Annotated in this window: 411 protein-coding genes, 5 tRNA genes, 3 rRNA genes, 3 pseudogenes and 1 riboswitch (1 of these 423 only partly in view); of the genes and pseudogenes, 167 read left to right on the top strand and 255 right to left on the bottom strand. The window is 38.5% G+C overall.

From position 1 onward, the window contains the following. The 7 genes from mfd to TDE_RS06140 form a co-directional block, all read right to left on the bottom strand. Positions 1–348: the beginning of a transcription-repair coupling factor gene (gene mfd / locus TDE_RS06170; protein WP_002678792.1), read on the bottom strand. The gene continues 3,120 nt to the left of window position 1, outside the view; 348 of the gene's 3,468 nt are visible here — the first part of the coding sequence; the start codon lies at positions 346–348; its stop codon lies off the left edge, out of view. Further along, positions 349–1,029 carry a tetratricopeptide repeat protein gene (locus tag TDE_RS06165; RefSeq protein ID WP_002668595.1) on the bottom strand — a complete coding sequence of 227 codons (681 nt, stop codon included), beginning with the start codon at positions 1,027–1,029 and terminating at the stop codon, positions 349–351. A gap of 65 nt (positions 1,030–1,094) precedes the next feature. Continuing rightward, a complete protein-coding gene (locus tag TDE_RS06160; RefSeq protein WP_002678791.1) occupies positions 1,095–2,162 on the bottom strand; it encodes a flagellar motor switch protein FliG in 1,068 nt (355 codons plus the stop codon). Positions 2,163–2,242: 80 nt separating this feature from the next. Continuing rightward, positions 2,243–4,366, bottom strand: a complete 2,124-nt coding sequence (locus TDE_RS06155) for a methyl-accepting chemotaxis protein (RefSeq protein WP_002678790.1) — start codon at positions 4,364–4,366, stop codon at positions 2,243–2,245. A 6-nt stretch (positions 4,367–4,372) separates the two neighbouring features. After that, positions 4,373–5,683 (bottom strand): ABC transporter substrate-binding protein, encoded by a 1,311-nt coding sequence (locus TDE_RS06150; RefSeq protein ID WP_002678788.1) that lies wholly within the window; start codon positions 5,681–5,683, stop codon positions 4,373–4,375. Between the two features lie 11 nt (positions 5,684–5,694). Beyond that, positions 5,695–6,285, bottom strand: a complete 591-nt coding sequence (locus TDE_RS06145) for a hypothetical protein (RefSeq protein WP_002668589.1) — start codon at positions 6,283–6,285, stop codon at positions 5,695–5,697. A gap of 28 nt (positions 6,286–6,313) precedes the next feature. Continuing rightward, complete coding sequence (locus TDE_RS06140) at positions 6,314–6,586, bottom strand: BrnA antitoxin family protein (protein ID WP_002678786.1); 273 nt, start codon at positions 6,584–6,586, stop codon at positions 6,314–6,316. Positions 6,587–6,684: 98 nt separating this feature from the next. Here TDE_RS06140 and TDE_RS06135 point away from each other — a divergent pair, with 98 nt between their 5' ends. The 3 genes from TDE_RS06135 to TDE_RS06125 all read left to right on the top strand — a co-directional run bounded on the left by TDE_RS06135 (position 6,685) and on the right by TDE_RS06125 (position 10,908). After that, complete coding sequence (locus TDE_RS06135) at positions 6,685–7,386, top strand: DNA alkylation repair protein (protein WP_002678782.1); 702 nt, start codon at positions 6,685–6,687, stop codon at positions 7,384–7,386. A gap of 88 nt (positions 7,387–7,474) precedes the next feature. Then, positions 7,475–10,321 carry a phosphoribosylformylglycinamidine synthase subunit PurL gene (gene purL / locus TDE_RS06130; protein WP_002678781.1) on the top strand — a complete coding sequence of 949 codons (2,847 nt, stop codon included), beginning with the start codon at positions 7,475–7,477 and terminating at the stop codon, positions 10,319–10,321. A 26-nt stretch (positions 10,322–10,347) separates the two neighbouring features. Beyond that, the gene (locus TDE_RS06125; protein ID WP_002678780.1) at positions 10,348–10,908 is read left to right on the top strand and encodes a TIGR01440 family protein; all 561 of its coding nucleotides are present in this window, start codon (positions 10,348–10,350) and stop codon (positions 10,906–10,908) included. Between the two features lie 15 nt (positions 10,909–10,923). On the opposite strand, the gene TDE_RS06120 is transcribed toward TDE_RS06125, so the two are convergent. After that, complete coding sequence (locus TDE_RS06120) at positions 10,924–12,405, bottom strand: 4Fe-4S dicluster domain-containing protein (RefSeq protein ID WP_002678778.1); 1,482 nt, start codon at positions 12,403–12,405, stop codon at positions 10,924–10,926. A gap of 207 nt (positions 12,406–12,612) precedes the next feature. Here TDE_RS06120 and TDE_RS06115 point away from each other — a divergent pair, with 207 nt between their 5' ends. The 12 genes from TDE_RS06115 to TDE_RS06060 all read left to right on the top strand — a co-directional run bounded on the left by TDE_RS06115 (position 12,613) and on the right by TDE_RS06060 (position 24,984). Beyond that, positions 12,613–13,566: an ABC transporter permease gene (locus TDE_RS06115; protein WP_002678777.1), complete on the top strand. Its 954-nt coding sequence runs from the start codon at positions 12,613–12,615 to the stop codon at positions 13,564–13,566. 9 nt (positions 13,567–13,575) lie between these two features. Continuing rightward, a complete protein-coding gene (locus TDE_RS06110; protein ID WP_002678776.1) occupies positions 13,576–14,493 on the top strand; it encodes an ABC transporter permease in 918 nt (305 codons plus the stop codon). A gap of 18 nt (positions 14,494–14,511) precedes the next feature. Further along, on the top strand, positions 14,512–16,107 hold the full coding sequence (locus TDE_RS06105; protein WP_002678775.1) for an ABC transporter substrate-binding protein: 1,596 nt from the start codon (positions 14,512–14,514) through the stop codon (positions 16,105–16,107). A gap of 52 nt (positions 16,108–16,159) precedes the next feature. Further along, positions 16,160–17,146 carry an ABC transporter ATP-binding protein gene (locus tag TDE_RS06100; RefSeq protein WP_002678774.1) on the top strand — a complete coding sequence of 329 codons (987 nt, stop codon included), beginning with the start codon at positions 16,160–16,162 and terminating at the stop codon, positions 17,144–17,146. Next, the gene (locus TDE_RS06095) at positions 17,136–18,107 is read left to right on the top strand and encodes an ABC transporter ATP-binding protein (RefSeq protein ID WP_002677802.1); all 972 of its coding nucleotides are present in this window, start codon (positions 17,136–17,138) and stop codon (positions 18,105–18,107) included. Before TDE_RS06100 ends, TDE_RS06095 begins: the two co-directional genes overlap by 11 nt. Positions 18,108–18,124: 17 nt before the next feature. Further along, complete coding sequence (locus TDE_RS06090; RefSeq protein WP_002678773.1) at positions 18,125–18,559, top strand: OsmC family protein; 435 nt, start codon at positions 18,125–18,127, stop codon at positions 18,557–18,559. A gap of 54 nt (positions 18,560–18,613) precedes the next feature. Continuing rightward, positions 18,614–19,303 carry a hypothetical protein gene (locus TDE_RS06085; protein WP_002678772.1) on the top strand — a complete coding sequence of 230 codons (690 nt, stop codon included), beginning with the start codon at positions 18,614–18,616 and terminating at the stop codon, positions 19,301–19,303. Positions 19,304–19,345: 42 nt separating this feature from the next. Next, positions 19,346–20,116, top strand: coding sequence for a DpnI domain-containing protein (locus tag TDE_RS06080; protein ID WP_002678771.1), 771 nt, complete (start codon positions 19,346–19,348; stop codon positions 20,114–20,116). 79 nt (positions 20,117–20,195) lie between these two features. Continuing rightward, entirely contained in the window at positions 20,196–21,509 is a 1,314-nt protein-coding gene (gene purD / locus TDE_RS06075) for a phosphoribosylamine--glycine ligase (RefSeq protein ID WP_002678770.1), read from the top strand. Between the two features lie 38 nt (positions 21,510–21,547). Continuing rightward, on the top strand, positions 21,548–22,648 hold the full coding sequence (purM, locus tag TDE_RS06070) for a phosphoribosylformylglycinamidine cyclo-ligase (RefSeq protein ID WP_002678769.1): 1,101 nt from the start codon (positions 21,548–21,550) through the stop codon (positions 22,646–22,648). A gap of 51 nt (positions 22,649–22,699) precedes the next feature. Beyond that, positions 22,700–23,863 carry a (E)-4-hydroxy-3-methylbut-2-enyl-diphosphate synthase gene (ispG, locus tag TDE_RS06065; protein ID WP_002678768.1) on the top strand — a complete coding sequence of 388 codons (1,164 nt, stop codon included), beginning with the start codon at positions 22,700–22,702 and terminating at the stop codon, positions 23,861–23,863. Next, positions 23,860–24,984 carry a tetratricopeptide repeat protein gene (locus TDE_RS06060; protein ID WP_002668541.1) on the top strand — a complete coding sequence of 375 codons (1,125 nt, stop codon included), beginning with the start codon at positions 23,860–23,862 and terminating at the stop codon, positions 24,982–24,984. The genes ispG and TDE_RS06060 overlap by 4 nt, the downstream gene beginning before the upstream one ends. A 45-nt stretch (positions 24,985–25,029) precedes the next feature. On the opposite strand, the gene TDE_RS06055 is transcribed toward TDE_RS06060, so the two are convergent. The 3 genes from TDE_RS06055 to TDE_RS06045 form a co-directional block, all read right to left on the bottom strand. Then, entirely contained in the window at positions 25,030–25,833 is an 804-nt protein-coding gene (locus TDE_RS06055) for a zinc dependent phospholipase C family protein (protein WP_002678767.1), read from the bottom strand. A 91-nt stretch (positions 25,834–25,924) separates the two neighbouring features. Further along, entirely contained in the window at positions 25,925–27,493 is a 1,569-nt protein-coding gene (locus tag TDE_RS06050) for a BCCT family transporter (protein ID WP_002678766.1), read from the bottom strand. Then, a complete protein-coding gene (locus tag TDE_RS06045) occupies positions 27,490–29,274 on the bottom strand; it encodes a phosphotransferase (protein ID WP_002678765.1) in 1,785 nt (594 codons plus the stop codon). Before TDE_RS06045 ends, TDE_RS06050 begins: the two co-directional genes overlap by 4 nt. Before the next feature lie 191 nt (positions 29,275–29,465). Between TDE_RS06045 and TDE_RS06040 the strand changes: the two genes are divergently transcribed. Then, complete coding sequence (locus TDE_RS06040) at positions 29,466–30,890, top strand: alanine/glycine:cation symporter family protein (protein ID WP_010956936.1); 1,425 nt, start codon at positions 29,466–29,468, stop codon at positions 30,888–30,890. A gap of 62 nt (positions 30,891–30,952) precedes the next feature. Then, entirely contained in the window at positions 30,953–31,348 is a 396-nt protein-coding gene (locus TDE_RS06035) for a GrdX family protein (protein ID WP_002668535.1), read from the top strand. A 47-nt stretch (positions 31,349–31,395) separates the two neighbouring features. On the opposite strand, the gene TDE_RS06030 is transcribed toward TDE_RS06035, so the two are convergent. Continuing rightward, a complete protein-coding gene (locus TDE_RS06030; RefSeq protein WP_002677773.1) occupies positions 31,396–32,208 on the bottom strand; it encodes a hypothetical protein in 813 nt (270 codons plus the stop codon). Between the two features lie 48 nt (positions 32,209–32,256). Here TDE_RS06030 and TDE_RS06025 point away from each other — a divergent pair, with 48 nt between their 5' ends. Then, positions 32,257–33,435 carry an HD-GYP domain-containing protein gene (locus tag TDE_RS06025; protein WP_002668533.1) on the top strand — a complete coding sequence of 393 codons (1,179 nt, stop codon included), beginning with the start codon at positions 32,257–32,259 and terminating at the stop codon, positions 33,433–33,435. Positions 33,436–33,478: 43 nt separating this feature from the next. Then, entirely contained in the window at positions 33,479–34,159 is a 681-nt protein-coding gene (locus TDE_RS06020; protein WP_002678762.1) for a hypothetical protein, read from the top strand. Positions 34,160–34,162: 3 nt separating this feature from the next. On the opposite strand, the gene TDE_RS06015 is transcribed toward TDE_RS06020, so the two are convergent. From TDE_RS06015 to TDE_RS05975, 9 genes are all read right to left on the bottom strand, one after another. After that, positions 34,163–34,675: a Smr/MutS family protein gene (locus tag TDE_RS06015; protein ID WP_002678761.1), complete on the bottom strand. Its 513-nt coding sequence runs from the start codon at positions 34,673–34,675 to the stop codon at positions 34,163–34,165. 17 nt (positions 34,676–34,692) lie between these two features. Then, positions 34,693–36,123: a hypothetical protein gene (locus TDE_RS06010; RefSeq protein ID WP_002678760.1), complete on the bottom strand. Its 1,431-nt coding sequence runs from the start codon at positions 36,121–36,123 to the stop codon at positions 34,693–34,695. After that, entirely contained in the window at positions 36,072–36,686 is a 615-nt protein-coding gene (locus tag TDE_RS06005) for a tetratricopeptide repeat protein (RefSeq protein WP_002668528.1), read from the bottom strand. The genes TDE_RS06010 and TDE_RS06005 overlap by 52 nt, the downstream gene beginning before the upstream one ends. Further along, the gene (locus tag TDE_RS06000; RefSeq protein ID WP_002678757.1) at positions 36,670–37,638 is read right to left on the bottom strand and encodes a 26S proteasome regulatory subunit RPN10; all 969 of its coding nucleotides are present in this window, start codon (positions 37,636–37,638) and stop codon (positions 36,670–36,672) included. Before TDE_RS06000 ends, TDE_RS06005 begins: the two co-directional genes overlap by 17 nt. After that, entirely contained in the window at positions 37,635–38,633 is a 999-nt protein-coding gene (locus TDE_RS05995) for a VWA domain-containing protein (RefSeq protein ID WP_002678753.1), read from the bottom strand. The genes TDE_RS06000 and TDE_RS05995 overlap by 4 nt, the downstream gene beginning before the upstream one ends. Beyond that, a complete protein-coding gene (locus tag TDE_RS05990) occupies positions 38,626–39,561 on the bottom strand; it encodes a hypothetical protein (RefSeq protein WP_002678750.1) in 936 nt (311 codons plus the stop codon). The genes TDE_RS05995 and TDE_RS05990 overlap by 8 nt, the downstream gene beginning before the upstream one ends. Next, positions 39,546–40,490 (bottom strand): DUF58 domain-containing protein, encoded by a 945-nt coding sequence (locus TDE_RS05985; protein ID WP_002678741.1) that lies wholly within the window; start codon positions 40,488–40,490, stop codon positions 39,546–39,548. The genes TDE_RS05990 and TDE_RS05985 overlap by 16 nt, the downstream gene beginning before the upstream one ends. Positions 40,491–40,740: 250 nt before the next feature. Continuing rightward, complete coding sequence (locus TDE_RS05980) at positions 40,741–41,463, bottom strand: DNA-binding domain-containing protein (protein WP_002678739.1); 723 nt, start codon at positions 41,461–41,463, stop codon at positions 40,741–40,743. A gap of 55 nt (positions 41,464–41,518) precedes the next feature. Continuing rightward, a complete protein-coding gene (locus TDE_RS05975) occupies positions 41,519–44,050 on the bottom strand; it encodes an InlB B-repeat-containing protein (RefSeq protein ID WP_245522459.1) in 2,532 nt (843 codons plus the stop codon). A gap of 191 nt (positions 44,051–44,241) precedes the next feature. Between TDE_RS05975 and TDE_RS05970 the strand changes: the two genes are divergently transcribed. Continuing rightward, positions 44,242–45,231: a tetratricopeptide repeat protein gene (locus tag TDE_RS05970; protein WP_002678737.1), complete on the top strand. Its 990-nt coding sequence runs from the start codon at positions 44,242–44,244 to the stop codon at positions 45,229–45,231. Positions 45,232–45,286: 55 nt separating this feature from the next. Here the strand turns inward: TDE_RS05970 and TDE_RS05965 are convergent, their stop codons facing one another. The 8 genes from TDE_RS05965 to tpiA all read right to left on the bottom strand — a co-directional run bounded on the left by TDE_RS05965 (position 45,287) and on the right by tpiA (position 53,600). After that, a complete protein-coding gene (locus TDE_RS05965) occupies positions 45,287–47,263 on the bottom strand; it encodes a tetratricopeptide repeat protein (RefSeq protein ID WP_002678736.1) in 1,977 nt (658 codons plus the stop codon). 11 nt (positions 47,264–47,274) lie between these two features. Further along, positions 47,275–48,051 carry a hemolysin family protein gene (locus TDE_RS05960; RefSeq protein ID WP_002678735.1) on the bottom strand — a complete coding sequence of 259 codons (777 nt, stop codon included), beginning with the start codon at positions 48,049–48,051 and terminating at the stop codon, positions 47,275–47,277. A gap of 2 nt (positions 48,052–48,053) precedes the next feature. Then, complete coding sequence (ybeY, locus tag TDE_RS05955) at positions 48,054–48,521, bottom strand: rRNA maturation RNase YbeY (protein ID WP_002668517.1); 468 nt, start codon at positions 48,519–48,521, stop codon at positions 48,054–48,056. Continuing rightward, positions 48,514–50,817, bottom strand: a complete 2,304-nt coding sequence (locus tag TDE_RS05950) for an HD family phosphohydrolase (RefSeq protein ID WP_002678734.1) — start codon at positions 50,815–50,817, stop codon at positions 48,514–48,516. Before TDE_RS05950 ends, ybeY begins: the two co-directional genes overlap by 8 nt. Next, complete coding sequence (locus TDE_RS05945) at positions 50,804–51,745, bottom strand: PhoH family protein (protein WP_002678733.1); 942 nt, start codon at positions 51,743–51,745, stop codon at positions 50,804–50,806. The genes TDE_RS05950 and TDE_RS05945 overlap by 14 nt, the downstream gene beginning before the upstream one ends. A gap of 175 nt (positions 51,746–51,920) precedes the next feature. Further along, a complete protein-coding gene (gene secG / locus TDE_RS05940) occupies positions 51,921–52,271 on the bottom strand; it encodes a preprotein translocase subunit SecG (RefSeq protein WP_002668509.1) in 351 nt (116 codons plus the stop codon). Positions 52,272–52,349: 78 nt separating this feature from the next. Then, positions 52,350–52,718: a hypothetical protein gene (locus tag TDE_RS05935; protein WP_002678732.1), complete on the bottom strand. Its 369-nt coding sequence runs from the start codon at positions 52,716–52,718 to the stop codon at positions 52,350–52,352. Between the two features lie 129 nt (positions 52,719–52,847). Then, positions 52,848–53,600 carry a triose-phosphate isomerase gene (gene tpiA, locus TDE_RS05930; RefSeq protein WP_002678731.1) on the bottom strand — a complete coding sequence of 251 codons (753 nt, stop codon included), beginning with the start codon at positions 53,598–53,600 and terminating at the stop codon, positions 52,848–52,850. A gap of 219 nt (positions 53,601–53,819) precedes the next feature. Here tpiA and TDE_RS05925 point away from each other — a divergent pair, with 219 nt between their 5' ends. The 3 genes from TDE_RS05925 to TDE_RS05915 all read left to right on the top strand — a co-directional run bounded on the left by TDE_RS05925 (position 53,820) and on the right by TDE_RS05915 (position 59,657). Continuing rightward, complete coding sequence (locus TDE_RS05925; RefSeq protein ID WP_002678730.1) at positions 53,820–55,505, top strand: hypothetical protein; 1,686 nt, start codon at positions 53,820–53,822, stop codon at positions 55,503–55,505. Positions 55,506–55,686: 181 nt separating this feature from the next. Then, the gene (locus tag TDE_RS05920) at positions 55,687–57,783 is read left to right on the top strand and encodes a formylglycine-generating enzyme family protein (RefSeq protein WP_002678728.1); all 2,097 of its coding nucleotides are present in this window, start codon (positions 55,687–55,689) and stop codon (positions 57,781–57,783) included. Between the two features lie 146 nt (positions 57,784–57,929). Further along, a complete protein-coding gene (locus tag TDE_RS05915) occupies positions 57,930–59,657 on the top strand; it encodes a hypothetical protein (protein WP_002668497.1) in 1,728 nt (575 codons plus the stop codon). A 3-nt stretch (positions 59,658–59,660) separates the two neighbouring features. Here TDE_RS05915 and TDE_RS05910 read toward each other — a convergent pair whose 3' ends face one another. From TDE_RS05910 to TDE_RS05895, 4 genes are read right to left on the bottom strand one after another with little or no spacing between them, the layout of a single operon-like run. Then, the gene (locus TDE_RS05910; protein ID WP_002678725.1) at positions 59,661–60,083 is read right to left on the bottom strand and encodes a hypothetical protein; all 423 of its coding nucleotides are present in this window, start codon (positions 60,081–60,083) and stop codon (positions 59,661–59,663) included. Between the two features lie 2 nt (positions 60,084–60,085). Beyond that, positions 60,086–60,673, bottom strand: coding sequence for a hypothetical protein (locus TDE_RS05905; RefSeq protein WP_002678723.1), 588 nt, complete (start codon positions 60,671–60,673; stop codon positions 60,086–60,088). Further along, positions 60,670–61,197 carry a pentapeptide repeat-containing protein gene (locus TDE_RS05900; RefSeq protein ID WP_002678721.1) on the bottom strand — a complete coding sequence of 176 codons (528 nt, stop codon included), beginning with the start codon at positions 61,195–61,197 and terminating at the stop codon, positions 60,670–60,672. The genes TDE_RS05905 and TDE_RS05900 overlap by 4 nt, the downstream gene beginning before the upstream one ends. Positions 61,198–61,238: 41 nt before the next feature. Continuing rightward, positions 61,239–62,507, bottom strand: a complete 1,269-nt coding sequence (locus TDE_RS05895; RefSeq protein WP_044971464.1) for a beta-propeller fold lactonase family protein — start codon at positions 62,505–62,507, stop codon at positions 61,239–61,241. Between the two features lie 145 nt (positions 62,508–62,652). Between TDE_RS05895 and TDE_RS05890 the strand changes: the two genes are divergently transcribed. From TDE_RS05890 to TDE_RS05870, 5 genes are read left to right on the top strand one after another with little or no spacing between them, the layout of a single operon-like run. After that, positions 62,653–63,591 (top strand): metal ABC transporter solute-binding protein, Zn/Mn family, encoded by a 939-nt coding sequence (locus TDE_RS05890; protein WP_002671643.1) that lies wholly within the window; start codon positions 62,653–62,655, stop codon positions 63,589–63,591. A 26-nt stretch (positions 63,592–63,617) separates the two neighbouring features. Next, positions 63,618–64,385 carry a metal ABC transporter ATP-binding protein gene (locus TDE_RS05885; RefSeq protein ID WP_002678718.1) on the top strand — a complete coding sequence of 256 codons (768 nt, stop codon included), beginning with the start codon at positions 63,618–63,620 and terminating at the stop codon, positions 64,383–64,385. Next, complete coding sequence (gene troC / locus TDE_RS05880; protein ID WP_002677722.1) at positions 64,382–65,296, top strand: transition metal ABC transporter permease subunit TroC; 915 nt, start codon at positions 64,382–64,384, stop codon at positions 65,294–65,296. The genes TDE_RS05885 and troC overlap by 4 nt, the downstream gene beginning before the upstream one ends. A 4-nt stretch (positions 65,297–65,300) precedes the next feature. Beyond that, positions 65,301–66,401 (top strand): metal ABC transporter permease, encoded by a 1,101-nt coding sequence (locus tag TDE_RS05875; protein WP_002678716.1) that lies wholly within the window; start codon positions 65,301–65,303, stop codon positions 66,399–66,401. A 25-nt stretch (positions 66,402–66,426) separates the two neighbouring features. Next, positions 66,427–67,095, top strand: a complete 669-nt coding sequence (locus TDE_RS05870; protein WP_002678714.1) for a metal-dependent transcriptional regulator — start codon at positions 66,427–66,429, stop codon at positions 67,093–67,095. On the opposite strand, the gene TDE_RS05865 is transcribed toward TDE_RS05870, so the two are convergent. From TDE_RS05865 to mraZ, 25 genes are all read right to left on the bottom strand, one after another. Further along, the gene (locus TDE_RS05865; RefSeq protein WP_002678712.1) at positions 67,088–68,290 is read right to left on the bottom strand and encodes a glycoside hydrolase family 3 N-terminal domain-containing protein; all 1,203 of its coding nucleotides are present in this window, start codon (positions 68,288–68,290) and stop codon (positions 67,088–67,090) included. The two genes, TDE_RS05870 and TDE_RS05865, sit on opposite strands and share 8 nt — an antisense overlap. A gap of 13 nt (positions 68,291–68,303) precedes the next feature. After that, the gene (locus tag TDE_RS05860; protein ID WP_010956927.1) at positions 68,304–70,736 is read right to left on the bottom strand and encodes a tetratricopeptide repeat protein; all 2,433 of its coding nucleotides are present in this window, start codon (positions 70,734–70,736) and stop codon (positions 68,304–68,306) included. 14 nt (positions 70,737–70,750) lie between these two features. Further along, positions 70,751–71,215, bottom strand: a complete 465-nt coding sequence (gene fliJ / locus TDE_RS05855) for a flagellar export protein FliJ (protein WP_002678708.1) — start codon at positions 71,213–71,215, stop codon at positions 70,751–70,753. Then, positions 71,215–72,639: a flagellar protein export ATPase FliI gene (fliI, locus tag TDE_RS05850; protein ID WP_002678707.1), complete on the bottom strand. Its 1,425-nt coding sequence runs from the start codon at positions 72,637–72,639 to the stop codon at positions 71,215–71,217. The genes fliJ and fliI overlap by 1 nt, the downstream gene beginning before the upstream one ends. A gap of 9 nt (positions 72,640–72,648) precedes the next feature. After that, the gene (gene fliH / locus TDE_RS05845) at positions 72,649–73,575 is read right to left on the bottom strand and encodes a flagellar assembly protein FliH (protein ID WP_002668471.1); all 927 of its coding nucleotides are present in this window, start codon (positions 73,573–73,575) and stop codon (positions 72,649–72,651) included. Between the two features lie 20 nt (positions 73,576–73,595). Continuing rightward, a complete protein-coding gene (gene fliG / locus TDE_RS05840; RefSeq protein WP_002668469.1) occupies positions 73,596–74,645 on the bottom strand; it encodes a flagellar motor switch protein FliG in 1,050 nt (349 codons plus the stop codon). A 1-nt stretch (position 74,646) separates the two neighbouring features. Then, positions 74,647–76,350 carry a flagellar basal-body MS-ring/collar protein FliF gene (gene fliF, locus TDE_RS05835; protein WP_002678706.1) on the bottom strand — a complete coding sequence of 568 codons (1,704 nt, stop codon included), beginning with the start codon at positions 76,348–76,350 and terminating at the stop codon, positions 74,647–74,649. Between the two features lie 63 nt (positions 76,351–76,413). After that, complete coding sequence (gene fliE, locus TDE_RS05830) at positions 76,414–76,779, bottom strand: flagellar hook-basal body complex protein FliE (protein WP_002671660.1); 366 nt, start codon at positions 76,777–76,779, stop codon at positions 76,414–76,416. A gap of 34 nt (positions 76,780–76,813) precedes the next feature. After that, positions 76,814–77,269 (bottom strand): flagellar basal body rod protein FlgC, encoded by a 456-nt coding sequence (gene flgC, locus TDE_RS05825; RefSeq protein ID WP_002671661.1) that lies wholly within the window; start codon positions 77,267–77,269, stop codon positions 76,814–76,816. 23 nt (positions 77,270–77,292) lie between these two features. Further along, entirely contained in the window at positions 77,293–77,712 is a 420-nt protein-coding gene (flgB, locus tag TDE_RS05820; protein WP_002668460.1) for a flagellar basal body rod protein FlgB, read from the bottom strand. 51 nt (positions 77,713–77,763) lie between these two features. Next, a complete protein-coding gene (gene hslU / locus TDE_RS05815; RefSeq protein WP_002677705.1) occupies positions 77,764–79,221 on the bottom strand; it encodes an ATP-dependent protease ATPase subunit HslU in 1,458 nt (485 codons plus the stop codon). Next, complete coding sequence (gene hslV, locus TDE_RS05810; protein WP_002668456.1) at positions 79,221–79,757, bottom strand: ATP-dependent protease subunit HslV; 537 nt, start codon at positions 79,755–79,757, stop codon at positions 79,221–79,223. The genes hslU and hslV overlap by 1 nt, the downstream gene beginning before the upstream one ends. Before the next feature lie 66 nt (positions 79,758–79,823). Further along, on the bottom strand, positions 79,824–80,741 hold the full coding sequence (locus TDE_RS05805; RefSeq protein WP_002678705.1) for a tyrosine recombinase XerC: 918 nt from the start codon (positions 80,739–80,741) through the stop codon (positions 79,824–79,826). Then, the gene (gene topA, locus TDE_RS05800) at positions 80,734–82,899 is read right to left on the bottom strand and encodes a type I DNA topoisomerase (protein WP_002678704.1); all 2,166 of its coding nucleotides are present in this window, start codon (positions 82,897–82,899) and stop codon (positions 80,734–80,736) included. Before topA ends, TDE_RS05805 begins: the two co-directional genes overlap by 8 nt. Positions 82,900–82,917: 18 nt before the next feature. Then, the gene (gene dprA / locus TDE_RS05795; protein WP_002677699.1) at positions 82,918–83,850 is read right to left on the bottom strand and encodes a DNA-processing protein DprA; all 933 of its coding nucleotides are present in this window, start codon (positions 83,848–83,850) and stop codon (positions 82,918–82,920) included. A gap of 3 nt (positions 83,851–83,853) precedes the next feature. After that, complete coding sequence (locus TDE_RS05790; RefSeq protein ID WP_002678696.1) at positions 83,854–84,576, bottom strand: tetratricopeptide repeat protein; 723 nt, start codon at positions 84,574–84,576, stop codon at positions 83,854–83,856. After that, positions 84,573–85,487, bottom strand: coding sequence for a site-specific tyrosine recombinase (locus TDE_RS05785; protein ID WP_044909847.1), 915 nt, complete (start codon positions 85,485–85,487; stop codon positions 84,573–84,575). Before TDE_RS05785 ends, TDE_RS05790 begins: the two co-directional genes overlap by 4 nt. 12 nt (positions 85,488–85,499) lie before the next feature. Continuing rightward, positions 85,500–86,783 (bottom strand): cell division protein FtsZ, encoded by a 1,284-nt coding sequence (gene ftsZ / locus TDE_RS05780; RefSeq protein ID WP_002678695.1) that lies wholly within the window; start codon positions 86,781–86,783, stop codon positions 85,500–85,502. Positions 86,784–86,808: 25 nt separating this feature from the next. Beyond that, positions 86,809–88,053, bottom strand: coding sequence for a cell division protein FtsA (gene ftsA, locus TDE_RS05775; RefSeq protein ID WP_002678694.1), 1,245 nt, complete (start codon positions 88,051–88,053; stop codon positions 86,809–86,811). Then, entirely contained in the window at positions 88,046–88,903 is an 858-nt protein-coding gene (locus TDE_RS05770) for a cell division protein FtsQ/DivIB (protein ID WP_002668441.1), read from the bottom strand. Before TDE_RS05770 ends, ftsA begins: the two co-directional genes overlap by 8 nt. Then, positions 88,904–90,037, bottom strand: coding sequence for a putative lipid II flippase FtsW (gene ftsW / locus TDE_RS05765; RefSeq protein WP_002677685.1), 1,134 nt, complete (start codon positions 90,035–90,037; stop codon positions 88,904–88,906). Then, complete coding sequence (locus TDE_RS05760) at positions 90,038–91,468, bottom strand: UDP-N-acetylmuramoyl-tripeptide--D-alanyl-D-alanine ligase (RefSeq protein ID WP_002678687.1); 1,431 nt, start codon at positions 91,466–91,468, stop codon at positions 90,038–90,040. Further along, positions 91,461–91,745 (bottom strand): cell division protein FtsL, encoded by a 285-nt coding sequence (locus TDE_RS05755; RefSeq protein WP_002668438.1) that lies wholly within the window; start codon positions 91,743–91,745, stop codon positions 91,461–91,463. The genes TDE_RS05760 and TDE_RS05755 overlap by 8 nt, the downstream gene beginning before the upstream one ends. A 1-nt stretch (position 91,746) precedes the next feature. Next, the gene (gene rsmH, locus TDE_RS05750) at positions 91,747–92,694 is read right to left on the bottom strand and encodes a 16S rRNA (cytosine(1402)-N(4))-methyltransferase RsmH (protein ID WP_002678681.1); all 948 of its coding nucleotides are present in this window, start codon (positions 92,692–92,694) and stop codon (positions 91,747–91,749) included. Between the two features lie 5 nt (positions 92,695–92,699). Further along, a complete protein-coding gene (gene mraZ / locus TDE_RS05745) occupies positions 92,700–93,134 on the bottom strand; it encodes a division/cell wall cluster transcriptional repressor MraZ (protein WP_002678680.1) in 435 nt (144 codons plus the stop codon). 310 nt (positions 93,135–93,444) lie between these two features. Here mraZ and TDE_RS05740 point away from each other — a divergent pair, with 310 nt between their 5' ends. Continuing rightward, a complete protein-coding gene (locus tag TDE_RS05740) occupies positions 93,445–95,502 on the top strand; it encodes a prolyl oligopeptidase family serine peptidase (RefSeq protein ID WP_002678678.1) in 2,058 nt (685 codons plus the stop codon). A 40-nt stretch (positions 95,503–95,542) separates the two neighbouring features. On the opposite strand, the gene TDE_RS05735 is transcribed toward TDE_RS05740, so the two are convergent. From TDE_RS05735 to TDE_RS05705, 7 genes are all read right to left on the bottom strand, one after another. Next, positions 95,543–98,113, bottom strand: coding sequence for a DUF2339 domain-containing protein (locus TDE_RS05735; protein WP_002678675.1), 2,571 nt, complete (start codon positions 98,111–98,113; stop codon positions 95,543–95,545). 190 nt (positions 98,114–98,303) lie between these two features. Continuing rightward, a 5S ribosomal RNA gene (rrf, locus tag TDE_RS05730) occupies positions 98,304–98,415 on the bottom strand. 106 nt (positions 98,416–98,521) lie between these two features. Beyond that, positions 98,522–101,483: ribosomal RNA gene (locus tag TDE_RS05725) — 23S ribosomal RNA — on the bottom strand. A gap of 185 nt (positions 101,484–101,668) precedes the next feature. Further along, positions 101,669–101,742: transfer RNA gene (locus TDE_RS05720), tRNA-Ile, on the bottom strand. A 127-nt stretch (positions 101,743–101,869) separates the two neighbouring features. After that, a 16S ribosomal RNA gene (locus TDE_RS05715) occupies positions 101,870–103,414 on the bottom strand. Together the 16S, 23S and 5S rRNA genes with 1 tRNA gene alongside form the textbook arrangement of a ribosomal RNA operon. Before the next feature lie 533 nt (positions 103,415–103,947). Beyond that, positions 103,948–104,373 (bottom strand): hypothetical protein, encoded by a 426-nt coding sequence (locus tag TDE_RS05710; RefSeq protein WP_002677676.1) that lies wholly within the window; start codon positions 104,371–104,373, stop codon positions 103,948–103,950. 49 nt (positions 104,374–104,422) lie between these two features. Beyond that, positions 104,423–104,863: a hypothetical protein gene (locus tag TDE_RS05705; protein WP_002670742.1), complete on the bottom strand. Its 441-nt coding sequence runs from the start codon at positions 104,861–104,863 to the stop codon at positions 104,423–104,425. A 197-nt stretch (positions 104,864–105,060) separates the two neighbouring features. On the opposite strand from TDE_RS05705, the gene TDE_RS05700 reads away from it, so the two are divergent. From TDE_RS05700 to TDE_RS05690, 3 genes are read left to right on the top strand one after another with little or no spacing between them, the layout of a single operon-like run. Then, complete coding sequence (locus TDE_RS05700) at positions 105,061–106,218, top strand: NAD(P) transhydrogenase subunit alpha (protein WP_002670740.1); 1,158 nt, start codon at positions 105,061–105,063, stop codon at positions 106,216–106,218. After that, positions 106,215–106,517, top strand: coding sequence for an NAD(P) transhydrogenase subunit alpha (locus TDE_RS05695; protein WP_002670738.1), 303 nt, complete (start codon positions 106,215–106,217; stop codon positions 106,515–106,517). The genes TDE_RS05700 and TDE_RS05695 overlap by 4 nt, the downstream gene beginning before the upstream one ends. Further along, positions 106,514–108,562, top strand: a complete 2,049-nt coding sequence (locus TDE_RS05690) for an NAD(P)(+) transhydrogenase (Re/Si-specific) subunit beta (RefSeq protein WP_010956923.1) — start codon at positions 106,514–106,516, stop codon at positions 108,560–108,562. The genes TDE_RS05695 and TDE_RS05690 overlap by 4 nt, the downstream gene beginning before the upstream one ends. Positions 108,563–108,580: 18 nt before the next feature. On the opposite strand, the gene TDE_RS05685 is transcribed toward TDE_RS05690, so the two are convergent. After that, entirely contained in the window at positions 108,581–109,498 is a 918-nt protein-coding gene (locus TDE_RS05685) for a hypothetical protein (protein WP_010956922.1), read from the bottom strand. A gap of 152 nt (positions 109,499–109,650) precedes the next feature. Between TDE_RS05685 and TDE_RS05680 the strand changes: the two genes are divergently transcribed. Further along, positions 109,651–110,151, top strand: a complete 501-nt coding sequence (locus tag TDE_RS05680) for a hypothetical protein (protein WP_002682437.1) — start codon at positions 109,651–109,653, stop codon at positions 110,149–110,151. An 11-nt stretch (positions 110,152–110,162) separates the two neighbouring features. Further along, positions 110,163–111,539, top strand: a complete 1,377-nt coding sequence (locus TDE_RS05675) for an SPOR domain-containing protein (RefSeq protein WP_002682434.1) — start codon at positions 110,163–110,165, stop codon at positions 111,537–111,539. A gap of 272 nt (positions 111,540–111,811) precedes the next feature. Here the strand turns inward: TDE_RS05675 and TDE_RS05670 are convergent, their stop codons facing one another. Both TDE_RS05670 and TDE_RS05660 read right to left on the bottom strand, forming a co-directional pair. Next, positions 111,812–112,474: an ABC transporter ATP-binding protein gene (locus TDE_RS05670; protein WP_002682432.1), complete on the bottom strand. Its 663-nt coding sequence runs from the start codon at positions 112,472–112,474 to the stop codon at positions 111,812–111,814. Between the two features lie 153 nt (positions 112,475–112,627). Then, the gene (locus TDE_RS05660; RefSeq protein ID WP_002682429.1) at positions 112,628–113,194 is read right to left on the bottom strand and encodes a methyltransferase; all 567 of its coding nucleotides are present in this window, start codon (positions 113,192–113,194) and stop codon (positions 112,628–112,630) included. Between the two features lie 108 nt (positions 113,195–113,302). On the opposite strand from TDE_RS05660, the gene TDE_RS05655 reads away from it, so the two are divergent. From TDE_RS05655 to TDE_RS05615, 9 genes are all read left to right on the top strand, one after another. Continuing rightward, on the top strand, positions 113,303–114,217 hold the full coding sequence (locus TDE_RS05655) for an ABC transporter substrate-binding protein (RefSeq protein WP_002671710.1): 915 nt from the start codon (positions 113,303–113,305) through the stop codon (positions 114,215–114,217). Continuing rightward, a complete protein-coding gene (locus tag TDE_RS05650; protein ID WP_002670726.1) occupies positions 114,218–115,207 on the top strand; it encodes a FecCD family ABC transporter permease in 990 nt (329 codons plus the stop codon). It begins immediately after the preceding gene. A 15-nt stretch (positions 115,208–115,222) separates the two neighbouring features. Then, complete coding sequence (locus TDE_RS05645; protein ID WP_002670725.1) at positions 115,223–116,011, top strand: ABC transporter ATP-binding protein; 789 nt, start codon at positions 115,223–115,225, stop codon at positions 116,009–116,011. Positions 116,012–116,038: 27 nt separating this feature from the next. After that, positions 116,039–116,542, top strand: coding sequence for a flavodoxin family protein (locus TDE_RS05640; protein ID WP_002682427.1), 504 nt, complete (start codon positions 116,039–116,041; stop codon positions 116,540–116,542). 43 nt (positions 116,543–116,585) lie between these two features. After that, positions 116,586–117,854: a coproporphyrinogen-III oxidase family protein gene (locus TDE_RS05635; protein ID WP_002682426.1), complete on the top strand. Its 1,269-nt coding sequence runs from the start codon at positions 116,586–116,588 to the stop codon at positions 117,852–117,854. 130 nt (positions 117,855–117,984) lie between these two features. After that, complete coding sequence (groL, locus tag TDE_RS05630) at positions 117,985–119,619, top strand: chaperonin GroEL (RefSeq protein WP_002670719.1); 1,635 nt, start codon at positions 117,985–117,987, stop codon at positions 119,617–119,619. A gap of 116 nt (positions 119,620–119,735) precedes the next feature. Further along, complete coding sequence (locus tag TDE_RS05625) at positions 119,736–120,485, top strand: adenylate/guanylate cyclase domain-containing protein (RefSeq protein WP_002670717.1); 750 nt, start codon at positions 119,736–119,738, stop codon at positions 120,483–120,485. 49 nt (positions 120,486–120,534) lie between these two features. Continuing rightward, a tRNA-Met gene (locus tag TDE_RS05620) sits at positions 120,535–120,607 on the top strand. A gap of 207 nt (positions 120,608–120,814) precedes the next feature. Next, positions 120,815–121,879 carry a tyrosine-type recombinase/integrase gene (locus TDE_RS05615; protein ID WP_010956919.1) on the top strand — a complete coding sequence of 355 codons (1,065 nt, stop codon included), beginning with the start codon at positions 120,815–120,817 and terminating at the stop codon, positions 121,877–121,879. Positions 121,880–122,107: 228 nt separating this feature from the next. Here TDE_RS05615 and TDE_RS05610 read toward each other — a convergent pair whose 3' ends face one another. Both TDE_RS05610 and TDE_RS05605 read right to left on the bottom strand, forming a co-directional pair. Next, on the bottom strand, positions 122,108–122,911 hold the full coding sequence (locus TDE_RS05610; RefSeq protein ID WP_010956917.1) for a tetratricopeptide repeat protein: 804 nt from the start codon (positions 122,909–122,911) through the stop codon (positions 122,108–122,110). A 12-nt stretch (positions 122,912–122,923) separates the two neighbouring features. Next, positions 122,924–123,286, bottom strand: coding sequence for a helix-turn-helix domain-containing protein (locus TDE_RS05605; protein ID WP_010956916.1), 363 nt, complete (start codon positions 123,284–123,286; stop codon positions 122,924–122,926). Between the two features lie 131 nt (positions 123,287–123,417). Here TDE_RS05605 and TDE_RS05600 point away from each other — a divergent pair, with 131 nt between their 5' ends. From TDE_RS05600 to TDE_RS05425, 36 genes are all read left to right on the top strand, one after another. Further along, positions 123,418–123,657 carry a helix-turn-helix transcriptional regulator gene (locus TDE_RS05600; protein WP_245522458.1) on the top strand — a complete coding sequence of 80 codons (240 nt, stop codon included), beginning with the start codon at positions 123,418–123,420 and terminating at the stop codon, positions 123,655–123,657. Next, positions 123,654–124,187, top strand: a complete 534-nt coding sequence (locus tag TDE_RS05595; protein ID WP_010956914.1) for a hypothetical protein — start codon at positions 123,654–123,656, stop codon at positions 124,185–124,187. The genes TDE_RS05600 and TDE_RS05595 overlap by 4 nt, the downstream gene beginning before the upstream one ends. A 10-nt stretch (positions 124,188–124,197) precedes the next feature. After that, positions 124,198–124,422, top strand: a complete 225-nt coding sequence (locus tag TDE_RS05590; RefSeq protein ID WP_010956913.1) for a hypothetical protein — start codon at positions 124,198–124,200, stop codon at positions 124,420–124,422. Continuing rightward, positions 124,419–124,742, top strand: a complete 324-nt coding sequence (locus tag TDE_RS05585) for a hypothetical protein (protein ID WP_010956912.1) — start codon at positions 124,419–124,421, stop codon at positions 124,740–124,742. The genes TDE_RS05590 and TDE_RS05585 overlap by 4 nt, the downstream gene beginning before the upstream one ends. Positions 124,743–124,745: 3 nt before the next feature. Then, the gene (locus tag TDE_RS05580; RefSeq protein WP_010956911.1) at positions 124,746–124,955 is read left to right on the top strand and encodes a hypothetical protein; all 210 of its coding nucleotides are present in this window, start codon (positions 124,746–124,748) and stop codon (positions 124,953–124,955) included. Positions 124,956–124,969: 14 nt separating this feature from the next. Next, on the top strand, positions 124,970–125,203 hold the full coding sequence (locus TDE_RS05575; protein ID WP_010956910.1) for a hypothetical protein: 234 nt from the start codon (positions 124,970–124,972) through the stop codon (positions 125,201–125,203). A 2-nt stretch (positions 125,204–125,205) separates the two neighbouring features. Continuing rightward, a complete protein-coding gene (locus TDE_RS05570; protein ID WP_010956909.1) occupies positions 125,206–125,436 on the top strand; it encodes a hypothetical protein in 231 nt (76 codons plus the stop codon). A gap of 15 nt (positions 125,437–125,451) precedes the next feature. Then, on the top strand, positions 125,452–127,080 hold the full coding sequence (locus tag TDE_RS05565) for a ParB/RepB/Spo0J family partition protein (protein WP_010956908.1): 1,629 nt from the start codon (positions 125,452–125,454) through the stop codon (positions 127,078–127,080). A gap of 14 nt (positions 127,081–127,094) precedes the next feature. Next, a complete protein-coding gene (locus TDE_RS05560) occupies positions 127,095–127,316 on the top strand; it encodes a hypothetical protein (protein ID WP_010956907.1) in 222 nt (73 codons plus the stop codon). Next, positions 127,295–128,719 (top strand): hypothetical protein, encoded by a 1,425-nt coding sequence (locus TDE_RS05555; protein WP_010956906.1) that lies wholly within the window; start codon positions 127,295–127,297, stop codon positions 128,717–128,719. Before TDE_RS05560 ends, TDE_RS05555 begins: the two co-directional genes overlap by 22 nt. Further along, entirely contained in the window at positions 128,716–129,108 is a 393-nt protein-coding gene (locus TDE_RS05550; protein WP_010699135.1) for a hypothetical protein, read from the top strand. The genes TDE_RS05555 and TDE_RS05550 overlap by 4 nt, the downstream gene beginning before the upstream one ends. A gap of 3 nt (positions 129,109–129,111) precedes the next feature. Then, on the top strand, positions 129,112–129,723 hold the full coding sequence (locus tag TDE_RS05545) for a terminase small subunit (protein WP_010956905.1): 612 nt from the start codon (positions 129,112–129,114) through the stop codon (positions 129,721–129,723). Between the two features lie 11 nt (positions 129,724–129,734). Next, positions 129,735–131,096 carry a terminase family protein gene (locus TDE_RS05540; RefSeq protein WP_164920595.1) on the top strand — a complete coding sequence of 454 codons (1,362 nt, stop codon included), beginning with the start codon at positions 129,735–129,737 and terminating at the stop codon, positions 131,094–131,096. Between the two features lie 29 nt (positions 131,097–131,125). Then, a complete protein-coding gene (locus TDE_RS05535; RefSeq protein ID WP_164920594.1) occupies positions 131,126–131,515 on the top strand; it encodes a hypothetical protein in 390 nt (129 codons plus the stop codon). A gap of 165 nt (positions 131,516–131,680) precedes the next feature. Continuing rightward, complete coding sequence (locus TDE_RS05530) at positions 131,681–131,980, top strand: hypothetical protein (RefSeq protein WP_010956902.1); 300 nt, start codon at positions 131,681–131,683, stop codon at positions 131,978–131,980. A gap of 59 nt (positions 131,981–132,039) precedes the next feature. Continuing rightward, positions 132,040–132,285, top strand: coding sequence for a hypothetical protein (locus TDE_RS05525; protein WP_010956901.1), 246 nt, complete (start codon positions 132,040–132,042; stop codon positions 132,283–132,285). Beyond that, positions 132,278–132,874 carry an HNH endonuclease signature motif containing protein gene (locus tag TDE_RS05520; protein WP_010956900.1) on the top strand — a complete coding sequence of 199 codons (597 nt, stop codon included), beginning with the start codon at positions 132,278–132,280 and terminating at the stop codon, positions 132,872–132,874. Before TDE_RS05525 ends, TDE_RS05520 begins: the two co-directional genes overlap by 8 nt. A gap of 52 nt (positions 132,875–132,926) precedes the next feature. Further along, positions 132,927–134,609, top strand: a complete 1,683-nt coding sequence (locus TDE_RS05515; RefSeq protein WP_010956899.1) for a portal protein — start codon at positions 132,927–132,929, stop codon at positions 134,607–134,609. Continuing rightward, the gene (locus TDE_RS05510; protein ID WP_010956898.1) at positions 134,602–134,868 is read left to right on the top strand and encodes a hypothetical protein; all 267 of its coding nucleotides are present in this window, start codon (positions 134,602–134,604) and stop codon (positions 134,866–134,868) included. The genes TDE_RS05515 and TDE_RS05510 overlap by 8 nt, the downstream gene beginning before the upstream one ends. A 24-nt stretch (positions 134,869–134,892) precedes the next feature. Continuing rightward, positions 134,893–135,735 carry a hypothetical protein gene (locus TDE_RS05505; RefSeq protein ID WP_010956897.1) on the top strand — a complete coding sequence of 281 codons (843 nt, stop codon included), beginning with the start codon at positions 134,893–134,895 and terminating at the stop codon, positions 135,733–135,735. Between the two features lie 12 nt (positions 135,736–135,747). Beyond that, complete coding sequence (locus TDE_RS05500) at positions 135,748–136,710, top strand: major capsid protein (RefSeq protein ID WP_010956896.1); 963 nt, start codon at positions 135,748–135,750, stop codon at positions 136,708–136,710. Positions 136,711–136,778: 68 nt separating this feature from the next. Beyond that, positions 136,779–137,162, top strand: coding sequence for a Bbp16 family capsid cement protein (locus TDE_RS05495; protein ID WP_010956895.1), 384 nt, complete (start codon positions 136,779–136,781; stop codon positions 137,160–137,162). A 13-nt stretch (positions 137,163–137,175) separates the two neighbouring features. Continuing rightward, a complete protein-coding gene (locus TDE_RS05490) occupies positions 137,176–137,607 on the top strand; it encodes a hypothetical protein (protein WP_010956894.1) in 432 nt (143 codons plus the stop codon). A gap of 114 nt (positions 137,608–137,721) precedes the next feature. Next, complete coding sequence (locus tag TDE_RS05485) at positions 137,722–138,312, top strand: hypothetical protein (protein ID WP_010956893.1); 591 nt, start codon at positions 137,722–137,724, stop codon at positions 138,310–138,312. Between the two features lie 12 nt (positions 138,313–138,324). After that, positions 138,325–140,268, top strand: a complete 1,944-nt coding sequence (locus tag TDE_RS05480) for a hypothetical protein (RefSeq protein ID WP_010956892.1) — start codon at positions 138,325–138,327, stop codon at positions 140,266–140,268. Between the two features lie 12 nt (positions 140,269–140,280). Further along, positions 140,281–141,288, top strand: a complete 1,008-nt coding sequence (locus TDE_RS05475; RefSeq protein WP_010956891.1) for a hypothetical protein — start codon at positions 140,281–140,283, stop codon at positions 141,286–141,288. A 13-nt stretch (positions 141,289–141,301) separates the two neighbouring features. After that, entirely contained in the window at positions 141,302–143,581 is a 2,280-nt protein-coding gene (locus tag TDE_RS05470; RefSeq protein ID WP_010956890.1) for a hypothetical protein, read from the top strand. Between the two features lie 17 nt (positions 143,582–143,598). Continuing rightward, positions 143,599–151,668: a phage minor structural protein gene (locus TDE_RS05465; RefSeq protein ID WP_010956889.1), complete on the top strand. Its 8,070-nt coding sequence runs from the start codon at positions 143,599–143,601 to the stop codon at positions 151,666–151,668. Positions 151,669–151,692: 24 nt separating this feature from the next. After that, on the top strand, positions 151,693–153,276 hold the full coding sequence (locus TDE_RS05460; protein ID WP_010956888.1) for a tail fiber: 1,584 nt from the start codon (positions 151,693–151,695) through the stop codon (positions 153,274–153,276). 14 nt (positions 153,277–153,290) lie between these two features. Next, on the top strand, positions 153,291–154,406 hold the full coding sequence (locus tag TDE_RS05455) for a hypothetical protein (RefSeq protein WP_010956887.1): 1,116 nt from the start codon (positions 153,291–153,293) through the stop codon (positions 154,404–154,406). Positions 154,407–154,409: 3 nt separating this feature from the next. Continuing rightward, on the top strand, positions 154,410–155,579 hold the full coding sequence (locus tag TDE_RS05450) for a LamG domain-containing protein (protein ID WP_164920593.1): 1,170 nt from the start codon (positions 154,410–154,412) through the stop codon (positions 155,577–155,579). 1 nt (position 155,580) lies between these two features. After that, complete coding sequence (locus tag TDE_RS05445; protein ID WP_010956885.1) at positions 155,581–156,261, top strand: hypothetical protein; 681 nt, start codon at positions 155,581–155,583, stop codon at positions 156,259–156,261. Positions 156,262–156,368: 107 nt separating this feature from the next. Beyond that, on the top strand, positions 156,369–157,070 hold the full coding sequence (locus tag TDE_RS05440) for a hypothetical protein (protein WP_164920592.1): 702 nt from the start codon (positions 156,369–156,371) through the stop codon (positions 157,068–157,070). A gap of 16 nt (positions 157,071–157,086) precedes the next feature. Further along, complete coding sequence (locus TDE_RS05435) at positions 157,087–157,593, top strand: M23 family metallopeptidase (protein WP_010956883.1); 507 nt, start codon at positions 157,087–157,089, stop codon at positions 157,591–157,593. Further along, the gene (locus TDE_RS05430) at positions 157,594–157,944 is read left to right on the top strand and encodes a hypothetical protein (RefSeq protein ID WP_010956882.1); all 351 of its coding nucleotides are present in this window, start codon (positions 157,594–157,596) and stop codon (positions 157,942–157,944) included. It begins immediately after the preceding gene. A gap of 133 nt (positions 157,945–158,077) precedes the next feature. Next, positions 158,078–158,383, top strand: a complete 306-nt coding sequence (locus TDE_RS05425; protein ID WP_010956880.1) for a hypothetical protein — start codon at positions 158,078–158,080, stop codon at positions 158,381–158,383. A gap of 202 nt (positions 158,384–158,585) precedes the next feature. Here TDE_RS05425 and aroC read toward each other — a convergent pair whose 3' ends face one another. The 7 genes from aroC to TDE_RS05390 all read right to left on the bottom strand — a co-directional run bounded on the left by aroC (position 158,586) and on the right by TDE_RS05390 (position 165,550). Next, positions 158,586–159,671 (bottom strand): chorismate synthase, encoded by a 1,086-nt coding sequence (gene aroC, locus TDE_RS05420; RefSeq protein ID WP_002682425.1) that lies wholly within the window; start codon positions 159,669–159,671, stop codon positions 158,586–158,588. Continuing rightward, positions 159,635–159,904, bottom strand: coding sequence for a hypothetical protein (locus tag TDE_RS05415; RefSeq protein WP_002670713.1), 270 nt, complete (start codon positions 159,902–159,904; stop codon positions 159,635–159,637). Before TDE_RS05415 ends, aroC begins: the two co-directional genes overlap by 37 nt. Before the next feature lie 21 nt (positions 159,905–159,925). Continuing rightward, positions 159,926–160,633, bottom strand: a complete 708-nt coding sequence (gene trmB / locus TDE_RS05410; protein ID WP_010956879.1) for a tRNA (guanosine(46)-N7)-methyltransferase TrmB — start codon at positions 160,631–160,633, stop codon at positions 159,926–159,928. Positions 160,634–160,642: 9 nt separating this feature from the next. After that, positions 160,643–161,356: a lipoprotein gene (locus TDE_RS05405; RefSeq protein WP_002682423.1), complete on the bottom strand. Its 714-nt coding sequence runs from the start codon at positions 161,354–161,356 to the stop codon at positions 160,643–160,645. Between the two features lie 24 nt (positions 161,357–161,380). Beyond that, positions 161,381–162,550, bottom strand: a complete 1,170-nt coding sequence (locus TDE_RS05400) for a hypothetical protein (RefSeq protein WP_002670701.1) — start codon at positions 162,548–162,550, stop codon at positions 161,381–161,383. A gap of 80 nt (positions 162,551–162,630) precedes the next feature. Next, positions 162,631–164,808, bottom strand: a complete 2,178-nt coding sequence (locus TDE_RS05395) for a tetratricopeptide repeat protein (RefSeq protein ID WP_002682422.1) — start codon at positions 164,806–164,808, stop codon at positions 162,631–162,633. Further along, the gene (locus TDE_RS05390) at positions 164,801–165,550 is read right to left on the bottom strand and encodes a tetratricopeptide repeat protein (RefSeq protein ID WP_245522457.1); all 750 of its coding nucleotides are present in this window, start codon (positions 165,548–165,550) and stop codon (positions 164,801–164,803) included. The genes TDE_RS05395 and TDE_RS05390 overlap by 8 nt, the downstream gene beginning before the upstream one ends. A gap of 28 nt (positions 165,551–165,578) precedes the next feature. On the opposite strand from TDE_RS05390, the gene TDE_RS05385 reads away from it, so the two are divergent. From TDE_RS05385 to TDE_RS05365, 5 genes are all read left to right on the top strand, one after another. Further along, the gene (locus TDE_RS05385) at positions 165,579–166,952 is read left to right on the top strand and encodes a tetratricopeptide repeat protein (protein ID WP_002670692.1); all 1,374 of its coding nucleotides are present in this window, start codon (positions 165,579–165,581) and stop codon (positions 166,950–166,952) included. A 10-nt stretch (positions 166,953–166,962) separates the two neighbouring features. Further along, entirely contained in the window at positions 166,963–167,640 is a 678-nt protein-coding gene (locus tag TDE_RS05380) for a metallophosphoesterase (RefSeq protein ID WP_002670690.1), read from the top strand. Positions 167,641–167,713: 73 nt separating this feature from the next. Further along, entirely contained in the window at positions 167,714–169,399 is a 1,686-nt protein-coding gene (locus tag TDE_RS05375; RefSeq protein WP_002682419.1) for a PP2C family protein-serine/threonine phosphatase, read from the top strand. A 25-nt stretch (positions 169,400–169,424) separates the two neighbouring features. Continuing rightward, on the top strand, positions 169,425–169,763 hold the full coding sequence (locus tag TDE_RS05370) for an anti-sigma factor antagonist (protein WP_002670686.1): 339 nt from the start codon (positions 169,425–169,427) through the stop codon (positions 169,761–169,763). A gap of 16 nt (positions 169,764–169,779) precedes the next feature. After that, positions 169,780–170,322 (top strand): ATP-binding protein, encoded by a 543-nt coding sequence (locus tag TDE_RS05365; protein ID WP_002670683.1) that lies wholly within the window; start codon positions 169,780–169,782, stop codon positions 170,320–170,322. Between the two features lie 14 nt (positions 170,323–170,336). On the opposite strand, the gene TDE_RS05360 is transcribed toward TDE_RS05365, so the two are convergent. Together TDE_RS05360 and TDE_RS05355 are read right to left on the bottom strand one after the other, a co-directional pair. After that, the gene (locus TDE_RS05360; RefSeq protein ID WP_002682418.1) at positions 170,337–171,158 is read right to left on the bottom strand and encodes a hypothetical protein; all 822 of its coding nucleotides are present in this window, start codon (positions 171,156–171,158) and stop codon (positions 170,337–170,339) included. Beyond that, positions 171,139–171,759: a hypothetical protein gene (locus TDE_RS05355; RefSeq protein ID WP_002671735.1), complete on the bottom strand. Its 621-nt coding sequence runs from the start codon at positions 171,757–171,759 to the stop codon at positions 171,139–171,141. The genes TDE_RS05360 and TDE_RS05355 overlap by 20 nt, the downstream gene beginning before the upstream one ends. A gap of 115 nt (positions 171,760–171,874) precedes the next feature. Here TDE_RS05355 and TDE_RS05350 point away from each other — a divergent pair, with 115 nt between their 5' ends. After that, entirely contained in the window at positions 171,875–173,254 is a 1,380-nt protein-coding gene (locus TDE_RS05350) for a tyrosine phenol-lyase (protein ID WP_002682416.1), read from the top strand. A gap of 40 nt (positions 173,255–173,294) precedes the next feature. Here TDE_RS05350 and TDE_RS05345 read toward each other — a convergent pair whose 3' ends face one another. Next, entirely contained in the window at positions 173,295–173,444 is a 150-nt protein-coding gene (locus TDE_RS05345) for a hypothetical protein (protein WP_010956878.1), read from the bottom strand. A 27-nt stretch (positions 173,445–173,471) separates the two neighbouring features. On the opposite strand from TDE_RS05345, the gene TDE_RS05340 reads away from it, so the two are divergent. From TDE_RS05340 to TDE_RS05325, 4 genes are all read left to right on the top strand, one after another. After that, the gene (locus tag TDE_RS05340; protein ID WP_002677634.1) at positions 173,472–173,780 is read left to right on the top strand and encodes a type II toxin-antitoxin system RelE/ParE family toxin; all 309 of its coding nucleotides are present in this window, start codon (positions 173,472–173,474) and stop codon (positions 173,778–173,780) included. A gap of 9 nt (positions 173,781–173,789) precedes the next feature. Continuing rightward, positions 173,790–174,098, top strand: coding sequence for a NadS family protein (gene nadS, locus TDE_RS05335; protein WP_002670672.1), 309 nt, complete (start codon positions 173,790–173,792; stop codon positions 174,096–174,098). 132 nt (positions 174,099–174,230) lie between these two features. Beyond that, complete coding sequence (locus TDE_RS05330; RefSeq protein ID WP_002670670.1) at positions 174,231–174,902, top strand: TetR/AcrR family transcriptional regulator; 672 nt, start codon at positions 174,231–174,233, stop codon at positions 174,900–174,902. Continuing rightward, positions 174,886–175,407: an SRPBCC family protein gene (locus tag TDE_RS05325; RefSeq protein ID WP_002670668.1), complete on the top strand. Its 522-nt coding sequence runs from the start codon at positions 174,886–174,888 to the stop codon at positions 175,405–175,407. The genes TDE_RS05330 and TDE_RS05325 overlap by 17 nt, the downstream gene beginning before the upstream one ends. Before the next feature lie 131 nt (positions 175,408–175,538). Here TDE_RS05325 and TDE_RS05320 read toward each other — a convergent pair whose 3' ends face one another. The 4 genes from TDE_RS05320 to TDE_RS05305 are packed head-to-tail and all read right to left on the bottom strand — an operon-like array spanning position 175,539 to position 180,006. Continuing rightward, positions 175,539–176,168, bottom strand: coding sequence for an adenylate kinase (locus TDE_RS05320; protein ID WP_002670667.1), 630 nt, complete (start codon positions 176,166–176,168; stop codon positions 175,539–175,541). 58 nt (positions 176,169–176,226) lie between these two features. Further along, complete coding sequence (locus TDE_RS05315; RefSeq protein WP_002670666.1) at positions 176,227–177,456, bottom strand: dicarboxylate/amino acid:cation symporter; 1,230 nt, start codon at positions 177,454–177,456, stop codon at positions 176,227–176,229. A gap of 38 nt (positions 177,457–177,494) precedes the next feature. Continuing rightward, on the bottom strand, positions 177,495–178,814 hold the full coding sequence (locus tag TDE_RS05310) for a leucine-rich repeat domain-containing protein (protein WP_002682414.1): 1,320 nt from the start codon (positions 178,812–178,814) through the stop codon (positions 177,495–177,497). A 22-nt stretch (positions 178,815–178,836) separates the two neighbouring features. Then, on the bottom strand, positions 178,837–180,006 hold the full coding sequence (locus TDE_RS05305) for a type III PLP-dependent enzyme (protein ID WP_002670664.1): 1,170 nt from the start codon (positions 180,004–180,006) through the stop codon (positions 178,837–178,839). A 270-nt stretch (positions 180,007–180,276) separates the two neighbouring features. Here TDE_RS05305 and rimP point away from each other — a divergent pair, with 270 nt between their 5' ends. Genes rimP through truB form a run of 5 tightly spaced genes read left to right on the top strand, consistent with a single transcriptional unit; the run spans position 180,277 to position 186,423 of the window. After that, positions 180,277–180,723: a ribosome maturation factor RimP gene (rimP, locus tag TDE_RS05300; protein ID WP_002670663.1), complete on the top strand. Its 447-nt coding sequence runs from the start codon at positions 180,277–180,279 to the stop codon at positions 180,721–180,723. Between the two features lie 35 nt (positions 180,724–180,758). After that, positions 180,759–182,246 (top strand): transcription termination factor NusA, encoded by a 1,488-nt coding sequence (gene nusA, locus TDE_RS05295; protein ID WP_002682413.1) that lies wholly within the window; start codon positions 180,759–180,761, stop codon positions 182,244–182,246. 7 nt (positions 182,247–182,253) lie between these two features. Continuing rightward, positions 182,254–184,944: a translation initiation factor IF-2 gene (gene infB / locus TDE_RS05290; RefSeq protein WP_002682412.1), complete on the top strand. Its 2,691-nt coding sequence runs from the start codon at positions 182,254–182,256 to the stop codon at positions 184,942–184,944. Then, positions 184,937–185,335 (top strand): 30S ribosome-binding factor RbfA, encoded by a 399-nt coding sequence (rbfA, locus tag TDE_RS05285; RefSeq protein WP_002670660.1) that lies wholly within the window; start codon positions 184,937–184,939, stop codon positions 185,333–185,335. Before infB ends, rbfA begins: the two co-directional genes overlap by 8 nt. A gap of 14 nt (positions 185,336–185,349) precedes the next feature. After that, positions 185,350–186,423: a tRNA pseudouridine(55) synthase TruB gene (gene truB / locus TDE_RS05280; RefSeq protein WP_002682411.1), complete on the top strand. Its 1,074-nt coding sequence runs from the start codon at positions 185,350–185,352 to the stop codon at positions 186,421–186,423. 72 nt (positions 186,424–186,495) lie between these two features. Here truB and TDE_RS05275 read toward each other — a convergent pair whose 3' ends face one another. Continuing rightward, complete coding sequence (locus TDE_RS05275; RefSeq protein ID WP_002670653.1) at positions 186,496–186,726, bottom strand: hypothetical protein; 231 nt, start codon at positions 186,724–186,726, stop codon at positions 186,496–186,498. Positions 186,727–186,960: 234 nt separating this feature from the next. On the opposite strand from TDE_RS05275, the gene TDE_RS05270 reads away from it, so the two are divergent. From TDE_RS05270 to TDE_RS05245, 6 genes are all read left to right on the top strand, one after another. After that, positions 186,961–187,872, top strand: coding sequence for a tetratricopeptide repeat protein (locus tag TDE_RS05270; protein ID WP_002670643.1), 912 nt, complete (start codon positions 186,961–186,963; stop codon positions 187,870–187,872). A gap of 121 nt (positions 187,873–187,993) precedes the next feature. Next, positions 187,994–188,473, top strand: coding sequence for a GNAT family N-acetyltransferase (locus TDE_RS05265; protein ID WP_002682409.1), 480 nt, complete (start codon positions 187,994–187,996; stop codon positions 188,471–188,473). Further along, on the top strand, positions 188,464–188,868 hold the full coding sequence (locus TDE_RS05260) for a GNAT family N-acetyltransferase (protein WP_010956877.1): 405 nt from the start codon (positions 188,464–188,466) through the stop codon (positions 188,866–188,868). Before TDE_RS05265 ends, TDE_RS05260 begins: the two co-directional genes overlap by 10 nt. A gap of 16 nt (positions 188,869–188,884) precedes the next feature. Then, positions 188,885–189,400, top strand: coding sequence for a GNAT family N-acetyltransferase (locus tag TDE_RS05255; protein WP_002670641.1), 516 nt, complete (start codon positions 188,885–188,887; stop codon positions 189,398–189,400). Positions 189,401–189,457: 57 nt separating this feature from the next. Further along, positions 189,458–190,366, top strand: coding sequence for a hypothetical protein (locus tag TDE_RS05250; RefSeq protein WP_002682408.1), 909 nt, complete (start codon positions 189,458–189,460; stop codon positions 190,364–190,366). 3 nt (positions 190,367–190,369) lie between these two features. Next, complete coding sequence (locus tag TDE_RS05245; RefSeq protein WP_002682407.1) at positions 190,370–191,224, top strand: GNAT family N-acetyltransferase; 855 nt, start codon at positions 190,370–190,372, stop codon at positions 191,222–191,224. A 3-nt stretch (positions 191,225–191,227) separates the two neighbouring features. Here TDE_RS05245 and ispH read toward each other — a convergent pair whose 3' ends face one another. The 4 genes from ispH to TDE_RS05225 form a co-directional block, all read right to left on the bottom strand. Next, on the bottom strand, positions 191,228–192,097 hold the full coding sequence (gene ispH / locus TDE_RS05240; protein ID WP_002682405.1) for a 4-hydroxy-3-methylbut-2-enyl diphosphate reductase: 870 nt from the start codon (positions 192,095–192,097) through the stop codon (positions 191,228–191,230). Between the two features lie 23 nt (positions 192,098–192,120). Next, positions 192,121–193,260, bottom strand: coding sequence for an alanine racemase (alr, locus tag TDE_RS05235; RefSeq protein WP_002682404.1), 1,140 nt, complete (start codon positions 193,258–193,260; stop codon positions 192,121–192,123). A gap of 183 nt (positions 193,261–193,443) precedes the next feature. Continuing rightward, entirely contained in the window at positions 193,444–195,021 is a 1,578-nt protein-coding gene (locus tag TDE_RS05230; protein ID WP_002682403.1) for a glycoside hydrolase family 57 protein, read from the bottom strand. Next, positions 195,008–195,712 carry a DUF4912 domain-containing protein gene (locus tag TDE_RS05225; RefSeq protein WP_002670630.1) on the bottom strand — a complete coding sequence of 235 codons (705 nt, stop codon included), beginning with the start codon at positions 195,710–195,712 and terminating at the stop codon, positions 195,008–195,010. The genes TDE_RS05230 and TDE_RS05225 overlap by 14 nt, the downstream gene beginning before the upstream one ends. A 258-nt stretch (positions 195,713–195,970) precedes the next feature. On the opposite strand from TDE_RS05225, the gene flcA reads away from it, so the two are divergent. Beyond that, entirely contained in the window at positions 195,971–199,330 is a 3,360-nt protein-coding gene (gene flcA / locus TDE_RS05220) for a periplasmic flagellar collar protein FlcA (protein WP_002682402.1), read from the top strand. 30 nt (positions 199,331–199,360) lie between these two features. Next, positions 199,361–200,119 carry a hypothetical protein gene (locus TDE_RS05215; protein WP_002682401.1) on the top strand — a complete coding sequence of 253 codons (759 nt, stop codon included), beginning with the start codon at positions 199,361–199,363 and terminating at the stop codon, positions 200,117–200,119. A gap of 103 nt (positions 200,120–200,222) precedes the next feature. Here the strand turns inward: TDE_RS05215 and thrS are convergent, their stop codons facing one another. Continuing rightward, entirely contained in the window at positions 200,223–201,980 is a 1,758-nt protein-coding gene (thrS, locus tag TDE_RS05210; protein WP_002682400.1) for a threonine--tRNA ligase, read from the bottom strand. A 211-nt stretch (positions 201,981–202,191) separates the two neighbouring features. Between thrS and TDE_RS05205 the strand changes: the two genes are divergently transcribed. Then, on the top strand, positions 202,192–203,166 hold the full coding sequence (locus tag TDE_RS05205; protein ID WP_002670623.1) for a hypothetical protein: 975 nt from the start codon (positions 202,192–202,194) through the stop codon (positions 203,164–203,166). A gap of 14 nt (positions 203,167–203,180) precedes the next feature. After that, entirely contained in the window at positions 203,181–203,861 is a 681-nt protein-coding gene (locus tag TDE_RS05200; protein ID WP_002671768.1) for a hypothetical protein, read from the top strand. On the opposite strand, the gene cmk is transcribed toward TDE_RS05200, so the two are convergent. The 3 genes from cmk to murC are packed head-to-tail and all read right to left on the bottom strand — an operon-like array spanning position 203,853 to position 206,758. Next, positions 203,853–204,416, bottom strand: a complete 564-nt coding sequence (cmk, locus tag TDE_RS05195) for a (d)CMP kinase (RefSeq protein WP_002682399.1) — start codon at positions 204,414–204,416, stop codon at positions 203,853–203,855. The genes TDE_RS05200 and cmk overlap by 9 nt on opposite strands. 17 nt (positions 204,417–204,433) lie before the next feature. After that, positions 204,434–205,300 (bottom strand): YicC/YloC family endoribonuclease, encoded by an 867-nt coding sequence (locus tag TDE_RS05190; protein ID WP_002682397.1) that lies wholly within the window; start codon positions 205,298–205,300, stop codon positions 204,434–204,436. A 15-nt stretch (positions 205,301–205,315) separates the two neighbouring features. Then, a complete protein-coding gene (murC, locus tag TDE_RS05185) occupies positions 205,316–206,758 on the bottom strand; it encodes a UDP-N-acetylmuramate--L-alanine ligase (protein ID WP_010956876.1) in 1,443 nt (480 codons plus the stop codon). A 91-nt stretch (positions 206,759–206,849) separates the two neighbouring features. Here murC and TDE_RS05180 point away from each other — a divergent pair, with 91 nt between their 5' ends. After that, the gene (locus tag TDE_RS05180) at positions 206,850–208,202 is read left to right on the top strand and encodes a bifunctional folylpolyglutamate synthase/dihydrofolate synthase (protein WP_002682395.1); all 1,353 of its coding nucleotides are present in this window, start codon (positions 206,850–206,852) and stop codon (positions 208,200–208,202) included. Here the strand turns inward: TDE_RS05180 and TDE_RS05175 are convergent. The 12 genes from TDE_RS05175 to TDE_RS05120 all read right to left on the bottom strand — a co-directional run bounded on the left by TDE_RS05175 (position 208,135) and on the right by TDE_RS05120 (position 222,345). Then, positions 208,135–208,920 carry a pseudouridine synthase family protein gene (locus tag TDE_RS05175; RefSeq protein WP_002682394.1) on the bottom strand — a complete coding sequence of 262 codons (786 nt, stop codon included), beginning with the start codon at positions 208,918–208,920 and terminating at the stop codon, positions 208,135–208,137. The two genes, TDE_RS05180 and TDE_RS05175, sit on opposite strands and share 68 nt — an antisense overlap. After that, positions 208,914–209,951: an RluA family pseudouridine synthase gene (locus TDE_RS05170; RefSeq protein ID WP_002682393.1), complete on the bottom strand. Its 1,038-nt coding sequence runs from the start codon at positions 209,949–209,951 to the stop codon at positions 208,914–208,916. The genes TDE_RS05175 and TDE_RS05170 overlap by 7 nt, the downstream gene beginning before the upstream one ends. Then, on the bottom strand, positions 209,938–210,447 hold the full coding sequence (locus tag TDE_RS05165) for a hypothetical protein (RefSeq protein ID WP_002682391.1): 510 nt from the start codon (positions 210,445–210,447) through the stop codon (positions 209,938–209,940). Before TDE_RS05165 ends, TDE_RS05170 begins: the two co-directional genes overlap by 14 nt. Before the next feature lie 19 nt (positions 210,448–210,466). Continuing rightward, complete coding sequence (rsmA, locus tag TDE_RS05160) at positions 210,467–211,348, bottom strand: 16S rRNA (adenine(1518)-N(6)/adenine(1519)-N(6))-dimethyltransferase RsmA (RefSeq protein WP_002682389.1); 882 nt, start codon at positions 211,346–211,348, stop codon at positions 210,467–210,469. 12 nt (positions 211,349–211,360) lie between these two features. After that, positions 211,361–212,008 (bottom strand): PTS sugar transporter subunit IIA, encoded by a 648-nt coding sequence (locus tag TDE_RS05155; RefSeq protein WP_002682388.1) that lies wholly within the window; start codon positions 212,006–212,008, stop codon positions 211,361–211,363. 112 nt (positions 212,009–212,120) lie between these two features. Then, positions 212,121–213,347, bottom strand: coding sequence for an FprA family A-type flavoprotein (locus tag TDE_RS05150; protein ID WP_002682387.1), 1,227 nt, complete (start codon positions 213,345–213,347; stop codon positions 212,121–212,123). A gap of 138 nt (positions 213,348–213,485) precedes the next feature. Beyond that, a complete protein-coding gene (locus TDE_RS05145) occupies positions 213,486–214,691 on the bottom strand; it encodes an MFS transporter (protein ID WP_002689609.1) in 1,206 nt (401 codons plus the stop codon). A gap of 418 nt (positions 214,692–215,109) precedes the next feature. Beyond that, positions 215,110–216,150, bottom strand: coding sequence for an ABC transporter ATP-binding protein (locus TDE_RS05140; RefSeq protein ID WP_002677558.1), 1,041 nt, complete (start codon positions 216,148–216,150; stop codon positions 215,110–215,112). Continuing rightward, positions 216,147–217,124: an ABC transporter ATP-binding protein gene (locus TDE_RS05135; protein ID WP_002670599.1), complete on the bottom strand. Its 978-nt coding sequence runs from the start codon at positions 217,122–217,124 to the stop codon at positions 216,147–216,149. The genes TDE_RS05140 and TDE_RS05135 overlap by 4 nt, the downstream gene beginning before the upstream one ends. Positions 217,125–217,136: 12 nt before the next feature. After that, positions 217,137–218,531 carry an ABC transporter permease gene (locus TDE_RS05130; protein ID WP_002682384.1) on the bottom strand — a complete coding sequence of 465 codons (1,395 nt, stop codon included), beginning with the start codon at positions 218,529–218,531 and terminating at the stop codon, positions 217,137–217,139. Beyond that, on the bottom strand, positions 218,531–219,571 hold the full coding sequence (locus tag TDE_RS05125; protein WP_002670594.1) for an ABC transporter permease: 1,041 nt from the start codon (positions 219,569–219,571) through the stop codon (positions 218,531–218,533). Before TDE_RS05125 ends, TDE_RS05130 begins: the two co-directional genes overlap by 1 nt. A gap of 158 nt (positions 219,572–219,729) precedes the next feature. Continuing rightward, on the bottom strand, positions 219,730–222,345 hold the full coding sequence (locus TDE_RS05120; RefSeq protein WP_010956874.1) for an ABC transporter substrate-binding protein: 2,616 nt from the start codon (positions 222,343–222,345) through the stop codon (positions 219,730–219,732). A gap of 202 nt (positions 222,346–222,547) precedes the next feature. Between TDE_RS05120 and TDE_RS05115 the strand changes: the two genes are divergently transcribed. The 8 genes from TDE_RS05115 to TDE_RS05080 all read left to right on the top strand — a co-directional run bounded on the left by TDE_RS05115 (position 222,548) and on the right by TDE_RS05080 (position 230,105). Next, a complete protein-coding gene (locus TDE_RS05115) occupies positions 222,548–224,323 on the top strand; it encodes an ABC transporter substrate-binding protein (protein ID WP_002670584.1) in 1,776 nt (591 codons plus the stop codon). An 87-nt stretch (positions 224,324–224,410) separates the two neighbouring features. Then, positions 224,411–225,436: an ABC transporter permease gene (locus tag TDE_RS05110; RefSeq protein WP_002671815.1), complete on the top strand. Its 1,026-nt coding sequence runs from the start codon at positions 224,411–224,413 to the stop codon at positions 225,434–225,436. Further along, on the top strand, positions 225,437–226,453 hold the full coding sequence (locus tag TDE_RS05105; RefSeq protein WP_002682380.1) for an ABC transporter permease: 1,017 nt from the start codon (positions 225,437–225,439) through the stop codon (positions 226,451–226,453). Continuing rightward, positions 226,450–227,442, top strand: a complete 993-nt coding sequence (locus TDE_RS05100) for an ABC transporter ATP-binding protein (protein ID WP_002682379.1) — start codon at positions 226,450–226,452, stop codon at positions 227,440–227,442. Before TDE_RS05105 ends, TDE_RS05100 begins: the two co-directional genes overlap by 4 nt. Next, complete coding sequence (locus TDE_RS05095; RefSeq protein ID WP_002682378.1) at positions 227,435–228,592, top strand: ABC transporter ATP-binding protein; 1,158 nt, start codon at positions 227,435–227,437, stop codon at positions 228,590–228,592. Before TDE_RS05100 ends, TDE_RS05095 begins: the two co-directional genes overlap by 8 nt. Next, positions 228,592–228,801: a hypothetical protein gene (locus tag TDE_RS05090; protein WP_002670564.1), complete on the top strand. Its 210-nt coding sequence runs from the start codon at positions 228,592–228,594 to the stop codon at positions 228,799–228,801. Before TDE_RS05095 ends, TDE_RS05090 begins: the two co-directional genes overlap by 1 nt. A gap of 183 nt (positions 228,802–228,984) precedes the next feature. Further along, positions 228,985–229,473, top strand: coding sequence for a flavodoxin family protein (locus TDE_RS05085; RefSeq protein WP_002682377.1), 489 nt, complete (start codon positions 228,985–228,987; stop codon positions 229,471–229,473). Next, positions 229,470–230,105 (top strand): NAD(P)H-dependent oxidoreductase, encoded by a 636-nt coding sequence (locus TDE_RS05080; protein WP_002682375.1) that lies wholly within the window; start codon positions 229,470–229,472, stop codon positions 230,103–230,105. Before TDE_RS05085 ends, TDE_RS05080 begins: the two co-directional genes overlap by 4 nt. A gap of 92 nt (positions 230,106–230,197) precedes the next feature. Here the strand turns inward: TDE_RS05080 and metG are convergent, their stop codons facing one another. The 4 genes from metG to TDE_RS05060 form a co-directional block, all read right to left on the bottom strand. Continuing rightward, on the bottom strand, positions 230,198–232,579 hold the full coding sequence (gene metG / locus TDE_RS05075) for a methionine--tRNA ligase (RefSeq protein WP_002682373.1): 2,382 nt from the start codon (positions 232,577–232,579) through the stop codon (positions 230,198–230,200). A 78-nt stretch (positions 232,580–232,657) separates the two neighbouring features. Next, positions 232,658–232,746 (bottom strand) — tRNA-Sec (locus TDE_RS05070). A gap of 32 nt (positions 232,747–232,778) precedes the next feature. Then, positions 232,779–234,656 carry an ABC transporter ATP-binding protein gene (locus TDE_RS05065; RefSeq protein ID WP_002671827.1) on the bottom strand — a complete coding sequence of 626 codons (1,878 nt, stop codon included), beginning with the start codon at positions 234,654–234,656 and terminating at the stop codon, positions 232,779–232,781. Next, positions 234,656–236,500 (bottom strand): ABC transporter ATP-binding protein, encoded by a 1,845-nt coding sequence (locus TDE_RS05060; protein WP_002682372.1) that lies wholly within the window; start codon positions 236,498–236,500, stop codon positions 234,656–234,658. The genes TDE_RS05065 and TDE_RS05060 overlap by 1 nt, the downstream gene beginning before the upstream one ends. A 269-nt stretch (positions 236,501–236,769) precedes the next feature. Here TDE_RS05060 and TDE_RS13365 point away from each other — a divergent pair, with 269 nt between their 5' ends. Beyond that, the gene (locus TDE_RS13365; protein WP_010956870.1) at positions 236,770–236,904 is read left to right on the top strand and encodes a hypothetical protein; all 135 of its coding nucleotides are present in this window, start codon (positions 236,770–236,772) and stop codon (positions 236,902–236,904) included. Positions 236,905–237,270: 366 nt separating this feature from the next. Here the strand turns inward: TDE_RS13365 and TDE_RS05055 are convergent. Next, positions 237,271–238,380 (bottom strand): annotated as a pseudogene (locus tag TDE_RS05055) (formylglycine-generating enzyme family protein). Between the two features lie 424 nt (positions 238,381–238,804). Between TDE_RS05055 and TDE_RS05050 the strand changes: the two are divergent. Then, a complete protein-coding gene (locus tag TDE_RS05050; protein ID WP_002682366.1) occupies positions 238,805–240,154 on the top strand; it encodes an MATE family efflux transporter in 1,350 nt (449 codons plus the stop codon). Between the two features lie 13 nt (positions 240,155–240,167). On the opposite strand, the gene TDE_RS05045 is transcribed toward TDE_RS05050, so the two are convergent. After that, positions 240,168–242,246: a methyl-accepting chemotaxis protein gene (locus TDE_RS05045; RefSeq protein ID WP_002682361.1), complete on the bottom strand. Its 2,079-nt coding sequence runs from the start codon at positions 242,244–242,246 to the stop codon at positions 240,168–240,170. Between the two features lie 163 nt (positions 242,247–242,409). Here TDE_RS05045 and TDE_RS05040 point away from each other — a divergent pair, with 163 nt between their 5' ends. From TDE_RS05040 to TDE_RS05030, 3 genes are all read left to right on the top strand, one after another. Continuing rightward, positions 242,410–244,206, top strand: coding sequence for a lipoprotein (locus TDE_RS05040; RefSeq protein ID WP_002682360.1), 1,797 nt, complete (start codon positions 242,410–242,412; stop codon positions 244,204–244,206). A gap of 59 nt (positions 244,207–244,265) precedes the next feature. Beyond that, complete coding sequence (gene rd / locus TDE_RS05035; RefSeq protein WP_002670545.1) at positions 244,266–244,424, top strand: rubredoxin; 159 nt, start codon at positions 244,266–244,268, stop codon at positions 244,422–244,424. A gap of 215 nt (positions 244,425–244,639) precedes the next feature. Beyond that, complete coding sequence (locus tag TDE_RS05030; protein WP_002670543.1) at positions 244,640–244,924, top strand: hypothetical protein; 285 nt, start codon at positions 244,640–244,642, stop codon at positions 244,922–244,924. A gap of 91 nt (positions 244,925–245,015) precedes the next feature. Here TDE_RS05030 and TDE_RS05025 read toward each other — a convergent pair whose 3' ends face one another. The 12 genes from TDE_RS05025 to TDE_RS04970 all read right to left on the bottom strand — a co-directional run bounded on the left by TDE_RS05025 (position 245,016) and on the right by TDE_RS04970 (position 256,014). After that, the gene (locus TDE_RS05025; protein WP_002670541.1) at positions 245,016–245,699 is read right to left on the bottom strand and encodes an AAA family ATPase; all 684 of its coding nucleotides are present in this window, start codon (positions 245,697–245,699) and stop codon (positions 245,016–245,018) included. Positions 245,700–245,711: 12 nt separating this feature from the next. Further along, a complete protein-coding gene (gene fusA, locus TDE_RS05020) occupies positions 245,712–247,799 on the bottom strand; it encodes an elongation factor G (RefSeq protein WP_002682356.1) in 2,088 nt (695 codons plus the stop codon). 334 nt (positions 247,800–248,133) lie between these two features. Next, positions 248,134–248,604 (bottom strand): 30S ribosomal protein S7, encoded by a 471-nt coding sequence (rpsG, locus tag TDE_RS05015; RefSeq protein ID WP_002670537.1) that lies wholly within the window; start codon positions 248,602–248,604, stop codon positions 248,134–248,136. 10 nt (positions 248,605–248,614) lie between these two features. Continuing rightward, the gene (gene rpsL, locus TDE_RS05010) at positions 248,615–248,989 is read right to left on the bottom strand and encodes a 30S ribosomal protein S12 (RefSeq protein WP_002670535.1); all 375 of its coding nucleotides are present in this window, start codon (positions 248,987–248,989) and stop codon (positions 248,615–248,617) included. Between the two features lie 100 nt (positions 248,990–249,089). Continuing rightward, positions 249,090–249,452 carry a nitrous oxide-stimulated promoter family protein gene (locus TDE_RS05005; RefSeq protein ID WP_002682354.1) on the bottom strand — a complete coding sequence of 121 codons (363 nt, stop codon included), beginning with the start codon at positions 249,450–249,452 and terminating at the stop codon, positions 249,090–249,092. Beyond that, on the bottom strand, positions 249,427–249,846 hold the full coding sequence (locus TDE_RS05000) for a YbaN family protein (RefSeq protein WP_002682353.1): 420 nt from the start codon (positions 249,844–249,846) through the stop codon (positions 249,427–249,429). The genes TDE_RS05005 and TDE_RS05000 overlap by 26 nt, the downstream gene beginning before the upstream one ends. 91 nt (positions 249,847–249,937) lie before the next feature. After that, on the bottom strand, positions 249,938–251,011 hold the full coding sequence (locus TDE_RS04995) for an LptF/LptG family permease (protein WP_002682352.1): 1,074 nt from the start codon (positions 251,009–251,011) through the stop codon (positions 249,938–249,940). Then, a complete protein-coding gene (locus tag TDE_RS04990) occupies positions 251,008–252,141 on the bottom strand; it encodes an LptF/LptG family permease (protein WP_002670521.1) in 1,134 nt (377 codons plus the stop codon). Before TDE_RS04990 ends, TDE_RS04995 begins: the two co-directional genes overlap by 4 nt. 18 nt (positions 252,142–252,159) lie before the next feature. After that, entirely contained in the window at positions 252,160–252,594 is a 435-nt protein-coding gene (gene dut, locus TDE_RS04985; RefSeq protein WP_002682351.1) for a dUTP diphosphatase, read from the bottom strand. Between the two features lie 71 nt (positions 252,595–252,665). Further along, positions 252,666–254,762 carry a polyribonucleotide nucleotidyltransferase gene (gene pnp, locus TDE_RS04980; RefSeq protein WP_002682350.1) on the bottom strand — a complete coding sequence of 699 codons (2,097 nt, stop codon included), beginning with the start codon at positions 254,760–254,762 and terminating at the stop codon, positions 252,666–252,668. Between the two features lie 115 nt (positions 254,763–254,877). Continuing rightward, positions 254,878–255,147 (bottom strand): 30S ribosomal protein S15, encoded by a 270-nt coding sequence (rpsO, locus tag TDE_RS04975; protein ID WP_002671840.1) that lies wholly within the window; start codon positions 255,145–255,147, stop codon positions 254,878–254,880. A 3-nt stretch (positions 255,148–255,150) separates the two neighbouring features. Next, entirely contained in the window at positions 255,151–256,014 is an 864-nt protein-coding gene (locus TDE_RS04970; RefSeq protein WP_002682349.1) for an FAD synthetase family protein, read from the bottom strand. 145 nt (positions 256,015–256,159) lie between these two features. Here TDE_RS04970 and TDE_RS04965 point away from each other — a divergent pair, with 145 nt between their 5' ends. Beyond that, complete coding sequence (locus TDE_RS04965) at positions 256,160–257,731, top strand: NAD-dependent epimerase/dehydratase family protein (RefSeq protein ID WP_002682348.1); 1,572 nt, start codon at positions 256,160–256,162, stop codon at positions 257,729–257,731. On the opposite strand, the gene TDE_RS04960 is transcribed toward TDE_RS04965, so the two are convergent. The 13 genes from TDE_RS04960 to glmS form a co-directional block, all read right to left on the bottom strand. Then, positions 257,705–258,616: a DUF4097 family beta strand repeat-containing protein gene (locus TDE_RS04960; protein ID WP_010956867.1), complete on the bottom strand. Its 912-nt coding sequence runs from the start codon at positions 258,614–258,616 to the stop codon at positions 257,705–257,707. The two genes, TDE_RS04965 and TDE_RS04960, sit on opposite strands and share 27 nt — an antisense overlap. Next, positions 258,613–259,281, bottom strand: coding sequence for a permease prefix domain 1-containing protein (locus TDE_RS04955; protein ID WP_002682346.1), 669 nt, complete (start codon positions 259,279–259,281; stop codon positions 258,613–258,615). Before TDE_RS04955 ends, TDE_RS04960 begins: the two co-directional genes overlap by 4 nt. Before the next feature lie 24 nt (positions 259,282–259,305). Further along, positions 259,306–259,632, bottom strand: coding sequence for a PadR family transcriptional regulator (locus TDE_RS04950; protein ID WP_002670505.1), 327 nt, complete (start codon positions 259,630–259,632; stop codon positions 259,306–259,308). A gap of 67 nt (positions 259,633–259,699) precedes the next feature. Continuing rightward, a complete protein-coding gene (locus tag TDE_RS04945; protein ID WP_002682345.1) occupies positions 259,700–260,632 on the bottom strand; it encodes a magnesium transporter CorA family protein in 933 nt (310 codons plus the stop codon). 38 nt (positions 260,633–260,670) lie between these two features. After that, positions 260,671–262,017, bottom strand: a complete 1,347-nt coding sequence (locus tag TDE_RS04940) for a CCA tRNA nucleotidyltransferase (RefSeq protein ID WP_002682344.1) — start codon at positions 262,015–262,017, stop codon at positions 260,671–260,673. A gap of 51 nt (positions 262,018–262,068) precedes the next feature. Next, positions 262,069–262,932, bottom strand: a complete 864-nt coding sequence (locus tag TDE_RS04935) for a PD-(D/E)XK nuclease family transposase (protein WP_010692214.1) — start codon at positions 262,930–262,932, stop codon at positions 262,069–262,071. Positions 262,933–263,123: 191 nt separating this feature from the next. Further along, positions 263,124–263,972 (bottom strand): hypothetical protein, encoded by an 849-nt coding sequence (locus TDE_RS04930; protein ID WP_002682342.1) that lies wholly within the window; start codon positions 263,970–263,972, stop codon positions 263,124–263,126. A 99-nt stretch (positions 263,973–264,071) separates the two neighbouring features. Next, entirely contained in the window at positions 264,072–264,512 is a 441-nt protein-coding gene (locus TDE_RS04925) for an Hsp20/alpha crystallin family protein (protein WP_002670499.1), read from the bottom strand. A 271-nt stretch (positions 264,513–264,783) separates the two neighbouring features. After that, on the bottom strand, positions 264,784–265,524 hold the full coding sequence (gene rnc / locus TDE_RS04920; RefSeq protein ID WP_002670498.1) for a ribonuclease III: 741 nt from the start codon (positions 265,522–265,524) through the stop codon (positions 264,784–264,786). 23 nt (positions 265,525–265,547) lie between these two features. Next, positions 265,548–265,784, bottom strand: coding sequence for an acyl carrier protein (gene acpP / locus TDE_RS04915; RefSeq protein ID WP_002670497.1), 237 nt, complete (start codon positions 265,782–265,784; stop codon positions 265,548–265,550). Between the two features lie 12 nt (positions 265,785–265,796). Then, positions 265,797–265,985: a 50S ribosomal protein L32 gene (gene rpmF / locus TDE_RS04910; RefSeq protein ID WP_002670496.1), complete on the bottom strand. Its 189-nt coding sequence runs from the start codon at positions 265,983–265,985 to the stop codon at positions 265,797–265,799. A 146-nt stretch (positions 265,986–266,131) separates the two neighbouring features. Then, complete coding sequence (glmL, locus tag TDE_RS04905) at positions 266,132–267,511, bottom strand: methylaspartate mutase accessory protein GlmL (RefSeq protein WP_002682340.1); 1,380 nt, start codon at positions 267,509–267,511, stop codon at positions 266,132–266,134. 32 nt (positions 267,512–267,543) lie between these two features. Then, complete coding sequence (gene glmS, locus TDE_RS04900) at positions 267,544–267,963, bottom strand: methylaspartate mutase subunit S (protein WP_002670492.1); 420 nt, start codon at positions 267,961–267,963, stop codon at positions 267,544–267,546. Positions 267,964–268,147: 184 nt separating this feature from the next. Between glmS and TDE_RS04895 the strand changes: the two genes are divergently transcribed. The 5 genes from TDE_RS04895 to TDE_RS04875 all read left to right on the top strand — a co-directional run bounded on the left by TDE_RS04895 (position 268,148) and on the right by TDE_RS04875 (position 273,434). Beyond that, entirely contained in the window at positions 268,148–269,224 is a 1,077-nt protein-coding gene (locus TDE_RS04895) for an IS30-like element ISTde2 family transposase (RefSeq protein WP_010956682.1), read from the top strand. A gap of 109 nt (positions 269,225–269,333) precedes the next feature. Then, positions 269,334–269,582: a hypothetical protein gene (locus tag TDE_RS04890; RefSeq protein ID WP_002671854.1), complete on the top strand. Its 249-nt coding sequence runs from the start codon at positions 269,334–269,336 to the stop codon at positions 269,580–269,582. Next, a complete protein-coding gene (locus tag TDE_RS04885) occupies positions 269,572–270,546 on the top strand; it encodes a TRAP transporter TatT component family protein (RefSeq protein ID WP_002682338.1) in 975 nt (324 codons plus the stop codon). Before TDE_RS04890 ends, TDE_RS04885 begins: the two co-directional genes overlap by 11 nt. After that, the gene (gene dctP / locus TDE_RS04880; protein WP_002682337.1) at positions 270,543–271,571 is read left to right on the top strand and encodes a TRAP transporter substrate-binding protein DctP; all 1,029 of its coding nucleotides are present in this window, start codon (positions 270,543–270,545) and stop codon (positions 271,569–271,571) included. The genes TDE_RS04885 and dctP overlap by 4 nt, the downstream gene beginning before the upstream one ends. A 15-nt stretch (positions 271,572–271,586) precedes the next feature. Beyond that, a complete protein-coding gene (locus TDE_RS04875) occupies positions 271,587–273,434 on the top strand; it encodes a TRAP transporter large permease subunit (protein ID WP_002682335.1) in 1,848 nt (615 codons plus the stop codon). Here the strand turns inward: TDE_RS04875 and TDE_RS04870 are convergent. The 3 genes and pseudogenes from TDE_RS04870 to TDE_RS13360 form a co-directional block, all read right to left on the bottom strand. Further along, entirely contained in the window at positions 273,431–273,859 is a 429-nt protein-coding gene (locus TDE_RS04870; protein WP_002670484.1) for a hypothetical protein, read from the bottom strand. The two genes, TDE_RS04875 and TDE_RS04870, sit on opposite strands and share 4 nt — an antisense overlap. Before the next feature lie 95 nt (positions 273,860–273,954). Continuing rightward, positions 273,955–275,151: an exodeoxyribonuclease VII large subunit gene (gene xseA / locus TDE_RS04865; protein ID WP_002682333.1), complete on the bottom strand. Its 1,197-nt coding sequence runs from the start codon at positions 275,149–275,151 to the stop codon at positions 273,955–273,957. Between the two features lies 1 nt (position 275,152). After that, positions 275,153–277,557 (bottom strand): annotated as a pseudogene (locus TDE_RS13360) (Lon protease family protein). 34 nt (positions 277,558–277,591) lie between these two features. On the opposite strand from TDE_RS13360, the gene TDE_RS04855 reads away from it, so the two are divergent. Both TDE_RS04855 and TDE_RS04850 read left to right on the top strand, forming a co-directional pair. After that, complete coding sequence (locus TDE_RS04855) at positions 277,592–278,689, top strand: hypothetical protein (protein WP_002682329.1); 1,098 nt, start codon at positions 277,592–277,594, stop codon at positions 278,687–278,689. A gap of 56 nt (positions 278,690–278,745) precedes the next feature. Further along, positions 278,746–279,159: a hemerythrin family protein gene (locus TDE_RS04850; RefSeq protein WP_002670476.1), complete on the top strand. Its 414-nt coding sequence runs from the start codon at positions 278,746–278,748 to the stop codon at positions 279,157–279,159. Between the two features lie 80 nt (positions 279,160–279,239). Here the strand turns inward: TDE_RS04850 and TDE_RS04845 are convergent, their stop codons facing one another. From TDE_RS04845 to uvrA, 3 genes are read right to left on the bottom strand one after another with little or no spacing between them, the layout of a single operon-like run. Continuing rightward, positions 279,240–281,714 carry a helix-hairpin-helix domain-containing protein gene (locus TDE_RS04845; protein WP_002682327.1) on the bottom strand — a complete coding sequence of 825 codons (2,475 nt, stop codon included), beginning with the start codon at positions 281,712–281,714 and terminating at the stop codon, positions 279,240–279,242. A gap of 49 nt (positions 281,715–281,763) precedes the next feature. Then, the gene (locus tag TDE_RS04840) at positions 281,764–284,985 is read right to left on the bottom strand and encodes an LPS-assembly protein LptD (RefSeq protein WP_002682325.1); all 3,222 of its coding nucleotides are present in this window, start codon (positions 284,983–284,985) and stop codon (positions 281,764–281,766) included. A gap of 9 nt (positions 284,986–284,994) precedes the next feature. Next, complete coding sequence (uvrA, locus tag TDE_RS04835; protein ID WP_010956862.1) at positions 284,995–287,859, bottom strand: excinuclease ABC subunit UvrA; 2,865 nt, start codon at positions 287,857–287,859, stop codon at positions 284,995–284,997. Positions 287,860–288,039: 180 nt separating this feature from the next. On the opposite strand from uvrA, the gene TDE_RS04830 reads away from it, so the two are divergent. Next, entirely contained in the window at positions 288,040–290,133 is a 2,094-nt protein-coding gene (locus TDE_RS04830) for a cache domain-containing protein (protein WP_002682323.1), read from the top strand. Between the two features lie 226 nt (positions 290,134–290,359). Here the strand turns inward: TDE_RS04830 and TDE_RS04825 are convergent, their stop codons facing one another. Genes TDE_RS04825 through flgF form a run of 3 tightly spaced genes read right to left on the bottom strand, consistent with a single transcriptional unit; the run spans position 290,360 to position 292,659 of the window. After that, a complete protein-coding gene (locus TDE_RS04825) occupies positions 290,360–290,980 on the bottom strand; it encodes a rod-binding protein (protein WP_002682322.1) in 621 nt (206 codons plus the stop codon). Positions 290,981–291,030: 50 nt separating this feature from the next. Next, on the bottom strand, positions 291,031–291,825 hold the full coding sequence (flgG, locus tag TDE_RS04820) for a flagellar basal-body rod protein FlgG (protein WP_002670463.1): 795 nt from the start codon (positions 291,823–291,825) through the stop codon (positions 291,031–291,033). A 21-nt stretch (positions 291,826–291,846) separates the two neighbouring features. Next, entirely contained in the window at positions 291,847–292,659 is an 813-nt protein-coding gene (gene flgF / locus TDE_RS04815) for a flagellar basal-body rod protein FlgF (protein WP_002671871.1), read from the bottom strand. A gap of 340 nt (positions 292,660–292,999) precedes the next feature. Between flgF and TDE_RS04810 the strand changes: the two genes are divergently transcribed. Together TDE_RS04810 and TDE_RS04805 are read left to right on the top strand one after the other, a co-directional pair. Then, complete coding sequence (locus TDE_RS04810; RefSeq protein ID WP_002670454.1) at positions 293,000–293,860, top strand: flagellin; 861 nt, start codon at positions 293,000–293,002, stop codon at positions 293,858–293,860. 138 nt (positions 293,861–293,998) lie between these two features. Continuing rightward, positions 293,999–294,691, top strand: coding sequence for a TVP38/TMEM64 family protein (locus TDE_RS04805; protein ID WP_010956859.1), 693 nt, complete (start codon positions 293,999–294,001; stop codon positions 294,689–294,691). Positions 294,692–294,728: 37 nt separating this feature from the next. Here the strand turns inward: TDE_RS04805 and TDE_RS04800 are convergent, their stop codons facing one another. From TDE_RS04800 to TDE_RS04790, 3 genes are read right to left on the bottom strand one after another with little or no spacing between them, the layout of a single operon-like run. After that, entirely contained in the window at positions 294,729–295,433 is a 705-nt protein-coding gene (locus TDE_RS04800) for an orotate phosphoribosyltransferase (RefSeq protein WP_002682319.1), read from the bottom strand. Between the two features lie 11 nt (positions 295,434–295,444). After that, complete coding sequence (locus TDE_RS04795) at positions 295,445–296,323, bottom strand: NAD(P)-dependent oxidoreductase (protein WP_002682316.1); 879 nt, start codon at positions 296,321–296,323, stop codon at positions 295,445–295,447. Between the two features lie 56 nt (positions 296,324–296,379). Next, the gene (locus TDE_RS04790) at positions 296,380–297,216 is read right to left on the bottom strand and encodes a formate/nitrite transporter family protein (RefSeq protein WP_002670448.1); all 837 of its coding nucleotides are present in this window, start codon (positions 297,214–297,216) and stop codon (positions 296,380–296,382) included. Between the two features lie 139 nt (positions 297,217–297,355). Continuing rightward, positions 297,356–297,542: riboswitch (cobalamin riboswitch) on the top strand. Between the two features lie 310 nt (positions 297,543–297,852). Here TDE_RS04790 and TDE_RS04785 point away from each other — a divergent pair. Next, the gene (locus tag TDE_RS04785; protein WP_002682315.1) at positions 297,853–299,094 is read left to right on the top strand and encodes a Glu/Leu/Phe/Val family dehydrogenase; all 1,242 of its coding nucleotides are present in this window, start codon (positions 297,853–297,855) and stop codon (positions 299,092–299,094) included. 73 nt (positions 299,095–299,167) lie between these two features. Here the strand turns inward: TDE_RS04785 and TDE_RS04780 are convergent, their stop codons facing one another. Both TDE_RS04780 and TDE_RS04775 read right to left on the bottom strand, forming a co-directional pair. Beyond that, entirely contained in the window at positions 299,168–300,601 is a 1,434-nt protein-coding gene (locus TDE_RS04780; RefSeq protein ID WP_002671898.1) for an MGH1-like glycoside hydrolase domain-containing protein, read from the bottom strand. A 117-nt stretch (positions 300,602–300,718) separates the two neighbouring features. Continuing rightward, entirely contained in the window at positions 300,719–302,665 is a 1,947-nt protein-coding gene (locus tag TDE_RS04775) for a hypothetical protein (protein ID WP_002682311.1), read from the bottom strand. Between the two features lie 55 nt (positions 302,666–302,720). Here TDE_RS04775 and TDE_RS04770 point away from each other — a divergent pair, with 55 nt between their 5' ends. From TDE_RS04770 to rpmB, 4 genes are all read left to right on the top strand, one after another. Further along, on the top strand, positions 302,721–304,154 hold the full coding sequence (locus tag TDE_RS04770; RefSeq protein WP_002682308.1) for a tetratricopeptide repeat protein: 1,434 nt from the start codon (positions 302,721–302,723) through the stop codon (positions 304,152–304,154). A 7-nt stretch (positions 304,155–304,161) separates the two neighbouring features. Beyond that, positions 304,162–304,815, top strand: coding sequence for a 5-formyltetrahydrofolate cyclo-ligase (locus TDE_RS04765; RefSeq protein WP_002682306.1), 654 nt, complete (start codon positions 304,162–304,164; stop codon positions 304,813–304,815). Positions 304,816–304,938: 123 nt separating this feature from the next. Next, positions 304,939–305,011 (top strand) — tRNA-Asn (locus tag TDE_RS04760). Between the two features lie 59 nt (positions 305,012–305,070). Further along, positions 305,071–305,262 (top strand): 50S ribosomal protein L28, encoded by a 192-nt coding sequence (gene rpmB / locus TDE_RS04755; RefSeq protein ID WP_002670427.1) that lies wholly within the window; start codon positions 305,071–305,073, stop codon positions 305,260–305,262. A gap of 75 nt (positions 305,263–305,337) precedes the next feature. Here the strand turns inward: rpmB and TDE_RS04750 are convergent, their stop codons facing one another. From TDE_RS04750 to TDE_RS04705, 10 genes are all read right to left on the bottom strand, one after another. After that, complete coding sequence (locus TDE_RS04750; protein WP_002682305.1) at positions 305,338–305,715, bottom strand: type II toxin-antitoxin system HicB family antitoxin; 378 nt, start codon at positions 305,713–305,715, stop codon at positions 305,338–305,340. A gap of 2 nt (positions 305,716–305,717) precedes the next feature. Further along, complete coding sequence (locus tag TDE_RS04745) at positions 305,718–305,954, bottom strand: toxin HicA (RefSeq protein WP_010956854.1); 237 nt, start codon at positions 305,952–305,954, stop codon at positions 305,718–305,720. A gap of 106 nt (positions 305,955–306,060) precedes the next feature. After that, entirely contained in the window at positions 306,061–308,004 is a 1,944-nt protein-coding gene (locus tag TDE_RS04740) for an extracellular solute-binding protein (protein WP_002682301.1), read from the bottom strand. Between the two features lie 84 nt (positions 308,005–308,088). Then, positions 308,089–309,045 carry an ABC transporter ATP-binding protein gene (locus TDE_RS04735; protein ID WP_002682300.1) on the bottom strand — a complete coding sequence of 319 codons (957 nt, stop codon included), beginning with the start codon at positions 309,043–309,045 and terminating at the stop codon, positions 308,089–308,091. Then, positions 309,045–310,025: an ABC transporter ATP-binding protein gene (locus tag TDE_RS04730; protein WP_002671908.1), complete on the bottom strand. Its 981-nt coding sequence runs from the start codon at positions 310,023–310,025 to the stop codon at positions 309,045–309,047. The genes TDE_RS04735 and TDE_RS04730 overlap by 1 nt, the downstream gene beginning before the upstream one ends. A gap of 86 nt (positions 310,026–310,111) precedes the next feature. Continuing rightward, positions 310,112–312,049 (bottom strand): extracellular solute-binding protein, encoded by a 1,938-nt coding sequence (locus tag TDE_RS04725; protein WP_002671910.1) that lies wholly within the window; start codon positions 312,047–312,049, stop codon positions 310,112–310,114. Between the two features lie 63 nt (positions 312,050–312,112). Next, positions 312,113–313,612, bottom strand: coding sequence for an ABC transporter permease subunit (locus TDE_RS04720; RefSeq protein ID WP_002682298.1), 1,500 nt, complete (start codon positions 313,610–313,612; stop codon positions 312,113–312,115). A gap of 14 nt (positions 313,613–313,626) precedes the next feature. Further along, positions 313,627–314,382 (bottom strand): ABC transporter permease subunit, encoded by a 756-nt coding sequence (locus TDE_RS04715; RefSeq protein WP_245522452.1) that lies wholly within the window; start codon positions 314,380–314,382, stop codon positions 313,627–313,629. A 451-nt stretch (positions 314,383–314,833) separates the two neighbouring features. Then, the gene (locus TDE_RS04710; RefSeq protein WP_002682296.1) at positions 314,834–316,609 is read right to left on the bottom strand and encodes a dihydroorotate dehydrogenase/oxidoreductase, FAD-binding; all 1,776 of its coding nucleotides are present in this window, start codon (positions 316,607–316,609) and stop codon (positions 314,834–314,836) included. Positions 316,610–316,630: 21 nt separating this feature from the next. Further along, on the bottom strand, positions 316,631–317,590 hold the full coding sequence (locus TDE_RS04705) for a hypothetical protein (RefSeq protein ID WP_002682295.1): 960 nt from the start codon (positions 317,588–317,590) through the stop codon (positions 316,631–316,633). A 145-nt stretch (positions 317,591–317,735) separates the two neighbouring features. On the opposite strand from TDE_RS04705, the gene asnS reads away from it, so the two are divergent. Together asnS and TDE_RS04695 are read left to right on the top strand one after the other, a co-directional pair. Then, positions 317,736–319,157, top strand: a complete 1,422-nt coding sequence (gene asnS / locus TDE_RS04700) for an asparagine--tRNA ligase (protein ID WP_002682293.1) — start codon at positions 317,736–317,738, stop codon at positions 319,155–319,157. Positions 319,158–319,189: 32 nt separating this feature from the next. Then, a complete protein-coding gene (locus tag TDE_RS04695; RefSeq protein WP_002682292.1) occupies positions 319,190–320,626 on the top strand; it encodes a D-alanyl-D-alanine carboxypeptidase family protein in 1,437 nt (478 codons plus the stop codon). A 115-nt stretch (positions 320,627–320,741) separates the two neighbouring features. On the opposite strand, the gene TDE_RS04690 is transcribed toward TDE_RS04695, so the two are convergent. The 3 genes from TDE_RS04690 to TDE_RS04680 all read right to left on the bottom strand — a co-directional run bounded on the left by TDE_RS04690 (position 320,742) and on the right by TDE_RS04680 (position 324,165). Next, the gene (locus tag TDE_RS04690; protein ID WP_002682291.1) at positions 320,742–321,218 is read right to left on the bottom strand and encodes a leucine-rich repeat domain-containing protein; all 477 of its coding nucleotides are present in this window, start codon (positions 321,216–321,218) and stop codon (positions 320,742–320,744) included. A gap of 307 nt (positions 321,219–321,525) precedes the next feature. After that, positions 321,526–322,671, bottom strand: coding sequence for a formylglycine-generating enzyme family protein (locus TDE_RS04685; protein WP_002682289.1), 1,146 nt, complete (start codon positions 322,669–322,671; stop codon positions 321,526–321,528). Between the two features lie 615 nt (positions 322,672–323,286). Continuing rightward, positions 323,287–324,165: an Rpn family recombination-promoting nuclease/putative transposase gene (locus TDE_RS04680; protein ID WP_002682287.1), complete on the bottom strand. Its 879-nt coding sequence runs from the start codon at positions 324,163–324,165 to the stop codon at positions 323,287–323,289. Between the two features lie 353 nt (positions 324,166–324,518). Here TDE_RS04680 and radC point away from each other — a divergent pair, with 353 nt between their 5' ends. Then, the gene (gene radC / locus TDE_RS04675) at positions 324,519–325,196 is read left to right on the top strand and encodes a RadC family protein (RefSeq protein WP_002682286.1); all 678 of its coding nucleotides are present in this window, start codon (positions 324,519–324,521) and stop codon (positions 325,194–325,196) included. An 8-nt stretch (positions 325,197–325,204) separates the two neighbouring features. Here the strand turns inward: radC and TDE_RS04670 are convergent, their stop codons facing one another. From TDE_RS04670 to TDE_RS04655, 4 genes are all read right to left on the bottom strand, one after another. Continuing rightward, the gene (locus tag TDE_RS04670; protein WP_002682284.1) at positions 325,205–326,059 is read right to left on the bottom strand and encodes a ComF family protein; all 855 of its coding nucleotides are present in this window, start codon (positions 326,057–326,059) and stop codon (positions 325,205–325,207) included. A 75-nt stretch (positions 326,060–326,134) separates the two neighbouring features. Next, the gene (argS, locus tag TDE_RS04665; RefSeq protein ID WP_002682282.1) at positions 326,135–327,907 is read right to left on the bottom strand and encodes an arginine--tRNA ligase; all 1,773 of its coding nucleotides are present in this window, start codon (positions 327,905–327,907) and stop codon (positions 326,135–326,137) included. A gap of 74 nt (positions 327,908–327,981) precedes the next feature. After that, the gene (locus tag TDE_RS04660; protein ID WP_002682281.1) at positions 327,982–328,188 is read right to left on the bottom strand and encodes a hypothetical protein; all 207 of its coding nucleotides are present in this window, start codon (positions 328,186–328,188) and stop codon (positions 327,982–327,984) included. Between the two features lie 402 nt (positions 328,189–328,590). Continuing rightward, on the bottom strand, positions 328,591–329,826 hold the full coding sequence (locus tag TDE_RS04655; RefSeq protein WP_002682280.1) for a S41 family peptidase: 1,236 nt from the start codon (positions 329,824–329,826) through the stop codon (positions 328,591–328,593). 183 nt (positions 329,827–330,009) lie between these two features. On the opposite strand from TDE_RS04655, the gene efp reads away from it, so the two are divergent. Next, the gene (gene efp / locus TDE_RS04650; protein WP_002671939.1) at positions 330,010–330,573 is read left to right on the top strand and encodes an elongation factor P; all 564 of its coding nucleotides are present in this window, start codon (positions 330,010–330,012) and stop codon (positions 330,571–330,573) included. 63 nt (positions 330,574–330,636) lie between these two features. Here the strand turns inward: efp and TDE_RS04645 are convergent, their stop codons facing one another. Continuing rightward, positions 330,637–330,849 (bottom strand): hypothetical protein, encoded by a 213-nt coding sequence (locus TDE_RS04645; RefSeq protein ID WP_002670390.1) that lies wholly within the window; start codon positions 330,847–330,849, stop codon positions 330,637–330,639. A 65-nt stretch (positions 330,850–330,914) separates the two neighbouring features. Here TDE_RS04645 and TDE_RS04640 point away from each other — a divergent pair, with 65 nt between their 5' ends. Both TDE_RS04640 and TDE_RS04635 read left to right on the top strand, forming a co-directional pair. Continuing rightward, positions 330,915–331,736, top strand: a complete 822-nt coding sequence (locus tag TDE_RS04640; RefSeq protein ID WP_002682279.1) for a TatD family hydrolase — start codon at positions 330,915–330,917, stop codon at positions 331,734–331,736. Between the two features lie 32 nt (positions 331,737–331,768). Then, a complete protein-coding gene (locus tag TDE_RS04635) occupies positions 331,769–332,566 on the top strand; it encodes a TIGR00282 family metallophosphoesterase (RefSeq protein ID WP_002682276.1) in 798 nt (265 codons plus the stop codon). A gap of 21 nt (positions 332,567–332,587) precedes the next feature. On the opposite strand, the gene TDE_RS04630 is transcribed toward TDE_RS04635, so the two are convergent. The 16 genes from TDE_RS04630 to eno form a co-directional block, all read right to left on the bottom strand. Further along, positions 332,588–336,007: a hypothetical protein gene (locus TDE_RS04630; protein WP_002682274.1), complete on the bottom strand. Its 3,420-nt coding sequence runs from the start codon at positions 336,005–336,007 to the stop codon at positions 332,588–332,590. Further along, complete coding sequence (gene dinB, locus TDE_RS04625) at positions 336,004–337,191, bottom strand: DNA polymerase IV (RefSeq protein WP_010956849.1); 1,188 nt, start codon at positions 337,189–337,191, stop codon at positions 336,004–336,006. Before dinB ends, TDE_RS04630 begins: the two co-directional genes overlap by 4 nt. Before the next feature lies 1 nt (position 337,192). Beyond that, positions 337,193–339,142, bottom strand: a complete 1,950-nt coding sequence (locus TDE_RS04620; RefSeq protein WP_002682271.1) for a hypothetical protein — start codon at positions 339,140–339,142, stop codon at positions 337,193–337,195. A gap of 11 nt (positions 339,143–339,153) precedes the next feature. Next, entirely contained in the window at positions 339,154–339,567 is a 414-nt protein-coding gene (locus TDE_RS04615; protein ID WP_002671946.1) for a J domain-containing protein, read from the bottom strand. 3 nt (positions 339,568–339,570) lie between these two features. Then, positions 339,571–340,710 (bottom strand): N-acetylneuraminate synthase family protein, encoded by a 1,140-nt coding sequence (locus TDE_RS04610; protein ID WP_002682269.1) that lies wholly within the window; start codon positions 340,708–340,710, stop codon positions 339,571–339,573. A gap of 90 nt (positions 340,711–340,800) precedes the next feature. Continuing rightward, complete coding sequence (locus TDE_RS04605; RefSeq protein WP_002682268.1) at positions 340,801–341,151, bottom strand: NusG domain II-containing protein; 351 nt, start codon at positions 341,149–341,151, stop codon at positions 340,801–340,803. Further along, a complete protein-coding gene (locus tag TDE_RS04600) occupies positions 341,135–342,046 on the bottom strand; it encodes a patatin-like phospholipase family protein (RefSeq protein ID WP_002682267.1) in 912 nt (303 codons plus the stop codon). The genes TDE_RS04605 and TDE_RS04600 overlap by 17 nt, the downstream gene beginning before the upstream one ends. A 44-nt stretch (positions 342,047–342,090) precedes the next feature. Beyond that, a complete protein-coding gene (locus tag TDE_RS04595; protein ID WP_002682266.1) occupies positions 342,091–342,834 on the bottom strand; it encodes a glycerophosphodiester phosphodiesterase in 744 nt (247 codons plus the stop codon). Position 342,835: 1 nt separating this feature from the next. Continuing rightward, the gene (locus TDE_RS04590) at positions 342,836–343,630 is read right to left on the bottom strand and encodes a TPM domain-containing protein (protein WP_002682265.1); all 795 of its coding nucleotides are present in this window, start codon (positions 343,628–343,630) and stop codon (positions 342,836–342,838) included. A gap of 5 nt (positions 343,631–343,635) precedes the next feature. After that, positions 343,636–344,244: a LemA family protein gene (locus TDE_RS04585; RefSeq protein WP_002682263.1), complete on the bottom strand. Its 609-nt coding sequence runs from the start codon at positions 344,242–344,244 to the stop codon at positions 343,636–343,638. Positions 344,245–344,325: 81 nt separating this feature from the next. Then, positions 344,326–345,162 (bottom strand): ABC transporter permease, encoded by an 837-nt coding sequence (locus TDE_RS04580; protein WP_010956847.1) that lies wholly within the window; start codon positions 345,160–345,162, stop codon positions 344,326–344,328. After that, on the bottom strand, positions 345,159–346,223 hold the full coding sequence (locus tag TDE_RS04575; protein WP_002682259.1) for an ABC transporter permease: 1,065 nt from the start codon (positions 346,221–346,223) through the stop codon (positions 345,159–345,161). The genes TDE_RS04580 and TDE_RS04575 overlap by 4 nt, the downstream gene beginning before the upstream one ends. Next, positions 346,220–347,764, bottom strand: a complete 1,545-nt coding sequence (locus TDE_RS04570) for an ATP-binding cassette domain-containing protein (RefSeq protein WP_002682257.1) — start codon at positions 347,762–347,764, stop codon at positions 346,220–346,222. The genes TDE_RS04575 and TDE_RS04570 overlap by 4 nt, the downstream gene beginning before the upstream one ends. A gap of 23 nt (positions 347,765–347,787) precedes the next feature. Continuing rightward, positions 347,788–348,825, bottom strand: coding sequence for a BMP family ABC transporter substrate-binding protein (locus TDE_RS04565; RefSeq protein WP_002682256.1), 1,038 nt, complete (start codon positions 348,823–348,825; stop codon positions 347,788–347,790). 326 nt (positions 348,826–349,151) lie between these two features. Beyond that, positions 349,152–349,607, bottom strand: a complete 456-nt coding sequence (locus TDE_RS04560) for a hypothetical protein (RefSeq protein ID WP_044971565.1) — start codon at positions 349,605–349,607, stop codon at positions 349,152–349,154. A gap of 167 nt (positions 349,608–349,774) precedes the next feature. Next, positions 349,775–351,076 carry a phosphopyruvate hydratase gene (gene eno / locus TDE_RS04555; protein WP_002682247.1) on the bottom strand — a complete coding sequence of 434 codons (1,302 nt, stop codon included), beginning with the start codon at positions 351,074–351,076 and terminating at the stop codon, positions 349,775–349,777. Between the two features lie 222 nt (positions 351,077–351,298). Between eno and TDE_RS04550 the strand changes: the two genes are divergently transcribed. Further along, positions 351,299–352,177, top strand: a complete 879-nt coding sequence (locus TDE_RS04550; RefSeq protein WP_002682246.1) for an Rpn family recombination-promoting nuclease/putative transposase — start codon at positions 351,299–351,301, stop codon at positions 352,175–352,177. 166 nt (positions 352,178–352,343) lie between these two features. After that, positions 352,344–354,422: an elongation factor G gene (gene fusA / locus TDE_RS04545; protein WP_002682245.1), complete on the top strand. Its 2,079-nt coding sequence runs from the start codon at positions 352,344–352,346 to the stop codon at positions 354,420–354,422. 8 nt (positions 354,423–354,430) lie between these two features. On the opposite strand, the gene TDE_RS04540 is transcribed toward fusA (TDE_RS04545), so the two are convergent. The 4 genes from TDE_RS04540 to TDE_RS04525 all read right to left on the bottom strand — a co-directional run bounded on the left by TDE_RS04540 (position 354,431) and on the right by TDE_RS04525 (position 358,954). Continuing rightward, complete coding sequence (locus tag TDE_RS04540) at positions 354,431–354,874, bottom strand: hypothetical protein (RefSeq protein WP_002670347.1); 444 nt, start codon at positions 354,872–354,874, stop codon at positions 354,431–354,433. Beyond that, entirely contained in the window at positions 354,846–355,958 is a 1,113-nt protein-coding gene (locus tag TDE_RS04535; protein ID WP_002682244.1) for a formylglycine-generating enzyme family protein, read from the bottom strand. Before TDE_RS04535 ends, TDE_RS04540 begins: the two co-directional genes overlap by 29 nt. 170 nt (positions 355,959–356,128) lie before the next feature. Further along, a complete protein-coding gene (locus TDE_RS04530; protein WP_002670345.1) occupies positions 356,129–356,839 on the bottom strand; it encodes a DUF4469 domain-containing protein in 711 nt (236 codons plus the stop codon). A gap of 387 nt (positions 356,840–357,226) precedes the next feature. Further along, on the bottom strand, positions 357,227–358,954 hold the full coding sequence (locus TDE_RS04525) for an AMP-dependent synthetase/ligase (RefSeq protein ID WP_002682243.1): 1,728 nt from the start codon (positions 358,952–358,954) through the stop codon (positions 357,227–357,229). A gap of 79 nt (positions 358,955–359,033) precedes the next feature. Between TDE_RS04525 and TDE_RS04520 the strand changes: the two genes are divergently transcribed. Further along, complete coding sequence (locus TDE_RS04520) at positions 359,034–359,513, top strand: C40 family peptidase (protein WP_002682242.1); 480 nt, start codon at positions 359,034–359,036, stop codon at positions 359,511–359,513. 17 nt (positions 359,514–359,530) lie between these two features. Here the strand turns inward: TDE_RS04520 and TDE_RS04515 are convergent, their stop codons facing one another. Together TDE_RS04515 and TDE_RS04510 are read right to left on the bottom strand one after the other, a co-directional pair. Further along, positions 359,531–359,950 (bottom strand): hypothetical protein, encoded by a 420-nt coding sequence (locus TDE_RS04515; protein ID WP_002670335.1) that lies wholly within the window; start codon positions 359,948–359,950, stop codon positions 359,531–359,533. Position 359,951: 1 nt separating this feature from the next. Continuing rightward, on the bottom strand, positions 359,952–360,887 hold the full coding sequence (locus TDE_RS04510; RefSeq protein WP_002682241.1) for a TraB/GumN family protein: 936 nt from the start codon (positions 360,885–360,887) through the stop codon (positions 359,952–359,954). A gap of 95 nt (positions 360,888–360,982) precedes the next feature. Between TDE_RS04510 and TDE_RS04505 the strand changes: the two genes are divergently transcribed. After that, entirely contained in the window at positions 360,983–362,173 is a 1,191-nt protein-coding gene (locus TDE_RS04505; RefSeq protein WP_002682240.1) for a THUMP domain-containing class I SAM-dependent RNA methyltransferase, read from the top strand. 101 nt (positions 362,174–362,274) lie between these two features. Here TDE_RS04505 and TDE_RS04500 read toward each other — a convergent pair whose 3' ends face one another. Continuing rightward, entirely contained in the window at positions 362,275–363,135 is an 861-nt protein-coding gene (locus TDE_RS04500; RefSeq protein ID WP_002670326.1) for a sigma-70 family RNA polymerase sigma factor, read from the bottom strand. 339 nt (positions 363,136–363,474) lie between these two features. Here TDE_RS04500 and TDE_RS04495 point away from each other — a divergent pair, with 339 nt between their 5' ends. Further along, positions 363,475–363,741, top strand: a complete 267-nt coding sequence (locus tag TDE_RS04495) for a co-chaperone GroES (RefSeq protein WP_002670325.1) — start codon at positions 363,475–363,477, stop codon at positions 363,739–363,741. Positions 363,742–363,829: 88 nt separating this feature from the next. On the opposite strand, the gene TDE_RS04490 is transcribed toward TDE_RS04495, so the two are convergent. Further along, positions 363,830–365,023: an acetate/propionate family kinase gene (locus TDE_RS04490; protein ID WP_010956840.1), complete on the bottom strand. Its 1,194-nt coding sequence runs from the start codon at positions 365,021–365,023 to the stop codon at positions 363,830–363,832. A gap of 168 nt (positions 365,024–365,191) precedes the next feature. Here TDE_RS04490 and TDE_RS04485 point away from each other — a divergent pair, with 168 nt between their 5' ends. The 7 genes from TDE_RS04485 (at position 365,192) to TDE_RS04455 (ending at position 373,944) form a co-directional block, all read left to right on the top strand. Next, positions 365,192–368,002 carry a CHASE2 domain-containing protein gene (locus TDE_RS04485; protein WP_002682238.1) on the top strand — a complete coding sequence of 937 codons (2,811 nt, stop codon included), beginning with the start codon at positions 365,192–365,194 and terminating at the stop codon, positions 368,000–368,002. 26 nt (positions 368,003–368,028) lie between these two features. Next, the gene (locus tag TDE_RS04480) at positions 368,029–369,375 is read left to right on the top strand and encodes an MATE family efflux transporter (protein ID WP_002682237.1); all 1,347 of its coding nucleotides are present in this window, start codon (positions 368,029–368,031) and stop codon (positions 369,373–369,375) included. 72 nt (positions 369,376–369,447) lie between these two features. After that, the gene (locus TDE_RS04475) at positions 369,448–370,293 is read left to right on the top strand and encodes a YitT family protein (RefSeq protein WP_002670316.1); all 846 of its coding nucleotides are present in this window, start codon (positions 369,448–369,450) and stop codon (positions 370,291–370,293) included. A gap of 107 nt (positions 370,294–370,400) precedes the next feature. Further along, entirely contained in the window at positions 370,401–371,417 is a 1,017-nt protein-coding gene (gene argF / locus TDE_RS04470) for an ornithine carbamoyltransferase (RefSeq protein ID WP_002682235.1), read from the top strand. A gap of 78 nt (positions 371,418–371,495) precedes the next feature. Then, complete coding sequence (gene phnC, locus TDE_RS04465) at positions 371,496–372,266, top strand: phosphonate ABC transporter ATP-binding protein (protein ID WP_002682233.1); 771 nt, start codon at positions 371,496–371,498, stop codon at positions 372,264–372,266. Continuing rightward, the gene (locus TDE_RS04460) at positions 372,263–373,132 is read left to right on the top strand and encodes an ABC transporter permease subunit (RefSeq protein WP_002682230.1); all 870 of its coding nucleotides are present in this window, start codon (positions 372,263–372,265) and stop codon (positions 373,130–373,132) included. Before phnC ends, TDE_RS04460 begins: the two co-directional genes overlap by 4 nt. Continuing rightward, the gene (locus TDE_RS04455) at positions 373,129–373,944 is read left to right on the top strand and encodes a PhnE/PtxC family ABC transporter permease (RefSeq protein ID WP_002682228.1); all 816 of its coding nucleotides are present in this window, start codon (positions 373,129–373,131) and stop codon (positions 373,942–373,944) included. The genes TDE_RS04460 and TDE_RS04455 overlap by 4 nt, the downstream gene beginning before the upstream one ends. A gap of 89 nt (positions 373,945–374,033) precedes the next feature. Here the strand turns inward: TDE_RS04455 and pepT are convergent, their stop codons facing one another. After that, positions 374,034–375,239, bottom strand: coding sequence for a peptidase T (gene pepT / locus TDE_RS04450; protein WP_002682226.1), 1,206 nt, complete (start codon positions 375,237–375,239; stop codon positions 374,034–374,036). A 262-nt stretch (positions 375,240–375,501) separates the two neighbouring features. Here pepT and TDE_RS04445 point away from each other — a divergent pair, with 262 nt between their 5' ends. From TDE_RS04445 to TDE_RS04425, 5 genes are all read left to right on the top strand, one after another. Beyond that, positions 375,502–377,385: an ABC transporter ATP-binding protein gene (locus tag TDE_RS04445; RefSeq protein WP_002682225.1), complete on the top strand. Its 1,884-nt coding sequence runs from the start codon at positions 375,502–375,504 to the stop codon at positions 377,383–377,385. A 19-nt stretch (positions 377,386–377,404) separates the two neighbouring features. Then, positions 377,405–379,216, top strand: coding sequence for an ABC transporter ATP-binding protein (locus tag TDE_RS04440; RefSeq protein ID WP_002682224.1), 1,812 nt, complete (start codon positions 377,405–377,407; stop codon positions 379,214–379,216). 279 nt (positions 379,217–379,495) lie between these two features. Beyond that, positions 379,496–381,289: an ABC transporter ATP-binding protein gene (locus TDE_RS04435; RefSeq protein WP_002682222.1), complete on the top strand. Its 1,794-nt coding sequence runs from the start codon at positions 379,496–379,498 to the stop codon at positions 381,287–381,289. Beyond that, the gene (locus TDE_RS04430) at positions 381,279–383,018 is read left to right on the top strand and encodes an ABC transporter ATP-binding protein (protein WP_002682220.1); all 1,740 of its coding nucleotides are present in this window, start codon (positions 381,279–381,281) and stop codon (positions 383,016–383,018) included. Before TDE_RS04435 ends, TDE_RS04430 begins: the two co-directional genes overlap by 11 nt. 76 nt (positions 383,019–383,094) lie before the next feature. Continuing rightward, positions 383,095–384,036: a helix-turn-helix domain-containing protein gene (locus TDE_RS04425; RefSeq protein ID WP_002682215.1), complete on the top strand. Its 942-nt coding sequence runs from the start codon at positions 383,095–383,097 to the stop codon at positions 384,034–384,036. A 146-nt stretch (positions 384,037–384,182) separates the two neighbouring features. On the opposite strand, the gene TDE_RS04420 is transcribed toward TDE_RS04425, so the two are convergent. Then, complete coding sequence (locus TDE_RS04420; protein ID WP_010956838.1) at positions 384,183–387,809, bottom strand: hypothetical protein; 3,627 nt, start codon at positions 387,807–387,809, stop codon at positions 384,183–384,185. A gap of 172 nt (positions 387,810–387,981) precedes the next feature. Further along, positions 387,982–389,727, bottom strand: a complete 1,746-nt coding sequence (locus TDE_RS04415) for an ABC transporter ATP-binding protein (protein ID WP_002682208.1) — start codon at positions 389,725–389,727, stop codon at positions 387,982–387,984. Between the two features lie 88 nt (positions 389,728–389,815). Between TDE_RS04415 and TDE_RS04410 the strand changes: the two genes are divergently transcribed. Both TDE_RS04410 and TDE_RS04405 read left to right on the top strand, forming a co-directional pair. Beyond that, the gene (locus TDE_RS04410; protein WP_010956836.1) at positions 389,816–389,989 is read left to right on the top strand and encodes a hypothetical protein; all 174 of its coding nucleotides are present in this window, start codon (positions 389,816–389,818) and stop codon (positions 389,987–389,989) included. Between the two features lie 92 nt (positions 389,990–390,081). After that, positions 390,082–391,440 carry a hypothetical protein gene (locus TDE_RS04405; protein WP_002682207.1) on the top strand — a complete coding sequence of 453 codons (1,359 nt, stop codon included), beginning with the start codon at positions 390,082–390,084 and terminating at the stop codon, positions 391,438–391,440. 396 nt (positions 391,441–391,836) lie between these two features. Here TDE_RS04405 and TDE_RS04400 read toward each other — a convergent pair whose 3' ends face one another. From TDE_RS04400 to TDE_RS04365, 8 genes are all read right to left on the bottom strand, one after another. Beyond that, a complete protein-coding gene (locus TDE_RS04400; RefSeq protein WP_002682206.1) occupies positions 391,837–392,613 on the bottom strand; it encodes a TdeIII family type II restriction endonuclease in 777 nt (258 codons plus the stop codon). Beyond that, positions 392,600–394,312: an AIPR family protein gene (locus TDE_RS04395; protein WP_002682205.1), complete on the bottom strand. Its 1,713-nt coding sequence runs from the start codon at positions 394,310–394,312 to the stop codon at positions 392,600–392,602. The genes TDE_RS04400 and TDE_RS04395 overlap by 14 nt, the downstream gene beginning before the upstream one ends. Then, a complete protein-coding gene (locus tag TDE_RS04390) occupies positions 394,313–395,920 on the bottom strand; it encodes a DNA methyltransferase (RefSeq protein ID WP_002682204.1) in 1,608 nt (535 codons plus the stop codon). Between the two features lie 160 nt (positions 395,921–396,080). Next, complete coding sequence (locus TDE_RS04385; protein ID WP_002682202.1) at positions 396,081–397,832, bottom strand: ABC transporter ATP-binding protein; 1,752 nt, start codon at positions 397,830–397,832, stop codon at positions 396,081–396,083. 13 nt (positions 397,833–397,845) lie between these two features. Further along, positions 397,846–398,442, bottom strand: coding sequence for an MptD family putative ECF transporter S component (locus TDE_RS04380; RefSeq protein ID WP_002682200.1), 597 nt, complete (start codon positions 398,440–398,442; stop codon positions 397,846–397,848). Between the two features lie 4 nt (positions 398,443–398,446). Beyond that, complete coding sequence (locus TDE_RS04375) at positions 398,447–399,922, bottom strand: ABC transporter ATP-binding protein (protein WP_002682198.1); 1,476 nt, start codon at positions 399,920–399,922, stop codon at positions 398,447–398,449. A 15-nt stretch (positions 399,923–399,937) separates the two neighbouring features. Beyond that, complete coding sequence (locus tag TDE_RS04370; RefSeq protein ID WP_002682196.1) at positions 399,938–400,654, bottom strand: energy-coupling factor transporter transmembrane component T; 717 nt, start codon at positions 400,652–400,654, stop codon at positions 399,938–399,940. A gap of 215 nt (positions 400,655–400,869) precedes the next feature. Further along, complete coding sequence (locus tag TDE_RS04365) at positions 400,870–402,858, bottom strand: ATP-dependent helicase (RefSeq protein WP_002682194.1); 1,989 nt, start codon at positions 402,856–402,858, stop codon at positions 400,870–400,872. A 145-nt stretch (positions 402,859–403,003) separates the two neighbouring features. Between TDE_RS04365 and TDE_RS04360 the strand changes: the two genes are divergently transcribed. After that, complete coding sequence (locus TDE_RS04360; RefSeq protein WP_010956832.1) at positions 403,004–403,756, top strand: head GIN domain-containing protein; 753 nt, start codon at positions 403,004–403,006, stop codon at positions 403,754–403,756. A gap of 65 nt (positions 403,757–403,821) precedes the next feature. After that, a complete protein-coding gene (locus TDE_RS04355) occupies positions 403,822–404,277 on the top strand; it encodes an HIT family protein (protein ID WP_002682186.1) in 456 nt (151 codons plus the stop codon). Positions 404,278–404,473: 196 nt separating this feature from the next. On the opposite strand, the gene TDE_RS04350 is transcribed toward TDE_RS04355, so the two are convergent. From TDE_RS04350 to TDE_RS04330, 5 genes are read right to left on the bottom strand one after another with little or no spacing between them, the layout of a single operon-like run. After that, a complete protein-coding gene (locus TDE_RS04350; RefSeq protein WP_002677302.1) occupies positions 404,474–405,898 on the bottom strand; it encodes an ABC transporter ATP-binding protein in 1,425 nt (474 codons plus the stop codon). Beyond that, the gene (locus TDE_RS04345) at positions 405,889–406,605 is read right to left on the bottom strand and encodes an energy-coupling factor transporter transmembrane component T (protein WP_002682185.1); all 717 of its coding nucleotides are present in this window, start codon (positions 406,603–406,605) and stop codon (positions 405,889–405,891) included. The genes TDE_RS04350 and TDE_RS04345 overlap by 10 nt, the downstream gene beginning before the upstream one ends. Positions 406,606–406,608: 3 nt before the next feature. Beyond that, positions 406,609–407,208 carry an MptD family putative ECF transporter S component gene (locus tag TDE_RS04340; protein WP_002682184.1) on the bottom strand — a complete coding sequence of 200 codons (600 nt, stop codon included), beginning with the start codon at positions 407,206–407,208 and terminating at the stop codon, positions 406,609–406,611. A gap of 19 nt (positions 407,209–407,227) precedes the next feature. Then, on the bottom strand, positions 407,228–408,973 hold the full coding sequence (locus TDE_RS04335; RefSeq protein WP_002682183.1) for an ABC transporter ATP-binding protein: 1,746 nt from the start codon (positions 408,971–408,973) through the stop codon (positions 407,228–407,230). Next, the gene (locus TDE_RS04330) at positions 408,973–410,760 is read right to left on the bottom strand and encodes an ABC transporter ATP-binding protein (protein ID WP_002682182.1); all 1,788 of its coding nucleotides are present in this window, start codon (positions 410,758–410,760) and stop codon (positions 408,973–408,975) included. Before TDE_RS04330 ends, TDE_RS04335 begins: the two co-directional genes overlap by 1 nt. Before the next feature lie 201 nt (positions 410,761–410,961). On the opposite strand from TDE_RS04330, the gene TDE_RS04325 reads away from it, so the two are divergent. Beyond that, on the top strand, positions 410,962–411,909 hold the full coding sequence (locus TDE_RS04325) for a helix-turn-helix domain-containing protein (RefSeq protein ID WP_002670247.1): 948 nt from the start codon (positions 410,962–410,964) through the stop codon (positions 411,907–411,909). 17 nt (positions 411,910–411,926) lie between these two features. Here TDE_RS04325 and TDE_RS04320 read toward each other — a convergent pair whose 3' ends face one another. The 6 genes from TDE_RS04320 to TDE_RS04295 all read right to left on the bottom strand — a co-directional run bounded on the left by TDE_RS04320 (position 411,927) and on the right by TDE_RS04295 (position 417,996). Then, positions 411,927–412,718: an ABC transporter permease gene (locus TDE_RS04320; RefSeq protein WP_002682174.1), complete on the bottom strand. Its 792-nt coding sequence runs from the start codon at positions 412,716–412,718 to the stop codon at positions 411,927–411,929. Further along, entirely contained in the window at positions 412,715–413,746 is a 1,032-nt protein-coding gene (locus tag TDE_RS04315; RefSeq protein ID WP_002682173.1) for an ABC transporter ATP-binding protein, read from the bottom strand. The genes TDE_RS04320 and TDE_RS04315 overlap by 4 nt, the downstream gene beginning before the upstream one ends. Next, positions 413,727–414,515: an ABC transporter permease gene (locus TDE_RS04310; RefSeq protein ID WP_002682172.1), complete on the bottom strand. Its 789-nt coding sequence runs from the start codon at positions 414,513–414,515 to the stop codon at positions 413,727–413,729. The genes TDE_RS04315 and TDE_RS04310 overlap by 20 nt, the downstream gene beginning before the upstream one ends. A gap of 58 nt (positions 414,516–414,573) precedes the next feature. Further along, on the bottom strand, positions 414,574–415,494 hold the full coding sequence (locus TDE_RS04305; protein WP_002682171.1) for a helix-turn-helix transcriptional regulator: 921 nt from the start codon (positions 415,492–415,494) through the stop codon (positions 414,574–414,576). A 67-nt stretch (positions 415,495–415,561) separates the two neighbouring features. Continuing rightward, positions 415,562–417,196: a hypothetical protein gene (locus TDE_RS04300; protein WP_002682170.1), complete on the bottom strand. Its 1,635-nt coding sequence runs from the start codon at positions 417,194–417,196 to the stop codon at positions 415,562–415,564. Positions 417,197–417,351: 155 nt separating this feature from the next. Then, the gene (locus tag TDE_RS04295) at positions 417,352–417,996 is read right to left on the bottom strand and encodes a P13 family porin (RefSeq protein WP_002670231.1); all 645 of its coding nucleotides are present in this window, start codon (positions 417,994–417,996) and stop codon (positions 417,352–417,354) included. A gap of 164 nt (positions 417,997–418,160) precedes the next feature. On the opposite strand from TDE_RS04295, the gene TDE_RS04290 reads away from it, so the two are divergent. After that, positions 418,161–418,403 (top strand): DUF6364 family protein, encoded by a 243-nt coding sequence (locus TDE_RS04290; protein WP_002670228.1) that lies wholly within the window; start codon positions 418,161–418,163, stop codon positions 418,401–418,403. Further along, on the top strand, positions 418,384–418,803 hold the full coding sequence (locus TDE_RS04285; RefSeq protein ID WP_002682163.1) for a PIN domain-containing protein: 420 nt from the start codon (positions 418,384–418,386) through the stop codon (positions 418,801–418,803). Before TDE_RS04290 ends, TDE_RS04285 begins: the two co-directional genes overlap by 20 nt. Here the strand turns inward: TDE_RS04285 and TDE_RS04280 are convergent. The 10 genes from TDE_RS04280 to TDE_RS04240 form a co-directional block, all read right to left on the bottom strand. Further along, entirely contained in the window at positions 418,792–419,745 is a 954-nt protein-coding gene (locus TDE_RS04280; RefSeq protein ID WP_002682162.1) for a hypothetical protein, read from the bottom strand. The two genes, TDE_RS04285 and TDE_RS04280, sit on opposite strands and share 12 nt — an antisense overlap. A gap of 36 nt (positions 419,746–419,781) precedes the next feature. Further along, the gene (gene rplS, locus TDE_RS04275; protein WP_002670222.1) at positions 419,782–420,141 is read right to left on the bottom strand and encodes a 50S ribosomal protein L19; all 360 of its coding nucleotides are present in this window, start codon (positions 420,139–420,141) and stop codon (positions 419,782–419,784) included. Continuing rightward, positions 420,134–420,865: a tRNA (guanosine(37)-N1)-methyltransferase TrmD gene (gene trmD / locus TDE_RS04270; protein ID WP_002670221.1), complete on the bottom strand. Its 732-nt coding sequence runs from the start codon at positions 420,863–420,865 to the stop codon at positions 420,134–420,136. Before trmD ends, rplS begins: the two co-directional genes overlap by 8 nt. Then, positions 420,862–421,401: a ribosome maturation factor RimM gene (gene rimM / locus TDE_RS04265; RefSeq protein ID WP_002670218.1), complete on the bottom strand. Its 540-nt coding sequence runs from the start codon at positions 421,399–421,401 to the stop codon at positions 420,862–420,864. Before rimM ends, trmD begins: the two co-directional genes overlap by 4 nt. Before the next feature lie 2 nt (positions 421,402–421,403). Further along, positions 421,404–421,637: a KH domain-containing protein gene (locus TDE_RS04260; RefSeq protein WP_002670215.1), complete on the bottom strand. Its 234-nt coding sequence runs from the start codon at positions 421,635–421,637 to the stop codon at positions 421,404–421,406. Positions 421,638–421,673: 36 nt separating this feature from the next. After that, positions 421,674–421,919, bottom strand: a complete 246-nt coding sequence (gene rpsP / locus TDE_RS04255; protein ID WP_002670213.1) for a 30S ribosomal protein S16 — start codon at positions 421,917–421,919, stop codon at positions 421,674–421,676. A gap of 110 nt (positions 421,920–422,029) precedes the next feature. Then, positions 422,030–423,112 carry a nicotinate-nucleotide--dimethylbenzimidazole phosphoribosyltransferase gene (gene cobT / locus TDE_RS04250; protein WP_010956831.1) on the bottom strand — a complete coding sequence of 361 codons (1,083 nt, stop codon included), beginning with the start codon at positions 423,110–423,112 and terminating at the stop codon, positions 422,030–422,032. Next, positions 423,109–423,240, bottom strand: a complete 132-nt coding sequence (locus tag TDE_RS13350) for a hypothetical protein (protein WP_002682160.1) — start codon at positions 423,238–423,240, stop codon at positions 423,109–423,111. Before TDE_RS13350 ends, cobT begins: the two co-directional genes overlap by 4 nt. Beyond that, a complete protein-coding gene (locus TDE_RS04245; RefSeq protein ID WP_002670205.1) occupies positions 423,237–423,434 on the bottom strand; it encodes a type II toxin-antitoxin system VapB family antitoxin in 198 nt (65 codons plus the stop codon). The genes TDE_RS13350 and TDE_RS04245 overlap by 4 nt, the downstream gene beginning before the upstream one ends. Positions 423,435–423,546: 112 nt before the next feature. Further along, positions 423,547–424,497 (bottom strand): alpha/beta hydrolase, encoded by a 951-nt coding sequence (locus tag TDE_RS04240; protein ID WP_002682158.1) that lies wholly within the window; start codon positions 424,495–424,497, stop codon positions 423,547–423,549. A 114-nt stretch (positions 424,498–424,611) separates the two neighbouring features. On the opposite strand from TDE_RS04240, the gene TDE_RS04235 reads away from it, so the two are divergent. Further along, positions 424,612–424,797: a helix-turn-helix domain-containing protein gene (locus TDE_RS04235; protein WP_002682157.1), complete on the top strand. Its 186-nt coding sequence runs from the start codon at positions 424,612–424,614 to the stop codon at positions 424,795–424,797. A 95-nt stretch (positions 424,798–424,892) separates the two neighbouring features. Here the strand turns inward: TDE_RS04235 and TDE_RS04230 are convergent, their stop codons facing one another. From TDE_RS04230 to TDE_RS04160, 14 genes are all read right to left on the bottom strand, one after another. Further along, on the bottom strand, positions 424,893–425,597 hold the full coding sequence (locus TDE_RS04230; protein WP_002682155.1) for a pseudouridine synthase: 705 nt from the start codon (positions 425,595–425,597) through the stop codon (positions 424,893–424,895). 34 nt (positions 425,598–425,631) lie between these two features. Then, positions 425,632–426,183, bottom strand: coding sequence for an SMC-Scp complex subunit ScpB (gene scpB / locus TDE_RS04225; protein WP_002672067.1), 552 nt, complete (start codon positions 426,181–426,183; stop codon positions 425,632–425,634). Then, positions 426,167–426,943 (bottom strand): segregation and condensation protein A, encoded by a 777-nt coding sequence (locus TDE_RS04220; protein ID WP_002670199.1) that lies wholly within the window; start codon positions 426,941–426,943, stop codon positions 426,167–426,169. Before TDE_RS04220 ends, scpB begins: the two co-directional genes overlap by 17 nt. Positions 426,944–427,000: 57 nt before the next feature. Then, positions 427,001–428,245, bottom strand: a complete 1,245-nt coding sequence (gene recA, locus TDE_RS04215) for a recombinase RecA (protein WP_002682153.1) — start codon at positions 428,243–428,245, stop codon at positions 427,001–427,003. A 244-nt stretch (positions 428,246–428,489) separates the two neighbouring features. Then, positions 428,490–430,388 carry a bifunctional metallophosphatase/5'-nucleotidase gene (locus TDE_RS04210; RefSeq protein WP_002682151.1) on the bottom strand — a complete coding sequence of 633 codons (1,899 nt, stop codon included), beginning with the start codon at positions 430,386–430,388 and terminating at the stop codon, positions 428,490–428,492. A gap of 115 nt (positions 430,389–430,503) precedes the next feature. Then, complete coding sequence (locus TDE_RS04205) at positions 430,504–431,616, bottom strand: YibE/F family protein (RefSeq protein WP_002682145.1); 1,113 nt, start codon at positions 431,614–431,616, stop codon at positions 430,504–430,506. A 77-nt stretch (positions 431,617–431,693) separates the two neighbouring features. Then, complete coding sequence (locus TDE_RS04200) at positions 431,694–432,701, bottom strand: NADH:flavin oxidoreductase (RefSeq protein ID WP_002682144.1); 1,008 nt, start codon at positions 432,699–432,701, stop codon at positions 431,694–431,696. 64 nt (positions 432,702–432,765) lie between these two features. Next, positions 432,766–434,544, bottom strand: coding sequence for a hypothetical protein (locus TDE_RS04195; RefSeq protein WP_010956828.1), 1,779 nt, complete (start codon positions 434,542–434,544; stop codon positions 432,766–432,768). Next, a complete protein-coding gene (locus tag TDE_RS04190) occupies positions 434,537–435,472 on the bottom strand; it encodes a hypothetical protein (RefSeq protein WP_002682138.1) in 936 nt (311 codons plus the stop codon). Before TDE_RS04190 ends, TDE_RS04195 begins: the two co-directional genes overlap by 8 nt. Positions 435,473–435,566: 94 nt before the next feature. Then, a complete protein-coding gene (locus TDE_RS04185; RefSeq protein ID WP_002672091.1) occupies positions 435,567–435,959 on the bottom strand; it encodes a PUR family DNA/RNA-binding protein in 393 nt (130 codons plus the stop codon). Between the two features lie 29 nt (positions 435,960–435,988). Then, the gene (locus tag TDE_RS04180; protein ID WP_002682136.1) at positions 435,989–437,842 is read right to left on the bottom strand and encodes a phosphoglucomutase; all 1,854 of its coding nucleotides are present in this window, start codon (positions 437,840–437,842) and stop codon (positions 435,989–435,991) included. A 34-nt stretch (positions 437,843–437,876) separates the two neighbouring features. After that, positions 437,877–438,560: an MgtC/SapB family protein gene (locus TDE_RS04175; protein WP_002677254.1), complete on the bottom strand. Its 684-nt coding sequence runs from the start codon at positions 438,558–438,560 to the stop codon at positions 437,877–437,879. Positions 438,561–438,599: 39 nt separating this feature from the next. Next, a tRNA-Leu gene (locus TDE_RS04170) sits at positions 438,600–438,681 on the bottom strand. Positions 438,682–439,039: 358 nt separating this feature from the next. Then, positions 439,040–439,894 (bottom strand): Rpn family recombination-promoting nuclease/putative transposase, encoded by an 855-nt coding sequence (locus TDE_RS04160; RefSeq protein WP_002682134.1) that lies wholly within the window; start codon positions 439,892–439,894, stop codon positions 439,040–439,042. Positions 439,895–440,037: 143 nt separating this feature from the next. Here TDE_RS04160 and tyrS point away from each other — a divergent pair, with 143 nt between their 5' ends. Continuing rightward, positions 440,038–441,258, top strand: coding sequence for a tyrosine--tRNA ligase (gene tyrS / locus TDE_RS04155; protein ID WP_002682133.1), 1,221 nt, complete (start codon positions 440,038–440,040; stop codon positions 441,256–441,258). Between the two features lie 67 nt (positions 441,259–441,325). Here the strand turns inward: tyrS and TDE_RS04150 are convergent, their stop codons facing one another. From TDE_RS04150 to TDE_RS04105, 10 genes are all read right to left on the bottom strand, one after another. Then, positions 441,326–442,063, bottom strand: coding sequence for a 16S rRNA pseudouridine(516) synthase (locus tag TDE_RS04150; RefSeq protein WP_002682132.1), 738 nt, complete (start codon positions 442,061–442,063; stop codon positions 441,326–441,328). Next, positions 442,060–442,986, bottom strand: a complete 927-nt coding sequence (locus TDE_RS04145) for an alpha-hydroxy-acid oxidizing protein (RefSeq protein WP_002682131.1) — start codon at positions 442,984–442,986, stop codon at positions 442,060–442,062. The genes TDE_RS04150 and TDE_RS04145 overlap by 4 nt, the downstream gene beginning before the upstream one ends. A gap of 9 nt (positions 442,987–442,995) precedes the next feature. Then, on the bottom strand, positions 442,996–443,568 hold the full coding sequence (locus tag TDE_RS04140; protein WP_002670162.1) for a hypothetical protein: 573 nt from the start codon (positions 443,566–443,568) through the stop codon (positions 442,996–442,998). Then, positions 443,568–444,773, bottom strand: coding sequence for a lipoprotein (locus TDE_RS04135; protein ID WP_002682130.1), 1,206 nt, complete (start codon positions 444,771–444,773; stop codon positions 443,568–443,570). Before TDE_RS04135 ends, TDE_RS04140 begins: the two co-directional genes overlap by 1 nt. A 14-nt stretch (positions 444,774–444,787) precedes the next feature. After that, positions 444,788–445,975 (bottom strand): class II aldolase/adducin family protein, encoded by a 1,188-nt coding sequence (locus TDE_RS04130; RefSeq protein ID WP_002682124.1) that lies wholly within the window; start codon positions 445,973–445,975, stop codon positions 444,788–444,790. A gap of 5 nt (positions 445,976–445,980) precedes the next feature. After that, positions 445,981–446,550, bottom strand: coding sequence for a response regulator (locus TDE_RS04125; protein ID WP_002677237.1), 570 nt, complete (start codon positions 446,548–446,550; stop codon positions 445,981–445,983). Between the two features lie 54 nt (positions 446,551–446,604). Continuing rightward, positions 446,605–447,273 (bottom strand): recombination regulator RecX, encoded by a 669-nt coding sequence (gene recX, locus TDE_RS04120; protein ID WP_002677235.1) that lies wholly within the window; start codon positions 447,271–447,273, stop codon positions 446,605–446,607. Then, complete coding sequence (gene rpsI, locus TDE_RS04115) at positions 447,239–447,628, bottom strand: 30S ribosomal protein S9 (protein WP_002682117.1); 390 nt, start codon at positions 447,626–447,628, stop codon at positions 447,239–447,241. Before rpsI ends, recX begins: the two co-directional genes overlap by 35 nt. 10 nt (positions 447,629–447,638) lie before the next feature. After that, complete coding sequence (rplM, locus tag TDE_RS04110) at positions 447,639–448,067, bottom strand: 50S ribosomal protein L13 (RefSeq protein WP_002682116.1); 429 nt, start codon at positions 448,065–448,067, stop codon at positions 447,639–447,641. 82 nt (positions 448,068–448,149) lie between these two features. Further along, the gene (locus TDE_RS04105; protein WP_002682113.1) at positions 448,150–448,383 is read right to left on the bottom strand and encodes a hypothetical protein; all 234 of its coding nucleotides are present in this window, start codon (positions 448,381–448,383) and stop codon (positions 448,150–448,152) included. A 207-nt stretch (positions 448,384–448,590) separates the two neighbouring features. Here TDE_RS04105 and TDE_RS04100 point away from each other — a divergent pair, with 207 nt between their 5' ends. Continuing rightward, entirely contained in the window at positions 448,591–450,756 is a 2,166-nt protein-coding gene (locus TDE_RS04100) for a methyl-accepting chemotaxis protein (RefSeq protein ID WP_002682111.1), read from the top strand. Between the two features lie 80 nt (positions 450,757–450,836). Here TDE_RS04100 and TDE_RS04095 read toward each other — a convergent pair whose 3' ends face one another. From TDE_RS04095 to cfpA, 7 genes and pseudogenes are all read right to left on the bottom strand, one after another. Beyond that, positions 450,837–451,550 (bottom strand): queuosine precursor transporter, encoded by a 714-nt coding sequence (locus TDE_RS04095; protein WP_002682109.1) that lies wholly within the window; start codon positions 451,548–451,550, stop codon positions 450,837–450,839. Between the two features lie 57 nt (positions 451,551–451,607). Continuing rightward, a pseudogene (locus tag TDE_RS04090) lies at positions 451,608–452,294 on the bottom strand (YkgJ family cysteine cluster protein). A gap of 6 nt (positions 452,295–452,300) precedes the next feature. Then, a complete protein-coding gene (locus tag TDE_RS04085) occupies positions 452,301–454,472 on the bottom strand; it encodes a DUF4954 family protein (RefSeq protein WP_002682106.1) in 2,172 nt (723 codons plus the stop codon). Between the two features lie 144 nt (positions 454,473–454,616). Further along, positions 454,617–455,291, bottom strand: a complete 675-nt coding sequence (locus tag TDE_RS04080) for a TIGR00266 family protein (RefSeq protein WP_002670138.1) — start codon at positions 455,289–455,291, stop codon at positions 454,617–454,619. A 101-nt stretch (positions 455,292–455,392) separates the two neighbouring features. Continuing rightward, the gene (locus tag TDE_RS04070; RefSeq protein ID WP_002682103.1) at positions 455,393–458,200 is read right to left on the bottom strand and encodes a putative PEP-binding protein; all 2,808 of its coding nucleotides are present in this window, start codon (positions 458,198–458,200) and stop codon (positions 455,393–455,395) included. A gap of 10 nt (positions 458,201–458,210) precedes the next feature. Next, positions 458,211–459,236, bottom strand: coding sequence for a hypothetical protein (locus tag TDE_RS04065; protein WP_002682102.1), 1,026 nt, complete (start codon positions 459,234–459,236; stop codon positions 458,211–458,213). A gap of 86 nt (positions 459,237–459,322) precedes the next feature. Continuing rightward, complete coding sequence (cfpA, locus tag TDE_RS04060) at positions 459,323–461,371, bottom strand: cytoplasmic filament protein CfpA (protein ID WP_002672116.1); 2,049 nt, start codon at positions 461,369–461,371, stop codon at positions 459,323–459,325. Positions 461,372–461,373: the final 2 nt, after the last annotated feature.

Genomic DNA, 461,373 nt, shown 5'->3' with positions numbered 1-461,373 from the left:
GGACTCAAGCAGGCGGATCAGCACTTCGGCTCGTTCGGAAAAAACGGGGGCTGTCGGCGAAATAGGCCTATAGGCAAGAGAGCCCCACCAAGGCAATACAAAATTTTCTATTCCGGAAAAATCCAAGTCGGCTCTTACGGCTTCCGCTTCCTTTTCAGTCGGAACAACCACGAGGACAGGCTTACGGGTTTTGTATAAATATTCCGTTAAAAAAAATCCGAAAAGGCCTCCGGAAATTCCTGTAATGTTGTAGGGATAAGAATTTTCATCTATCTCATCGAAGGCATTTTTCATGTCCTTCCATGAGCGGATAGAACTTTGTAAGGAATCTATTAGAGGCTGAGGCATTTAAATCTTTACCCGTTTGAGGGCTTCGGCTGCTTCCTTAAACTCGGGACGGAGTTTTACTGCCGTTTGATAGGCTGCAATCGCACCTTCTTTTTCTCCGGCCGCTTCACGGACAATTCCAAGCCTATACCACCAAAGAGAATTGGAAGGCTCCAAGTGCACTGAAATGGAATAAGCGATATCGGCCTTGTGATATTTTTTTGTATTTCGGTAAATCTCTCCGACAAAAAAGTGGGCAACGCTTATGCGCTCGCCGTTGGGAGCCATCTCGATATACATTTCCATGTTCCGCAAAGAGTCTTTATAATTTCCAAGGAAAAACTGAGCCTCGGCCAAAGTTTCGATAATTCGTGCATCTCTCCCGATTTTTAAGGCATCACTACATACCAGTTCGGTGTCCTTATATCGGCCCAATCGAAAAAGGCACCATGTATATACGGCATAAGAATCCATATTCTTAGAATTTACCTTTAATTCGTTACGGCAAATTTCTATGGCGGATAGATAAGCGGCTCTTGCATCTTCACGCCTTCCTATGGAATCAAGGCTTCGGCCCTGCCTGTAAAGCTTTAGAGCATCAGGTTTATCTTGTGCAAAAAGAATACCGGCCTGTGTAAAAAAAAGGCCTGCAGCAAAAATAAAAGTCAATAGAATAAATTTAAAACGTTTTCCGGTTATCATAATTTTCTCCATCCATTATTTTACATAAATTTTTATTTTATTCAATCGGGGGAATCGAACGGAACCTAATACACAAATTTATCGTCTTCATCTTTTACTATAATAACTCTTCCCCGCTCTGCTTCATTTTTCACTCGGGCTAAAAAGTGGTCAACGGTATTATTTAGATCACGCTTTAGAACAGGTCCCATATACTGCTCTTCATCGAGAACCAAGGCAGCACGGCTTTTAGACATATTCGCCAAGATTACCTTTCTAAATTCTTCACTTTGATTATGTATCAAAAGAGCCAATTCCTTATCGGTCATAGGAGAGATTAGATATTGAATGTGCTTTGGATTCATATTTATAACATCATCAAGGGTAACAAGTTTGCGTTTTATAGTTTCGGTCAAATTTTCATCTTCAAGATCAAGAGAATCCAAGATACTCGAGCCGGTCTCATAATCCAGTTTACGCAAAATATCGGCCAATACGGAAACACCGTCAACCGAGCTTGTGCGGTTTAAATTTACATCGGCAAGTTTCTTTTTTAAGGCCTCACTTACCTGAGTAAGAACTTCAGCATCTATTTTTTTAAGTTTTGCAAGGCGTAAGATGATGTCTTTTTTTTCGTCTTCATCTTCGATGGAACTTATATAGGCTGCGGCCTGCTTAGGCTCCAATTGAGAAAGGACTATGGCCTTTGTAGCTGGAAGCTCGCCTTGTAATATTCGGCTCAGGCGATCTTTATCCATACCTTCAAGATACTCAAAAGGTTTAGGCATTTTAGGAGGCACGGCAGTTTCAAGAATCTCTTCGGCCCTGGCCTCGCCGAAGGCTTCGGTTAAAATAGTCTTAGCCGTATCGACACCGCCTAAAAGGTTTTTGTTTTTATTGTAGATATCGTTAAATTCATTTAGAATATTATATGCTTCTTTTTTATCTATCGATTGAACCGTAACAAGCTCTGCTACAACCTTGTCTATCTGCTCCTTGGTAAGCTGCCTCAAAACATCGGCAGCCTGCTCCGCCCCGATTATAAAAAGGAATTTGGCAACTCTCTTATAAGGACTTTCTTTTCCGGCACTTTTTTCATCTACAGGAACCTTTATAAGACCATTCTTTAACATTTGACTTTCAATATCGCTCATAAAAACCTCAAGAGCTATTATAGCACGGATTAGCCTAAAAAGGCAAGAGTAAAAGAGCGATGTAAATTTTTCAAACAGGCCTATACTTTAAATTTATTAACCTCAAATGCCAGATTTTCAATGCTGATTTTATTTTTTTGTGTAATTTCATTGACTTCCTTCATGGCATTACTTATCTGAACGGCACTGCAAGCCATCTCATTCATGCTTAGCGTAATTTTTCGGGTTAAGCCGTCTAATTTAGTCATCTCTTCAGCAACCTGTTCTCCGCCCCTTAACATTTCAGCAGAACCGTTACTTACTTCAAAAGTTACGGAATTAATATTTTTTATGGCATTTAAAATTTCTACACCGGCATTTTCCTGCTCGCGCATAGACTGGGTTAAAAATTCACTCATAGATTTTACTTGTTCGGAAAAGCTAAAAATTAAACTGAATTTTTCTTCAGCCGTTTTAGAAGATACTGACAAGGAATCGATTTCGCCGCTTAAGGCTTTAAGCGTTGCTGTAATTGTTTTTCCCTGTGCACTTGACTCTTCAGCTAATTTTCTGATTTCGTCGGCAACTACGGCAAATCCTTTTCCGGCTTCTCCTGCATGAGCTGCTTCAATAGCCGCATTCATAGCCAAAAGATTTGTTTGACTTGCAATATGCTCAATAACACTGCTTGCCTCTAAAAGCCCGCCCGATTCTTCCGCAATTTTTTGAGTTACTCTATTTGATTTGGAAACAATTTCTTTTCCGTCCTCAGTCGATTCGGCAAGAGTTTTAATAAGCTCATCGGTTTTTTCCAAGGTTTGAGTTATGGAAGCAATATTGGCAGTCATCTGTTCTATTGAAGCCGACGAGCGTGAAACGCTTTCAGCTTGATTTTCAATTGAAGCATTTAGCTGTTTAATATTTTTGATTATCTGTTCAATTGTTGCAACCGTTTCCGTAACACTTGTAGCCTGCGTTAAAGCCTGCTGTTTTACACCATTGATATTCTCGGTAATTTCATGAACGGAATCTGCTGTCCGGTTCATATTTAAAGCTAGGTCTGATCCGATTTCAGCCATTGAGCGGCTGTTAACTCCTACGGACTGCATTGAATTTCCTATTTTTTCAATTGTTCTATTAAAATATTCAGACAGCTCGGTAATTTCATTATTACCGATTAAAGGCAGTCTTACAGTTAAATCGCCCTCGCCTTGCGAAATATTTTTAAGAACTTCAATTACTTTATTAATCGGTTTGACAATATTATTTGCAGTAAAAAATCCTATGAGTACCGCAATAAGTATACCGCACAAAGCAACAACGATAAAAATATTTAAGAGGTTAGATACATTCTCCGAAATAAATTCGGAAGCCGGAGCCGTTATCAATAATTTCCATCCCGAATATCTCATTGCAGACAGAGCTGAAATATGTTTTACTCCGTTTATTTTAGAAACTTGTACAGCCGATTTTTTTGACTCGAGGGCATCTTTTAAAAATATTGAAAAATCCGTTTTCTCCGAATTTAATATTTCGGAAAAAAAATTCTTATATAAAATTTCCGGCCTACGGCTTCCCAAAATAATTCCTGAAGGGCTGATAAGATAAGCCTGTCCCGTTTCGCCGACAATTATATCACTGATTAAATTCGATAAAGAATCACCTAAAATTGAAGCAGTAATAGTTCCTACAATTTTTCCCTGTAAATCGCGTAAGGGAATTGCAAGTATGGAAACATATTTTCTTTTTGTTAAAGACATTTCAGGTTCCGTAATTATATATTTCCCCTTTATGACAGATTTAAACCACTCGGTATTATTTATCTTTTCAGTTTTACCGTCCGTATTATACAAGACACCGTCAAGACCGCTTATTCCGAAACTAATCCATCCGCTTTGTTTGAGCATTTGAATTTCATTTTTAAACAAATTAATTTTCTCAGAATAAGGAACAGAGTCATCTTGAATAATCGGCATATTTGAAAATGTATCCAGTTTTTTAAATATTGAATCAGCCCTCTCATTTAAAACTTTGGAAGAACCTTCAGCCAATTCTTTGATAAAATATTCGGTATTACGCATAAGAAAAAAAGAAGCAAGGTATACCGATATTATACACATCACTGTCAAAAGAGATACGGCAAAAAATATAAAAACCGATACCATCTTATTTTTTATTGAAAATAATTTAAATCGTTTATCGATATTTTTGTTTTCTTGTTTCATAATTTTTTATTCTCCCAATGTGCGGTCTGCGTCTTTTACAAAAGAGTTAAGAACATTTTGTATATCTTTACCCGATGAAGCTTCTTTTAATGCCTTATTCCAGTACTCACGCATTTTCGAAAATCCGGTTATATTATTATAATATTGGCCGAAAAATTTTTGAAGAACGGAATTATATAATATTTCGTCATCGGAAGTTTCAATTTGAATTTTAGATGTAGCCGGAAATCCTCCCGTAGCTTTTACAAGTTTATAGGCCCAGACTTCATCAGTTGCGGCAAATTTTAAAAACAGTTTTGCCGCTTCTATTTTTTGTTTATCGGAACTTTTAAACACACAAGCTCCGCCTGCTAAAAATTCCAGTAAAGGTGCAGAAGAATCATTTGGGAAAGGCATATAAATCGGAGTAAAATCTTTACCCTTATAGTTTCGTTTTCCGTCATACATTTTATTAAGCTGCGGTGAATATAAAATAGTGTGAGCTGCTTTTGACTCTGCAAACATGGAAATTGCATCATTGGAAGTAAGCTCTGCACCGTCAAGCAAAAGGCCTTCTTTCATTGCATCAATAGTCCACTTCAAATTCTTTACGGCTTGAGAAGAATTAAAAATATATTTTGAATAATCTTCATTTAAAAGATTGGCATCTCCGAAAAGGTTTACCAAAAAAGCTCTTGTTCCTTGATCACCGCCCATAGTCTTATAATAGAAGACTCCAGGGGTTTTCCCTTTGGGAAGTTTTTCTTTTAAAGATTTAAGAAGGGTCTCATATTCGGCTACGGTCCAGCACCGATCTAAGCGTTTGTAGGGTAAAAGATCTATAAGCCCCAAGTCTTCAAGCATCTCTTTATTAAAAGCCATAGAAAAAGGGCCTCCGTGCATGGGATACATGTACGAACGCCTGTCTTTACCGGCTGAAATTTCCAAAAGCCCTGTGGTAATATAGGGCTTTTCGGTTGCAAGAACATCATCCAATGGTTCCAATAAACCTCTTTCCGCCCAAGCAAGAATACGGCCGGGTGCGTCATAAATGACATCCGGAGCCTTGCCTTCAGCTATGGCAGCTTCGATTTTTGCCTCACCATCTGCAAAACTTATAAGCGTAAAATTAACCTTAACGCCGGGGTATTCTTTTTGAAAGGCCTCTATAAGACTTTTTTCAAAACCGCCGCCTTCTCCTGTTTCAGATGTAAAATTGGGAAAGCTCCAAAATTCGATTTCGGCAGTAAGCTGCTTTTTTCCTTTGTTTGTACATCCTGCAAGAATTAAAAAAGACATACACAAAAATAAAATTTTCACTGCAAAAGATTTTTTCATATATCTTCTCCCTAATAATCAATTTCGGTTATTATGTTCTCAAGTCCGACCTGTTTTATAAAAATGATTTTTTTTAGTTTTGCATCAAGATAATATCTTACAAATTCTTTTTCAGAGTATTTATAGATATTGGTTAAGTTCGCACCTCTCTTATTACAAATCCAAAATTTTATCTCGCCGTTTTTACTCTTTGTTTTTATTATGATATTTTCGGAAATTTTTCTATCCGTTATATCAACATTATTTTTTACCATAGAATGAGATTTATCATAATAAGAACTAGTATTTGAACTATAGTCAATACGATTTTGAGCGTTATTTAATTTTTCTTCAAATAGGAAAAAATCGATTATATCGGTATTGTTTTTTGGAAAAATATAGATGGTTTGTTTTTTCTTTATATCATTGACCTGTATATTAACTATAGAAAGATCAGAAAAATAATTTTTCTTTGTACCTTCCGATACGGAATAATATGCAATATTGCTTACAGAATCCACAATTATAAAATCATTACTCCCATAACCACCTGCAAAAACTTGTAATGCAAAAAACAACACCACAAAACAAATACATAAAGATTTCTTTTTTAAAAGTTTCATATAAAACCTCCCGGTATAATATTAATTATTAAAAAACATTTGCTTTTTTATCGGTATCCATAGCTTGTCTTAAAATAGTATTTATACGGCTTTGGTAACCTTTTCCGTATGATTTAAGCCAAGCAATAATATCGGAATCAAGTCTTATTGATAAAGGCTTTTTAATAGGGCGGTACATTTCCAAAAAATCAGCTTTTGTTAGTTCAGGAATGTCTGAAGTGTCTATAGGTCTGTCATTTAAAGCTTTTAATTCTTCAATTTTTTCTTTTGCTAAGTTTTTCTTAGCTTCCGTAATATTCATCGATTTTCCCGCATTTTATTGTATATACAAAATAGTATTTTGTCAAGTCCAGACTCTTCTCCTCGACAAAAATTAAAAAAAGCGGTATAATAGCTTCGATGAAAACAAAACAAACACTAATCCAAACTAAACTTTTTCCCTTTGAAGATAAAAAGTACAAAAACTTCAATAAAAAGTTGATCCCCAATATTGACGAAAATACTATGATAGGCATCAGAACTCCCGTCCTGCGTAAATTTGCAAAAGAGTTTTTTAAGACCGAGCCGGAACAAGTTTCGGACTTTATGAAGGACGTGCCGCACAAGTATTTTGAAGAAAACAATCTGCACTGCTTTTTTATCGAAAACATAAAAGATTTTAATGAGGCGCTAAAAGAGACCGAAAAATTTTTGCCCTACATCGACAATTGGGCAACCTGCGACAGCTTTTCTCCCAAGATATTTAAAAAGAACCATGAAGAAATTTACAAAAAAATTTTGGTATGGCTAAAATCGAAGCATACCTATACCGTTAGGTACGCCATCGGGCTTTTATTATCGAATTATCTCGATGAGCATTTTAGACCTGAAATGTTAGAAATTGTTTCAAAAATCAGATCCGATGAGTACTATATAAATATGATGATAGCTTGGTATTTTAGCTTTGCCCTCATCAAGCAATACAAAACAGCCCTCCCCTACATCAAAAACAAAAAGCTTGATACCTTTACCCACAACAAGGCTATCCAAAAAGCCATCGAAAGCTACCGCATTCCGAAGGAAGTAAAAGAGCTTTTGCGAGGGATGAAGGTGAAGGGGTAACCACCCCTACCTTGAATTTTTCCCCCGCTTCAAGTATACTTAACAATATAGAATCGTTCAAAATCCATCGGAAGTTAAGAGGTTGTCTATGAATATTTACCGATTTTGTGTTAAAAGCAAGAAAGGCTTACACTTTCAAATACCCAAAAATGAAGAGCTTTTAAAGCAGGCCCATGTTCTCGGCTTTAAAGCCGTTAAAGAAATAAATACCGAAACACTTTATTTTGTACGCGGAAATCTTTCAAATGAAGAAAAAAAGGTACTGGCCGACTTCTTGTTTTGCGATGAGCTTTATGAGTACAGCCAAACCGAAGGCTTTATAATAGAAGATAAAAAAAATATTTTCCATATCGAAACAGCCTTAAAGCCGGGAGTTACGGACTCATCTTCACGCGAAGCCTTAAGGGCGGTCAAAGAACTCGGTATTCTCGGCGTTGAAGAAATTACCAGCGGAAAAACCTACGATATTCAGGGCGAACTAACCCAACCCGAAATAGAAAAGATTGCAAAAAGCATTTTGTGCAATGATGTTATAGAGCAGTATAAAATAGGCTTTGTAGAACCTGCATGGGCTCATGAACATGACGGAAAAAATGAACCTAATACAAGAGTTGAACTCATAGACATAGCCTCCATGAACGATGAGGAACTTTTAGCCCTCTCAAACGAAAGGCGGGCTGCCTTGGATATTTACGAGATGAGGGCTATCAGGGAATTCTACAAGACGGAAAAACGGCCTTGTACCGATGCGGAATTTGAAACGATAGCCCAAACTTGGAGCGAGCACTGCGTTCATAAAACCTTTAAGGCAAAAATAGACATTGACGGCACCTCTCTAACAGAGGAGCAAAAAAAAGCCTATCCCGGTCTTTGCGTAAACAGCATAATCAAAACTTATATCAAAAAGGCCACCGACGACATCGATGCTCCTTGGGTGCTTTCCTCCTTTGTGGACAATGCAGGTATTATCGAATTTGACGAAAAATACGAAGTTTCCTTTAAGGCGGAAACTCATAACCATCCTTCCGCCATTGAGCCCTTCGGAGGAGCCAATACGGGAGTCGGAGGCGTTATCAGAGATGTTATGGGCGTTTCAGCCCGTCCCTTCGCCGTAACCGATGTCCTTTGCTTCGGCCATCCCGACACTCCGGCAGAAAATGTTCCCAAGGGAACTCTTCATCCTAAACGCATAATCTCAGGCGTTATAGAAGGAGTTAAGGACTACGGAAACAAGATGGGCATTCCGACCGTAAACGGAGGCGTTCACTACCACGAGGCCTATGCTTCAAATCCTTTAGTCTACTGCGGATGTGCAGGTATCGCTCCCAGAGGCAAGCACCGCACAAAGCCCTCGGCCGGCGATCATATTATTTCTTTAGGCGGAAAAACGGGACGGGACGGCCTTAGGGGAGCCACATTTTCTTCTATGGTAATGGATGCAAGCACCGGCGATGTTGCAGGCTCATCGGTTCAAATTGGAGAACCTATAATTCAAAAAAAGGTAGCGGAAGTTCTTATAGATGCCCGCGATCAAGGTCTTTATTCTGCAATTACCGACTGCGGAGCGGGAGGTTATTCTTCTGCCGTAGGCGAAATGGCTTCGGCCCTCGGCTGCGATGTAGACCTCGCAAAAATCCCCGTAAAATATCAGGGCCTTGCCCCGTGGGAGCTCTGGCTTTCGGAGGCACAAGAAAGAATGGTTATCGCCGTTCCCAATGACAAACTTGAAGCCTTACAAAAACTTTGCGATGCCAACGATGTTGAATTAACAAACCTCGGCCGTTTTACCGGAGATGCCGTTTTAAGGGTACGCTTCGGCGAAAAGGAAATAATAAATCTTTCATGCGGCTTTTTACATTCGGGCCCGCCTCAGAGAAAACTAAAAGCGGCTCCTCCAAAAGATGGAAAACCTTTTATAAAATATCCTGAATATAAGGAACCCGATCTGAATGCGGCTCTAAAGGCTGTGATAAATCATCATGCCGTAAATTCAAAAGAAGACATAGTAAGGCTTTACGACCATGAGGTTCAAGGCGGAACAGTTCTACGCCCATATGACGGCCCTGAAGGGAATGTGCCTCAGGATGCAGCCGTTATAAAGCCTATGGAAACGGAAGGGAAAAAAGCCGTTGCTATCTCAAATGCCTTAAATCCGAGGCAGGGGCTTTTGGATCCTTATGCAGCCGCAGCAAGTGCGATAGACGAAGCTGTCCGAAATGCCGTTGCAGCCGGAGCAGACCCCGAAAAAACAGCCATCCTCGATAACTTTTGCTTAGGAGATCCCAACCGTCCCGAAACCATGTGGGCACTGATAGAGATGGCACGCTCTTGCTATAACACAGCCCTTGTCTTTAAAACTCCCTTTATTTCGGGGAAGGACTCCTTTAATAACGAATACCTAAGCTCGGAGGGAAAAAGAGTTTCCATTCCGCCGTCACTTTTAATATCGGCGATGGGAATAGTTCCCGACATCGGAAGGGTTCCGGGCTCGGACTTTAAAAAAGAAGGCTCGGCTATTTACCTTGTAGGTAAACCTCAATTTTCTTTCGGCGGCTCGGTCTTTGCAGAACTTTTCGGCATTCCTTCAGGAGAGAGCGCTGCCGTTCCTCCCTTTAAAAAAGAAGCAGCTGAGCTTTATAAAAAACTTCATTCCAATATAATGAAGGGCTTGGTGCTTTCATGCCACGACCTAAGCGAAGGAGGCCTTGCTGCCGCCCTCTACGAAATGTGTTTAAGCGGCATAGGAGCCGAATTAAAAGAAGACTTCCACACAAGGCTGGGAGCTTCAAAGATTGCAAGCCTCTTTGGGGAAACCACAGGCTGTCTTCTTGTAGAAATAAAAGAAGAAAACCGTTCGGCCTTTGAAAAGGAAATGGAAGGTGCTTCAATTTACGAGATAGGAAAAACCTGCGGAAAGGCAGGATTAAAACTTTAACGAAGTTAATTTAAGGGCGAGAAAATATGAGCGGGATCGATTTGGAAAAAATAAAAGAAGAAACTATAGCCGCCTTAAATGAGCTTCTTGAAGCGGCTTCTTTAAAAGCCGGAGACATACTTGTTCTAGGCTGCAGCACCAGCGAGGTTTCGGGAGGAGTAATCGGTAAGGCCTCAAATGAAGAAGCCGGAAGAACAATAGTTTCCGCCCTGCTTTCAGTCCTTGAACCGAAAGGAATCTTTTTGGCGGTTCAAGGCTGCGAACACATAAACCGAGCCCTCGTTATCGAAAAGGAATCTCAAGAAAAATACGGCTTTGAAGAGGTGTCAGTAGTTCCCGCCCTTCACGCAGGAGGAGCAGCCTCCCTCGCCGCCTACAATCTTTTTAAGTCTCCTGTTATGATAGAACATGTAAGGGCTCATGCCGGCATTGACATAGGAGACACCGAAATCGGAATGCATGTAAAATTTGTTCAAGTACCTGTAAGGCTTAAAACCAAGTACATAGGCTCGGCGAGGCTCACAGCCCTCAAAAGCCGCCCCAAATTGATCGGCGGCGAAAGAGCCGTGTATGAAAAAGTATTATAGGCAGTAATTTTTTTACTACATTAAATCTTTTTCTCTCGAATAAGAAAGTCCTTCGTCTGCGTATTTTTTTAGTTGGCTTGCAGCAAGTTTTTGGTTTGTGATAACCGAAGGCCCGCCTATGCAGCCGCCTTCACATGACATAACTTCTACAAGGTTGGGCGTGGACGAATCATGAGGAAGCTCTCCGCTTTGAATTTTACCATAAGAGGCAAGCTGTTTCATTCCTTCCTTATTAAGGCCGTTTATAAGCACGGGGCGGAGGTTCTCAGGTTTTTTAAGGCGAACTCTTACAGCTTCGGCAACACCGCCTGAGGCTGCGAAGCCTCTTCCCGAAGAGGTCGGCGTAATTTTTCCGGGCAAGGCTTCTTCCTTGGAAATATCTATTTCCTTGGCAGTAAGCAAGGCTCCCAATTCTTCTATCGACAAAACATAGTCTACAAACTCATCTTCCAAGCCCTCTCTCCTTTTTGCAAGACAGGGACCTATAAATACCGTAACGCAATCAGGATCTTCTTTTTTTGCCAATTCGGCCGTATAGTGCATCGGGCTTCTTGTATCCGAGATACAGGGAACAAGGGCCGGAACATGTTTTTTTACTGCCCTGACATAGGCAGGACAGCAGGAGGTAGTCATTAAGATATGGCCGTGTTCCATTCTCTCTTCAAACTCGGAAGCTTCACGGTCAGCCGTTATGTCCGCACCTATAGCTACTTCCCAGACCTTATTGAAACCGGCCTTTTTTAAGGCAGACTCAAGCTGTCCCGGAACGGCCTTAAACTGGGCTGCAACCGCAGGGGCATAGAGGGCGGAAACCTTTTTCCCGCTCATTAAATGTTTTATGACATCCACAATCTGCCCCTTATCCATCATGGCACCAAAAGGACATTCTCTCATACAGTTTCCGCAAAAAATACATTTATGGTAATCGATTCTTTCTTTTCCGTTTTCGTCTTTTGAGATAGCGCCCACCGGACAGGCTTCTTCACACGGAACGGGAATTTTTATAACTGCATGGTAGGGGCAGTTTTTTAGACAGATACCGCAGTTTATACATTTTTCTTCATCAATACGGGCTCTTCCTCCCGAAATCGCTATAGCGGTTTTAGGGCAGTTCATCATGCATGGACGGGCAACGCAGGCTTGACAAGCGTTTGTAATCATGTATTTACTTTTTACGCAGGCATTACAGGCCTCATCCAAAACGGTCAGCATGGGCCATGTCGGTTTTTCTCTTTCTAAAGCTTCTTTTGCAAATTGAGCCAAGGTCTTTTCTTCATCATAATTTTCCAAAGAACAGCCGAGCCTTGCAATTACCCGATGCCTCATTATTTCTCTGTCATGAAAAATACAGCACCTTATAGGCGTACTGTTTCGCGGAACCATTTCTCTCGGAATATAGTGAACTCCTTCTTGAAGCTTCCCTTCAAACTGGAGCTTTGCAATACGTACAAGAATTTCTCTTTTGATATTAGATGTGTTATTATTTATGTTAAGCATACTCTCCCCTAAAAGACGGCACATTAAATATATATAAAAAAATATTTATGAAGTCAAGAGGGAGGAAGCAGCAGAAAATAGTCGGAGATTTAATGAATTTACAAACCAGTATTGACAAATAATAAAAATAAAGTTATCATCAAGGCCATCAAGTTTAAGAATAAAGATTTTATAAACTTAGATCTTTTTATTTATAGAAGGTAAAATATGAAACTAAAATATGTAATTAAAAGATTACTCATAGCCATCCCCACTTTTTTGGGGATAACTTTTTTTACATATTTAATTCTTTCTATGGCCGGAAGTCCGCTTGATGCATACTTGGCAGATCCAAGAATAACGGTAATGGAGCTTGAAAGAAAAAGAAATTCCCTTGGGCTGGATCAACCAATAATCATTCAGTATTTTATATGGTTAAAGAATTTTTTTAACATGGATCTTGGATTTTCGTTTCAATCACAAAGGCCTGTAACACAAATGATTTTTGAAAGAATGGGTATTACAGCTCTATTGGCAGGTTCTTCGCTGATTCTCTCCTTATTGATTTCCATTCCATTAGGAATATTCTCTGCATCTAAACCTAATAGCTTTAGAGACCACGCCAGTAGTGCATTTTCATTTATTCTAGTAGCTACACCTAATTTTTTTATGGGGTTAATATTAATATATTTTTGTGCAATTAAATTAAGACTCCTTCCTTCAGGAGGTTTGTTTGATGCAAGCGGAAAAAAAACAACTCTTATGTTACTCAAACACATGATTTTACCTACATTGGTTCTGTCATTCCAACAAATAGGCAGCTGGATGCGTTATATGCGGGGAAGTATGCTTGAAGTTTTACAAGAAGACTATATCACTACAGCAAGAGCAAAAGGCCTAAAAAGAAATCAAATTTATTATACACATGCACTTAAAAATTCTCTTATACCCATTATAACGGTAGTAGGAATGTCAATTCCCTCATTGGTGGGAGGGGCTGTAGTTACAGAACAAGTTTTTGGATGGCCGGGAATAGGAACTTTAATGGTTCAAGCTATTAATGCTAAAGACTATCCTGTAATTATGGGTATTACAGTAAATATATCTATTGCCGTATTAATTGCGAATTTAATAACGGATTTAGCTTATGGATTAGTAGATCCTAGAATTTCATATAAGTAGGTGTATATTATGGAAAACAATATGACAGAAGACAAAACATATTTTTCAGAAAATGTATCTGAAGAAAAAAAGAACACTTATTTTAATGAAGTTGTAGAAAAATTATTAAATAATAAATTGGCAATGGCTGGGTTAATATTTTTTTTACTTCTATCGCTTTTAGTAATTATTTTACCTTTTATTTTAAATTTAGATCCGTATACATCAGATCCGGCGGCATTTAATTCTGCACCAACTCGTTCACATATTCTTGGTACCGATGCCATAGGAAGAGATTTGTTTGCAAGATTAATATACGGGGGCCGTACATCATTGATGGTCGGAGTTGTATCGACCTTCATATCCCTTAGCATAGGAGTTCCTTTAGGATTAATTGCGGGCTATTATAAAAAAATCTGGGAAGTATTTATCATGAGGTTGGGAGATATATTTTTATCCTTTCCTTCAATAATTTTAATTTTAGTATTAGTTTCCGTGATAGGACCGTCAATATGGTCTGTTACCATTGTATTGGGTGTTTTGCAATGGACTGTATTTGCTCGATTAATATATGCAAATGTACTGAGTATAAAGGAAAAGGAATATATTGAAGCTGCAAAATCAATAGGTACGTCAAATTTTTCAATTATTTTAAAATATATTTTACCAAATGCTTTTCCCCCAATTTTAATAACCGTTACATTTAATGTTGCAAGAGCAATTTTAAGTGAGTCGGCTTTAAGTTTCCTTGGAATGGGTGTTCAACCGCCAAAAGCAAGTTGGGGTAATATGCTGTATGATGCACAATCTATTACCGTCCTATCCAGATATTACTGGGTATGGCTTCCTCCCGGCTTGTGCATTGTACTTACAGTACTAAGTATCAATTTCTTTGGAGATGGAATTAGGGACGCTCTGGATCCGCGTTTAAAGATCCAAGTAAAATAAAATAAGGAAGGTTTCAAAATGAAAAAAGAAATCAAGAAAATGAGATGGATTATGAGTACTATGTTATTCATAATAGCAATTATCCTATCGGCATGCGGAAACTCTGAAACTACAAATGTACAAACAAAAAAAATTGTTTCGGTAGCTATTGCAAAGCCATGGGATTCAATGATGCCGCTTAATACAAACAGCAATTACAGCAGATTTGTTTATGATCAAATCTATGATAGACTGTTTATGTCAAAGGCAAACGGAGATTATGAACCTCGATTAGCAAAAAGTTGGAGTTTGAATGCAGACAGTTCTGCAATCACGTTTAAACTACAAGAAAACGTAAAGTGGCACGATGGAAAACCATTTACGGCTGCAGATGTTGTTTTTAGTTTCCAAATGTATTCTAACCCCGAAGTAGATGCACTGAGCCGATATCATTTGCAATATATCAAGGGTGTTGATTCATCAGGTGTTCAGATTTCAGATAAATCCATAGCAGTATTTGCAAACAGTGATTACGAAGTTACATTTGAATTTAAAAAGCCCATGTATTTCGGAAGTTTCATGAATGATTTAGACACGGTGTTTATTATTCCAAAACATATTTTTGAAGGAAAAACTCCACAAGAAATAAATGCACCTGAATTATGGGCAAAAGCAATAGGCACAGGCCCCTTTAAATATGAAAGTGAAATTAGCGGTGAAAGGATGGAGTTAGTCAGAAACGAAAACTATTTCCAAGGAGCACCCGATATTGAACGTTTAGTTATAAGAGTTGTAGATACTACAAGTTTATTGGCTAACTTAATGAGTAAAGATATAGACATAAACGTATTGGGCTCTATCCCATTACAAGATTGGAGTGCCGCTGTAGAAGATAAAAATATCAACACAACTTCGGTTCCTACAACAAATTATACTATGCTCATTATCAACACCCAAAAACCATATATGACAAAACCGGTACGACAAGCGATAAATATGGCTCTAAATAGGGATATATATGTAAATTCTCTTTATCAGGGACAAGCTGTACCGATTGTAACGCCTATTTCACCTCTTAGTCCATATTACAACGAAAAGGTAAGTATTTGGTTTGATAAAGAAAAAGCAAAGCAAATTTTGATCCAAGAAAATTTTCCGTTTGATACAACATTAAAATTCTATACTTCAGCGGGAGGAGATAATCAACGGTTAGCTGCTTTAATTATTCAGGACTTAGAAGCAATTGGTTTAAAAGTAGAAATCATTCAAGCAGATTTTTCAAAACTAATGGCTGACATGAGAAAAGGTAGTCATGATTTTGGAACAATAGGATCCGGAGGATCAATGGACCCTGGAGAAAGCCGGGAAATGATTGCGACAGATAGTGCAGTAAACTTTTCACATATTAAGGACACAAGGCTCAGCGATTTAATTGATGAAGGAAATGATAAGCTTGATTTTAATGAAAGAAAGATTATTTTCGATAAGTATCAAGAAGCTGTTAAAGATGAGTCCGCTATTGCTTATTTGTTTACAAAAAATAGTCTGGTAGGTTATAATCCAAAACTGGATAATGTTATCATTGAAGACTTTTCCAATCTTAACTGGAAAATTTGGACGTGGAAAGTAAAATAATATTATGAAGTAACAGACTTAAAAAGTCTGTTACTTCAACAAAAGGAAACAAATGCCAAAACTTTTATCCGTAAAAGAATTAACTGTAAGATTTGCCGGAAAAGAAGGATACACTACAATTGTTGATAGAGTCTCGTTTGATGTTCAAAATGGAGAGATTCTTTGTGTTGTTGGGGAATCCGGATGTGGTAAAAGCACTATTGCAATGTCAATCTTACAATTATTATCAATCAACGGGGAAATCTCCGGAGGACATATTATCATGGATGGGCAAGAACTCACAAATCTTACCGAAGATGAAATGTGCGAAATTCGAGGGAATAATATTTCCATGATTTTTCAAGATCCTATGTCCTCCTTAAACCCAACTAAAACAGTTGCATCACAGCTAATTGAGCCATATATTATACATAAGGGGATGAAAAGAAAGGCAGCCAGAGCTGAAGCTCTTAACATATTAAAAGATGTGGGGATTCCAAATCCGGAAAAAAGATTAGATGAATATCCGCATCAATTGTCCGGAGGTATGCGCCAGAGGGTAATGATTGCCATGGCCTTAGCCTGTCAGCCAAAACTTTTGATTGCAGATGAACCAACTACAGCCTTAGATGTTACTATACAAGCTCAAATACTTGATTTGATGAGGACATTAAGGAAAGAAAGAGGAACTGCCATTGTTTTTATTACACATGACCTTGGTGTTGTAGCAGAAATGGCCGATAAGGTGCTTGTGTTGTATGCAGGCCATGCGGTTGAGTATAATACTGTAGAAAAAGTTTTTAACTCCCCAAAACATCCCTATACCATGGGATTGCTAAAATCAGTACCTCCCGTAGACAAGCATATTGATTTTTTACCTTCAATTGAAGGAATTGTACCTACTCCGGGGAATATGCCTAAGGGTTGCAGATTTTATCCGAGATGTAAAAATAGAATGGACATCTGTAAAAACAGCGAGCCGAAAGAATATAATCTTGAAGATGGTTGGGTAAAATGTTTTTTATACAGTAATTTAAAAGAGGATAAAAATGAGCTCTGAGTACCTACTGGAAACAATAAATTTAAGCAAGCATTTCTCTGAATCAAAAAGCCTTTTTAATTGGAACCCTAAATCGGTAAAGGCTGTAAACAATGTAAATATCAAAGTTAAACCTAAAGAGGTTCTTGGCTTGGTTGGAGAATCAGGCTGCGGAAAAAGTACACTAGGCAGAACTATACTCCGTCTATTACCTGCAACAAGCGGAAAAATATTATATAAAGGCGATGACATTCTAAAATATAATAATAAACAGATGTTTGAGCTCAGAAAAAAAATGCAAATTATATTTCAAGATGTATACAGCTCTTTAAATCCGCGAATGACTGTCGGTGATATTGTTACAGCTCCCTTAAATGTTTTTAAAGAGGGAGATAAAAAATATAGGCAAAATAAAGTTATAGAAATGCTCGAAGAAGTAGGCCTTAGAGCACAATATTTAAACCGATTCCCTCATGAATTTTCGGGAGGTCAGAGACAAAGGATTGTAATTGCCCGTTCTTTAATAATGAATCCGGAACTGGTGATTTGTGACGAACCTGTTTCGGCACTTGATGTGTCGGTAAGAGCTCAAGTTTTAAATTTAATGAAAAAACTTAAAGAAGAAAAGGGGCTTACATATATTTTTATATCGCATGATTTAAGTGTAGTAAATCATATCAGTGATAGAATAGCAGTTATGTATCTTGGGAATGTAATTGAATTGGCAGAACGGGACGAGTTATTTAAAAATGCTTTTCATCCATATACTAAAGCTCTTTTATCTGCCGTTCCCATAGCAAGTACAGAAGCTAGAAAAAATAGAATTATTTTAAAAGGGGATATTCCTAACCCCTATGATCCGCCAAAAGGATGTTGTTTTAATACACGATGTCCAAAAGCTACTCAAAGGTGTAGAGAAGAAATTCCGGAATTAAAAACGCTGGCCAGTGATCATTTATGTGCCTGTTTTTATCCTGATTAAATATTTATGGAGGTTTTATGTCAACTTTTAGAGCGAAGGTAAGAAGAGAAGAAAAATTCAGAATGAAATGCGAATCCGGCAATCATACTATGCTGCTGGATGAACCGCTAAAAGCAGGAGGAACGGACTTGGCAATGAATCCTGTTGAAGCACTTTTGTCATCTCTTGGAGCATGCAAATGTATAAATGCTTGGATTTTTGCTGACCAGTTCGGTATTAATCTTAAAGATATAGTTTTTGAAATGGAAGGTGATATAGGAGCACTGGAAAAGGTAGATAATTGCCTACCCTTGATTTTTAAAAGCATTCATACTAAAATTACCGTGTTCTCAGATAATACGGAAGAAGAGATCAAAAAATTTATAGAATATATTGAACTTCGTTGTCCTGTAAGAAATACTATTATCAATCAAGTACCATGTACAAGTGAAATTATAATAGGGCATCTCTAAACAATTGAAGTTTTTAAAAGCGTCCTATAATAAATTATATTTGGAGGAAGAAAAATGATTCTATTTAAAAATTATATAAAAAAAATAAGCTTTGTTTTATTTTTAAGCCTAGCCCTCTCCGCTTACGGATTTGACCTCAATTCTTATTGGTCCTTGGGAGATGTAAAATTTGGAGGCATCTTCCAAGCACAAAAACCTAAGGCTGCATGGGACCTGAATATTTCTGCCTTTAAGTTTTATTTTAAAGACTTGAACTCGGGGTTTAACTTATCTTTAAGCCCTTTTTATATGGATATAAAAGGAAACAATAAAGAAATAGAAAACATCAATGGAGAATCCAATCAAAGAACGGCTTTTTTTAAACACGGACTCTTTATTATGTCTTTTATAAATGCAGAACTAAGCTTCAATACCTTAAATTCCATATCCGATACTTTTGAACTGAATCTTTTTACAAGTATTCATGCTGTCGATCCCGTCATAATCTCAAGGTTTCAAATAAATGCAGGCTTGGAGTTTGCAATTACAAAAGAAATATATCCCTTTGCCGGAAGAAAATATCCTTTAAAATCAAAACTTTTAAGTGCAAGGACAGGATTTAGATACACCGACAATAAACCCTTTTTCTTTTGCGACATTGGTTTTGACTTAGGTGCTATTTTATTTATTTTTAAAGGCGACTACGAAAAAGCAAAAGAAAAGGCAGAAAAAGAAACCATAAAGGATATTTTTGATAAGGATTAAATTTAAGATTAGTTGATTAGTAGAAAATTATTTGGGACGATTATGATATACCGATTTGACATTTCTTTGATTAAAAAATATCACAGTAAATCTCAGATAGTAAGGGTGTTAACAGAGGATTGGGTACTAAGAAATTTTAATTGCCCGATTTGCGGTAAACTTAAAATCGAGGCATATCCAAATAACTATCCGGCAGGAGATTTCTTCTGTAAAAACTGCAAATCGGATTTTGAGTTAAAAAGTAAAGAAAGCATTTCCGGAAAATTACCGAATATCATTACGGACGGAGCCTATAAAACAATGATTGAAAGAATTACATCTTATAGAAATCCGAACTTTCTTTTTCTGACCTATAAGGACTACGAAGTATCAAATTTCATTTTGATACCAAATCATTTTTTTACTCCATCTATTATTTTAAAAAGAAAGCCTCTATCAAATACGGCAAGACGAGCCGGATGGATAGGATGCAATATAGATATTTCGAAAATTCCCGATGCAGGAAAAATATTTATAATAAAAGATCAAATCGAAACAGACTCGAAAGAAATAATAAACAAATATGCAAAAATAAAATCCCTAAAAAAAACAAATATTGAATCTCGAGGCTGGCTGCTTGATATCATAGCTTGTATAGAAAAAATAAACACAGAAGAATTTTCTTTAAACCAAATATACGCCTTTGAAAATGAGTTAAAATTAAAACATCCTGAAAATAATTTTATCAAAGACAAGATAAGACAACAACTCCAATATTTAAGAGACAAGGGTTTTGTAAAATTTTTAGAAAGAGGAAAATATAAAAAGTTATAAGCTTCCTCCCCTTGCCCCTCCACCCTTATTTTGATATACTTAAAATTCAAAACATCAGCACCTTATTTTGGAGAAAAAGATGAACATACTGCTTGTCGGATCAGGCGGAAGGGAACATGCAATAGCTTTAAAGCTAAAAGAATCACCTTCTCTCGGTAAACTTTTTATAGCACCCGGAAACGGAGGCACGGCTCTTTTGGGTGAAAACGTTCCCATAAAGGCCGACAATATCGAAGGACTTGCCGATTTTGCTCTTTCTGCCTCAATAGACCTTGTAATTGCAGGCCCCGAGGTTCCTCTGTGTTTAGGTTTCGAAGACCTGATAAAAGAAAAAGCAAAAGCTCAAAACAAAAAAATAGCATTTTTCGGGCCGTCAAAGGCTTGTGCCCGATTGGAAGCCTCTAAAGATTTTTCCAAAGAGATGATGAGCCTTCTTTCCATTCCAACGGCAAGATATTCTTCTTTCACAGATTTTCAAAAAGCAAAAAAATATATTGAAGGCTTGGACTACCCCTTTGTAATAAAGGCTGACGGCCTTGCGGCAGGAAAAGGTGTTATCCTGCCTGACTCAAAAGAAGAAGGCATAGCCGAACTTAAAAATATAATGATCGAAAAACAATTCGGAACTTCAGGCGACAAGGTAGTTATTGAAGAACGCCTTGAAGGAGAAGAGGTTTCCATCCTTGCCTTTTCGGACGGAGAAAAAATAGCCGTAATGCCGCCCTCGCAAGATCACAAGCGGCTTAAAGACAATGATGAAGGCCCGAACACCGGCGGCATGGGAGCCTATGCCCCTACTCCGATTTGCTCATACGAAGAAGCCGAAAAATATGCGGCTCTTACAATTCTTCCCATTGTAAAAGAAATGAAAAAAAGAGGCACGCCCTACATCGGGGTTCTCTATGCGGGCATCATGCTTACAAAGGACGGCAAGGGCTTTACACCCAAGGTGCTTGAATATAACTGCCGATTCGGAGATCCCGAAACCCAAGTCTTAATGCAGCTTTTTGACGGAGACCTAGCCCTAACCATGAGTTATTGTGCAGAAGGAAGGCTCGGGGAAGCTATGCCTAAATGGAAAAAAGGCTATGCGGCAACCGTAGTGCTTGCAAGTGAAGGCTATCCTCTTTCTTCATCAAAACCGGTAGAATTGTCCGCTTCGGAATTGGAAGGTTCCGCTGAGGTGAGCGTAATACATGCAGGCACAGCCCTTAAAGACTCCAAAATTTTCGCATCGGGCGGAAGGGTTCTTTGTATAAGCTCAAATGATAAGAGCTTACAAAAAGCTATGGATAATATCTATGAAAAAATAAAAACCATACATTTTCCCGGAGTGCAGTACAGAAAGGACATTGCAAAACGCGGACTGGAACATCTAAATCAACTTAAATAAACATTTATTTAAATATAAAATAAAAAGGAAGAAATAAAATGAACGAAATGAAAAATAAAAACCAAGAGCAGCCAAAGGGCAAGAGCGAAGATCTATCTAAAGATAAGAGTTCGGTATACAGCGCATCAGGCGTGAACATTGATGCAGGAAATGAGGCCGTCCGCTTAATGAGTGCAGCGGTTAGATCAACATTTAATAAATCCGTTCTTTCGGATGTAGGCACCTTCGGAGGTCTTTTCGGCACTGAAGAGCTTTTTAAAATGAAAAAGCCAGTCCTTGTAGGTTCTACGGACGGGGTCGGAACAAAGGTAAAAATAGCAGCCGAAGCCGGTAGATACACAACAATAGGCCAAGACATAGTAAATCACTGCATTGACGACATCCTCGTTCAAGGAGCAAAACCCCTTTTCTTTTTGGACTATGTTGCAAGCTCAAAGTTGGATCCGCAAATGATTGCCGACATAGTAGGAGGCATGGCAAAGGCTTGTAAAGAATCGGGCTGTGCCTTAATCGGAGGCGAAACGGCGGAAATGCCGGGAGTTTATATGGAAGGAGAATTCGACATAGCCGGAACCATTGTCGGGGCCGTCGATGAAGAAAAAATTCTTCCCAAGAAAAACATAAAAGAGGGAGACCTCCTGATAGGCCTTGCCTCGGACAGTCCCCATACAAACGGATATTCATTGATTAGAACAGCCTTTAAAGGCGTAGACCTTAATACCGTCTACCCCGAATTAAAAGCACCATTACATGAGGTTCTATTAAAACCGCACCGCTCCTATCTAAATGCAATCTATCCAACTTTACAGGAGCATCCCGAAATCGTAAAAGCCCTAGCCCATATCACGGGCGGAGGTTTTATCGAAAACATTCCGCGCGTTATTCCTGCCGGCCTCGTCATCAAGGTAAAAAAAGGCTCGTGGCCCGTACCGCCTCTTTATCCCCTGATCCAAAAATTAACCGGTGCAAGCGGGGACGAAATGTACAGGGTCTTCAATATGGGTATCGGAATGATAGCCGTTGTTTCCCCCGACATGGCCGAAAAATATCGCGAGCTTGTCGGAGAAGAATCATGGATAATCGGCAAACTGGAAAAAGCCGGCAATCAAACCCAAAAGGCTGTAACAATATTAGAGTGATTTTATAATAAAACTTGTATTTTGAATAATTTCTGCCGATAATGAACTGATATGAACTCGATAAAACTACCGCGGACAATTCATATAGGTGGCAAAGGACAGGTTAAAAAACTTACTCTCGGAGGCACTTCACCGATTTTGCTTCAAACTATGTGGAAAGAAAGCCTATTGGGAGCTGATCTCCTTTCTATTGTAAAAAGCCTAAATGAATTGGAACAGTTGGGCTGCGACATCGTGAGGTTTGCAGTTCCCGACATGGATTCTGCGGAGCAATTTGTCAAGCTCACCCGATTAACGGAGATGCCCCTCGTGGCCGATATCCATTTCGACTATAAACTGGCCTTACGGTGCATGGACGGGGACACGGCAAAAATACGCATAAATCCCGGAAATATCGGTTCAAAAGAAAAAACGGAAGAAGTTATACGCAAGGCAAAGGATACGGGAACTGCTATCCGAATAGGGGTCAATTCGGGCTCTCTGCCTTCCGATCTAAAAAAGAAAATAGAAGAGGCAAATTCAAAAAGAAACTTAAGCGGCGACAAAAAGGCTTTAGATGATGAGATTTCCCTTTTGAGAGCTGATACCTTAACCGAGGCTGCGGCAAGAGAATTGGAAATTTTCGAAAAAGCCGATTTTAAAGATGCCGTAGTTTCTATGAAGGCTTCCAATGTGCGGGAAACGGTTATGGCAAACGAAATCTTTGCCAAAAAATTCGATAATCCCCTTCATTTGGGAGTTACTGAAGCAGGGCCCCTTATTCAAGGTATTGTAAAAAGCACAATAGCCTTTTACCGGCTTTTGGAACAAAACATAGGAAGCACCATAAGAGTAAGCCTTTCCGATTCTTGCGAAAATGAAGTTATAGCCGGAAGAGAAATATTAACCGAATGCGGTAAAAGGCAAGGCGGAATAAGGCTCATATCCTGCCCGCGTTGCGGAAGAAAGGGCTTTGATGTTCAAGCCTTTGTAAAACGATGGCAGACAAAACTCTTATCCGAAAAGAAGGACATAAGCATTGCCGTTATGGGCTGCGTAGTCAACGGCCCCGGAGAAGGCAAGCATGCAGACCTTGGAATTACCGGAGCAGAAGACTCCGTTATAATATTTAAACACGGAGCAATTACCAAACGCTTGGATTTAAAAAAATTAACCGAAGAAGAAAAAATTAAGGCAGTGGATAAAGCCTTTATAGAGGAGCTTCAAAGTCTATGAAAAAACAATTAAAAATTATTTTTATCGTACTATCTATTTTTTATTTTTACTCAAACCTTTTTTGTTTGGAAACTATTGATGAAAAAGAAAGGCCTTGGCATCTTTTAGAACAAGCAAAAATTCAAATGGAAAAAGGAGAGTTCGGCCTGGCCCTACACTTAACAAATAAGGCAAGGGATATTCATAAAGAACAAATGGAAGCAAAATATTCTTATATGTTCAATGCCTTAAAACCGAAAAGGGTAAAGCTCGAGGGAGACAATATTTCGGATGTCTATGCAATTTTAAATAAAAGAGAAGACCACGATGCCTGTAAAATTTTAGATGAAATCTTTTTAACTCATCCGCCCGTATTTTTTGATAAGTCTATTTCAAAATTAATGTCATGGCTCGAAAAACGCAAGGCCTTCCCTGAAACGGATTATTTGACAGGCCGAATTTATTTTGCAGAAGGAGATTATGAGCAGGCCATGCACTATTATAAGGAAGCATGGAATTTTCACAATTTTTTGGAAATTCCCGATGAAAGGTTCAATATAATTTATGCACTTGCCGACACATCAAAACTTTTGCGCAAATACGATGAACAGGAAAAATACCTCTTGCTTGTTTTAACCGAAGATCCTATATACGGAACTACAAATTTGGAAAGCGATGCTCTTCAAGCTATGATTAAAACAATAAGCTCGGAAAAAACAACCGAAAAATTCTTTTTGCTGTATCGAAACCGTAATCCGATAGCCTTAAAAGCCTACATGGATTTAACTGAAATATATTTGGAAGCGGGCAAAAACAGAAGAGCTCTTGCAACCGCTGTTTTAGCTTCCATAATAACTATAACGAACCTTGATGACCTTATCTCAAAAGACGACTATAATTACAAATATACCGAATTTACAAACCTGCTTCACAGACTGAATAGAAGACAAGACGTAATATTATGGGCCGAAAAACAAAATTTTTGGAGAGCCTTTATGAATCTTGCGGATTCTCTTTCGAAAAACGGTAATACCGAACAGGCTTTATATCTTTATTCAAAACTGGCAGAATCTATTCCTTCCATAAAATATGCTCAGGAAGCCTCATATAAAAAAGAAGAACTTGCAAAAGGTAATAAATAAAGGGGATCTCTAAAAAACTGAAGTTTTTAGAGGTTCCCTAAAGTTTCACGCAAAATTATAGCCGAACCTGTCTAATAGAGGTTTATTTTCCGTAAGATTCTTATAAAAATTTTCCATCAACTCGGCCGTTATTTCTATCGAATTATTGTAAAGAGAAAAAAGCTTTTTATTTGTAATTTTACTTTTAATATGGTCAGCCGTTCTAATAATGTGCCCCTGCAAAAAATCATAAAGGCCTAAGATTTTAATTAAAGAAAGTTTTAGACTTTGAGATAATTTCGTAGGTGCATAGAAAAAATGTTTCCCCATTTTAAAACTATGAAAAGAACGCAAGATATCTTCTTTTGTTATAGAGGGAAGAAGACATCTGTAGATATTTGCAACGGCTTCAGCTTCTTTTTCACTTATATCGATATAATTATGGGCCTTGTATCTAAGAGGATGGAGCCCGTCCTGCTTTAATAAAAATTTTTCAAATTCCATTTCAATTTCGGCATGGTCTCTTTTCATCTCCTCAACCATAGCATTTACATAAGGGTGACAGCAACTATCCAAACCGAAGTGACCTATAAAGCCCATCATGTAAGAAAATTCATCCGTATTAGGCTCTATTCTAATTTTATTTAATACGGCATTAAAAACATCGGTACAATTTTTATTATGGATATCCTTTGCAAGCTGCAAAACAGGATTATTATTCTTTTTAAAGGGTTTATAAAAATACAAAAAATCAGGGCCCTGTAAGCCGAGATTATATAAATTTTTATTTGAAATTTCGGCAACAATTTCAGGAGACAATAAAGCAAAAACCCTTTGTCCATGTATATAATGTGCGTAAAAATCAGGCATAAGAACCTCCGATATATAAAATACAAGTTCTCTATATTCTATAATATCGGATATCCTGCAAATATTTTTACAATTTTATTTAAACATTAGGCTACCTATACCCTCCGTTATGTTTTAGTTCCTTAAAAAGACTTATCACTATCAGTATTATTATAATTCCCAAAGGAAAGGCGGCTATAATCGAAAGACTTTGAAGCTGGTTTAAATTAGTTCCCACAAGGATTAAGGCTGCGGGAAGCATTACAAAGACTACAGCCCAAAAGGCTCTCAAGCCTTTTTTAGGCTCGGTATGTTTTTCCAAATTCTTTTGAGAATAGGAAGCTATTACAAGAGTAATTGCATCAAAGGTACTGGAATAAAAGGCTATCATCGTAATTATTAAAATGCCCAAAACAATTTTTGCGTAAGGAAGGGTGTTAAGAATTTGTAGGATAACTTGAGAAGCATCCGTTTCCTTTATTGCGGACGCTGCATCAAATATTCCGTGAGCCTGTAAATGAAGCCCGTAATTTCCAAGGATTATAAAAGAACAATAAGTCCCCGCTATACCGCAGATAAGACCGCCGATTATGGTATTCTTTATTGTACGGCCTTCTGAAATTTTTCCTATAAAGAAAGGAGTTGCAACAAACCAAGCTATCCAATAAGCCCAATAAAATATTGTCCAGTTTTGCGGGAAGCCGGCCCCTCCTTCTCCGGAAATACGCAATGGGTCCATCCATGTGGACATGCCGAAAAAGTTTTGAATAACCTTGCCGATACCGGTTATGCTGGTCTCAATTATGTAGATTTTGGGCGAGGCTATAAAGACAAGGCCTAAAAGAACACAAAAAGAAACAACCGAAATCTTTGCAAGCTGAGAAATCCCTTTTAAGCCCAATAAAACGGCAGCCGTGTAGACGGCAGCTATTATCAGAAGAATGACAAGAGTCAAAATCTTTCCTTGAGGTATTCCAAAAATAGTGGACACAGCCAAAGACAAAAGAGGAGTTGCAAGCGAGAATGTTGTAGCAGTTCCGGCCAATAAGCCTATTACCGAAAAAACGTCTATCATCTTTCCTATAGGGCCGTCAATCCTGTCCCCAAAAATAGGACGGCAGCTTTCGGACAGCTTTTGCTTTGTTCTTCCCTTGACATGAAGCATATAAGCAAAGGCTACGGCAGGCACTATATGAAAAGCCCACGGTGTTATTCCCCAATGGAATAGAGGATAGGCCGCGGCCCAATCCTGTCTTTCTGCCAGTGAAAGAGAAGACAGACCGAAGGGACTTTCACCAAAATAATAGGCCCACTCTATCAGCGACCAATAAAGAATATCGGCTGCCATAGTCGAGGTAAAAATCATAGCCCCCCATGTAAAATTTCCGTATCGAGGTTTTTCAAGATTCCCCAGTTTTACAGTTCCGAATCTTGAAAAGGCTAAACCTATGGCAGTAAAAACAAGGCCCAAGCCGAGCAAAATATAGAAAAAGCCCAGCTTATTTACAAAAACAGACCAAAGAGCATCAACTACCTTCATCGATTCTACAGGAAAAAAGAGAACCAATCCCGTCAGACAGATTATTACTGCAAGGGGTAATACGGTTATAAGCCAATCAATTTCATTTTTATCCTTTAACTCAAGTTCCTTTACACCCAGTTCATCTCCGGTGTTCATCATAGATTACCTCCTAGTTCTTTTATTTTTTTATAATAATCCTTTGCATATCGGTACATCTTTAAGCCGTAATCTCCAAAGCTTACCCCCAAAGCCTCCTTATAGCAAGTCCAAAGAGCCCATAAAAAGCCTGAAAGAGCAACATAACAATAGATACGCATTCTTTCCTCTTCTTTTACGGGCCTTTCAAAATAAAAAGACATCAAATTCTCAAGCTCTTCATTATCATAATGAGCATATATGGCAAACATAGCTATATCTATGAGGGGATCGCACATAGCGGCATATTCCCAGTCAATTAAATGGACATCGTTTCCGTTTATTATAAAATTGTCGGGAACAAGGTCTATATGACATAAAACATGAGGCTTTTCCGTATTTTCAATTAATTCCAAAAGCTCATTCATCAAAAGTCTAACCTCGTGGTAGTCATGATAGAAGATACCGTTTTTTTCGTTTGCAATTTTTTCGTAATAATTTATCCGTTCACGTAGATCAAAAGAATGCGCAACCTTTAAGCCGGACTCATGCAGACGGCGGGCTACCTTCATACATTTTTTTAAGTCTTCAGGATTACGGGCATCCGCAGTATGGGAGTTGGGAATAAACTTGGTAATTTTTACCCCCTTTTCAGGATCAAAATAAATAATGGAATCGCTTAAGTTTAAAGGAGAAATAGCCTTGTAGACCTCATATTCTTCCTTTCTGTTTATAAGGGCCTCGGTTCCCTCTCCCGGTATTCTAAAAATATATTCTTCACCTTCAAATTCAAACAAAAACGATTTGTTTGTCATTCCGAATTTTAAAGGTTTTAGATTTGTGATGCTGTGCTCAGGACGTTTAAATACATCCGATATAAGCTCAAGCCATTTATCATGGGAGGAAATAAGATAGGAAGAGTCAAAGAGGCGAATTTCGTCAAGGGATTCGAATTCATATACTTGGTGATCACCCTGCTTGTTTGCAAACATAGTTAATTCTTTTATGTTCCTCATATAGACATCTTCCCAGTACCAATCATCGGTATCATCTCTTTCATAGGCTTCTTCAATCAAAGGGCGTATCTTATCGGAAAATTCTTTTGAAAAATATACGGGGCCGTACATAACCCAGCCGTTTCGTCCTCCGACTTTTACATCCATAATTTTATCGTGCAGGCCTAATTTTAATATCCACTCCTTCGTTTTTCCGGCTACCTTAACGGAAGAATACCATGAATCATACTCATGGGAATGATACATGTTTTCCCTAAGCCAATTATCGCTCGAAAGAATATAGGTGCTTTTAAGTTCATCCCTTACATGGTAAAGGGTGGAAAGATTGTTTTTATTCTTAAAATCGGGGTTATATACAAACTTTACGCCGTACTTATCTATAAGATATTCAAAGGTTTCCTTTAAATAGCCGACAACTATCGTTATGTCGTCGATACCGGCAGCTTTCAGCTGTTCAATTTGCCTTTCAATCATCCTTTCCCCAAAAACTTCCAACAAGCCCTTAGGTGTCGCATAGGTTAAGGGAACAAAACGCGAACCGAAACCGGCAGCCATAATAATTGCATTATCCACCCTGCACTCTTCAAAAGCTGTTAAAGCTTTTTTGCTAAGCCGCTTTTTACCAAAAGGAGGAACACCTTCGGTATACAAAAACCCATCATGCTCCATATCGAATAAAATTTTATTTACATAGGCCAAGGATATTTTTAACTTTTTTGCAATATCTCGTTGCGGGATATTCTTATCTTTTTGCATAAGTTTTATAATTTGAAAATATCTTCTTTTCATAGACTGACATTATACAAAAATAACGTTCAAAGTCAAGCTGTTTTATATAAAAAAGTGAACATGCTATAATAAAAGTATCTTATTTTTGTATATCAATATCTTGACAAGTTGTAATTTTGATTGTATAGTTAAAGGCGCTTGTTTTTAACAAGTCTATATCGCTATATGCGTAAAAGGAGTTTAATCGCACTATGGAACAATTTTTACAAAATCTTACTAGCCTTGTTTCTTCGGCTAACGGATTTATTTGGGGAGTTTACTTCCTTATTCCGCTTCTATGCGGTACCGGTTTGTTCTTTACAATCCGGTTAGGAGGAGTACAGTTTACAAAATTCGGAGCAGGCTGGAAACGCCTTTTCGGTAACTTTTCATTGAGCGGTAAAGAAGCCGGAAAACACGGTATGAGCTCTTTTCAAGCTGTTGCTACAGCTATTGCAGCACAGGTAGGTACAGGAAACCTTGTAGGTGCCATGACAGCCCTCATCATGGGCGGTCCCGGAGCCATCTTCTGGATGTGGCTTGCTGCCCTTGCAGGTATGGCAACCAACTTTGCAGAAGCTTCTATCGCTCAAATTTACAAGACAAAGGATGATTCGGGACAGACTGTAGGAGGTCCTGCATACTACATTTCTGCAGGTTTAAAAAATAAGGTAGGCGAAGGCTTTGCAAAATTCCTTGCAGGTTTCTTTGCCATAGCCATCATTCTTGCTCTCGGATTCATGGGTAACATGGTTCAGGCTAACTCAATTTCAGACGCCTTCCAAAATGCTTTCCATATTCCTACATGGGTTACAGGTGCAGTTCTTGCGGTAATCGCAGGTATTATCTTCATGGGCGGTGTTAAACGAATTGCTTCGGTTACGGAAAAAGTAGTCCCCATTATGGCCATCGTTTACATTGTGGTCGGTCTTATAGTCATTATCATCAATGCAGCTCAGATCCCCGAAATGTTTGCTATGATCTTTAAGGGAGCATTTAATCCCAGGGCTGTTTGGGGCGGAGCTCTCGGTTTTGGAATGGGAAGAGCCGTACGATACGATGTTGCCCGAGGCCTTTTCTCGAATGAAGCAGGTATGGGTTCTACACCTCATGCCCACGCTGTTGCCGATGTTAAACATCCCGTAGAACAGGGTGTTCTTGGTATCGTTGCCGTATTTATCGACACATTCATCGTTTTAAACATCACTGTATTTACCGTTTTAAGCTCAGGCATTGTACAATTTGAAGGTGGAGAAGCCACAATGAAGGGAATTAAACTCGTTCAAGAAGCTTTCGCACAGCACTTGTTCGGATCCACATTCGGCTATCTTTTCATTGCTATCTGTCTTTTCTTCTTCGCTTTCTCAACCATCATCGGTTGGTACTACTTCGGAGAAACAAACATCAGATACTTGTTCGGAACAAAGGGACTTATTCCCTATCAGCTTCTGGTAATTATCTTCATCTTTGTCGGAAGCTTGCTTAAGATTGACTTGGTTTGGGAATTGACCGACTTCTTTAACGGAATCATGGTTATACCGAACCTTATAGCCTTGCTATTCTTAAGCGGAACCGTTGCTAAAGTCTTAAAAGACTATAACAAGGGCCTCCCCTACGACGCAAGTCAGTACAAATAAGCACTAAAAAAGGGCAGCTTAAGCTGCCCTTTATCTTTACTTTTATTTCCAAAACACAAGATATGCAAAAAGATTCACAAACTAATCAAAGACTTATTATTACAAATAACCCTAAAGTTAAGGCCTTCTATGAAGAAGATAGAACGGGCTTAAAAAACCGCTATGCCCTTAAATTTTTGGATTCCCGAGATGAAGTTTTTAAGACGGTAAGGGATTTAATACACTCCAACTGGAAGCTCTTAAACCATGCCATGGCAGGAAATATTCCGCTTCATAAGCACCCTTATAGAAGCATGGCCTTGGAACAGCAGGAAAAGCTTGATACAAATTCTCTTATTCTTTGGGAATCGGCAATGGAAAGGGTAAAAAGAGGCAAAACGCCGCCCTACCCCGATGATGTCTTGGAAGATTTCCAAGAATTGGACTATAACTTGTTTTCAGGCTCGGTAAAATTTTAAAAAAATCTTCCGACATTCATTTATAGGACGAAAACAATTTTGTGAATTTAGAAGAAGAGCCAAGAAGTGACATCATCTATTATTTTTGTTAAAATCATTACATGTATTTCCTGTTTTTCGGACTCCGTATAAGCCTTCCATGACTCATAAGTATAGTTTTTATTTATTCTTGAATGCAAGAGAAGGGCTTTTGCTTTTATTTCCTCTTCAGTCAACTGTGAATAGGTTTGTAAAACGTTAACAACAAAATATGTACTAAGACACTTAATTAGAGGATTTTTTGCCGAATCCGATACCTTAGTGAATAAAGCGGCACTTTTTTCATAATTTTTCATCATTTGAAGGGAAAGAGCCGAATAAAATACAATCCATTCACTTGCTGTTGTTTTTAAAACAGGTAAAGACGAACTAAATTCAAAAACATCTTGATAATTCCCGGAAATCATCTTAGCTGCTGCAAATTTAGGCCCCAGCTTTGATATATATTTTGGTTTATTATCCTTTAAAAAGTCACAAAATTTATTCATGGAAGTAAAATCACCTAAAAGAAGGAGAGATTCCGCTAAAAGAAGCGAACTTTTATAGGTAATCCGTTTTTTCGTATAGATTTTTTTCTCCAGTAAGGAGGCCAAAGAAGACCAATCTTCGGATTCAATATATTTGATCAAAAGTCTATTTTTTAAGAACATTATATTTACAAACAAAATAAGAATTAAAAATACAGGCCCAAAAAACCAGTTAGCTTTCCAAAATTCCCGCATAAAAGAGCCGTCAGCATAAAATAGGGGGAGGAAAAAAACGGTAAACAATAATAAAATTAAGACGATATTAAATATAACAAATAGTACTTTTAATTTCATATAAAATCCTTTATAATAATATATATTGTATCATAGGAGAGAAAATAAGTGAATACCTACAATGCAGAACATATAAAAGATTTATCATTTTTTAATAAAAATGTTTATTTGGATAAAAAGTTTTTGCTTTTAATTCCGGAAACACCTCTTACTGCCGAGCTAAAGGCTATTTTAAACGAATGGGATTTTTCTCTCCTTTATTCTGACGGAGAACCTTCAAGTTTTATGAGTGTAAGGACCGATACTGCCTCAGGCAAGGATGTTCTGGACTCAAGCAAGGAAAACGAAATAATTTCCGACAAACTGAAAAAACAAAAGGAAATTATGGAAGAAACTGAAAATAAATTCTGGGATTTTTTACGATTTACGGATAAAATTTTTACCGATTATACTATGAAAAAAATTTTGGAACCTCGTTTAGTTTTTGATAAAATAAAAGAATTATGCGATTTTGTAAAAAGCGACAAAAAAAATATCCTTCTAATAGAAATGCAGAAATACAGCTCTCCGACAAATTATCTTGTCATGCATTCTTTGCGGTCTTCAATTTTTGCCATAATTATAGGACTTCAGCTTAAAATGCCACCGCATAGGCTCATAGAGCTTGGAGCTGCCTGCCTTTTACACGAAATAGGTATGTTCAGGCTTCCGCCTCAATACTATATGTATGATGCCCCCTTGAGCGAAGAAGGGAAAAAGGCCTTATTTACACATCCTGTCCTGTCCTATAATATTTTAAAAACATCTTCTTTTTCTTTACCCATATGTTTGGGGGCTCTGGAGCATCACGAAAGAGAAAACGGGCATGGATACCCGAGGGGCCTTACAAGAGAAAAAATTTCAATGTACGGCAAAATAATAGCCGTTGCATGTTCTTATGAAGCTGCTACAGCTCCACGTCCTTATAAAGAAGCTCAAGATGCGTCATCGGGTATTGTGGAGATGATAAAGAATACTAACGGACAATATGATGAAACCATTTTAAAAGCCCTGCTTTATTCTCTATCCTTTTATCCTGTCGGAATGTATGTTCATCTTTCCAACGGAAAAATTGCAAAGGTAATAGATGTCAATCCTGATGACCCCAGATTTCCTATTGTACAAATCTACGGAAAAACAACTCCTACCGGAGACCCGGTTATTGTACAAACAAAGGCAAACGAAGTTACCGTAAAAAGACAGTTATCAAAAGAAGAGTTAAAAAGTATTGATCGAAATACTGTATAAAAAAGTAAATTTAGTTTATAATCTGAAAAAGAGAGGTAAGTAAATGAAAAAAAATAAGATTTTGTATTCCATATTTTTGGTATTTATTGCAGTATTTAGCCTTTGGGGAAATGAAGGATCGAAACTTTTAGAAGACTATGAAACCGTTCTTATGCGAATAAGATATTCAAAAACTTCAGGCTTTTGTCATGACGGTAAAACAGAAATCAGGGAAGAAAAGGTAAAGGGTTCCGAAAATTCTTTTTTTACCGAACAGAAAAATATTTATTTAAAGGTAAAAAACATAAAAGAAAACAAGGTATATTATACAAGATGCTTTGAACTACAAGAAGATAACGGGAAATTAGCAGCTGCTGCAAATTATCAAATAGAACCGGCCGTCAAAATAACGGGTCATTGGAATTTTTTCAAAATAGGGAAAAAATTAAATATAACGGTATGTAGCGGTGAAAAATGTAAAAATACTGAGATAACTCTTTATGAAATAAATGAAACACCTAAAAATATAAAAGACGGCATATTTTTTGAATTCGATGAATCAGAAAAAAAGGAAGCATTGAATTTTAGTATAAGTCTTAATGCAAAGCCGATGCCTATCATAGATATTAAAGAGGAAGAAGCAAAAATGAATGAAATATTAAGGAAAATGGAAAAATATTTTACGGCAGCTCAAATTAAAGAAAAAAAAGATGTCTTTTATAAAGCCTTGGCATCTTTAAAATAATTTCTATTTTAATATAACCCAAGTGGAACCGGTGCCGCCGTCTGCATTTTTAGGATGACCGCACTCGCCTGCCCTTTTATGTTTTTCAAGATAGGAACGGACAAAGGGGGCCAATACGGCACCTCCGCCGGAGTGGTTTCCCTTACCGTGAATAATTAAAATTTTTTTTAAGCCTCGGCGTATGGAATTTTCAAAAAAAACATTTAAAGCGGCTTCGGCTTCATCGCATGTCATCCCATGTAAGTCGATCTCATCTTCGCAGTGCATCTCTCTTAATGTCTTGCGCTGCCTTGCATAATCGACTGAGGTAAACTCTTCTTGAGCATCCTTATCTTCAACGCCGTAACGCCTTAGCCACATTTCCATGGGATTTATCTTTTTCGAATTATCTTCTTTTATAAGCGTTTTATGGTTTTTTTTATTTAAATGCTCGTCTTTTTTTATCTGCTTTTTTCCGTAAGGTTTTCCCGTTATTTTATCCCACTCGTCCAAGATGTCTCCGAAATTTTTACTCATGTAAACCTCCCATCTTCCTAATCCGTTATAATAAAGCTGTTCTTTTTTTGCCAGCCGCCGGTACCGTCTTTTTTTTCTATAAAAAACCATTCGGAAGTTTTTTGTTTTATGATAACGGTTTCACCAATTTCCAGGGAGCTTACAATGGTTCCGCTTGTTTCGGGTATATGATAAAGTAAATACGGCTCATCATAGTTTAGCGGCCTATAAACAGCTCTTTCATATTGCCGCGAATATAAAAAGATAAGGACGGAAATCAAACCAAGACTTAAAATTAAAAAAAGCTTAAATACGATATTCTTCTTTTTATACAAGAAAAAATAGCTTGATAGCAGCAATAAAATAAAAAATAAAAACCATAATATTTTTTTTAGGATTGCAGACCTGACGGCAAAGCTTTCTTTTAAATTAAGTTCTTTTTCATATTCAAGTCTTTGATTTTTTATTTTTCCCGGAAAAAAACTGCCGGCTTCCTTTGTACGCAGCTCTGCAATAAGTAAAGCCTTTTCTTTTTTTTCTTCAAAATTTTCTTTATGATTTTTCAGCTTAGTTTGACCAAGTTCGTTTTTCTTAGTGTTTAAGGCAGGGCCTAAAGTTTCATAAGCTTTTTTTTCGTCGTCGCTTATTTTTTCTTGTTTAAGGCTTCCCTTTATTACATTTACCCTTTGCTCTCTAACATAAATTTTGCGGGAATCTTTTGATTCGGAGGCTATACTTATTTGCGCCACCGGAAGACCTATATCGCCGGCTTTAAGAGGCGTCCAAAAAAAATAAGAAACCGCCTTCCAACCTGTTTCATCAATAATCGTACGCTCTATTTTTGACGTATCGGATTCTTTAATTCTGACGGCAGCTTCGAAAATGGAATCTTCAGGAGCCTGACAGTTTATATCCAAACCGGAAGTCCTGCCCTCAGTTTGAACATAATCATAAAAAAAGCCCATTAAAACGATGAGATATTTTTTTCCCTGTATAATTTTTTTAACCGGAGAATACGAAACAGCGTCCAATATTTTCCATTTAAACATTGTATCCTTTGATAGGGCCGGAGGTTCCACCTGAATAGAAAACTTTTTAAGTTTAGTCTGATACTTTCCCAAATACAAGTAAGGAATAAGTTCAAAGTTTCCTATTTTTTTTAGCTTATACCTATTTGTGATTAAAATACCGCCGTACAATGAATTTATACTTGAATCCAAAAATTCAAGAACCGAATCCTCATCCAAAATAATCAGTTTAGGTTCATCCGATGACCTAGAAGAATATTCATCCAATTTTATTTTTATTTCAAAAACGGAATCTATAAATAGTGGGCCTGAAGAAAAAGATAGTTCCGGATCCTTCTCTATTCCGGCATAGATAAGTCCCGGATAAAGAGAAAAAAGAAAAAAAAGAATCAATAATCGAATGCCTGAGGCTGCTTGTTTTCTTGCTCTTTCTTTTGCCATTGTTCTTTCTCCTTTTGCCGTATTAAATTTAAAATCGTCTTTTCCAATAAATCGGCTTCTTTATTTTCAATAACGGCAGCACTTTTAGAATTAGGAAGTTTTTCCTTTTGTTTTTTTTGATAACGCATACTAAGCTCGAAATTAATCTTAGCATCAACACTATCCGGTTTAAGTTCCAGAGATTTTTTAAAAAGCCTTACAGCCTTTTCATATTCATGATTTTTAAATGCTATTATTCCTTTTTGATAATAAATATAGGAATTCAAATTTTTATCCGTATTTTCATTTATCTTTTCAAAACGGGAAAGAGCTGAAGCATCTTCATTTTGCATAAGGTAAATGGAGCCGATTGCAAAATCCGAATAGTCTTTTATTTTTACATCTTCAACCTCTTCACTCAGGTCTATCGATTTAAAAAAGTTTGATGCAGCCTTATTCCAATCATTTTGTTTCCATGCAATATATCCCGAAAGAAAATTAAGCCTGGCCCTATCAACTTTACTACAAGAGGATATCAAAAAAATAAGGATACTTATACAGATTATTTTATTTATTTTTACCATAAAAGGATACTCCGCCTAAACATAAAAAAATAAAAGCAAGTAAAAGCATTTCAAAATTTCTTTTTACAGGCTCCTGTATATAAACCATTTTTTCAACTCCCTCTACACCGGCGTCTATTATTTTTAAGATACTTTCTATAGACCCCGAACTTAAAGCCGAGATATACGTACTTTCACCCCCTGCTATACTTGCAGCCTTTTGCAAAAAGGCTTCTTCCAATCTTGCATCCTTTAATTGGGTATTTCCCTTTTCATCAAGAACTTTTATTTTAGTTTCTTCAAGAGTACCGAAGCCCACAATAATTAGGATTGCATCCGTCTTTTTTATTTTTTCTGCAGCATGTAAAAGAGAACCTGAGGTTTCCCCGCCGTCCGTGCATAAAACTATTATTTTTGAGTTTCCCCTGTTTTCTCCAAAAGAATCCAATGCCCGTAAAACGCCCGCTTCAAGGTTCGTGCCTGTAGAAGAAAGAATTAAGGGAGATAAGGCATTTATTGCAGAGGATAGGGCATTTTTTTCAAAGCTTAAAGGCACCGATAAAACGCCCTCACCCTTTGTAATTACAAGCCCTACTGCAGACTCAGGTGAAGTTTTATGCATCTTTTCGAGCAAGATTTTTAAAAACTGTCTTTGTACGGCAATACGGCTGGGGTGAATATCTTGAAGGCTCATACTTTTTGAAATATCTGAAACAAATATAACCGATACACCCCTTCTCCTGACGGAAACCGGTTTGGAACCCCAAAGAGGACAGGCCAAGCCCAAAATCAAAAAAATCCATGCAGCGGAAAAAAACAAGGCTCTTATTTTTGCCTTTTTTATTATTTTTTTTGTATTTTCCAAGCCTGAATAAGCTTTTTTTATCTTTTTTAAGTTTATATAAAAAATAAACCAACAAGGAAACAAAAATAGGATAAAAAACAGGTATACCGAATTTTCAAAACTTATCATAGATATACCCTCATAAAAATTCGGCGCAAAAGCCACACAAGCACAAAGGAAAAAATTGAAGCCGACAAAAAGTACACATATAAATTTTCTTCGATAATCCGGGTAAAATTAGACTGCGCTGCAGGGACCTGCTTGGATATTGTGTTAAATATATTTTCAAGTATTTCGGGTGAAGAGGCAGAGGCATATTTTCCGTTTCCGTATTGAGCGATTTTTTTTAACTCAAGCTCATCGAACTTGGAAAAAATAGATCCCGAGTAGGTTTTCCCCGTTTTTCGATCTGTGTACTCCAAGGTAGTATATCCCGAACTTCCTATCCCTATAACATAAAAGCCGATGTTTTTATTTACTAAAACTTTTGCCGCAGTTTTTGGATTGATTTCACCCGTATTATTTTCACCGTCTGTAAGTAAAACAATGTATGAAGAGTTCAGCTTAGTCCTTGTCATATAGGCTGAAGAAACTGCAAGCCCCATGCCGATTGCAGTTCCATCTCCTAATTCTCCTATACTCAAAGAATCGAGGCGGGATAAAAACACCTTATGGTCGATCGTAGGAGGAAGAATTAGAGCTGCAGAACTTGAAAGAGCCGTCAGGCCGAAAGAATCCCCGGGATACTTTGCAACAAATTTTCTTATAATTTTTTTTGCAGCTGCGATCCTCGTTTCTCCGCTCATATCCTTTGCTGCCATAGAAGGGCTTATGTCCAACAAAAACATAATGGAACTTCCGGCATCGGTATAGACTTGTTTGTTTTTAAAAATAACAGGTTCCGACAGGGCTATTATTAAAAAAATAATTCCGCAATACCAAAGAAGGTAACATAAGAGATTCCCGAATTCCATAAGCTTATTTTTTTTAGGAAAAAAGCCCTTCCAATTAACCAAATTTAATTTTAATTCGGGGCTTGCAATAAGACCGCTTTTTTTTAATATAAGAAACAAGAAAAAAAATAAAATCAATAAAAGCATAAGGGGATGGTTAAAGCTAATCATTTGTATCCGCCTTGTATTTTAACTTTTCTTTTTGATCAGCGTTTATAATTTTTTGAATTTCGGATTCTGCTATTTTCATAAGTTTAAATGTTTGATTTAAAAAATAAATACTTTCCATTTCAAAGTTTATTTCTTTTAGATCCGCAGCCCCAAAACGGAGAGCTTGAAGTTTAAAAAAGATTTTTTCAAATTCAAAGTAAACTCCGTAGGTGCTTTCAAACTTCCGTTTAAGGCTTTCCAATATTTCCGAGTATGTAAGACTCTCGCCCTCACCCGATTTTAAAACCGCTTCCGATGAAGTCAAACTGAAACAATACCTTCTAAAAGCAAACTCGAATTTTTTTAGCCAATCCTTTCTTTTTGTAATTCCCTCAAGGCTGTCGGAAGAAGAAACGGAAGACACTTGCCGCTTTAACTTTCTCAAAGATTTATTCAAGACCTTAATTCTTATTCTTTGAGCCTTCGAAAAAGAATAAACAAAAAAATGTTTTTTTACCGCAGAAAAAATCATTATGGAAGTAAAAATAAATACGGCACTTACGGAAGCTATAAGATAAAGCAAATAGCTCGTACCCGGAAGTAAAAGAGGAGGACGAGGAGGCTGTATGACCTCAACCTTTGCCGTTTCCAATATTGAAGAAATAAAAACTTGGGGTATTGAATCATAAATACCGGCCTCGTCCAAGGGAGGAAAAGAAATAGCACCTGTTTCCCATGGAGTAAAATTTATGGATATGTATTCTTTTGTTTTCTGTTTTTTAATTTGAATGGAAGTTATATCCATCATAGTATTTTGTTTTATCTTATCAATTTTAAAAGAGCCGGACATTAAAATAGAAGGATCAAAAGATTGCAAATCATCTATAGGAAATAAAAATTCTGCGGAGTCTCCTACAAAAACCTGTTGAGGAATTAAAATGCCTTCCATCCATCCGCTCCGAACTTAGCTAAATTATTTTTTAAAACACGCTGATTGCTTTGTTTCGACAAAAAGAAGTCACCCAATACTTTTACGGTATCGTCATTTACATCGAGTAAAACAGGATTTGCAAGGGAATGCTTACAGGTATTTTCCCACCTTGATATTTCTTCAGTAAAATTCTTTTTATATTCCATCTGAAAGGTCTTAGAGCCCGTAGGCAAAAGCATTCTAAAATCGGTTTCAGGGTCTTTAAATCTTATAGATCCGGCTTCCGGCAAAAAAGAATCCATAGATCCGCTTATCTTAAGGCAAACAACATCATGTTTTGCCGCCAAGAGCCCAAGCTCCTTTTCATAACCCTCAACCTTAAAATCCGAAATGATTATTACCAAGGAACGTGAACGCAAAATCTTAGAGGCGGCTGTCATCGCAGACGCAATCTGTGTTCCCCGTACCGGTTTTCGATTTTTGCAAAAGGCAAAATCTTCCATAGATTTTAATATGGTCAAAATATGCTCTTCTCCCGTTCTAGGAATAAACAAGGGGCCTTTTTCTCCATCAAAAAAAAGGGCTCCGACAGGAGAAAATATATTCCTCCCCGCAAAGGCTAAAAGAGCTGCCGTTTCGATAGCTTTTTCCTTAGGACTGATTTTATCGAGCCCCGGCTCCATCGAAAGAGAAAAATCTACACAGATAAAAATGCTTAAATCTCTTTCTTCACGGTACATCTTAACATAGGTCTTACCGCTCCGCGCCGTAAGGTTCCAATCTATAGAGCGCACATCATCTCCCGTTTCATATTCCCGCACTGAGTCAAATTCTATACCCTGCCCGCGAAAAGCCGAACTGAAGCCGCCTGAACGTAGGCCTTCGGAAATCGAAAGAGAAGAGATTTTAAGCTGTTTTGCCCTTTCTGCGATAAAACCTGTTTTCATAAGGTTTTATTTTATTACGAAAATCAGTTTTATTCAAGACAGTGCATTACCTCACCAATTATACTTTATCAATTAATCGAATTCGTCTTTATTCCCCCGCACTTTATGGAGCTATGCCTCCCTGCTGTGCGGAGCACTCCCTCCATACGGTCGGGAGCTATGCCTCCGTGTTGTGTGGAGTTATCCTTCCATACTGTCGGGAGCTATGCCTCCCTGCTACAGGGAGGGTTAATTTCCGTTTTTTTAGCGTTTACGGTGTAACTGTAAGCGGTTTACCGAAGGTGCCTTTTTTTACGGTTTTTAGTTTGGTACCGCCGCCTGAAAGTTTTGTTCTCACTTCTATATAGTATGTTCCTGCCGCAAGGTCTGCGGGGATGACGGCCATAAGGCGGGCGGGTTTGTTTTCGGCGATGACGGAGGCACTGACGGCGGCGCTCTCAGGTGCTCCCGTTTCAGGTACAAAGAAGATGCCTTGCTTTGAGTCTTTTGCATCAAATTTTAAGCGGCTTCCGGTAAGCTGTATAATGCCGCCTTTGGTGAGCACTTCGTTCACCTTGCCCGATACGATGTCGGTAACTTCGGTGATGTAAGGGCCGGTGCTTGTGCTTTCGGTTTTTTCGCATTTGATTTTGCTTACAGCGTCGCGCAAGAGTGTGCCTGCGCTCATGTTCAAGTTGACCGTGTGCCGTTTTTTGTCGAAGGTGTCGGCAGCCCCATTGAATACGCCCGATATGCTTAAAGAGGTGTTCATAAGCGGGGTGTTGACGGCAGAGCCGTCGGCGATGAGCGCGGCGCACACTTCGCCGTAGACTTGCAGGGTAGCAGCCACGTCGGCCCGCGTGAGCGTGGAGCCTTTTTGCATCATAAGGCCGATAATCTCGTCAAGGGTGTACGAGCGCACGTCCGCCGCCTGCGCCATGTAGTCATCCGGCGCAGGAGTGAGTAAGTTTTCCCGTAAACAATATTTTAACATAAAAATCTCCTTAGTTTTAATCGGTAATTACACATTATCCATTGGAATTATCCCATTAATTAGACAGTATATAAAATCGGGCGAGGTTTAAAGGCTTGAACCACTTAGTCCCATCGGTATTATTTTGAAGATAAAAATCAAGCTTTGAACCAGGATCTCCTCCGTACTCGAATTGAAAGCACTCTCCTCCTTCTAGCACTTTATCGGTCTTTGTCTTTAGAACCCCGCCGTATTGATTAAAGGTTTTGGAATTAAACTTAATATGTCCTTTGCCGCTGTTGGTTGTGTTGTCTACTTCGGTAACGTGCATAATGCCGTAATTACCTTGATTTGTTTTATAGAGTACCAGTTTGCCAAGCAATATCGTGCGGTCGGTAATTATATTATTCTCATCATAAATCATTGAAGAGTTTGCGGCTTCTATCTGATCCTTCGTAATATTGTTAAAAATGGCAGCTTTATCCTTTGTCAAGCGACCATCGTTTCCCACTGTCCAATACTCGTCGCCTTTCGGCGTTACAGCGAACTTGCCGTGTTCCGAGTTTAAGAGTGCAGCATTGCCGTCAAGCACTTTGGTACTCGGCAGGTATTTGCCGTTCGGTACCGTAATGCGCGCGGCGGGGTTGTTTGACAAGGCGCCGGCAACCTGAATCCATGAACCGCTGTCCAAATACACATCGTTGTTTACCGCAATTCGTGTGCCGTTTTTCATACTTACTTGCAATACGTTCTTTGCGTATACGCCGCCGCCCTTTGCCGCCTGATTGCCGATAATCAGTACGCTCTGCGCACCGGGATCTTCAGAATCTTGCAGCCTCAACTCGCACCAGTCGCCGACATAGATGCCGCCGCCGTTGCCGGTTGCTTTGTTTGCCTTATCCGTTTCCGTGCCGCCGATAGTGCCGCCGCTGATTGTTACCACAGGGCGGCGAGTGCTAGTCTCCATTATATAGATGCCGCCGCCATTCTTTGCGGTGTTTCCCGTAAAGGTGCAGTTTGTGATGGTAGTAGGTGTGCCCTCAACATTTAAGCCGCCGCCGTTTGTACCTGCTTCGTTGCCCGTAATGATACAGTTTTCTATTTTGATCTCGCTTGCATCTCGTGCGAAGATTGCGCCGCCGCAGCCTGCATCGCCTGTCCCGGTTGCCTTGCCGCCTGTAAGCGTCAGGTTTTTGAGCGTGAGCGTTTTGCCGCTTGCCACTTTGAAAATGCGGCTCAGACCGTTTGCGTCAAGTATGTCTTTGTCGGGTCCGGTTTTGCCCTCTATCGTAAGGGTTTCGTCTATTTCGATTTCGCCCGAATTGCCGCTTGTCGCCCCTATTCTGCCGTCTATGGTGATGGTGGAGTTCGGATCAGCGATTTCAACAACTTTTTTCAGCAGCTTCCACGCGCCGTCACCTCCGTTTACCGTTGTAATCTTCTTAAACTTGACCGTTACGGTTGCGTTGTCAGTTACGGTCAGCGTTGCCGTAGTGTCGGTGCCGCCGACCGAAAGCGTGCCGGCAGAAGCCGTCCAGCCTTTAACTTTCCAGCCGTCAGCGGGTGTTGCGGTAAAGGTTACCGTTTTGCCCTTTTCGACGTCATATCCCGAATGGATTTCAGTGCCGTTAACTTCTGCTTTAAGCATTCCAGTTCCGCCCTCTACGCTGAAGGTTACAGTGTGAGTCGGACCGCTTGCTGCTATCGTTGCGACAGCCTCATCCGAAACAACACCTTCTTTGTCGCGCAAGGTTATACGGTACGTTGTAAGCGGGTTACTGTCTCTTATTTTTATGTTCGTTTTGTAGTATAAAACCCAAGGGCTCGCTGTAGGCAGCTGTGCACTGCCTACCGCCATAAGTCCTGTACCGTTTTCAAGAAATGATTCTGTCGCCGGTTTTTCGATAAAACCGTTATGGGCATTGTTCATTTTTAAGTTGTATGATGTTCCGTTTATGGTAACGTATGCAATATCATCATGGATATATTTTCCGTTTACAATGGCAGAAGAAGCAACCAAATCTTTTGTATCTATGCAGAGCACGTAATACGAAGGAAGAGGATAAGCATTAGTCTGTTTTGCAAGCACTACTGCCGGTTCCGGCGGCGGGGTGTTCGATTTTATGCCGAAGGTGTAGGTTTTCTTAAATACCCTGCCGTCTGTAGCCTTAAGGGTGATAGTCGGGTTTAAACTGCCTGAACCTTGTTCGTATTCTTGTAAAAAGGCTTCTTTATATGTAAGCTTCAGCCTGCCGGGAGCGGTTTGCCCCAGTACATAGTGGGTTCCTTCCGTAGGCTGTTGGGAAAGTTCTTTAAATTCGACAATGCCCGCAGATTCCGAAGAAGTCGGCATAACGAGCGGAAAGTTTTTCGGGTTATGCACTGTAAGCATAATATGCACCTCGGGTGAAGAGCTGACACAAGGCACACCCGCTTCGTCCGGTCTAGCTACCGCACCTATGCTGTGGTCTTTGATAAAGGCTTCGCTCGCCCAATAACTTAAAAAATCCTCCGGATCTTTCAGAAATTGCTCGCAGGCTGTAAAAAGTACAATTACGGCAACTGCCGCTGTTAAAATTGTCAAAAAAGTTAAAAGTTTTCTCATCATATCCTCCTTATTTTAAGGAAAAAAACACCCTGTAGGTCTAATCTTAAGTATATAATATCACAATTTTAATGTTTTATCCATAGTAGCGGGCTCATATTGCTAAAAAGAACCAAGGTTACCCGGTGTCTATATAGAAGAGAAACCGTATCGGGCTCTTGATTTTTTTTAAAAAAAGGCCGAAAATATAAGATATGAAGAAAGGGTTTATTATATTTTTATTTGTTGTATCTTTTTGCTTTGCAGAACAAGCCGCTTTTGCCGAGGAAGGTCTTATCGGCGAAAATGAACTATCGCAAATTTTGCCGGATGTAAAACCCGATAAAACGGGTTCGGAAAAGATAGAATTTGCGGAAAATCCTCAAGAGCTGCAAAAAAATGAGGACTTTGCCTTTCTCTCATTTTCGATTCTCACAAGAGAAAGGTCTGTAATGATCAGCTGGAAAGCAAAACCTGAGGGGAGAAACTTAATTCTTTACAGGTCAACAACAGGCTTTTCGTCAATAAGCTCTCTAGCCGAAGCCGTCCCTATTGCAAATATAACCGATGACGGACTTCCCTTTTTTGACTACCCTATTCCCGGAATTCCCTATTACTATGCCATTGCCGAAGAAAACGAAATCGCTTCAGGCAAAATTCAATTTATAAACGGAATAAATACAATCAACAGCCCTGTCGAAGTCTTCGCTTCTCCTGAAGAACAAGAGAAAAAAAGTATTGCGCTGCAAAACCGCCCTATTCCTCTGCCTTTTTTAAACCCTGAAAAGCAAATAAAAAAAAGAACCGAGTTTTTTTCTTCTCAAACCGAAACCCTTATAAACGCTCTTACGGCAGAAAAAAGGGATTTTAGAGAGTTTATTATTTCTTCTCAAAGGCTTGAGCCCTACGTCTTTCCTGATGACAAAAGAACGCCTGACGGCGGTGAGAGCATGGAATTACAAAGAATTCTAAACGATTATTTTTATACAAAAAACTGGCAAAAATGTAATGTTGAGCTGACCAATTTTTTAAGAATACGCAGAACATCCAGAGTTTCCGCGAGAACGCATTTTTATATAGGACAAACCCTATTTTTCCAAAACCTCTATGACAAGGCCTTATTGGAATTTTTAACGGCCCAAGACCTCTATCCGTCTCAGGCAAAAGAATGGGCGCATTATTGTCTTGTAGAGCTGGCGAACTGAATTAATTCTTCGCCGGCGAATTGAATTAGTTCAGTTCTTCGCCGGCGAATTTTCGCTAGCGAATTCTCCTAAGAAGTAAAAGCAATAAAGAATTTTTTTGATAGGAATTCGTATAATCCTCCGCAGCTTTTTCTTTTGCATTTTCGCTAACAAGAATTATTGAATCACCTGCATTCATTCTATCATAGTAACCGTTTCTCTTTAAAATTCCCTCGGACAAATTCTCCTCCGACTTTGAAGGCTCAAAATAACCCAAAAGATCGGACGGATCAAAGACCATACCCAGACCTTCTTTTTCGATAACCAAGCGGTCCTTGCGTATAACGGCAATTTTTAAATCCTTAAAATCCGAATCATGTTTTCCTATGTCGATAACGGCTTCATTTTGATAGCGGTTTATGAGCTTGCCTACGATGGGCATTGCCTCATTAAGCATTGAAGAAAGCCGTCTTATACCGTTTGAAAAACGGTCATTTCCTGAGCGGTAAACGGTAAATGTTTTTGCGGGAGAACCGGTACGCGAAACATAAAGCTCCAATATGATTTGAATATCCCTCCTATTCTCTTTGAGCCTTATAATGCCGAAATAGTCCTCATTTGCCGTACGCGATTTTTTCGAAGCCTCCCTGTAAGTTACAGGCTTATCCGAATAAGAAGTTATTTTGATTCTGGGATTATAAGAAAAAATATCCGAGGTAAGAATTTGAGTTATACGCTCGGCTTCAGGATGCAAAACGTTTGAGCTTTCCATGGTATAAAATAAACCTATGGATATGTGGGCCTTATCCAAATAAAGGGGATCTATACGCCATTTTGATTGGATGGAACTTAAAAGATGTTTTTCATAAGCTTCAACCGCATCATTTACCTTTGTATTGCTCTTTACTATGGACTGAATAAAAAGCATTTGTTCCAAATATCTTTCGGGATAACCGAGACGGAGCAAAATACCGGCATAGGCTTCCCTGCTTTCAACATCATAAGGATATATCTTCAAGGTTCGCCTGTACTCATAGAGGGCTTGCTCAGTCATATTTCGGCGGAAAAATCCGAGAGCTTTTTGTGCGTGGTATTTTGAAAGCTCCATACGGAAAGAATCTTCAAAATTCAAATTTTCTATGGCAAGCTCTTCTAAAAGGCAGCGCATTATTTCATCGTCGGCATCCAAGGAAAGCCCTACCTTAGCAGCATTTATGGCCTCACCGTATCTTGCAAGCTGCCTTAAACTCAAAGTTTTTAAGTACCAAGCATCTGCCCTGTCTCTTTTTTTTGAAATCCGCATATCGGAAATCTTTATAACTTCTTCATAACGCTTTTGTGCATATAAGACGGAAGCAAGCAGGGCATAGGCCTCATCATAATCTTCTTTTAATTTAAGAGCCGAATAAATACGTCCTTCGGCCTCTTCAAGTTTTCCGTCAAGAGAATGTAAATAGGCCGCAAAATAATGAACCTGAGGATTATCGCCATGGTATTTTAAGGCTCTGTTTATGTAATCTTCGGCCTGCTTAACATTTCCGGCCTCATAGCTTACGAGGGCTAAAGAAAGAAGATCCTTTCTGTTTTCGCCCTGACGCTGAAGGTTTTGCTTATACATCTCGGAAGCAAGATAGAGCTTTCCTTGGGAAACCTCTATTTCAGCCAAACCGAAACGAGCTTCGGGATTGTTGGGATATTTTTTTAAAACCCCATTAAAAAGGGTCTTTGCCGCATCTATCTTTCCAAGGCCGACCAAAATAAAGCCGTGGAGGTTTTGCAAATCGGGATCATCTTTTTTATATTTTCGGGCTGACTCTACAAAGGATAAGGCTTGGTCATATTCGTCAAGAGCATAAAAGCATTCGGCTAAGCCCTGATATACCAAATTATAGGAAGGGTTTTCCTTTAAAGCGGATTGGTACATTTCAATAGCCCCGTACCAATCTTCATTAGCCTGATATTCGGCACCTTTTTGATACAAGTCTGCAGGGTTGCAGAATAAAGAGGCCGAAAATAAAGCAATAAACATAAATCCGAAAAAAGGCTTTTTCATACATTCCCTCCCTAATTTTGCATAGAATTTTTGTTGTGGACAATTTTAACGGTCTTAACCTTATGTCCGTCCATATCCTGAACAATAAAGTCAAAATCATTCCAAGCTGTTTTTTCATATTTGGCAGGTATTTTTCCGAAAAGATCGAACACAAAACCGCCCAATGTTTCAAACTCATCTACAGGTAAGTCATCGCTTTTAATGGTTTCGGCAAGGTCGTCCAGATCGACACGGGCATCGCAAAGCCAGACACCCGGGGCGATTTCGGTAATATCCTCACCCTCATTGTCAAATTCATCCTGTATATCGCCTACAATCTCTTCTATGATGTCTTCCATACATACAATACCTGAAACACCGCCGTATTCATCAACGGCAACGGCAATATGAATATGGCGTCTTTTAAATTCGGCTAAAAGAGCGTCAATTCTTTTTGATTCAGGAACAAAAAATGCTCGGCGCACTATCTTATCAAGCTCAATTTTTTGATTCTTTGTCAAAAGTTTTATTATATCCTTAACATAAAGAATACCTATAACATTATCGATTGACTCATCATATACGGGAAAACGGGAGTGGCCGCTTTCCGATATCCTGTCTAAAATTTCATCGCTAGGCGTATCAAGGGCTAAAAAATCAACATCTATACGCGGAATCATAACCTCTTTTACAGCCGTATCGGATAAGTCGACAACGCCGCGGATCATATCCCTTTTTTCCTCGTTTAATCCTTCTTTTAGAATATTGTTTACATTACCCTTCTTTTTAAATAAGTCTATTATACCCATAACTATACCCGATAAATTTCCATATTTTTATATTGCATAAGCAATTCTTCTTGAAATTTAAGCATTTCTTGTTCCGGAGAATTATCCGAATGATCCATTCCGTTCAAATGCAAAATACCGTGCACAATCAGTCTTTTTAACTCTTCATTTATGTCTACGTTAAATTCTTCGGCATTAAAGCTGAGACTGTCAAGGCTTATAACTATGTCTCCGGCCATAAACCTTGTTTCACCGGCCTCGTCAAAATATTCGTCACCCTGTTCAAAAGAAAGGACATCTGTCGGCGAATCGATATCCCTGTATTGTTTATTAAGGTTTTGAATAAAAGCATCATCACAAAACAACAAGGAGATATCCCAATTTTTCAAGTTTAAATCTTTTAGGACTTCAGATATAAAATTTTCAACTCTTACGGGGTCTATAGACCCCGGAGGTTCATCATTAAATGACACACTAATCGAATTAGACATTATGATTTTCCTTTTGAGGCTGTACCTGAGAAGCTTCAACCTCTAGTTTTTGACCGTTTTTATTCTGCGGCTTTGTTCCCTCATCATCATCAACATTCTTTTGATTCGGATATTCTATTCTGGAATGATAGTAACCGGCTAAAATTTTTACGAAAGCGGCCTTGATTATTCTGACTTCGCGGAAAGTAAGCTCAGAGTTATCAAGCTGACCTGACTTTATCTTTCCGGAAACAAGCTCATCTATAAATTTTTCCAAACGGGGAACCGAAGGTTTTTCCAAGGTACGGCATGCAGCCTCAACTATATCGGCCAGCATGACAACAGCCGACTCCTTTGAGCGCGGAGGTATTCCGGGATAACAAAAGTCTTCGATATCTACATTTGGATCAAGTTCTTTTGCCTTTGCATAAAAATAGGATATACAGCTGTTTCCGTGATGCTCGGAGATTATATCTATAACCGGCTGAGGAAGCCGTAATTGCTTTGCTTTTTCAATACCTATTTTTACATGACTTCTTATTACCGTAGCCGAAAGGCGGGGATTTATATCCATATGCTTATTATAATTTGTCTGATTTTCTACAAAGTATTCGCCCTGCTCCATCTTTCCTATATCGTGATAATAAGCTCCTACACGGGCTAAAATCGAATTTGCTCCTATCTCACGGCATGCACTTTCGGCCAAGGAAGCAACCATCATCGAATGATTATAAGTTCCCGCAACCGTTATGAGCATTTTTTTCATAATTGGAGAATTAAGGTCGGACAGTTCCATCAGTCTAAAACTTGTAGGAACATTCATCAAGGTTTCTAAAATCGGCAAAAAGCCCAAAACCAAAATACCACTTATAAAACCGCTCCCCGCAGTGCTCAATAAAAGCACCGATTTCTCGCTTGCAGAGCCCGGGAAAATAGCAAACATACAGAGTAAAATTATAGGCTGCACCAAGATTAAACCTAAGGCAGTCTTAATCAGATCCATCCTTCGGCCCTTAATATTTACCATACCGGCTCCGGCAAGACCTGAAAGGATAGCAAACATGGCCGGCTGAATTTTAAAACCTGTTGCACCGAAAACGGCAAGAGAAAAAACAAAAACGGCAAATACGGAAATTTTTCTTGAAATTAAAGCAGCGATAAGCATGGTCAAAAAAGTAACCGGCAATATGGGAACAATATCAAGAGGATATGCAAATATCGAAAGCCTTGAAAGGAAAAGAATTAAAATATATATCAAATCAAAGGAGATTAAAATAAGCAGATTGAATTTAACATCCAAACTTTCCCCGATAATTTTTTTGGAAAACAAAAATAGGCTGATTATAACAGATAAGGTTAAAAAAATTAGAGCAGCAGCAATCTGGCTAAAATCTATGTATCTTCCGTCCCCTGCGTAGGCTTTTAAACGTGTATAGGCATCTTCAGATATTATAAATCCTCTTTTTATAATCTTTTGATTTTTTTCTATATTTATTTTTACAGGAGTAACCTTTTTTAAGGCCTCATCTACTCTTTTTTCGGTTTCTTCGGTATCAAATAAAATATTAGGCTGGGCAAATGGAAGCACAATACTCAACACATAGGATTCAAGTTTTGATTTTTTTACATCGGAAAGAAAAGTTTTAATCCTATCTCTCACATTATAAAATAAAACAAGGTTCGCAAGAAATACGTTTGTAGATGACAGCTTTTGGTCTTGGCTTGTCCTCAGACTTATTTCGGCATCATTTAATTCTCCAAGGCCTGTAAGAGGCATCTCTATTATGCCGATATCGAAAAGCTGTTTTAACATATTGAGCGAAACAGAGGTAATCTCATAAAAATCAACAGCCTTATATATGCTTTCCAAATCATTTTCTGAAAGAAGAACAGGATATTTTTCCATAACCATAAATTTAAAAGCCGTAAAACTCTTTGCCGAATCTTTTAGGCCTATTATATAACTCGCAAATTCGGAGTACTCTCTTATCATTTTTTCCGAAACCGAGTCATCCTTATAAAAAACCGCCCTGACGGAATGTTTAGCTGCAACTCTTCTTATTTCTGTAGCTTTTTCATCAATCACCTCAATATTACGGTTTGATATTACATCCCTGTCGGAAACCATTCCGACTTCAAAATCGGAAATAGTCAATTTGGAAAATCCCGAATTTTCATAAGCATTGAGATAAATCATTACAGCCAAAACCAAAAAGCTTACCGCAACCGCTGTAACAAAGGCCTTATTTCTTTTAAATATCACACTGAGAAAAGATATTTTTTGTTTAAATTTACTTTCTTTTTTATTCTTTATCATAGGCTTTAATTATTTTTTGAACGAGAGAATGACGTACAACATCTTCCGGAGAAAACCGGACTATACCGATCCCTCGAATTTTCGATAAAAGATTTGCAGCATGTACCAAACCGGAATTTTTTGACGATGAAATATCGGATTGTGAAGGATCTCCCGTTATAATGAGCTTGGAACCCTCTCCCATTCTCGTCAAAAACATCTTCATTTGCTCTTTGGTAGTATTTTGAGCTTCGTCCAAAATTACAACGGCGTTATGCAGGGTTCTGCCCCTCATATAGGCCAAGGGAGCCACCTCAACCATATTGGACTCCTCCATTTGGCGTATAAGCTCAAAAGGCATTAAGAGCTCTATAGAATCATAAAGAGGTCTCAAGTAGGGAGTAATTTTTTGAACAAGGTCGCCGGGTAAAAAGCCCAGACTCTCTCCGGCTTCTACAACAGGTCTTGTAAAAACAATCTTACGCATTTGGCGCGACATAAGCATTTGAAGGGCACAGGCAACAGCCAGATAGGTTTTTCCCGTACCGGCAGCACCAAGGCCGAAGCTTATATCGTTATTACGGATAGAAGAGATGAATTCAAGCTGATGAGGATTTTTGGGATATACGGAACGTGTGCCCCTCGGTATATGAATACAGCCTGAAGAAAGGTCCTGCTCATCGGAAACGTTTATGGTAGATATAAGAGATTCGATATATTCCGATGAATTTTCGGACTTGATTTCCGATGAATTTACTGCCTTATCAACAACATGCTGAAATTTCTTGCAAATCTCATCATCGGCACTTAAAACACTTACCTCATTACCGCGGCAAACGACAGGAACCCCAAGATATTGCTCAAGAAAGTCCAAATTTCTGTCATTGGTACCGCAAAGAGCGGAAAGCACTTGTTCATCTTTTAACACTATTGTATATGCGTCTTCCAAATATAAACCTCTAGTAGTCTATTTTAAATGGAAAAAAGCAGTTCAGTCAAGGCCTTTAGGCCTTATTTAATACTTTTTCTTTCAATATTAGGTATAAACTACATAAAATTAGGTATAAAATACATAAATTCGCACAAAAAAAAGAGATACCGGATTTATCGGTATCTCTTTTAAACTACTCACCGTCTTTTTTGGTTTCAGTGCCGCTATCCGTACCGTCGTCGCTTTTCCACCAGTCGGTTGACGTTTCGGTTTGTTTTTTCATTGCCTCTTCGGATAAACCTGAATCCGATGGGGTTTTTGTAATAAGGGCCAATAAAAAGGTCGTTACAAAAAACAGGGCAACAACAACATAAGTAGCTCTTGTTAATACGTTGCTCGATTTTGAGCCGAAGGCCGAATTGCTTCCGCCCGAAAAAAGGCCGCCCAAACTATCGCCTTCTTCATTTTGTAATAAAACTAAAAAGATAATAATCGCACAAATTATGACAAAAAGTACTAACAAAGCAATACCTAAACCACCCATAATCTAACTCCAAATTATAAAAATACGCCCTACAGAATACACTAAAAACGGAAAAGTTTCAATAGCTATTATTAAATTTTAGCGGACTTTTCTAAAAATAACGCGTTTTACTACAGTTGTCTTTGTTTTTCCTACAGAAGCGGCTTTTAGATCTTCAACTTCAAATTTTGAAAAAACATTAGTTCTTTTATATTCGGCGATAAATTCCATAATAATTTTTTCGCAGACAGCTTCATCATAGGTATCGTTATTTTCCTCATAGGTAAGGTAAAACTCAACCTGATTTTCCAATCCCGGAACATCCATCTTTGTCAAATACATTACGGCAGACGGCCTATCTTTAACCTCAATTTTCTGTGTTTTGGTTGTTACATTTGCCGCATTTTGGGCAAAAACAGCCAAAGCTAATAAAGCCATAATACTAATCGCAAAAAATTTCTTTTTCATCTTAATAACCCTCCAATTTAAGTTATTTCATTATACTGTAAAGCTAAACAACTATCACAGCTCTTAAGATACTAGCATTTTATTCTCATTTTTTCAAGTAGAAAACAAGTTTAATCAAGAGTTTAAAGTCTACTCGGAAAACAAGGCTATAGGCAAAAATGTTTCCGTTTTAAGACCGGCTCCGCCTATTAGGCCTCCGTCAATATTGTGCTTTTTTAAAAGACCGGCGGCATTTTCAGGTTTCATAGAGCCTCCGTACTGGATTATCATATTTTTAGCAGCTTTTTCTCCGTAAAGAGCGGCTAAGGTCTTCCTTATTGAAGAATGGATGGCATCAGCATCCTCAGGGCTCGCATTTTTTCCCGTTCCTATTGCCCAAACAGGCTCATAAGCAATCGTTACCTTATCCAAATCTTTTGCAGAAACCTCAGCAAGTCCTTTTTTAATCTGCCTTTCGCATACGGCTTCGGCATGGCCGGCTTCACGCTCTTCGAGAAGCTCTCCCACACAGAGGATAACTTCAAGACCGTGTTTTAATGCAAGTTTTACCTTTTTATTGATAAGGTCATCTGTTTCCTTGTATATATGCCTTCTTTCGGAATGGCCTAAAATTACGGCTTGAACACCTACATCCAAAAGCTGAAGAACGGAAACCTCCCCGGTATGAGCGCCCTTTTCTTCCAATCCCATATTTTGAGCACCCAGCAAGATATTGGAGCCTTTAAGCACGGACGCAACATCTTGCAGAAGAGTAAATGAAGGAGCTATCATGTACTTATTTTTTCCGTCTTTTAGGCCGGCCTTCATTTCTGTTGCAAGCTGCTTGGCCTCAGCCCTATTCATATTCATCTTCCAATTTGCCGCAATGTAAAACTTTTTCACTTTTCCTCCTAGTAAAAACAATGTTTTGTGCGAAGCACAAAACTCGAAGATAAACAGTGAGGCTGAATTCCTGCCGAACTGTTTATCGAACCTCCTATAATTGAAGCCAAAAGGCCTCATTCATATTGAATAGGTTATCCTTTTATTCCGGAGTTGTCAAGACTATAATTGAATTTTATGGTTTATTGTGGTAATATGCCTAAAATATGAGAGGTTCTTATGAAATCTAAAAAATACATAGTAATTGTTTTTCTTATTATATGTTTAATAACCAAAACAGTCCAAACAGCCTTCGCATCTGAAACCGGACCAGAATATGATATTCCGTATGCAAAAATTTTTTATGAAAAGAATACGGATATTTATGATGCTATATATTTTTTGGCTATCGAAAACGGATTTTCCCCTCTTTCCTATAAAAAGCCGCAATCGGCAGCAGAGCTTTATAAAGCATTAAGCCTTATTGATAAAGAAAATTTAAGCAATATAGGCTTACAGGTATATGAAAATACAAGAAAAACTTTAGAGCAGCCTAATTATCTTCTTAAACAAGAAATACTTAAATTCAATATAAATGGAGAGCTTGCAATTCAGGGAAGAATTGCTCATAAAGTAAACGAATATACTCCATATATAGATAAATTTTTATCTTATAATGCGATGCCTGATCCTATTGCAATCCCCTTCGATTTTTTAATTTCAAATTATTTTTATACTTACTGTTATTTAAGTCTTAATAAGAATTTTGCAGCAAGTAAATTTTCAAATACTTTTTTAAATATTCCATTAAAAGACAAAGATATGGATTTTCATTTTCCAAAAAGAGCAGGCATAGCCGTAGGAGGTTCTTTTTTTAACATAAATATCGGTAGAGGCTCATTAAATTTAGGCAGGACCTTGGGCGGCAGCATGCTCATAGCAGATACGGCTGACCGTTTTGATTATTTTTCAGGAACTGTGTTCACAAAAAACTTAAAACTGGACGTAACGGTTTTGGAATTAAATCCCACCAGATTTTTATTTATGCATGAGGTAAGCTTTAGACCAATAAAGCAAATTTCAGTAACACTTCATGAAGGTGTTTTAATAAATTCTTTTTTTGATCCGCGCTTTTTAAACCCTGCAATGATTTTTCACAGCCATGCCGCATGGAAAGAAGATTATCTGCCCGGAACTACACCGGCATCTGAAAATGGAGCAGTAGGAAGCCAATTCGGGATTACGATAGATGCAGTTCCAATAAAAAGATTGAGAATATATGGGCAATTCGGAATGAATCAGTTTCAAACTCCATCAGAGCTCAAGGGCTTAAACGGAAAAAATTATACCCCGAATTCTTTAGGAGGTCTTTTCGGTCTTGAATATGTTTACCCTACAAAAATAGGTTATATCATATCTTCCGTTGAAGGCATTTACGCAAACCCATGGTATAATATTCTTTCAAATAAAAAAATAAGCTATTATCATGAACGGAAAGAAATGTCTTCTTCGATTTTAGGATATGATAAGTCCCAAATATATACATGGATTTCAAATCCCTATGGGCCTGATACAATCACAGCCATAGCCCGGATTTCTCTTGTTAATCCAAAAAAACATTCGGCATCCCTTACTTACAGACTTGTATGCAAAGGCGAAAATGAAGATAACTTTTTTGATAAAGATAAAGAAAATCCTCCGGGTGTGTATTATCCGGAAGCTAAGGGGAACAACCATCCTGAATGGCTTAATTGGAGAAGTCCAAGCGGTAATCCTATCTTTTTTAACACTATCAGAATATCAGGATCATACCAAATATTGCATAATTTACTTGCACGGGGAAGCTTTGCATGGACAAATGCATCGGGAAAAATTAATGGAAATGCAATTGACTTTTCGTTATCTTTAAAATATAGTATACGTTGATTCGAAATTTTATGAAATCTAGGTCAAAAGACCTCATTCATATTAAACAGGTTATCCTTTTATGCCGGAGTTATCACAAAGGCTGTTTTCCTTTGCTTGACATTTTAGAAAAAATTCACTATTATTTACTGTAACTAATCTGTGTGAATTAACCTTAAAATTGTGGAGATAATTTAAAGAAATGAAACATATACCTAAACTAATATTGTTGGCAGTGTTGTTATTTGCAAGCTGCAAAAATCCTGTAGGAAATAGCTCCGTACCGTCTTCACCGCAGCAAGGCGGCGGATCAACGCCCGCACAAATAACGATAACCGTTGCGGGGGACGAACACGTTGTGCTTAAAGCGGAAAAGACGTTTACGGCGGATAAGGGCAACACATGGCACCAATTAAAGGCTCAAGCGGAGGACAGAATCGACCAGTATGCGGCAGGACGCGGACCCGATAAATGGAAACTTACCGATGCCTCAGGTCAGAATTTAACTGATGCCCATCTTTTTAATACGAATACGACGGTTTTTATTGTAACCAAACCGACTTCAACGCCTCCTACGCCTAAGATTACGATAACGGTTAAGGGAGATCAAAACGTCGAATTGATTTCTTCCGCACCTAATTTTCCTACATTAGAAGTGGATAAGGGCAAAACGTGGGGTGAAATCGAATCATTTGCAAAAATCAAAATCAAAAAATATAAGCCGCATTATGAACTTAAAAACTGGCACCTTACAAATGCGTCGGGTACGGTTTTGAATGCCAGCTATATCACACCATTTAATGCTGATGCAACTGTCTTTATAGAAACAAAACCTGTCGATATAACGCTTACCATTACCGGTACCCATATTACCGCTAATCCGCCGCAGCTGAAATTCCCCAGAGGGACCAAATGGAATACTGTAACTAAAACCGCAGTCGAAGCATGTATTACTTATGATCCGGGTTTTAAATTAAAACAATGGATGCGCGATAATGGAGGCGTTAAAAGGCCGCTTGTAAATAATTTTCCGTTTTCAAAAGATACGACAATATACGCCGAAACTAAACGTGAAAAAATAACGATAACGGTAAAGGGCGACAGTCAGGTTCATATAAAACCGGATAATACTATTTCCGATATAACAAGCGGAACGCCATGGCAGGACATCAAGGTTTTGGCAAAGGCAAAAATAACCGGCTACGATACGGGGTTTGTATTTTCTGCATGGAAAAAGGGTGCGAGTGGAAACGAACTGCTTAACGGCGATACCTTTGAAGACGATACCGTTGTATATGTCGCGGCAAAGCCGGTTCCCGCTTCGGACGGCGTAAAGATAAATAGTGAAACCATTGTCGGTAAAGATCCCGGTTGTGAGTTTCCCGCAATTACCGGTACTTCATGGACAGGTGTTTTCCCTGCGGGCCGCACCGTCACTTTAAGTGAATATACAATGGGCAAATACGAAGTAACGGCGGAATTATGGAATACGATATACGTATGGGCAAAAGATAGGGGCTATGAGTTTGATTATAACGGCAATACCCCAAATAGTGACAAACCTATATCGGGTGTAAGCTGGCGCGACTGCGTTGTATGGTGCAATGCATATACCGAAGCAAAATTCGGAAACACCGCGCAATGTGTCTACACTGATTCTCGAACTACTGGAATCGTAAAAAGTATCGGTGATGACGATGATGATTACATTGTGTGTGATTTGACAAAAAAAGGCTACCGTTTGCCGACCGAAGCCGAATGGGAGTTTGCCGCTCGTTATCAAGGTAGCAATGATGCCACAGATAGCATAAATGCAGAAAAATACGGCACTGTCTATCTAACCAATGTAAATTCGGCAAGCGGAGCAATACTGCCTATCGGTTTTGAAGGTATGACACTGCCTGCCGATAAGAGTTATGAAACCTTACGTGCAGAGACGGCACGAGTTGCGGTTTTCGACAAGTATTACAACGGCTCGGCTTTTGTAGACCAGCCTGATTCCGTAAATGGTGTATCTGACGTCGGAAAAAGAGCGGCGAACAAATTGGGCATTTACGATATGAGCGGCAACGTAGCCGAATGGTGCTGGGACAGGTATTCGGCAACACTATCTTCCGGTTCGGTAAATGATCCGACCGGTTCCACGTCATCTGCCGATACCAAACGCGTTTTACGCGGCGGCTTTTGGTCAAAAACTGCGGAAAAAGCTGTCTACGAATGTATGACCGGAAAGCGGGAGAATGATACCGCAAGTGCAGCATATCAGTCTATAGGTTTCCGCCTGGTATGGCAGGAGTAGTGCATTTTTATTGATATTACCGTAAAAAAACTATATAAACATACGGCAATGCCCCCAATTGTGATATAAAAGTTTATATGTTGACTTTTTACATGCTATTATAGTAAACTCGCATAACTTTATAGTTATACTAATGAGGAACGTAAATGATGAAAAAACGAATTTTTGTTATACTGTTTATCTTTTTTGGATTATCGGCTTTTTCTCAAGCTGCAGTGGACATCTTCGATCCAATATATGAAGATATAGGTATTTGGGAAAGGATCGGGCTTATTAATGATGCCCCTTCAATACGTCCATACCCATTACAAGAAATAAAAAGAATCTTAGACATCGTTATAGAAAAAGGAACTGAAAATCAGAAAAAAAAAGCAGGTCAATATAAACAACGCTTATTTGGAAAGATCTTCCATTTTGGAGGCATGACCGAATTCGGTATTCGTTCTCCTAATGGGAATAAAAACTTCGCCTTGGCCCCTTTTATGGAAATCAATCTTTCATTGAATGAAATACTAACAGCTTCTGCTCATGTGAATTTTAGCTTATTAAACAGATTACCAAAAGATGAATCTTTGCCGGCCTTTCAATTTTCAAAAAAAGATATAATGCCTGATAACAGCGTAGTAGGCTCATTTACCTTATTACCTATGTTTAATTCAGGAGTTGCAATAGGCACACCGGAATACTATTTTAGTGCAGGTATGAGCCGAGCCTCATTTGGCCCCTTTGATGAAAATAATATTATAATCGGAGAACAAGCATTCCATGCAGGACAATTTATTTTTGTAATCAATAAAGATAAATTTACATATAACCAGATTTTTTCTTCTATATCGGCATCAAACGATTTCGGAAAAGGTTATTTTCCCAGCAAATTTATTGCCGGACATTCGCTTAGCTTCCGCCCGCTCCCATGGATATCAATAGGTATATTAGATTTGATAACATATGGTAAAAGACTTGAACCCATATATTTTATCCCTTTTTCAGCTTTTTTCCTAGGCCAAAGTATTTATAAATTTCCCGATAATAGTTTATTGGGTCTAACTTTTGGAATAAAACCGATTCAGGGGTTAAAAATTGACCTTGTGTTACTTGCAGATGATTTAGGCTTTAATGAAATAATAAAATTTAAGAGTGCCAGATGGAGAATAGCCTCTCAACTAGGTATTTCTTATGCTATGCCCAAGGATCATTGGTTTAGTTTTGCAGATATAAACTACACCTTCATTGCCCCATACTGCTATACTCATACGCATGACTCAAATTATGCAAAGCCGAATTATGAAAATTACACTCATAACGGAGAACCTCTAGGAAGCAATCTTCCTCCAAACTCCGACCGAATAAAAGTTAAAGCTCAATTTAGGCCTTTAGAAGGTCTTGCAATAAATATATCAAACACCTTTATCCGCCACGCTAATACAACTGAAAGTATTACCGATATCAATATTTTAAAAGATTATCTTACAAAAAATTATGCAACTGATGGTTCTATTTTTAATCATCCTACAATAACAGGTGATTCTGGAGGAGAAACTACATGGAAAGATCATGCTTTCCTTTACTCCACACCATTCCTAACCCAGCAGACAATTCAATATGTCAATCAGCTTGGATTAGAAGGAGTTATTAACCTCCCGATTTTAAAATCAGGCGGTTTAATGCAGTTTAAACTGGGCTATACCTTTGAAACAAATATAAATCCGGGAGTGAATAACCATATTTATAAAAAATCAGGCAGTATTAATGACTCATCATCTAACGATGATGTTTTAGCTGAAGCCAACAGACAATTAAAAGCTTGGAGAGAACAAGCCGTCGGAAAAGAGTTTAATCACTACTTTAACATAGGCGTAAAAATCTCTTATTAAATATTATTTTGCGGTCTTTTGCCAAACTTTATTTTTAATTTTACATGTGCATAGACCGCTTTTTTCTTCTTCAAATTCAACATCTGCATAGTACCGGCTGCGGCAGCTCAAAATTGAAAAAACAGGAAGGCGTGTTTTTTGCTTTAAGCTCTCAAGTTGTAAAAATACTGTTTTTGCCTCTTCACGTGCATCACCTAAGATAAAACCTCCGTTAACCTCAAAAGAATCGGGAGAATTACAAGGTCTTACAATTAGAGAGCCTGACAAAATCGGCGGATAGATTGTAAGATAGTCAAATTTTTTCTTTGTTTTAAAAAGAGGAATTGTCTTACGAAAAGGAAAAGACACAAGACTTTGAATCAATTTTTGTTCCTCATAGAGAACGGCCATTAAATTATCGGGTAAAAAAAGACAAGTTTCCGTCATACTTAAAAAGGTTTTTTTTCAAAATCTTGAAAAAACGAAGCATTGTATTTACGCTCTACCCCTATGGAAGTGGGAGGACCGTAAAAAGGCATGATAATAAGATTATCTTCAAAACACATGAGCTTTGTTTTTAAAATATTGCGCAGTGTCCGCTCTGCATACATATTTGAAGTTTGACCAATCATTCCTGCAGATAAGGAGGTTCCGGTAAATACCATATTCTCAATCTGAAACATGTAGGAGTATGACGAATGCGCAGGAATTGCAAAATATCTTACAGAATAACCGGCTACATCTATGCAACCGTCTCCTCTCAGTGTATTTATTGTTACATTTTCAGAAAAGCAGCTTCCGGCATAAACCTTTGGACTGTAAATTTTTAAAATCGTATTGAGTCCCGTTTCATACGGATGTTCAAGATCGTGAGTCAATAAAACGGCTTTAAGATTAAATTCGTTTTTTTCAATTTGATGTATCATCTTTTCGGTAATTTTTGCAGGGTCAATTATAACAGCCTCTTTTGTAATTTCATTTCCGATAAGATAGGTGTTTGCAAAAAATTGCGGCGAAAAATGAAGATAAACTTTCATATAAATTCATCCCCTTCCGTAAATACAGCCTCACGCGTATTGGATGACTTATAAGAAACGCCATCTTCTTTCGAATATAGAAACAAGGTCTTTTTAAGGTTGCAGTTTTGAAAATAAACGTTTTTTAAAAACGAAAACATAAAACGTGAGCTATATAAATCAGAATCGTTATAGGAAACATCTTCCGCCCTTATTCCGTTAAAATTATTTTGCAGAAGCTCGGAATTTTTAAAATCAGTGCGGATAATTCTTGCCCCTCCGAATGAAGAAAACTGAATATCGGAATTTTGAAAATTACAAGAGTCTATTTCGCAAAAATCAAAAAAACACATTCTAAGGTGTAGGTTGCTGCAATTACAGTTTTTAAATTTGCTATTTGAAAAAGTACATCCGGTAAAAGATTTTTTTGAAAAGTCTAAACCTTCAAATTCCAAACCGGATAAATTTAAACTGTTCAAAGAATCCGATTTTTTTAAAAGTTCGAGAAAATCTTCATATTCAGTTTTTTTATCAAAATTAAACATCAGCTCCTTCTTATTATCTTATTCTAAACTTAAAAAACCTCCTATTCAAGTAGTGAAGACTTTAGTTCGTACACCCGTATTCTATTATCCAAAAAATCGGATAGAACTATTTTTTTTCCGTCGGGAGAAACATCCAAGCCTGTAGGCTGATTACCGGCTTCAATGCTTTCAATACGGGTAAATGTTTTTGTATCGATTATATCTAGACGGCCGAAAACATAACCCTTATACAAATATCCCTTATCGGGATTATTCGGCCCCCTGCATGAAACATAGAGAAGGCTTTTATCAGGCGAAAGCTGAATAGTATTCGGATTAAAAAACACCTTGATACTTGCAACAAGCTCATCCTTATCCGTAGAATAAGCTTCAACAATATCATTTCTCATATCCGAAACGTAGATTAGCTTACGCTCATAGTCGGTAACAATGTGCCGCTTTGCCCCCTTTACCCCGCCCTCGTAAACGGTTTTATAATCGGCTAAGGATTTTTTTATAAGTTTACATTGAGAATTACCGGCCGAATCTTCAAATTGTGCACAGTAGATAAATTTTCCGTCCTGAGAAAATGCCATACCTCTCGGAACAGCCTTAGTCTTTATCTTTTTTTCTTCTTTATAAGAAGAAGGATCGATAACGCTTATGTCCTGTGAGGTCCAATTACTCAAATAGACCTTATCAAGGCCGGCATTATAAGCCATTACCTTGCTCCATGTACCTGTAGAGTTTATAGTTCTTTTATACTCAAAAGACGTAAGATCAAAGATATGAATTGAGGCCGTAGGCATTTGGCTGACCCATAATTCGTTTTTATGTTTTAGCACGAGAGATTCTACAAAGCCGAATTTTTCGGCATATTCTTTTGGAGGAGAAATCCGCTTCGTCTCTCCGGTTTCAATATCTATCAAATCAAACCCCGAACCGTCAAGAAGGGCTACAGCAACGGCTTTATCGTTTACGAAGGTAACGCTCTTAGGTTTCCTTCCCGTGGGAAAAACTTTAACTACATCGTATTTTGAATCTATGGGAGAAAGAACAACAAAGGCTTTTTTATTTTCTATCGATGTTAAATCCAAACTATGAGTACGGAAGCCTTCTTTTTTTATCACAAGTGAAGTTGTCGTATCATTTAGAGTAAAACTCAAATGCCCCAGAGTCTTATCGGAAGATATAAGTTTAGATTCAACTTTAAGGCCGTCAGCAAAAAATTCCGCATTTTTATACGGCTGAAGATTAAGGTCAAAAGCAAAATCTGCAAAACACAACAAGACGGAAAGAAAAAAGCAAAATATACACAAAAACTTTTTCATAAAAAATGAAGAATAAATAGAAAGTCTCATAAACCTTATTTTGCTTGTTTTATAAAGCTTTGTCAATGGGATTCAGCTTGACATTTTCTTTATTTTTTTATATATTATAATCATAATTTTGATATATCAAAATAGGAGATTTGAAATGACAAAAAAATTAATAGTCTTATGTTTAACAGGACTTACCATATTAAGTTCGGTGTTTTTCTCATGTTCTAAAACAGAAGCAACGAATGAAGCCAAGGATTCAGGTAAGATAAAAATTACTGCAACAATAGGCATGGTTGCCGACATAGCCAAAGTTGTCGGCGGAGATGAAGTTAATGTGCAAGCTCTTATGGGTGCGGGAGTAGATCCCCACCTTTACAGGGCAAGTGCAGGAGACATGGAAAAACTTCAAAAAGCCGATATTATTTTTTACAGCGGGCTTCATCTTGAAGCAAAGATGGGAGAAGTTTTGCAAAAAATATCTTCTACCCGCAAAACCGTAGCAGTTGCCGAAAGCATTCCCAAAGAATATTTATTACCCTTTGAGGAATCCGAATTCGATCCCCATGTTTGGTTTGATGTAAAGCTATGGAAATATGCAACGGAATCGGTATATAAAACCTTAGCGGAATTTGCTCCGCAAAAAAAAGAAGTCTTTAAAGAAAATTATGAATTCTATCTTGCAAGACTTAACGAACTTGATGAGTTTATTAAAAAGAGAGCTTCCGAAATTCCGCAAGAAAAAAGGGTTTTAGTTACGGCCCATGATGCCTTCAATTATTTCAGCAAAGCCTACGGCTTTGAAGTCAGGGGGCTGCAAGGCATAAGTACTGTAAGCGAAGCAGGAGCAAAGGACGTACAGGAGCTTGCAGATTTTATTACAAAAAGAAAACTTCCGGCCATCTTCGTTGAAAGCTCGGTTCCCGAAAAAAATGTAAAAGCCTTGCAGGAGGCCGTAAAAGCCAGAGGCTATGATGTTTCAATCGGAGGAGAGCTTTTTTCGGATGCTATGGGTGATGAAGGAAGCTTCGAAGGAACATATATAGGAATGCTCACCCATAATATAAACACGATAATAGATGCCTTAAAAAAATAAAAGATTTATTCTAAAAGGATGATTTTATGAATACAGGTGCAGAACATTTAAAAGAGAACTTAATTCCGGCTTTTTGTGTTGAAGACCTTACCTTGGCTTACCGCGAAAAGCCTGTACTATGGGACATAGATGTATGCGTACCCCAAGGAGCAATGGAGGCTGTAGTCGGCCCCAATGGAGCCGGAAAATCCACCCTTCTTAAAGCAATGATGGGTATTCTTCCTATAGCATCGGGAGAAATAAAAATATTCGGAAAATCATATAAATCTCAAAGAAAAAGAATAGCCTACGTACCGCAAAGAAGTTCGGTAGATTGGGATTTTCCGACAACGGTCTTTGATGTTGTTTTAATGGGTTCATATGGAAATTTAGGATGGATAAAAAGACCGGGGCAAAAGGAAAAAAAAGAAGCTATGTCAGCCTTGGAAAAGGTAGGAATGCTTGAATTTGCAAAACGTCAGATAAGCGAACTTTCAGGCGGCCAACAGCAAAGAGTTTTTTTGGCAAGGGCTCTCGTTCAAAATGCGGATCTTTATTTTATGGATGAACCATTTCAAGGAGTCGATGCAGCTACCGAACAGGCTATTGTAAAACTTTTAAAAGAACTAAAGGAAAATGGGAAGACTCTTTTGGTAGTCCATCACGATCTTCAAACCGTAAAGGATTACTTTGATCGGGTACTCTTATTGAATGTAAGATTAATAGCTGAGGGAAGTATTGAAGAAGTTTTTACCGAAGAAAACTTACGCAAAACTTATGGAGGCAGAATAGCCTATAATTCTGAAAAAAAATGAACGGAATAATAACTTTTTTTGCCGATTATACTTTGAGAAATGTTTTTTTGGGAACGATGCTTTTAGGCATAGGCTCAGGTGTGGTAGGAAGCTTTGCCGTCTTACGAAAACAAAGTTTACTTGGAGACGCGGTTGCACACGCTGCTCTCCCCGGAGTTGTAATAGCATTTTTACTTACAGGTTCTAAAATGACACTGCCTCTTTTACTGGGTGCAGGTCTTACGGGTCTTATAGGAACATTTTTTATAAACAACATCGTACATAACTCAAAAGTAGACACAGATGCAGCTCAAGGTATTGTCTTGGGTGTATTTTTAGGTCTAGGCTTTTTACTTTTAACCTATGTTCAAAAATTACCGGGAGCCGGAAAAAGCGGTCTTGACAAATTTATCTTCGGGCAAGCGGCAACCATAACACAACAAGATGTTATAATCATTTTTATAGTCGAAGCATTTGTCCTTATAATCATTGCGCTCTTATGGAAAGAACTAAAACTATCTACATTTGATCCGGGATTTTCGCAATCAATAGGTTTTTCACCTAGAATACCGGAATTAATTTTAACGGCTTTAATCGTAATTACAATAGTTATAGGAATACAGTCGGTAGGTGTAATTTTAATGAGTGCTCTTTTACTTGCACCTGCTGCTGCAGCAAGACAATGGACGAATAGACTGAGCATAATGTGTCTCCTATCTGCTTTTTTTGGAGCAGCATCCGGAATGGGCGGAGCTGCAATTTCTTCTCAGGTTTCAAAAATGCCTACGGGCCCTGTAATAGTTTGTTTTTTAACAGGTTTTACATTGATTTCCATTTTATTTAGTCCTCATAGAGGAATTATTCAATCAAAGATAAAAAAGTTTTATATAAAAAACAAATTACGAAAAGAAACAAATATGAAAAGGAGATAGCTATATGAATATGGAAATAATATTAATTGCAATTATTGTCTCTGCCTCATGTGCTCTCTGCGGAGTATTTCTAGTCTTAAGGAGAATGTCTTTGATGGGTGATGCAATAAGCCATTCTATCATAATAGGAATCGTATTAGGCTTTTTTATAAGTAAAACCTTATCTTCAAGCATACCATTGATAGGAGCCGTTATAGCCGGAATGGCCTCGGTTATCTTTACCGAAGTCTTGCAAAAGACAAAACTTATAAAAAGCGATGCAGCCATAGGGCTTGTTTTTCCATTTTTATTCAGCCTTGGAGTTATTTTGGTTTCACTCTATGCAGGAAATGTTCATTTGGATACGGATTCGGTTTTATTGGGAGAATTAGCCTTTGCACCCTTTGACCGTATAAGTTTTTTTTCGGTTTCATTCCCAAAAAGCTTGGTTCAAATGATCTGTATTCTTTTATTCGATTTTGTTTTTATCGTAGTTTTTTTTAAAGAATTAAAACTGACAACATTTGATCCTAACTTAGCAAAATCATTAGGCTTTTCACCTTCAATTATGCATTACGGTCTAATGTTTGCAGTGAGCCTTACCTGTGTGGGTGCATTTGATTCGGTTGGAGCCGTTTTAGTTACAGCCTTGATGATTGCACCTGCCGCTGCAGCCCTATTATTAACAAACAGTCTTTTTTATATGATAATAATTTCAATTGTTATTGCTTCGGCATCATCGATATGCGGCTTTTACCTTGCAGTAAAAATAGACGGAAGTATATCCGGCTCAATGGCTGCAATGACAGGCGTCTTTTTTTTACTTGCCTACCTATTCTCTCCAAAAGACGGATTGGTAAAACGAAGGGCCGAACAAAAAAATCTAAAAATAGATTTTGCCGTAAAAATGCTCATTGTTCATCTTCTGCACCATCAAGGTAAAGAAAATATGATCAGTGAGTGTAGAGAAGAACATTTATGTGAACACATTAACTGGACGGAAAAAAAGGCCCATGCAGTAGTATTTGCAGCAAAACGGCTGGGATATATAAAAAAAGAAAACGGTTTACTTCTTTTGTCTCCATTAGGAAGACAGGAGGCGGAAAAATCAATAACAAATATTTAAGTGAAATGAATTCTTAGGAGGAAGAGTGAAAATCTCGCAAATTACAACCGAAAATTATTTAAAAGCTATCGTCAAATTTTTGTCGGAAAGTGATAAAGAAAAAATTACCACCGGTGAACTTGCAAAACTATTACATGTTACTCCCGGTACGGCAACATCAATGGCAAAGAAACTTGAAAAAGAAAAATACATAGAATATCAAAACCGGATAGGATGCAGGCTAACCGAAAAAGGTAAAAAGTACGGTCTTAATATTTTAAGGAGGCATAGATTAATTGAAACCTTTTTATTTCAGACACTTAAAATGGACGGAAAAAACATTCATAATGAGGCAGAGAATTTAGAACATGCAGCCTCGGATCTTTTAATAGATAAAATAGACAAATATTTAGGACATCCTAAAAGGGATCCCCATGGAGCAATGATACCCAGAAAAAATCAAAAGGAATATACATGTACAGATTCAAGTTTAGATAAAGTAAAATGCGGAATAGAATATTCGATATCAAGACTTACAGGAACGGATGCTCAATTTGAATATTATAAAACAATAAATTTAAAATTAAATTCAAAAATCATACTTCAAAATAAAAATGAAGAAAGCGGTTTAGCCGAGATAATAATAGATGGGAATAAAATATCTTGTTCCACGATGATTTTAAAAAATATATTTGTCGAAAAAATTATTATTTAGGTTCATTTGATTTTTTTAAAATATCTTCCGCAGCTTTTTTCGCCTTATAAAATTTTTCTTTATTAAATTTGTATTTTTCTATAGGCTTCAATGATTCATCAATAATGCCCATCTTTATTTTTGTTTTTAAAATATTAAATACCGCATCATCAATTCTTTTAAGAAAATCGGGCTCGTTTTTCATTTTTTTTGAAATTGCTTCTACAAGCTCTTTAAACTTAGGTTCGGAACACATAACCATATCACAACCGGCATCAAGGGCTAAAAGCACATTATCTGCTGTCGTGCGTCCATCTGTCTTAAGAGCTTTCATCGCCATATCATCAGTAATAATTAAACCTGAAAATTTTAATTCGGTACGCAAAAACTTTTCTATTCCCTTTTTTGAAAAACAAAAAGGTTTTTTATCTATAAAAGAAACTTCAGCATGAGAAATTAACACGGCTTCATCGGTACCATAAAGAATTCGGCGAAAAGGAGAAATAAAATCCTTATAAAAAATATTTTCATCAACATCAATAATGCTTTTTGAAAAGTGCGGATCAGTTTCTGCATTTCCGGGAAAATGTTTAACGGTAGAAAGCAATCCGCCCTTTTTCATTCCGGAAATAAAAGCATCTGCATATTTTACTAAAACATCTTCATCATTGGAAAAAATACGATCATCCAAGAAACCGGCATCTTTGGATCTTTCTTTTTCAACAATCGGAGCTAAGTTTAAATGTATACCCAATAGGTGTATTTGTTCTGCCGTATGAGTATATAGAGCTAAAGCCCCTTCTTCCGTTAATGTTTCTGCTACTTCTCTTGGTGAAGGCAGAGGCGATCCTATTTTTCGAATTCGATAAACACGCCCGCCTTCAAAATCGGATGCAAAAAAAGGCGGTACAAACGTTTTTGATTTAGATAAATTTTGTATAGACTGCTTAACCGATTTTATATAAGAAGCACAAGCTTCAGGAGTATCCGAAAAATTATATCCGAATAAAACAAAAGCACCGGGTGTATAAGAATCAAAATAAGAGCTTAAATAAGGCGGAAAAGTTTTTTTTCCTTCAATACTCATCATTAAAACTTGAGCAGCCTTGTCTTCTATACTCATTTCCGAAATATAAGCTTTGATACTTTCATTATCACTAAAAAGAGCCGTATAAATAAAAAAACAATAAAAAAAAGCGGGTATAAAACGTTTCATAAATATTCCAAGGTTAAATAAGTTTTTGATTCTTCGCAACCTTAAAAAGTTTTGAGTTCCATAAATTATTTTGCATATACTTGTCACGTATATCGTTTTCACCTATCGCCAATACATTTTTTTGCATTGATTTAAAAGCCTTGCTTAGATAAGCAATAGTTTGAGAAGAATTTTCCCCGTATAACTTAACAGATAAATCATAACATAGATACATATATAAAGATGAATAAGGATCATTTTGATACAGGGATTCAACAGCCGATGCTTCCAGATTTGATAAAAGAATCTTACATTCTTCAATATCATACATCTTTGAAAAGTTAATTTTACAATTATAATAATTATAAAAAGCATCAAACATCTTTTTCCCAATAGACATGTCATATATATTGGACCAGATCAGATCTTCAGCAATACTAAAACCTGATTTTAAGTTTATAAAATCCGTTAGGCCGGAATTATTATATGCACTATAAATAGAAGATATATCCAAATCCATTTTTTCAAAGTCATTATTTAAAACAGGATAGAATAAAAAAGATTCAAGCAAAAATAATAATGCATCATCGGTATAATCGATATATTTTATTAAAATCTCTTGACCGTTTTTTATTTGTCCCATATAAATTAAAGAACGGCCATACCAAGATTTACATAACGGTTCTATTTTATCAAAATATAAATCAGCAAAATCCGATGCCATTCTAAAACTGTCTGCAGCCTTATTAAATTCTCCTATTTGCAAATAAACACGGCCTTTCATAAAAAGATATGGAATTTTCCAATCCTGTTCAAAATATTCATCAACGGCAGCAGCTAAACGATCTAAAAAAGTTATAGATTGCTTTAAGTTATTTTGTAAGAAATAAACGATACTAATATTAAATAATGCATCACAGATAAAGGATGTATCATGAGAATGCTCGGCATTATCAAGAGCATAAGAAAAATAAGTAATAGCATCGGATATTTTATTTTGCATTAAATTAAAGAAGGCAAGCAAAGAAAAAGCTCTATACTCTCCCGATTCCAATTTATTTTCTTGAAAAAAACCGATTGCAGTTTTTAAATATGCATAGGATTTTGCAGTACTATCATCTATATTTGCAATAATAGAATTTTGATAATATTTTAATGCGTCATAAAAAATTTCATTCTTATATTTCTTTAGATCTAAACCTTCAATAGAAGAGTCGGAATAATTATGAAATATTGAAGCAAGCAAAAAATCGGGTTTACATTTAAAATTTAAAGAATCGAATATTTTTTCTGCATCGGAATTTGCATTTAAAATTCCTTTTTTATATTTAGCCCATAAATATTCGGTTATATTTGAATCTACCATGTTTTTGCTAAGATTAATACGTCTTTCAATAATTTCAGGTAAGCCATAAGGCACGGCATAGATATTATTCTCAACTAAAATAATCCCCATTGAATACATCCAAGCATAAACATCATCAAAAAAAGCCTTGCTTTTATTCAATGAAACTAAAAAATCTGTAATCTCATCATAGAAAAAATATTTACTTGAAACAAGAATAATATATATCAGCTGTAATAAATCATCAGGAATATTATATATTGAAGGTAAAGAAGAATCCAAAGCCTCTATTTCCATATATTTATTAACTGCATATATTTTTTCAGCTTCGTCCAAATTTTTTTTATCGTTAAGATTATCTATTAAAACTTTTACAGACCTCCTTCCATTTTGTTTTTTTATGTAATTTTTTAAGTATATTGCAGCATTTGTCAAAAAAGCATCGATAAAATATTGAGGCATATCCTTAGAAAATCTATGTTTTTTTAGATAAATATAAACATTTTTTGTAGCTAAAAAAGAAATTCTATCTTCATTACTCATGGCTTTTAAAGAATCATTATCCAAAGGATTAGCCAAAATAAAATTATATATAGACCAAAAATAATTATCATTCCGATGCAATATTATAGAAGCATTCTTATCGGCATTTTTATTAGAAGTTAAATTAATATTTTCAAAAAATTTAAATGCATTACATAACAAAATTGAAGAATCCGTTTCATTAAAATCAATATATTTAGAAAGTTTATTGGCGGCCTCTCTTGAAGCAAACATTCCCATCTCCGGTATTAATTGTTTTTTATACAAGGATAAAGATTCGAATAAAGCTTCATTTGAAACATCTTCTTCATAATAGTCGGTAATACATCTTACTTCGGAAATTTTATTTTTATATGAAATTAATATTTTATTTACATTATATAAAAATCTGGCAGTAGAAAAGGCATAAGCAATCGATTTTTTTTTAAATAAAAAATAAAATCCGCCTTGAACCTGTATAAACTCTGCTCCGTTTGATAAAGATTCTTCCTTTATTAAGTTAATAAAATCGGTAAGGATTTTCAAATTAATTTTACGCAATTGTCTTTCATATATTATTTCTAAAAAAACACTTAACATGTACTCATCCTTAATTAATTATAGTTATTAACTGCAATTGTTTTATTTTGACCGAATTTATAAGTAACAATATCATCGATATATGTTTCTTCCGCTTTTATATTTTCTTTTTCCCATAGCGCCCGTTTTTTTTCTTTTAATTTTGAAATTACTTTGCGTTTTGATGCAGCCTCAATGTAAATCTTTCTTTTTTCTTCAATAATTTGTTCTGCAAGAACTAGTTTTTCTAATAATTCATCCTTTTTTTTATCTAAGAGTATAATATAATTTTGGGCATTATGAAGATCGGTTATATCAATTTTATCGGTCTCAGGATTAAATTCGGTACCTGTTTTTACTTTTAACTTAGCAATCTGCTTTAATTGCAGATCTATATAATCTTTATGAGCAATGGCATGAGCCAAGTCAATTTCTGCCTGATGTTCATAAAATTCGCGTAAGTTCAAAAGTTTTTCAAGCCGAAACTCAAACCTTTTCATTAATTAACCTCTCGATCCGGTTTATATAATGCGGAGGCCTCAGAACTTTGAGCATATTTTTTTATAGCCCCAACACCCAAACCTGCTTCATCAAATTCTTCGGGAGGAATATCTATACCCGTAATATCCGAAAGTTTTTGTAAAGTGTCTTTTAGTTTTGCAGGATCATCCACCTCTTGTGTTAAAAAATCATAAATACGCGGATAGTGATCGATAGCATCATCGATTGCTGCACTGCTTCCTTTTTGATAAGCACCGAGATTTATCATATCTTCGGATTCGGTATAGTCTTTTAATAATGTGCGCATTCGTTTTGATGCATCCTTTGTGTTTGGTCCCGATACTCTGTTGGATAATCTGGAAATACTTTTTAAAACATTAACGGCAGGATATTGTCCTCTTTCGGCAAGATTTCTATCCAATACAATATGACCATCTAAAATACCTCGTACGGCATCCGAAATCGGCTCGTTCATATCGTCACCTTCAACTAATACGGTATAAAATCCTGTAATGGAACCTTTTTCGGAGGTACCGCTTCTTTCAAGCAGTTTAGGAAGCGAACTAAAAACACTGGGAGTATATCCGCGAGTTGCAGGAGGCTCTCCTATGGCAAGTCCTATCTCTCTTTGTGCCATAGCAAAGCGTGTTACGGAATCAAAAAGAAGCATAACATCTTTTCCTTGATCTCTAAAGTATTCTGCAATGGCCGTAGCGGTGTATGCTCCTCTTATTCTTGCAAGAGCACTTTGATCGGAGGTTGCACTTACAATTACCGAATGTTTTAAACCTTCAGGTCCCAGATCATGCTCAATAAAATCCAAAACTTCACGTCCGCGCTCTCCTATAAGAGCTATAACATTTACGTCGGCATTTGTGTTTCGAGCTATCATTCCAAGCAAGGTAGATTTTCCGATACCGGTACCTGCAAAAATACCAAGACGCTGTCCGCGCCCCACTGCCAAAAGACTATCGATAGCACGGATACCGGTAACTATTCTTTGTCTTATGGGCTTTCGGGTCATAGCATCCGGGGGAGAAGCTACAACAGGATATCTTTTTGCCGAATAAGGCTCAGGTTTACCGTCAGCAGATTTACATAAAGCATCTACAACACGGCCCAGTAAAATATTTCCAACCGGGACGGATAGAATTTCTCCGCTTGCAATAACAAGGTCACCTATTTTTACACCTTGCACATCGGTATAACTCATAAGCTGAACGATAGTTCCGTTTAAGCCTACAACCTCAGCCTTTAATCCATCAGGATTATCATCCGTAATAATCTGGCAAAGTTCTCCTACGGAAGCCACAGGACCTTCACTTTCAATTAATTTATCATGAACACGGACTACACGTCCGGTAAATTTTATCGGATCGGTTTCTGAGACAGCATTGGTATATTTATCAAACAGATCTACCATATCGGCACCTTAAATATTTCCGGTCTTTATCTTTGTTTTAATAGGAGATATTTCCAAAATCTTTTGCTCAAGTTCGTTAAGCTGACTTGCTATACGTGCATCCACTGCTCCGAAGTCCGTTTCAATGATACATCCGCCTTGATCAACAGTAGAATCTTCAACCACCGTAATATTTTTAATATTTTCTGCAGCGGATATGAAGTTTTGAATGTGTTCCGTAGTCATCTTAACATCAGCAAGATTAACTCGTATAACCACATCACCCCTGCCCTTTACTTTTCGTAAAGCATGAACAACATTGGAAACTACAACATTTCTCTGATTTTCGGAAATAACTTTAACAACCTTTCTTGTCATCAAAAGAACAAGATCCACTATTTGCTGCTCGGTTTCAGAAAGAATTTCTTGGCGCCTATCCATTGTCTTATTTATTATTGTATGAAGACGATCGGTTAGGCGTTGCACTTCAAGATTTCCTTCTTTAAAACCTTCTTCACGGCCGCGATTAAAACCTTCTTTATAAGCATCACGGTTTACGGAATCTTTGTTTTTTTCGGAATCGGCTATTATATCTCTGGCTTTTTGCTCGGCTTCGGCTATAATATCTTCAGCATCTTTTTTTGCATTTTGAGCAATAACTTGAGCTTCATCTGTCTGCCTTTTTACCTCATCAAAGGCTGCATTTTGAGCATCTTCAATAATTTTATCGGCTTCAGCTTTAGCATCGGAAATCATTTTTTCTTTTTGCTTTTCCCATTCGAGTTTAAAATCCTCAGCTTCTTTTTTTAAATCTTCAACAGTCGGACCTTCATAAACCGGAACCTTTTCTTCAATAATTTCTTCAGGTTCTTCTTGAAAAGTTTTATTAAGCTGTAAAAACACTACATCGTTATTGTTTTTGTTTACCTCAAAGCCTCTAAAAATAGTCTTAGCCATAAGCAATTCTCCGTTTTATTTTATACCAATTCATCCTCTTCGGATCTGGCGATAACAATTTCACCCTTATCCTCCAAGTGTCTGATAATCGAAACAATCTTCTGCTGAGCTTCTTCAACATCTTTAACACGTATCGGTCCCATGTATTCCATTTCATCGCGGAGCATGGCACCTGCACGCTTAGACATATTCCTAAATATCTTATCTTGAACTTCGGCATCAACCTGTTTAAGAGCTTTAGCCATTTCATCGTTATTAACTTCGCGCAGAACCTTACTGATGGATCTATCGTCAAGCATAACAATGTCTTCGAATACGAACATCTTCTTCTTGATTTCTTCTGCCAAGTCGGGATCTTCGTCTTCAAGAGATTCGATAATGGATTTTTCAGAAGAACGGTCAACAAGGTTAAGAATCTCAACGATGCTGTCGACACCGCCCGCTGCAGTATAGTCTTCACTTGAAACAGTAGAAAGCTTCTTTTCCAAAACGCGTTCAACTTCACGGAGAACATCGGGGGAAGTTGTATCCATGGTTGCAACGCGTCTTGCTACATCGCTTTGAATTTCATCGGGAAGATTTTGCAAAATCACCGAGGCCTTTTGCGGCTCAAGGTAGGCAAGAATCAAAGCAATTGTCTGTGGATGCTCTTGCTGAATGAAGTTCAATAAGTGCGCAGGATCAGTTCTTCGAATAAAATCAAATGGACGAACTTGGAGAGAGCTCGTGAGTCTGTTTATTATTTCGATAGCTTTTTGGCTACCAAAAGTTTTTTCCAGAACATCCCTTGCATAGTCTATACCGCCTGTTGTTATAAAGTTTTGAGCAGTCATTAAATCCTGAAACTCTTGGAGAACGGCATCTTTTAATTCCGCTTCCACAGTTTCGGTTCTTGCAATCTCAAAAACTATTTTTTCGACTTCATCTTCACGAAGTCTTTCCATTATTTTAGCGGAGATTTCACCTCCGAGAGATACTAAGAATATTGCAGCCTTTTGTCTTCCGGTAAGAGAATTAATATCCTTACCTTTTTTTGAACTGCCTCTTTCTTTTGCAGGTGCTACAGCCATATTATTCCTCCATGAGCCAAGTTCTAATTAAGAGAGCAACATCTTCAGGATGTTCCCTAGCCATATTGATAGCATTTTCTTGAAGCTCCTGACGTCTTCGCTCTTCAACCGTCATTGAAACATCGGCATCAGCCATCTGCTGATCATACAACATTCTTTCACGCTCCAGCTGTGCCTGACGCAGAAGTTCTTCTTCGCGGAGTCTTTTTCTTCTTTCAATCTCACGGCTTATAATTCTATACAATATAAAGAAGATCAATATTAATGCTATTCCTGCTAACGAAAGTAAGAATATGGTTTGTCTTTGCAGAGCCTTAAAATATTCCTTATCTTCCAGTTCAAACTGAGAAGTTCTATCAACCTTAACATTTACGACACTTACGGAATCTTTTCGGCTTGCATCAAATCCTATGGCATCTTTAATTATTTTTTCGGCCTGCTTTATTTCTTCAGCTGAAAGAGGTTTATATTCTCTTTCAATCACACCGTTTTTAATAATATATTTTCCGTTAACATCTTTTTTCTTTTCCCAAACACCGTCAATGTTTACCGATACGGTCCTTCTTCCCATTTTCGGAAGGAAGACTTCCTTTATCTGGCTTGAACTTACAAGATGGTTTTCCTTTGTGATGGTCTGAGTCGAGCGTCCCACTAAATTTCTTGTATCTTGATAAGAAGGAGGAGTTTGTCCTTCAGTTCCCGTAGGTCCCTGGGGATTTATCCCGCTTCCTTCCCAGACAGTCGTTGCATTTTCAGAGCTTACCGTAACCGATTGAACTACTTGAGAATCATCATAAGAAGTCTCAGGATTATCTTCTTTGATAACTGTAGGGCGTATTTCGGTTGTATCGGCAGAACGTTCAGACATATCCATATCAATTTTAACGTTTATATCTCTAACTCTGTCTTCACCGTATATTTTTTGTAAAGGAGTAAGTATATTGGCCCCATATTGCCTTTCAAGTTTAGCAATAAATTTTTGCTGCTTTTCAATTAGAGTTAAGCGGTCGGCATCTTTCATAATTTCAAAATCGTTTAAAGGAATTCCGGAAGCATCGCTTATCGTAATATCTTCATTTTTTAATCCCGGAACCGCAAGCCTGAGCATCTTTTGAATACCTTCTATTTTCTTTCGATTGGTCGAAATATCACTTCCGGGTGCAGGAGTAATAACAACAGTCGCAGTTGCAGGAAGCTGTTCCGATTCAAATAAGGCCTTTTCAGGTATTCTGACGACAACATTGGCATCATCAATATCGTCCAATGCTTTTAAGTGTCTCTTGACTTCCTCGGTAATTGCACGGCGTACATCAATCTCACGCTCAAAATCGGTACGCGAATAACGCTCAACATCGAAGAATGCCCAAGGGCTTGTATTCTTAGGTATCAAATCCTCACGCAACAAGATAGTCCTCATCCTTCTGGCTGTTGCTTCATCGGCAACCGAGATTATCCCATCGGAAGAGATTGTAGTTTTTACATTTTCTTCATTAATGCGCAATATAATTCTATCACGCAGATCAACATCGGTTATCGCCATGTCTATTACGGCTACTGATGTCGGTTTTGAAGACCATCTACCGAGAACGACAACCAACACCAGAGCAAGTACAATTACCCCGATGATGATTCCTTTTTGGAGCTTTGTCCATTTCCCCCAAAGCGTCCCAAACTTTGTTTTTAGATTGTTAAACTTTTCGTTCATGTTTCCCCCCATGTACTGAACGAGCTTTGCAAGACTTTAAATTAAAAGTCTTGCAGCCTATTTTTATCTCGTTGTAGTAATATCATTCCAAGTTTTTACTAAACGGTCGATTATAGTTTGCGCCAATTTAAGCGACAAACTTGCTTCGGCCATTCCCATCGTTATATCATGAACATCGACCGATTCGGGATCGACAATCATTTGTTCTCCCAACTTGTCCATGTTTGTTTGCTTTGCATTCATGCTGTCGAATGCTTTTAAAATTGTCTGCTCAAAACTTGCAGCTTCTTTATTTGCAGCAAGCTCAATCATGTCGGTATTTGAAACCATTTTGGCTCTAAAATTATCGGTAACAACAGCATTAATTTTCGGAACATCCAAAAGCCCAGGTACCGAATTTACATTTGCAACATTTACAGCGTTTACCATTTTTTCCTCCCACTAAAATATTTTATCGTTCATTTTATCTTGCAATATCCAAGGCTCTTTGGAACATATCCTTTGCACCGTTTACAACGGCAAGGTTTGCCTCATAAGCCCTTGAAGCCGAAATTAAATCCACCATTTCCGTAACTATGTTTACATTAGGATACTCTACATATCCTTCCTTAGGACCGTACTTTAAGGCCTTAGGATGGGTCGGATCATAAACCCAACGGGTATCGGAAGTATCTTTTTCTATCGAAAGAACTTTAACGCCCTCACCTACTCCTCTTTCTACATTTTGAGGAGTAAAAGGAGTCTGCCAGTCGATACCGCTTTTCTTTTGACCGACTATTACACGGCTTCTTTTAAAAGGGCCGCCTTCTTGGGTTTCCAAGCTTGAAGCGTTTGCAATATTGTTTGATATTACATCGGTTCTAAGACGCTCTACACCCATTCCCGTAGCTGCAATATTTATACTTGTAAACAATCCCATATTTTTTCCTCCGATTCCTTATTCTACTTTAAAACCGATTGTACCTGATTGTACTGAAAACCTGCCATCATACTTAAAAGCTGATACTGCATTTGAATCTTTAATACCTTCATAGCTTCATCTTCAGGGTTTACATTATTTCCGTTTGCTTTTTCGGCAGTCAAATAATCCAAAACACGCACAGGCTCAACCGTTTTATAATCTATAGGCTCATTTGATTTTATATGCAAGGGATGAGTCGTTGCAAGCTGAAAAGCTCCTTTTGCATTTTTTTCCGAATCAAAAGCTCTTTTTAACTCCGATTCAAAATTTACCTCAGTCCTCTTAAAATTAGGAACATCCGAATTTGCAAGGTTATTTGATGTAACGGTATAGCGTAAAGAGTTTACATCCAAGGCTCTGTGCAGTATATCCGTTGTTCTTAAAAAACTATTAAAACCCATAATTCACTCCTAAGGATATTTTCGGCAAATTTTAAATACCCCTTAACCATATTATAGAATATATCGGGATAAATCCTGATCCTGTACTATATCTTTTAACCTTTCATCCACATAAGCTACATCGATTTTTACCGTTTCGCCTCCCATTTCGCTTGCATTAAACGAAATATCTTCTAAAAGCATTTCCATAATCGTATGGAGCCTTCTTGCCCCAATGTTTTCGTTTTTGCTGTTTACATCGGCAGCCAAAAAACTCATTCTATCAATGGCTTCATCTAAAAATTCAATTTTTACGCCTTCGGTTTCCAAAAGCTCTGCATACTGTTTGGTCAAAGCATTTTTAGGTTCAAGGAGAATGCGTTTAAAATCTTCTGCATGCAAGGCTTCAAGCTCTACCCGCAAGGGGAAGCGTCCTTGAAATTCAGGGATTAAATCGCTCGGCTTTGATACGCTAAAAGCTCCCGCTGCTATAAAAAGAATGTGACGGGTATCGACAACGCCGTATTTAGTGGAAACCTTAGAGCCTTCAACTATGGGAAGAATATCGCGCTGAACACCCTCTCTTGAAACATCGGGCCCGCCGCCGCGATCCGAACGGGAAGCGACCTTATCGATTTCGTCAATAAATATAATTCCCATCTGCTCGACCCTTTGCTTTGCCTCATCCGTTACCTTATCATGATCTACCATACGATCAAGCTGTTCGGCCATTATAATTTCGCGGGCTTCTTTTACGCTTACATTTTTGCGTTTTGATTTTGCTCCGCCCATAAGCATACTGGAAATATTCGACATTGCAGATTCAATATCTTCCATGTTTGAACCGCCTGCAAAAAATTCGAATGTGGGAGTTCCCATGGAAGGAGAAATAGTAACCTCAACCATCTTATCTTCAAGTTTATTTTCGCGGAGCATTACGCGGAACTTTTCCCTTGTGCCGCTCATATCGTTTTCATTTTGAGCCTTATGCTCTTCCGCCTGAGCCGTAGAACTCACACTTGGAAGGCTTATCGTTGTTCCGCTAGAGGCTTGAGAAACATCTTGCGGCTGAGCAGAAGTTGCGGCAGTTTTCTTTTTATTTGAACCGGGCAAAAGCAAATCCAATAAAGATTCTTCGGTATTTTTTTCTGCTTGCTCTTTTAGTTTTTCCTGCATTTCGCTTTTAACCATTGTGTAGCCGACAGCCATCAAATCCCTGATCATAGATTCGACATCGCGGCCTACATAACCTACTTCAGTATACTTTGTAGCTTCTACCTTTAAAAAAGGAGCTCCCGACAATTTTGCAAGCCGTCTTGCAATTTCGGTTTTACCTACACCCGTAGGCCCTATCATCAAAATATTTTTAGGAGCTATTTCGTCTCTGATTTCTTCGGGAAGTTTGAGACGGCGCATTCTGTTACGAAGAGCAATAGCAACGGCTCTTTTCGCCTTGTTTTGTCCTATGATATATTTATCCAGTTCTGCAACAGTTTGTTTAGGCGTCAAATCTTTTAATTCTTCGTTCATTATATTTCCTCCGTAATTATTTTTCCGTTTGTGTAAATACATATCTTTCCTGCAATCTGTAAACTCTTTTCCGCAATTTCACGGGCGGAAAGATTTGTGTTTTGCATCAAAGCCAAAGCCGAAGCATAAGCATAATTTCCTCCGGAGCCTATTGCAAGCACATCTTCTTCCGGCTCGATAACATCTCCGTTTCCCGAAATTAAAAGAGTAGTCTTTGAGTCGGCTACAAGTAAAAGGGCCTGTAAGTTTTTGAGCATCTTATCGGTGCGCCAATCTTTTGCAAGCTCTACCGCAGCTCTGGTCAGGTCTCCTGAAAATTCTTTTACCCTGATTTCAAACTTTTCCAAAAGAGTAAAGGCATCGGCCGTTGCCCCGGCAAAGCCCGTTATAATTTTTCCGTCATAAATTTTTCTTACCTTTCGGGCATTTCCCTTCATAACTGTTTCGCCCATGGTTACCTGTCCGTCTCCGGCCATAACAATTTTTCCGTCTTTCCTTACGGCAATCACCGTAGTGCTTCTTATTTTTTGACTCATCTAAAACTCCTATTCCGATAAACAGTGAGGCTGAATTTCTGCCGAACTGTTTATCATAACTCCTATTTATGAATGAGGATGAGCAGTCTTATATAAATTTTGAAGCTGCTCAGCCGTAATATGCGTATATCTTTGCGTGGTCGAAACACTTTCGTGTCCAAGCAATTCTTGTACAACCCTTATATCCGCTCCGCGTGTAATCAATGTCGATGCAAAACTATGTCTAAAAGCGTGGGGTGAAAGATGTTTTAATTCGGGAGATAACTCAACATATCTGTCTATTATATACCGAATTCCCCTGCTTGTTAAGGGTTGAGCTTTTTGATTTATAAAAAGAGTATCCCTAATTTTTCCCTTGCCGTCTTTTTGAACTTGGCCTTTAAACTTTTCAACCAAGTCAGACCTTTCTTTTAAATACTCTCTCAAATATTCTTTTGCAAATTCTGCAAAAAACACCTTTCTTTCCTTTTTACCTTTTCCAAAAACAATGGCATAAGAAAGCGTTTTATCCAAATCTTTTATATCGAGTCCGGCTAATTCCGAAACACGGCAGCCGGTAGAATAAAGAGAAGCAAATAAGGCAGCATCCCTTGTTTCCCAAAGAATACCGGCATTTGAAGGCAGCCGACAAAACTCTTGTGCCTGTTTTGGAAACATAAACACAGGAAGTTTTTGAGCAAGTTTTAAATTCCTTACAGAAGATATAGGGTTCATTTTTGTCAGATTAAACCTTAGAGCATATTTATAAAAACCTCTTAGCGTAGACATCATTCGGTTAATTGAAGCCGGAGCAATTTTTTTATCTGCAAGTTCCGCAATAAAAATCCTGATGTCCGAAGCCTTTAATTCAAAAATATTTAAGTCAAGCTCCTTTAGCCATTCTTCAAAAATAATCAAATCGTTTTTATAAGAATCTATTGTTGCTTTTGTAAATTGCCTTACTCCCGCACTATAGGTGAGGTAGCTTTCAAATACTTCATTCATTGCTTCTGTCCACCTCCACATCTTCTACACCTTCAACTACACTGTGTAAATAATCGCAATTAGGATTAATACAAGCCTTATAGTTTCCGTTTTTCTTATCATACTTTTCTACCATAAACCAGCCGCATTTCGGGCAAGAAGCATTGATAGGTTTAAAGTGTGAAATAAAATCACATTCGGGAAAATGAGTACATCCGTAAAATTCTTTTCCTCTCTTTTTGGATTTACGTGCGATTATATCTCCTCCGCAGCCTTCACGCGGACATTTTGCCAAAGGAATCGATTTTGTATTTTTACATTCAGGGAAAGCACTGCAAGCCAAAAACACTCCGAAGCGGCCAAGTTTTTTTACCATTTTGTTTCCGCATTTTTCGCAGACTATATCCGTAACTTCATCCAACGAACCTTTAATGCTTTCTACATTTTCCAAAGCGGTATCTACTTTTTCTTTAAATGAACCGTAAAAACTTTCCATCAATTTAGGCCATTCTATTTTATTTTCAGCTACTTCGTCCAAGCGGTTTTCCATTCCGGCAGTAAAGTTTACATCTATTATTTCGGAAAAATTTTTGACTAAAAGATTGTTGATAATTCTTCCCAGCTGAGTCGGAACAAGCTGTTTATTAGATCTTGTTACATAATAGCGTTCAAGTAAAACGGAAATAATAGGCGCATAGGTTGAAGGTCTTCCGATTCCTTTTTCTTCAAGCATTTTTACGATACTTGCATCCGTATAACGGGCAGGGCCTTGAGTAAAATGCTGTTCAGGTCTTAAACTTTCAATACTTATTTCATCTCCCACCTTCATAGACGGAAGAGAAGTTCCTTTTTCATCTTTTGAAATTAATGTTTTTGTAACCGTGTAAAAACCTTTTTCGGTTATCTTTGTAGAAGCTGCACGAAAAACGGCATCCCCCACCTTTATTTCATAACTCGATGTTTTTGTCTTTGCATTTTTCATTTGACTTGAAACAAAACGTTCCCAAATCAAAGAATAAAGTCTTAACTGATCACGGGTTAAGAATTCTTTTAAATAAGAAGGAGTATACTCAATGTATGTAGGACGAATTGCCTCGTGTGCATCCTGTGCTTTTTTTCCTGCTGCGTATACATTCGGCCCATCAGGCAATTCTTTAGGATGATTTTCATTAATCCATTTACGGACAGCCTCTATTGCCGTATCGGAAATTCTTATCGAATCGGTACGCATATAGGTAATCAAACCGACTCTGGTAGAACCGACAGCAACACCTTCATACAGCTGCTGGGCTACCTGCATTGTCTTTTTCGATGTAAAGCCTATTCTGTTTGCGGCAACCTGTTGCAATGTAGAAGTTGTAAACGGAGGGCGAGGCTTTATACTTTTTTCCGTTATCTTAATATCATCTACAACAGCAGGTAAAGACTTCAACTCCTTGATGATTGCATCAACCTCTTTTTGATTTTTTAATTCAGGCTTATTATCCTTGTATTTTACAAGTTGAGCTTCAAAAGAAGTTTTATTGTATTTAAAATCTCCGTCAAGAGTCCAATACTCATCAGGAATAAAATTTTCAACCTCTTCTTCCCGTTCACAGATTAAACGCAATGCAACGGATTGAACACGACCTGCCGACAATCCGTTTTTTACTTTTTGCCAAAGAAGCGGAGATAGGTTATAACCGACCAATCTATCCAAAACTCTTCTGGATTTTTGAGCATTTACCTTTCCCATGTCTATATCCATGGGATTTTTTACGGCTTCTTGGATTGCATTGGGAGTAATTTCGTTAAAAACTATTCTTTTTATCGGAGAAGAACATTCCGGAAGCAAGGCTTCATGTAAATGAAAGGCAATAGCCTCCCCTTCTCTATCATTATCACTTGCAAGAAAAACGCTCGAAGATTTTTTTGCTTCCTTTTTTAGTTCTTTTAAAATTTTAGCTCGCCCTCTAACCGTTATATATTCGGGAGTAAAATTATGTTCTATATCGATTGCCAATCTTGATTTAGGCAAATCTATCAAATGCCCCATAGAAGCTCTTACGATATAATCGCCTCCTAAATATTTTTCGATTGTCTTAGCCTTTGCGGGGGACTCGACTATAACCAAGCAATGCTGTTTTGTTTTTTTTGCAGTACGTTTAGTTTTTTTTGTTTCATTCATCGTGTTTTCCATAAATCAATACCTCATAATCTATAAATTAGTAAACAGCATATTTTGCTGATTATTTCTTAAATTATTTTCCGTAGGATATTTCCAATCATGTAAAATATCATCTATGGATTTTATCGCAAATGCGCCTTGTTCGTAAAGGGCTTTACCGCCTTCATTTTGTAAAGAATTAAGAAGAAGGCCGCATACATAAACATCTCTGCCCTGCTCCAAGGCAAAATCCGCAGTAATAAGAGCACCCGATTTTTTTGGAGCTTCTACAATTAAAACGGAACGCGAAAGTCCCGAAATAATTCTATTTCTTTCGGGAAAGCGGTAGGACAACGGTTCCGTTCCCGGAGCATATTCACTTAAAATACAACCGCTAGATTCCAAAATATTTGCAGCAAGTTTTTTATTTGAACGGGGATAAATCATTTCAGGCCCGCAGGCCAATACTGCCAAGGTCTTACCTTCTCCTTCAAGACAGCCCTTATGAGAAAAACAATCTATACCGAAAGCCAATCCCGACACAACAGGAATATTTTTTTCGGCACATTCTTTTCCCAAATTCAAGGCTTGTTCAATTCCGTCCCCCGTAGGCCGCCTTGTTCCTACCATCGCAAGCATAGGCTGTTCAGGAGAAGGAAGAAGGCCTCTATAAAAAACGGTAAATGGATGATCGGGAATCTCCCTAAGCTGCGGAGGAAAATCCGAATCATAAAAATAAAGCATCCTTATGCCGTATGAGCTCATAAGTTTTATACTTGAATCCGTAAGGGATTTCAGTAAATCTTTATCCCATTTTTTGGGCCTTACCTGCCTGCCGATAATTTCCGAAATATCTTTTAGAGAAAGCGACACAAGAGAAGATAAGGAATCAAGCTTTTCCGACAGAACAAGCTTTTCCCTTCCTTTGAGAAAATAGCAATGAGATAATCCTATGTACAAACTTTCTTTTTCGGATATCTTCACTTTCTATCTTCCTCCCGAACTCCTAATCTCCCTAATATTGCTTTCCGCTTTTGCTTTTTTTTCTGCGCTGCTTGAAATTTCGATAATGCGCTCATAAACGGCAATAGCTTTTTCATTTTCACCTGTCATATAATAAGCAGCCCCAAGTAAAAATAAATGATCTATAGGTTTCTTTTCCCATTCGGTAATTTTTTCTAAAATGGGAATTGCTTCGGTAGGACGATTTAATTCGAATATGTACAATACCGATAGAGCATAAACAGCCTTTGCATGTTTAGGATCTATTTCAAGAGCACGCTTATAAGCGGAAACGGCAAGATCAAAATATCTTTTTTTCTCGATGTCGGTTCCGGTCAATTCAAAATCTAAAGAATTTTTTGCCGTTAAACTTGCAGCAAGACCGGCCTGATAAAATAAATTTTGATTCTCCGGATAATACTCCAATGCAGATTGAAAAGCTTTTAATGCTTTTTTATACATTTTTTGATCCATATACCTTGAGCCGAGTATTTTATACCAAATACCTATCCTTTCTTCTGCAATCATTATATCGTCAACTCTTTTTTCATATTTTCTTATAGCATCTTTTAATTCGGCCTCCGTATTAGGATTACTGACTCCTTCTTCCAATTCTTGAAGTCTTCGAATACTTGTAACCTTGTTACAGCTTCCCAATATAAAAATTAACAACAAAGTAATTATTACAAAACAAAATCTTTTTTTCATTTTATACCTCGCTCTAACTTTTTAGTATCAAAAAATTTATTATGATACATTTGTAACGACTTATCCTCGATATGCGTATAAACTTGAGTTGTAGAAATATCGGAATGCCCCAAAAGACATTGAACAGATCTCAAATCCGCTCCTCCGGCAAGTAAATGCGTAGCATAAGAATGTCTTAAAGTATGAACCTTTGTTTCAATACCGGAAAAATTTGAAAGCTCATTTATTCTTTTCCAAATTCCCTTTCTGGTTAAAACAGCTCCTCTGTTATTTAAAAATACGGAACCTGAAATCAATGTGTTTTCAGGATGCTTAGGTTTTAATAGTTCGGTACGGGCTTCAAGTATATATTGCTTAAGCCAATACTTGGCGGCACTGCCGAAAGGAACAATTCTTTCTTTATTGCCCTTTCCCGTAACCTTAATTAAATCTTCATCATAAAAAATATCTTCCATTTTTAAATTAACAATCTCGCTGACTCTAAGACCTGCAGAATAAATAAGCTCAAATAAAGCCCTATCTCTTATATTATTAGGAGAATCCAAAGGAATTGCAGCAAAAAGGCTGTCTACTTCATCCGGAGATAAAACTCTGGGCAGGGTCTTTTCCCTTTTTGGTCTTTCGATACTCTCACTCGGATTATCTTTTCTAACTCCTTCGATAATTAAAAATCTAAAAAAGGAATTAAGAGCTGCAATATCCTTGGCTATGGTTTTAGCCATAATTCCGGACTCGGATCTATGCAAAATAAAATCAATACAGTCGGCTTCCGTTGCATTTTCAATTAAACTATCGGACATATGTTCTTGAAATAATTGCAAAGTATTAATATAGGTTTGAGCTGTTGCTTTGGAATGAGATTCCGCTGAAATTAAAAATCCGTAAAAAGCCCGAAGCTGTATCTTTGTCAGTTTATTTTCCTCCTATCTTAAAGCATTTTGATTTCTGTAATATGCAGGAGTTTCCAAATCACTTTCCATAGGCGGAACAATAGAGCTAAAAGAAGGCTTTCTTTCTGCAACATAGATATCTTCATAATGTTTTTCGGAAGATGTCTCACTCCTATTTCTTAATCCAAGCCCGGAAAGAGTAGGAGGCGTTGTTTTATTAACCTTAGTCCACTCTCTTGAAGTCATAAAAGAATCATCTGTAAATACCAAGTTTTCTGCATTATCACGAACAGGCTTCCTGTTAGATGCTGCATCATCAATAGGAAACTTATCGTTTGATCTAAAACCTGTTGCAATAAGTGTAACAACAACTTTGTTTTCTACGGAAGGATCTATGGTTGCACCGAAAAAAGTAGCCACATCAGGATCTGCTCCGGCATTAATGATATCCATAATCTCAGAAAGTTCATGCATGGTTAGTTTTTCGCTTCCGCAAATATTTACCAAAAGATTTTTAGCCCCTTCAACTCTGGCTTCTTCAAGTAAAGGATTGTTAAGTGCATTTGTTGCAGCGTCCACGGCTCTATTTTGTCCTTCCCCTATACCTACACCCATATGAGCATTACCCTGCGCTTTCATTACGGCTTTAACATCGGCTAAATCGACATTAATTTCTCCATGTTGATAAATTAAATCCGATATACCTTGAACAGCCTGACGTAAAACATCATCAGCCTTTTTAAAAGCTTCTACAACAGGAGTCGAAGGATCTACCATATTCAATAAGTGCTGATTAGGAATAGTAATTACTGTGTCTACGGATTCTCTTAATTTCTTTATTCCTTCTTCTGCAAGGCTCATTCTTTTACGGCCTTCAAATGCAAACGGCTTTGTAACTACGGCAACGGTTAAAATCCCCTGCTCCTTAGCAATTTCGGCAATAATCGGAGCTGAGCCGGTACCTGTGCCCCCGCCCATGCCTGCCGTTATAAAAAGCATGTCTGCATCTTTTATTGCATTTGCAATTATTTCTCGATCTTCAATTGCAGCCTGCTCTCCTATTTCAGGGTCTCCTCCTGAACCCAAGCCCTTGGTAATCTTTGTTCCTATAGGTAATTTTAAAGGAGCATTTGAATGACGTAAAGCCTGTAAATCGGTATTTGCAACTATAAAGTCAACATACCTCATATTGCTGGACATCATCCTGTTTACGGCATTTGAACCGCCTCCTCCGGCGCCTATAACTTTTATTATAGCCGGAGTACCTGCATCGACAACCTCGTTATTTACCTTGTCTTCCATTACTTCATATAACATACCAATAACCCTCCCGTATGCAATTTTAAAATAATTCTTTTATAAAATTTTTTATTTTTGAAACAACAAGCCCCGAATTTTCTTTTCTGGAACTTGAAACCTTACCTATTTTATTTTGATCATCTAATCTATGCAATATTAATCCCAACACCGTAGCGAACTCCGGGCTTCGATATCGCCCTACAACTCCTCCTATAGTTGAAGGAATTCCCAGTCTGGCAGATTGCATACCGAATATTTCATCAGCTAATTCCGTTGTACCGTTTAGCAAGGCTCCGCCTCCGCATATTATAACGGAACCGCCAAGGCGGGAACCTTGCGTAAGGTCATCCACCTTATTTTTTACCATTACAAAAATTTCAGCCATGCGGGCTTGCAATATTTCGCAAATCTCACTTCTATAAATTTCTTCAGGTCCTCTTCCTCCAAAAGCCGGAATTAAAACCTGCTCATCTCTTTCAACAAAAGGCATCCAGCAGCATCCGCTTGATATTTTTATTTTTTCCGCCGTATCAAACGGAATACTTTTTACTATTGCAAGATCATTGGTAACCTGTATTCCGCCTACAGGTAATGCGGCCGTAATTATAGGTCCTCCGTTTTGCATAACAACTATATCGGTAGTGCCTGCTCCGATATCTATTAAAATTGAACCAAGCTCTTGTTCATCATTTGTCATAACAGCTCTTACATCCGCCAAACCGTTATGCATTAAGCCGTCTATATTTAAATCGGCTCTTTGAACACAGTTTGGAATATTTTTCATAGAGGTTGCTACACCCGTTATTAAATGAACCTCGGCTTCAAGTCTTGTACCTATCATATTTAGCGGATCTTTGATTCCACGCTGCCTATCTACCGTATAAGACTGAGGCACAACATGAATTATTTCTCTATCTCCTGTAAACTCAACAGCCTGTGCAGAATTAATTACTGCATCTATATCGGAGCGGTCGATTTCCTTATTATTTTTACCCTTGTCTCTTATAGGAAAAACACCCTTAGAGTTGACTCCCTCTATATGAACTCCGCCCAAGCCGACAGTACAATGGGAAATATCTACACCGGACATAACCTCAGCCTCATCAACAGCCTTATTTATACCCTGAACGGTATTCTCAATATTAGTGACAATACCCCGATGTATGCCCGTCGATTCACTCATACCGATACCCGTTATCTGTAAATGCCCTTCGTCATTTTTTTCGGCAACAACAACTCGAATATTTTTACTTCCTATATCCAAACCTACGATTATATCATCACTCATCTTTAGCCTCTCTTTTTATATAAACGGCATTAGCACCACGTAGATCAATTCCAATAATATTTTTTTCTAAATTTATATCCTTAACTACATCCAGAATAAGGATCATATATTGTAAAGATTCTTCCGTCAAAAATTTATTGGTTATAACCGATAATCTACTCTTTACAGGATAGAGAATCAAATCATAACCTCCGTATTTTTTAGGTTGAATTTTTATTTCCGATATTTCATTTAATAAAACGGGATGTTTTTTTTGTAAAATATCCAACTGAACAAAAAGCTGAGAAAGTTTTTCGTTAACCTGCATACCTTCACGAGGACTTTTAAATGTAAGCCCTGTAATAATAGGCAAATTTGATTTAATAATAGGAGAACCTATCCTAAAAACCACACCGTAACCGTCAATTTCCATTGGAACGGTTCTTCCTTCAACTTCGGTAAAAGCCAAAGCAACAGCCTTTCTTTCAACTATTTTAATTGAAACCTTATCGGGAAATTTCTTTTCTACGGTAACGGATGCAATTCCGGGATATGATACAAGTTTTTTAGAAATCTCAGAGGAATCTATAGAAAGCCATTTAGTATTACTTTCGATTCCTGCTAGTTTTTTTACTTCTATCGAACTTAAATCGGAACAACCCGAAATATTTACTGCTGCTATAGAACTATAGGGTAAAATTATTGCATAATAAATAATCTCTCCCAATAAGAGCAAGACAAAACTAATAATAAGAAATCTAACTACTGCCGATTTAAGCTTTGATGATTTATTATCATTAATAACTTTTTCTTTAACATATGCATCATTCAAATATTCATTTTTTTTCCAAGTATACAAAATATCAGCCATCTATTTCTCCTTTTTATTCACATATCCTGATGCATTTAAAATTAGACCGCATAAAGAAAACGTAACTACCAATGATGATCCTCCCGATGAAAAAAAAGGAAGGGGTATTCCTGTGGCCGGAATCATTTTTGAAACAACAGCACAATTTACCAGTGACTGAGATAGTATACAACTTACAGCCCCAAAAGCTACATAAGCACCGAATCTGCTCCTACAACCAAAAGCTATCCTATAGCCGAAAAATGCAAAAAAGGCAAGTAATGCAATATAAAACACAACACCTATAAATCCCATTTCCTCAGCCCATACAACAAATATAAAATCGGAATATATTTCAGGTACACTTGCTATTTTACGTAAACCGTTTCCTAATCCTTGCCCCCAAACTCCACCGCTTGTCAATGCATTAAGAGCAGCCTGTATTTGAAAACCTGAATCTAAAGGACTCCTTGAAGGATCCAAAAAAGATAGAACTCTTTCCATTCTATATTCTTTTGTTATAATCATCAAAATAAAGATTGGTGCAAAACTTACAAATCCTTTAATAAACCATAATATCGGAACACCTGCTATAAAGAACATCAAACCGGCTATAAAAAAGATAAACATCGAAGAAGAAAAGTCATTTTCCAAATATACCAAAAAAGCAAACAAAGATATTATAACAAAAGGCGTAATAATCGAAACTAAAGGCTGATCATAATTACCGTTTTTCTTGTCGAAAAAATTAGCTAAAAATAAAATTAAAGAAAGCTTTAAAAGCTCCGAAGGCTGAAACATAAAACCTGCAATATTTATCCATCGGGAAGCACCGTTTCTTTCTTCTCCGATTCCTGGAATAAACGGAAGCAGACAAAAAATAAAAGTCGCAAGCATAATAAAAGGCAGCATTTTTCTTATTGTAGAAAAATCTACAAAGAGAAAAAACGTCATTGCAATGATACCTGCAATAAAATGTTTTATTTGCTTACCGACAAAATAAAGGTGATTGTCAAAAAAACGTTGAGCGTAATGAATAGAACCGGAATACAGGGTCGCAAAGCCGACGCCGAAAAGGAGAAGAACCGACATTGCAAAAACAAAGTCATACTTTTCAGAGTGAATATTTTTCTTTGCAATAATATGTTTCACCATTTAAATCTCCCCTTCTTTTAAAACGGATTCCAATCTTTCAAGTTCCATTGATCTTGAACCTTTTAATAAAACAAAATCATCTTTAGACAAATTTTCTTTAAGCTGTTCTTTTAATGCATCGAATTGATTTGTTTTAAACTTATATATTTTTTTTGAAGAAGAAACGTTCATACCTTCAAAAGCGGAACAAATATCATCTCCAAAAAAGTATAAATTATCGGCATTTGATTTTAATGCATCTTCAATTATTTTTTTATGCTCATAGTCGGATTCAGCCCCCAGCTCAAGCATAGATGCCAAAACATAATGTTTTGCACATTCGGTATTTATAGAATCACAAAACTCTATTGCACTTTTCATCGAGTCGGGATTTGCATTATAGCAATCCAAAAAATAGGTTACAAAGCCGTGCAAGACCTGCGATCTACCAAACAGAGGCCGCACGGCTTCTAAACCCGATTTAATTTCCTTAGCCGAAAAACCTTTTTTTTCCGCCAAGGCTATACATAAAAGAGCATTTTTTACATTATACACTCCGGGTAATGGGAATAAAATTTCTTCTCCTTTATAAAAAATTTTAGAACCCAATACACCGGCATCTTCAACCTTTTGCACCAATGAAGAATCATTATCTGAAACCGTAAAAACAGAACCATGAGGAATATCTTTTAAGAAATCCGTAAATTCACATTCAGGAATAAAGCCTAAAGAGTCATCTTTAAAAAAAGAAAAAATTTCTTTTTTTTCCTCAGCAATTGCCTGCTTTGTGCCGAGAATACCGATATGGGCAGTTCCTATGTTTGTAATTATAGCGGCGTTTGGTAAAAGAACGCTTGCTATTTCGGCTATCTCCCCCTTACGGTTCATGCCAAGCTCAAATATTCCGGCTTCATGTTCGGGCCGTACTTCAAAAACGGAAAGAGGTAAACCTGTTTCGGAATTTAAATTACCCTTTGTCGATACGGTATTATATTTTTTAGAATATATAGAAGCCAAAATTTCTTTTGTAGTTGTTTTACCGCTTGACCCCGTAATACCTATTTTATAAAGATTGGGAAATTTCGACAAATAATATCTTGCAGCATCCTGTAAGGCTTTTAAATTATTTTTTACGGCAACACATGAAGCATCATAGTTTTTGCACAATGACAATAATGCAGTTTCATTTTCATCAAGATAATCAAAGTCAACAACAAAAAATTTAGCTCCATTCTTTAAAGCAGGCTCTATGTAAACATGCCCGTCCTGATTTTCACCTCGTAAAGGAATAAAGAGAGAATTATTTTTTACATTACGGCTGTCCATGACTACAGAAGAAAACGCTTTAGAGGAATTAGATTCATAAACAAGCCATGCACCGGTACTTGTAAGCAATTCATCAAGATTCATAAGAGAATAGTCTAAATTATTGCTTAAGTTTTCTCTAACCATCCTTATTCTCCTTTGAAATTGAAACCCTCAAAATCTCGGCCGACAAAGCTTTTCTCATTTTTAATTCTTCAACGGCAATTCTTTCGATACGCTCAGGCTTCGATAAAATAGAAATACCGGAAATTTTCTTTTTATTTTCATCAATAATTTTAGACTGTTCTTTATTATAATCAGCCAAATCCCTTTCAACACTTGTATAACGCGAAGACTGCAAAACCACTGCAAACAAAAAAAGAGGAATAAACAATGTGAAAAGCACAGCAAGTATTTTTTTCATTTTAACTCTCCCGATAATCAATTTTACGCACAACCCTAAGGCGTGCACTCCTCGACGGAGGATTAAGCCTTATTTCTTCATCCGAAGCCTTAACGGCTTTTTTTGTTAAAACTTCAGCCCTAGGCCTACCCCCGCACTTACATATCGGCATATTTTCGGGACAGGTACAGCTTTTCCCTAATTCTTTAAAATAGAACTTTACAATTCTATCCTCAAGAGAATGAAAAGTAATAAGCCCAAGCCGTCCGTTAGGAGCCAAAACCGAAAAAGCCGCTTCCAAAAGACGAGGTAGTCTATCAAGCTCTCCATTCACTGCAATTCTAAGAGCTTGAAAAGTTTTTGTTGCAGGATGAATTTTTCCATGCCTGTAATTTTGAGGGACAGCCTTGTAAATACAATCAGCCAATTCTTTTGCATTACTAAAAGCCGCCGCAGCTCTTTGTTCAACTATACGGGAAGCTATCTTTCTTGAGTAACGCTCTTCACCGTAATTAAAAATTAAATCCGCCAAATCTTTTTCATTATAAGAATTGACAATATCGGCGGCACTCAGCCTAAGCTCAGGATTAAGCCGCATATCCAAGGGTTCGTCAGAAGAAAAAGAAAATCCCCTCCCCGATTTTACATAGTGAAACATGGATATTCCTAAATCCAAAAGAATTAAATTCGGAGGAGCAAAGTCTTTCGGGTAATTTTTAAAAAACTCATCGGACCAGCCTAAGTGAAACCGGATGCGTTCACCGAAGGGTTTTAACCTTTCTTTTGCCCGTTCTTGAATAGAAACATCGGCATCAACGCCTATCGCATTCAGTTGAGGATATCTTTTTAAAAAAGCTTCAGTATGTCCGCCTTCTCCCAATGTTCCGTCTACAAAAAGATTATCGGAAGCATCGGGTTTTAAGAATTCGAGACATTCCTCAAGCAAGACCGATGTATGGACTGGCTGCATAAGACCTAAAAACCTATTTCACCCAAAGCTTCGGCAGCTTCAGAAAAATCCGGCTCACTCTCCTTTAAATATTTTTCATATTGCTTTAGGTCCCACAATTCAAAGCATTTACCGAGACCTAAAATAATGCAGTCTTTTTCGAGCCCTGCACACTCGCGGAGGCTCTGGGGAATAGATATACGGCCGTTTTTATCAACTTCAATTTCTTGTGCCGGAGCAATTAAGCGCCTCATAACCAACAAGGATTGAGCTTTAAATAGGGAAGTTTTCTTCATAATCTCATCCGAAAACTTTTTCCATTTATCCGCAGTAAAAATCCAAAGACAGTTACCTACACCTCTTGTAATAACCAAATTTGAATCGGGTAATTCTGCACGAATTTTAGCCGGAAACATAATTCTTCCTTTTTCGTCAAGAGTATTCTTATATTCTCCGGTCATTGCAAAATTACCCACTTTTTACTACTTTCTCCCACTTAAACCCATTTTATCACAAAAAATTAGAATGTCAAGCGGTTTATATCGGAAAAGTGTATTTTTTTTGTTTTTTTTACTATTTTTTTTAAACTACTTGAAAAAAAACATAGTTTCTTCTATATATTATATGCGGTTTGTAAACAAACCGCTTGAAAAAACTTTTTTCAAGATTTGATTCGCTATCCGCTTTAGCGGATACGATGAAAAAGTTCCTTGCAGAACATAGCCGCAAGGCTCTGATAATCCTTGCAAAAAGTTTTTATAGGAGAAGATTATGCAATATAAAAAATCGGATGTTTCCGACAATTATTTTGGAACCATCGTGCCTGATCCGTACCGATGGCTTGAAGACGATAATGCACCCGAAGTCATAGCTTGGGTTAAAGAAGAAAATAAAAAAACCGAAGATTTTTTATCCAAAATCTCTTTCAGAGGAGAGCTAAAAAAACGGCTTGAAGAAATTTGGGATTATGAAAAACGTTCAGGTCTTTTTAAGGCAGGAAATTTCTATTATTTTTTTAGAACGGAAGGCTTACAAAATCAAAGCATTATGTGCCGCCAAAGCGGAAACATAAAGGCGGAAAGCTCTCCTGAAGTCTTTTTTGATCCGAATAAGCTAAGCGCGGACGGAACTACGGCCTTAAAAAATCTTGCCTTTTCCAAGGATGGAAAATACATGGCCTACTCCGTATCGGGAAGCGGCTCCGACTGGGAAGAAATCTTTGTCTTTGATGCCGAAAAAAAAGCCGATACGGGAGAACACATCCACTGGGTAAAATTTTCCAATATTGCATGGTATAAGGACGGTTTTTTTTACAGCTCATACGATACTCCCGATAAAGGAAAATCTTTAACCGAAAAAAACGAATTCCAAAAGTTAAAATACCATAAACTTGGAACAAAAGAAAGCGATGACCTTCTCATTTTTGAGGACAAGGATCATCCCCTGCGCTCTTTTTCTGCAAGTACAACTGAAGACGAGAAAACCCTCCTTCTTACCGCTTTTGAAGTAGGAAGTGAGGGCAATATGCTCTTTGTTGCGGATCTAAGCGAAGGTCTTCCGAAATGTTCACACTGCTTTAAACAATACAACACTCATTTTAATGACAGTGTCTGGCCCCTTGAAACCGAAAACGGCTTTTTATATTTATTAACAAATAAACAAGCTCCATTTTACCGAGTTGTAAAGACATCTTTAAACAATATAAGTGAAAAGTCCATCGATGAAGTAATCCCTCAAAAAGACTGCCTTTTATCAAGCGCGGCCCTTTGCGGAGGAAAACTTCTTACGGTTTACTTGAGGGATGTTCAGGATGAGGCCTTTATCTGCGGCCTTGACGGAAAAAATAGCACAAAAATAAATCTGCCTGCAAATGGAAGTATTTCTTTTTCAGGAACACGAAAAAATGAAGACTCTTTATTTTTCAATTTTACCTCTTATACAACTCCCAACAAAATCATACGCTATGATATAAAAACAAACAGTTTAACCGACTTTTTTGTTCCTGCCATTCCAATCAACACAGGAGATTTTAAATGCGAACAGGTCTTTTTTAAGAGCAAGGACGGAACAAAAATTCCTATGCACATTGTTTCAAAAAAAGATATTAAACTCGATGGAAGTAACCCTACGATTATGTATGGGTACGGAGGCTTTGCTATTTCTCTTCCACCTGCCTTTTCTGCAGCCAGAATGGCCTTTTTGGAAAAAGGAGGCATCTTTGCCTGCGTAAATTTACGCGGCGGCCTTGAATACGGAGAAGCATGGCACTCGGCAGGAAAAAAGATGAAAAAACAAAACGTCTTCGACGATTTTATTGCAGCCGGAGAATATTTGATAGAACACAAATATACTTCAAGCAAAAAACTTGCAATTCAAGGAGGCTCAAACGGAGGCCTTTTAATAGGAGCCGTAACAAACCAACGCCCCGATCTTTTTGCCGTTGCAATCCCTCAGGTTGGAGTCTTGGACATGCTCCGCTACCAGCATTTTACCATAGGCTGGGCTTGGGTCGATGAATACGGAAGCAGCGAGGACAGTAAGGAGATGTTTGAATATCTTTATGCTTACTCGCCCCTCCATAACGTAAAAGAAGGAGTCAATTATCCTTCCATTATGGTATGTACGGGAGACCATGATGACAGGGTTGTTCCTGCACACTCCTTTAAGTATGCTCAAGCCTTGCACGATACTTACAAGGGAGAAAACCCTATCCTCATCCGTATAACCGAAAAAGCGGGCCACGGAGCCGGCAAACCCACTGCAAAGATAATAGAAGAAACGGCGGATATCTACGCCTTTATCTTTAAGCAAACCGGTCATATAATCTAAACCGATCAAGAGAGCCTTTTAAATTTTTTTTAAAGGCTCTCTAACTTTCTTCAGTTTTTTCAATTTCAGGTTTCCCAAACTTTTTTAACATGGGCTGAATTGCATAACTCAGCAAAAGAAGGGCGACGCCAAAAACCAAGGATGTAATAACCTTCGATAAAATATTCAAAGTATTTAAGTCAATAATAATCAGCTTTGCCGCAACAAAGATTATCAGCCCAAGCGAAATATAAACCATCCTAGCCCTTCCCTTCCGCAAATAATAAACAAAGGAAGCTATAGAATAAAAAGCCCAAAGAAGGGTTAAAATACCTCCGTTTTTTACGGGGAGATAAATATCCACAAAGCTCAAAAAAACAAAGATAAGACTGATAACTGCAAAGTAAAGAATTTGAGGCAGTTTTAGTATCTTAAAAAAAGCAATCAATATAAGGGCATTTAAAATATTTATTACAACCGAAAGAATATCTATATTCCAAATTTTAATGAGGATTGCATCACGGTGCGGCATATGGCTGTAAACAAATATGTAATAAAAAAATGCAACGGTAATCAAAAATATACGGCCGACATTTAAACTTACCTTATCTTTATTAAGTTTATTTTTATAAAATTTATCCAAAGCTAAAATAAAAAGTCCCGAAAGTAAAATTCCGTATCTAAATTGATCTGCTGCAATAGAAAAATCGAAGAGTAGAATTTTCAACATTAAAATAAAAAAGCAAAGCCTGTAAAAAAATCGGGCATTTTCAGTTTTTTCTTTTATTAGAGAAAGACCGTAAACTGCAAAACTTAGAGCCGCTTCAATTCCAAGAAAAAGATATACATAAGAGCGGTTCCATTTAAAAAAACAATTTAAAGTATCTGCAAACGAAAATAAAAATAAAATAAAAATTCCTGCATCTACAGCCCGCTCATAGAACCATCCTTTTTTAAGTTTATGATGCATAAGGTTATAAAGGGCTATGAGAATGAGCGTAAGACCTTGAGCAAAAATTTCCGTCCTCTTTATATCAAGTTTATACAAACTGAAGATCAAAAATATAAAAATATAGGCTTGAAAAACAAACCCTTGATAAGCCTTTTTAAATTTTTCTTTTTGTACAAAAACCGATAAGCCCATCGGAACAAGATAAAAAGCTCCTTGAAGGAAAAAGAAGATCGGCGTAAAACTTTCGAAATCCCGTCCAAGTGAAATTATCGCCATTATATAAGCTGCAGCAAAAAGAATGTGAAGCAAAACGAAAACTTTTAATTCTTCTTTTTTGCGGAAAAGCCAAAATCCTAAAAAGGCCATACTTAATATAAGGACGGGCTGAATATCGTATGTAAACCTGTCCACTACAGTTACATAAAGCGAAACCAATGTCCCTGCAAGGTAGATAAGCCCCAAATTATCCATTCTTTTTTTTCGGAAAGCAAGATAGGCTAAAACTATGTAAAAAAATGAAAAAATAAGATAGGTACTGCTTTGAGGTACAAATTTATAAACCGAAAGTTTATATGTTAAAAATAAGGAAAAGCCTAAATTTAAAACGGCAAAAGCAGGAGACAGAATTTTATCTCTTTTCTTTTCATCATCTTTTAAATAAAAATAAAGATCCGGAATGGTATGAACGGTCATCAATAAAAGAACAAGGCCAAAAAACAGAACCGCATCATCGACATTCAAAGCCGTGGTGAGTAAAAGACGGGTTAAAACTCCTAAAAATGAAATCAGCGAGATAAACTGCAAAAGCCTCCATCGCTTAAAAAAATAAACCGCCGATGAAAGGGCAGAAACAGCGAATACATAGAGCCCGAAGCCTGTCAAACCTAAAAAGCCTAAATCTACAGCAAAGGGAATTATAAGGGAACCAAGCAATCCGATTATTGATATTGATGAAGATGTGGTCATAATTGAAAGGGTGTAAGAAAAAGCCGTAATCAAGCTTAAAAATATAAAGGCGGAAAAATCCCCTAAAATACCGTACCTTAAATAGGCTGCATAGGCAGTAATATAAAAAACGGCTATACCTCCCCCAAATAGAACCTGACTTAACACAAGCCTCGATTTTGCCGAGCTCCTAAATCCGAAAAAGCAAAGAGCAGCACCAATCAAACCGCCTATAATCAAGGCTACCTCTTGCGTTATATATCCCTTGTCATAGCTTAACTTAAAGATAAAGCCCACTCCTATCAAAAGAAGGATAATCCCCAGCTTGCTTATAATGGATTCTATTGAAAATAATTTCTTAAAATACGGAGAAAGAGCAGCATGTTTTTCTTTAATTCCTTCTTGCTTTAAATCTTCTTTTACCTCATCATTAACAGATTCCTTAACAAACGAATTATTTGTATTATCTTCATTTCTAGAACCTTCTCCGGCCTTAATCCATACTTGAGCCTCAGGCTCTGCATTTACAGCTTCCGCCTTTTCATTGACGGGGATAGAAGCCTCAGTCTCAGAAGAAACATTAGAATTACCCTGAAATTTAAATTCCAAATCCGAAAGTTTACTTTTTAAACGAATAATTTCTTCTTCTTGCTTTTTTATTTTAAAAGCATTTTTGATAGGAAATATAAGAATATATAATATAAGAGCAATTACAATAACAAGAACTAATACCATAACCTAACTCCAGTCTTAAAGACATAAGAGTTAGATAATATCATTTTTTAAAAAATAAAGCAAGGAATCAACAACCCCGACACGAAGCATCGGGGTATGTTGTTCTCATAAGGTGGTTACAGTCGGCTTTAATACCCTTTGTTACGACGCAGAGCATCGGGGTATTAAAGCCTCCGCACGAATAAAAAAAGCCAGGCAGCATCCTACTTTCCCACTTGATCAGCAGTATCATCGGCGTAAGAGAGCTTGACTTCCGTGTTCGGGATGGGAACGGGTATTACCTCTCCACTATGGCCACCTGGCAATAATAAACAAATTAAGGACTTAAAACTTTATTTCAAGTTTTAAGTATACTAAAAAAGAGAACGAAGAAGAAAGTTAATATTACCAGAAAAAAGAAACAATAATATGGTCAAGCCTCACGACTTATTAGTATTGGTCGGCTGAACACATTACTGTGCTTAGACCTCCAACCTATCAACCTTGTAGTGTGCAAGGAGTCTTTAGGAGGGTTAAACCCTCAGGGATACGTAGTCTTGAGGCGGGCTTCCCACTTAGATGCCTTCAGCGGTTATCCCTTCCGAACTTAGCTACCCGGCAATTACCCTTGGCAGGATAACCGGTACACCAGAGGTTCGTCCATTTCGGTCCTCTCGTACTAAAAACAGCTCCTCTCACGTATCCAACGCCCATAGCAGATAGGGACCGAACTGTCTCGCGACGTTCTGAACCCAGCTCACGTACCGCTTTAATTGGCGAACAGCCAAACCCTTGGGACCTGCTTCAGCCCCAGGATGCGATGAGCCGACATCGAGGTGCCAAACATTCCCGTCGATGTGAACTCTTGGGGAATATCAGCCTGTTATCCCCGGAGTACCTTTTATCCGTTAAGTGACGGCGCTTCCACTCGCTACCGCCAGATCATTAAGACCTACTTTCGTATCTGCTTGAGCTGTCACTCTCGCAGTTAAGCCTCCTTGTGCCTTTACACTCGCTGCGCCGATTTCCAACCGGCGTGAGGAGACCTTCGCGCACCTCCGTTACTCTTTAGGAGGCGACCGCCCCAGTCAAACCGCCTGCCTATCACTGTCCCGCTTCCGGTTTCACGGACAGCGGTTAGAAACCTGATTTATCAAGGGTGGTATTTCACTTTTCGGCTCCACCCAACCTAACGGTCAAGCTTCATAGCCTCCCACCTATTCTACACATGATAAACCAAGTCCCAATAATAAGTTGCGGTGAAGGTTCACGGGGTCTTTCCGTCTAACTATGGGTAACCGGCTTCTTTACCGGTATATAAATTTCACCGAGTCTCGCGTTGAGACAGTGCCCAGAATCGTTACACCATTCGTGCGGGTCGGAACTTACCCGACAAGGAATTTCGCTACCTTAGGACCGTTATAGTTACGGCCGCCGTTTACCGGGGCTTCAATTCAAAGCTTCACATTGCTGTTAACCTCTCCTCTTAACCTTCCGGCACCGGGCAGGTGTCACCACCTATACGTCCCATTGCTGGTTCGCAGATGGCTGTGTTTTTGATAAACAGTCGCCTGGGCCTGCTTTCTGCCACCCCCTCATCTTTAAAAAAAAGGAGGTCACACTTTTTCCGAAGTTACGTGTGCATTTTGCCGAATTCCTTAACGCGAGTTCTCTCGAGCGCCTTAGATTTCTCATCCCATCTACCTGTGTCGGTTTACGGTACGGTCTTTTATAACCTAACCTTAGACAGTATTTCCCGGCACCTTGATTACGCCCGCTTCGATCCACCGTAGTTTCACTCGCTGTCGCAGCTTACCTTGAATAGCGGATTTGCCTGCTACTCTTTATAACGGCTCGCTTACTTTGACCGGCATCCGTTAGCCGGCCGGGTTTCACCTCATGCGTCCTGCCATCGAAATTATAAAAGGTATCGGAATATGAACCGATTTCCCATCGACTACGACCTTCGTCCTCGCCTTAGGGGCCGACTTACCCTGGGGAGATTACCTTTACCCAGGAAACCTTAGATTTTCGGCGGGGAGGGATCTCACCTCCCTTTTCGTTACTTATACCTGCATTCTCTCTTCCATCTCCTCCAGAATCCCTCGCGGGTATTCCTTCATCAGTTAATGGAATGCTCCCCTACCGCCTTATGCTCAAAAATGCATAAGACCCGTAGCTTCGGTATACTGCTTAGCCCCGTTACATTATCTGCGCATGGACACTCGACCAGTGAGCTGTTACGCACTCTTTAAAGGAATTGCTGCTTCTAAGCCAACCTCCTGGCTGTCTTTGTATCCACACTTCATTTCACACTCAAGCAGTATTTGGGGACCTTAGCTGACGGTCTGGGCTGTTTCCCTTTTGACTACGAACCTTAGCGCACGCAGTCTCACTCCCATACGTTGATTATCGGCATTCAGAGTTTAACTGGGTTTGGTAGGCTTTGACGCCCCCTAGTCCAACTAGTGCTTTACCTCCGATAATTTTGTATGAGGCTGTCCCTAAAGGCATTTCGGGGAGAACCAGCTATTTCCGGGTTTGATTAGCCTTTCACTCCTAGTCACAAGTCATCCATACCTTTTTTAACAGATTATAGTTCGGTCCTCCACAAGGTTTTACCCTTGCTTCAACCTGCTCATGACTAGATCACTCCGGCTTCGGGTCTACGACATGCAACTATTCGCCCTATTAAGACTCGGTTTCCCTTAGGCTCCGGAACTTCTATTCCTTAACCTCGCTGCATATCGTAACTCGCAGGCTCATTCTACAAAAGGCACGCTACCACCCTTAAAAGGGCTGTAACATCTTGTTGGTTTACGGTTTCAGGTTCTATTTCACTCCCCTTACTGGGGTTCTTTTCACCTTTCCCTCACGGTACTTGTTCACTATCGGTAGCTAAGTAGTATTTAGCCTTGGATCGTGGTCGACCCGGCTTCCGACAGGGTTTCTCGTGCCCCGCCGTACTCAGGTACTGCATCAACAAGTCCGATTTATTTCGCTTACGGGGGTTTCACCCTCTGCGCCAGGCTTTCCCAAAACCTTTCTGCTATAAATCGAATTTGTAACTTGTCGGTCCTACGCCGATGCAGCCCTTCAACTCCCTTTAAAGGGTTTAGGCTCCTCCAATTTCGCTCGCCGCTACTTTCGGAATCTCTTACTTGATTTCTTTTCCTTGAGTTACTTAGATGGTTCAGTTCACTCAGTATCGCTTTACCTCTCTATTTTATTCAAGAGCGTAATGTCAGTATCACTACTAACGGGTTACCCCATTCGGCTATTTCCGTATCACAGGATGTGTGCTCCTACACGGAACTTTTCGCAGCTTACCACGGCCTTCTTCGCCTCTTAGCTCCATAGGCATTCGCCATAAACCTATTCTCGCTTGACCATATTATTGTCCCTTCTTTCTTTACTCTTTTCGCTTAAAAAAGAAGTTTTGTATTTTTAGTTTTCTTTTACACTGTTATGTTTCAAACATTCCAGCGTCTTCATTCCCTTCCCTAGTTATGTCAAATATCTGTTCGCTCAGTTCTTTAAAAGAACTAAGTTATTGAGCCGATTCTTCAATCGGTATGGGCCTGATTAGAGTTGAACTAATGACCCCTTCCTTATCAGAGAAGTGCTCTAACCGACTGAGCTACAGGCCCTATAAAAAAAGAGTTTCAGGAAAGAACGAAAAGGAAGTATCAATTTGTCTTGTGTACTTCAAGACTAATATACATTGTATATTTTTATAGAAGGTTAAAAAACCTTCTATACTACCCTTTCTCTTAGAAAGGAGGTGATCCAGCCGCACCTTCCGGTACGGCTACCTTGTTACGACTTCACCCTCCTTACCAAACGTACCTTCGGCACCGTCCTCCCTTACGGGTTAGACTAGCGACTTCGGGTACCCTCGACTCGGATGGTGTGACGGGCGGTGTGTACAAGGCCCAGGAACGTATTCACCGCACCGTGCTGATGTGCGATTACTAGCGATTCCAACTTCATGAAGTCGAGTTTCAGACTTCAATCCGGACTACGATTGCTTTTTTGCGTTTTGCTTGACCTCGCGGTGTCGCTTCGATTTGTAGCAACCATTGTAGCACGTGTGTAGCCCTGGACGTAAGGGCCATGATGACTTGACGTCATCCCCACCTTCCTCCGATTTGTCATCGGCAGTTCCGCCAGAGTCCTCAGCTTTACCTGTTAGTAACTGGCAGTAGGGGTTGCGCTCGTTGCGGGACTTAACCCAACACCTCACGGCACGAGCTGACGACAGCCATGCAGCACCTGTCAAGAGCCGTATTGCTACGCTGCCATATCTCTATGTCATTGCTCTTGATGTCAAACCCAGGTAAGGTTTCTCGCGTATCATCGAATTAAACCACATGCTCCACCGCTTGTGTGGGCCCCCGTCAATTCCTTTGAGTTTCACCCTTGCGGGCATACTTCCCAGGCGGTACACTTAATGCGTTTGCGTCGGCACCGAAGCTCTTGCCCCGACACCTAGTGTACATCGTTTACTGTGCGGACTACCAGGGTATCTAATCCTGTTTGCTCCCCGCACCTTCGTATATCAGCGTCAATCATCGGCCAGAAACCCGCCTTCGCCACCGGTGTTCTTCCAAATATCTACAGATTCCACCCCTACACTTGGAATTCCGGTTTCCCCTCCGTGATTCAAGTCAAGCAGTACCCAATGCAGTTTACGAGTTGAGCTCGTAGATTTCACACCAGGCTTACCTAACCGCCTACATACCCTTTACGCCCAATAATTCCGAACAACGCTCGCCCCTTACGTGTTACCGCGGCTGCTGGCACGTAATTAGCCGGGGCTTATTCGCATGACTACCGTCATCAAAGAAGCATTCCCTCTTCTTCTTATTCTTCATCTGCAAAAGAATTTTACAACCTTTCGGCCTTCTTCATTCACACGGCGTCGCTCCGTCAGACTTTCGTCCATTGCGGAAGATTCTTAGCTGCTGCCTCCCGTAGGAGTTTGGGCCGTATCTCAGTCCCAATGTGTCCGTTCACCCTCTCAGGCCGGATACCCATCGTTGCCTTGGTGGGCCTTTACCTCACCAACCAGCTAATGGGACGCGGGCCCATCCTGAAGCGGAGCCGTAGCTCCTTTCCTCATTTACCTTTATGTAAATGAGCACATTCGGTATTATCTAATATTTCTACTAGCTATCCCCATCTTCAGGGCAGGTCACCCACGCGTTACTCACCAGTCCGCCACTCTAGGGGAGAGCAAGCTCTCCCTTACCGTTCGACTTGCATGCTTAAGACGCGCCGCCAGCGTTCGTTCTGAGCCAGGATCAAACTCTCCATCATTATTATTTCAAGCCGCCCTTAAAGAGCGGTTGATTTCTAATTTTAGTTTGTCCCTTACTTATTATTGTTAAGGAATTTGGTAAAGGCTAATCAGCTTAACCCTTACCGGTTTTTGATACTTTCCTTACCAAAAGCTTTACGCTTTGGCTATTTTTGTTCTTTCCCTTCCCTCTTAATTTCAAATATCATCCGCTAAAAACTTGTAAAAGTTATGTAGCGAGCAAAAAGGAGTATACAGTATTTTCTCACTTTTTGTCAAGAGCTTTTTAAAAGTTTTTTTATTTTTTTTAACCCTTTTTGCAGCTTTTAAACTGCCAAACTTAAGAAGCCTTGCCTTCATTGAAAATGCAAGACTTGCAAAACTTTTCTAGTGTTTTCTTTGCTTTTCTAGGCACACCGTCTTAGCTGACGGTGTGAGCGAATATACCCCTTTCTCAAACTTTTGTCAAGTACTTTTGGTAAGGTTTTTGCTAAAAAAATAATTTTTAGATCTGTTTTAAGATTACTGTATTAAAAAGGGCTTAACTCTATTTTTAGTACTCTCCACTATTGAGCACAATAGTAAAAAGGTGCTCTTTATCTTTATCCTTGTAAACAAAACTCATATTAAGCTTATCCTTCCTAAATTGCTCAATATTAGTCTGGGACTTAAATTCAGTGATAAGAGCTTCTCTGGTAGCAGCCTCAATTATATTCCACACCTCAGGCGTATTATTTTCTTTAACCATTTCGGTAAAAGAATAAACATATTGAAGAGTATGAGAGCTTTCAATATATTCAACTGCATCAAGTTGAATATTCTCATCTATCTTTGTCGGACACTGTTTGTTTAAAGCATCTGCTATAGCTTTGTAATTAGTTTTATATCCGCCTTTATCGCTGTCTTTAGAACAAGCAAAACAGAATACAAAACAGATCATTATTGCCGCTAAAAAACTTATTTTTTTGATTATTTTCATCTTAATTTCCTATCTAAGTTTCCTAAATTTTAAGTTAATTATTTTTTAACTAATATTCCGTATGCTTAAAATCAAATACAAAAAGATCTTTACCTTCCATATCTTTAAAAACATAAACAAGCTTTACCTTGTCTTTTCTAAACATATCCAGCGCAGCCTGACCTTTTAACTTGGATAACATAGTATCCCTCATCATTCCGGCTGCAAGATCAGTAGCATTAGCGGGAAGATCGGATTTTTTTACGTTTATTATGCTGTAATTATAAATTAGAGCATTTTCTTTCCCTTTGTATTGAACGGAATCAAGCCTTGTTATTTCATCAAGCATTACAGGACACTGTTTTGTTGCGGCCTCTGCTACCAGCTCATATTTACTTAAATCGCCATTTGCTTGAGCGGGAGCATTTTTTTTCTCATTTGTTTTACATGAAAAAACAAACAAAACAGAGATGGTTAAAACCAAAAGAATAATCTTTCTACATATTTTCATTTTTTTCTCCTATGAACGTCATTTTATCACAATTAAAAAAAATATATAAGAGCTTAAAATAAATTAGATGTAAACAAATTTCAGGAAACCACAACACTAAAACCGAACCTTGACGGCAATGTCTTACTATGATATAATCGATTGAAATTAAGAGTTCAGTATGGCTATATAAAAGCTGTGCTTTATAGGAGGATTTTATGATTATTGGTATTCCTAAGGAAATCATGCATGGAGAAGACCGTGTTGCCGCTACTCCGGAAACATGCGAGCTTTTGGTTAAGGACGGACACAAGGTTTTAGTGGAAAAAGGGGCCGGTGAAGGCGCCTATTTCCATGATCCGGAATATGAAAAGGCCGGAGCGGAAATAGTTTCCGATGTTAAAAAGCTTTTTTCCGATTCGGAAATAATTTTAAAGGTAAAAGAACCCCTTTATAATGATGCAATGGGCTGCCACGAAATAGATATGATGCACAAAGGACAGTATCTTATCACTTTTATTCACCCTGCAGCTCCGGTTAACCACGAAATGGTTAAAAATATGGCAAAAAAAGGCGTTATTTCTTTAACCCTCGACGGAGTTCCTCGAATTTCAAGAGCACAAAACATGGATGCTCTTACTTCGATGAGTACCTGTGCAGGTTATAAAGGAATATTAATTGCTGCAAATCTCTTGCCGCGATTTATCCCTCAAATTTTCTGTGCCGTAGGTATGATTAAACCTATGAATGTCTTAGTAGTCGGAACAGGTGTAGGAGGCTTACAGGCTCTCGCAACTGCCAAAAGACTTGGAGCAGTAACCTATGCAGCCGATATCCGGCCTGCAGCCCGTGAACAGGCTCAGTCCCTTGGTGCAAAGATTATCGACTTAGGCGTTCCCGAAAATGAGGCCATCGGAGAGGGCGGCTACGCCCTTCATCTAAAAAAAGAGACCCTCGAAAACGAAAGAAAGCTGCTTGCTCCTCATATTAAGGATATGGACATAATCTTCCTTTCGGCCCTTGTTCCGGGAAAACTCGCTCCGGTTATAATCACCGAAGAAATGGTAAAGACCATGAAACCCGGCTCGGTAATCGTTGATATTTCAATCGACCAAGGCGGAAACTGTGAGTTAACACCTCCGGGCGAAGTTGTCAAAAAGCACAATGTTCACCTTGTAGGTATTAAAAACATCCCCGGACTTCTTCCCTCAAGCTCTACATGGATGTTTGCTCAAAATATTTGCAACCTTACCCGCTATCTTATCAAGGACGGAAAAATCGAGCTTGACCGAAATGATGACATTGTCAAAGGTATTCTTACCACTATTGACGGTGAAATCGTTCATAAGGGAGCCAGGGAGGCAATGGGCATATGAGTCTGGAATTGATACTGGTTCTTGTCTTTGTTGTAACGACCCTTATAGGCTACAAACTGATCAAGAATGTACCAAGTCTTTTGCATACCCCTCTTATGTCGGGTATGAATGCCTTATCCGGCATTACTATTTTGGCTACAATGACCGCTACGGCATATGCAGTTACAACAGGCAGCAAGATTTTCGGCTGTATAGGCATCATTTGTGCAACAATAAACGTAGTTGCAGGCTTCGGTCTTACGGACAGAATGCTTAAAATGTTTAAAACAGGCAATGAATCTAAAGAGGATACAAAATGACGGATACGGTTTATTATATTATTTGCGGAGTACTCAGCATTGGGGTTCTTTTAGGAATCAATATGATGAGTAAGGTTAAATCGGCAGTTAAGGGAAACCGTTTAAGTGCCCTTTGTATGCTCGCAGCCGTATGCGTAACCCTTTATAAATATAATATATTCTCTGCAGGAATGATGTGGGCAGGGCTTGCGATAGGAGCGGCAATCGGTATTTACCTAACAATAAAGGTAGAAATGATTACCATGCCCCAAACAGTTGCCTTACTCAACGGCTTAGGCGGAGCAGCTTCGGCTGTTGCAGCCCTCTTAACTCTCGCAGCGGTTAATACTCAAGCAGGAATATTTGCTATTGTTACAGGAGGAATAGCCTTAGCAGTAGGAGCTTTAACCTTTTCAGGCAGCTTAATAGCTGCAGGAAAGCTTCACAAGCTTCTTCCTCAAAAACCCACGGTTCTGCCTGCTCATCAGGCTTTGACCACAGTCAGCTTTTTAGGAATGATAGCCTTCATCGTTCTTCTTCCTATTAAACCTGAACTAATGATAATCATTTCGGTTGCAGGGCTTGTAATAAGCCTGCTTTTCGGCATCTTCTTTGCTATACGCGTAGGCGGAGCGGACATGCCGATTACGATTTCTCTTTTAAACTCAACATCGGGTGTTGCGGCCTCAATTGCAGGTATGGCGATAGGAGATATTCTCTTGGTATCGGTAGGAGGCATAGTCGGAGCTTCGGGGCTCCTGCTTACCCAGATTATGTGCAGGGCAATGAATAGGAGCCTAGCTTCAATTCTTTTCAGTAAGGCGGCTTCTCCGGCTAAACCGGCAAAACCTGCACAGCCTGCAAGCCCTTCAGAATCTTCATCAAAAGAAGCGTCAGAGAAACAAGCTCAGCAAACGGGAGAAGCAAAACCTGCTCAACAAGAGCTTACGGCAACAGGACATGCCGATAAATCGCAGCTTACCTCATGGTTTAATGATGCTAAGGAAATCATCGTTATCCCCGGCTACGGCATGGCTCTTTCACAAGCCCAAGGCTTGGTAAAACAGCTGGCAGATAAACTTGAATCTATGGGAAAAAATGTGCGTTTTGCCATTCACCCCGTTGCAGGAAGAATGCCCGGCCATATGAATGTGCTTTTATGCGAAGTTGACATTCCCTATGACAAGCTCTACGAAATGGAAGCTATAAATCCGGACTTTGATAAGACGGATTTGGCTATAATCATAGGAGCAAGCGATGTTGTAAACCCCGCCGCAAACACGGCAGAAGGTACACCCATCTACGGAATGCCGGTCTTGGCTGCAGAAAAAGCTAAAAAGCTAATCATCTGTAACTTTGACCTACAGCCAGGCTATGCGGGAGTTCCAAATCCCTTGTATGAACCTAATCCCAACACCATGATGCTCTTAGGCGATGCAAAGGATAGCATAAACACCATGCTCGACTCTCTTAGAACTAAGGGAGGAACCGCAGGAAGCTCTTCAGGCGGAGAATCCGCCAACTCAGGAGCGGAAGTAAGCCAAAAACAAGCCGGAACGGAAGCTCAAATAGGCCCTTGGTTTAAGGAAGCAAAGGAAATCATCGTTATACCCGGCTACGGCATGGCTCTTTCACAGGCTCAAGGCTTGGTAAAACAGCTTGCAGATAAACTTGAATCTATGGGAAAAAATGTGCGTTTTGCCATTCACCCCGTTGCAGGAAGAATGCCCGGCCACATGAATGTGCTTTTATGCGAAGTTGACATTCCCTATGACAAGCTCTACGAAATGGAAGCTATAAATCCCGACTTTGATAAAACGGATTTAGCCATAATCATCGGGGCAAGCGATGTTGTAAACCCCGCCGCAAACACGGCAGAAGGCACGCCCATCTACGGAATGCCGGTCTTGGCTGCAGAAAAAGCTAAAAAGCTAATCATCTGTAACTTTGACCTACAGCCAGGCTATGCGGGAGTTCCAAATCCCTTGTATGAACCTAATCCCAACACCATGATGCTCTTAGGCGATGCAAAGGATAGTTTAAACAAGATATTGGAAAATCTATAACAAAATTTTAAGGGGCTTTTAAAAGCCCCTTTTTTTTGCAGCTTGACTATCTATTTCTTCCCATAAAACGTTATTTTCATGCGGTACACAGTCTTGCACCCAATACCACCAAAAATAACCGCCTATAAAATTCTTTGTATATTTAGGCATACCATAATAATGGCGTATCATGTTAAGTTTTGTTTTTTCGTCGGCGTTTTCATCAGTACTTCCGCATTCCCCTATACCCAGTTTTGAGTTTGGAAAGATACTTTCCAAAACGGCAAAAATTTTTCCCCAGTCAGGCTGAAAACCTTCATTATCGTCTTCGTAATAGCTTACCAAAAGATAATCTACATTATTTTTTATGCGGGGAGGCAGATAGGTTTTAAGCCAATCAATCATCTCAATTTTTTGCATTCCGGGAGCAAAAGCATAAGCAGTTACAACCGTAATTCCCTCCTTTGATTTGATAAAGTCATAGGCTGCCGCTACCTTATCAGCAATCAGTTTAGGATTTTTGCCGAGCCAATCCTCTCCGTTAATTTCGTTTCCGATCTCCCACATATCGGTGTATTTTCCAAGGACCTCATATGCCGTTTTAAAACGCTTTTTATACGAATAAACCGTTTTGTAATATTTCATGTCATAAGAATCCACGGGACAAGCCAATATGTAAGCAACCTTGCCGATTTCTTCAAAAATAGGAATATACATGGAAACGGATTCATCCTTAGACATAACGATACGAACTGTGGGTTTTGTTTTCATGTTTTTTAGGGCATTTACCACAGCTTCAAGCTTAACGGTTTCATACCACGAGTCATCTATCGTAATACCTAAAATAAAGTCTTGGTCTTGAAACCGGATTTTTGAACCTTGTTCTTGAGCAAACAGCATACCTGCAAAAATACAACTTAAAAAAAACAGGTAAAGTTTTTTATATTTAAACTTCATATCTTTTACCATCCGCAGCGTATTGTAAATTCTTACATAACAAACCTGCCTTACATTATATTACTTATTTCAAATTTTTTCACCTGCGTCGGCTTTTTTAAATTCTCTTAATCTTTTTTTTGGAATACCGATAATCTATCACGAGGACTATTATGTTAAAAAAATACATAAGCTGTATATTATTTTTTATTTTTTTCGGGTTAGCTTTTGCGGATACGGCAGCCTTTGCTTGCTTTCAAAATAAAGATGCACACGAAAAATGCAGAAATATTACCGAAATTTTTGAAGACAACCTTTTTGACAAGTTTTTTGATGAGGGTTTTATTGCTACCAGTATTCCTATCAGCGAAGTAAAATCGGAAGAAGAAATTTCGCTTACATCAATAAAGGCTTTTTTTGAAGAATGCCCGAATTATCTGATTATCTTTTATATGCAATACGGTACCGAACTCCTATTTAACGAAAAAAAACAATTAAAAGAAGCGGATTGGCAAAAAATGACCGTCCGTATGTTAGATTGTGCGAGTGAAAAAGAAATATATAAAAAAACCATCGATATCACTAAACTAAAAGAAAAAGACGTAGAAAAAAAGGCCGAAAAAATGGCTGATCAAATATCAAAAGAAATATTCGAGGCAATCAGCAGGAGATAAGGAGAGGGATTATGAACAAAAAAATTTTATTTTCATTGATATTCATTATATCGTTTTCATGTATATGGGCGGTTTGGGAAGGAAACGGAGGAATCGGCTCTTCTACCGATTTTCCGGCTGAAGGCTTATTTGTCAGAAGCGATATGTTTCCTAAACACACCCTTTTGGAAATAACAAACCTTGAAAAAAATGTTAAGGCAAGGGCCGTTGTTATAGGGCCATCAGGAATTCCCGGTCTTCTGGCCAGTCTGTCACCCGAATTGGGAGAAAAGCTCGGAGTTCCGCGGGGAAAGGTTATCAGAATAAGAGTCCTTACGCCTAGTCCGGTAAATGAAGAAGGCGATGACGGAAAAAGTATTTCGGCCGCCGGCCCTGAATCTCAAGACTTAGATAACAACCCGGCCATCTTTGTAGCATCTCATTCGGATTTACCGAATGCAAATCTCAAAAAAGAAGAAGCCGAATCCGTATCCGAAAATACAGGCTCAGATACAATTCTCTACGATGATCTTAAAAGCCCTATTGAAGATACACCCTCGGAAACGGCTGAAGATGTTCCTGTAGTAGAAGAAGTTCCTGATGTGAATGCTATACCTGATCCCGTAGTTGAAGAACCTGAAGTAGAACCAATTAAAGAGGTTGAAAAGGTTGAAGAGAAACCTGCCGAAGATTCATCTTTGATGTATGCACCTGAAACCGTAGCTCCCATAACCGAAACCTATATGGAACCGGCAAAGGAAAATCCTCCTATAACGGTGGATCCTATAAATGAACCCGCAGCAAAACCGGAAGCGGCCCCTGCTCCTGTAACCGAGGTATCGGAACCGCAAAAACCCGAACAGCCTAAAGAAGAGATAGAAGACGTTGAAGTTGTAGATCCTGTAGTAGAACCTGTTGATGAAGCTCCGGTTGAAGAAAAAAAGGTTGACACAGTTGCCGCCGTTACCCCAAAAAATGAGCCTATTGCAGATAAAAAAGAAGACCCTCCGGCTCCTGCTGAGGAGACATCGGTTGAAGAAACACCGGTCGAAGAAGCCGAAGATTCAGGCACGTATGACGAAACCGATTCGGATATATATACTACAGCCGAAGAAAAGCCCGAAGAAGAATCCGCAGTTCCTGTAAATGAAATTAAGCCTGTTTCAAGCAAACTGGAAAAAGGCAAAACCTATGTTCAGATAGTAATCTATGACGATAAATACAACCGCGATGATGTTCTAAAAAAATACGGGAAAAAATATCCTATGGTAGTGGAAGAAAGGCTTGTAAAAAACAACACAAGATATACCATATTTGTAGGGCCTTTAAAGCCTGATGAAACCGGCGCTGTTCTTGAACGTTTTAAGCAGCTTGGCTTTAAGGATGCCTTTCTCAAGAAGGGAAAATAAAATCCGGTAATTGGTAATCACTTGTCATTAAAGTGTGTAGTCGGTAATTAAACCGATTACACATTTTTTTTGCGAAGAACCGCATGCCATATTTTACCGGTTGGGCTATTCCAAAAAATCCATACGTATAATACTCATCTTCATAATCCCATCTCCATCCTTTGCAAGGAATCGATGCATTCCGCGGATACCGGGATTTTTCATGTCATCCAAGGATATATCCCTTGAGAGAGAATTTTTCTATATCATCAAAAACAATAAATTTAATCCTGCTAAAGTTTTACTACAAATGTTTTAAAACTTTGTCCCTCATGCAAAACGGGTAGCACAAAAACATCGGAGTTAAAAAATGTTTTTATGTTTTCATTTGTAATAAGCAAATCAATGCTGCCGAACAAAAAGTGGCCTTCCGAAAGCAATAAGCCCTTATCGGCAATGATCAGCATATTTTGTATGTGATGAGAATTTATGATTATTGTAGTTTTATTTTGGCGTGAAAGTTTTTTTAACGTTTTTAATACCCGGCCTTGATTGTAAAAATCCAAATTGGATTCCGGCTCATCAAGAATCAAAATACGGGGCTTACAAACAAGAGCCTTTGCAATGTAGGCAAGTTGTAATTCTCCTCCGCTTATTTCATTACAAAAACGATTTTTTAAGAAGGCTATATCGAGTTCTTCCATAACGGCAAGGGATGCCTCATAATCTTTTTTTGACGGAGAAGCAAAGTACCCGTTTACGGAACTTCTTCCGAACGAAACAAAATCAAGGACCGTGTACGAAAAAGAAGGCACCTTTGCCTGAGGAACATAGCCTAAAAAGTTTGTCCGTTTTTCTACAGGCTTTCCCATGATTAAAGAACTCCCTGATGACCATGTAAGAATTCCCGCAAGACATTTTATAAAGGTGGTTTTTCCGATGCCGTTGCGTTCCATAACGGCAAGGATTTCACCCTCCTTTAAATAAAATATGCCGTTTCAAATCGATGGTTTCAATACGTTTATCCCCTATACAAATTGCATATATATCCTTGAAATCTATATTAAAACGTCCAATTAAACACGAAAAAAAGGCAGCAGTTATTATCATTAAAATAAGGTATAGAAAACCGTCAACATAATTTTTTTATCCTTTTCGCAATCTTCTTTTTTTATAAGATTCCGAAAAGGAAAGATGCCGGAAGCGATTATTAAATCGTAATCATTCCGTATGTCGTCTTTTAGAAAATCGCCTTCTATTATTTTAACCGTATTTTTTAAGGAAATCTGTTTTATGTAATCATAGGCAATTTTTGCAACAACGGGCCTTTCAAATAAGGTATAGGAAGCACAGGGGTATTGCTTCGCAATTGCACCGAGCATGACACCGGCTCCTCCGCCAAGGTCAAGTACGTTTTTAGGTCCCTTTTTACATGATGAGTTTACGGCGGCCAGCAAGGTTTGTTTTCTAAAAGTTAGAATTTCTTGGATATTAATTTGTGCCATTTCCGCAAAATCAAAAAACTTATTTTGAGAGAACTTTTCAGTATTTTTTTCTTGATTAGAATCTATAAGTTCTTTTATGTTTACAAGGGCGGATAGTTTTTTCCTAAAAAGTAAAACTTCTCCTATGTATTCGGAACTTTTTTTAGATAAAAACCGAACACTTTTTTTCATTTCCTATTGACAGAAAAAATAAATAATGTTATCCTTTGCAAACTTAGCTATGGCTAACATCTTTCTTTTATAAGAAATATGGTTAAAACTTTTGTTTTGGAGGTTTTTATGAAAAACAAATTATTTATTATTTTGGGTTTCCTTTGTATGAGTACCCTGCTGTTTGCAGGAGGAAGCAAGGAAGGCAGTACGAAACAGGAAAAAGGCCGTGAAATGTACGGCTATATGGTTCCTGCATCCGTTCCTCAAAGGACTGCTGTAGGACAGGTTGTTCTATTACAGATGCTTGACATGCTTGATGTCGATATAGTTGCAAGACCTTCGACAAAACGGGAAATAAGTGCAAGGTATAAGGATAAAACGGAAATCGGTATGCCGATGCGCGTTGATCTTGAAAAGCTTAAGGAAGTAAACCCCGACTTTTATTTGGCAACCGGTGATAGGGGTGCACCTATTGCAGAACAATTAAAGGCTTTAAATATCCCTGCGGAGTTTTTGCAGACTACAACCTACACCGATATTTTAAATTCGATGAAGTACTTAGGTGAGGTTTACAACAAGCAAAAAGAAGCCGCAGCTTATGTAAAAGAAGTCGAAGATGTGGTTGCAAAGGTTAAAGCTGCCAATAAAAATAAAAAACCTCTTAAAGTTTTAATTATTGCAGGTTTTCCCAACAGTATGAGTATACATACGGAAGGTTCTTTTGTCGGCAGTTTAATAAAGGTCTTAGGTGCGGAAAATATATGGAAGGACAATACGGTAAAAAATACTACGGTTCCTATGAATCTGGAGCTGGTAAAGGCTTCCAATCCCGATATTATTTTGCTTACCAGCCACGGTGATGCAAAAGATACTGCAAAAATGTACGAAAAAGAATTTCAAAGTGATTTTTGGCAAAAAATTGATGCCGTTAAAAATAAGAGATATTATAGTTTGGATACCCGAATATTCTTTATTGCAGGGTCCCCTTATATACCGGAAGCTCTGGAAACTTTAGGCAACTACTTTTATGGAAGTAAGTAGATGGTAATACAGGTGAAAAAAGCAGGTGTTTTTATTGTTTTATCTCTATTACTTATAGTTTTGTTTTTTTCATCTGTTGCATCGGGTTCGCTCAAATTTTCATTTGCACAAATTTGGGCGGCCCTGTGCGGCAGAGGGGAGCAGCTCGTTACCGATGTAATCTTTGATTTAAGGCTTCCGCGTGTCCTTGTTGCCCTTGTCGTCGGAATGAATCTTGCATCTGCCGGAGCTTTGATGCAGGCGGTTATGCAAAATCCCTTGGCGGATCCCGGTATTATCGGCGTTTCTGCAGGAGCCAGTGTCGCCGGGGTTATATTGATGCTCGCTCTTCCTCAGTATGCATACTTGGTACCGCCTGCGGCTTTTGTCGGGGCGATATTTGCAGCCTTTTTAATATATCTTTTAGCATGGAAAGACGGGTTTACTCCCGTACGAATTATTCTATCGGGAGTTGCAATCAATGCTCTTTTGGGAAGCCTTACCGGTTTGGTTACCATTTTATTTAGCGACAGGCTTCAGGGTGCGTTGATGTGGCTTAACGGAAGTTTGTCAGGAAAAACGTGGCGGCATTTTCAAGTGCTTATTGTATACAGTATTCCGGCCCTGATACTTGCTCTTCTTTGTATTAGGGCAGCGAATGTCTTATTGCTGGGAGATGAAAAAGCAAAAAGTCTTGGGGTAAGTGTCAACCGCTGCCGTGTATTTCTTTCGATTATCGGGGCTTTTTTGGCAGGGATATCGACTTCGACTGTCGGAATCATCGGTTTTATAGGTTTGGTTATCCCCCATATCATGAGGATGCTGGTCGGGTCGGATTATAAGAGTCTATTACCGTTTTCAATGTTCAGCGGAGCAGTTTTGCTGCTCGGAGCGGATACTTTTGCCCGTACTATTGCTTCACCGATTGAATTGCCTGTAGGAATTGTAATGTCGATATTCGGAGCACCGTTTTTTCTGTACCTTTTGAGAAGTTCCGGTAAAAGGAAATAGGGAGGAACTTTTGTTATGACAGCTGTTTCTGCAAAAGACATTTCGTTAAGATACGATAAAAAAGATGTAGTAAAAAGTTTTTCGGCGGATTTTACGCAAGGAAAAATTATTTCGATAATAGGGCCTAACGGCTCCGGAAAATCAACCATTTTACGCAGTTTTGCCCGCCTTTTAAATACTGCATGCGGCCAAATATCCCTTTTCGATACCGATATCGCAACAGTATCAAAAAAGGAATTTGCAAAACGATTGGCAATTTTATTGCAGCACAATATCTCGCCTGAAGATATTACGGTAAAAAATCTGATATACTTCGGCAGATGTCCGCATAAAAAATGGTATCAGCAATTTGAAAAAAGAGATGAAGACATTTTACAACAAGTCCTTATCCAAACGGACTTAGTCGACTTTGCCGAAAAAAAAGTTTGCATGCTTTCAGGCGGCGAAAGACAGCGTGTCTGGCTTGCAATGGCATTGGCACAGCAGCCTCAGGTGCTACTGCTGGATGAGCCTACCACCTATTTGGATATAGGTTATCAGCTGGAACTTTTGGACCTTGTTTACGATTTAAATCGAAACACTAATCTTTCGATTATTATGGTATTGCACGATTTAAATCAGGCAGCACAATATAGCGATGAAATTATCGTATTAAAAGACGGCAAACTTTACAAAAAAGGGACACCGCAAGAAATTTTTACTTCAGAACTTATAAAACAAATTTACGGTATAGACTGTAAAGTTATTTATGACGAAGAGGAACATTTTCCGATCGTATTGCCTAAAAGAAAAGGCAAAATCTAAATCAAAAATCAATTAGGAGAATTATTTATGAAAATTTTATTGACTTATTCAAGTAAAACTGGGAACACCAAGGCTGTAGCAGAAGCCGTATTAAAAACTCTTCCTCAGGGAACCGATTTTTTTGCAGTGAGCGAAGTTAAAGACGTAAACAATTATGATGCGGTCATTGTAGGTTTTTGGATCGATAAAGGCCTTCCAAATGAAGAAGCATTAAATTTTATGGAAACGATTAAAAACAAAAAAACGGGCTATTTCTTTACATTGGGAGCCTATCCCGATTCTCCCCATGCGGAAGATTGCCATAAAAGCGCAAAAGAGCTTTTAACAAAAAACGGAAATGAAGTGCTTGCAGGATTCGGCTGTCAAGGAAAAATAGATCCGGCTCTTACCGAAATGTTTAAATCCTTACCTAAAGATCATCCGCACTACATGAATGAAGAAAGAAGAAAACGCCATGAAGAGGCAGCAAAACATCCTGATAAAAAAGATTTTGAAAATGCAAAAAAAGCATTTGAAAATTTCGGAAGATAATTAAAATCTGCCGGTTAAAATTAACATAAGGAGCATTCTATAAATGACTGCAGAAGATATTTTAAATTGTTCATTTAAAGACCGCAAAAAATCTCATCACGATACAGGAATGGGTTCCATGAAATATTCAAAAGGAATGAGGTCTTTGGAAAAAGCCCTTTCAGAACCCAATACACAAAACGGGAAAAAATCCATTTACATCCACGTACCCTATTGTAAAAAAATTTGCAATTTTTGCAGCATGAGGCGGACAATAAACCCGGTACCGGATGACTACGCCGCCCTTGTGATAAGGCAGATTGAAAATTACGGTAAGACGGAATATGTAAAAACCTCAAACATAAATTCGGTTTATTTCGGAGGCGGAACACCTACAACCCTGCCTGCAAAACAGCTTGCCGAAATACTTAAAGCTCTTCAAAAAAATTTTAACATAGCAAAAGATGCCGAAATTTCGATGGAGACTACCGTTTCTGAATTGGATGACGAAAAGCTTAAAATTCTTTTTGAAAACGGTTTAAACAGAATAAGTGCCGGTATTCAAACCTTTAATGATGAAGGACGAAAAACATTGGGCAGAATCGGAAACGGCGAAAATGCGGAAAATTTTTTGAGACGAGCTTTTAAAACCGGCTTTAAAAATGTCAACATCGATATTATTTATAATTATCCCGGTGAAACAAAGGAAATATTAAAGGATGACTTACATAAGGCCTTTGCCTTAGATATTGCAGGTTTTTCTTTTTACTCTCTCATCGTAATGGATACTTCCAAGATAGGCCGCAGTGTCGATAAAGAAGAATATGCCGAAAAAACGCTTCATCAGGATGCAGAGTTCTTTTTGACCATTTTGGAAGAAAGCCGAAAAGCAGGTTACGATTTTTTAGAGATAACAAAACTTGTAAAACCCGGCAGAGACAACTACGAATATATCAGAAGCGGGCACCTAGGCGGCGATATTTTTCCTGTGGGGGCCGGAGCCGGAGGCTTCGTAAATAATACGGCCGTAATGAATCCCCTCGACAAAGAAAAATTTGCGGATCAAATTAACGGCTTTGATAAAACTTCGGGTATGTGGATAAGCGAAGATTATCGCAGAATAAAAAGATTTTCAGGACAGCTTCAAGAAGGATTGTTGGATTTAAGTTTTTTGACAAAAGAAGAGTCGGATAAAATCTATGATATGCTTACCGGATTGGAAAAAGAGACTTTGATCAAAAAAGATGAAGGCTCCAAAAATTATAAATTTACCGACAAGGGCTTTTTTTGGGGCAACAGTCTTGCAGCCGAACTTGGAAAAAGCATTTTTTAATAACAAAAAGAATTAAAGAAGGAAGCGGCATAAAGGCAATTCCCCTACCCCCTTGCCGTTTTGCCGTTTTTTTTGTATCTTATACCCACGATAATTAATAAATTAATATAGATTCTTAAGGAGAGCTAAAATGGCTAAACAATTATTGTTTAATGAAGAGGCTAGAAAAAGCCTGCTTGCCGGTGTTGAACAAATTTCAAATGCAGTAAAGGTTACACTCGGACCCAAGGGACGAAACGTTCTTATCGATAAAAGTTTCGGTGCCCCTACAGTTACAAAGGACGGCGTATCCGTAGCACGCGAAGTCGAACTTGAAAACAAATTTGAAAATATGGGTGCCCAGCTTTTAAAAGAAGTTGCAACAAAAACAAATGATGTTGCAGGTGACGGAACCACAACAGCTACCGTTCTTGCATACTCCATGGTAAAAGAAGGCTTAAAGGCCGTAGCTGCCGGAATGACTCCGCTTGAATTAAAACGCGGTATCGACAAGGCTGTAGCTATTGCCGTTGAAGATATTCAAAAAAATTCGAAAGAAATTAAGGGCTCGGAAGAAGTTGCCCACGTTGCCTCCGTTTCTGCAAACAATGATGCGGAAATCGGTAAAATCATCGCCGACGCCATTGCCAAGGTAGGAAAGGACGGCGTTATCGATGTAGGCGAAGCCCAGACAATGGAAACCGTTACAGACTATGTAGAAGGTATGCAGTTCGATAGGGGATATATTTCTTCTTACTTTGTAACCGACAGAGACAGAATGGAAACCGTTTTTGAAAATCCCTACATTCTTATCTACGATAAATCAATCTCTACAATGAAGGACCTTCTCCCCCTATTGGAGCAGGTAGCCCAATCAGGCCGCCCTCTTTTAATCATCGCAGAAGATGTTGAAGGCGAGGCCCTCGCAACCTTGGTTGTAAACAGCCTCCGAGGTGCATTAAAGACATGTGCAGTTAAGGCCCCCGGTTTCGGCGACAGAAGAAAGGAAATGCTTGAAGACATAGCCGTTTTAACGGGCGGACAGGTTGTTTCGGAAGAATTAGGCTTTAAGCTTGAAGCAGCTCAAATTTCAATGCTGGGACAGGCAAAGAGCATAAAAATCGATAAAGACAACACTATGATTATCGATGGAGCCGGAAAATCAAAGGACATTAAAGACAGAGTTACCCAGATCAAGGCCCAGCTTGATGCAACCGATTCGGAGTACGACAGCGAAAAACTAAGAGAAAGATTGGCTAAGCTTTCAGGCGGCGTTGCCGTTATCAAGATCGGTGCCGTAACCGAAGTTGAAATGAAAGAGAAAAAGCACAGAGTTGAAGATGCTCTTTCGGCAACAAGAGCCGCTATCGAAGAAGGTATCGTTGCAGGAGGCGGTCTTGCAATGATTCAGGCCATTGCAGCCTTAGAAAAGGCCGATATGAGCTCTCTTACAGAGGACGAAAAAGTAGGCTTTAAGATCGTAAAACGAGCCCTCGAAGAACCGATCCGCCAAATTGCAGAAAATGCCGGTTTGGACGGAGCAGTTATTGCAGAAAAGGCTAAGGAAAAGAAGGGTGTAGGCTTTGATGCCGCTAAAATGGAATGGACGGATATGGTAAAAGCCGGTATCATCGACCCTGCCAAGGTTACCCGTTCCGCATTGCAGAACGCAGCTTCAATTGCAAGCCTGTTGCTGACAACCGAATGTGCAATTACGGACATCCCTGAAAAACAGGCAGGTCCTGCGATGCCATCACCCGACATGGGCGGCATGGGAATGTATTAAAGTATATAAGAAAATGAAGACCGTTATGATGTTTAACATAACGGTCTTTTTTTATATTCTTGTAAAATCATAAAAATTACCTTGCTATTTTTTTAAATATATATTACAATGCTTTTATGAGTGATGATATAATTTCAGAATTAGGGATAAATGCATCAAGCAAAGATACTGTTGAACTTGATTCTCTTACATTGGAAGCCTTAAAAAAAGGCCCTATAGATATATTTGATAATGTATACCTCGGTGAAACAAGACCGCATTCTCTTATCCTTTGTATAGATGTACGCGGCTTTAGCGATTTTATGTGTAATAACGAAGAAACGGTTGTTTTCGGTCTAATTAAATCTTTTACATCCAACTTCCTTTCCTGCCTTAATCAGTTTGGTTATAATTGTTCTTATTATAAACTGCTTGGAGACGGAGCCTTAGTTATATGGGATAAGCTGGATGGGGTTGCAATAAAAGAAGCCGTTACGGTTTTTACTACATATGTAGAATTTACAAGAGAAGAACTATTTAAACCCTACGGAAATCTGGCAATAGGAGGTGCTTTAGTCCTAGATAAGGTATACAAATATGAAATTTCGGCAGAAGCATCTCAATTAAAATATAGAGATTATGTAGGTTACGGCATCAATCTTGCATGCCGCCTTCAAAACCTTGCAGCAGGCGGAGAACTTATCGTAAGTAAAAAATTGGTTGACATCGGTGCAATATATGCAACAAAAAATACAAACCCTGAAGTAATGAAAAAACTCAGAGCCCTTAAAGGAGTTAAACCTGAAGACAGGGAAGCTATCTTTTTGTATAAGGATATAAATCCGAAAATTATTTCGATATTTAAAGTTTTAAGCTTAGATTTCTAAATTAGGACTTGACATAAATGTATATTTTTTATATACTCAAAGCTCTTACGGCGGTATAGCTCAGTTGGCAGAGCAAACGGCTCATATCCGTTAGGTCATAGGTTCAAGCCCTATTGCCGCTAATCTTTTTTAAAGGCACTCAAATGAGTGCCTTTTTTTATTGTTTGTTTCACATCTTTATAGCTATTATAGACTTACACGATTATCACGTAAAGCACGATTTAACATTATTTTAGTTGTTTCTACTTTATTTTGCTTTATTTTTGCCGATATTGTAAGCAGTTTGTAAACTATATGTAAGCTATGAAACTTACTAAAGTGAGGGAAATATGAGCGTAAAACTATGGATTAACCGCAATAAAATATATCTTAGTATATATATCAGCGGTAAACGTTGGAGGGAAAGCACAGGGCTTACGGTTACTACCGATAAGGCTCAAAATAAGGTAGTTATGGATATGGCAGAAGTTTTGAGGAGCAAAAGGGAAGTTTCATTGATTGCCGTAAGTAACGGCTTATCAGATCCTGCTCTTACCAAAATAACCGTCCTTGAATATGTAAAAAATGCGGCTGCAGAAAAAAATAAAAAGCACCCGCTTCATAAGGTTGTTCTCTGGATTGAAAAAATATCGCCAACCTTAAAAATGGATGCTTTAACGCCGACATGGTTTGAAAACTTCCAGCAGACACTACAAAGAGAAACGGAGCTATCGCCTTATACTTGCGAAAATTACGCCTGCTCTTTACGTACTCTTTTTAAAAAGGCCGTAAGAGACGGAGTGCTGGTTAAAGATCCTACAATAGGAGTTAAACACATTCATTGCCCTGAAAGCATTAAAGAATTCTTAATGCCGGAAGATATTAGAAAATTGGCTGCAGAACCTATAGGCGGGATTTTAGGGGCGGATGTAAAAAAAGCCTTTTTGTTTGCATGCTGTACGGGCCTACGAATAAGCGACTTAAAAAGCTTAAAATGGGGCGGCGTATCTTTTGAGAAAAAGACACTTACAAAGATTCAACAGAAAACAAAGAGGGCCGTATATTTGCCTATCAAAGATGAGGCTATAGCTTTTTTGCACCTTCTTGCAGAGGAAAACCCGAACAGAACGGATGAAGATTTTATTTTTCCTCATGTTGCAACGACCGGCACCAATATGAATCAGTATTTAATAGAATGGGGCAAGCGGGCCGGAGTCAGACAGAAGATAGGCTGGCACTTGGCAAGACATACCCACGCTACCCTGCTTTTGGAGTCCGGGGCGGACTTATATACGGTTCAAAAACTTTTAGGCCATACCAAGATAAGCACCACGGCACAATATACACAAGTTACGGACAGGAAGAAAAAAGAGGCTATAGATTTGCTGCCTGATTACGGGATTGTGGGGGATTAGTAAAATTTATTTATCATTTTTCTTTGTGATTTTTTTCCATAGGAATACACACAGCCCGATATAACCTATATTGAGTAAATAAAACATAGCACCCAAGTTGTATAAAGGCATATCAAGGATTACGCCTAAGCCTCCAAAAATCACAAAATATAGCACTATACATAATAATACAGCTAAAAAATAACGCATTTTATACCTCAAATTATTTTTTTATTATAACTAAGCTTCTTAATCCTGATATTTCCAAAGTTCGTCTGCATCCCAGAGTTCTTTTGCCGGCTCATAACCATTCTCATAGGCTTGCTTTATCCAATATGCAGCTTGTTTTTTGTCAGCCAGTATTCCATCTCCATTAGAATACATTAGACCAAGATTAAACTGGGCGAATGCGAGTCCTTTTTCGGCAGATTTAGTGTACCAATAAAAAGCTTGTTTTTTGTCAGCCAGTATTCCATCTCCATTATAATACATAAGAGCAAGATTAAACTGTGCTTCTGCATATCCCTGTTCGGCAGCTTTTTTGAACCAATAAAAAGCTTGTTTTTTATCAGTCAGTATTCCATTGCCTTTGTAATACATACCACCAAGATTAAACTGTGCTTTTGCATATCCCTGTTCGGCAGCTTTTTTGAACCAATAAAAAGCTTGTTTTTTATCTACCGGGGTCCCATCTCCATTAGAATACATTAGACCAAGAATACACTGTGCTGCTACATTTCCCTGTTCTGCGGCTTTTGTATACCAATAAAAAGCCTGTTTTTTGTCAATAGGAATTCCATCACCTATATCATACATAAAAGCAAGAAAAAGCTGAGCTACATCATATCCCTGTTCGGCAGCTTTTGTATACCAATAAACAGCTTGTTTTTTATCGACAAGAGATTCGTCCCCTTTATCATACATAGCAGCAAGATTAAACTGAGCGAATGCATCTCCCTGTTCGGCAGCTGCTTTTACCTTTTCAAATTTTTTATCTGCAAAGCATAAAAGAGCTATCATAAACAATATTAAACAAAAAAATATTTTTTTCATAAATACCTCACCTCAACCAATACGGGACGTTTCCATCGCGGAAACTTCTGATCGCTTTCTATCGATAAAGCTTTGGATTAAATCCTCTACCACTTTTTTATCTATATCATCTAAAAGATGAATTTTTTTGATTAACTCAATATCTTCAGGAGCAATGACTATTCCTGATGAAGACTCTATGCCGGTAACAAGATATTCTACAGTTGTATCAAGAGCCTTTGCAATTTTTACACCAATATCTACATTTGGTAATGATTCTTTATAGCCAAGATACATATTTAGAGTATTAACACTTATTTTCGCTCTTAAAGCAAGCTCTTTAGCTATTAGCCCGTGCTTATCCATAAGTTTTTTTACATTTTCTCTAAAAGCCATACTAATTTATCGGCTATTTTACCATAAAAATTGTAAAAATTGTAAAAAATGTATTGACAAATATTGTAATTACATTATAATAAATATTAGATAGTGTAATTACACTATCTAAGAGGAGAAAAACTATGATTATGAACATGAAGCAAGTTATGGAGCTTACGGGTTATACCCAATCGTACATCTACAACCTTGTACATAAAAAAATGATTCCGGTATACAAACCCAACGGCGGACGACTCTTTTTTGTAAAAGAAGAGATCGAACAATGGCTTTTGGGAGGCCGTCAAATGACCTCCGAAGAGATGCACAAAGAAGCGGATAAAATGCTTTTGGATATGGCAGCGCGCAGAAGCAAAAGGAGGACAAAATGAAATTTGATGTAGATTTATACAAAGTCAAAGCTTTAGAACATTGTGAAGATCCAAAAGAAGAACACATTCTTTGCGGTTTTTACTATGAAGTTGCAGGAGTTGATTTTCTTGATGTCGGAAACGAAGGCTTTACAGAAAGATTAGAATGTCCTATCAATACATATCCCATACGACCTTATACAGTATGCCGTAACACCGGTGTAAAAATAAACGGCGAATATCTATATGAATTTGATTTAGTGATATTTGGTAATGATGATCGTATGGGAATTATAGTATGGAATGAATTTGTAATGTCTTATGTCATAAATCCAAGCAACAACTATTCAAGCTTTCTACGGCTAAAAGGTCCCGACAGCCACATCAAAAAAATAATAGGTAATTATATGCTATCTGATGCCGACAGTAAAAAATTTCAAAAATATTCGGACGACTTAGATGCTAAATATAGAGGTCCTGAACCCACAGTTGAGTGCAGAAGTCAGCAGCATATAAACAGAGAAATTAAAAGATTCTTACCAAAGAATTAAGGAGGACAAAATGAAAATAACAAAGAATACTCTAATTCAAATCAATTCATCACGTCATCCGACTTTTAACGCTATAGCTGTTAAAGACTTTGATACTAATGATGAATGGTATCCAGTATCTTTAACGGACGATTATTTGGAAGGTATGAGTAAATACTGGTTAAAAGGCGAAGAAGTCCCATGCAGAAAATCTTTAGTTAGAAGTTTTAAAATAATTACAGAGGCAAAAAAATGAAAAGGCAGATTAACTATTACCGCAAGCAGGTAGACTATAAAAACATTCATACTCATGGAGAAATAATGGAGGCAGTGATTTTTAACACCCCCGAATTAACCTATAAATACCACATTTTTATTTTGCACAACGGAAAGCAGACAGAAAAGCTTTACAGAAGAAGCTTATCCGGGGCTAAAAAATCGGCTTATAAGCAGCTCCAAATACCGCAAAAGAACGGCCAAGCCATGCTTATCGAAAAGGCTAAGCCTGTATTTATAAGAATAGACGGCCGAAAGGTAGAAGTGCCGGAATATATGGAAATTCCAATAAGGGGGTAAAGGATGAAAACGGGATCAAACTTTTATGCAACAATGAACGAAATGCTTGATAATTTAAACAGCAACATTATCGAACTAAAAAGAGCTTATGAGTCACGGAATCCAATCAAGACTCATACAGAAAAACTTTACGGCTTAATCAACAGGAATATTAACGAGGCCCGAAATCTTTTAAAAGAAGATTTAAGCCTTGAATTAAACAAAAATTTTTAAGGAGGTGAGAGATAGTGAAAACAAAATCCGCTGATGTTTCTTCACAATGGAACGAAAAAAGAAAAACGGTTTTAGGTTTAACCCTAACCTTTCCAAGTTCTGAAGAAAAACAAAAAGCCCTTGAGTTTTTGAATTCGGGAGGCAGAAAACCCGCCGCCTTTATGCTTTATCTTTTGGATAAAGAGATGGAGCGAGCAGGTTTAAAAAAAATGGTAGTCGGTAAGCCCGCAGATTCTTATAGACTTTAAAAATGAAAACAATTTATACGGTTGAATCGGAGCTTTTAAGTCAAAGAATTACGATTACCGAGACTGACGGCAAATATGAAATAGACACCGAGGACGGAGTGCACTATTCCGATAAAGAAGTTTTTTTATGCTGCTTTGCAGATCCAAGGCCTAAGTTTCCTAAAAGGGTACATAGGATAAAAAAGCTTTTTGACGGGGAAGTACTCGGCATCGAATATTTAAAAGACCATTAAGAGGAGAGAGAAAAAATGGCAGAAAGAAAAACTATTTTAGTTTCGGAAGTTTTACCGAACCTTGACAGGAAGATGGGAGGCTATGGAAACATCGATACCCTAGCCGCTTCAATTAAAGAGATCGGGCTTATCAACCCTATTACCGTAAGGTATGAATCGGGGGATAACGAATTCCCTTATACGATTATTGCCGGAAGAAGAAGGCTTGAGGCGGTAAAAACCTTAGGCTTAAAAGAAATTGAAGCCGTAGTCTATGCCGAAGATGAGCTTATTCCTAATGAGGAAATCGCTTTGGCTGAAAACGTTAATCGCTTGGATATGCACCCGGTAGACGAGGGAGCTAATTTTAAAAAACTTCTTAAAGAGGGAAAAACGATTGACGAATTATCCAAAACCTTTGACCGCTCACCCTCCCACATCTATCAACGTATTAAGCTTACAGAGCTTACCGACAACATGAAAGAGTTTTTTAAAAAAGGAAGCATAAACATATCACAAGCTGCAAGAATTGCATGTTTGCCTACTGAAGTGCAAGAAAATATTTACAACGCAATTTCAAAAGATACATGGTTCGACGGTAATGCCGATTACGCTATCCGCAGATATGCTAAAAACAGGCTTGATTTTCCTTGCACTCTTTGCAAGAACTGCACAAAAAGAACCAGATATACCGATAACAATCTTTTCCCGGAACTTAACGACAGGGATGATTATTGTCTGGATCATGAGTGTTACGAACAGGAAATAGTTAAGCATTATAGAGAAAAGATAGAAAAGGGTGTAAGCAATTACAGTGATCTTGATTTTCTATTTGTAAACGGAATAAAAGAAGAATTTTTAATGTCTTTACAAAAATTTTTTGATTTTAAAATAGACCTTTGCAGTTTTATGGACTATACACAGCTTGATCAGAGGGTGGATGTTTGTACTTTATTTGATGAAGTAAGAAAGTGTATTATTCCTTGGTATGATGTTATCGATGACAAAATAAAATTTGTTATGAAAGATGAAGATTATAACAAGTATTTTAAAACTAAAAGAGAAATAACCGATGAAGAAAAACTTATCATTGAAGCTCTTCCTGATGAATACAAAGAAGAAGCAAAAAAAACGGCGGACAAACAAAACTTATTTAATTACAGCATGGAAAGACAAGCAAAAACGAACACTGTTTGTACTTTGTTAAAAAAAGAGTTTTTAAAACCCAATCCTACTTTTTATTTATCGGATAATTTTTTTGATTGTATTTTTAGGAGCTCTAATAAAGATTTTATTTGTGATGCTTTTAAGATTATGACGGGTGCTAATCTTACTAATTTAAAAGACACAAAGAGATTTAATTTTAAACATATAGATTTTTTAAATTTATTCTTTTACGCATTTATTCTCAGAATTCTTGATTCTAACATCTATGAGGGACTTGATACAGTTATAAAACTTTTAGGACTCGATATTAAAGAAGCAAAAAAAATATTTAATGAAGAATTAAAAAACCTTGTAATCAAAGATTTAAAAAAAGCCCCGGATGAAGAATCAGACGATGAATCGGAATATGAATTGGAAGAAACAGAGGATGAAGATATTACCGATGATTCTTTTCGGAGCGAAAAAAACGAAGACGGAGAAAAAGTATGTTACATTTAAAGGAGGCCGGCCGGATGGGCGAACCGTTTATGATTACGAATCTATTTATAATTATATCCGGAGCAAGGATTTTTTTACTTCAAAAGATATTAGAGCTTTTACCGGAGCTGGTGAAGGCTCGGTACAAGGAATTCTTACAACTCTATCACTCACCTATCCTATTTACGAAAAGAGTTACGGAAAATACGCATTACTTAAAGACGAGGATTTATAAATGGCAGACGGCAAAACTTTAACATGGAGAAAATTCCCAAGAGATACAATCACAAACCCGGCACTTCTTTTTATCGCCAAGAAATTACCGAAAGAAAGACAACACCAAGTTTTTACATTGTTTGTTGCTTTGTATTGTAATGCCGATGATGACGGCGTAGTAGATTTAAGCGATTTAGCCGTATTCTCTTATACCTGCATAATGAGCGAAGATGATCTTGTAGATTTGCTTTATAGGTTTTTGGATAGACACATAATAGAAGAAATTACTATTAGCGGTGTACCGGCTTATAGGATAGCAGGATGGCTTGATCCTTATCCGGGGCGGATGACTGCTGCAGAAAAACAGGCGGCCTATAGATCCCGTATAGCCGAAAAAAAACAGCCTGAAAAACGAAGTTTTTTAGGCTCAAAAGGCAGACAGGCACCGCCTGCAGAAAACCCAATCGATACCCCTAAGCCCGATGTTTCTGATGATACGGACGCTGTCTATGATGAGGCGGGCGAATTAAGCGATGATGAGATTTTAGCCCTCTTTTTACGCTTAGAAAAAGAAGATGAAATGGAAGCCCCGATCAAGATTGTTGAGCCGCCTGAATCGGCGGCCGCCGAAACGCCCAAAAGCGTTACCGAGCGTTACCCTGATGTAACGGGCGTTACCGGCGAAAAAAACGAGGTAACAGCCGAAAACTGCTCGGTAACGCAGCGTTACCCGACACCTCTTAAGACAGAAGAGACAGACAGAAGAGATAGAGAGAGACAGACAGAGGGAGAAGAGATAGAGACAGAAGAAAGAGAGATGAGAGATAGAGAGACAGAGAGAGAAACAGACAGAGGAGAGATAGACATAGAGGACACAGAACAGAAAAAGAGAAAGGGGAGAAAGAGAAAAGACAAGACACACACAGATAGAGCCGAAAATCCTGCCCGAGCCCCGACAGGAGAAATACTGAAAGAGAGGGAGGCAGAGGAAAAAGAAACAGAGGAGCCGCCCGAACGAGAAAGAGAGCCCGCACCAGAACTGGCTGCAGTTGCGGAAGATACAAAAAAGACAAAAAGAGAGGCAGAGCGGAGGCGTGCGTGTTTTAAAATTCTTTGGACATTTTTTAACGATAAAAACCCGATGGGCTTTGTAGATGAGGAAGCAGAGCTTTTAGCCTGTGCTGAATTGGCAAAAATGATTGTAAAGTTGGAGGATGAAAAAAATACGGCTGAAATTATAGCCTGCCAGTTTACTAATTCTTTTAACCGGCTTTTAAACAAGGGCGGTTATTTTGAAAATATGCCTTGTACGCCTATTATGCTTTTAAAACCGGGTAATTATTCTAAGGTTTTTTATTCGGTGTCTAAAATCTTACACCCGAAAGATCAGGGAGGTATGCACTGGGCTGCCGAACTTAAAAAAGTTATGGACAACGAACTATGATTTTTTTTGAAAGCCTCGGCCTTGTAGAATTTTTTATCGAGATTGAAAAATATTACGGGGAATACGAGGAAAATATTAGGATAGTCGTATTTAGCTTTATTAAAAAGTTAAATGATTGGGAGCGGGCCGCTTTGTATAATGAGCTTATAGAGCATTATTCAAGAGGTTTTAGCCCGCCTGATGTTTACCGCTTTAATTTGCACTTAAAAAAAGCAAAAGAAGCGGCCAAAAGATTAAAGCCTTCAATGGTTTTAAGCAAAAAAGAGGAGAACAAAGAAGATATTCAAAAAAACCTTGCAGAGGCAGCAAAGGAATACGGTCTTGATCCGAACGGAAAGGACTTATTAAAAAAAATGTTTGCCTGCGAGATAAAAAAAAGAAAAGGTTAAACAATGGCAAAGATAGCAAAGGCAAAGGATGAGAGTAAAGCTAAAATTAAGCCTAAAGTTGAAGATTGGGCTGAAGAATTAAACGAGCAACAAAGGCTTTTTGTTCTTTATTATTGTACTGATGAGTGGTGTTTTTTAAACGGAACACTCGCATATAGAAAGGCTTATCCAAAATGTAAGAGCGATGAAGCGGCCGCAACGGGAGCTTCGAAATTGCTAAGAATTGCTAAGGTAAAAAAAAGTGCGAGAAGTTTATTAAAATTGACTAGGGAGCTGGACGATGAACTGACTGCCTATAAAATTTTAAAAACTTATGAACATTTAGCCTTTTATAACCCCGCAGACATTATCACAAACACAGGAGAATTATTAAAACCTTTAAAAGAACTAGGCCCGCTCGCTATTTGCGTAGAGCAGATTCAAACCTTTTATACAAAAGATGGAGCACCTTGCACTGTTGTAAAGCTTGCAAATAGGCATAAGGCTTTGACTGTTTTAATGAAGTACTTAAGCCTTGTTAAGCCTGAAATAAATATGGAAGCTATGATGCCGGTCGCTATGATAAGCGATAAAACCTCTATTGCCGAATGGCAGACAGAAACTAAAACAAGTTAAAAAGGAATTATATGATTATTTGGAAACCGACTAAAAAACAATCACTAGCCTTACAATGCCCTGCCTTTGAGCTTTTTTATGGAGGAGCTGCAGGAGGGGGTAAAACGGACTTTTTACTTATGGATTTTTTAGCCGGTTGCAATAAGCATAGGGAGAACTGGAGAGGTATTTTATTCCGTAGAACCTATAAAGAATTGGAAGATATTATCGTAAGGGCTAAAGAGCTCTATATTCCGATGGGAGCGGTTTATAAAAAAACCGATAATATTTTTAATTTTCCGACAGGTTCATTTTTAAGATTGAGGTACTTGGAAAGAGATGATGATGTAAGCAATTATCAGGGGCACCAATATACATGGATAGGCTTTGATGAGTTAGGCAATTATTCAAGCGATTATTGCTGGAGGTATATGATGAGCCGATGCCGAAGTGCTAAGGGTATTCCTTGTTATATGAGAGGAACGGGAAACCCCGGAGGCGTAGGGCACGGCTGGTTAAAGAAAAGGTTTATTGATAATCAAAACCCGAATACAATCTATACGGATGAGGACGGGAATACAAGATGTTTTATTCCGAGCAGATTGGACGATAACGATTATTTAATAAAGAACGATAAAGGTTATGAAAAGCGGTTAAGGCTTTTGCCAAAGTATCTTTATGAGGCTTTAAGAAAAGGTAACTGGGATATTATAGCCGGTAGTGCTTTTGAGGAGTTTAGCCGAGAAAGCCATGTGATTAAACCTATAGCTCTTGATCCGGGTGTGTGGTTTAAGTTTTGTTCCATGGACTGGGGATATTCAAGGCCTTTCAGTATAGGCTGGTGGGCAGTTTCAAGGGACGGCCGGATGATTAGATACCGTGAGCTTTACGGCTGTGAAAATGGAGAAGCCAATAAGGGGGTAAGGCGAAGTGCGAGCAGTATTGCAAAAGAAGCTTACGCCTTATCCATTGCCGAAGGTGTAAATACGATGGTTGCCGATCCCGCAGTTTGGGGCAAAACGGATGACGGGCCTACAATAGCAGATAAGTTTGAAGTTGAAGGCTGGAAACTGATCAAGGCTGATAACGATAGGATTAACGGCAAGATGCAGTTCCATCAATTATTAAAGAGTAAGGGAGAGGACGGGAAGCCTATGCTTTTAGTCTTTGATACCTGCTTTGATTTTATAAGGACTATACCGCTATTACTTCCAAGCACTACGAGGCCGGAAGATATAGACACTACATTGGAGGATCATATTTATGATGAAACACGTTATGCGATTATGAGCGAATACGCAAGGCACCCAGGCAGGGCCTTAGAAAAACAAAACGGGCAATGGAATTTTAAAAACAAGCGGACAAGAGGCGCAAGCTTTGATCCGTATGGGTAAATATTTTTTTAAGAGGAGAAGAGGATAAGATGAAAGAAACTAAATATTGGAGCTTAGCCAATAGTGAAATTCCTTTATCATACAATATTGATGATGCTATACAAATGGCTTTGGCAGAAATTACAGAACAAGAAAAGGAAATACCAGAAGGCTTAATATTAACAGGTTTTGTAAAAATGAAGCCTGATGTAAAAAGTGAGGCGGCTTGTGTTTTAGATAATTTTCTAGAATCTTTGGATTGGAATTTTAGTTATTACGATGATATTGCTACAGAACCTACAGAACGAATGAAAAAAGCAGCTTTAAGGTTTGTAAAAGAAGTGTTGAAAGATTACGAAGTTTCTGTATATGAGCAAGTTTGCATAAAAAAAATAAATGTAAAAAGATGGCTTAAAAAGAATTCTGATTGGTATAAATAAAGTGGAGGAGAAGATGAAAAATGACAGACTATGAGTTTTACAACATTACAGAAAAGATTATTACAATTCTAAAGATTTTACTGTTAGTAATATTTTGCGGAATTGGGTTACTTTTTTTAATTACAGGCATTGCCGTTGCTTTGAGATAGAAGGAGGTGCGAAAATATGAGTAATGAAACCGATACACGGAATAAGATAAATGAAATTATGGAAGCGATGGAAGATTTGCTTTTATATAAAAACAGACTATACGGAAATTCGGCATTAAATCCTAAACAGATTTTTTATAAAGGAGATGCCGTTAATTCTATTTTGATTCGGCTTGACGATAAACTTGGACGCATTATGGCAAATACTGATGAAAAACCGCGTATCAATGATGTTGCAGATATTATAGGTTATTGTACCTTACTGCTTATCAGTATGGGAGTGGATAAGGCGGATATTGATAATCTTAGAGATTAAAAAAGTGGTTGCCAACTAAAAGTTTACAGCCACTAAAATAAGAGAGGAGGAAATATAATATGAAAAATAAATTAACCGATTTAAATAACCATTTATTTGAACAGATTGAACGTTTAATGGATGATGAAGTTATGGAAAAAAATGCTGACCTTGAAATTAAAAAGGCTGATGCCGTAGTAAAGGTAGCAGAGGCTATTATTAAAAATGCAAATCTTTCACTTCAAGCCTATAAGTATGCCGATGAATGGAAAACCGGTAATGCCAAGGTACCTGAAATGCTCAGAATAGGAGTTGGTAATGAGTAAACTTTTTCCAGACCATATTATTTTTTACATAAAAGAAAATGTAAAAGGAAAATCTACAGCAGAACTTACGGAGCTTGTAAACCAAGTCTTTGCAACTAATTACACTGAAGCTCAAATTAGAACATGTAAACATAATAGGCACATTAAAAGCGGTCTTACAGGACACTTTCCTAAAGGACATACTCCTTACAATAAAGGGCGGAAAGGTTATTATTCTCCGGGGTGTGAAAAGGGCTGGTTTAAAAAAGGGAATATTCCTAAAAATCATAGACCCGTAGGCTCTGAACGAATAGATACAAACGGCTATGTTTATATAAAGATAAAAGAACCTAATGTATGGTGTTTAAAGCATGTTCGTATTTATGAAAAAAAACATGGCTCTGTTCCTAAAGGAATGATTGTAACTTTCAAAGATGGAAACAAGCAAAACTGTAGTATTGAAAATCTTCTTTTAATGAGCCGTGCCGAAGCTGCTGTAATGACACATTTTAAGCTGAGAGGGAACACTCCGGAACTTATGGAAACAGGGGTTCTGGTATCAAAAATAATATTACAAAAAAGCAAGTTAAAGAAAAAACAAAAAAAATAATTATTTTTTAAAGTTATGTAACAAGAAAAATTTATTTTGATAGAATGTTTGTATGGAAACTAAAAAGGACAGTAAAGAATTATTAGACGATATAAAAGGTCTTTTTGACATTCTAAAGGATAAACGTTCCATGCACGAGGCGGAATGGCAGGATGTTTGTACTTATATAGGCTCTAATGTTTTTGACTGGAGCGAAAACAAGGAAGAAATCAAACGGCCTAAGCGGCATACGGGCAGGCCGTCCGAATATTTGAAAAAGTTGGTATCGGGGCTTATGGGTTATACAATAAGCCCCAATGTTACATGGCTAAAGCTATCTTTAAATAATACTGAAATGCTTGAATATGCGGGCGTTAAGGATTGGCTTGAGCAATCGGAAAAAGCCTTGTATGAAGAATTCAACAGGAACAATCTATATAGTCAGGTTTCTTTATTTATAAGCAATGCTGCTTCTTTCGGGCACGGCGTTATGCTTATTGACGAGAAAAAAGAGAACTCTATCAGGTTTTTGACTATAGCGGAACCTGAAATTTATATTGCAGAAAATGAATACGGCGATATAGATACCGTTTTTAGATATTTTTCTATGACGGTAAAAAATATTATAGCCCGCTTTGGAGAGGAAAATGTAAGCGAGCAGATAAAAAACGATGCAAAGGACATTAAGGGTAAAAACAAAGAAATTAAAATCTTACATGCGGTATTACCTAGAGATGATTACGATGAAAGCAAGCTTGACGGTAAAAATATGGAATTTGCAAGCTATTATATCGATATGGACAATAACACGATTTTAGAAGAATCAGGTTATTATGAATTGCCTTACAGCGTTTTTATTTGGGAAAAAGAAACTTCATCCGCTTATGGGGGAAGCCCTGCAAGAGAGGCAATCCCTGATATGAGGCTTTTAAACAAGGTGGAAGAAGCAAGATTAAAGTTAGCACAGCTTGTATCGGAGCCGCCTATGAATGTACCGGATTCTATGCGAGGTTTTGAATCGGTTGTTCCTGCCGGATATAACTATTATGAAAGGCCCGATATGATTATGACACCTATAAACATAGGGGCAAACTTTCCTATTACGCTTGAAACTATACAGGATATAGAATCAAGATTGCGGGATAAGTTCCATGTCGATTTTATGCTTATGTTACAGGCCCAAACAGCACAAAAGACAGCAACAGAAGTCATAGAATTACAGGGTGAAAAGTCTGCTCTTTTATCAAGCCTGATAGTCAATCAAAACAAGGCTCTATCCGAAATAGTTATCCGTACATTAAATATTATGTACAGGCAGGGACGCTTTCCGGAGCCTCCCAATATTTTAAACGGATCCGATGCCGTTTTAAATGTTGACTTTGTAGGGCCTTTAGCTCAGGCTCAAAAGAGGTATCATCAAACGGGAGGCGTACAGACAAGCCTAGCTATCTCACAGCCTATTATACAGATGAACCCCGAAGTACTTGATTATATCGATACGGATAAACTTCTTAAAAATGTACTTGATACAAACGGGTTCCCGCAATCGGCAATCCGTGAAGATGATGAGGTAGAGAAAATCAGGCAGCAAAGGGCTGAAGCTCAAATGCAGGCTATGCAGGCTCAAATGCAAATGCAGGCACAAAGTAATATAACCAATAACTTCGATAAGCTTAACGAGCCGGTAAAAGAAGGATCGCCTATTCAAGAATTATCGGAACAGCTTACAGGAGGACTAGGAGGCGATAATGAGTAAGTGCGTAATACCGGGGTATGAAACAAGCAGCCCCGATGAGCAGATAGAAGCTTTAAGAAAAACTTTTAAAAGAGTATTTAAAACCGAAGACGGGAAAATTATATTTAATGCTCTTTTAAACGATTTATTTTATTTTACGGAGGCAAAAACCGAGGCTGAAAAAGCCTTGTGTGAATATGCAAAATTCTTTTTAAGGGAAAGATTGGGAATCATTAAGACATTGAATATTACTAATAGCTTAATCGATAACCTTGATTAACCTTGATAAATAAGGAGTAACGGAATGGGTGAACTAGATCAGAACAACGGCAATCAGACACCACAGGGTAACGGAAGCGGAGAAACACAGGCGACCGGTACATCAGTTTTAGATGCTTTTAAGGGAGCAGGAACTGGAAGCAATCAGAACCCTGCAACTAAAGGGGATGAAAATGCTAAGGGTGGACAGGCTAACAAAGAAGCAGAAACTTATGCTTTAAAAGCTTGGGGAGCACAGCTTTCAAAAGAATTAAAGGAAAATGAAGAAGCGGTTAAGGTTTTATCCAAATTCGAGGATATATCAGGCCTTGCCAATTCCTACATCGAACTTGAAAAAAAACAAGGAAGTATGCACACAATCCCGGGCGAAAAAGCAACACAAGAGGAGCTTGATGCTTTTTATAAACGATTAGGGAAACCGGAAGCCGCCGATAAGTATTCTTTTGATCAGAAATACGAAGCAGAAAAACGATTTGCAGAGGCAGCTTTTAAGGCTAACCTATCAGACAAGCAGGCTAAGGAACTTTATGATTTTTTCTTAAACATAGGACAAAGTCAGCAGGCTCAATACAAGGAAATCATTGTCAAAAAAGCACAAGAGACAGATGCCTTATTACAAAAAGAATACGGCAACCTCTTTGAGCAAAAAATAGGGAACTACACCAAAGCCTTAAAACTTTTAGGAGGCGGTGAAGTTATGAAACAGTTAGAAGAAACAGGGCTTGCCTATGATCCGGGTTTTGTCAAACTTATGATAAATGCCGGTGAAGCATTAGGTGAAAGTAAAGCCGTTATAGGAAACGGAACAACACCTAACGGCATTAAGTCGGCACGGGAGGGAGGTACCTTTTCTTTTTTTAATGAATAAGGAGTAAAATAAATGCCTAATTTATCGATGACAGACAGTATGACCGCATTGGAGGTTATGCGAAGGGCTAACAATCAGGACGGGTTCCATATCGTAGAGCTTATGGCTCAAACGAATGAGATTTTAAAAGACATGCCTATGATTGAGGCAAACGACGGTACAATACACAATACTCTTGTACGTACTTCTTTAAGAAGCGGTACACACAGAAAGTACAATGAGGGGATTGCACCGGGAGCTACAACAACCGACACGATCAGAGACCGTATCACTATGCTTGAAGATTACAGCATTGTAGATAAGGACTTGGCAGATCATTCCGGAAACGTTAAGGCTTTGAGGGCAAGTGAGGCCGATGCTTTTTTGCAGGGTATGGGACAAACACAAGCAGAAGAACTTATTTACGGCGACCACGGAAGAAACGAGGCGGAAATCAACGGACTTGCGGTAAGGCTTAATAAGCTTACAAATAAGAATGTTATTAACGCTGGCGGATCCGGCAATAAGTGTACATCCATTTATGTATGCGCAATCGGCAACAGATTTGCTCATCTTATTTACCCGCGAGGCCGTAAGGATTGCGGGATTAAAACCGAAGACATGGGGCTTCAAAATTGGCCTATGGAGCAAGGCAAGGTAATGCCGGCTTATGTGCAGTTTTTTAGCACTCATTACGGGCTTTCGATTGCTCATCCTGATGCCGTTAAGCGTATTTGTAATATTGATAACACGGTTCCGGGAGACAAAATAGTGGAAATGATTCTTGAAGCTATGCTGCGATTACCGCAAGGGGCACAAGGCGTTTCTATTTATTGCAATCAGGATATTTTGGTAAAAATCGACAAGGCCGCTTGGAGCAAGGGTAATGCCGTATTTACCAAAGAGGATCCATGGGGCGATATGATTACTCATATCAGGTCGGGAAGATGCCGAAGGGTTGATGCAATTCTTTCAACCGAACAAGCACTTGTGTAATGGATAACGGGTAATCGGTAATTATGCCGATTACCCGTTGAATAAAAAGTTTTTATAAGGAGAAAAAAATGATTAATCTTTATTTGGATAAACGCTTGGAGCTTTCAAGCGATCAGGCAATTACAACGACAGCAGAAAGCCAAAACGCTATAGATTTTGGCACGGACTCTTGCAGTGCAGACGGCAAACGCATTGACTTTAGAATCAAGGAAAAGTTTCAAGGCGGAACTTCCTTAAAGTTTATCTTACAGGATAGTGCAAACGGTACAAGTTTTGATGACAAACTTACCTCGACTACCTTTAATACGGCAGTCTTGGTTGAAAGTCAAAAAGAGCCTTTTTATTCTCTTGTCATTCCTAAAGGTTTACGCAGGTACATAAGGGTAAAGTATGATGTTCAAGGAACTTTTACCAAGGGCAAGATTCACGCAATCTTGAATACCGAAATGTAAGGAGGATGAGTTTATGGCAAAGAAAAATAAAACAAAGAATGAAGTAAGGGAAGAACTAAAGGCTAGTAATCCTCATTTTACGGATGAGCAGATCGATGAGCTTTTAGAAGAATCCTTTGACGGTGAAGATACCGCTAGTGATGAAACATCGGGCGGAGCCGAAACAGGAGATGCAGCAGCTTTAAGGGCCGAGCTCGAAGCTGAAAGAGCAGAACTTGAAAAGGAAAAAGAAGCCCTAGCCTTGGAAAGAGCAGAGCTTGAAAAAGAAAAGGCTAAACTTGATAAGGAACTTACAAGCTTAAATGAAACGCTTGATACGGCTATTACAGGCGAAGAAAAAGAATATGTATGCAACACAGCATGCACCTTTGACGGAGCCTATTATAAAGCCGGTGATATTTTGGTTACGAGCAAAGAGACTTCAGAATTCTTTGATCCCGTATAGATTGATTACTTTTTGAGGTGATAAGGCATTATGAGAAGATTAAAAAGTTTTTCTCCTCACTTGGCTTTTATTTTCGATTAATGTCTTAAAGCCTCATCTTTAAAAGAGGGATAAATGAATATAGATAGACAGCTTGCAAACAGGGCTTTATCGGCCGTCGGAGAGCCTCAATTAAATGAGACTGACAAAGAGTCAAAAAGTTTTTTACTTGTTAAAAAGTTTTATTTACCTACCATGTTAGAAAGCCTTGAGATGATACCGTGGACTAGCGGAAAAAAAAGGGCAAGACTTGAAAAAGATTTATCTGAAAATCACACCGACTACTCAGGAGCTTTTAAGCTCCCGATAGATTGCGGGAAAATTATAGAGTTAAAAGATAAAAGTTATTATATCGTTGAAGGAAAAACGCTTTATACTGATGCAGCTGAAGCGGTTTTACTTTATATTACCAATGGAAAATTACCGGAAGGAATGGGAAATGTTGATGATGATTTTCCCGATTATGATCCGCCCGAATATGAAGCTATGTTTTATCAGGCCTTTGAATTAAGGCTTGCCAGTAAATTTGCCTTAGAATTATCGGGTAAACCTGAATTACATAAAATGCTTTTGCAGGAGGCCGCAATGATTGAAGAAGCAGCCTATAGAAATACTAAGACTTTAAGCGCCGGAAAGAAAAAAGGGAATTCTTGGTGGTTCGATTAAAAAGAGGATGATATGTTGGTTACGAATTTTGCAGGCGGAGAGGTAAGTAAAAATCTTTATGGCAGGATCGATTTACCTATTTATCAGAACAGCGTTTCACGTCTTGAAAACTTTGATATCATGCAAACCGGAGGGATTAAAAGACGGGGCGGAACCGAAAGAATAGGCAAGCTCAAAGGTTATGCACGCCTTATTCCTTTTATAGTCAATAACACCTTATCCTTTATTTTTGAAATAGGGAGCGAATATATCCGTATATGGAAAAACGGCTCGCTTCTTACTCTTGCAGGTTTCCCTGTAGAGTTTAGCCCTACTCCCGATTTACCGCTTTATCAAAAAAGTGATTTATCTGAAATACAATATGCGCAAACATACGATAGTCTTTATTTGGCACATAGGCATTATAAGCCCTATGTCATTAAATGGCAGGGTGGAGATGCATTTACATTCGGTAGCTTGAACATTACCGGCAATGCTCATAAGCTGCCGTTCCAAGGAAGCGACAACTACCCTTCTTGTGTTGCTCTTTTTCAAGGACGGTTATTTTTTGCAAGCACGATAAGGGAGCCACAGAAGATATGGGCAAGCAAGGTTTTTGAATACGAAAACTTTACTTATTTTGATACGGTTGTTTCTAAAACAACTCAGTTAAAAAATCCCGATTTACGAGTCTTTAGTGCAAAGGCAGTAAAGGATAGCGATGTATTAACGGAACTTACAAAAGATTTTACAGACATTACAAATATCACAGATTATTATGTATCCGGACATAAGGGCATACCGAAAGATACTAAAGTCTTATCGGTAACATCGGACTCTATGAAAATATCAAAGCCTGCTACAGTCGATAAAGAGGATATCGTTTTATCGATTCATTTATGGAGAAATGCAGACAGCCCGCAGGCAGACGATTACAAAGACACTGAAATTATAAACAATGTAACAGCACCCGATCATGCTTTTTATTTTGAGATAGGAAGCGATAAGAACGATAAAATCAAATGGATTACACCTTCAAAAGACTTAATTATAGGGACGGAAAGCTCTGAATGGGTTATGAGCGATGGAGTAACGGCACAAAGAATAGAGGTACAACTACAAAGCCGGTATGGGGTTGCGGATCTTCAAGGCTCTTTAATCGGCCGATCGGTTATTTATATAGGACAGGGCGGCCGCAGTTTAAGGGATTATGCTTATGACTTCCAAGAGCACACTTATAAGTCTATTGACCTTACACAAGCCGCCTCTCATTTATTGATTGAAAGTAAGGCCGTAGATTTTGATTATACGAATTCGCCGGTACAAAAAATATATTTAAGCCTTGAGGATGGAAGCGCTTGCGTTTTGTTGTATGACAAGAATACAGGCATTGCAGCATGGACTAAGATTGTTTTAGGAAACGGCAAGATTAAAAATATAGTAACGGTTCCGGGGCTAAAAGGATTTGATGATGTTTATTTTGAGGTTGAAAGAAAAGGTATTTTTTATCTTGAAAAAATTACAGAGACAGAAAAGGATAAAACTATTTACCTTGACTCCTTCAGTAAATACACAAGTGAAACTAAACCGGATGAATACGAATTATCAAGCGTATTTATCCCAAAAGAAAAAAAAATATTCAAATTAGAAGAACTGCCTGATGAATACAAGGATTTTTCAAAAGAGATGTATATAGGTTATGAATACACATCAACTGTTGAAAGTTTGCCGGTTATAAACAGTGCAGATAACAATAAAAAACGCATCGCAGCTTTATTGATAAGGTTTTTAGATTCTTATTTACCGCTTGTAAGTCAGACGGAAACAAGAGAGCAAACTATATATGAAGATGAGCCTTTTAGCGGGGTGGTTTCGGTTCCTGTTGAGGGGAATTTTAATAGAGATGTATTTTTTAAACTTGAAATGAAAAGGCCCGAAAGGTGTGAGATTTTAGCCGTTAATGCAAATCTGGCTTAAAGGAGGTTTTTAATGGGTTTACTGATGGGATTAGGGCTTGCCTTTGGTGCTTTAGGTGCAGGCTTTAACATATTCCAAGGTTGGAATAGATCACAACAAGAACAAGCAGAAATAAGAGCAAGGCAGGAAGAAGAAAGACGTATGCGGGAAGCTCAAATTGCAGAGCAAAGAGCGGCCGCCGAAAGAGAAATAAATTATGCAAAGTCTGTTTTTAAGATAGAGCAAGAGGATGCTTTTAGAAAGGCAGACGATATATGGCATCAAGGCGAGCGCATAGACATGAGGGCAGACCTTGACGAAACCTTAACAGGCCGTGCATTTAATCTTGCTATAAAGCAAAGCAACGCACAGGATGAGAGCCTTTTACATCAGGAACAGCGAGGAAAGCAGAATTTTCAGAATACGCAAGGTGCTTTTAAGGCAGCATTAGGCACAAGCGGAGTTAGGGCCGGAGCTAACTCAAGCGAGGGGCTATTAAGTCAAAATGAAGAAAATTTTAATCAGGACCTAGCCCTTATGAAAAAGCAAAGAGAAACGCAAAAGGAAATAAGCTTAATGAGTGCCTTTAGTAACTTGAAGGGCGGAATGTTTAGGATAGACGAGGAGAGAGATGCAGCAAACAAAGCTTTTAGGGATTCAAAGCAGTTAAGAGATGATTACTCTGAAGGTGGCCGAGCAGTTAATCTGTTTAATCAAAAAATTGCAAATCGAAGAGCTGATTTACAGGGAAGTATTAACTTGCAGAATTTAGGCGGAGAGTTTAAACAACAAGCTATGCAGAGAGCTTATGATAGAGCTGCTTATTCATTTCTGGATGGATTAACAGACCTTTTCGGAGGATTTGGTTCAGGTTTTAATTTTGGATCAAACATTGCCGGGTTTGCTAAAAATTGGGGCGGAGGAAGTTTTGGCGGCAGAGCCGGAAATTTTGGAAGCACAGCTGCAGCTTTAGCAAATTACAAGAGAGATTTTTCAGATTACAAGAGAAAATATAGAGGCCCCTATATGAATATGTTTTAAGGAGATGTAAGTTATGGGTAAACGTGGAATTTTTGATGCATTTCAGGCAGCGTCTGGAGCAGTGGAATCTGTTTTAAATGCAGCAGATAAGGAATTACAGTTAAAGGCTCAAATGGAGGTGCAGGATGCAGCTTTAAAAGATATGGAGGCATTCAATCAGTTTGCCCTTGATATGCAAAACAGTAACGATTGGGAAAACTACGAAAAGAAGTGGGAAAATTTTAAGGTCAATGTTTATAACGATACATCCAAAGGTTTATCGAGTCCTTTTGCAAGAAGGGTTTATGACAGCCAATATAAAAATGAAGAGATGAAACAGAGGCTATTGGTTAAAAGTATAGCCAATCAAAAAATGAGAGCTCAAGATTTTACTAAGGGTTTTGATTATATCAACAATGTTATTTTAAGCAATTCTTTTGCAGATACAGAAGGAATAGATGAAGCAGGTAATAAGTTTATTAAAACCGGCAGCCAGCAAAAAAAAGAATTGATAGACAATAAACTTTATACTATGTATGAGGCAGGTCTTTTAAGCTATGAACAGTTTAATCAAAGTATGAGAGATTCTTATGCAAACCTTATGAATCACGATATGGTTACATTAGGTAAGAATTTGGTAGATGGCGGAACCTCTATTGAGGAGGTAACATCCAAATTACAAGAATACAAAAATGAGTTTGTTACGGTTGCAGGCGGGAGAATTACAGCAGAATCGGTAAAGGGAGCAGCAACGGAAGAAGTAGAAAAATATTATTATAAACAAAGAAGCATAAAATGGCAAAAGGCTGAAAAAGTGGAGGCTAATAATTGGACTAATGTATTATCACTGGTTCAAAATGGTAAGATTATAGACGCTAGAAATCTAGCCGAAGGAAGAATAAATGAATTACAAAACATTCAAGCTCAATCGGGAGAACCTATAAACCCTGATACGGCCGTTTCATACACACAAAAATACTATGATTTTTTACAAAATATCGACAAATATATAAAATCAGGCAGTCCTTTAGCTGCATTGGGTTCTTTGGATATTAAAAAATTTGCTGCCGTTTATGCAGAAAAATGGAAGTACGGAATAAATGCTTATGATGAAAATGGAGAAAAAATTTATGTCAGTGCAAACGAAACTAAAGAGCAAATGCTGCGCGATATAAATGAAATTGCTAAAATAAAAGGACTGCCCGCAGCTTATGTGTTTCCGGGCGCCATCGAAGAATTTTATAAACAGATAGAAGATGCTTTACCTCCGGGATTAAAAGAGCCTGTAAAAAAATACAAAGAAACATACGAGACTCTTAGAAAGGCTCAATTAGGCGTAGATAAATTATCCCCTAAAGAACAAAAGACTGCTTTAGAAAACGCAGGAAATTTTGTTGAAGGATTATTGAATATTGTAGAACAGTCAAGATATCCTGAGTTAGCAAATAAAGACTTATTGTCTTTAATGGAAAAGCGATCAGGGGAAAATACAGCAAAAATGTTTGATTCATACACAGGTTCCAGCGGTGCCTTGTGGTGGAAAAAAGAATCAGCCGAAAACTTAGGCAAGGTAGTAGCAGAAACAACTCAGCCGGGAGTTATTACTAGGGATAGAAATGGAACTATAGTTATCAGAGAAGAAGCTAGGGCGGCCGTTGCAGCTCATGAAAACGATTTAAGACGAGAAACAGCTACTGCATTAGGGTTGAACCCTAACGATGAAAAGGATATAGGCAAGTTATCTATTTTCTATGATACGGAAGCAAATAGAATTTACTGTACAGACGGAAAAACAGCTTCTTACTTTGAAACCGACAAGAACGGTAAAGCTGTATTAAGAACAGTTGATTGGAAAACTAAGGAAATTAAAACTACAGAAAAGTTATCTGAAGAAGTTAGACAGGATAAAAAAGATGCAAAAATAGAAGCAGAGAAAAAAGAAATGAATAACCTTATTCAGTCTAGCTTCAAGGCTGAAAACATACAACGGGATATTAAACCTTTTTATGATAATCTTAATACTCAAGAAGATAGGCAGCGCTTTTTGCAATTATATAGTGCCATAAATCAAAGAGATCAAGATAAAAATATAGGCAGAGGACATAGACTTAATAAAGATGAAGTCATTCAAACCTTTAAAAAAGGAATTTCACCGGTTGATATAATCAATGAAAGTTTAATTAAAAGTATGAGTCCTAAAATAAAAGCAGAATATGATAAATTATCGGATGAAGAAAAAATAAGGTTTATTCAAAACTACAAAAAAGAAAAGAAGGACTTTAGGCAGTCAAACAAAAGTATGAGCAGTTTTTAAATTAAGGAGGAATAATAATGAGCGACTTTAACGATATAATTTTAGGACAAAATCAAGGAAGACGAGGACAGACGACTTATCACTATTTAGATTTTGGACAACCTAACACTGTTTTTGATAATAATAGGTTTGAAAAGAAAAATACAGATTTATCTTTTTTGAGTTCACAAAATCAAATTAGAGAAATAGAGGAAAGAGAAAAAAAACGAAAAAAGAATCAAGATAGATACTTAATAAATTTAAGTGATGGAGAATATGAAATATTAAACGCAGCGATTGCAAATTCTGAAATACCGGAAGATGAGGCCTATAGATTTGCTTCTGCTTATAAATATTCAAAACAGTTTAACATGCCTTTATCCTACACTTATGAACACTTGGAAGATTTAAACAACTGGTGGTTAGGTCCGGTAAAAAAAACACCCCAAAGTGCTTTTACTTCTATCGTTAATAGTTTTGCTTTAGGAAATAATACCGTAAAATTAGGCGGACTTGGAGCCCAACTTTTAAAAGCAGAACACAACGGAGATGTAAAAGAAATTCAAAGGTTACAAAATGAAATAAAAGAAATAGAAGAAGATAATGAATATCTAAAAGATGATATGCCTCGTACATGGTTTACGAAATTATTACAATCAGGAGCACAAACAATTCCTTTTTCGGCCCATGTTTTTATACCTTCGGCTTTAGGCTCTATAATCGCACCCGGAATAGGTACGGCCGCCGGTTTTGCAAGGTCCATGGAAATGCAGACAGGATTGGAATATTTAGATTTAAAAAAAGCAGGGGTTAAAGCTGATCTAGCCAAAAAAATGGCTATAATGTCGGGCGGTTTACAAGCAGCTATTGAAGTTTCTTTAGGTAATGTTGCAAGTATTACAGGCAAAGGCTTGGGTGCTGATAAGATAGTCAGTAAAATGATTACAAGATTAAACGCCAAAGGAACAATGGGCCATATTGCTAAGGGCTTAATGCATTATGGAGTAGATACATTTAGCGAGGGTGTTGAAGAAGCCGTACAAGAATTAGTAAGTGCAGGAACAAAAGAATTAGCAGCCGTCTTACAAGGTGAAGGAGTAGAAACAGACGATGCATGGACTATTGCCGGTAATGTTTGGGAAAGTTTTAAAGGCGGTATGGCAGGTTCTTTAGTTTTAGGAGTACCGGGAGCCGTAAAGTTTACAAAGGCAAATGTGCAGGAAGCAAACAATATAAAAAAATCGGCAATAGTAAATCCTTCAAAAGAAGATTTTATCAGAAAAAATAAAGACAATGCTATGTTTGAAGGAATGACTGAGGCAGATAAAAAAGAAAACTTAAGTTCTATTTATGAGGCACAAAAAGAGAGTAGAGAGAGTTTTCAAAAAGCAAAGATTGATGATTATGATGAATGGCTTCATCATAATGCCAGAATTGAAGGCGAAGTGATGAGAGATAAGGACGGCGAAATCATATATGAAACAGATGAAGAAGGAAACATCATCAAAGAAAAAGACGAAAACGGAGAAGAACAACCTGTACCTAAAAGATGGGGCAAGGCCTCTGATGTTGTAAGACATGGAGATAGGCTTTATATTACCGAAGGACAAAAACATGAAAAAACAAACGGGAATATAGAAGGTGAATACATAGTGGGAGATCCCACGCAAGAAACAGAGTATAACGATTACGGACATATTTATTATTCTTTTGACAAGGAGAAAAATACCGTAACGATTAAAAATGTAAGAGTGCAAAGTGATGAATATCAAGGGATTATAAAAGAGTTTGTAAGAGACTTTGGAGAAAAATTTAATGGAGCAAAAATTGAATGGAATCCTAAAGGTGAAACCTTACAAAAGATAAAAGCCGAACTTATAGCCGAAAATCCGAACGGAAAGGAAAACGGATTACAGTATTTTACAGAAAATAGCCCTGAAGAAGTAAGAGAGAATATAAAACTTACAGAGCGTTTAAAAGAAACAATGCCTAACTTAACCGATGAGGAGCGGCACACGGCAACGGTTATTTTTGATGCCTTAGCTAAGGGTGCAGGTATGGACGCGCAAACTTATTTGGATACATACTATTCTGATGAGATTTTAACTAACACCCCGCCTGCAGACCTTGAAAAGATAGCGGCACAAGAAGAAGTAGACACAAAGGATATAAAGGGAGCTGCTGCCTTTAAAGAAATGCAAGGGGATATAAAAGCCTTAGTTTATGTAGGTAAAAAGGCAGATTTTAGTACATTTGTACATGAGGCGGCTCATGTTGCACGAAAGACTTTAAACGGAGACTTATTGATACAGGCGGAATCGGCTTTTGATGTAAAGGACGGCAAATGGACAAGAGCACAAGAAGAAGAATTTGCACAAGGGTTTGAACAATATTTAAAGGAAGGTGTGGCTCCTACAGAGGAATTAAAAAACATATTCCAAAAGGCTGCTGAGTTTTTAAGCCGTATTTATAAAAACTTAAAAGAAATAATCGGAATAAATGATGATATACGCAAGGTATATGATGAGCTTTTAGGAAAAGATAACAGTACCTTAAAACAGGCAGAAGAACGCATTGATAATGAGAACGAAAGCAATAGTGTATTTATAAAAAATATTTTATCGTCAGTCGATGCAGTAAAACAAGCTCTTGAAGGTGTAAAAAATACAGATATAAAGAATAAAGAAACAGGCATAATAGCTCGTTTATCTTCTACCGGAATAAATAAGATGACAAGCAATAAGGCGGTAGAAAAATCTGAAGCTAACGGTTTTACGCGTAAAGAACATTACGGAGCAGTTGCAGAAATAAAAGTTCTTTATGAAAAAGCAAAATTACTTAATACTCATACAGATATAAAAAATGAACGCTCAAATATAGTAAGTATAAAACGTTTTACAGCAGCCTTGACATTATCAGACGGTAAAAGCGGCGAAGCACTCATAACATTAAAAGAAACAGAAGAGCATGGGCATAGAATATACTCGCTTGAACTTGATGAAATAATTAAGCCTGAGCAAAGATGGGAAGCCGAAAACGACAAATCCCAAAGGTGGGAGACGGCTAAAAATAGCGGCACACCCACGGCTCAGGCTGATTCCAGTATAACCGAAAACATCGAAGCCGTCAATACAGAAAAGACAGAAAAGGGAAAGATAAACGAAGCATACGAAAAGGCGACGCAGGCAGCACGGGAAGCAATGCAAAACAGCATAAAGGCAGCAGAAGAACGCAAAGAGGATATAAGATTAAACGGTGCACAGTATGAAGCTGAAACTATTGAATATTATAAAAAGAACTTTCCCGGGCTTGATGGTGAGGCTATAAAGGCAAAAATACAAGAAGATGCAAAAAGTGCCCATACAAGTTATGAGGAGTTTACTGCCAATAGAGCCCTTGAACAAAGACGGCTTAATGATATGGGAGATATGCTTTTTCAAACGGAGCCGGTAACTCAGGAAGAAATAGATTTTAAAGAAAATGCAGATGAGTATAGAAAGGGAATTGATAAGTACTTTAACGGAAATTTAAAGGGAAATGAGGTTTTAACGGTAACAAAACGCACACCTGCGATTTTACGGGCAGTAGGTTTTGAGGATAAGCCTATAACGGTAACGGGTGCAGTTCTTAAACATATAACCGATAAACATAAGGATATAACACAAGCCATATTAAAAACCTTGCCGGAACAGCTGCTTGATCCTATAGCGGTTTTTAAGTCGCAAAATGAAAGCCAACCTAACAGCCGCTTAATTTTTACTGAGCATATCATAGACGGTAAGCCGGTAATTGCTGCTATAGAGATGAATTATGAAGATAAGCACGGAACAATAAATTCAATCCGAAGTGTTTATGAAAGAGACATAATAGCAAAAAGCGGATGGAATACTTTACAAGGTTGGATAGATAATGGAAATCTATTGTATGTAGACGATAAAAGGGCTGATGAATGGAGCGCAATCACCGGGGTATCATTCCCCTTAGAGGCATTCTCCAAACTCAACCCTTCTAATAGTATTATCGGCGAAAATGCAGGAAATGTCAATACAGGAGTTTTGAAAAAAAGTGATATTATAGGCGATAACCCGCAAGCTATTTATTTTCAAACGGAGGCGGAAACTTACAAGGAAATAGCCGAGGCTTCAGAATCGGGAGGAGAAGAAACCGCTAGGGAACATTTAGAAAGTATTGTTATCGGAGAAAGCCCAAGTGAAGCATATAGGTTTTTATATGCAGACAATGAAGAAAGGGCCAAGGCTGATAAGGCATATAGAGACTCTTTAACGCCTGAACTTGAAAAGGCTTTACAAAAAGATTTAAAAGATGAAAACATAAAAAACGATACATTTATTAAAATGATGGAAAACCGTGAGGCTATGCGGGAGTTTATGAAAGCTTATATAAAAGCAGAAAATCAAGGTTTTACAGAGCTGAAAGATTTAATGCAAAGCTCAGGCGGAGCATTTTCTACAATCGCATATCAAATAACGAATGGTAAACCTTTAACCGAAAAACAACATACTATAGCCTTAAATTATATTAAAGAGGATTTACAAGGCTTTAGAAATATCTTTGCAGAACTTAACGGCTTTAATGCTTTAAGAAGCCTGACAGAAAAGGAGAAAGCATGGACTGAAACTTATGCAAAGGCGGTAAGTGAAAATCATACAGAGGAAAAACAGATCCGTAAGTCCAGAGCTGAAATTCAAGATGAAATGTTTATTGAAGAAATGGAAGATGTACAAAAAGTAGAAGAGCTTGTAAAAGAAGCCGCTAATATTTACTATTTTGATTTTGATAACTTTAAACCGGCAGACGAACAAGAAGCGGATTATCGCGATGACTTAAAACGAAAACAATCAAGAATAAATAGAGAAATGAAAAATCACGCATGGAAAAGTCAAATGGCAAACGCCTTTAGAGGCAAGGATTTTTCTAAAAACTCCATAAAAAATATTCAAGGGCAGATGAGAAATAACCCACGTTCTTATCGTTCGCTTTATGCGGATATAATGGGCCGTGAAGATATGAAGGTTAAAGATGCCGAAACAACGGATTCAATCATTAAAACAAAGCTCAAAAGCCGACCGGATATCGGTGTTAAACTGGATGAATTAAAGCTTGAAAATATGAGCCCTGCAGAAAAGCAACAGCTTATCAAGGTAATCAATGATAAGGAAATGGAAGATCGTATCAATAAAGGAACAATTACAAGTGAAGACATAAAACAGATAGAAGGACTTATTCAAGAAAAAAATAAAAATATAAAGGAACTTGAAAAGCAGATTGCCAAATTAAAAGAAGATAATGCATACGATAGCAGAATTATTCACAATTTGGAAGAACAATTAAAAAATGAAAGAATAAATAGAAAAGTCTTAACCGATACGGTTAAAGCCCGTGATGTTGCTTTAAAAGCGGTTATGAAAAGAGTAAATTTAAAAGTATGTAACGCAGAGGAAGCGGAAGCTTTAGCAGCAGTTCAAATGTTTTTAAAAAAAGATGTACAAAAAGCTTTAAACGCAACCATCGATAAAGATGATCCTAGAATAAGAGAAGCTTATGCTTTATGGTCAACAAATGAGGAATACAGAAAAACTTTAGCTAGAATGGCAGGAAATAAAAAAGGCTGGGAGACTTTAAGAAATCTTCTTGAAAATAAGCCTATAGGAGAATGGACGGCCGATGATAAAAAGCTCGCACAAAGACTAATACCGGCCCGAAATAAGTTTTTTAGTTTAGGTCTTTATAACCGCACAGAAAAGAACTTTTTAGACATGAGAACAGAAGATTTAACGGATAAACAAATAGAAAAACTAGCCTCAACCGTTTTACCCGATTCAATGATCGCAAAATTAAAACACCAGCCTTTAAGTCAATGGACGGTTGATGAGCTTATAGACTTAGCAAAGGTTATAGAAAAAACTTATAGAGAAGGTAGACAAAAATATTCTGCTAAAAAAGCAACAGAAAAATTTGAAGCTTACTTAATTAGAGATATGGGTATAAAAAACTTTATACACAAAAAAGGTTTTGATGAAAAGGCTGCAACTTGGAGCGATGTAGAAAAACAAAAAAAAGGAGGCTTACAGGCTTTAAGGCGGAAATTAAAGTATGCGGCGATGAGGCCTTACGCTTTTATAGAAATGCTTGACGGCGGAAGCCGAGGCGTTCTATATGACTTATTGGAATTTGAGCAACGAGAATGTTACAATCGGTTTAAGGCTGGGATGGATACCCGCTTAAGTCATTTTAATGAGTTTATGGAAAAAAACGGATTAAAAGTTGCAGACTTAGAAAAAAAGATATTGTTTGAAAATTTTTATGTAGGAAAGGATAAAAAGGATTTAACATTAAGTGTAAGCGAGATAATAGGTGCCTACCTTGCCAGTTTTGACGAAAAAAGCCGAGCGGCTGTCCAATACGGAAACTTTGCAGAGCAAGACGAAAGAGATATTGCAAAACAATCAAATAGTTATGGAGCATTAGATACTTTTTCCGAAATGAGATACGGCAGGGTTCTTGAAAAAGCGGAAGAATTAATCCGGAGCGATGAAAAAATTAAAAACCTTGTGGATTATCTAAAAAAAGAATATAAAGCTGAAGGGCTAAGATTAAAAGACCATAACCGCACTGTAAATAATATTATTACGGAAATACGAGATGATTACTTTCCAATGTTGAGGCTTGATGTATCAGGAGAAGAAGATGCTCGAAAAGTGCAAAAAAAGATTGTAGGAGAGCACGCAACAGGCACAAGGCACGGTATAGAAAAAGGACAAACTAAGGCCCGTATCGATATAGGAAAGGGGAATCAATCACCTATTAAGTTGAATGCAGTAAATACATTCTTAGAAAGCGTAGAAGCAAACGAGAGGCTTTATGCTTATGATAAATATGCCCAAAAATTAAACAGGGTTATAAAAGGTTATGATTCAAAACAATTTAGACGAACTCTTGAAGCAGCATACGGAAACGAAGCTTTAAGGTACCTTGATAAGCAGGTAAACACGATTGTAGATCCGACAGCCGGACGAGTTTATTCAGATACGGATAAGATGCTAAGAATGTTGAGAGGAAATACGGCAGCCGCTTATTTAGGCTGGAAGATGTCAGGGATTATAAAGCAAGGTTTAACAAGCCCTGCCCCATTTATGCAGTATGTCAACCCCGTAAATTATGCAAAGGCTGCCTTAGATTTAACGATATATAATAAGGAGATGATGGAATTTATTCACTCACGAAGTAAACTAATGCAGGACAGAAGCTTTGATATGATGCAGGGTATAGTTGATGAACTCGCAAAAGAGGCTAAGACTAAAGGCGGCAAAGCTATTACTAAATTACAACAAAAAGGAATGGAAGGCCTAGAGTGGATAGATAAGGCTTGTGTTGCTCCGGGCTGGCTTGCGGCTTTTAGAGAAGAAGAAGGGAGACTTAGAAAAGCTAATACAAGTCTTGAAAAGCCCTTAACCGATTTGGAAATAGATTTGAAAGCTACGCAATGGGCCGATGATGTATTGGTAAGAACGCAGCCGTCAGGAAGGGCCGAAGAATTAGCACCGCTTTTTAGAGAGGGAGGTGAAGCCTTAAGAATGCTTTTACAATTTCAAAGCTCACTTAATGTTATTTACAATAATATAAGGCACGATCTACCCAATGCGATAAAGAATAAGCAGTATAAAAGAGCAGCCGGAATAATCACGGGTTACGCTTTAGCCGGTCTTGCCGTGGGAGCTATTACCGAGGGGTTTGGAGATGATAAAGATGAGCCAGAAGATAAAATACGCCGAGGTATTTTTTACACTTTTACGCAAGCAACGGACAGCATACCTTTAATCAATGGCATGATAACAGGCTTTGCAGAAAAGGCAATTACCGGTAAAACAAAATATAAAGGTAACTCTAATGTGTTTGTAGCTGCAGAAAAGTTTATAGACGGTTCAAAAGCCTTAACCGATGCAGATATAAAAAAAGCCGCTCAAAAATATTGGGAAGCTTCAGCCCTTACATTGGGACTACCAACATCTGGTGTAAAAGAAGCCTTTTATACAGCAGAACAACTTTTTAATGGAGAGATGCCTAGCGCCTTATGGGGCCGAAGATAATTAGGAATTGAGGAGGGAAAAAGAATGAATCTAAGATCAAACGATAAAAGCTCTGAAGCTTTGACCGTAGGAAGTTTAAAAGTTTTAGGCAAGTTAGAAAACGGAGCATTAAATTCTATTCATACTCATTTAAAAAGCTCGGATGCACAACAATCAAAGATTATTGCAGATATTGAAAAGCTGTACGAGAATATATCGGCGGACGGAGTTATTACGGCAAATGAAAAGCAAATTTTAAAAAAAGAAGTCGGTATTATTGAAACGGAATATCCTATTATTTTACAAAAAGCTCAAAATGCGAAAAAAGGCGAATCAGAGATAAATGCTTTCAAAGTAGCTTTTAAAGCCTTAAGGGATTATCTTTTTATAGACTTAAAAATCTTTGATGAGATGTCGGAAGCCTTAGACGTTGATAGAGAAGTTTTTAATAAAAAATTTGCAGATTATTATAAGTCCCGGGCAGTCTTGCAAGTTGCAAGTGATGCCGAAAATTACTTATCATTCCCCACCGATACCGACATTTTAAGTCTTCTGAACTTTGATGAAACACCCCAAGCTCTGCCCGCTCCAACCCCTTCATTTACAGCTTGGCAATCTAAAATCATAGAGCTTGATTGTACAAATAAAACAGAAATCAAAATGACTTTTGAAGAAGCTTTAAATAACGTTATAATTTTATCTGGAGAATTAAAAAACGATTTTACATTAAAACTTTTCTTTGATAAGCAAAACGGTAACGGAGCTAAGCAGTATTTAATAGTTTATAAATTAACAGGGATTTTTAATGTTACAATTCAAACTGAAGAACCTGCAACTAATAAAGTCTCTCAAAATATAAACGCCAAAACATTCGGGCTTGGCTGCTATGCGGTGGTAGATTTTAGAGGCCACGTGTGGGCCTTTGAAGGCAATATTAAGCAATCCTTAATTGATGAAATTTTGCAGCATACGGAAAATAAACTTAGCAATAATGCACAACAAACAATTACCAATTTTAAGAATGAAATAAATAATTTTTATCTTGAAGAAAAAAATAAAATGCTTAATTTTATTCAAGAAAAAACTAACGAGTTGGAGAATGCTCACAGAGACCGGTTTATTAAAGAGTCGGGAGCAATCGGCGAGGTAAGATACTTTACAAACAAAAAATATACCTACGGCTATTTATATGCAAACGGCTATTCGTTTATTCCGGAACTTTACCCCGAGTTTTATCAATTTTGGCTTGAGAACTTTGGGGATAGAAACAAGAAAAACTATCTAGGCTATGACTCTTTCGGCTATCCGAAACTGCCTGACTTGCGAGGCGTTGCATTAAGAGCAGTCGATGACGGAAGCGATCGAGGCGGTGCAGCACTAGCACTGGAGTTTCAGGGAGACGCCATTCGAAACCTTAAGGGACGAGTTGGAGTGCAAGGGAATGACGGCTATCCCAATCTTACTGCCGGAGTATTTCACACCCTCGATACGGGGTATATTGACTCTGGAACTTCTCAAGCCAGCAGTTATTTACGGTTATTAGGATTTGACGCCTCTCGTGTAGTCCCTACAGCCGAAGACAATCGAGTTAAATCATACGGGGTATACCCGTTTATAAAAGTTATATAAGGAGATGAAAAAAAATGACAAATGAACAAGTAATTGAAGCCGTTAATCGGCTTACGGAAACCTACAACGCTTTAAGAGATACGTTTAACACCGACTTTACCGAAGTAAAAAGGCAAGCCGCTATTTTACAACCGCTTTACAAAAACGGGCAGATAATTTGGGACGGTCGAGAAGACTTCCAGATGACAGATGAACCTCTTACTAATTTAATTGGTGTTGGGACAGGGACTGTTGCAAAATATGGAAAATGGTATGCCCAATATATGGTTAAATTTACAGGACATACTGTCATATCAAATTGTGAAACACAAACACCTGTAAATTATATTGTTATTAAATTAAAATTGCCTGAAAACAAAGACGGAACGTTTTTTATAAAACGCTCAAACGATGACAACTGGAGCCACGGTATAATAACAGCATGGATGTGTAATTCCGATAAAAGTATTAAAACTTTACTGGGTTCTCAAGTTGCAGATAAGCATGCTGACTATGGAAAGAGCGTTGTGTTTAATCCAAAAAATCAAGACGCTTGGGACTCAAGATATTACCAATGGACCGCCTTTAATTACAACAAAGAAGATATAATAAAAAATGATGAGGGTTACTCTTATATAGCATTGTCTAGCTCTGTTGCAACATGGTACATTGGCGGCTGGGCTGTGGCCGAAAGAAACACGGACTTTATGTGGACACCTACAAGAATTTTTGATTTGGATTCTTATAACCCGACAAACAAAAGTACTTACGATTCACTATCTGGAGGACTTACCAAATCTTATTTTGCTGCGAATAAAAAACATACAAATGTAAGAATTCCCTACTCAAAGACAGGAAATTTAATAATAGGTGTTTTGTGTTGGGCTGACCATTACACGCCCAGTCCCATTTTTACAGGATTTAAAACAAACGTCGAGTTTGATTTTGATAAAATCGTTTGTGGTAACTTTGCAAAAATAAAACAAAACTTACCCAACTATCAATGGGGCTTTATTCATGTTCCTGAAAATGAAGTGATTCAAAACACGGTAGAGATTAACGGCCTTAAACTTTTGCAATTTAATATTGATGTTCCTGAAAACGAAAGAGCCTTTCATTTTGCAGGCATGTTTACAGAAACGGAGGTGTAAATCGTGGAAGCAATCAACTACGCAAATGGCTCTAACATGACTTTGCCCGCCGATGCTCAAATTGTTCAAGGTGTATCGGGCAATGCCGTTTATTTACCGGCAGGAGCTGGAACTATGCCGATTGCCGGCAATAGAAACGAACTTACTATCTCGCTTTGGCGGCAATGGGACGGCGTTGTAGAAGCAGACGCCTATAGGGGCGTTTTTGCAACAGCTAATATAAAAGCTTACTTTGACCAAACAACAGACTTTTTAACAATCGAACTTGCCGAGGTTAAAACCGTAACCGACATAAAAGACGACCAAGAGCAGGCGCATTGGTGCTTTCTCTTTTCAAAGAACAGCTTTTTTAAAGTTTACAAAAATGCGGAACTAAAAGCCGAAGTTACGGCAGGAAATTACCCTGTAGATTTTTCCGAAGGCTTTACACTAGGAGGCGGCAGGACTCACGCTACTTTTGATGAAGTTAGAATGTACAAGGCAGTTGTTACCGAGTCGGAAATCCGTGGCCTATATCGTCTTGTAACAAAAGGCACGCAGGTACAGCAGCTTAAAAATATCGTTACAGAGGCAACGCCGAAATATCTAGGTGTCGTTGAAACAGTGCCCGATACAAAAACAGCCATCATCACTAAAGGCGAAAGGCTCGGAGCCGTAGACGCTAACTCCGGCGATTGGGTTCTTTCCGGAAGAACTATAGGAGGCTGGAAGGTCGGGGTGTGCTATAAGTGGAGCGGTGCACAATGGTTAAATCTAGAGCCGGAAGTAAACTATGCAAAAGAGTATCAGTCGTGCTTAGTGCATATGTTCCAGATTGAGGAGTTAAAACAGCAGACGGGGCACTTCGGGGCTTTGTTTGCTAAAGTGCTCGTCGCTCAAAAAGCGATGATTGATGAGCTTTTAGTCAATCAGGCGTTTATTAAAAATCTTGTGGTTCAAAAATTAAAAATTGATACAGACGATACAACTAATCAGGATTTTGAAGCGTGGTTTGATGAGCTGAATGGGTTGAAGATTAGGAATAAGGGAGAAGAGATTTTTAAGATTGATACGAATGGGGATATATATATAAAGGGGGCTACTGTTACAGCAAATAAATTAATTGCACCTACACTAACAGAAGATCCTCAAAATGCCGTGTTTGGCGAAATATGGTTTAGAAAAGGAATATAATATGGATTTTCCCTTAACTGAATTTTCAAGGAATGTTATAAAATTTGGAAATATTGCAAAAATAAACACAAGAGGATATATTACAGGTGATACTGAATGTTTAAAAGATGAAAATATAAATTCTTCATGCAATTATGCGGTATGGAGCCCTGCTCCATCTGAACCTGTTTTTAGAATCTCTTTTGATAATGAATTTATTATGTATGGATTAGGTTTAACAATAGAAATGACTTGTAATGAAAATATTCCTGCATATGGAGCTATTTCATACACTACAGTATCAGCATCAAATGAGATACATGGGCCTTTTAGACTGGGTTCTGTATTTCCAAGAGATAGTAAAGGTTCAATATCATCTTATGATGAAAAGAATGTTAAATTTAAAGTCAAAGAACTTATTATAGGAATTTTTGGGTATGGAAGAACTATAGATGCAACCTTTACTTATAATTTTTATGAGTTACTTATTTATGAAAGACCTATAAAAGACAGCGGATTAAGAATAATGGGAAACAATAAAATTTTTAAACCTGCAGAAACAGCATTTCCTTCACCTCTATCATGTTTCCATAATGGAAAAATCAGACATATAATGCTTGTCAAACCTTCTTCACACTTTTCTTCAATTTTTAGAATAAAAACAGATAGCGGTATTTATATGATTTCAAATTTACAAGAATAAAACTTAGAATTGTAATTTTTTCATAAATTCATTAAATCTTTATTTAACTTTTATAAAAATTTTATAACTTATGTAACAAAATTTTTTATTTTTGCTAAGATTAGTGTATGGACAAGATTAGCAGTATGCCGGCAATCGGCTGGGTGGTTATTTTGATAATCGGTATTATAGTAATTCCTCCTCTTTTTATTTTACTTTTAAAAAAAGGCGGGAAGATGTCCATCTTAGGGCAAACTATAGAAGTATATGAAGGCGGAAAAATTCAAAAGATAGATAGTATCGGTCTTATGTACCTGATGAAGGATAATTGTGAAAAGATTGAGCTTTTGAGAAAAGAACGAATCGAAGATATTTTGCCGGATTTATCTTATCTTTTGAGTGATATAAGCGTATTAGCCTGCTGTATGTATAGGGCTGAATCTATTTTAAACAAAAGGCTTTATAAAAACGGCTTTGAAGAATTAACTGTTGATTCTGTTAATTCTTATATAAAGCAACTCGCCGAAGAATTATTTATCAGACTAAATAAAGAAATTCTGATATCTAAATCTTGTACTACTCGTCCATTAAATGAGTTAAAAAAAGAAAAAATTTATTTTATCGCCCAGGATTTTACAAAAAGAGTTACTAGAATTTACTTAAAGGAGGTAAAAAGTAAAGCGGATATGTATTTAAACTATAAGCCGCTTTTTGAAAAAATAGGGGATAAGATAAGGGCAGATTTTTGCCGTGATAAAATGGAAAAAAAGTTAAAACAGGCCGAAAACTTGCGGGCTGTTTTGGAAAAGCTGACAAGAAACACGGTTTAATTTTTGGAGGTAAAAGATGAGAATAGAAAAATGGGGCGTATTTGCCATTAAAGAGGGCCGAATTATAAAAATCAATAGAGATGCAAAGGCTAGTGTTTATGGTAACTATGTCATAATTAAAGACCGGCAAGGTATAATAAGCAGGTATGCACACTTGAAATCGATAGCAGTCAATGTGGGACAAACGGTTCCAGCCGGAGGTTTTTTAGGTATCATGGGAGATACAGGCCGTGGTATTCCGGGACCGAATAAGCATTTGCATGTTAGCGTATATCCTGCAACAACTAAAGATCCATATATGGGTAAAGATGCAACGATAGATCCTAAGTCTTATATCCTTGATAGGGGTATATATCCGTGCAACAGTAAGCCTAGTACCGATTTTCATCAGATGATTGGAAATCCACCCTATCCACATGAAGGGTTGGATTTTTCCGGCCTAGACAAAAACATAATCACAGGCTGGGAGGCTGGAACTTTTGAGATTAAAAATATCTTTGAAGAATTTAAAAAGGGGCGGTAAATGAATGAAAAGAAGTTTTTTATTTTTATGTTTGTTTGTGTTTTGCTTTTTAGTCTTTCCTCTTGCTGCACAAGAAGCGGAATACACAATCACGGAAGCAGAGCTGACGAGGTTAGAGAGTCTGTTGGAGAAGTTAGAGAACACCAAACAGATGCAATTATCTCAAATACGGAACTTGGAAACAGAATTAAGCGAGGCGCTGAAATATCAAGAGAACTTAACAGATCAATTGACTCAAGCGAGGCTATCTTTGAAGAAATCAGAGAAATCATTAGAAGAATACGAAAAAGAAAGCATAGAGATGATAGCAAAGAAAGAAGCGAAGATACAGGAAAAGCAAAAGAAGATTGAGGAGTTGAAGATTAAAAATTATAAGTTAAAACTATCACTTGTAATTGTGTCTTCTATTCTAACTCTTTTGATTTTGGGAAGCATAGGATTTTTTATTTTAAAAATAAAATTAAAACTTGGGAGGTTTTAAGATATGAAAAATAAGTTTATGTTTTTTGTGATTGTCGGGCTTGTAATTCTTTCGATTTTTATCGTGAATTACGGCCAGTCAATTACAACAGACTGCATCGGAGCAGTCATCGGCTTAGCGGGGGGAGCCTTAGCCGTGTTTGACACCGTCAAATACTCTCGGCGTAAGATTGCCCTTGTACCGCTATGGATTGGGATTTTGATTTTAATAGTTACCGGGTTTATACAGTTCAAAGGTGTTATTATTCTTGCAGCTTTCGGGTTTGCTGCCTTGGGACTGTATATATATTTTAGACTAACAGAAAAATAAAGTTTTTAATGTAAGGGGATGTTTATTTTAAGCAGCCCCTTTATTTATGTAAGCACTATGTAAGCAAGTATATTTATAATTTTATAAGTATATATTGAATATAGAATTATAAATCCGTAAATTAGATAAGCCCTATTGCCGCTAGCTAAATTTAAAGGCACTCAAACGAGTGCCTTTTTTTGTTTCCTAATTTTTAAAAACGCTAAAATCTTTCTATTTTTGAGACCAGAAAAGCATCCGCAAGAACTAAATAACACATTGCTTCCACAACCGGGACTATGCGAGGGAAAAGACAGATGTCGTGATTTCCTCCGACAGAAAGCATACATTTCTCCCCTTTTTTGTTAAAGGAGGCTTGGTTCATTTTTATTGAAGGAACGGGCTTTACGGCAATTCTAAAATCTATTTGACAAGTGTTCTCATCTTTTCTTCCATTCTCATGGTTTAAATTTAAGGGATAGTCCATATTACAGGAAATACCGCCCAAAATACCGCCAGAAAAATTTTTTGAAATGTCATTATTCTCGCTGCCTGTAATAGAAGCCGAGTAAAAACCGCCCCCGATTTCTATGCCCTTAACGGCACCTATCGACATTAAGGCTTGAGACAAGACCGCATCAAGTTTGCCGAAAACAGGAGAGCCGAGCCCTTCGGAAACATTTAAAACAGAACAGGATAAAATACAACCGGCCGAATCTCCATTAGAAGCCAAAGCGCTCAACTTTTCAAAAATCGGCTCAGGCAGAGCCTCATCTTCTTTAAGAGGGAGGCTTGTTTTAATACCTGCAATTTCTTCGGCTCTTACCTGCACCTCAATAGTTTTTTTACCGTCCTTTATAGCAAAGGCTTCGAGCATTTTTTTTGCAACAGCTCCGCCGATGAGCCTGCCTATCGTTTCCCGGCCGGAAGAGCGGCCTCCGCCTCGGTAATCCCGATGCCCGTATTTTAAATCATAAGAATAATCGGCATGCCCCGGACGATAAACATCTTTTAAGTTTTCATAATCCTTGGAGGAGGTTTCTTTGTTTCTAACCAGAACTGCGATAGGGCTTCCCAGGGTCCTGCCTTCAAAAACACCGGATAGGATTTCGCAAATGTCATCTTCATTCCGTTTTGTAGAAAAAGGACCTGAGGAGCCGGGTTTTCTGCGGTTAAGCTCTTTTTGAATATCATCGGCACAAAGGGGAATACCGGCAGGGCATCCGTCAATTACAGCCCCTACCCCTGCGCTCCTGCTTTCTCCAAAAGTTGTCAAGGTAAAAAAACGCCCAAAAGAATTTGCCCCCATAGATTACTCCTATAAAAACTTTTTGCAGCAAATATCAGAGCCTTTCGGCTCTGTTCTGTAAGGAAATTTTTCATCGTATCCGCTAAAGCGGATAGCGAATCAATTTGTGAAAAAAGTTTTTTCAAGTGTGTGCCGAAAAGCACACACATATAATAATGCGAAGTTTTGTACTCATAAGTGCAAAACTCGGCAGATAAACAGTGAAGCTGAATTTCTGCTGAACTGTTTATCATACCTCCAAGTTTCAAAACTGCTTAATCTTTTTCGAATATAAGCTCATTTATCACGTGTTCTTTTTTTAAGCCTTTTTTTTCAAACTTTGTTGTGGGACGCCAGCTTTGGCTTGGAGCGAATTTTTCGTATTTGGATTTTAGATTGGGAGTTTCGCTCAACTGCTCAAAAGCATCCTCTGCATAATTTTCCCAATCCGTGACCATGTAAATATAGCCGCCATCTTTTAATTTTTTTGAAAGCAAATCGGTTCGAGGCCTTCTTACAAGCCGTCTTTTGTGATTCCGTTTTTTTTGCCACGGGTCAGGAAAAAAAATATGAAAGCCGTCAACGCTTTCATTATTTATCATATTTTCTAAAACTTCAATTGCATCATGTTCGATAATCCGTAAATTATTCAATTTTTTTTCTTCTATTTCACCTAAAAGTTTACCCACACCGGCCTTAAAAACTTCTATACCAAGATAGTTTTTATCGGGATTATCCTCGGCAATTTGGGCAGTTGCAGTTCCCATGCCGAACCCGATTTCTATGATTACGGGATTATCGTTTTGAAAAAGAGTTTGAAAGTCGATTGGGCTTTCAGTATATGGAATACACCACTTTTGATAAAAAGCTTCGTAATTTCTTTTTTGGCCTTCGGTCATCCGCCCCGTCCGTAAAACAAAGGTTTTTATAGATCGAAAATGAGACGGTACATCGGTATTTTGAGTAATTTCAGTACTATTCATCCTTTGATACTAATACAAACTATGGTACTTTGTCAAATAGGCTGTATCGCCTTGGGCATTTTGGGCCATACATTGAATATAACGGGTGTCCGGATATTTTTCGAACAGGGAAGAAATAGAGTCTTCGAGTTTAGAACCTTCAGGTAAACCTTGAACAAAGAGCGGCTGCTTATCGGCCCCCAAAAGAATAAGAAAAAACGTTTTAAATGTGGAATTTTCGGAAGCTTCAATCCGCCATCGTCCGTCCTGAATCCGAAAGACAAAGGGAATAGATGAAACCATTTCAGGCTCTTTTAAGGTAAGTTTTTTTATAGTCCTATTTCCCGACAAATCTTCCAGCACAACGGAATATTCTCCTATGGGAATTTGTCCGAACGGCGACGCTATCTTATTGGAACCGGCCCATAGAGTTTTCTCGGAATCCGAAGCTCTAAGCTGTGAGGAAGAAAAAAAGGAAGTATTTTCCCTGTTCAAAACCCATGTAAGCCCCGACTCCAAATGGACCAGCTGTATGGAAGAATAATCGTTACGTCCGTTTTCATCCTTGTACATTAAAAATACGGAAAGCCTTTCTTCAATTGTTCCGGCATCCGTTTCTATCTTTAAAATTTTTACGGAAAGTTCGGGTATCTCAGGCTTATCAAAGGAACATGAAAGTAAAAGAGCTGCAATAAAAAAAAACAAAGTTTTTTTTAGCCATTCTTTTTTTTTGCTTTTGTTCATTGGACCATCCGAATCTTCTTTATGTTAAAACATAAAGGACATATTCATTACGGTAAGATCCGTATCCTCAAAGCGGTTTGCACTCGATTCAAAGCGGACATTTACCTTTTCGCAAGCGTCATTTAAGTAAGAAATATAATACATTCCCAAATTTAAATCTTCGGAACCTTCAGGAAGGGCTCGATAAAAGTCAATTAAAGAATTTTTGTCGACATCTGCCATCTTTAAGTCATTTAAGTTTGCTCTGACGGCATCCGACTGTTCATTTTTACTGTAAAGGGTTATCTGAAGCTTGCCCTGTGTACCTATCGAGGCAACACCTCCGCTTCCAAGTTTCCATGAAACAAATACCAGCTCTTGTTTTTTTTCAAGTTCGGCAACGAGACGGCGGCGTATTTCGGGATCAAAGAGAGCTTCTTGAGGGTCATCCAATTCAGGAAAAAGAATTAAGGCTTCTTTACGCAAATTCATGTTTTCCGCACTTAGGATCAACTCCATAAGCATCAAGGCTATGTACTCGGCTATCTTCGTTTTATCCATGTATTCGGTAAGGGAAGTCCGTATTGTTTTTAGAATCAGGTCAAAGTCTTTGTGCATCCTAAATTTAGTTATGATAAACCAAGTAAACGGACGCATCATGTTTAGAAATTTTTCGGCCAAAAAAAGCTGAATATTTTTTTCTTCGGGAGATAGAGCATTATTCTTTGTTATAAAAGAAAAAAGAGGTTTAACAATTTCCTGTTTTGCTTCATAAATCATTTCTTCGTTTTGCTGCAATACATTTGCCAAATACTTTTCATTTATGTGGGTTTTTTCGTCAATTATACTTGCAGGGTTTTGTCTGTTCCATTTTTTTATAACGGGAGAGTTTAAGATTTGCTTAAAAATATAATCGTCATATTGTTTATATAAAACCGAATATACTATAAGCTTTGAAAGATCCATAACCTCCTGTCGCGAAGAAACGAATTCGGGTTTCGATATTTCAATCTTTGAGATATAATCCGCCAAAAGAAGGCGTTGAATGGTTTCAGGAATAAATTTTTCGAGAGAAATGCCGTATTCTTCGATATTTCCGGCAAGCTTAAATTTAAGGAGTTTCTTATTTCTTTTTATAAAGAATGTAGAACCTTCCTGAGTCAAAATAAGCTTTAATGGAAGGTCCAAAATTCTTTTTTTTTCACTTGCAGCCATAAATCTTCTCTCCCTATATTAAGTACGATCAACTACATCTTTAATTCTAATATAATTTTATGAAAAATTCTATAGGTTAATTAAAGGGATGAAAGTATCGATCGAATTTCCGCGGCTTTTGGATAATTCGGATTTTTATTCAATACGCCTTCCAAAATAAGCTTTGCATCAGCCTTTTTATTCAAGCTTATGTAAAGTTTACCCAGTTCATAATAAGCATCCCAGTTTTTAGTATCAACCTTTATAATCTGTTCATAAACGCTTACGGCATTTTCTTTTAGATCAGCAGAAATATAGGCCGCCGCCAAATTCTGTTTTGCCGTAATATTACGAGGCTGGGTTTTTACGGCATTGGAGTAATGATTAACCGACTTGGTGTAGTCTCCTTTTAAGCCGTATAACTTGCCCAAATTTGTGTTTACTTCAAAATTATTGGGCTCAAGCCTATAGGCTGCCAAAAGGTTATCTTCGGCTTCGCCGAATTTTCCCTCATCCAAGTACATACGCCCCAGATTTATTCTGGGCTTAGCATAGTTTTTATTTGTAGCCGCAGCCTGTGTATAATAATCATAGGCTTCAGATTTTCTTCCGTTTTTTTCCAAAGTTAAACCGTATGTATATAAAACTCTTGCATCAGAAGGCTTGAGCCTATAAGCTTTTTCGGCATTAGACAGGGCTTCGCCGTATTTTTCTAAATCAACCTGTACCGTTGCCAAGTTATAATAGGTTATGGCATCATCCTCTCCCAGAGTGATAGCTTCCGTAAAGTGCCGCTCGGCTAAATTATTTTGTCCCAAATCCGCATAAACTTGGGCCATTTCTCGTAAGGCCGGAAGATTGGTCGGTTCATAAGAAATAGCCTTCTTATAGTTTTCTATAGCTTGATCAAATTTCCGTTGGGCTTTGCGTATACGGGCCATTTCCAAAAAGGCTTTTACGTAGTCGGGCTTTATCTTTACGGCTGAAGAAAAAGCGGAAAAAGCTTCATTTTCCAAACCTAATTTTCTGCAAGACATTCCCAAATTAAAAAAAGCATTATCGAATTTGGGATTGGATTTTACGCTTCTTTCAAAGGAAGTCTTTGCTTTTTGATAATGACCTCTTGCGTAATATTTTTTACCGAGTTCATAATTGTATAAATAATTATCGGGATCCAAACTTTGAGCCTTTTCCAACTCTACAAAGGCAACCTGAGGCTGTTTTTGTGCGTCTGCAATTTGAGAATAAACATAATGAGCCCTTGCATTTTGTCCGTCTGCATTTACGGATTTTTTTATGTATGAATCGGCATCCGAAAGAGCTTTCTCTGCATCTCCGGTTCCTTCACGAGCCGAAGCATAGTCGTTTAAAGCAGAAGCCATATCCAAATATTTTTTTGCAGTAAATGAAGTTTCAGAATCGGGCATTTTAGATGAAGCCTTTGAAAAACTACTAAGAGCAGAATTTAGATTTCCGTTTTTTAAGAAATTTACACCTTCTGAAACCAGGCGGTCCACCTCTTCCATTTGAGCTCTGGTCTTTGCATCGGCATTTTGCTTTGCAAGTCTTTCAGCTTCTTGAGCTTTTTGTGCATCTAAAGCAGCCTTCTTTTTGGCTTCTTCTTCGAGCCGCTTTTTTTCTCTTTCTGCATCAGCTGTCCTTTTTGCAGCCTCGTCTTTTGCTCTTTGTTCGGCTGCTAATTTTGCCTTGCGCTCCTGTTCAGCCTTAGCCTTACGCTCTGCTTCTTCTTTGGCTTTACGCTCCTGTTCGGCCCTTGCTTTGCGGTCTGCTTCAGCCTTGGCAGCAGCGATTTTTTTTGCTTCGTCTATCGATGCTTTTTTCTTTGCTTCAGCTTCCTTTAAGGCCTGTTGCTGCTTAATCAATTCTTCTTGCCGCTTTCTTGCTTCTTCAGCCCTTTTTAGAGCCTCTTCAGCCTTTCTTTTCTTTTCTTCTTCGGCAGCCTTTTTTTCCTTTTCGGAAGCAGCGGCAAGATTTTTGTTAATTTCCCCGGCTTTTTTAATGCTTTCCGCCTCTAAAAGCTCTCTCTCTTTTTCGGCTTCTTTTTTGGCCTGTTCAAGCTCAGCTTCTTTTTTAGCTATTTTTTCTTGAAGACGGGCGAGTTCTTCTTTTTCAGCCTCAATTTTAGCAAGGATCTGCGTATCGGCAGCAGCGGAATCAGAGGTCTTGCTCTTTGTAAAAAATAAGATGCCTACAACAACTAAAACGGCTATAAAAATACCCGCTAAAATACCTATTAAGAATTTTTGAAAATCAGTCAAGTTCGTTTTCCTCCGAATAATCTATTGTATTGTCGGCTCCGGCCGATAAGGCATCTGCATTGTCAACCGAAGAAAGGTTGGCGTTTACATCTTCCATAAGTTTTTTATACCTCGCCTCAGCAGCCAAACGCTCGGCCTCTTCGGCTGCCTTTTTGGCTTCAGCCAAGGCCTTCGCTCTTTCCGCTTCTTCGGCAAGGCCTTCCAAAAGCGATATCATTTTTTCGATTGAAGATCTTTGAAGCGTCTCAGGGTTTAAGTTTAAATAAATTTTATAATCTTGTAAAGCACCCTCAAGTTTTTCCAGTTTTATCCGTGTATTAGCCCTGTTTAAAAAAGCCGGAGCATAGAGGCCGTTTGAAGAAATAGCCTCATTATAAGCCAACTCGGAGGCTTCAAACTGATTTTGTAAAAAATATACATTACCTATATTGTAGTAATACAAATGCCCGTTGAGTATATCCTTATCCTTGCCTTGAGAAAGATAGGTTAAGGCCTCGCTGTACTTCCCCATCCTAAAATAAGCAACGCCAAGATAAAGATAAACCGATTTAGGGGTTCCGGCTTCCTGACTAGCCTTAAAAAGAGCCGAAACGGCCTCTTGAGGCTTATCAGCATACAAAAGTTTTTTACCTTCTTCAAAATAATCTACGGCAAAAAGCAATGAAAAAAAAGATAAAAAAACAGCAAAAAAAATGCTTTTTTTGAATTTTAATCGATAAAAATGCGTTTTCATATTTGACATTCCCTCCCAAAAGCTATACCATATAGGTATGTCTTCATTAACGATTATTTTGATTGCAGCGATAAGTGCGGTCCTCGCTTTTCTCATTATTTTTTTGTTAAAGTCGATTCTTTTTCCAAAAAAAAGAGCAAGAATCGAAAAAAACTTAAAATCCGGAAAATACGGAGCCGCAATCAAGGATGCAAAATCAATACTCTCAAAAAATCCCAGAGATTCGGAAGCCCGATACCTTTTGGGCAAGGCCTACCTTGCAGACAAAAAAGTTGACCTTGCCTTTATCGAGTTTAAAACTCTAAACAAGACAGCAGTATTTAACAATCCGGCAACCGAAATCGAATTCAGAACTATTATAGCAGATTTATATTTAAAATTCCAGCAGCCGGACGAAGCTTTAAAGGAATTTATGCTTTTAAATAAAAGAGATCCGAAAAATCCAAAACCCTATTTTCAGGCCGGACAAATTTATGAAAGCAAAAACATGTCGGATCAGGCAATAGCTTATTTTCAAAAAGCTATAGAAGTCGATTCACGCTTTGCAGAAGCCTATGCTTCATTAGGCCTGTTGCTTTTTAAGGCGAATCAGATCCCTGAAGCCGAAAAGGCTATTGCCACAGCCTTAAAATTAGCTCCCGATAATAGTGAAACCCTTTATTATCATGGAAAAATCTTAAAAAGCAAAAAAAATTACGCACAGGCTCTTTCAGCCCTCGAAAAAGCTGCAAGAAAGCAGGAGATAAGGTCAAAATGCTTTTTTGAAAGAGGATGCTGCTATTTGGAAACAAACAGCCTTGAAAAGGCCGAATTCGAATTCACTAGGGCGATAAAATCTTCAAAACAGTTGTCAGCCCCGGAAGTTCTTTATTCGAGATATCTTTTAGCCGATTGCTACGAAAGACAAAGAAACATAGACCAGGCAATAGAGCAATGGGAAGCCATAAGCGCAGTCAATCCTAAATTCAGGAATACGGCTCAAAAACTTGCCGAATATTCAGACCTTCGTACCAACGACCATATGAAAGAATATTTAACCCTCATCAAGGAAGAATTTTTTAAAATGTGCAGGGATATTACCGAGCAGTACTTCGATTATCCCGTCCAAGCCTTAAAAGAAACAAAGATGGGCTGTACAATACTTGCAGTCGAAAAAGGCTCGGAACAATGGCTTAATACAAGAAAAAAGCCCCAACTTTTAATCTTTTCGAGGGATGGACACACGATAACGGAATCCTTTTTACGATCCGTACATGAAGAGATGAAAAAACAAGCCGTTGTAACCTCTCACATTATAACCTCAGGTGCTTTTTCGCCTGATGCAATAAAGTTTGCAGAAAACAGGCCCTTTAACCTTATTGACAGACAAAAGCTTGAAAGAATAGTTGAAAAAGTAAAATTTACATTTTAGGAAACGGATAATGAAAAAAATTCTATGTATTTCGGATCAGATAGACCCTGTGATTTACAGTAAAGACATAAAAGAAAAATATGGAGATGTAGATTTTATAATATCGGCGGGAGACCTTCCGATAGACTACCTTGACTTTGTACAAAATTCCTTAAATAAACCGCTTTATTTTGTTTTCGGAAGCCACCACTTAAAAGCTCTTACTCACTATCATCCCGAAATGGCTGAAAAAACAAAGGATGGAGAGGTAAATATATTTAAAAAGGGAAATACAAAAAAAAGCAATCAGGGAACCTATATAGGGTTTAAAAGCCTTAAGTATGAAAACATTATAATAGCCGGCGTTTCAGGTGCTAAAAAGCACAATGACGGTAAAAATCAGTTTACAGAAAAACAAATGAAGCGAAAGCTTTCAAAAATGATTCCGGCATTATTTTTAAATAAGCTGAGATACGGGCGCTATTTGGATATCTTAGTAACCCACTGTCCTCCATTGATTGAAGGTGAAAAAGAAGAAAACAAACAAGAAGCTTTTGAGTGTTTTACCAAATTTATAAATTTTTTTAAACCTAAATATCTTATACACGGACAAGTCCACATATATGACCCTCAACAATGCCGAAGCATAAGACATGGAGAAACCGAAATAATTAACGCATACAGCAGACACATTTTGGAGATAACTTAAAATCTATAAATTGTTACCATTATTTTTAAAATAAATCTTGACGATATTCCCTTTAGATGATAGAATTACTACAATGAAAGAAATTAACACTCTTGACGTTTATGCATTGATTACTCTTTCGATCTTGAATATTTTATTATTATTATTTCTCATAAGAATTACGGCTACAAACAAAAAGAAAGCCGGCGAGATATCAAGGCCCTTTGTTTTATTGACACATTCTACCTTGGCCTTTGCATTTATAATAAGCATAAGTACTGCAGCCTCGGTATTTTTAAAAAACTATATGATTTTAAATATAGGCTTATCGGTTGTTCTAGTTGTTTTTACTGTCTATATAACCGTATCCGAAAAGATATATCTACAAGATCAAGTCGAAAAGCAAAAGAAAGACAAGGCAAATGCAGATTATATTAAAAAATTACAAAATCTCCCCTCTGAAGAATCTTTACGAGCACGTAAACTTATAAGCACGGCCCGCCTTTTACTCCAAAAAACAAACGGATTAATCTCAGGAAAGAAAGATATCTCATCCGAAATGTTTCCATACATCGCAGAATCATTTTTAATGGAGTTATCGGCTGATGGGGCTGTAGTCCTTGCAGTACAAAGTTTTGAAGAGGTCTTGGCTGTAAAGGCCTTAATCGGCACCTTTCCTCCGCCGTATAAATTACCCGATGACCTTGCACGCAAAGAAGATCACGTATTTTCCAATTTTAAATATGCACGGTTTGAGATGGGTGAATCGATATTTACGGAAGTTGCATCCCAAGGCAAAACTCTATTCATTAAAGATTGTAAAGGCAACCCCTTACTTCCTAACAATGGAAACGAAAAATTTTTACAGCACGGAAGCCTCATCTTCTTCCCTTTAATGGTTAGCACTGTTTTAGTGGGCGTGGCGGCCGTATCCCGTAATCCGGATAATGTTCCTTTTTCGGAAAATGAAGTCAAGATAGGAGAATACTTATCGGATTTTGCGGCAGAAATGATCAACCTTACTTTAAATATATCCGAGGCTTCCGAACATGCCGAAATTGAAAATATAACCGATACGGTTGCAAAAATTCAAAGGATTCTTTTACCTAAAAACTTAAAAAAAGTCCCCGGCCTTGAAATCGGAGAATATTTTTTACAGGAGAGAGGTATCTGCAGTGACTATTATGACGTCATCGTTCAACAAAAAAGAGTCTTTATCGTCCTTGCGGATGTTGCAGGTAAAAGTATTCAATCTGCAATTATTATGATTATGATTAGGGCCATCCTCTACCTTATAACAAACACGGATCAAAACACGGAATCTATTTTGGACTGGCTCAATAAGGGTATTACCGGCAAGATAGATATAGACCACTTTGCAAGTATTTCTCTTTTATCCTATGAACAGAAAACAAATACAATAGAATTCATAGGGGCAGGTAATCAGGCAATGATGATATGGAACAATGAAAAAAATAAAATCGAATTATTCCAGCAAAAAACGGACCCTATAGGAATAGATGTCCGTTCAACATATAAAAGTATAAAAATTCCTTTGCATGAGGGTGATGTAGCAGCTTTATACACGGACGGTATTATCGAAACACTTAATAAAGCAGGAGAGCAGTACGGAGCTGCCAGACTTGCAAAACTTATAGCCGATAATCATTCCAAAAATTCAAAGGATATAGTAAATAAAATAAAAAATGACATGACTTCGTTTATAGGAACGGCCCAGACTCATGATGATCGCACTTTGCTGATTATTAAGGCTAGGTAATAGAGAGGTTGTTAAGGAGATTGTTATGGAACTAAAAGTCCGAAAAAACAAAGAGGTTTACATTATTGACGTAAGCGGTGAAATGGACCTATACAATTCATACAGACTAAAAGAGCTTGTTATGAAGATGATCGAGCGTCAAATAAAATGTATGATTATAAATCTTGAAGATGTGGACTACATAGACTCTTCAGGAATAGGTGCTCTCATTTATATATGCTCTACCGTAAAAAAGATGAATCTACGCCTGTTTATAACCAATATTCACGGGTCCGTGAAAAAAGTTATAGAACTGACAAAGCTGATGGGCTACTTTCCCATAACAAACAGCTTGGAAGAAGCATTACAAAAAATGGAAAGCTAAAGCGGAGGACAGAAATATGACAGCTATAAAAGAACTTAAAGTCGATGAAAAAAGCCCCTTATTCGATAAAACAGGGATGTTATATAAAGAATTTCCTTCTGATTTCAGGCAAATCAGATATTTTACACTCTTAATAGTACAATCAGCCCCCTTAGAAATAAAGGGAATCAACCTCTTGGAGCAGCAAATCAGCGAGATTATTAAAAATGCGGTAAAACACGGAAACAGATGTAATCCGTCCAAAAAAGTCAAGGTATGGTACGAATTCAGCTCTACCCACGCTCATTTAATAGTCGAAGATGAAGGAGAAGGCTTTAAAGAAATCGACAAGTGGAACGAATTCAATAGAAAACGCTTGGAATGTCTGCATAAGCAGGACTTTGCAAACCTTGGAGCCTATGTTTCTTTTAGAACAGCCCGAAGCGATGAATATGACGGAGGAAACGCCCTCTTTGCAGCCCTCGAATATTGGGACGGAGGTTTTATTTTTAACAAGAAGAAAAACGGCGTTGCGATGTTAAAAAAATATCCTCAAAAAAAACACGGTATTTCGCTGTAAGATTAGACTAAGACTCAATTATTCGGATATCCGTATTTGCTCGCGTGAGCTTTTTCGTGTAAAAAACGTTTGTCTTCTTCGTGGATGTTTTTTATTGTAAGGCAAAGAGCTCCGCAGCTTTCTCCTGTAGAGTTTACATTAAGATTGGGAAGGAAAAAAGAAAATATTGACGAGCATTTAACTTTTCGCCGGCTGAAGCCTACTTCCATCTGGGCCGAAATTTGAGATGCAATTTCTTTAGCCTTTTCCTCAATACAAAAAATAAGTATAAATTCCGCATCAATATATAAAAGACAGGGGCTAAAATCCGGAGCCCTATGTTTTATTGCTATATCGTAAAGGCGGTAAAAAAAAGCTTCAGGGATTTTATCCGCATCTAGCTTCATTAAGCCGGAAATCTTGGAGCAAAGGCCAAAAAAAACTTCACTATCTTCATCGTCTACAGCCGGAGGATAGGGAAAGCTAAGAGGAAAATCGCTTGAAATGCCGGCTTTTAGTTTAAAGCCTCCGGAATTCCACAATGAAATTTGACAGTTTTTAAGCTCATCATCATGTTTATAAAATTTATCGGAAAGCTTAAAAACAGTAATCCCCTCTTTTTGTTCGACTCGGCTAAAAAAATAAAGAGGGCGTTTTTTATGATTAAAAAAAACCTTTATATCATCGCTTACTTCAACCCCATCCGCTTTAAAGAAAATATAATCATCTATAAGTTTATAAGAAGAAGAATCTATTTTTAAAAAGGTATTTTTGCATAAGAGGCTTAAAGAAGGCTTTTCTCTGATAAAGGTATCGACAATATATTCATATTCGATTCTATTGAGAGCTTTGTTCATTTTTGTCTCCGATAATGTCAAAAGAGTCCAAGTACCATTTTTCTTCAATAAAAATAATGTAGACCTCAATAATAATATAAAATATTTTATCTTCTCCCCTGATATTGCATTTAAACAGGGCTTTTACCTTTTGATCTGCCTTATTTTCAGGCCTGCCGTAAAAGACAGAAACTATGGGCTTAAAAGAATCCAGCCTGTAATTTATAAGATAAGGTAAAAAAGGTTTTGCTTTTGAACAAAGGCTTATATCCACCTTATTTTCTTTAAATTGTAAACTTAATTTATTCAAAAAATTCAACACGGATTTTTCAATACCGGTATAGTCCAATACTCCCAGCCCGTCCAAAGAAGGAAACAAACTTTCCCGTAAATCGGTGTCTCCATAGGAGCTCAAATTTTCCGTTTTTATCTCATCTAAGGTAAAGGGTTCGGCCATAGGAGAAGCTGAGATTGTTTCGGATACTGTCCAGTCGATATCCGAAAAATATTTTTTAGCCTCTTCCAATATTGTAGAAAAGGAGTTTTCTTCCGCTCCGCTTTCGTTATAAAGACTAAAAAGAAATACAAAACTAAAGATAATCCGGTATTTTTTTAACTTCATATAATATTTATATCACATCTTATACTAACTAGACAATACCTTATCTTTATGTTATAGTGAGGAGGGAATTTTCCCTCATATCATTTTCTGTATAAATAACAGATGGAGGACTTTTATGGATATTAAAAATTATCCTGCGGAACCTTTTAGAATTAAGGTTGTAGAAACTGTTAAGATGATCGATAAGGATCAAAGAGCAAAGGTTGCCAAAGAAGCCGGTTATAATACCTTCCTTATTAATTCGGAAGATGTTTATATCGACCTTCTTACCGACTCCGGAACAAACGCCATGAGCGATAAACAATGGGCCGGAATGATGATAGGAGATGAAGCCTATGCCGGAAGCCGCAACTTTCATCACTTGGAAGAAACGGTTCAAGAGATTTTCGGCTTTAAGCATCTTGTGCCGACCCATCAAGGCCGCGGTGCCGAAAACCTTCTTTCAAGGATAGCCATTAAACCCGGTCAATATGTACCCGGCAACATGTATTTTACCACTACCAGATACCATCAGGAAGCAAACGGCGGTATCTTCGTGGATATCATAAACGATGATGCTCATGATGCAGGCAAAAATGTTCCTTTTAAAGGCGACATCGACTTGAACAAGCTTGAAAAGCTTATAAAAGAAAAGGGAGCCGAAAATATAGCCTATGTATGTTTGGCTGTTACGGTAAACCTTGCAGGCGGTCAGCCCGTTTCTATGAAGAACATGAAGGCCGTCCGTGAGCTTACAAAAAAGCACGGCATCAAGGTATTCTACGATGCAACCCGCTGTGTAGAAAACGCCTACTTTATCAAAGAACAAGAAGCCGGTTATGCCGACAAGTCTATCAAAGAAATCGTAAGAGAAATGTTCAGCTATGCAGACGGATGTACCATGAGCGGTAAAAAAGACTGTATCGTAAACATCGGAGGCTTCCTCTGTATGAACGATGAAGATCTTTTCCAAGCTGCAAAAGAATTCGTTGTTGTATTTGAAGGTATGCCTTCATACGGCGGTATGGCAGGACGCGATATGGAAGCTATGGCTATCGGTCTAAAAGAAGCTCTCCAGTTTGAATACATCGAACACCGAATCAAGCAGGTCCGCTATTTAGGCGACAAGCTCTTGGAAGCCGGAGTTCCTATTATTGAGCCCGTAGGAGGACATGCAGTATTTCTTGATGCAAGACGCTTCTGTCCTCATCTTAAGCAAACCGAATTTCCCGCACAGGCCCTAGCCGCAGAGCTTTATATCGAATCGGGAGTTAGAAGTATGGAACGCGGTATCGTTTCTGCAGGACGCGATCCCAAAACAAGGGAAAACCACGTACCAAAGCTTGAAACAGTCCGCTTAACAATTCCGCGCCGTGTTTATACATATAAACACATGGACATTGTAGCAGATGCCGTTATTAAATTGTACAAACACAAGGAAGTTATAAAAGGATTAAAGTTCGTTTACGAACCTAAACAACTCCGCTTCTTTACGGCACGCTTTGAGCATATCTAAACTCTCAAGGTAAACGAATCACAGTTTTACCTCTACAAAACTAGGCTGTCCATCCTGCCTTTCCAAAAGAAAGGTATTCACAGCCTAGTTTTTTTATATTTACTGCGGCAGGTCTGACTAAATTATAATAATTAATATTTTGAAAATTAATACAACGTTTTTGAGAAAACTTATTAATTATAATTGACATATTTACGCCAATGGCGTATAATAAGATATGCGAATTATAGAAACGCCTGTTTTTACAAAACAAATAAATAGGCTACTGGACGAAGATACATATAAACAATTTAAAGAATATCTAGTATGTAATCCATTGAAAGGTAAATTGATTAAGGGTGGCGGCGGAATACGAAAAATAAGATGGAGCAAAAAGAATACCGGAAAAAGCGGCGGTATTAGGATTATTTATTTTATAAAAACTGAAACAAAGATATATTTGTTGTTTGCTTATTCAAAAAGTGATGCAGAGAGCATTACAAAAAAACAAATAAATATGTTGGCAAGTTTTATTAAAGGTTTATAAGGAGTTTTTATGTTTAAAAGAAAAAAAATGAGTGATGAGATGTTTGCCGAATTACTCCAAAGCGTAAAGGAAGCTGTTTTAATTGAAAAAGGAGAAATTCCTCCCGCCAGAGTTTTTGAAATAGAGCCTTTGGATATTGCCAAAATACGCAGTAAGACAAATAAAACACAAGAAGAATTTGCATCTATGCTTAATATCAGTATCGGTACCTTACGAAACTGGGAACAAGGCAGGCGTAAGCCTGATGGGGCGGCCTTGTCTCTACTTAAAATCGTTTCGGCTAATCCTCAATATGTAGAAAGCGTGCTGCAGGGATAAAGGCTTATTCCGGTAAGTCCAGACAATTTTTTTAGGTTAGATTTAACGTGAGGCAATAAAACCCCTTGCATTTTGTAGAACAATGTTCTATAATGTCTATAGAATATTATTCTATAAAAGGAGGAAGTGCCTATGCCTGAAAAAGACGAAAACAGAGAAAGTCGGCAAGAAGACAGAGAAAGCCGGCAAAATCAATTGATCGATGCGGCGACAACGCTGTTTTTTTCAAAAGGCTATACGAATACGTCTGTTCGGGATATTTTGGATGAGGCAAACGACAGGACGTCTTCGCCGAGCGTTTTTTATTATTATTTTGAATCGAAGGAAGCAATTTACCGCGCCGTTTTGCGCCGGTACTCCGAGCGCTATGTAAAATCCGTACAGGATGCAATCGACACTCACAAAGACGACGCGCAATCGCTTATGACTCAAGTAACGCGCCTGTTTTTAAAAACGGTAAAAGCCGACGCTCACGGAAAAGAAGCGGCCGCTTCGCCGGACAATCTTTTGTACTCATTAAAACTCAAAGAAGAACTGACACAAAAATTTGTTGAAGTTTGGGAAATATTTATCCGCTCACTGGATTGGTACAAAGCGGACGCCGAAACGGTTCATAAAACGGCCGTTTTTATCGCCGGCGGCATAGGAGAAATGATGTACGATTTCGGCTATGTTCACGAAAAAAAAGAAGGCAGCGCCCGAAAACTCATGGACTGCATGATTGACTTCTGCGCCGGTGCTTTGAACGCTCCGGCTGCGGAAAAAGAAAAATATAGGAGGATTGTGTATGATAACCTTGCATGAACAGGTTGACATTAGCGCACCGTTCGAAAAACTGTGCGCGTGGGCAGACAATTTTGAAGAGGAATTCGTCAAGTGGAGTCCGTATCATTTGGAATGCGAACTGTACAACGGGAACGTAAATACGGGCAGCAAAGTCCGCTTTTACGAAATCGTTATGGGGCTCGACTACGACGTAACCGGCACCATAGTAACGAGCGAACGCGACAACGACCATTTTCGGTTCGTATTTAAAAGCGACAAGGGAACCGCTTTTATCACATTTGAAGGGACGCGAACAAAAGACGGCTGCCGCTTTTCTCACACGGAATCGTTCGGTATAACGACTCCCGTCATCGGACCGATTATGAACTTTTTGCTGTTCAAAATCATCTTCCGTAAAAAATGCAACTGGCAACTCATTCGCGACGATATGATTTTGGACAATAAATATTTGACCGAAATCCTTACCGAAGGCAAGTATCCGGAACGCATTCCCGTCGAACGCTTAAAAGCCGGAATTAAATAAAGCGAATTGCCTTGCCGATAAAACATTGCAGTTTTTTCTCCTTTCGGCCATACTTTTTATATCGGAGGATATATAAAAGTATTGGTTATAGACAGTAAGACAGTAACGGCGCTTATTCTAAAAATTTTCCTCTAATGCGGAAATTTTACTTTAAAAGAAGCCAATACCTTCTCCGATGCCGGGCGGGCATCTATATTTACTATCAGATCTTTTTTTGTATAATAGTCGATTAACGGAGCTGTTTGGTTTCTGTAAGTTTCAAGGCGTTTTTGGATTGCTTCAATTTTATCATCCGGACGGATCATCAGATCTCCGGAACATGAATCGCAAATGCCTTCTTTTTTCGGTTTTACGAATTCGATATGAAAACTTTGACCGCATGAGGAACAAACCCTTCTTCCTGAAAGGCGTTTGATAACCTCATCATCGCTTATATCGAAGTTGATAACGGAATCTATTTTTACGATGTCCTCTAGGGCATCGGCCTGAGCGATTGTACGGGGAAAGCCGTCGAGGATAAAACCTTTTTTGGTGTCATCCCTTTCCAACCTTTCCTTTACAAGGGCGATTGTAAGGTCGTCGCTTACCAATGCCCCGGAATCAATGACAGCCTTAACTTTTTTCCCCAAGTCGGTTTGCTCCTTGATTGCAGCTCTAAAAAGATCTCCGGTCGAAATATGCGGAATCTTATACGATTTTGAAACCTCAAAAGCAAGGGTTCCCTTTCCTGCGCCCGGCGGGCCCAAAAAAATACAGTTCATTTCTCTCTTCCTTTTTTTTAACAATATTCAATCAAAGCTCTTACATAAAGAAAAGCTCTTATATAAAGAATCTTAAAGTGCGTGTATTAGTCATCTTAGACAAGTGACCGATTATATATGTTCCCACCATGGCTGTTAAGGCATCAATGGCGGCAGCTACCGAGCCTATAAAAAAGGCTGCCGGACGCAAAATTAAAAACCCGGATTCAAAGCCCCGTCCGTATATAGCGCAAACGGCAACAAGGGAAACATAGGTTCCCGTTATGGGGAAACGGCCTAAAAAGAACGAAAAAAGGGTAGAAATACCGACAAGCCAAAATCTATCCTCAAAACTTATACCCAAACTGGAATAAGAGTTTAAAATTACAATAAAGCTTATGGTAACAACCATCGCGCTTCCTGCCCTGCCGAAAACCGAAAAAACAGGCAAGGATACCGAAGAAATTCTCCTTCTGACACCCAAGCTCTCGTTTGAATGGCGCAATAAGATAGGCAAGGTTAAATTGGTATCGCCCGAAAAAAAAGCTGCACAAACAGGAGCTATCGAAGCATAGAGCACCTTGTAAGGATTTATATCTTTACACATTATTTTTAAGATTATAGGATATATTATTAAGGCTATTATAAAAAAATCTACCAATAAAAGCACAACCAAGCCGGTAAAAAATTTGGTTGAAAGCATGGCTTGGAACTTGATAAACCAGTTTACGGATACTGCAATAAGTCCTATTGAAAACATATCTACAAAAAAAGCCATAACGGCATAAGAAACTCTTGATAAGGAATCAAAAAGGGTAAAAACAGGTTTGGAAATATTTTTATCGACAGCACAAGCTGCTCCTGCAAAGCCGGCAAAGATACAAAGCGGAAGTATATAAAGCCCATCCATAAAGGCTTCAAATGCACTTGACGGGAAGAGCCGTAAAAAGGACTCCATAACGCCCAAATTCTCGACAGAACTTGTCTCTTCAACAAAGATAGGGATTCTCGGCGGAGAGCTGATAGAGATAGAAATCAAACCTAAAAGGGCTGCCAAAAGGGATGAAAGAATAATAAAAACGGCAATATATATCGAAAGTTTTAGTAAGGAACGGCTTTCACGTAATTTAGATATACTTACGGTAAACCCAAAAAATAAAACGGGATATAAGGAATAACGGCCGAATTGAATAGCAATATTAGCGGCAAAATCAACAGCTGCATTAAAGAATGCACTATCGGAAGAAGAAATAGCCGCAATTATAATGCCTAGAACAGAACCTATAAGATATTTTATCCAAATTTTCATGATTCATTTTACAAAAAGAAAAAGATTCAGTCAATAGACTAAAAAGCTTCTCCCGTTTTTTGAACAAGGGAGTCGATTATACTGCCCATATCTTCAAGACCATAAAGGGTAAAATAAACTTTCCAGAATTTAAAGGAGGAAGAATTAAGCATTTCTTCGGTAGGCACAAAATTATGGTCAAAGTATTTATCCGCTTTGTATGTTAGATTGGGATTTTTTTCGGCATAAACTACAAGGGTTTTAATATCATATCCGTCACCTGCTATCAAAGAATCAAAGAGCTGCTTCATTGATTTTTCATTAATCTTATTTTCAAAGCAAAAAAGATTTTTTAACTTACGATTTGAACCTACGACAAGATTCTCTATCTTGTTGCGGTAACAATAAAGCTCTTCAAGTTCCTTTAACGAAGGAAGATCCAAATCCTTTATTTCATTGGAGTCACAATACAGTTTTTGAAGTTTTGTGTTAAGAGCTATTAAAAGTTTATCAAGATTATTTTTTCCGCAATCCAAAAACTTGAGCTCTTTGTTTTGAAAAAGCGCCAAGTCGGTAAGTTTGTTGGCCCTGCAATTAAGCCGTTGTAATTTTATATTTTTAGTTAAATCAAGAGTGTTTAAACCGGAATTTTCACAATCCAGCTCTTTAAGCTCAATGTTTTTTGTAAGATCAAGCTTTTTTAAGCTTATCGAACTTATATCAAGGCATTCAAGTCGCGGAAAAACAGAAAAATCCATCTCCCGAATTGTTGTTTTGGCCAAATTGAGCTTTTTTAAGCCTTTTAACGAAGAAAAATCAGGCTTATTCATTTTCTTGTTTCCTTCAAGAATCAGATTTTCAAGAGCCTTACAATCTATAAATTCGATATTCTTTAAGCCCGAAAAAGAGATATCCAAGGACTTCAAAGCAGGCGCTTTAATTATTTTAACTCCGCTTAAAATTTCGGCATTATGAATTGTAAGCTCTTTTACATCACCCAATAGGGCAAGAGAATTTTTTGCTATAAATATTTCGTTTACGGAACCGTCGGCAGGAATTTCCGAAGGAACGGCACCTTCAATTTTGATATTTTCATCGGCTTTAAGGCTTAAATTGATTTTTTTATTTACAGCCTCAAATTCAAAAATAACGGAAGCCTCATTTAAGGCTTTTTGATATTGGGCATCAGCCGTTTTTGTCTTATCCTGCCCCGATTGAAGCCCATTATCTTTTTTTTCGGAATTAAGTCCGGCCTGAGAGCCGACCTCAGATTGAGCTTCCTTATTTTCAACCCCTACTTGTTCTTCCTTTTCGGAACACGAAAAAACAAAAAAACTAAAAATAACCAAAGCCGTAATTTTATATAAGGTCTTTAACATAGCCGGACTCTTTTAATAATATTTACTTCATTATGTAGGTTTTAATCGGCGGGAAGCCGTTAAACTCTACAGAAGCATAACTGGATGTATAAGCACCGGTTGTAAGGAAGTATACCCTGTCTCCGGGCTTAAGGTTGGTAGGAAGACTGTACTTATAATCTTCATACATAATATCCATACTGTCGCATGTAGGACCGGCCAAAACGACCTCACCCCATTTTTTGCAGCCTTCATCCTTATCGGTAATGATCGGGTATTTTAAGGATTCGTTTAGGGTTTCAATAAGACCGTTAAAAAGACCCGTATCAAGATATACCCATCTAAAGAGGGCTGTGTTGTTTTTGCGCGAAATCATAACAACCTCGGTTACCAAGATACCGCTGTCGCCTACAAGGGAGCGGCCCGGTTCCAAAATAATGCGCGGACGCTCTTCACCGAAATCATCTTCCAAGTAGCGGCTAATTTCGGAAGCATACTCGCTTAGGTCGTTTGCAGGTGTAACATAAGAAGCGGGGAAACCTCCGCCCATGTTGACCATTTCGAGCTTAATTTCTTCTTCTTCTTCCAAAGAGTCCATCAGGTATTTTGTCTTTGCAATGGCATCGTTCCACTGACCGATGTCCCGCTGCTGGCTTCCTACGTGGAAAGAAATACCGTAAGGAATAAGGCCCGAATCTCTGGCCTGAATGCAAAGGTCATAGGCCATATCGGGATGGCAGCCGAATTTTCTTGACAAAGGCCAGTCGGCACTGGTAGTGTTTTCAACAAGGATTCTCACATAAACTCTCGAACCGGGAGCAAATTGAGCTATATTTTTAAGGTCGTCCTTACTGTCCGTAGCGAACATTCTGACACCCTTTTCATAAAAATAAGCAATATCCTTTGCCTTTTTTATGGTGTTTCCGTAGCTGAGTCTTTCAGGGCTTACGCCTAATTTTAGAACCTTGTCAAGTTCATAACGTGAAGCTATGTCAAAGCATGAACCCATCTCGTTTAGCATTGAAATAATTTCTTCATGCGGATTAGCCTTAATCGCATAAAAAATATCCGCATAGGGAAAATTTTCTCTTAACTTTTGATAATTTTTTTTGATTGTTTTTAGGTTGATAACAACACAGGGCGTTTCCAGATTTTCTGAAAAACTCATAAAGTGTTTCCACTCAGAATCGCTAATGTAATCCTTTCTTTCCATTAGGCCGACCTCCCAAAAAATAGTAATAATAGCTTACCTTATAAAGCTATTTTGCATAACTGTCAATAGTATTAAGGCATAAAAAGGGCTTTTTTTTAATATTTTCAATCCAAAAACAAAAAAACTTAATATTTTTCTATGATATATGTATTGAATATATTTCAATTTTATGGTATTATAACTATTAGAACATATATTATCCTTGTGTATTCGGAGTCGTTCAAGCGGCTCCTTTTTTGTATGCAAAAGGTATCTTGAGAGGAGGTTGAAGTGGAATTCATTCAAAAAAAAGATATTCCGTACTTTAGCGAATGTGAACCTCTTGTCGAAGGGCTCGGCTTTAAACTGGTCGATCTGAATGTCCTTCACAAAAAAGACGTTTGGCAGGTTAAGGCAGTAATAAAATCGGAAAAAGGGGTCGGTATCAAAGACTGTACCTCTGTACACAGGACTCTTCAGCCCCGTATTGAAGCCCTCATAGGCTCGCAAGATGTAACTATGGAAGTAAGCTCTCCGGGAATAAACCGACTTGTAAAGCGGGCGGTTGAGTTTTATGCCTTTGTAGGAGAAGAAGCCCAAATTTGGGATAACAGCATTACTGATTGGCGGCACGGAATTATAAAAGAAGTAAATTCCGAAGGCCTTGTTTTAAATTCTGATAATCAAGACATTCAAATTCCGTATCAGGATATAAAAAAAGCCAGATGTAATCTTTAAGAATAATTTTAGCTTTGTTAAGGAGATTTAATGAAATGTCTGAAGGAATAATTGAGGCAATTCGGGAATTTGCACAGGAAAAAGGAATTGATGACGATTTTGTTTTGCACATTGTAGAGCAGGCTCTAAAAGCATCTTATAAAAAACAATTCGGAACAGATGCAAATGCCGTATTCAATGAAGAAACAGGAAAAATATACTCAAAGAAAATAATAACGGAAGATGCAAAAAATCCGGTTTTTGATATAAGTTTAGAAGAAGCAAAAAAATTGGCCCCCTCTTGCGAGGCAGGTGATGAACTTTTAGTCGAAGTCGATCCGAAAAGCTTAGGTATTAATTCTGTCAAGGTCGGAATGCAAAGAGCAATCCAATGTATCAGAGAAATGCAAAAAGATACCCTTTATGCAGAATACAGTACAAAGGTAGGAGAAATCATAATCGGTTACTACCATCGGGAACGAAACGGAAACATCTATGTCGACTTAGGAAAGGTTGAGGGCTTATTACCTAAAAAATATCAGTGTCCGGGAGATCACTTTGGAAGGAATGCAGCAGCCGGAGAAGAATCAAGAATAAAAGCCCTTGTACGGGAAGTAAAAAAACACCGTCAATCAAACGTAGTACAGCTGATCCTTTCAAGAACCGATGCGGAATTTGTAAGGCAGATACTGGAAGTGGAAGTGCCCGAAATTGAAAGCGGAATAGTAAAGATTCATAATATTGTACGTGAACCAGGTTATAGAACAAAGATAGCGGTTTCAACTGACAGAGATGATATAGATCCTGTAGGAGCCTGTGTAGGAGCAAAGGGAGCAAGAATTCAAGCAGTTATCGCAGAGTTGGATGATGAAAAGATAGATATTCTACCCTACTCTGAAGACCCTAAGGCCTATATAAAAAGCGCCCTTTCACCTGCAGAAGTCATGGATGTTATGATATTGGATGCGGAAAAAAGAAAGGCCCTTGCAATCGTTTCCGACTCCCAATTATCGCTGGCTATAGGAAAACACGGTTTAAACGTACGCCTTGCAAACCGCCTTGTAGACTGGAACATAGATGTAAAAACCGAAGAACAGTTTAAACAAATGGATATTTACACGGATGCCAGAAAGGCTGTCGAAAACTTATTCACTGATGAAACAAGTGATGAAGATGAAGAATATGAGGAAATTTCCAATGTTGCCGAACTTCCGGGAATTACCGAAGATATTCTTACAGTATTACGTAATAACGAAATTGAAGATATACAAGACTTGATTAACATGGAAGATGATGAAATCAGGGCATTGGAAGGTCTTACTACAGAGATGGCTGATACCCTTCTTGACATTATAGCTAATGCCGTTGAAGTTGTAGAAGACGATGGAGATGAAAGCGATGAAGAAAGCGAGCCTGTTTCGGATGATGAGGGTGAAGTTGAAGAATTTGAATGCCCTGAATGCGGTCATAAAATAACAACAGATATGACAAAATGCCCCAATTGCGGAGTAGATCTTGCTTTTGAATATGAGGACGAAGAGTAGGAGTAATATGGATATAGAAAACACAAATAAGCCTGATGTAATTCTCAACAAAAAAAGCAGTAAAGCTGCAGATTCTAAACCTGAATCCGGCAAAACTGACTCTAAAAGGAAAGTCGTTGTAAAGGTTTCAAAAACTTCGGCAGGAAAATCCAAGAAGCCTGAATCATCTTCGGAAGAATCTTCCGGCGGAAAAGCATCCGGAAAACAGGTTATTTCCGTTAAAAAAGCTTCGTCTCAAAGCTCAAAACCTGCAGAAGCCTCCGTAAAAGAAAAAAAGCCGGATGAAAGGCTTGAAGAAACAAAGAAGACGGCACCTCGCTTTGAAGATAAAAAGAGCGATGCGCCTTCCGCACAAAACGAAAAGAGGAGTTTCGATTCTGCAAAAAAAGAAGAAAAACAGACTGAAAGAAAAAAGCCGACTCCTTCTTCAATAGATTCAATAGATTTTGCAAGTAAGAGGCCCAATGTAAAGGCAGGTAACTTGGCGGACTCGGGCCGAAGAAATAACCGCGGACAGGGAAACCGCCCGCAAAGACCCGGAGGTCAGGGACAAGGTCAACCCGGACAAGGACGCCGGCGCGAAAGCAATTTTTCCGGAGCCCAAGCACGAGCCTATTCCGACGGAAAAAAGCAGGGATTTAGGACAGGACAAGGCGGACAACAGGGCAGACCCGGCGACAGACCTCAAAACAGGCCCGGATTCGGCGGCCCAAGACCGGGAGCTGCTCCGGCTCCGATCCCTGTCGAAAAAAACAAGGCTCAAACAAATAAAAAAGCCCACAAGGCAAAAAAAGAAATATACAACAAGAAAAACAAGGAAGAGGAATTTTTTGAAGAGCGCCTCTTAAATCAAAAGAAAAAGCAAAAGGAAAAAATTCATAATATTCCTAAACAGATAGAAATAATGGAATCGATTTCCGTTTCCGAATTGGCCAAGAAGATGAACCTAAAGGCTTCGGAGCTCATCGGAAAGCTCATGGGAATGGGAATGATGGTTACGATGAATCAGTCCATCGATGCCGATACGGCTACCATCCTCGCTTCCGAATATGACTGCGATGTAAAGATTGTAAGCCTCTACGATGAAACGGTTATCGAAAGCAAGGAAGACGATTTATCCGAACTGCAACCGAGGCCTCCCGTTGTAACAATAATGGGACATGTTGACCACGGTAAGACAAAGACACTTGATGCCATAAGAAGCTCTAATGTTATAGCGGGAGAATTCGGAGGCATTACTCAGCACATAGGTGCTTATACGGTAAATACCCACGGAGGAAAAATTACCTTCCTCGATACCCCCGGACACGAAGCCTTTACCATGATGCGTGCACGAGGAGCCGAAATTACGGACATCGTTGTTTTGGTGGTTGCAGCCGATGACGGCGTTATGCCTCAAACCATTGAAGCTATCAACCATGCACGCGATGCCAAGGTTCCCATAATAGTTGCGGTAAACAAGGTCGATAAGCCCGAAGCAAATGTTGACAAGGTAAAGACCCGCCTTTCGGAATTAGGCCTCATGCCTGAAGAATGGGGCGGAGACACCATGTTTGTCGAAATCTCGGCTCTAAAAAAATTGGGACTGGACAACCTCTTGGATACAATCCTTCTTCAAGCCGAAGTACTTGAGCTAAAGGCCAATTATACATGCAATGCGGAAGGAAAGGTTATAGAATCCCGCATCGACCACGGAAGAGGTGTTGTTGCAACCATTATCGTTCAACGCGGAACATTGAGAACCGGAGACCCTTATGTTGCAGGTATTTATTCGGGCCGCGTAAGAGCCATCTTCAATGACAGGGGCGAAAAAATCGATGAAGCTACTCCGAGTATGCCCGTCGAAATCCTAGGTCTTGAAGGTATGCCGAATGCAGGCGACCCCTTCCAAGTTACGGATTCGGAACGCATAGCACGCCAGATTTCCGACAAAAGGCAGGAGCTCAAACGCTTTGAAGATTCAAGGAATGTTAAGAAGGTTACCCTCGATAACCTCTATGAAACCATCCATGACGGAGAAATATTGGAGCTTAAGGTTATCATAAAGGGAGACGTTCAAGGTTCCGTAGAAGCCTTAAAGCAGTCACTGGAAAAACTTTCCACACCCGAAATAAGGCTTAACGTAATACATGCTTCGGCAGGAGCTATCAACGATTCCGATGTTATGCTTGCAGCCGCAGACTCGAACGCCTTAATCATAGGCTTTAACGTACGCCCCACTCCTCAAGCCAAACTCTTGGCCGATCAGGAAAAGGTCGATATAAGAAAATACACTGTCATATACAAGGCTGTTGAAGAAATTCAGCTTGCCATGGAAGGAATGCTTTCCCCCGATATTAAGGAACAGGTCATCGGTATGGTTGAAGTCAGAAATACATTTAAGGTTCCCAAAATCGGAAAAATTGCAGGCTGTTATGTTCTTGAAGGCGTCGTAAAGAGAAACTGTGCAGTCCATGTTATCAGAGACGGCATAGTCGTTCACTCAGGAAAATTATCTTCATTAAAGAGATTTAAAGACGATGCAAAAGAAGTTGCAGCAGGCTTTGAGTGCGGTATCGGTATCGAAGACTTTAACGATATACAGGTTGATGACCAGTTAGAAATTATCGAAATGATTCAGGTTGCCCGAAAATTGAGCGACAGCGAAAAATACAAGGCTCCCGAAATCAAAGAAGAAGGAACCGAAACCGATGAGTGAGTTTAGGCTTGCAAGATTGGGCGAGCAGATAAGGGAAGAAATTTCGGCCCTTATTTGCTCCGGCAAAATAAAGGATCCGAGAGTTTCTTCTCTTCTTTCAATAAACAGGGTAATTGTTTCAGGAGATCTTGCCTATGCAAAGGTCTATGTTTCAAGCTTTTTAGATGAACATAAAACAAAGCAGGGAGTAAGAGGCTTGGAAAATGCTTCCGGCTTTATAAGAACCAGCCTTGCAAAAAAGCTTCATGTAAGGCAGTGTCCCGAACTCACCTTTATATTCGATAAGAGTATAAAGGAAGGAATAGACATGGTAAACAAACTTGAAAGCCTTGAGTACTTTACCGATCCCGATGAAGATGAAGGAACCGCCGGCAGTTCGGAAGCCGATTAAGCCCTGCCTTAAAAATGGAATTAAATAAAAACCTTATCATCCCGTTTGCAAAACAGGCGGGACTTACAAGCTTTGCTTCAATGTCGGCGGTAAAAAAAGCCCTTTCTACAAAAAAGGTCGGCCACACTGGAACTCTGGATCTTTTTGCAGACGGCCTTTTGGTTCTTCTTACGGGACAATTAACCCGACTTGCTGACATAATTTCAGCCGAAAAAAAGACCTACGAAGCATGGGTAGAGTTCGGAACGGAAACGGATACCCTCGACCCTGAAGGCGAACCCGTTTTAACAGCCCCCCTTCCCTCTTATAAAAATTTAACGGAATCCATTCCCTCTTTTTTAGGAAAAATACTCCAAAGACCGCCCGAATTTTCTGCAATAAAAATAAACGGAAAAAGAGCTTCCGACAGAATACGCAGCGGCGAAAAGATAAAAATTGCAGAGAGGGAAATAGAAATTTTTAAAATCGAACTTAAAGGGATAATTACAGATAGCGGTTTGGAATTTACAGAAAAGGATTTTACAAACATAAACGCCGAGCTAAAAATAAGATATGCCCATATAGTCGTGGAATGTTCAAAGGGAACATACATCCGCTCCCTTGTAAGAGACCTTGCAAGGAAGGCATCTTCTTGTGCCTATGTTAGGGCCTTGAGGAGAACGGCAGTTGGAAATTTTAAACTTGAAGATGCAGCAGGTTTTGATCTTTTAAATAATTTTTCTGCAGCACCGGAAAATTTATTCTTAAAAGAAAAGAAAATTTTAGATGCAGCGGCCGGCAAAAAATTCTATAAACAAAAAGAAATTGATTTTTTGGAAATAATGGCAAAATCTATTATTTTTTCTCCTAAGACGGCAGAAAACTTAAAATTGCCTTACCTCTTTTTAGATAGAAAATATCTAAACGATTTTTATAACGGAAAGAAGATTAAATTCAATTGGTTTTTAAATACCGATGAAGTTTTAGAAAATATCACAGGCTTAGACCTAGAAAACAAAAAAACATGCGTCTTTTGCGGTGACTTGTGGATCGGAATTATAGGACTAAATAAGAACTGTCCGAAATATGAAACGGTGATAAAAAATTAAAGGTTTAAATTAAAATGAGCGTCTAAAATATCGCCGCTCATTTTAACTTGCGTTTGCTATTGGTACTGCAACTTACTGTATTGCATGTCTTCCTGAAGGAGAAGCCGAACAACGTATACCGTAGCTGGTTACAACCCTGTCTCCCAAAATTTTTGTCTCACGGCCGCAATGAATACAATGCGAACCATCGGGTATAATAGCATGTTTTTTTGATACGCTTGCAGGGCAATTATATCCGTTATCGTCGCTTTCCAAGTTAGGGCCTACAGGTCTGACATCTTTTCCGCAATATTTACATTTCATAAAAATAGCTCCTGAATTTGTTTTATTTATCTTATTTTCGGCATTATAACAGCCTTACATTAAAGACAGATTTTAGTATTTAGTTACAAAACACCATAATATCCGTAAATTAAGGCACGAATTAGAATTTACTCAATTTTATAGGTATCGTCAAGAGGATAAACAAAATACTATTGACCGATCATAAAACCAATGTTACAATATAGCTATAGTTATTATGAGGAGGAAAAATATATGAAAAAACGTATTATATTTTTTTTAATTTTGTTGGTGTCATTCCGGATTTTTGCAGATTACAAATCCGAATATGACAATCTGCTTTCGGCAAGAAATATAAAAGGGATTGCAGCTCTATTACCAAAATGGGAAAAGGCAGAGCCAAAAAATCCTGAACTCTACATTGCCTATTTTAATTATTACCTGCTTAAAGGTCAAAGATCTACACAGTCACTTGACACCTATAAGAAGGACAATACCAATTCATTGGCATTAGTGGATCAAAAAACAAATAAAATCGCAGGATATTTAAACAATAATATCTGGTATGAAAAAGAAGATGTCGATAAAGCCTTGTCATATTTGGAAAAAGGATTAAAATTCGGTAAAAACCGCTTGGATATGTATTTTGGAAGAATTCATATTTTAGGCGAAATAGGAGAATATGAAAAGCAATCACAGAAGATTATCGAAGTTCTAAAACTTGGAAAAGAGATAAATCATAAATGGCTTTGGAGCATGAATGAGGTAATTCCATCATCAGAAAGTGAACACTTTTTTCTAATTTCTATAAACGAGTATTATAAAAACTGGCTTCAAAAAAGCTCCCCTCAAACCTTAAATGCTGCAGAGAAAACAGGTGAAGCCCAATTGAAACTATATCCTAAAAATATCGAAGTGCATAACTATTTATCTTTAGCATACATCGGCCAAGGAAAATTTAAAGAGGCTTTAAATGTGCTATTAAAAGCCGATAAACTCGCAAATGAAGATTATGTAATTATCTTTAATATGGGAAGATGCTATGAAGCCCTAAAGCAATACGATAAGGCAAAAGAATGTTATCTCCGTATGAAAAAAAATCCCAACAAACAAGTTCAAGATATGGCAGACCAAAAACTTTCAGAGCTAAAAAAATTAACCAAATAGTTTACAAAAAAACGTGTAATCGGTACCAGGCAAAAACACCGATTACACGGTATCTAAACCCTTGAATTCCTATCAAAATATAATTAGAATATTTACAAAATCTTTTATGGGAGAAACAAAAATGCTCAAAACCGAAAAAGCCGGAATAGAAGAAGCAAAAACTATTTTAGATATCTATAACGACAGTAACAAGGTTTTCGGAGTTGTACCGGAACAAGACATAATTGAAACCTTTGAAAATATGATAAAAACCGAAAATACATATATTCTATATGAAGATAATCAGGCAATCGGATTTATATCACTTAAAGATAAAAATACTCATGGGCTTATTTCAGCCATATACATCAAACATAAAATACAAAGAAAAGGATACGGTAAATACATTTTAAATTTTATTGAGCAAGAAGCAAAACATATAGGTTTGGAATATCTTATACTGAAGGCTCTTAAAATGTTTGAATGGACAATAGAATTTTATAAAAAAAACAGCTTCACAATCTTTGATAAAAAAGAAGACGAGCTGCCGTTTATAACCGAATATATTCCGCCGGCAAAATGGGAAGTTATAATGATAAAAAGGATAATGACATGCAAATAAAAACAGATATTGAATTTTCAAAAGAAGAGGTTATCAATCTTTATGAAGAAGCCGGCTGGACGGCATATACAAAAAACAAAGATAAATTATGGCAAAGTATAACTTCATCACTAAAAATATATTCTGTTTTTGTTGACAACGAATTTGCAGCGATTGCACGAGTTTTAGGTGATGGAATAACAACCATTTTAATTCAAGACATAATTGTAAAACAAAAATATCAAAATAGAGGAATAGGCACGGCTCTTATAAAAACAATTGTAAAAGATTACAAATCGGTACGGCAAACTATTTTACTTTGTGATAATGATAAAAAGCTTATAGATTTTTACAAGAAAAACGGCTTAAAGAATATTCAAGATTATAACATATCTTGTTATGGAATATTAAAATAAAGGAACTTATCAGCTTATGAAAAATGTAGACTGCAATATAGAAAAAATGAATGAAAAATCTTATAATACTATAAAACGGGATATGATTAAAAATTTAGCCGAAACTTTCATTCAAACTAAAAAAGCAAATGAATTAACAGCTATTAGTTTAGCAGAAAAAGAGCTCAACGGCATATTGACGGAAGGAGTAAAAACAAAGAATCATAATTTATATGTTGTTAAAAAGGACAGTCAAAAAATAGGCTATCTTTGGTATTTTATAATTACTCATAATAACGAAACATTTCCTTTTGTGATGGAGATAAACATAGATAAACAATATAGAAATAAAGGTTATGGGAAACAAACCATGCTGCTACTTGAAAAAGAAACTATCAATTTAGGTTATAATAAAATAAGGCTTCATGTACTTTTAAATAACACCACTGCTTATAATATGTATAAAAACTTAAACTATAAAACTATTAAAAAAATAGACGATGGAGAAATATTAGAAAAGGAACTAAATGGATGCCTCGCCGGTCATCTCTAAAAATCCGACAAGATTTTTAGAGATGACTTATAAAAAACATAAAGAGTATTTTTAATTATGAAAAAAAACATTAAACCCGATACAATTAAAGACCTTCTCAATTCACACCTTAAAAACGATAATTTTAAAACCCTTGAACCTATTCAACTGGAAGATCATACTTACACGGATTTATTTAAGGGAATAACCGGCGGCAATGAAACTTTTGCGGTAAAATTACGGCAGAAAACGGAGAGTATTAAAAATTCAATTAAATATTTAAATGCTTTAAATGACAGTGAAGACTTTATTTTAAAATATAAAAACCTCATTGAAACTGAAGATTACTATATTTTTATAAGCGAATGGCTTGAAGGTTGTCAACCTACCAAAACCGATAGATATCTGATAAAAGATTTTTTTAAAAAACTTGCACATCTAAATTTAAATAACACATCCTCGAGCTCTTTTTCTTCAATGTATTTGGACGGTAAAAGCTATCCTTCAATTGAAGAGATGATAAATGCGGAAGCCCTCCCCTATCTTGAAATATACAGGGGTAAACATGATAAAAAAATTATTAAAAAAAATATTGAAAATTTAAACCTGGGCCTAGGCTGTATTATCATTGAAGACATGAATACGGGGAACATGCTTAAAACAGAAAAGGGCAGCTTAAAAATAATTGATGCCGAACATATTACTTCCGGTTTAAATTTATATCAATTTGAACATATAAATATTTTAGGCTTAAATAAAAAAGAATGGCATAATATCACCGATGAAGCAAAAGAAGTTTTAAATGCATATTTTTCCGAAATAGGTGAAAGTAAAAACAAAGCTTTTTTACAAATAAAAGCCTTTGCAGTTTTAAGCTTTTTACGTGAGCTTTACTTTCAAGTTTGGCAAAAACAAAAAATAGACTATTCCGAAAAAGATAGAATTTTTGATATAATATTAAACTGTGTAGTTGAAGAGGTTCTTTAAATCATGAGTATAAAATCAATTGGTCTTACCGATAAAATTATTTCTCAAAAGGAAGTAAAAGACTTTCTTCAAAAAGCTAATCTTAACCAAAGAGGAAATCTAATCGGCTTATTCGATAAAGAAAAGATAATCGGAGCAGGCAGCCTTTACACAAATTCTTTTCATCCATACAGGGATTATATAAATATCCATATCGAGAAAGATTACAGAAACAAAGGATTGGGGAGCCGGCTTTTAAAAGCCTTAAAAGAAAACTCGGCTAAAAAAAGATTTCAAGTTATGTGTTCTTCCGGTAAAGAGGAATTAATTCAATTTTTACTTAAAGAAGGTTTTGTTTTAGCCCGCAGGTCATATAGTTTTGATCTAAAAAAAGAAGCTCAAAATATTTTTTTGTCAAAGGAAACTTCTACTGAATTTAAAAATATGCAGATAAAACCTTTTATAAATTTAAATTCAAAAGAAAAAGAAGAATTCAAAAAAATATTTTACTTTAATTATGCCGACACACACAAAAGCATAAACCCGCTCAATAAAGATATATGTATAAAAGAATTTTCAAATGAAATTTTAGCCGATTGCGATGAAGAAAGGTCCTCATGTTTAATTTCTAATAACGAAGTATCAGCCTATGTAATAGTTTACATAGAAAATCTTCCCGAAATCGGCTATCTTGGCGGAAAGACAATAGAAGAAATCGAAACCTATCTAAATTATTTTCAAGTTATAATCAATAATCTATTAAACGCTTATGAGCAAATTTATTTTGAAATAGATGATACCGATTATTATGCTTTTCCACTAATGACGGCCTTACAAATTAACTGTAAAGAATCGTATAATACCTATATCCTTAATTAAGTTTTATCCCTCAAGTAATTTTTTTTCTACCTCATCGATTATAAAATCGGGAGTTGAAGCACCGGCAGTTAAACCTATCACTGAATAAGAAAAAATCTCTTTCGGTATTTCAGAGGCATCTTCGATTAACCATGCAGGCTTTTTTGTGTCAACGGCGGTTTGAAAAAGCCTTTTTGTGTTTGCAGAATTTTTCCCGCCTATAACTAAAAGTGCATCAACTTCATAAGCTAATTTTTTTAAGGCAGCCTGCCGATCGGAGGTTGCAGGACAAATCGTATTAAAGACCTTTAAATCGGAAATCCTTTTCTTCAAAGCCGAAGCTATTGCTTCATATTCCGATTCCTTAATCGTCGTTTGGGCAATTAAAACGGCACTCCCATTTGCACTCAAAGAAGAAGGTAAATCTATTAAAGCGGCTTCTTCGGCATTTTGAACGATTAAGCATTTTCCTTCCGCATAACCTGCAATGCTTATAAGTTCTCCGTGGTTTTTATCTCCGGCTAAAATAACAAAGGCTTCTTCAGAATGTTTTTTTGCAAGGGCCTGACTTGCCTTTACTCTGGAGCATGTTGCATCTATCACCTTAGCCCCGCTTTTTTCAAGCTCGCTTTTTTTTGACGGAGGAATACCGTGAGCCCTTATTACGATAACGGAATCTTTATAGTCTTCATCTTCGGTAAAATTTTCAGTGTCAATAGTTCTTACACCCATTTGTTTTAACCGTAACATTGTAGAAGGATTATGAATCAATGGTCCGAAGGTATAAAGGCCGGATTTATTTTCAGTATTTTCTTTCGCTAGTTTAAGAACCGTATCAACAGCTCTGCGTACTCCGGAACAATAACCTAAAACTTCCGCACGTTTTACAACCATAAAAACCGCCCGCACAAAATAATTTATTGTATGGTTTCATCAATAAAAATACGCGGAACTCTTTTGTTTATATCGCATGTCAGCTCATAAGGAATAGTTCCGGCAATTTTTGCAAGATCTTGGGCCGTATTATTTTTAGGATGTTCTTTTGAAACAGGACCGAAGATACAAACCTCATCCCATCTTTGAACCCATGGAGAAGCGCCTATATCTATCATACATTGATCCATACAAATGCGTCCGATGATCGGAAAAAAATCTTTTCCTATTCTCACTTTTAATCCGCTAAGGGAACGCATGAGTCCGTCCGCATAGCCTATAGGAAGGGTTGCAACAAATGTTTCTTTTTCGGCTGTCCAACATCTATCATAAGAAACGCTTGTATCCTTTTCAATTTTTTTGATAAGCACTACCTGTGTAACAAGCTCCATTACAGGCTTTAAATCTATTAAAGAATTTAGGGATGGAGAGGGTGCATAACCGTAGACCAAGATTCCCGGACGCACCATATCGAACTGGGCTTCGGGATATTGAAGAACAGATCCTGAATTTGCGGCATGAATTAATCCGGGATTAATCCCCGCTTTTTTTATTTCTTTTATTGAGTCCTTAAAAACAGAAATCTGTTTTTTTGTAAATTTAATATTTTTTTCATCGGTAGAATCGGAAACAGCGAAATGCGTACACACTCCTTTTAGCTCAAGATTTTCTGCACGGTCTATCTGTACCGCAAGTTTAACGGCTTCCATAGGCGAGCAGCCTATCCTGCGCATTCCGGTATCTATTTTAAGATGAACCCAGGCTTTTTTATTTAGTTTTTTTGCAAAACGGTTTAAATCGTTTATAAACTCCTCATCTATAACCAAGGGCTCAATATCGTATTTTAAAAGCTCAGGAATTTCTTCAAGCACGGGAAGACTTAAAGAAATAATCGGGGCTACAATACCGGCCTCTCTTAATTCGACAGCTTCCTGAATGGAGGCAACAGCCAAATAAGAAACGCCTGCCCTTATTGCTGCAACCGCAACCCTCACAGCCCCATGCCCATAGGCATCGGCCTTGACCGGAAGACAAATCTTTACATTCTTGTTAAGCCGCTTTTTTATTTCTTTAATGTTATATTGTAAGTTATCCAAATGGATAATAGCCTTTGTCGCTCTCATAAGAATATTTTATACATTTATAAAGTTTTATGCAAGACCGATGAAAAATGTACATCCGTGTACATTTTTCATCTTAGAGTTTTGCTAAAGCAAAACTCTCGAAGTATGGAACCACCGCCTTCCATGGCGGTTGGGGGTGTACATCCTTGTATATTTTTCATCTTCAAGTTTTAGCCTGCTGCATTATTTTTTGCGGCTAAAAATACGGTAATTTATATCTTTAAAAACGGGATACTTACTTTCGCGTTCTGAAAGCCACTTTGCATCAGGCGAATCGGCTCCAAGGGCCTCATAGGCTGCCGTAAAAGAATTGACATGCTCTACAAAACGCCTTTCTGCAAAATCTTTAAGCTGCGGATCATTTATATAAAGGGGCCAATAAACGGACTGTAAAAGAAGCACCTCTCTCGCCGCAGCATTTAAAACGCGCTCTTTTAAGCTGCCGTCTGCAGGAAACATCTCGACAAGATCGATCATCCTCTCGGTAATCTTAACTATATATCTATACATCCAGTCGTTTTCATTTGTTAAAAGTTCATCCGCATAACCTGACTTTAAAAAGGAAGAAAAAAACGGCTTAACAGTATAAAGCTGCTTAGACAAATTAGCGGCATCTGAAGGTAACATAGTTTCCAACTCTTCATTATCATTTATCAGCCTAAAAACCCGCTCAAGCCAGATAAGACCTTCACACCATTTTTTACCGAAAAAATCGGATGAGATAATCAAAAGGGAAAACGGTGATTCACCCCCCCCCGTTTCTTTAACGGCTCTTAAAGCCTCTGCACGAGAGTTTACATAGGATTCGGCATCTGCCAAAATTTGAGCATGAGCTTTTTGTATGTCATAAGGAGTTTCTTCTTCATCCCTTGACCAATACCTGAACCCTATTGCCCGCCTGCCCTTTGAAGTATCGAATACTGAAGCTAAATATTCTTCGGATTGTCTAAAGCCGACATCATTTTCCACATCAATATAAACCTTATTTTGAGGAAACCCGTTGAGCTCATCATAAATAGAATTACAAGCGGAAAGATCACAGGCTAAAAATTTTAACCCGTTTTTTGAAGCTGCTGCCGAAAAAACACCGGCAGGCGGAACCTTATCCGAAAGCAAAAAACCTTCCGAAGAAACAACCGTATAATCATAACCGTAACTTCTTATAATATCATCCAAACCGTCAAAATAAGCCATTGAAGGAATCCAAAAACCTGAGGGAACAGAGCTGAAATGTTTGCGGTAATTTATCTGCCCCATTTCTATCTGTGCAGCAATAGCTTCCGGCATACTCAAAAAAAACGGTAAGAATGAATTGGTTGCAGTCGTTGCCAACAGCTCTACATAACCTTGACGAGCAAGATAATCAAACTGCTTTAAAACATTTCCTCCGCAATCTTCAAAGATACGCTTATCATCATTAAAACGCTTTAAGTTGTACTGAATAAGTTTTTTTGTCTCTGCACATTCTGCAAAGCATTCAAGTTCTTTTTTTGCAAACTCGATTTTGCGCTGAACATGTTGACGGTATCTATCCTGCAAAACCTTGTCGTCAAGCATATCGCATAGTGCGGGTTCAAAAACAACACCTATTTTAAACGGAATATTTTCTTTTTGTAAGTTAGAACACATTTTCAAGACAGGCAGATAAAGATAAGATAAAGCATCAAAAAGCCAATCCTCTTCTATAAGGCCCTGCTCAACTTCATTGCATACATACGGCAAATGAGCATCCAAAATAAAAATTAATTTATAATCTTTCAATTTTCGGCTCCTCTTTTCCCCTAAAGGCCTGACGATAATTTTTAAAATGCTGTTTTTTTAACTCGGAAATTCCTGAAAGATATACCGACGAGCTTACATCATTATCAAGAACGCATAAATTATTAGGAATATTTTTCCGTCTAAGCCTTATAAGATTAGACTTTGCTAAAACGGAAACCTCTCCTTCAATTTTACGGGAGCATAATTCAACCCTTGTTACCGAATCTTCAAAAGAAAGATAAAAATATCTATTCCTATCTGCCTCTGCCACATCAATATCAAAATAATCATATGATTCGGACAGATTATTTTCAGACAGCAAAAGAACCCTTAAAAAGAAAGAGTCAAAATCGGGATCATCCACTAAATTTAGAAATTCGGGCTTATAAAAATCCCAAAAAGCAAAGGCCCACATTGGGTCCCTGAGCAGCACATGAATTTCAGTCTTGTTGTAGGAAAGAGCCAAGCCGGCATTTCCTTTACCATCCATTTCATCATCTAAAAACAACTCATCATTGCTGACCTTTAAAAGCTTGCTATCAGATACATTAGAATCTTCGTCTATTTCAAGCAGTTCTTCAATTATTAGATTTCTGCATAGCCCTTTCGGTACAAATATGCCGTAATCATCGGCAATTTGTAAAAGCTCATCCGTAGAAACGGATTGTAAATAACTTTTTGATAAATTCACACATTTCCCCTAAATCAGCGGATTCCGCCGCCAACTACACTATTAAACTAGTTCATAATAATGCAAAAAAAAAGCCGTTATGTCAAGAGAAGTAAACTATAAAACAGCTTTTTAACGGCATCATGGTAAAATTATCGGCATTTATACTTGGTTTCTGAATATGTCAGAACTCATTGAAAAAAAACTCCTTTTATGGTATAAAATAATATATCAAGTTGAACCAAAATAAGCCGAAAATAAGGGGGGAGGCCCGCTCAAATGCCCAGTATAAAAGAGCTTGAAAAATTTAAAAATCAACTTCTCGCAATAGCAAACGAACCCGAAATTACGGCAAAATGGGGGGAAAGACGTGAAGATCTTCCTTTACCTAAAGAAGTGCCTCTTCCTGATGTAAATCTGGATGACTTATTAGGTTTTAAAGAAGAAGACAAAATTCCTCCTAAACAAGAACAGGATGATTCTTCGGAATTTGATGTGGCAGATATCTTTCCTGCAGAAAAAGATGAAAACGATGGCGCTTCCCAAGACTTTGACAACATGCTTTCCGGTTTGGATCTTGAAGGACCTGATTCATTGGATGACATAGACGGCTTAGATGATGACGGCTTTGATGTACCCGAAGCTCTGCTCTCCGGACTGGGGGATATGGTTGAAGATGCCAGAAGTGAAGATGCCGTAAATACGAATGATGAAACAGATGATATTTTCCCGGATTTTGATACGGACTTTGCAGTACAGGAGCCGGTTTCAGATGAAACAAATAAACCCGACATAGAAAATATAGCCGATTTAGATGATTTTACTGATGAAATAGCACCCTTAGAAGATGCCGGCACGTCTTTCGAACCTGCCGATTTAGGCATAACCGCATCAAGCGATACCGATAATGATGTAGGCGAACTCGAAAGTATAGATTTTTCACCCGCGAATGAAGGTCTTGCAAGCATGGATTTTGCTCCTCTGTCCAATAATCCTGACAGCATAGATATGTCGCCGGAAATAGATGAGCTTGAGGGTCTAGACATATCACCTGAGAAAGACTCTCCGAAAACTTTCGATCTATCGTCTAAAGCTGATGAACTTGAAGACTCTGACCTATCGCCTGAAAGGGACAAACTTGAAGACCTTGACCTATCGCCTGAAACTGATGAACTTGAAGACCTTGACCTATCGCCCGAAGCTGATGAGCTTGAAGATCTTAACCTATCACCGGAAGACGAAGGCCTTGAAAGTATGGATATTTCTCCCATCACAGATACCCCCGACAGTATAGATCTGTCTTCTCCACAATCTGATAAAGGAGATTTTTCAAGCTTTTCAAAATCATCAGATCCGCAGGAACCCTCCTTTGACGAATCTTTGACGGGAGAAGACTTGCATGGTTTGGAAGAGTCAAGCCCTGCTCAAGAAAATGTCTCACCGCCGGGAAGCGGCTTTACAGACATAGATATTCCCGAAATAGACGAGCACACAGCCTTTGCTATAGATGACAATGTTTTAAATACCGAAATGGGCGGAGGAATGGATGATTTTTCCGTTCCTGAAAGTTTTATCCAATTTTCTCCCGAGAAGAATTTTAAATTTTTTGAATCAAAAAAGCCCATCGATGAAGAAGAATATGAGGGAAAAATTCCCCTTTCAATTTCTGAAGATGATTATGACTACCTGATAGAAAGAGTTTCTTCATTCCCTCTCAATTTAAGAATAGAACTTGAAGACTATCTTGTAAATGTGGACGATTCCGAATTAAACAAGATGGAAATCGTTCATTTAATTGTAAACGATGTTTCTCTAAAAAAGATAGTAAGCAAATTAGAAGGTATCTTAGATAAATCCATTCCTATTCCGAGGGGATTCGATAAAAAATCCTATGAAGACTACGAAAAAGAAAAACGCAGCTTTAAGTACCGCTTTGTACATAAAATATTACCTGCAGCAATTTTAACCACTGTAGTCCTATGTTTTATATTTTCGATTTTTGTTCTTGTATGGCAATTTATATACAAACCGGTTGTAGCCGAAGGCTACTATAAAGAAGGAATGACCAGTATAGAATCGGGCCAATATGAAAGAGCTATCAAGCGCTTTGATGAGGCGGGAACTTATAAGAAAAAACGAAAATGGTATTTTAAATTTGCAAATGCCTTCCGTGAAAAAAAGCAGTTTCTATCCGCAGAAACAATTTATGAGCGGCTTTTATCCGACTTTAACCATGACCGCCAAGGCGGTATCGAATATGCAGATATGCTCAGTACCGATTTACGCAATTATGAAAAGGCCGAAAAGGTTCTTAAAAGAGGAGTCCTAGACTATCACATAAATGACCAAAGTACTCTTCTAGCCTTAGGAGACGTTTATTTGGACTGGGCAGATGAAGATTCTACAAAGTATGAAGAGGCCAGAAAAACCTATGCAAGCCTTATAAACCTTTACGGATCCAAGGACGTATTTTCAGGAAGAATGATGCGTTACTTTATCCGCACGGACAATTTGGCTGAAGTTTTACCTTTAAAAAACTATTTTTTAAACAAAAAACTGCCCGATGAAGACCTCATCGAACTCAGCGGCTATCTTCTTGAAAAACGGTATGAGCCCAAACCTACCGATTCTGAAAATCTGATAGGCAAAATAGATGATTTGCGGGAACTATTGGAAAAATCCATAAAAAAACGGCCTGAAAGCCCTGAAGCCAATTATAATATGGGACGCTTCTTTTTACACAATCAAAAAAATGAAGCAGCCAAGGATTATCTTGTAAACGCAATAAACCTCTACGAAGACAGCATAAAAATGACGCCCAAACGTACTATCAGACAGATAGATGCAATGCGTCTTTACGGAGAGCTCATAGCAGGCGATAAGCTGTATAACGAAGCTCAAGAAATCTATGCAAAAGCCTTGTCCAAATACGAAGCTTACACAGCTCAAAAGGGCATTTATCCGTCCCCTGTTGTCGGAAAACTTTATGCAAACTATGGAGATATTTCTTATTTTATAGCCGGAGATTATGATGAAGCCTTGGATGCTTACGAACATGCAGTCCGTGAATTAAATAACAGTCCCTCAATTCAATACAAGATGGGCTATATCTATTATCAAAAAGAAAATTATTCGGATGCGATGAAGGCTATGACTCTGGCTTACAGCGAGAAACCTAACGATAAGAACCTTTTATACGGATTTGGAAATGTCCTATTTAAATATACCAATTATTTTGCGGCCCAAGCTTACTATGAAAGACTGATGGAATTACTGGAAGCCGAAAAAATAAGAAAGGGAATTATTTTTCCGCAAACCCGTGTTGACCATGCGGAATTTGTAGAAGACTATATGCACACTTCAAATAATCTTGCTGTAGTGCTTAACAGGATAGCCGTTCAAAACGGAGATTCCAACAAAAACGGAAGAGCCCTATCCTTGTTCGGAGAATCGACAAGGGCTTGGGACGCTCTAAACAGAAATCCGGAAACTATGATTCGGGCAAAAACGATAAACCTAGCTTATGCAAATATTCAAAACATGGTAAAACCGCGCTCTGCATTTGTACCGGAAATCTACAGCGATATACCTAAGACCCTTGAAAACGAAAAGATTCTACAACAAACGGAAGACAGATAGGCGGGAGCGAAAATAAAACGGAGAGAAATTATGATCAAAAAACCAAACTTATTTTTTTCCATCTTGCTTTTAATTTTTTTAAGTTTTAATATCTATACTCAAGAAGCGGCATCAAAACAAGAAATTGAACAAAAAACCGAAGAAACAAATGAGGCGAATCAAGCAGAAGTTTTAACAAAGGTTCCATCAGACTTCGGTTTTTACATAGGTACGGAAATGGTATTTTCCAGTCTGAAAAAACACGCTGCTCCGCCCTTTGGCGTTGCTTTAAATCTAGGGGCCGAATACGAATATAAGGGAATAAAAATGTTAAGCATAGTTCCCTCCTTGGATTTTTCTCTTTTTCACTATGGTTTTTACAAAAACAGGGCCTATATTTGCGAAATAGAACATAGGACGGCACTTACAATGAGCTTTTTACTTGATGTTCCTTTTTTAGCAAGACTTGACTTAAAAAGATGGACAATCAGCATGGGCGGAGGCCTTGCTTTTTTTATACGATTCGGCTTGCTTGAACCCGGAATAAAACCTGATGCAGCCGGTTCTGATGGATTAACTACAGCAAAAGAAGTGCGGGAAATAAACCGGTATTTTTGGCAAAACGGACGCTTTATTTACCCCTCACTGCGCATTAAAGCCGAATATACCCTAACCTCAGGCTGGAAGGCAGGTGTACAACTTAAAGCTTACCTGCCATTTTCAAACCTTTGGGATAAACTCGTCAACAAGAGTTCAGACGGCTTAATAGTTCAGGCAGGTATTGTCTTACACCCTGCGGTCAAAAAATAGGTATTCGCAAAAAGAAACAAATTAAAGGGCATCTCTATTCCGAAGGACGCGAAGCAAATCCAACAAGGTTTTTAGAGATGCCCTAGAATCTTTTAATTTCTCCCTATTCCGAATCAATAGCAAAAGAATCGACCTTGTCTTTTAAGAATGAGATAAATTCATCTAAGGTCATAACCTTTTGACCGCCCTTTCTCATTCGGACAGCAACGGAATTATTGTCCATTTCGCTTTGGCCTACAATCAGCTGATAGATGACCTTTTCTTCTTGGTGTTTTCTGATTTTAGCATTCATTCTATCGGTTCCGATGTCGGCTATAACCCTAAAGCCCTTTTCGTCCAAGACCTTTTGAACCTTTTGAGCGTATTCGTTAAAGGCGGGGGCTACGGGAACGATAACCGCCTGCACAGGGGCCAGCCAAGGAGGCATAATACCTGCACAGTTTTCTATTAAAATTCCTATAAACCTTTCCAGTGAGCCTAAAACAGCCCTATGAAGCATTACAGGATGATGCTTATTGTTGTCATCTCCAATGTACTCGGCATTTAGTCTTTCTGCCGACGGAAGCTGATAATCCAGCTGTATGGTTCCGCACTGCCATTCACGGCCGAGGGCATCGATTAAAGTAAACTCCAGCTTAGGCCCATAAAAAGCACCCTCGCCTTCTGCAATTTCATATTTGAGGCCGGCATCTGCACAAGCATCAGAGAGCGCCTTTTCCGCCCTGTCCCATGTAGCATCGTCCCCTACCCTCTGCTCTGGACGCGTAGAAAATTTAACAAGAATTTTATCTTCAGCAAAGCCGAAATCTGCATACATGCGCTTTAACAAGGCACAGAATTTTGAAACTTCGGAAGAAATTTGCTCTTCGGTACAAAAAATATGGGCATCATCTTGAACAAACCCGCGGATACGCATAATACCGTGTAAAGAACCCGAGGGCTCATTTCGGGTACAAGAACCGAATTCGGCTAAGCGCAAGGGTAAATCCTTGTAGCTTTTAATTCCCTGCTTAAATATTTCCACATGGCCGGGACAGTTCATCGGCTTTAAAGCAAAGAGGCGCTTTTCGCTTTCGGTTATAAACATATTTTCTTTATACTTAGCCCAATGGCCCGACCTTTCCCACAAGGAGCGGGGCATAACAAAGGGTGTATGAACCTCAAGGTAGCCGTCTTCCTTTATGCGTTTTCTTACATAATTTTGTATGGTCAAATAAAGAGTCCAGCCTTTAGGATGCCAAAATATTTGCCCGGGATTTTCTTCATCTATATGAAATAGATTCATAGCCTTTCCGATCCTTCGGTGATCCCGCTTTTCGGCTTCTTCAAGCATAGCCAAGTACTCTTTTAAATCGTTGGGCTTTTCCCAAGCCGTACCGTAAATTCGGGTAAGCATGGGCCTTGTTTCATCGCCCCGCCAATATGCTCCGGCTATTTTCATAAGTTTAAACCCTTGAGCATTTATGTCGGCCATCGAGCATACATGGGGACCTCTGCAAAGGTCGGTAAATTCACCGGACTTATAAATACTTATCTCTTCGTCTGCAGGCAAACCCTTTATAAGTTCAATCTTAAAAGGCTGATCCTTAAACATTTCAAGAGCCTTTTCTCTGCTTATCACTTCCTTTTCAAAATTTGAACGGGTAGTTAGAATTTTACGCATTTCTTTTTCGATTGCGGGTAAGTCATCATTGTTTATGGGACGAGGCAGTTCAAAATCATAATAAAATCCGTAATCGATAGCCGGCCCGATCGCAACCTTTGTTCCCGGAAATAGATTAACTACGGCTTCAGCCATAACATGGGCAGTACTATGCCTCAGAGTACCTAATTTTTTTGATTTTTCTTGTAAAGTTGACATATTTTCCCCTATCTTATGCTTGACATATATTGTTAATTTTAACAAAAAGCTATATACTGTTATAGCTTAAAAGAAACATTATCATATCGACATTAGTATACTCTATTGATTAGTCTTGAGTCAATAGATTATAATTCATAAACTAATGGAAAAGAAAAAAAATGCCGACAATAGATTGAGGCTTTCTTAATCTAAAACGGAGGAATCTAAGGTGAAAAAAATTTTAATAAGTATTTTTTGCATTATTCAATCTTTATTTATATTTGCTCAAAACATGACCGAGTCTGTTTCAAAGGCCGATGTTTCTATAAGATTTTATGACAGGCGTGTTTATTATCCCGGATCGGGAGCTTCCGAACCTATTTTTGTACAAATTTCAATTACAAACAATAAGTCGGAAACCCTTCGATTTAAACTTGCAGATGACAGGTCATTTAGCATAGATTTCGGAATTATAAACAGTAAAAACAGACAATTACAGCACACAGCAGAATGGATGAGGAAAAGAAATACTAACCGCCAAATTTATTTCCGCGAAATAACCTTGGAACCCGGAGAAACATATTCTTTTATCGAAAACATAAAAGATTATATCGAAATTAACGAGCCCGGAATCTTCCTTGTAAATTCTTTGTTTTTTCCCGAATTAAAACGGTATTCGGACAATTCGGAAGCACACGTAATTTCAAATAAGTTAAGCCTTGAAATAAAACCGGCACCTTCAGCCGCAGCCTTGGGTTCATTACCTGTTTCTCCGCTTTCAGGCGAGATATTACAGGCAAAACCCATTCCGCCGGATCAGGTAATAAGTTATCTTTTAACTGCCCGCCAAAAATCTCTATGGGAGCAATTTTTTCTCTATATGGATTTGGAAAAAATGATATCCAGAGATCCTTCCCGCAATCGAAGATTTAAGGCAGAATCAGAAGCCGGCAGAATGGAAATGGTTGAAGTGTACAAACACGAATTAAGTCAAGAAAGAGTCGATAAAGATATTGCCGTCATTCCGGTAGAATTTAAAATAGAACATACGGGCTACACAGACACAAAGGCAGAAGTCAAGGTAATAGAATGGTTTGAATACTCCAATTTTAGAGAAAAGAAACGCTTTACATATTTTTTAGCCTCAAAAGACGGTATATGGACCGTATATGATTATATAGTTGAGAACTTAGGAACGGAATAAGGATAAGTTTTAAAATGAAAGCATTATTGATTTCGGATTTACCTCGTTCAACTGATGATTTACAACCCCTTTTTTCCGAGTATAAATTTGACCTTATACATTACCGCTCTCCGCTAAAAGCCTTGGATAATATTGAAGAAATTAGTCCCAATATTGTACTTATCAATACCAGAGACTTCCCACGTCATTGGAAGCCTATTACACAGCATATCCGATGGGATACTTCAAGGGAAGAAATACCGGTAATACTTTTGACTCCGTCCGATTTTTCGGCAGATGAAGCAGACAAAGCAATGTTTTTAGGAGTCCAAGGTATTATAAACTTAAAAGAAAACAATAATTTTAATGACGACGTCCTTAAAGAATTACGTATGATTTTTAACCGGTATAATTATAATCATATCAAAAATATTGAAAAGAGTGTTCAGTTTTTATTTACAAATCCTATAAATGAAACAATAATAACCGGAACGGTAAAAAACTTAACCGAGAACGATATAGTGTTCTTACCGGATATGCCTGCAAATGTAGGTAATTTAAATGCAGGCATGGTTCTCGATCAATGCTCCTTAAAAATAGAGCACAACTTTATAGTTCCAAATTGTAAAATAGTTTCAAATGACGGTATTTTAAATTTAAAATTTGTGGATTTATCCGGTGAGGATAAAAAAACTATTACGGACTTCTTAAATTAAAAGCCCTCTGGAATAAAGCTCGCTTAATATTTTTTTCACAATTTTTTCAGGCGTTAGATTATCCGTGTCTATAATGAGATCTGCCTTTTCGTATTTTGTATTATCGATACCGTATAGCTCTTTGTATCTTCGTGTATCTTCCATATCCCGCAAATCGGTATCGGCCTTTATTTTTTCTATATCGCCGCCTTCCCTTTTTTGAATTCTTTTTGCGCGTACTTCTATAGAGGCTCTTAGATAAACTCTCAAATCAGCCTGATTTAAAAGCCAAATTGCCAATCTTGAACCCAAGACACAGGAGCTTGCTTCTGCAAGCTCAATCTGTTTTTTATCTACCGTTTTATCAAAAGAAAAATCTTCTTGGGCCCTTCGTAATACCTCTTCAAAAGAGATATTAAGCTCCTTAGCAATATTTTTAAAAGTATAATTGATACAGGGTAAATTTAAGGTCTTTGCAGTTAAGGTAGAAACCGTAGTATTTCCGCAGCCGGAAGGACCGGAAATTGCAATTCTCAGTTCCTTTCCTTCAGGGATTTTAAAAGCCGTCTTTTTCATATTTTCTCCGATAAAACCTACTCTACATTCCTGCTTTGTTCTCTTATGTTTTCAAGAGCATCTTTTACTTCGATAATAGACTGAGCCATTTCAATCATCTGATTTTTTGAACCTATGGTGTTTATTTCCCTGTTTATCTCTTGACAGATAAAGTCGAGTTTTTTTCCTATGGGCTCATTCTTTTTAAGCTCATGAGATAGAGAATTACAATGGGCTTCAAGCCTGACAATTTCTTCGTTGATTGTATACTTTACAAGCATTACGGCAACTTCCTGCATAATGCGTTGTTCATTTATTTCGCTGCCTAAAAGTTCGGTAAATCTTTCTTTAATATTTTGACAAAAAATTTCTTCCATTTGAGGCGCATATTTTTTTATTACCTTCAATGAGGCATAAATCCTGTCCAGATTGCTTAAAATATCTTTTTTTAAGACATCTCCTTCATCAAGCCTCGTCTTATCGTATTTTGTAAAAGTCTCTTCAAATATGGGAAGCAGGGTGTTTTCCCAAGCGGAAATATCTATATTCCTTTCTATAATGATTACACCGTCCTTTTCGGAAAATCGGTTTATATCTATTTCGGGGTTTATTCCTGCAGCCTCGGCCACCTCCCTCATAGCCTTTGCATAGGCCTTAGCAACCTTAGTATTGGTGAGGATATCTACATCTATATCCGCATCCTTTACATGGAGGGAAACTTCAACCTTTCCGCGGGCTATTTTTTCAGAAAAGTAAGCTCTAAAAATAGGCTCAAGGGCAGAAAGCCAAAAGGGAAAATTTAAATTTAAATCCAAATATCTTGAATTATAGCTTTTTAGTTCCAAACTTATAAAGGAATTAGGTTCGGTCTTTTCGGTAAGGGCATAGCCCGTCATACTTTTCATATATTTTTCCTTATTTTAACTAAGCTCTTTTAAAATCTCGGTGCCCAGAACATAATTATCCCCCGCACCAATCGTAATAAAAATATCCCCCGGCTTTAATTTTTCTAAAACAAAGTTTTTTGCGTCCAATACTTCATTAAAGAAAAAGACGTTTTTATGATATTTTTTTGTGCGGTTAAAAAGGAGCTCTGCATCTACCTGCCCCTGATATTTCTCTCGTGCCGAGCTGAAAATCTTGTGCAAAATCACCATATCGGCATCTTCAAAACAAGAAGCAAATTCTTCCAAAAGAGCTTCCGTCCGAGTATATGTATGGGACATAAAATCTGCAATTATTCTCCTTTTCGGATAAAATTGTCGTAGGCCGCTTAAAAGGGACTTGATAGCCGTAGGATGATGGGCATAGTCATCATAAACCAAAATATCCTTAGATTCTACCTTACCTATTAACTCGGTACGCCTCTTTGCTCCGGCGTATGAAGATACGGCCTTTTTGATGGCAGAAACATTGGCCATCGAGATTTCGCCGTATTCTTCTTTTAAAAGGCTCACCGAAAGGGCTATTGCAGCAGCGGCATTTAAGGCATTATGTTTGCCAGGGATTTGCAGATAAAACTCTCCCGAAAAACCGGCAAGAGAAAAATAAAGTTTTTCATCCCGTACGCCTGAAACAGTCAGCTTATAATCTCCCGAAGCTTTTTCCCCATAGGGAATAAAAATAAGATCGGGCCTACTCGAAAAACTTAAACGGGCAGCCTCGCAAGCTCCATCATCATCTGCACAATAAAAGAGTTCGCTGAATTGGGGAAGTCTGTCGATGTACTGCAAAAAGGCCGTCAATATAGACTCATAGGTCGGATAATAATCTTGATGATCCGGTTCAATACCGGTTAAAATTATCTTTTTAGGATGAAAGTTTAAAAAATGTCTTTTATATTCGCATGTTTCGGCAACAAAGTATTTTGAACCGTTAAGCATTGTGCACGAATCGCCGAAGCTCTTTATTACGCTTCCTGCTAATACCGAAACGGGAAGTTTTAATTCTTTTAATATAGAACCCGTAATCCCCGTTGTGCTGGTCTTTCCTTGGACACCTGCAATGCCGCAAGAATAGGAATGACGGGACAAGGCGCCTATAGCCTCGGGATAAGACATCTTTGGGAGGTCTTTTTGTTCTATAGCATACATTTCTTCGTTATTATCGGGGGAGTAGGCTGCCGAATAGATAACAAGCCCTACATCATCAGGAATATTATCGGGAGAAAAGGGAGAAAAAATATCTATATTAAGTTTTTTTAAAGCATCATCAGTATAAAAATTTTCAGGTACATCGCTTCCTAAAACCACGGCTCCACGCGAAACCAAAATTTCCGCCAAAGCCGTCATTCCCGTACCCTTAATACCGATCATATAAATCTTAAAACCTTTTAAATTATCGGGTAGAATAACTTGACACATGCGTATATAATATTCTATATTCTGTTTTTTAGCAATAGGGCACAGCTTGGAACGCGTCATTGATGCGGAACCCAAGGCCCGGAGGTCTTATATGAATACCGAAGAATTCAGTAAATGGCTTGATGCCTTTATAAATTATGAAAGAAATGCGCACAAAGACGAAAACAATCTTAAAAAAATGCGGAAATTTGCCGATTTTTTCGGCAATCCTCAAGACGATTTTCTATCAATTCATATTGCAGGCTCAAAAGGAAAGGGGTCCGTTTCTACCATGATTGCTTCAATCTTAAAAGAAGCCGGAAAAAAAACAGGCCTTTACACCTCTCCCCATGTATCGGACTTTAGAGAGAGGATGACCCAAGCAGGAAGTTTTTTTGATGATGAGGCCTACTCTGCCTCTTATAAAAAAATCGTTGAAGGCTTTGGGGCTATACTCAAAAAGGAACCCGAAATAGATCCCGGCTGGTTTGAAATAGTTACGGTTACGGCCTTTTTGCTTTTTAGTATGCAAAAAACGGATTGGGCGGTTATCGAAACCGGTATGGGCGGAAGGCTTGATATGACAAATATCCTCAAACCTAGGGCCTGCGTTTTAACCCCTATTGAGCTTGAACATACCCAGTACTTGGGCGATACCCTCGAAAAAATAGCTTTTGAAAAAGCCGGCATCATAAAAGAAAATACTCCCGTCTTTTGCTGTAAACAGCCTGATGGGGTTCTGGCTGTCTTTAAAAAAAGAGCGGCTGAGCTGAATGCGGAATTTTTTTATATCCTCGACATCGTAAAAGAACCCGTAAATTACAGTCTTTCAAAAGCGGGTTTAAAAATAGATATGGAATTCAAAAATTCGCATTATTTAAGCAAGCTATTTAAAAGGCCCATAAGCTCAAACCTAAAACTCCTTGACCTGATTCAGGCTGAAAATGCAGTCCTCGCAGCCTGTACGGTAAAATATCTTTTTCCTGAAATGGATGAGGCTCTTATAGAAAGGGGGCTTGCATCGGCTTGGCTGCCTGCCCGCTTTGAGCTTCTTTCGGATAATCCTGAAATTATAATAGATGGCGCCCATACAAAAAACAGCATTGCCCTGTGCATGAGCACCTATACCGAGCTTGTAAAAGAAAAAGGAACTCTCATCTTTGCATGTGCCGAAGACAAAAACGTAAGGGACATGGTTCCTTTTTTTAAGGATAATTTTACAAAAATAATCGTTACAATTCCGGGCGCGTCAAAAAAGAGTAATCCCGATTTAAGCTATACAATTTTCCAAGAAGGGCTTAAAGCTTCTTCCTGTATGGTAGAAAAAAATGCGGACTATGAAGCCGTAATAAAAAACGAGATAATCGAATGTAGAGAAAAAAAGCAGCCCCTCTTGATTACAGGATCATTTTATCTGGCGGCTGAAGCAAAAAGGATACATAGTCTTTTGAGTCCTCAAGCTTAAAGTCTCTTTTAGGTTCCGGAAAGGAAAGGCCTACGGCGTAAAGCTGCAAGGGATAAGAATGATCTTCTATTTTTTCCTGCGGAAAATCTTTGAATTTTCCGTTGTATAAAGGGTCGCCGTAAATAGGCAGCCCTATGGAAGCAAGGTGAGCCCTTACCTGATGCCTAAAGCCTTGAGTTAAGGTACAGGTTACCCTCGGTACCGAATCATCTAAATTATTTATATCGATAATATTGGTTGTATAAATTTTAGCTGTAGAAGAAAAATCTCTCATACCGTAAAAAACGGGAAGAACTTTTTTACCCTTTGGACCGAAGCTTCTAAACTGACTTGAAATTCTATATGGAAGGTTCAACCGTGAAAAATCGGCATTTAAATCCGACTCATTATCAATATCCGTAAAGGCGACATAGGTTTTCTTTATTAAATCGTTTCCTTGCATTAAATTTAAGGCATCATAGCTTTCTTGATTTTTTGCCATTAAAACCAAACCGCTTGTTGCCGTATCAAGCCTGTGAACAAGGCCTGCTTCAATATCTTTTTTTCCTTTTACCGACACTGCTTCGGGGCATCTTTTTAAAAACCAAGAAACCAGAGTACCTTCTTCATCCTCTGAAAGAGGAGCCGTAGGCATTCCGCGAGGCTTATATAAAACGGCATAAGCCTCATTTTCAAAAATAACTTCAGCTTGAGAAGAGAATTTACAATCAATTAACATAGAGCCTCCCGTATCAGTATTTGTTTAAAATCATTAGGTATAGGCGCCTTAAATTCTTTTTTTGAATTTACGGTATCAGGAATTATCAGCTTATAAGCATGAAGCATAAGCGGCATACCGGTCTTTTTGGCAAGACCTGTTTTCTTTTCAAGACCTGTCTTTTTTTTGCCGTAAACTTTGTCTCCTGCAACGGGACATCCCATAAACTTGGCATGTAAGCGGATTTGATGAGTCCGGCCTGTGTAAATCCTAAAAAGAACCAAGGACATTTTTCCGTCGGATTTCAAAACCTTATAGGCTGAAAGAGCTTTTTTCCCTTTTGACAAATCGGCAGAGACGCTAAATTTTTTTCTGTCGGAACTTGATCGAAAAACAGAAGTCTTTATCCTGCCCTTATTTTTAGGCGGAACGCCGTCAAGGACTGCAAGATAATATTTTTTTACCGCCCTTTTTTTAAAAAAAGATTTTAAAAGCTTTTCGGTTTTTAAATTCCTTGCCGTAATAATAAGCCCCGAAGTTTCCTTATCCAGACGGTGAACAATACCCATGCGGTAGGGCTCCAAAGAAAGTTTTTCAATATTCTTTACTTCGCCACTTAAAAGCTTATTAAGTTCTACGGCAAACTCATCCTTAATCCTAGAATCATAAAGTCTGTAATAATTTAAAGCATTTACAAGGGTGCCGTCCCAATTTCCGCCTGCCGGATGCGTTACCATGCCCCTTTCCTTGTTTACAACAATTATATTCTCGTCTTCATAAATTATATTAAGCGGAAGTTTTTGAGGATGAGCATATTCGGGGATCGGATTATCCCAAACAAGCTCAATAAGGTCTCCGTTTTGAACATTGCGGGAAAGCTTGGCTTTTTGCGAATTTACATAAAGGGACTTTAAGCCCGTCTTTAATTGAGAGCGGCTTAAGTGTTTCAAGGTTTCGGTACAATAAACATCAATCCTGCAAGGAGATACAAGACCGTCAACCTTAAATTTTTCGGATATGGATCTGCAAGGAACACTCTTATTGAGCGTCATCGGATTCCTCTGTTTTTGAAGTTTCGGTTTCTTCACTTTTATTTTCTTCAATGGGGATCAACAAAATTGCGGGCTCCTCATTTTTTTCCTCAAGTTTTTTTGCGTTAGCCCTTTTAATTGAACGGTAGGTTATATCTATTATAGCAACCCCCAATGAAATACCGACAGCCGTTAAAAAAACACCCAACTGTTCCTTTTCAGTAAGCTTTACCGCAATCTTGGCATCTTTAAGAGGCCATGGATTATAGGCAGGGTCCCCCTTATGCGCTATTGAGCGGCCTATGTCATAGGCCCAAAACGATAAAAGCGAAACAAAGGGCAGGGCACCAAAAGTTATAATTTCAAAACGGCGTAAATCCTTTTGCCATTGCTTAAACTCCTCGGCCCCATAGGGATCGGGGGTTTTTGAAACCTTGGTGTCTTCAGCGTAAACCGGAAAAACGGAAAAAAGAGAAACAAAGAAAATTAAAAAAGCAATTTTTTTTGTATGCTTCATTTATTTTGTCCAAATCTTTTTATAGATGCCCTATTATATCAGAAAGAAGCAAAAAGTCATATAGGGCAAGGGATTCGGCTCTTAAATTTCCGCTTAAGCCTGACCTTTCTAAAACAAGATCGATCTTATCGCCGTATCCGTTTGATTTCATCCACGAACCCAAATTGTTTTTTATATTTTTTCGGCGCGAAGAAAAAAGAGCCTTCACTATTTTGATAAAAAGTTTAAAGTTTTTATATTCTGCAAATTCTTTTTTTGCCTTAAACAAGACAGCGGCAGATTCGACATTGGGCTGAGGCCAAAAAGCTGAGGCAGGAATTGTCTTGACTATCTTACACTCATAAAACAAGGAGCATAGTACCGAAAATGCCGTATAGTTTTTATTGCCGGGTCTTGCCGTAATTCTTTCGGCTGCTTCTTTTTGCACGGTAAATAGCATTGTATCAAAAACAACTCCGGCTTCTACCGTAGAAGCAATCAGATCAGAGGCAATGTTATACGGAAGATTGCCGAAAAAAACATTGGGCTTTCCATGCTCTATTAAATAAGGAAGCCAGTTTTTTTGAACATCCCCTTCAATTAAGGTAAAGTTTTGTTTTGAGTTTTCTAAAAAGATTTTTTTTAAAAGGGATATAAAGCCCTTGTCAATTTCAAAGGCGGTAAGATGAACACCCTTTTCTAAAAGAAGATAGGTCATAGCCCCAAGCCCGGGGCCTACTTCCCAAACCCTTGTTCCCTTATCAAGAGTCAAAAAGGAAATCAAGTTCTCGCGTGTCTTTTTATCGATTAAAAAATTTTGACCGAATTTTTTTTGCATGGCAAAACCCAGAGTCTCTAAAAGAGATTTGAGTTCTGCCGGAGAGTCATAATTCGGGGGACTTAAAAAAAAACCGGAGTTCATCGAACCCGTACCCTATTCGCACAAAAGAGCATAAACCTCCGCGGGGTCGGTTGAATTTAATAGGCTGCTTTTAAGTTCTTCATTACGCAGTTTTGCACTAAAATGGGAGATTGTCTGCAAATAATAATCATGCTGATTGTTTGCAGCAGCAATCATAAAGACCAAACGCACGGGATTTCCGTCAACAGCGTCAAAGTCTAAAATATCCCTTTTAGAAATACCTACAGCCATAACAAGATCGGTAACTGAAGACAATCTTACGTGGGGAATAGCAATTCCTCTTCCTACAGCGGTAGACATGAGAGCTTCTCTTTTTAAAATTGCATCTAAAAGCTCTGCAGAATTTTTTACCTGAGGAGCCTTAGCCAGAACCTCGGACATCATAACCAAAACATCATGCTTTGAAGCATAATCCAAAAGGACAACCCGATCGGGCGACAAAAAATTCTCGGTTACTATTTTATGCTGCTTAGAAACTGAAGTTTTTGAAGAGGCTAACCTTTCATCAACCCAGCTCTCAATGTCATCTTTTTTAAAACGCCAAACCGTCCCAATTTTTCCGGCAGGTATTTCACCTTTTTGAGCCCACTCGTAAACGGTTCTTTCGGAAACACGCAAATAACGGGCCACTTCTTCAATAGTTAAAATTTCGCTTGACAAAAATTTACCTCACTAAATATTTAAGCTCGCTCGAGTAAACATACAAACAAAAAAAATGAGCTCAAGTATTTTGCATAAAATGTAAGAATATGTCAAGATATAGCAAAGATTTTTATCCGTTTTTTACGGCCCTTGCCAATTCCCTGCCTCTTTCTTTTAATATCCGCTTATCCTCATCGCTGAGCTTACCCTGCCATTCATGGGATTCGATATTGGTCCACTTAAATTTTTCTATTTTTTCCTCGTATTCTTTTTTGGCTCCCCCTACCCAGCCCCAGCTTCCTATGCGGAACACCTTTTTATTGACAAAGTGCTTTCTTTCAAAAAGGTCAAGGATATGGGCCATGGGCGGGAACATCTTGTACTCATAGGTAGGCATTGCCAATAAAAGACCTGCAGAGCGGTAGGCTTCTCCTAAAATAAAGGTAGCATCCGTGTCGGGAATTCTATAGATAGAATAAGGTACGCCTTCTTCATCTATGCCTTCAATAACCGCATCAAGACCGGCCTTGGTATAACCGTACATTGAGCCCCAAATAATACAGATGGTCTTTTCCAACCCGCTTCCGGTTCCGGTATTATAATCTGCAAATTTTTTATAAAGATTTACAATTCTCGAAGGATTTCCCCGCCAAAGCAGACCGTGACTCGGACAAATAAATTTAAGCTCAAGGGCGGCGAGTTTTTCTATTCCCTTGTTTACAAAGCTGCTAAAGCTGGCCACAATATTTGCATAGTACCTAAGGGCCTCATTTTCAAAAAATTTAAGTTCATCTTCCGTGTGCTGATCATCGAATATTTTTTCGCCTATACAGCCGTATGAGCCGAAAGCATCGCAAGAAAATAAAATTTTATCGTCAGGGTCATAGGTCATCATAGTTTCGGGCCAGTGGATATTGGGAGTCTCATAAAATACAAGTTTTTTCCCTCCGCCTAGATCCAAAACCTCTCCGTCTTTTACGGCCCTTACACCCTCGTTTATCTTAAAAAAGTTTTTGATAAGGGCAACGCCTTTTGAAGAAGCCAAGATTTCAGCCCTTGGATTTTCTTCCTTCACAAGGTTTATAAGGTCTGCATGGTCAGGTTCAAGGTGGTTTAAAATTACATAGTCAAAAGAAGAAAATGAAAGCCCTATGGATTCGAGCTGCTTTCTGTAAGAGTCTACCGAGCCGTCCCAGTCTTTTACTATATCTATAAGGGCGGTTTTTTCTCCCTTTACAACATAAGAATTTATAGAAACGCCGTGGGGCAATAACCATATACCTTCAAAGCGTGCAGTTCTGTCATGTATATCTGCATGAATACAATAAACGCGTTCCGTAAGTTTTTTTGCTTCCATAAAATTGATACCTCCATAAACTAAAAGCTGCGGATTAAAACCAATCCGCAGCTTAAATATTATCATAAGAAACGCATTTGCTCAAGAGAACCAAGACTGTTGTCATAAATTTTATAATAGACACTTTTTTTACCTCAGTTATTGTTTTAACTTTATTTTCCCGAATTTCACAGCAATTATAACTCCAATAAAGCCTGAAAAAACCGCTCCTACAATAAGAATTTTAGAAAAGCCCACATAGTCAATTACAATGCCGATTCCAATCGTTGTACCGATACCTACTAAACTTGCAAATCCGCTTACCAACGAAAAAACCGACGCATGAGCTTCACCTTTAATTACCTCGCTTAAATACCCGTAAAAAAGCGGAATAACGGCCCCCGTTCCTAAACCGTAAATAAACATTGCCGCCGTAAACGGCTGTAAAAATAAATATGTTTTAAAAAAAATAAGACTACTGCTGCTAACAGCCATGATACAAAACGAAACGGCAATCAATATAAAGCAAATTGTAAATATTTTTCTTTTAGCCGAAACAGTTCTAGCTTTACGGGCTGTGTACGAGGCAACGCCACCTCCTATAAGAGTGATCGATCGTAATAATGGAATATGCATATTTGTAAAAGATAAAGAATGAGCCATATTTTGCCAAATAAGAATATATATGGAAAAACAGGTATATAATGAAGCTAAAATTAAACCTGCCTGTAAAACGGATTGATTATGGAATAGCTCTTTTACGGACGATGCTAAATTTTGCTTTATCGTTGTATTTTGAGCCTTGTTATCAGGAAAAATAAAAAATGCTGCCCCCGATAAAATAAATAATCCTATTCCGGCAAAGATAAATAAGCGGTTAATACCTAAATCGATAAAACGAGCTATCAGTAAAATTGAAACAACGGAAAATATATTTATGCATGTTCGAGAAATAGAAAAGACTCGTACATTATTTTTTTCATTTTGTATCTTTTTATTTTCAGAAACAAGCCAGCCTTCAAGTGAACCCGATAAAAAAGCATCGCTTATCCCTGCAAAAAAAGCACCGAACAAAAAAAATAAAAAGTTTCTCGCAAATCCGTAACATAAATACTGCATACAAGAAAAAAAGAGACCTGCAGCAAAAGTTTTTTTGCGCCCAAAGCAATCAGCTAAAAGACCTGAAGGATATTCAAAAATAAAACCTACACCGAGAATAAGCGAAAATAAAATACTTATTTGAAAATACGAAAAGTTTTGACTTTTCAAATAAAGTGATATTACGCATGAATTTAACACAGTAAAAAAAATATTCGCCGCCTTCAAAAAAATAAACCATTTTTCATGTGTTTTAAATTTACTCATCAGTACATCTCCCCATATTGTAAATAAGTTTTTTAAATTCTGAAAAATCTCCTGCTCATCTATGCGCTATTTTTATACCATACTGTGAAGCATTTTTTTCATATTCCGTACCAGGATGAGGACATAAAATGTATGTAGACTTCCTTAAAAACACACAGTTGCATCAGGAAACGGTTAAAAAGCCTCAAATTTATCAGTTTATTATGTAAAAAACTGATAAGGCTCCTCTATTTTAAAAAACACAAAGCAAATTTAAGTCAATTTTTTAGAGGAGCCCATTACAAGAATCACTCACTATGCAAATGCTGAGAGTGTACCAGTTCCCCTATGTTCCTGAGTTTTTATCCCAGCATAACCACTGATTTGTAAAAACTTCCACTTCAGGGGTAATCCATTCTGTCATAATTTAAATTCCATTTTATCCCTTCTTAATCTCTTCGGCCTTTCGGCAGGCATGAAAGTGTCCCTTTCCTATGTCCATCAACGAGGGTTCTTCCATAGACGAACAGGACTCATCGGCATAGGGACATCTCGTATGGAAGCGGCAGCCTGAAGGCACATTTGCAGGAGAAGGAATTTCTCCCGAAATGGGGAGTTTTTTAATCACTTCAAGCATTCCGGGTTTAGGCTCGGGAACAGCTTCGATCAAGGCCTGAGTATAAGGATGCATGGGATTATCTATAACATCATCGGCATCCCCCATCTCTACGATGCGGCCGAGATACATAACCGCTATTCTGTCGGTAAAATACCTTGCCGTCGAAAGGTCGTGGGTAATATAGAGATAGGTAAGGCCTAACTTCCTTTGAACCTCCCTCATCATATGAAGAATTTCCGCACGGGTTGAAAGGTCGATCATCGAAACAGGCTCATCTGCAACTATAACCTCAGGATTTAGGATAAGGGTTCTGGCCGTAGCTATACGCTGCCTTTGACCGCCCGAAAGCATGTGAGGATAGCGTGTCATAAATTCCTCAGGCGGGTTGAGCTTTACCTCCGAAATAGCCTTGATGATTTTTTCATCGTTTTCTGCCCGAGTTCCCTTAATCTTATGAATAAGAAGAGGTTCCTCCATTACATCCCGAATTTTAAAACGGGGATTCATAGAAGCATAGGGGTCTTGGAAAATCATCTGAACACGGCGGCGGTAAAAGGCAGTCTTTTCCTTATCGCTGTTTGTAACATCCTCACCATTGTATAGGATTGTTCCCTCGGTAGGGGTATGAAGCTTCATCGCTATCTTCCCTATCGTAGTTTTACCTGAACCCGATTCCCCTATAAGGCCGAAGATTTCTCCCCTCCTCAGACGCAAGGTAACATCATCTACAGCCTTTATCTTTTTGGCTGTTCCCTTTGAAAGGCTTTGGACAAAACCTTGATGGGGCTCAAAATATTTTTTTATATTAATCAGTTCAAGAACATGGTCATTAGGATCTATCTTTTTTTCGTTATCGCTCATTTTACACACCTCCAGCATGCTACTTGATGTCCCGGTTCAACCTCTATAAGAGGAGGCTCAACTTCGAAGCACTTATCCATTGTACAATGACACCTCGGATTAAAGCGGCAGCCCTTGGGCGGAGAAATAAGGTCGGGCGGCGTTCCCGGAATATAGGAAAGCTCGCTCACCCTCTTTCTTAAAAGAGGTGTTGCCTGTAAAAGTTTTTGGGTATATGGGTGCAGGGGCTCCTTACCGTATATCTGCTCATTGGTTCCGAGCTCGGCAATTTTTCCCGCATACATAACACAAATCCTATCCGAAATTTCGGCTTCAAGCGACAGATCGTGGGTAATAAATATAAAGGAAAGCTTAAATTTCTTTTTTAGTTCCTTTAAAAGGTTTATAATCTGAGCTTGAACAATAACATCGAGGGCAGTGGTGGGTTCATCCAGAATAACGAGTTTAGGTTTTAAGAATAGGCCGCTTGCTATAACAACCCTCTGCTTCATTCCTCCTGAAAGCTCGTGGGGATAGCGGTTTAAAACTTCGGGCGGAAGGCCGACATAGCCCAGATACTCTTCCATGAGGTCTTGAGCTTCTTTATCGCTCATTTCCTTGTGTTCCCTCAATGTTTCAAGCATCTGTTTCCCGATTGTGTAAACCGGAGTTAAACTGTTCATAGCTCCTTGGAAGACCATCGAAATTTCCTGCCAGCGTACATTTTTTCTTATCTCTGAATCGGAGAGGGGAACAATGTCCCTTCCATTGATTATAATCTGAGAATTCTCCTCTACTCTTCCGGGAGGAGAGGGCATCTTAAGCAGAGCCATACCTGTAGTCGTTTTACCGCAACCGGATTCTCCTACAAGACCCAGCGTTTCGCCGGCATGAAGAGTAAAACTCACATCATCCAAGGCTTTTACAATACCTGCGGAGGTGTGATAGTACAATCTCAAGTTTTTTACATCAAGAACTACTTCTTTATTTTCCATATTAAAACCTCCTTACCTTGTCCTGAGTTTAGGATGCAGTATCTTATCCATTGCAAAACCTAGGAATGCAAATATCATACCCAAAAGGGCTATAAAAAGACCGGGAGGAATAATCCACCACCATAAACCGTTTAAGGTTGCGCCTGAGCTTTGTGCATCATGGAGAATTTGTCCCCAAGTTACAATAGAAGGATCTCCCAAACCTAAAAGCGAAAGAGAGGATTCAAAAATAATGGCTCCCGGAACCGAACTTGCCATAATAGCAAAAGAATACGGCAAAAGAAGAGGAGCGATATGTTTTAGAATAATTCTCCATTTTCCGGCACCGAGGGCCTTTGCGGCTTCAATATAGGTTTCTTCCTTTATTTGTAAGGCCATTGAGCGGACGGTTTTTACCGAGCCTGTCCAGCCGAAAATAATAAGAGCAAGGATTATCATCCATATACTCGGTTTAAAAACTGCAGCCGATACAATCAATATAGGAATAATAGGAACGGATACGACTATTTCAAAGATAAACATCATAACCGTATCAACCCTTCCGCCGAAGTAGGCACTTATAATTCCGTACATAACGCCGACCAAAACGGAAATAATACTTGCAACAAGACCTATTAAAAGAGCCCATTTTAAACCGGCCATAACACCTGAAAATAAATCTCTCTTGTTTAGGTCGGTACCCAAAAGACCCGAAACCGCTCCCGGAATTATAAGCCGCGGATTTTCAATCTTATTGGCAGAGTTGGATGCAACATCTTTGGGTATAACGAATTTAAAAACATATTCACCCTTTAAAGGCTTTTTATCCCTGTACATAGTCTTTGAAACTTCAGAGAACAACAACTGAACAGGATTTGCGTTTCCCGATGTAGCTGAGGCGCCGTAAGCAGCCGTAAATTGCTGCATTGTTGATTTTGCATCGGTTAAAACCGTAAAGCGGCTGTGATAATCTTTTAAATTTCCTTTTTGAAAAACTCCGAGCTCAATACGTTTTCCATCAGGGCGGATAACATCCATACTCATTATTACATCGCCGGTAAGTTCGGCTCTAAAAATAATGTTATTGGGGTTTTTATCGTAATTATAGTTATATTTAAAACTATAAACCTTAGCCTGACCGAAATGCTCCGATTCTTCTTCCGTAATTTCGGGCTCGGTAAACCGAACTGTCCTAGCCGATTTTTTTGTGCTGAACAATTCCGACCATACGGGAGGAGCGGAAGCAGGGTTATCTTCCCAATAAGAAATGTTATGCCAATTATCGTTTGTTCCCTTAAAGGGCAAGACAACAGGCTCAAGTATAATCAAAATTACAAGTAAACCTAAAAGAACTATGGCAACTATGCCTATTTTTTCTTTTTTAAAATCATTCCAAAATTCTTTAAATCTATCAACAAAATTTTCCATTATTCCTTGCCTCCGACTTTTATACGCGGGTCTAAGAAACCGTAAACCAGATCAAGGATTATAAGACCTGCTTGATAAAGACCTGTTGTAATAGCCAAATCTCCCATTAAGACAGGTATATCGTTTTGCTGAACGGCAATCCAATAAAGCTGACCTAAACCGGGCCACGAAAAAATACCCTCATATATGATACTTCCCGACATTGAAGCCAAAAATGACAGCAAAATCATAGTTACCAATGGGGGTGCCGATGTCCTTAAGGTATGGCCGTGAAGTACCTTCTTTTCGGGGATACCGCGAGCCCTTGCACTCATTATAAAATCTTCCTGCAAGGTACCCAAAACAAGGTTTCGGATAACGTAAGCCGTACTCCAAAAGCCCAAAAATACCAAGGTAAGAATCGGAAGAGCAAGATGCTGCAGTCTATCAAATACAAACCATATACCTTCCGGTACAGGGACAGAGTTTACTCCTCCCGAAGGAAACAGGGGAATTTTATAAACAAACACAAATATTAAAAGCATGGCTAACCACCAACTGGGCATACCGTAAATGATAAGAGTAATCAAACTTGTTGTCTTATCCAACCGGCTTCCCGGCTTTTGGGCTTTTTTTAAACCCAGGGCTAAACCAATCAGCGTATTAATCACAAAGGCTGTTGTAAAAAGCAAGAGGGTTCTGGGAATTGCTTCACCAAGTATTTTGATAACCTCTTGAGAACCCGTTAAGGATTTTATCGTTGTCGATTTACCGAAATCAAAAGTCAAAACCCTCTTTGCGTTGTGTAAAACACGTTCAACTAAGGGCCTGTCTAATTTATATTGTCTGATAAGGGTCAATTCTTGATCTTTACGCCATGCCATTATCTGTTCGGCAGTCATATTTTTTAGACCCTTTGCTTCAGCACGTACCATTTCCATTATCTGGCTGCGCTGAACCTTTTCATTTATCTGATTAAATAAAAAAGAAAAGATAAAAATAAGAATGGAATATATTACTACACCGCGTAAAATACGTTTAAGTGCATACCACTTGTACATAAAAGTCTCCTACAAAATTTAGGCTTTGAGCTCAAGGCACATTACTGCTAAAAAACTCAAAATGCCTCAAAGCCTTTTGGGCATCTCTAAAAAACCGGTTAGACTTTTAGAAATGCCCAGCTTCAAGGCATCTCGATTTAAATTACAATCTTAAAATCCTATTTAAGAATTGTAAAGCTTACCGAATTTGCTGAGGGCGGCTCATCGGAAATTGAGGTTAATACAACCATTATATATTCCACGCCTTTTTCAAGTCCGGCTAAGTCTGATGCAGGTACGGTAATAGTGAATTTACCGTCACCTATTGCTTTAGCATCATAAGTCTTCTCTCCGCCTGAAGGAAGCTGGAGACGTCCTTCAACCTTTCCCTTATCGAGAGGGACTCTTTCAACCTCAGGATAAGCATACTTGGAAACGGTTACCTCAAATACGGCATCCTTGTCTGCCGAAGGAGCTACAGGAGCCTTGACATACTGAATCTCAGTAAGATCTGTTTTAAACATATTCGGGAAGTAGTCGCTCTTATAAGGATACTTATCGAAGTTAGCCAATACGACGGAGCTTGTAACAGGATCTATTTTTTCGAACATTAAAGGACCTGTTGTAATATAAGCATTTCCGTATTTTTCGATAAAGGCTATAGAAGCCTTGTATCTCTTAATGGCGTAATCTTCATTTATAAAATCCTTTAAAGACACAGGAATATGCTTTGAAGCAACAAAATCTTCCAATTTAGCCTTGATATCTGCAAGACAATCGGGGTTTTTAACATTTGCTTCTACACCGCGCTCTCCGCCGTCTTTAGCAAAGTTATAAACCGTTCCGCTCTTTGAGCCGTGTACTACCATTTCTGCCAAGGCTTCATAAATTTCCCAAGGTACATTTGTTCGTCGTCCGGGGTTAGCAGCCTTTACGCTTAAACCGCCTACAGTTATAGCTGTATCTCTTGGGATAGGAGCATGGAAGTAGTTACTGTATGTAGTTATGGATCCATCCTTATTAAATACTATACCTTTTGTGGTTTTAAGACTTGGAAGAGTTACACTGCTTAAAGGAGCATCATAGTAGAGGTCTCCCTCTCCGTCTTGAATAGCCCACTCATAAGCAAAGGCAAAGGCATACCTGACATCGTTAAGATCGACAGGTTCGCCGTGATGCCAGTAATAACCGTCTACGAGCTTACCCGTTGCAACAGTTGCAACACTTTGACCTGACTCGGCAGGAACCCATTTTTTTGAAGCTGTGTCATACATAACGGCTTCTGCAGGAACGGGAATATCACCGCCCATTGCAAGTTCATCATCGCCTTCCTCTGTCTTGTTGCCTGTGGGTACGAATTTGGGAGCGAATTTTGTATTTGCAACATCAACCGTTGACATAGCAAATTCCAATCGTCCTACGGCAGGGTTATCAAAGGAAGCTCTATCGGTAACGGCATTAAAAAAGGCAGTACTATAGGCATCACTAAAGCCCTGTCCGCCTACAGGATCCCATTCAGACATAAATAAGGAGCCTTGAGCTGAATACTGCAATACACGCAAGACCCTCTTTCCTTTATAGGGGCCGTCTGTATCGGGCTTAACATCGGCACATCTTACGGTCCAGCCGTTAAAGCCGTCAGAGGTTCCATAGAAAAGACGTGAATTAAATCTTCCTCTGTTGGCTACATATAAATCGTTTTGAGAAACAACATAAACACGGACAGCTTCTCCCATTCCTATAGCACACATATCGGTTGTTTCGCTAAAGAATTCTTCGGCAGTCAAATACTGTCCGTAGGCAGCCTTTTTACCTAAAACATCTAATTTTTCGTTTGAATAATTCCAGAATTCGGCCTCTCCGCCTCCCGGCATGTAGCCGTAGAAGGGGCTGTACATCTGGCAAAGAGGAGTTTCCCATGTTACATAGAAACCGCCTGAACCCCATCCTTCAAGGTACATGGTCCAATCATAGTTGGCAGGGTTTCCGCCGTAAACAAGACTTCCGGCTGTTTTTCTATCTCGTTCAAAACCTTCAACCGTAAGACCGGCTTTTTCGATTTGAGCATGAATATAGCGGGCTGCAGGAAGACGGCCTGTAGGATCGTCAACACGCATTATGGACTTGATTGTAACGGGCTTGCCCTTGTACATCCACTTTCCGTTTTCTTTTACAAGTTTTCCCTTGTTTTCGGCAAGTTGAGAAGCCTTTTGCATAGCATTTTCAATCATGCTGATAGCTTTTTGCTCATCTCCGGTTTCGGTGATACCGAATTTGGAAGCCAAGATATTATAGCGGTATGCTCCGGGAAGACCTACGGTACATGGCGTATACATAGGAGAACCTTCACCTAAAAGGAGTTCATCTACCAATTTTTTTCGGTTGATTAACCAGTTAAAGGCATAGCGGACTTCCTTGATGGCAACGGGGTTAAACATTTCCTCTCCGGCTTCCGTCTTCCAAACATAGGGAGCCTTGTTGGGGATAGGGTTAAATAGAAGAGACCAATAACCTGTAGGAACAGGATAAACATCTATCTTATCTCTGTCTTCATCGCTCAAACCCGACAAAAGTACGGGCGGAACAGAGGTAAACATAAGGTCTACCTTTCCCTCAATAACATCTTTTAAGGCAACGGTCTGATCGGTACTTACGGAGTAGATAACCTTATCTACATAGGTACCGTTCTTTACAGGGCTTTTGCCTCCTGCGGCAGTTCCGGCACCGCCTCCGCATGCAGTAAATACCAAAGCCACTGCAAGCATACATGCTAAAAACTTAACAAAACTTTTCATTAAATTCCTCCTGTTGTTTTTATGTGTTAAAAACACTACTTATTATTAAAACATACTATTGAGGATTTGTCAAATATTTTTTTTATTTTGTTTTTATTTTTTTTATTGACATTTTTTTGCCGTAATCTTTACATTTTTATCATTTTATGATACACTTCTCTTCGGTAATTTATCTTACCGACAAAAATACTTGGAGGACACTATGAAGAAAATTATGGTGCTAATTGTAACATTGGTGCTCGCTTTTTCCTTGATCGCATGCGGAGGAAACGGTGCAGCAACTAAGACAAACGAAAAGCCATTCGTTGTAGCTTCAGCAGAGTTTAACGGCGACTTTTACAGAGGCTGGACGAATTCGTCTTATGACGACGATATCCGGAAGTTGATTTGGGCATTCGGTCTTATGAACGAAAATTCCAAAGGTCAAGTTGAGGACTCTCTTCTCATTGCAGAAAAAAAGGTAAGCGATGACCTTAAAACATGGACATTTAAGCTTGTAAAAGAAGCAAAATTCCATAACGGTGAAGCTTTAACTGCAAAGGATGTAAAGTTTACCTATGACTTTTACATGGACACAAAAGCTTTAGGCGATACGGGCGGATCATCAACAATCAACGATTATGTTGAAAGTATTGAAATTGATGAAGCTGCAAATACCGTAACTTTCCATCTTAAAAAGGTCAGCTACACTGTTGACGTAGATGTATTCACTCCTTTTTACCTCTTTCCCGAAGAAACCTTCACAAAGGGTGCAAAGGAAGAAGGCATTACCGTACAGCAATATGTTAAAAAGAACATTTCAAAGCCCATCGGTTACGGTCCCTACAAGATGACCGAATACAAGGAAGGCGAATATGTTAAGTTGGAAGCCTTTAAAGACTACCTCGGTAAGGCACCTGCCATCAAAGAGGTAATCGTTAAGGTTGTTCCCAGCGAAACCGAACTTGACCAGCTCCTTCAGGGTGAAGTAGACATGCTGACAAGCCAAGGTCAAGCCGAAAAAATCGATCCCGTTAAAGATAAGCCCGGCTTTTCTTACACCAATTACTACAGGCACGGAGGAGGAACAATCGCCCTCCACTGTAACTTCGGTCCCACTTCTCTTACGGAAGTACGACAGGCCTTTGCCTATGTTCTTAACAGACCGAAAATCGTCGAGCTTTTCTTAGGTCAATACGGTATTTCTTCCAACGGCCCCTACTCCAAAAACGACTGGACATTGTGGGATGATGATGAAGAAAGCCTTATTGGAACAGCTGCCGTAGGTAAATTCGAAAGCACCTTGACAAGCTACGATATCTTAGATAAAGACGGAAAATTCGATGAAGCTGCAAATATTGCAAAAGCTCAGGAACTCCTTGATAAAGCAGCTGCAAGAACAGACGGAGATTATGCAAAACTTACAGGTAATGCAAAATCAGGTTATCTTTGGGAAGGAAAACCCCTTGAAATCAAGATTACTTACACACCTTTCTGGTCCGATACATATAACCTCGTATTCAATGATACTTATGTTTCAAAGCTCGGCTTTAAGATAAGTTTAACAGGTCTTGATTGGCCCGTAATGTACAGCCACTGGACAGGAGACACAAAAGAAGAAAGAACCTATCATGCTTTCGTAGGCGGTACAACTTATACACTCAAAGCCAATCCCAAATCCGACTACGCAACAAAGCTTATTAAACCTTGGGGACAGCCCTCTATCAACAACGTAATGTTCTCGGGAGGTTCTTCTTATACTCCTGCAGAATGGGATCAGCTGCTTGATGACATCGAAAATGCACATCCCGTAACAGGAAGAAATGAGTACAGGAAAAACTGGAGAAAATTCATAACAACTATAAATAAAGAACTTCCCGTTATCCCTGTTTACTCAAACAATTACTATGACCTCTTTACGGATAAATTGGAAAACTTCCATACTACAGCTTTGTGGAACTGGGCAAGAGCTTTACCCGAAGCAAATTGGAAAAAATAATTAATCCAATACTGATTGTTTAACTCAATCATAAGACCTCTTGTTTAATTTAAGCGGAGGTCTTATTTTTTACCTAAAGGAGATTTTATGGCAAATAATAATGTAAGCGGTTCAAAATCGCTGTTTGAAATCCTTTTTCCATATGTCCGGTATATATTCAAGCGTTTAGTATCGATAATTCCGGTATTAATAATCATGTCGGTTGCGATATTTATACTTATCAACCTGATGCCGGGAGATCCCATATTGGCAATGCTTGATCCCGAAAAGACCAAGGCTATGACGCCGGAAGAAAGAGCCCTATATATTGAAAACATGAGAAAATTTTTAGGATACGATAAGGGCCCTGTAGAAAGATATTTTTTATGGATGGGCGATACTTTTCGAGGAGAATTCGGTTATTCGATAAAATACAATAAACCCGTAAATGAGTTTATAGGAACATATATAAAACGGTCTTTTAGAATAAATATTTGGGGCTTTCTTCTAGCCTTTTTAATTTCGATTCCGGTAGGAATCACGGCAGCAGTAAAAAAGAACAGTTTTTTTGATAAAACAGTAACGGTTCTAACAATAGTGGGTATATCCCTACCCTCTTTCTTTTTGGCACTGCTTTTAATAATGGTATTCGTTATATTTATGCAAATTTTACCCTTTTCAGGTATGTCGGATCCTAGAGGCATCCTACCTGACTGGCATTATATCATATTACCGGTTACCGTAGTAGTTCTTACATCCCTTGTAGGACTTATACGCTATGTACGATCAGCAATGATTGAAATATTAAAATCAGATTACATCAGGACGGCAAGAGCAAAGGGGCTTTCAGAAAAGGTAGTTATATACAGACATGCCTTTCAAAATGCTTTGATACCGGTTGTTACCCTTATCGGTTTATATATACCCGGCCTTTTCGGCGGTTCTATAGTTGTCGAAAAAATATTTGCTTATCCCGGAATGGGATTACTGATGAATTATGCATACGGCTTTAAGGACAGGGCAGTATTACAAACTGTTCTCTTATTCTTTGGACTTCTTACCCTATTGGGTAATATCTTCATAGATGTAGGATATATGGTCGTAGATCCGAGGATTCGGGAAGGAAAGGTTTAAATGGCTCAAGAAGAAAACAAAAATTTCAGTGAAAAAGACGAAGTTATTCTATCCCCGGCACAGCAGATAAGAATTAAATTTAGAAACAACAGACTGGCTATGATGGGCTTTTATATGTTCGTTACAATAGTCCTTCTTGTTGTAGTAACTCATTTCTATACCAAATTCACAGGCTACGATTTTGCAAAAACAGATCCTACAATAAAAAATAATCCGCCGTCTTGGATACACCCATTCGGAACGGACAAGTACGGACGGGACACCTTCATGAGAGTTCTCGAAGGAGGATGGATTTCTTTACAGGTAGGCTTTTTATCTACATTTATGGCCGTAACCATAGGTTTAACTATGGGTTCGGTTGCAGGATTTTTCGGCGGCAGGGTTGATAATATTATTATGAGGTTAATAGAAATACTTTCCTCATTCCCCTTCTTGGCCATAGCTTATACACTATCAGCCATATTTAGGGAAAGGCCGCCCGAATTCAGGCTCTATGTAATAGTTATAATACTGGGACTTTTAAGCTGGACAGGCTTAGCCCGATTGATACGGGGGCAAATTTTAGCTTTAAGGGAACAGGAATTTATTGTGGCAACGAGGGCCTTAGGGATAAAAAGGCGTAACCAGATTTTCAGACATTTGGTACCCAACGTATTAGCGACTGTTGTAGTATCTGCAACCCTCACCTTTGCATCATCTATTTTGAGTGAAGCATTCTTGTCATTCTTAAACTTGTCGGTAACCGAACCGATTCCGACATGGGGTGCTCTTTTATCGAAGGCCTCAGAAAACAGCACAAGCCTTAGAACCTTTTGGTGGATTTGGATATTCCCCGGTGCAATGCTCTTTTTCTTTATTATGAGTATCAACCTCATCGGTGAAGGTCTTAGAGACTCTATTGACCCGAAGGCCGAATATACAACAAAGGCACAAAGAAAAGAGGCTAGAGCCCGACGAAAAGAAGAAAAAAGACTTGCAAAACAGGCTAAGCAAACAGTAAAGGAGGCGGCTGTATGAAAAATCCTCTACTTGAAGTTAAAAATTTACATACATACTTTTTTACAAACAAGGGAACAATAAAAGCCGTTCAAGGTGTAGATTTTACAATCGAAGCCGGTAAAACTTTGGGAATAGTAGGAGAGTCAGGCTCAGGTAAATCCATCACAGCCTTTAGTATTCTCAACCTTCTCGAATATCCGGGCAAAATTGTCCAAGGAGAAATAAATTTCGGCGGAATAAACCTTGTAAATTTAGGCAAAAAGGAAATAAGAAAGATAAGGGGTAACGATATATCGATGATATTCCAAGAGCCCATGACCTCTCTTAACCCCGTTCACAGAATAGGAAGACAGCTAAGCGAGCCCTTAATTCTTCATCAGCACATGTCAAAAAAAGAAGCATGGGCTGCCGCCATCGACCTTTTACGCGAAGTAAAAATCCCTAATCCGGAAAACGTAGTTTATAATTACCCCTTCCAGCTTTCGGGCGGAATGAGGCAGCGTGTAATGATTGCTATGGCCTTGGCTTGCAAGCCTCGTCTTTTGATAGCCGATGAGCCTACAACGGCCCTTGATGTTACAATACAGGCACAGATCTTTAAGTTGATGAACGATTTAAAGAAAAAGCACAACACGGCAATCATGTTTATCACCCACGACTTGGGTGCCATTGCAGAATTGGCCGATGATGTAGCCGTAATGTACACGGGAGAAATCGTTGAAAGGGCTCCGGTAGACGTTATCTTTGACCGACAGACTCAATTCTCTCATCCTTATAAGGAAGGCTTGCTTGAATCAATCCCCCTCTTGGATGAAGAAGTAGAATATCTCGCTCAAATTCAAGGAAGTGTACCTCATCCTCTTAAACTTCCCAAGGGTTGCAGATTTTCGACAAGGTGCGAGTATGCAACCGAAAAATGCCGAAACGAAAAGCCCGAATTGGTTGAAGTAGAAGAAGGACACTTAATCAGATGCTTTTATCCGAAATCAGGAGGTAGACATGAGTAAGATATTATTGGAAACTCGAGGCCTTAAACAGTATTTTCCTACCGGCAAAACACGGAATGAGAGAAAAACTCTTAAAAGAATAGCCGATGAAGCTCTTAAGGTTTGTGCCGGCATGTTTAATACTAAGGTAGGCATGAGTCAGCTGATGGACATGTATAAAAGCGGTAAGGACCTCGGCAAGGAGCTGACAGATCTAATTTTGGACTATGAAACCTATTCCGACCTGCACGGTCAAAACTTGTGCGTAATCGCCAATGACGGTATAGACCTCGTTATCCATGAAGGAGAAACCGTAGGCCTTGTAGGAGAATCGGGCTGCGGAAAATCAACCTTGGGCCGTACAATCCTAAAACTTTACAAGCCCACAGCAGGCGAAATCTTTTTTGAGGGCGAAAACATTACAAATTACACTGTAACTCAAATGATGCCCTTACGAAAAAAGATGCAGATTATCTTCCAAGACCCCTACTCCTCTCTTAATCCTAAGATGACTGTAGGACAGATCATAGGCGAGGCCTTGCTTGAGCATGGAATGTTCAAAAAGAAAGACCCCGCATATGAAAAATATGTAAAGGAGATAATGAACACCTGCGGCTTGGCGGACTATATGATTTACAGATATCCTCATGAATTTTCAGGCGGTCAAAGGCAGCGCATAGGTATAGCACGGGCCCTTGCATTAAAGCCTAAATTCATAGTATGCGATGAAGCCGTTTCGGCCTTGGACGTATCGATTCAGTCCCAGATCATAAACCTCCTCAATGACCTGCAAAAAGAATTTAACCTGTCCTATTTGTTTATTTCTCATGACCTTTCGGTTGTAAAGCACATAAGCGATAGAATCGGTGTTATGTATTTGGGAAATATGGTCGAATTTACCGATAAACGCGAAATGTATGCCAATCCTCTTCATCCTTATACAAAAGTCCTTCTTTCAGCCATTCCTGAAACGGACTTACAGAAGATGAGAACAAAGAGGCGAATCTTATTGGAAGGAGACATTCCGTCCAATATCATCACGCCTACAGGCTGTAAATTCCATACAAGATGCCCCATTGCAAAGGATATATGCAAACGCGAAATTCCTCAATTTAAGGAAGAAAAACCGGGACATTTTGTTGCCTGCCACTTTAGCGGAGCGGAGCTGTAATGTTTTTTAGAGACCATGACCATAGTTTAAAGTCAAAAAGGCGCCAAGCTATGGAAGAAAATGAAGAATTGAATCATCTGCGGGAAGAAGCAAACCTTGAAAAAGGAGATGTTCCTGCCTTGATAATAGCGGCCCTTACAACCTTGCTGCCTATCGCAGCCGTAATTGTATTAGCCTATTATCTGATATCAATGTTCATCTTCGGCTAGACACTTAAACAAAAGGGATGTTCCTTTAAGGAGCATCCCTTTTTTAATTTAATGACATAAGGATTATAAAAATATAATTTTTCGAACCTTGAAAAAAAATATAAAAAGTACTAGAATTGTTGAAGGGTTTTGCACAACTGATTGAAATAGACAAAATCATGTTTGTTTTAGGAGTAGATGGCAATGAAACTTATTATAACCGACATTGAAAATTTTAATATTCCGATAAAAGGCGAATACAAGATCATACAACCTAAGAAAAAAATCCATCATTGTATTGGCTGTTTCGGGTGCTGGATAAAAACTCCGGGGAAATGTGTCATCCATGACGGTTATGAAAAAACAGGTATCGACATGGGAAACTGCTCGGAATTAATTTTAGTCAGCCGCTGTTATTATGGCAGCATAAGTCCTTTTGTAAAAAAGGTACAAGATCGGGCACTCTCTTATATCCATCCGGACTTTGTTATTCGAAAAGGAAAAATGCACCATAAAAGAAGATATAAAAATATTATTACAATGTCATCCCACCTTTACGGTGAAAATATTACCGATATAGAAAAGAAAACTGCCGAAGAACTGTTAAAAGCCAACGCAGATAATTACGATGCTTTAGTAAAAGGAGTTTACTTCTATAAAGATGCAAAAGAATTGGATGGTGTTTTTTTATGAAAATTGCGTTAATCAATGGAAGCCCGAAAACAAAAAATAGTGCGAGCGGAATTCTTTTAGAAGATTTAAAAAAATATTTGGAAAAAAATGCAGAAGTAGTAAATTTTGAACTTCATTTATCGGAAATTCCCAAAGAAGTAATTGAAGAATTAAAAAAGATAGATACATGGGTATTTGCCTACCCCCTTTATGTGGATGGAATTCCGGGACATCTCCTGTCTTGCTTAATTCAATTGGAAGAAGTATCTATACACAAGTCTGATCTACATATTTACGGAATAGTGAATTGCGGCTTTTATGAAGGGATACATGGAAAATTAGCATTACAAATTTTAGAAAATTGGTGCTTAAAAGCCGGTTTTATATGGGGCGGAGGTATCGGAGTCGGATGCGGAGGTGCCTTGGTAGGGATGCCTAAAACAGCCGCAGGGCATGGTCCAAAAGCAGCAATTGACAAGGCTGTTGCAAAACTTTCGGATATCATTATAAAGGGAGAAATACAAAAAAATAATTATGTATCTCTTGCCTTTCCGCGTTTTTTATATAAAATTGTCGGGCAGATGAGATGGAGAAAGTTGATTAAGGCAAACGGTGGAAAGGCGAAGGACTTAGGAAAAAAATATATTGAGTAAAACAAACGGCTATTTTAAGCAAGTATCATACCAATCTTTACCGTTGTTTAGAAGAACGGTAAAGATTTTATTCTGAAAAACCTGTAATCGGCCTAGCCTGCTTCTCCGGTTTTTACCTTTTCAAGCTTCATTTCTTTTCCGGCAACCAAGAGCTTTTTACCCTCAATTTTAGGAATGTAATCTTCTATCAATATGGGAGCGGCAAAGAAGGTGTCTGCGTCTATCGCTGCCGGTTTTTGTGCGTAAAAGGCTTTTACGGCCTCAGGGTCTGAAATATCGGCATCGCCTTCAAGAATTACAGGCGTTCCGGGAGCAGCCCATGGGGCTTGAAGAAGCTCGACATGTTCTTTTTCTTCTTCATCATACCAGCTTGCCGCCAAAAGCATCCCCTTCGATTCGATACCGCGCATTTTTCGTGGTTTTAGGTTATCGGCAATTATGACGGTTTTTCCCAATATTTCGTCTTCCTTCAAAAAGGGCACAAGACCTGAAAGGATTGTTCTTTCTTCGCCGGAGCCGTCATCAAGTTTTTCGATGTAGAGTTTGTCGGCATCGGGATGCCTTTCGACGGATATAATCTTGGCGGTTTTTAAGGCAATCTTTTTTGAAAAAAGCTCGGCCGGAGAGAGTTTAACTTCCGGCTTTGCAGAAGAAGCTGCTGCATCGGACTTTGAAGAACCGCTGTCCTTACAAGCTGAACAGCCTTTTTCCGATTTTTTTCTGTCCTTTTGACTTCCCGAATAACGTTCACGATAGGCATCGATGACCTTGTTGTCAAGGGTCTTAAAGATGATTACGGGGTTTTCTACCGTTTTAAGCCCTTCCCTTTCGCCTAAATTTTTCCATGAAAGGAATGAACCTTCCGGCTTATTAAATTGCGGGGCCTTACCGTCAAAGATATTTCCCGACCAAATCTTTTGGCCGAAAAAGCCTGCGGCCTGATCGGCGTATTGGGGCATATAGGGATGAATTAAAATTAAAATATCCTTTATAAGATAGCAAAGCTCGGACATAAGGGCTTCGGCATATTCAGGATCGGTTTCGCGCCTTTTCCAAGGCTCTCCATCTTGAAAGGCCTTGTTTGCAACTGAAGAGAGGGCAAAGGCTTCATGGAAGGAATCTCTAAGCTCTGCCCAATCCGAAAGCTCCGTTATCTTTTTGAAGCTTGCAGAGGCGGCCTCCCTTAAAGATTTTACCATACTCTTTATATCCTCCCGACCGGATTTTGCTCCGTCAACTTGGGGTATTTTGCCATCATAATAACGGTGAATAAAGGTGGCTGTCCTGTTTACAAGATTGCAGAGGTTTCCGATAAGCTCGCTGTTTACCCTCTCCTGAAAATCCTTCCATGTAAACTGGGTGTCGTTCTTTTCGGGGCGGTTATAAAAGATGTAGAACCTCCACATATCGGCAGGGATACCGGATTCTTTGGCATCGTTTCCGAAAACGCCCACTCCCTTAGACTTTGAAAATTTTCCGTTCTCGTAATTAAGGTACTCGGTGCCTGACATATGAAAGAGTTTTGTCCAATTTTTTCCGGAACCTATGAGAGAACAGGGGAAGATTACCGTATGGAATGGAATATTATCTTTTCCGATAAACTGAAAAAGCTCTACATCATTTTGATCAAGCCACCATGCCTTCCAATCCTTTCCGGCAAGGTCAGCCCAGCACTTTGTTATCGAAATATAGCCGATTGGAGCATCGAACCATACATAAAAAACCTTGTCTTCAAAGCCTTTTTTGGGCACGGGGATTCCCCATTTAAGGTCCCTTGTTATAGCCCTTTCTTGAAGGCCGTCCCTAAGCCAGCTTTTTGACATTTGAAGGGCATTGTTTGACCATCTTCCCTCCTCTGCCGTCTTAGGCATCCACTTTTCGTACTCCGGTACGATTTTGGGAAGGTTTATATAAAGATGGGTTGTAGAGCGCACTTCGGGAGCTGCCCCGCAAGAAGAACAACGGGGTTCTTTTAAATCGGTGGGATCTAAAAGTTTTCCGCAATGCTCGCACTGGTCGCCCCTTGCTCCGTCATAGGAACATGAAGGACAGGTACCCAATACATAGCGGTCGGCCAAAAAGCGCTTACAGGAGGGGCAGTAAAGCTGTTCTATAGTATGCTCGGTAATGTAGCCGTTTTTATCGAGGTCATTAAAAATACCCTGAGTTATTTCGGTCTGCTGAGGCGTAGAAGTTCTTCCAAAATAGTCGAAGGCAATATTAAACCAATTATATATTTCAGCATGAATTGCATGATAGAATGAGCATAGCTCTTCGGGGCTCTTTTTTTCTTCGAGAGCCTTTGTCTCGGTGGCGGTTCCGTATTCGTCGGTGCCGCAAATATAAAGGGTTTCATATTCTTTTAAGCGGCAAAAGCGCGCAAATACATCAGCGGATAATACTTGAATTAAATTTCCCAAATGGGGAAAATTGTTTACATAGGGCAAAGCCGAGGTTACTAATTTTCGTTTCATGTAAATGATTATGGATTATTATTAAAAAAAAATCAACTACCTGCATTAGCCTACAGTTAGTTTTAGTCTGCGGAAAAACGGAAGAGGCAGGAATCGAACCTGCCATTGCGAATTATGCAACCTACGGTTTTGAAGACCGCGGGAGCCACCAGACCCCATCTGCTTCCGTAAGGACTATACACAAAATCGGAGCTTTTGTCTAGGGGTGGTTTTGATTATAATACTGTGCTTGGGCGTTCCACAATTTACTGTAAAGGCCGTCTTCCGCTAAAAGTTCTTCGTGGCTGCCTTCTTGAACTATGAGACCAGCGTCAAAGACCAAAATATGGGAACAAAACTTACAGGAAGAAAGGCGGTGCGAAATATACAGGAAGGTTTTGTTTTTTACAAGACCGTCGAATTTGGAATAGATTTCGGCTTCGGCAATAGGGTCGAGGGCGGCTGTAGGTTCGTCCAAGATTATGAGGGGTGCATCCTTATAAAGGGCTCGGGCTATTGCAATCTTTTGCCCCTCCCCGCCTGAAATATTTACGCCTTCATCATCGAAGTTTTTATAAAGATAAGTTTCTTCAGCATTTTTAAACTTCGAAAGATCGAGGCCGGTTTTTTTTAAAACCTCCAAGACTTTAAGTTTATCGTAAGCCTCTCCGCCCGAAATGTTTTGGGCAAGAGGGAGGGCAAGGAGTTTAAAATCCTGAAAAACTACGGAAAAAAGATTTAGATATTCTTTATAGTCATATTCTTTTATGTTTTTTCCGTTAAAAAGGATTTCGCCTTCAACAGGGTCATAGAGGCGGCAGAGGAGTTTTACAAAGGTGGTCTTACCGCTCCCGTTTTTACCGACTACGGCAAGCCGCTCACCCTGCCTTAAACTAAGGTTTAAATTCTTTAAAACGGTCTTTTCGGAATCGGGATAAGCAAAGGAAACGTTTTTAAATTCTATAAGAGGCTTATCAAGCGGTTGATAATTGACCGGAGCCTTGTTCATACACATTCCGTTTTTTATATCCAAGAAGTCAAACACATCCTTTAAAAATCCTCTATTGTTTTTTGCCTCCCCTGCAACCGTAAATATTTCGGTGAGGGCGGAAGAAAGGGCTGTGATGCTTGCCGCATATTGCATGAGGTTTCCGGCAGGGAACGCTCTTCCTAAAGCTTTTAGCCCCACAAAGCCGTAAATGATTATTAAAAGAGAAGTAGAAATAAAGGCCGATAAAAAGGCAAAAAAGCCCATCTCTTTTTTAGCATATTGCGAAACCCTTCCGCCCGGCATAAAAATATTACTGGAAGCTCTTATTATGTTGCCCTCTTTTTGCTGACCGTACATACGCACATCCATTGCTCGGTTTTTTTCGTTAAAGAGCCTAAAGAAAAAACTAAACACCCTGTTTCCTTCTGTAGCATCATCCGAAACAATTGCCCAGTAGGAATCTGACATTGTCTGAAGCTTTGCAGGAATGAGAATTAAAAGTATAATACTAAAAAGAATTACAAAGATAAACAAAGGATTGTTTAAAAAGGCCAATTCGGGACTTTGAACCTTAAAGCTAAAAAGGCTTATACTCAAGGCGGCCGAAGTAATAACGGAAGTAATATGAGTAGAACATTTAGGATAGATCCAAAGGATTTTTTCCAAACCCCAGCCTGCGTAATTTGTATTTTGCCACATCCTTGTATAAATCTCATTTGTTTTTGCGGATTCAACATCTTGGAAGTCCATGCTTAAAAACTTTTGAACATAGATATCTTGCAGTTTATAATCCACGCTTCGGCCTTCATAGTTTGCCCATCTTTTAAATAAGGAAGAAACAAGCATAAAGGCAGCCGTTAAAATTAGAGAGAGTAAAACCAAACTTTTGATTTTTGATAAATCTCCTTTCCCCGAATAAATTAAAACAAGCTCGTTTATAATTCTTGCCGAAAAGAAAATACCTATAAAGGGCAAGAGGCTTGTAAAAACTTTTTCTCCAAGCACGGAAATAAAAAACAAAGGAGCCTTTTTAAAGAGAAGCAAAAAAGCCCGCCGATTCAAGCCCTTGTTATGTCTTTTTTTATTATGTTCTTTTTCAGTTTTCATCAGATTTCCCCTAAACCTTCAGGCAATTCTTTATCCTGTTCTTCCTTATAATACTTGCTTTGTACTTCAAAAAGATGAGCGTACTCCCCGCCCTTTTTTAAAAGAGAATCATGGGTGCCTTCTTCGATTATTTTTCCGTCCTTTATAAAAATAATCCTGTCACAAAAGCGGGTGGAAGCAAGCCTGTGCGAAATAAAGATAGAAGTTTTGTCCTTCGATAAATCGTTATACTTAGTATAAAGCTCATGTTCAGCGATAGGGTCCAAGGCTGCCGTCGGTTCATCCAATATTAAAAAGGGCCTGTCATTGTAAAGAGCCCTTGCAAGTAAGAGCTTTTGAGTTTCGCCGCCTGAAAGTTCTACGGCATCAAAGAAGATGTCCTTACAAAGACGGGTTTCTTCTTTTTGGGGAAGAGTTTTAACCTTATCGTAAAGTCCCGAAAGCTTTAGCACATCTTCAATCCTCTCCTTGTTAATGTTCTCTCGGCTTTGTGCAATGTTTACAGCAATACTGGTAGGCAGAATCGAAAACTCCTGAAAGACCGCACTAAAGCACTTATAGTATTCGCTTCGGTTAAATTCTTTTATATTTTTTCCGTTAAATAAAACCTCTCCTTGGCTAGGATCGTAAAGCCCGGTAATCAATTTTACAAGGCTTGTTTTTCCTGCCCCGTTTAAGCCGACAATGGCAAGCTTTTCTTTAGGCTTCAAAGTCAAATTGAATCTATCCAAAACAGGAGTTCCGCCTTCCGAATATAAAAGGCTTACATCTTTTAGCTCGATGAGGTTTTCTTTTTGTAGAGGAATTTTTTCACCTTTTTCAAATAGATAATCTTCTTTAAATTCAAAAAATTCTCTAAGGCGGGAAATATCCAGACTTTGCTTATGCAAAACAGAAAACCGATTTAAAATACCGCTTACCCATTGGGTAAAAGTTCCCGCTGCGGCAAAATAAAGAATAAATTGGGGAACGCTTATATTTTTTTGTAAGACAAGACTTATCAGCCAATAATAAATAAGACCGTTCCGCAAAAAGGTTAAAACAAGGTCTGCAAGGTCGGCAAAAAAATAACGCTTTTCTCCTTTGAGGTGAAAATTGCTGTAAAGCCTTAAATGCTTTTCATATAATTCTTTAAGCCAAGCCTCCATTCCGAAAAGGCGGATATCCTTTGCAAGCTGCTTATTTTTTCCGGTTTGGGTTATGTAGCGTAAATGATTTACATGCTTATTTTCTTCATCACGCCTTTTATACATCCAAGAGCTTACACTGTTGGTGATAAAAAAACTCACGCAGGTTGTCAAAAAGGTAATTAAAATTATATTAAGGTTTAAGGAAGCAAGGATAACAAGATAGATGATAAAGCAAAGAAGGTATTGAAGAAGCCCCTGTAAGGTAGTCCAAATAGCTTCGGTTGATTCCGAGTTACCGCCGGTAACACCCATCGCCTTATTTTTCTTTGCTTCAAAATCCTTATTATCCAAGTTATTATAGGAAGTATTCATCGCCTTACTGCCTATCATAAAAATAAGCTCACTCCTAACTCCAATCCGCCCGAATAAATGGTTCGTTCGCAGATAAGAGAGGAGTCCGCGTAAAAGCATTAAAGAAAAAGCAAAGGCAAAAATAGTTATTAAAAGATTTTTAATGGGAGCATTGTTTTGAATAAGGCTCAAAACGGCAGGCGCAAAAAATATCGAAATTAAATTATCTCCCGTATATAAAAGGGCTTCCAGCAAAATCAAAACAGGCACCGACTTATATGTCCTAAAAGATGTTTTAAGCATAAACCAAACATTGCTTAAAATGCCGTATTTTATAGGTTCTTTTTTTTCCTCTTTTTCCATAAGGGAAGATGATAACATAAATAAAGGGAAGTGTCAAAGGCGGATAATTTAACCGCAGAGGACGCAAAGGACGCTGAGATTTTTTTTATAATTTACTATTTTTTTCAAATATTTTCTATAACTTATCTTTACCCATAAATCGGGGTTTCCAAAGGGGTAGCCCCTTTGGCAGCGCGGGAAAAAGAGGGGGTATAGGGGGAGAGAAAACCCTGCTCTGAACGGGGTGTTCTCTCCCCCTATATATACAAGCAAGGCAAGAATATAAATTAATGTCAACTTTTGAAATGGATATTAAGGATAGGGTTAAGCGGGAAACAGCAAAACTTATGAAAAACAGAGGTTATCCCATTTCCGAGATTTTGTTAATGACCGGACTTCCCGAATCAGAGATTGAGGAACTGTAAATTAGGGGAAGAAAACCCCTTTTTCGGAGAAAGGTGTTTTCCTCCCCTATGTCCCCTCCTTTCTCCAAAATTCCGCTTAGGGGCTCCGCCCCTAAGAACCCGCATTGTTATCAAATTTTTAGTTTAATCTTTAATTGAGATTGTGAACAGAAGGATTTGGGTAAAACTAAAGATTCAAATAAAAAATTCTAAATATTAACTATCATCTCTTATTTTGGTGAAAACTGATCATTTCCAACTACAACAAATTAAATAGTTAATACAACACCGCCATGGACGGCGGTGGTTCCAAACTTCCAAGAGTTTTAGACACAAGTCTAAAACTCTAAGATGAAAAATGTACACGGATGTACATTTTTCATCGACTCAAGGCCGCCAAGCCAAGCGGAAGCCAATATCTAAGTTCCCGTAGCCAGGGTCGCGGTTAAACCGAAAGCCTACAGTGCAGTTCTTCGCGCTATCGTACCAGCTGCCGCCGCGTAGAACACGGTAAGAGCCTGATGCGGCACCCTGAGGATCGGTAACAATACCGCCTTGCTTATAAGCATCATCGTTTGATGCAGGGTTATTATACCAATCAAAACACCATTCCCAGACATTCCCGCTCATATCATATAAACCGAGTGCATTCGCCCGCTTTTTTCCTACCGGATGAGTTTTATTTCCTGAATTACCTCTATACCATGCAACCTCTCCTGTTTCAGCCGTATCCCATTTATCTTTGGCTCCGCTTGCACTGTTTAGTTTGGTCAGCCATACTTCCCCGTATTGTGCCGCATTTGTTTTATCGCTTCCCTGCCAACGTGCCGCATATTCCCACTCGGCTTCCGTAGGAAGTCTAAAGCCTTTTTTACTCATATCGGCATAGGCTGCATCACAATCAGCTGTTGCCGTCGCATCTTTTAATACAACCGTATGATCGTCCTTTTTGCGGTAGACGCATTCGGTATCGGCTTTACCTTCAGCCTGCATTTGAGTATACGCATTACACCATACTATGCAGTCCCGCCAACTTACTTCAGTTACAGGCTCTTTTTTTGCACCTGTAGGGGCTGCTCCTACGGTTCCATGACTGCCTTCTTTTCCCTTATTAGCAAAGGTGTAGCCATTACTTTCTGCCCATGTGAGTACCTCGTGCTATAACTCATACGTTACCTCTGTCTTGCCGAGCTTGTAGGGGCTTAATTTTACCTTTCGGTCTTTAATAAATACGCCTTTCCACCAAGCATCAGTTCCGGGTAAGGTTAAGGGGTCTACTTCTTTGCCTGTAATGGTTACCTCGGAAATTTCTACAAACTCATATGTAGCTTCAGAGGGTGTGGGTGTTTCTCCACCTGAGTTACCTGAATTTCCGCCTGCATTGTTCGGACAGGCTATAAAAACCAGTGCCAATATTGCGGCTATGATGAGTGCCGCGACTCCATTAACTGTGAAGGCTTTTGCCTTCTTGTTTTTGTTTGTTTTAAACTTTGTCATAAGTTCCTCCTGCCAAAGTTAATTTTTAATTTAACCGCCGAGCGATCAAAAATGTGCATGGACGCACATTTTTGATCTTAGAGTTTTGCGTAAGCAAAACTCTAAGAGTCTTAACCACCGCCATCCGTGGCGGTTTTAAGGGAGTCTTTGTAATGACATCCTTAATAAGCCTCTGGTAAATTGAGCAAAGCTCAACTCTTGGCGTGCATTGTATTTATAACTGCTGTCGGTGTGTTTGTCTATCATTACGGTACAGTGTAACATGTTTCCACACAAATATCAACCTTATCGTAATATCAATTTTATCAAATTTGTAATATCCTAAAATTAAAAAAAAACGGTTTCTTTCGTTGACAAGCTCTAATTTTATTCTTATTATATAACCCAAGATTTTAGCAGGGAATCTCAAAACGGAAAAAAGGCTATGTACAAAAAAGACTTGGATCTTACCGAAGGCGTAATTTGGAAAACTTTGATAATATTTACTCTTCCCATTTTGGCAGGAAACTTTTTTCAGCATTTATATACGGCAGCCGATGCCGTCATTGTGGGGAAGTTTACAGGTAAGGAAGGTCTTGCGGCAATCGATTCCGTTTTAAGTTTATTAAAACTGCCGATAAATCTTTTCAGCGGACTTTCGGCGGGGGCTACGATTATTATTTCCCAATTATTCGGTGCAAAAAAAATCAAGGAACTCTTTACTGCAATCCACACTTCAATAGGCCTAACCCTTATTGCGGGCATAAGTCTTTCGATAATCGGAGTTCTTATTTCTCCACTGCTTCTTTTTATGATGGGCGTTCCTCAAGATATTTTTGAGATGACATTGAGCTATGTCAGAATTTATTTTGCGGGAATGGGAATCTCCCTTTTTTATAATATCGGTTCGGGAATTTTGCGTGCAATGGGAAATTCCAAAACGCCCTTCTATGCCCTGATAGTTTCTTCAATATTAAACGTAATCTTAGACCTAATCTTTATAGGAATCTTTAAGTGGGGAATCGGAGGAGCAGCCCTTGCGACCGTGCTTTCGCAGCTTATAAGTGCAGTAATAATTCTTTTTGCTCTCACCAAAAAAACGGGATACTGTCCATTGCTCCTTAGCAAGATAAAAATTGACAGGTTATCTTCTATCAAGATTGCAAGGCTCGGACTTCCTATCGGCATACAGTCAGCCTTCTTCCCCATAGCCAATATGATAATTCAGGCAACTGTAAACGGTACGGGAACGGACAACATTGCGGCGTGTGCGCTTTGCGGCAAGCTGGACTTTTTAATTTGGATATTACTCGAAGCCATGACCACATCGGTTGCAACCTTTGTTGCTCAAAATTACGGTGCAAGAAAATATGACCGCATTACCGGAGTTGTGCGGATAGGGCTTATTATGTCCGGCATTATAATAGGAAGCATTTGTGTAATGCTTTATTTTTGGAATGTCCCCTTGGGAAAACTTTTTATCAACTCAAAGGATTACGAGGTTCTTATAATAAGCGAAAAACTTATGCATATCCTTGCGCCCTTTTATACGGTCTTCATCTTTACCGAAGTTTTTTCGGCGGCCATCCATGCAACGGGAGAAACTTTTAAGCCCATGCTTATAACCCTCCTCGGAGTTTGTGCCTCCCGCATTGTCTGGATATTTTTATTTGTTCCGATAAACCCTGTAATCGAAATGATTGTTCTAGCCTTCCCTATTTCATGGACTTTGACAAGCATTATATTTACGGTCTATTATTTTATCTACAGAAAAAAATTATATCAAGTTCGATAATAGCTTATTTTAATCACACCTTAAACTTTGCGATTTCCGAAGCAACCCCGGAAGCCGTTTCTTTATTCACTCTTGCAGTATCGCTTACTTCCTGAATATTCTTATTTACCTGCCCTACCCCAACCGACATCTCTGTCATCCTTTGAGTTATATTTTCCGAAAGGGAAGAAAGAGTTTTAAGCTCTTGTGAAATTTTTTCTATCTTTAAAAGCATTTCATCGGAACCCTCTTTTACAGCTTGGCTTACCTCTTCCATTCCGTGTATTTCATTTAAGACAACTTCCGCATCTTTGAGCTGCTCATTCATGGTTCTTATCATTCCGTCTTCATGGCGGTAAATAAAATCCATCATAGAACTTATCTTTTCAAACTGCTCGGAAACACGGGGTCCGACACCGTTTAGATTTTCGATCTTGCTTTTTAATTCTTCCAAAACCTTTGTAATATTTTTACCCTGCTCTCCGGATTCTTCGGCAAGCTTTCTGATCTCATCGGCAACAACGGCAAAACCCTTTCCGGCTTCTCCGGCATGAGCAGCTTCAATTGCAGCATTCATTGCAAGAAGGTTTGTCTGACTTGCCGTATTTTGTATAACGGAAATTGCATCCAAAAGTCCATCAGATTGCTCGGTTACGATCCTGGTAATATCTACGACGGATTTTACGGTTTCTTTTCCTTGGTGAGTTGTCTGTTCAAGTTCTTTAATGGCTTTTAAATTATCTTGCGCCCTTCCTCTTACACCTTCAATATTTGAAACTATTTCTACTACAGCCTTTGTAGAAGACATAAAACTTTCAGTTTGATTGTCAATATGAACATCAAGCTCTGAAATACCTCTGGATATTTCATCCACCTTGCTGACCGCATTTTCTACACTGGAGTTTTGAGTGAGAACCTGCCCTCTAACTCCATCAATATTTGCCGTAATCTCATTTAAGGCGGCAGCGGATTCTACCATATTGGCAGATAAATTTTCGCACATCCCCTGCATCTTGTCGGTATGCTTCCCAATATTTGCCAAGGAAGCACTAACCTTCTCTATTGCGTTATTTAAAACCGAGGTTATACTTCCAACTTCATCATTTGAAACATCAGCCCTTATGCTAAAATCTCCTTCAGCTATTTTATTAAATACGGAATTCATTTTAGCGAAACGGGCAAAAGAGAGTCTTAATAAAAAGGAGCTGAGCAATAGCACAATAAGAAAAATACCAAATGACCAAATAATAGGCAGGCGTAAAATTAAAAGTATAGATGGAACAAAATCACTCATAGGAGCAAAAAGCATAATTGAATAGGGTAAATTTTTTAATTGTTTTTTTGCAATAATGGCCTTACCTAAATCTTTATCCGTGCAATAATAAAGCCCGGAGACACCTTCCACAGGAATAAGGCTGCCCGTAATAAGTTCTATTTTTTTTCCGATTAACTCGGAATTTGAGGATATTATAACATCATCATCCTTTCCAATAAAACTCAGCCAGGAATTATCACTGGGCATGGATTGTTTCATTTTTTCTACAGCCTTATCCAAATTAACGGCCACGCCTGCAAGCCCTAAGACTTCGCCTTTATTATTAGCAACTTTATAATCGAACCAAAAATTTACGGTTCCTAAAGTTTTATTGTAGTCAATGCTATAAAAGATCTCGTCTTTTTTATTTAAAATATCATAAAACCATGAATCGACCGCGTTATTTTCAGATAATTTATCCCGCACAATCTTTTTATCTTTAACTACATAATAAGAACCGGTCAATCCGGAAGCGGCAAAACAGGTACTGAACTTTTCATCGCTTGCCAACTTTAACATCATGGCTTTAATATCTTCCCCGTCTTTTCCATCCTCTTCATAAGATTCGAACCATCTTATTAAATTGTTCTGCCTTGCAAAATTTCTTGAAATAGTTAAACCGCTTTCAATATCTCTTTGCAGCTCCGAAAAGGAAGAGTCCAAAATATAATGAATGTTTTTATAAAAAACATCCTCTATAAATGATCGTATATAATAAATGGTTGAAGTTAAAGCTCCAAATACGACAATAACCAAGGTAAGCGTCAAAAATAAATTTACAGATGTCCGAATTTTCATTATAGATAGCCTCAAACTAAATATTTATTTCTCATTTTAATATATTTTGTCAAAATTATCTAGTAATAAAAGAAAAAAAATTGAAATCAACACGAATGAAAATTCTTAATTAAGATCTCAAAAAGATATTGGCAACATTATTAAAATATATTATAATATAAAAGTGAGTTTTTACGTAAAAAATTTTGCAGTCAAACGCCGTTCTCTCCTCATTTTTGCAGTCATAATGTGCTGTCTGTCTTTTTTTTCTTGTGTAAGCACAAAAAAAGCGGTTGCAGAAGATAAGTCCGTAGGTTCCATAGAACAAAATGGAGCAGGTTTAAAACCGATAGGGGAAGGCACCATTCTATCTCTCCCCGGAAAAAATGAACTTGCCGAAAAAAAGCTCGATTCAACCCTTGCAGCCCTCATCGAAAAAGGCTCCCCTGTAAGCCTAAAAGAGGCGGTTCTTTTTATTCAAAATGACAGCAAGGGGCTCACAAACGAAAACAAACTTTACCTAAAAATAATTGCAGATATAATGTATCTTGCATATCCTTTAGAAACAAATGGAGTCAAACCGCCCGCCTATACCGAAGATGAACCTTATTTACAGGCTCTAAAAGAGGTAAAATCCGGATTATATCCTGTTTCAACAAAAAAAGACGGTTTTTTAGGCCTTATAATTCCTACATTGGTTTTAGCCAATGATGATTTTTCCGGTACAACGCTCGCACAATATTCCGAGGATATAGAATCAAGACTTACGGAGGCTCAAAAACTAAGGCCTCAGTCCGTCCTAGCCTATTATCTTTTAGGTCTTTATAAGGAAAAAACCAATAAATTGACCGAGGCCGTTACCCTATACCAAAAAGCTTGGCAGCTTGATTCCTCTTGCTATCCTGCCGGTTTTAAATACGGGCACTTTGCTGCAGAATCGGGTAACGGAACAGAAACCTTAAAAATAGCCGACGCACTAAACAGCCTCTACAATGACAATACTGAAGTTAAACTCTTATATGCTCAAGCCCATATAGCAAAAAACGATTTAAACAAGGCTTCGGAGAACATTGTATCGGTCCTAAAAAAAGAGCCTGAAAACATCTCAGCCCTCCTTTTACGGATAAGAATATTAATAGAACAAAAAGAGTACCTAAAGGCAAACTCTCTTTTGGATGCTTATTCAACCAAAAACAAAACTGCAAAAAACTATCTTCTATATAGAGCCCGTGTAACAAAAGAATGGAATAAAAATCTGATTCGGGCATCCGAATTTTTAACCGAAGCTTATAAATACTACCCTGAAGATTTTAATGTTCTTTTAGCCTGTGCAGAGATTTGCTTTGAAGCTTCAACCAAAATAGACAATAAACCGGCTGACTTTTTTATCCGCAAAGTCTTGGAAGCTTACCCGAAAAATACGGCTGCCTTAGCCCTATTGGTAAAAAACGATATTAATAACGGAAAATGGGCACAGGCAGTAGAATCTGCTGAAGACTTAGCCGCTAAATACCCCAGCGAGGCAAACAAAGAACTTCTATTAACCTCATACCTTGGTGCAGGTCAAACATCAAAAGCTCTCAGCCTTGCAAAGCAGCTTTATGCAAATACAAAAAATCCTTCAAATTCCTTTATAAATCTCTATATGGAAGCTTTATATGCCGGAAAAGATTATCAAACCGTAAAGCAGGTAATAAATCAAAAAATGAAGGGAGCCGATTCTCAGCTTAAATCGATTTTGTATTACTATAATGCAAAACTGGAACAAGGGAATTCGAGTGAATATTTAAATTTTCTACAATCAAGTCTCCTGTCAAATCCGCGAAACAAAGACTCTCTTTTTGCTATGTATGAATGGTATTTAAAAACTAAAGATTATAAAAAAGCAAAATATTATCTCGGTCAAGTATTGGCCTTAGATCCTTCAAATAAGAATCTCGTTAATTTATCGGAAAACCTGGATAAATTACTTGCCGATTAACAAAAAAAAGTGTATTATAGAAGCATAGAGTGATCTTATCATCATTTAAGGAGTATAAAATGGATAAATATGTATGCGATTTATGCGGATATGTGTATGATCCGGCTTTAGGCGATCCCGACGGCGGAATTGCTCCCGGAACAGCATTTGAAGATATACCTGATGATTGGGTATGCCCCCTTTGCGGAGTAGGAAAAGAAAGCTTTACAAAGGTGTGATGCTTTAAGCTATCAAAAACTGAGCCGGCTTTTAAAACAGGGGCCGGCTTTATTCGTGCGGAGGGTTTAATACCCCGACGCTTGCGTCGTAACGAAGGGTATTAAAGCCGACTGCAACCACCTTATGAGAACATACAGTGCGAAACATTGAGTACTGTACCCCGACCTCGCGTCGGGGTTGTTGATTTATAAAAAAGTTAAATTTGGGAGAGGTTATGGAAATCAAAGATTTTATAAACACAATAGGTTATGACGGAAATTCCGCCATAGTAGATAAGGCAAGACTATCAAAAAATTCAAATAAAAATCTTGACCAACTTTTAGAATCCGGAGCTTTTAGGGCTGCGGCAGCCTATGCCGTTTATACCGAATCCGAAGAAGACCTTCAAAAGGTGGCTGATGAATATAATAAAATTTCCCATTCAAATTACAAAAAAGAACAAATCAAGAGGCTTTTCGGAGTCTCTAAGGTAGAAGTAAAAAAGAAATTAGTCTGGTAGGGCTCTGCTTTTTTTACTTAATCTTTATAATCACAAAAAAAACCGTGAAGGGTGCTGCCTTTCACGGTTTTTTTTGTGATAGTTTTACGGATTATTTTTCGCTCAAAAGCATGGTTTTAGCATCAAAAGAAGATCCGGTATCGGAAGCTCCGTTTCCGTGTTCCTTTAATGCCTTAATCCTTACAAAATCCCCGTCATTTTCAAGATAGAGAAGTACATCAATGTCATCAATATACTTCTTCAAGCTCTCATCGATTTCAAAAGAAGCAACATCTGCAGCAGCCGTATACCAAACAGCTACGTCCATTTCTTTTGCAAAGGCCTTCATTGCCTTCATTGCTTCAGGCAGGGCTTTTGCAAAGTTAAAGTCGTCAATCATAACTACTGACGGCTTTGAGCCTCCTTCGGACAAGGCCCTGATTGTCTTTAAAATCTGAGTAGTTCTAACAGTATCTTGATTAAAGTTTAAGACAATCCTCTTTGAAAAGGCTTGCGCCTTTATTTCCGGAGCATTGCCGAGGTTCTTTTTCTTTGCCAGCTCGTTAAACATATCGTTATACCAAGTTATGGCATAGTCTACATGCTGACTGAACGATATATGAACAACAGGTTTGTCCTGTAAGAGTTTATCCAAACCAAACTGAACCAAAATAGATGTTTTTCCCACACCTTTTTTTGATGTAACAACACCTACCTCACCTGCTGCCAAGCCGCCGCCGAGAGCTTTTTCAAGTTTTCTCATCGGGCTTTTTTCAATCAAATCTTCTTTAAGCATTACAGAGCCTCCTTATTTTTTTTCTGCAAGCCTTTTAGCTTCGTATTCTTTTATCAGTTCTTCCGAAATACTTGCCGGAGCCTTGCCGTACTTGGCAAATTCCATAGAGTATTCAGCCTTTCCCTGTGTTGAAGAACGCAGAATGGTAGAAAATCCGAACATTTCGCTTAACGGAACTTCGGCATCTACACGGGTAAAGTTATCGTCTTCAGTTGATGAAATAATAATTCCGCGCCTTTGATTTATGAGACCGAAGATATTACCTTGGAATTCCTGAGGTCCTTCGATTGAAACCTTCATAATGGGCTCAAGAATTGCAGGTTTTGCAGCCTTGTAAGCCTCACGGAAGGCTCCGATTGCAGCAGCTTGGAAGGCCATATCCGAGGAGTCTACAGGGTGGGACTGCCCGTCATTTATAGTAACCTTAGTTCCGACAATCGGGAATCCGATGAGGGTTCCCCTCTTAATGGCTTCCTTAAAGCCCTTATCGCAAGAAGGTATAAATTCCGAAGGAATTGCTCCTCCCTTTATCTGATTGTCAAACTCATAATCTTGCTCGGTGCAAGGCTCGATAAAGCCTGCAACACGGCCGAACTGACCGGAACCGCCTGTCTGCTTTTTGTGAGTATAGTTAAAATCTGCCCTCTGGGTAATAGCTTCTCTGTAAGCAACCTGAGGCATACCTGTTTCAACATCACACTTATATTCTCTCTTCATTCGCTCAATATAAACTTCCAAGTGAAGCTCGCCCATACCCTGAATAATGGTCTGGTTCGATTCCTTGTCTACATAGCTCCTAAAAGTCGGGTCTTCTTTTGTAAAGCGGTTAAGAGCCTTGGACATTTGATCGGCAGCCTGCTTATCTTTCGGTGTAAGCGAAAGAGAGATAACGGGATCCGGAACATACATGGAACTCATTGCATAGTTTAGGTTTTCTCCGCAGAATGTATCTCCCGAAGCACAGTCGATACCGAAAAGAGCTACAATGTCGCCGGGACCACCCTCGTTAATATCTTCCATAGTTGCGGAGTTCATTCGAACCAAACGGCCTACCTTAAACTTCTTTTTGGCACGGGTATTAAATAACTCCTCACCCTTCTTTAAAGTTCCTTGATAAACTCGGACATAGGTAAGCTGTCCGTATTTTCCGTCTTCAAGCTTAAAGCCTAATGCAACTACCGGAGCATTTTCATCCGTACCAAGAACGACCGGCTTTTCATTTTCATCGAGATCTAAAGCCGTATTTTCGATTTCTGTCGGATCGGGGAGATAATAACCTACCGCATCCAAAAGGGGCTGGATACCCTTATTTTTATAAGCTGAACCGAGGAAGACGGGAACAAACTGCTCTGCCAGGGTTCCCTTTCTGACTGCGGCTCTTATCATTTCTTCGGTTTCGGCACCTTCCAAAAAGGCTTCTGCCAGTTCATCTGAGAACATGGTAGCGGCATCAATCATTTCTTCCCTGTATTTTTGAGCATCGGCTAAAAGATGCTGGGGAATTTCGGCCATGCGGATCTGGGTACCGTTTTCGCCTTCAAAATACATAGCCTTCATAGTAACAAGGTCTACAACGCCTTCAAGCTTATCTTCCAAACCTATGGGAATCTGCATCATATAAGCATTGAGCCCTAGTTTTTCCCTAAGCTGCATCCTAACTTTAAACGGGTTAGCACCGGTTCTGTCGCACTTATTTACAAATGCAATTCGGGGAACATGATAGCGTTTTAACTGTCTGTCAACAGTGATAGATTGGGACTGAACACCTCCGACAGAACAAAGAACCAAGATAGCTCCGTCCAAAACGCGTAAAGAACGTTCAACTTCGATTGTGAAGTCTACGTGCCCGGGAGTGTCAATTACGTTAACCGTATAATCCTTCCATTTAACCTGAGTTGAAGCTGACTGAATCGTGATACCTCGTTCCTTTTCAAGCTCCATATTATCCATCGTAGCACCCACACCGTCTTTTCCGCGGACCTCGTGTAAAGCATGAATTCTATCACAATAAAAAAGAATTCGTTCCGAAAGAGTTGTTTTACCGGAGTCAATGTGAGCACTAATACCGATATTTCTCATCTTAGAAATATCATTACCCATAATCAATACCTCATCTTTATAGATTTTTAGGAGCAAACTGCCGAGTTTCTCCTAAATGATTTTATAAAACCGAAAAGTCATAATACTTTTCAAGATACAAGACGTTACAGTATAATAAAAAAAAGAATAATATACAAGGGGGTCGATTAAAAATGTACATCCTTGTACATTTTTAATCTTAGAGTTTTGCTTACGCAAAACTCTCAAGTTTGGAACCATGGACATCCGTGTCCATTTATGAATGTACATCCTTGTACATTTTTCATCCGCCGTCCATGGCGGATAAAAATATTGACAAAAAAAAGGGAGTCCGTATTCCGAACTCCCCTTTGAACTACCACCTGAAGTGTGCAAAAGCTTTGTTTGCTTCGGCCATTCTGTGAACTTCTTCCTTCTTTTTGAAGGCTGTTCCGGTGTTGTTGTATGCATCGATCAGCTCTGAAGCCAATCTTTCGGACATCTCATGACCGCTTCTTTTTCGAGCAGCACCGATAATCCAGCGCATAGCCAAGGCTTCTCGCCTTCCCTCCGGAATGTCCATCGGAACCTGATAGGTGGCACCTCCGACTCGGCGGGATTTTACTTCAACAACGGGTTTTACGTTGTCCAAGGCCTTTGAAAAAACGGCCAATGGCTCTTCGCCGGTCTTTTCCTTGATTTTATCAAAAGAATCGTACATGATCTTTGTAGTAATGCTCTTTTTTCCTGAAAGCATCATTCTTCCGATAAAGCGGGTAACTACCACGCTATTGTACTTGCTGTCGGGAGCAACAGGGCGTCTTGCAGTAATTTTTCCTCTACCCATTTTTTACCCCCTAAGCCTTGGGCCTCTTGGCTCCGTACTTGGAGCGGCCTCGTTTTCTGTCTTCTACACCGAGAGCGTCTTTAGTACCGCGTATAATGTGATAGCGTACACCCGGGAGGTCCTTAACACGTCCGCCTCTTACGAGAACAACGGAGTGTTCCTGCAAGTTGTGTCCGATACCGGGAATATAAGCGGTTACTTCGATTCCGTTACTTAAACGGATACGGGCAACCTTTCTTAAGGCCGAGTTCGGTTTTTTAGGCGTAATCGTCTTAACGCTGGTGCAAACACCGCGCTTTTGGGGGCAAGACTGTAAAGCAGGACTCTTTGTCTTAACTGCAGCAGATTTGCGTCCCTTTTTTATCAATTGATTAATTGTAGGCATAAGCCTTATCTCCTTAATTTATCCGCCAGCACTACGGAATATCAGAAAGTACAGTATAACATAAATTTTAAAAAAAAGTCAATGCCGTAAAAAGGTGTTTTTACTTAAATCTCCCCGGAGGCTTCGGATGATGTTTTTTTGCATAAATTGTCTTAAAAAGGTGCTTTAAACTTAAAATGGGACGTTTAAATAAAAGTCTCGGTCCTGCATACCTCATTACCTTTCTTATTTTTTCACGCATATCGCTTTTATAGCAATGCACAGGACAGACATTGCAAAAAGGCTTTTTTTCATCATTTCTGCGATAAATGCAGGTTTCAATCCTCTTTGATGCATATAAAAAAAGCTCATCAAGCTCCTCATCACTCATTTCTCTTCCTTTAAAAGAGCGGTACATATCTATCATAATAGCAATGAGCTTTTTTTCTTGTTCTTTTTTATCTTTGTTCAACACAACCCGCATCTGCTTTTATTGCCGATTTTTCATCATCCGGAAGAGTTTTTATCTTAAAGATAAATACGTAATATTTAGCCAAAAATACACAGGCTATTAAGATTCGGGCATAGGGCTTAGCCGAAAAATAAAAAGCGGCAACAAGCATGATTGAGGCAAAGGAAAGTATGATAAGCTTGTTTTTTAAAGTCATACCCTTTTTTTCGTAAAAGCTTTGAATGTATTTTTTATGAAAAGATGTGCTCATAAACCATTGTTTTAGTCTTTCCGAGCCCCTAGCAAAGCATACGACTGTTACTAAAAAAAAGGGCGTTGTCGGTAAAATAGGCATAATAATACCTATAACTCCAAGGCCCAGACAAATAAAGCCCAACACAATCCAAAAAATATTTATTATCTTCATAATCCTCACACCTCTAGTTAGTCGTAATTTACGTTATTTTTTAATTTTTATCAAGTAATCAGTCTTGGAAGTTTTTTCAAGATGCCCGGCCCTAAGTCCGCGATTTTTTTAGTAAAAAGATACTTAAAATAGAGAATATAAAAATAGGAGTCCACGCTCCTGCAAGGGGCGAGATATATTCCCACTTGGCACTTAACATAGTAACCATTTCCGTAACGTAGAAAAGAGTTGCTATTCCCAAACTGAATAAGATACTCATCAGCAGGATATTCTTTTTAAATTTACCGCCCAAAGAAATCGAAAAAAACAAGACTATAAAAATAGTAAACGGAAACGAAAAGCGCCTGTGATATTTTGAAAGAGCCTCATAATAAGGAAGGCCGTTCTTTTTAAGAGCTGCTATAAATTCTTTTGCTTCCGAAATTCTCATTTCATCTACCGAGCTTAGATTTTTTTGAAAATTGGCCGGAGGCTCTGAAAGAATTATATTATCGGGAATATTGTTCAAGCAGCTTACACTATTTTTTTCATCAAATCGGTAGACTTCAGCACTGTCAGTAGTCCAACGGTCTTCATTCCAGACCATATGAGAGCTTTTAATAACCAACGATAAATTTCCATCCTCATCACGGACTATTATGTAGGCATTTGCAAGAGTTTGATTTTCTGCATTAAAATAATCGGCCGTGTATACGATTTTTCCGAGTTCGGATAAAATTACCAAGTCTTGAGTATCCAAACTTTCTTCTTCTTGCAAAAGTTTTTTTGAAAGCTGCGTTTTTTCATAAAAATACTTTATAACCACATTGTCTTCAAAAAAAATCATCCCTACGGAAAAGAAAAATCCTAAAACCAAAAGGGGAAGAGTAAAACGCCCTAACGATATTCCCGCCGAAAATATCGATGTAAGTTCATTTTGTGCATATAAATTTCCCATTGTATATGAGCCGGCAAAAAGAATTGCCAAGGGCACGGAATAAGCAATACATTTAGGAATGTAGAGCCACATAACTTTTACAATATCTTTAAACTGCGCTCCGTTTTGAAGATAGGCAACTATATTGGCAAATAAGTCTCCCAGCTGTAAAAGCAAGATAAAAAAAAGCATTGCTACAACGAAGGTTGGTATAAAAAGTTTAAGCAAGTATCTTTGAAGCAGCTTCATTTTAACAACCTCTTTATTGCAATCACAGCCGTGCAGATTACCAACAAAACATTCGGAAACCACATTACAAGAGCTCCGTTTATATTTAGGCCCGATTCAAGGCAGAGCATTTGCCCTCCTATCAAAAAAGCCCAATAAGCAACTGAAATTAAAAGCCCCACGATAAAGCCCGTACTCTGATCATAGGTCTTACCGGCACGGCTTATAGCAAAAGCCAACAATACAAAAAAGAAGGCACCGAAGGGAACAGAAAATTTACGGTGAAGCTCCATAATATAGATATTCAAAAGACGCGGACTTGTATCACCGGCTTCCTTTTTTTGCTTTATATCTTTTATTAGATCATAAGAAGTCATCTTGTCGGGGCCTGAACTTGAAATAAACTTAGGGGCAACATCTTTTGCAAGAACATTGTAGGTTATACTTTCCCCATAGACAACATCAAATTTAGATCTATTGTTTAAATCCAAATTTAAAAGACGGGGATTGAGCATTTCAAGCTGCATGATAATCGATCTGTCGTTGGATTTTTTTACATCGGTTTGAGATGAAGATAAAAATCTTTTTGCCCCCCTCTGGCTTGAATCGATTATTAAAAGATCATGGATTGAATTATCCTTTATCAAACCTGAAACAACTATCGAATTTTCATTACGCTTAACCGAATAAGACTCAAGTTCAAGAGCAGGAGTTGAAGAAGCAATATTGTAAAGCACCTCATTAAATTTTATCGTCCCGCGCGGAATCAAAATATCGTTTGTTATAAACGAACCTACCGAAACAAAAACTCCTAAAGCAAAAACCGGAATCAAAATAAAGGAGGTCGAAATTCCTAGAGCATTCATCGAAATAAATTCATGGTCTGCCGAAAAGCGGCCTAAGCACATGAGGGTTCCGATTAAGGCTGCATATGGAGCTGTTGTAGCTATTATAAACGGAAGAGAATAAAACAAGAGCAATAAAACATCTTTTGTGGGAGCCTTTTTAGAGAGGATTTCTTCTGCCATTAAAAGAATCTGATTTACAAAAAAAATAAAAAAGAAAAACAAAAAAGAAACTATAAAATATAAAAGGAGTTCTTTAAAAACATATACAAAGATTGTTTTATGATTAAACGACAGACCTCTCATAAACTACGCTCTTTTTAATCATGCTATTCCCGTAGAACCGTAGCCCCCTGCTCCGCGTTCGGTATTGGAAAGCTCATCCTTTTGAAGAAAATCAGCCTGAATAGCTTGGGCAATAACGGCTTGGGCGATGCGGTCCCCGTTTTCTATTTTAAAGTCTTCATTTCCGAGATTTATTAAAAGAACGGCGAGTTCTCCGCGGTAGTCCGAATCTACAGTGCCGGGAGTGTTTAAGACGGTAATGCCGTGTTTTAGGGCAAGCCCCGATCGGGGACGCACTTGAAGCTCAATTCCCTTAGGTAATTCAACCGAAAGGCCTGTAGGAATTAAGCATCTTTGCATGGGTTTTAAGATAATAGGTTCTTCAATAAGGGCCCGCAAATCCGCTCCGGCAGATCCGCTCGTTTTGTATTCCGGTAAAAGGGCACCCTCTTTTAACTTTGTAAAAACTTCCATTTACAATCTCCTAAAATCACCATGCGTAAAATTTAAAAGCATGGGCCGAGTGATCGGCTCCATGCTCCGTTTTATTTGGAACGCTCTTCAAGAGCATCGACATAAGAAAGGTTGAGCCTTCCGAGCTTATCGATTTCCAAAAGTTTAACGGGTATTTCCTGTCCTTCTTTAAGCACATCCGAAACCTTTTCGACTCTGGAGCGTGAAAGTTTTGAAATATGGCAAAGACCTTCTTTTCCGGGAAGTATTTCAACAAAGGCACCGAAGTCCATAATCTTTTTTACGGTTCCGTCATAGACCATTCCGACTTCGGGATCGCTTGTGATGCCCTTAACAATACTCTTTGCGCCTTTAAGATCCGAAGTTCCGTCCTTGCTGTAAATGGTTACGGTACCGTCATTTTCGGTATTGATTGTTACATTATACTTATCCGAAATGGCTTTTACATTCTTTCCGCCGGGGCCGATTAGTGCACCGATCTTGTCTTCGGGTATTGTCATCATCTCAACCCTTGGAGCATATTGGGAAAGTTCCGCATTGGGAGCGGAAATACACTGGTTCATTATGCCGAGAATATGCATTCTTCCTTCTTTGGCCTGTGCAAGGGCATTTTTCATAATTTCAGGCGAAACACCTGCAATCTTTATGTCCATCTGGAAGCCCGTAATTCCGTCGGCCGTACCTGCAACCTTAAAGTCCATATCGCCTAAGTGATCTTCTTCTCCAAGAATGTCGGAAAGAATGGCGTAGCGGTCATTTCCTTCGGTGATAAGCCCCATGGCAATACCGGCAACCGGCTTTTTCATGGGAACGCCCGCATGAAGCATGGAAAGGGTTCCCGAGCATACGGTAGCCATCGAAGAAGAACCGTTCGATTCCAAGACCTCCGAAACAACACGGACCGTATAGGGGAATTTTTCCCTTTCGGGAACCATCGGATAAAGGGAGCGGTGTGCAAGGTTTCCGTGCCCGATTTCTCTTCGGCCCGTTCCGAGTCTTCCGACCTCCCCTACCGAGAAGGGCGGGAAATTATAGTGAAGAATAAAGTTTTCTCTTCTGTCTCCCTCGATGTCATCATATATCTGTTCGTCAAAGACTGTTCCTATCGTTACAACGCCCAAGGATTGGGTTTCGCCTCGTGTAAAGACTGCCGAACCGTGGGGACGGGGAAGAACTCCGATTTCGCAAGTTATGGGACGAATGTCCTTAGTGCCTCTTCCGTCAACCCGCAAGCCCTTGTCCAAGATATTGGTTCTTAAAATATTATACTCCATCTCTTCAAAGAGGGCGTTAAAAAGTTTAAGCTGAATTTCGTCTTCAAGCTGTTCGGCATATTTTTCGGCCAATTCTTTTTTTACCTTGTCCGATTCTTCTCGGCGTTCCATCTTTGTTGAAAGATAGAGGGTTTTGCTTAAACGGGGGAAGGCTTCGTCATAAATTGCCTGCTTATTTTCGAGCTCGGCTTCAAGGGGAACGAGGGGAAGTTTTTCTTTTCCGGCAAGTTCGCGTAAATCTTCCTGCATCTTGCAAAGAGACTTGATCATTTCATGGGCTTTTTCCAAGGCTGTGAGCATTACCTCTTCGGAAACCTCGTTAGCACCGCCTTCGACCATGGTAATGCCCTCTTTTGTTCCGGCAACTACGATTTCCATATCGGCCGTTTCAATTTGGCTAAATGTCGGGTTTATAATGTATTCTCCGTTTTTATAGGCGACACGGGCAGCTGCAACGGGGCCGTCAAAGGGTATATCCGAAATATGAACAGCTGCAGAGCTTGCGATAACTGCAAGGATGTCGGGCGGGTTTATCATATCCGTTGAAATACAGGTGGGAACCAACTGGATCTCACGTCCGAATTCTTTGTTAAACAAGGGGCGCATGGGCCTGTCTATAAGACGGGAAACAAGGATTTCCTTATCCTTTGGTCTACCCTCTCTTTTTATAAAGCCTCCGGGGATTTTTCCGGCTGCATAATATTTTTCGTTATAATCAACCGTTAGGGGGACATAGTCTAAACCTTCCTGAGCCTGTCCCGAGGCACAGATTGTAGCTAAAATTGCGGAACCGGCATATTCCGCATAAATAGAACCATTGGCCTGTTTTGCCAAATAACCGGTTTCTAAAATTAAATCATGTTCGCCGATTTTATAAGTTACTCTTTTTCTCATTATTTTTCTCTTTGAAAATCTCTTCTTTAAAATTACGTTAATTTTAAAACTCAATAAATAAAGATAAAGGCGCAAGGACAAGAATTCAGTCTTTCTGTCCCTGCACCTTATCAAACTACTTTCTAAGGTTAAGTTCTTTAAGAATAGTTCTATAACCTTCAATGTCTGTTCTGCGGTAGTATTTAAGCAAACTGCGTCTATGACCTACCATGCTGATCAAACCTCGTCGGCTGCCTGCATCTTTAGGATGGTCCTTGCAGTGGTTTGTCAACTGGTTAATTTTTTCGGTCAATAAGGCAATCTGCACCTTTACATCGCCTGTGTCTTTTTCGCTTGCACCGAATTTCTTTACGATCGATGCTTTTTGTTCTTTAGTAACTGCCATTACTTACTCCTTACAAATAAATTCTATAGTGTCAAAATTATTAAGGTCTTTTAGATCAAAAGCTTTTGAATCCTTTTCAGGAAAACACAAGAGCAGCCCGTCGTCATTTATAAGGCAATGAGCTTCTTGTTCTTGCCTGTCTGTTTTTTGAACCAAGACCCTATACTTCCCGCTCTGCGGAAGAATCTGCGATATATATGCCTTGGGAGCAAAAATGCTGTTTTTGTCCTTTACCTCCCACGGCAAACTTACGAAATCAAATAAAAAAGGATAACCCAAAAGCTCTTTTGCAAGGGAAAAATCCCCTAAACGTACAGCCTCCCTGATAGCACTGGAGCTAATCTTAAGGGAGCCTCGATTTACGGGATCTATGGAATCAAAGCAAAAGCCTTTCTGAGGGGCGATTTTTTTTAAATCGTCGACCCCCAATCCTCGGCGATATCCGCAGAAAAAATCGCTGCCTACAGCCAAATACTTCATACGGATAGTCTTTATAAGAATATCAAAGAACGCAGTTCCTTCTATTTTAGCAAAACTTGCGGAAAAGTCAATAAGTACAATGAAATGAAAACCTAATTCCTGAAACTTTTTTAATCTTAGCCTGAGCGATGAAACATCGCCCGAATAAGCCTTATTTTTTACTGCTGCCGGCGAGCGGAAAAAAGTAACAAGCCCCGGAACAAGGGTATTTTCGGCTGCATAGGTCAATACCTGCCGTAAAAGCTTATCATGGCCTTTATGGGGGCCGTCAAAACCGCCCACACTAATCGCTGTTTCTTTTCCTTCGGGGAAAAAATCCGAACCCGTTAAAACAGACTGAGCTGCTTCAACAAGCCCCTCCCACGAAATTATCTTAAAATCATCCATTACTACAGAGCGGATTATATCTTTTTTTCTATTTTGTTTCAAGAGGAGGACTTATACTTATTCCCGCTTTTGGGCTTAGATTGAAGTTTGAATATTTTTCTTGATTCCTATTGCAAAAGTCAAAAAAGTTTTATACTATAGATATATGAAAAAGACTATTTTAATTACCGGCGCTTCAGGCTCCATGGGCTCTGAAGTTTTAAAACAAATTGCCGAAACCGGAAAACACGATATTACCATAATCTTGCGAGAAAAAAAAGCCAATATACGCTTAGCTAAATCTTTAAAAAAAAGATATCCTGATATTTTAAAAATTATTTTCGGGGACTTATCAATCTTTGCCGACTGCGAAAGAGCCGTCGAAAATGCCGATTATATAATCCATTGTGCTGCGATAATTCCTCCCGTAATAGACCACAATCCCGATGCAGGCTATAAATCAAACTTTTTAGGCACCTTAAATTTGATAAATGCCGTAAAAAAAACGCCCCAAAAAGACAGAATAAAATTCATTCATATAGGAACTGTCGCTCAATACGGGAATAGAACTTTCAAACACCCATGGATAAGAACCGGGGACCCTTTAATAGGTTCAGCCTTTGACTTTTACGGGGCCACTAAGATTATGGCCGAGCGGGAAGTAATAGAATCGGGCCTAAAATATTGGGTTTCCTTGAGGCAGTCGGGAGTTTTATACGATGATATTATGCTTAAAAACATGGATGACGGCCTTATGTTCCACACAGGCTGGAATACTCCAATCGAATGGGCAACAGCCCGCACCTCAGGCCTCATGCTTAAAAACCTCATCGAAAAAGATACAGGTGGCACCTTGCCCGAAGATTTTTGGAAGAGGGTCTACAATATAGGAAACGGAAAAGAGGCTCGGGTTACCGGTTATGAAACCCTCGACCGAGGCTTTAAACTTATGGGCAGATCGGCAAAGGAGATTTTTAAACCCCATTGGAATGCGGCCCGCAATTTTCACTGCGGCTGGTTCTATGATTCCCGTATTTTAAATGATTATCTTGACTTTCAATATGAAGGTTTTGAGGACTTCTTTAAAAAACTCGATAAAAAGTTTTGGTATTTTAAGCTGGGAAAACCATTTCCGCGTCTTATTAGAAAATTTGCCATAGAACCTCTTTTAAAAACAAGCAATGCCCCTCTTTATTGGGTTAAGCACAATTTTGAAGGCAGAATAAGGGCTTTTTTCGGCTCGAAAGAAGACTTTGAAAAAATCCCTCAAAACTGGAAAGAATATAAGCTTTTATCGGAAAACAAAAATCCGAAAACGGGAGAAATGCTGAACTATTCCGAGTTAAAAGACGAAAAAAAAGCCGCTTCCCTTTTGCTGAATCACGGCTATGACGAATCCAAAAAAGAAAGCGAACTCGATATAAGCGATGTACGGGAAGCTGCCCGTTTTAGGGGCGGCGAATGCTTAAGCACCGAAATGAAAAAGGGAGACCTTTACACTCCGCTTGAGTGGAGCTGCGCTTACGGCCACAAATTTAAAGCGAGTCCTTTCCTTGTTCTAAAAACAGGGCACTGGTGCCCCGAATGCGCATGTCCTCCATGGAATTTTGATGAACAGGCAAAGAAGGTTCCTTTTTATGCACAAATTTGGTATGACGATCACAGCCCCGATGAAAACAATTTTTATGATAAGGACTGTTTTAGGGATATTTTAGCTTCTAATTCTGCAATCTCCTGAAACGGTTTTTATAAAAAGCCGCGGACTGTCCGTTTTATAGACATCGTATATTTTCTTTTCGGCGGAAGAGCCGGTAAAACTATTTTTATAATCACCCGACGATGAATTAAAATCGCATGAAAAGCCGGTTATATCTTTAGGTAAATATATTGAAAAGTCTCCTGAAGTACTGTTAAATGTAGAATCGTTTTTAGGTGCGGATAAAAACCTTAATCTAAAATCTCCCGATACGGAAGTTCCGGCAAATCCGTAAATGAATGCTTCACCTCTTATGTCGCCTGATTTTGTATTAAATTCAAATTGATTTTCAATCTTGGAATTTCTAAAAATCACATCACCGCTGACACTTTTAAAATGTAAATTCTTTAGTGTAATATCATAAATCCTAATATCCGAAGAAGTACTCTCTATAAAGGCACTTATTGTATTTTCAGCACTACCGTTTTCGGCATTCTCTGCAATATATAACTCGGCACTCGGTATGGAAATTTCGATTCTATGCGAATAATCCCAACCGAAAAAAAATCGTTTTTTTTCGGTTTCAAAAGCCTTAATAATGAGAGCATCTTTTTCTTTTTTTATTTCGGGAAGTTTTTTATTTTCTTCGATGCCGATAATTTTTACTATAATTTTATCATCGTTACTCGGAATAAATTTTATGTCTTCACTTATAAGCGATGCTTTTATAAAACGTATTTCGTTTATATCAAATTGCATTTCTTTTAACACGGAAGTATGTGGATTAAATTTTCCGTTTATAATGCCGAATCTCATAAAATCTTTATATCCTAACCGGTTAAATCTGCGTAATTCATTTGTAAAAAAAGCAATGACTGCAAAAGCCAAACAAAACCACGCAAATGCCAAAATAATATTTTTTTTCATTTGCTTTCCTCATTTTTATAATTAGACCAAATAATAAGCAATTTTACGCCTTGCCAAACAGCTATGGCGGCAATAAAAATAAGCCATGAAATATGCCATGCGTGTGTGTAAAAACTTACGGCCAAATAAACGAGCGGAACTAATGTCCAATAAAATTTTTCAAGCGATGTAAAAAAATAGTTTTTATTAGACCCATAATTATTATGCGAAAATATTTTTTCTTCTTTTTTGAAATAAGATTGAACTTCACTTGGAGTACTCATATTTGCGTAAATTAAAATGGAGGTTGCAACAGCCGCCATAGAAAGCAGCAGCACAACACCAATATTGTCATAATGAAATGTTGACAGAAAAATAAGCACGGCAGGCGAAAGAATATACAGTGCTACGGCAATTGAGGTAAGAAAGCCCTTCCGTTTGCGTTCTTTATCGATTTTTTCGGTAATCTCTTTATTCGGTAAAACCGTTTTAATAAGTTCATCGACATCTCCAAGTCCTGCAATAGCAAACCCGTAAGCCTCATGTTCGGATTTACCTTCTGCGAGCAATGCTTCAAACCTATCATTTAAGTTTGCCAAAATTTCATTCCGCAGCTCAATAGCTTTGCGGCTTTGAGGGACTCCTTCAAAAAGAAGCCCTACATAGTTTTTAATTTTTTCGTTCATTTTCTTCTCCTATCCATATAATCCCTATAATTCAAGCAAACCGGAAATAGCAGCGGAAAATTCTTCCCAATCGTTTACATTTTCACGGTACAACTTTTTCCCCGTTTTTGTGATTGAATAATACCGCCTTCGGGCACCCGTATCGCCATCACCCCAATAGGAAGTTAAAAGTCCTGCCGCTTCCAACCGTCTAAAGGCAGTGTACAATGTTGCTTCGGTAAGTTGAAATAAGGATGAACTCTTTTGATGAATTTGTTTATTTATTTCATAACCGTAACTGTCCTTAGAATACAGCCGGCCTAAAATAAGCGTATCGGTAAGTCCGCGTAATATCTCCTGCTTGTTTAACATAAGTATATTATAATATAATATACATAACCTGTCAAGGTATCTAAAGTAAATTAGGCAATAAGAATTTTTATATCAGTTTTTTCTTTTTAAACCAGCAAAGTCCTAAAACAACGATGGCAATACTCAGTATTATAACCGTAATATAGCCGTACTTCCATGAAAGCTCGGGCATGTGGGTAAAGTTCATACCGTACCAGCCTACTACAAGAGTCAGAGGAAGAAAGATTGTAGTTACAACCGTAAAGATTTTCATAATCTTATTGAGGTGTAGATCCAGCTGAGCTTGATAGGATTCCCGTAACTGATTTGAATACTCCCTTAAAATACGGATATTTGCTCCATAACGCTCTACCCTTTTGGAAAGCAGGTTTATGATTGTCAATTCTTCTTCGGTAAAAATTTCGTTTTCGTTTTCGGCCAGCTCCTGGCAAAAATCTTCCAACTGATCATAATAGCTAAAGAGGGTTAAAAGCTCATTATTGATATTCGAAAGCTCCGATTCAAAGTTACTGTCTTCTTCTATTTTTTCCCAAACCCGCATTTCCAGTTCCGATATTTTTTTCCTAAAACGGTGATAGACGCCGGTATGGGACTTGATAAGCTCTTTAAAAAAACGGTTAAGAATACGCGGAATGTTTCTTTCACGAACTATAGTTTGCTGTAAGGCAGCTTCAAAAGCTTTTTGAGCGGAGTAATCCTTGTCGATAATTTCTATGGCCAAAAAAAGATTTTTTGATATATAAAGCCCTATCGTATCGCGGTCTTTAAAAATGTTTTCCATTTCGACTATATTTATAACGCCGAAACTGTAGTCTTCCCAAACACCCAGGGTATTTTGTTGGGAAAAATCGCTGCATTGCTCGATAAAAAGAGGATCAAGGCCTAAAAGCCCTTGAAGCTCGATGAGTTCTTTAAATTTTATATAGCCCGCAACAGGTCCCGTTATTTTTTCGGTCCGAGGATCAATCGGCGTCAATTCTGCATCTAATTTTACAAACATATCTTAGCTTATCATATTTTTTATATTATATCAATAATTTAACTTAAATTGGAATTTATTGCAGCCGCAATTTTTAAAAGTTGGGCTTTGGTATTTTGTGAAGGGTCTTCAAGAACGGCTTCAAATAGCTTTTGTAAGATTATGCCGAGCTTAGGGCCTGCAGGAATTCCGATTTCCATCAGCTCTCTGCCGCCGACGGCCAGATCTTTTAAACTCAGGGCAGAATCTTCGGCTATGACTTTTTCAAGCCTTTTTTTAAAGGCCGCCAAATTGCTTAAATCGGGAGCCTGTCCCGTCATGCCGAAACCGTCGGCCCTTCTTAAATCGAAGAGATTCGGAATATTTTCTACTCCGGCTCTGACTATAAAGCGGCGGACTGCAGCATCGGTCCAATCCTCCGTATAATGAAACATGTGAAGCCCCACCAGATGAGAGACCTCTTCAATTTCCTTATTCGGGAATTTTAAACGCTGCATTATCTTTTTGGTAAGTTTTTCCGAAACCGCCTCATGCTTATAAAAGGTATAATCGCCGTATTCATTTTTTTCTCTGGTGCTTACCTTTCCTATATCGTGGAAAAGGGCGGCTAAACGCACAATCGGATTATCTTGCGGAGCGGCATCGCAGCTTAAAAAGCTGTGGTCAAGCACATCGAAGGAGTGCATTCCTTTTTGCTCAACCCCGCGGCAATCCGAAAGCTCGGGCAAAAAGACTTTTAAAAGCCCCGTATCCTCCAAGAGCTTTAAAGAAATTATAGGATGCTCACTTAAAAGCATTTTAACGAATTCGTCCCGAAACCTTTCTATCGAAACTTTTTTGCAAACTTCAATACTTAAAGGAATCGCTTTTAATGTTTCCTCTTCTATCTTAAAGCCCAGCTGTGAAGCAAAGCGGATTGCCCTGATAGGCCTCAAGCCGTCTTCCCCAAAGCGGTCAAGGGGAGAGCCGACGGTTTTAATGGTTTTTGATTTTATTGATTTTACACCATCAAAAGGGTCAACAATGGAGCCGTCCTTCAAAGAAACGGCTATTGCATTCATAGTGAAGTCTCTGCGGCTCAAATCTTCTTCTATTGAACGGACATAGTTAACGCTCTGAGGCCTCCGGCCGTCGGAATAATCGGCCTCGCAGCGGAAGGTGGTACATTCTATTTTTTCGTCCTTGTAAAGAATAGTAACCGTACCGTGGGCTATCCCCGTGGGAATCGTCTTACGGAAAAGGGCTTGAACTTCCTTGGGTTCGGCATCGGTAGCTATATCGTAATCCTTGCACGGCTTTCCTAAAAACCAGTCCCGCACAGCTCCGCCCACAAGGTAGGCCGAAAAACCGGCATTGAAAAAAACGGAAGCAATCTCACTCATTTTTTTTGAAACAGGATAGCGCATAGGAATAAAGTTTACACAAAAATTTAGGACCTGTCTATAGGCGTTTTTAAGCTACAGCGCTTCTATTTTTTCTCGGCTCAAGCCTGTACCTTCAGCTATTTTATCAATATCAACACCAAGTCTTTTAAAAGAGACAGCCACTTCCACTTTTGCTTGATATGAGCCTTCGGCTAAACCGGCAGACCGGCCTTCGGCCAAGCCCTCTCTTCTAGCTTCACTGCGTTCATCTTCCACATACATCCGGTATTTTTCGTCAGAGAGTTCTATTGCCATTCGCCTCTCTTCATCCGTTACCCTAAAGAGTGTTGCTTCTGCCATTTTTATACCCTCCTCTAGTCTACACAATTCTTCCAACATTCCGCTTTTTTTGTCTTCTTCATAGTTGGCTAAAAATCTTATCCAAAAGTCTTTTAAGCTATACTCTTCCAATCTCTTTTTCATAGTATAAACTATTAGCTCGTTTAATTCAACATAAAGATATTGAATTATTGAGCTCTCAGACATCTTTACAAGCTCTGCGCTTTTAGGAACATCGCAACCGAAAACGGAAAGACTTATGGCGTACAAAAAGTCGTCTTCTTTGGGCTCCGTCTTTAAAAAGCGGGAAACGAGGCGCATGAGGTACATTTGACTTCTGCGATGATAATTTGTTTTCCAAAACTGCTGCATCTCAAGGTCTACGATAAGGCCGTTGTCGGTTCTAATCAGAAAATCGAGGCGGTACGTTTCTCCCGAAGGCCTATCGCGAATAAGCTCGGTGTTTATGATTTCTGCCTTATTGATTTTACCGTAAGAATCTTCCAAAAAAGCGTTTAAAAAGCTTATAAGGGCTTTGTTGCCTTCTTCTCCTTTGGAAAACATCAGCTTAAAAACCCAATCGGTTTTGGGGTTTAAAATAGTTTGTTCATTTGACATAACTTTTCTCCTTAAAACAGCAAATTATTCTTGCCTGTCTTCACATAATTATAGGGTTCTAAGTTGAATAAATAGTAAAATTTTGAAAAAAGGATTGTTTATTTTATAGCGACGGGATATAGAAAAGTTTTTAAGAACTTGCATTTTTACATTTTATTCATTTTTTTTGAAACAGGATAGCGCATAGGGATTCACTCATACATCGAAGGAACTAAAAGGTTAAATTCCAAGATTGTCTTAGCATCGGGTATTGTGATTCTATATATACCCCTTTTCAACCTTTTGGTAAAATTTACTTTGGAAAGATCTATGTTTTTTATACAAAAGACATCATCTACATAGATTTTTTTTCCTCCGTATTCGGGAAAAATTTGAATAAACTTTTTCTGAAAAACATCCTTATCGATTTTTTTGATTTGAAAAACCGGAATCGAAAGGATTAGATTTTCTTTTTGAAACAACAAGATGTCTACATCCAAATTTGCAGCAGAATATTTGCGTATTTCGGAAGCCTCATTTAAAAGACTTCGAGACCCTTTTTTTAGGCTTTTTTCCAAAAGACCGCCTTTTTTATTCTCCAAAAGGACAGCCCTATGCTCAATAAAAAGAGAAATTAAAAGATGGTTTGATTCGGAATTTACTCCTGCGGGTGAAAAAAACGGGATCGGCTTTTTTGTCAGTGCCTCTTGAGAGGCCGATTCCAAATAGCCTTCAGCCTGAGTCTTATAAAATTCTTCGATAACCGCATTCGGAAGGATATTTTTTACGGTTTCAGAAAAAACTTGAGGAGGCAGAATCGATGAGCATAAAACAAAGAGGTATGACAGGTTTCCGTCGGTTTGAATATAGGCATCAATAACCACAGCTCTGGCTTCTACGCAGGCCAAAGAAATCCTCATACGCAATACAGCGCCTTGCTCGCTCATAAAATTCTCTTGTACGGCAAAAAATTTTAGGCCGTAAAGAAATTCCCTGCGCAAAAGCGAATTGGTTAAAACAGAGGAATTGGAATTTTCATATTGTCTATATACGGAAACCATCGATAATTTTATCGGCAGTTTTTACACAAAGCATTATAAAAAAACTGCGCCCAGCCCTAAGGCAAGACGCAGGTAAGCTGGTGAACAGAGGTAGTTTTTTTATGCAGTTTTGATTTCTATTTGTTTTGGCTGGGTATCAGGTTTTCTCGGAATATTTACAACCAAAACACCGTTTTCAAATTTTGCAGAAACTTCATCGGAGTTTATATCCTCAGGCAAGGTAAAACGCCTCATAAAATGCCTTGAACTTCGCTCCTTTATGATGTACTCTGCTCCCTTATCTTCCTTTTCTTCTTTTTTGGAAGATGAGATTGTCATAAGCCTATCTTTTAAGCTGATTTCAACATCTTTTTCGCTGTAACCCGGAAGATCTACTTCCATAACATAGGCTTTTTCGGTTTCGCGGATATCGACACTCGGCATTCCGCAGCTTGCATTCTTGATCGGAGCAAAAACTCCAAAATTGGGACCCAAGCTCCTATCAAGGGCATCAAATACGCTGTCCGTAAAAGACGGACTAAAAAGACTTAAACTATTCATAAAGCACCTCCTGCTTATAAGTTACTATTTCAAGCTCAATGAGCGGCTCTGTGAGTCGGCTCTTTAAGCTGTCACTTATATACAAGCAATTTATATGCCAAGCTATAAGAAAAGAGGCGGTTTTTGACACAATTTTATAATTTTATATTGGATATAGAATTATAAAATCGAAATAATTAAAATAAACAGATTTTTGATTTTTAAACACAGAAAACGTAAATGAAATCGCGACAAAAAGCACTATTGTGCCAAAATTTCATTTTAAATAGAGTTATTTTGACACAGTAGACTCTGAACACAGGTTTTCATAGGCCACTTTTGCTACAGACTGTTCAGCTTCTTTTTTTGTTTTACCCGAAAGAGGTCCATAAACCTTACCGTTTATTGAAACCGAGAACCAAAAAGTACGGTCATGGTCGGGTCCGCTAGCCTTTTTAAGCTCATACTTGGGAACCGTTTTAAATTTCTTTTGTACCAATTCCTGAAGGAGGGATTTATAGTCGCTTATAAACTTCTTTTCCAGGACTGAATGGATGGTAGATTCCAAAAGTCTTAGAACAAATTTTTGAGCCGCTTTAAAACCCGAATCAATATAGTAGGCACCGATAACGGCTTCAAGGGCATCGGCAAGGATGGCCTTTTTTTCTCTTCCGCCGGACATTTCTTCACCCCTTCCTAAAACCAAGTAATTACTTATATTCAGTTTAGAAGCAGTCTTTGAAAGAGCATCTTCGGAAACAGCGGAAGCCTTTATCTTTGCAAGCTCCCCCTCCGGCCTGTCTTCAAAAGACTTATAAAGATAGGAAGCCGCGACAAGTCCGAGTACGGAGTCCCCTAAAAACTCGAGGCGTTCATTATTTGCGTGGAAATTATTATGTTCGTTGGAAAAAGACCTGTGATGGAAAGCAAGATCAAGCAAGCGTAAATCTTTAAACTTCAATCCCGCTTGCTTTTGGAACTCAAGGAGCTCCTGCTTCCTCTTGGGCTCAAGACCGCTTTTTATCGGAAACAAAGAGCTGCTCCTTAAAACAAAACTTATTTTTGCTGAGATTTGATAAATTCATAGGCGTCGCGGACAGTTTCAAACTCATTAGCCTTTTCGTCCGGGATCTTAATACCCATATCCTCTTCGAGAGCATAAACAAGTTCATAGGTGTCAAGACTATCGGCACCTAAATCTTGTCGGAATGAAGAATCCAATGTAACCTTGTCTTCGTCGATTTCCAACTTTGCTGCAATTAATTGCTGAATCTTTTTGAATAAATCATCCATAAACTATCTCCTTTAGTCTAATTTATCGGGGTTAATAACCTGCTTGCCTTTATAAAACCCGCATTTGGGGCATACATGATGAGGCATAATCAAATTACCGCATCCGGAACACTCAACAAGATTTGGCGCTTGTAAACGCATATTAACACCGCGTCGGCGTCTTGTTCTAGCTTTTGATGTATTCGCTCTTGGTACAGCCATACTCAATCCTCCACTACAAAATATCTAAAATTAAAAAAGCGTATCTGCCGCACCATTATGCGGCCTTACCATACATTTAAGGGTTCATATTACACTAAAATGCATAAAAAGTCAATACAAAATTGAAAAGATGATAAAATATCGGTTTATACCAGATGTTTTTTCATTATCCTTATAGCCATATCGGGATCTTCGGTAGCCAAAAGACCCATAGCCGATAGTATATACTCCTTATCAAGAAGGAACTGTGGATTTTTAGGTTTTAAGCTAAAAGGATCATCCTCACGGAATTTGCAGGCCTCCATAATTTCCTTATAATTGGGATTATAAACCAAAATTCCGCCCGTCCCTATTATATAACGCAGCTGAGTTAAATCCTTTCCCTCTTGCTGAAAGCTGGCACCGCAGCCCGTATAAACAGGAGTCAAAACTCCTACATGCCTGCCCATAGAAACATCGGCACAAACCTTGGCAACGGCACAATCAAAGGCAAGGTCTTTTGCGTTTTCAGAAATAAAATCGGTGTGCTCATTTCTTTTTTTAACTTCTTCTTCAATATTGTACTTATACTCTTTTGAAAGATAATGACGAAGCCCATGAGGACCTTGAACATCAGCAACTGTTGGAAGGGAATAGCGCATACCAAGGTCGCCTTCTACAGTGCGTTTTAAAAAGGCTTCAGGGAGACCGTACAAAAAGACAGAGCCTTGGGTCGGATCTCCTTCAGCAGCAGAATGAACGTCGGTTGTAGCCCCGCCTATATCCAAGACAATGAGATCTCCTAAACCGGCTTCATTTTCAGTACCTTCGGATAAAGTTTGAGCTGCCTTTAGGACAGCAGCAGGGGTCGGCATCAGGATATTATCTATATTGCTTTCGACATGGGTCATGCCCTTTGCATGCACAATATTATTCATAAAGATGCTGCGGATTGTTTCGCGGGCACTTTCAACATTGAGCTTGTTTATTTTGGGCATTACGTTTTCGGCCAAGTGAAAGTCTACCCTGTCTTTAAAGATTTCGATTATTTCGTCTTCGGCGCTCTTGTTTCCTGCAACAACGACAGGAACCCGTACTCCGTAATCTGCAAGCATCTTTGCATTGTGGATTATACAGCGCGAATCGCCGCCGTTTGTGCCTCCGGCCAAGAGGATTATATCCGCATTTGAGTTTACGATAGCCTCAGCTTCACTCTTGTTGAGATTGTGGCTGTAAGTGTGAATTACCTTGGCTCCGGCACCGAGGGCAGCCCGTTTTGCTGCCTCGCTTGTAAGTTCAGGCACAAGGCCGATGGCAATTATCTTTAAGCCCCCTGCTGCGGAGGAGCAGGCAAGGCTTTTTACCACCGTATAATCCGTTCCGGTTTTTTTGTGCAGAAGCTCAAGGGCATTATTATAGCCTATCATAACATCGGTTTCAACAGTCGTATAGGCCTTTGCCGTACCGATTATGTCTTCTTTTTCGATATCCACAAGGGTTATCTTTGTGTTCGTGCTTCCAAAGTCAACAAATAAATAACAGTTCATTTTAAGTAAATCTTAAAGTTCGATCTTAAACCCTATGCATGATCCGGAAAGTCGGCATGTAAATCTTTAATAGTCGTTTCAACCGGTGTTCCCGGCGGATAAACGTGATCAAAACCCATTGCGGTAAAACGTTTATGTACCTCATCAAAATTTTGTTTTCCTACAACTATGTTTCCGCCGACAAAAAGCTTAATCCCTTTTAAGCCTGCTTCATCGCATTTTTCGCGTAAACCTTTACAGTCCAGCTCTCCTTGACCGTAAAGAGAGGATACTAAAATCGCATCCGCATTCGTTTCAAGGGCAGCATTTATAAAATCTTCTTGGGGACTCAAAACGCCTATATTGGTTACTTCAAAACCGGCTTCGGTTAAAGAGTAATCCAAAATTTTATTACCGACAGCATGACAATCAGAGCCTATTACGCCCAATACAAGTTTAATTTTTCTTGCCATATTCCGCCTCCTAAAAAATTTATCGTGTTGAGGCCTAGTCTATTCTTAAAATGAAGATGTGTCAAGTACGCTGAAAAGGCGGTAAGTTGTAAAATAAATTGCCCTAAAAATAAATAAAAAAGGTTCATCTGAACCAAAAAACCATTATAATGAAATTAGGAAAAACAAAGATAATGGGGAACAGATGAACCAGAAGAATGATACCATAAAAAGTAAAAAATGGAAACACCTTAGCGAAAAAGAAAGATATGCGATAGAAGCATTATTCAAAAGCGACTATAATGCAAGGCAAATTGCACAGTCTTTAAATAGGGATAGAAGAACGATACAGAGGGAGATAAAAAGGGGAATGGTAATAAAAGTAACAGAAAATCCATATGTAAGCCGTAATCCAAAAGTTCCTGACTATCTTGAAAAGACAGTTTACTCGGCACGAAAAGGACAACAAAGAGCCGATAAAATGAAATTACTAAAAGGCCGTGGTTTAAAAATAGGTAAGGATAAAAAACTTTTACATTATTTGGAAACATGTATAGCGGATAATAAATTTTCTCCTGATGCCGCTATAGGACAAATAAAAGAACTAGGCTTACAGTTTCCGGTTATGATATGCACCAAAACTGTATACAATATGATAGACAGAGGGGATTTTTCTAGGCTTACAAACAAAGATTTACCTGTAAAACGCAATAAAACTAAACGAAAATATAAAAAAATAAGCAAAATTGCTAAAAACAACATAAAAGGACGCAGTATTGAACAAAGAAGTGAACAGATAAATAAAAGACAGGAAAAAGGACATTGGGAAATGGATTTGGTGATAGGTAAAGGAAGATGCTGCTTACAAGTTATGACTGAAAGAGTTACCAGAAAAGAATTAATATTTAAAATCCCCGATAAAAAACAGGAAAGTATTAAAAAAAATATAGATATGCTTGAGATGAAATATAAAGATGAGTTTAAAGAAATATTTAAAAGCATAACCATGGATAACGGGACTGAATTTTTAGACCAAGAAGGCCTTGAAACCTCTTGTTTAAAAGAAGGAGAAAAAAGGACAACTTGTTATTATGCACATCCTTATAGTTCTTGGGAAAGAGGAAGCAATGAGAATGCTAATAAATTAATTAGACGCTTTATACCAAAAGGAGCAGATATAAGTAAATATAGTGACATACAAATAAAACAAGTAGAGAATTGGATAAATAATTATCCTAGACGGATGTTTGGCTATAAAACGGCCAATCAAATGTATACATGAATTTCATAAAAATGGTATTTTTTGGGCAATACCTCTTACAATTTATAGTACGCTGAAAAGGCAAAGAGTACTTCTTGTAAAAAGTATCAAAATCGAGTATATTGTCTCTATGTCAGAAACCACAGACTGGGAAATAAAAAAATTTAACGAACTCTTTGATGACGAAATAAGGGTTTTGACCAGAAGAAGGGAAAATTCCAAAGATTGCTCCATCGAAGACCTGCAAGGCACCTTAGATGCTCTGTATATATTGGAAGGAAACAATATTGGCGGCCGCAGCAAGGTACATGAAATAGCTCTTTCCGCTTCAATTGCAGCCTATGAGAAATTTATAGAGGACTGGAAAAATGAAAAATAAGATTATCTTTACGCTCATTCTTATTATCTGCCTGATTTTTTCTTCTTGTTCGATAAAAAAGATGGCCTATAATTCGGCAGCCAATGCGATGGCTCCTCTTCCCGAAAAAAAAATAAAACCGGCTCCCGATGCCCCGAATCCCATTACGGCTTTAACCGGAGAAGATGATGTAGAGCTGGTCGGAGAAGTTTTTCCCGTTATTTTAAAACTCTATGAGGGAATGCATATTGCAGACCCTGCACATAGGGGGCTTGCCATAATGACAGGCGAACTTTATATAATGTATTCAAATGTATTTGTAGAAGGTCCTGCCAACTATCTTTCAGATGACGAGTACGATAAAAAAGACAAGGCTTTTAATAGAGCTAAAAAGTTTTATAAAAGAGGTTATAACAAAATTCTTTCAGCCTTGGATACGGCCTATCCGGGATTTACCGAAGCTATAAACTCCGATAATGAGGAAAAAATAGAATCAATGCTAAAAAACTGTAAGTCCTATGACACGGAAGCCCTGCATTGGGCAGGAGCAGGTATTTTAGCTGCATTTTCCCTTGATCCCTTGGATGTTCAATGTTTACAAACAGTTCAAGGAGCAAGGCTTATGCTCGAAAAGGTTTGCAGCCTTGATCCGGGCTATTCTGACGGGGCAACATGGGAAATTTTAGCAAAATTCTATGCATCCGCACCGGACAGCCTGGGCGGTAATATTGAAAAGGCCGAAAAGGCCTATAAAAAAGCTCTTGAGCTTTCTCAAGGAAAAAGTCCTTCAATATATGTAACCTATGCCCTCTCTTTTTGTGTACCTAAGCAGGACAGTAAGGGATTTGATGAAGCAATAGAAAAAGCCTTGGCAGTCAATCCCGAATCTGATCCGGATAATAAGCTGGTCATCAGCATTTCACAAAGATATGCGGAATGGCTAAAAGAAAATAAAGACATGTTTATATTGGGAGATATAGAATGAAGAAAAAATTATTGTTTGCTTTTTTTGTACTTGTAATGATTTCAGGTATCTTTGCTCAACAGAAGATTGTTTTAAAGATTGCAAGCAGTGCCCCCGCGAGGACTCCTTGGGATATCGAATTAAAAAAGCTGGCCCAAGAGTGGAACAAGATAACAAAGGGTCTTGTAAGCGTCAGGTTTATGGATATGACTGTACTCGGAGGAGAAAAAGCAGGGGTTGTAAAGATGAAGCCTTCACGTCCAGGACAAAGGCCGCAAATAGACGGAGCCATATTAAGTCCGGTAGGCTTAAATGAACTTGCGCCTAATGCTAAAATTTTCACCCTTTCCCTCCCCTTCTTAATACAGAATCAAGAAGAACTTGATCTGGTTTTAAGCGAATACGGATATGCCTTTGAAAACGAAATTCAAAAAAACGGATGCAAGCTTATAACATGGTCCAATGTAGGATGGCTTTCATTTTATACAAAGGATTCATATTCAAACCTTAACGAATTAAAAAAGATAAAAATGCTATGCTCAAACGACACAAAAGACTTTACCGATGTGCTAAAAATTTCAGGTTTTAATGTACTACCCGTAGACCCTGCAAAATTTACTCAAGAATTAAAGGCTGCAGCAGGAGCAAGAAGTTTTGCATCGGTTTCTATTCTTGCTTATACGCTAAGACTGTACAAGGATGTATCCTACATGCTTGATGCACGTCTATGCCCTATAATGGCAGGCTTTGTCATGTCGGATGAATCTTGGGCTCTTATCCCTGATCAGTATAAACCTGCAATGCTGGAAGCAATGAATAAAACAACAAAAAATCTAAATGCAGCCCTTGAGGATATGGAAAGGGAATATGTGAAAGAAATGAAGCAAGGTGGTATAAAAATAATAAGCCTTAACTCTCAACAAAAAAAGGAATGGACAAAAGAATTCCAGGAAGATATGAAAAGAGTTCAAAAAACACTTCCTAATATCATCAATGCGGAAATATACGAAAAAATAACAAAACAGCTTGAAGCATACCGAAAATAAGTATATTATATTGAAATGAAAAAGTTAGTTAATGGTTTTATTTTAGCTCTTACGGCAGTACTAATTGTACTGCCTTTTGTAAGCCATATACTTGCAAGTTTAGGTGGAAATAGTTTAGAGTATGAGCGGTTGATTGTTCAGCTGGTCTTTGTTTTTGCCTGTCTTGCAGGTCTTATCACAACAATAGAAAAAAAACAACTGAATATAGAAGTTTTTACTTCCAAATTGAATAAAAAGCATCAATCAATTGTACATGTGACTTTATCCTGCGTAAATACAGCAATCCTTACAGCTATATTTTTATCCGTATTTCCAAACTACAATATGCTCTCTTCAGAAGATCATGTTTTGTATATTCCGATAAAAATTTTCTTCTCTGCACTCCCTCCGATGTACCTGATAATGCTTGCATTGGAAATAAAGAGAAACAAGTGCATAATTTCAAACATAGCAGGTCTTCTAATAGGGCTGTTAATAAGTACGGGCTCTATTTTGGGACTCTTAAATTTGGTATTCGGTTCATGGTACCCTGAAATAAACGATTCAGGTCTCGCAGTTCTTTTAAGCGGTATTTCCACCTCCGTGCAAATTTTTTCTGAAAATGCTATTTGGCTGATTGTATTAATTTTTACCGTATTCAGCCTTTTCGGTATGCCTCTTTATATTGTACTTTCAGGTCTGGCATATTTTGCCTTTATGACCACCGGAGGCTATGTAGAGAGCATACCCATGGAAACCTATAATATCTTAACGGATACATCCATAGCTGCAATTCCGCTGTTTACGATTGCAGGCTATCTTTTGGCAGGAGGAAGTGCCGGAAAAAGGCTCTTGGATTTTGTTAAAAGCTCTGTCGGCTGTATAAGAGGCGGCGTTGTGATTGCAGCAGTATTGGTCGCAACTTTTTTTACAACCTTCACGGGAGCCTCTGGAGTAACCATATTAGCCTTGGGAGGGATTTTAAGCGTAATTTTAACAGGCTCGGGCTATTCGGAAGATGACTCGGAAGCCCTTATAACGGCATCAGGTTCCATCGGACTCTTATTACCTCCAAGCTTGGCCGTTATAGTCTATGGAGCAACTAACTTTATGACCGTAAACATATTTGACCTTTTTAAGGGGGCTGTCCTTCCCGGAGTGCTATTGGCCTTGTCAATGATAGTCATAGGAGTTATAAAGGATAAAAAATCAAAAAGAATCAGGTTTTCAAGAGATGCCCTTGCTCAAAGTTTTAAGGCAGGTTTTTTAGAGCTTCTTCTTCCCGTATTAATAGTGATTGTATATTTTGGAGGCTATTTTACCCTTTTTGAAACCGCAGCCTTTACGGTTTTATATTCGTTTGTGTTGGAAGTTTTAATAAGAAAGGACTTGAGCATAAAAAAAGCCATCCACGTTATTTTACAAAGTATACCGGTCGCAGGAGGAGTGCTCGTAATAATAGGAGCCGCAAAGGGGCTTGCCCTCTTTTTAGTCTATGCAGGAATCCCCCAAATACTCTCAGATCTTGCAATCACCTTTGTCGGTTCAAAAATTTTATTCCTGCTGCTGTTAAATATTGTGCTGTTGATAGTAGGCTGTATCATGGATTTATATTCGGCTATCTTGGTAGTATCGCCCCTTATAATTCCCGTTGCCGAAAGCTTCGGTATACATCCGGTACATACCGGAGTAATATTTTTAACTAACCTGGCTCTCGGCTTTTTGACACCGCCTATCGGAATGAACCTTTTTATAGCAAGTTATACATTTAAAAAGCCTGTAATAAAAATAGTAAAGAGCATACTGCCCTATCTGGCAGTTCAATTTGTTATATTGCTTTTAATTACGTACATTCCGTGGTTCAGCACTGTCTTTGTAGATTAAACCCGGCTCTTATATTTTACGGCTATTATTGCACCTAAAATCATTAAGTGTCTTGAAAGCTGAGAAAGATAATTTAACACGGACATTGTGCTTGTAAAAATATTGCCATTGATAGAACCGATAATATCGATTAAGACAATATTTACAATCCATAAGATCATAAAAACAAGCAAAATTACATTGGTTAAACGAATCTCTCCGGAAAAAAACTCTACAATCAAAAATACGCCGGCAATAAGTTCTGCTACAGCCAATGTGATTATAATAATCGTTGTTATTGTCTGGCTTCTAAAGACGGCATCCAAAAGAGCAATAGTCTGGCCTAATTCTCCTGCAGTTGAGCGGATTAAACCTAAAACACCTGCAACAATCAAAAAGAAAGCTAAAGCAATCTGAAGCACAACAAGACCTACAGTTCTTTTCATAAGAACCTCCCATAAAGTAAAAAATAAGATCTGTAAAACAGTCCTTCTTATTGTATCGGAATAAGGGGCTGCTTGCTATAGAGCAAAATCCGATTTTAACTGCTTACCCTTTTTACCTCAGCCTCTATAGTTCCCTTTGAAGGCTGAATTAACAGAGCTTCTCCTTCTTTAACTTGGGAAAAGGAGCGGATAGTTTTTCCTGTTTGGGCATTGCGGACAATGGAGTATCCCCTATCCAAGATACCTTGAGGGTTTGCCCCCTCCAAAATCTTGTTTAAAACTAAAAGTCTTTGCCTAAGATCCTTACATCGCTCCTGCATACCGGATAGGATTTCTTCCTTTGCATTGTCGAATCTTGCAAGAAGGGGCTGCTGAATGTTTCTAAAGCGCAGTTCCAAGGAATCGGGCTTAAAATTATTTAACATGAGCCTTATCCTTTCGATGCGGTTTTCAATATTTTGTGTAAGGTCTTCCCGATTTACGGCTATGGAGTACATAATATCGTTTAAAATTGGAGCGGCCAGCTCTGCGGCGGCGGATGGGGTGGGAGCCCTCATGTCGGCTGCAAAATCGGAGAGAGCCCAATCTATTTCGTGCCCTACTGCAGAAATGACGGGGGTTTTACAGGCAGCTATTGCCCTGACAAGCTCTTCATCCGAAAATGGAAGGAGGTCTTCCAAAGAGCCGCCTCCCCTTCCTATTATGATAAGGTCGCCTAAGTTTTTTTCGTCGGCAATTTTTAACTGCCTGATTAAGACAGGTGCAGCCTCTTCCCCCTGAACGATTGCAGGAAGAACAACTATGCCTATTTTTTCGTTCCGTCTTTTTACTACATTTATAATATCCCGAACGGCGGCTCCTGTGGGACTTGTAATTACGGCAATTCGTTTCGGAAAATAAGGCAAAGGTTTCTTTCTTTCAGAATCAAAAATGCCCTCTGCGGCAAGTTTTTTCTTGCGTTCTTCCAGCATTTTTAAAATATTCCCCTCGCCTGCGAGGCTCATCTCTTCTATTATAATCTGATAGGAACCGCGCTGCTCATATACCGAAATTGCCCCTTCAGCTTTTACGGTCATCCCATCCTTGGGCACAAAGCTCAAAGAGCGTGTCTTTCCCTTAAACATTACAGCCTGAATTGAAGCCTTTTCATCTTTTAAAATAAAATAAAGATGCCCCGCCGCCGAGGGACGGAAGTTGGAAATTTCTCCTTCAATCGAGACATATCCGAAGCCGGATTCCAAAAGCTCTTTTATCTGTAAAGTAATTTCATAAACGGAATAAGTTTGTGCCATCTTAATCTTTCCTCAAAGAAATCTCGTTAACCTTTTTATAAAACTCTTCAAGTCTTTGAGAAATCATCCATGTGTAAACTTCTTCTTGAAGACCCGATAAAAGTTTTATACCTTCGCCGATAGTTTTGATTGTCCAAATATTAAACTTACCTTCTTTTACGGCTTCCTTAACCTCCTTAGATAAAAACAAATTGTTTTTATTGCTGACCGGAATCATAACGCCCTGAGTTCCGGTAAAGCCCAGTATTTTACACGTATTAAAAAAGCCTTCTATCTTTTCGGTTATGCCGCCGACAGGCTGCACCATACCGTGCTGGTTTAAACTTCCCGTAACGGCTATATCCTGCCTCATTTCAAAACCGCCTATTGCAGAAATAAGGGCCAAGAATTCGGCACAGGAAGCGGAATCTCCGTCAATGTAGCTGTAGGACTGCTCAAAACAAATACTTGCAGAAATTGAAAGAGGAATATCCTTCGAAAATTTTTCCCGTAAAAGAGAGGTTATTATAAGGTGTGCCTTATCGTAGATTTCGCCCGAAAGGCCGGCTTCTCTTTCTATATTTATAATTCCTCCTGTACCTGGCGAAGCTTGGGCCGTAACAGAAACCGGCACACCGAAGGAATGATAACCCCGTTCCTCTACAGCGAGGCCGTTTATTTTTGCAAGTTTTCTGCCCGATACATCTATCAGTATTTCTCCCAAATGAACCATCTCGGCAAATTTTTCTTCAGGCAGAGAATGAAGATAACGTCTTTTTTCGATTGTGCCGTTTAATACGGCTGCACAAATGGTATCCTTTTTTTGCTGCTTTGCATTAAAATCGGCTTCGATGATAAGGTCGGAAATTTTAGTAAATTGAGCCGTAAGCAGGTGGCGGGAACCGGCAAGCTCCGAAGCATAGGAAATTAAGCGGCTGTATCCCGAATCATCGAAGTTAAGAGCTTTTTTTTCTTTACAAAGATACTCGGTCAAATGAATCAGAGAAGCTATATTTTTATCGTTTTTTTGCATAACCGAATCGAATTCCGCACAAACTTTAAAGAGTTTATAAAAGTCCGGATCTTCCTGATAAAGAATATCGTAGGTGTATTCTCCTCCGATTATGATTATCTTAAAATTTGCAGGCAGAGCTTCGGGTTTAAAAACGCTCGGACTATGGTTCCCTGAAGGAGGCATCTGCACTTCGATTTTTCCCGACTGCAAAACTCTTTTTAAATAAGACCACGAATCGTCCTCTTCAAGTAAATCGTGTAAACGCACTATAAGATAACCGCCGAAGGCTCTGTGGACAGCTCCCTCTCTTATGCGTAGGTGTCCGTTAATTTCGGGAGCATCCGAATCGGAATGAGATTCGATCGTACCGAACAAATTAGTAAAACTCGGCAGGTTCTCATTTATTACATAATTTTTATCATTACTGTTTTCACAAATAAGATTGATAAGATAGCGCCCAAAAAAGTTTTTCTTTATTCTCGAAGATTTAAATTCCGAACTGTAGATATTCATTCTGTTGATTAGATCTTCTTCGGTCTTTTTTAAAAATAAAAGAATCTTTTTATTATCTTCAATTTGTTTCGGGTTATCGTATTTTGTCGTATAGGAATCTACCAGCTTCCTTAAAGGATCGAGGGCTTCATCAATTATCGGCATAACGGAATCTTTTTGATGCTTTATCAGCTTTTCATCCATTTCAATTCTTTTATCCCGCAAGATAGAAAAAAGCTCGGACTTTCATCAAGAGAGGCGTAATATTTTTCGCGTAAGGCCGTCAATTCTTGCTCACTGAATTTTTTCCGGGCAGCCTTGGATTGAAGCTCGCTAAAGGATATTTCCTTTCCCTTTATGATAGGAATTAAATCCAATGACTGGTTGTTTTCATCCTTTATTTGCAATACCTTAAAACCGACATGCAGCATCTTGGATTCAAATTCCATCAAAAGAATATTTTCTTCATTATCGGTTTTAGTAACAATTTTTTTCTGCTCGGCCAAAAAGCCCTCCGATTTTAAAAGAGCCAGAGTCTGTGTATGAATATGCCCTACGGCTTTTTTTATCTTTTTGCGGAAAAGCCTTCCTTCACCGGCAGGGAAAAAAAGAGCGACAGGCTCAATCGGGCGGCTAAAGTTGTAAGCATAGGCTATATCTTGAAGTTTTGCAAAATTTGGTTTATAATTCTGCAAGAGAGATGATATAACGGTTCTTCGGCCTGTTCCGGGTGCACCCATAACAAAAATGTTATAGCCCTCACCCTCGATACCGAGGCCCAGTTCAATAGCCTTAAGAGCACGGTCTTGACCTACTATGGTTGAATCGGCTCCGTTATTTTTTAGTTCCCTTATCTTGGATTCGGGAAAAGAAAATTCCAGTTCATCAAGGTTTAATTTTTCTGCAGCACCGTCTGTCATGTAAGCTCCTTAAAATCGTACTTGTGAGGATTCTATGTCTGATTTTTTTGTCAGCGAAATACTTGTTTTAATTTTGTTGATTTTACCCTTAATTCGTCCGTTCTCAAAAGCTCTTAAAACAGCTGATGCAATTCCGCTTTTTCCCATTGCGTCTTTAATCGTCTTAATTCTTTCAATCATCGGCCAAGGTCTAATCTTCTCATTAATTCCCACAGCACTGATAGTAATAATCTGTATTATAACAGAATTTGCAAGATTTGTAATGTTTTTAAGGCAAGTTCCTAATAATTTTTACACAATTCCTTCGATTTTATTAAGAATTTTTGTCCTTATCCTGCTGAGCGGAGCTTTTTTTGCAGCTTTTTATTTTTCGCCGGAAAGGGAATATCCCGTTTTTACATCTATTGCCGAAAAAGAGAGGGTTTCTTTTATTGCCGATGAAAAAGAAAAAACGGCCGGAGTTTACTATAAACCGGAACCTTGCCGGAACGAAAAAGAAGCAATCATAATAGTTCCGCCCTTTCCAAATGAAGATGCCGGAACCTTCGACCGCTATCTTTTAAATGAAGGGTATAAGATTGCAAGCCTATCCCTTCCTAAAAAGACGGAATATAAATACAAGCTAAAAAATTCCGAAATCTTTTTTTCCGTCTTTGATTCCGTGTTTAATACAAAGACAGCAGAGACATCAAAAAAAGAAAGCAATGAAAACTTAGGTACAAGTCTATCCTCTCTTATTCGATTTTTTTGGGATACGGAACTCTTTTTAATAGGAGAAGGAGATCAAGTTCAAGACCTTTTAGACTACTATAACAAAAATCCGAATGCCTTTTCGGGTGCCTTTTTTATAATTTCCGAAGGCACCCCTCTTCCTAAAGGCTTAAAGGAAGGTACATACACTGTTTTAAACGAAAAAGATTTAAAGTTTTCGGAAAACATCGCCCTTTTTCCTATTTGTATTTTTATTCAATCAAGGGAAAGTTTAACCGGCTTTGGAGACATAAGAGGAAACGACATTCTTGCAAGCCTCTTACTCGGATCTTCAAGAGATTTAGGCAGACAAGACCGAGTCAACAAAATAAAGGCCTTTGAAAAATGGCTAAACTTAAGGGCAAGCCGTACAATAAAGTAATTTCAATTTTACTTATAAAGATATAATAACGATAATTTTTTTTGAGGTGGTTTTTTATGGATGATTTTGTTTCATGGGATGCAAGTTACGATTTAGGAATAGAATACGTAGATAAGCAGCACAGAAGATTGGTAGAGCTGATAAACGAGTTGTATCATGCATGTCTCGGCGAAAAAGGGGAATTAGAAGAAAAATTTAAACATGTGATGAAAGAACTTGTAGAATATGTAATGATTCATTTTAAAGATGAAGAAAAGATAATGGAAGAAATCAATTATCCGAACATTAAAGAACATAAACAGCATCATGAAAATTTTGTAAAGAAAATTTTACAATCCGTCAACGATTATCGCAACGGAAAACAATTTGTTCCAAATACATTTGTGCGTTTTTTAAGGGATTGGCTTTTTAATCATATCTTAATTTCGGATAAAGAATGGGCAAAATTCTATTTTGCAAATAAAAAGTAAACCGTTTTAATCTTTCTTTGAAGCCTTTGCGGTTAAATAAAAAAACCGCCTAAGCAAATTGCGCTTGGCGGCTTTTTGATTTATTTTTTGCCCTGCAATAATATTGCAAAGGGATTGTACTTTGTACCGTCATCATCTTTGCGGGAGCGGGGTTCACCCACCTTTCTATCGCCTCGATGTGCAGGAGATCTTTCTCCTCTTGCAGCGGGGCTTCTTTCTCCTCTTTCGGAAAGCTCCTTGCCTCCCTGTACCGTCGGAGATCCTGCAGCGGTTTTAACCGTAAGCGTTTTGCCGTCCTTGGTTTTGACTACAAGTTTTTTTACCTCAGCCTTTTGCTTTGCGGTAAGACGGGATGCACCCCGGGCTTTGCCATCGGCACCGCCTTCTCCCGTTTTTCGGCTTAAAGAAATTCGGCGGCGGTCTTCGTCAAGTGAAATAATTTTACACTCTACAATGTCGCCTACCTTTACGGCCTCAAGCGGATCCGAGATAAAAGAATCGCTCATCTCCGAGATATGTAAAAGAGCCGTTTCCTTAATTCCCAAATCGACAAAGGCTCCGAAGTCTACTACGTTTTTGATTTTTCCCTTTACGGTCATTCCGACTTTTAGGTCTTCAAATTGAAGAACGCCTTGCTGCATGATGGGCTTAGGACAATCTTCGCGCGGATCACGGTTAGGCTTTTTTAATTCTTCGATAATATCGTTTATGGTCTGGTCTCCGATATTGTACTTGGTTTTTATTTCGCTTCGAAGCTCACCCGAAACTTCTTCATTTTTATGAATTACATCGTAGATGATTTTTCCGGTTTCATAGTTTTCGGGATGAACCCAAGAATTGTCCAAGGGATTCGAGCTTTCGGGGATTTTTAAAAAGCCGGCACACTGCTCAAATGATTTAGGCCCCATTCCGCTTACCTTTTTTAATTGTTCCCTGTCGGTAAAAATCCCTTCGGCTTCACGGCAGGCTACAATTTTTTTTGCAAGAGATGAACTTACACCCGAAACGTATTTTAACAAAGAAGCACTTGCAGTGTTTAAATTTACGCCTACATTATTTACTACGGAACCTACAACAGCATCAAGCTCTTCGCTTAATTTTTTTTGGTTTAAGTCGTGCTGATATAAACCGACACCTATGGACTTGGGATCAATCTTTACAAGCTCTGCAAGAGGGTCCTGCAATCTTCTTCCGATTGAAATAGCCCCTCTTATCGTTAAATCCAAATCGGGGAATTCTTCGCGGGCGACATCGCCTGCAGAATAAACCGAAGCTCCGTCTTCATCGACTACCGTAAACAATACATCGGGACAAGATTCTTTGATAACGGCGGAAACTATTTCCTGCACCTCGTGGGAGCCTGTGCCGTTGCCGACAGCAATTAGCTGAACATTGTATTTTTTAACGGCTTCCAATACCAAGAATTTTGCTTCTTCAGTCTTATGCTGATAAATCACAAAGGAGCCTAGGTATTTTCCTGTTTCATCGAGAGCGGCACATTTAGTTCCCGTCCTTATACCGGGGTCAACTCCTAAAACCCTTGTGCCCTTGATGGGTTGGGTCATCAAAAGATGCTTTAAGTTTTCACTGAAAATATTTATACCGTGCTCATCAGCGGTGTCGGCGAGGTCGCTTCTTATTTCTCTTAAAACTGCAGGAGCAAGCAAACGAACAAGTCCGTCGGCTATAGCTTCCTTATGGTAGTCGTTATTTAGTGTATACTTATTTTGCAAAAGAGAAATTGCATCTTCGATGCTTACATCTATTTTTACTTCCAAAACCCCTTCCCTTTCTCCGCGGTTAATCGCAAGCACGCGGTGGGGTTTTATTTCGTTTAAGTTTTCGGAATAATCCCAGTACATCTGATAAACGGAAGTCTTTGCAGCCTCTTCATCACCGAGTCCCTTAACTTCAAACTTTCCGGTCTTTATAAAATAATCATGAACGGCTTTGCGGTTTTCGGTATCTTGAGAAATTTCTTCGGCAATTATATCGGCAGCACCTTGGAGGGCATCTTCGACCGTGGGAACATTTAGCTCTTCCGTTTCGGCATCGGTTACAATAAATTCTTTAGCCTTTTCTTCAAGGGGAGCGGCTTCAAGCTCTTTCATCAAATCGGCTAAAGCCTGCAAGCCTCTTTCAACGGCAAGCATACCGCGGGTTTTCTTTTTCTTTTTAAAGGGAAGCCAAATGTCTTCAAGCTCGGTAAGAGTTCCGGCCTTCATTATATTTTCATAAAGAGAATCGGTCAACTTTCCGGCAGCAAAAATCCCCCGCACAATTTCGAGGCGGCGGGTTTCCAAATTTGTATAAGATTTAAACAGGCGGTCTGAATCCCTGACTTGAACTTCATCAAGAGAACCGTGCATTTCTTTTCGATAACGGGAAATAAAGGGGATGGTGCATCCCTCATTGACCAAACTTATAACTGCAGAGACTTGAGCAACTTTTATGTTAAGTTCTTCTGCAATCTTCTTCATAATATCGGCCTCGTTTACACTGAGGCCTTCAATAAATTCATTTGTAAATTCCATAATACTGCGAGTATATACCATAAAAAAAAGAAAATCAAGGGCTTAAAATCAGGTATCGGATTTTAACCTTTTACTTTATTTCGCCGCTTGTTACCGAAAAAACATTGTCTTCTTTTTTTGCCTGAACCTTTATATCTCCTATCGGATTCCACTGAACAAAAAATGTTACGGTAGGCACCAGTTCATAATATTTTCTTGACGCACCCGTACGCAACACAGGTTTTACGGAATATGAAAATTTCATTAGCCAATCTTTTAAATAGTGGGTCAAATCAAGGCTAAGAGATTTTAATTTAAATCCTGACTGCAATCTTGCATTTTCATCCCAAAAATAGAAAGAAGAAATCAGGTCCTTAAAAATATTTTTTTCACCGGGGATAACAATCGGAAGATTAAGCGAGTCTTGAAAATATCTTGCAATAACATCATTGCGGGAAACGGCACTAAAACTTATATCCAAAAATTCGTGTATTTTAAAAACGAGTTTAGGAGAAAATGAAAATGAAGAATCCGTTACTCTTATCAAATTAAAATTAAGAGACGAATTAAATGAAAATTCCAATTTAATTCTGTTTTTCCAAGCATAAATTTCAATAGGTTGTGATGAGTTGGAAAAATTTATATCCAACGATCTCGGAATAAATTTTTTATAAGGTAAAGCTGTCCACCCCGTACCCGAAATTAATTTATAAGGATTTTCATAATTCATTGCATAAACTGCCGACATATATTTCCATGAAAAAGAAGCGGCATATCTCTCACTTCGTTTTTCTTCAATATTATAAACATAGGATTGACTTAACGAAATATTATAAGGCAACGAAAAACTTAAACCGATATTGAGCGGATCCCAAAACCGTTTTTTTGCATTATTTTCTTTTTCAAATAGTCTTGTAGAAATATTAAGTTTGCCGTAAGGAAAAGCAAAGCTCCCTACAAAGGAATAGGCTTCCAAAAGAGGATTTAAATTCATGGATGTGGTAATCAATTGGGTATAATTTTTAAAATTTATTCCAAAACCTGCAGATGCAACATGAGTTTTAATATATTCCTTGTCCCATTTTACAGGAACAGTTTTCCACTCGGGATTGGCAACTGTTCCGATAAATTTATTTTGAAGAAGGGTTTCCGAAATAGACCATTCAACAAAGGTTGGTTTAAATAAATCGTTGGAAATAAACGGACTAAGTTTTAAACTGTTCGAATTATTTATGCTATAAACATTTAATTTATAATTATTTAACTGAAGCCTATCAAGCTCCGTATTGTCTTTATGCCATATATGTTTTTGATTATTGCCGTTTAATTCAATTGAATTTGATAGATTTAAAAAGCCTTGATTATACGAAAGACGGCTGTCAATTTTAGCCTGTCCGCTTAATTTATAATAGGATGAATAAAAATCGGACCAGTTAATGTCAAAAGGCTTTTTCCAATCTTCATGATTAAAAACTATATCTTGAGATGCAAAGCCGTTTAGTTTATAGGTTAAATCATAGTTTATTAAATTCGAAAAACGATTGGTTTTTACACCGTCAATTTTATATGCAGGAAACAGGTCAACGGAAAAAGCCGGAGCTTCATTCGTTGCTTTATCGTTTTTATCCTTGCCTGACTCTTCTTCAAAAGGATTTTTAATACCTGTTATGTTTTGTGTTTGTTTTCTTTCTTTTTTTTGAGACAGCATAGATGTTGAAAAAATAGTACCGCCAAGGCCGGCTCTTAATTCCGGTAAAATATTTTTAGGGTAATAAAATAATCTGTCCGGAGCATATAAAGCATCGTTTCCGCTAAGGCTTTCATTTTTCTTTGATTCAAAATTAAGTTTCCCTGAAAAAGCCTCAAGAGACATATAACTTATCCAAGGTTTTAATACGGAAAAGCTCGGATTGATCGAACCGTCTACCTTCCATGAATAAAAATTTTCCAATGTAGTATCTTCGGCAGCTGCCAGCTTATCCTTGTTTAAAAAATATTTAAACCAGTTCATATCTTCACTTCTGCCCATAAAATCTTTTTTAAAAAAAGGATCCGAAATAAACGGAAATAAAACCGAAACATTGAACGGGCTTTTTGTCATACTCATATTAAAGCTGAAATTATATCTGAAGGGTACGATTGCACCGAAAAGGTTTGCCTTATTTATAGCTTTTTCTTTACCGGGATCTCCATATTGACTAAACAGAAGGCCGGTTCTCGGATACAGGGTATAAGAAAAACCTAAAAATCCATGAAAATCAATTTGTTTTACATATCCTTTTTTGGGAGTAAATTTTCCTTCAAGTCCTGTCAAATAACCGAGCCCCGAATAAGCATCCGCTATCAGTTTTAAATACGAACCTCCGGTATCGGAAGCCGGCTCATCCAATTTTTTAAAAAACAAACCTTCCAGCTTTTGTTTTTTTACCGTGTCGCTTTGCATAAAATTGGAAAACGAAGTAGCTTCATCGCTTTTAGGTGCAGGCTTACGCCCCAGAATATAGGTAGTAGTTTGAACAAAAGCTCCTTCCCTGTTTTTAAAACCGAAGACAGGGTGAAAAAGCATCTCATCTGAAGGATAATAAAAAAAGGGAAAGTACATGATAGGTACAACTCCGACAGATAAAAACCCGTTAAAAAAAGCCATTTCGTTTCCTGGTAAAATCCAAAGGCGGCTTGCCCGAATAGACCACAAGGGGTATTCTTCTTTACTTGTCGTAAGCAGGGCATCCTTAAAAGTTATGGCACCGCTCTCATTTCTTCCGGCAAGGCCTGTATGAATTCTAAAAGGGTCTTGATTTTTTTTTGCAGGAGCCTGCGATATAATTCCGTCAACAAAGACTCCTTCCAGTTTTTGAATATTAAAAATAAGAGCATCCCCTCTAAAACTCTCACCTTCATCGGATCCGATCTTTCGGGTATAAACAACATTTCCGATTGCAGTCAAGGTTTCACGGGTCTTGTTATGAATTATTTTATCGGCAGTAATTGTCGAAACGGAAGTTTCATCCGAAACGGAAATTGAAACAAAGCCTGTAAAAATAATCAGTTCATCTTTTTTTATATTCTTTTCTTTTGAAGAATCTGTTTCGGTTTTATTTCCAAGTTCGGAATTTTCAGCCTTATCTATATTGTCTTTAGAATCTGCGTTTGGAAGCTCGGTTATAGGAGCAGACGGAACCTTTACATACTCGGTAAGTTCTGCAGAGTTAATAGTAACCTTTATTTTCTTTCCGGTTTTTTCATCAGCCTGTAAAATATTTACCGAAAAGAGAAACATAAAAAAGATTAAACCCTGCAAAGCTTTTTTCATTATTCCGTCTTACCTGACTCTTTCAAGCATTTCCTTTATATAATATCCCGTATAGGATTTTTTTATCTTTGCTACTTCTTCAGGTGTTCCTTCCGCTATGATTTGCCCTCCGTTGGTTCCGCCTTCGGGGCCGAGGTCGATAATCTTATCGGCCTGTAAGATAACATCAAGGTTGTGTTCTATCATAATAACGGTGTTCCCCTGATCTATGAGGCGATGAATAACCTGCATGAGCTGCTTGACATCCGCAAAGTGTAAGCCCGTTGTAGGTTCATCCAAAATGTAGAGGGTCTTACCTGTAGAACGTTTGGCAAGTTCGTTTGCAAGTTTTACCCGTTGGGCTTCTCCTCCAGAAAGAGTAAGAGCCGATTGGCCTAATTTTATATAACCCAAACCGACCGATAAGAGGGTTTGAAGTTTTCGGGCAATGTGAGGAATGGGAGCAAAAAATTCCGAAGCCTCCTCGATGGTCATATCCAAAACATCGGCAATGTTTTTTCCCTTATAGCGGACATCGAGGGTCTCTTTGTTAAACCGTTTCCCTCGGCAAACATCGCAGGCTATATAAACATCGGGCAAAAAGTTCATCTCGATTGTGAGGGTTCCGTCGCCCTGACAATGCTCGCACCTTCCGCCCCTTACATTAAACGAAAAGCGGCCGGGCTTATAACCCCTCGCCTTCGATTCGGGAAGGCTTGCAAACAAGTCCCTTATCCCCGTAAAAACGCCTACATAGGTCGCAGGGTTTGAGCGTGGTGTTCTCCCGATGGGGCTTTGATCGATATTGATAACCTTGTCTATGTGCTCAAGGCCGCTCAGTTTTTTATAGGCCCCTTCAGGAATAGAGGAACGCATAATCTTGTTTGAAACTGCCGGATATAGAACATCGGTTAAAAGGGTTGATTTTCCCGAGCCCGAAACTCCGGTAATACAGGTAAAGGCTCCCAAAGGAATTTTTATAGAAACATCTTTTAGATTATGCTCGCTCACCCCTGAAAGCTCCAAAGCATTTCCGTTACCTTTCCGCCTTTCTTTAGGAATATCCATTTTAAGCGTACCTGCAAGATATTGCCCCGTTAAACTGTTTTTTACTTTTGCAACTTCATCAGGCGTACCTTGGGCAGTTATGTTTCCCCCGTGAACGCCTGCACCCGGACCGAGGTCGACAATGTAGTCGGCCGTGCGGAGGGTTTGCTCGTCATGTTCTACAACGATGAGGGTATTCCCCAAATTACGCAAGTACAAAAGAGTATCAATCAGCCTTTGATTATCCCGTTGATGAAGCCCTATCGAAGGCTCATCCAAAATATATAGAACACCTATCAAACTTGAACCTATCTGGGTCGCAAGCCTGATGCGTTGAGCCTCGCCGCCTGAAAGGGTTGCAGCCTTTCTTTCTAAGGTTAAATAGTCAAGGCCGACGTTTTTCATAAATTCCAAGCGGGCCTTAATTTCTTTTAAAATCTGAAAGGCTATGTGTTCTTCCGTTTCAGTCAGCTTCAATTTTTCAAAAAACTCGATAGAATCCCCGACGGAAAGGCAGGTAAGGTCATGAATGTTTTTATTGCCCACCGTTACGGCCAGCACTTCGGGTTTAAGCCTCATTCCTCCGCAGGTTTTGCAGGGCTTTATCGACATAAACTTTTCATAATATTCTCTGATAGAAGCCGAGTAAGATTCGTTATATTTCCGGTTCATGTCGGCCATTATTCCCGGCCAAGGGCGGTTATAAGAATATTTCCCCGATCCGCTTTTGGACGTATAAGAAAACTGAATCTTTGTATCGCCCGAACCTTCCCAAATGATGGTCTGTATTTTTTTGGGGAGCTTGTTCAATGGCGTATCAAGAGAAAAATCGAATTGGGCGGCGAGGGCTTCAAACCGCACCCTGTTCCAATCGGATTCGGGATTATACGGAACGAAAACGCCCTCATTAAACGAAAGGCTTTTATCGGGGGCTATCAGGTCTTGGTCAAAGTGCTGAGTCATTCCGAGTCCCGTACATTCGGGGCAGGCCCCTATCGGGTTATTAAAAGAAAAAAGGCGGGGCTGCAATTCGGGCATCGAAATGCCGCAATCAGAACAGGCATTTTTTTGCGAAAAGAAAACCTCGGTTACGGGAGAATCCTTATCGTCCTGTCTTGTAGCAAGCAGGGTTCCGCCGGAACTTTCCAAGGCCGTTTCCACCGATTCCGAAAGGCGTTTCCGCACATCCTTCGACAGCTGAATTCGGTCTACGATTATTTCGATTGTGTGTTTTTTTTGTTTATCAAGCTTTACCCCGTCTTCGAGGTTTACAAGAAGGCCGTCTATGCGGGCACGCACAAAACCGGCGGCTATTGCATCGCTCACTATCTTTTGGTGTTCTCCCTTTTTTCCCTTTATAATGGGAGCGAGAATCTGAACGCGGGTTCCTTCCGGCCAGCTCATAATCGTATCTATAATCTGGTCAACCGTCTGCTCCTTAATCTCCTTTCCGCAAGAAGGGCAATGGGCATGGCCGGTACGGGCAAAAAGGAGGCGGTAGTAGTCATAAATTTCGGTTACCGTTCCGACCGTGGAGCGGGGGTTGCGGTGCGTAGTTTTTTGTTCTATAGAGATAGCGGGGGAAAGCCCCTCGATGTAATCCACATCGGGCTTATCCATTCTGCCTAAAAACTGACGTGCATAAGCCGAAAGGGATTCTACATAACGGCGCTGCCCCTCGGCAAAAATAGTGTCAAAGGCGAGGGAGCTTTTTCCCGATCCTGAAAGACCGGATATAACGATGAGCTTATCACGGGGAAGCTCCACATCAATGTTCTTCAAATTATGTTCACGGGCACCCTTTACGATGAGTTTATTTAGGTGTCCGCTTTGATTTTTATTGTTCATAAGGTAAACATTATACACAAAAAATGAGGTTTTGTGAATAAGTATCACATACTTAGAATTTCTAAAAATTTATACTAAGTACCGTGTAACTATTAAAACTTTTAAGTATTTATCTTGATACTTCATACATATTTTACAACTCACACATTCAAAATTATTTTATTTGAGGGAGAAACCTATATGAAAAAAAGGGGATCAATAAGGAATAAGCTATTGGTTATAGTCGGTGCTTTGATTTTTACGGCAGGCTTTACGCTTGGGGTTTTGGGAGTACGCACGGCGCGGAAAACCGTATCTGAAAAGGTGGTGATTCACCTTAAAGATAAGGCAACCGACACGGCAGAAATTATTAACGGAAGGGTTACGGCTTTTTTCCAATTTTTGGAAGGAATAGCCCGTATGCCTATCTTAACCGATAAAAGTCTTTCACATACTGAAAAAGCAGCTATATTGGACAAAGAAGTCGCTTTTAATGAAAGATTGGAGGAGCTTAATCTGTATGATGTTTCAGAAATAAGCACTGCAAATGACGACCAATTTACATCGATAAAGAATAGTACCTGGTTTAAATCCGCTGCAAGCGGCAAACGGTTTGCATCCGAGCCCATTTTATCCCATTCTCTTAATAAACTTGCTTTCGTCTTTGCGGTTCCCGTGTACGACAAAGATAAGAATGTTGTTGCCGTATTAAACTGCACAATCGGTGCAGAACATCTATCCAACGATATTGATGATATTATAATCGGAGAAACAGGATATTGTTATATTTTAGGTATGACCGGAACAATAATAGCACACAAAAATTTCGATTTGGTAAATTCTCAGGATAATATTTTAAATAATGCAAGAACAAACAAAGACTTTGCCTCGTTAGCAAAATTTATGCAACAAGCTTTAAACGGTACAAAAAGTGAAGTAGGCTTTTATGAGTATAAGGGAGAATCCTATATAGCCTCCTATGCAAAGATTGGCAACACGGATTGGACTGTCATTATAAGGGCACCTATAAAACAGTTTATGGGAAGTATCGATACTCTACGCAACAAAATGCTGTTTATAGGCTTTACTATCTTAGCGGTAAGTTTGGCTATACTCTTTATTGTTTCGTATAATATGCTAAAACCCATAAATGTTGTAGTTTCCGCTCTCAAGGATATTGCCCAAGGAGAAGGCGATCTGACAGTCCGTCTGCCTTTGGTCGGAAATAATGAGGTAACTAACTTATCGGAATACTTTAATCAGACAATCGAAAAAATCGGCACATCAATTAAAATAGTCGGGGAAAACAGCGATGAGATGACAAACACAGGTTCGGAACTTGTAAGCAATATGACGGAAACAGCCAGTGCCGTACATGAGATTAGCGCAAATATCGACGGAGTAAAAAAACAGGCTCTTACCCAGGCTGCCAGTGTAAGCGAAACGGCTGCTACCGTAGGAGAAATTATCCGAACAATAAAAAATCTTAACGGAAGTATTGAAAATCAGGCAGCAAGTGTTGCAGAGTCTTCTTCAGCAATTGAACAAATGGTAAGCAATATCGCTTCAATTACACAAACTTTGGATAAAACAAACGATGTTATAAAAACCCTTGCATCTGCCACTGCCGACGGAAAAGAAACTGTTGTCGGAGCAAACAGTGTAACACAACGCATAGCTGAAGAATCGGGCGGTCTTATGGAAGCAAGCAATGTTATTCAGCATATTGCAAGTCAGACAAACTTATTGGCAATGAATGCAGCTATTGAAGCCGCCCATGCAGACGAGGCAGGAAAGGGCTTTGCCGTTGTAGCCGATGAAATACGCAAGCTGGCAGAAGAATCCAGTACTCAGGGAAAAACCATTACCTCAACCCTTAAAATACTTTCGGGAGAAATTGAAATGCTTTCGAATGCTGCAAAGACAACAGAGGATAAGTTTAACACTATCTTCAACTTGTCCGAGCAGGTAAAAACAATGAGCCAAAATGTAATGAATGCCATGCGGGAACAGGAAAACGGCAGCCGTGAAGTACTCACCGCAATCCGTGACATAAACATAGTAACAAACCAAGTAAATGACGGCTCTGCCGAGATGCTAAAAGGCGGCGAAAATGTTGCAATTGAAATGCAAAAGCTTGATGCTCTGACACGCGTTATAACTGACAGCATGAACGAAATGGCTGCAGGTGCAGTTCAGATAAGCAATGCAGTACAGGATGTAAGCGAGATAACCCAAAAGAATAAACGCAGCATAGACAGCCTATCTACAGAGGTAGGAAAGTTTAAGGTATAAAACTAATTTAACCGCAAGGAACACAAAGGACTTAAAGAATTTTTTAATGCTTTAATAATAACGCATTACTTCTGACTAGCTTAATTTTTAAATTTAACCCAAAACTTTTATTGTCATCTCGACTAAAAAGTAAGCTAGAAATTATGTAACAATGCGGGTTCTTAGGGCAGAGCCCTAAGCGGTTCTTTTGAAGATAGGAGGGGTTATAGGGGAGGAAAGAAATCTTTTATCCGAAAAAGTGTCTTTCCTCCCCTACGCCTGAAAGTTCCAGATAGATTTGATCGGCGAGGCCGAAGCCTGCGTTTTTGGTCATGCTGCGGCCGAGCTCATCATACATCATGTCTTGGTACATCTTGCCTGCAAAAGATTCGTCTCCTGCAAGAGTTTTTCCCGTCAAGGTATTCCGCATAGAGTCGAGCATTATTTTTACAAAGTAGGATTCAAACTCAAGAGCTTGTTCGTAAAGCTTACTCGTCCTGTCAATCGAATATCTTGAATAAACCGTTTCGCCGGATTTTCCGAAGGAGGAGGCTATGCCCTGAACCTCCCTGTGAGTGTCGGCCGGAACGGGATTTTCTATCTTCATGGATTTTAAAATATCACCCGGGAGACGGGTATCAAAGAGGGCTTCTGAGGAGCCTGTCTTTAAGCCTGAGACGGAAGCAGAGCTTTCGCCCTGAATATTGGAAATAATAGAAGACGCTCTTTCAGAACCTCGCAGAGTTTCAAGCATTTGAGTAAAATTTTGTTGAGATTTTGCCGATGCAGGGACTTCACTTTTATTTATCAAAGAATTTTTTACATCCTCCCTGCCCGCTTGATTTGTTCCTATTTTGTTTACTTCCATTTCTTCCCTCCCAAGCCTTAACTAAAATTATCTTTAAGATTAACTAAAAACTATCGCTTTAAACTTACCGCAGTACCAAGCATATTATCGCTTGTCTGGATAGCCTTCGAATTAAACTCATAAGCTCTTTGAGCCACAATCATGTTTACCATTTCGCTTACGGTTGAAACGTTTGACATTTCCAAAAACTTGTGCTCGGTTCTTCCGAAGCCGGTAAACCCGGGACGGCCCGGAATAGCCGTGCCTGATGCAGGAGTCTGCCTAAAAAGGTTAGAACCCTCGGCTGAAAGACCTGCGTTGTTCTGGAAGCGGTAAAGCTCTATCTGGCCTACTTCGATCGGATCGTCTATATCGCCGACTTTAACGGTAACACGGCCGTCCCTGCTGACTGCAATAGTATTCTCCCGGTAACCTTCGGGGAAAATGATTTCGGGTAAAACGCGTAAACCGTTTGAAGTTACAAGCTGGCGGTCTGCATCAATCTTAAAAGAGCCGTCCCTTGTATAAGCATAGGTTCCGTCATATTGAAGAACCCTAAAAAAACCTTCACCCTGAATGGCTATATCGCTTGTGACTCCCGTATTTTGCAAGGAGCCTTGCTCAAATATTCTTTGGGTAGCGGCAAGCCTTGCACCGTGTCCCATCTGAACTCCTACCGGAGTAATCGTATCCTCTGTAGCAGGCGTACCCGCGGTTTTTACCGTCTGATAGATGAGGTCTTCAAATTCCGCTCTCTGCTTTTTAAAACCGCTTGTATTTACGTTTGCCAAGTTGTTTGCAACCGTGTCGATGTTTGCCTGTTGAGTGTTCATGCCTGTTGCGGCCGTCCATAAACTTCTAACCATAACTTATCCTACCTTTTAACCTTATTTTTTAACTGCTTCATTCCATAGTTTGGCCATCATAGTATCTTCGGCCTGAATGGATTTTTGATTGGCCTCATAGGCCCTGTTTACTTCTATCATCCTAACCATTTCGTTTACGACATTTACATTGGAAGCTTCAATAAAGCCCTGCACTACAACGGGACGGGACGGTCCCTCGGCAGCAATAGCTTTTCCCGAAAGAGGTGTATCCAAATAAAAGCTTGATCCGTTTTTGCTTAAGTATCTGTCATTTTCAAATTCCACTATTTTTAAGCGGTCCAGATAAACTGAATCGCTTTCGGGCTCGGTAATCGGGCGTACGTAGATTTGTCCGTCTTGGTTGATCTTATATTCCATGTCCTGTAAAAAGATGCGGCCGTTTTCTCCCATAACGGGATAGCCTTCCTTAGTCATAAGGTAGCCTTCAACACCAATCATAAAATTTCCGTTTCGGGTATACTTTTCTCCATAAGGAGTTTCAACGGCAAAAAAGCCCTGTCCTTCCAAGGCTAAATCGGCCGGAGAGCTTGTCTGTTTTAAAGAGCCTTGTTCAAACTCGGTAAAAATCTCGTTAGTTTCAACACCGAGCCCCAGTTTTCCTATAATGGGAGCTATGTCCGATGAACCGAATGGATTTTTTATTACGCCGTCATCATTCAGCCTTCTTAAAAGCAATTCGGGAAAAGACTTTTGAACTGAAACATCTCTTTTAAAACTGGTCGTATCCAAGTTAGCCAAATTATTTGAAATAACATCCAACTGACGCTGTTGAGCAAGCATTCCGCTCGCCGCAGTATACCAACCTCTTACCATATAACCACCTCTTATAATACCGATAAACAGTGAGGCTGAATTTCTGCCGAACTGTTTATCATAGCTCTTATATGATTTTCGGCATTGTAAAATTTTTTTTTAGAAAAAGAAATATAAAATTTTTGCAAAATTACGCTAATGAATGACCCTCCGCACGAATAAAAAAATTCTAACTTTTTTCTTAAGTCTTTTTTTAGTTCTCCGATAAATGAACTAAGCACAGCTTAAATTTTAATGTGCTTCCGTCTTCTGCGGAATGACAGAGGATCCGGAAATGACATATCGGCAGGGATGCCGCGGGAATTTTAGAATTGCCGAAAATCACCAAAGGAGTAGGAATATGATCATTAATCACAACATGAGCGCTATGTTTTCACAGAGGACATTGGGACACACCCATTTACTTAACCAAAAAAACATAGAAAAACTTTCTTCAGGTTTACGTATTAACCGAGCGGGCGATGATGCATCCGGTTTGGCAGTATCAGAAAAAATGAGAAGCCAGATTCGCGGTTTGAACCAAGCAAGTGCCAACGCACAAAACGGCATTTCTTTTATTCAAGTTGCGGAAGCTTTCCTTCAGGAAACTACAGATGTTATCCAGAGAATCCGCGAACTCAGCATTCAGTCTTCTAACGGTATTTACTCGGCAGAAGACAGATTGTACATTCAGGTTGAAGTATCTCAGCTAATCGCTGAAGTAGACCGAATTGCAAGCCATGCACAGTTCAACGGTATGAATATGCTTACCGGAAGATTTGCTCAAGAAACCGGAGAAAATACCGTAACTGCTTCTATGTGGTTCCACATCGGTGCCAACATGGATCAGAGAACAAGAGCTTACATTGGAACAATGACAGCTAAGGCTCTCGGCGTTCGCAATATCGGAGATGAATCGATTATGACTATCGAAACACCCGAAAAAGCTAACCGCGCTATCGGTACCCTTGATGAAGCCATCAAGAAGATCAACAAGCAAAGAGCCGACCTTGGTGCATACCAGAACAGACTCGAACTCACTGTTGTAGGTATCAATATCGCAGCAGAAAACCTCCAAGCCTCCGAATCACGAATCCGTGACGTAGATATGGCTAAGGAGATGGTAGATTATACCAAAAACCAGATTCTCACACAGTCCGGTACAGCAATGCTTGCACAGGCAAATCAGGCAACTCAGAGTGTCATGACCTTGTTAAGGTAAGCTGTAAACAGTTTGACGGAAAAGCGGTTCTAAAAAGAACCGCTTTTTTTATTTCTTGCTTATTTTTTTTATTTTTAGTATAGTAATTTTTAGTATAGTAAGACATAAAATTCAAGCTGAGTTTATAAAAATTTTAAAATGAAAAAAAGAAAATTAACCGATAAATGGCGGAAAATCATTACTATAGGCTTAATAATTTTTCTTTTGTGTTTGAGCATCTTTCTCTATTTTTTTTGGGGACAACCTCTTATAAAATTTCTTATGGATGCAGAAAAAGTACATGCCTATGTTGAATCTCATCCTTTTTCGAGCCGTATATTTTTTGTGACTGCCGTTTTTTTACAAGTAGTAGTTGCGGTAATCCCGGGATGTCCATTCGAAATAGGAGCAGGCTATGCTTTTGGAGCGGTAGAGGGCGCCTTAGTATCATTGGCAGGAATATCTGCCGCCGGTATTTTAATTTTTTTATTTGTAAAAAAATTCGGCAAAGCGGCAATAGAAATTTTCTTCTCGCCCGAAAAAATAGAATCCATAAAAATATTTAAAAATAAAAAAAGACTCCACCTAATAGTTTTTATAGTTTTTTTAATTCCGGGAACACCTAAAGACTTATTAACCTATATGGCAGGCCTTACACCTATACGTTTAAGCGAATGGCTCATACTAAGCACATTGGCCCGTTTTCCGGCTATATTGGCGTCAACAATAGCAGGAACAAGCTTAGCACAAAAAAATACGGGGCTTGCTCTTGCCGTGTTTTTGATAGGAAGCATCGCTGCCTTTGCAGGAGTTTTGATTTTTAACAAACTAAATAGCCGTAAAAAAAGCTAAGTTTTTTTACGGCTATTAAAAACATCTAAAAAAAATATCAAACCTTGGGAAAGCCGTGTTTTTCGCCCCAACCGAAAGGATCCAGCCTCCATTCACCCAGACTCTTTTTATTTTCTTCGCTTATATAGTTTTGCTTTACAGCCTCATCCAGCATAATATCGTAGTTTAAAATAGTAACCGGAATACAGGAAGGTTTTAATTCGGCAAAAGCTTTTTCGGCTTCTGCAAATCCGTAAGAAAAGATAGCAAAACAAAATGGGACCTTCCCGTTTGCATTACGCACGGCCTCAACAGCCTTTATGGAGCTTCCCCCTGTCGAAATTAAATCTTCAACAACAAGCACATCGGCACCTTTATAATCCGCATTAGCGCCCAAACCCTCAATCTGGTTTTTTAAGCCGTGATCTTTTCCGCCTGAGCGTACATAGGAAACGCTTTTTTGCAAGAGGTCTCCCAAACTTACTGAATGAGGAATTCCGGCAGTAGCTGTTCCTGCAAGCCATTCGGGGTCAAAGTCAACCGCTTTTAAAAGCTCTGCGAAGGCTTCTGCTATTGTACGGCGCATCTCAGGCAGGGCTAAAAAACGGCGGTTATCGTTATAAATAGGCATACGGTAGCCCGATGCCCAAGTAAAGGGTTCATTGGGAGAAAGCTTTAAGGCACCCAACTCAAAGGCCGTTTTAGCCAAAAGCGCCCCATATTTTTTTTGAACCTCTGCAATTTTCTTTTCATCTTTGTGCATAAGATTTTCCTTTAAAGGGTTTTATAATATTCATAGATGGCCTGCGTTCCTTTTTCGGCATAGCCTTCTTCATTCATCTTATTAAAGAAATTTTGTGCAAGTTCCAAAACGGGAATGTGCAGTTTGAGTTCCTTCGCAACATTTAAGGTTATGTTTAAATCCTTTAAAAAGTGTTTAATATAAAAACCCGGAGCAAAATCTTTTTGAAGCATCTTAGGCCCGTTGTTTAAAATCTGCCAACTTCCTGCAGCACCGCCCCCGATAGCCGAAAGCATTTTGTGAGGGTCAAGGCCTGCGGCCTCGGCATAACAGACAGCCTCGACAGTACCGAAAAGGTTTGCCGCGACGGCTATTTGGTTTGCCATCTTAGTGTGCTGCCCTGCCCCTGCACCTCCTTGAAGAGCCCAAGTTTTTCCCATGCAGGCAAAAAAAGGTTCCAGCTCTTTAAAGGCTGATTCATCTCCGCCTGCCATAATTGAAAGGGTTCCGTTTTTAGCTCCTATGTCGCCGCCTGAAACGGGAGCGTCTACAGAAAAGCATTCTTTTTTCTTTGCCTCATCATAAATCTTTTTTGCCAAAATCGGACTTGAGGTCGTCATATCGGCAAAAATCGTTCCGGGCTTTGCGGTTTTTAATAAGCCCTTTTCTCCGAAATATGTTTCTTCAACATCTTGCGGGTAGCCGACGATGGTAAAGATGATTTTACAGTTGGGAGCAAGGCTTGCCGGGTCATCATACCAAATGGCTCCCTTTGAAAGAATTTCTTCGGCGGATTTTTTTGTACGCGTAAAAACGTGCATCTTAGCACCGGCCGCTCTTAATCTTTCGGCCATGCTTTTTCCCATAACTCCAAGGCCTATAAAGCCTACATCGCAATTTTCAACCTTCATTATTTAAATTCTCCTTATAAAATTTTTTTGAAGGAAGCGCTAGCTTCCGAAAAAAGTTATTTTTTCTTATAACAAATCCAATAAAACATTCCGACAAAAAAGGCTCCGCCTATTATGTTTCCGAGGGTAACGGGCATTAAATTCTTTATAAAAAAAGCAGCCCAATTTATATTTGAAAGAGCCTCGGCAGAAAGGCCTGAAGCGGCAGCATAGGCCGGAACGCTTTTCGAAAAAATCCCCGCAGGGATATAGTACATGTTCGCGACACTGTGCTCAAAACCGGAAGTTATAAAAAGCCAAATCGGGAAAAAAGCTGCAAGCATCTTCCCGGTCATATCCTTAGCGCCATAACAAAGCCAGACTGCAAGGCAGACCAGCCAATTACACATGATGCCTAAAAAAACAGCCTGCACAAAAGAAAGAGAAACCTTGCCGTAAGCAATTTTTATCGTAATCCCTCCCAAAAGATTTGCACCGCTTGAAAGCTGTCCGCTTTGCACAATCAAAAAAGCAATAAAAACAGAACCTATAAGGTTCCCAATATAAACGGCAATCCAGTTTTTAAGCATTGCAGAAAAGCTCACCTTTTTTTCTAAAACGGCTGCAATTATCAGGTTGTTGCCCGTAAAAAGCTCGGCTCCGGCAAGGAGAACCAAGATAAGTCCTACAGGAAAAATAAGCCCAGCAACGAATTTTCCAAGGCCGTAAGTTTCAGGCTTGGCAAAAAGTCCGAAAGCAGCCATATTGGAGCCTTCCGAAGCAAAGGCAATAAAAACCCCTGCCAAGAATCCTAGGCAAAGCAGCTTCCATACAGAAGTAGAAGCCTTTGCAATACCCTTTTGCACCGTAACTTCCAAAATCTCGGCCGGATCACAATACATTTTTTCAGACATACACGCCTCCTTAATACCACTATAGCCTGATTATATCATAGAATAGAGTATTTTTCAATTATCAGTGTGTTGAATCTAGATTGGAATACCGATTTTGGTATCTTGACTTATTTTTTATAAAAGTATAGAATTATGATTAAATAACGGTTTCGGTCTTGGTGCTCCTTTTAGCTAAGGAGTGAAAAGGGAATCAGGTGAAAGTCCTGAGCAGTCCGGCTGACGTAAGTGAGAGAGTTGTTTTTCAAAATGCCACTGGTTTATTCCGGGAAGGCGAAAATCAATGATGACCTCCGAGCCGTAAGACCTGCCAATGACTATAAGGGTAAAATACAAGTTTTGCCCGTGCTGTACTCTGCTTGGACTCATGAGTTGCAGCAAAATTTATCGTGTTAATCATATTTATTTCCTCTATTGCTCCTTGGGCTGCTTGAAGATTTTGTCAAGTTTTCTTCATTTTAGCCTTGAGTACATCCTGCTGATACCCTTGGGTTGTACATTTTGAGGAAATCTAAATCCCTTTGCGGACCGAAATCGTTTTTCTTTTTTAGCCCAAAATTCGAATTTTTCCCCCCGATAACTTTTAAAAATACGGCTTTTAATGTATAATCATAATAAACTATTTTTAAGAAGGATTTTATGGCGAGTACATACGAAAAACTTTTAACCACAATAACGGAAGCCGCAAAGACGGCTAACCTGGAAGAGGACGATTACATATCCCTCTTAAGCCCTGAAAGAGAGATGCATGTTTCAATACCCGTAAAAATGGACAACGGAAAAATCAAGGTTTTTAGCGGATACAGGGTTCAGCATTCTACACTAAGAGGTCCTGCAAAGGGAGGAATAAGATTTCACCAAGATGTAAATATCGATGAGGTACGATCCCTTTCTGCATGGATGACCTTTAAATGTGCCGTTGCCGACATTCCCTATGGAGGCGGAAAAGGAGGCATTTGCGTAAATCCTTCAAATCTTTCAGAAACGGAACTTGAAAAGCTGACAAGAGGCTACACAAGGCGGATTACATCTTTTATCGGCCCTAAAACGGATATACCTGCCCCGGATGTAGGAACAAATGCAAAGATTATGTCTTGGATAGTGGACAGCTACAGCAGCTATGCAGGAGAATTTACTCCCGCAGTTGTTACGGGAAAACCTCTTCCTCTCGGCGGGTCTAAAGGACGAGTAGAAGCCACAGGCCGGGGAGTTCTTTTTGCAACGAGGGAAATTTTAAAGAAACTCAATAAAACCTTAAAAGACCAAAGTGTAGTTATTCAAGGGCTTGGAAATGTCGGCGGCGTTACTGCAGATCTTTTTTATAAAGAAGAAGCCAGGATAATTGCAATAAGCGATACAAGCAGTGCAATATACAATGAAAAAGGCTTAGATATTCCTCAAATACTCAAACATAAAAAGGGAGGAAAAAAACTCAAGTCTTTTGAAGGCGATTTTAAAAGAATAACCAATGAAGAACTATTGGAGCTTAAAGCCGATATTTTGATTCCGGCTGCCCTCGAAAATCAAATTACCGAAAAAAATGCATCAAATATTAAGGCATCCATAATAATCGAAGCAGCAAACGGCCCCATCACCCCTGAAGCCGATAAGATCCTCGAAAAAAAGAATATTATAACGGTGCCCGATGTCCTTGCTAACTCGGGAGGTGTAATCGTTTCATACTTTGAATGGGTGCAAAACCTGCAAGGCTTTTATTGGACGGAAGAAGAAGTCAACAAGCGCCTTGAAGATAAGATGATTGAAGCCTTCAAACTGGTATGGGACGTAAAAGAGGCCTATAAAGTCAGCATGAGAAAGGCAGCCTATATTAAGGCCTTAAAAGAACTTGTAGAAACTCAAAAAGTTAAGGGAATTAACTAAACCGTCAATAAACAAAAAGCAGCCTCGACATTTTAAGGCTGCTTTTTTAATTTAAAATCGAAACAAATTCAATTTAAAGTTTGTCTATCAGCATTGAACACTTACCCGACGGAATCGGCAAGGTCTTCTTCTTTTCGTTTAGGATATTTATGGTAAAATAATAGAGCTTTTCGCTTTCCATATGTATTTCCCATCCCCTCTGGCTCTTGGACGAAAGAATAGTGATCAGATTCCTTTTAAGGCTTAAGTTTTCGATACCCATGACTTCAAGATTGGGGACAGTCCAGTTGACAGTCTTACGCGGAAGACTTATCGAAAGACCTATAACGTTTTCGATCATCAGGCTGATTGTAGAAAGGCCTACGCTCAAAAGATATTGTTTACGCGGAAAGGCAGGTTTTCCCTTCCATTGGGCGGGGCCTTCTTTGACAGGAGAATAGGCCTCCCATAAAAAGCCCTGTTTTTTTGAATTGCCTGCGGGCGAAAGGGTTTCAAGCACATAGTAAAGGTGCCTTATAACGCACTCTCTCGCTATCTCCCAGCGGTTATATTTTTCCAAGCCCTTTACGACAACAAAGTTCAAAATAGGGAAGACGCTGCCGCAGGCACCGTTTCCGTTTTCGTCATATTCAGGCTCATTTGCTGCAAGACTGGGAAAGGGATGATCAACCCCGAAAGTTTTAGGATTGGATAGGTGTTCTACCAGAAGAGCAGCCTTATCCTCATTGGGAATCTCAGCAAGCATTGGCCAAAAACCGGCAAGAGTCTTCTTCTTTATCTGCTTACCCTCAGCATCGAGATCATAATAAAAGCCGTCTTCTTCATTCCACATCATGGAATTGATTCTGGTTTTTATTGTAAAATACAACCTCTTATACTGAAAGTCTATTTCTTTGTCGTTTAGTATATCGCCTAAAGCAGACATATAAAGGGCATTTACCGCAAGGGCCGAATTAAAATCGGTCAAAAAAACGGACTCTTTTCGGGGCGTATTAGGCATATTGACTGTTTCAAGGGGGCTTTTGTACAGACCGTTATCCGACTTAAACATTTTGTCAATCCAGTCCATATACTTAATCAAAACAGGCATAATATCCTTTACACGTTTTTTATTTCCCGTCTTATGATAAATATTGTACTCAGCCCATGCAAATAGGGGCATACCCAGCCCTTCAGGATTATCCCTCTTTAAAACAGGTTCCTTTGTATCAAAATCATATCTATTGCGTATGGCTCCGTTTTCTTCCTGCCTGTCATAAAAAAAGTCGAGAGCAGAATTCGGTGTATAATTCTTATTGGAATAAACAAAGAAAAAAGAAGAAAATATAGTTTCATATTGATTCAAAAAATTGCCGTCCGCTTCGGGATAAATAAAAAAGCCCTCGGTACCCTGTTTGCCGTCGCCTGTCGAATGCCAAAAATCATGAACCCAAGCCCATGTTCTATCGTAAATGTCCACGAAATCTTGATCGTAAAAATGAACACGCGGAAAATCTCTTTTATTCACCTTAACTCCTTATTTTTTGCAAGACAATATATAGTATATCATATTTTTACAAAAAAGGGTAGTTTTTTAGCAATATTTATAAAAAAAATTTAAAATCTGAAAAAAACTCTCGTTTAATTAATTACCGGCATTGGAAGTTTCTTCTTTTTCCTCGGCGGAACCTGAATTTTCAGCCGGAGTACCATCTTCAGTATCGGTTCCGCTTTCAGCAGCCTCTTGAACTGAAGGCACCACAGGGACAGGTTCTGGCGGGCGGCCCAAAAAGAGAACTATATCTTCATCATCCTTTTTGTGCTTCATTTTTAACAAAAGAGTACGGGTTCTTTCATCATAAACATAGCCCGAAGAATTATACATCTCAAATCTGGGATCCGTTCTAAAATCGATTTCATGGATTTGTATCCTATAAAACGGACGGATACCCCTTATAATCATGTAATGAGTATCTCCTGCCTTAGCCGAAATTCTAAAACTGAATATTTTTGCATCGTTTTTAAGCACATTTATATCGCGTGCAGATGTCCAAGCCCAAATACCGGGCTCTGCCTTTAAAGCCAAGGACTCTTCATGGGGATAGTAGGGGTTATCCTTAACAGCGGCAGGGTACAGTTTTTCGGCATGGAGAATCAAGGCATCATTAGCCATAAGCCCTAACTTCTTTGCCTTATCGCCTTGAATATCGAAGGAAGCCGGTAAACTTGAAGAATTTCCTCCAAGAGAAAAGATGGAAGAATACAGTGCCTGACCTACAGCCTTCCATGTCCCCTTATCGGGATATGAACTTCCATAACGGATTAAAACAGAAGCAGTTCTCAGAGTTTTTTCGGTATCTATGGTCTTTTTATCGGAAGAAATATACAGTCCCGTATCGATAGAAATCAAAGAATCTTTTAATACCGTCTCATATTGTTCGGAATTTTCCATAAAAAGATTTTGTTTATTAGGAAAATAAAAAGCGTAATCCATTGCAGCTTCCAACAAACCTGCGGCAAGAAAAGAGTTTAAATCCTCTTGCTTTGCATTAGAAGCTATCTTTTCCAAGGCAGAAATTAAATTTGCTCTTGAGTTATTTATCAAAAACGGAATAAGGGCTTCCCTATCAAATACGGAAATTTCAGCCCTTGCTATGCCCGATTCAATACCTGATAAGAGCTTTCTTTGGTATGCGGCAAGACTGTTATCGTTTTGTACAAGATTGCCATAAAAGGTAGTCGATATATAGCTGCGTTTTTCTTTAGGCAAAAGAGAAGACGGGGCAGAGACAAGAGCCTTTGCATATTCACCGTTAAAGGCTTTTTCAGCCATATATGCCGTCAAAAGCTCTTCGTTATAGTTTCTTGACGAGATCACGCTTGAAAAATAATCCAAGGCCCTTTCTCTAAATAATTGCTTGGTTTTGCCGTATTCTTCGTCACTTGCAATCGGTATACGGCGGATAGAATCAAAGTCCAAACTTTCAGATTGAATATAGGTTTCATAAAAAGCTGTTTTTTTTGAACTTGAAAGAATAAGGTGAGGGAGTTCCGATGTATCATCGGAATTCCCAAAACCGTAACCGCCTCTGAAAATAAACCGATCTTTTCCGTACCTTAAAAATATTTGCTCATCCTGCCTTTCAAGACGGGCCGATTGAGTCAATTTCCAAGGAAAATAAATGGTTTCTATCTCTGACGGCATAGAAACGGAAATCCTTACCGTTTCAACTGTTTCCGAAAGGTAGGAGGTAAAATCTATCAAAACATCGTTAGAACAAATAACACTAAAGGAATCTTCGGTTTTTTTGTACTCTAAAACCTTCAGGCTAAGATCTTCATTATTGCTCGTTTTTGCAGTAATGGGAGTCTGATCCGTAATGTAAAAATCCAAACCGTTCGCAACTATATGGAGAGGTAAAAGAGGCGTTCTGTTTCCGGTTTCATCAACATCATCCCGTCCCGAAACGGACATGGCTCCTATCGTATAATAAAAAGTCTTACCTATGGTAAACTGAATGACAAAAATGCCGAAAATAATTAGTATATACGATATAGTTAATGCAATCATCCTACTTGATTTGTGTTTCATAATGTTATAGTTTATATAAACTAAGGAATAATTGCAATACTTATAAGGAGTTATTATGAAAATAACCAGGCAAATTTTTATTTATTTTAGTTTTTTGATGGCTGTCGCCCTCTTTTTTTCGTGCAAAACAACTGAAAAAGCCGTAAAATCCCCTGTGACTGAAGAGACAAAAAAAGCCGAAAAAACCGGCAAAAAAAGTCCGAGAGAAGAATTTAATGATAAACTTACCCACCTTTCTAAAAAGGGAGATTTAGAGGGCATTTTAAAGTTAATAGATGAATCTGATCCTGAACTGACCAAGGATTTTAAAATACAATATCTAAAACTTTCCATCCTCATTTCGATGAGAAAAACAAAGGAAGCCGAAACCTTTGCCGATGAACTTTCCAAGGCCTATCCCAATAATACAGAAATTCTTTATGCCCAGGTTATGTTGGCCCAAGCCGAAAACAATACACAAAAGAAAAATCAATACTTGAAAAAGATATTGGCTATAAATCCCAAGGATTCAAGGGCATTAACCGAGCAAGGCTTGGATTTTTACTCTGCCAAAAAATACAATGATGCCAGAAGAAAATTTATAGAAGCTTATAAGGCTGATCCTAAATGTACTGAAGCCCTTATAGGCCTGGGACGCATAAACTATCTTGAAGGAAAACTTGACCAAGCAGAAGCAAATCTAACGGCAGTCTTGGAGCAAGAACCGAATAACAGCACAGCCCTTGCAGAACTTGCCCGTATAAAGTCGGAAACAAATAGAATGTATCAAGCCCTTCAAGATATAAATAGGGCAGCGGAACTTGAACCTAATAATCCCAGCCATTGGAATGATATAGGCTCTTATAATCTTACAATAGGCAGAAAAGAAGAAGCAAAAAAAGCTTATGACAAGGTTATAGAACTTACTCCCGATTCCTACGTAGCCTATATCTACCGTGCCGGCATAAACGATGAACTCGGCTACAAAGAAGACGCCCTCGCTGATTATATAAAGGTATGCAACCTTTATCCGCCTTATTATTTTGCACTGGAAGGAGCGGGTATCTTGCTTTGGGAAAAAGGAGACTGGTTAAATGCGGGAACAGCATTTTTAAAAGCCTTAAACAAGGCCCCGGGCTCTTATCAATATGCGCTTTTGTATGCAATAAGCCTCTATAAACAAAATAAAAAGCCGGATGCAAAAAAATTTATGCAAAACTATCTAAAATCAATCAATCGTACCGAAAAAGAAAACGAATACTTTTTATGCCGCCTTTTTATAGATTTTGCAGGTGACAGCGAGCTTATAAACAGGGCAACAGCAGAAACCGACATGGTAAAAAAAGGAAGACTGTTTTTTTATCTCGGAGAATTTTACAATCTGACCAAAAAATACACTCTTGCAGAAAAGTGCTATGTTCAAGTAATGTCGATAGAAAATCCTGCCTTTTTTGAATACCGTTTTGCAAAAAAAGCCATGGATGAATTTAACTCAAGCAACGGGAAATAGGCTAAAAATGCTTAAAGAAGAAAAAGCAAAGGTACGAAAACTTATAAAGGAATATTTTAAAAGCCCTAAAGTTAAAAGCCTGATACAAAAAACCGAAGAGCTTCAAAATACCGAAGAATATTGTAAGAATTTTTTAAATAAAATACCAAAATACGGCGAAGCCAAAACCGTTTTTGCCTATCATCCCATAAACGAGGAATTCCCTACATTGGGGCTTTTAAGGCAGGCCGCAGAGGACAAAAAGACTATAGGCCTCCCCCTCGTTTTAGGTAAGGATTTGGTATTCAAAAAAATGGAATTTAGGAACGGTAAGCTAGAGCCCGTTCAAATCGGAACCTTCGGTATTATGGAGCCTGCCGAAGAGGCCTTAAACCTCTTTCCTCAAACACAAGAAGAAAAAAAGACAGCTCCTTTGGAGTTTCCCCTTTTGATTTTAGTTCCCGGAAGGGCCTTTTCAAAAAAAGGAGAGCGGATGGGTAGAGGAGGAGGTTTTTACGATAGATTCTTTGAAAAACTTTTTAAAAGCATAAAAAAAGAAGAAGTCTGCCTTGCAGGGCTTTGTTTTTCGGGACAAATTTTAGACACAATCCCCATGGGAGAATTCGACCATCCTGTAGACCTTGTCGTAACGGAAGCGGAAGTTTATTTGTACGGAGGTTAATTTTAGGCAGGGCAAATAGCTCCGCTTAAAATAAAATTTGATAAAATCATAAAAAATACGATTTTTCTATTGACATTTTATAAGAAATAGTGTAATATCCTGGAACTTCCTAATTGGAAACATTCCCCTGTAGCTCAGTAGGCAGAGCAAGTGGCTGTTAACCACTGGGTCCGTGGTTCGAACCCGCGCGGGGGAGCTATTCGAATGACGGCTGACCTTTCCAAGGTCAGCTGATTTTTTAAAGGTAGGTGCGATATGTCAAGAGTATGTGAAATTTGCGGAAAAGGCTCATTGTCAGGAAATTCGGTAAGTAAGTCCAAAATTCACACAAAAAGAGTTTGGAAGCCCAATCTAGTGAATGTAAAAACAGAAATCGGCGGCAGAACTCTAACCATTAAAATGTGTTCTCGATGCTTAAAAAGCGATTACGTTACAAAGAAAGTTTAGTTTTTTCTTAATTTACTCCTTTTTATTTAATTTCGAGTCTGTTTTTCGGCAGACTCGATTTTTTTTGCCTGGACCTTACTTTGAATTCAAAAGGACATTATGTTCTGAAGAGTTCTTAGAAAGCAAGTAAACACAATACTGATTCATGCTTACACCTTCTTTCTTAGAATCTTCCGCAAGAGTTTTATGAAGCGTTTTTGGCAATCTCAGCTTAAATTGCCCCGAATAAGAATCTATATCATTTGGTTCATTTATTGGAATTCCTTCTTCAAGAGCTGCAAATAACCATTCTTTTTTAGCATCCTCAGCATTCGCTACAACAGAGGCAAGAGAGGAGCCGCATGTAATGCAGCCGGGAAGTTCCGGATAAGAAGCAACAAAACCATTTTCTTCCGTATCAGGAATAATTTCCAATTTATATGGCAATTTTATGTATTCTTCTAATGTTTTCATTTTTATCTCTCCTTTTGATTATTTTCTTCGGCTTCTACAACTTCTTTTACCATTCGTACATAAATAGATTTTATGGGTGCACGATTTGGAATTGTAATCGGATTACAGCCCTTCTTTCGAAAAGTATAATGACTGCTGCCGGAACGGGGAGAGGTCATTATATAGCCATAAGTTTTCAAGACTTTTGCAAGTTCCGAAAAACGCATATTATTATCAAGTGATTTTATTTTCTCAAGCAATTTCTCCCATTGAGCCATGTTTATATTATAAATGGTATCATATATGGTGTCAAGATGTAATTCATTTTATTATCATAAAACATAAATAATAGCTGTTATATACCTACTACTTATACCTATCACTCAAAGAATAAGTATTATCTGAGAGCATCTTATTTTCTTCCCTTGCTTTCTTGCATTCCGCTTCAATATCGGCATCAAACCAAAGGTATCCGAACATCGGGTCGTAGAGGTTGTCCTGATATTTCATATTAAGCCAAGCAGGAAAGCATATCCATTTCCATGCCATAACCCGTATCGTGTTTTTATAATAAGATGGAATCATCAAAGCATCTTCATCAACAATCTTTTCGATTTGGCGGTTTACGGCAGCTTTCTCAAAATATGTAAGGGAACCGTCGTTATACTTTTCTAAAAGAGCATCCATTTCGGGGTTTGAATAAGAGAAAAAGTTTTCAAAAAGTTTTTTATCCGCATATGAAGAGTGAAAAAGGGTATAGTTATTGGGTATTTGGCTTGCAGGCAGAGCACCCCACCAAGCCTGAAAATCACGTGAAGCTATTTTTTCTGTCATACCGCCGGAATAGTACTTAAAATCAAGCCTTACACCGGCCTTTAAGGCCTGACTATACAAAAAGCCGAAAATCCATCTTTCTGCTTCATCCTTATAAAGAATAACAAAGCTGAGCTCTCGGCCCTCTTTATTTACCAAGATTCCCGATGAATTTAAAGAGGTGTAGCCTGCTTCTGCAAAAAATTCCATAGCTTTTTTAGGGTCAAAAGGAGGCTTTTTTATTTCGGCATTATTAAATACGGCATCACCCCAAGTCTGGCCCGTTCCGAGAGTATGAAGGCGGCTTCTTTGCCCTTCAAAGGCCGTATAAATAAGCCCTTCCATATCCAAAGCATAATACAAGCCCTTTCTAACCCTTACATTATCCAAGGGCTTGGCGGCCGTATTAAAAAAAAGACCTGTCGGGCCGTTTACGGGCACATAATAGCCCTTCCACAAATTTACAAAACCTTCCTGCACATTAGAGCTGTCTTGTCCCCTAGCCCACTCCGAAGGATTATCCAAATGAATAATATCGAAAAGACCCAAGGAAAATTTATTAAAAGCGGGCGACTTACGCCCTACGATTATGCGGTAATAAATTTCGTCAAAGTTGGCGATTCCCTTAAAATGAGGATAGATATGAGCCCACCAATTTTCTATCTTAGAGAATTTAAGGCCGTGATTATAATCGTATTCCGTTAAAATATAGGGGCCTGTAGTAGGTTCAACGGTGCGGTTATATTCTGCTATCCAATCATCGGGAACCTCGCCCTTATAAAAATGACTCGCAATGGGCTTAAAATTGGTACGGTCAATAAGTTCATATTCCGTATAGGATTGCTCGCCCAAATATTGAACCGAAATACAAAAATCGTTTATTTTTTTTACTGAAAGATTTCCGTAATAATAATTTTTAATAGGATCAAATATTTTTTTTGACTGTAAAAATTTTAAGGCAAAAATCCAATCATCTGCCGTACAGGGTTCTCCGTCAGACCAGAGCATTTTTTCATAAAGTTTATAGTAGACCGTCTTATTTTCCAAATCCACAGCCCAATGGGTCGCCGAACAGGGCATAAAATCGAAATTTTCTAAAGAAACCCATAAAAGAGGCATCTGGGTATTAAACATCCTAACGGCACTATCATCAGCTCCGGGGCCCAAGTACCTAAACGTATTCGGAATATCGTTTAAATAGCCGTAAAATCGGCCTCCTTTTTTTAAAGCCTTTGAAGAATAATCTTTAGGAAAGGATGTATACCATTTAAGGGATTTATCGAGGCCGGGAACGCTAAAATCTTCAACAAGGACAGGGGGACAAGAAAAATCGGGAAGATTTTTACTCTCTTCGGCTATAATTGCCTCATAAGCATCGCAGGCAGGCTGGTCCAGATATCCGGAAGGAGGAAGAATTTCATTACATGAAAAAAACAAAAAAAACGTCAAAAAAAAAGCTGTTTTTAGAAGTGATTTAAAATATTTACGATAAGTCATTTTTATCTACCTACTCTATCCGAGTAAAAAAATACAGGTGTCGGTACACCGGCACCTGTTATTAAGCCGACAAAGGCATTTAACTTAAACAAGATGACATGCACACATGTGTCCGTCACCGATGTCCCTAAGAACAGGCTTCTCAACAGAGCATTTATCTATCTTCTTTGTACAGTTTAGATGGAATGGGCAGCCTGAAGGCAGGTTGATCGGTGAAGGAATTTCACCGGTAAAGGGAATTCGTTTTTGTCTCTTTGACGGATCCGTATCCGGTATAGCGGCGATAAGGGCCTGAGTATACGGATGGACAGGATCGGAGTATATGACAGAAGATGTAGCAAGCTCCATAATGGAACCCAAGTACATAACTGCAATTCTGTCGGACATGTGCCTAACAACGTTTAAGCCGTGAGAAATAAAAATAACAGTCAGCTTTCTTGTTTCCTGCATATCGAGCAGAAGGTTTAAAACCTGCGACTGAACGGAAACGTCCAAAGCACTTACAGGTTCATCGCAGACTACGATTTTGGGATCTACAGCCAAGGCGCGGGCAATAGCTATTCTCTGTCTTTGTCCGCCTGAAAATTCATGCGGATATCTATAGTAGGCATCTTCAGGAAGACCTACGTCCTTTAAAAGCTGCAAAACCTTTGCCTTGCGCTCATCGGCAGTCATCTTTGTCTGTATAATTAGAGGCTCTTCGATTACGTAGCCTACGTTCATACGGGAATTCATTGACTCTGCAGGATCTTGGAATATCATCTGAACATCACTGCGTACGTCTTTTAATTTTCGTTCTTTGAGGTAGGTAATATCCCTTCCCCTATATTTTATTACGCCGGAAGTAGGTTTATAAAGACGCATCATAGCACGGCAAAGAGTACTTTTACCGCAGCCAGTCTCTCCTACCAAACCGAGAGTTTCGCCTTCATAAACCGAAAGGCTTACACCGTTTAAGGCATGAACTACAGCCTTGCTGTACCTGCCCTGCGAAAACTCCTGTACTAAATTTTCAACTTCAAAAATAGGTTCTTTGCTCATTATATTTCCCTCGCTCTAAAACATCGGATTACATGATCCGTTTCAAATTCTTCAAGAACCGGATTATTGGCTCTGCAATAATCGGTAGCATAACTGCAGCGCTCTGCAAAACGGCAAGTAGCGGGATATGCACGAGGAGCCGGAACGCTTCCTTCAATATAGGGAAGACGGGTCTTAGGCTTTGAATCCAACTTAGGCATGGAAGCTATTAAGCCCCTTGTATAAGGATGCCTCGGATTTTTGAATATAGTCTCTACAGGTCCTGTTTCAACGATTTGACCTGCATACATAACGGCAACATGGTCGCTTACTTCGGCAACAACACCCATATCGTGGGTAATATAAATAACGCCCATATTGTTTTTTCGCTGTAATTCCTTTATTAGGGCCAAAATTTGAGCTTGAACGGTTACGTCCAAAGCTGTGGTCGGCTCATCTGCGATAAGAAGTTTAGGATGACCTGCCAGAGCCATGGCGATCATAACCCTCTGTCTCATTCCTCCGGATAACTGAAAAGGATAGTTATTAAGACGCTGTTCGGCAGAAGGAATTTCAACATCCTTTAAGTATTTAAGAATATGAGCCGGCATTTCTTCTTTCGTAATATCGGGTCTATGAAGTTCCAAAACTTCGCCAACCTGCTTTTTGACCATGTGAACGGGATTTAAAGCCGTCATAGGTTCTTGGAATATCATAGCAATTGAAGAACCACGAATCTGATACATTTCTTCGATAGGCAAATCAAGCAAATTACGGCCTTCAAATAATATCCTACCTTTCCTTATTTCACCGTAAGGATGCGGTAAAATTCTCATTATAGAAGATGCAGTAACACTCTTACCGCAGCCGGACTCTCCTACCAAGGAAATCGTCTGACCGGCTTTTATACTAAAATTTATCCTATCCAAAACCTCAACATATCCGGCATCAGTAACAAATCCGGCAGAAAGGTCTTCAACTCTAAGAAGCTCATCACTCATATAATTTCTCCAAAGTTTAATGACAGCCCTCAGCCTTCACAAGGAAGGCTAAGGCCGTCATATTTTTTTATGTCCGGTTTACCGGCTTATTCAACATATCTTGTACTGGGTTTCCAGATTTTCGGCTCAAAAGACTTGCCTTCGGCACGGGCCTTTTCAACCTCTTCTTTAACATCAGCATCAAACCAAGCATAGCTGTAGAATTCTTCACCGATTAAACCCTTAACGAATCTCATGTTACCCCATGCAGGGAACTTAATCCACTTCCATGCAGCTGTTCTATAAAAGTCTGTGTAATAGTTCGGGATTACAAGAGCTTCTTCGTGAACAAGGCGTTCAATCTTTTTATTGTTTTCGGCCTTTTCCGAAATAGGAACACTGTCATCGCTTTCAATAGCAAGCAAGGCTTCCATTTCATCACTCCAATATCCCCAAATATTATTGGTATCGGCTTTTTCGGCATTTTCTTTTGAATAGTACTGCCACTGTCTGGGCTGATAGTTATAAGACCATCTTAAAGAAACCATGTCATAGTCTTTTGCAAATACCTTGGGTATCCATCCCTGTTCCATAAGATTTAGGACGATCTCGACACCGGCTTTTTTAGCCTGCTCTTTGAGATAAGCAAACTGCTCATTTGATGTAGCACCGCCGTATAAGAGTTCAAAGCTGGCTCTTTTGCCTTCTTTGTTTACACGGATACCGTCGCTTCCGAGCTTATCATAGCCTGCTTCTGCGAGGAGTTCACCGGCTTTTACGGGATCAAAGTCGGGCTTGCGGATTGTATTGTCGTTAAAATTGTATCCTGCCCATTCTTGTCCGATACCGATATTGTGATATCGTTTATATTCGCCCTGCAAGATATTATCGATCATACCTTGAATGTCAAAAGCATAGTACATGGCTGTTCTAACCCTCTTATCTTTAAAGAAGTCGCTTGTAACATTCATAAACCAGCCTTGGGTTCCCTGTGTCGGAGTAAAGTTTCCGATCCAGCGGTCGATATAGCCGTTTGTTATGTTGGGCTGTGTTGCAGCATCGTTCCATTCCTTAGCACGTGTCAAACCGAAGAGGTCAAGTTCGCCCTTGTAGAAATATTCTTTTTCTACATCGGTACCGCCTGTGATGGTCTTGATTTCGATATAATCAAAGTTAGCCATGTTTTTAAAATATGGAAGAGAATCACCCCACCAGTCCTTTACCCTCTTAAATACAAGAAGTTCGCCCTTAACGGTTTTTTCTTCATCCAAAACATAGGGGCGGGTTGTGGGAGAATATTTCCAGTTAAAGTCGACATGCCAGTTTTTATAAAGCTGTCCGTTATTGAAGAATTTTTTGTTGTAGGCTACAAAGTTGGTATTATCGATAAGTTCGTATTTTGTAAGCTTATCGGATTCAAGCCACTTTATTGCAAGACAATAATCGTTGATCTTCTTAACTTCGAATTTGGCACCGTACTTATTGTAGAAAGGAGCATCTAAAAGGGGGTCATTCCACATCTGCCAAGCCCATACATAGTCATCGGCTGTACATGGTGTTCCGTCAGACCACTTGATTTCTTCGCGTAACTTGTAGTAAACGGTCTGATTATCGGCACCGAATGCCCAGTGAGAACAGAAAACGGGGTACCATTCTTTTGTCTCATCAGAACCCCACATTAGAGCTGAAGAACTAAACATATAGTCTCGTTGAGAGTGGTTACCCTGAGGGCCGATAAAGCGGTAGTTTTCGGCAAACTGGGATTCATTAAGGTGCAGAGTACCGCCCTTCTTTGTCTGCGGTGAGCCGAAGTCGGGCATATTTGCAGTAAGCCAAACTACCTCTTCGGGCAGACCTTCAACTTTAAGGTTTTTGTCTTCAATAACCTTAACGCTAAAATCGGGAAGTTTTTTAGCTTCTTCAGCTATTAGGTGTTCATATCGGGCAGAAGGACCCAATTTTGCCAAGTCGCCTTCTTTGGAGCAGCTTGAAAGAACAATAGCAAGTGCAACTAAAATAGTTCCAATCTTTACAAATCTTTTCATAAGATTCCTCCTAAATTTTTTTATATAATTAGCTTAAGAGGCCCGCAAGGGCACATCTTAAAACTATTTATAAACGGTATAGCGCTTAGGATCAAAGGCTTCTCGTAAACCTTCGCCTATAAACGTAATCAATATAAGAACAAAAACAAAGGCCGTAACGGTTGAGCTCAAAATCCAAGGAGCATCCTTATACATAGAAGTTCCCATACTCAACAATTCTCCCCAGCTCGGTGTAGGCGGACGTAAACCGTATCCCAGATAATCCAGACCGGTTAATGAAGAAATACCGCCCGATATTGCAAAGGGCAGAGCCGTAACAACTATAACTATGATATTAGGCAAAATATGGAGCATAACTATACGCATGGTGCTTGCACCCATTGATTTAGCGGCCAGTACATAATCTCTTTCTCTTTCACGATAGGTCATGGCACGGGCAGTCCATGTTTTACCCGACCAGCCGAATACCAGATAGACCAACAAGAGCCAGCCGAATGAAAGGTGGAAAATCGAACCTAGAATCATAACTATGTATAAGAAGGGTATTTGTTCCCATATTTCGATAAACCTTTGAAAAAGGGTATCAAACAGTCCTCCAATATAACCCATCAAAATACCGATTGTAATACCTATTAAGTATGTAATAAATACAAACAATAGAGAGAAGGACATACATATTCGGTAGGCATAGATCAAACGGGCCAAAATATCCCTTCCGATACTATCCGTACCTAAAAAGTGTTTGGTCTTAAAAGAAGGAGCAAGGGGAGGATACATTTCACCGCTTCGGCCCTTAGCAAACCTAATCCACGTATATTTGCCGTCGGGCTGGGCTAGTCCCTTTTCACTGCCTATTTTGTACCATGTATAATCTTTAGGATCTTCAGATTCAATCGAAGACTTTTTATTCCAAGCAATACCGAGATACTTTCTTTTAATTGAGGCAAAGTCCGAAAGACGGGCTTTTTCGGGATTTTCGGTAAATTTAACCCAAATATATCTTTTTGTTCCGTCTTCGTCTTGAGAAATTTTAATACCTTCAATTTCGGATACGTCAATCCACCTATATTCGGCAGCATCATCCGAAGGCATTTCGCCCGATTTGTCTAAGCCTATGCCCATAACGGGACAGTTAAGGTTGCTTAAAGACAGGGGAGCTGCGGTTGAGTCCGTTTCATAGGGATTATAAGGAACAGGGGGCATTATGAGCCATCCGCGTCCCGTTTCTTTTAAAACAGATTTGATAGCCCTATAATCGATTTCCAATTCATGATGAAGCTGTAAACCGAAATCTCTTGCATAAAGAACCTTTGAATATGTAGGAAAGTATAATTTTCCGTCGATTTTCATCAATATAGGGCGGTTATTTATAAAAAGCTCTGCAAAAAGTGAAAGAATGTAAGTTACCAAAATAAATATAAGAGAAATTCTTGCACGTTTGATCTGCTTGAACCTGTGCAAGCGCATTTTTGTAAGGGGGCTAAAAGCCGTTCTTTCTCTAAACAATCTCCACGAAGCTTTTAATTTAGCCAAAAAATCTTTGTTTGTATCTGCCTTATTCATACTTTACCTTCCAATTACTTTCCAAGTTTAATTCGCGGATCAACAAGTGATACTATAAAATCGCTTAATATGTTTGAAACCATTGAAACAAGAGAAGTTATAACAAGGGTTCCTAAAACAATAGCATAATCTCTTTCTTCCAAGGCCTTAAAACCTAAAAAGCCCATGCCGTTTATATTAAATATCTTCTCGATAAGGAAGGCACCTGCAAAGAAGATACCCAATATACCGCCGAGTCCTGCAGCTACAGGAATCATACTGTTTCTAAAAGCATGTTTCCAAAGAGCATCCCTAAAGGTTCTACCCTTTGCAACGGCTGTCTTAACATAGTCCGAGGCCATATTTTCCATGAGATAGTTTTTGGTGGCTATTGTAAGAGTCGCAAAGCTTCCCAAGGTATAGGCGACCATAGGCAGGAACATGTGCATAAAATTATCACCGAGCTTACCGAAAAACGAAAGTTCTGCATAGTTTCTGGAATACAAACCGCCTGAAGGGAAGATATTGAGCCTAAAAGAAAATACGGTAAGGATAATAATAGCTACAACATAGCTCGGTAAGGCATAGGTTATTATTATAATAAATGATGAAATGTTATCCGATACGGTTTTATGCTTAAGGGCCTTGGACATACCCAAGGGAATACAAACGGAATAGGTTAATATCAGCGAGATAAGACCGAAACGCAACGAAATAGGGATACGGGATCCGACCATATCTATGACCTTATCACCGTATTTGGTTGAACGGCCTAAGTCACCTCTAAGCACCTTACCCATCCATTGAACATAAGAAATATACCATGGTTTATCAAAACCGTAATAAGCTCTAAGCTCTTTTTCAATTTCCGCTTTGAGAGCACTGGTATTTTTTACGTCTTTGTTATTATTCTTACCCTCTTGACCGAAGATAAGCTGATTTAAGGTCTGCTCAACAGGACCACCGGGTACGGCACGTGTAATTGCAAAAACAACCAGAGTAATTCCTATATAAGGTAGGAATAATCAATAACGCACGCCTAACGAAATAGTTATTCATTATAAAGCTCCATAAAACCAAGATACTAAATATGCGACACAGCCTAACCGAATTATATCAGCTTGATTATCTTATATGAGGTAAGGGATATGCATACTTAGACATTTGGCATTTTAGCATAATGTAAAAAAAAAGTCTAGAGTATCAAGTAAAATTCCATAGGATAATTTGCAATAAGGGCAGCTAATAAACGGAGTCAATTTGATCAAGACTGACAAATGTCCCCTTTTTGCAGGTCAAGATATTTCCGCAAGAACATTCTCCGCAAATACCAACCCCGCACATCGTGTTCATCTCTAATGACATAAAAATCTGAGATTTGCGGACTCCCAATTTTAAAAGAATTTCGGAAGCCCTGCGCATAAAAATCATAGGCCCTACCAGATAGGCCGTAAAAAAGTCCTGCTTGCCCATCTTTTCGGCTTTTCCCTGAATCGGGAGGCCGGTATTTCCTTCAATATTGTCTTTTTGGAATTGGTTTAGCACCCTGCCGATAACACCCTTGTCGGCAACCTTTTTATAGGCGCCGCATTCAATAAGAATTTTTTCGATACCGTTGGGCTCCTTTTTTTTAATTTCTTCGGAAGTTCCCACATAGGTAGAGACTAAGGCTCCTTGCTTTTTTAAGCGTTTTGCAAGGGCAGGAAGGACTGCAATACCAGTTCCGCCTGCAATTAAAAGAGCATTTTCAGTTTTAGGAGGTTTTATTCCTTTGCCGTAAAGGCCCCGCATATAGATTGTATCTCCTGCTTTTAGCTCAAAAAGAGCTTCCGTAAAGGGGCCGCGTTTTTTTATGATAAGGCTTATAGGATCGGCTTCCGCAAGGGAAAAAGGCTTTTCGCCGGCTCCGGGAATCCATAAAAACACAAACTGCCCTGCTTCGAATTTACATTTCCCGTTTAGGGTAATTATAATGATATCTTCACTTTCTTTTTCGATTTTTACTATGGTCTTTGCTTCGTATTCCAAGGCCCTTTTTTTACGTAAAAAGGAAGAAGTTTTATCGGTTTCTTTACCGCGTATACAGTTTAGAGCATCCGAGGCAAGGTTTTGAAAAAAAGGTTTTAAATCGTCTTGTTCAAGCATGCCGCAGGCAGAACCTATACCTATTATATCGGCACCGGCCCTAACGAGTTCGGCAGCTTGAGCACCCGTCATAACGCCTCCCATTCCGATTATAGGAATTTCTTCTCCTACAGCCTTCCGTATTTGCCCGATACATTCCAAAGCCCTTGGGAAAACCCACGCACCGCTCATGCCGCCCTTTCCGCCAAGTTTATTTTGCAAGATGGGCTTTCCGGAATGGGGCTCAATGTAAACCTTGGGGCCTACGGTGTTGATAGCCGTTATGCCGTCTGCGCCTGCTTCGATTACGGCGGAAGCTATGGCTCCTATATCTTCTACATTGGGGGTAAGCTTTACAAAAATCGGCACGGCACAATCGGGGAGAGCTTTTTTTATGATTTTTACGTATTCCGCGGCAATCGCAGGGTCGCAGCCTATGGAAGCACCGAAGCCGGCCGAAGCATGGGGACATGAAAAGTTAAGCTCAAAGCAGTCGGCTAATTCTTCAAAGCCCTTTAAAAGGCTGATAAAATCTTCAGGGTTTGAGGCCGAAAGGGAAACATTTAAAATAGAATCGGTTTTCCATGAGGAGCGGAGCTCTTTTAGTTCTTTTACGGCCTGTTCCATTCCGCAGTTACGAAGACCGACGGAATTACCGAAACAGCCCAATTCGGGTTCACAAAGGATAGGTTCTCTATTTCCCGGATTGGGCAGCACCTGAAAGCTCTTTGTGGTTACAAGGCCGAAGCCAAGCTCATCGGCACAGTACCTTATCAAATTAGGCTTTGTAGAAAGAACACCCGACACGGTTGCAAGAACAGGAGCAGACCTTCCTTCCCTCGCGGCAAGCCCTGCATTTTTAATTTTTTGTATTATTTCTGCCTTACTTCTCATTCCCATTTCCTGCCGATTTTCTTATCTATTGATATTCATATAAAAAACGATACCGACCTGATAAAATTTAACTTGAGTTTTTTTATCGGTATCAAGAATCTTTGTTTGGTAAAAATCCGCCTCACCGCCGCCTTTATAAAGGGGCTTGGTTTGCCACTGAGCCAAAAGCATTATATTATAATCTTTTTTAATATTAAAATTAATGATGGGCCCGAAGGTAGTTAGGAATAGGTTTTCACCCCATACTTTATTATCGAGCCCTTTGGGAGAAGCAAACAGTTTTTTTTCTACATCTATTTTCATTGCAATTAAATCTAAAAATATAGGCATCTTATATCCTATAAGATATGAAGCCTGGTATTTCCATCCGTTACGGTTTTCTCCGGAATCGGCTTGATAAAGCCACGATGTTTCGGAATCTACACCGCTCATAGCCTTATAAAGCGCAGCTTGGTCTGTGCGGAAGACCACATGAGACCAGTCATTTGGAATTACGGCACCGAGGTCAAATTGAAAAGCCCCTCCAAAAGAAAAAGAATATATGGATTTACTGAAATTGAGCGGAATATAGTTTGATTTACCGGCATTATTTTTGTTTAAGGCAAGACCATACAAAGTCTTAATATTCCAACCTGATCCGACACGGGACTCGGTATAAAATTCCAAAAAAGCAATAGGCGTCCAAACAATGCCGAATTTTCCTTCAAAACTTATGGGACTCAATTCCGCCCCGATTTTAAAGTTGATATTATTATCTTTTGTCAAAGGATTATCAAACTGCATAAGCGGAACTTTAAAATTCTGAGTTACGCCTACCAAGGCTTGAGGCGGCCATGTAACAATAGCATTTATGGTTGTAGTATAGGCAACTTTTTTATTACTATAATGTTCTGAAGATTGACTTTTATGAGATTCTTCGTGGGCAGTCAAAGGTAAAAATAAAAACGAGCACAAAACGATACCGATAAAAAGTTTTTTCATAAAATGTAACTCCTATTTGTTAATCTTAAAGTTTTATGATTTTATCACATAGCAAGTATAGGGTCAAGATATTTTATAAAATCTTGTCAATCCATTTTAAAAGGCTTGCTTGACAGAATCGGAATTTACCATATAATATATCTATATGATACATTTAATTAAAGATATTTTAACCTCCGAACCGAAAGGCCAAGCAATCGATGTTTACGGCTGGGTTCGTACAAAGCGGGAAACCAAGAATTTGGTTTTTATCGAGATCAATGACGGCTCTTGTTTTGCCTCCATTCAGGCAACCTTTGACAGGGATACAGGTCTCGATAATAATACTGAAGCTCTTTTAAAAAAGGCCGGTACCGGAGTTTCGGTAAAGGTATCGGGCAATCTCGTTCCCTCCCCTGCGGCAGGGCAAAGAGTTGAGCTTCAGGCTAATAATATCCATATCTTCGGTGATGCTGATCAGGAAAAATATCCTTTACAAAAAAAGCGTCATAGCATGGAATTTTTAAGGGACATAGCTCACTTGAGGGCTCGTACCAATACCTTTGGAGCTGTTGCCCGTATAAGAAGCCAGATGGCCTATGCAATCCACACCTTTTTTCAGGAAAGAGGTTTTCAATATGTGCATACGCCGATTATTACCGGCTCGGACTGCGAGGGTGCAGGCGAAATGTTCCATGTTACAACCTTTGATATAGAAGAAACCGTAAAAAAAGCTCTAAAAGAAAAAAAGGATCCCGATTCTTTTAAAATAGATTATTCTCAAGATTTTTTCGGCAAGCAGGCTAACTTGACCGTTTCAGGCCAGCTTGAAGGAGAAACCTATGCGACAGCCCTTTCGCGCATTTACACATTCGGCCCGACTTTTAGAGCGGAAAACTCGAACACAAGCCGACACCTTGCAGAATTTTGGATGGTTGAGCCCGAAATGTCCTTTTTTACCATAAAAGAAAACATGGAGCTGGCAGAAGAATTTATCGTCTATCTTTTAAAATGGGCCTTGGAAAAGTGCAAAGAGGATCTGGAATTTTTTGATTCAAGGATCAAAAAAGGGCTTATCGAGATGCTCAAAAATGTTGTAAACACGCCCTTTACTCGTCTTACTTACACGGAAGCTATAGCCGAACTTGAAAAGCACATTGACCGCTTTGAGTTTAAACCCTACTGGGGCTGCGACCTCCAGAGCGAGCATGAAAGGTTTTTGACCGAAGAAGTTTATAAGGGGCCGGTAATTGTTACAAACTATCCCAAGGAGATTAAGTCCTTTTATATGAAGTTAAACGAGGACGGAAAAACGGTGCGGGCGATGGATGTGCTTGTACCGGGATTGGGCGAAATAATCGGGGGCTCGGAAAGGGAAGAAAATCTTGATATTTTGCAGGGCAGGATTAAGGAATTGGGTTTAAGAGAAGAAGACTATTGGTGGTACCTTGACCTCCGCCGATACGGTACGGTTCCTCATTCGGGATTCGGGCTCGGGTTTGAGAGGCTTCTCCTCTATGTTACGGGTATGGGAAACATAAGGGATGTTATCCCCTTCCCCAGAGCACCGAAATTAGCCGAGTTCTAATTTTTTAGTAAAAAATTTAAGACCTTAAAAAAATGAAGCACAGCACAAACGGAATTATAAAATTTATTTTTGTTCTCTTTGGGGCTGTGCTTTTTTGTGTATTGAGCCTTGCAGGCTTTATTTTTTTCCATGTTTCGGAATTAAAAAAAGCACAGCCTCTTGAGGTTTCACAAGAAGAAAAAACGGCAGCTCTTAAAACCTTTTACAGCCGGCATAAGATTAACAAGGAGTTTCCGCCCCTTAATTCCATAGAAAATTTTTTGCCCGTAAAATCATCATCTTCTAACATTGCCCCCTCGGCAAAAAAAATAGAATTACCTAAAATAGATGCCGAGTCCTACATTCTTATTCACGCAAACACCGGTACAATTTTAGCCGAATCCAATGCCGATAAAATAATCCCTCCGGCCTCCCTTACAAAGCTGGTAACAATTTATACCATGCTTCAAAAGCCTCAGTTTAAAGATTTGGAAAAGGTTGTTTTTCCGCCTGAGGAGGCTTGGGCAATTTTTCTGCCAAAAGGAGCGGCATGGATGGGCTTGGGAGAAAATCAAAGTTTAAGTATAGAAGAGCTGATAAGGGGAATGGCGGTTTGCTCGGGGAATGATGCAGCCCTTGCGGCGGCCCTGCTTACGGAAGGAAGTATTGAAAAGTTTACGCTTAAAATGAACGAGGCCGTTAAAACGATGGGCTTAAAATCCACCCGCTTTGAAGATTCTTCGGGCTTAAGCGAAAAAAATCAAACCACGGCAAGGGACTTTGCCTTATTTTCCCTCCATTATTTAAAACAATATCCCGAAAACTTAAAAAAGTTTCATTCGGTAAATGAGATAAGCTATCCCCAAAAACACAATATTCTTATCAAAAAAAACTCCGACGGTTTAAAGGATTTTCAAATTAAGCCTGCCACCAATACCCTCCTAAAAAAAATAGAAGGCTGTGACGGTTTAAAAACAGGTTTTATTTACGAGTCCGGTTTTAATATTTCGCTTACGGCTCAAAAAAACGGAGAGCGTTTTATTGCGGTCATCCTCGGCGGTCACGGCAAAAACTTTACCGAAGGAATTTTTAAGCGGGAGCAAAATTCCATAAAGCTTATGAATTTTGCATTCGACAATTTTAAAAGTTTTGACATAAGGGAGCACAACAAAATTAAAAGAAGTGTAAGCGTTCTAAGTTCAAACCTAAATGTAAAAACTTCAGCCTTTATGCCTCTCCTCGCCGATGAGGACTTTTCGCAAGACTATCTTACGGTTTTTAAAAACGATGAGAGGCATATAGAACAAGTTATAATTTTACCTGATGTAATAAGGGCGCCTCTTTTTGCAGGACAGCAAATCGGCCGTATAGAATATAGAATTAAAGATTCAGACATTGTGCTAAAAACCATTCCTCTTATCTGTCCGCTCGATATAAAAGAAGGTTCATCTTTTAGAAAATTTATAGACGGCTTTTATCGATTTTTTTAATATTTACCATTTTTTAAAATAATCCGTATAAATATAATGAGGAGTTAACTCGAGGTTTATCCCCGACACAGAAGCCGGGAATAAACCGAATTATAAATTAGCGCATTACCAATTTCTAAAACTCCACAATCGTACCGAAGTCTTTCCAGCCTTCTGCGGCTTGGTAGAGTGCTTTGGAGCCGGCGGGGACGCGGAGCCTTGCAGATGCGATGGGCGTGTTTTCAAACACGTGCTGGCCTGCCGTAATAGCCGGCGGATTTGCCGCTTTGCACGTTACCGTCTTCAGTTTAGGATCGCTAGACAAGACATAAAAGTCCATTATGGTAAGCGTTGAGGGGAGCTCGACCGACGTCAATTCAGGGCAGTTCGAAAGAACGTACCAGTTAAGAACTTTTATGTTTTCCGGTACAACCATCGAGCTCACTTTTAAGCCTCTAATTGAAATGCCGCCGATATATTTCAGCGAAGACGGCAGGTTAAGTGTTACAAGGTTGGGACAGCCGTAAAACACATATCTATCGATATCCTTTAAGCCGTCCGGCAGCGTAACGGAAGTCAGTGCGTCAATGTCTCTAAAAGAGTTCTCTTCCAATTCTATTACGCCTGAAGGAACGGTGTAAGAAGCACCCGGTTTGCCTTTCGGGTACCAGAGGAGTTCGGTTTTATCTTTGGTAAAGATAACGCCGTCTTGGGAAGAAAGGTAGGCATTATCGGATGCGACCGTCGTTTTTAGCCAAAAAATTTTCGAGCCTCTAAAGCGGCTACACGGTGCAGGTCAAACTTTGTCTCAAAAATGTACTGCACCGCATCTACGCATTTGTGCTTTGGCAGGTGCGCCGTTACGGGCGGCTTACGCTGCGCCCTCCACTGCTTACCCGCCTACGCACAAATGCGTGAACTCAAGGGCGCCAAGCCAGCCGGAAGCCAACACTGTTGTACCCGCTGCCAGGACTGCAGTCGCCCCGAAAGCCTACAGTGCAGTCGTTCCTGTCGCCGCACCAGCTGGTGCTGTTCCAGCAGCCGCCGCGTATGACGCGCTTAGTACCCGACGCTGCCCCGGTCGGGTCGGTAACCTCTCCTGTTCCTATGCTGTCATACCGGTCAAAACACCATTCCCAAACATTTCCCGCCATGTCAAATAGACCAAGAGCATTCTCCCTTTTTCCTCCTACCGGATGGGTTTTATCGCCTGCATTACCCTTATACCACGCAACAGCTCCTGCTTCTTTGGCATCATACCACCAATTCGCTTTTGCTCCGCTTGCACTGTCCAGCTTGGTAAGCCATACATCTCCGTATTGTGCCGCATTTGTGTTGTCGCTTCCCTGACAGCGGGCTGCATATTCCCACTCGGCTTCGGTCGGAAGTCTAAAGCCTTTTTTATTCATATCGGCGTATGCAGCATCGCAAGCAGTTCCATCCGTTGCATCTTTTAATACCGTAGGATCGCTATCGCTTTTACGGTATACGCATTCGGCTTCGGAGCTATATATCATTTGAGTATACGCATTACACCACACTATGCAGTCCCTCCAGTCTACCATCGTTACAGGATGATTTTTATTTGTTGTAGGAGGCTTGCCGATATTTGCATAGTTAGGCCAAATACCTCCACCGCCTGTGCCGTCCCAGCCTTCAAGTCCCTTGTTTGCAAAGCTGTAGCCTTTACTTTCTGCCCATGTACGCACAGAATGCCATAACTCATACGTTACCTCTGTCTTGCCCAGCTTGTAGGGGCTTAATTTTACCTTGCGGCCGGCACGGAATACGCCTTTCAAATAATCGTCAGTTTCGGTCGGGAGGTAGTTAGGGTCAACGCCTACGATGCCGTTTGCAGGCGGGGTTATTTCTGGAAAGTCATAGCTCGGCGGTGTGGGCACAGTTCCTCCTCCGCTTGATCCGCCGGAATCTGAACTGTTGCTTCCCGATGCCTGTTTGCAGCTGGTAAAAAGCAGCCCTACTGCCAAAAGTGCGGCTGTGATGAGCACCGCGGCTCCCGTTTTTCTCAAGGCGTGTGCCTTGTGTTTTGTTTTAAACTTTGTCATACAATCCTCCTATCAAAGTTAATTTTTAATTTAACCGCTGAGTACGCCAAGGACGCAAAGAGGTTTAAGAGAGTCTTTGTAATGGAATCCTTAATAATCCTTTGCGAAGTTGAGCGAAGCTCAAGGCTTGGCGAGCGTTGCGGTTTTTTATGTGAGTAAATTTGTTTGTGTTTGATTGTAAATTTATTTAGGCATGGGAAGGCCTCAGCTGCGAGGCTGCGAGGCTGCGAGGCTGCGAGGCTGCGAGGCTGCGAGGCTGCGAGGCTGCGAATTTTGACCGATACTTTATATCGTGTCAAGTGTTTTTCACAACTTTTTGCATTTTTTTGCTGAGAATGTTTGTAACTGCGGGCAGTGTGTTTTTCTGTCATTAGTGTACAGTATAACACGGTTTTGTGCGGGTTTCAACCTTTCTTTTAAAAATATACGGGCATCTTCTGCGTTGCTTCAAAAAAAACAATCTTCGACGTATCAGTACCGCCAGGATGGCGGTGGCTCCAAGCAAAATCGAGTTCGCACTGCGAACTCGCAGCTAAAGAATGAACACGGACGTTCATTCTTTAGCGTGCCTGCGGGTGTTTTTTTCTTGCGCCTTGAATCTGCTCCGGCTGATTCTTATAGAGCTTTTATTTCTTCAACGGAAAGCCCTGTAACCTTTGAAATTAAGTCAATGCCAAGATTTTCATATCTCATCAGCTTTGCCGTTTCAAGAGCTTTTTTGTATACTCCATCGGCAATACCCTGTTCAATTCCTTCGGCAAAAGCTATTTGTCTTTCTTCAGCTCTCTGTACTGCGATGTCTGCATCGTAATCATATTCGGCTACTAACATGTTTATTACCTCCCGTGATTTTCGCTGTAAATATTCTTTTAAGATTCCTTTTTCTATACATATTTTTACCGCATTTGTAAAACCTTTTTCGCTGTCGAGTTGGGTTTGCTTTCTTACCTCTTCAACAAAGAGGCTGTATTCTTCAAGCGGTTTGCAGGCTGCTAAAACTTTATTTGCTTTGTCCGTGTTGATATTGAGAACTCGCACCGTCAACTCCAGCGGCATTTGTTCAGGTTTTGTAATAAAGGCATCGGAAAGTTTTAGAACCGTAGTTTCAGGGTAGTCTTCCTTGCCATTATAGAAAACATAGAATTCAGGCGTGGGGATTTTTGACAGTTTTCTTAAATACCGATCAGTCGGTGCTTGCAGTTTTTCGTATAGCCTAGCTATGTATTCTAAAAAGCGTAGGGGCATATTTTCGTTTATAGTTGATTGATGTTCTGCCAACACAATGATTTTACCGTCTACAAGGCAGGAAACATCATTGATTATGTTCATGTACATAACATTATCGAGCCTTATATTTTCGACCGGAGACGAAAGCGGAAGATTCGTGCCGTGCAGAGCATTATACAACGACAAAAAATTCTCTTTTGCTTTTTCGTCCTCACTGAAAAGGTCGACAAACACCGAGTCCTTATATTTTCTGTTTGAAGTACTCATAGTCATCCCCTCATTGATTGTATTATACCACAACTTCCTCAATTTTGTAAGAGCTGTTTTTTTATTTAACCGCAAAGATGCTAAGGGCGCAAAGGAAATTTAAGGATGTTTTGATAACGCATTCTTTAATTTACCCTTCGCGTCCCTTGCGGGCTTCGCTGTTTTATTCGGTGTAATTTAATCGCATTGATTTCCGTGGTTGTTTCCCCGCCTTCGTTTTCAGCCAAACGTATGAAAATGGAAAAACCGGATATGGCTTTAATTAAGAAGGGGTAACATGGCTTTCCGAAATCGAAAAATTATAGTTTTATAAAAAGTAGTAAATCTTTCAAATAATACATACAATATAATTGATGATAGACTATAAAAATTCGTCCAATACGGACAAACCCGATATGAGGGAAAGGCTTTTAGAGTACGGGCCTCAAAACTTAAGCGACTCCGATTTGGTGGCCATTCTTTTACGGACAGGCATTAAGGACAAGCCTGTAAAAGAATTGGCCGATGATATTATTCTGCACATCGATAGAGCAAGGCCTGAAAAAATTGAGGGCTATCTGCGTTCTATCCGCGGGATGGGAGATTCAAAGATTTCAACGGTTCTTGCTGCCATGGAATTGGGAAGGAGGTATTATGACAACAAGAACCGCACGATTTCACACCCGACCGATGTAGTTCCTCTTTTACAGCACTATGCAGATAGGGATAGGGAGCATTTTATCTGCGTCTCGTTAAACGGAGCAAACGAAATTATTGCAACCCGTGTTGTGAGCGTCGGCACTATCAATAGAACAATCGTGCATCCTCGTGAAGTGTATTCAGACCCTTTAAAGGACAGGGCTGCTGCAATAATTGCTGCCCATAATCATCCTTCGGGAAATCTGGAGCCCTCAAGTGAAGACATGGAATTGACAAAACGCATTTACGAGGCCGGAAAAATTTTAGGTATCAAGCTTTTGGATCACATAATCTTAGTCCCTAACGGAAATTTTTTCAGCTTTGTCCAAAGCGGAACGAGGTTTGATATTTAAAAGGCTACTTAATCAAAAAAGAGGCAGAGGCCGATCACTTCTTTACAACCTCCCTCTTTTAGAGCCGCTGCACAAAAGTTAAGGGTCGCGCCCGTGGTCATAACATCGTCTAAGATTATGAGCTTTTCCGGTAAGGCGGTTTTTAAATCTTCCGATTTTGAAAAAGATTTTTGCCTTTTTAAAAAAATCTTTCCTTTTAGATTGCTTGCACGCCTTTCGCGGGAAAGACTTTTTTGTGAAGCCCCGTCCATTCGTTTTAAACAACGCAATATTGGAAGATTATAAATCTGTTCCAAATAAAGGGACAAATCTTCTATTTGATCCCAGCCCTTGGTTTTAATCTTTTTAGGACGGGGCGGAACCGGCACCATAGGAACGTTTTGAAGTTCAGGCATCCCTTCGATAAAGGAAGCAATGGCAGAAGCATAAATTTCCGCAAAGCCCCTCATGTTTTGATTTTTCCATAAGCGTAAAAGCTCTCCTCCCCTGCCCTTGTAAGGATAAATGGTGTAAACCTTTTTGAGAAAATCGGATTGAACGGAAAGCGGTTTTGCACAATCTTCCTTTTTGCTCTTTTCCCTTTCTTCTGTTCTTAAATTTTCTTTTTCTCTTAATTTAGCCCTGCAGTCCGTGCAAAGCTCTTTTTCGGAAATTAAAATTTTTCCGCAAGATGAACAAAACTTTTCAGGATTTTTAAGCCGGAACAAAACAGGTTCGGTAATTTCTTTTTGTAAACATTTGCTGCACAATGGAATACCCGTTCCCGTTTCTTCCCCGCAAAAGAAACAAACTTGCGGACAAATTATTCGGGCATAAATATTCCGCAGATAAGTCAAAGCTCTTAGTTTAATTCTTTTTATCATGATAATACTCCTCATTAGTATTATCATAATTTTATAAATCTTTTAGTAATTTTTAAAAAATAATTTATAAAAAGTTTACATTACTTCCATAAACGGAATGAGTACCAAGTTCATTGCATTTTGAAGCACTATTTTTGTAGCCCTTGCCAATTCCATTCTTGTATAAGAAAGGTCGGCATCTTCTCCTGAAAGAATGGGGCAATCGCGGTAGAAGCGGCTGAATGCTTTTGAAAGCTCATAAAGATAGGCCGTAAGGGCACTCGGGTCTTTACGCAAAGCAGAGCGTTCAACCTGTTCGGGGAAGTCTTCTAATGTCTTTAACAGTTCCCATTCGGATTCATTTGTCAAAAGGGAAGCATTGAGTTTTCCGTCCTTTAACTTTTCTTTGCCTTCGGCTGTTTCGGCCTTTCTTAAAATAGAAGAAATTCTAGCACCCATGTATTGAAGATAGGGACCCGTGTTTCCTGTAAAGGAAAGGGACTCTTTAGGATTAAAAAGCATATCTTTTTTGGGGCTTACCTGTAAAAGAAAATAATGCAGGGCTCCGACGGCAATGTTCTCGGCTGCAACTGCGGCGTCACCCACTTCCTTTTCTCTTCCGTTTTCTTCAATCTTTTTTAAGGCTTCATCTTGAAGAGAATTGATAAGATCATCGGCATCCACAACCGTACCTTCGCGGCTTTTCATTTTTCCTTCAGGCAGGTTTACCATTCCGTAAGAAAGATGATAGAGGTCGTCAGCCCATTCGAAGCCGAGCTGTTTTAAAACATAAAAAAGCACCTTAAAGTGATATTCCTGTTCGTTTCCTACAACATAGATCATCTGATTAAAGGGCCAATCCTTGTGGCGGGAAATTGCCGTGCCTATGTCCTGCGTCATATAAAGAGAAGTTCCATCGCTTCTAAGCAATACTTTTTTATCGAGCTTGATGGGAGCGAGGTCAACCCAAACGGAACCGTCCTCTTCCTTATAAAAAACTCCGGCCTCCAAACCTTTTAATATCTGATCCTTTCCTTTTAAATAGGTTTCACTTTCAAAATAAAGTTTGTCGAAAGAGATGCCTGTTCTCTTGTAGGTTTCCTTAATACCTTCTATCGCCCAACCGTTCATCTTCTTCCAAAGCCCGATTAGTTCCTTGTTTTCTCCGGCTTCCCAATCCAAAAGCATCTGCTTTGCTTCGGCCTCTGCCTTTTCGGGATTTTCCTGACTGTATTTATGGAAAGCAACATACATGTCTCCGACAAAACGGTCGGACTTTATATTTTCACTTTCGGGAGTTTTTCCTTCGCCGAATTTTTGATAGGCTATCATGGACTTACAGATATGAACGCCCCGATCGTTTATAATGTTTACCTTAAAAACATCGGCCCCGCAAAATTTTAAAATACGCGAAATACTTTCACCCAAGGCATCGTTACGCAGATGGCCGAGGTGGAGGGGCTTATTTGTATTCGGGCTCGAAAACTCGATCATAATTCTTTTGCCTGAAAGAGAAGAAGTTTTTCCGTAGTTTTCTTTTTCCTTTAGAACCTTATCCAAAACATTCGAGGCTAAATCCCCTTTGGCAAGAAAGACATTTAAATAAGGCCCGATCGCCTTAGGCATTCCGTATTTTTTTATATCCTCGTTTTCTAAAAGACGGGCACAAACATCGGAAGCAATCTTTGCAGGAGAGGATTTAAAGCTCTTTGCAAATGTAAAAAGAGGAAAGGCCACATCCCCCATTTCGGGATTAGGAGGTGTTTCTATATTTATTTGTTCAGGTAAAATCTTATCGCATGTTTCGGGAGCTATCCCGTTTAAGGTGTCGGCAATAATTTTTTGCCACGTAGTTTTAATATCTTCCATAATAAGCGGATTATAACAGATTTTTTGAAAGTTTTCAATCGGACTTGAGCGGTTAAATTAAGCGGTAAAAAAAATCAACGGCCGTTTTTTTTATTATTTATTTTTTCAACGGCAAAAGCATAAAGAGGCCCGCCAATCAACAAAACTATGGGAATGGCTAGCAAATACCAGTCATATCCATAAAATTTTTGCACACGAAGATAATGAATAAGACTTAGTATTATTATAAATGATAGTGACCATAATAAGCCTTTCTTAACATATAAAAAATATTTTTTCATATAAACTCCTCTTTTCCAAAACCATACTAAAATTTTAAGAATTATGCAATAAGACGAATTTCTTGCGGTTAAATTAAACACCGATCGAAATAAACCGCAGTGAGCGCCAAGCGTTGAGCTAACGCCCAACTTTGCAAAGGGAAAAGATTATTAAGAAAAACCGCAGGTTTGTCTTAATGACAATCCATGCCTCTAACTTAGGGGAGATTTTTAAGAGGGGAGCTAAAAAATGTACATCCTGTACATTTTTTAGCTTTCGAGTTTTAGACTTACGTCTAAAACATCGTAAGATTAAATCAGCGAACATCCTGTTCGCTCCCCCTCTTAAATGGCGTTTTGAAAAGATGAGGGGTTATAGGGGAGAAGAAAAACTTTTGCTCCATCAAAAGTTTGTCCTCTCCCCTAATTTGTCTTTTCCCCTAACTTTCTTATTTCTTCCAAGCAAGTCTCTAAGGCATCCTTACCAGGGAGATTATAAATATCGGGGGCTATGCCTACTTCGTCTGAACAATATCCTTCAGAATTTAAACCGTACAAGGGATCGAATTTTATAAGTAGTCCGCTTTTCGGAAGCATCATATAAATCGGTGAATATCGGCCGTTATGTCCCAAGCCCCCTGTATTAGAGCCTACAAGGGTCGCAAACCCCGAAGCCTTACACAAACCCGCAAGCCTATCAGCGGCCGAGGCTGTTTTTCCGCTTATCAATAACCAATATCTCCTATCCTTGGGCGGAGCATATCCGGGAGCCAGCTCTTGAAAACTGGCAGCATCTTCTTCATAAAGAGCTATAGTATTTTTTTTAGTGTTTGCATTTTTTATATTGGGCACTTCTTTTATATCTATTTGATTGTTTTTAAATGAGGGATTAAGCTCGGTATATTTATTTTTAGAGCATAAAAAATATATTCTTTGCCGGATATTTCTGCCAATATTATTATAACTCAAAATATCACTGTCATAACATTCAACACTTCCCCCGCCGTTATGGGATACATCTATTATTATGTGTTTATATTTTTCGGTATCTAAGAAAAACTTTTTCATATCCTTTTTATACTGTATATACTCTTTTGCATAGCCTCTTTTCCTAAAAGAATCAATTCTTACATAAGCAATCTTTCCTTCTTCGATTATTTTTATATCGACCTTAACCATTCTTGCATCGCTGCCGATTAAAGAATTAACGGAATACGAAGGCTTGACTCTATAAAAAGAGTTCATTAAATCTACATCGTATAACTTAAAATAGGAATCGGAAACAGTCATACCATATTCATGATCTCTCATAGATGCAGGATAAAGATGACCTGTAAAATAGCGGGAAGTGATATCTTCACAAAGTTTTGCATAAAAAGATATATATGAGTTTTGACTATATCTAGGAGATGAAGATTTTATTTCTTTGTAACCTTCTTCTTTTATTTTTTTTAAATCGGCCCCTTTTCTTTCGCATACTTCGGTAAAAGGATATTCGTTATAAATAAAATCCCAAAAAGCTTCGTAATCGGTTTCGGACTCTTCAAGACTTATAAAACCTGATATTTTATACCGATTTTTTGAGATAACAATTGTACATATTACAAAGGCGGCTAAGAATAAACATTTTATAACTGTAAATATACGAGATTTTTTCACAAAGCGCTCCTAATTAAACAGGCTTAATATAATTGTATCATAGTTTTATAATAAGTCAAGTATTCGCATTGCGGTTAAATTACCCTCTAAATCGGCAAAAAAATTTTAACTTGAGGCAATGCGGACTCTTGCATAAAAACATCAAAAATGCTAAAATATCGCACAATTTAAATGAGGTGAAAAATGATTAGAGGCGGAGATATAGCTAAGGGCACGGTTTTGCTCAATAAGGGAACTCCCTATTTAGTTGTTGAGAGGGAATTTGTCAACCCCGGAAAGGGTGCGGCCTTTGCCCGTGTTAAAATGAAAAATCTAAGAGACGGTTCCGTTTTAATGCAGACCATCAAAACTGCAGACACCGTTGAAGATGCAGTAGTAGATACCCACAAGTGTCAGTATCAGTACAAAGACGGAGACCAGTTTATGTTCATGGATACGGAAAGTTTTGAATCCATTTCCGTACCTGCCGAAACAATAGGCGACAAGGAACATTATCTAAGAGAAGGCGATGAATACGATATTCTCATCTGGGAAAATGAACCTATCGATGTAAGGATTCCCACAAAGATGATTTTTATTGTAGAGCAAAGCGAAAACTATATAAAGGGAGATACCGTTTCGGGAGCAACAAAACCCATAGTTACCGAAACAGGTCTTGTAGTTCGTGTTCCCCTATTTATTAAACAGGGCGAAAAAATTCTCGTAAACACCGAAACTAACGAATATCAGGAAAGAGTTAACAGCTAACCTTTACGGAAAAGGACGGTAATTACGGGGCCAAGCCATAATTACCGTCTTATTAAATGAAGCTTAAGCTACTACGGAAGCTGCTTCCGAAAGCTCATGAATATAGCCTGTGCGGACGCACATATCAAAAAGATCCTTTTCTATAAAATCTTCACTTACCTTTTGATAACCCTCTTTATCCATACAAATACGCAGGATGTATCCGGCATCTGTTTCTTGCAAAATAGAACAATATGAGGCATCGCCTTGAGTAGTTTTTATTGAATATAATTTCATACTTTCCCTCCGTATAGTACTATTTTCGGTATACAAAACGATACCTTTAGGATATAATAACTCCCATGTATACCGATGCCCATGTTCATATTTTAGATACGATAGAAGAATTAAATTCTCAAAATATAGAAAATTCGATTTTAAAGACCTTTGATAAGGATATATTTTTTTGTGCTTCTGCAAATGAGGCCGGCCGTTTTGAAATTCAAGAAAAAATATGCAGGGAAAATTCCGAACATTTTATTCTTTCTTTCGGCATACATCCTCAATGCCCGATAGAAGACGAGATTCCATATTTAGAAAAACTTTTAACCGAAAAAAGAATAGCCGCCATTGGGGAATGCGGATTCGACCTCTTTGACGAACACTATCGAAGCACATTAGAAGCTCAAAAAAAAGTATGGAAGACCCAACTTGCTTTTGCCCAAAAATCTAATCTTCCCATAGTTGTACACTGCCGAAAAGGAATGCACCTCATATTCGATGATGTAAAAACTCTAAAAAAAATAAATGCGGTTATCTTTCACGGATGGGCGGGCTCCGTAACCGAAGCAAGATCATTTCTAAAAAAAGGAGTAAATGCCTATTTTTGTATCGGTAAGGGCCTGCTCCGAGGACAAAAAGCTCAGCTTGAAACGGCTGCAACTTTAGAAGAGGATAGAATTTTAACCGAAACCGACGCCCCATACATGAGTCTAAAAGAAGAAAAATTTTCACTTCCTACGGATATAAAAAAAGTGTTTTCAGTTCTTGCAGAATTAAGGGCGCAATCCGAGGGACTTTTAAACTATGATGGAAAAACTTATAAAAATTATGCGGAAGAATTAAAAGATTCAATCTTTGAAAATTTAAAAAAAGCATATAATATCCGTTTTGACGGCAATTGATTTTTTTTTAATCTTATTCTAAAATAAACCCTATGAAACAATTTATAAAAATTTTTATGGGAGGAGATGTTTGCGGCAACTTAGGTCTTGAAACCTTACAAAAACATTTGCCCTTAATAATAAAAAAAGAAAAAATAGATTTTTGTGTGGTAAACGGAGAAAACACGTCCCACGGTGTGGGAATAAAAGACGATCAGACGGAATCCTTTTTTAAGGCAGGCGTTGATATTATAACCGGCGGAAATCATACTCTGGAAAGGTTTGAAATCCGTATGAATTTCGGCAAGGACAAAAGAGTTTTGCGGCCTCATAATTTTCCATTTGCGCAAGGTTCAGGTCTCGCCCTTATCGAAAAAAACGGAATCAAATACAGCGTAATAAATCTTCAAGGAAGAGAAAACATGAGGGCTATCGATTGTCCATTCCAGTCCATTGATTTTCTTTTCTCTTCGCAAAATGAAAATAATTTATCCGAGTCGATTAACATCATAGACTTTCATGCGGAATCCACAATGGAAAAAGAAGCTCTGGCCTTCTACGTTGACGGCAGGGTTTCTGTTTTTGCAGGAACTCATACTCATACTCAAACGGCGGACGAAAGAATCTTACCGAACGGCACAGCCTATATTACCGACCTCGGAATGATCGGCGCCAAGGAGTCCGTAATCGGAGGAAGTCCTTTTACCGCGATTACAAGAACAAAGAGTCAGGTACCTCAGCGTGTAGAAGTGCTTGAAGACGGAGTTGCAATATTTTGCGGTTTAGTTGCGGAGATAGACACCGAAACAAAAAAAGCCGTTTCGGTAAAAAGAATTCAAATCAGCTCATAGACCTAACAACTTCTTAACTCTTTAAAAATCTACCTTTCCTGAAATTCCTGCATTTATATTGAGCAAAAAAGAATTCGATGTTGTAGAAGCACCTTCCAATTCTGCAAATATTTTTATCTCGCCATGAGAGCCTATCTTTGTAGATTGCAAATGCTTAAAAGAAAACTTATAGTTAAGTTTTGGTAAACTTTTATTTTGCGAGAACTCCACAGAAAGTCTTTCTTCCCTGCTGTCGGACAGAGGTATTTTTGAAAAAGTTTCTATTATCAAACGGGGAAGAGATGTTCCACCTTTGTAAGAAAAAATCAAGCTGAATTTTTCTTTCCATTCATCCGTTAAAAATTTTTGCATACCTATTTTTGAAGCCGTATATAAAAATTCGTTTTCAAAACCCAATCTATTATTTGAGTTAAAGAAAAAATAAAGGCTATGATTTGAATTAAAGTTAAATTTAAAAAAGTCTTTTCCAAACAAAAAGCCGAATTTATAAAGCCGATTTAATTCATCTTCATCATAAAAATTAAACCAACTAAAATAACCGTATTTACCTGAAATATTTAAAGCCGTATACCTAAAAGAAAAATCAAGTCCGTATATATTGCTTTGTCCGGAATTTAATTGAGAAGACTGTACTAATCTTGATACAGCCGTACCGAATTCCAAGGGAGTATATACATCTTTAATAGTCCCGCTTATCAACCTTGAAAGGTTAAACCCGTAAGAATTAAAGAAGCTGTAAAATAAGTTTTTATTCTCGGTTTGAATCTGACTGTTTATTTTTTGGTCAAACATATCATAAAAAAACGGTTTTGAAAAAAGCCAATATTGTTCGCCTAGGCCTGTAAACAAAGAATTCAAATCCAAGGCATAGGATTCAAGTTTTTCAGCTTCTATAGCTTTTTTCTCTTTTGTAATTGTCCTTTTTATAATAGGTGAAAAAAACATTTTACCGGTATTAAATGGTATGGAAATTTCAATACCCGTTTCATCACCGGATCCTTTTTGTTTTTTATTTTGAAAATTCGTTTTTGAAAAAGCTTCAAAATTTAAACCCGATAACCTAATACCTGTTTTATCTTCTTCATTTGCAAAATAATTGAATAAAAACTTTATATCTGCGGTTCTGTTTTCGGCATTTTTTTCACCCGGCGAATACATATCGATTAAGCTTTTTTTCCATGCCTCATCATAAGATAAAGATGAAGGATTAAAAATAGTTTTATATTTTTGTCCCACTGAAAAATTTATCTGAGTATATATTGTTCCGAATTTTGCCTGAGGAATAATAGGTGCAATTGATGTAAATATTTTTTGAGAAGTATAGTCTTTATTGTAATCAATAGCGGTAATATAATTTACATCTATATATTTTTGAAAATCTATTTTACATTCACGCCTTAATATAGAATCATATATGTTAACAAAAAAATCTTCTGAAGCACTAAAAAAATAAATCGGTATTATTACGGAATGACCGTAACTTTCAATAATATTCAATCCCGATTTTTTTGATAAAAAGTCAGCCTTTAAAGATATCAAGCCTGCCAATTTTATCTTCCAAATATCAAGAGTGGCATTAGTTTTTGTATGAAGATTTAAAGATGTTTTATTGCTTATAAAATTTTCTTCAAAATTAAACAAAAGATTAGAAAAAATAGGCACATCATTTTTAGAATATAAAGACCCGGCAAAACTATAATTAAAATATGCTTTGTTTTGAAAAGAGTAAATTTGTTCTCTTGCCTTTTTATTACGATCAACATCGGCTTCAAAGCCTACGGCTGTTCCCGTTTTTATTTTTTGATTCTGATAATCTATACCGCTTGAAAGTTTATATATATCAATAGGATTAGTTTTATTCGTATTTTCCCAATCGCCGGAACCTGCAAAAAAGATATCCAAACCTTTAACCGGCTTCCAATGTGCTCCTGCTGCAAACCTTGTAGTACCGGAATCCGAATATGTCAAACCTTCCTTCCATTGAATTTCTATAATATCATTTGAAAAAACAGGTTCATTTATTGTCAAAGTATGATTAGATTCATTATAAGAAAAATTAAATATCCTTATTTTATTTTTTAAAACACGAATACTTCCCGGAATAGCCGTATCCGGCAAAATAAAACCCGCCGTTGGCGTATAATTTTTACATAATATTTGTAAACTTAGATCGGTTTCATCGGAATTGTCAGGAAGATATATCTTATAATCCGTCTTGCGGAAAGGAAACATTTGTTGGGGATTAACAAAATCATAATCCTTGCTTGAATCCAAAACCTGAACAAATTGTAACTTTTGAAAACCGCTTAAAAAATTATCGGTTGTTTCTATATTCGCAGTAAAATCATTATTGACGCTCTGATTATGCGTATCAACAACGGATATGGAGGAATCGCCTTTGACTTGAGGTTCATTATACCGCGATGCAATTTCAAAGGGCGAAAATTTTTTCTCTTTTAAAATCAAACAATCTTTACCAAAAATATTTTTTTTATAACCGATAACATTAGAAAGAATAGAAGAAACCACTTCAGTTACCGCAGGAATAGAGCCCAAGATTGAAAAATAGGTTTTGACATTATTTAAATGCTTATTTGCAGGATTGTTCACATCAGCAGGATTGCTCTCTAAATCAAAATAATTTATAGCCACTCCTTCGGGGTAAGATTTTTTCAACGATAAAACTTTTAAACGAGGGTCGACTGAAAATTCATCGGGACTTAACGGCCGCCATTGTGCTCCTGCAAAATCTTTAACAAAAACCAAGACGGGTTTTCCATATAGGCTATCTACAGGTATATAAAAATGTCTCGCTCTTTGCCAAGCATTAATCGAGATTTTATTTTCTATAACTTCCGTACTGCCGTAATATGTTTTTGAATTATATTCGGAGCTTTCATATCTTAGCATAACATCGGCATTCCATTTATCCCCTGCAAAAGTCCCCATGATACCGGGACTTATGAACTTACCGCCTCCCGTATTTATATACCCATAATTAAGCGGGAATTTTATATTACTGTTACCCGCACGAATATGTTTTATAGGAGAATCTTCTTTTCCAAAATAACCTAAGGCTAAAGTACTTTTTTTATAATCATCTTTATAAAGAGTTTCAAAATAAAATGCATTGTTCAATAACAGCAATAACGATAAATTGGCTTTTTGTTTAAATACGCCTTGAAAAGAATTTACTTTTGCATAACCGTCAAAAAATTCAAAGCTTGAAAGTCCTAAAAATTCAAGATCCCAAAATCCGTCCAAAAAAAGAACAGTATTTTCTTTATCGAAATTTTTAAAATATTGACCGGCCTTATTTTCTCCTGTTCTATTCTTAATTAAATCAATACCGAAATCTACATTCGGGTTTTCATCATTTTCAAAACCGTGGACAAAGCTTAACAAAAAAATACAGAACGCAATTGAAAATATTTTTTTCATTCAAGGCCATCCTTATCTTTTTTTAAAAGACGCGCAGGCTTTAAAATATTCTTTCCCTCTTTTTTTGTAAGGGTATACATAGTTTCTTCAATCTTTCTTTTTTTTACATTCTTTTCGCTGTAAAATAATTCTGTTTGTGCTTCGGGAATATCGGATTCAATATTCATGATGCATAAGCCCAGCAGCCTTATGGGCGTTTTATTATCGAATTTTTTGTAAAAAAGCTCTCTTGCCCGCTCAAACAAATCCTGAGTATCGTTGACAACAGCTCCTGTCGATTGAACTGAAACAGTAGTAAAATCATTATAGCGTATTTTCACTGAAACGGTTTTCCCTTTTACCTTCTCATCAAATATTCTATACATAAGCTCAGATGCAAGATAAAACATAACATCATCTATCTCAGCATGAGAAAATAAATCATGCTCAAAAGTTCGTTCCGTACTTATCGAATGAGATTTGACATCGTCGCTAAAAACATCATAAAGCTCCCCCCGTACAGCCTGAAATAAAAAACTGCCGGATGCATTTCCTAAAATACTCTGTAAAAGATGTTCGCTTGAATTAAAAATTTGGGGCACGCTAGTCAAACCTGCGGCAATAAGTCTTTCCCGCGTTTTCCCCCCTACTCCCCATACATCCTTTAAGGGAAGACTTTTCATAAAATCAATTTCTTCACCGGCCTTTACAATAAAAAGCCCGTCAGGCTTTGAGCGTCCGGATGCTATCTTTGCAATATATTTATTTTGAGCACAGCCCACAGAAACGGTTAAACCCGTTTCTTCTTTTATAGTCTTTTTTAATAGAAGTGCGGAATTTTTAGGAGTGCCGAATATTTTTTCCATTCCCGTCATATTTAAAAATGCTTCATCCACAGAAATTTGTTTTATTTCGGGAGTAAAATCTTTAAAAATAGACATAACTTCTTTTGATTTTTCATGATAACGATCCATGCGGCCTCTTAAAAATATACCGCTTGGACAAAGTTTTCTAGCCTGTAAAATAGGCATCGCTGAATGAACTCCAAATTTTCTGGCCTCATAGGAACAAGTTGAAACAACACCTCTTTCAGATTGACCGCCGACAATTACAGGTTTACCCATATACTCCGGATTATCAAGCTGTTCAACGGAAGCAAAAAAGGCATCGATATCAACATGAAAAAAAACTTTTTCTGTCGCCATCTTAAGACTCCGCTTTAGGCAGCAAATCAAATTCTTTTATAACATGAAAAATGATTTTTTTATTCTTTAAATTATCGTTTAAAAATTCAAAATCAGGATTTAGCGGATTGTCATAAAACCATGCAAGAATTTGTACATGCAATACGGCATTTTTCTCTCCCGAAAATTTTATAGAAAAAGGTTCCGTCAAGTTAATAGGCGAAATAAATTCAGCTTTTTTCCCTTCATCTGATTTTTTAAAATCCATATTTGCTTCATAAACAGGGAACCCGTCACTGCGGCTTATAATAACCTGTATAACTGCTGCTTTAATAAGCGGATTTATATTCACTTCGCCTATAATACGCTCAAGATAATTTTGTGTACCGGCCTGAACTTTTATAAAATCATCTTCCTTAATATCTGATAATCGATAAAGCTCGTTATCGTCATCTATTATTTCGGTTTTATTTTTTATATCGGAAATAAAAGAGATATATTGATGACCATTTTCAATATTATATAAAATAAATTCCTTTTTATTTTTTTGGTGCAAAAATGACGGATAAATTAAAATCAAACCAATAAAAACACAGGTAAACAACGTTATCGACCCTATAATCTTAAGATGCATATATTTTATCTCAGGCCGTTCTTCTTTTAACTGCATAAGTAACCGTATAAACATTAACATATATGGTAGAATAAACATTGCAGCCAAAGTATTATTCGCATAAAATAAAATATCAATAAGATTGTCTTTAATAAATAGCACATCCCAAAAATAATAAACCAACAATAAGATATTTAAAATAAGGAAGAGTATTTGAGCGAATAGTCTTTTAAAATGATAAGAAAAAAAAGATAAAATATAAATTTCCAATACTATAATTGCCAATGATAAATCTACTCTCGAAAAAATAAATATATTAAAAAAACAAGCGATACTTGCCAAGTACCCATAGATAAAAATATTATTGGGCAGTTTTAAATATCTGTTTACATATGCAAATAAAGAGACTATTATAATGGAAAATAATATTTTTAATAAAATAGCCGTGACAGGCAGAAATTTAATAGAATCTTGAAAACCGAATTTAATAGAAAATAAAAGGGTTGTAAGATATTCCCCCATGTATAGGGCAAATAAACTAATTATAAAAAAGAAAACAGGAACCCGCCATAAAAGCAGAAGATCTCTTATATTCTTTTCTCTTCTTTTGTCGAATAAAAAACTGAATATAAAAATATAAAAAAGGCCTAATAAGGTTACTCCTATTACTAAAAGCACTAATGTTTTTTCACTTATAATTCTAAGACCGAAAAAATTTTTTATATTATAGTGTTTATCCCATTCCGATGAAATCCCTTGGGTGTAAGTATTTATTAAAGAGAGTAAAACAGGGTGTATATCGGCTCCATAAGATATTTTTATCGCAGGGATATCTTCTTTTAAATACTCTGCCAGCATATTATCACTGATAATACCAAGACGATAAAGGATAATATTATTATATTTAAAACCGACGGGAATATTCTGCTTTTGTAAAATATCCTGTAAATCTTTTAACATCCATGGAGGTGAAGTCTTTTTTACAGCTCCTACACTTAATACGGCTCTATCGGAAGGACCATCCGATAAAACGAACACAAGGCGTGATTTACTTTCATTTATTTTTGAAATAAGTTTTTTTGTGTTTTGAGATTCTATTATATTGATACTTTCAGGCAGATCAGGAAAATCATTATCGGTAATTGCAATTATAACACGTATTTGGAGAGGCAACTCCTTTACTTCTTTTGCAAAATTTTCTAAAAGTTCTGTAGAAAAGGTTGACTCATTATTTTGGTTCCTTGCAGCAGTAAAAACAATGACATTTTCACTTTTAGGGCCCAGCTCATAAATTGTATTTTCTGAATATACAGTCTGCAAGAAAAAAAATAATAAAATTAAAAAAAAAGTCCTTTTCAATTTGTAATCCCTTATGAGTTTAAGTCTTTTTCGGATAAAATCTTTCCTGTCTTAAACCAAGTTTCTATTTTACGATAAGAATTATTTATGCGTCTTATTATCATATTGGCTTCAGCCTGCTTTGCAGGCGAGCTTTGAACATCAGGATGATGCTTTTTTATTAAGCGCTTCCATGATCTTTTACATTCATCAAGAGGCACTCCCGATAAAACATTTAAAACGGCAAAATCTTCTATAAGTTCAGGAGGAACAGGAATTCTTAAAGCCTCTTTATTTACTTTAGGCGGCGGCCGCCTCTCCATCCGTCCTCCAATTGTACGGTAGCGTCCGGTTGATCTTTGAGCAGCCGCTTCAAAAGGATCGTCATCAGAGGTAAGAGCATCCCGTAAAATATTTCCCATATCATTATAATAGTTTTTACTCATATCTTATTTCCTTGTAAGAAAATCTTCCATTAACAATCCTTCACCGGACTTAACGGCTCTTTGTAAAACGGCTCCGATAAAACTATCGAACATCTCAGGAGCCTCCCCCGGCGATAAAATTTTTTCCGTTCTTAAAACGGCAATATCCTTATCGGTTATTACATCTCCCTTTTTTAAATCGTTAAGATAATGAATAGACCTATTTGTGCGTCCGTAGTTTTTAGTTTCAGCCGGACTCAATTTTTTTTCTCCCGATCCTATAACTTCGTTTATAAGCTCAATAGAATAGTTTAATTTTGTTAAACCCTCTATAATTTCATCATAAGTTTTTTTTGAAAAGGAATTTAAGGCGGAGCACATTTTTTTAAACATATCAGGTTCTAAGGCAACAGGATCATCCAAGCCTTCTTCTTTACGGGAAAGACAGATATGTTTTTCTATTATAAAACCGCCTGCTGCGAGCGTTAAGGCCGGAACTAAAATCGGATCTAAAGAATGATCACTTACTCCGCATGCAATACCGAAGATACGGCTCAAGTTTTTTATTACCGAAACATTGTATTCCTTTTCGGGTGCAGGATAAGATGTAATACAGTGAAGCAGGGCCAGAGGCAAATCCTTATTTTCAGAACGTAAAAAACTGACAGCCTTTTCAATATCTTTTAAAATGGAAACCCCGCTCGATAAAATCATAGGGATATTAAAACCAGCGCAGTATTTTAAAAGCTGTACATAATTAAGTTCTGGTGAAGCTATTTTTATAAAATCGGGTTTTAATGCGGCAAGTTCCTCAGCAGATCTAAATCCGAAGGGGCTGGCCGAAAACAAAAGTTTTTTTGATCGGCTGTATTCGGCAAGCTCTTTGTAAAAGCTTACAGGAAGTTCCAAACTTTTAAAACGATCATATAGAGGAATTTTCCCCGTAGGCAAATCCACATAGCCCGTGTTCGGATGAAGAATTTCATCGGCATAAACAATTTGAAATTTTACAGCCTTTGCTCCGGCTTCAGCAGCCACATCTATTAAATTCCTTGCTTTTTGAATAGATCCGTTATGACTTGTTCCTATTTCGGCAATCGTAAGAGGATTTTCTACTGAAAAAATTTCCGAACCGAGTTTAAAGTATCCGTATTTCCCGCACATAATATGGAAAATATTACATCAAATCTTAAAAAAAAACAAGGGAGCCGATATGCTAAAATGCCGGCATATTAAAAAAATATTAAGAAAGCTTTATTTTTTCTCGACGGATAAAAATACCTTATTCGGCAGGCAGGCATTCCAATCACCGTGATTTTTTAATTTCGGAGCCGTTATACAGGTTTTATTCGAGCAAGTTGAGCTGACAACAAAGGCTTCATTGTTTTCGATCCTGATACTTACAGGCCCTGTTTCACCCTCAACAACAAAAGATATATCCGTATCCATAGGGTATATCCAATCTCCTTTTGGTGTCCGCACCGATAGATAAAGAGTAGAGCTGTCTGCCGAATATATAAAAAGAGCTGTCGAAGTTATAAATACAATAATTACAGCAAGCATTATAACATCAAAAAGCCTAATTCTTTTAAAAAACTTTTTCATATTTTAGCCTTTTAGCAGTTTTTTTGGTCATGCGCCTACGGTTCAAAAAGCCGGAAAGTCCTTTTTGGAAAAATTCAAGAAGCTCTTTTTTATTATTCATAGTTATGGAATATCCCATTTGAATTTGTGAGAGCGGATCCGAAAAGTCATGAGAAACTGTGTCGGTATCAATATCAAGGATATGGGTTGGAGTATTGCATACACTATAATCGGATCTTATCGCAGCCACTTCCAAACATCTTGTTAAAACTGAAATTGAAGAATCCAGATCATCATTATTTATCGTCTTAAAAGTCCCAAGCGTTACAGCCAAGATATTTTTAAAACCTTTCTCCTTGGCAATCCAAACAGGCGTATTGTTTTTTACACAACCGTCTACAAAAAGTTTTCCGTTATAATTAAACGGAGCAAAAAAACCGGGATAGGAGTATGAAGCTCGCATCGCATCAGCCAAAAAGCCCTTATCAAAAACTACTTCATTCCCTTCACATAAATCGGTTGCATTACAATAGAAAGGAATCTTAAGCTGATCAAAGGTTTGATAACAGGAAAGTTTTTTAAAAAGAGTTAAGCTCCGTTCACCGGAGTCTGCTCCCTGATGAGAAATTAAATTGTTTAAACTTGCACCTATTTGTAAAAACCTTGTCAGCTTAGTCAGCCCAAAACCAAAATGCGATACATCAAGATAATCTGTCAATTCAAAATTTTTTGAAAAGAAAGAAATCATCTCATCTACGGTCATGCCTGAAGCATAGAGCCCGCCGATAATTGCTCCCATGGAACATCCGACAATACAATCAGGAAGCGGATATTCCAATTCTTCAAGAGCTTTAAACATTCCTATGTAGGCAAGGCCCTTTGCGCCTCCGCCCGATAAAACCAATGCCCATTTCATAATATAATTATATCTATATTTTAAAATTTATACTAGAGGAACCTTTATAATAAAGCGGCAATCTTATCGGGATAGTCCGTTATAATCGAATCCAAACCTGTGCTTAAAACTTGGGCATAGTCCGTTTGGATTGAGCCGAACCAAGCATTGACCCTAAGACCTTCATTATGAAGCTCATCTACGAATTCTTTTGTAAGCCTATATGCAGGGGGATGATAACATTCTACACCGTACTTCTTTAAATAAGCGGCCGGATGTAAATCCCAAGAGTCAACCAAAAAGCCGCATACAAGAGAAGAATCTATCTTTTTCATTCTCAAAACACTTTCATGATTAAAAGAAGAAATAATACATTTGTCTTGCAGATTATATTTTTTTAAAAGAGCATATACCTTTTTTTCTATTCCAGGATATTCAAAGACACCTGTCTTTAATTCGATGTTGGAAATAATATCCTTATTCTTTATAAAATCAAAATACTCCTCAAGAGAAGGAATCTTTTCATCCAAATGTTTTATTCCACTTGCAGCTTCCGAACTTTTAAAATTTGCTGCAGCATTTATCTTTTTTAAATCTGCAAAGGAAAAATCTTTTACAAGACCTGAAGCATTACAGGTTCTATCCAATGCTTCATCATGAATGATAACGGGCACACCGTCGGAAGAAAGATGAACATCAAACTCTATACCGTCAACACCTAATTCTACTGCTTTAGAAAAAGCAAGCATCGTGTTTTCAGGATACTTACTTCTGAAACCTCTGTGGGCAAAATTAAGAACCTTTCTCATACTACCAACCTCCCGAGGCACCGCCTCCGCCGAAGCTGCCGCCTCCTCCTGAAAATCCTCCTCCCGAAAAACCGCGGCCTGACGATCTTCCTATTGAACCGCCAAAAAAGGAACCTCTTGAAGATGATCTTCCGTTAAAAGAACGCCCCGCTCTGCCGCTTCGGGAAAGCAAGTAGAATATCCAAAAAAGCCCGCCCGGAGAAAATTTTGAAATCATAAGATAGACAAAAAGAAAAAACAATAAGGCTTGCGGGAATCCGCCTTCATCATCTTCATCTGAGACAGCGATTTCTTTTAATAGGCTTTCGTCTTCTGAGGCATAAGCCGCCATGGCCTTAATCCCGTCATAGATTCCTTCACCGTAATTACCCGAACGGAATTGAGGAGCGATAAAGTTTCGGATGATTTGGCCGCTTCTTGAATCGGTTAGATTTTCTTCAAGTCCGTAACCTACTTCAATACGAAGCTTTTTATCCTTAACTGCAACCACCAAAAGAGCGCCTGAGTCTTTTTCTTTATCACCCAACTTCCATTCTTCGGCAACCTGCATAGAATAATCTTCGATAGATTCGCCTTCTAAGGACGGAATTATCAGAACCGCTATTTGCACTTTAGACTTTTGATCCAAATCCAAAAGAAAATTTTCTATTTTTTCGAATTCACTCCTCGAAAGAATTCCGGCCTTGTCAACTACAGGACCGGAAAGCGAAGGAACGGCTAAGCCGAAAAAATTAAAATTATAAAAGATAAAAAAACATAAAACAATTATCTTTTTTAAGATTTTATCTTTTTGCATACTCTTTAAAAGTTGACTTTAGGAGCGGTCGATGCTTGATCATCAGCCTTAAAATAAGCCTTTTCTCTAAAGCCGTTCATATTTGCAATAATGGAACGCGGGAATTGTCTTATATAAACATTGTATGATTGAACGGCTTCGTTATATCTTTTGCGTTCAACGGCAATACGGTTTTCCGTTCCTTCAAGCTGGGTTTGTAAATCCATAAAGTTTTGATTTGCCTTAAGTTCAGGATAGTTTTCGGTAATAACCAACAAACGCTGTAAGGCTGCACCAAGTTCGCTTTGAGCCTGTTGAAATTTTTCAAATGATTCCGGATTATTTAAAACCTCATCGGAAACCTGCATAACACCGCCGGCCTTTGACCTTGCTTCTGCGATATCCGTAAACACCTTAGCTTCATGGCTTGCATAGCCCTTTACAGTATTTACCAAGTTAGGAATTAAATCAAAACGTCTTTGATAAACATTTTCTACCTGACTCCATGCAGACTTTACACCTTCTTCTGCTTTAACAATAGAATTATATGTTCCTACAAAAAAATTATATAAGCTGAAAGCCAAAACAAGAACGACAGCCACAATAATCAATCCGATTTTTAAACCCTTACCCATAACGCCTCCATAAATGCTAAAATAAGTTATATTTAATTTAACAAATTACGGATAAAAAAACAAGCCCTTGAGTTTTTCAGTTTATTTTTTTCTAACGGAAGGCGCTGCAATAAAAAATATAAGGGCAACAATGTAAGGAACAGACAATAGAATACCCGATGGAATTTTAACGGCACCCTGCATGATATTTACAGCGTATTCAGCTGAAGAAAAAAGCAAGACAGCGAGAGTGCATAAAAGAGGATTTTTATTTCCTAAAAAAATTGCAGCTAAGGCAGTCCATCCTCTTCCCGCACTTATATTCGGAGTATAGGCGGCAAGACGGAACACAAGGGTCGATCCTGAACAAGCTGCAAAAAAACCTGCGATGGTCCATGAAAATATTTTATAATTATTGGGATTTATTCCGTGAGCAATTAGTACGTCGGGAGCCTCACCTGAATATTTTAAGCTGATTCCCTTGGAGCTGTATTTTAACAGCACAAAGATTACAATGGCCAAAATTAAGCCGGCAAAAAACGGATTAAGGTTATTTACGGGAACAAGATGGGAGGAGGCTTCAAAGTCTTCAAAGGAAAGCACTCCGCCTTTTTTTAAAAAGAGTTCCGATGCCCAAGGCACAAAGCCGGCTGCAAAGAGGTTTAAAGAAAGGCCGGTTAAAAAAGAATTTGCCCTTGTTTTAACGGTAAACAATGCAAGCAAATAAAGAATAAGAGAAGTTAAAAGAACGGAAACTATAAAACCCAAAAAGGGATTGCCGCTTATTATAGTTATAAGAGCACAAAAAAATGCAGACAAGATAACGGCGCCTTCCATAAAAACGGCAAGGGAACCTGCATATTCGGTAAGGAGAGCTCCCAAAACCAAAAACAAAAGAGGAGCCGACATTTTTAAGATGACTAATGCGGCTTCAATCATATTCCCTTCCTTTTTAAAAGAAGCGTCTTTATCCGTGAAATATCTTTACTTAATCCTAAAGTAAAGCGTAGGCTCAACAGGTTTGCAGAAATAAAAAGAAAAACTACGGCCTGTAAAAATACAGCCGTATCAAAAACCAATGAGCCGGACATTACTGCGGCATCGGAAGCGCTTTGTATCCATGAGTATAAGAAGGCGGCAGGAATAATTGCAAAGAAACTATTTTTTGCAATTAAGGCTATCGCAAGGGCAGCCCATCCCATTCCTGAAGAAAAAGAAAGATGACAAATATACCAAGTTCCTGTAATTGCAAAAAATCCGGTTAAGCCGTGAAGCCCTGCAGAAATACCCATTCCTGCAAGAGGCGGAGCATAAACCGAAAAACCTGCAAACTTGGAAAACTCAGGAGCCGTTCCCGAAAGCCGCAAGCGGTACCCCCACTTTGTTTTAGTAAAAAAAAGAATAAAAAACAAAACCAAAATAATCGAAAACACAAAGGAAATATTTAACGATGACGGAGGCAAAAAACTTTTAAGCTCAAAAATTTCTGCTATTGGAGGCAGGGCAAGTAAATTTCCCGATGTATCCCGCAGAGGATTACCGATAAGATAGTTTACGACAGGCAATATAGCTGCAGAAATTAAAAAAGAAGTTAAAAGCTCATCGGCATTAAATTTAATTTTTAAAAATCCTGAAACAAGACCGATTAAGCCCGAAGCAAAAAAAACGATTAATCCTGTAAGAGCAAGTTGTATTACTGGCTCCGTCCAAGTATTTTGTAAAAGTATTCCGGTCAAAAGCCCTGCAAAATATATTTGTCCCTCCCCGCCCAAATTAAAACAGCCGCACTTAAAAGCAAATAAAGAACCTGAAGCAGCAAACAACAAAAGAGAAGTTTTGTTCAGCATGTTTCCAAAATACCAAACGGAAGAAAAAGGTTTTAAAAAAAATTCGGATAAGGCTTCTTTAGGATTTTGAGAACCCAGAGAAATAAAGATAATTATTACCAGAGTGCCGAGAAAAAATGCCGCTACCGAACTTAAAAATTTATACCTTCTCAATTTTCTTTTCCTAAAAAATAAACGGCATCAAAAGCGTTTTTATAAGAAGCCGTATCAAATTCTTTTGTTAATATTATAATGGTTCTCCCCTGCTCGGCAAGAGCCCTAAACTTATTCATAAGAAGCTCCGTGCTCAAAAGGTCCAAGCCCCATGCAGGTTCTGCAGCTATTATGATTTCAGGATTTTCAGCAAGACAGCGGGACAATATCAGACGCTGGAGCTGTCCGCCTGAAAGCGTATCCGCTAAACGGTTTTTATCGGCAGCTATATTTTCAGCCTTCAATAACGATAAAATAAATTCATCGGATTTTTTTTTATCAAAAAAATTATTTTTAAAGCGGTAACAATTTAAAACTTCTTCGATTGAAAGATTTACATCAGCACCGCGTAAATTTCTATCCGAAGGAATAAAACCTATTTTATTTTTTAAAAGAAGGGATGGAGTAATTTTTTCGCAGCTAAAAACTTTTTTTTCCGTTTCAGGATTTTCAATTACTATGTTTCCGGTATGGAACCTATTACTCATACCGGTCTTCTTACCCATAGCCATTCCCGAAAGAATATCCTCCAAGTATTCGATACCGCTGTTAGGAAAGCCTACAAGTCCGGTAATCTTTCCGCGTTCAGCTTTAACCTGAAAATTTTTTATTTCGGAACCGAATCCCGAATTAAAAGAAACACAAAATTCAAAACCGCAACCGGAATCCGATTTGTTTTCTTCCATATTCTTATCATGGGATTTTTCTTTTTCGCTCTTTAAAAATTTATCTCCTGAAAATATTTGTTTTTTTATAAAAAGCTCGGCTTCATCATCGGTTCCCAAATCTTCAGTTAAAAAAGAGCCCTGCATTTTTCCGTTTTTTAAAACCGAAATCCTATCTGCAAAGTTTAGGGCTTCTTCGACCTTATGAGTAATTAAAATAACGCCTATTTTTTCTTCCGCACATGTTTTTTTTAATACTGAAAAAAAAGTTTGCCGCTCTTTATCCGTAAAAACGGAAGCAGGTTCATCTAAAATTAAAAATTGCGGATTAGTATAAAGGGCTGAAAACATTGCAGTATAAAATCTTTTATCTGCGGATAGATTTTTTATCTTGGCATTTAAATCCAAATCCAAATTCCATTTGGATTTTAAACTTTCTATTTTTTGTTTTTCGGCATGAAGATTTATAAACGATAAGAAGCCTCTGTGTTTTGTCCCTATCATTATGTTTTCAAAAACGCTTGCATTTGCGGCAAGGCGGGGACGCTGATGAACAATCGCAACGCCCGCATTTAAAGCATCATTCGGGGAATTAAAATTAAAAACCTTATTCGCTATTTTTATTGAACCCTGCGTCGGAGAAAGAAGACCCGAAAAAATATTTACCAAGGTAGATTTTCCGGCTCCGTTTTCTCCGAGGAGGGCATGAACTTCGGAAGTGTAAAATTCTATGTTCACATTAGTTAAAGCGGCATTTTTATAGACCTCGCCGGTTTGATTATTTTCCGTTTCATAGATCTTATAAATACCGCTTAACTCGGCCGTAGTCTTTTTCACTTAACAAAATCCGATTTTAAAATTTATTTTACCGACAAGTCCAAAGAACCGTCAACTATTTTCTTTAAAATTTCATCTTGTTGTTTTCTGATTTCTTCGGGAACTGTTTGAATATAAATCTCATCATCCGAAACAAAATTTACATAACCTTCTTTGATACCTAGGGTAGAAGCTGTTCCTTCCTGTAATTTTCCGTCGATGAAGTTCAAAATTTGCTCGTATGCAAGTTTTTTTTGTTTCATTTCGGAACTTGAAATTACATAGCCTTTCGCTTTTGCATAACCGTTATCGTCAAACCATGAAACATAAAAACCCAACTCCTTGGCAGCCGCAAGAACACCTTGATTTGCACCGCCCGAAATAGGCATAATTACATCCGCTCCGTTTTTATACATTGCACGGGCAAGCTCGGCTCCCTTCGCTGCATCATACCAGTTTCCTACAATTTTAAAATCGACTGTAAATTCGGGATCGACGGCCTTAGCTCCCTCAATAAAGGCAGGTAAAATTATATTCATCATTGCAGGGTATTCTTGTCCTGCTATGAGTCCGATTTTCTTTTCGGGATTTGCAAATTCCATCTTGCTTAAACTTACCAAGGCAGAAATATGTCCCGCTATATAAGCCTGCTCTCTTTGATTGTATCTAAAGGTAGTAATCATAGGATTTCCTTCAGAGTATGCATCCAAGAGCAAAAATTTTTGATTGGGGAATTGCTTAGAAATAGGAGCTGCGATACCGGGCATAGCGGGATTGGAAGAAACAATCAAATCATATTTTCCGTCCACGGCCAGAGAAGTAAGTTTTGTTCCCCATTCCGCCTGATTGGTTCCGGCTTCTAAAATCTTTAAACTTACTTTTTTGCCGTTTCCGATTGCAGAAGCAACGGCTTCCTCTACGCCGGAAGACAACATATCATAGACAGGACTTTCAGCCCTGACACCGGGAACAAAAACCGCAATAGCGATTTCTTTTTCTTTTTGCAGATTTTCAGTTTTTGCACATGAAAAAACAGCTAAAAGAAAAGAAGCAAATAAAATAAAATTAATAATCTTTCTCATGGCTGACAATATAGCAAAAAAAAGAGAGGAATTCAAGATGGGAAGATTATTTTATAATCCGTTTACCTACGCCCTCAAATATAAATATAAGATCTTTATCATTGTAAATATCAAAATACACACCTTTCCTATCAGGCATCCGTAAATTCCTTAAAAGTTTTTGACTCGCATGTCCATAGTTCTCCGTAAGGTTTCAATCGCTGTCCGGGGGAGATAGTTAAGCTGTGAATAAATGCAAACCTCTACTTTCATTTCATCATTTATCTCAATTCAATAATTTTTTGTAAAAATATTGTCAAATTGTATATTCGATTTTATACAACAATTTAATAAAATATTTTACGTGTCTCTTCCTTTATAAAATTACCATTGATATCATATAAGTCAGAAGTATATGTATCAACAACTTCTAACATATAATTTATTTTCATAAAATAATGTCTTTTACCTTCATGCGTTATATGGAACCATATCATAAAATTAGGATCATCAGGTCTGCTTACATCACTTATAAAGTGCAAAGTAATATTATCAACTTCATAGTAATGACAGGATATTACTCCACGTTTTGGAGGTTGTTGATACACAAGATAATATATAGTTTCAAGAATATCACGAAAATCAGGATCATAATTAACTTCTGACCATCCATTCGACTTCATATATTTTTTAAAATTTTCATATTTTTTTCTTTGGGAAAATGTAGAGCATGAAATAATCATAAATCCTAACACAACAATTAATAGCAAACTAAATTTCTTTCTCACTTTTTTATCTCCCATATTATTTATACCTGTAACTATAATAAAAACTCAAAATCACATCTCAATTTTATTTAATATTTAAATTGTTTTAATTTTTATTCTCTCCTATAAAAATATACAATCCCCATATAATAAAAATCCGGCAAGGCTTTGATAAACCATGCCGGTTAAAAGTCTATATCCTTTTATTTTTTTATCAGGTTTGCAAAGGTTGCCATACCTGCATAGCGGGCGTTGTAGCCGAGCTCATCTTCAATCCTCATAAGCTGGTTATACTTTGCAATGCGGTCGCTGCGGCTCATTGAACCGGTTTTAATTTGTCCGGTTTCAAGGGCAACAGCCAAGTCTGCAATAAAGGCATCTTCGGTCTCGCCTGAGCGGTGCGAAATAACCGCAGTGTAGCCGGCCTTTTGAGCCATTCTTACGGCATCGATTGTTTCGGTAACGGTTCCGATTTGGTTGAGCTTTATCAAAATAGAATTGCAGGCTCCTTCTTCAATACCGCGGGCAAGCCGTTTTGTGTTTGTTACAAAAAAGTCGTCACCCACAATCTGAATTTGATTTCCCAATTCCTTTGTCATCTTTGCATAGCCTTCCCAATCGTTTTGATCGAGCGGGTCTTCAATAGAAACAATCGGATATTTGCTTATCCAATCTTTAAACAGGTCAACCATCTCGTCGGCATTTAAAATTTTAGAAGGCTCCGACTTCCAGAACTTGTAACCCTTTCTGTCTCCAGCATCAAAGAGCTCTGAAGAAGCGCAGTCCAAAGCTATCACCACATCCTTTCCGGGTTTGTAGCCTGCTTTTTCGATAGCCTTCATTATATAATCCAAGGCTTGAACATTTTCAATATTGGGAGCAAAACCGCCCTCATCGCCTACAGCCGTAACATGGCCTTCCTTCTTTAGAATATCCTTTAAGGCATGGAAAACCTCGGCAGTCATTCTTATGCCTTCACGGATTGACGGAGCACCGACGGGCATAATCATATACTCCTGAAAATCTATCTTATTGTCGGAGTGGCGGCCGCCGTTTATGATATTAGCCATGGGAACCGGCATCTGCATTGCATGAACGCCTCCCAAATAGCGGTAAAGCGGCAAACCTAAACTGTCGGCAGCGGCACGGGCTACAGCCATCGAAACACCGAGCATAGCATTTGCTCCGAGCTTGGATTTATTTTCGGTGCCGTCAAGATTGATAAGCATATTATCTATTTCGGCCTGATCCAAAGCATCAGCCCCGTCAAGTTCTTCGGCAATAACCGTATTAACTTGGTCAACAGCCTTTAAAACACCCTTTCCCATGTAGCGGCTTTTATCGCCGTCCCTCATTTCCAAAGCTTCATATTCTCCCGTAGAAGCTCCCGAAGGAACACAGGCCCGGCCGTAGCTAAAATCGCTTAACTGAACCTCAACCTCTACAGTAGGATTTCCCCGCGAATCCAAAATCTCGCGGCCTTCAATATAAATAATATCAGACATATTAACCCCCTTAAGATAAGCCGATATTTAATTTTACTCTTATTCCAAAATAAAATCAAGGTCGAAAATGTTTATTCAAATCCAAGTTTTTTATACACAATTCATGATATCCCTCACCGTTTTCAAAAGAAAAGGGGGTGAAAATCCGAGGTCAAATAAAAAAAATATTCTCTTACAAAATTGCTGCAAGTGTGATATAATACAACCAATGAGGAAACAGTTATGAGTACTTCAAACAGAAAATACAAAGATTCAGTATTTGTAGACCTTTTTAGTGAAGACGAAAGGGCTAAGGAGAATTTTTTATCTCTTTACAATGCTTTGCATGGTACAAATCTACCGATGTCTTGTCCTGTAGAAAATATAAGGCTCGATAATGTTATGTATATGAACATAATCAACGATGTTTCCTGCCTTGTAGATGGTAAAATTATTATTCTTGCTGAACACCAGTCTACAATAAACGAGAATATGCCTTTGCGTTTTTTAGAATATATAGCAAGGCTCTATGAAAAACTGCAAGCACCTACAGACAGGTATTTAAAAAAGCTATCTAAAATACCTACGCCTGAGTTCTATGTCTTTTATAACGGCAAGGAAGACTACCCTGAAACTACAGCTCTAAAATTATCTGATGCCTTTATTACAAAACCTAAACAAGCGCCGTTGGAACTGACAGTACAGGTTTTAAACATCAATACGGATAAGGCAAACAAAATTCTAACGGCGTGTAAACCGCTCGAAGAATACAGCCTATTCGTAGAAGAGGTAAGAAAGCAAACACAACTCGACCCTGAAAATGGTTTTACCAATGCAATAAAAATATGTATAGAAAAAGGGATCTTAAAAGAATACTTAATGAGAAAATCACGGGAGGTAATAAACATGTTAGTAGCAGAATATGATTATGATACGGACATTGCAGTACAAAGGGAAGAAAGTCTAAGAATTGGTATAGAACAAGGAATACGGCAAGGCTTTTCTGATGGAGCGTACCAAAAAGCCATCGAAATAGCTAAGGCTTTTAAGCAGTTTGGATTTGATATTGATAAAATAGCTGAAGGAACCGGCTTAAGCCGTGAAGAAATCGAAAAACTGTAACAAAGTGCAAATGTCAAAGTATGAGGTTCAAATGCTGTGGGCATTTTTTGCAATTTTGCATTCTTAACCTTGCAATTTTTAAAAATATAGTGTATCCTTATTCTGTGATCAAACTTATTCTGTGATCAAATTTAAGCTTTTAGGCTTTATATAAAAAGGAGTTTTTATGGGATTTACAACGGATAAAATCAGAACCATCGCCGTTGCCGGACACGGACAATCGGGCAAAACCAGTCTTGTGGAACACTTGCTCTATGTTTCTGGCCTTATCGCTAAGGCAGAATCGGTAGACTCGGGAAAAACCGTGACGGACTACAGTCAGGAAGAAATCGATCGAAAAATATCTATTTACTCAACCTTAGTTAATTTACAAAAAGACGATAAGCTCATAAATATTTGGGACACTCCCGGAGCTTCTGATTTTATCGGTGAGGTAATAGCTGCTTTCCGCTCATCCGAAGCAGCCCTCATAGTTTTGGACGGAAGATCGGGCGTACAAATTGAAACAATCAAGTACTGGCGCGACCTTGACAGAAGAAACAAGCCCCGCCTTGTTTTTGCAAACAAGATGGACGAAGCCAGAGCCGACTTCGATAACTGTATAGCCGATGTTAAAAAGCAGTTTCAGGTAGATGTCTTCCCTGTAAGCTTTCCCATGGGAACAGGAGATAATTTTAAGGGTGTTGTAGACGTTCTTCACGGCAAGGCCTATAAAATCGAAGACGGAAAAGAAGTAGAAACGGAAATCCCTGCCGAATATCAGGATAAATACAAGGATGCTCTGGAAGTTTTGGCCGGAGCTGCCGCCGAAGGCGATGAAGAACTACTCGTAAAATTTATAGATGAAGGAGAGCTTTCTCCTGAAGAAATAAGCCGAGGTCTTACCCTCGCCATGGCCGATAATAGAATTGTTCCTCTTTTTGCAGGCTCTGCAATAAATAATTCAGGCCTTAATTCTCTTTTACGCTTTATAAGCGAAATTCTTCCCTCACCTGAAGGAGCCCTGGAAAGAGGAGTTACAAAGGAAGGAGAAGAAATCTCAGTTAAACTGGACTCTTCAGCTCCTCTTTCGGCCATTGTAGTAAAAACCTCCAACGACCAATTTTCAGGCAGACTTTCCTATGTGAAAGTTATTACGGGAACTCTCTCAGCCGATTCCGAGGTCTACAATCTTAGAGAAGAAAAAAAGGAAAGGGTCGGTAAAATTTATAAGACATTGGGTAAAAAACTTACGGAAGTAAAAGAAATTGCAGCAGGCGATATAGGCGTTTTGGTAAAGCTTACAAGCACAAAGACAAACGATACCTTAGCCGCATCAGCCGATGTAATACCCTTTGTAAGACTCAGAACTCCCGAGCCCATCTATTCGTTGGCGGTTTCCGCAATCGACAAAAAGAATGACGATAAGGTCAGCGAGCAGCTGTTTAAGGCCTGCGAAGAAGACATGACCCTCTCCTTTGCTTTCAATGCCGAAACAAAGCAAAATGTTCTATCGGGTATGGGCGATTTACATACGAGCATAGTTTTGGATAAGGTTAAAAATCAGTCCAAGATAGAAATTCAAACATCCATTCCCCGAATTGCCTATAGAGAAACGATTCAGCGCAAATCCCAAGCCGAATACACGCATAAAAAGCAGTCGGGCGGCCACGGACAATTCGGCAGGGTTGTTTTGGCAATCGAACCCCTCCCCAGAGGCGAAAAATACAAATTTACCAATGCGGTTTTCGGAGGAGCTATCTCCAAGGGCTACATACCCGGCGTTGAAAAGGGCGTTATTGAGGCTATGGAAAAAGGCGTTTCTGCAGGCTACCCCGTAGTAGATGTTGCCGTAACCGTTCTCGACGGTAAAGAACACCCCGTAGACTCATCGGAAATGGCCTTTAAGATTGCAGCTCGAAATGCCTTTAAGGATGCAATGCGAAATGCAGGCCCGATCCTTCTTGAGCCCATTATGAATCTGACCGTATTTGTCGAAACCTCATATCTCGGAGATATAATGAGCGACCTTTCTTCACGCCGAGGCAGAATCCTAGGCCAGTCCTCTCCCGCCAGCGGCATTGAAGAAATCAGGGCACAGGTTCCCCACAAGGAGCTTTTGCGCTATGCAATAGACCTCCGCTCGATGACAAGCGGTACGGGTTCTTTTGAAATGTCCTTTGACCACTATGATCCGATTTCAGGTAAGATTGCCGATGAGATAATAGCTGAGGCCAAGGCCTTTATGGAAGAACAAGAAGAATAGGCTAAAGCCTAAACAAAAAAACACCCTATCAGGAACGATGGGGTGTTTTTTTTGTTTAGATGCGGCATTTTAACTTGCTGCATACCGAAAGCGAAGAGCAGAAACCGGTTGACATGATAGTGGATTGGTAAAGGGAGCACAATCAAATCAACAACTCCAATACTCTGCCTCGAAGTTGTTGATTTGAAAAACTTGATACTGTTTAAAGCCATTGACATTCGGCCGGCAGCATTACCGGCATAAAACTCTATTACAATACGTTCTGCACCACAAAACACATTTTGCCTATTCGGTTTCACCGCTTTACCGCCACGGACGGCGGTGGTTACATTCTTGCGATGTTTTGCCGAAAGGCAAAACTCGAAACTCAAAATCGGACAAGGACGTCCGATTTTGAGTACCTCTCCGGCAAAATGTGTGAACTCAAGGCCGGCAAGCCAAGCGGAAGCCAAGATAGAAGCTCCAGTAGTCAGGACTGTAGTAGCCCCGTACGCCTACAGTGCAGTAGTGCGCGTAGAAGTACCAACTGCCGCCGCGTAGGACGCGGTAAGAACCCGACGCACCACCCTGAGGATCGGTAACTGTGTTAGCCTCTATATCGTCGTACCAATCAAAACACCATTCCCAGACATTACCGCTCATATCGTGTAAACCGAGTGCATTCGCTCTCCTTTCTCCGACCGGATGAGTTTTTCCTCCTGAATTACCACTATACCATGCAACCGCTCCTGTTTCCGCAGCATCATTCCAGTCAGCTTTCGCTCCGCTTGCACTGTTTAATTTGGTAAGGTACACATCGCTGTATTGCACCGCATTTGTTGTATCGCTTCCCTGCCGGCGAGCCGCATATTCCCACTCGGCTTCTGTCGGAAGTCTAAAGCCTTTTTTACCCATCTCAGCATACGCTGCATCACAATCAGCTGTTGCCGTCGCGTCTTTTAATACAACCGTATGATCGTCCTTTTTGCGGTATACGCATTCGGTATCGGCTTTACCTTCAGCCTTCATTTGAGTATACGCATTACACCACACAATGCAGTCCCTCCAGCTTATAGTCGTTACAGGCTCATCGTCAGTTCCGCTTCCGTCTTTACCTTTTACTCCCGGATTGGCAAATGTATATCCATGACCAGTCGCCCAGTCGTAAACTTCTTTCCACAGTTTATAGGTTACCTCTGTTTTGCCGAGCTTGTAGGGGCTTAATTTTACCTTACGGTCTTTAATAAATACGCCTTTCCACCAAGCTTCACTTCCGGGTAAGGCGTAGTTAGGGGCAACGCCTACAATGCCGTTTGCAGGAGGGGTTATTTTTATAAAGCCGTCGCCTGTGTCTTCAACAGAACCTACATTGGGCGGCGAACCGCCTCCGCCCGCATTATTCGGGCAGCCGGTCATTCCAAATAGCGCTATAGGCGCCACCAACGCGGCTATGATGAGCGCCACCAACGCGGCTATGATGAGCGCCGCGGCTCTTTTCAGTGCACAGAGCCTGCCGCTTGAAGCGGCTGAGCTCTTGTTCAAATTTAATTTTATCATATATTTTCTCCTAAAAAATGATATGCTGTTTATAAAGGAAAAATCCATTAATTCTGAATAAGGTCTTCACCGTACAGTAAACCGGTCATTCCCCGCTCGGGGAAGGGGGGCTTCCCTGTACGGGGAATGAACCCTTCCCTTAGCGGGGAAAATGCCTTTCCTAAAACTTCCTATGCCTTTGCCTTGCAAGGATAGCCATATACTATTTCGCGTATTTGCAAAAGAGTTTTATTGCCAGTGCTGAATTTAGTCCGCACCATTACTTCTACCTTTCCTTCCGGTACTTCTTTAGGCACGCGGGCGATGATTTGGCTAGGGTTATTAACCGAAAGCCGGCGGTTAGTCTTGTATTCGGTGCCGTCTGCGGCTTTAAAAAACACGCCTTGAGCTGGATCGGTTTCGTCTACCTTGATTTTGCTTCCCTCGATTATAATATCATCGCCGATTGTGAGAGAACCGTCTTTTAAGCCCGTTGCAGTATAGGTTATTTCGGTAATGCGGGCAGTTTCTTCTTTTGCACCCAGCACTTTAACACCAATTGCATCAAGGGTTGTGCGTAAATCCGCAGTCGGGATTAGGTCGACGGTACGCTTGTGTATTTTTTCATCGTAAGAAGAATTTTCCGTCTCCCATACACCCGATACACGCGGGCTAATTTGTACAAGACCGTCCATAAAACTCAAACCTTCTTGGATAAGGTCTTTTACAGCCTTATCCCTCATGTTGAGAATGTTGATAATTGTTTCCTTGCTGAATTCCGAGCGTTCTTTGGTGATCATTTCCGCAATGTCCTCATTTCTCTGCGTAGCAGCATGTGCATGAACATCCGCTATGCAGTCCCTGTCGTTGTCCTTGGTCAAGGTGTTGGGGCGTAAGTGCACTTCCTAATGACTTTTTTAATTTAACCGCGGAGCACGCCAAGGACGCAAAGAGATTTAAGGGAGTCTTTGTAAGGACATCCTTAATAATCCTCTGCGAAGTTGAGCGAAGCTCAACGCTTTGCGTGCCTTGCGGTGTAATATAAAAAACGCATAAAAGCGTACTACGGCCCTTATGCGGTACTTTATGTCAAGAGCTTTTTCAAAACTTTTTGTAATTTTTTTGTGAGAATGTTTATAACTGCCGGCGATGCGTTTCCATATCATTGGTGTTTAGTATACACGGTTTTGCTGCATATTGCAAGGCCCATTTCAAACATCTTTCCATCTTATAAAGATATGGGAACCTCTAAAAAACTGAAGCTCTTAGAGGTTCCTTTTTATAACTACCTACTTCTTAAAACGCTTTACCTTTTTGGTAGTAGTCATTTCAAGCGGTTCGGATAGATAAGTTGTTTTTGTAATGCGCTGATAAGGTAAAAGTTTCTTATTTACGGTTTCGATAATGGCATCGATTTCTTTTTGAACAGCTGCATCTCCTTCGCTTGTGCCGCGTGTCATATTGAGCTTTTTGTAAAGTTCATCGGCAGGATAAACAAGAGCTTCAACTTCTTCGCCTTCTTCAGCCTGATAGCCTGCAGCGGTAATCTGTTCAATTTCATTATAGTAAAGCTGGAACATATTTTCGATTTCTTCGGGGAAGACGTTTTTTCCTCCGGCGGTAACTATGAGGTTTTTAGCCCTTCCGCAAAGGTAGAGATAACCCTCATCATCAAGCCAGCCGAGGTCTCCTGTCTTTAACCAGCCGTCGGGAGAAAGAACTTCGGCTGTTTCTTCGGGCATATTGTAATAGCCCTGCATAACCATCGGCCCCTTTACGGCAACCTCACCTATTCCCTTTTCATCAGGATCGAGAATCTTCATTTCCATACAAGAAATAAAGTACTGTCCGACACTGGCGATTTTAAAGTGTTCTTTCGGATTAAGAGCAATAATGGGAGAGGTTTCGGTCAAACCGTAACCTTGAACAAAGTCGATACCGAATTCGTTATAAGCCCTGCATACGTTGGGCGCAAGGGGGCCACCTCCGCATATGGCGATACGGACATTTCCTAAACTGGCCTTATCCAAGATGCCGTGGAAGAGCTTGCTTCCTATATTAACCTTAAAGACCTTTTTAAAGAAGTAAGAGATACCCATCAAGGTCTTGATAATACCGAAAACTACAATACCTTTTGCCTTAATGCCCTTAAAAATACCTGCAAGAAGCTTGTTAAACAAGAGCGGAACGCCCAAAAGCATTGTGATTTTTCCGGCTTTAAGCTCGGCAAGCATTTTTGATACGGCAAGGGTCTTGCCGAATACCAGCTCTGCACCAACCGAGAGGGCTTCGATAAATACCGCAAGCATCGTATAAGAGTGATGAAGCGGTAAAAGAGCATAGAATACGTCCGTATGGTAAATGTTAAGGTTGGACTGGGCGATATAGCAGTCCGAAACAAAGTTTTTGTTACTGAGCATAACCCCCTTGGGATTTCCCGTTGTACCTGAGGTAAAAAGAATTGCAGCCGTATCGTTTTCTTGAGCCTTTGCAAGCTCAGGACTTCCGGAAGGCTTTAGATTATAAACATAAATTTCAGGATGTTTTTTACTTAAAGAATAAAGAGAACCTATATAACTCTCGGTTTTTGCTTTTTCTGCAAAAAAATCGAATTTTTCTTCATCCACAAAAAATAATTTAGGTTTCGCCGTTTTTAAAAGAGTTTCAATCTCTTCATTATGAAGACCATAGTCTATCGGAATTATTATTCCTCCTGCAAAAAGGCTTGCCAAGTATACGACAGCCCATTCCGGGGAGTTTTTGCCTGAAACGGCAACATGAGTTCCCTTTGTAACACCGTTTTCGGTCATCCAATAAGCCAAGTCTTTTACTACTTTTAGACTTTCCGAATAAGAAAGGGTAACACGATCCGGTTCAAAGACCGTAAAACAATTCCTGTCAGGGTACCGTTCCGCAGTAATTTCAAACATTTCGGGGAGGGTCGGCCATTCGCCTTTAAACTTTGAGCCTCTCCATTCATCTAAAAATGCCCAGGGCTTTTTATTAAGATTTGCCATAAGATCTTCCTTTTATAAATAAATTTAGCTAAATTCTCTTATAGTTAGACCCGATAAGAGATAGGAGGTTGCAGAATTTATGAAAAAAATATTTATTTTTGTTCTTTTAAGCTTTTTTTTAAACGGATGTATGACTTTTGGAGCTCAACCGCCCGAATCTCCGCGTCTCGATTTTATAAATGCTGCATATAAATACCTAAAAACTCCATATAAATATGCAGGCACTACTAAGGCCGGAATGGATTGTTCAGGTTTTGTATATAGGGCAGCTCTTGACGCTCTCGAAATTAGCATCCCCAGAAGCACAAAGGGTCTTGCAGACTTTGCTAAACGGATCTCGGACAAAGAAGTTCAACCCGGCGATCTTTTATTTTTTTATACTGTGGGAAACAAAGTATCACACGTAGGAATTTACATAGGTAACAGGGAATTCATCCATTCCGCTTCGCAGGGTAAACATACAGGTGTAATAATTTCTTCTCTTGATGAAAAATATTGGAAAGACACGTACCGCTTTGCCGGCCGTATTTTGGATCCGGAAGATATTTTTAACGAATAAGGTTCAAAAATAAAGGCCTATAATTCGATATTAAAAACATTCAAGATTATTATCAGCTGCATTCCTTTTACTGGCTCAAGGTCGATATTGAATTCTTGTATCAAGGATTTGGGTTTTATTTTAAGTTTTCTTATTATTGAAAACTCTTCCTTTGCCAAAAGTTTTCCCTTAGGTCTTTTATAATCCGAAAAATCATAGACAACTTTGGTTATTATACGGCCCTCAATAACTTGAACTACAACCTTTCCGTCTTCATTCGTAAGATGTTTTTCCTCAGTCCCATCCGAAAAAAAGACAGTACATGGAAGGTCCTTAAAAGAGATTTGAGCCTTGTCGGTAAGCTGTATATAAGCTCCTTCAATTTTAGGCTGAATTTGCTTTGTCTTGCATGACAAAAAGCAAAGCATTAAAACTACAAAAACAAGCAACTTTTTCATTCTATTCTAAAATTCCTTTGATCCTCATTTGTTCAAATACGCTGTCCTCTCCTAAAAAGTGAGCAAGGCCTGCAAACACAAAGGTTGTTCCGCCTTTATTAAGATATTCTTCAAATTTGTCAGCCCAAACAATATTTCGATCTTTTAAAAGAGCATCTTGAGATATACCGTCGCTCATATCCAAAAGAGAACCTATAAAATCTTTTAATTCCTCGGTATTGTTTTCCAAATAAAGCTTTTTTAACTTTGTAAGCCAGTCAATCGCTTTATCCGTATTTTGTAATTCTTTTATAGTTTCTTTAAGAGCCTTTAGCTGTTCTTCAAAAGTTCCTGAAGATAAAAGATCCAGCTGTTCATCAATGCTTTCAAGGGCTTCAATGTTTTTCTTACCGGCACGGTTTAAAAGATGCATATCTATACCGTTTTGAGGATCTAATCCGGCCTTTGTATACAGTACTTGATTTAAAGCGATTGTAAGAATCCATGGATTAAATTTAAATAGAGGAACGGCAATGTTTTCTCCCAATTCTTGTTTAACAACGTTTATTTTATCTTCGGACAAAAAATTAGACAAATCTTTTTCGGGACTAATATTAAAATGTTGAAGCATCTTAATTTGTAATTTTTCCTGAACCATTTCCATTTCTTTTTTGCCGCCCAATTCACTGACCCGTCTATCGGCCTTATCGAAGGCTTCCAGTATCTTATCTTCCAATGGATAAAAATCCTTGTCTGCAACATGGATTGTACCCAAAACATAGATTGAAGCATCTCCTTTTTTTACTTCCCAAAACATCCTTTCAGGATGTTTTATTAAAACGGCTTTCGATTCGCCGTCAGCCTGCGAATTTGAATCCTTTGTTTTACAAGAGACTAAAAAAGAAAAAATAAGCAAAAAAGCCAAAGCGGCTGTCAAGATTTTTTTAAGGTTTTTCATATATTCTCCAATTTAATTAGATTATTTTATAACGATTATTTCATGATTTACAGTATATAAAAAATTTTAAAAAAATGCTATACTGCAAAACACTTATGAATGATTTTATTGCACTATGCGCCGTAGGTGCAGAACCTGTACTTACAAGGGAACTAAAACTTTTAGGTTTTAAACCTTACAATAGGTTACCCGGAAGGGTATTTTTTACTTCAGCCGAAGCTGAACCTCTTTTAGCTTTTTTTAAGGCAAATTATTTTTTACGCACAGCCGACAGGGTTTTTATGCTTATAAATACCGCAAAGGCCGAAAATTTTGATGACCTTTTTGATTTGGTCTTTTCGATAGACTGGCACAACTATTTTCCGCGAGATGCCCGAATTACAATCGACAAGGTAAGAACATATAAGTCCAAGCTTTCTTCGGAACATGCCGTTCAATCCATCGTCCACAAGGCTGTCTGCGACAAGCTGTGCAAAAAATGGAATATGCATTCCCTGCCGGAAACCGGAACCCGTTTTATGATCCGCATTTATATAGAAAACAACAATGTCTATGTCTGTCTGGACTTATCCGGGGAACCTCTTTATAGAAGGGGTTACCGTTTAAGCGGAGGGGCCGCCCCCATGAGGGAAACATTGGCAGCCGTCTTAATTCAGCTAATGCAATGGAAAAGAAAAATCCCCCTCCACGATGCTTTTTGCGGCTCCGGGACTATTCCGATTGAAGCCGCTTGGTATGCCTATAATATTCCGCCCGGGATTGCCCGTCACTTTGCCTTTGAAAACTTTATCTGTTTTGAAAAAGAAAAAATAGAAGCCGTCTTAAAGGAAGAAAAAGAAAGAGCTGCCTCGGAGGTACGCACCGACTGCCTTGCAAGGATAACGGGCTCTGATATTTCGGAAGAAGCAGTTTCTCTTTCAAAGGCCAATGCCGAAAGAGCCTGCATCATCGCAGGAAGGGAACTTCATGCAGCAGGCATTACCCATCACATAGAACGTCCCGACTTTATTCAATCGGACTTTTCTGAACTGGAAGCCCCATACGACAGCGGCATCCTTTTATCGAATCCGCCCTACGGCGAAAGGCTCGGAAGCGAGGAAGAAGCCTTTGAGCTTTATAAACGGATGGCCGAAATACCTCAGCATTTCCCGAACTGGAAGCTGGGCTTTATCACAAGCAAAAAAGAATTCGAAAAAATATTCTGTAAGCAAAATAAGGATGCCGTCTTAAAAAAACACAGCCTGCGAGGCGGCAACATGGAAACCGTCTTGTACATTATGGAGTAAAATCCGGTTTAGCTTACAAAAAAGGGCTGCTTTTCAGCAGCCCTAATTTAATCGCATGGAACCAATTTTTATATAAAGCGCGTTTACGCGACGTAAATTGTTTACGCAACGTAAACGGCAAGTTTCTGTTTTTCGGCAGGCTTTTTAAGCTGCTGCAAGGCCTTTTTTTCAATCTGGCGTATTCTTTCTTTTGTAAGATTAAAGATAAGCCCTACCTCTTTTAACGAAAGAGGAGCATAACCGCCAAGCCCAAAACGATAACGTATTATCTCAGCTTCCCTATCGTCAAGGTTTTTAAGAAGCTCGTTTACCTCATCTCTAAGGCTCATATCCATTGCGTAGTCTTCAGGCATTTGGTGAGTTTCGTCCTGTAAAAAGTCGTTTACACTGGAGCTTCCGGGCTCATCAAAAACGGGAGCATCTATGGAAATAGGCTCTCTGGCTGCATTCATAATTGTGTGAACCATAGAATTGTCCATATTTAAGATGCCTGCAATCTCATTAAGTTCCTTAGTTTCGTTTCCCGAAAAGTCGATTTCTTTTTTAGCCTTTTCTATTTGAACAAGCTCGTTTGCCCTGTTTAAGGGAAGGCGTATCATCCTTGATTTTTCGCAAATAGCTTTTAAGATAGATTGTTTAATCCACCAAACAGCGTAAGAAATAAATTTATAGCCCTTTGAAACATCGAATCTTTCGGCGGCATTCATCAAGCCTATATTTCCTTCGCTGATAAGATCCATAAGGGGAAGACCTTGGTTTTGATATTTTTTTGCTACATTTACAACAAATCGGAGGTTTGAATTTACCAACATATTTTTGGCATCTTCATCTCCCTTTTCGGCGAGTTTAGCATATTTTATTTCTTCTTCAGCTGTTAAAAGCGGTATCTGATTGATTTCTTTTAAATAAGTAGCCAACGAGTTCATTTCTGCGTCATAATTATTTTTTGTCCTGTTATACATAACTTAACTCCTTGTATAAAATTGGGAAGTCTTTTTGACCTCCGGTATATACAAGCAAAAACCATGCTAAAAGCCGAATATTCAAAAAATATTTTTAAACCATCAAAAAAAAGAGAGTTAAAACTATAAGTTTATATTCGATATAGACTTATAAAATTCAACATCCGGCACCAAAAATGAGCAAAACCTATTGCCTTTTTAGCTCTTTTTTCTTATATTTTATGGTATTCGGGACTTATGTATTGAAATGACACAACCCGAAATAAAACACAAAAAAGAGTGCCAAAAAGGCACAAATACTGCTTTTTGTGTTCTTTTAATTTTTCAGGAGGTCTTTTGATGAAAGTTAAACCCTTAGGAGACAGAGTTTTAGTAAAACCGGATGCCGTAGAAACAAAAACTGCCGGCGGAATCATCATTCCCGACACAGCTCAAGAAAAAACACAAAGAGGTGTTGTTGTGGCTGTAGGTGACGACAAAGAAAAGATTAAGGTTTCAGTCGGTCAAAAAGTTATTCACGACAAATATGCCGGAACTCAAATTCAAATTGACGGTGTAGATCATTTGATTTTAAAATCAAATGATTTGGTTGCTGTTGTAGAATAAGGTTTAGCGTTTTTATCTTACAGATAAAAGCTGATTAAAAAACGGCGGGTTTTAAACAAAACCTGCCGTTTTTTTACTTGAAAGAGCTTTATTTTACCAAAGCCATCGTATCCTTAGCAATCATAAGTTCTTCATTTGTAGGAATGATAAGAACCTTGACCTTTGATGAGGCCTTACTTGCATCGGTAAGTTTTCCCCTTACCTTGTTTTTCTCGGAATCGAGTTCAACACCGAGGAATTCCAAACCGTGACAGATTTTTTCTCTAAGCTCGATAGAGTTTTCACCTATGCCGGCTGTAAATACCAGAGCATCCACTCCGCCGAGCTGGGCTGCATAAGAAGCTATGTACTTTCTAACCCTGTTGCAGAATACATCCAAGGCAAGCTGAGCCCTCTTATTTCCTTCTTTTGCAGCGGTTTCAATATCACGGAAGTCGCTGCTTACACCGGAAATACCAAAAACGCCGGATTTTTTGTTTAAAACATTGCTCATTTCATCGGCTGAAAGTTTTTCCTTGTTCATTATAAAGGGAAGAATTGCAGGGTCTAGGTCTCCTGAGCGGGTTCCCATGACTAAACCTTCAAGGGGGGTAAGTCCCATCGAGGTATCTACACATTTTCCGCCCTTGATAGCGGCCAAGCTGGAACCGTTTCCTAAGTGGCAGGTAATAACCTTAAAATCGGCCGAATTATTTTTGAGGGTTTCGGAGGCTTTTTCCGAAACAAAGCGGTGTGATGTTCCGTGGAAACCGTAGCGGCGTATCTTATATTTTTCGTAATACTCGTAGGGAAGAGCATAGATATAGTTTTCTGCCGGCATTGTTTGATGGAAGGCCGTATCAAAAACCGCAACCATCGGAGTTTTCGGCATAAGAGCCTTACAAGCCTCGATTCCCATAATATTTGCAGGGTTGTGTAAGGGAGCAAGGTCGATACATTCTTTGATACCGGCCATTACCCTGTCATCCAAAAGAACGGACTTATTGAATTCTTCTCCGCCGTGAACTACCCTGTGACCTACAGCCGTAATCTCATCCATGGATTTTACTACACCGTGATTTTTGTCGATGAGGGCTTCCAAAACAAGCTGAATGGCCCTTTTGTGGTCATTCATTTTTTCTTCAATTAAAACGGCATCCATTCCTTTTTTTTCGTGTTTAATACGTGAACCTTCAATACCGATTCTTTCGACAAGGCCTTTTACCAAAACATCTTCGTTAGTCATATCAATTAGCTGATACTTTAAAGAAGAGCTTCCGCAGTTGATAACCAATATCTTCATTATATATCTCCTTAAAAATGTGAAGTGATCTTACTTTGTATAATACCCTAAAATATAAGAAAAGTCTATCGATATAAAGGCTTGTTTTTTAATAATTTTTAGATTATAATTGAACTTGCCGATTTTATGTAAACAAAGGAAATATGATAAACAGCTCGGGAGAAATTTATGGTCGAAAAAGAAAAAAATAAATCTGCATTTATAGTTTTTTTACAAAAGAATCTTAATTTTATAATAGCAATAGTTGTATTTTTAATTTTTACTGCCTTTAGTTTTATTAAATTTGGAAGAAATATAGAAAACCAAGTCTACGATGCCATGCTAAAACTTAAACCGGAAATCAAAGAAAAAAGCGAAATTCTCCTTTTAAATGTCGATGACTTTTCTATAGAACAAATCGGCTCTTGGCCTTGGTCAAGGGACGTCTTAGCCGATGTTTTAATCCGCTTAAAAGAATCAGGCGGTAAGGCGGCGGTTTTCGATATTGAGTACCTGTCTGCAGGAAGGGCAGGTGCAAATAATGCCTATGTAGAACATGAATTGCCCAAAGAATATACAGCCGTGCGTCAGGAATTCGGAGAATATATAAAAGAGTTTTCGGATGCGGTGGCCGGTAAAAACATTCCGCTTTCCGAAGTAAAAACAATAGGACAGGATATGTCCGACTATTTTAAATCAAGAATTGATGAACTTTCCGATTCAATTAAACAAAATGTTTTTAGAGATAATGATGCCTACATGGGAGCTGCTGTAGGCTTTTTTGAAAATGCTTTTTTAACCATAAATGCGGTAAATATAAACATAGGCGGCGAAACAAAGGAACTAAAAGATTTTGCCTACAATAATTTTTTGTTTACCAATGTAGAAGATAAAACAGGGCTTTTTAAAAAGGAAACATTAGCAAACCGCAAGGCGGCAAATGAAGAATACGGAATGGCTCCGACGATTATGCCCATACTGCAATACGCAAGAGGAGCAGGTTTTCCGAACGTGGTTATAGACGAAGACGGTGTACGCCGCCGCATTTCTCTTTTAACCGAATACGAAGGAAGGTACATAGGCCAGCTGGTCTTTACTCCCATCCTTCACATCCTTGAACCCGAAAAAATTATCCGGTCGAGAAGGAAGCTGATTTTAAAAAATGCCAAAGATCCGTCCGATTTGGAAAAAAGAAAAGACCTTACAATTCCTCTGGATGAAGAAGGAAACCTTTTAATAAACTGGCTAAAAAAACGCTTTGCCGACACGGAAAATCCCGAAAACGGCAGCTTTAAAAGCTTATCGGTCTATGCCCTAACCTACGCCGACATAATGGAAAAGAATTTAATTTCACTTTTAGAAGCCATAAAAGATTTGCAAATCAGAACTGCAGACGGCTATCTTTCTTATCACAATGCGGTTACTTCTTTAGAAAGTGAATACGCAAGGCTTGACCAATGGAAAAAAGAACTTCTAAATAAGGACAAGCAGGATTTTAAAGAATACTTTGCGGCACGCAGTTCCTTTTTTGATAATTACAGTAAATTTTTAAGCGGAGATTTCGATAAAGAAATACACAGCCTTTTTGCAAAAATAAAAGAGCAGAACGGCTCAAATCAATATGACGATATAGATGCCTATGTTACCGAACTTTTTAAAAATGCAAAAGAAGAATATAAAAACTATTCGGAACATATAAACTATATAAACGGCTTTTGCAACAACGCATTTGCAATTATAGGATACAGCGGCGTAGGCACCTCCGATTTAGGCGTAAACCCTTTTTGGAAATCTTACCCCAATGTAGGTACCCATGCCAATATTTATAACACGATTATGAATGAGGACTTTATAAGACCTCTTCCAAAATGGGTTTCAATAATACTTGCCTTTGTAATAGCAATATTTACAGCCTTTATGATGAAAAAGATAGAAAGAGGATTTATAAAGGTTCTTCTTGGAATCGTTTTATTGAGTTTAACTCTTTCTATAGGAATTCTTTTATTCGTATTCGGAAAAATATACTTACAGCTATTTCTTCCGGTTATAACGGTCGTCATAAGTTTTATAGTTATCCTCTTACTAAACTTTATTTTCAGCGAAAAAGAAAAGGGCTTTTTAAGAAAGGCCTTCGGTGTTTATCTTTCGGACGATGTTGTAAATGAAATTATTGCCGACCCCGACAAGCTCACTCTCGGAGGAGAACAAAAAAGAATTACGGCTCTGTTTACCGATATAAAATCTTTTTCCACCCTTTCGGAAAAAATTACGCCCGAACACTTGGTTTCGGTTTTAAACGTATACCTCACACAAATGAGCGATTTAATTCTACAAGAAAAAGGCACGATTGACAAATACATAGGAGACGCCATCGTTTCTTTTTTTGGAGCACCGATGGATTTGCCCGACCATGCATACAGGGCATGTCTTGCGGCAATCAGAATGAAACAGGCTGAAGCCGAACTCAATAAACAGCTTTATGATGTAGGCGACATTCCCATGCCCATCTTTACACGCATAGGAATAAATACCGGCGAAATGGTTGTCGGAAACATGGGCACCGAAAAAAAAATGAACTACACAATTATGGGAAATGACGTAAACCTTGCAGCCCGTCTTGAAGGTGTAAACAAAAAATACGGCACATGGATTTTAGCTTCCGAATCTACATGGAACGAAACAAATGATGCTTTCCTTGGCCGCCGCCTCGACCGCGTAAGGGTTGTGGGTATCAATACCCCTGTTCAGCTTTACAATGTTATGGCAGTCAAATCCGAAGCCTATGCGGAAATGGTACAGCTCGTAGGCATATTTGAAAACGCAATAGATTTTTACCGCCAAAGAGAATATCAAAAAGCCCTTAATCTTTTTAACAAGTGTTTGGAAGTCTCTCCCGATGACGAGCCTTCAAAGATGTATGTTGAAAGAATGAAGATGCTTCTTGCAGACGCTGAAACGGCGGCAACACACAGCGATATTGTAAACATGACAAGTAAATAAATCTCTTAATTTATAAGGACAATAATATGAAAAACTTAACTCAAGGAGATGAGCTAAAGCAAATAACTCTTTTTTCATTACCGATGCTATTAGGTAATATCTTTCAGCAGTTATATAATGTTGTTGACAGCATTGTAGTCGGAAAAAGTATAGGCGATCATGCTCTTGCTGCCGTAGGTATTTCTTTCCCTGTATGGTTTATTTTTATATCCCTTGTCATAGGTTTTACTATGGCTTGTAATATTTTAATAGCTCAATTTGTCGGAGCAAAAAAAGAAGAAGAAATAAGTAAGGTAATTCAAACAAGTATATTAATTCTATTTTGGGCAGGGCTTATCGCTACGGCTATAGGCTTTGTTTTTGCGCCTTATATCTTAAAAATAATGAACACTCCTTCCGATGTCTTTGAGGAAGCCCTTATCTATTTAAGACTCATTTTTACCGGAATTATTTTTTTATTTATATATAATGCCTTTACTGCAATGCTGAGAGGATTTGGGGATTCAATGACACCCCTTTATGCCTTAATCATCTCTACAATAATAAATATAGGTCTTGACTGTCTTTTTGTAATAGTATTCAAATGGGGTATTGCGGGAGCTGCAATAGCAACCATAATAGCCCAATTTATTTCTTGTTTTTGGCTTATATTTTATTGTCGAATAAAATATAAGGATTTTAGAGTAAACTTTTTTAAATTAAAATTCGATAAAACTATTTGTATTCAGTCCGTCAAAATGGGCTTTCCATCAGGAATACAGCAAGCCTTGGTCGGAGGAGGTTTTATGGCCCTCCTTTCGATTGTAAATACCTTCGGTACACAAACGGCAGCAGCCTATTCAGCCGCAGGTAAACTTGACGGCTTTATTGTAATGCCAGCCCTAAATATAGGCGTTGCCCTTTCATCCTTTACAGGCCAAAACATAGGAGCCGGAAGATTAGACAGAGTAAAAAAAGGTTTGCGGGCTTCATTATTTTTAGGACTAGGAATTACAATTACGGCTACTACGGCAATAGTTATCTTCGGTAAAGCAGTTATGTTCCTTTTTGTAAATAATCCGGAAGTAATTGAATTGGGCGCAAGATACTTAATAATAGTTGCACCTGCATATTTTTTTAATACAATAACATTTACTCTAAACGGAGTTATACGAGGAGCGGGAGAAACTGTTTTTCCGATGATTTCAACATTATTGGCTATGTGGGTGTTTAGAGTACCGGCAGCAGCCGTTCTGTCTCGATATTTAGGCTCGGATGGGATCTGGCTTGCCGTTTCGGTTGGATCAGCAGCAGGCTTTCTTTTAACACTCTTTTACTATTGTTCAGGAAAATGGAAAAAAAAGACGGCCGAAATTCTTAACTTAAAAAAATAAGCAAATGATCTAAATTGTAATTGTTTGCTTTTTCAAATTCAAATAAATTCTATTTTTTTATAAGGAAAAAAAATGAAAGAAAAATTATTAAGTTTTTTTTACATTGTTTGCGGAGTTTTGATGATAGCATCAGGTATTCATTTTTTCTTGCTGCCTTCAAAATTATCCTTGGGCGGGGCTACGGGAATGGCCTTGGTATTGTCAAAATACCTTCCGCTTTCTACAGGAGCCCTACTTGTTGTAGTAAACATTTTTCTGTTTGCTCTCGGCTTTTTAATCATCGGAAACAAATTCGGTCTTAAAACGGTTTGTGCGAGCCTTGGACTTTCAGGAGCGGTATGGCTTTTAGAAATTTTTGTTCCATTGCAGGGACCGATTGTAAACGACAAATTCTTACAGCTGGTAATTGCCGTCATCCTTTACGGGGGAGGCGTAGGCATAGTTTTAAATCAGTATGCATCAACCGGAGGAAGCGATATCTTTGCAATGATTCTGCAAAAATATTTCGGCCTCGACTTGGGAAAAGGCTGCTTAATTACGGACTTTACCATTACAGTTTTTGCGGGCTTTGCTTACGGCCCGGAAATAGCCTTGTTTTCGTTGGTGGGTGTAATCATAAACGGGCTCGTAATCGACTCTACAATCGACGGCCTTAACATGAGTAAATACTGCGTTATAAATACGGATAAGCCCGATGAGCTTTGCCGATTTATGGTGGAACTAGGCCGTTCTGCAAACGTATATAAGGCAACGGGGGCTTACACAAGAGCCGAACGCTCGGTTATTCAAACCGTTATGAGCCGCAGGGACTTTGTAAAGTTAAAAAGCTATCTTGCCGCAAACGACCCTAAAGCCTTTATGGTTGTAACAAACGCCCACTCCGTATTCGGCTGGCATTGGAGAAGGATAGGCGAATAACCACAGCTTAAAACAAAAAAAGTACAATCTTAAAAGGTACTGGATTATTTTTGAAAAAGCTGATATATTGTTCCCATTCATCAATAGCATCTTAAGGAGTTAAAACTATGCTTAAAGAAATTCGCGGAAAGAGCGCAAAAAACTTGCGCGGAAGAAGCTTTCTAAAATTGTTGGATTTTACTACAGACGAAATCCGCTATTTACTTGACCTTTCAAAAAATTTTAAAGACATGAAAAGGGCCGGAATTCCTCACAGATACCTAGAAGGAAAAAACATCGTTCTTCTTTTTGAAAAAACCTCTACAAGAACACGATGCTCTTTTGAAGTTGCAGGTTATGACCTTGGAATGGGCGTTACCTACCTTGATCCCAATTCTTCACAGATGGGACATAAAGAATCTATCGAAGACACAGCCCGTGTTTTAGGCAGAATGTATGACGGTATCGAGTACAGAGGCTTCAGCCAAGAGCTTGTAGAAACATTGGCCGAATATTCCGGTGTTCCCGTATGGAACGGATTAACCGACCTTTTCCACCCGACTCAAATGCTTGCAGACCTTCTTACAATCGAAGAAAAATTCGGCTATTTGAAAGGACTTAAATTTACATACATGGGAGATGCACGAAACAACGTAGCCAACTCCCTCATGATAGCCTGCGTAAAAATGGGAATGCACTTTACGGCATGTTCACCCAAGCACCTCTTCCCCACTGAAGACTTGGTAGCCGAAGCAAAGAAAATAGCTGCCCAAACAGGCGGAAGCGTAACCCTTACCGAAAACGTAAGCGAAGGCACAAAAGGCGCTCATGTTCTTTATACCGACATTTGGGTATCTATGGGAGAACCCGACAGCGTATGGGAAGAACGCATTAAGCTCTTAAAGCCCTATCAGGTAAACAAGGCCGCTATGGACAATGCAGACAAGGATGCAATCTTCTTGCACTGCCTCCCCTCCTTCCATGACTTAAAGACAACTAAGGGTCAGGAGATTAACAAAAAGTTCGGTCTTCCCGAAATGGAAGTTACAAACGAGGTTTTTGAATCTCATAAATCAGTTGTTTTTGATGAAGCCGAAAACCGCATGCATACAATCAAGGCTGTTATGTATGCCACAATGTGCTAATCTTTTTTATATTTGCTAACCTTAGACTCTTTCTAAAAACTTTAGGAAGAGTCTTTAATTTTTTTGGAGGGAAGCCTTGTGATTCTTGAACTTAAAAACATTTCAAAAACTTATCCTTCGGGACGAAGGGCCTTACAAAGCATTTCTTTTAAAATAGAAGAAGGAGAAATTCTTGCAATCATAGGCCTGTCGGGAGCCGGAAAATCTACAATGCTTAGATGTATAAACCGCTTGGTCGAGCCGGATGAGGGAGAAGTTATTTTTTTAGGAGAAAAAATAAACAAGCTTAAAGGAAAAAAATTAAGACAATACCGCTCAAAGATAGGAATGATTTTTCAAAATTATAATCTGGTCGAGCGTCTTAATGCCGTCGAAAATGTTTTGCACGGCTGCCTCGGTTCAATTCCTTCTTACCGCGGAGCCCTAGGCCTTTATACCGAAGAAGAAAAAGAAAAAGCCTTTGCTCTTTTACAAACCGTAGGCATGGAAGAATTTGCCTTTCAAAGATGCAGCGAATTAAGCGGCGGTCAAAAACAAAGAATAGGGATTGCAAGAGCCTTAATGCAAAGCCCTAAGCTTTTGTTATGCGATGAGCCCATAGCCTCCCTTGACCCGCAGTCGTCAGAAACGGTTTTAAATTATATCAAAGAATTCGCAGTAAACAAAAACATTGCCTGCCTTATAAGTTTACACCAAATGGAAGCTGCAAAAAAATATGCCGATAGAATCATCGCTCTCAATAACGGGAAAATAGTTTTTGACGGAATACCCGATTCCTTAAACGATGAAGTATTGCACAAAGAAATTTTTACAAATGTTTCTATTGACAGCGGAGAAAAATCTCTATGAAGTTTGATTTAAAAATTTATTCTGAGGACAAAAAAAAGAAAAGACATTATCATAAAAAAGAAACTTCATACTCTTGGGAAAAAAAACAATTCTTTTTTGCGAAGAAAAAACTAAAGGCAATTATTATTCTTTTAAGTCTTATTTTAATATATTATTTTGCATCAAATATAACCGGCTTTAAAGACCTTAAAGCAATTTTTAAATTTCCCCTTGCAATAGCTTGGCTTATAAAAAACTTTAAACCCGACAATGAAAGTTTAAAACATATTCCGATTATAATAAAAACCTTGGGCGAAACCTGTGTAATAGCGGCCTCTGCAACTACCGCTGCGGCTTTTTTTGCCCTTATCTTAGCCCTCCTCGGTTCTCAAACCACAGGAATAAATAAGCCCTTTCAAATAATCCTTACCATGACAGCCTCGTTTTTAAGAAACATTCCGCTGGTGGCATGGGCAATGCTTTTATTGTTTTCGTTTAAACAAAATAATTTTACCGGTTTTTTAGCTCTCTTTATAATTACCTTGGGTCATCTGGTAAGAGCTTTTAAGGAAATGATAGAAGAAACAAGCGAAGAATCTTTTACGGCACTGCGGGCTGCAGGCGTTCCGTATTTTCCGGCTCTCTTTAATGCCGTATTCCCAAGCATAGCACCCGGTCTTGTTTCGTGGCTCTTATACACGGTTGAAACGAATGTGAGGGACTCCGCTCTAATAGGAATTCTAACGGGAACGGGAATAGGTTTTTTATTTAACCTTTATTTTAAAAGTTTCCGTTATAACAGTGCGGGCTTAATTATTCTATGCCTTGTAATCATAGTTTTACTCATCGATATTCTTTCAAATAAAATAAGGCGGATTCTTTTATGATTGGAACAACAAAAAAAATAAAAATAAGAAGATTCTCAAAGCAAAGAGTATTAATTTTATTTGTTCTTATTTTTTTATCAAGCCTTACAATTATAAGCTTATTTCAAATGGAAAAGCCCGACTATGGAATTCAAAAAGCTTTTTTACAATTTACGGAATATTCAAAGGATTTATTTTTTTTCCCTAAGCTGTCGCAAAAATATTCTTATGCGGACATATTTTTTTCTCTTTTGGTAAGTTTAAGCCTTGCCCTTTTAACCACCGTCTTCGGAGTTGTGCTTGCTTTCTTTTTAGGGATAGCCGCCTCGGAAAATCTTTCAAACAAGCATCTTGTAAAAATCATAAGAACGGCAATGTCCCTTATCCGCTCCGTGCCGACAATTATTTGGGTTTTAATATTTTCGGTAGTTGCAAACATAGGAGCAGAGGCCGCCGTCCTCGGTATGAGCTTTCACAGCACAGCCTATCTCGTAAAAGGCTTTTCGGAAAGCTTTGATGGCATAGACAAAAAAACGATTGAGGCCTTAAGAGCCTGCGGAGCAAGCTACATCGAAATTATAAGTCAGGCAGTTCTCCCCGCTTCGATAAACAATCTAATCTCGTGGAGTTTTTTTAGATTTGAAATTAACTTCGGAAATGCTGTTGCCGTAGGAGCTGCGGCAGGGGCCGGCGGAATAGGTTACGAGCTTTTTATGGCAGGCTCTTTAAACTTTAATATGAGTGAAGTCGGCTTTATATCCTATCTTATTTTCGGAACGGCTATTATTTTGGAAATATCTTCGACAAGGATAAGAAACAGGATTAGACATTAGGCCTTTGAGTTTAACGGGGCAGGAAAAATCAAAAGAGCTTTTTTCTCCTGCCACGCTAAACATTCCGTTAAAACTTTTAAACAAAAGAACTACTTGGCGTTGTTCTCTGCAATTTTTACAACAAGCTCAATTCCCTTTTCGATTGATTTTGTGGGGATGAGCTCGAAGCGTCCGTGAAAATTATAACCGCCTGCAAAAAGGTTAGGACAGGGAAGCCCCATAAAAGAAAGGCGGGCTCCGTCAGTCCCTCCCCTGACCGGGACTATATGGGGTTCAATACCGACATCAGTCATAGATTTTTTTGCAAGCTCAATTATTTCCATGTGCGGTTCGATTTTTTCTTTCATGTTGTAATAAGAATCTTTTATTTCCATCTTGATTATATTGCCGTATTTTTTATTTAAAAAATCGACAGCAGTCTTCATAAGTTCTTTTTTGTGAAGGAAGCTTTCCATAAAGTGATCTCGGATAATATAAGACATCTTTGTAAAATCAACGCTCCCTTCAATAGAAGTTAAATGAATAAAACCTTCATAGCCTTCGGTATATTCCGGCTTTTGTTCTTCGGGAAGCATGTTCTCCAATTCTCTTGCCGCAGAAAGAGAGTTAACCATCATATTTTTTGCAGAACCCGGGTGCACATTCTTTCCTTGAATTTCTATCTTAACGCTTGCGGCATTAAAGTTTTCGTATTCGAGTTCACCCAAGGGGCCGCCGTCTACGGTATAGGCAAAGTCCGCTCCGAAGTTTTTTACATCAAAAAGATCGGCACCTCTTCCGATTTCTTCATCGGGAGTAAAGCCGATTTTTATTTCGCCGTGTTTAATTTCGGGATGAGCCAAAAGATATTCTATAGCGCCCATGATAATTGTAATACCGGCCTTATCGTCTGCACCCAAGAGGGTTGTTCCGTCGGTTGTAATAATCTCCTGACCTTCAAGCTCTTTTAAGAAGGGAAAATCTTTGACGGTCATGGTGTACTCATCGTTGAGTTTAATATCCCCGCCCTTGTACACAAAAACTTTCGGATTTACGCACTTGCCGTCCAAATCGGGAGCCGTATCCATGTGGGCTATAAAACCGATTGCGGGAACCTTTTTATCGGTGTTTGCAGGAATGGCCGAATAAACATAACCGTGCTTATCCTGCTCAGCCTTTAAGCCCATCTCGGTCAATTCTTTTACAAGGTATTTTCCCAGCTCAAGCTGTCCTGGAGTACTGGGACAGCATTCATTTTCTTCGTTGGACTTAGTGTCCATCGAAATGTATTTTTGAAATCTTTTAAGATAATCCATAATGTCTCCTGTAAAAATATTATAGTTTACGATGAACAGCCTAACACTTTTGCAGCCTTGTGTAAAGTGGGGAAAAATTTCCACACCGTCCTTTGACACAAAGTATCTAAAGTGCTTGACAATCCGTTTTTGTTTGTATATATTTTTTTATCAAATAAGTGACGGCACCGTCATATTGACAAAACCGTTAAGATTGTATAACATATAGTATGTTTACTATGGCTAATTTTTTAGGATAAAATAATTAAATGGAGGATTCTCTATGAATGATAAACAAAACCGGCCGGCACAGAAAAATACTGAACGAGACCCGGCAAAGCAGCAGGCGGAACGAAACCCTGCAAAACAGAAAACCATCAAGCGACTTTTAAGCTACGCGGGAAAAAGCAGAGGGCTTTTGCCACTGTCGCTTATGCTTTCAGGCTTGAGTGCCCTTGTGAGCTTTGTGCCGTACATTATGGTGTTCTTTGTAATGCGCGATGTGATTGCCGCCGCCGTAGCAAAAGAAGCGGTAAACGCCGCCTCCCTTACACGCTACGGACTGTGGGCAGTCGGCTCCGCGGCGGCGGGCTTTGTGTTGTATTATGCAGCGCTCATGCTTTCGCATGCGACGGCATTTACCATTCAAGAAAACCTTTCGATACGGATGGCCGAAGCACTGGCGGAACTTCCCATCGGCTGGCATATCACGCACGTAAGCGGCAAGGTGCGCAAAGTGTTTGAAAAAAACGTCAATCAACTTGAAACGCTCATCGCTCATAACCTGCCCGATACGGCACAGAACATGGTGTCTCCTTTTGCGATACTCGCGCTCATGTTGGTATTCGATTGGCGGCTCGGACTTATTTCCCTATTGCCGCTTGTGCTTGCTTTCGTGCTGCAAGCGGTTTTAATGCAAATCAGTTCAAATTCCGGCTTTATGCAAAAGTACGAAAATGCACTTGAGCAGATGAACAATGCGGGCACCGAATACGTACGCGGCATTTCGGTTATCAAAACCTTTAATCAGTCCGTGTATTATTTCAAAAACTTTTACACTTCTATTATGAACTACAAAGAATTTGTGTATAAATATTCGCTGTCGTGGGAAAACGGCTATTCGATTTTCCTCGCACTCGTTAAAGCGGGCTTTCTATTCCTGCTGCCTGCCGCTCTGTTGATAGCGGGCAGTGCGACGCTCGATCCTCGCTTTTTTTACAGTTTTGTGTTTTATCTTGCCTTTGCACCGGTTACCTACACCATGCTGATGAAAGTTATGTATGCAAATTCATTCAATCAGCGCTCAAACGATGCGCTCAACCGTATTGAAGATATCTTGCAAGCGCCGCTGACCAAAGAACCGGAAAAGTCCGTATTGCCCGAAAAATACGATATAGAATTTAGAGACGTAGTGTTTTCTTATAAAACGGAAACGGCGGGATCTGCGGAAACGGACACAGGGAACAAGGGCCGCGCCACAGTGAACGGCATCAGCTTGCATATTCCCGAACATTCGCTTACCGCTCTTGTCGGACCTTCAGGTGGAGGCAAAACGACCCTCGTCAATTTGCTCGGCCGCTTTTGGGAAATTGATTCAGGGGAAATCAGTATCGGCGGTGTCGATATCCGCGACATTAAAACAAGCGACCTTTTGCACACCGTCGGCTTTGTGTTTCAAGAAAATAAGCTCTTTAAAGAAAGTATTTTTGAAAACATCCGCTACGGCAAAAAAGACGCAAGCCGAGAAGAAGTGATGGAAGCCCTCCGTAAAGCCGAGTGCATGGACATCATCGAAAAACTGCCTGCCGGTATCGACACCGTGTACGGAACTAAGGGCACATACGTATCAGGCGGAGAAGCACAGAGGCTTGCCATTGCCCGCACCCTCTTGCAGGACGCACCGATTATCGTGCTGGACGAAGCAACCGCCTTTGCCGACGCCGAAAACGAACACAAAATCAAAAAGACATTCGACGTACTGCTCAAAGATAAAACCGTCATCATGATCGCCCACCGCCTCTCTTCGGTTGTAAACGCCGATAAAATCTGTGTCATCAACGAGGGCAAAATTGAAGAAGAAGGCACGCACACCGAACTGCTCGCACGGAAGGGCTTGTACGCAAGTATGTGGGATAATTTCCAAAAAGGCATCGAGTGGAAAGTATAGATAATTTGGGGAGGTTTTTATGTTAAAAAGATTTTTTGCTTTATCTGATGCGGGAATGCGTAATTTGCGTTCGTCGATTACGCTCGGTGTCATTATCAATTTATTTTTGATGGTACCGCTGGGACTTTCGCTGTATGTGCTGCAGTATTTTTTGGCGCGCATCATGCAGCAAGGTTTTCAAGTACCGAATGTGTGGGCGGTGTCTGCAGCCGCTCTTGCGATTATTGTTGTACTGTTCATCCTCGAAAAACTGAAGTACGGCAGGATGTACAACGGTGCATATGAAGAAGCGGCGAATGTGCGTATTTCGCTTGCAGAATCGCTTAGAAAGCTCCCGCTGTCCTACTTCGGCAGGCAGGATTTGTCGTATTTAACCTCGACGCTTTTGAACGATGTTACGACGATTGAAGAAGCGCTTTCCAATGTCGTGCCGGAGATGTTCAGCGGTATTATTTCGATTTTGATTGCAGCCGGTCTTCTTGCCCTTTTGGATTGGCGGATGACCATTGCGTTGTTTGTTTGTGCCTTTGCAGGATTTTTTATCGTCGTCGGCTGCCGCAGGCTTTCGGAAAAAAAGATGAAAAGCGTCATAGTCCGCAAAGATTCGATATACGATTCCCTCCAGCAGATGATCGAGAACGTCAAAGTATTGAAGTCTTCCGATAAAAAAGCGGAGTATGTACAGAAGCTCAAAACCGATATTACCGAAGCGACAGGAGCTGCGCTCAAATCGGAAGCGTCGATCGGAGCGCTTATGTTCGGTGTAGCGATGTTTATCCGCTTCGGCTTTCCGCTGGTTATTTCCTATGGGGCGTTTTTGCTGGCGCAGGGGCAAATTGAACTGTTGACATATATCGTCTTTTTGCTGGTCTCCTGCCGTATCTTCGATCCGCTGACAACGGTGTTTATGCTGCTCGCCGAGTTCTTTTATACGCTGATTGCCGTTGAACGGAAACAGGCGATTGTTAATTATCCGGCCCAGACGGGAAGCGAAACATTCAATCCGAACGGTTACGACATTTCCTATGATAATGTTTCATTCTCGTATAATGAATCGACCAGCAAAGGTGCAGGCGGCATAGGCGGGAGCTCCGACGATAATTCAATGGCAGATAGTACAGCAAACAATACCGAAGAAGATACGGTCAGAGGAATAAGCTTTACCGCAAAGCAGGGCGAAATTACCGCCCTTGTCGGGCACTCAGGTTGCGGAAAGTCCACGATTGCACGCTTGGCTGCACGCTTTTGGGATGCCTCATCGGGCACGGTCAGCATAGGCGGTGTCGATGTTTCCACGGTGGAACCTGAAACTCTGCTCGGAGCTTTTTCAATTGTGTTTCAAGATGTCGTACTCTTCAATGACACGGTATACAACAATATTTTAATCGGCAATCGAAACGCTACAAGAGAACAAGTGCTTGCTGCCGCAAAAGCCGCACAGTGCGATTCGTTCATCGAAAAACTACCGCAAGGCTATGACACGGAAATCGGCGAAAACGGTTACACCCTTTCAGGCGGAGAGCGCCAGCGGCTTTCCATCGCCCGTGCACTTTTAAAGGACGCGCCAATCATCCTCTTGGATGAAGCAACTGCCGCCCTCGATCCCGAAAACGAAACGCTCATTCAGCATGCCATCAGCACACTGATAAAAAATAAAACCGTTATCGTCATCGCTCACAGACTGCGAACGGTAGAAACTGCCGACAAGATTATAGTGCTTAACAAGGGAACCATTGCCGAAACAGGTACCCACTCCGAGTTGATGGAGAAGGACGGTATTTATCGGGAGATGTATCGGCTGCAGAGAGAAAGCGATCAATGGTCGGCATAACTTGCAAATATGCGGGCATCTGTTCCGCCTATTTGCAAGTTGAGTAGATTACTCCCTCTATTTACGTCGCCGGGTGTGTCAGTACCGACATGGAGGTCGGTGGTTCTAAGCAGCAGCGATGTTTTTGCGCGCTCCTAGCATCTGTTCCGCCTATTTGTAAGTTAAGAATATTCTCCTTTATTAATAAAAAATATCTAAACTATTGACAATATCGGTTCCGATATATTATACTCTTTTGTAAGATTAAGTTTACAATATTTTAGAGACATCGGAGTAGTTATGTTTAAGATACAAAAGGAAGCCGAAGAGATTTTTAAATCTATCAGGCTTAAAAGAATGTTTGGAGGTTTCTTTTTACTTTCAGATGAGTTTTTGACGGTCGTGCCGGGATACTACATAGGTCTTGCCGTCGATGAATTAAAAAATTCTACTATGACACAAAGTGCCCTTATTGCGTATGTGGTAAAAATAATTTTTTTCACCTGTATGGGATATTTTTTTTCTTCCATGTTTATGTTCTTTATTCACAATTCTGGAAACAGGGCGGCTTATCTTTTTAGAAAAAAAATAATTTCGTCTGTTTTAAAAAAGACTCCGCCGTTTTTTAAAAAATATACTTCAGGCGATATTTTGGCTCGCACCTCAAATGATGTCACTGCCGTAGAAAATTATTTTGCTAACGGTTTTATAATGCTGATGGACTCCTTTGCATATCCCGGAGCTGCAATTTTTATGATGTCGGTTTTAATTTCATGGAAGTTAACCCTTGCAGTCGTCCTCCCAATACCGCTTATAACTATTATTTATTTTTCTTTAGGTAAAGCAATAAAAGATAGAACGGGTAAAACCTATGCGGAATTTTCCAAGGTCAACCAAGGTATTTTGGAGCTCGCTGAAGGAATAAAACTTATACGCTGTTACGTGAATGAGCAAGTCAGGTTAAAAAAACTTTCTTCCATTGTTAAAAATTATTTTTCGGTTCTTTATGCACAAGTTAAACTAACCTCTATTTTGCAGCCATGTACAGCCTTTATTACAAATCTTTGTATCATAATAGCCTTTTGCTACGGCGGTTACCTTGTACATATAGGAGAAATTACTTCAGGGAATCTTGTTTCGTTTTTTGTTTTTGTCGGAATGATTGCATGGAGCGGAATGGCAAGCGGCTTTTACTTACAAATTCAAAAGTCGGCAGATGCAGCTATCGACAGAATAAATGCTCTTATAAGAGATAACAACGAATTTCCGTCCATGGGAAACAAAGAAAAAATCGAAAGAATAGAAAAAATTTCTTTTAAAAATTTCAGCTTTGCATATTCCGATTCCGAAAAGAAAGTTTTACAGGATATTTCCTTTGAAATTTCACAAGGAGAAATTTTAGGAATTACCGGAAAAACCGGTTCGGGTAAAACAAGTTTGATAAAACAATTTTTCAGCCTGTATCCTCAAAATGAAAATATCTTCATAAATAATATTCCCTTAAAAAATTGCGATATTTTTTCTTTTAGAAACAAGACCGCTTATGTAAGTCAGCGTCCTCAACTTTTATCGGGAACCGTTTGTGAAAACTTATGCTTTTATGAAAAGGAAATTGAAAAAGAAAAAATATTAAAGGTTTTGGAAGCGGCTGATGTAAAAAGCGACATTGAAAAACTTACAAACGGGATCGATACAAAAATAGGAGAAAAAGGTGTTATGCTTTCAGGAGGGCAAAGGCAACGAATTGCCCTTGCCCGTGCTCTTCTTAAAGAACCGGAAGTTTTGATTTTGGATGATGCCATTTCTGCCGTCGATGCGGACACTGAAGTTAAGATAATCGAAAACCTAAAAAAATCTTCTTCATTTAATATCTGTATTATATCGGCACACCGTCTTTCGGCTGTTCAGCATGCAGACAAAATAATTGTGCTGGATGACGGTAAAATTATTCAGCAAGGAACGCACGAAAAACTTATAAAAGAAGGCGGCTGGTATGCGGAGCAGTTTGAATACCAGCACAGCCATTCTGCGGAACTTATGCAAGCTGAAGATGCAGACCTACAAATTGACGGAGGAAAAAAAGATGAAAGATAAGACCAATAAACTCAAAGTAAATTATAGATTTTTTCTCTCGTACCTAAAATACTGCAAGACTTATGTCTTAGCAGCCTTTGTTGTAGTAGGAATTTTTATTGCATCTTCAGCCTATCTTCCTACAATTACGGCAAGCGTTATAAATGCCGACCTTGTAAATATGCCCGGCTTAAAAAATTTTTTAATTAAACATGCCCTTTTGTTTTTGGGGACTGCCCTTTTATTTTTTTTATCGATGTATGTAAAAACATTGCTTTTTAGAAAAATTGCAAATACCGCCTGTGAACATATTCAAATGGATATGGCCGGTCATCTTTTAAATTTAAAGATGAAACATTTTGATGAAATGACTTCGGGAAATATAATGAGCCGTTTTTCTTCCGATGTAAATGCAGTAGGCGATTTATACTTTTTGGTTTTGGGCGAGGTATTTAGTGTAATTTTATTATGTATAGTTTTATATATCCGTTTGGCACTTATGAGTTCCTATCTTTTTGGGGCTAGTTTTGCCTATCTGCCGGTTGTTTATTTTCTTGCTCGGTATTATTTAAAAAAGAGCGACAAGCCGACACGGGATTATAGAAATTCAATCGGAGAATTAAACGGATTTTTTAACGAAAGCATTAATTCTATTGAAACCGTGCAAGCTTTTTGTGCAGAGGAAAAAATAGAAAAAGAGTTCGATAAATTTAATCTCCCGGCATATACTTCAAAACGAAAAATGGTTTTACTCTCGGGGCTTTTTTCTTGGAATATTATTGCAAGAATTAGAACCTTAATTTACGCCGCCCTTTTGGGAGTGTTCGGATATCTGTATTTTCAGGGAGCTCATTTTCTTGTCGGTACTCTTGTAATCGTTATAAGTTATAATAAGGAAATAACCGATGTCTTTTTAAAATTATTTATGCAGATAAATATTTACAAAAACGCTTTTGTTGCGGCGGGAAGAGTTTCGGAGATAATCAATTTTGAACATGAAAGAACAAACGGCACTCCTCATTCTCCCATGGGAGATATAAAATTTTCAAACACTCAATTTGAATACAAAGAAGGCATTCCAATTTTAAAAGGACTTGATTTTAATGCGGAAGACGGGATGACCATAGCCTTTGTCGGAAAGACCGGCTGCGGAAAATCTACGATTATGAATTTGATTTTAGGTTTTTATGAAAATTCCGGCGGTAAGGTTTTAATTGACGGGCAGGATATACGCTCTCTTGAATTAAAAACCCTGCGTTCCAAGATTGCAGTGGTCTTGCAGGAACCCTATCTTTTTAGCGGAACGATTTTTGACAACATAAGTTTAAACGATCCTCTTATAAATAGAGAATCTTGCGAAAAAGCTTTAAAGGCTGTAGGCGGCACAAATCTTATAGAACATTCGAAAAAAGGTTTGGATGCTGAAGTGAACGAAAACGGAAAAAACTTTTCGGAAGGAGAGAGGCAGATTATCTGTTTTGCCCGTGCCATGGTAAGAGATCCTAAAATTCTAATCTTAGATGAGGCTACGGCAAACATTGATACCGAAACCGAAAAACTTATAAATGCAGGTATCGAAGTTTTAAAGAAAGGGCGAACAACACTTATAATCGCGCACCGTCTTTCTACTGTAAAAAATGCGGATATAATAAACGTAATCGATGACGGCAAATTATTGGAATCGGGAACTCATGAAGAACTTATTGCCCTAAATTCCAAATACGCCGAATGGTACAGACTGCAAAAGTAGGAATAAGTTTTCTGAAAATGTAAGCTATAGCTTAAAATTTGTTTTTATTGTATACTAATGATTGGAGTGTTAAATTATGCAAAAAAGTTATTACGCTTTTTTAAACCATACTAATTCTGATATCGTAAAAAAAGATAATCCGTATCCGCATTTTAAAACCTATGCATTTTCTTCCGAAATAGGAAAAGGCTATTCTGCTATTTATGATGTAGGCTCTTATGCACATATTTGTATTGCCGATCATCTTTACTATGAGGATTTTAAATATACGGTACCATCGGATGAAGGTATTTATCTTCAGCAATATGATTCTATTGCCTCCGACAAAAAATATCCTGCAGGAAGGGTGTATACCGGAATGCAATACATTCAACATTACACTAAAGTCAAAGCGGTTCAGTATGTTATAAAAAAGGAAACCCCTGCATGTATTATCGGGCTTCAATTAAACCCCGAATATTACGGTGCATATTTAAAAAACACCTTCGGCATTACGGAAGAAAATTTTTGTACAAAAATTTCTCTCTTGCCGAAAGAAAACTATATCCCTGAAATTTCTTTTATATTGAATCAGATACGGAAATTCTCGGGAACCGAAGCGAGTGCAAAACTTTTTTTTAAAAGCAAAGTTGACGAAATCGCCGCCCTTCTTTTACGAAAAACCGAAAACATACAAAAAGCGGAACACTCCGTTTTTTCAGCCGACCATGCAGCTATTATGCAAACGATTGAGTTCATAAATAAAAACTTACACAAAAGACTGCCGCTTGAAACGCTTGCAAAAATGTCGTGTATGAGTCCTTCAAAATTTAAATATGTTTTTAAAGCCGTTACCGGTTTCTCGCTCACCGATTATCTTGTTAATAAAAAGATGGAAAAAGCCTGCTCCCTGCTTTTAAATACTAATATGTATGTTGCAAACATCGCCCAAAGTCTCGGCTACCGCAGCACCGGCTATTTTTCCGCCTGCTTTGAAAAGTACACAGGTATGCTCCCGAATGAATATAGAAAGAGGTGAAAGGTTAGGTTTCTTCGGTGTAATACATACCGGTTCTATCTTCACAGCGTTGCTTATAAATTTTATAACTTTCAAGCCACTTATAGTTAGGCTCATTATACATACAGAAATATTAATTCTTGTTTCCATATTTTTTGACCAATTCTTTATCTAATCGACTTGTAAAAATTCTTTTTAAAACACCTTTTTTTTGCTTTTCCTGTAGGGTCTATTTCCCAAAGTTTCTCTTTCACAATATTTCTCAATTCAACATCATTATGGAACAATTCAATATATGGTTCTTGTGTTATTAAGCTAATGAATTGCTTTGAGTCACCATAAGAATTAATATGAGTTATTTCAGATATATATTTTTTTCGATCAGTATTATCTCTTAGTAAAAATAATGTTAACTCCAAAAGTTTATAGGTCTGTCTGAATTTCATAAAAGGTTTGATCCGTTCCATATCTAAATTACTATTATAAAGTTCTTGTTCATAGAATTTATTTATTAAATCTGAATTTTTTACTAGTTCAAAATAATTGACACTTTTACAATAAGCTTTATAAAATTCAATAAGTGGTATATTGTGATCATAGAAGAATTGATTCTCAAAAAGTGATTTTCCAATAATATATGGAACAAAATATTCTTTTTCATAAAGTTTTAAAGTAATTGCTTCAGTAAGCGATGAGTTTATTTTTTGAGTATTTAAAAATTCCAAAACAATCTCTGTAGGGGCTGAAATATCATTACAAATTTCGATATATACATCAAATATTTCTTCACCAATAGAAATGTTTTTTTGTATTGAACTATCCAGTTTATCAATATGACATTTTATTTTTTGTATAAATTCCATTGCAGATTTATAATCATCTAAATTTAATATAGGCATAAAGACATCAATAATCTTATTCTGTTGTTCTATAGTCAGCAAATTGAATTTACATACAGAAAAATTAATTTTAGATAATAAATCGTTTATTAAATCTTTATCAGTAATCCTATTGCTTGTATTATCGTGAAAAAATAAAGATTTAAAAAAAGAAAATAGCTGATCTGACTGTAATTCTTTTTGATTACAATAATTTGAATATAAATCTATATGGGATAATTGGATTCTATCAAAGTCAGTTGCCCAATATAAGTCAGACGACTCTATTAAATCTATTTCTTCCGAACGTAAAAATTCAAATGGTTCATTGAAGAGTTGATATATTTTTGAAATTTTTTGATTTTCAATAAATTTTTCTCTTAGTTTATAAATAAGAGTAGAGTCTTCATTATAAATAATTTTAGCAATTTCACTTATATTCTTTTGTATCCACTCGGCATCAAAATCAAATGAGTCAAAATTATTTATCTTTATTCTTGAATATACCGAAGAATTGAAAAGGTTATTCTTTTCTAATGATTCTATGAGATCAATATCAGTAATACTGCCAGTATATAAGTCATTTATTTGTTTCAAATTATCTGCGGTAAGGTTAAAGCAACCTACAGCTTGTACATAATCAATAATTTCTTCTTTAGCATTTTCTTTGAGTTCTTCATAAATAATATTAAATAATTCAGATTTAAATATTTTATGTTTAGTTAGTAAATTTTTAAGATTAATTCCAATATCTGAAAAAGATTCAAAGTTTGTTATTTTAGTTAAACAATCTACTAGATTTTCTTTTTCTTCTTCGGTAAATATTTTATCCTCTAAAAATAAAAAGAAATCTTTGTAATTGCTTGAATTTAATGATTCAAAATTAAGACAATTGAAAATATCAGAGTTATCTTTTATTAAATTTATAGTTGAAATATCTATAATAGGTAAAGCAGAATTAAGAAATATATCTTTAAATTTACCAATATTTTTAGGAAAATAATTAATAACACTTATTCTACATCCTTCAATAAATTCTACATTTCCTTTTTTATTATATTCTTCTATTATTTTTTCTATCAAAAACTTAATAAGTGTATTTCTTTGCTCCTCATTATTCTTTATACAGTTATATGAACATATTTTAGCTCCATAAACAATCGATTTATTCGGTTCTATGTTATTTTTTATAAATTCAAAGATTGATTTCATTGTATAATATTTTTGTTTTTGAAATGCTGCCTCAAATATTTCTTCAAACTCAAAAACGATTTCACCATAAAAACGTTTATATTCTACTAATTCATTACAAGCATCATATATTACTTTTGATTCTTTTTCTGTTACAACTTTTTGAATGATTTTTTTATTGTTCTCAGCAGCAATGAATACAACATCATTTTTTATAATTGCATCATAAACAGTTTTTTCTTCCGATGTCTTGATATATGCATTGGATGGATAATTATAAAAATACATTGAATAATCATTCTCAATATCTTTATTTTCAAACATTTTACTAAAATCATTATCAAACATTTCTTTTTCTTTTCTTTCTTCTGCAGAAATTGCATTGTTTTCAGAGTCAAAGATTGAAATATCTAACTTAGAATCATTATAATAAAAATTGTTGACATATTCTGAGAATCTTTTTTCTTCCTGTATTAATTTTTGAAAAATTTTCGGATATTGCCGTTGGAGATACACTACGGCTGCACATTTTTTATAACTTACGGAATCTTTTGAAGAATCACGATTATGTAAAGAGCTATACAATAGAAAAGTTTCATTCAGGCGGTCTTTTATTTCACGAATAGACAATCCTTCTCCTTGCATAATCCAATAAAGTTGAGGCAGAATATTCTTTACTGTATCTTCATCAAAACGTTGACATTCTAATAATTGTTTAAAAATGTCTTTAATATTTTCAAAATGGAGTGGTCTAATCCAAACTGTGTAATCAAAAATTTTTGAATAAATACTTAAGCTTTCTTTATTCTCATTATTAGATTTTTGTGAAACTAGAGATTCTTCCGATTTCAATGAGACAATAAATACATATTTATTTTTTTCATCATCGGAAAGCAAATTAATAAATCTATATAATTCTTTTAAAAGTGAAATTACTATAAAAGCGTCATCAGTTCGATCTAAATCTTCAATTATTATAAGTCTTTTTTTTAATTTCGGTTTTAATTTTACGATAATTTCTTTAAATACTTCAAATGTATCAGTATCGGATGGCTCTATTTTTCCTTGTGAATCCCACAATGAAAATAAAAAATTCTCATTTTTTAAAGTAAACCATAATAATATAAGACTAAGAAAAAGAGATAATTGGTATGGAATAGTAATATTACAGTTTCTTATAGGTATACTTATTGGAATTTTTCCGATGAATAGCACCAAGAATAAAAACAAAGCAATCCCGATTAAGAATTTCGTTCCTTTCCATCCCGAAGTTGATAGCGAAAGTTTACCATAGTTTTTACTTAATCTTTGATTTATATATTTCGAAAATGATTTATTACCATATCCCGCTGCAAATTGATATAAAAAAGATTTCGTGAATATATCAATTTGATTTTGATTCTTTGAAGTTTCATTATCATGTTTACAAACACAATCCCAAAGATTGATATAAATAGGCTTCTCAAAGCATTCCTTATTATCTTCATATAGAATGTTTGTTAGACTTGATTTTCCACTTCCATATTCACCAATTAATGCTACTGTATTAGCCTTTTCATCTATAGCCTTTTTTACGGCTTGTGCTTTAATCTTTAAATCAAATATATCATTATTTGAATTACCGATTGGAGAATTATTAAATAGGATAATATCTTGCTTTGCAGGAATAACATTATCCCTTTTCAAGCTTTTATTTTTTTTAAAAATTTGTTTAATAATTTTCATTGCCCCTCTACAACCCTTTTTACAATATCATTTTTTTAAATTCTCTTAAAATACCCAACGGTTTTATTATACCCGTTTTATGCAAAAAAACAAAGAGGGCATGAGATACGATTTTGATAGTAAGACGAAAATATAGGTTTTCCCCGATATACTTACAAACAAAAAACTGCCGTCAGTTCTTGGATTCTTCCCACAATTTTCTATATAAACCTTCTTCTTTTATCAGCTCCTCATGCCTGTCGCACTGAACAATGTGCCCATTTTCGAGGACCAGAATTTGGCCGGCGTTGCGGAGACTTGTCAGATTGTGAGCAATCATGATGACGGTTTTATCTTTGAGCAATTCCTGTAAGGCGGCTTGTATTTTGGCTTCGTTTTCCGCATCAACATTGGCGATTACCTCGTCCAATAGTACAATCGGGGCATTTTTAAGAAAAGCACGGGCAATCGAAATGCGCTGTTTTTCTCCGCCCGAAAGCCGCAAGCCCGCCTCTCCTATAACCGTATCGTAGCCCTTTTCACTTTGCATAATAAAATCGGTGCAGCCCGCACGCTCAGCCGCCTGATACACTTCCTCCAAAGAAGCGGTTTCCCGGCCGAGCCTGATATTATTCAATATCGTGTCGTTAAACAAAAACACATCCTGAAACACAAAGCTGATATTGTGCAAAAGGTTTTCGTAATTGAGTTCTTTAATATCGGTGCCGCCGATACTGATGCGCCCCTTTTTTATATCCCAAAAACGAGCAAGCAGATTCACAATAGTCGTCTTGCCGCTCCCCGAAAGACCTGCAAGAGCGGTTACCGTTTTTTCTGGAACTGAAAAGCTGATATTATGCAGCACCTCTTTTTCGGCGTAGGCAAAAGAAACATCTTCAAATTGAATATCGAAGGCGTGCGGATTTTGAGGATCGAGCAGCAGGTTCCCTGAAAGGTTTTGCATTTCCGGAACCGCTTTGATGGCATTCATACGGTCGATTGACTGCTGAGTCATTTTAGAAAAGATACTGAAAATCCCCATCGCTTCAATACCGCTAAACAAACTGAAAGAGGCGGTCATCAGCAAAAAGATTTGTGCAAAAGAAAGTGTTCCCCGTAAAAAAAGCAGGGCGGAAGAAAAAACTATTCCCGCCGTAACAAGCCGTAAGCAAAACTGAAAAAGAGAGACGACAGGAATATGAGCAAGTTCCGCGCGGACGGAAAAATCCCGTAAATTCTTTACCGCTTCAGCCGTTTTTGAAAACCGCTTTTCCGCCATGTTGTATATTTTAAGCACATGGATCCCGTTGATAAATTCAACAATATCGGCGGTAACTTTTCCGATAAAGTCCTGCCGGTTTATTTTTAACTTGTCTTGCAATGTAGATAATTTTCTGTACATGTACCATACCGGAATAAACAAAAAAGCGGTGAGCAAAAAGATGCGGTAATCGAAGACAAGCAAGACAGTAAGTCCGATAGCAAAAACAGGAATACCCACGGCGATTTTTTCGATAACGACCATGCCTTCAATTTCCAAAAACGCCGCATCGGAAGTAATGGTCGAAACCAAGTCGCCCGTGTTTTTTTCATTGAGAAAGCCGAGCGATACCTTTCGTAATCGTGTTCCTAAGTTTTTACGCTCGCGGCACATTGCCTTATAACCTGCCCCGCCGCGGAAATAGAGCGTAAAGTAACGCAGTACAATTCTAATAAAAACCGCTGCCGCCATAATGCCGATGTACCGGTACATAGTGCGGACATCAAGCGTTCCCGAAGCGGCGGGATTAAAAAGCGGTACGGCGTTTACAATTTTAAAGGCGATGATAAAAGGTATCATTATAAAAAAGCCGTCGATAAAACTTAATACAACGGAAAAAACAATTTCCTTTTTTTGATTTTGCATAAGGGTCAAAAAAGCCCGCACCGTTTTTAGCATAGAGCCTCCTACAGGTTACTCCGATTTTAATTATTCTCCCGCCCGGCGTCCATACAATAAACGAAACATTGTCTATCGGCGATATATTTTGGCTGAAAACAAAGGCGGGGGAAAGTCAATAAGCAGAATTATATTTTTTAATTATGATATTATGATTAATTTCTCGGATATTATAAAAGCAAAGAAGATGCCGCTTTGTCATAAGCAATATCTGTGCGACAAACGGGAAGATTGCCTCGAAAGAGCCTTGCAGGCTTTATAATGCGAAATCTCTGGTCAAAATATATTTTTAACTTTAACAAAGAAATAGAATATGCTATAATGCTTAAAGATGAGTAGTTTTAGAGGTATTATATGAATTCAACTAATAGTTTTGATGATAAATTAGTTCTTAACATATACACGGTTGATGGCGACCATCAGTTGTTAATTGATAATAATAAAGCAGGATTTGAGTTTTATTTAGAGTTAATGGAAGTTTTTGCGGATGTAGATGCTGTAAATCACAAAATTAATATCAAAAGTCCTCTTTGCATGTCTAATGAAATTAAAAATAGAATGTTTAATTTTTCACAAGAAAAATCAAAAATAAAACCCGAAATACAAAAACTTAACAAAATCATAAAGGATATACCAAATAATCAATTTTTTATAATCATACCTTATCTATTGATGGATCCATTAGAAATATTAAAAATTTTTGAATATCTTAAATGCATCAATAACAATGCTTCAGAAGAAATATTTAAGGAAAAAATCGTAAAACTTGAAAAGGATTATACAGATTCTTTTGCTGAGCTTGAAAAAAAATATGAATTTATTATGTTTTCAACGAGAATACAGAATGTAATCGGTGAAAAAGATAGGACTAAAAGAGTTTGTAGATATTGTGGTCGTTCTGCAGCAGATGGCACTACATTTAAAGAAAAAGCTCATGCAATAAGCGAAAGCATTGGAAATAAAATTTTTATATGTACAGAGGAATGTGATGCGTGTAATTCAAGATTTGCAGGAACGATCGAAAAAGATTTTTTTGAATTGATAAAACTCTATAGGACTATATATGGCTCCAAAGGGAAAAATGGTATTCCAACTTTGCATTATAGGGATGGAATAACTATAGAGTATGATAAAAAGAAGAATTGTCCTATTATTAGACATCGCACAGATAAACCTGCTGTAAATGAAAAAGGAGACCTTCATCTTAAATTAGAGTCTGATACAAATGTCAATCCAATGAACATTTATCGCTGCCTTGTGAAATTTGCATTAGGGTTAATTGATAATTCCGAGTTGTCAAAATTTATTAAAACCGTTGAATGGATAAATAATATAAAAAATGATGGTTCTACAATTAATTTACCACCCGTAATGTGCTTTTTGGATAGGCAGAATTATTTTGAGCAACCAGAAATTGTTCTATACACACGTAAAACAGATGACAAAAAATATCCATATTTATATGCAGAACTAAAAACTTGTATGTTTATATTTGTCTTTATTGTTCCCTTTTGTTTAGAGGATTCTACCGATTTCGGAAATAAAAAAAATTTTAAAGTTTTCTGGGACTTGAATAAACAATACAGATTATTAAATAGAAAATGGGTAGAATATTATTTGAATACAGATTTAGCACAATCATTCAGATATAATTTCAGTATTTTGGCTGGAAGAGATAATTCTGAAAGTAATAAGGATATTGATAAGCAATGAATAAAAACACGGCTTTGTTTTGCAAAATATCAATTTTGCAGAAAAATACAGTCTAACTATTATGTATATACAAAATACTATTTTTCTTCGTCATAATACACTATGTAGAATTTGCCTTGAATGATTTTTGTTCTTTCTCTACTACTTTACATATATATTACCTCACAACCATTTACCCAATGTCATTTCTTTTCTGCTCAAGCAACCGTCACCGCTTTTGCAGCAGTGCTCTCGGATTCGTAGAATGCTATCTTTTTGACAGCCTTCAGCTGCTTATCAATAGGAGCAAGTTGCACCGAAAGGCTTTCAATTCTGCCAATCGAGACTCTGTAACTGCGGCTAAATTGAACTTTTTTATCTTCTTATCTACCATACATACACAAATCCAGATTTTTTCTATCTATGCTGTGCAAAATAGGCATCGATTTCTGGACGCAGTTCAATTCCGACTTTCTCAAAAATATTCAACAATGCTTCGTATAATCCGGTGCCGCCTAAAAAGTCCCAAAATTCTGCCGCAACTTTTAGCTCATATTCCAAATCAATCATCCCTCGCATTGTCCAGCGGCTGTATTCTTTCGGTTCATACGGATTATACGGAATTGCAAGAAATGTATGGATATGAGCTTTCGGATGTTCGGCAAGTGTTACCGCAACCCATTCTAAAAGGGTACGTTTAAATCCTTTAAATTCACCGATATTCGGTTTTGCCGATTTTATATCAATAAGAAACATTTCATCATTCTTTGAAACAAGTTTCACATCAACCTTCGTCGGTTTTACTTCTTTCATTTCCCCTTTTTGACATACTGCACGTATCCTTTCGATTTCTTGAATCTTATCCGGTAGCTGCCGTCCGGTTGTAAGGTCATCCATAATGGTTTGAATGACATTTTGCGCTTCACTTGAAATAGTTTTTCCGGCTGTTTGTTGCTTTTCAGCGCTTTTAAATGTTGTTTTTGCAAGAGCAACCGCTACCGGTTCAAAAATAGTTGTACCAAAATTCGTATTTAGGGAATGAATAAACGAAAACAATGCCATTCTATCTTTTCCTAACAAGCGGGTATGAAAAGGCATTACGGCAGGTTCGGGATTATAATTTTGAAATTTATGTCGTAAGCTTTGTTTTAAAATATCTTCGACCTGTATTATTTGTTGATTAGATAGTGACATTTTGTATCTCCTCTATTAGTCTTTCTGTCTTTGGTTTTGAATATAAACCTCTTCTCTCAAATAAGTAATTTTTACTATTTAAAATGGTAACTGTATTTTTAAAAACATTAATAGCATTTTCTTTTATGCCTAAGTATTTTATTTTTTCATTAATAGAGTTTTGATGTTTTTCTAGAAGAATATTACAAGCCATTAGTATATGCATGTCCATTGTTTTCGATTTCATTGTTATATTACCATTAACTAAAGAATGGTTAAACCAAAACCATAAGACAGCACAATAATAATAGAGATTTGCCTCATGTTTAGAGCCATTGAAAATTTTACCTTCTTTTTGAAACTTTTCTATTACAGAAATAGCATTACTTTTCATTTCATGAGGCCTTTGCAAAAACACAGAAATAAATACTCTTGCTAATGTTTCAATATTTATTCTACTATATGGTGGAATAACATTTACATGCTGGCCTCTAAGTCTTTCAAAATATAAATGAAAATCATTCTCTTCCTTACCTAAGAAATAGGTTTCAATTTTTTCATGAAAATCATTTAAAGATTGTAAATCTTTGTCGATTGAATTCTGATTGTTTGCAGCGTAAATAATCATTTTTTTTAAGCTATTATCTTTTGTAGAAATTATTTTAGCAACAACTTCAATGTTATCAATGCTATTTTCATCACTAGATTCTTTGTATTTTTTGAATAATTCATTTGTAGTCTGACAGCCGTTAATGATTCTTGGAAAGGTTAAGGTAAATTCTTTCTCCTTTACAGGATGACGCTCAATTTTATTACAAATAATAGTTAAACCGTTATTCAAAAATGGAAAATAATTTCTTTCTGAATTAGAGTCTAAAGTTTTTTTTATATCCATATTCACAGGAGTTGAGCCAATATAATTTCTAACATTTTCAATAAAAAGTTTTTCTTTTAAATTTTTATCAGAAGTCAAAATTAATTTTTTTAGTTCGAAAAATTTTATCGTTGCCAAAAGACTTAATTCAACATTATCAATAGATGAAAGAGGTATACTATTCTCAAGTTTTAATTGTGCTGTGTGGAATCTTGAAATTTTCTCATACTCGATTTTCACTTCATCTTTTTGAAGAACTAAAATCTTATCCAATTTACATCTATTTTCTATTTCCGTTCTTGATTTAATTTTTCTTGTTTCCGCATTTATTTTTTCATCTGTAAGTTCATGTGATGTTCTCGCAGAAACAAAAAATAAACAAATATGTGGTGTTTCCGAAATTCTATCAATGAAGCTTCCTGAATCATCGAGTAGTTTTTTAAAAATAGTTGAATAAGGTTCAATATCTGTTGCTAGCGTAAGGAACTTTACAACTTCATCGGTAAAGGCACTAAATTTCTTTTCGTCAAAGCTACTCTGAGTTGTTGATTGGATGAATCCAATTTTTATTTGAATTGCTTCCGTTGGTCCAAATTTTCCCAAATCAGCTTCTTCAGAAACTAATTTATTATTTACAACAATAACGATACCATCAATTCCTTGTGCTTTATTTGTCGAAACTGATTTTACATTATCAAGTTCCTCTTCTAAAATGTTTGAAGCAATAACATAATTACTAAAATCTTCAAAAACATCATCATCGTTATCATCTGTTCTAATTATGTTAAACTTTTTTGCAAAATCATTTATTTTTGCATTAAGTCCTATATCAAACTTCTGTGCCATTTATTTCTCCTTCATATGAAAAATTGTTTCGGAATAAGCGCCCTTATCCTTTTCTGTTCTATTTAAAACCGGACGATGATATTGATTAACGATATGCATTCCGGCTTTCTCTGCAATAAGCGGATACATATTGAATTTATCATTTGCAACCAAAAATACATTATAGTCTGCCGCTAAATAGGGCTTTGCATTATTTAGAACAGCGCTAATACCTTCCACATAACTTTCGCGGGCTTCTTTTCCTTTTCCTTTAAATAAAGGGCCTATTTCCAAATCATCATGACGGGTAAAGCCGAATATGTCATACGCATACGCATGTTGTTCATGGTAGTCTATTAATCCGACATACGGCGGAGAAGAAAAAATACCTGCAATTTTATGGCACCGGATTAATTCATATAACTCAGGTTTGTTTTGTTTTATTTTTTCATCGAGATTGATTGTGCGGGAATCTCCGGTTACGCAATATTGAAAAGTTTGCGTTCTGAGCATTTTAAATTCAGCTAAGCGTTTGACGGTATCATTTGCATAAGTATTCCACCATCTCAATATCGAAAAAAGCGGCTTGCAAATCTTTCCATGCTTTGTGCAATAATACGGAACGGTTATCGGCTCATAGATTGTCGCAAGATCTGAATGGGTTGTTGCTCGGCAACTGCGCATTGTTCTACTTAAAATTATTTTCGCGATATTCCTTTCAGTTTCATTCGGTATTTTTTCAATAAGCTGAAAGACCAAATCAATTTCGTTCCGAATATTCTGCACATACCATTTATCTAAGAATGTATCTGTTTCTTTTTGCTTTAGTTGAATATTAAATGTATGGACAAGTTTTTCATAAAGAGGAAAAAATTCTTTTTCTTTTTCAGCTCCATAGGTCTTTTCATCGATATTCTTTTGCCGTACATCGATTTTAAACTGCGGCGACGGAAAATACTTATTGTTAAAAGTTAAAAGCGCAGCACTTAGCGTATCTTCAAATTCCGGTATGGAGGAAGCAGCGGTAAAATCACGAAGTGTATTTGTTATAAACGAAAGTTCATTTTCAAGCATTTGTAAATCGCAATTTTGTATTTTGGCATTTGCAATGACTGTATTAAACTCCGAAATATCCACGCCGATTGCATGAATACCTAGTTCATTTGCCTGTACAAGCGTTGTTCCGCTACCGCAAAAAGGGTCAAGTACAACATCGCCCTTATGAAAAAAGACATTTTGTTTAAAGCTGTCAGTATGCTCATCTAAAAAATATTCGACAAGCTGCGGAATAAATTTTCCCTTATAAGGATGCAGCCTATGAACATGTTTTGTCGTTTCAGCTTCTTTATATTGTTCGAAAGACAACGTCCAATTCAATTTTTCACCGAGCGTCTCTTCCCAATCCGTCTGCCGTTTACCGGAACGCGACTGATAATAATGAAGTAATTCTGTTTTTGAAACTGCCGGGGCACCGTTATGAAAAAATTTATTTATTCGTCCGTATTGAATAAGATATGTAATATTTGAGTTGGTTACATGCTTCCCCAGCAGTACCGTAGCCCAATGACCCGCTTCGGGGATAGAGATAAAATCGTCCTGCTGTACTGTAGCGAAAAGTTCATTTTGCATAGTGTCTCCCAATTTTGCCGTTAAAGTAACCACAACATCAAGTACTATTCTATCACATTCCGCTGTTTTTTTCTATGCCCCCTGATAGTCGCTGAAATACCGGAAAATCCCTTTTACCGTCCTTTACTCCTCCACGCCTCTTTCCTGCTTCCCGTTCCAGCTACGCACCTGTGTTTCCCCACAGCTTTGCATACAGCGGTGATTGCTCCAACAGTTCCGTATGTGTACCTTGAGCCTCTACCCGTCCATTTTCCATAACGATGATTGAATCACTTTCTTTAACGGTGGAAAGGTTGTGGTCTATCGTGATAACGGTTTTATTTTTACACAGTTCCTGTAATGAAAGCTGAAGCTGCCGACGGTTTTCCGCATCGGTGTGAGTAGTCGCTTCATCTAATATAAGCACCGGTGCATTCCGCAAAATTGCACGGGCAATAATAATACGCTGCCGCTGCCCGCCAGACAGTTTTGTTCCTTCATTGCCCGCATGAGTGTTCCAGCCCTTTTCAAGCCGTTCGATAAAATCCGAGCACTGTGCAAGACGGGCAGCTTCTTTTACCTCTTCATCGGAGGCGGCTGGCTTACCCATTCGAATATTTTCCAAAATACTCATATTGAATAAAAAAGTGTCCTGTGTAACATAGTTGACATGTTCCATTAATTGCGCAAGGGACATATCTTTGTAATCGATTCCGCCGATTGTGATAGAACCCTTTGAAACATCCCAAAAGCGGGCAATCAAATTGGCTATTGTTGACTTACCCGAACCGGAGTGCCCGACAATCGCCGTCTTTTTCCCCTCTTTAAAAGTGAGCGATACATCATGCAGCACATTCCCCTTAGGAGCATTGTTCTCATTGCCGGTTTTATCGGCAGCCGTAATTTCATCATACGAAAAGCACACATTATGAAACACAATTTCGTTATTCGGAATATGCAGAGCAGCTGCTGCGGCAGTTTCTTCCAATTCGGGAGCGGACAGCACTTCTTCAATCAGCTTTTTACTGTTTCTTATGTGATAAAAGTTGTCCATAAATTCGGTGAACTTTAAAAGCGAAACGCCCAAGCCCTCTGCAATGATGACAGCAAAAAGATAGAGCGGCGCTTCAATCAAACCGGAAGTAAAAAGCAGTCCGCCGGCTGAAAGCACGCTCACCGTAATCGACGACAAGAGTACAAAGGCCGGAGCGCTTACAAAATACATTTTATTGTAGAGCTTTAAGGTTGACTTTTCGTAATTGTCGATGGAATCTTCAAACTGAGAATAGGCCTTTGCTTCGGTGCCGAATATTTTAATTTCTTTATTTCCGCGGATATATTCGATAACCCTGCCGTTCATGTTTTCGAGGGCGGCATAATAGGTGTTTGCAAAATCGTTCATAATGCCGATATACATCGGAAGATAAAAAATCAAGGTTGCTACAGCGGGTACCAAAACGGCAAGAGCAAGCCGCCAATCTGTTGCAAAAAGCATCGCGGTAATGCTCAAGGGAATGAGGATATTCGAGGTGGTTTCAGGCAGTGCATGTGCAAGCGGAAATTCAAGCCGTTCAATACTATCGATGAGCATTCCGTGAAAATAGCCGGCGCCCTTGTTCCGCGTAAAACCCAGCGGCATCTTTATCATCTTTTCGGTAAGGGCAAGCCTTATTTTTTCCAAAACGGAAAAGGCTGTCTTGTGCGAAATCGCCGTCGATATGCTGTGCAGCACCAGTTGAAAAGCAAAGGCTGCAATAATAACGCCTACATAAGCCGACACTTCTGCAAGGGAAGTTCCGCCTTTTGCCAAACGCATAAGAAGACGGTGCACCGTGATATACGGCACCATCCCGCAGCCGACACCCAGCACCGCAAGACTTACGGACACCGTATACGCAGGAATATTCGGCACAATAAAATCTTTAAATCGCATGGTTGGCAATCCTCTACTCCATATCCTTAAAATGCCGTTTTAAGATGAGCTTTCCGATATAGACGCCTGCAATACCGAAAACGATAGCGGATACTATGCCGATTACGGCGAAGGTTCCGGTAAAATATTTCACATATTCAAGTATCTCTTCTCGGCTCATTCCCATTTCCTGCCACTTTGCCAATTCCCGTTCCAAAAAGAAAAGGAAAGGGAACACGCCTCCGGTAAAATATGCAGCCTGTGTAAGTCCGTGACCAATACCGACCGAAAGCGTTTTGAATCCTGTTTTTGCGATAATCACATCGGCTATCAAACCCGCAATGACAACAAAAATTAAACAGTTAATACTTCCCATTCCGGTCAGCGTAAAAAGCGCAACACCTAAACCTGCAAGCAGCGTCAACACGCCGAATCTCCGCACAGTCTTTACAACAAAAAGCACGATAGGCCCCATCAAAAATCCTGTCATACCGGGCGCAAATACATGCATAACGGGGATAGTAACGGCTGTCAGCATTCCGACCCCATAAATAACGGCTGCATAAATTGCGGCCATTAAACCGATTAAAACAAAGTGACTGATTTTCCAGTGATTGGTTTTTGTTTCCATACCTTTATAACCTCTCTTTAAAAATATATTCCAACTGCATCGAACCGTTCAATTGAAAATCTTCCTTTATTTGTCCGTCTTCCAAAAGAACCGCTCTATTGCAGGTGTTTAAAATGAACTCATAATCATGCGTGATAATAACGGAGGCGTTTGTCTTGCCCGTTATCGAATCGATTAACGCACAGACATTTTGCATACTGCCGTAATCCAAACCGCTTGTCGGTTCGTCAAAAATAGTGAGCCGCTTATTTTGTAAAAATGATGCGGCGACTACCAAGCGCTGTTTTTGTCCCATCGATAGCGTTGTCGGGTGTTGTTCTTGCAAGGCCGAAAGACTGAGCTTTTCAAGCACTGTTTGTATTCGGTTTTCTTTGTCGGGCAGTGCTTCGTTACCGAGCAATAAATCATCATAGACGCTGCACCCAAAAAGCTGAAAGTCTACATTTTGCATCACGTAACCGGCGGTCTTACTGCGCACCCTTGCAGGGAATGATCTTCCGTCCAACAAAACGGTACCGCTCTGTTCCTTTTTTAATCCGCACAGGATTTTCCCCAGCGTTGTTTTTCCGCAGCCGTTTTTACCGATTAAAGCAATCTTGTCTCCGGGATATATCGAAAGATGTATTCCTTTTAAAACCTCAGTGTTTTTCCGATAGCCAAAATGAATATCATGCAGCGTCAATAACCGTTTGTCTGTATGTTGCCGCTGCGGAGTAATCAGTGTATTGCTGTTATTTTGAAATAAATGCAAGCCGCGAAGTCCTTGTTTATGGAACTCATCATTACCGATAGTGCATAACAAATCTTTTTCATATTCCCGTACTATGGACCCGTTTTCCATTACAATGAGCCGGTCGCAGAGTTCCGCCAAATAATGCAGCCGGTGCTCAATGATGAGCAGCGTGTAGCCTTTTGATTTTAGCTGTGCAAGTATTTGTGTAAGCAATTCGACGGATTGATAATCGAGATTGGAAGACGGCTCGTCCATCAGTACAACGCGCGTGTCCAACATTAAAACCGAAGCGATTGCAATCTTTTGTTTTTCACCTCCTGAGAGTTCCGAAAGCTTTCTGTTCAAAAGCGGTTCCAGCGATAGCAGTTTTGTAACACGGTGCAGCCGCTCTTGTATTTCTTCTTTTTCTATACCGCAATTTTCGCACGGATATACAAGGTCGGAAAGTACATCGGTGGTAAAAAACTGGCTTTCAGGATTTTGAAAAACGGACGCTGCAATGTTTGATATATCGCATATACGCATCGACGAAAGAACTTTGCCGTTTAATGTAAGACTTCCGGTTATTTCTCCTTCATAAAAACGGGGACACAGCCCATTCACACAACGAAACAGCGTTGTTTTTCCGCAGCCGCTTTTTCCGGTAATAACAACCAATTCTCCTTTTTTTACGGACAGAGATATATGTTGAATTGCCTGTGCCGCAGTATCGTTATATTTGTAGCTTACATCATTCAGATTGATCATACGCGAGGCTCTCATTCAAAATAATTTTGCGTACATACTTGCCGTCAACACTATGATTGCAGCAAGCGGAAACACGGCATCTATCGGACGAAGTTTGACATCAAAGTACGATGTTTTTTTATCGGTGTTTTCAATGCCCTTAACCAACGCCGCACAGGAAAGTTCTTCCACAGTCTTTAGGCTTTTAAACAACATCGGCACGATTATAAATTCCATCGTCCTTATCGGATGGAGAATAGCCGCACATTTTGAAGTGTATAGACCTTTCAGTTTCATCGCATCGATGATAATCAGAAAATCATCTTTTATTGCAGGAAAATAACGGAACATTACCGCTATGCTGAGGATAACGCCTCGCGGCAGCCGCATACGGTCGAGCGCCATTGTAATTTCCGAAATATTTTTTTGCTTTTGAATTACCGTTCCCAACAGCGTAAATGGAATAATCCGCTGCACGATAAAAGCGAGTATTCCTATAACGGAAAAAACCGCGGATTGAAACATCGGAAAATGCAAATGCAAAATCACTTGATAATAGAAAAAAAGCACTGCAAACAAAACAGTGTAACACAATAAGACACCGTATAATCCTGTTATGACCGGCACCGCCGCCGCAACGATGAAAGAGCAGAGCGTTACCTCCGCCTTTCCTGAAATCAGCATAAAAACCATAATCACTATGTCTAAAAAAAGAAGCGTTCTAACATCAACGGTGGTTTTAATCTTTTGCATATAGTAAAACTTTCCCTTATTTGTATGAAGATTTTACAATAGCGAGAGGTTTTTGTCTTAAAAACAGCTAAAAGATTGGCTAAGATTGACGGCTTTTGGCTTGAATTTTCATCGTTTCTTATACAAAAGTTTCTGCTTATAAAAACATTTCCGCCTTACCGAAAAAAATATGTTGTGATTGTATCGCAGACCGGAACCGCGTAGATCGATCTTCCCTACATCGAAAACTTTTTTTTCATTTGGCTGAAGATATCGGCGATGCGTTCTTCTTCGGCTTGGGCATCGGGCTCGTGGTATTCGACAAGGTCGGCAGGAATCTCATCCAAAAAAGGAGACGGAGCACATTCGGTTATGCCGCCCTGCTTTCGTCTTTGTCTGCAGCTTGTGATAAAAAGTTTTTGCTGGGCTCTGGTAATAGCCACATAGAAAAGGCGGCGCTCTTCTTCGACATCTCCGTCATTTTCTTCGACACTCCTTGCATGGGGAATAAGGCCGTCTTCCGCTCCCGCAATAAAAACCACAGGAAACTCCAAGCCCTTTGAAGAATGAATGGTCATAATATTTACTTCGCCTTTTTCTTCTTCAGTATCATCGCGGGTTAAAAGGGTAATGCGGTTAAGATAATCGTAGAGACTTCCGTCCAAGTTGTCGGGATTGTTTTCCCAATCGTCCATCGAGTGCAAAAAACTTTCGATATTCATCATTTTAAATTGAGCAGCCTTTTCACTTTTTTGGTATTCGGCGATAAGGTATTCGTTATAGGCGATGTCGTCCAAAAGTTTTCTAACCTTTTGGGCAAGGCCCTTCCCAGAAAGAAGCTGGGTTCGGTGTGTGCTTATAAGCTCGGCAAATTCTTTTAAATCTTCGATGCTTTTTCCCCTCATATCTTCAGGCGGGTTTTCAAGAAGAAGGCGGATTGCAGTCCGCATCGAACAGGAATTTTCCGTTGCAAGAGCGGAAAGTGTTTCAAGAGTTTTTTTGCCTATGCCGCGCCTCGGCGTGTTGATAATGCGCAGAAGGTTTACATCATCGTCGGGGTTTGCAACAACACGCAGATAGCTTATAAGGTCCTTTATTTCCTTCCGCTGAAAAAAACTTGTCCCCCCCGACATTCTATACGGAATGTTTACTTCCAAAAAGGATTCTTCCAATGGGCGGCTTAAACTGTTGGCACGGATTAAAACTCCGAAGTCGGAATACTTAAAACCTTCTCTTTGCTTTAAGCTTAAAATCATGTCCGAAATAAAATCGGCTTCCGCCGCCTCGTTTTCGGGAATAAAAATTTCGATGGGGCGCCCCGAGTCTTTTTCTGACCAAAGAGCTTTAACCTTGCGGTTTACATTATGAGAAATTACACCGTTTGCGGCAGCCAAAATTGTCCCTGTTGAACGATAGTTTTGTTCAAGTTTTATTTCGATCATTTCGGGAAAGTCTTTTTCAAAGTTGCGGATATTTTCAAAACTGGCACCCCGCCAAGAATAAATAGATTGATCGTCATCGCCTACTACACAGATATTTTTGTCGGCGATGAGCTTCATAAAATTATATTGCTGTGTGCTGGTATCCTGAAATTCGTCAACCATTATATATCGGTATCTTTCGCGGTACTCCGCCAAGACTTCGGGATGTTCTTTAAATATTTTTATGGGAAGCATTATAAGGTCGTCAAAGTCTACTGCATTATAAAGTTTAAGCCCATCCTGATATTCTTTATAAAGAGCCTTGTACGAATCATGCTCGTTTGTCCAATCCTTTCTTCCCATTTTGATATTGGAAAAAAGAATGCCTACCTTGTAAACATCCAAGGCATCTGCCGAGAATTTAAGTTCTCTTCCGCATTCTTTAATTAACTGATTGCGGTCGGTTTCGTCATAAATACTGAAATTACTTCTCCAGCCTATTTTATCGATATGGGAACGCAGAACCTTAACTCCAAAAGCGTGAAATGTGCTGACAGTCAGATTTTGAAGTTTTTTACCGGTAAGCTCTTTTACCCGATCGGCCATTTCCTTGGCAGCCTTGTTGGTAAAGGTAAGAGCCAAAATCTGAGACTGAGGGATTCCCTTGTCGAGCATGTGTGCAATTCTAAAAGTGATAACGCGTGTTTTCCCCGAACCGGCTCCCGCTATTATAAGCACCGGCCCGTTAATAGTAGTAACGGCTTTAAACTGTTCGGGATTAAGACCTTCAGTAAATTCATTCATAGGAGGGGTGAGTATACCAAAAAACGGGAAATTTGGCAAGAAGAGATTGATTAAGCAGATTTTACAAAGTTTTTTTCAGCATTGACATGTCCGAGACTTTAAAGTATTATTATAAAGAAAAAGAAACTTATATAAAGGAGTTTTTATGAATAAAGTCAAACTAATCGGTATTGTAAAAGCTGCCGTGATAACAGCTCTTTTGGTTATTTGTATCGGCTGCCAATCTTTTTCCGGTTCGGACGAAGTCATTAAAGGAAACGGAAAGATAGAAACTAAATCATTCCCAGAAAGCGATTTTAATGCTGTTTGCATCAAGGGCGGCTGGACTGCCGATATAAGGTATAGCGAAACCTTTTCCATTCAAATTGAAACGGATGAAAATATTTTCCCCTATTTGGATATATCACTTACAGGTACCACTCTTAACATCGGTTTTAAGTCTGGATACAGATACAGCATATCACCGACTCGCCGTAAAGTCTTTATTACAATGCCTTCTTTAATAAAGTTGCAGACGTTCGGTTCACTTACCGGTACCATTTCATCATTCAATATGCCTAAAGATTCAATGTCGATAGATATCTCAGGCAGCGGTAATATTACCGCACGCGATATTACAGTAAACACTCTAAAGGTGGACGTATCCGGTTCAAGCGATTTTTCCGCAACGGGAAAAGCCGAAAATATGATAGCGGATGTCTCCGGTTCAGGGGATATAAAAACAACCGATTTTGAAACTGAAAAGGCTGATATTTCAATTTCAGGTTCCGGTTCTGCAAAAGTATGGGTTACACGGCATTTAAAAGCCGATATCAGCGGCTCCGGTTCCGTCCGTTATAAGGGTAATCCTGTTATTGAGACTAAAAGTTCAGGCAGCGGCCGTATATCTTCTCTTTAAAAAGTTATAATAATTTATAGTTGTAATAAATATTTTTTATAAAAAACAAGTATTTGGAGACAAACATGTGCTTAATATGCAAAAGAATTGAAATGATAAAAAATGGAAATAATCCATATTATGTAAAAGAACTTGAAACCGGTTATGTAGTTATTGGGGATCATCAACATTTTAAAGGGTATACTTTATTTCTTTGCAAAGAACATAAGACCGAAATATTTCAGCTTGAAAATGATTTTAAAATGAAGTTCTTAGAAGAAATGTCAATTATAGCTGAAGCGGTTTATAAAGCTTTCCATGCTGAAAAAATGAATTACGAATTATTAGGAAATGGCGATACTCATTTACATTGGCATTTATTCCCAAGAATAAACGGAGATTTAGAAGGACATGGGCTTCATGGTAAGGGGCCTGTATGGTGGTACCCAATAGATAAAATGTATGATGCTGCAAACCGTCCTACATCAGAAGAATTATATGATATGAAAGTAAAACTATTAGAACATCTTAAAAAAGCTTAATCATTTTTTTATAAATATACTAAATAAAATATACCGTAAATCATTATAATTTATACATGCTTGAAAATTATTCTCATCAATTATTCTTAAGTTAATCATCGAATCTTACTATATATTCAAAACACGTATTTGTCAAGACAAAGTTTTATCGTCCGCATGAAAACTTAAAGCACTTCGCAAGTTGAACATACTTACATCATCGATTTTCATTCGTAATATATTTATGATACTGTATTTTCCCCTTACTCATGTATATAATGGTATCAGCGACTTCTGCGGTAAACTCGATGTCATGTGTGATGACAATAATAGTTTTTCCTTTTTCTGCAAGATACCGGAACAAATCAGCAATGATTTTCATGTGGAACCCATCAAGCCCGCTAGTAGGCTCATCAAAGACAATAATATCCCGTCCGCTCAGATAAGCTATTCCAATAAGCAATCTTTGTTTTTGCCCTCCTGAAAGAACCTGAGGATTTGTATCAAGGGAAATTTTTAAATGTAGTTCATCAAGGCAAGCTTTTATTTTTTCATCGGTAAGCCTTTTATTTCCGATTTGAAATTCGTTTCTTATGGAGTAACCGTATAGCTGATAATCTATGTCCTGTCCTACAAAAAAGGTTCTTTGTAATCGCTCTTTTTTCTTTACCGGTGCCGTATCGATATACATACCGCCTTCCGTTTGCTTGTATAAACCGGTAATGATTTTGCAAAGACTGCTTTTCCCCGCCCCGTTTTCTCCTACAATAACATGAACCTTTCCGCTTTCTAAATTGAGGTCAACAGTTTCTAATATGCGATAACAATTTTTTATATAAACAATCCCTTTGCAAGCAGCGAAAGAATTATCCCCATTAACCTTTTTATCTACATTTATTTTAGGTAAATTAAATTGCCTCAGTCCAAGGTTTCTCAAATCAAAATTATTTAAAGAATGTATTTCATGCTTTGACATGTCTTTTATAATTTGTCCGTCTTTCATTATAATTAAGCGATCTATTAATTTTTTTAAATAATGTAAACGGTGTTCGGAAATAACAACCGTACAGCCTTTTTCTTTGACTCTTTTTAAAAATTCGGCTAATCCGCTTGTCGCCGCACTATCTAAATTCGCAGAGGGTTCATCTAACACGAAGCCTTTAGGTTGTGTACAAAATACGGAGCCTATTGCAACTTTTTGCTTTTCTCCGCTTGAAAGATACATCATATCAGTATCTAAAATCTTTTCTATTTCGAGCTCCCTTGCGGCTTCTTCAAGCTTATTCTTCATCAAAACCCTATCTTCACAAGCATTTTCCATAGCAATGACTAATTCATCTTTCACTTTTCTTGCTAAAAATTGACTTCGCGGATCTTGAAACACAGAGCCCCAATATTTTGAAAGCTCACCAATGCTCATATTCTTGGCATCTTTACCATATAACTCATATCTTCCCTGTACCGTACCGGAATAAAAATGCGGGCACAGTCCGTTTAATACACGTATAAGGGTCGTTTTTCCGCAGCCTGAAAGACCGGTAATGACAACAAACTCACCTTGATTGACTTTTATATTTATATTATTCAAAATCTGTGTTCTACCGTCATAGGAAAAAGAATAATTTTGCAGTTCTACCGCCATTTCCAACCCCATTTTATTTCTATAATTTTTAGGCAGATAAAACCGGCTAATAACATTACCAATGCAACGCTATCCTTTTTTGTCCACCAAACTTCCGAAAAACTGACAATAGCATTGTTCACCTCAATTCCGCGAGTAAGTGCTGCCGCTGTTATTTCATCCGAAATACGCACGGTTCTGATAAGCAGCGGTATCAATGTTAAATAAAAATTTTTTGGTAAGTGAAAAACCGTGTTTAATAGCGATATTCCTATTCCCCTAAACTTTAAGGCACCTCGTATCGCTTTTAATTCATACTTAATCGTGGGTAAAAATCGTAATAACACAATAACTGAAATACCGAACCCTTTCGGTAAATGCAGCCGATGAAAAACTTCGAGAAGCATTCCCGGAGGTCTATCCGAAATTCCCGACACAAGAGAAAGCGGGATTAAAAGATGCCTTGTAACGGCTGCGAATAGCCATAAGGTTTGAAGTTTTGTTATTCCGACCGTAAGGTGAGAAAACAAAAAGAGCAGCAAAAAAATTAAAACAAAGGTGAATGCCTTTTTGTATTCTCTTTGAACTAAAATAAAAACTATGGAAACAGCAAACGCTGCTATAAAAGTAATTTCATTTTTATAGGTCAAAACGGCTATACTGCCGGCAACGGCAAGAAAGAGGTTTACTCTTATATCGGGAATATATTTTTTGTTTTCTGCCGGCATACCTTATTTTTCTACCATTCCGCCGGAAATAAAATATCTATTCAATAGTCGATACCCGATTTGCGTACCCGCAATGGAGCCGATAGCAGTAAGAAGCATACCGATGCCTATATTTTCAGCACTATAAACTGCGAATATCGAATCAATATATTCTTGTGTCAATCCATTTGCCTGTAATCCTGCAATCATCGCATCTTTTTGCAAAAAAATAAGCACATTGGGAGCCAGCATTATCGTCAAACCGAACAGTACATATGCAATAGTTGCTTTTATTTTATTCTTATAGCCGTTGTTCCACAGGATAAGTTCCATAACCAAGCCTGCACCGGCTATCATTGCACTGATGATAATCATACTGTTTACAAAAAAATAATACACGGCAAAAATAAACGAGAATATAAAAGCCGTTCCCAATTTAGGAGCCTTTGCTATCATCAAACAATAAATGATGCCGCACAATACCCCATCGATTCCGCCTACAAACCAAATAACAAATTTTAGATTTGTTATAAACGGCATTAATACTACCGTTTGTATGCCGATCATAATGGCGGTAAGCAATGTAATAAGGACAATATCCTTTAATCCGATTTTCTTATTCATTTGTATTCCTCCCGAAGTTCTATAATGAAATCTTCCATTCTTTTGATTTATTTTGTAAATGCCACAGCCGTGCGTACAGGCCTTGCTTCTCCAACAGTTCGGAGTGCCTGCCTTCTTCCACAATGCGGCCCTTATCCAATACGATAATCTTGTCGGCGTTCTTTATGGCTTTTAAGCGATGAGCAATCATGATGACGGTTTTATCTTTAACCAAGTTTGATATGGCCTTTTGAACCAATACTTCATTTTTTGAGTCTAAGCTCGCTGTAGGTTCATCAAGTAATAAAATCGGTGCGTTTTTAAGAATTGCTCTGGCAATTGAAATCCTTTGCTTTTCACCGCCCGATAAGGTGGAACCGCCCTCACCTACAATGGTGTTATATCCTTCAGGCAGTTTTTCTATAAACTCATGACAGCCTGCTAATTTTGAAGCGCGAATCATATCTTCTTCCGTTGCGTTTTTGTTTCCGAACATAATGTTTTCTCTTATAGTGTCATGGAAAAGATAGACCTCTTGCAGTACCATTGAAATATGTTTAAGCCACTGATCGGGATTTATTTCATTGAGTGAAACACCGCCGATTTTTATACTTCCCGACTTTACATCCCAAAACCGTGCGATAAGTTTTAATATGGTGGATTTTCCTCCGCCGCTCTGCCCCACAATGGCGGTAAGCGAGTTTTTCTTAAAAGTGCAGGATATATCATCAATAACATTTTTCCCTTGTAAATATGAAAAACTCGTATGTGCAAACTCAATATCGCCCAAATCTTTTACTTGTATTGACTTTTCACCGCTTAATTCTTTTTTCTTCATAGCATTGTCGATTCTTGTTGCACTGACATACTGCATTCTAAGAACGGCGGTGTACCGAATCCATGTAAGAAGCGGACTTATGATTTTGGTGCCGATAATAATGATACTTAAAAATTCGGTTAAGCCTATTTCGCCGCCGACAATAAGATAGGTTCCGGCAAAACACATAAGCGGAAGACCTGCCCGTGCAAATGTTAAGGCAAAACCTAAAAAGGAGCCGCCCAATGTTTCTCCTCTTATACTGATATCTTTTAGGTTTTTGTAGGCATCTTCAAGTTTGGAAAAACCCTTTCCTATTTGATTGTAGCTCCTAAGAATTTTCATACCGGAAAGATATTCATTGAGCGCTTCTGCAGTATTATCTTTTGCCGTTCTTGAGCTTACAATTAAGTTTCCCAATACCTTAAAAGAAATTAAAATAATAATCGCGGAAATCGGGAGTGCAATATAAAAGGCAAGCGCCATTTTCCAATTAAACCAAAACATAAAAACCGATGTTAAGATGCAGGAAAAAACAACACCGAACAATCCCGTAAAAGAGCCGACCATACCCTGCTCAATCGCTAAAAAATCTCCGGTAAATGTATTGATAAGTTCTCCGGAACGAGTTTTAGAAAAAAAACCGAGCGGTAATCTTTTTATTTTTTGAATAAAGTCTTTTTTGTTCTGTGCAGAGTTACGGGCACCGGGAAGAAAGGTTTTTAAAAAGGTAACCGTACTGACCGTCAACTGCAAAAGGAAAAACCCTGCAAGCCAGAGGGCTATATTCCAATATCCCTTATCAAAGATGATTGAAGGATTGTTAAAATATGTAATAAAAAGATTAATTGCAAAATAAACCGCTACTGCCGGAAAACCGACGGTAAAGCCTTCCAAAAAATACCATATCACCGGTTCCGTCATTTGTTTGGGATGCCCCATTGTAGATTTTCTTATCAGTTCTTTCATTACAGTTCACCTCCCTTGCTTGCTATTTCCCATGTTTCCGCTTCAAACTGTAAATCCCACAGCATTTTATATGCTCCGTCTTTTTCCATAAGGCTTTTGTGCGTGCCCTCTTCTATAATTTTTCCTTCTCTTAAAACGATAATCTTATCCGCATCCATAATGCTTTTCAGCCGGTGCGCAATGACAATGACCGTTTTATCTTTGATAAGATTTCTAATTGCTTCCTGTATCAAGTTTTCATTTTCCGCATCGGTATAGGCCAAGGCTTCGTCCAAAATAACTATTTTAGAATCTTTTAAAAAAACCCTTGCTATCGAAATCCGTTGAGCTTCTCCGCCTGACAGCTTTATATTCCCCGAACCGATTAGGGTGTCATATTTATCGGGAAGGTTCATAATAAAATCGTGGCATCTCGCTTTTTTAGCCGCTTCGATTATCGTTTCATCGGAGCAGTTTTTATTCATCGAAATATTATTTCGTACCGTATCCGAAAAGATATGAGTGTCCTGGAAAACAAAGGCGATTTTTTCCATTAAGTCTTCCGTATCAAAGCTCTTTATATCCTTTCCTCCGATCTTTATACTTCCTTCATGCACATCCCAAAAGCGCAAAAGCAGTTGCCCTATGGTGGATTTTCCGCTTCCCGATTCTCCGACCAAAGCAGTCATTTCATTTTCGTTGCAAGTAAATGAAACGGTATCAAGAGCTTGCTTCCGTAAGGGGTCTGCCTCACTTTGATACGAAAATGAAACCGAATCAAAATACACTGATGCCCCCTTTTCTTTTTCCTCATTGTTTTTTGCTTTAAAAACGGGCTCATTTAAAATACCGTCTATCTGCGCAAGACCTGCTTTTGCAAAATTGATTTGATTTGCATAATCTATACAGGTTAAAAGCGGGTCGTACAGTGCAGGCACGATAATCAATGCCATAATAACCGATAAAACCGTATCTCCTGCAGGATTTTTAAAAATCAAAAAACCGCCGACCGGAACGACAAAGCTAAGAAGAGATAGGATAATACTTTTATACATGCTCATAAAAAAAGCGGATCTTTTATAATTGGTTATTTCCCAGTCAAGACATCCGTCAAGGCTGTGCTCCAAATTTTTTGATATGCCGCCTGCCCGTCCAAACAGTTTTACTTCCGCCATTCCTTTTACATACTCTGAAAAATGACCGGTAATATCGGCTGAAAGTTTCATATAGTTTGCATATCTTTCTTTTGCTTTTTCTCCGCCAAAAATTAAAGCCTGAAAGAAAAAGGCAAGCACCAACGAAATGAGCACCGTAATTGCCATAAGCCAATTAAGATAGGCAATTCCTAATAAGAGTAACACCAGCACAACAAAGGAACCCGTCAAATCAGGCAACATGTGAGCGATAACCCCTTCTAATTTTTCGATATTTTCATCCATTATTTTTTGAATGGAGCCGCTTGTGTTTTTGGAAAAAAAACCGAGCGGTAATTTTCCTAAATGTTCCATCAGCTTAATTCGATACCTATATAAAATTTTAAACGCCACCCTATGGCAGCCCAAACTGCCTAAAAATGAAAAAATTAAATTACATAAAACGGCAGCACCTGCAACCATTATCCAAAAGAAAACACCGCCCCTTTCTCCGCCGGTTAAAAATATTTTGCCTATAAAATATACCGATATATATGGAACGGCATTGCATAACATTCCTACCGTAGATAAAAAAATGCTTGCAATAAGAAACGGTTTTCCTTCATTTGAATAATAAAAAACACTGTCGAATATTCCTTTTGATTTTTTATTCATAAAATGCTCCATTTCAAAAAACCCGGTTAGTCATCGCTAACTTATTTTACTACCTTATTCTAGCTGTTATAAGAATTTTTGTCAATAAAAATTTCTTCAAATAAGAAAGAAAATATAAAAATACTTGACTTTTTAAGTCAAATATACTATTATAATCTTCAAATAGAACAGAAAAACTTTAAAAAGAGAAGAGGTGTAAACATGCGTACGGTTGAAGATTATTGGGAGGACTTTGAACATTTCGGCTTTATCAAGCATTTAAAAGATGGAAGAAGGGATTATATATTGGATGAAGAAAAAGGCTCAGGCGGTTTTTCCATCTTGGGAGATACCGAAACGGCTGTGGCGACTATTTCCGATTGCACACTGTACCGGCCTCTTGTTATCAAGGCGGATAATGTAAATGAAAGAATTATCGAACTTGGGCAATATTACACCGGGCTCGCCTCTTATTATGAAAAAAAAGAAAAGTCTTGCGAATTTGAATACGGGCTTAATGCCTATGTCAATACTTTTAGTTTTTACGGATATAAGAGGATTGAACCTCATGTACGGTTTATCAATATAGGTTTCGGCTTTCGGGAAAAGTTTTTTTCTTCTTTACCTATCACATTGGAAGAGGATTTTTTTGAAAGAGCTGCATGCGTACTTAATCCCGAGCCGATTGTCATTCCGAAAATAACCGCAATTTGCAACAGCCTTAAAGAATGTACATTGGAAGGAGGGGCTTTAAAGCTCTATATTCAAGGTAAATGTTTGGAAGTTTTTTCTCTTCTATACGATTATATTTATAAAGCAAAACCGGCAATAAATGTACACCTTTCTCAAAAAGACAAGGCCGTCCTTAAAGAAGTAAAAACTTTTATAGAAGAACACTTTGCAGATCATGTTACGATTGCCGAACTTGCCAAAAAGTTTGCCATCAATCAACAAAAACTGGTAACCGGTTTTAAAGATTGTTTTAACGCAACAATAAACGGATACACTCAAAAAATAAGAATGACAAAGGCCCTCGAACTCCTTTATGATGATACCTTATCCATTATAGAAATAGCACAAGCAGTCGGTTATTACGGGGACGGCTATTTTCAAAAAGCCTTTAAGGAAACCTACGGCATTACGCCAAGCCGGATGCGGAGGGATTTGTAATTTGATTTTTATACATACTATCCTCCATAGGCGGAATAGATTTTCATTCCCCTTTTCCATACTACTGCACAGAAAATAGCAAGCAGCGTTATCCAGCCTAAACTTTTACATAAGGAAATAAAAGCGGTGCATAGCGGAACATCATCGAGTAAAAGACTTACCGGAATATGGGAAATAAAGGCAAAGGGTAAGTTCTTTAAAAGACTAAACACCGATTCGGGTAAAAGGACAAGCGGGAAAATAATACCGGCGGAAATATTTTTAAGTACCCGTATCGATGTATAGAGTGAAGAAACACGCGAAAAATAAAAACTATAGAGTGCTATCAAAAAATCGATAAAAAAATTGATGAGATAACCTGCGATCAAAAAGAGCACAAAAAATAAAGCCTTCCATAATGATAGTGTAAACACAAAATATCTTTGCAGCAAAAAATATAAAACCGTAATCGAAACCGCATTCATAACAATGAAAATAAAACGATGAGGCAAATCGGAAGCAAGTTGATACAGCGCATAATTATACGGTTTTATAAGATACTGATTGAGTGTGCCGAGCCTTATATCATCGGAAATTTTAAATACGGAAACCGTTGAAGTAATATTGTAGGTTATCAAAGTCAAAAAGTAATACGATACTATACCGTCTGCTTTAAAAGGCATATCTTTACTTTGATAACTGACGGCAATCCATAACAATACATTAACTGTAAAAGGAAAGAGTGAAAATAAAAATCCGGAAATAAAATTAACTCTATATTCCAATTGATTTGCCAAACTTATTTTAAAAACTTTGTAATATGCATTCATAGTATAGACTCACTCGATGTATACAATCTTCTGATAACATCTTCCATCGAAATATTTTCAATGGTAATATCGCTTAACTCTTCAATAAAATCATTGGAAATATTTTTTAATATATCCAAACTCTTAGTTGAGTCAGCAGAAATTTTAACCGTATCTTTTGCAGTTTTTTCTGCAAAAAAATTACCTTTTTCTTGCAAGGTTTTTATAATTTTATCCGCTTTCAATAATTTTAATTTTAATATAAAATATTTTTTATTTAAAAATTCATTTTTAAAGTTAATAAAAGAATCGGAATATATTTTTTCTCCCTTATTTATTAAAATCAATTCCGTACAAAGGGAAACAATATCGTTAAAATTATGACTTGTCAGTATGAGGCTTGCATGATATTTATTGCAATAATGTTTTAGAAAATCCCTTATGTTATATTGCGTAATTATATCAAGACCTATTGTCGGTTCATCAAGAAAAATAAGTTTCGGTTTGTGAATTAAAGCCGCTATCAATTCCATTTTCATTCTCTCTCCTAAAGACAGTCTTCTCACCTGAACATTCACCTGTTTTTGTACGCCGAGTATTTCAATCATTGTGTGCAGCGTCTTTTTGTAATCGGCATCTTCAACCTCGTAAATGGTTTTATTAAGCTCAAAAGAATCAACGGCAGGCAAATCCCACCAGAGCTGACTCTTGTTTCCCATCACCATTGAAATTTGCCGGAGGTACTCTTTTTTCTTTTCAAAAGGATTATGCTGTAAAACGGTAAGGCTTCCTTCCGTCGGCAATATCAAACCGGATAACATTTTAAGTGTTGTCGTTTTGCCTGCACCGTTTAAACCGATTAAACCCGTTATCGAACCTTGAGCAATTTCAAAGGAAAGATTTTTAACCGCAGGTTTATATAGTTTTTTACGTTTAAACAAATTTTTGATACTGCCTTTAAGTCCTGCATCTTTTTGATAATATGCATAACTTTTGCAGATATTTTCTGCAACAATAATTTTTTCGTTACTAACTGCCCGATCCGACATAACGCCTTACTCCTTTTTTAAAAATAAAATTCGATAATAAAAAAAATATAAAACTTGCCGCAAAAGAATAGAGAATATAACTAACGGATAAGTCTTTAACGGCAAACAAAATAGGAAAAATAAAACATACAAACAGCGGAATGACAAAGATAAGAATTTTTTGAAGCAGCCGCGGATATATCTGCATAGGTTTATTTCCGATGGTAATCAGCTCGGAACCTATGCCCATAACAATATCCATCCGCATAAACCAAAAAGCCAAACTCATCAATATAAACATAATCGAATAAATCAAAAAAAAGCCGTTCAACGAAAGTAAAATATACAGTAATAATTTTAAAGGAGTCATCCGTATATTCAGTTTTATAAAACAATACGTCAAACCGGTAATATTTATGATAATATTTTTTATCTGCGGAATGTCGAACTCATTAAATGAAATAGTAAAACGCTGATTCAACGGTTTTAATAATATAAAATCCAAGGTGCCGGCATTAATCATTTCGGGCAATCTTTTTAATCCAGGCACTATCAAAAAAGTAAAAACGGAATCCATAAGTCCGCCTTGAAAGGTCAGCATCAGCATTCGGTACTTATCCCAGCCGTTTACCGTTTCGGTATGAATAAAAATCGTATCTATAAAAATGAGATACATAAAGAGCCATACGAGTTCAAAGGTTCCGCCGCTTATAAAATTGAACTTATATTCCATTAAGTTCATAAGAGAACCTTTAAAATAGGCTTTTAATATTAAAAGATATTTTTTCATCGCACTGTATCCGTCCAAAATAATCTATACCTAATACATTATCACAGGACGGCGACAGCTATATGTCGTAATTAGATAAAAAAGTTTCAGCGGTTTTTATAAGATCTTCTTTATAATCTTTTGGGGAAACGACGGTTACAGCATCTCCGAAGCTAAGGAGTAAGGCCTTCCACAGCCGTTCTTTTGCAGGAACATGAATATGGGTTTTACATTTTTGAGAAGAAAGTTTTTCGATAACGGAGTCGGGAAAATACTCTTCGATGAGCGGAATTTCTTTTTCGGAAAAAATAATTTCTATATTGATGCAGGTTTTATAATACGCTAGCTCGGCTTCTTTCATCTTTTGTTGTATATCGCCGTGTTTTATAAATGATCTTTCTTTTGAGATGACCAGGTTTTGCATCCGAGCAACCTTAAAGGTTCGATACTCTTTTGTTTCTTTAGGGTATGCAAACAAATACCATGCATACCATTTATAATGAATTGCAAGGGGCTCCGCACAAACATGCGAACTTTTTCCTTCGGAATTGCGGTAATCGAAAACGATATAGTTCTTACCGCCGATGGCTTTTTCCAAAAGCATATTGGAATCTTGCACCTTTTTATTTTCTTTTGTAACGCTAAAATCCCAAAAAACTTTTTGCCCGCCCTCTTTTTCGATAATGGCATTGTATTTTTCGATTAAGGAATTGAGCTTGTCATTTGTATATGAAGTAGCAAGACTTTCCAAAGCACTTATAATAATTTGCTGTTCGCTGTTTTTGATGTTGATGTTTTTTATTTTATAATTTTCCAAAACGGCATAGCCGCCATACCTTCCGCCCAAGGTATATACGGGTATACCCGCTTCGGCTATGCTTACCATATCACGCTGAATAGTCCTGACCGACACATCAAAATACTCTGCCAAATATTTTGCGGAAACCTTTTCATGGTTCAATAAGTATATAATTATTTCGAGAATCCGTTCAAATTTCATTTTCTAAATATATAAATTTTATACGCCCAGAATATAAGAAAAACACACAGTTGTCAATATACCGTTTCTAAAACTTAAGTCCCTTAATCCAATCTGCTATAATCGGCTCCAAGGTTTTTATCTCGAAGCCTAATTTTAATACTTGAACTCTCTGTTCTGAGATGCCCCAATTTTGGTAGGGGTTATCGTAGTTTTGATCAAAGAAATCGTAGATATAGTTCTCGGCATCGTTTTGCTCATTACCGAACATTGAAATCTTTTGAACGGCGGACTTTTCGAGCACCTTCCTGATTGAAGGTCTTATCCCTTCAAAAAAAAGACCTTTATGAATTTGATATTTATCTCCCCTCATAGTCTTAATCATTTCCGATATTGAACCTGAAGGATTCATCTCAAGTTTAGGCCTTTCAAAATAGGCCTCCGATTTTGATTCTTCTTTTGGAACTTCTACAAGGTTTTCTTTTTTTATGCTATCGTTTTTAAGTTCTTCATTTTTAAGTTTGTTTTTTTCAAGTTTCGACTTTTTAAGTTTATCCGTTTTTTTGTCGGGTAAAGATTCTTTGTTTTGTGATTTATTTTCTAAATTTAATTCTTCCGTTTTAGCTTTCTTTGTTTCAAAAACAGCATCTTTTTGAACCGGTTTTTTAAGATCTACATTTTCAGCTTTTTTACCGGAAGTCTTTTTTTCTTTTTTGGGTTTTACTTTTTTTTCTAAAACAGCCTCTGCATCGGAAACATCATCAATAAGTTCTTCTTTCTTTTTTACAGGTTCTATCGAAACTTTTACCCTAGCCCATTCCCGTTGAAGATAAAGATCGCCGCTTATGCTGTAGTAATAACCGTTTACTAAATTCAACAGGACTGCTTGTAAGATTTCTTCATCCCTCCAGCTTCTAAATCTTCCGATTTTTACGGCCTGAAAAATATTAAAGTTATTGGTCCTGTATTTCCGGCTGTACAATAAAACGATATTTTCAAATCCGCCGTCAGCATAAACAGGCCAATACTTTAAAGTGTAAGCAATAACTTGATCTTCAACCCGTTTAATATCGGGAGAAATAATTATTGAATCTACTTGCTCTTTTGTAAAAATAATCTTAGAAAAGTCAAGGGTAGTGGGAGGCCTGTAGGCAGCCCGTTCTCTTTTTTGGCGGGATAATATTTCATCCTGTTCATCTCTATAAGCTTTTACCGATGAAAGGGTGTCGGTTACATAGAGGCGGATAAGTTCTGCCGATTTTTTCATTGCAGCCTGTTTAAACCCTATGATGTCGGCATAGCGTGCATATTTTTCGGTAAACGAAATAGAAGCAAATCTATCGGAAGAAACAGCCGATACTATTTTTTCACATTCTTGAATAACATTGTAGACATCATTTGTATCGAGATTAGCTATCTTTTCGGTAATAAACCCTATAACCTGCTTAATCTGCATTATAGTTTTTTGGGCAAGGTTGATTAAATTTTCAGTAAGCAATTCCTGAAACCTATGCGATCTCCGTCTATACGAAGACATCAGTTCATACCGCATAGAATCATCCGGATATTTACGCTTTAATTTTCCATTGTACAATAAAAGAGCTTCATTCAAATGCCCTGTTTTTCTCAGTTCAAAATACCTTTCAATATCAAGATCTTCCGAAAGGCTCACCTGAGGATATTCTTGTTTTAAGACTTGTTTTTCAAGTTCCGTTATTTCCATAAAAAGCCGCCGATTTTAGTCAAAAATCATAGCTTAATAATATAGCAAAAAAAGAAAAAAAACAAGTATGAAAGCACCATCAAGAAATTTAGGCGATTTTAAATCGGCAAGAATTCAAGTCTTTACACCGGAACAATACTTTATGCCAAAATAATCTAAAATCTTATATTCAAAGCAAGCCCTACTCCCTCAGGACTAATGACAGGAACAGGAGTAAATGAAACCTTAGGTATCTTTTTTATTAACACATCATTTAAGGTTTGATTATACCTTTTTACATATAAGCTCGCTGTAATTAATGAAGCAATACGGTTAACAAGCATAATACTTCCGGCTGAATAGGCCACATAACTGAATATCTTCATTCTCCTATCAATATTGGCTATAGATGCCAGAGGGTCTGAACTAGTGGTGGAAAATAGATCTACCAAATTAATAAATTGCATAGTAAGCATAGATAATACCGATAAACCGTCGATAGCGGCATGAATGCCTCCGCCCAGCATATCTCCGCAAGCAAAATTACCGCTGCCGAACCCTACAAATCCATTTAACAAAAGAGGCACAGCCAAGTCTTTTTGGTATTTTTTTTGAATCAATAAAATTTGCTCATTATTTAATTTTTGAGAATATTCAGAGATTAAATCTTTGTTTTTAAAAAGGTTTTTACTTATAAGTTGATTCACAGTTAAATAATAAGAAAAACTTTCATCATCTTCCTTAGTTTGTTTCACAGTCTCTTCGGAATACAAATAAAAACCTATAAGCAAAAGCACTGTAACCATAAACATCTTTTTCATAACACTACCTCCGGTTATAGTATAATTCTAAGCCAGCCCTAAGATTTTGTCAAGCCTACGAAAATAAATCTGACAAAAATACGATCAAAAAAGTTATCCCTAGAATAATTTTATATTGACTTTTAATACGTAATAATATATACTTAATACGTATGGAGGTAAATATGTCAAAAAAACTTACTCTAAGTATAGATAATGAACTGATAGATTTTGCCCATCTTTACTCCCTAAAAAGCGGAATATCTATTTCAAGGTTATTTGAACAATATCTTATGAATTTACGAAATGCCGATAAGCAACACAAGCTTAACCCCAAAACAGCCGCCTTGTATGGAATCTTTGAAAAACGTCCTATACCGGATAAAAAAGAATTGCGGAAAGAATTTTATGAAAAAGGTTCTAATTGATTTAAATATAATTTTGGATTTTCTTAACAAACGTAATTTTCACGAGGAAGCGGCAAATATTATAAATATGTGTGTCGAAAAAAAGCTATTCGGTTTCATTGCTGCTCACGAAATAACAACCCTATCTTATTTTTTATTAAAAGAAAAAAAAGATAAAAACAAGGCAGCTGATATTATTTCTGCTCTTCTTGATATGTTTAATATAATCCCTATTGATGAAAAAATTTTAAGAGAAGCTTTATTTTCTCCGGTTAAGGATTACGAAGATGCTGTAATTGAAGTAAGTTCCGTAAAAAATAGTATTGACTATATAATTTCGAGAAATCTAGGCGATTTTAAATCGGCAAGAGTTCAAGTCTTTACGCCGGAACAATTCTTTATAAAAGAATCAAACTCTTAAATCGACTGAAAGAGGAGGTTCGTATTTTGGCGGCTCTCCATAGCGGACAAAAACGGAGGCGGTATCCGAATCGAAAAAGCCTGTTTCCGTTAGGCAGGAAGTAAAAAGCTTTTCCAAATTCGTTTTTTCTTTTTGTGAAAGCTCGGTATCTTCACGCATAAATGTAAACTCTTTATCCTTCAAAGAAAAAATCCAAGATTCGTCTTCGCCGGAACTTTTAAAATTGCAGCGAAGTACCAGAGACTTAAGTTCTTTTAAACTTATATCCAATAGAAGAGCCAATGAGCCTGAGGCCTTGGAAGAATCAAATTCTCTGTCAAAGGGAAGGATTATCCAATGAAGGCCATCACCTTTTAAGTGATTTATCATCTCCAAAACTTCATCATCATTTTTTTCTTTGCCGCCTCCGAAAATGGCTTCATAGATTTGCGAAAAAAGCTCATCAGAAAGTTCAATGCCCTTGCTTTCGATAAGAGAGGCGGCAAAGGCGCTTTTTTCCTTTTCCTTTAAAGAGGCTCGGTCTGATGCCTTACCTGCCGTCTTTTTGTGCAAAAAGTTAAAAATGCGGTTTATCGATTTTTCATCAAGGCGGCTTTCTATCGCCGTAAAAAAGGCAAGAATACTTGAAGTCAATTCGTTTTGCGGAAGTCCAAGTTTAGAAAATATGTCTTTTGAAGAAGAAGCGTCATCTCCTTTTTCGGGAATGAGAAGAACTTTGTCAGAGTCGATGACAACTCTCATTTTCAGACTGTCGCCTTCCTTTAGGCTTCCTGAAACATTTCCCTCAAAAATATTTCCGTTAAAAAAAATACGGGCTGCTCCATCCGTCTTTAAGCTTAAAATTTTAGCGTTTACAATATCGCCGTTTTTTAAGCTCATCGAACCTGAGGCAGCCCGTCTTGAGGCGGTAAAAAAAACTTTTGTACCGTCCGTATAAATCACAAATTTTTTGCCGATTTAAAAGTTTAAACTCGAAATTTATGAGTTCTTTTTGGTGATAAGGGTCTTAATCTTAGCAGCCTTACCTACCTTATCCCTGATATAGTAAAGTTTAGCTCGGCGTACCTTTCCGGGGCGTACAACTTCAACCTTAGCAATTCGAGGTGAATGAAGGGGGAAAACTCGTTCAACCCCTACACCGTAAGAATTTTTTCGTACGGTAAATGTTCTTCCGATTCCGGAATTTTTAAAACAGATTACCAAGCCTTCATAAACCTGAATTCGCTCGGTCTTTCCTTCAACGATTTTAAAGTGAACTTTAACCGTATCTCCTACACGGAAAACGGGAGGGTTTTCAGCCTTTTGCTGAGCTTCAATTTTCATAATCAGATCACTCATTTTCAAACTCCTTAAGTATTTTTTCTGCTTCCTTTGTCCACATCCCGCAATTTCTTGCCTTTTCGATAAGATCGGGCCTAGTTTTAAGCGTTTTTTCGATACGCTTTTTTAGCCTCCACTTATGGATATTTAGATGGTGTCCTGAAAGGAGCACTTCGGGAACCTCTTTTCCCTTAAAATTTCTTGGTCTTGTATATTGCGGGTACTCAAGCAAAAATCCTGAAAAACTTTCTTCTTCAAGCGACTCGCCGGAAATAACTCCGTCTATCAGGCGGTAAACCGCATCGATTATCACTAGGGCTGCAAGCTCGCCTGAGGACATAACATAGTCGCCGACCGAGATTTCATCATCAACATACTCGTCGATAATTCTCTGATCGATTCCTTCATATCTTCCGCAGACAAAGACGAGAGCTTCTTCTGAAGAAAACTCTTTTGCCAGCTCTTGGTTAAAAGGCTTCCCGGACGGAGTAACATATATTACCCGTTTTGAAGAAGCATTAACCGAGTCCAATGCGAGGCTCAAAGGTTCCGGTAAGAGTAACATTCCGGCCCCTCCGCCGTAAACGATGTCATCGCATGAGCGGTGCTTGTCGAAAGCAAAGTCTCTGATGTTTACCAAGTTGCAGCTAATAATTCCCTTTTCTACAGCCTTGGCCATAATCGAAGTTTTAAAAAAAGCTTCGGGTATTTCGGGGAATAAGGTCAGCACATCGAATCTCATTCAAGAATCCAGCGGTGCATGAGCTCCACGGTTTTGGCTTTTAAGTCGATTTTTCCGATAAATTCCTTGTTAAAGGGAACATAAAAGCTCGATTCCGCAGCAGCCTCGGAGGTTTTTCCGGCTATTTCTAAGAGGTAACCGCCTCCGCCTTCTGCTACACTTGTTATTTTTCCAACAAGAGTTCCTTCGCATACAAGATTACAATTACAAAGATCATGGACATAAACTTCGCCCTCATCAAGGGGGGCGGCCTTGTCCCTAGGAATAAACAATTCCGAACCCGTCAAACACTTGGCGGCTTCGGGGTTGTCTATCCCCTTAAATTTTACAAGAGCATCGGCCTTTCTTAAATTAACTTCTTCAATTTCAAACCAGCCGTCTTTATATTTTTGCTCTCTTAATTTTTCCTTAAGAATACTTAAAAAAACTCTGTCAAAACCTAAAAAATGCTCGTATTCTCCGGAAAAACTTTCAACTTTTACAAACCCTTCGATCCCGAAGGTACCGCGGATTCGTCCTGTTGCAAGCAAATCCATTATTAGTCTACAATTTCAAGCGAATAACGCTTTCCCGACTTTCCTGCACTTGCGCTCAGCAAGGTTCTGATCGACTTTGCGATTCTTCCCTGCTTTCCGATTACCTTGCCGATGTCGCCTGAGGCTACTTTAAGCTCAATGACCGTTCCTTTTTCGTTTTCACTTTCCGATACCGTTACGGCGGAAGGATCGTCAACGAGGGATTTGGCAATGTATTCTATTAAATCTTTTTGCATTTTGTTTTCCTTTTCACCTGTCAAGTGATTTTACACTTATAGAGTGAATTCTTTTTTGTTAAGTAAGCGTCTAACTGTGTCGGTAGGCTGTGCACCTTTTCCCAACCAGTTTCTAACCTTATCGGCATCAAAAGAAATCTGTTTTTCTGCCGTTTCGATCGGATGATAAATGCCGACTTCATCGATGGTTTTGCCGTTTCGGGGTTCTCTTACATCCTGAACAACAATTCGATAATAAGGGCGTTTTTTAGTTCCGAGTCTTTTTAGTCTGATTTTTACCACGTAAACCTCCCGGGATTAACCCAAAATTTCAATATAAAACCCGTGTTTCAATGAAAATACGAGTAAGAACGCATAATACTATAAAGAAGAGAATTAGTCAATAGGGAATTTTAAGGATTCTGTTCCTTCCTGATATCCACTAAATCGGCTCCGTCTATCATGGTTTCGGTAAATTTTCCCATATTTTGCATGGTAAAGACTGCCCCTTCAAGCATCTTAAATAAGAGAGGACAGCCGCTTCCTTCTCCCAAACGCATTTTCATACTTAAGACGGGCTCGATTCCAAGCTCAGCGGTGCATATCTTAGCTCCCCTTTCTTCCGACTTATGAGAAGCAAAAAGGTAATCCCTTACAAGAGGATTTAAGTTTACGGCACAGAGGGCTGCAAGACTCGAAATATAACCGTCGATTACGGCAGGAATTCCGCGGGCGGCAAGACCTATGTAACAGCCGCACATTGCCGCAATATCAAAGCCTCCGACTTTCGAAATACAATCGATTGAATCGCCTTTTTTTGGGGCGTTTATTTCGATAGCTTTTTTTACGATCTTAATCTTGAGCTCATACATAGCCTCTGTCGTAGAAGCCCCGCGGCCGACAGTCAGTTCAGGCTCTACTCCGCAAAGGCCTGAAAGCACAGCCGCCGTTGTGGTAGTATTGCAAATACCCAGCTCCCCTATTCCTGCAATATCGAAGCCTTCATCAGCGATTTCAAAGGCCGCCTCTATTCCGGTTTCAATCATGCGGATACAGTCTTTGCGGCTCATCGCAGGACCTTGGGCTATATTTTCCGTACCGAATTTTATCTTTTTATTGATGACATTTTTCCGTTCGCTCGTTTTTATCATCCCGACATCGTAAACCCTAATACCGCTTTCTGCCCATTTTGAAATTGTTCCTAAACCTGTTTTTCCCGTGTGCATAATCTCGGCAAGCAAGAAGGTGGTAATCTGGGGCTGGGAGGTAATTTTTTCCGCATAAACCCCATTATCCGCACAAAAAACAGCCGTTATTTTTTTATCGATTTTTAAATTGTCAAAGCCCTTGATTTTTGCAAGTCTGACCGTCATCTCTTCAAGAGCCCCCAAAGAGCCCGGCGGATGAGCAAGGCTGTCCCAAAAAAGCTTGGCCTTTTTTCCTTCTTCTTCCGAAACGGGTTTGATCGAATTCAATGTGTTTTCTAAAATACTCATAAAGGTCTCCCAATATCTGCCAAGTCAATATTAGAAAGATAATCCAATAATTTTTTGTCATCACTTGTAAGCTGCTTTTTTCTAAAAGCAAGAGACCACACTGAAGTATCGGCCAATACAAATTTCATCTCAATCTCATTTTTTTATAATTATAATGAGGATCATATTCTACTTGCCCGAATAGTTTTATAAGATCTTCGGATTTTCGTCTTTTAATAAATTCTTCAAGAGCCGTATTTACCGTTTCTTTTTTTGTGCTATATCCGCCTATCTTATAGGCTGTATCAAGCAGCTCTTCATTTATTGCAAGATTAGTTGCCATAGCATTTACCTCTATAGTATATTTTACACATATTATTGTGTAAAATCAAGGAGGTTGCTTAATAATTCGGCATTAAATATTTACTTAGCTCAATATGATTTTTTAAATCGGCTTAATTTTTATTGACAAACTCCGTAATGGCTAAAACTAAATCCTTTGAAATCGGATAAGACGGATCTATATAAGTTTTCATTTGTTCCTGAGGAGAATTAATTTCTTTTAAGGTATGAGTCATCTTTTCGATAATTTTTAATTCTATACCCTCTTTTGCAGAGCTTAAAAGCTTTGAATCTTCAACTCCTACCTGAATGTCATTTCCGCCCTGAATAACCAAAACGGGTATTTTCAATTGAGCAATTTCTTTTTTGGGTTCATACTTAAACCAAGAAATCAAATAGGGCTGAACCGATTTTCTAAATAAGCTGTTTAAAACAAGCGGAACATTTTCTTCCATTTTACCGCCTTTTAGTTTTTCTATAATCTGTTTGGAAGAGTTTATCAAAGCCTTAGGATTAGCGGGATTTTTTTCGATTTGTTCCAAAATAAGGTCTGCAGAATTTTTTCCTACCCCTGCAATCGAAATAAAACCGTCAACTTTTTCCGTCTTTGCACAAAGAATGGAAACCAGAGAACCTTCACTATGGCCTATTAAAAATATCTTTTTAAATTTTTTAAGACTTTTTAGATGAGAAATTATAGCCTTTAAATCTTGAACATTTGTTTCAAATCTAATGTCTTCTTCTTTAAATTGAGCCGGAAGACTTTTACCGACTCCGCGCTTGTCGTATCGAAAAGAAGCTATTCCGTTTTCGGCAAGTCCCTCTGCTAAGAGTTTATAAGTATCGGCTCTTAGATTAAAGCCGCTGTTTCCGTCTCGGTCTATAGGCCCTGAACCGGGAACAATGATACAAACGGAGACGGCTTTTTCTGCCTTAGGAAAAAGCAAAGTCCCCGCAAGAACAGTCCCCTCAGCTTTTATTTCCAAATCAGCCCCATATAGACTAAGAGCTGAAAATAAAAATAACACAGCTGTTGTGAATCTAAAATTTTTAAACTTAAACATATTGAAAATCCTCCCGGTATTTAAAGAATCTTAAACCGATTTCGCATACGAATACATTCTTATCGTTTCAAATTCCTTAAAATGTTTATTTTCTTCTTCTAGATATATATACTAATGCAAAACGGAAGTATTTGTCAAGATTTTATAGTAAATCTAACACAAAAACAAGTATCTGAAAAAGTCGGAATGAAAAATGTATACAGCTATCAGCGTTTGGAAAAAAAATCAAATCCGTCTTTACAAATGATAAAAAAAATAACTTCAATTTTTCCTGCAATAAAACTTGAAATGCTTTTTTAGTTTTTATCTATGCCTGCAATTATATTTAAAAGACTCGATTTTCTGCAGCCTGATGGCCCCAAAATAAAACTTATTTTTCCGGAATAAAAGCACCCCTACCCCAATAGACCCTTAATCTCTTCAGAAGTTAAGGGGCGGTGTTTGCCGGAGGGGAGGTCTGCCAGATACACACAGCCTATTCTGACCCGTGTCAGTTTTTTTATTTTTATATTGAAGAATTTTAAGACTCGGCGGATTTCTCGATTTTTACCTTCAATTAAAACGATGCGCATTTTGTTTTTGGATATGCGTTCTGCCGAAAGAGCCTTATAAAAAACGCCTTCGATACGCACCCCTCTTAAAAATTTTTGGAGGATTTCATCTGGGTATTCAAAGACGGTTATTACCTCATATTCTTTTTCGATTTCGGAAGAAGGATGCTCAACCTTTGCAGAAAAATCTCCGTCATTTGTAAAAAGAATGGCTCCGCCGGAAAGCATATCCAAGCGGCCTATATTGTAAAGCCTTTCGGTATAGGTATCTTTTAAAAGAGAGGCGGCGATGGGTCTATCTTTTTCATCGGCCAATGAGCAAACATAGCCTTCAGGTTTATTCAATAGAATATACCGTTTTTCGGCCTCGGGGAAAATTTGTTTTCCGTCAAGACAGATTTTTTCTTTACCCGAAACTTTTATACCGAGTTCGGTTATTATTTTGCCGTCAACGCTTACTCTTCCGTTTAAGATGAGATTTTCAGAGGCTCTGCGTGAAGCTACTCCGCAGCGGGCTAAATAAACTTGAAGTCTTATTTCGTCTATCATAAAAACTAAAAGATTCTCTTAATCGAAGGTTCTCTTATCGAGCAAGCTCAAACCGTTCTCTTTCGGTTTCATCGAGCTTGGGAAGATCGGCAATGCTGTTAAGCCTGAATATTTTTAAAAATTCCTTTGTGGTACCGAACATTGCAGGCTTCCCGGGGACATCCTTTTTGCCGACTTCTTTTATAAGGTCCTTTTCAATAAGGAGGCGAATCATATTGTCGGCTGAAACGCCGCGGATAGCTTCGATTTCGGCCCTTGTTACCGGCTGGGAATAAGCGATTATAGAAAGGGTTTCCATCGCTGCGCGGGAAAGACGGCCTTCATTTTTTTTACCGTAGCGGTCTTTTAAATGTTCCCACAAATCTTTTTTAGGCATTATCACCCAGCCGCCCATCATTTTAGCAAGTTCGATTCCGCTTTGGGGAGAAGCATAGGATTCCTGCAAGGCCTTGATGGCATCGCTCACGATTTCGGGCGAAAGCCCTGAAATTTTACAAAGAGCTTCATCGGTTAAAGGGTCGCCTTCCAAATAGAGGATAGCTTCAACCAAGGAGATTTCTTTTTCCAAATTATAATTCTGAACCATTATCCTGCTCCCATGGGCGTATTTTTATATCGCCGAACATTCTGTTTTGCCAGATGCTTGCCATCTTAAATTTAACGGCTTCTAAAATTGCCATAAAGGCACAGACCACATCCATTAAATTCCCTTTGCGCACAATCAAGTCGGTAAACATACACTCACCTTTTTTTTCCAAAAACTCGTTCATGAGGGTAATCTTCTCGTTTACCGAAACTTCTTCATAAAGGTCTAAGATGTGTTCGGCCTTATAGTTCGACATAAGCTGGGAAAAGGTTTTTAAAAGATCCCAAGTATCTACCCGCTCCCAAAGTTCTTCTTCTCCAAAAGGCAGGGCATGCTGAATTTTTTTTCTTTCAAAAAACCATTCCGCTTCGCTTTCTTTTTCTTCCATCAACTCGGAAAGTTTTTTGTACTTTTGATATTCGATGAGCTTATCGACCAGCTCGGAACGCGGGTCTTCGATGTCTTCATCATCAACCGAAACCTCAACCGGCAAAAGCATTCTGCTTTTTATATAAATTAAATTAGCGGCCATCGAATAAAAATCGACAAGGTTATCCAAATCGGGTTCAATTGCATAATCAAGGTATTCCAGATATTGTTCGGTTATTTCTGCAATCGGAATATCGTAGATATTTACCTCGTTTTTATTTATCAAAAAAAGAAGAAGATCCAATGGGCCTTCAAAGTTATGCACCTTAAATTCCGTATTGGAATAGCTTACTTCCTGTGTATCAATATGACTCAAAGTTTGTGTACTCATAATGCCGCTCCTCTTTTATTGTTCGGCATTTTTTTTAAAAACTCAAATTTTTAAAACTTAAAAAAGACTGTCGTCCGCCGGAAGGCCTACAACTTCAGCCCTTTTTGCCTTTGAAGCGGCCGAATTTTTTTGAGCGGAATCATCGGTTTCATCTTTATTGCCTGTCAGAGCATCTTCCTTTGAACCCTCTTCTTTTTTAAGAGCTTCTACGGCCTTTTCCTGGGCTTCTTTTTGTTCTTTTGTTTTTTCGACAAAACTTGAAACAAAGGGCCTGCCCGGGAAGAGTTTTTCTCTCAATTCTTTTTCAATCTTTTGAGCTATGTCTATGTTTTCTTCTAAGAATTTAACGGCATTGGGCCTGCCTTGACCGATTTTGTCGTCCCCGTAAGAATACCACGACCCGCTCTTGCCTATTATCTCTTGTTTGACAGCAGAATCCAAGAGACTTCCATAGGGACAAACGCCCTTTCCAAAAAGGATTTCCATTTCTACCTTTCTAAAAGGAGGAGCGACCTTGTTTTTTACAACCTTTACACGAATCTTATTTCCCCATGCTTCATCATCGTCCTTGCCGAGAGTTTCAATTTTCCGTACATCCAGCCGGACGGAGGCGTAAAATTTAAGGGCATTTCCTCCCGTAGTTGTTTCAGGACTTCCGAACATAACGCCTATCTTCATTCGGATTTGGTTGATAAATATTATCATACAGTTGGACTTGCCTATAATGGCGGTAAGTTTTCTCAAGGCTTGGCTCATCAAGCGGGCCTGTAAGCCCATATGAGAGTCTCCCATTTCTCCGGCAATTTCTGCCTGAGGCGTTAGGGCTGCGACCGAGTCAATTACTATTACGTCCACGGCTCCGGAGCGTACAAGGCTTTCTGCTATTTCAAGGGCCTGTTCTCCGGTATCGGGTTGGGAAACCCAAAGCTCATCAATATTTACTCCCAAGGCTTTTGCATATTGGGGATCCAAGGCATGTTCGGCATCGATAAAGGCGGCTATGCCTCCCTGCTTTTGTGCCTCGGCGACGGCATGAAGAGCTATCGTAGTCTTACCCGAAGATTCGGGGCCGAATATCTCGATAATTCTGCCGCGGGGATAACCGCCGATTCCCAGAGCTTCATCCAAAAGGATGCTTCCCGAAGGAATAATTTCTATGTTTCCGATAGCGGAATTATTCCCTAACTTCATCAAAGAGCCTTGCCCGAATTGTTTTTCGATTTGAAGGCGGGCAGCCTCCAGAGCCTTTAACTTATCATCCGGGTTTGCAACTGCCGGTACTTCGTTTTTTGCTTTTGCCACAATATTCTCCTATAAAAATTTTCTTATTCTACTAATATTGTATAAATAAAAAAGATTTTTTCTCCTTTTTTAAAAAAAAAGTTTTAATTTTTCTTGACCAAATGCGGCCAATATGAAGAACCGCTAAAGGATTATTTATTATATAGAATTTTTAGGCAAAAAGCAAGAAGCCTTTATTGTTTTACTACAGAAAAAAAGCTCCGGCCGCCCCCCAAAAGACAGCCGGAACTTTAAATAAGTTTATTTATTTTAATTCATAGATATTTATGGATTTTACATTCGGGGTTCTTCCATCCTCCGATTTAGGAATCTTTATCTCGCCCGATCTAATCTTGTTTAAGATTTCTTCCTTGCCCTTGACATCGGGATCAAAGCCTATAATCTTCCAGTTATTGTTTGTTACAGGTTTAATAACACCCTTTGAAACTTCCTTAACATATTTTACTATCAAGTCTCTTATACGTCCTGCATCCTGCATTTTCATATAGGAGTCGTAATAAACATCTTTTTCGCTTATAAGACCAAGTTTTGTCAAAGTGCCGAAACGGTAGTTATTTACAGCCAACTTATAGTTTTTTTTCGGATCGATGGGCTTTCCTTTTATCCTTGCATTTTTAATCCTGTTTTCAGGTGCTTGAGAGATATCAATATCATAGGTCAAACCCTCAAACATATCGTAATTATAGCTTCGGATCTTAGGATCAAAAGAAATTGTTACATCACCTTTTTTGGTAGTATTATAATAGGAAGCTGACCATTCCATATATTTTAAAAGGTTCTCACCGGTTATATTTACTCCCATCAATGTATTTGCATACTTATAAATAAAGGCTACATCTTTTTTCTTAAAAAGGCCTGCCTTTAAATTCATATCCGAACGGAAGGCCGCAGCAGACGATACATCGGCCTTGGTATAATACAGCTGAACATTATTTATAAGGTCTATTAGGGCCGTATCCTCCAACTGTATTGTAGGCATTGTAGTAACCTTATCCTCGCCCGTAATATAATCGACACGCTTTATAAAGTCCTCGGTTATATTCCCTATTACGGTATTTGCATCGCTTAAAGAAGTTTGATGAACAAATTTGAATTCTTCTTCCATCGGTTTATTAGGCAGAACATTTTTTGTTTCTCTGTTCTCAGCCTTTACCGAAACAACCTTCCACTTGTCCTTTTCTTTTTTAACTTTTATCTCTCCGACAGCCAAGGCCCAACCATAGGCACCGGGCTCTATTATCCATGTCTTATCGCCGTCCGCGCCGTCAACTATACTTGCATACCTTGCATGTTCATGGCCTCCGAAAATTATATCGAATTCGGGGATTTGTTTGGCAATTTCGATAACTCCGCCTGTAGAACCGTATTCGGCATTTCGGCCTAAGTGAAAGGCGCCTACCAAAACATCATATTGACCTTTTAAAGAATCAACGGTACGGCGGGCAGCATCCAAGGGTTCTTCAAATGTCAGCCCTTTGAAGTGAGAAGGCGAAGAAGATTCCCACATCGGAATATGGGGCGGAATAAGACCTACAACAGCGATTCTAACCCCTTCAACTTCCAATAACTGGTAAGGCAAAACAAAAAAGCTCTTATCCTTTTCATTCCTGATATTTGCGCTCAAAACTGCCCCATTAAAATTGCGGATATTACGTGCAAGAAATTCTTTTTCAAAATTGAATTCGTGATTACCTAAAACCCAAATATCATAGTTCATGTAGTTCAGAGCCTGAATCATTGGGTGGGTTTCCAAATCGTTAAAAAGCTCGGCATTGTTATCCTGAACGGTATCGCCTACATCAATGAGAACAGTGTTTGGATTTTCCTTTCTTAGCTCTTGAGCCAAGGTAAATGTTTTTGAAAAACCCGCGCCCGGTACCTCTTCGCAAACAGCATATTCAAAAGGATAAAGTCTGCCGTGAACATCTCCGGTTACACCGAAGGTCAAGGTTACATTGTCCTTTCCCGCTTCACCCTTTCTAATTACTGCATGAGTTAACTTAACCTCATCCGACTGCTTGCCTGTTGCAAGCATTTCCCTCTTTGACCTTACACCGCTCTCTTTTACACGGGTCTCCAAACACGAGGTAAAAGAAAAAATAACAAAGACGGAAATCAAAATAAACGTCAATCGTTTTTTCATAGGTTCTCCTCCCATAAAAACTTTTTTCGAGAAGTCTTGCCTTTGCAAAACTACATACAACCACGATAAACAGCGGGGCTAAATTTCTACCGAACTGTTTATCATGCCTCCCTGCTTATTTACGCGGAAGCACTGCCGCAAAAAATGCCGTACATGGAACAGATGTTATTATACCCATACTGCCGGCAAGCCCTTGTACAATATGTATTACAATTTTTGGTATATTTATAAATTGCCTTAAACTCATGCCATATCCCCATATCATCATTATCAAAGGCAGAGATGTCCCTGCAAAGGCCAGAATAAGAGTATTACTCATAGTTCCGGTTATATCCTTTCCTACATTTAGGCCTGATTTAAATAATTTCTTTTTTTCGATTGTAGGATCTATTGTTAATATTTCGTGCATCGAAGAGGAGACGGACATACTTACATCCATTACAGCCCCAAGAGAAGCAATTAAAATAGAAATAAAAAGAAGCCCGTTTAATTTTAGATTATAATCAGGGGCAATATTCAAAAGCTGTTCTCCTCCTTCCATATTCACACCCGAAAGATTTGCCGTATAGGAAACTATTATCGAAATAAGCCCTGCTATACTTATTCCGCAAATGGTCCCGAGTATTGCAGCATAGGTCTTACGGGAAAAACCGCTTACCAAAATAAAACTTACGAAGGTGACTACCGAAACAAGTAAAATGGAAATAGGAATAGGTGCAAAGCCCGCAAATAAAGCAGGAACTAAAAGGCTCACAATAACTGTACATGTAAAAACCAAACCCAGTAAAGACTTAAAGCCCTGCCTTTTGCCGAGAAAAATTAAAGAAAGGGCAAAGAGCAAGACTAAGATATAAATATGGGTATCCCGTTTTTGATTGTACAACCAAATACTTTCTTTGCCGTCTTGAACCCTGATTGTAAAGACAGCCTTTAAATCCTTATAGGCCCTTGTATTATGCAGAGCACTTAAAGTATTATATGTTTCATAAACATTATTTTTTTTACTGCCATCCAAAATTTTCACTGAAATTTTTTGTACTCCGCGATAACGTCCGGTAACTATGGGATCCTCAGTAAGATCTTCTTCTAAGACATCTTGAACCACTCCTACAGCAAACTCCTGAATAAACATAGGTCTTTGTCCTAAGCTGTCCCGAATTTGAGGCATAAATATAAATAAAAGGATAGTAATTAAAAATATAATTACCGCAAAGATTTTATCGCGCATACTCCGATAAAATTATACTATGGGTATGTGCATCTGTCAATGATTAATAATTTATTCTCAATAATTTATTTATTTCTTCAGCCTTCCAATTTTTGTTTTGCCTTTTTAGGCCAGTCGGAATCATTTAAAAGAGCCCGCCCTACACCGATTAGATCGGCTTTTTCTTCCTGTAGAATTTTTTCGGCAGCTTCGGGGCTTACAATTCCTCCGGTGAGAATTACAGGCGCTCCTACTTTTTCTTTTACGGCTTGAGTTATACGGCTAAACCATCCTTCTTCTTCAAGTTCGGGATTAGTATATCCGCAAAAACCTCCCGAAATATCAAGTAAGTCAACTCCGGCTTTTTTAAAAAGAAGGCAAGCCTCTACTGAATCTTCAAGAGAACTTCCTCCGGAAATATAATCACAGGCCCCCAAACGGACGGCAATTAAAAAATCGAGGCCGGTCATTTTACGAATGGCCTCTATAATTTCTATATGAAGTCTTGTTCTGCCTTCAATGGAAGATCCGTTATATTTGTCTGTGCGTTTATTCATAATAGGTGAAAAAAACTGGTTCAATAAATAGCCGTGGGCAGAATGTATTTCCACGCCGTCAAGGCCGGCTTCCTTCGCACGCCTTGCGGCCTGAACAAAATCGTTTATAACCTTATCTATATCTTCTTGCGTCATCGCACGAGGTAGTTCATAATCAGGAGCTTTACGCGGAATCATAACGGAACTTGAACTTAACACATCATATCCTGTTATTTTATGTCTTGCAGCAGCACCTGCATGGGAAATCTGGGCTATTACCTTCGCTCCGTTTTTATGTAAAACGGAAGCCAGTTTTTTAAAACCTTCTATTGTAGAATCATCTGAAATAGAAAGCTGACCGGCACTGGCCTTTCCTTGGGGACTTACATAAGAGTGTTCTATTATTACAAGCCCGATATAAGAACCTTTCGTTTTTTCATCATAATAATCGCAAAGGGCTTGGCTCACAATTCCGCCGGCATCAGCCTTTTCGGAAGCCATAGGAGGCATTACCAATTTTGTGTTAAGCTCTATATTTTTAATTTTAAAACTAGAAAACAATAAAGACATTTTAAAGCCTCCCTAAAATTATATTCGGTATTCTATCATAGTTTTGAAAGAATTGTAAGGCCTTTTACTCCGAACGCTGATATACAAGCGTAATAATCAGAAAAATAAGGGCTATGACAGGCAAACCAAAAACTATAAGAGATACATACCGCGGTGTCAAACAAACAAAAAAGGCAATTTGAAGTTTGAAGATATATCTAAGAGTTTCCATCAAGATGTAAGATAAAAACGGACAAAGGGGTGAAAATAAAAATAAGCGTTTATTTAACCGCCTGCCCGGTGAAACTCTAAAGCGCCAAGCCAATATAAGCACAAGTAAAGAAACTATCAATAATAAAAGGGGTTCAGTCAAGCGGTATAGCACCTCGCTCAAATAGGCTTCTTTTTTTAAACCGTACTTTTCGGCTATCAAACTAAAATAGTACAAATCGGATATCTTCATAGCCGAAGGTCCGCTTATAGACTTTTCAATTAAAATAAAATCGGTCATGGTCATGGGGAGCAAAATATTATGAGCATTTTCCCTTGGGAGTTCTCCAGACAAAACCTTGGGATAAACGGTATTTTCTTCAGAATATCTATCAACCGAGCAAATCTGAAGCATTAACCTGTTTTTTCCTTCATCGTCTACAACTTCTATAAGTTTTGCATAAGGAATAATTATAGACCATTTTTCGGCATTGGATATTCCTAAACGTGTATATAAAACATTCATAAGATATATTTCATTACGTAAAGTAGAGCTTCCATGAGAGATTCCGTGTATTTTTATTACGGCACATTCATGACTATGCTCTCCGACAGTAAAACTTATGTCCCCCCTCATTATAAAGTTGGGAATATTTTTAAGCTCATCGGTAAAAAAGACATTTTTTTCAAGCTCAACCCTAGATAGATTTAAAAACCGTTCAACCTCAGGATCTTTTTTATCGGGATTTGAAGCCCGCATAGATGAATCAATTTGCAAAAAGGAATAATAAGCCTTTATATAATCTCCTCTCTGTAAAGTTTCATAGGCAGCCTTTTTACTTTTATATAAGGCAATGGAGGGAGCATCTTTATATGAAGCCAAACCTTTTTCTACCTCGGCCCAAGCCCGCACCGCAAGATTTTCGGCATCAATTTTTAAAGGATTGCCATCCTGAAAAGTTTGCATAGCGAGTTTTGCATAATAGTGAGCCGTATAAAAATCAAATGCAAGAGCAGCCATTTTCGCTCTTTTTAAGGCCGCCTCGGCAGTCATGCTTATATTATCTTCCTCTGAAATATTTTTCCTTAAAACGGAATCGGTCTTATCAAGAGAAAGTTTTTCTCCGGCAATCTTAATCATCTCGTTTAGTTTCATGGCATCTTCCGACTGAGGCCATATACTTAAAGCCCTATCGATATGATCTCCGGCTTGGCTATAATCATTCCTGTCATAGGCTTCTTTTGCAAGTTTAGTATATTCTTTATGTGTAAGAGCTTGATAAACGGATCGCGATTGGTATTCCATTAAAATAGGCTTAACGGCTTCGGCCAAAACCACATAGAAAGATAAAACAGCAAGAGAAAAAATAAAAAAATGCTGAATAAAGCGAATCATAGCGGATGACCGCCTCTGCATTTTTGCCGGTCCGAATTTCCCGAAAATAATAGGATAAGCAAAAATTAATGCAGACGTATAGATAAAGGGAAAATAAAAAATAAACAATAATATCGATTCACGAATCTTCCATGAAAATAAAGATACCGGCAGAACGGTTTCTTTTATAGGCATAAAAAAAACATAAGCAAAGGAAGCAATCAGACCAAGTAAAAAGTGAACAAAAAGGTAAGGAAAAAATCTTGAAATTTTATGCATCAATATCCGCCTCTCCAAAGTCTCCTAAATTATCGGGAATAAATGTCTCAAATTCTTCTTTTATTTTTTCGCCTTTTTTAGGCTTAACGGGTTTCGGCATTTTAATTTTTGGAACCTTAGGCTTCTTTACTTTAGGGACATTTATTTTTTGTTTTTTAATCTTTTGTTTTTTAGGCATTTTTTTTGCACGCCTTACAAGCAGCAACATCATTGTATAAATATAGATTAATAATGCCGCAAGACAAAACAAAACAGGCCTTATCCAAAACTTCGGAATTGCAAAAGGAAGCACATCCTCTATGCTCAGGATAAAGTCATCAGTCCGTATATAACTATAAGCATAAAGTATTAAGATTAATAAAAGAGGTAAAAGAGTAAAATTGACTATCTTCCATTCCGTTATTGTTGTAAATACCCAAAGAGAAAATATAAGCAAAAAAATCGAGCCCGAAAAAATAAGATAGGATGTGTAAGAAGCTTTATACTGTTCATATATATCATGAACAAAGGGGCGGACTATGCTGCCTGCTGCCTGTACAAAGACAGGCCGTTCTATAAAAGTTTCCAGGTGCTTATCATCAATTGATACCTTTTCTTTTGAGTTAAAGGCCTGATTGATTTTTTCTCCCTGAGAGTATACAAGCGGAATAATTAAAGCAAAAAATAGTGCAAACGATATAATCAAGGCTAAAAAAGACAGGCCCCGCTTTTCGGAATGCCGCATCATAAAAACATAGACTGCGAATATCGAAATAATACAGGCTATGGGAAGTATCAGATAAAGGCAATGTAAAAAGGAAGAGAAAAATATGCCCGATACATCTCCATACATCAGCGACTGCCAAATTCCAACCGATATAGAAAATGCTAAAACAGCCAAGACAAAATTTAAGATAAACACTAAAGGTACAAGCAGCCAATTTTTCATATAATGTTTATTTTATCATAAAACAGGCGATATAACAAGATACAAGTAACTCAAATATAAAATTACAGACCAACTTTCTGTCAGCTTAACGGCCTCAGCGGGTCTTCTTTTTTATTACTTTTTTTACCCTTGATTTTTCCCCGTCTTTCTTTTCAGCACTTTGGCCTTTGGAAGCACGAGGCTTTGCAGGCTTATCGCTTTTTTCGGCAGCTTTTTTTGCATCGCTAACCTTCTTCGCCTTAGCCTTTGCTTTTTCCTTTCTGTTTTTTTCGATAAATTCTATACATTTATCCAGCCCCTGCAAAAAAGGCCTCATTTCATCTTCAAATACGACAACGGCATGGCGGTCAAAGCCAAGCCCCTCGGAAACCTTGCTTTCGACAACCTGTAAAAAAACGTCGCCCTTTGTATTTTCTTTAACATTAAAAAAATAAGTCCGGTTTTCCGCCGAAACCTGAGTTGTAAAAAGTTCACCTCTAATTCCCATAATTTTCTCCAATAATAATTCTTTTTAAACTATGCGCCTAAATCGGCACGCCTTACCATCTCACCCTGCCATTCAACCAAGTATTTTTCATCTTCAAGCGACAAGCCTTTTATATCGGCCATTATTCTGAATATCGGCTCCGTTCCGGAACCCCTCATCCAGATAAAACCTAAAGGCTCATCTTTTGAATTATAAAATTGAATCTTAAGGCCGCCCTTACCCGAAACGGAAAAGTCTTTAAGGTCTTCAGTCTGCTTTGTTCCGTTATTTGAAAAACTGCGGAATCTTACAATACCGAATCTGCTTTTAAGTTCATCTTTCTTTTTAGCCCATTCTTCTTCAAATATCTTTTGGTACCTGCCCTTTAGAACGGAATGATCCTCAGTACGGATTTTTAAAATAGCTCTTTTTTCTCCGGTGGGAGTTGTTGTATATTGCGGCAAGGTTTTTAAAATATCGGTCAAGGTAAAATCGGGTTTATATTTATCCATTTGTTTTGACTTTTCGCACCAAATATGGAAAAGCCCTTTTTTCATAAATTCCGTTTTTATTAAAAGGAGTTTTAAAATTGCAAAAATGGTATTTATCGGATCCCTTACCTTTGCAGGGTGGGTAATGTTTCCTCCGTTTGAACCCTCTCCTAAAATTCTAACATCATAATTTTTTTCCCGTAATTCGGCGGCTAGATTAACTACATTAGCCTCGCCTACTTCAGCTCTAAAAACCTCGGCACCAAAACAGGCTGCAGCTTCTTCAATCCGCAAGGATGTAGGACCGTTTACAACAATAGCGGGCTTTTTATTACCTCGCTTACAATAGAAAGAATAAGCCGTCTCTGCAATCACTGAAAGAGCAAATACCTCTTGAGCTTCAAGAGGAACAGCCTTATTAAGCTCCTCATTCCAATAGATAATATTTCCTCTGTCGCCGTCACAATCAGGCATATAACCTAAAAAGCAGTTTTTATCCAACGGGCTTGCATCCGGATCCAAGTGAAGATGTTCCATTTTTTTTGCACAAAAATCCAGATTAGCTCCTTCAGGCAATATCCCGTGTACGATATTTCCGGGTACTTCGTTTATACCGATTAATGCTATTTCATTGTCCGTAAAAAACTGTCTGTCAATGGAGGCAGCTCTTGCACTTCCGTTAAAATCGGCAACTATAGAAATAGGCTGACCTTCTCTTTTTGCAGCATTAACTGCCTGTTTTATTTTATCAAAAAATTTATTTTGTGTTTTAGGATCAGCCGAATTTGTAATTACAGCCTTAGAATAATTATGATAAGCATCCAATGCTTCTTTTTTTACATAGACTGTCTGCTTTCTTATATCTTGCATTTTTTTTAAATTATAATCATGCAGAAATTTTAAAGCAGTATCTTCGGCATCATCGGCTTTGAGCCTCTCTTTAAACATGTTGATTAAGGTTTTAGCTTGATCTCCGTCAAGAACGCCCCCTGAGTCCAAGCCGAATTTAAGACCGTTATGTCCTATCGGGTTATGACTGGCGGAAATATAAGCAAAGGCCGCACCTATCGATCTTGCATAAGCCATGATTTCGGGAGCAGCCGTACAACCTACAACCTTTAAATCATAAGAAGTTGAAATAAGAGTTTTTATAAACACTTCTTCGATAGCAACGCCTGTAGGCCGGCTGTCCCTACCGATCACTATCGTCTTTATTTTAGGAAAATTTGTCTTTAAAAATTCAGCGAAGGCCAAAGCCGCATGACATACCAGTATTGAATCTTCATATTTTATGTCTGGGCTTTCGTCTTCTTCTTTTCCTGAGTCGGCAAAAACCTTCCTCCATCCTGAGGCGGATAATATCATTTTGGATAATTCAGCATTTATACTTATGCTGTTGTTTGTGTCTTTCAATTAACAATACCTCTTGTTTTACCTTAAGAATTTTTTAGGTTATTTTTTCTCGCAGTACTATTGTATCTACTTCTTCTATTTTTTGAAAGTCTTCGGTCATCTTGGAAATATCCAGCCTCTTAGGAACATTTATAAAAAGAACGACCTTAGAATGTTCCTTGGACGATTTTGACGAGCGGACATTTGTAGATACAATGGATGCAGAATAATCCGATAAAACATTTATTATCTCCGTCATAGGAGGTTTATTTCCGTGAAAATATATTTCCAAAAATTTGTTTTGCCTTACAGGGAAAATTTTAAGCTCAAGTCTGTTTACAAGTGAAAGAGTCACTAAAGAAATAACGGTCATCACTATTCCGGCCGTATATAGTCCGCTTCCTATAGCCAAGCCTATTCCGGCAATTACCCATATTGAAGCCGCTGTTGTGAGCCCTTTTACGTTGGCCCCTATCTTCAAAATAGCTCCGGCACCTAAAAAACCCATGCCCGAAACAACCTGAGCGGCGATCCTGGCCGTATCGCCCTTACCGCTCATTTGAGGAAGCCATATGGATATCAGCATCATCCCGCATGCTCCCACACAAATTAAGATATGAGTGCGTAAGCCCGCTACCTGCCTTTTACCGGAACGCTCCATACCTATACAACAACCTGCTAAAAAGCTTAAAAGTAAACGAATAATAATTATTTTGTCTGTTAAAGCTCCGGCATCCATAAAAAATCCTTATGACGGTCATTGTAGGTTTTGAAGTTTTGCCCTGAGGGGGACTTGAACCCCCATGCCGTTAAGCACTAGTACCTGAAACTAGCGTGTCTACCAATTCCACCATCGGGGCAAACGAAGGTTTATTATAGCAAAAAAAGCGGAGAGTGTCAATTATATTGAATTTAATATCATGCTCTGAAACATTATAATTATTTGCATATTTTATATATGGCAATTTTTCACAATATACTTCAAAAACAATAAGACATATAAATACAAAATATAAAATATTTTTTTTCATTTTATCACACCAATAATTATTCTTTTTTGCTTAAACTTCCGTCCGAGAAAGGTAATTAAACCCAGCGAATAAAGGTTAAGTTTTGGTTTTAATCTTTTTCTAATACATCATTAAACTGTGGAAAGACAATCCGACAGAACAGCTTTGCCTTGAAGCTGCATTGGTTGTAGTCCATTCCCAAAATTTATTATAGTTTCTCTATCTCTTCTTTGCTAAGACCGGTCATTTGTATGATAAAGTCAACTTCACAATTTGCTTTTTTCATAAGATTTGCCGTTTCGAGAGCTTTTTGGTGAGCACCTTTATCAATACCTTGGCGATAACCTTCACTTATGCATGATGCTCTATCGTGTTCATATTTCATACGGGAATCATAAAGCCATTTATCTCTAGGACTCATTTCCATTACAGAAATAGCGGTATTTGCTTTTGCCATCATCGTCGATTCTTGTGCCAGCACACTACGTACCTCCTTGTTATCGGTTTCAATAAATTTCAGCCAGTGTAATAAATGTTTCGCTTTATTATCTTTACATTGACCATCCTTTAAGAGCCTTGCCTTTTCAAGGCTCAATATATGAATCTCAAGTTTTGAAACTAAAGGCTCTTTTGTGTCTTGTTCTAAAACAAGATACTTGTTGTGTAAACGCTTATTTTTATCAAAGCCTTTTCCTATCAAGTTTATTGTAATACACTTTGGCAATTTTGTATAGTCTTGACCTTGTTTTATGTTTTCATTGTACATCTTAGACCAATAATATAAGGTTCTTTCAGGAAAATCAAAATGCCAGTTGTTTTGAATTTCAATATCGACAAAGGTTCCGTCGTTTAGTCTTAACTTGATATCCAAAATACCTAGCTTTTCAGTTAAAAGCTCTTTCTGAAACTCCTTATCCAAAAGTTCCAAGCCCGCGATTGTTTCAGGCGGAATGTCTAGGATACATTCCAGCAAGTCCTGTAGAACATCTTTGTTTTCCTCTACTCCGAAGACTCGTTTAAAAGCATAGTCATTGCGGAGGGTTATTTTAAACAATTTTTCCATTTTTACCTCTAATAAAAATTATTTGAAAAGAAGAAAAATTTTCCCCTTTCATAATTATTATAGAAATTGTTTTCAATAAATAGCAAAATTTTAATCCTAATAAATCTGTTGACCTAAGCTAAAAATTATTGTATAGTCAAAACATGAACAAAGCATTAAAAATATTACAGGAGAGGGGCTTTATTCAGCAATGTACCGATTTGCAAGCCCTTTCCGATAGAATGGACAAGGGGCAAATCGCCTTTTACACAGGAACCGACCCGACAGGGCCCAGCTTGCACATAGGGCACATGGTTCCGATTTTTGCCTTAAAGCATTTATGCCGTGAGGGGCACAAGGGTGTCGTTTTAGTCGGCGGAGGCACTTCGCGAATAGGAGACCCGTCGGGAAAAACAGAAATGCGTAAGATGCTTTCTTATGATGAACTCGATAAAAATGCGGCCTCAATTCAAAAACAGATTGAAAAATTTTTAGCGAAAGATATTAAGAATGTCCGCTTTGTCAACAACAAGGATTGGCTTGCCGATTTAAACTACATCGATTTTTTACGCGATATAGGTTCTCACTTTTCGGTCAACAAAATGCTCAGCTTTGAAGCCTACAAAAAAAGAATGGAAACGGGGCTTTCCTTTTTGGAATTCAATTATCAGCTTTTGCAAAGCTATGACTTTTTAATGCTCAATCAAAACTACAATATTGAACTCCAGATAGGCGGTGATGACCAGTGGGGAAACATGGTTGCAGGAAGCGACCTTATCCGCAGAAAGGGAGGCGGCGAAGTTTTTGCCCTCACCTTCTCTCTGGTTACAAGAGCCGACGGCCAAAAAATGGGAAAGAGCGAAAAGGGTGCGATCTTCTTGGATACTGCCCTTGTTTCTCCCTACGATTTTTTCCAATATTGGAGAAACACAGCCGATGCCGATGTCGAAAAGTTTATGCTGCTTTTTACATTCCTCTCTATAGAAGAAATAAAATCGGTTTGTGCAGGGGACATAAACAAGGCTAAAGAAAGATTAGCCTTTGAAGTTACAGCCCTCATTCACGGAAAAGAAGAAGCGGAAAAAGCCTTGGAAGGAGCAAGGGCGGCTTTTTCGGGCGGAGGAAATAAGGATGCCATGCCCACGGCGAATTTAAGTCTTTCAAAATTAAATGAGGGCATCGGTATTATTGACCTCTTTGCCGAAGCAGGACTTGCCTCCACCAAAAGCGATGCCCGCCGTCTTGTCGAGCAGGGAGGAGCTTTTATAAACGAAGAAAAAATTTCGGACATCAAGGCTCTAATCGGAAAAGAAAAACTCGACAAGGACAACGAGATGATTTTGCGTGCAGGTAAAAAACGATTTATGAGGATAATTTTCAGCTAAAAGGATTACTCTCTAAAAACATTAGTTTTTAGAGGTTCTATAAAATCCGATGCTTTTAGCGAGACCCTCAATAATCTCTGAGCGAATCTATCTCTTCGGCAGAAAGCTCGCGGTATTCTCCGGTCTTCAAGGTCTCATCTAAAACTATTGAACCGACTGCAATACGGCGCAGGTAACAAAGTTCGTTCCCTGCGCTTAAGCACATTTTTTTAACTTGATGGAATTTTCCTTCGGTTATGTGCATTAAAAATCCGCTTCTAAAAGAACCGGTTTTGTTTTCACATTTTTCGAATTTTGCAGGAAGACACTTATAACCATTTTTTAACACAATTCCTTTTTCAAACTCTTCACAGTAATTTTTAAATTCTTCATCGGAGGGCTCTCGGCTTAATTCCAGATAATAAGTCTTTACCGTTCCCGACTTAGGCGAGGTAATCTTGTGGGTAATCTCGCCGTCATCGGTAATAATCAAAAGGCCTTCAGTGTCTATATCCAGCCGGCCGATAGGGAACAGCGTCATCCTGTCAAAGGGAGCTTTTATATAATCCATTACGGTTTTGTGTACGGGATCGCTTGTCGAAGTTACGCAGCCTTGCGGCTTATTAAACATAAGATAAACATTTGTCCTCAACACAAGAGGCTCCCCGTCTATAGTTATTTTATTTAGGTCAGTGTCTAAAATAAAGGAAGGCGAAACAATACGCACCCCGTCGACGCAGCAGTTTTTTTTGCGTATCATTTTTTTTACATCACTCCTGGAGCCTAAACCGCTGAGGGCCAATATTCTATCCAAACGGGTTTTCAAGGTTTTTCAAAGCTCCTTAAAGGGCCGCTCCCTAAGGAGCCGCAAGCTTCTTTAGTTAAATCTTTACCTAAAATAGAATCGATAAAATTTTTTATGCCGTTTTCCCTATCTCTAAGGAGGGCGGTAATACAGGGACGGCCTATTAAAACTTCTTCAATACCTAAAGAAGAAGCAGCCATAAAATCTTCTCTTTTCCGTAAGCCGCCGTCAGCCCAAACCTCGCCTGAATATTTTTTTATTTCTTTTAAATGAGAGTTAACAAATGCGGCAACGCTCCCCCTATCGGTTTCGATACGGCCGCCGTGATTTGAAATGATGGCAATGTCGGGTTTTAGCTCCTTCACAACTTCAATGTCATAGGAGGTAAAAATACCCTTAACTGCAAAGGGGAGCTTGGCATATTTTTTTAAAGCAGCCAAATCTTTTGCGCTCTTTTTTTCAAGGTGAACAAGATTCCGCATAGTTACAATATTATAAGCATCCGTATCTACCCCGATAATTTCCGCCGACTCCATTGAGGCCTCAATTCTTTCAAAAAGCTTCATCTGAGGATATGGTTTTAAAAAGACCGCTCCCTTTTTTTTAACATCCCTTAAGGCTTCGATCCCTGAAAAAAGTTTTAAGTCGGGATAGCCGTCCCCTATGCTTAAAGCCAGGCCGGCCTTAACCGATGCCCTTATAAGGTCAAAATAAAACTGCCTTTCGTCCTCATAGCCGACATTTTCTACGGCTCCCGTCATAGGAGCAAGGCGGAGCCTCGGCAGAGGATAGAAATCAGATGTATAATAATTTTTCCACTCGGCACAGTTTAAAATAAAATTAGCACTTTCAAAGACACCTCCCATTCCGGGAAGCTCTCCTATGCAGGCTTTTCCGTTACATTCCTTACATAATCGGCACTTATATTTTTTGTTCACACTCATTTTATTTTCTCATTTTATTTTTGACAATAAAACCAAAAGTTTTTCTTTAATATAAATTTCGGCTTGAACCTTTTTTGCATTGCCCGATTCATTTTGAGAAGAAAACCTAAGCTCTCCTCCCGTATAAATACCTGTCTGCAGCGAAGACGATAATTTGTTTCCCTTATCATCTAAAAAAATAAAGTTTACTCTTACCAGGGCTCCGTCTTTTTCTTCACTCTCTTTTAAGCTTTCTAAAAATTTAGTATTTTCACTCAAACGCAAATTTGCCAAGGCCCTATCCTGATAAATAAAGGACTTTAGCTCAGTTTTTATTCCATAAATCCTGCCGCTATTTCTGTCGGAACGGGTAATAAAAAAGGCTATGTTAATACTTACAAGAACAACTATAACAAAAAACACCGACCTTAAGCCCCGGTTTTCGGTTACACTTTTTATAAAACTTCTTTTTCTTACAAAATCCGGATCGTGTAATTGCCTGACCTTTTCTGAGGCATTTTTAATTCTATCTTCTCTATTATAGCGGGTAAAAACTTCACGCGGAGAAGAATCCCTTTTTTCGAATAGATCATCATCACTCATTATTTATCCCCGATAATTTTATCGGCACGCCACCATACAATTAAGGCCTTGTCGTCTCGGGCAAGAATGGCCGAAATAATTCCCTTAGAGGAAACATGGAAGGTATTGTAAAATGTTTCATCACTTGAAACAATCAAATCTTTTTTATATTTTTTTTGAGATTTTAAATTCATCATTTCAAGTGCATAACCTTTAGTGGTAGGAGTCAATAAGTAACACCAATTACTTTCCGTAATGCCCATCATTTCATAAACCTTTTTAAAAGTAAAAGTTTCGGTTCCCGATGTTTCAATTTCCTCATAAGCATCTATATCCATTTTTTTATCATACTTACCGGTTTTAATATTTAAAAAATACAAACAGCTTTTATCGTAACTTACCCCAAGGTTTGCCCTAGTTGCAGCATCCTTTTCTTCAAGATAGTAATCAATTTTAATATATAAATAAAGATCATTAAAGTCGGGAATTATCTTATCTATCGAAGAAAATATTTTATTGGAACTTTCATATGGATTAGGTACTGCATTAAAAAAGATAGGTATCTTATACAGCAAGTCTCCCTTCCTGTTATACCAATAAATTTTTAAACTCGTCTGTGTTCGGCAAACGACTATTATATCGTTGGAAGAATTCGTATGAATCCCCTCAATAGACGGAAAAGGCGTTCCGCCAAAACCTTCCTGTCCCAGATAATCTATAAAAGTTCCGTTTTCGTCGAAATGCAGGATTATATCCCTTAAGGCTAAATTTTCCTCATGATCGTACTCGATTCTTTCATCCAAAACGGAATCTACAACAAAGAGATGCTTGGAAGAGTTTACGGTTAAAAGAGCAGGATGATTAAAGGGATATTTTATGGCGCCTCTTGTAGTTGCCTTAACATCCTGAGAATCGTTTTGCATAAAGGAAGGCTCCATGTTTGACTCGGGGTTATAAAAAAAGGTAAGTAAGTCCCCGAATGACGAAAGCTTTAAAATTTTTTGGCCGCCCGAATTAACTATGTAAAATATACCTTCTTTCATCAAAATCTGTGTATCAGGACGTGAATAAGTACTGTTTAAATTAAAAAGATTGAGCTCGTTTTCAAAAAGCCCGTAATTAAGGGTAAACTTTTCTTCTCTCTCAAGCTCTAAAGACGTTTCGCGTCTACAGCCGAATAAAAGGCCGACAAAAACCACAAGCAATATTTTTTTTATATTTTTCATCTTAATTTAATCCCCTAAATTTGTAAATTCATTTTGGAATATCCTCCGATATAACCTCTTCTCATTCTTTGAGCACTCCTACGGCTTATCGGAAAATAATTTTTAAATTTCCATGAAAGAACAAGGGCCAAAAGATTTTTTTCCAAGATTTCTTTTAAGGCGCCGATATCATTCTTATCGGAAACACAACAAAGGGCTCCGCTTTCATTTACCAAAACGCAAGAGCGGTTTTTTAAAGCATCTACAATTTCCGTGCTCATCTCTTCAGCCCGGTTCTCAAAAAATGGAAACAAAAAAACATTTTCGCCGGCAATCTGAGCAAAATCATCCAAAAAAGCCGGTATGCAGTTGTCTATGTTCATTTTTTTTGAAACAAAAAGAGCTGCCGGCAGAGAGCTTTGCTCTATAAAGTTAATATCCGGATAGGTATCATATATATGTCTATGTAAATCGGCTTGAAAATCAAAAAGGCCTTCAGTTATATTTCCGGATTTTATATCCATCTTGCAAATGGTAATATCGGTATTTTTATCGTAAACGGTGCATGAGTCGCCTTCACGGCAGCTTGCGTAAAAATTAATCAAGGGCTGTAAGGCTTTTCTTTCATATCGCCGGTAAGCAAGGGCCAGGGCCGGAACTTCAGCAAAAATCAAATTACGGCAAAGGTCTTCCAGAGCCTCGGCTTGGGCAAAGGCTTCCGCCGCATCAGCACCGAAACAGACAGCCCCATGTTGGGCCATTATTATTGCTCCGACAGGTTTTGTTAAACATTTTACAATATGACGGGCTATTCTTTTTGTACCCGCAGGAGCATATCTTGCCACAGGTACGGCTTCCCCTAAGACGGAATGAAGCTCCTCATTTTCAACAGGTATGGAAGAAAAGCATCCCGAAACAGCTGAGGCAAATTTCTGATGTGTATGGATTATAAACTTTATATTTTGGTCGGCCTTGTAAAGGCTTGCATGAACAAAACGTTCTGAAGAGGGTTTGACAGGTCCGGAACTTTCAGGCCTATTTATTTTAAGAACAACTATATGTTCAGGCTTTAAATTCTCATAACCATAGCCGGAAGGGGTAATAGCAAAAGTATCGGCATCTATACGGGCGCTTACATTTCCCCATGTACGTACCGTCAGACCGGACGTTAAAAGCCTCTTTCCCGTCTCTATTATGATACTTTTTGCTTCATCAAGGGTCATCAGCTCTAGCTCACAACCTCGTTGATCTCTCTTAATATAGCATTAAAATCTATGGGCTTCCTAAAGAAAGAGTCGGCACCCAAATCTTTCATCTGCTTTTCTAAAGATTCGTCATCCAGTCCTGTAATAACAATTATATAAGGCTGCCCAAAAAAAGGATCGGTCTTTATTTTTTTGCATATTTCCTTGCCGTTGACTCCGGGAAGGTCTATATCCAAAATCACAAAGCCGGGTTTATACTTTACAAGTTGAGCGCCTGCATCAAAGCCGTCAAGGGATTTATATACAGTCAAGTTAGGAAGATTTTTGTTTAAAAATGAAGATATAGCCTCATTTAAAACAGCATCATCATCTATAACTATGATAGAATTCCAATGAGCATCATCCAATGAATCCTGCAACTCAGGAGGAATTTTCATTCCTCTTTCTTTTATAAAAAGGAGCAGGTCTTCATAATATACCCTATATTGGCCGCCCGGCGTATTAAAAGCTTTTAAATAACCGTTTCTAATCCAGTTAATGGCAGTCTGATTTACAACTCCGCAGATATTTGCAACTTCAAGAGCGGAGTACATTTTAACTCGTCTTCTACTTTCGCTTTTTCCCATAGTATAACAATTAAACAAACCTCAAAAAGAGTCGGTAATGTTTTCAAGTCCCTCCAAACATATATTCACAGTGCTAACGGAAAAGCCCAGTCTATACATTTTACGCATTAACCGAGACTTATCCACCCTATTTATCAGTTGTTTTTCCAAAGCTTCTCGGCAAATATCTTCTTCCGAATGCTCCGAAAAAAACTCATTAAGCACATCTTCCACAATTTTAAAGCTTACTCCTCTTTGAGCAAGCTCGGAGGCCAATCTATTACGGCCTTCTTTTTTACTTATAACTCTGGTATTAAGCCAAGCCCTGGCAAACCGCTCATCATCAAGCAAACCTATCCCCATAAGATAGTCGAGTGCCGGATTAATCTCAAAAGCTAAAAAGCCTTTTTTTTTGAGCTTCAATTCCAACTGAAAACGGGAATGCTCAGCTCTGTATAAATAGGCCGAAGCGGTACACTCAGCCTCATAAATTCTTACTGCATTAAGCAGTGCCTCAAGCGATTCATCGCTTATAGGACAACCGCACTCACCAACAAGGCCATCAAAATCATCTTCATCAAAATAATCAGGCCGTGTTACAAAAGACACCCCTTCAGAATTGATGATTTTCACCAAATCTGAAGAAGTGCTGCATATATCCGCAATAGAAAAAGGATTAACGTTTGCTGAACTGGAATCTTCGTCTTGCACCGCGCTGACCGAATTTTTTTCGTTCAACCATTCGTGAATCACGTGTAAGCAATCCGTTAGCCTTTAAGGATGCATGATTTGATGCATCTACTTGGGCTAAAGCTCTTGCAATTCCGTGAGAGCACGCACCGGCTTGGCCTGTAAGACCTCCGCCTCGTACAGTGATTATAATATCATACTTAGATTCACCCGCAGTAACCATTAATGGTTCTTTTGCTTTTTGGACTTGTTCCGGAGTAGCAAAGTATTCGTTAATGTCCTTATCATTGACCGTTAACTGACCTTTTCCATCCCGAATGTATACTCGCGCCACTGAAGTTTTTCGTCGGCCTGTTCCCATTCCAATATTTTTCACTTTACGCTCCTTATACTTCAACCGCTATGGGGTTTTGTGCTTGGTGAGGATGTTCGGGGCCTGCATAGACCTTAACATTCGTTAAAAGTTTTCTTCCAAGGGGTCCCTTAGGAAGCATACCTTTAATTGCAATCATCAAGGGTTCAGCCGGTTTTTTAGCGATTAAGCCGTTAAAGTTGATAGACTTTAAACCGCCTACATAACCGGAGTGAGTATAGTACATCTTATCCTTAGCCTTATTTCCTGTTACGGCTACTTTTTCGGCATTAATAATAACGACATAATCACCGATTTCCTGATGAGGTGCAAAACTTACCTTGTGTTTTCCTCTCAGCATAGCTGCAGTTTTAGCAGCAACGCGGCCAAGCGGCTTCCCGGCGGCATCAATAAGGTACCAAGAGCGCGGCGCTTCATGTTCTTTAAAAAAAATAGTTTTCATTTAATGTATACCTTCTACAACAATATATGCAGATAATGTGGGTTCTGATATTGTAACTAAATATAGAATAAGTGTCAATAACCTACTCAGTTTTATTTTCGGCAGCCTTCATAGCCGCTTCTTCTTTTCTTGCATCCTGTTTATCTTTAATATCTGCAATTCCGATAAATACGGAAATAAGACCGACAAAGGCTGCAAAAATAGGTAAACCGCCTCTTAAGAATAAGAGAATATCCTGTCCCCAAGCCAAGCCCATGGGGAGGGCTGCAATAACCGTAAAAGCGATTAAAACAATACCAATAATAAGTGCTAGCATTTAAAGCCTCCTAGTAGAAATTCATTATTACATATTTAGACATTTTCGTCAACTAGCGATAAAAAATCAAAATATTGAAATATTAGCAAAAAAGTCAAAAAAAATATAAATCTTTAAAAATTCAAATATAAAGCCTTGCGTTATTTACAATATGGGTGTAGACTATTTATAAGACATAATCTAAAAAATATGTTTTAGGAGGAAAAAATGAAGGATAAAGAATTAGTTGTTGCAAAACCTGCTGCAAAAAAAAAATTAGTTATGAGAGATGGTGTATCGGAAGATAAGATTTTTTCAATGGGTAAGAAACTTCTTATTCTTTTCGCTTTGATTGTTGTTATTTCCGTATCTACGCAGGGAATAATAGGAGCCGTTATGTCAAAAAGGGCAATCCTTCAAAAGGTAGAGATGCATTTGACGGACAAGGCCGCAGACACTGCCGATCTGATAGATTCAATGGTCAACTCTTTTTTGAATTTTGTTTCGAGTGCTTCCAGAGCATCCGAGTTAAGGGATATAGATGCGTCCTACTCAGACAAAATAGCCTATTTAAAAAAAGAAGCGGCTTTTAATCCCAGAATAATAGAGTTTTCAATAACGGATATAAACGGAAAATGTCACACCCTTGACGGACGGATATTTGATGTAAATGATAGAGAATGGTTTAAAAGGGCCTTAGCAGGAGAGCACTTCGTGAGCGAGCCCTACGGTTCAAAGGCCGAAGGAATACTGGTAAATACAATCTCAGTTCCCGTATACGACTATGAGCATAAAATCATCGGTGTGCTCGCAGCAGATACACCCGGAACAAAGCTTTCAGAAGACATAGATCATATCACTGTCGGAAGAACCGGATATTGTTTTATCTTAGGTAAAACAGGAAATGCCGTAGCCCACCGCAACAGAGACCTTGTGCTAAATCAAGACAATTTTCAAGAAAATGCCAAAACAAATCCTGCATTGGTATCAATTGCAAATTTTGCAAAACAAGCAATGCAGTCAACAAAAACATCTATCGGTTATTACACTTTTAACGGAGAAAAAAATATCGGCTCCTATGCTATTATGAAATCTACAGGCTGGATGGTAGTAATAAGGGCTCCTGTCAACGATTTTTTGGACACCGTAGCAAGTCTGCAATACATGATGGTTGTAACCGGCTTTACTCTTTTGGGTGCAGCCCTAGTATCGACATTTGCTGTAACACGCAGAATGATCTTGCCTCTGCAAAAAGTTGTTCTGGCTCTAAAAGATATTTCTCAAGGAGAAGGGGATTTAACGGTAAGACTTCCTGTAACAAGCAATGATGAAGTTACTCTACTGTCAAAATATTTTAACCAGACTATTGAAAAGATAGGTAATTCCATCAAATCCGTAGGAACAAATACAAACACCATGCAGCTTATAGGAGGCGAACTTGCAAGCAATATGACCGAAACGGCAAGTGCCGTAGATGAAATAAATTCTAATATTGACGGCATAAAGCAGCAAACCTTAACGCAGGCCGCAAGCGTAACAGAGACAGCCGCAACAGTTGAGCAAATCATACACACAATAAAACAACTTAACAACAGCATAGAAACACAGGCAGCAAGCGTCGCCGAATCATCTTCATCTATAGAACAAATGGTTGCAAATATTGCGTCGATTACACAAACCCTGGGTAAAAGCGATAATATTATAAAAGAACTGGCAGATGCTACAGCAGAGGGAAAAGATAATGTTTCTACGGCAAACAATGTAACCCAAAAAATAGCCGAAGAATCCGGAAGTTTGATGGAAGCTTCCAATGTTATACAGCATATTGCAAGCCAAACAAACCTCTTGGCGATGAATGCGGCAATTGAAGCAGCCCATGCAGGGGAAGCCGGAAAAGGCTTTGCAGTAGTAGCTGACGAAATAAGGAAGCTTGCAGAAGAATCAAGCGCCCAAGGAAAAAGCATTACCTCTACCCTTAAAAACCTTTCGGGAGAGATAGAGGTCTTGGCTGAATCAGCTAGAACCGTTGAAGGAAAATTCAACTCAATCTTCACCCTTGCAGAAAACGTAAAAGAGATGAGCAACAGCATTATGGAAGCAATGACTGAACAGGAAAACGGCAGCAAAGAAGTCTTAATTGCAATCCGGAATATCAATACCGTAACGCAGGATGTCAAACAAGGTTCTGAAGATATGCTTAGAGGAGGAGAAGGTATAGCTCAAGAAATGAGTAAACTTGATGAGCTTACCCGTACAATTACAGATCGTATGAATGAAATGGCCTCAGGAGCATTACAAATAAATAATGCAGTTCAAGAAGTTCAAGGCATAACCCAAAAGAATAAAGAAAGCATAGAAGGCTTGGCTGGTGAAGTAATGAAATTTAAAGTTTAGCATCAAGTAACAAAGTTATAGGTAACAAAGTTATGGGTTTTACCCATCCTTAAAGAATTAAGGATGGGTATTTTTTTAACCTATTTTCCCGGAAGGGGATTATAGCTTACATTGTAGTCATAAACATCTGTCTGTTCATGTTTTTTTACAAAGGCAACTATCTTGTAAGTGAAAGGCGTAAATATAACTTCGATAAAAGTTTTAAAAAGATAGTTTGAAAAAGCCATTATAATAAGAATATCTATGCTGTAAAGGCCTAAAAAAGAAATAGCAACAAAAACGGCACTGTCTAAAAATTCTCCAACCAATGTCGAGCTTATAGTTCTAAGCCATAAGTACTTGCCCTTTGTTATTACTTTTAACTTAGACAAAACAACCGAGTTGGAATACTCTCCAATAAAATAACCGAAAAGACTGCCGGCGCAAATACGGGGCATCTGTAAAAGAATGTTATCAAAATCTTTTTGAAATATCCACTCTGCCTCGGCAGGAAGAACACTTATAAGCCAGATATTGAGGCTCATAATAAGAAGCATAAAAAAACCGGTCCAGATAACCTTTCTTGAAGCCTTATAACCATAGACTTCAGCCAAAACATCTCCAAAAATATAAGAAAAAGGAAAAAGAAGAGTGCCTCCGTCAAAAACGAAGGGCCCAAGCTGTACCATCTTTGCCGCAAGAATATTCGACAAAACCAAAACGCCTACAAAGAGTCCGGAAATTACCGGCAAGAAATTCGTTTTCTTAATGGAGTCCGTTTCAAGGGCTCCTTGATTTAACTGTGAATTTTCCATGACCGCGATACTAACACAAAGAGGAAAAAAAGGGAATAAGGTTTCAACCGATTTATTTTAAGAAGCCAGAGGCGGAGTTTCAGGATCAGTATCAGGTTCAAATTCCGGATTGTTGGAATATCGTTCAAGCATGAGAATTTTAGAAATTGCAGCAGGTAAAGCCTCCCGAAGCGGAAGGGTATGAGACGCCTGTTCAGTCATAAAACACAATATCCGTGAAGAAAAATCGCTCATAACCGGAGGCAGTGTACCAAAAACATTGAGCAAATCTTCTTATGAGTATTGTTTAATGGTTGAAGCAGAAAGATTTTTATCCATGGAAACCAGATATTTGCACGGACGCCAGCGCACGGTTCGGTCTTTGCCGTGATCTCCGGAATAACCGAAAAGGCGGCATATTAAACAACGGCCGTCATATACGGTACAATGATAAGGATTATCTATATCGAATAGGAGGCATCCGTTTTTTTTATCTAAAACATTTTCATTAAAACGGCCTTCCAGTATTTGCAAGGCCCGTTCTCTTTGATGAAAGAGAAGCCAAGATGCAAGATAAAGAGCCTCAACCTCATAAACATCCGGTTCAAAATGAACACAGCAGGCTCCGCACCCGTCTATACACTTAATAGGACATTTTGACATCCACTCCTTCTCGGCTTCTTCAATTTCTTTATAGACCTTGTCCAAAAGCAAAATCATTTCGGCCGTTTTTGTTCCTTTAAAACTTTCGACTTCTTTTTCCATTTTTATCTAAGCCTTATGCCTTTCAAAAAGTTTAAGATAATATTCCGTATCTTTTTTTGCTTCAATAATTAAGGCGTTATCTTCTACGCTTCCCAAAACAGCTTTTCTTTCTTCAGAATTCCGGTAAGTTATATCCCTAAAATGATTATTATAATCCTTATTTTTTGTATAGAATATTTGTTCTTCAATATATTTTCTTATTGCGGCTGCCTTGTCTAAAAGTTTATTCCAAAGGGCCGCATCTATCTTTTCAACCTTCATAAGCTCGCAAAGAACAGCATAAGCATTTTCAGCCTTATCATGGCAATAAGAATCATGGGCATAATCATAAGATTTATGAATATCTTGCCAAGTGTTAAGTTTACCGGCCTTTATGTCTTCTTTAATTGAATTGAGTTTTTTTTCGGGGATTAACTGACCGCCCATATTTACCCAGTTAAAATCAAAATCACTTGAAAGTTTAAACTCTTCAATACTCATTCCAATCTTATCCAAACCCTTATCAAAATACTCGGCTAAAGTTGTAACCCCATACCATATCAGCATATCTTGATAAGCCGCATAAGATTCTACCGCCTTGATTATCTTTACCCTGCGTTTAGACCTTTCGATATTTTCACCCTTTACAAAAAGATTCTTTGCCTCATCTTTTTTATCTTTTAAAATTGTGTCTATGCTTAAAGCTTTGTTCCCTGCCTCAATCCAAGCTGCGCATATCCATTTTTCAAGAAGAGTGCGGGCATTTAAAATTTCGGCAGCTGTATCGGGAGCAAGATAGGCGGTTTCAATATGCTGGGTCTTTGTTATTCTCTTATCCCGTTTTAAGAATTTTTTATTGTTGCGTTCAAGAGCGTACATATTGTACATCCAATAATAGGCAGGCATAATTTCAAGCCTATCCTCATGCGGATCATTTAAAACCAAACTAAAAGGAAAAGGAATATCAAGCTCTGCCGGATAATTCGCCTTTGCCAAAATAACAAATGAAGCAAAACGGCAATTATGTTTTAGAGTTGAAGAAAGCCCCGGCCAAAATCCCCGGCCTGCTATAATCTCGCCATCGTTTCCTCTTGTGTTGTGATTGGAACCCACAGTAGCCCCTGCAGCCATATTGGACTGCCCCTGAATCATAGCTGCAACCAAAAAAGAATTATTGTGATGCTGCTCATGGTACGGGAAGATAAGAGCATTGAGAACTTCACAGCAGGAAATGGTCGAGTTATCTCCAACGATCGAATGAATGAGGCGTGTACCGTATTTTAATTCGCAGTTATTGCCGAGAACAAAGCGTACTGCCTTTACTCCATAAAACACTCTGGAACCAAAGCCTATTATACCGTTTACAAGCTCTACTCCCTCCCCTATCTGCGAGGGCTCTTCAGCAGTTGATTTTATAGTCAAGTTTTTAAGCTTATTTGCTCCCTTCACATATACCGAAGAACCGAAATTAACATCCTTTATGATACGGCAGCTCTTTATTGCGGAATCGGAACCAACCTCACCGTAATAACCTCTGCTTGAATCTTTAGAATTTTGAGTTATTTCTTCACACTTTTTTATAAGCTTGTCATCATCCCTATACCTTGCCCATAAAAATGCGTCAGCCGTAATCATATCATAAAAGGGGTAAACCTCCCTTCCGCCGGCTTCATTGACCGTGTCTATCGTTACCCTAACCTTTTCATCTTCACCGTCTTTTACTAAACCTTCTCCGAATTTTGAATGGTTGGTTGTACACATCTCATCAATACGGCTCAAGATAACCCTGTCGCCTATTATATAATGCGAAAGATAGGCACAATAATGAATTGCACAGTTTTCCCCTATATCGCAGGAAATAATCTTGCTGTTTGTAATCCCGACCGGAACCGTAAAATCATGATATTTTAAGTAAAAATTTTGAGTTGAAGCAATTCGAACCAAACCGGCAAAAAGACTGTTTGTTATTAAATCGGTGTCAAAGGGATCTTCAACCAAGATCATCGACCAATCAGTACTGGAATTTCCGTTTTTTATCAGACGCTCAATTTCATCCGAATTCAATTGACGGTATTTACGATTTTGGTGATTAGTTTGATTAAATCTTATATAATACTCGTCTTTACCATCAGGTAAATATTTACCATCAATAAAATCATAGCCGAAATCTTCGGCTTTTATCATTTGCATTTTAGCCATAGGATTCTCCAAATTAAGCGTTTGTAAAAACACAAAGATTAAGTTAACGTTACAAAATAACTATAAGGACATCTCTCGGCAAAGCCGGTAAACATCGCTTACCGGCTAATAAAAATTGGCTTTAGAGCCCGGCTTTAAAGCCGGTTATTTTCCATGTGGTAAAAACGGAATCAAAGATTGAGCAACCGCATGAATAGGCATTGTCTGTATAATTATTTTTCCGGGACCGGTAACTTTTGTGTTAAATAAACCCTCTCCGCCGAAAAGGATATTTTTTACACCCTTTATCATCTCTACTTCCATCTTACAGGTTTCTTCCATTGCTGCAAGATATCCCGTATCTAAAAGCATTGTTTCTCCGGCACCCAAAGTATACTCTACTGCAGAACCGTCAATCTCAAGAAAAACCGTTCCATTTCCTGAAAGTTTTTGCATTATAAAACCTTCGCCTCCGAAAAAGCCTGCTCCCAGTTTTTTCTGAAAGTAAATCGAAAGGTCAACACCTTCAGTTGAAGCTAAAAAAGCGGTTTTTTGTGCAATCAGGGACGAGCCCGAAGTGATTTCAAATGCTTTTATAGCACCGGGGAACCTTGAGGCAAAAGATATTTCCCCGTCGGTATTTGCCGTATATTTATTTAAAAATAAACTTTCTCCCGAAAACATCCTTCCGAGAGCTTTACCGACTCCGCCGGCAGATGTTTCCATAGAAATCCCGGAACTCATCCAAGCCATTCCGCCTGATTGAGTTATCATCTTTTCTCCTGCTCTAAGTTTACAAACAACGGCGGGAAAAGCATCTCCAATAATTTTGTATTCCATAAAATACCCCTAAAAAAATAAGATAAGAATACCTGCAAAAATTCACATTTTTGCAGGCTGTCATAAACCTCTAAAACGGCTCCAAGCGGAGCCGTATAAAACTACTTGGATTTTTTTGCAGTCTTCTTCTTGGCAGAAGAAGCTTTTTTAGCTGATGCAGGCTTTGCCTTTACAGCTTTTTTTTCGGGTGCCTGCTTTTTTGCGGCCGATTTAGGTGCTGCAGAAGAAGGCTTTCTCGAAACATGAGCTTTAGGCTCAAGCTTTATCCCGGCTTTTTCCGCATTCTCCAACTCAGCCTGTGCAATCGAAAGGAGGGCAATAGGTACGGAATATGACGAACATGAAACATAGTCCAGTCCGGCATCCATACAGAAGCGTACGTTTTCGGGACGGGCACCGTGTTCACCGCAAAGACCGAGATGCAAATCGGGTCTGGTAAGTTTTCCTCGCTGAATTGCAATTTCGATTAAGTCCCTTACCCTGCTGTCAAGCACGGCAAATGGGTTTCCGTCGATAAGGTCGTACATGGTGTAGTCCGGCATAAAGCTGTTAAAATCGTCGCGTGAAAGGCCTAAAGTAGTCTGAGTCAAGTCATTTGTTCCAAAAGAGAAGAACTGTGCATACTTTGCAATTTCATCGGCACTTAGGGCAGAAGCCGGAAGCTCGATCATAGTTCCAACCTTGTAATCAAGGTCTCCGCCTTTTACGGCAGCCTTAACCTCTTCAGCAATAGCATCAATACCTAAATAAGTATGGCCCTCAATCTTCTTTCCGTAAATAATTTGCTTTAATTCTCTAAAGTTCATTATAAGAGGAATCATAATTTCAGGTTTTACATCTACTTTTTCTTTTTTAAGCTTGTATGCGGCTTCAAAAATAGCCCTTATCTGCATAGCATAAATTTCAGGATAGCTTATGGCAATTCGACAGCCCCTGTGACCAAGCATAGGGTTGATTTCGGAAAGTTTTTCGATTTCCGCAGTTAAATCCTTTTTGCTTACTTTCTTCTTTTGAGCCGTCAAGTATTTTACAAAGCCGTCAAGCTCAAGGTCATTATGAGGCAGGAATTCGTGGAGAGGAGCATCCAACAATCGGATAGTAACCTCTTTGCCGTTCATAGCCTTAAAGATTCCGTAGAAATCTTCCGTTTGTACTTTTTGAAGTTTATCAAGCACCTTTTTTCTTTCAGCTTCGCTTGGAGCTAAAATCATTTCGCGGAAGGTATTTATTCTCTTTTCATTAAAGAACATGTGTTCGGTTCGGCAAAGACCTATACCCTCAGCACCGAAATCCAAAGCAAGCTGAGCATCACGAGGACTGTCGGCATTGGCTCTTACATGGAAATTGGACAGGAAGCTTTTTGCAAGGCCTATAAAGTCCAAAAGACCTGATGTTTCGGGATCGGGCTCAATCAGTTTTGCTTCACCGAAATAAACCGTAGAGTCTCCGTAATAAGGAACATTGAGCGTAATATAATCGCCTTCATTTATTGTAACACCTTCAATAACGGCCTTGTTTCCGCTTATTTTCATATCGGGGCGTACAAGAGATATTTTACCGTACTGTCGGGCAACAACGGAAGCATGGGCCGAATAGCCGCCTTCGTTCGATATAACACCTGTAGAAACCTCTATGCCCTTTACGTCTCCTGCATAGGTTGCAGGCATACATAGAATGCATCTTGTGTCCAGCCCCTGAAGTTTTGCAGCTCTTTGAGCTTCGATAAGGGAATCGGCAGTAAAATAGACTCTGCCCACTGCGGCTCCCGGAGCACCGGCTATACCGCCCTTTGATGATTTCATACCCTTTGTACTCATGATGTCTATAACGGGGTGGAGAATCTCATTCAACTGACCGGGCTTAACGGCACGGACAACGTACTCGGCATCTACTATCTTTCTGTTGTATAAATCCAGCAAAATCTGAACCATTGAGATGGTACTCTTAGCTTCAACCGATTTTTGTTCGATAAGCCAGAGTCTTCCGGCCTCGATTGTAAAGCGAATATTGCGGATATCCTTTGTATAATCTTCAAGCTGCCATGCAATCTGCTGGAGATGCTTTAGGTATTCAGGCTTGATGGAGTTAATATCTTTACCTTCGGCATTTACCTCATTGAATTTTTCGGCAAAGAACTGACCTTGTAATTTCTTCTCACCGTTTACAATATTTCGGCTAAAGAAAGAACCGGAATATGAGTCTTTACTGTAATTTCCATAAACCATGGGCTGAATCAAAAGAGCCACATCATGATCCGAATCTTCTTCAAGGGTTAAAAGACGGGCGATAAGGCGGATTGACTCTTCAAGCTGAACTTTACAATCATCAAAAAAATGTTTAGGTAAAAACTTGGAATATTTATCCATGATGGCTCCCGGTTTTAAACCGATTTTACCCATCTTCATTGATTCTTTTATGTCATGCAAGGCTTTTTCCAAATCTTTAACTTTTTGTTCATTTTTTTCCAACTCTTCGATTTTTAGCACAACTGTTAAAATTCCGTTAAGCAAAAACAGAACTTCATTTGCAGCAAAATCTTCGCCTACATTCTCTTGAAATCCTATTACAGTATCCTTGGTAAGGCCGAAGTTATGCAGGGTGGGATAGCTTGTAATAAGCATATTGGGCGAAATAACTAATTTTAAAAGCAACGGAGAGCCGGCGTCGCCGTATGTTTTTTTTACTTCTGAGCCGAATTTGCTTAAATAGGGAGAAATTTCGGAATATATCTTTATATCGCCCAGATCCTGCGCCACAGAAGCATCAATTATAATACCCGGCAAGATTGGAAGCTTTAGTTCTGCAAATTCGTTTGCCTGTCTTCCTCGGATACCCAATAAATTCTTGTCAACTTTTTTACCGACGATTTCTTTACTATTAAAAAAGTGTATATTGTTTGAAATTTTCATTTTTTACTCCTTAAAATAGATTTAATACGGTATCCGGAGATCCGCGCAAAAATGCTTCAAACATGGGACTGGCTCCCTGCCTAAAATATTTTGACAACTTTGAAAGGTCGTTAATTTCTGCTGCAGAAACGGCAAATTGGATTGTACTTCCGTGTTTAACCTTTCCCCACTTAAATAAGGTATTTATATCTACAATACGCTCTCCGTCATAGTATACCATAACTTCGGCATCTTGGTATTTTGCAGTATAACTTCGTATAATTCTCTTCCATGCTTCAACATTTCCATTATGGAAGAGCTCGTTTGAAACAGGAACAGAAACAAGCTGCGACATCTTTTTAGGTCCTGTGGCCACGGCAGATGGGCGCTCCAAATGTGAAGGAACGGAACTTGCCTGAACCTTAACAGGAGCCGAAGCAGCCTTATTTTTTTTACCGGGCTTTTTGGTAACAGCCTTTTTAACTTTTACAGGAGCAGCTTTTTTCGGTTCAACATATACAAAGGGACCTGCTTTTACGGATGCAGGAACCGAGCAAGCTTTCTTTTCAAATAGTTTATGAATAGCAGAAATAACGGAATCGGCAAGACCGGCATCAACAGAGCCCCTGTCTTGTTTTCCGACAAATATTAGGAGAAGCTCATTTTTTCTAAATCCCTGAATAACTTGGGCAGCAGCAGGATTTTTCGGGTTTATAACGATAAAACCCAAATCCGGATGATCATAGCCGAAAACCAAATCAATACCGGACCATTTGGCAACCTCAGCAACAAAAGAGGAGGCATCATCCAAAATAAATTTCAAATTTTCAGATACAACTTTATAATTCCATTTATCAAGCAGAGAAACCGAAAGAATGGATCTAACCTGCTCCGGCTTTATCGTCTGTTCTCTTATCATAAGATTTATCTTGTCCGCAATATTTTCTTTGGGATCACAATCCTCTAAAATTTCTATAACAGACTGAATATGTTTAACGGAAACATTAAAATCAGTCTTTTTAGCAAGCGGAACAAAAAAATTAGTCATATTAACCATAATTACTCCTTTTTTTAAACAAAAGCCCCCGAAACGGGGTTGTTCCAGGGGCTTAATTTTGAATCAGTTAAGCTCTAAAATCCTAATTAAATTTCTTTAATTCCTGACTTAGCCTTTCGTCGGCCTCGTCCTGCATCAACAGAGCCTGTCTTTCTTGCCTTAGAGGCACTCTTTTTGGGTCCTCTGCGTTTAGCCGGAGAGCTTACAGACTCGGCTGCAGGAGCTGCAATGGCGGGAGTGCTGTTCAGCATATCGATAAACTGAGAGCGGCCTGCAGCTCCACTGGCTTTGGGATCATCATCTTCGGCAGCAGCAAAGCTCTGTGCAATGTCGGCACGAACTGTGGATCGTCGGCGGCTGAACGAAGCAAATGCTGCGTCGGCAAAGCCCTTTGATACACCGTGCAAGAATTCGTTGAGCACGTTGGCCATTCCGTCCAATGTAGCCTTCTTTCTCTTGATAGATGTAATATCGATATCAAGCAAGAGACCGGGTTGGATATGGAAGGGGTTGATTAAATAATCGAATTTGTTGAATTCTGCTTCTATAAACGAAAGTCTGTCTTCGATAACGCGTCTTTCGATAGGATATTGATAATCATACAAATCCTTCATTCTCTTGCGCATGATAATAAGCTTCTTGCGGAGCTTGTCTTTTTCGTAGACATAGGTTCTGTTCATCTTTTCAACTTCAGTTTCCGGAGCTTTAACAAAGGAGATTTCATCCCAAACCTTAGCGGTATCTTCGTATACGGGCTCACCGGACGGATCCTTGTACTTTCGTTTGATGAATTTCCTGTAATTTGCAGCCAAATCGTTAAAGTCTGTGATTTTGGTCATAAACTTGGATTTGTCGTATGTAGTGCGTACTACATCCCACAAGTGCTGAATTTCAGTTTCGAAAGAGCTCATCATTACTTCATAAGCCTGTCGCTCTGCGAGCAACTGAGCATTGTCATAATACTTGAGGCGGATTTGATACCTTTCATCAGGAAGGTTGGCGATATCGGTGTCATCATATTCTCGCAAGATAAGCTCACGGGCATTCTTTAAGTTTTCGATATACTGATATCCCATCTTTGAGGTATCAAGGATTGAGGTAATCGAGTTGATAGCCGTATTAAATCCGCGGTTTCTGATGTTTTCAAGGTCGATGATCTTTTTAATGTTTTCTCTGATATTAAGCTGATCAAAGGTCTCAGGATCGATTTCAGCTCTTAAGTTATTGATTCTTTCCATGAGTTTCTTTGATACTACATCGTATCTCTTGCTCTTGGGATTCTCAACATCATCATCAGTAATACCATCTACCTTATCGATTTTTGCGAAAATGATTTCGCCGTCAGACAATTCATCCAATCCCTGATCAATTCTCTTGTCCTTTATCTTCTCAATTTCCTTGTCAATTACATCCATATAGTGATTTGACAAGAGGTCTTTGATAAGATATTCGACTGTTGATTGATATTGGAAGATCGGGCTGATAAGTTCCGTATCAAGAATGTTTACGGAAAGCTTAACATCGGTTACAGTCTTTGGTTTGTAGAGGTTGTCTTTAAATGCACACTTTACGATTGAGTATGCGTTTTCACCTCGAACGAAGGCACCTACGTCCGTCTTCTGCCTTAACAATGAGTTTGTTAAGGTTTCCAAATCATTAACACCGCGCTGTACGTGACCCTGTAAGTGACCGTACATGTTTACAATCGATTTTTCGATTTCGCCTGTGTTAAACTTGTCAGCACCGCCAACTGCATCAAGAAGGGTAGCGATTTCTTTCGGAGTATAGCGGTCTAAAACCTTCATTTCTTCCCGATCGATAAATCCTCGAACCTTTTTGAGCATTTCATCTTCAGCCGTTACCATGTATCGGTTGAACATGTTCTGGTAGTTCTGGTTAAAGTAGTTATACAGCTTTTCCTTAACGCCGCCCATTACGTCCAATCTTTCAAGGACTTCTTTGGGAAGCTTTGTGGTCAAGTGGTGTAACACTTTATTTGTTTCTTCTTCAATCAGCTGATTAACTTCTTTCTGCTGATCTCGATAGTCTTGAGCCAATGAGTTTCTCGAACCGACAGCGCTGGGCTTCTCGGGATGGAATACATTCGGGCTCTGTGGTAGATCTAAATTTGCCATTC

The sequence above is a fragment of the Treponema denticola ATCC 35405 genome, assembly GCF_000008185.1.
Classification (GTDB): Bacteria; Spirochaetota; Spirochaetia; order Treponematales; family Treponemataceae; genus Treponema_B; species Treponema_B denticola.
This window is presented reverse-complemented; position numbering and strand designations above follow the sequence as displayed.

Bases quoted from the DNA above. Each gene is read 5' to 3' on its own strand.
- TDE_RS06165 (WP_002668595.1), bottom strand. From the start codon at position 1,029: ATGATAACCGGAAAACGTTTTAAATTTATTCTATTGACTTTTATTTTT.
- TDE_RS06160 (WP_002678791.1), bottom strand. From the start codon at position 2,162: ATGAGCGATATTGAAAGTCAAATGTTAAAGAATGGTCTTATAAAGGTT.
- TDE_RS06155 (WP_002678790.1), bottom strand. From the start codon at position 4,366: ATGAAACAAGAAAACAAAAATATCGATAAACGATTTAAATTATTTTCA.
- TDE_RS06150 (WP_002678788.1), bottom strand. From the start codon at position 5,683: ATGAAAAAATCTTTTGCAGTGAAAATTTTATTTTTGTGTATGTCTTTT.
- TDE_RS06145 (WP_002668589.1), bottom strand. From the start codon at position 6,285: ATGAAACTTTTAAAAAAGAAATCTTTATGTATTTGTTTTGTGGTGTTG.
- TDE_RS06140 (WP_002678786.1), bottom strand. From the start codon at position 6,586: ATGAATATTACGGAAGCTAAGAAAAACTTAGCAAAAGAAAAAATTGAA.
- TDE_RS06135 (WP_002678782.1), top strand. From the start codon at position 6,685: ATGAAAACAAAACAAACACTAATCCAAACTAAACTTTTTCCCTTTGAA.
- purL (WP_002678781.1), top strand. From the start codon at position 7,475: ATGAATATTTACCGATTTTGTGTTAAAAGCAAGAAAGGCTTACACTTT.
- TDE_RS06125 (WP_002678780.1), top strand. From the start codon at position 10,348: ATGAGCGGGATCGATTTGGAAAAAATAAAAGAAGAAACTATAGCCGCC.
- TDE_RS06120 (WP_002678778.1), bottom strand. From the start codon at position 12,405: ATGCTTAACATAAATAATAACACATCTAATATCAAAAGAGAAATTCTT.
- TDE_RS06115 (WP_002678777.1), top strand. From the start codon at position 12,613: ATGAAACTAAAATATGTAATTAAAAGATTACTCATAGCCATCCCCACT.
- TDE_RS06110 (WP_002678776.1), top strand. From the start codon at position 13,576: ATGGAAAACAATATGACAGAAGACAAAACATATTTTTCAGAAAATGTA.
- TDE_RS06105 (WP_002678775.1), top strand. From the start codon at position 14,512: ATGAAAAAAGAAATCAAGAAAATGAGATGGATTATGAGTACTATGTTA.
- TDE_RS06100 (WP_002678774.1), top strand. From the start codon at position 16,160: ATGCCAAAACTTTTATCCGTAAAAGAATTAACTGTAAGATTTGCCGGA.
- TDE_RS06095 (WP_002677802.1), top strand. From the start codon at position 17,136: ATGAGCTCTGAGTACCTACTGGAAACAATAAATTTAAGCAAGCATTTC.
- TDE_RS06090 (WP_002678773.1), top strand. From the start codon at position 18,125: ATGTCAACTTTTAGAGCGAAGGTAAGAAGAGAAGAAAAATTCAGAATG.
- TDE_RS06085 (WP_002678772.1), top strand. From the start codon at position 18,614: ATGATTCTATTTAAAAATTATATAAAAAAAATAAGCTTTGTTTTATTT.
- TDE_RS06080 (WP_002678771.1), top strand. From the start codon at position 19,346: ATGATATACCGATTTGACATTTCTTTGATTAAAAAATATCACAGTAAA.
- purD (WP_002678770.1), top strand. From the start codon at position 20,196: ATGAACATACTGCTTGTCGGATCAGGCGGAAGGGAACATGCAATAGCT.
- purM (WP_002678769.1), top strand. From the start codon at position 21,548: ATGAACGAAATGAAAAATAAAAACCAAGAGCAGCCAAAGGGCAAGAGC.
- ispG (WP_002678768.1), top strand. From the start codon at position 22,700: ATGAACTCGATAAAACTACCGCGGACAATTCATATAGGTGGCAAAGGA.
- TDE_RS06060 (WP_002668541.1), top strand. From the start codon at position 23,860: ATGAAAAAACAATTAAAAATTATTTTTATCGTACTATCTATTTTTTAT.
- TDE_RS06055 (WP_002678767.1), bottom strand. From the start codon at position 25,833: ATGCCTGATTTTTACGCACATTATATACATGGACAAAGGGTTTTTGCT.
- TDE_RS06050 (WP_002678766.1), bottom strand. From the start codon at position 27,493: ATGATGAACACCGGAGATGAACTGGGTGTAAAGGAACTTGAGTTAAAG.
- TDE_RS06045 (WP_002678765.1), bottom strand. From the start codon at position 29,274: ATGAAAAGAAGATATTTTCAAATTATAAAACTTATGCAAAAAGATAAG.
- TDE_RS06040 (WP_010956936.1), top strand. From the start codon at position 29,466: ATGGAACAATTTTTACAAAATCTTACTAGCCTTGTTTCTTCGGCTAAC.
- TDE_RS06035 (WP_002668535.1), top strand. From the start codon at position 30,953: ATGCAAAAAGATTCACAAACTAATCAAAGACTTATTATTACAAATAAC.
- TDE_RS06030 (WP_002677773.1), bottom strand. From the start codon at position 32,208: ATGAAATTAAAAGTACTATTTGTTATATTTAATATCGTCTTAATTTTA.
- TDE_RS06020 (WP_002678762.1), top strand. From the start codon at position 33,479: ATGAAAAAAAATAAGATTTTGTATTCCATATTTTTGGTATTTATTGCA.
- TDE_RS06015 (WP_002678761.1), bottom strand. From the start codon at position 34,675: ATGAGTAAAAATTTCGGAGACATCTTGGACGAGTGGGATAAAATAACG.
- TDE_RS06010 (WP_002678760.1), bottom strand. From the start codon at position 36,123: ATGGCAAAAGAAAGAGCAAGAAAACAAGCAGCCTCAGGCATTCGATTA.
- TDE_RS06005 (WP_002668528.1), bottom strand. From the start codon at position 36,686: ATGGTAAAAATAAATAAAATAATCTGTATAAGTATCCTTATTTTTTTG.
- TDE_RS06000 (WP_002678757.1), bottom strand. From the start codon at position 37,638: ATGATAAGTTTTGAAAATTCGGTATACCTGTTTTTTATCCTATTTTTG.
- TDE_RS05995 (WP_002678753.1), bottom strand. From the start codon at position 38,633: ATGATTAGCTTTAACCATCCCCTTATGCTTTTATTGATTTTATTTTTT.
- TDE_RS05990 (WP_002678750.1), bottom strand. From the start codon at position 39,561: ATGGAAGGCATTTTAATTCCTCAACAGGTTTTTGTAGGAGACTCCGCA.
- TDE_RS05985 (WP_002678741.1), bottom strand. From the start codon at position 40,490: ATGAAAACAGGTTTTATCGCAGAAAGGGCAAAACAGCTTAAAATCTCT.
- TDE_RS05980 (WP_002678739.1), bottom strand. From the start codon at position 41,463: ATGTTAAAATATTGTTTACGGGAAAACTTACTCACTCCTGCGCCGGAT.
- TDE_RS05975 (WP_245522459.1), bottom strand. From the start codon at position 44,050: ATGATGAGAAAACTTTTAACTTTTTTGACAATTTTAACAGCGGCAGTT.
- TDE_RS05970 (WP_002678737.1), top strand. From the start codon at position 44,242: ATGAAGAAAGGGTTTATTATATTTTTATTTGTTGTATCTTTTTGCTTT.
- TDE_RS05965 (WP_002678736.1), bottom strand. From the start codon at position 47,263: ATGAAAAAGCCTTTTTTCGGATTTATGTTTATTGCTTTATTTTCGGCC.
- TDE_RS05960 (WP_002678735.1), bottom strand. From the start codon at position 48,051: ATGGGTATAATAGACTTATTTAAAAAGAAGGGTAATGTAAACAATATT.
- ybeY (WP_002668517.1), bottom strand. From the start codon at position 48,521: ATGTCTAATTCGATTAGTGTGTCATTTAATGATGAACCTCCGGGGTCT.
- TDE_RS05950 (WP_002678734.1), bottom strand. From the start codon at position 50,817: ATGATAAAGAATAAAAAAGAAAGTAAATTTAAACAAAAAATATCTTTT.
- secG (WP_002668509.1), bottom strand. From the start codon at position 52,271: ATGGGTGGTTTAGGTATTGCTTTGTTAGTACTTTTTGTCATAATTTGT.
- TDE_RS05935 (WP_002678732.1), bottom strand. From the start codon at position 52,718: ATGAAAAAGAAATTTTTTGCGATTAGTATTATGGCTTTATTAGCTTTG.
- TDE_RS05925 (WP_002678730.1), top strand. From the start codon at position 53,820: ATGAAATCTAAAAAATACATAGTAATTGTTTTTCTTATTATATGTTTA.
- TDE_RS05920 (WP_002678728.1), top strand. From the start codon at position 55,687: ATGAAACATATACCTAAACTAATATTGTTGGCAGTGTTGTTATTTGCA.
- TDE_RS05915 (WP_002668497.1), top strand. From the start codon at position 57,930: ATGATGAAAAAACGAATTTTTGTTATACTGTTTATCTTTTTTGGATTA.
- TDE_RS05910 (WP_002678725.1), bottom strand. From the start codon at position 60,083: ATGACGGAAACTTGTCTTTTTTTACCCGATAATTTAATGGCCGTTCTC.
- TDE_RS05905 (WP_002678723.1), bottom strand. From the start codon at position 60,673: ATGAAAGTTTATCTTCATTTTTCGCCGCAATTTTTTGCAAACACCTAT.
- TDE_RS05900 (WP_002678721.1), bottom strand. From the start codon at position 61,197: ATGTTTAATTTTGATAAAAAAACTGAATATGAAGATTTTCTCGAACTT.
- TDE_RS05895 (WP_044971464.1), bottom strand. From the start codon at position 62,507: ATGAAAAAGTTTTTGTGTATATTTTGCTTTTTTCTTTCCGTCTTGTTG.
- TDE_RS05890 (WP_002671643.1), top strand. From the start codon at position 62,653: ATGACAAAAAAATTAATAGTCTTATGTTTAACAGGACTTACCATATTA.
- TDE_RS05885 (WP_002678718.1), top strand. From the start codon at position 63,618: ATGAATACAGGTGCAGAACATTTAAAAGAGAACTTAATTCCGGCTTTT.
- troC (WP_002677722.1), top strand. From the start codon at position 64,382: ATGAACGGAATAATAACTTTTTTTGCCGATTATACTTTGAGAAATGTT.
- TDE_RS05875 (WP_002678716.1), top strand. From the start codon at position 65,301: ATGAATATGGAAATAATATTAATTGCAATTATTGTCTCTGCCTCATGT.
- TDE_RS05865 (WP_002678712.1), bottom strand. From the start codon at position 68,290: ATGAAACGTTTTATACCCGCTTTTTTTTATTGTTTTTTTATTTATACG.
- TDE_RS05860 (WP_010956927.1), bottom strand. From the start codon at position 70,736: ATGTTAAGTGTTTTTTTAGAAATAATATATGAAAGACAATTGCGTAAA.
- fliJ (WP_002678708.1), bottom strand. From the start codon at position 71,215: ATGAAAAGGTTTGAGTTTCGGCTTGAAAAACTTTTGAACTTACGCGAA.
- fliI (WP_002678707.1), bottom strand. From the start codon at position 72,639: ATGGTAGATCTGTTTGATAAATATACCAATGCTGTCTCAGAAACCGAT.
- fliH (WP_002668471.1), bottom strand. From the start codon at position 73,575: ATGGCTAAGACTATTTTTAGAGGCTTTGAGGTAAACAAAAACAATAAC.
- fliG (WP_002668469.1), bottom strand. From the start codon at position 74,645: ATGGCTGTAGCACCTGCAAAAGAAAGAGGCAGTTCAAAAAAAGGTAAG.
- fliF (WP_002678706.1), bottom strand. From the start codon at position 76,350: ATGAACGAAAAGTTTAACAATCTAAAAACAAAGTTTGGGACGCTTTGG.
- fliE (WP_002671660.1), bottom strand. From the start codon at position 76,779: ATGGTAAACGCTGTAAATGTTGCAAATGTAAATTCGGTACCTGGGCTT.
- flgC (WP_002671661.1), bottom strand. From the start codon at position 77,269: ATGGGATTGTTTACAAGTATAAATATTGCAGCTACGGGAATGGGTGTA.
- flgB (WP_002668460.1), bottom strand. From the start codon at position 77,712: ATGGGTTTTAATAGTTTTTTAAGAACAACGGATATACTGCACAGAGCC.
- hslU (WP_002677705.1), bottom strand. From the start codon at position 79,221: ATGAACGAAGAATTAAAAGATTTGACGCCTAAACAAACTGTTGCAGAA.
- hslV (WP_002668456.1), bottom strand. From the start codon at position 79,757: ATGAGTCAAAAAATAAGAAGCACTACGGTGATTGCCGTAAGGAAAGAC.
- TDE_RS05805 (WP_002678705.1), bottom strand. From the start codon at position 80,741: ATGAATGAAGTATTTGAAAGCTACCTCACCTATAGTGCGGGAGTAAGG.
- topA (WP_002678704.1), bottom strand. From the start codon at position 82,899: ATGGAAAACACGATGAATGAAACAAAAAAAACTAAACGTACTGCAAAA.
- TDE_RS05790 (WP_002678696.1), bottom strand. From the start codon at position 84,576: ATGAAAAAAAGATTTTGTTTTGTAATAATTACTTTGTTGTTAATTTTT.
- ftsZ (WP_002678695.1), bottom strand. From the start codon at position 86,783: ATGTTATATGAAGTAATGGAAGACAAGGTAAATAACGAGGTTGTCGAT.
- ftsA (WP_002678694.1), bottom strand. From the start codon at position 88,053: ATGAGTGATGATATAATCGTAGGTTTGGATATAGGAAGTAAAAATATT.
- TDE_RS05770 (WP_002668441.1), bottom strand. From the start codon at position 88,903: ATGGCTGATATTTTGTATACTTGGAAAAAAAATGAATATTTGAATGAT.
- ftsW (WP_002677685.1), bottom strand. From the start codon at position 90,037: ATGGTGAAACATATTATTGCAAAGAAAAATATTCACTCTGAAAAGTAT.
- TDE_RS05760 (WP_002678687.1), bottom strand. From the start codon at position 91,468: ATGGTTAGAGAAAACTTAAGCAATAATTTAGACTATTCTCTTATGAAT.
- TDE_RS05755 (WP_002668438.1), bottom strand. From the start codon at position 91,745: ATGAAAAAAATACTTGCTGTGCTTTTCACATTGTTTATTCCTCTTTTT.
- rsmH (WP_002678681.1), bottom strand. From the start codon at position 92,694: ATGCAGCCAGTCCATACATCGGTCTTGCTTGAGGAATGTCTCGAATTC.
- mraZ (WP_002678680.1), bottom strand. From the start codon at position 93,134: ATGACCGGAGAATATAAGAATACTCTTGACGAAAAAGGAAGAATTATG.
- TDE_RS05740 (WP_002678678.1), top strand. From the start codon at position 93,445: ATGCAATATAAAAAATCGGATGTTTCCGACAATTATTTTGGAACCATC.
- TDE_RS05735 (WP_002678675.1), bottom strand. From the start codon at position 98,113: ATGGTATTAGTTCTTGTTATTGTAATTGCTCTTATATTATATATTCTT.
- TDE_RS05710 (WP_002677676.1), bottom strand. From the start codon at position 104,373: ATGAAAATAATCAAAAAAATAAGTTTTTTAGCGGCAATAATGATCTGT.
- TDE_RS05705 (WP_002670742.1), bottom strand. From the start codon at position 104,863: ATGAAAATATGTAGAAAGATTATTCTTTTGGTTTTAACCATCTCTGTT.
- TDE_RS05700 (WP_002670740.1), top strand. From the start codon at position 105,061: ATGATTATTGGTATTCCTAAGGAAATCATGCATGGAGAAGACCGTGTT.
- TDE_RS05695 (WP_002670738.1), top strand. From the start codon at position 106,215: ATGAGTCTGGAATTGATACTGGTTCTTGTCTTTGTTGTAACGACCCTT.
- TDE_RS05690 (WP_010956923.1), top strand. From the start codon at position 106,514: ATGACGGATACGGTTTATTATATTATTTGCGGAGTACTCAGCATTGGG.
- TDE_RS05685 (WP_010956922.1), bottom strand. From the start codon at position 109,498: ATGAAGTTTAAATATAAAAAACTTTACCTGTTTTTTTTAAGTTGTATT.
- TDE_RS05680 (WP_002682437.1), top strand. From the start codon at position 109,651: ATGTTAAAAAAATACATAAGCTGTATATTATTTTTTATTTTTTTCGGG.
- TDE_RS05675 (WP_002682434.1), top strand. From the start codon at position 110,163: ATGAACAAAAAAATTTTATTTTCATTGATATTCATTATATCGTTTTCA.
- TDE_RS05670 (WP_002682432.1), bottom strand. From the start codon at position 112,474: ATGGAACGCAACGGCATCGGAAAAACCACCTTTATAAAATGTCTTGCG.
- TDE_RS05660 (WP_002682429.1), bottom strand. From the start codon at position 113,194: ATGAAAAAAAGTGTTCGGTTTTTATCTAAAAAAAGTTCCGAATACATA.
- TDE_RS05655 (WP_002671710.1), top strand. From the start codon at position 113,303: ATGAAAAACAAATTATTTATTATTTTGGGTTTCCTTTGTATGAGTACC.
- TDE_RS05650 (WP_002670726.1), top strand. From the start codon at position 114,218: ATGGTAATACAGGTGAAAAAAGCAGGTGTTTTTATTGTTTTATCTCTA.
- TDE_RS05645 (WP_002670725.1), top strand. From the start codon at position 115,223: ATGACAGCTGTTTCTGCAAAAGACATTTCGTTAAGATACGATAAAAAA.
- TDE_RS05640 (WP_002682427.1), top strand. From the start codon at position 116,039: ATGAAAATTTTATTGACTTATTCAAGTAAAACTGGGAACACCAAGGCT.
- TDE_RS05635 (WP_002682426.1), top strand. From the start codon at position 116,586: ATGACTGCAGAAGATATTTTAAATTGTTCATTTAAAGACCGCAAAAAA.
- groL (WP_002670719.1), top strand. From the start codon at position 117,985: ATGGCTAAACAATTATTGTTTAATGAAGAGGCTAGAAAAAGCCTGCTT.
- TDE_RS05625 (WP_002670717.1), top strand. From the start codon at position 119,736: ATGAGTGATGATATAATTTCAGAATTAGGGATAAATGCATCAAGCAAA.
- TDE_RS05615 (WP_010956919.1), top strand. From the start codon at position 120,815: ATGAGCGTAAAACTATGGATTAACCGCAATAAAATATATCTTAGTATA.
- TDE_RS05610 (WP_010956917.1), bottom strand. From the start codon at position 122,911: ATGAAAAAAATATTTTTTTGTTTAATATTGTTTATGATAGCTCTTTTA.
- TDE_RS05605 (WP_010956916.1), bottom strand. From the start codon at position 123,286: ATGGCTTTTAGAGAAAATGTAAAAAAACTTATGGATAAGCACGGGCTA.
- TDE_RS05600 (WP_245522458.1), top strand. From the start codon at position 123,418: ATGAACATGAAGCAAGTTATGGAGCTTACGGGTTATACCCAATCGTAC.
- TDE_RS05595 (WP_010956914.1), top strand. From the start codon at position 123,654: ATGAAATTTGATGTAGATTTATACAAAGTCAAAGCTTTAGAACATTGT.
- TDE_RS05590 (WP_010956913.1), top strand. From the start codon at position 124,198: ATGAAAATAACAAAGAATACTCTAATTCAAATCAATTCATCACGTCAT.
- TDE_RS05585 (WP_010956912.1), top strand. From the start codon at position 124,419: ATGAAAAGGCAGATTAACTATTACCGCAAGCAGGTAGACTATAAAAAC.
- TDE_RS05580 (WP_010956911.1), top strand. From the start codon at position 124,746: ATGAAAACGGGATCAAACTTTTATGCAACAATGAACGAAATGCTTGAT.
- TDE_RS05570 (WP_010956909.1), top strand. From the start codon at position 125,206: ATGAAAACAATTTATACGGTTGAATCGGAGCTTTTAAGTCAAAGAATT.
- TDE_RS05565 (WP_010956908.1), top strand. From the start codon at position 125,452: ATGGCAGAAAGAAAAACTATTTTAGTTTCGGAAGTTTTACCGAACCTT.
- TDE_RS05560 (WP_010956907.1), top strand. From the start codon at position 127,095: ATGGGCGAACCGTTTATGATTACGAATCTATTTATAATTATATCCGGA.
- TDE_RS05555 (WP_010956906.1), top strand. From the start codon at position 127,295: ATGGCAGACGGCAAAACTTTAACATGGAGAAAATTCCCAAGAGATACA.
- TDE_RS05550 (WP_010699135.1), top strand. From the start codon at position 128,716: ATGATTTTTTTTGAAAGCCTCGGCCTTGTAGAATTTTTTATCGAGATT.
- TDE_RS05545 (WP_010956905.1), top strand. From the start codon at position 129,112: ATGGCAAAGATAGCAAAGGCAAAGGATGAGAGTAAAGCTAAAATTAAG.
- TDE_RS05540 (WP_164920595.1), top strand. From the start codon at position 129,735: ATGATTATTTGGAAACCGACTAAAAAACAATCACTAGCCTTACAATGC.
- TDE_RS05535 (WP_164920594.1), top strand. From the start codon at position 131,126: ATGAAAGAAACTAAATATTGGAGCTTAGCCAATAGTGAAATTCCTTTA.
- TDE_RS05530 (WP_010956902.1), top strand. From the start codon at position 131,681: ATGAGTAATGAAACCGATACACGGAATAAGATAAATGAAATTATGGAA.
- TDE_RS05525 (WP_010956901.1), top strand. From the start codon at position 132,040: ATGAAAAATAAATTAACCGATTTAAATAACCATTTATTTGAACAGATT.
- TDE_RS05520 (WP_010956900.1), top strand. From the start codon at position 132,278: ATGAGTAAACTTTTTCCAGACCATATTATTTTTTACATAAAAGAAAAT.
- TDE_RS05515 (WP_010956899.1), top strand. From the start codon at position 132,927: ATGGAAACTAAAAAGGACAGTAAAGAATTATTAGACGATATAAAAGGT.
- TDE_RS05510 (WP_010956898.1), top strand. From the start codon at position 134,602: ATGAGTAAGTGCGTAATACCGGGGTATGAAACAAGCAGCCCCGATGAG.
- TDE_RS05505 (WP_010956897.1), top strand. From the start codon at position 134,893: ATGGGTGAACTAGATCAGAACAACGGCAATCAGACACCACAGGGTAAC.
- TDE_RS05500 (WP_010956896.1), top strand. From the start codon at position 135,748: ATGCCTAATTTATCGATGACAGACAGTATGACCGCATTGGAGGTTATG.
- TDE_RS05495 (WP_010956895.1), top strand. From the start codon at position 136,779: ATGATTAATCTTTATTTGGATAAACGCTTGGAGCTTTCAAGCGATCAG.
- TDE_RS05490 (WP_010956894.1), top strand. From the start codon at position 137,176: ATGGCAAAGAAAAATAAAACAAAGAATGAAGTAAGGGAAGAACTAAAG.
- TDE_RS05485 (WP_010956893.1), top strand. From the start codon at position 137,722: ATGAATATAGATAGACAGCTTGCAAACAGGGCTTTATCGGCCGTCGGA.
- TDE_RS05480 (WP_010956892.1), top strand. From the start codon at position 138,325: ATGTTGGTTACGAATTTTGCAGGCGGAGAGGTAAGTAAAAATCTTTAT.
- TDE_RS05475 (WP_010956891.1), top strand. From the start codon at position 140,281: ATGGGTTTACTGATGGGATTAGGGCTTGCCTTTGGTGCTTTAGGTGCA.
- TDE_RS05470 (WP_010956890.1), top strand. From the start codon at position 141,302: ATGGGTAAACGTGGAATTTTTGATGCATTTCAGGCAGCGTCTGGAGCA.
- TDE_RS05465 (WP_010956889.1), top strand. From the start codon at position 143,599: ATGAGCGACTTTAACGATATAATTTTAGGACAAAATCAAGGAAGACGA.
- TDE_RS05460 (WP_010956888.1), top strand. From the start codon at position 151,693: ATGAATCTAAGATCAAACGATAAAAGCTCTGAAGCTTTGACCGTAGGA.
- TDE_RS05455 (WP_010956887.1), top strand. From the start codon at position 153,291: ATGACAAATGAACAAGTAATTGAAGCCGTTAATCGGCTTACGGAAACC.
- TDE_RS05445 (WP_010956885.1), top strand. From the start codon at position 155,581: ATGGATTTTCCCTTAACTGAATTTTCAAGGAATGTTATAAAATTTGGA.
- TDE_RS05440 (WP_164920592.1), top strand. From the start codon at position 156,369: ATGGACAAGATTAGCAGTATGCCGGCAATCGGCTGGGTGGTTATTTTG.
- TDE_RS05435 (WP_010956883.1), top strand. From the start codon at position 157,087: ATGAGAATAGAAAAATGGGGCGTATTTGCCATTAAAGAGGGCCGAATT.
- TDE_RS05430 (WP_010956882.1), top strand. From the start codon at position 157,594: ATGAATGAAAAGAAGTTTTTTATTTTTATGTTTGTTTGTGTTTTGCTT.
- TDE_RS05425 (WP_010956880.1), top strand. From the start codon at position 158,078: ATGAAAAATAAGTTTATGTTTTTTGTGATTGTCGGGCTTGTAATTCTT.
- aroC (WP_002682425.1), bottom strand. From the start codon at position 159,671: ATGGGGGCAAATTCTTTTGGGCGTTTTTTTACCTTGACAACTTTTGGA.
- TDE_RS05415 (WP_002670713.1), bottom strand. From the start codon at position 159,904: ATGATAAACAGTTCAGCAGAAATTCAGCTTCACTGTTTATCTGCCGAG.
- trmB (WP_010956879.1), bottom strand. From the start codon at position 160,633: ATGAATAGTACTGAAATTACTCAAAATACCGATGTACCGTCTCATTTT.
- TDE_RS05405 (WP_002682423.1), bottom strand. From the start codon at position 161,356: ATGAACAAAAGCAAAAAAAAAGAATGGCTAAAAAAAACTTTGTTTTTT.
- TDE_RS05400 (WP_002670701.1), bottom strand. From the start codon at position 162,550: ATGGCTGCAAGTGAAAAAAAAAGAATTTTGGACCTTCCATTAAAGCTT.
- TDE_RS05390 (WP_245522457.1), bottom strand. From the start codon at position 165,550: ATGTCAAATATGAAAACGCATTTTTATCGATTAAAATTCAAAAAAAGC.
- TDE_RS05385 (WP_002670692.1), top strand. From the start codon at position 165,579: ATGTCTTCATTAACGATTATTTTGATTGCAGCGATAAGTGCGGTCCTC.
- TDE_RS05380 (WP_002670690.1), top strand. From the start codon at position 166,963: ATGAAAAAAATTCTATGTATTTCGGATCAGATAGACCCTGTGATTTAC.
- TDE_RS05375 (WP_002682419.1), top strand. From the start codon at position 167,714: ATGAAAGAAATTAACACTCTTGACGTTTATGCATTGATTACTCTTTCG.
- TDE_RS05370 (WP_002670686.1), top strand. From the start codon at position 169,425: ATGGAACTAAAAGTCCGAAAAAACAAAGAGGTTTACATTATTGACGTA.
- TDE_RS05365 (WP_002670683.1), top strand. From the start codon at position 169,780: ATGACAGCTATAAAAGAACTTAAAGTCGATGAAAAAAGCCCCTTATTC.
- TDE_RS05360 (WP_002682418.1), bottom strand. From the start codon at position 171,158: ATGAACAAAGCTCTCAATAGAATCGAATATGAATATATTGTCGATACC.
- TDE_RS05355 (WP_002671735.1), bottom strand. From the start codon at position 171,759: ATGAAGTTAAAAAAATACCGGATTATCTTTAGTTTTGTATTTCTTTTT.
- TDE_RS05350 (WP_002682416.1), top strand. From the start codon at position 171,875: ATGGATATTAAAAATTATCCTGCGGAACCTTTTAGAATTAAGGTTGTA.
- TDE_RS05345 (WP_010956878.1), bottom strand. From the start codon at position 173,444: ATGTCAATTATAATTAATAAGTTTTCTCAAAAACGTTGTATTAATTTT.
- TDE_RS05340 (WP_002677634.1), top strand. From the start codon at position 173,472: ATGCGAATTATAGAAACGCCTGTTTTTACAAAACAAATAAATAGGCTA.
- nadS (WP_002670672.1), top strand. From the start codon at position 173,790: ATGTTTAAAAGAAAAAAAATGAGTGATGAGATGTTTGCCGAATTACTC.
- TDE_RS05330 (WP_002670670.1), top strand. From the start codon at position 174,231: ATGCCTGAAAAAGACGAAAACAGAGAAAGTCGGCAAGAAGACAGAGAA.
- TDE_RS05325 (WP_002670668.1), top strand. From the start codon at position 174,886: ATGATAACCTTGCATGAACAGGTTGACATTAGCGCACCGTTCGAAAAA.
- TDE_RS05320 (WP_002670667.1), bottom strand. From the start codon at position 176,168: ATGAACTGTATTTTTTTGGGCCCGCCGGGCGCAGGAAAGGGAACCCTT.
- TDE_RS05315 (WP_002670666.1), bottom strand. From the start codon at position 177,456: ATGAAAATTTGGATAAAATATCTTATAGGTTCTGTTCTAGGCATTATA.
- TDE_RS05310 (WP_002682414.1), bottom strand. From the start codon at position 178,814: ATGTTAAAGACCTTATATAAAATTACGGCTTTGGTTATTTTTAGTTTT.
- TDE_RS05305 (WP_002670664.1), bottom strand. From the start codon at position 180,006: ATGGAAAGAAAGGATTACATTAGCGATTCTGAGTGGAAACACTTTATG.
- nusA (WP_002682413.1), top strand. From the start codon at position 180,759: ATGTCTGAAGGAATAATTGAGGCAATTCGGGAATTTGCACAGGAAAAA.
- infB (WP_002682412.1), top strand. From the start codon at position 182,254: ATGGATATAGAAAACACAAATAAGCCTGATGTAATTCTCAACAAAAAA.
- rbfA (WP_002670660.1), top strand. From the start codon at position 184,937: ATGAGTGAGTTTAGGCTTGCAAGATTGGGCGAGCAGATAAGGGAAGAA.
- truB (WP_002682411.1), top strand. From the start codon at position 185,350: ATGGAATTAAATAAAAACCTTATCATCCCGTTTGCAAAACAGGCGGGA.
- TDE_RS05275 (WP_002670653.1), bottom strand. From the start codon at position 186,726: ATGAAATGTAAATATTGCGGAAAAGATGTCAGACCTGTAGGCCCTAAC.
- TDE_RS05270 (WP_002670643.1), top strand. From the start codon at position 186,961: ATGAAAAAACGTATTATATTTTTTTTAATTTTGTTGGTGTCATTCCGG.
- TDE_RS05265 (WP_002682409.1), top strand. From the start codon at position 187,994: ATGCTCAAAACCGAAAAAGCCGGAATAGAAGAAGCAAAAACTATTTTA.
- TDE_RS05260 (WP_010956877.1), top strand. From the start codon at position 188,464: ATGCAAATAAAAACAGATATTGAATTTTCAAAAGAAGAGGTTATCAAT.
- TDE_RS05255 (WP_002670641.1), top strand. From the start codon at position 188,885: ATGAAAAATGTAGACTGCAATATAGAAAAAATGAATGAAAAATCTTAT.
- TDE_RS05250 (WP_002682408.1), top strand. From the start codon at position 189,458: ATGAAAAAAAACATTAAACCCGATACAATTAAAGACCTTCTCAATTCA.
- TDE_RS05245 (WP_002682407.1), top strand. From the start codon at position 190,370: ATGAGTATAAAATCAATTGGTCTTACCGATAAAATTATTTCTCAAAAG.
- ispH (WP_002682405.1), bottom strand. From the start codon at position 192,097: ATGGTTGTAAAACGTGCGGAAGTTTTAGGTTATTGTTCCGGAGTACGC.
- alr (WP_002682404.1), bottom strand. From the start codon at position 193,260: ATGAGAGCGACAAAGGCTATTATCCATTTGGATAACTTACAATATAAC.
- flcA (WP_002682402.1), top strand. From the start codon at position 195,971: ATGCCCAGTATAAAAGAGCTTGAAAAATTTAAAAATCAACTTCTCGCA.
- TDE_RS05215 (WP_002682401.1), top strand. From the start codon at position 199,361: ATGATCAAAAAACCAAACTTATTTTTTTCCATCTTGCTTTTAATTTTT.
- thrS (WP_002682400.1), bottom strand. From the start codon at position 201,980: ATGTCAACTTTACAAGAAAAATCAAAAAAATTAGGTACTCTGAGGCAT.
- TDE_RS05200 (WP_002671768.1), top strand. From the start codon at position 203,181: ATGAAAGCATTATTGATTTCGGATTTACCTCGTTCAACTGATGATTTA.
- cmk (WP_002682399.1), bottom strand. From the start codon at position 204,416: ATGAAAAAGACGGCTTTTAAAATCCCTGAAGGAAAGGAACTGAGAATT.
- TDE_RS05190 (WP_002682397.1), bottom strand. From the start codon at position 205,300: ATGAAAAGTATGACGGGCTATGCCCTTACCGAAAAGACCGAACCTAAT.
- murC (WP_010956876.1), bottom strand. From the start codon at position 206,758: ATGTGTCAAGTTATTCTACCCGATAATTTAAAAGGTTTTAAGATTTAT.
- TDE_RS05180 (WP_002682395.1), top strand. From the start codon at position 206,850: ATGAATACCGAAGAATTCAGTAAATGGCTTGATGCCTTTATAAATTAT.
- TDE_RS05175 (WP_002682394.1), bottom strand. From the start codon at position 208,920: ATGTTAATTGATTGTAAATTCTCTTCTCAAGCTGAAGTTATTTTTGAA.
- TDE_RS05170 (WP_002682393.1), bottom strand. From the start codon at position 209,951: ATGACGCTCAATAAGAGTGTTCCTTGCAGATCCATATCCGAAAAATTT.
- TDE_RS05165 (WP_002682391.1), bottom strand. From the start codon at position 210,447: ATGAAGCATACAAAAAAAATTGCTTTTTTAATTTTCTTTGTTTCTCTT.
- rsmA (WP_002682389.1), bottom strand. From the start codon at position 211,348: ATGAACTCCGGTTTTTTTTTAAGTCCCCCGAATTATGACTCTCCGGCA.
- TDE_RS05150 (WP_002682387.1), bottom strand. From the start codon at position 213,347: ATGGAAGCAAAAAAACTTACGGAACGCGTTTATTGTATTCATGCAGAT.
- TDE_RS05145 (WP_002689609.1), bottom strand. From the start codon at position 214,691: ATGAGTAAATTTAAAACACATGAAAAATGGTTTATTTTTTTGAAGGCG.
- TDE_RS05140 (WP_002677558.1), bottom strand. From the start codon at position 216,150: ATGAGCGATAACGAAAAAAAGATAGATCCTAATGACCATGTTCTTGAA.
- TDE_RS05135 (WP_002670599.1), bottom strand. From the start codon at position 217,124: ATGGAAAATAAAGAAGTAGTTCTTGATGTAAAAAACTTGAGATTGTAC.
- TDE_RS05130 (WP_002682384.1), bottom strand. From the start codon at position 218,531: ATGGAAAATTTTGTTGATAGATTTAAAGAATTTTGGAATGATTTTAAA.
- TDE_RS05125 (WP_002670594.1), bottom strand. From the start codon at position 219,571: ATGTACAAGTGGTATGCACTTAAACGTATTTTACGCGGTGTAGTAATA.
- TDE_RS05120 (WP_010956874.1), bottom strand. From the start codon at position 222,345: ATGAAAAGTTTTGTTAAGTTTTTAGCATGTATGCTTGCAGTGGCTTTG.
- TDE_RS05115 (WP_002670584.1), top strand. From the start codon at position 222,548: ATGAAGAAAATTATGGTGCTAATTGTAACATTGGTGCTCGCTTTTTCC.
- TDE_RS05110 (WP_002671815.1), top strand. From the start codon at position 224,411: ATGGCAAATAATAATGTAAGCGGTTCAAAATCGCTGTTTGAAATCCTT.
- TDE_RS05105 (WP_002682380.1), top strand. From the start codon at position 225,437: ATGGCTCAAGAAGAAAACAAAAATTTCAGTGAAAAAGACGAAGTTATT.
- TDE_RS05100 (WP_002682379.1), top strand. From the start codon at position 226,450: ATGAAAAATCCTCTACTTGAAGTTAAAAATTTACATACATACTTTTTT.
- TDE_RS05095 (WP_002682378.1), top strand. From the start codon at position 227,435: ATGAGTAAGATATTATTGGAAACTCGAGGCCTTAAACAGTATTTTCCT.
- TDE_RS05090 (WP_002670564.1), top strand. From the start codon at position 228,592: ATGTTTTTTAGAGACCATGACCATAGTTTAAAGTCAAAAAGGCGCCAA.
- TDE_RS05085 (WP_002682377.1), top strand. From the start codon at position 228,985: ATGAAACTTATTATAACCGACATTGAAAATTTTAATATTCCGATAAAA.
- TDE_RS05080 (WP_002682375.1), top strand. From the start codon at position 229,470: ATGAAAATTGCGTTAATCAATGGAAGCCCGAAAACAAAAAATAGTGCG.
- metG (WP_002682373.1), bottom strand. From the start codon at position 232,579: ATGAAACGAAAATTAGTAACCTCGGCTTTGCCCTATGTAAACAATTTT.
- TDE_RS05065 (WP_002671827.1), bottom strand. From the start codon at position 234,656: ATGAAAACTGAAAAAGAACATAATAAAAAAAGACATAACAAGGGCTTG.
- TDE_RS05060 (WP_002682372.1), bottom strand. From the start codon at position 236,500: ATGGAAAAAGAGGAAAAAAAAGAACCTATAAAATACGGCATTTTAAGC.
- TDE_RS13365 (WP_010956870.1), top strand. From the start codon at position 236,770: ATGTCAACTTTTGAAATGGATATTAAGGATAGGGTTAAGCGGGAAACA.
- TDE_RS05050 (WP_002682366.1), top strand. From the start codon at position 238,805: ATGTACAAAAAAGACTTGGATCTTACCGAAGGCGTAATTTGGAAAACT.
- TDE_RS05045 (WP_002682361.1), bottom strand. From the start codon at position 242,246: ATGAAAATTCGGACATCTGTAAATTTATTTTTGACGCTTACCTTGGTT.
- rd (WP_002670545.1), top strand. From the start codon at position 244,266: ATGGATAAATATGTATGCGATTTATGCGGATATGTGTATGATCCGGCT.
- TDE_RS05030 (WP_002670543.1), top strand. From the start codon at position 244,640: ATGGAAATCAAAGATTTTATAAACACAATAGGTTATGACGGAAATTCC.
- TDE_RS05025 (WP_002670541.1), bottom strand. From the start codon at position 245,699: ATGCTTAAAGAAGATTTGATTGAAAAAAGCCCGATGAGAAAACTTGAA.
- fusA (WP_002682356.1), bottom strand. From the start codon at position 247,799: ATGGGTAATGATATTTCTAAGATGAGAAATATCGGTATTAGTGCTCAC.
- rpsG (WP_002670537.1), bottom strand. From the start codon at position 248,604: ATGGGTAGAGGAAAAATTACTGCAAGACGCCCTGTTGCTCCCGACAGC.
- rpsL (WP_002670535.1), bottom strand. From the start codon at position 248,989: ATGCCTACAATTAATCAATTGATAAAAAAGGGACGCAAATCTGCTGCA.
- TDE_RS05005 (WP_002682354.1), bottom strand. From the start codon at position 249,452: ATGCGGGTTGTGTTGAACAAAGATAAAAAAGAACAAGAAAAAAAGCTC.
- TDE_RS05000 (WP_002682353.1), bottom strand. From the start codon at position 249,846: ATGAAGATAATAAATATTTTTTGGATTGTGTTGGGCTTTATTTGTCTG.
- TDE_RS04995 (WP_002682352.1), bottom strand. From the start codon at position 251,011: ATGAAGCTGCTTCAAAGATACTTGCTTAAACTTTTTATACCAACCTTC.
- TDE_RS04990 (WP_002670521.1), bottom strand. From the start codon at position 252,141: ATGAGAGGTCTGTCGTTTAATCATAAAACAATCTTTGTATATGTTTTT.
- dut (WP_002682351.1), bottom strand. From the start codon at position 252,594: ATGGAAGTTTTTACAAAGTTAAAAGAGGGTGCCCTTTTACCGGAATAC.
- pnp (WP_002682350.1), bottom strand. From the start codon at position 254,762: ATGAGAAAAAGAGTAACTTATAAAATCGGCGAACATGATTTAATTTTA.
- rpsO (WP_002671840.1), bottom strand. From the start codon at position 255,147: ATGGCAGTTACTAAAGAACAAAAAGCATCGATCGTAAAGAAATTCGGT.
- TDE_RS04970 (WP_002682349.1), bottom strand. From the start codon at position 256,014: ATGGATGATTTTAAGATAATTTCGTGGGAGGGGCTTGTTGAAGCAGCT.
- TDE_RS04965 (WP_002682348.1), top strand. From the start codon at position 256,160: ATGAAAAAGACTATTTTAATTACCGGCGCTTCAGGCTCCATGGGCTCT.
- TDE_RS04960 (WP_010956867.1), bottom strand. From the start codon at position 258,616: ATGAAAAAAAATATTATTTTGGCATTTGCGTGGTTTTGTTTGGCTTTT.
- TDE_RS04955 (WP_002682346.1), bottom strand. From the start codon at position 259,281: ATGAACGAAAAAATTAAAAACTATGTAGGGCTTCTTTTTGAAGGAGTC.
- TDE_RS04950 (WP_002670505.1), bottom strand. From the start codon at position 259,632: ATGTTAAACAAGCAGGAGATATTACGCGGACTTACCGATACGCTTATT.
- TDE_RS04945 (WP_002682345.1), bottom strand. From the start codon at position 260,632: ATGTTTGTAAAATTAGATGCAGAATTGACGCCGATTGATCCTCGGACC.
- TDE_RS04940 (WP_002682344.1), bottom strand. From the start codon at position 262,017: ATGCGCTATCCTGTTTCAAAAAAAATGAGTGAGATTGCTTCCGTTTTT.
- TDE_RS04935 (WP_010692214.1), bottom strand. From the start codon at position 262,932: ATGTCAAATGAACAAACTATTTTAAACCCCAAAACCGATTGGGTTTTT.
- TDE_RS04930 (WP_002682342.1), bottom strand. From the start codon at position 263,972: ATGGTTTCCGTATATAGACAATATGAAAATTCCAATTCCTCTGTTTTA.
- TDE_RS04925 (WP_002670499.1), bottom strand. From the start codon at position 264,512: ATGAATAGTTTAAGTCTTTTTAGTCCGTCTTTTACGGACAGCGTATTT.
- acpP (WP_002670497.1), bottom strand. From the start codon at position 265,784: ATGGATGATTTATTCAAAAAGATTCAGCAATTAATTGCAGCAAAGTTG.
- rpmF (WP_002670496.1), bottom strand. From the start codon at position 265,985: ATGGCTGTACCAAGAGCGAATACATCAAAAGCTAGAACAAGACGCCGA.
- glmL (WP_002682340.1), bottom strand. From the start codon at position 267,511: ATGAACTGTTATTTATTTGTTGACTTTGGAAGCACGAACACAAAGATA.
- glmS (WP_002670492.1), bottom strand. From the start codon at position 267,963: ATGGCAAGAAAAATTAAACTTGTATTGGGCGTAATAGGCTCTGATTGT.
- TDE_RS04895 (WP_010956682.1), top strand. From the start codon at position 268,148: ATGAACCAGAAGAATGATACCATAAAAAGTAAAAAATGGAAACACCTT.
- TDE_RS04890 (WP_002671854.1), top strand. From the start codon at position 269,334: ATGTCAGAAACCACAGACTGGGAAATAAAAAAATTTAACGAACTCTTT.
- TDE_RS04885 (WP_002682338.1), top strand. From the start codon at position 269,572: ATGAAAAATAAGATTATCTTTACGCTCATTCTTATTATCTGCCTGATT.
- dctP (WP_002682337.1), top strand. From the start codon at position 270,543: ATGAAGAAAAAATTATTGTTTGCTTTTTTTGTACTTGTAATGATTTCA.
- TDE_RS04875 (WP_002682335.1), top strand. From the start codon at position 271,587: ATGAAAAAGTTAGTTAATGGTTTTATTTTAGCTCTTACGGCAGTACTA.
- TDE_RS04870 (WP_002670484.1), bottom strand. From the start codon at position 273,859: ATGAAAAGAACTGTAGGTCTTGTTGTGCTTCAGATTGCTTTAGCTTTC.
- xseA (WP_002682333.1), bottom strand. From the start codon at position 275,151: ATGGCACAAACTTATTCCGTTTATGAAATTACTTTACAGATAAAAGAG.
- TDE_RS04855 (WP_002682329.1), top strand. From the start codon at position 277,592: ATGTCTGATTTTTTTGTCAGCGAAATACTTGTTTTAATTTTGTTGATT.
- TDE_RS04850 (WP_002670476.1), top strand. From the start codon at position 278,746: ATGGATGATTTTGTTTCATGGGATGCAAGTTACGATTTAGGAATAGAA.
- TDE_RS04845 (WP_002682327.1), bottom strand. From the start codon at position 281,714: ATGGTATATACTCGCAGTATTATGGAATTTACAAATGAATTTATTGAA.
- TDE_RS04840 (WP_002682325.1), bottom strand. From the start codon at position 284,985: ATGAAAAAAGCTTTGCAGGGTTTAATCTTTTTTATGTTTCTCTTTTCG.
- uvrA (WP_010956862.1), bottom strand. From the start codon at position 287,859: ATGAACAATAAAAATCAAAGCGGACACCTAAATAAACTCATCGTAAAG.
- TDE_RS04830 (WP_002682323.1), top strand. From the start codon at position 288,040: ATGAAAAAAAGGGGATCAATAAGGAATAAGCTATTGGTTATAGTCGGT.
- TDE_RS04825 (WP_002682322.1), bottom strand. From the start codon at position 290,980: ATGGAAGTAAACAAAATAGGAACAAATCAAGCGGGCAGGGAGGATGTA.
- flgG (WP_002670463.1), bottom strand. From the start codon at position 291,825: ATGGTTAGAAGTTTATGGACGGCCGCAACAGGCATGAACACTCAACAG.
- flgF (WP_002671871.1), bottom strand. From the start codon at position 292,659: ATGGTAAGAGGTTGGTATACTGCGGCGAGCGGAATGCTTGCTCAACAG.
- TDE_RS04810 (WP_002670454.1), top strand. From the start codon at position 293,000: ATGATCATTAATCACAACATGAGCGCTATGTTTTCACAGAGGACATTG.
- TDE_RS04805 (WP_010956859.1), top strand. From the start codon at position 293,999: ATGAAAAAAAGAAAATTAACCGATAAATGGCGGAAAATCATTACTATA.
- TDE_RS04800 (WP_002682319.1), bottom strand. From the start codon at position 295,433: ATGCACAAAGATGAAAAGAAAATTGCAGAGGTTCAAAAAAAATATGGG.
- TDE_RS04795 (WP_002682316.1), bottom strand. From the start codon at position 296,323: ATGAAGGTTGAAAATTGCGATGTAGGCTTTATAGGCCTTGGAGTTATG.
- TDE_RS04790 (WP_002670448.1), bottom strand. From the start codon at position 297,216: ATGTCTGAAAAAATGTATTGTGATCCGGCCGAGATTTTGGAAGTTACG.
- TDE_RS04785 (WP_002682315.1), top strand. From the start codon at position 297,853: ATGGCGAGTACATACGAAAAACTTTTAACCACAATAACGGAAGCCGCA.
- TDE_RS04775 (WP_002682311.1), bottom strand. From the start codon at position 302,665: ATGAAACACAAATCAAGTAGGATGATTGCATTAACTATATCGTATATA.
- TDE_RS04770 (WP_002682308.1), top strand. From the start codon at position 302,721: ATGAAAATAACCAGGCAAATTTTTATTTATTTTAGTTTTTTGATGGCT.
- TDE_RS04765 (WP_002682306.1), top strand. From the start codon at position 304,162: ATGCTTAAAGAAGAAAAAGCAAAGGTACGAAAACTTATAAAGGAATAT.
- rpmB (WP_002670427.1), top strand. From the start codon at position 305,071: ATGTCAAGAGTATGTGAAATTTGCGGAAAAGGCTCATTGTCAGGAAAT.
- TDE_RS04750 (WP_002682305.1), bottom strand. From the start codon at position 305,715: ATGAAAACATTAGAAGAATACATAAAATTGCCATATAAATTGGAAATT.
- TDE_RS04740 (WP_002682301.1), bottom strand. From the start codon at position 308,004: ATGACTTATCGTAAATATTTTAAATCACTTCTAAAAACAGCTTTTTTT.
- TDE_RS04735 (WP_002682300.1), bottom strand. From the start codon at position 309,045: ATGAGCAAAGAACCTATTTTTGAAGTTGAAAATTTAGTACAGGAGTTT.
- TDE_RS04730 (WP_002671908.1), bottom strand. From the start codon at position 310,025: ATGAGTGATGAGCTTCTTAGAGTTGAAGACCTTTCTGCCGGATTTGTT.
- TDE_RS04725 (WP_002671910.1), bottom strand. From the start codon at position 312,049: ATGAAAAGATTTGTAAAGATTGGAACTATTTTAGTTGCACTTGCTATT.
- TDE_RS04720 (WP_002682298.1), bottom strand. From the start codon at position 313,612: ATGAATAAGGCAGATACAAACAAAGATTTTTTGGCTAAATTAAAAGCT.
- TDE_RS04710 (WP_002682296.1), bottom strand. From the start codon at position 316,609: ATGAGAAGTAAGGCAGAAATAATACAAAAAATTAAAAATGCAGGGCTT.
- TDE_RS04705 (WP_002682295.1), bottom strand. From the start codon at position 317,590: ATGAAAAAACTTTTTATCGGTATCGTTTTGTGCTCGTTTTTATTTTTA.
- asnS (WP_002682293.1), top strand. From the start codon at position 317,736: ATGATACATTTAATTAAAGATATTTTAACCTCCGAACCGAAAGGCCAA.
- TDE_RS04695 (WP_002682292.1), top strand. From the start codon at position 319,190: ATGAAGCACAGCACAAACGGAATTATAAAATTTATTTTTGTTCTCTTT.
- TDE_RS04685 (WP_002682289.1), bottom strand. From the start codon at position 322,671: ATGACAAAGTTTAAAACAAAACACAAGGCACACGCCTTGAGAAAAACG.
- TDE_RS04680 (WP_002682287.1), bottom strand. From the start codon at position 324,165: ATGAGTACTTCAAACAGAAAATATAAGGACTCGGTGTTTGTCGACCTT.
- radC (WP_002682286.1), top strand. From the start codon at position 324,519: ATGATAGACTATAAAAATTCGTCCAATACGGACAAACCCGATATGAGG.
- TDE_RS04670 (WP_002682284.1), bottom strand. From the start codon at position 326,059: ATGATAAAAAGAATTAAACTAAGAGCTTTGACTTATCTGCGGAATATT.
- argS (WP_002682282.1), bottom strand. From the start codon at position 327,907: ATGGAAGATATTAAAACTACGTGGCAAAAAATTATTGCCGACACCTTA.
- TDE_RS04660 (WP_002682281.1), bottom strand. From the start codon at position 328,188: ATGAAAAAATATTTTTTATATGTTAAGAAAGGCTTATTATGGTCACTA.
- efp (WP_002671939.1), top strand. From the start codon at position 330,010: ATGATTAGAGGCGGAGATATAGCTAAGGGCACGGTTTTGCTCAATAAG.
- TDE_RS04645 (WP_002670390.1), bottom strand. From the start codon at position 330,849: ATGAAATTATATTCAATAAAAACTACTCAAGGCGATGCCTCATATTGT.
- TDE_RS04640 (WP_002682279.1), top strand. From the start codon at position 330,915: ATGTATACCGATGCCCATGTTCATATTTTAGATACGATAGAAGAATTA.
- TDE_RS04635 (WP_002682276.1), top strand. From the start codon at position 331,769: ATGAAACAATTTATAAAAATTTTTATGGGAGGAGATGTTTGCGGCAAC.
- TDE_RS04630 (WP_002682274.1), bottom strand. From the start codon at position 336,007: ATGAAAAAAATATTTTCAATTGCGTTCTGTATTTTTTTGTTAAGCTTT.
- dinB (WP_010956849.1), bottom strand. From the start codon at position 337,191: ATGGCGACAGAAAAAGTTTTTTTTCATGTTGATATCGATGCCTTTTTT.
- TDE_RS04615 (WP_002671946.1), bottom strand. From the start codon at position 339,567: ATGAGTAAAAACTATTATAATGATATGGGAAATATTTTACGGGATGCT.
- TDE_RS04610 (WP_002682269.1), bottom strand. From the start codon at position 340,710: ATGTGCGGGAAATACGGATACTTTAAACTCGGTTCGGAAATTTTTTCA.
- TDE_RS04605 (WP_002682268.1), bottom strand. From the start codon at position 341,151: ATGAAAAAGTTTTTTAAAAGAATTAGGCTTTTTGATGTTATAATGCTT.
- TDE_RS04600 (WP_002682267.1), bottom strand. From the start codon at position 342,046: ATGAAATGGGCATTGGTTTTATCGGGCGGAGGCGCAAAGGGCCTTGCC.
- TDE_RS04595 (WP_002682266.1), bottom strand. From the start codon at position 342,834: ATGAGAAAGGTTCTTAATTTTGCCCACAGAGGTTTCAGAAGTAAGTAT.
- TDE_RS04590 (WP_002682265.1), bottom strand. From the start codon at position 343,630: ATGCAAAAAGATAAAATCTTAAAAAAGATAATTGTTTTATGTTTTTTT.
- TDE_RS04585 (WP_002682263.1), bottom strand. From the start codon at position 344,244: ATGGGTAAGGGTTTAAAAATCGGATTGATTATTGTGGCTGTCGTTCTT.
- TDE_RS04580 (WP_010956847.1), bottom strand. From the start codon at position 345,162: ATGATTGAAGCCGCATTAGTCATCTTAAAAATGTCGGCTCCTCTTTTG.
- TDE_RS04565 (WP_002682256.1), bottom strand. From the start codon at position 348,825: ATGAGAAAGATTATTAATTTTATTTTATTTGCTTCTTTTCTTTTAGCT.
- TDE_RS04560 (WP_044971565.1), bottom strand. From the start codon at position 349,607: ATGGGAGATAAAAAAGTGAGAAAGAAATTTAGTTTGCTATTAATTGTT.
- eno (WP_002682247.1), bottom strand. From the start codon at position 351,076: ATGTCTGATATTATTTATATTGAAGGCCGCGAGATTTTGGATTCGCGG.
- TDE_RS04550 (WP_002682246.1), top strand. From the start codon at position 351,299: ATGAGTACTTCAAACAGAAAATACAAAGATTCAGTATTTGTAGACCTT.
- fusA (WP_002682245.1), top strand. From the start codon at position 352,344: ATGGGATTTACAACGGATAAAATCAGAACCATCGCCGTTGCCGGACAC.
- TDE_RS04535 (WP_002682244.1), bottom strand. From the start codon at position 355,958: ATGATAAAATTAAATTTGAACAAGAGCTCAGCCGCTTCAAGCGGCAGG.
- TDE_RS04525 (WP_002682243.1), bottom strand. From the start codon at position 358,954: ATGGCAAATCTTAATAAAAAGCCCTGGGCATTTTTAGATGAATGGAGA.
- TDE_RS04520 (WP_002682242.1), top strand. From the start codon at position 359,034: ATGAAAAAAATATTTATTTTTGTTCTTTTAAGCTTTTTTTTAAACGGA.
- TDE_RS04515 (WP_002670335.1), bottom strand. From the start codon at position 359,950: ATGAAAAAGTTGCTTGTTTTTGTAGTTTTAATGCTTTGCTTTTTGTCA.
- TDE_RS04510 (WP_002682241.1), bottom strand. From the start codon at position 360,887: ATGAAAAACCTTAAAAAAATCTTGACAGCCGCTTTGGCTTTTTTGCTT.
- TDE_RS04505 (WP_002682240.1), top strand. From the start codon at position 360,983: ATGAATGATTTTATTGCACTATGCGCCGTAGGTGCAGAACCTGTACTT.
- TDE_RS04500 (WP_002670326.1), bottom strand. From the start codon at position 363,135: ATGTATAACAGGACAAAAAATAATTATGACGCAGAAATGAACTCGTTG.
- TDE_RS04495 (WP_002670325.1), top strand. From the start codon at position 363,475: ATGAAAGTTAAACCCTTAGGAGACAGAGTTTTAGTAAAACCGGATGCC.
- TDE_RS04490 (WP_010956840.1), bottom strand. From the start codon at position 365,023: ATGAAGATATTGGTTATCAACTGCGGAAGCTCTTCTTTAAAGTATCAG.
- TDE_RS04485 (WP_002682238.1), top strand. From the start codon at position 365,192: ATGGTCGAAAAAGAAAAAAATAAATCTGCATTTATAGTTTTTTTACAA.
- TDE_RS04480 (WP_002682237.1), top strand. From the start codon at position 368,029: ATGAAAAACTTAACTCAAGGAGATGAGCTAAAGCAAATAACTCTTTTT.
- TDE_RS04475 (WP_002670316.1), top strand. From the start codon at position 369,448: ATGAAAGAAAAATTATTAAGTTTTTTTTACATTGTTTGCGGAGTTTTG.
- argF (WP_002682235.1), top strand. From the start codon at position 370,401: ATGCTTAAAGAAATTCGCGGAAAGAGCGCAAAAAACTTGCGCGGAAGA.
- TDE_RS04460 (WP_002682230.1), top strand. From the start codon at position 372,263: ATGAAGTTTGATTTAAAAATTTATTCTGAGGACAAAAAAAAGAAAAGA.
- TDE_RS04455 (WP_002682228.1), top strand. From the start codon at position 373,129: ATGATTGGAACAACAAAAAAAATAAAAATAAGAAGATTCTCAAAGCAA.
- pepT (WP_002682226.1), bottom strand. From the start codon at position 375,239: ATGGATTATCTTAAAAGATTTCAAAAATACATTTCGATGGACACTAAG.
- TDE_RS04445 (WP_002682225.1), top strand. From the start codon at position 375,502: ATGAATGATAAACAAAACCGGCCGGCACAGAAAAATACTGAACGAGAC.
- TDE_RS04440 (WP_002682224.1), top strand. From the start codon at position 377,405: ATGTTAAAAAGATTTTTTGCTTTATCTGATGCGGGAATGCGTAATTTG.
- TDE_RS04435 (WP_002682222.1), top strand. From the start codon at position 379,496: ATGTTTAAGATACAAAAGGAAGCCGAAGAGATTTTTAAATCTATCAGG.
- TDE_RS04430 (WP_002682220.1), top strand. From the start codon at position 381,279: ATGAAAGATAAGACCAATAAACTCAAAGTAAATTATAGATTTTTTCTC.
- TDE_RS04425 (WP_002682215.1), top strand. From the start codon at position 383,095: ATGCAAAAAAGTTATTACGCTTTTTTAAACCATACTAATTCTGATATC.
- TDE_RS04420 (WP_010956838.1), bottom strand. From the start codon at position 387,809: ATGAAAATTATTAAACAAATTTTTAAAAAAAATAAAAGCTTGAAAAGG.
- TDE_RS04415 (WP_002682208.1), bottom strand. From the start codon at position 389,727: ATGCTAAAAACGGTGCGGGCTTTTTTGACCCTTATGCAAAATCAAAAA.
- TDE_RS04405 (WP_002682207.1), top strand. From the start codon at position 390,082: ATGAATTCAACTAATAGTTTTGATGATAAATTAGTTCTTAACATATAC.
- TDE_RS04400 (WP_002682206.1), bottom strand. From the start codon at position 392,613: ATGTCACTATCTAATCAACAAATAATACAGGTCGAAGATATTTTAAAA.
- TDE_RS04395 (WP_002682205.1), bottom strand. From the start codon at position 394,312: ATGGCACAGAAGTTTGATATAGGACTTAATGCAAAAATAAATGATTTT.
- TDE_RS04390 (WP_002682204.1), bottom strand. From the start codon at position 395,920: ATGCAAAATGAACTTTTCGCTACAGTACAGCAGGACGATTTTATCTCT.
- TDE_RS04385 (WP_002682202.1), bottom strand. From the start codon at position 397,832: ATGCGATTTAAAGATTTTATTGTGCCGAATATTCCTGCGTATACGGTG.
- TDE_RS04380 (WP_002682200.1), bottom strand. From the start codon at position 398,442: ATGGAAACAAAAACCAATCACTGGAAAATCAGTCACTTTGTTTTAATC.
- TDE_RS04375 (WP_002682198.1), bottom strand. From the start codon at position 399,922: ATGATCAATCTGAATGATGTAAGCTACAAATATAACGATACTGCGGCA.
- TDE_RS04370 (WP_002682196.1), bottom strand. From the start codon at position 400,654: ATGCAAAAGATTAAAACCACCGTTGATGTTAGAACGCTTCTTTTTTTA.
- TDE_RS04365 (WP_002682194.1), bottom strand. From the start codon at position 402,858: ATGAATGAATTTACTGAAGGTCTTAATCCCGAACAGTTTAAAGCCGTT.
- TDE_RS04360 (WP_010956832.1), top strand. From the start codon at position 403,004: ATGAATAAAGTCAAACTAATCGGTATTGTAAAAGCTGCCGTGATAACA.
- TDE_RS04355 (WP_002682186.1), top strand. From the start codon at position 403,822: ATGTGCTTAATATGCAAAAGAATTGAAATGATAAAAAATGGAAATAAT.
- TDE_RS04350 (WP_002677302.1), bottom strand. From the start codon at position 405,898: ATGGCGGTAGAACTGCAAAATTATTCTTTTTCCTATGACGGTAGAACA.
- TDE_RS04345 (WP_002682185.1), bottom strand. From the start codon at position 406,605: ATGCCGGCAGAAAACAAAAAATATATTCCCGATATAAGAGTAAACCTC.
- TDE_RS04340 (WP_002682184.1), bottom strand. From the start codon at position 407,208: ATGAATAAGAAAATCGGATTAAAGGATATTGTCCTTATTACATTGCTT.
- TDE_RS04335 (WP_002682183.1), bottom strand. From the start codon at position 408,973: ATGAAAGAACTGATAAGAAAATCTACAATGGGGCATCCCAAACAAATG.
- TDE_RS04330 (WP_002682182.1), bottom strand. From the start codon at position 410,760: ATGAATAAAAAATCAAAAGGAATATTCGACAGTGTTTTTTATTATTCA.
- TDE_RS04325 (WP_002670247.1), top strand. From the start codon at position 410,962: ATGCGTACGGTTGAAGATTATTGGGAGGACTTTGAACATTTCGGCTTT.
- TDE_RS04320 (WP_002682174.1), bottom strand. From the start codon at position 412,718: ATGAATGCATATTACAAAGTTTTTAAAATAAGTTTGGCAAATCAATTG.
- TDE_RS04315 (WP_002682173.1), bottom strand. From the start codon at position 413,746: ATGTCGGATCGGGCAGTTAGTAACGAAAAAATTATTGTTGCAGAAAAT.
- TDE_RS04310 (WP_002682172.1), bottom strand. From the start codon at position 414,515: ATGAAAAAATATCTTTTAATATTAAAAGCCTATTTTAAAGGTTCTCTT.
- TDE_RS04305 (WP_002682171.1), bottom strand. From the start codon at position 415,494: ATGAAATTTGAACGGATTCTCGAAATAATTATATACTTATTGAACCAT.
- TDE_RS04300 (WP_002682170.1), bottom strand. From the start codon at position 417,196: ATGGAAATAACGGAACTTGAAAAACAAGTCTTAAAACAAGAATATCCT.
- TDE_RS04295 (WP_002670231.1), bottom strand. From the start codon at position 417,996: ATGAAAAAGATGTTTATGGTTACAGTGCTTTTGCTTATAGGTTTTTAT.
- TDE_RS04290 (WP_002670228.1), top strand. From the start codon at position 418,161: ATGTCAAAAAAACTTACTCTAAGTATAGATAATGAACTGATAGATTTT.
- TDE_RS04285 (WP_002682163.1), top strand. From the start codon at position 418,384: ATGAAAAAGGTTCTAATTGATTTAAATATAATTTTGGATTTTCTTAAC.
- rplS (WP_002670222.1), bottom strand. From the start codon at position 420,141: ATGAGTGATCTGATTATGAAAATTGAAGCTCAGCAAAAGGCTGAAAAC.
- trmD (WP_002670221.1), bottom strand. From the start codon at position 420,865: ATGAGATTCGATGTGCTGACCTTATTCCCCGAAATACCCGAAGCTTTT.
- rimM (WP_002670218.1), bottom strand. From the start codon at position 421,401: ATGGATTTGCTTGCAACAGGACGAATCCGCGGTACCTTCGGGATCGAA.
- TDE_RS04260 (WP_002670215.1), bottom strand. From the start codon at position 421,637: ATGCAAAAAGATTTAATAGAATACATTGCCAAATCCCTCGTTGACGAT.
- cobT (WP_010956831.1), bottom strand. From the start codon at position 423,112: ATGAGTATTTTAGAAAACACATTGAATTCGATCAAACCCGTTTCGGAA.
- TDE_RS13350 (WP_002682160.1), bottom strand. From the start codon at position 423,240: ATGAAATTTGTATTGGCCGATACTTCAGTGTGGTCTCTTGCTTTTAGA.
- TDE_RS04245 (WP_002670205.1), bottom strand. From the start codon at position 423,434: ATGGCAACTAATCTTGCAATAAATGAAGAGCTGCTTGATACAGCCTAT.
- TDE_RS04240 (WP_002682158.1), bottom strand. From the start codon at position 424,497: ATGTTTAAGTTTAAAAATTTTAGATTCACAACAGCTGTGTTATTTTTA.
- TDE_RS04235 (WP_002682157.1), top strand. From the start codon at position 424,612: ATGCAAAACGGAAGTATTTGTCAAGATTTTATAGTAAATCTAACACAA.
- TDE_RS04230 (WP_002682155.1), bottom strand. From the start codon at position 425,597: ATGATAGACGAAATAAGACTTCAAGTTTATTTAGCCCGCTGCGGAGTA.
- scpB (WP_002672067.1), bottom strand. From the start codon at position 426,183: ATGGTTCAGAATTATAATTTGGAAAAAGAAATCTCCTTGGTTGAAGCT.
- TDE_RS04220 (WP_002670199.1), bottom strand. From the start codon at position 426,943: ATGAGTACACAAACTTTGAGTCATATTGATACACAGGAAGTAAGCTAT.
- TDE_RS04210 (WP_002682151.1), bottom strand. From the start codon at position 430,388: ATGAAAAAACGATTGACGTTTATTTTGATTTCCGTCTTTGTTATTTTT.
- TDE_RS04205 (WP_002682145.1), bottom strand. From the start codon at position 431,616: ATGCGCGATAAAATCTTTGCGGTAATTATATTTTTAATTACTATCCTT.
- TDE_RS04200 (WP_002682144.1), bottom strand. From the start codon at position 432,701: ATGTCTTTATTGTTTTCTAGTTTTAAAATTAAAAATATAGAGCTTAAC.
- TDE_RS04195 (WP_010956828.1), bottom strand. From the start codon at position 434,544: ATGCATAAAATTTCAAGATTTTTTCCTTACCTTTTTGTTCACTTTTTA.
- TDE_RS04190 (WP_002682138.1), bottom strand. From the start codon at position 435,472: ATGAAAAATTGGCTGCTTGTACCTTTAGTGTTTATCTTAAATTTTGTC.
- TDE_RS04185 (WP_002672091.1), bottom strand. From the start codon at position 435,959: ATGGGAATTAGAGGTGAACTTTTTACAACTCAGGTTTCGGCGGAAAAC.
- TDE_RS04175 (WP_002677254.1), bottom strand. From the start codon at position 438,560: ATGGATGCCGGAGCTTTAACAGACAAAATAATTATTATTCGTTTACTT.
- TDE_RS04160 (WP_002682134.1), bottom strand. From the start codon at position 439,894: ATGGAAAAATTGTTTAAAATAACCCTCCGCAATGACTATGCTTTTAAA.
- tyrS (WP_002682133.1), top strand. From the start codon at position 440,038: ATGAACAAAGCATTAAAAATATTACAGGAGAGGGGCTTTATTCAGCAA.
- TDE_RS04145 (WP_002682131.1), bottom strand. From the start codon at position 442,986: ATGAGTGTGAACAAAAAATATAAGTGCCGATTATGTAAGGAATGTAAC.
- TDE_RS04140 (WP_002670162.1), bottom strand. From the start codon at position 443,568: ATGAGTGATGATGATCTATTCGAAAAAAGGGATTCTTCTCCGCGTGAA.
- TDE_RS04135 (WP_002682130.1), bottom strand. From the start codon at position 444,773: ATGAAAAATATAAAAAAAATATTGCTTGTGGTTTTTGTCGGCCTTTTA.
- TDE_RS04130 (WP_002682124.1), bottom strand. From the start codon at position 445,975: ATGACCCTTGATGAAGCAAAAAGTATCATAATAGAGACGGGAAAGAGG.
- TDE_RS04125 (WP_002677237.1), bottom strand. From the start codon at position 446,550: ATGTACTCCGCTCTTGAAGTTGCAAATATCTGCGGAGTTGTAAATCAG.
- rplM (WP_002682116.1), bottom strand. From the start codon at position 448,067: ATGAAAACTATTTTTTTTAAAGAACATGAAGCGCCGCGCTCTTGGTAC.
- TDE_RS04105 (WP_002682113.1), bottom strand. From the start codon at position 448,383: ATGCTAGCACTTATTATTGGTATTGTTTTAATCGCTTTTACGGTTATT.
- TDE_RS04100 (WP_002682111.1), top strand. From the start codon at position 448,591: ATGAAGGATAAAGAATTAGTTGTTGCAAAACCTGCTGCAAAAAAAAAA.
- TDE_RS04095 (WP_002682109.1), bottom strand. From the start codon at position 451,550: ATGGAAAATTCACAGTTAAATCAAGGAGCCCTTGAAACGGACTCCATT.
- TDE_RS04085 (WP_002682106.1), bottom strand. From the start codon at position 454,472: ATGGCTAAAATGCAAATGATAAAAGCCGAAGATTTCGGCTATGATTTT.
- TDE_RS04080 (WP_002670138.1), bottom strand. From the start codon at position 455,291: ATGGAATACAAAATTATTGGAGATGCTTTTCCCGCCGTTGTTTGTAAA.
- TDE_RS04070 (WP_002682103.1), bottom strand. From the start codon at position 458,200: ATGAAAATTTCAAACAATATACACTTTTTTAATAGTAAAGAAATCGTC.
- TDE_RS04065 (WP_002682102.1), bottom strand. From the start codon at position 459,236: ATGGTTAATATGACTAATTTTTTTGTTCCGCTTGCTAAAAAGACTGAT.
- cfpA (WP_002672116.1), bottom strand. From the start codon at position 461,371: ATGGCAAATTTAGATCTACCACAGAGCCCGAATGTATTCCATCCCGAG.